The organism is Mesorhizobium sp. P3_A8, from assembly GCF_056402995.1.
Window position 1 is genome coordinate 1 of the sequence record NZ_JBFUGI010000002.1, and the last position, 447,381, is coordinate 447,381.

Annotated in this window: 445 protein-coding genes, 3 tRNA genes, 5 pseudogenes and 1 riboswitch (1 of these 454 only partly in view); of the genes and pseudogenes, 209 read left to right on the forward strand and 244 right to left on the reverse strand. The window is 62.3% G+C overall.

Features of this window, described 5'->3' with window-relative positions:
• Positions 1-345: 345 nt before the first annotated feature.
• From AC1DX4_RS04105 to hutI, 7 genes are all read right to left on the reverse strand, one after another.
• Positions 346-2,118 (reverse strand): glucan ABC transporter ATP-binding protein/ permease, encoded by a 1,773-nt coding sequence (locus AC1DX4_RS04105; RefSeq protein ID WP_477219119.1) that lies wholly within the window; start codon positions 2,116-2,118, stop codon positions 346-348.
• Positions 2,119-2,491: 373 nt separating this feature from the next.
• Positions 2,492-11,089 carry a glycoside hydrolase family 94 protein gene (locus AC1DX4_RS04110; RefSeq protein ID WP_477219120.1) on the reverse strand — a complete coding sequence of 2,866 codons (8,598 nt, stop codon included), beginning with the start codon at positions 11,087-11,089 and terminating at the stop codon, positions 2,492-2,494.
• 288 nt (positions 11,090-11,377) lie between these two features.
• Positions 11,378-11,956, reverse strand: a complete 579-nt coding sequence (locus AC1DX4_RS04115) for a HutD/Ves family protein (RefSeq protein WP_477219121.1) — start codon at positions 11,954-11,956, stop codon at positions 11,378-11,380.
• Positions 11,957-11,968: 12 nt separating this feature from the next.
• Positions 11,969-13,642: a urocanate hydratase gene (gene hutU, locus AC1DX4_RS04120; protein WP_477219122.1), complete on the reverse strand. Its 1,674-nt coding sequence runs from the start codon at positions 13,640-13,642 to the stop codon at positions 11,969-11,971.
• 23 nt (positions 13,643-13,665) lie between these two features.
• On the reverse strand, positions 13,666-14,484 hold the full coding sequence (hutG, locus tag AC1DX4_RS04125; protein WP_477219123.1) for an N-formylglutamate deformylase: 819 nt from the start codon (positions 14,482-14,484) through the stop codon (positions 13,666-13,668).
• Positions 14,484-16,025: a histidine ammonia-lyase gene (gene hutH / locus AC1DX4_RS04130; RefSeq protein WP_477219124.1), complete on the reverse strand. Its 1,542-nt coding sequence runs from the start codon at positions 16,023-16,025 to the stop codon at positions 14,484-14,486. Before hutH ends, hutG begins: the two co-directional genes overlap by 1 nt.
• Entirely contained in the window at positions 16,022-17,251 is a 1,230-nt protein-coding gene (hutI, locus tag AC1DX4_RS04135) for an imidazolonepropionase (RefSeq protein WP_477219125.1), read from the reverse strand. Before hutI ends, hutH begins: the two co-directional genes overlap by 4 nt.
• Before the next feature lie 97 nt (positions 17,252-17,348).
• Here hutI and AC1DX4_RS04140 point away from each other — a divergent pair, with 97 nt between their 5' ends.
• Positions 17,349-18,701 (forward strand): formimidoylglutamate deiminase, encoded by a 1,353-nt coding sequence (locus tag AC1DX4_RS04140; protein ID WP_477219126.1) that lies wholly within the window; start codon positions 17,349-17,351, stop codon positions 18,699-18,701.
• Entirely contained in the window at positions 18,698-19,438 is a 741-nt protein-coding gene (gene hutC, locus AC1DX4_RS04145; protein ID WP_477219127.1) for a histidine utilization repressor, read from the forward strand. The genes AC1DX4_RS04140 and hutC overlap by 4 nt, the downstream gene beginning before the upstream one ends.
• A 182-nt stretch (positions 19,439-19,620) precedes the next feature.
• Here the strand turns inward: hutC and AC1DX4_RS04150 are convergent, their stop codons facing one another.
• A complete protein-coding gene (locus AC1DX4_RS04150; RefSeq protein ID WP_477219128.1) occupies positions 19,621-19,965 on the reverse strand; it encodes a RidA family protein in 345 nt (114 codons plus the stop codon).
• 120 nt (positions 19,966-20,085) lie between these two features.
• A complete protein-coding gene (locus AC1DX4_RS04155) occupies positions 20,086-20,559 on the reverse strand; it encodes a hypothetical protein (RefSeq protein ID WP_477219129.1) in 474 nt (157 codons plus the stop codon).
• Between the two features lie 188 nt (positions 20,560-20,747).
• Here AC1DX4_RS04155 and aztA point away from each other — a divergent pair, with 188 nt between their 5' ends.
• The 6 genes from aztA (at position 20,748) to AC1DX4_RS04185 (ending at position 24,828) form a co-directional block, all read left to right on the forward strand.
• On the forward strand, positions 20,748-21,566 hold the full coding sequence (gene aztA, locus AC1DX4_RS04160) for a zinc ABC transporter ATP-binding protein AztA (RefSeq protein ID WP_477219130.1): 819 nt from the start codon (positions 20,748-20,750) through the stop codon (positions 21,564-21,566).
• Positions 21,566-22,441: a zinc ABC transporter permease AztB gene (gene aztB / locus AC1DX4_RS04165; RefSeq protein ID WP_027042241.1), complete on the forward strand. Its 876-nt coding sequence runs from the start codon at positions 21,566-21,568 to the stop codon at positions 22,439-22,441. Before aztA ends, aztB begins: the two co-directional genes overlap by 1 nt.
• Before the next feature lie 29 nt (positions 22,442-22,470).
• The gene (gene aztC / locus AC1DX4_RS04170) at positions 22,471-23,403 is read left to right on the forward strand and encodes a zinc ABC transporter substrate-binding protein AztC (protein ID WP_477219131.1); all 933 of its coding nucleotides are present in this window, start codon (positions 22,471-22,473) and stop codon (positions 23,401-23,403) included.
• Between the two features lie 156 nt (positions 23,404-23,559).
• Positions 23,560-23,982: a YeeE/YedE family protein gene (locus AC1DX4_RS04175; RefSeq protein WP_477219132.1), complete on the forward strand. Its 423-nt coding sequence runs from the start codon at positions 23,560-23,562 to the stop codon at positions 23,980-23,982.
• Positions 23,983-23,984: 2 nt separating this feature from the next.
• Positions 23,985-24,422: a DUF6691 family protein gene (locus tag AC1DX4_RS04180; protein WP_477219133.1), complete on the forward strand. Its 438-nt coding sequence runs from the start codon at positions 23,985-23,987 to the stop codon at positions 24,420-24,422.
• 67 nt (positions 24,423-24,489) lie between these two features.
• Positions 24,490-24,828, forward strand: coding sequence for a protein tyrosine phosphatase family protein (locus AC1DX4_RS04185; RefSeq protein ID WP_477219134.1), 339 nt, complete (start codon positions 24,490-24,492; stop codon positions 24,826-24,828).
• A gap of 46 nt (positions 24,829-24,874) precedes the next feature.
• On the opposite strand, the gene AC1DX4_RS04190 is transcribed toward AC1DX4_RS04185, so the two are convergent.
• Together AC1DX4_RS04190 and AC1DX4_RS04195 are read right to left on the reverse strand one after the other, a co-directional pair.
• The gene (locus AC1DX4_RS04190; protein WP_477219135.1) at positions 24,875-25,048 is read right to left on the reverse strand and encodes a hypothetical protein; all 174 of its coding nucleotides are present in this window, start codon (positions 25,046-25,048) and stop codon (positions 24,875-24,877) included.
• A 256-nt stretch (positions 25,049-25,304) separates the two neighbouring features.
• Positions 25,305-25,772, reverse strand: coding sequence for an Lrp/AsnC family transcriptional regulator (locus AC1DX4_RS04195; protein WP_023762149.1), 468 nt, complete (start codon positions 25,770-25,772; stop codon positions 25,305-25,307).
• A gap of 138 nt (positions 25,773-25,910) precedes the next feature.
• On the opposite strand from AC1DX4_RS04195, the gene hppD reads away from it, so the two are divergent.
• From hppD to AC1DX4_RS04210, 3 genes are read left to right on the forward strand one after another with little or no spacing between them, the layout of a single operon-like run.
• A complete protein-coding gene (hppD, locus tag AC1DX4_RS04200) occupies positions 25,911-27,023 on the forward strand; it encodes a 4-hydroxyphenylpyruvate dioxygenase (protein WP_477219136.1) in 1,113 nt (370 codons plus the stop codon).
• 55 nt (positions 27,024-27,078) lie between these two features.
• Entirely contained in the window at positions 27,079-27,306 is a 228-nt protein-coding gene (locus AC1DX4_RS04205; protein WP_477219137.1) for a type II toxin-antitoxin system Phd/YefM family antitoxin, read from the forward strand.
• A complete protein-coding gene (locus tag AC1DX4_RS04210) occupies positions 27,303-27,677 on the forward strand; it encodes a type II toxin-antitoxin system VapC family toxin (protein WP_477219138.1) in 375 nt (124 codons plus the stop codon). Before AC1DX4_RS04205 ends, AC1DX4_RS04210 begins: the two co-directional genes overlap by 4 nt.
• Here the strand turns inward: AC1DX4_RS04210 and AC1DX4_RS04215 are convergent.
• Genes AC1DX4_RS04215 through hmgA form a run of 5 tightly spaced genes read right to left on the reverse strand, consistent with a single transcriptional unit; the run spans position 27,656 to position 31,750 of the window.
• Complete coding sequence (locus tag AC1DX4_RS04215) at positions 27,656-28,216, reverse strand: DinB family protein (RefSeq protein WP_477219139.1); 561 nt, start codon at positions 28,214-28,216, stop codon at positions 27,656-27,658. The genes AC1DX4_RS04210 and AC1DX4_RS04215 overlap by 22 nt on opposite strands.
• Positions 28,217-28,220: 4 nt before the next feature.
• Positions 28,221-28,514 carry a hypothetical protein gene (locus AC1DX4_RS04220; RefSeq protein ID WP_477219140.1) on the reverse strand — a complete coding sequence of 98 codons (294 nt, stop codon included), beginning with the start codon at positions 28,512-28,514 and terminating at the stop codon, positions 28,221-28,223.
• Positions 28,511-29,542, reverse strand: a complete 1,032-nt coding sequence (locus AC1DX4_RS04225; RefSeq protein WP_477219141.1) for a fumarylacetoacetate hydrolase family protein — start codon at positions 29,540-29,542, stop codon at positions 28,511-28,513. The genes AC1DX4_RS04220 and AC1DX4_RS04225 overlap by 4 nt, the downstream gene beginning before the upstream one ends.
• Positions 29,539-30,426, reverse strand: coding sequence for an MBL fold metallo-hydrolase (locus AC1DX4_RS04230; protein ID WP_477219142.1), 888 nt, complete (start codon positions 30,424-30,426; stop codon positions 29,539-29,541). The genes AC1DX4_RS04225 and AC1DX4_RS04230 overlap by 4 nt, the downstream gene beginning before the upstream one ends.
• Positions 30,427-30,436: 10 nt before the next feature.
• Positions 30,437-31,750, reverse strand: a complete 1,314-nt coding sequence (gene hmgA, locus AC1DX4_RS04235; RefSeq protein ID WP_477219143.1) for a homogentisate 1,2-dioxygenase — start codon at positions 31,748-31,750, stop codon at positions 30,437-30,439.
• Between the two features lie 120 nt (positions 31,751-31,870).
• On the opposite strand from hmgA, the gene AC1DX4_RS04240 reads away from it, so the two are divergent.
• Positions 31,871-32,356, forward strand: coding sequence for a MarR family winged helix-turn-helix transcriptional regulator (locus tag AC1DX4_RS04240; protein ID WP_477219144.1), 486 nt, complete (start codon positions 31,871-31,873; stop codon positions 32,354-32,356).
• On the opposite strand, the gene AC1DX4_RS04245 is transcribed toward AC1DX4_RS04240, so the two are convergent.
• From AC1DX4_RS04245 to AC1DX4_RS04255, 3 genes are read right to left on the reverse strand one after another with little or no spacing between them, the layout of a single operon-like run.
• A complete protein-coding gene (locus tag AC1DX4_RS04245; RefSeq protein ID WP_477219145.1) occupies positions 32,317-32,940 on the reverse strand; it encodes a DUF4304 domain-containing protein in 624 nt (207 codons plus the stop codon). The genes AC1DX4_RS04240 and AC1DX4_RS04245 overlap by 40 nt on opposite strands.
• Before the next feature lie 33 nt (positions 32,941-32,973).
• Entirely contained in the window at positions 32,974-34,008 is a 1,035-nt protein-coding gene (gene tdh, locus AC1DX4_RS04250) for an L-threonine 3-dehydrogenase (protein ID WP_477219146.1), read from the reverse strand.
• Positions 34,009-34,060: 52 nt separating this feature from the next.
• Positions 34,061-35,248 carry a glycine C-acetyltransferase gene (locus AC1DX4_RS04255; protein WP_477219147.1) on the reverse strand — a complete coding sequence of 396 codons (1,188 nt, stop codon included), beginning with the start codon at positions 35,246-35,248 and terminating at the stop codon, positions 34,061-34,063.
• Between the two features lie 296 nt (positions 35,249-35,544).
• Here AC1DX4_RS04255 and AC1DX4_RS04260 point away from each other — a divergent pair, with 296 nt between their 5' ends.
• Both AC1DX4_RS04260 and AC1DX4_RS04265 read left to right on the forward strand, forming a co-directional pair.
• Positions 35,545-37,614: a putative bifunctional diguanylate cyclase/phosphodiesterase gene (locus tag AC1DX4_RS04260; RefSeq protein ID WP_477219148.1), complete on the forward strand. Its 2,070-nt coding sequence runs from the start codon at positions 35,545-35,547 to the stop codon at positions 37,612-37,614.
• Between the two features lie 111 nt (positions 37,615-37,725).
• Complete coding sequence (locus AC1DX4_RS04265; protein WP_477219149.1) at positions 37,726-38,427, forward strand: polysaccharide deacetylase family protein; 702 nt, start codon at positions 37,726-37,728, stop codon at positions 38,425-38,427.
• Between the two features lie 18 nt (positions 38,428-38,445).
• Here the strand turns inward: AC1DX4_RS04265 and AC1DX4_RS04270 are convergent, their stop codons facing one another.
• Positions 38,446-38,874, reverse strand: a complete 429-nt coding sequence (locus AC1DX4_RS04270; RefSeq protein ID WP_477219150.1) for a MarR family winged helix-turn-helix transcriptional regulator — start codon at positions 38,872-38,874, stop codon at positions 38,446-38,448.
• 172 nt (positions 38,875-39,046) lie between these two features.
• On the opposite strand from AC1DX4_RS04270, the gene AC1DX4_RS04275 reads away from it, so the two are divergent.
• The gene (locus tag AC1DX4_RS04275; RefSeq protein ID WP_477219151.1) at positions 39,047-39,454 is read left to right on the forward strand and encodes a hypothetical protein; all 408 of its coding nucleotides are present in this window, start codon (positions 39,047-39,049) and stop codon (positions 39,452-39,454) included.
• Positions 39,455-39,599: 145 nt separating this feature from the next.
• Here the strand turns inward: AC1DX4_RS04275 and AC1DX4_RS04280 are convergent, their stop codons facing one another.
• The gene (locus AC1DX4_RS04280) at positions 39,600-40,793 is read right to left on the reverse strand and encodes a phytanoyl-CoA dioxygenase family protein (protein ID WP_477219152.1); all 1,194 of its coding nucleotides are present in this window, start codon (positions 40,791-40,793) and stop codon (positions 39,600-39,602) included.
• A gap of 114 nt (positions 40,794-40,907) precedes the next feature.
• Between AC1DX4_RS04280 and AC1DX4_RS04285 the strand changes: the two genes are divergently transcribed.
• Positions 40,908-41,927, forward strand: a complete 1,020-nt coding sequence (locus AC1DX4_RS04285; protein WP_477219153.1) for a LacI family DNA-binding transcriptional regulator — start codon at positions 40,908-40,910, stop codon at positions 41,925-41,927.
• 12 nt (positions 41,928-41,939) lie between these two features.
• Here the strand turns inward: AC1DX4_RS04285 and AC1DX4_RS04290 are convergent, their stop codons facing one another.
• The gene (locus tag AC1DX4_RS04290) at positions 41,940-43,985 is read right to left on the reverse strand and encodes an oxidoreductase (RefSeq protein WP_477219154.1); all 2,046 of its coding nucleotides are present in this window, start codon (positions 43,983-43,985) and stop codon (positions 41,940-41,942) included.
• Positions 43,986-44,045: 60 nt separating this feature from the next.
• Between AC1DX4_RS04290 and queF the strand changes: the two genes are divergently transcribed.
• A complete protein-coding gene (gene queF, locus AC1DX4_RS04295) occupies positions 44,046-44,507 on the forward strand; it encodes a preQ(1) synthase (protein WP_477219155.1) in 462 nt (153 codons plus the stop codon).
• Between the two features lie 7 nt (positions 44,508-44,514).
• On the opposite strand, the gene AC1DX4_RS04300 is transcribed toward queF, so the two are convergent.
• The 8 genes from AC1DX4_RS04300 to AC1DX4_RS04335 form a co-directional block, all read right to left on the reverse strand.
• On the reverse strand, positions 44,515-45,390 hold the full coding sequence (locus tag AC1DX4_RS04300) for an alpha/beta hydrolase (protein WP_477219156.1): 876 nt from the start codon (positions 45,388-45,390) through the stop codon (positions 44,515-44,517).
• Positions 45,391-45,397: 7 nt separating this feature from the next.
• The gene (locus AC1DX4_RS04305) at positions 45,398-45,985 is read right to left on the reverse strand and encodes a YqhG/Tai3 family protein (RefSeq protein ID WP_477219157.1); all 588 of its coding nucleotides are present in this window, start codon (positions 45,983-45,985) and stop codon (positions 45,398-45,400) included.
• A 240-nt stretch (positions 45,986-46,225) separates the two neighbouring features.
• Positions 46,226-47,194, reverse strand: coding sequence for a right-handed parallel beta-helix repeat-containing protein (locus AC1DX4_RS04310; RefSeq protein ID WP_477219158.1), 969 nt, complete (start codon positions 47,192-47,194; stop codon positions 46,226-46,228).
• 299 nt (positions 47,195-47,493) lie between these two features.
• On the reverse strand, positions 47,494-47,973 hold the full coding sequence (locus AC1DX4_RS04315) for a DUF3828 domain-containing protein (protein WP_477219159.1): 480 nt from the start codon (positions 47,971-47,973) through the stop codon (positions 47,494-47,496).
• 167 nt (positions 47,974-48,140) lie between these two features.
• The gene (locus AC1DX4_RS04320) at positions 48,141-49,250 is read right to left on the reverse strand and encodes a mandelate racemase/muconate lactonizing enzyme family protein (protein ID WP_477219160.1); all 1,110 of its coding nucleotides are present in this window, start codon (positions 49,248-49,250) and stop codon (positions 48,141-48,143) included.
• 100 nt (positions 49,251-49,350) lie between these two features.
• Positions 49,351-50,043, reverse strand: a complete 693-nt coding sequence (locus AC1DX4_RS04325; protein ID WP_477219161.1) for a corrinoid protein — start codon at positions 50,041-50,043, stop codon at positions 49,351-49,353.
• Positions 50,044-50,140: 97 nt separating this feature from the next.
• On the reverse strand, positions 50,141-51,790 hold the full coding sequence (locus AC1DX4_RS04330; protein ID WP_477219162.1) for an ABC transporter substrate-binding protein: 1,650 nt from the start codon (positions 51,788-51,790) through the stop codon (positions 50,141-50,143).
• 45 nt (positions 51,791-51,835) lie between these two features.
• Positions 51,836-53,386: a trimethylamine methyltransferase family protein gene (locus AC1DX4_RS04335; RefSeq protein WP_477219163.1), complete on the reverse strand. Its 1,551-nt coding sequence runs from the start codon at positions 53,384-53,386 to the stop codon at positions 51,836-51,838.
• Positions 53,387-53,477: 91 nt separating this feature from the next.
• Here AC1DX4_RS04335 and AC1DX4_RS04340 point away from each other — a divergent pair, with 91 nt between their 5' ends.
• From AC1DX4_RS04340 to mutL, 3 genes are all read left to right on the forward strand, one after another.
• Positions 53,478-54,380 (forward strand): LysR substrate-binding domain-containing protein, encoded by a 903-nt coding sequence (locus tag AC1DX4_RS04340; protein WP_477219164.1) that lies wholly within the window; start codon positions 53,478-53,480, stop codon positions 54,378-54,380.
• 326 nt (positions 54,381-54,706) lie between these two features.
• On the forward strand, positions 54,707-55,312 hold the full coding sequence (locus AC1DX4_RS04345; protein ID WP_477219165.1) for a hypothetical protein: 606 nt from the start codon (positions 54,707-54,709) through the stop codon (positions 55,310-55,312).
• A gap of 72 nt (positions 55,313-55,384) precedes the next feature.
• The gene (gene mutL / locus AC1DX4_RS04350; protein WP_477219166.1) at positions 55,385-57,274 is read left to right on the forward strand and encodes a DNA mismatch repair endonuclease MutL; all 1,890 of its coding nucleotides are present in this window, start codon (positions 55,385-55,387) and stop codon (positions 57,272-57,274) included.
• Positions 57,275-57,384: 110 nt separating this feature from the next.
• Here mutL and AC1DX4_RS04355 read toward each other — a convergent pair whose 3' ends face one another.
• A complete protein-coding gene (locus AC1DX4_RS04355; RefSeq protein WP_477219167.1) occupies positions 57,385-58,155 on the reverse strand; it encodes a hypothetical protein in 771 nt (256 codons plus the stop codon).
• A 109-nt stretch (positions 58,156-58,264) separates the two neighbouring features.
• Entirely contained in the window at positions 58,265-59,158 is an 894-nt protein-coding gene (locus AC1DX4_RS04360) for a DMT family transporter (RefSeq protein WP_477219168.1), read from the reverse strand.
• A 91-nt stretch (positions 59,159-59,249) separates the two neighbouring features.
• Here AC1DX4_RS04360 and AC1DX4_RS04365 point away from each other — a divergent pair, with 91 nt between their 5' ends.
• A complete protein-coding gene (locus AC1DX4_RS04365) occupies positions 59,250-60,176 on the forward strand; it encodes a LysR substrate-binding domain-containing protein (RefSeq protein WP_477219169.1) in 927 nt (308 codons plus the stop codon).
• A 34-nt stretch (positions 60,177-60,210) separates the two neighbouring features.
• Here the strand turns inward: AC1DX4_RS04365 and AC1DX4_RS04370 are convergent, their stop codons facing one another.
• Complete coding sequence (locus tag AC1DX4_RS04370; RefSeq protein WP_477219170.1) at positions 60,211-60,798, reverse strand: hypothetical protein; 588 nt, start codon at positions 60,796-60,798, stop codon at positions 60,211-60,213.
• Between the two features lie 126 nt (positions 60,799-60,924).
• On the opposite strand from AC1DX4_RS04370, the gene AC1DX4_RS04375 reads away from it, so the two are divergent.
• Positions 60,925-61,158, forward strand: a complete 234-nt coding sequence (locus tag AC1DX4_RS04375) for a DUF2093 domain-containing protein (protein ID WP_095770527.1) — start codon at positions 60,925-60,927, stop codon at positions 61,156-61,158.
• Here AC1DX4_RS04375 and lpxK read toward each other — a convergent pair.
• From lpxK to AC1DX4_RS04405, 6 genes are all read right to left on the reverse strand, one after another.
• A complete protein-coding gene (gene lpxK / locus AC1DX4_RS04380) occupies positions 61,155-62,180 on the reverse strand; it encodes a tetraacyldisaccharide 4'-kinase (RefSeq protein ID WP_477219171.1) in 1,026 nt (341 codons plus the stop codon). The genes AC1DX4_RS04375 and lpxK overlap by 4 nt on opposite strands.
• 1 nt (position 62,181) lies before the next feature.
• Positions 62,182-63,498: a lipid IV(A) 3-deoxy-D-manno-octulosonic acid transferase gene (waaA, locus tag AC1DX4_RS04385; protein WP_027042205.1), complete on the reverse strand. Its 1,317-nt coding sequence runs from the start codon at positions 63,496-63,498 to the stop codon at positions 62,182-62,184.
• Positions 63,495-64,286, reverse strand: coding sequence for a lysophospholipid acyltransferase family protein (locus tag AC1DX4_RS04390; protein WP_477219172.1), 792 nt, complete (start codon positions 64,284-64,286; stop codon positions 63,495-63,497). The genes waaA and AC1DX4_RS04390 overlap by 4 nt, the downstream gene beginning before the upstream one ends.
• A gap of 5 nt (positions 64,287-64,291) precedes the next feature.
• A complete protein-coding gene (locus AC1DX4_RS04395) occupies positions 64,292-64,537 on the reverse strand; it encodes a DUF4170 domain-containing protein (protein ID WP_477219173.1) in 246 nt (81 codons plus the stop codon).
• A gap of 76 nt (positions 64,538-64,613) precedes the next feature.
• Positions 64,614-65,423 (reverse strand): 3'(2'),5'-bisphosphate nucleotidase CysQ, encoded by an 810-nt coding sequence (locus tag AC1DX4_RS04400; protein WP_477219174.1) that lies wholly within the window; start codon positions 65,421-65,423, stop codon positions 64,614-64,616.
• Positions 65,410-66,753 carry a TldD/PmbA family protein gene (locus AC1DX4_RS04405; protein WP_477219175.1) on the reverse strand — a complete coding sequence of 448 codons (1,344 nt, stop codon included), beginning with the start codon at positions 66,751-66,753 and terminating at the stop codon, positions 65,410-65,412. Before AC1DX4_RS04405 ends, AC1DX4_RS04400 begins: the two co-directional genes overlap by 14 nt.
• Before the next feature lie 168 nt (positions 66,754-66,921).
• Here AC1DX4_RS04405 and AC1DX4_RS04410 point away from each other — a divergent pair, with 168 nt between their 5' ends.
• On the forward strand, positions 66,922-67,338 hold the full coding sequence (locus AC1DX4_RS04410; RefSeq protein ID WP_027042200.1) for a VOC family protein: 417 nt from the start codon (positions 66,922-66,924) through the stop codon (positions 67,336-67,338).
• Positions 67,339-67,367: 29 nt separating this feature from the next.
• On the opposite strand, the gene epmA is transcribed toward AC1DX4_RS04410, so the two are convergent.
• Positions 67,368-68,414 carry an EF-P lysine aminoacylase EpmA gene (epmA, locus tag AC1DX4_RS04415; RefSeq protein ID WP_477219176.1) on the reverse strand — a complete coding sequence of 349 codons (1,047 nt, stop codon included), beginning with the start codon at positions 68,412-68,414 and terminating at the stop codon, positions 67,368-67,370.
• Between the two features lie 114 nt (positions 68,415-68,528).
• Between epmA and efp the strand changes: the two genes are divergently transcribed.
• The 10 genes from efp (at position 68,529) to AC1DX4_RS04465 (ending at position 84,674) form a co-directional block, all read left to right on the forward strand.
• Entirely contained in the window at positions 68,529-69,098 is a 570-nt protein-coding gene (gene efp, locus AC1DX4_RS04420) for an elongation factor P (RefSeq protein ID WP_023782984.1), read from the forward strand.
• Positions 69,099-69,294: 196 nt separating this feature from the next.
• Entirely contained in the window at positions 69,295-75,564 is a 6,270-nt protein-coding gene (locus AC1DX4_RS04425; RefSeq protein WP_477219177.1) for an amino acid adenylation domain-containing protein, read from the forward strand.
• The gene (locus AC1DX4_RS04430; protein ID WP_477219178.1) at positions 75,545-77,230 is read left to right on the forward strand and encodes an AMP-binding protein; all 1,686 of its coding nucleotides are present in this window, start codon (positions 75,545-75,547) and stop codon (positions 77,228-77,230) included. Before AC1DX4_RS04425 ends, AC1DX4_RS04430 begins: the two co-directional genes overlap by 20 nt.
• A 196-nt stretch (positions 77,231-77,426) precedes the next feature.
• Positions 77,427-78,335, forward strand: a complete 909-nt coding sequence (locus tag AC1DX4_RS04435; protein ID WP_477219179.1) for a class I SAM-dependent methyltransferase — start codon at positions 77,427-77,429, stop codon at positions 78,333-78,335.
• Between the two features lie 134 nt (positions 78,336-78,469).
• Positions 78,470-79,459 (forward strand): 3-oxoacyl-ACP synthase III family protein, encoded by a 990-nt coding sequence (locus AC1DX4_RS04440; protein ID WP_477219180.1) that lies wholly within the window; start codon positions 78,470-78,472, stop codon positions 79,457-79,459.
• Positions 79,459-80,454: an NAD-dependent epimerase/dehydratase family protein gene (locus tag AC1DX4_RS04445; protein ID WP_477219181.1), complete on the forward strand. Its 996-nt coding sequence runs from the start codon at positions 79,459-79,461 to the stop codon at positions 80,452-80,454. Before AC1DX4_RS04440 ends, AC1DX4_RS04445 begins: the two co-directional genes overlap by 1 nt.
• Entirely contained in the window at positions 80,451-81,275 is an 825-nt protein-coding gene (locus AC1DX4_RS04450) for an MBL fold metallo-hydrolase (protein WP_477219182.1), read from the forward strand. The genes AC1DX4_RS04445 and AC1DX4_RS04450 overlap by 4 nt, the downstream gene beginning before the upstream one ends.
• 53 nt (positions 81,276-81,328) lie before the next feature.
• Positions 81,329-82,534 carry a F390 synthetase-related protein gene (locus AC1DX4_RS04455; RefSeq protein ID WP_477219183.1) on the forward strand — a complete coding sequence of 402 codons (1,206 nt, stop codon included), beginning with the start codon at positions 81,329-81,331 and terminating at the stop codon, positions 82,532-82,534.
• Entirely contained in the window at positions 82,531-83,682 is a 1,152-nt protein-coding gene (locus AC1DX4_RS04460; RefSeq protein ID WP_477219184.1) for a GNAT family N-acetyltransferase, read from the forward strand. Before AC1DX4_RS04455 ends, AC1DX4_RS04460 begins: the two co-directional genes overlap by 4 nt.
• A gap of 32 nt (positions 83,683-83,714) precedes the next feature.
• A complete protein-coding gene (locus AC1DX4_RS04465) occupies positions 83,715-84,674 on the forward strand; it encodes a Rieske 2Fe-2S domain-containing protein (protein WP_477219185.1) in 960 nt (319 codons plus the stop codon).
• Here the strand turns inward: AC1DX4_RS04465 and AC1DX4_RS04470 are convergent.
• The 6 genes from AC1DX4_RS04470 to AC1DX4_RS04495 all read right to left on the reverse strand — a co-directional run bounded on the left by AC1DX4_RS04470 (position 84,659) and on the right by AC1DX4_RS04495 (position 92,243).
• The gene (locus AC1DX4_RS04470; protein ID WP_477219186.1) at positions 84,659-85,813 is read right to left on the reverse strand and encodes an ATP-grasp domain-containing protein; all 1,155 of its coding nucleotides are present in this window, start codon (positions 85,811-85,813) and stop codon (positions 84,659-84,661) included. The genes AC1DX4_RS04465 and AC1DX4_RS04470 overlap by 16 nt on opposite strands.
• 41 nt (positions 85,814-85,854) lie before the next feature.
• Complete coding sequence (locus AC1DX4_RS04475; RefSeq protein WP_477219187.1) at positions 85,855-86,724, reverse strand: patatin-like phospholipase family protein; 870 nt, start codon at positions 86,722-86,724, stop codon at positions 85,855-85,857.
• Positions 86,721-88,097, reverse strand: coding sequence for a M16 family metallopeptidase (locus AC1DX4_RS04480; RefSeq protein ID WP_477219188.1), 1,377 nt, complete (start codon positions 88,095-88,097; stop codon positions 86,721-86,723). Before AC1DX4_RS04480 ends, AC1DX4_RS04475 begins: the two co-directional genes overlap by 4 nt.
• Positions 88,098-88,099: 2 nt before the next feature.
• A complete protein-coding gene (locus AC1DX4_RS04485; RefSeq protein WP_477219189.1) occupies positions 88,100-89,488 on the reverse strand; it encodes a M16 family metallopeptidase in 1,389 nt (462 codons plus the stop codon).
• A gap of 101 nt (positions 89,489-89,589) precedes the next feature.
• Positions 89,590-90,144, reverse strand: coding sequence for a 16S rRNA (guanine(966)-N(2))-methyltransferase RsmD (gene rsmD / locus AC1DX4_RS04490; RefSeq protein ID WP_477219190.1), 555 nt, complete (start codon positions 90,142-90,144; stop codon positions 89,590-89,592).
• On the reverse strand, positions 90,141-92,243 hold the full coding sequence (locus AC1DX4_RS04495; RefSeq protein WP_477219191.1) for a pseudouridine synthase: 2,103 nt from the start codon (positions 92,241-92,243) through the stop codon (positions 90,141-90,143). The genes rsmD and AC1DX4_RS04495 overlap by 4 nt, the downstream gene beginning before the upstream one ends.
• 400 nt (positions 92,244-92,643) lie before the next feature.
• On the opposite strand from AC1DX4_RS04495, the gene AC1DX4_RS04500 reads away from it, so the two are divergent.
• On the forward strand, positions 92,644-93,093 hold the full coding sequence (locus tag AC1DX4_RS04500; RefSeq protein WP_477219770.1) for a nucleoside deaminase: 450 nt from the start codon (positions 92,644-92,646) through the stop codon (positions 93,091-93,093).
• Positions 93,094-93,111: 18 nt separating this feature from the next.
• Here AC1DX4_RS04500 and AC1DX4_RS04505 read toward each other — a convergent pair whose 3' ends face one another.
• On the reverse strand, positions 93,112-93,789 hold the full coding sequence (locus AC1DX4_RS04505) for a hypothetical protein (protein ID WP_477219192.1): 678 nt from the start codon (positions 93,787-93,789) through the stop codon (positions 93,112-93,114).
• A 362-nt stretch (positions 93,790-94,151) separates the two neighbouring features.
• A complete protein-coding gene (gene ileS, locus AC1DX4_RS04510; RefSeq protein ID WP_477219193.1) occupies positions 94,152-97,115 on the reverse strand; it encodes an isoleucine--tRNA ligase in 2,964 nt (987 codons plus the stop codon).
• A 43-nt stretch (positions 97,116-97,158) separates the two neighbouring features.
• Here ileS and AC1DX4_RS04515 point away from each other — a divergent pair, with 43 nt between their 5' ends.
• Positions 97,159-97,368 carry a hypothetical protein gene (locus AC1DX4_RS04515; RefSeq protein ID WP_477219194.1) on the forward strand — a complete coding sequence of 70 codons (210 nt, stop codon included), beginning with the start codon at positions 97,159-97,161 and terminating at the stop codon, positions 97,366-97,368.
• Here the strand turns inward: AC1DX4_RS04515 and AC1DX4_RS04520 are convergent.
• The 3 genes from AC1DX4_RS04520 to AC1DX4_RS04530 all read right to left on the reverse strand — a co-directional run bounded on the left by AC1DX4_RS04520 (position 97,344) and on the right by AC1DX4_RS04530 (position 100,076).
• Complete coding sequence (locus tag AC1DX4_RS04520) at positions 97,344-98,153, reverse strand: MipA/OmpV family protein (RefSeq protein ID WP_477219195.1); 810 nt, start codon at positions 98,151-98,153, stop codon at positions 97,344-97,346. The genes AC1DX4_RS04515 and AC1DX4_RS04520 overlap by 25 nt on opposite strands.
• Before the next feature lie 130 nt (positions 98,154-98,283).
• Positions 98,284-98,496, reverse strand: a complete 213-nt coding sequence (locus AC1DX4_RS04525; RefSeq protein ID WP_477219196.1) for a hypothetical protein — start codon at positions 98,494-98,496, stop codon at positions 98,284-98,286.
• A gap of 23 nt (positions 98,497-98,519) precedes the next feature.
• On the reverse strand, positions 98,520-100,076 hold the full coding sequence (locus AC1DX4_RS04530) for an acid phosphatase (RefSeq protein ID WP_477219197.1): 1,557 nt from the start codon (positions 100,074-100,076) through the stop codon (positions 98,520-98,522).
• A 136-nt stretch (positions 100,077-100,212) separates the two neighbouring features.
• On the opposite strand from AC1DX4_RS04530, the gene AC1DX4_RS04535 reads away from it, so the two are divergent.
• Positions 100,213-100,767 (forward strand): HdeD family acid-resistance protein, encoded by a 555-nt coding sequence (locus tag AC1DX4_RS04535; protein ID WP_477219198.1) that lies wholly within the window; start codon positions 100,213-100,215, stop codon positions 100,765-100,767.
• Between the two features lies 1 nt (position 100,768).
• Here AC1DX4_RS04535 and AC1DX4_RS04540 read toward each other — a convergent pair whose 3' ends face one another.
• Complete coding sequence (locus tag AC1DX4_RS04540; RefSeq protein ID WP_477219199.1) at positions 100,769-101,749, reverse strand: bifunctional riboflavin kinase/FAD synthetase; 981 nt, start codon at positions 101,747-101,749, stop codon at positions 100,769-100,771.
• A gap of 6 nt (positions 101,750-101,755) precedes the next feature.
• Complete coding sequence (locus AC1DX4_RS04545; protein ID WP_477219200.1) at positions 101,756-102,616, reverse strand: TIGR01459 family HAD-type hydrolase; 861 nt, start codon at positions 102,614-102,616, stop codon at positions 101,756-101,758.
• Positions 102,617-102,619: 3 nt separating this feature from the next.
• Here AC1DX4_RS04545 and AC1DX4_RS04550 point away from each other — a divergent pair, with 3 nt between their 5' ends.
• The 3 genes from AC1DX4_RS04550 to AC1DX4_RS04560 all read left to right on the forward strand — a co-directional run bounded on the left by AC1DX4_RS04550 (position 102,620) and on the right by AC1DX4_RS04560 (position 106,004).
• Entirely contained in the window at positions 102,620-102,955 is a 336-nt protein-coding gene (locus AC1DX4_RS04550; RefSeq protein ID WP_477219800.1) for a hypothetical protein, read from the forward strand.
• Between the two features lie 197 nt (positions 102,956-103,152).
• Entirely contained in the window at positions 103,153-105,138 is a 1,986-nt protein-coding gene (locus AC1DX4_RS04555) for a TadE/TadG family type IV pilus assembly protein (RefSeq protein WP_477219201.1), read from the forward strand.
• Positions 105,139-105,371: 233 nt separating this feature from the next.
• Positions 105,372-106,004: a LysE family translocator gene (locus AC1DX4_RS04560; protein ID WP_477219202.1), complete on the forward strand. Its 633-nt coding sequence runs from the start codon at positions 105,372-105,374 to the stop codon at positions 106,002-106,004.
• Between the two features lie 23 nt (positions 106,005-106,027).
• Here AC1DX4_RS04560 and AC1DX4_RS04565 read toward each other — a convergent pair whose 3' ends face one another.
• Together AC1DX4_RS04565 and AC1DX4_RS04570 are read right to left on the reverse strand one after the other, a co-directional pair.
• Positions 106,028-106,897: a dienelactone hydrolase family protein gene (locus AC1DX4_RS04565; RefSeq protein WP_477219203.1), complete on the reverse strand. Its 870-nt coding sequence runs from the start codon at positions 106,895-106,897 to the stop codon at positions 106,028-106,030.
• Positions 106,898-106,995: 98 nt separating this feature from the next.
• On the reverse strand, positions 106,996-107,820 hold the full coding sequence (locus AC1DX4_RS04570; RefSeq protein ID WP_477219204.1) for a DUF2189 domain-containing protein: 825 nt from the start codon (positions 107,818-107,820) through the stop codon (positions 106,996-106,998).
• A gap of 293 nt (positions 107,821-108,113) precedes the next feature.
• Here AC1DX4_RS04570 and AC1DX4_RS04575 point away from each other — a divergent pair, with 293 nt between their 5' ends.
• Both AC1DX4_RS04575 and AC1DX4_RS04580 read left to right on the forward strand, forming a co-directional pair.
• Positions 108,114-109,337: a TadE/TadG family type IV pilus assembly protein gene (locus AC1DX4_RS04575; protein ID WP_477219205.1), complete on the forward strand. Its 1,224-nt coding sequence runs from the start codon at positions 108,114-108,116 to the stop codon at positions 109,335-109,337.
• 79 nt (positions 109,338-109,416) lie between these two features.
• Positions 109,417-109,929, forward strand: a complete 513-nt coding sequence (locus AC1DX4_RS04580; RefSeq protein ID WP_477219206.1) for a CAP domain-containing protein — start codon at positions 109,417-109,419, stop codon at positions 109,927-109,929.
• Positions 109,930-110,004: 75 nt separating this feature from the next.
• Here AC1DX4_RS04580 and AC1DX4_RS04585 read toward each other — a convergent pair whose 3' ends face one another.
• The 3 genes from AC1DX4_RS04585 to AC1DX4_RS04595 all read right to left on the reverse strand — a co-directional run bounded on the left by AC1DX4_RS04585 (position 110,005) and on the right by AC1DX4_RS04595 (position 113,504).
• Positions 110,005-111,540 (reverse strand): DHA2 family efflux MFS transporter permease subunit, encoded by a 1,536-nt coding sequence (locus AC1DX4_RS04585; RefSeq protein ID WP_477219207.1) that lies wholly within the window; start codon positions 111,538-111,540, stop codon positions 110,005-110,007.
• A gap of 309 nt (positions 111,541-111,849) precedes the next feature.
• Entirely contained in the window at positions 111,850-113,028 is a 1,179-nt protein-coding gene (locus tag AC1DX4_RS04590) for an HlyD family secretion protein (protein ID WP_477219208.1), read from the reverse strand.
• On the reverse strand, positions 113,025-113,504 hold the full coding sequence (locus tag AC1DX4_RS04595) for a MarR family winged helix-turn-helix transcriptional regulator (protein WP_477219209.1): 480 nt from the start codon (positions 113,502-113,504) through the stop codon (positions 113,025-113,027). Before AC1DX4_RS04595 ends, AC1DX4_RS04590 begins: the two co-directional genes overlap by 4 nt.
• Before the next feature lie 204 nt (positions 113,505-113,708).
• Between AC1DX4_RS04595 and AC1DX4_RS04600 the strand changes: the two genes are divergently transcribed.
• From AC1DX4_RS04600 to AC1DX4_RS04625, 6 genes are read left to right on the forward strand one after another with little or no spacing between them, the layout of a single operon-like run.
• On the forward strand, positions 113,709-114,353 hold the full coding sequence (locus tag AC1DX4_RS04600) for a CDP-alcohol phosphatidyltransferase family protein (RefSeq protein WP_477219210.1): 645 nt from the start codon (positions 113,709-113,711) through the stop codon (positions 114,351-114,353).
• Positions 114,354-114,392: 39 nt separating this feature from the next.
• Entirely contained in the window at positions 114,393-116,177 is a 1,785-nt protein-coding gene (locus AC1DX4_RS04605; protein WP_477219771.1) for a bifunctional alpha/beta hydrolase/class I SAM-dependent methyltransferase, read from the forward strand.
• A 13-nt stretch (positions 116,178-116,190) separates the two neighbouring features.
• On the forward strand, positions 116,191-117,531 hold the full coding sequence (locus AC1DX4_RS04610; RefSeq protein ID WP_477219211.1) for a phosphatase PAP2/dual specificity phosphatase family protein: 1,341 nt from the start codon (positions 116,191-116,193) through the stop codon (positions 117,529-117,531).
• The gene (locus AC1DX4_RS04615; RefSeq protein ID WP_477219212.1) at positions 117,528-117,971 is read left to right on the forward strand and encodes a hypothetical protein; all 444 of its coding nucleotides are present in this window, start codon (positions 117,528-117,530) and stop codon (positions 117,969-117,971) included. The genes AC1DX4_RS04610 and AC1DX4_RS04615 overlap by 4 nt, the downstream gene beginning before the upstream one ends.
• On the forward strand, positions 117,968-118,630 hold the full coding sequence (locus AC1DX4_RS04620) for a lysophospholipid acyltransferase family protein (protein ID WP_477219213.1): 663 nt from the start codon (positions 117,968-117,970) through the stop codon (positions 118,628-118,630). The genes AC1DX4_RS04615 and AC1DX4_RS04620 overlap by 4 nt, the downstream gene beginning before the upstream one ends.
• The gene (locus AC1DX4_RS04625) at positions 118,630-119,565 is read left to right on the forward strand and encodes a phosphatidate cytidylyltransferase (RefSeq protein ID WP_172230092.1); all 936 of its coding nucleotides are present in this window, start codon (positions 118,630-118,632) and stop codon (positions 119,563-119,565) included. The genes AC1DX4_RS04620 and AC1DX4_RS04625 overlap by 1 nt, the downstream gene beginning before the upstream one ends.
• 15 nt (positions 119,566-119,580) lie before the next feature.
• Here the strand turns inward: AC1DX4_RS04625 and AC1DX4_RS04630 are convergent, their stop codons facing one another.
• The 9 genes from AC1DX4_RS04630 to AC1DX4_RS04670 form a co-directional block, all read right to left on the reverse strand.
• Positions 119,581-120,630 carry a FecCD family ABC transporter permease gene (locus tag AC1DX4_RS04630; protein ID WP_477219214.1) on the reverse strand — a complete coding sequence of 350 codons (1,050 nt, stop codon included), beginning with the start codon at positions 120,628-120,630 and terminating at the stop codon, positions 119,581-119,583.
• Positions 120,630-121,577 (reverse strand): ABC transporter substrate-binding protein, encoded by a 948-nt coding sequence (locus AC1DX4_RS04635; protein WP_477219215.1) that lies wholly within the window; start codon positions 121,575-121,577, stop codon positions 120,630-120,632. Before AC1DX4_RS04635 ends, AC1DX4_RS04630 begins: the two co-directional genes overlap by 1 nt.
• 47 nt (positions 121,578-121,624) lie before the next feature.
• Positions 121,625-122,413, reverse strand: a complete 789-nt coding sequence (locus AC1DX4_RS04640; RefSeq protein WP_477219216.1) for an ABC transporter ATP-binding protein — start codon at positions 122,411-122,413, stop codon at positions 121,625-121,627.
• The gene (locus AC1DX4_RS04645) at positions 122,410-122,874 is read right to left on the reverse strand and encodes a DUF1636 family protein (protein WP_477219217.1); all 465 of its coding nucleotides are present in this window, start codon (positions 122,872-122,874) and stop codon (positions 122,410-122,412) included. Before AC1DX4_RS04645 ends, AC1DX4_RS04640 begins: the two co-directional genes overlap by 4 nt.
• Positions 122,875-122,896: 22 nt before the next feature.
• Positions 122,897-123,102: riboswitch (cobalamin riboswitch) on the reverse strand.
• A gap of 251 nt (positions 123,103-123,353) precedes the next feature.
• Positions 123,354-124,343, reverse strand: a complete 990-nt coding sequence (locus tag AC1DX4_RS04650) for a substrate-binding domain-containing protein (RefSeq protein WP_477219218.1) — start codon at positions 124,341-124,343, stop codon at positions 123,354-123,356.
• A 73-nt stretch (positions 124,344-124,416) separates the two neighbouring features.
• Entirely contained in the window at positions 124,417-125,466 is a 1,050-nt protein-coding gene (locus tag AC1DX4_RS04655; RefSeq protein WP_477219219.1) for an ABC transporter permease, read from the reverse strand.
• Entirely contained in the window at positions 125,466-126,983 is a 1,518-nt protein-coding gene (locus AC1DX4_RS04660; RefSeq protein ID WP_477219220.1) for a sugar ABC transporter ATP-binding protein, read from the reverse strand. Before AC1DX4_RS04660 ends, AC1DX4_RS04655 begins: the two co-directional genes overlap by 1 nt.
• 22 nt (positions 126,984-127,005) lie before the next feature.
• Positions 127,006-128,007 carry a LacI family DNA-binding transcriptional regulator gene (locus AC1DX4_RS04665; protein WP_477219221.1) on the reverse strand — a complete coding sequence of 334 codons (1,002 nt, stop codon included), beginning with the start codon at positions 128,005-128,007 and terminating at the stop codon, positions 127,006-127,008.
• Positions 128,008-128,102: 95 nt separating this feature from the next.
• Positions 128,103-128,327 (reverse strand): hypothetical protein, encoded by a 225-nt coding sequence (locus AC1DX4_RS04670; RefSeq protein WP_477219222.1) that lies wholly within the window; start codon positions 128,325-128,327, stop codon positions 128,103-128,105.
• Positions 128,328-128,509: 182 nt separating this feature from the next.
• Here AC1DX4_RS04670 and AC1DX4_RS04675 point away from each other — a divergent pair, with 182 nt between their 5' ends.
• The 5 genes from AC1DX4_RS04675 (at position 128,510) to AC1DX4_RS04695 (ending at position 133,630) form a co-directional block, all read left to right on the forward strand.
• Positions 128,510-130,183: a glycosyltransferase gene (locus tag AC1DX4_RS04675; RefSeq protein WP_477219223.1), complete on the forward strand. Its 1,674-nt coding sequence runs from the start codon at positions 128,510-128,512 to the stop codon at positions 130,181-130,183.
• Positions 130,180-131,070 carry a glycosyltransferase gene (locus tag AC1DX4_RS04680; RefSeq protein ID WP_477219224.1) on the forward strand — a complete coding sequence of 297 codons (891 nt, stop codon included), beginning with the start codon at positions 130,180-130,182 and terminating at the stop codon, positions 131,068-131,070. The genes AC1DX4_RS04675 and AC1DX4_RS04680 overlap by 4 nt, the downstream gene beginning before the upstream one ends.
• Complete coding sequence (locus AC1DX4_RS04685) at positions 131,061-131,807, forward strand: glycosyltransferase family 2 protein (RefSeq protein ID WP_477219225.1); 747 nt, start codon at positions 131,061-131,063, stop codon at positions 131,805-131,807. Before AC1DX4_RS04680 ends, AC1DX4_RS04685 begins: the two co-directional genes overlap by 10 nt.
• Positions 131,804-132,706, forward strand: a complete 903-nt coding sequence (locus AC1DX4_RS04690; protein ID WP_477219226.1) for a glycosyltransferase family 2 protein — start codon at positions 131,804-131,806, stop codon at positions 132,704-132,706. Before AC1DX4_RS04685 ends, AC1DX4_RS04690 begins: the two co-directional genes overlap by 4 nt.
• A gap of 90 nt (positions 132,707-132,796) precedes the next feature.
• On the forward strand, positions 132,797-133,630 hold the full coding sequence (locus AC1DX4_RS04695) for a GyrI-like domain-containing protein (RefSeq protein WP_477219227.1): 834 nt from the start codon (positions 132,797-132,799) through the stop codon (positions 133,628-133,630).
• Between the two features lie 7 nt (positions 133,631-133,637).
• On the opposite strand, the gene AC1DX4_RS04700 is transcribed toward AC1DX4_RS04695, so the two are convergent.
• Genes AC1DX4_RS04700 through AC1DX4_RS04715 form a run of 4 tightly spaced genes read right to left on the reverse strand, consistent with a single transcriptional unit; the run spans position 133,638 to position 138,264 of the window.
• Complete coding sequence (locus AC1DX4_RS04700) at positions 133,638-134,588, reverse strand: bifunctional helix-turn-helix transcriptional regulator/GNAT family N-acetyltransferase (protein WP_477219228.1); 951 nt, start codon at positions 134,586-134,588, stop codon at positions 133,638-133,640.
• A gap of 60 nt (positions 134,589-134,648) precedes the next feature.
• Positions 134,649-135,794, reverse strand: a complete 1,146-nt coding sequence (locus AC1DX4_RS04705) for an alanine racemase (protein ID WP_477219229.1) — start codon at positions 135,792-135,794, stop codon at positions 134,649-134,651.
• On the reverse strand, positions 135,791-137,071 hold the full coding sequence (locus AC1DX4_RS04710; protein WP_477219772.1) for a D-arabinono-1,4-lactone oxidase: 1,281 nt from the start codon (positions 137,069-137,071) through the stop codon (positions 135,791-135,793). Before AC1DX4_RS04710 ends, AC1DX4_RS04705 begins: the two co-directional genes overlap by 4 nt.
• A 5-nt stretch (positions 137,072-137,076) precedes the next feature.
• Positions 137,077-138,264, reverse strand: coding sequence for an MFS transporter (locus AC1DX4_RS04715; RefSeq protein ID WP_477219230.1), 1,188 nt, complete (start codon positions 138,262-138,264; stop codon positions 137,077-137,079).
• A gap of 124 nt (positions 138,265-138,388) precedes the next feature.
• On the opposite strand from AC1DX4_RS04715, the gene AC1DX4_RS04720 reads away from it, so the two are divergent.
• Positions 138,389-139,015: a TetR/AcrR family transcriptional regulator gene (locus AC1DX4_RS04720; RefSeq protein ID WP_477219231.1), complete on the forward strand. Its 627-nt coding sequence runs from the start codon at positions 138,389-138,391 to the stop codon at positions 139,013-139,015.
• 31 nt (positions 139,016-139,046) lie between these two features.
• Here the strand turns inward: AC1DX4_RS04720 and AC1DX4_RS04725 are convergent, their stop codons facing one another.
• Positions 139,047-139,898 (reverse strand): hypothetical protein, encoded by an 852-nt coding sequence (locus AC1DX4_RS04725; protein WP_477219232.1) that lies wholly within the window; start codon positions 139,896-139,898, stop codon positions 139,047-139,049.
• Positions 139,899-139,983: 85 nt separating this feature from the next.
• On the opposite strand from AC1DX4_RS04725, the gene AC1DX4_RS04730 reads away from it, so the two are divergent.
• From AC1DX4_RS04730 to groL, 3 genes are all read left to right on the forward strand, one after another.
• A complete protein-coding gene (locus tag AC1DX4_RS04730; protein WP_477219233.1) occupies positions 139,984-140,784 on the forward strand; it encodes a class I SAM-dependent methyltransferase in 801 nt (266 codons plus the stop codon).
• A 228-nt stretch (positions 140,785-141,012) separates the two neighbouring features.
• Entirely contained in the window at positions 141,013-141,309 is a 297-nt protein-coding gene (gene groES, locus AC1DX4_RS04735; protein ID WP_006203049.1) for a co-chaperone GroES, read from the forward strand.
• A 61-nt stretch (positions 141,310-141,370) separates the two neighbouring features.
• Positions 141,371-143,026, forward strand: coding sequence for a chaperonin GroEL (groL, locus tag AC1DX4_RS04740; RefSeq protein ID WP_027042159.1), 1,656 nt, complete (start codon positions 141,371-141,373; stop codon positions 143,024-143,026).
• Between the two features lie 79 nt (positions 143,027-143,105).
• On the opposite strand, the gene AC1DX4_RS04745 is transcribed toward groL, so the two are convergent.
• A complete protein-coding gene (locus tag AC1DX4_RS04745) occupies positions 143,106-143,564 on the reverse strand; it encodes a VOC family protein (RefSeq protein WP_477219234.1) in 459 nt (152 codons plus the stop codon).
• 125 nt (positions 143,565-143,689) lie between these two features.
• Between AC1DX4_RS04745 and AC1DX4_RS04750 the strand changes: the two genes are divergently transcribed.
• The 4 genes from AC1DX4_RS04750 (at position 143,690) to AC1DX4_RS04765 (ending at position 147,901) form a co-directional block, all read left to right on the forward strand.
• Entirely contained in the window at positions 143,690-144,574 is an 885-nt protein-coding gene (locus AC1DX4_RS04750; RefSeq protein WP_477219235.1) for a LysR family transcriptional regulator, read from the forward strand.
• 212 nt (positions 144,575-144,786) lie between these two features.
• Positions 144,787-146,862 carry a pilus assembly protein TadG-related protein gene (locus AC1DX4_RS04755; protein ID WP_477219236.1) on the forward strand — a complete coding sequence of 692 codons (2,076 nt, stop codon included), beginning with the start codon at positions 144,787-144,789 and terminating at the stop codon, positions 146,860-146,862.
• Positions 146,859-147,464, forward strand: coding sequence for a TadE/TadG family type IV pilus assembly protein (locus AC1DX4_RS04760; protein ID WP_477219237.1), 606 nt, complete (start codon positions 146,859-146,861; stop codon positions 147,462-147,464). The genes AC1DX4_RS04755 and AC1DX4_RS04760 overlap by 4 nt, the downstream gene beginning before the upstream one ends.
• The gene (locus tag AC1DX4_RS04765) at positions 147,461-147,901 is read left to right on the forward strand and encodes a TadE/TadG family type IV pilus assembly protein (RefSeq protein WP_477219238.1); all 441 of its coding nucleotides are present in this window, start codon (positions 147,461-147,463) and stop codon (positions 147,899-147,901) included. Before AC1DX4_RS04760 ends, AC1DX4_RS04765 begins: the two co-directional genes overlap by 4 nt.
• On the opposite strand, the gene AC1DX4_RS04770 is transcribed toward AC1DX4_RS04765, so the two are convergent.
• From AC1DX4_RS04770 to AC1DX4_RS04810, 9 genes are all read right to left on the reverse strand, one after another.
• Positions 147,898-148,509, reverse strand: coding sequence for a LysE family translocator (locus tag AC1DX4_RS04770; RefSeq protein WP_019857424.1), 612 nt, complete (start codon positions 148,507-148,509; stop codon positions 147,898-147,900). The two genes, AC1DX4_RS04765 and AC1DX4_RS04770, sit on opposite strands and share 4 nt — an antisense overlap.
• Positions 148,510-148,587: 78 nt before the next feature.
• Complete coding sequence (locus AC1DX4_RS04775; protein WP_477219239.1) at positions 148,588-148,971, reverse strand: YkgJ family cysteine cluster protein; 384 nt, start codon at positions 148,969-148,971, stop codon at positions 148,588-148,590.
• A 4-nt stretch (positions 148,972-148,975) separates the two neighbouring features.
• Positions 148,976-149,140: a hypothetical protein gene (locus tag AC1DX4_RS04780; protein WP_477219240.1), complete on the reverse strand. Its 165-nt coding sequence runs from the start codon at positions 149,138-149,140 to the stop codon at positions 148,976-148,978.
• 1 nt (position 149,141) lies between these two features.
• Positions 149,142-149,549, reverse strand: a complete 408-nt coding sequence (locus tag AC1DX4_RS04785; RefSeq protein WP_172230151.1) for a hypothetical protein — start codon at positions 149,547-149,549, stop codon at positions 149,142-149,144.
• Positions 149,549-149,776 carry a hypothetical protein gene (locus AC1DX4_RS04790; RefSeq protein WP_172230154.1) on the reverse strand — a complete coding sequence of 76 codons (228 nt, stop codon included), beginning with the start codon at positions 149,774-149,776 and terminating at the stop codon, positions 149,549-149,551. Before AC1DX4_RS04790 ends, AC1DX4_RS04785 begins: the two co-directional genes overlap by 1 nt.
• Before the next feature lie 360 nt (positions 149,777-150,136).
• Complete coding sequence (locus AC1DX4_RS04795; RefSeq protein ID WP_010915421.1) at positions 150,137-150,346, reverse strand: cold-shock protein; 210 nt, start codon at positions 150,344-150,346, stop codon at positions 150,137-150,139.
• Positions 150,347-150,553: 207 nt separating this feature from the next.
• The gene (locus AC1DX4_RS04800; RefSeq protein WP_477219241.1) at positions 150,554-151,912 is read right to left on the reverse strand and encodes an HD-GYP domain-containing protein; all 1,359 of its coding nucleotides are present in this window, start codon (positions 151,910-151,912) and stop codon (positions 150,554-150,556) included.
• 179 nt (positions 151,913-152,091) lie between these two features.
• Positions 152,092-152,421 (reverse strand): YciI family protein, encoded by a 330-nt coding sequence (locus AC1DX4_RS04805; protein ID WP_477219242.1) that lies wholly within the window; start codon positions 152,419-152,421, stop codon positions 152,092-152,094.
• Between the two features lie 32 nt (positions 152,422-152,453).
• On the reverse strand, positions 152,454-153,107 hold the full coding sequence (locus AC1DX4_RS04810) for a glutathione S-transferase family protein (RefSeq protein WP_477219243.1): 654 nt from the start codon (positions 153,105-153,107) through the stop codon (positions 152,454-152,456).
• Between the two features lie 183 nt (positions 153,108-153,290).
• On the opposite strand from AC1DX4_RS04810, the gene AC1DX4_RS04815 reads away from it, so the two are divergent.
• A complete protein-coding gene (locus tag AC1DX4_RS04815) occupies positions 153,291-153,470 on the forward strand; it encodes a CsbD family protein (RefSeq protein WP_477219244.1) in 180 nt (59 codons plus the stop codon).
• Positions 153,471-153,522: 52 nt separating this feature from the next.
• On the opposite strand, the gene AC1DX4_RS04820 is transcribed toward AC1DX4_RS04815, so the two are convergent.
• A complete protein-coding gene (locus AC1DX4_RS04820; RefSeq protein WP_477219245.1) occupies positions 153,523-154,656 on the reverse strand; it encodes a metallophosphoesterase in 1,134 nt (377 codons plus the stop codon).
• Positions 154,657-154,793: 137 nt separating this feature from the next.
• Between AC1DX4_RS04820 and AC1DX4_RS04825 the strand changes: the two genes are divergently transcribed.
• The gene (locus tag AC1DX4_RS04825; protein WP_477219246.1) at positions 154,794-155,387 is read left to right on the forward strand and encodes a hypothetical protein; all 594 of its coding nucleotides are present in this window, start codon (positions 154,794-154,796) and stop codon (positions 155,385-155,387) included.
• Between the two features lie 86 nt (positions 155,388-155,473).
• Here AC1DX4_RS04825 and AC1DX4_RS04830 read toward each other — a convergent pair whose 3' ends face one another.
• From AC1DX4_RS04830 to AC1DX4_RS04840, 3 genes are all read right to left on the reverse strand, one after another.
• A complete protein-coding gene (locus tag AC1DX4_RS04830) occupies positions 155,474-156,595 on the reverse strand; it encodes an NAD(P)/FAD-dependent oxidoreductase (protein WP_477219247.1) in 1,122 nt (373 codons plus the stop codon).
• A gap of 59 nt (positions 156,596-156,654) precedes the next feature.
• On the reverse strand, positions 156,655-158,196 hold the full coding sequence (locus AC1DX4_RS04835; RefSeq protein WP_477219248.1) for an amino acid ABC transporter permease/ATP-binding protein: 1,542 nt from the start codon (positions 158,194-158,196) through the stop codon (positions 156,655-156,657).
• 102 nt (positions 158,197-158,298) lie between these two features.
• Positions 158,299-159,087 carry an ABC transporter substrate-binding protein gene (locus AC1DX4_RS04840; RefSeq protein ID WP_477219249.1) on the reverse strand — a complete coding sequence of 263 codons (789 nt, stop codon included), beginning with the start codon at positions 159,085-159,087 and terminating at the stop codon, positions 158,299-158,301.
• Positions 159,088-159,343: 256 nt separating this feature from the next.
• Between AC1DX4_RS04840 and AC1DX4_RS04845 the strand changes: the two genes are divergently transcribed.
• Positions 159,344-160,429: a LacI family DNA-binding transcriptional regulator gene (locus AC1DX4_RS04845; protein WP_477219773.1), complete on the forward strand. Its 1,086-nt coding sequence runs from the start codon at positions 159,344-159,346 to the stop codon at positions 160,427-160,429.
• A gap of 12 nt (positions 160,430-160,441) precedes the next feature.
• On the opposite strand, the gene AC1DX4_RS04850 is transcribed toward AC1DX4_RS04845, so the two are convergent.
• Positions 160,442-160,996, reverse strand: coding sequence for a TetR/AcrR family transcriptional regulator (locus AC1DX4_RS04850; RefSeq protein ID WP_477219250.1), 555 nt, complete (start codon positions 160,994-160,996; stop codon positions 160,442-160,444).
• 299 nt (positions 160,997-161,295) lie between these two features.
• On the opposite strand from AC1DX4_RS04850, the gene AC1DX4_RS04855 reads away from it, so the two are divergent.
• A complete protein-coding gene (locus AC1DX4_RS04855; RefSeq protein ID WP_477219251.1) occupies positions 161,296-161,916 on the forward strand; it encodes an NIPSNAP family protein in 621 nt (206 codons plus the stop codon).
• Here AC1DX4_RS04855 and AC1DX4_RS04860 read toward each other — a convergent pair.
• Positions 161,913-162,749, reverse strand: coding sequence for an alpha/beta fold hydrolase (locus tag AC1DX4_RS04860; protein WP_477219252.1), 837 nt, complete (start codon positions 162,747-162,749; stop codon positions 161,913-161,915). The two genes, AC1DX4_RS04855 and AC1DX4_RS04860, sit on opposite strands and share 4 nt — an antisense overlap.
• The gene (choX, locus tag AC1DX4_RS04865; protein WP_477219253.1) at positions 162,746-163,684 is read right to left on the reverse strand and encodes a choline ABC transporter substrate-binding protein; all 939 of its coding nucleotides are present in this window, start codon (positions 163,682-163,684) and stop codon (positions 162,746-162,748) included. The genes AC1DX4_RS04860 and choX overlap by 4 nt, the downstream gene beginning before the upstream one ends.
• Before the next feature lie 83 nt (positions 163,685-163,767).
• On the opposite strand from choX, the gene betI reads away from it, so the two are divergent.
• On the forward strand, positions 163,768-164,406 hold the full coding sequence (gene betI / locus AC1DX4_RS04870; protein WP_477219254.1) for a choline-binding transcriptional repressor BetI: 639 nt from the start codon (positions 163,768-163,770) through the stop codon (positions 164,404-164,406).
• Between the two features lie 24 nt (positions 164,407-164,430).
• On the opposite strand, the gene AC1DX4_RS04875 is transcribed toward betI, so the two are convergent.
• A complete protein-coding gene (locus AC1DX4_RS04875; RefSeq protein WP_477219255.1) occupies positions 164,431-165,402 on the reverse strand; it encodes a glycosyl transferase family 90 in 972 nt (323 codons plus the stop codon).
• Positions 165,403-165,590: 188 nt separating this feature from the next.
• On the opposite strand from AC1DX4_RS04875, the gene AC1DX4_RS04880 reads away from it, so the two are divergent.
• A complete protein-coding gene (locus AC1DX4_RS04880) occupies positions 165,591-166,364 on the forward strand; it encodes an SDR family NAD(P)-dependent oxidoreductase (protein ID WP_477219256.1) in 774 nt (257 codons plus the stop codon).
• Positions 166,365-166,376: 12 nt separating this feature from the next.
• Here AC1DX4_RS04880 and AC1DX4_RS04885 read toward each other — a convergent pair whose 3' ends face one another.
• A complete protein-coding gene (locus tag AC1DX4_RS04885; RefSeq protein ID WP_477219257.1) occupies positions 166,377-167,342 on the reverse strand; it encodes a LysR family transcriptional regulator in 966 nt (321 codons plus the stop codon).
• A 111-nt stretch (positions 167,343-167,453) separates the two neighbouring features.
• On the opposite strand from AC1DX4_RS04885, the gene AC1DX4_RS04890 reads away from it, so the two are divergent.
• The gene (locus tag AC1DX4_RS04890; RefSeq protein WP_477219258.1) at positions 167,454-167,933 is read left to right on the forward strand and encodes a cupin domain-containing protein; all 480 of its coding nucleotides are present in this window, start codon (positions 167,454-167,456) and stop codon (positions 167,931-167,933) included.
• A gap of 43 nt (positions 167,934-167,976) precedes the next feature.
• Here the strand turns inward: AC1DX4_RS04890 and AC1DX4_RS04895 are convergent, their stop codons facing one another.
• Positions 167,977-168,378 (reverse strand): sensor histidine kinase, encoded by a 402-nt coding sequence (locus AC1DX4_RS04895; RefSeq protein ID WP_477219259.1) that lies wholly within the window; start codon positions 168,376-168,378, stop codon positions 167,977-167,979.
• A 3-nt stretch (positions 168,379-168,381) separates the two neighbouring features.
• Positions 168,382-169,152, reverse strand: a complete 771-nt coding sequence (locus tag AC1DX4_RS04900; protein ID WP_477219260.1) for a sensor histidine kinase — start codon at positions 169,150-169,152, stop codon at positions 168,382-168,384.
• A 206-nt stretch (positions 169,153-169,358) separates the two neighbouring features.
• Here AC1DX4_RS04900 and fumC point away from each other — a divergent pair, with 206 nt between their 5' ends.
• The 3 genes from fumC (at position 169,359) to AC1DX4_RS04915 (ending at position 171,933) form a co-directional block, all read left to right on the forward strand.
• Positions 169,359-170,756 carry a class II fumarate hydratase gene (gene fumC / locus AC1DX4_RS04905; RefSeq protein ID WP_477219261.1) on the forward strand — a complete coding sequence of 466 codons (1,398 nt, stop codon included), beginning with the start codon at positions 169,359-169,361 and terminating at the stop codon, positions 170,754-170,756.
• A gap of 177 nt (positions 170,757-170,933) precedes the next feature.
• Positions 170,934-171,356, forward strand: coding sequence for a DoxX family protein (locus AC1DX4_RS04910; protein WP_477219262.1), 423 nt, complete (start codon positions 170,934-170,936; stop codon positions 171,354-171,356).
• 169 nt (positions 171,357-171,525) lie between these two features.
• Positions 171,526-171,933, forward strand: coding sequence for a DoxX family protein (locus AC1DX4_RS04915; protein ID WP_477219263.1), 408 nt, complete (start codon positions 171,526-171,528; stop codon positions 171,931-171,933).
• A gap of 6 nt (positions 171,934-171,939) precedes the next feature.
• On the opposite strand, the gene AC1DX4_RS04920 is transcribed toward AC1DX4_RS04915, so the two are convergent.
• The 4 genes from AC1DX4_RS04920 to AC1DX4_RS04935 form a co-directional block, all read right to left on the reverse strand.
• Positions 171,940-172,992, reverse strand: coding sequence for a serine hydrolase domain-containing protein (locus AC1DX4_RS04920; protein WP_477219264.1), 1,053 nt, complete (start codon positions 172,990-172,992; stop codon positions 171,940-171,942).
• A gap of 34 nt (positions 172,993-173,026) precedes the next feature.
• Positions 173,027-173,647, reverse strand: a complete 621-nt coding sequence (locus AC1DX4_RS04925; RefSeq protein ID WP_477219265.1) for a hypothetical protein — start codon at positions 173,645-173,647, stop codon at positions 173,027-173,029.
• A gap of 72 nt (positions 173,648-173,719) precedes the next feature.
• Complete coding sequence (gene ppx / locus AC1DX4_RS04930; protein ID WP_477219266.1) at positions 173,720-175,255, reverse strand: exopolyphosphatase; 1,536 nt, start codon at positions 175,253-175,255, stop codon at positions 173,720-173,722.
• Positions 175,255-177,456 (reverse strand): RNA degradosome polyphosphate kinase, encoded by a 2,202-nt coding sequence (locus AC1DX4_RS04935; protein ID WP_477219267.1) that lies wholly within the window; start codon positions 177,454-177,456, stop codon positions 175,255-175,257. Before AC1DX4_RS04935 ends, ppx begins: the two co-directional genes overlap by 1 nt.
• A 228-nt stretch (positions 177,457-177,684) precedes the next feature.
• Here AC1DX4_RS04935 and AC1DX4_RS04940 point away from each other — a divergent pair, with 228 nt between their 5' ends.
• The 4 genes from AC1DX4_RS04940 (at position 177,685) to AC1DX4_RS04955 (ending at position 179,849) form a co-directional block, all read left to right on the forward strand.
• Positions 177,685-177,930 (forward strand): zinc-finger domain-containing protein, encoded by a 246-nt coding sequence (locus AC1DX4_RS04940; RefSeq protein WP_475451425.1) that lies wholly within the window; start codon positions 177,685-177,687, stop codon positions 177,928-177,930.
• A gap of 19 nt (positions 177,931-177,949) precedes the next feature.
• On the forward strand, positions 177,950-179,182 hold the full coding sequence (locus AC1DX4_RS04945; RefSeq protein WP_477219268.1) for an FAD-dependent monooxygenase: 1,233 nt from the start codon (positions 177,950-177,952) through the stop codon (positions 179,180-179,182).
• A 66-nt stretch (positions 179,183-179,248) separates the two neighbouring features.
• Positions 179,249-179,548, forward strand: a complete 300-nt coding sequence (locus AC1DX4_RS04950) for a BrnT family toxin (protein WP_477219269.1) — start codon at positions 179,249-179,251, stop codon at positions 179,546-179,548.
• Positions 179,526-179,849: a BrnA antitoxin family protein gene (locus AC1DX4_RS04955; RefSeq protein WP_477219270.1), complete on the forward strand. Its 324-nt coding sequence runs from the start codon at positions 179,526-179,528 to the stop codon at positions 179,847-179,849. Before AC1DX4_RS04950 ends, AC1DX4_RS04955 begins: the two co-directional genes overlap by 23 nt.
• Before the next feature lie 17 nt (positions 179,850-179,866).
• Here AC1DX4_RS04955 and AC1DX4_RS04960 read toward each other — a convergent pair whose 3' ends face one another.
• The 7 genes from AC1DX4_RS04960 to AC1DX4_RS04990 all read right to left on the reverse strand — a co-directional run bounded on the left by AC1DX4_RS04960 (position 179,867) and on the right by AC1DX4_RS04990 (position 186,901).
• Positions 179,867-180,532: a TIGR02117 family protein gene (locus AC1DX4_RS04960; protein ID WP_477219271.1), complete on the reverse strand. Its 666-nt coding sequence runs from the start codon at positions 180,530-180,532 to the stop codon at positions 179,867-179,869.
• Positions 180,533-180,648: 116 nt separating this feature from the next.
• Positions 180,649-181,398 carry an amino acid ABC transporter ATP-binding protein gene (locus AC1DX4_RS04965; RefSeq protein ID WP_031240865.1) on the reverse strand — a complete coding sequence of 250 codons (750 nt, stop codon included), beginning with the start codon at positions 181,396-181,398 and terminating at the stop codon, positions 180,649-180,651.
• A 139-nt stretch (positions 181,399-181,537) separates the two neighbouring features.
• Positions 181,538-182,695, reverse strand: a complete 1,158-nt coding sequence (locus tag AC1DX4_RS04970) for an amino acid ABC transporter permease (RefSeq protein WP_477219272.1) — start codon at positions 182,693-182,695, stop codon at positions 181,538-181,540.
• Between the two features lie 4 nt (positions 182,696-182,699).
• Positions 182,700-183,887, reverse strand: coding sequence for an amino acid ABC transporter permease (locus tag AC1DX4_RS04975; protein WP_477219273.1), 1,188 nt, complete (start codon positions 183,885-183,887; stop codon positions 182,700-182,702).
• 63 nt (positions 183,888-183,950) lie between these two features.
• Positions 183,951-184,979, reverse strand: a complete 1,029-nt coding sequence (locus tag AC1DX4_RS04980) for an amino acid ABC transporter substrate-binding protein (protein ID WP_477219274.1) — start codon at positions 184,977-184,979, stop codon at positions 183,951-183,953.
• A 386-nt stretch (positions 184,980-185,365) separates the two neighbouring features.
• Complete coding sequence (locus tag AC1DX4_RS04985; RefSeq protein ID WP_477219275.1) at positions 185,366-186,256, reverse strand: DUF2182 domain-containing protein; 891 nt, start codon at positions 186,254-186,256, stop codon at positions 185,366-185,368.
• Between the two features lie 9 nt (positions 186,257-186,265).
• On the reverse strand, positions 186,266-186,901 hold the full coding sequence (locus tag AC1DX4_RS04990) for a DUF1326 domain-containing protein (protein ID WP_477219276.1): 636 nt from the start codon (positions 186,899-186,901) through the stop codon (positions 186,266-186,268).
• Positions 186,902-187,222: 321 nt separating this feature from the next.
• Here AC1DX4_RS04990 and AC1DX4_RS04995 point away from each other — a divergent pair, with 321 nt between their 5' ends.
• The 5 genes from AC1DX4_RS04995 to AC1DX4_RS05015 all read left to right on the forward strand — a co-directional run bounded on the left by AC1DX4_RS04995 (position 187,223) and on the right by AC1DX4_RS05015 (position 191,452).
• Positions 187,223-188,404, forward strand: coding sequence for a cystathionine beta-lyase (locus AC1DX4_RS04995; RefSeq protein WP_477219277.1), 1,182 nt, complete (start codon positions 187,223-187,225; stop codon positions 188,402-188,404).
• A 225-nt stretch (positions 188,405-188,629) separates the two neighbouring features.
• Positions 188,630-189,709 carry an HPP family protein gene (locus tag AC1DX4_RS05000; RefSeq protein WP_477219278.1) on the forward strand — a complete coding sequence of 360 codons (1,080 nt, stop codon included), beginning with the start codon at positions 188,630-188,632 and terminating at the stop codon, positions 189,707-189,709.
• A gap of 106 nt (positions 189,710-189,815) precedes the next feature.
• Complete coding sequence (locus tag AC1DX4_RS05005) at positions 189,816-190,502, forward strand: RNA polymerase sigma factor (RefSeq protein ID WP_477219279.1); 687 nt, start codon at positions 189,816-189,818, stop codon at positions 190,500-190,502.
• Positions 190,503-190,607: 105 nt separating this feature from the next.
• Entirely contained in the window at positions 190,608-191,132 is a 525-nt protein-coding gene (locus tag AC1DX4_RS05010; RefSeq protein ID WP_477219280.1) for a DUF4142 domain-containing protein, read from the forward strand.
• Positions 191,129-191,452 (forward strand): cupredoxin domain-containing protein, encoded by a 324-nt coding sequence (locus tag AC1DX4_RS05015; RefSeq protein WP_477219281.1) that lies wholly within the window; start codon positions 191,129-191,131, stop codon positions 191,450-191,452. Before AC1DX4_RS05010 ends, AC1DX4_RS05015 begins: the two co-directional genes overlap by 4 nt.
• A 168-nt stretch (positions 191,453-191,620) precedes the next feature.
• Here AC1DX4_RS05015 and AC1DX4_RS05020 read toward each other — a convergent pair whose 3' ends face one another.
• From AC1DX4_RS05020 to AC1DX4_RS05030, 3 genes are all read right to left on the reverse strand, one after another.
• Positions 191,621-192,547: a LysR family transcriptional regulator gene (locus tag AC1DX4_RS05020; protein WP_477219282.1), complete on the reverse strand. Its 927-nt coding sequence runs from the start codon at positions 192,545-192,547 to the stop codon at positions 191,621-191,623.
• Between the two features lie 69 nt (positions 192,548-192,616).
• Positions 192,617-193,732, reverse strand: a complete 1,116-nt coding sequence (locus AC1DX4_RS05025) for a branched-chain amino acid ABC transporter substrate-binding protein (protein WP_477219283.1) — start codon at positions 193,730-193,732, stop codon at positions 192,617-192,619.
• A gap of 51 nt (positions 193,733-193,783) precedes the next feature.
• Positions 193,784-195,061, reverse strand: a complete 1,278-nt coding sequence (locus tag AC1DX4_RS05030; protein WP_477219284.1) for an aminotransferase class I/II-fold pyridoxal phosphate-dependent enzyme — start codon at positions 195,059-195,061, stop codon at positions 193,784-193,786.
• Positions 195,062-195,366: 305 nt separating this feature from the next.
• Here AC1DX4_RS05030 and AC1DX4_RS05035 point away from each other — a divergent pair.
• A pseudogene (locus AC1DX4_RS05035) lies at positions 195,367-195,518 on the forward strand (SDR family oxidoreductase); the annotation flags it as partial.
• 10 nt (positions 195,519-195,528) lie between these two features.
• Positions 195,529-195,825: a ScoMcrA-related endonuclease gene (locus AC1DX4_RS05040; protein WP_477219285.1), complete on the forward strand. Its 297-nt coding sequence runs from the start codon at positions 195,529-195,531 to the stop codon at positions 195,823-195,825.
• A 39-nt stretch (positions 195,826-195,864) separates the two neighbouring features.
• On the opposite strand, the gene AC1DX4_RS05045 is transcribed toward AC1DX4_RS05040, so the two are convergent.
• Positions 195,865-196,740: a crotonase/enoyl-CoA hydratase family protein gene (locus AC1DX4_RS05045; RefSeq protein WP_477219286.1), complete on the reverse strand. Its 876-nt coding sequence runs from the start codon at positions 196,738-196,740 to the stop codon at positions 195,865-195,867.
• Between the two features lie 80 nt (positions 196,741-196,820).
• On the opposite strand from AC1DX4_RS05045, the gene AC1DX4_RS05050 reads away from it, so the two are divergent.
• Positions 196,821-197,408, forward strand: a complete 588-nt coding sequence (locus tag AC1DX4_RS05050; RefSeq protein ID WP_477219287.1) for a TetR/AcrR family transcriptional regulator — start codon at positions 196,821-196,823, stop codon at positions 197,406-197,408.
• Here the strand turns inward: AC1DX4_RS05050 and AC1DX4_RS05055 are convergent.
• The 5 genes from AC1DX4_RS05055 to AC1DX4_RS05075 form a co-directional block, all read right to left on the reverse strand.
• Positions 197,405-198,631 carry an anion transporter gene (locus tag AC1DX4_RS05055; RefSeq protein ID WP_477219288.1) on the reverse strand — a complete coding sequence of 409 codons (1,227 nt, stop codon included), beginning with the start codon at positions 198,629-198,631 and terminating at the stop codon, positions 197,405-197,407. The two genes, AC1DX4_RS05050 and AC1DX4_RS05055, sit on opposite strands and share 4 nt — an antisense overlap.
• Before the next feature lie 128 nt (positions 198,632-198,759).
• Positions 198,760-199,722: a glycosyltransferase family 4 protein gene (locus AC1DX4_RS05060; protein ID WP_477219289.1), complete on the reverse strand. Its 963-nt coding sequence runs from the start codon at positions 199,720-199,722 to the stop codon at positions 198,760-198,762.
• Positions 199,723-199,826: 104 nt separating this feature from the next.
• On the reverse strand, positions 199,827-200,618 hold the full coding sequence (locus AC1DX4_RS05065; RefSeq protein ID WP_477219290.1) for a GGDEF domain-containing protein: 792 nt from the start codon (positions 200,616-200,618) through the stop codon (positions 199,827-199,829).
• Between the two features lie 117 nt (positions 200,619-200,735).
• A complete protein-coding gene (locus AC1DX4_RS05070) occupies positions 200,736-202,154 on the reverse strand; it encodes a sensor histidine kinase (RefSeq protein ID WP_477219291.1) in 1,419 nt (472 codons plus the stop codon).
• Complete coding sequence (locus tag AC1DX4_RS05075) at positions 202,151-202,816, reverse strand: response regulator transcription factor (protein ID WP_477219292.1); 666 nt, start codon at positions 202,814-202,816, stop codon at positions 202,151-202,153. Before AC1DX4_RS05075 ends, AC1DX4_RS05070 begins: the two co-directional genes overlap by 4 nt.
• Before the next feature lie 141 nt (positions 202,817-202,957).
• On the opposite strand from AC1DX4_RS05075, the gene AC1DX4_RS05080 reads away from it, so the two are divergent.
• Entirely contained in the window at positions 202,958-203,464 is a 507-nt protein-coding gene (locus tag AC1DX4_RS05080) for a hypothetical protein (RefSeq protein ID WP_477219293.1), read from the forward strand.
• Between the two features lie 34 nt (positions 203,465-203,498).
• Entirely contained in the window at positions 203,499-203,849 is a 351-nt protein-coding gene (locus AC1DX4_RS05085; RefSeq protein ID WP_477219294.1) for a hypothetical protein, read from the forward strand.
• Between the two features lie 91 nt (positions 203,850-203,940).
• Here the strand turns inward: AC1DX4_RS05085 and AC1DX4_RS05090 are convergent, their stop codons facing one another.
• The 4 genes from AC1DX4_RS05090 to AC1DX4_RS05105 all read right to left on the reverse strand — a co-directional run bounded on the left by AC1DX4_RS05090 (position 203,941) and on the right by AC1DX4_RS05105 (position 205,102).
• Positions 203,941-204,156: a hypothetical protein gene (locus tag AC1DX4_RS05090; protein WP_477219295.1), complete on the reverse strand. Its 216-nt coding sequence runs from the start codon at positions 204,154-204,156 to the stop codon at positions 203,941-203,943.
• A gap of 167 nt (positions 204,157-204,323) precedes the next feature.
• The gene (locus AC1DX4_RS05095) at positions 204,324-204,590 is read right to left on the reverse strand and encodes a hypothetical protein (RefSeq protein ID WP_477219296.1); all 267 of its coding nucleotides are present in this window, start codon (positions 204,588-204,590) and stop codon (positions 204,324-204,326) included.
• 82 nt (positions 204,591-204,672) lie between these two features.
• A tRNA-Arg gene (locus tag AC1DX4_RS05100) sits at positions 204,673-204,749 on the reverse strand.
• A gap of 47 nt (positions 204,750-204,796) precedes the next feature.
• Positions 204,797-205,102 (reverse strand): ETC complex I subunit, encoded by a 306-nt coding sequence (locus AC1DX4_RS05105; RefSeq protein WP_015318428.1) that lies wholly within the window; start codon positions 205,100-205,102, stop codon positions 204,797-204,799.
• 124 nt (positions 205,103-205,226) lie between these two features.
• Between AC1DX4_RS05105 and AC1DX4_RS05110 the strand changes: the two genes are divergently transcribed.
• Positions 205,227-205,303: transfer RNA gene (locus AC1DX4_RS05110), tRNA-Pro, on the forward strand.
• A 211-nt stretch (positions 205,304-205,514) separates the two neighbouring features.
• Positions 205,515-205,796 carry a hypothetical protein gene (locus AC1DX4_RS05115; RefSeq protein WP_477219297.1) on the forward strand — a complete coding sequence of 94 codons (282 nt, stop codon included), beginning with the start codon at positions 205,515-205,517 and terminating at the stop codon, positions 205,794-205,796.
• 218 nt (positions 205,797-206,014) lie between these two features.
• Here AC1DX4_RS05115 and hdaA read toward each other — a convergent pair whose 3' ends face one another.
• The 3 genes from hdaA to AC1DX4_RS05130 are packed head-to-tail and all read right to left on the reverse strand — an operon-like array spanning position 206,015 to position 208,452.
• On the reverse strand, positions 206,015-206,719 hold the full coding sequence (hdaA, locus tag AC1DX4_RS05120) for a DnaA regulatory inactivator HdaA (RefSeq protein WP_477219298.1): 705 nt from the start codon (positions 206,717-206,719) through the stop codon (positions 206,015-206,017).
• Position 206,720: 1 nt separating this feature from the next.
• Positions 206,721-207,923 (reverse strand): AI-2E family transporter, encoded by a 1,203-nt coding sequence (locus tag AC1DX4_RS05125; RefSeq protein WP_477219299.1) that lies wholly within the window; start codon positions 207,921-207,923, stop codon positions 206,721-206,723.
• Positions 207,895-208,452, reverse strand: coding sequence for a CDP-alcohol phosphatidyltransferase family protein (locus AC1DX4_RS05130; RefSeq protein ID WP_477219300.1), 558 nt, complete (start codon positions 208,450-208,452; stop codon positions 207,895-207,897). Before AC1DX4_RS05130 ends, AC1DX4_RS05125 begins: the two co-directional genes overlap by 29 nt.
• 215 nt (positions 208,453-208,667) lie before the next feature.
• Between AC1DX4_RS05130 and purM the strand changes: the two genes are divergently transcribed.
• The 3 genes from purM to AC1DX4_RS05145 all read left to right on the forward strand — a co-directional run bounded on the left by purM (position 208,668) and on the right by AC1DX4_RS05145 (position 211,212).
• Positions 208,668-209,792 carry a phosphoribosylformylglycinamidine cyclo-ligase gene (purM, locus tag AC1DX4_RS05135; RefSeq protein ID WP_477219301.1) on the forward strand — a complete coding sequence of 375 codons (1,125 nt, stop codon included), beginning with the start codon at positions 208,668-208,670 and terminating at the stop codon, positions 209,790-209,792.
• Complete coding sequence (gene purN, locus AC1DX4_RS05140; RefSeq protein ID WP_477219302.1) at positions 209,789-210,502, forward strand: phosphoribosylglycinamide formyltransferase; 714 nt, start codon at positions 209,789-209,791, stop codon at positions 210,500-210,502. Before purM ends, purN begins: the two co-directional genes overlap by 4 nt.
• Before the next feature lie 200 nt (positions 210,503-210,702).
• Complete coding sequence (locus tag AC1DX4_RS05145; protein WP_477219303.1) at positions 210,703-211,212, forward strand: SixA phosphatase family protein; 510 nt, start codon at positions 210,703-210,705, stop codon at positions 211,210-211,212.
• 43 nt (positions 211,213-211,255) lie between these two features.
• On the opposite strand, the gene AC1DX4_RS05150 is transcribed toward AC1DX4_RS05145, so the two are convergent.
• From AC1DX4_RS05150 to AC1DX4_RS05165, 4 genes are all read right to left on the reverse strand, one after another.
• Positions 211,256-211,495 carry a DUF680 domain-containing protein gene (locus tag AC1DX4_RS05150; protein ID WP_477219304.1) on the reverse strand — a complete coding sequence of 80 codons (240 nt, stop codon included), beginning with the start codon at positions 211,493-211,495 and terminating at the stop codon, positions 211,256-211,258.
• A gap of 263 nt (positions 211,496-211,758) precedes the next feature.
• Entirely contained in the window at positions 211,759-211,992 is a 234-nt protein-coding gene (locus AC1DX4_RS05155; RefSeq protein ID WP_477219305.1) for a DUF680 domain-containing protein, read from the reverse strand.
• 387 nt (positions 211,993-212,379) lie between these two features.
• Positions 212,380-212,607 (reverse strand): DUF680 domain-containing protein, encoded by a 228-nt coding sequence (locus tag AC1DX4_RS05160; protein ID WP_477219306.1) that lies wholly within the window; start codon positions 212,605-212,607, stop codon positions 212,380-212,382.
• Positions 212,608-212,658: 51 nt separating this feature from the next.
• Positions 212,659-212,868: a DUF680 domain-containing protein gene (locus AC1DX4_RS05165; protein WP_477219307.1), complete on the reverse strand. Its 210-nt coding sequence runs from the start codon at positions 212,866-212,868 to the stop codon at positions 212,659-212,661.
• Between the two features lie 544 nt (positions 212,869-213,412).
• Between AC1DX4_RS05165 and AC1DX4_RS05170 the strand changes: the two genes are divergently transcribed.
• The 6 genes from AC1DX4_RS05170 (at position 213,413) to AC1DX4_RS05195 (ending at position 225,006) form a co-directional block, all read left to right on the forward strand.
• On the forward strand, positions 213,413-214,393 hold the full coding sequence (locus AC1DX4_RS05170) for an AraC family transcriptional regulator (RefSeq protein ID WP_477219308.1): 981 nt from the start codon (positions 213,413-213,415) through the stop codon (positions 214,391-214,393).
• Positions 214,394-214,591: 198 nt separating this feature from the next.
• Positions 214,592-215,530 carry an AraC family transcriptional regulator gene (locus AC1DX4_RS05175; RefSeq protein WP_477219309.1) on the forward strand — a complete coding sequence of 313 codons (939 nt, stop codon included), beginning with the start codon at positions 214,592-214,594 and terminating at the stop codon, positions 215,528-215,530.
• Between the two features lie 189 nt (positions 215,531-215,719).
• Positions 215,720-216,709: an AraC family transcriptional regulator gene (locus AC1DX4_RS05180; RefSeq protein WP_477219310.1), complete on the forward strand. Its 990-nt coding sequence runs from the start codon at positions 215,720-215,722 to the stop codon at positions 216,707-216,709.
• A gap of 122 nt (positions 216,710-216,831) precedes the next feature.
• Positions 216,832-217,842, forward strand: coding sequence for a DUF3592 domain-containing protein (locus AC1DX4_RS05185; RefSeq protein WP_477219311.1), 1,011 nt, complete (start codon positions 216,832-216,834; stop codon positions 217,840-217,842).
• A gap of 325 nt (positions 217,843-218,167) precedes the next feature.
• Positions 218,168-221,527, forward strand: a complete 3,360-nt coding sequence (locus AC1DX4_RS05190) for an autotransporter outer membrane beta-barrel domain-containing protein (protein ID WP_477219312.1) — start codon at positions 218,168-218,170, stop codon at positions 221,525-221,527.
• A gap of 71 nt (positions 221,528-221,598) precedes the next feature.
• Positions 221,599-225,006, forward strand: a complete 3,408-nt coding sequence (locus tag AC1DX4_RS05195; RefSeq protein WP_477219313.1) for an autotransporter outer membrane beta-barrel domain-containing protein — start codon at positions 221,599-221,601, stop codon at positions 225,004-225,006.
• Between the two features lie 177 nt (positions 225,007-225,183).
• Here the strand turns inward: AC1DX4_RS05195 and AC1DX4_RS05200 are convergent, their stop codons facing one another.
• From AC1DX4_RS05200 to AC1DX4_RS05210, 3 genes are read right to left on the reverse strand one after another with little or no spacing between them, the layout of a single operon-like run.
• Entirely contained in the window at positions 225,184-225,408 is a 225-nt protein-coding gene (locus AC1DX4_RS05200; RefSeq protein WP_477219314.1) for a DUF680 domain-containing protein, read from the reverse strand.
• Positions 225,409-225,459: 51 nt separating this feature from the next.
• Positions 225,460-225,666 (reverse strand): DUF680 domain-containing protein, encoded by a 207-nt coding sequence (locus tag AC1DX4_RS05205; protein ID WP_477219315.1) that lies wholly within the window; start codon positions 225,664-225,666, stop codon positions 225,460-225,462.
• A gap of 51 nt (positions 225,667-225,717) precedes the next feature.
• Complete coding sequence (locus tag AC1DX4_RS05210; protein ID WP_477219316.1) at positions 225,718-225,921, reverse strand: DUF680 domain-containing protein; 204 nt, start codon at positions 225,919-225,921, stop codon at positions 225,718-225,720.
• A 474-nt stretch (positions 225,922-226,395) separates the two neighbouring features.
• Here AC1DX4_RS05210 and AC1DX4_RS05215 point away from each other — a divergent pair, with 474 nt between their 5' ends.
• Positions 226,396-227,073 carry a response regulator gene (locus AC1DX4_RS05215; protein ID WP_477219317.1) on the forward strand — a complete coding sequence of 226 codons (678 nt, stop codon included), beginning with the start codon at positions 226,396-226,398 and terminating at the stop codon, positions 227,071-227,073.
• Positions 227,070-228,422, forward strand: a complete 1,353-nt coding sequence (locus AC1DX4_RS05220; RefSeq protein WP_477219318.1) for a sensor histidine kinase — start codon at positions 227,070-227,072, stop codon at positions 228,420-228,422. The genes AC1DX4_RS05215 and AC1DX4_RS05220 overlap by 4 nt, the downstream gene beginning before the upstream one ends.
• A gap of 4 nt (positions 228,423-228,426) precedes the next feature.
• Here the strand turns inward: AC1DX4_RS05220 and AC1DX4_RS05225 are convergent, their stop codons facing one another.
• From AC1DX4_RS05225 to AC1DX4_RS05270, 10 genes are all read right to left on the reverse strand, one after another.
• A complete protein-coding gene (locus AC1DX4_RS05225) occupies positions 228,427-229,305 on the reverse strand; it encodes an ABC transporter permease (RefSeq protein ID WP_477219319.1) in 879 nt (292 codons plus the stop codon).
• 99 nt (positions 229,306-229,404) lie between these two features.
• Positions 229,405-230,259 carry an ABC transporter ATP-binding protein gene (locus tag AC1DX4_RS05230; protein ID WP_477219320.1) on the reverse strand — a complete coding sequence of 285 codons (855 nt, stop codon included), beginning with the start codon at positions 230,257-230,259 and terminating at the stop codon, positions 229,405-229,407.
• A gap of 161 nt (positions 230,260-230,420) precedes the next feature.
• The gene (locus tag AC1DX4_RS05235) at positions 230,421-231,428 is read right to left on the reverse strand and encodes an ABC transporter substrate-binding protein (protein WP_477219321.1); all 1,008 of its coding nucleotides are present in this window, start codon (positions 231,426-231,428) and stop codon (positions 230,421-230,423) included.
• Between the two features lie 157 nt (positions 231,429-231,585).
• Positions 231,586-232,365 (reverse strand): 4-hydroxy-tetrahydrodipicolinate reductase, encoded by a 780-nt coding sequence (gene dapB, locus AC1DX4_RS05240; RefSeq protein WP_477219322.1) that lies wholly within the window; start codon positions 232,363-232,365, stop codon positions 231,586-231,588.
• 8 nt (positions 232,366-232,373) lie between these two features.
• Complete coding sequence (locus tag AC1DX4_RS05245) at positions 232,374-234,467, reverse strand: ATP-dependent helicase (protein WP_477219323.1); 2,094 nt, start codon at positions 234,465-234,467, stop codon at positions 232,374-232,376.
• 54 nt (positions 234,468-234,521) lie between these two features.
• A complete protein-coding gene (locus AC1DX4_RS05250; RefSeq protein ID WP_477219324.1) occupies positions 234,522-234,695 on the reverse strand; it encodes a hypothetical protein in 174 nt (57 codons plus the stop codon).
• 282 nt (positions 234,696-234,977) lie between these two features.
• Positions 234,978-235,262 (reverse strand): hypothetical protein, encoded by a 285-nt coding sequence (locus AC1DX4_RS05255; RefSeq protein ID WP_477219325.1) that lies wholly within the window; start codon positions 235,260-235,262, stop codon positions 234,978-234,980.
• Between the two features lie 267 nt (positions 235,263-235,529).
• Positions 235,530-236,702, reverse strand: coding sequence for a M20 aminoacylase family protein (locus AC1DX4_RS05260; protein WP_477219326.1), 1,173 nt, complete (start codon positions 236,700-236,702; stop codon positions 235,530-235,532).
• Positions 236,695-237,933 (reverse strand): allantoate amidohydrolase, encoded by a 1,239-nt coding sequence (locus AC1DX4_RS05265; protein ID WP_477219327.1) that lies wholly within the window; start codon positions 237,931-237,933, stop codon positions 236,695-236,697. The genes AC1DX4_RS05260 and AC1DX4_RS05265 overlap by 8 nt, the downstream gene beginning before the upstream one ends.
• On the reverse strand, positions 237,930-239,138 hold the full coding sequence (locus AC1DX4_RS05270; RefSeq protein WP_477219328.1) for a diaminopropionate ammonia-lyase: 1,209 nt from the start codon (positions 239,136-239,138) through the stop codon (positions 237,930-237,932). Before AC1DX4_RS05270 ends, AC1DX4_RS05265 begins: the two co-directional genes overlap by 4 nt.
• Positions 239,139-239,241: 103 nt before the next feature.
• Between AC1DX4_RS05270 and AC1DX4_RS05275 the strand changes: the two genes are divergently transcribed.
• Together AC1DX4_RS05275 and AC1DX4_RS05280 are read left to right on the forward strand one after the other, a co-directional pair.
• Positions 239,242-239,721, forward strand: coding sequence for an Lrp/AsnC family transcriptional regulator (locus tag AC1DX4_RS05275; protein WP_477219329.1), 480 nt, complete (start codon positions 239,242-239,244; stop codon positions 239,719-239,721).
• Between the two features lie 29 nt (positions 239,722-239,750).
• Complete coding sequence (locus AC1DX4_RS05280) at positions 239,751-240,938, forward strand: flavin-containing monooxygenase (protein WP_477219330.1); 1,188 nt, start codon at positions 239,751-239,753, stop codon at positions 240,936-240,938.
• A gap of 13 nt (positions 240,939-240,951) precedes the next feature.
• Here AC1DX4_RS05280 and speB read toward each other — a convergent pair whose 3' ends face one another.
• From speB to AC1DX4_RS05315, 7 genes are all read right to left on the reverse strand, one after another.
• Positions 240,952-241,755 carry an agmatinase gene (gene speB / locus AC1DX4_RS05285; RefSeq protein ID WP_477219331.1) on the reverse strand — a complete coding sequence of 268 codons (804 nt, stop codon included), beginning with the start codon at positions 241,753-241,755 and terminating at the stop codon, positions 240,952-240,954.
• 106 nt (positions 241,756-241,861) lie between these two features.
• Positions 241,862-243,982: a molybdopterin-containing oxidoreductase family protein gene (locus tag AC1DX4_RS05290; RefSeq protein ID WP_477219332.1), complete on the reverse strand. Its 2,121-nt coding sequence runs from the start codon at positions 243,980-243,982 to the stop codon at positions 241,862-241,864.
• Between the two features lie 231 nt (positions 243,983-244,213).
• The gene (locus tag AC1DX4_RS05295) at positions 244,214-246,091 is read right to left on the reverse strand and encodes an ABC-F family ATP-binding cassette domain-containing protein (protein ID WP_477219333.1); all 1,878 of its coding nucleotides are present in this window, start codon (positions 246,089-246,091) and stop codon (positions 244,214-244,216) included.
• Positions 246,092-246,228: 137 nt separating this feature from the next.
• A complete protein-coding gene (locus AC1DX4_RS05300; protein WP_477219334.1) occupies positions 246,229-246,675 on the reverse strand; it encodes a Ros/MucR family transcriptional regulator in 447 nt (148 codons plus the stop codon).
• 161 nt (positions 246,676-246,836) lie between these two features.
• Positions 246,837-247,040: a hypothetical protein gene (locus AC1DX4_RS05305; protein ID WP_477219335.1), complete on the reverse strand. Its 204-nt coding sequence runs from the start codon at positions 247,038-247,040 to the stop codon at positions 246,837-246,839.
• A complete protein-coding gene (locus tag AC1DX4_RS05310) occupies positions 247,033-247,911 on the reverse strand; it encodes a DMT family transporter (RefSeq protein ID WP_477219336.1) in 879 nt (292 codons plus the stop codon). Before AC1DX4_RS05310 ends, AC1DX4_RS05305 begins: the two co-directional genes overlap by 8 nt.
• A complete protein-coding gene (locus tag AC1DX4_RS05315) occupies positions 247,905-248,738 on the reverse strand; it encodes a hypothetical protein (RefSeq protein WP_477219337.1) in 834 nt (277 codons plus the stop codon). The genes AC1DX4_RS05310 and AC1DX4_RS05315 overlap by 7 nt, the downstream gene beginning before the upstream one ends.
• A 112-nt stretch (positions 248,739-248,850) precedes the next feature.
• Here AC1DX4_RS05315 and AC1DX4_RS05320 point away from each other — a divergent pair, with 112 nt between their 5' ends.
• Positions 248,851-249,810, forward strand: a complete 960-nt coding sequence (locus tag AC1DX4_RS05320) for a LysR substrate-binding domain-containing protein (protein WP_477219338.1) — start codon at positions 248,851-248,853, stop codon at positions 249,808-249,810.
• 93 nt (positions 249,811-249,903) lie between these two features.
• On the opposite strand, the pseudogene AC1DX4_RS05325 reads toward AC1DX4_RS05320, so the two are convergent.
• Positions 249,904-250,027 (reverse strand): annotated as a pseudogene (locus AC1DX4_RS05325) (DinB family protein); the annotation flags it as partial.
• Positions 250,028-250,172: 145 nt separating this feature from the next.
• Here AC1DX4_RS05325 and AC1DX4_RS05330 point away from each other — a divergent pair.
• Positions 250,173-250,460 (forward strand): hypothetical protein, encoded by a 288-nt coding sequence (locus AC1DX4_RS05330; protein ID WP_477219339.1) that lies wholly within the window; start codon positions 250,173-250,175, stop codon positions 250,458-250,460.
• 47 nt (positions 250,461-250,507) lie between these two features.
• Here the strand turns inward: AC1DX4_RS05330 and AC1DX4_RS05335 are convergent, their stop codons facing one another.
• The 3 genes from AC1DX4_RS05335 to AC1DX4_RS05345 all read right to left on the reverse strand — a co-directional run bounded on the left by AC1DX4_RS05335 (position 250,508) and on the right by AC1DX4_RS05345 (position 252,188).
• Entirely contained in the window at positions 250,508-250,882 is a 375-nt protein-coding gene (locus AC1DX4_RS05335; RefSeq protein ID WP_477219340.1) for a hypothetical protein, read from the reverse strand.
• A gap of 488 nt (positions 250,883-251,370) precedes the next feature.
• Positions 251,371-251,679 (reverse strand): zincin-like metallopeptidase domain-containing protein, encoded by a 309-nt coding sequence (locus AC1DX4_RS05340; RefSeq protein WP_477219774.1) that lies wholly within the window; start codon positions 251,677-251,679, stop codon positions 251,371-251,373.
• Entirely contained in the window at positions 251,676-252,188 is a 513-nt protein-coding gene (locus AC1DX4_RS05345) for a DinB family protein (RefSeq protein ID WP_477219341.1), read from the reverse strand. Before AC1DX4_RS05345 ends, AC1DX4_RS05340 begins: the two co-directional genes overlap by 4 nt.
• Before the next feature lie 191 nt (positions 252,189-252,379).
• Here AC1DX4_RS05345 and AC1DX4_RS05350 point away from each other — a divergent pair, with 191 nt between their 5' ends.
• Positions 252,380-253,072 carry a glutathione S-transferase family protein gene (locus AC1DX4_RS05350; protein WP_477219342.1) on the forward strand — a complete coding sequence of 231 codons (693 nt, stop codon included), beginning with the start codon at positions 252,380-252,382 and terminating at the stop codon, positions 253,070-253,072.
• A 10-nt stretch (positions 253,073-253,082) separates the two neighbouring features.
• Here AC1DX4_RS05350 and AC1DX4_RS05355 read toward each other — a convergent pair whose 3' ends face one another.
• Complete coding sequence (locus AC1DX4_RS05355) at positions 253,083-253,355, reverse strand: DUF2934 domain-containing protein (protein ID WP_477219343.1); 273 nt, start codon at positions 253,353-253,355, stop codon at positions 253,083-253,085.
• Between the two features lie 293 nt (positions 253,356-253,648).
• Between AC1DX4_RS05355 and ndk the strand changes: the two genes are divergently transcribed.
• A complete protein-coding gene (ndk, locus tag AC1DX4_RS05360; protein ID WP_354459573.1) occupies positions 253,649-254,071 on the forward strand; it encodes a nucleoside-diphosphate kinase in 423 nt (140 codons plus the stop codon).
• Between the two features lie 66 nt (positions 254,072-254,137).
• On the opposite strand, the gene AC1DX4_RS05365 is transcribed toward ndk, so the two are convergent.
• Positions 254,138-254,944 carry an alpha/beta fold hydrolase gene (locus tag AC1DX4_RS05365; protein ID WP_477219344.1) on the reverse strand — a complete coding sequence of 269 codons (807 nt, stop codon included), beginning with the start codon at positions 254,942-254,944 and terminating at the stop codon, positions 254,138-254,140.
• Positions 254,945-255,069: 125 nt separating this feature from the next.
• Entirely contained in the window at positions 255,070-255,444 is a 375-nt protein-coding gene (locus AC1DX4_RS05370; protein WP_477219345.1) for a hypothetical protein, read from the reverse strand.
• A 178-nt stretch (positions 255,445-255,622) separates the two neighbouring features.
• Between AC1DX4_RS05370 and AC1DX4_RS05375 the strand changes: the two genes are divergently transcribed.
• Positions 255,623-256,426, forward strand: coding sequence for a helix-turn-helix domain-containing protein (locus AC1DX4_RS05375; protein WP_477219346.1), 804 nt, complete (start codon positions 255,623-255,625; stop codon positions 256,424-256,426).
• A 14-nt stretch (positions 256,427-256,440) separates the two neighbouring features.
• Here AC1DX4_RS05375 and AC1DX4_RS05380 read toward each other — a convergent pair whose 3' ends face one another.
• From AC1DX4_RS05380 to AC1DX4_RS05405, 6 genes are all read right to left on the reverse strand, one after another.
• A complete protein-coding gene (locus tag AC1DX4_RS05380; RefSeq protein WP_477219347.1) occupies positions 256,441-257,205 on the reverse strand; it encodes a YbaY family lipoprotein in 765 nt (254 codons plus the stop codon).
• Between the two features lie 96 nt (positions 257,206-257,301).
• Positions 257,302-257,781, reverse strand: coding sequence for a molybdenum cofactor biosynthesis protein MoaE (locus tag AC1DX4_RS05385; protein ID WP_477219348.1), 480 nt, complete (start codon positions 257,779-257,781; stop codon positions 257,302-257,304).
• 5 nt (positions 257,782-257,786) lie between these two features.
• Positions 257,787-258,044, reverse strand: coding sequence for a molybdopterin converting factor subunit 1 (gene moaD / locus AC1DX4_RS05390; protein ID WP_032929596.1), 258 nt, complete (start codon positions 258,042-258,044; stop codon positions 257,787-257,789).
• Position 258,045: 1 nt separating this feature from the next.
• Complete coding sequence (pgsA, locus tag AC1DX4_RS05395; protein WP_023673449.1) at positions 258,046-258,642, reverse strand: CDP-diacylglycerol--glycerol-3-phosphate 3-phosphatidyltransferase; 597 nt, start codon at positions 258,640-258,642, stop codon at positions 258,046-258,048.
• A 98-nt stretch (positions 258,643-258,740) separates the two neighbouring features.
• A complete protein-coding gene (gene uvrC / locus AC1DX4_RS05400) occupies positions 258,741-260,810 on the reverse strand; it encodes an excinuclease ABC subunit UvrC (RefSeq protein WP_477219349.1) in 2,070 nt (689 codons plus the stop codon).
• Entirely contained in the window at positions 260,807-261,571 is a 765-nt protein-coding gene (locus tag AC1DX4_RS05405; protein WP_477219350.1) for an SDR family oxidoreductase, read from the reverse strand. The genes uvrC and AC1DX4_RS05405 overlap by 4 nt, the downstream gene beginning before the upstream one ends.
• A gap of 413 nt (positions 261,572-261,984) precedes the next feature.
• Between AC1DX4_RS05405 and AC1DX4_RS05410 the strand changes: the two genes are divergently transcribed.
• Positions 261,985-262,641 carry an outer membrane protein gene (locus tag AC1DX4_RS05410; RefSeq protein ID WP_477219351.1) on the forward strand — a complete coding sequence of 219 codons (657 nt, stop codon included), beginning with the start codon at positions 261,985-261,987 and terminating at the stop codon, positions 262,639-262,641.
• Between the two features lie 65 nt (positions 262,642-262,706).
• On the opposite strand, the gene AC1DX4_RS05415 is transcribed toward AC1DX4_RS05410, so the two are convergent.
• A complete protein-coding gene (locus tag AC1DX4_RS05415; protein WP_477219352.1) occupies positions 262,707-263,303 on the reverse strand; it encodes a glutathione S-transferase family protein in 597 nt (198 codons plus the stop codon).
• Positions 263,304-263,764: 461 nt separating this feature from the next.
• On the opposite strand from AC1DX4_RS05415, the gene AC1DX4_RS05420 reads away from it, so the two are divergent.
• Positions 263,765-264,235 carry a hypothetical protein gene (locus AC1DX4_RS05420; RefSeq protein WP_477219353.1) on the forward strand — a complete coding sequence of 157 codons (471 nt, stop codon included), beginning with the start codon at positions 263,765-263,767 and terminating at the stop codon, positions 264,233-264,235.
• Between the two features lie 476 nt (positions 264,236-264,711).
• Positions 264,712-265,023: a transcriptional regulator gene (locus AC1DX4_RS05425; RefSeq protein WP_477219775.1), complete on the forward strand. Its 312-nt coding sequence runs from the start codon at positions 264,712-264,714 to the stop codon at positions 265,021-265,023.
• 84 nt (positions 265,024-265,107) lie between these two features.
• On the opposite strand, the gene AC1DX4_RS05430 is transcribed toward AC1DX4_RS05425, so the two are convergent.
• The 6 genes from AC1DX4_RS05430 to AC1DX4_RS05455 form a co-directional block, all read right to left on the reverse strand.
• On the reverse strand, positions 265,108-265,722 hold the full coding sequence (locus AC1DX4_RS05430; RefSeq protein ID WP_477219354.1) for a LysE family translocator: 615 nt from the start codon (positions 265,720-265,722) through the stop codon (positions 265,108-265,110).
• Between the two features lie 76 nt (positions 265,723-265,798).
• Positions 265,799-266,980 (reverse strand): MFS transporter, encoded by a 1,182-nt coding sequence (locus AC1DX4_RS05435; RefSeq protein WP_477219355.1) that lies wholly within the window; start codon positions 266,978-266,980, stop codon positions 265,799-265,801.
• 5 nt (positions 266,981-266,985) lie between these two features.
• Positions 266,986-267,822 carry an EamA family transporter gene (locus AC1DX4_RS05440; protein WP_477219356.1) on the reverse strand — a complete coding sequence of 279 codons (837 nt, stop codon included), beginning with the start codon at positions 267,820-267,822 and terminating at the stop codon, positions 266,986-266,988.
• Positions 267,819-268,400 carry a TetR/AcrR family transcriptional regulator gene (locus tag AC1DX4_RS05445; RefSeq protein WP_477219357.1) on the reverse strand — a complete coding sequence of 194 codons (582 nt, stop codon included), beginning with the start codon at positions 268,398-268,400 and terminating at the stop codon, positions 267,819-267,821. Before AC1DX4_RS05445 ends, AC1DX4_RS05440 begins: the two co-directional genes overlap by 4 nt.
• Positions 268,401-268,537: 137 nt before the next feature.
• The gene (locus AC1DX4_RS05450) at positions 268,538-268,990 is read right to left on the reverse strand and encodes a hypothetical protein (RefSeq protein ID WP_477219358.1); all 453 of its coding nucleotides are present in this window, start codon (positions 268,988-268,990) and stop codon (positions 268,538-268,540) included.
• Positions 268,991-269,127: 137 nt separating this feature from the next.
• Positions 269,128-269,550 carry a VOC family protein gene (locus tag AC1DX4_RS05455; RefSeq protein WP_477219359.1) on the reverse strand — a complete coding sequence of 141 codons (423 nt, stop codon included), beginning with the start codon at positions 269,548-269,550 and terminating at the stop codon, positions 269,128-269,130.
• A 182-nt stretch (positions 269,551-269,732) separates the two neighbouring features.
• On the opposite strand from AC1DX4_RS05455, the gene AC1DX4_RS05460 reads away from it, so the two are divergent.
• Positions 269,733-270,500, forward strand: coding sequence for an AraC family transcriptional regulator (locus AC1DX4_RS05460; protein ID WP_477219360.1), 768 nt, complete (start codon positions 269,733-269,735; stop codon positions 270,498-270,500).
• 31 nt (positions 270,501-270,531) lie between these two features.
• Here the strand turns inward: AC1DX4_RS05460 and AC1DX4_RS05465 are convergent, their stop codons facing one another.
• From AC1DX4_RS05465 to AC1DX4_RS05475, 3 genes are read right to left on the reverse strand one after another with little or no spacing between them, the layout of a single operon-like run.
• Positions 270,532-271,380: a 23S rRNA (adenine(2030)-N(6))-methyltransferase RlmJ gene (locus tag AC1DX4_RS05465; RefSeq protein WP_477219361.1), complete on the reverse strand. Its 849-nt coding sequence runs from the start codon at positions 271,378-271,380 to the stop codon at positions 270,532-270,534.
• Entirely contained in the window at positions 271,377-271,988 is a 612-nt protein-coding gene (locus AC1DX4_RS05470) for a hypothetical protein (RefSeq protein ID WP_477219362.1), read from the reverse strand. The genes AC1DX4_RS05465 and AC1DX4_RS05470 overlap by 4 nt, the downstream gene beginning before the upstream one ends.
• Before the next feature lie 36 nt (positions 271,989-272,024).
• Positions 272,025-272,684: a TetR/AcrR family transcriptional regulator gene (locus AC1DX4_RS05475; protein WP_477219363.1), complete on the reverse strand. Its 660-nt coding sequence runs from the start codon at positions 272,682-272,684 to the stop codon at positions 272,025-272,027.
• A gap of 85 nt (positions 272,685-272,769) precedes the next feature.
• Between AC1DX4_RS05475 and AC1DX4_RS05480 the strand changes: the two genes are divergently transcribed.
• The 3 genes from AC1DX4_RS05480 to galE all read left to right on the forward strand — a co-directional run bounded on the left by AC1DX4_RS05480 (position 272,770) and on the right by galE (position 276,396).
• Positions 272,770-273,240, forward strand: a complete 471-nt coding sequence (locus AC1DX4_RS05480) for a carboxymuconolactone decarboxylase family protein (protein WP_477219364.1) — start codon at positions 272,770-272,772, stop codon at positions 273,238-273,240.
• Between the two features lie 1,087 nt (positions 273,241-274,327).
• A complete protein-coding gene (locus tag AC1DX4_RS05485; RefSeq protein ID WP_477219365.1) occupies positions 274,328-275,368 on the forward strand; it encodes a UDP-glucuronic acid decarboxylase family protein in 1,041 nt (346 codons plus the stop codon).
• Positions 275,365-276,396 carry a UDP-glucose 4-epimerase GalE gene (gene galE / locus AC1DX4_RS05490; RefSeq protein ID WP_477219366.1) on the forward strand — a complete coding sequence of 344 codons (1,032 nt, stop codon included), beginning with the start codon at positions 275,365-275,367 and terminating at the stop codon, positions 276,394-276,396. Before AC1DX4_RS05485 ends, galE begins: the two co-directional genes overlap by 4 nt.
• A gap of 1 nt (position 276,397) precedes the next feature.
• Here the strand turns inward: galE and AC1DX4_RS05495 are convergent, their stop codons facing one another.
• From AC1DX4_RS05495 to AC1DX4_RS05505, 3 genes are all read right to left on the reverse strand, one after another.
• On the reverse strand, positions 276,398-276,823 hold the full coding sequence (locus AC1DX4_RS05495) for a hypothetical protein (protein WP_477219367.1): 426 nt from the start codon (positions 276,821-276,823) through the stop codon (positions 276,398-276,400).
• 529 nt (positions 276,824-277,352) lie between these two features.
• Positions 277,353-277,826, reverse strand: coding sequence for a DUF995 domain-containing protein (locus AC1DX4_RS05500; RefSeq protein WP_477219368.1), 474 nt, complete (start codon positions 277,824-277,826; stop codon positions 277,353-277,355).
• 515 nt (positions 277,827-278,341) lie between these two features.
• Entirely contained in the window at positions 278,342-278,653 is a 312-nt protein-coding gene (locus AC1DX4_RS05505; protein WP_477219369.1) for a hypothetical protein, read from the reverse strand.
• On the opposite strand from AC1DX4_RS05505, the gene AC1DX4_RS05510 reads away from it, so the two are divergent.
• Complete coding sequence (locus AC1DX4_RS05510; RefSeq protein ID WP_477219370.1) at positions 278,652-278,828, forward strand: hypothetical protein; 177 nt, start codon at positions 278,652-278,654, stop codon at positions 278,826-278,828. The two genes, AC1DX4_RS05505 and AC1DX4_RS05510, sit on opposite strands and share 2 nt — an antisense overlap.
• Before the next feature lie 223 nt (positions 278,829-279,051).
• On the opposite strand, the gene AC1DX4_RS05515 is transcribed toward AC1DX4_RS05510, so the two are convergent.
• The gene (locus AC1DX4_RS05515; RefSeq protein WP_477219371.1) at positions 279,052-280,932 is read right to left on the reverse strand and encodes a glycosyltransferase family 2 protein; all 1,881 of its coding nucleotides are present in this window, start codon (positions 280,930-280,932) and stop codon (positions 279,052-279,054) included.
• 672 nt (positions 280,933-281,604) lie between these two features.
• On the opposite strand from AC1DX4_RS05515, the gene AC1DX4_RS05520 reads away from it, so the two are divergent.
• Together AC1DX4_RS05520 and AC1DX4_RS05525 are read left to right on the forward strand one after the other, a co-directional pair.
• Entirely contained in the window at positions 281,605-282,474 is an 870-nt protein-coding gene (locus tag AC1DX4_RS05520) for a glycoside hydrolase family 26 protein (RefSeq protein ID WP_477219776.1), read from the forward strand.
• A gap of 61 nt (positions 282,475-282,535) precedes the next feature.
• Positions 282,536-283,054 carry a DUF995 domain-containing protein gene (locus AC1DX4_RS05525; protein ID WP_477219372.1) on the forward strand — a complete coding sequence of 173 codons (519 nt, stop codon included), beginning with the start codon at positions 282,536-282,538 and terminating at the stop codon, positions 283,052-283,054.
• An 82-nt stretch (positions 283,055-283,136) separates the two neighbouring features.
• Here the strand turns inward: AC1DX4_RS05525 and AC1DX4_RS05530 are convergent, their stop codons facing one another.
• Both AC1DX4_RS05530 and AC1DX4_RS05535 read right to left on the reverse strand, forming a co-directional pair.
• Positions 283,137-283,586 carry a DNA polymerase III subunit chi gene (locus AC1DX4_RS05530; protein ID WP_477219373.1) on the reverse strand — a complete coding sequence of 150 codons (450 nt, stop codon included), beginning with the start codon at positions 283,584-283,586 and terminating at the stop codon, positions 283,137-283,139.
• A 9-nt stretch (positions 283,587-283,595) separates the two neighbouring features.
• The gene (locus tag AC1DX4_RS05535; RefSeq protein ID WP_477219374.1) at positions 283,596-285,107 is read right to left on the reverse strand and encodes a leucyl aminopeptidase; all 1,512 of its coding nucleotides are present in this window, start codon (positions 285,105-285,107) and stop codon (positions 283,596-283,598) included.
• A gap of 364 nt (positions 285,108-285,471) precedes the next feature.
• Here AC1DX4_RS05535 and lptF point away from each other — a divergent pair, with 364 nt between their 5' ends.
• The 6 genes from lptF (at position 285,472) to rsmA (ending at position 293,112) form a co-directional block, all read left to right on the forward strand.
• Positions 285,472-286,674 (forward strand): LPS export ABC transporter permease LptF, encoded by a 1,203-nt coding sequence (gene lptF / locus AC1DX4_RS05540; protein WP_477219375.1) that lies wholly within the window; start codon positions 285,472-285,474, stop codon positions 286,672-286,674.
• On the forward strand, positions 286,671-287,756 hold the full coding sequence (gene lptG / locus AC1DX4_RS05545; protein WP_477219777.1) for an LPS export ABC transporter permease LptG: 1,086 nt from the start codon (positions 286,671-286,673) through the stop codon (positions 287,754-287,756). The genes lptF and lptG overlap by 4 nt, the downstream gene beginning before the upstream one ends.
• Positions 287,756-290,194, forward strand: a complete 2,439-nt coding sequence (locus tag AC1DX4_RS05550) for an LPS-assembly protein LptD (protein ID WP_477219376.1) — start codon at positions 287,756-287,758, stop codon at positions 290,192-290,194. Before lptG ends, AC1DX4_RS05550 begins: the two co-directional genes overlap by 1 nt.
• 90 nt (positions 290,195-290,284) lie before the next feature.
• Positions 290,285-291,217, forward strand: coding sequence for a peptidylprolyl isomerase (locus AC1DX4_RS05555; RefSeq protein WP_477219377.1), 933 nt, complete (start codon positions 290,285-290,287; stop codon positions 291,215-291,217).
• A gap of 13 nt (positions 291,218-291,230) precedes the next feature.
• Positions 291,231-292,247 (forward strand): 4-hydroxythreonine-4-phosphate dehydrogenase PdxA, encoded by a 1,017-nt coding sequence (pdxA, locus tag AC1DX4_RS05560; protein WP_477219378.1) that lies wholly within the window; start codon positions 291,231-291,233, stop codon positions 292,245-292,247.
• Positions 292,248-292,272: 25 nt separating this feature from the next.
• Positions 292,273-293,112, forward strand: coding sequence for a 16S rRNA (adenine(1518)-N(6)/adenine(1519)-N(6))-dimethyltransferase RsmA (gene rsmA / locus AC1DX4_RS05565; RefSeq protein ID WP_477219379.1), 840 nt, complete (start codon positions 292,273-292,275; stop codon positions 293,110-293,112).
• A 39-nt stretch (positions 293,113-293,151) separates the two neighbouring features.
• Here the strand turns inward: rsmA and gmk are convergent, their stop codons facing one another.
• The 3 genes from gmk to mltG form a co-directional block, all read right to left on the reverse strand.
• On the reverse strand, positions 293,152-293,808 hold the full coding sequence (gene gmk / locus AC1DX4_RS05570) for a guanylate kinase (RefSeq protein ID WP_051643596.1): 657 nt from the start codon (positions 293,806-293,808) through the stop codon (positions 293,152-293,154).
• Between the two features lie 21 nt (positions 293,809-293,829).
• Entirely contained in the window at positions 293,830-294,720 is an 891-nt protein-coding gene (locus tag AC1DX4_RS05575; protein ID WP_477219380.1) for a YicC/YloC family endoribonuclease, read from the reverse strand.
• 157 nt (positions 294,721-294,877) lie between these two features.
• Complete coding sequence (gene mltG, locus AC1DX4_RS05580; protein ID WP_477219381.1) at positions 294,878-296,020, reverse strand: endolytic transglycosylase MltG; 1,143 nt, start codon at positions 296,018-296,020, stop codon at positions 294,878-294,880.
• On the opposite strand from mltG, the gene AC1DX4_RS05585 reads away from it, so the two are divergent.
• Entirely contained in the window at positions 296,019-296,270 is a 252-nt protein-coding gene (locus AC1DX4_RS05585) for a hypothetical protein (RefSeq protein WP_477219382.1), read from the forward strand. The genes mltG and AC1DX4_RS05585 overlap by 2 nt on opposite strands.
• 8 nt (positions 296,271-296,278) lie before the next feature.
• Here the strand turns inward: AC1DX4_RS05585 and fabF are convergent, their stop codons facing one another.
• The 4 genes from fabF to fabD form a co-directional block, all read right to left on the reverse strand.
• Positions 296,279-297,541 (reverse strand): beta-ketoacyl-ACP synthase II, encoded by a 1,263-nt coding sequence (gene fabF / locus AC1DX4_RS05590; RefSeq protein WP_477219383.1) that lies wholly within the window; start codon positions 297,539-297,541, stop codon positions 296,279-296,281.
• A gap of 34 nt (positions 297,542-297,575) precedes the next feature.
• Positions 297,576-297,812 carry an acyl carrier protein gene (locus AC1DX4_RS05595; RefSeq protein WP_006203723.1) on the reverse strand — a complete coding sequence of 79 codons (237 nt, stop codon included), beginning with the start codon at positions 297,810-297,812 and terminating at the stop codon, positions 297,576-297,578.
• 199 nt (positions 297,813-298,011) lie between these two features.
• On the reverse strand, positions 298,012-298,749 hold the full coding sequence (gene fabG, locus AC1DX4_RS05600) for a 3-oxoacyl-[acyl-carrier-protein] reductase (protein ID WP_477219384.1): 738 nt from the start codon (positions 298,747-298,749) through the stop codon (positions 298,012-298,014).
• A 60-nt stretch (positions 298,750-298,809) separates the two neighbouring features.
• The gene (gene fabD, locus AC1DX4_RS05605) at positions 298,810-299,757 is read right to left on the reverse strand and encodes an ACP S-malonyltransferase (RefSeq protein WP_477219385.1); all 948 of its coding nucleotides are present in this window, start codon (positions 299,755-299,757) and stop codon (positions 298,810-298,812) included.
• A gap of 278 nt (positions 299,758-300,035) precedes the next feature.
• On the opposite strand from fabD, the gene AC1DX4_RS05610 reads away from it, so the two are divergent.
• Positions 300,036-301,964, forward strand: a complete 1,929-nt coding sequence (locus AC1DX4_RS05610) for an LTA synthase family protein (RefSeq protein ID WP_477219386.1) — start codon at positions 300,036-300,038, stop codon at positions 301,962-301,964.
• A 5-nt stretch (positions 301,965-301,969) separates the two neighbouring features.
• On the opposite strand, the gene AC1DX4_RS05615 is transcribed toward AC1DX4_RS05610, so the two are convergent.
• On the reverse strand, positions 301,970-303,607 hold the full coding sequence (locus AC1DX4_RS05615; RefSeq protein ID WP_477219387.1) for a pilus assembly protein: 1,638 nt from the start codon (positions 303,605-303,607) through the stop codon (positions 301,970-301,972).
• A 464-nt stretch (positions 303,608-304,071) separates the two neighbouring features.
• On the opposite strand from AC1DX4_RS05615, the gene rpsF reads away from it, so the two are divergent.
• From rpsF to AC1DX4_RS05685, 14 genes are all read left to right on the forward strand, one after another.
• Positions 304,072-304,575 (forward strand): 30S ribosomal protein S6, encoded by a 504-nt coding sequence (gene rpsF, locus AC1DX4_RS05620; RefSeq protein WP_027045356.1) that lies wholly within the window; start codon positions 304,072-304,074, stop codon positions 304,573-304,575.
• Complete coding sequence (gene rpsR / locus AC1DX4_RS05625; protein WP_006203718.1) at positions 304,575-304,823, forward strand: 30S ribosomal protein S18; 249 nt, start codon at positions 304,575-304,577, stop codon at positions 304,821-304,823. The genes rpsF and rpsR overlap by 1 nt, the downstream gene beginning before the upstream one ends.
• Before the next feature lie 267 nt (positions 304,824-305,090).
• Complete coding sequence (rplI, locus tag AC1DX4_RS05630) at positions 305,091-305,675, forward strand: 50S ribosomal protein L9 (protein ID WP_027045355.1); 585 nt, start codon at positions 305,091-305,093, stop codon at positions 305,673-305,675.
• 176 nt (positions 305,676-305,851) lie between these two features.
• Positions 305,852-307,144 carry a class I SAM-dependent methyltransferase gene (locus AC1DX4_RS05635; protein WP_477219388.1) on the forward strand — a complete coding sequence of 431 codons (1,293 nt, stop codon included), beginning with the start codon at positions 305,852-305,854 and terminating at the stop codon, positions 307,142-307,144.
• Positions 307,145-307,224: 80 nt separating this feature from the next.
• Positions 307,225-307,548, forward strand: a complete 324-nt coding sequence (locus AC1DX4_RS05640; protein ID WP_477219389.1) for a YnfA family protein — start codon at positions 307,225-307,227, stop codon at positions 307,546-307,548.
• Between the two features lies 1 nt (position 307,549).
• Positions 307,550-308,527: a small ribosomal subunit Rsm22 family protein gene (locus tag AC1DX4_RS05645; RefSeq protein ID WP_477219390.1), complete on the forward strand. Its 978-nt coding sequence runs from the start codon at positions 307,550-307,552 to the stop codon at positions 308,525-308,527.
• 220 nt (positions 308,528-308,747) lie between these two features.
• Entirely contained in the window at positions 308,748-310,241 is a 1,494-nt protein-coding gene (locus AC1DX4_RS05650; protein WP_027045351.1) for a replicative DNA helicase, read from the forward strand.
• A gap of 3 nt (positions 310,242-310,244) precedes the next feature.
• On the forward strand, positions 310,245-310,868 hold the full coding sequence (locus AC1DX4_RS05655; RefSeq protein ID WP_477219391.1) for a hypothetical protein: 624 nt from the start codon (positions 310,245-310,247) through the stop codon (positions 310,866-310,868).
• On the forward strand, positions 310,868-312,271 hold the full coding sequence (radA, locus tag AC1DX4_RS05660) for a DNA repair protein RadA (protein ID WP_475451569.1): 1,404 nt from the start codon (positions 310,868-310,870) through the stop codon (positions 312,269-312,271). The genes AC1DX4_RS05655 and radA overlap by 1 nt, the downstream gene beginning before the upstream one ends.
• A 47-nt stretch (positions 312,272-312,318) precedes the next feature.
• Positions 312,319-312,981 (forward strand): CvpA family protein, encoded by a 663-nt coding sequence (locus AC1DX4_RS05665; protein WP_013896312.1) that lies wholly within the window; start codon positions 312,319-312,321, stop codon positions 312,979-312,981.
• A 93-nt stretch (positions 312,982-313,074) separates the two neighbouring features.
• Complete coding sequence (gene purF, locus AC1DX4_RS05670) at positions 313,075-314,544, forward strand: amidophosphoribosyltransferase (protein ID WP_027034473.1); 1,470 nt, start codon at positions 313,075-313,077, stop codon at positions 314,542-314,544.
• 90 nt (positions 314,545-314,634) lie between these two features.
• Positions 314,635-315,375 carry an SDR family NAD(P)-dependent oxidoreductase gene (locus AC1DX4_RS05675; protein ID WP_010915156.1) on the forward strand — a complete coding sequence of 247 codons (741 nt, stop codon included), beginning with the start codon at positions 314,635-314,637 and terminating at the stop codon, positions 315,373-315,375.
• A gap of 125 nt (positions 315,376-315,500) precedes the next feature.
• Complete coding sequence (locus AC1DX4_RS05680) at positions 315,501-316,139, forward strand: hypothetical protein (protein ID WP_477219392.1); 639 nt, start codon at positions 315,501-315,503, stop codon at positions 316,137-316,139.
• Between the two features lie 172 nt (positions 316,140-316,311).
• Entirely contained in the window at positions 316,312-316,530 is a 219-nt protein-coding gene (locus AC1DX4_RS05685; RefSeq protein WP_027045347.1) for a hypothetical protein, read from the forward strand.
• 49 nt (positions 316,531-316,579) lie between these two features.
• Here the strand turns inward: AC1DX4_RS05685 and AC1DX4_RS05690 are convergent, their stop codons facing one another.
• The gene (locus tag AC1DX4_RS05690; RefSeq protein WP_477219393.1) at positions 316,580-317,086 is read right to left on the reverse strand and encodes an OsmC family protein; all 507 of its coding nucleotides are present in this window, start codon (positions 317,084-317,086) and stop codon (positions 316,580-316,582) included.
• A 211-nt stretch (positions 317,087-317,297) separates the two neighbouring features.
• On the opposite strand from AC1DX4_RS05690, the gene aguA reads away from it, so the two are divergent.
• Both aguA and AC1DX4_RS05700 read left to right on the forward strand, forming a co-directional pair.
• Positions 317,298-318,404, forward strand: a complete 1,107-nt coding sequence (aguA, locus tag AC1DX4_RS05695; protein WP_477219394.1) for an agmatine deiminase — start codon at positions 317,298-317,300, stop codon at positions 318,402-318,404.
• A 36-nt stretch (positions 318,405-318,440) separates the two neighbouring features.
• Positions 318,441-319,544: a polyamine ABC transporter substrate-binding protein gene (locus AC1DX4_RS05700; protein WP_477219395.1), complete on the forward strand. Its 1,104-nt coding sequence runs from the start codon at positions 318,441-318,443 to the stop codon at positions 319,542-319,544.
• 16 nt (positions 319,545-319,560) lie between these two features.
• Here AC1DX4_RS05700 and AC1DX4_RS05705 read toward each other — a convergent pair whose 3' ends face one another.
• Positions 319,561-320,268, reverse strand: coding sequence for a helix-turn-helix transcriptional regulator (locus AC1DX4_RS05705; protein ID WP_477219396.1), 708 nt, complete (start codon positions 320,266-320,268; stop codon positions 319,561-319,563).
• Between the two features lie 285 nt (positions 320,269-320,553).
• Here AC1DX4_RS05705 and AC1DX4_RS05710 point away from each other — a divergent pair, with 285 nt between their 5' ends.
• Positions 320,554-321,441: a DMT family transporter gene (locus AC1DX4_RS05710; RefSeq protein ID WP_477219397.1), complete on the forward strand. Its 888-nt coding sequence runs from the start codon at positions 320,554-320,556 to the stop codon at positions 321,439-321,441.
• A gap of 54 nt (positions 321,442-321,495) precedes the next feature.
• Positions 321,496-322,404, forward strand: coding sequence for a DMT family transporter (locus tag AC1DX4_RS05715; RefSeq protein ID WP_477219398.1), 909 nt, complete (start codon positions 321,496-321,498; stop codon positions 322,402-322,404).
• Between the two features lie 166 nt (positions 322,405-322,570).
• Here AC1DX4_RS05715 and AC1DX4_RS05720 read toward each other — a convergent pair whose 3' ends face one another.
• Complete coding sequence (locus tag AC1DX4_RS05720) at positions 322,571-323,434, reverse strand: LysR substrate-binding domain-containing protein (protein ID WP_477219399.1); 864 nt, start codon at positions 323,432-323,434, stop codon at positions 322,571-322,573.
• A gap of 114 nt (positions 323,435-323,548) precedes the next feature.
• On the opposite strand from AC1DX4_RS05720, the gene AC1DX4_RS05725 reads away from it, so the two are divergent.
• Positions 323,549-323,956, forward strand: a complete 408-nt coding sequence (locus AC1DX4_RS05725; protein WP_477219400.1) for a tautomerase family protein — start codon at positions 323,549-323,551, stop codon at positions 323,954-323,956.
• Positions 323,957-323,982: 26 nt separating this feature from the next.
• Here the strand turns inward: AC1DX4_RS05725 and AC1DX4_RS05730 are convergent, their stop codons facing one another.
• Positions 323,983-324,489, reverse strand: a complete 507-nt coding sequence (locus AC1DX4_RS05730; protein ID WP_477219401.1) for an RES family NAD+ phosphorylase — start codon at positions 324,487-324,489, stop codon at positions 323,983-323,985.
• Positions 324,486-324,974, reverse strand: coding sequence for a type II RES/Xre toxin-antitoxin system antitoxin (gene parS, locus AC1DX4_RS05735; protein ID WP_051643591.1), 489 nt, complete (start codon positions 324,972-324,974; stop codon positions 324,486-324,488). The genes AC1DX4_RS05730 and parS overlap by 4 nt, the downstream gene beginning before the upstream one ends.
• A gap of 211 nt (positions 324,975-325,185) precedes the next feature.
• Between parS and AC1DX4_RS05740 the strand changes: the two genes are divergently transcribed.
• A complete protein-coding gene (locus tag AC1DX4_RS05740; protein WP_477219402.1) occupies positions 325,186-327,408 on the forward strand; it encodes an AMP-binding protein in 2,223 nt (740 codons plus the stop codon).
• A gap of 90 nt (positions 327,409-327,498) precedes the next feature.
• On the opposite strand, the gene AC1DX4_RS05745 is transcribed toward AC1DX4_RS05740, so the two are convergent.
• Complete coding sequence (locus AC1DX4_RS05745) at positions 327,499-328,317, reverse strand: CDP-alcohol phosphatidyltransferase family protein (RefSeq protein ID WP_172230557.1); 819 nt, start codon at positions 328,315-328,317, stop codon at positions 327,499-327,501.
• A gap of 3 nt (positions 328,318-328,320) precedes the next feature.
• On the reverse strand, positions 328,321-329,322 hold the full coding sequence (locus AC1DX4_RS05750; RefSeq protein ID WP_477219403.1) for a phosphatidylserine decarboxylase: 1,002 nt from the start codon (positions 329,320-329,322) through the stop codon (positions 328,321-328,323).
• Here AC1DX4_RS05750 and AC1DX4_RS05755 point away from each other — a divergent pair.
• Positions 329,223-329,954 carry a lysozyme inhibitor LprI family protein gene (locus AC1DX4_RS05755; protein ID WP_477219404.1) on the forward strand — a complete coding sequence of 244 codons (732 nt, stop codon included), beginning with the start codon at positions 329,223-329,225 and terminating at the stop codon, positions 329,952-329,954. The genes AC1DX4_RS05750 and AC1DX4_RS05755 overlap by 100 nt on opposite strands.
• A gap of 115 nt (positions 329,955-330,069) precedes the next feature.
• Here AC1DX4_RS05755 and AC1DX4_RS05760 read toward each other — a convergent pair whose 3' ends face one another.
• From AC1DX4_RS05760 to AC1DX4_RS05775, 4 genes are all read right to left on the reverse strand, one after another.
• Positions 330,070-330,417, reverse strand: a complete 348-nt coding sequence (locus AC1DX4_RS05760) for an antibiotic biosynthesis monooxygenase family protein (protein WP_477219405.1) — start codon at positions 330,415-330,417, stop codon at positions 330,070-330,072.
• 88 nt (positions 330,418-330,505) lie between these two features.
• Positions 330,506-332,389, reverse strand: coding sequence for an ABCB family ABC transporter ATP-binding protein/permease (locus AC1DX4_RS05765; protein ID WP_477219406.1), 1,884 nt, complete (start codon positions 332,387-332,389; stop codon positions 330,506-330,508).
• A gap of 25 nt (positions 332,390-332,414) precedes the next feature.
• The gene (locus AC1DX4_RS05770; protein ID WP_477219407.1) at positions 332,415-332,762 is read right to left on the reverse strand and encodes an ArsR/SmtB family transcription factor; all 348 of its coding nucleotides are present in this window, start codon (positions 332,760-332,762) and stop codon (positions 332,415-332,417) included.
• 80 nt (positions 332,763-332,842) lie between these two features.
• Complete coding sequence (locus tag AC1DX4_RS05775) at positions 332,843-334,510, reverse strand: LysM peptidoglycan-binding domain-containing protein (RefSeq protein ID WP_477219408.1); 1,668 nt, start codon at positions 334,508-334,510, stop codon at positions 332,843-332,845.
• Between the two features lie 143 nt (positions 334,511-334,653).
• Here AC1DX4_RS05775 and AC1DX4_RS05780 point away from each other — a divergent pair, with 143 nt between their 5' ends.
• Positions 334,654-335,262 carry an LOG family protein gene (locus tag AC1DX4_RS05780; protein WP_477219409.1) on the forward strand — a complete coding sequence of 203 codons (609 nt, stop codon included), beginning with the start codon at positions 334,654-334,656 and terminating at the stop codon, positions 335,260-335,262.
• 37 nt (positions 335,263-335,299) lie between these two features.
• Here the strand turns inward: AC1DX4_RS05780 and AC1DX4_RS05785 are convergent, their stop codons facing one another.
• Positions 335,300-336,184, reverse strand: coding sequence for a LysR substrate-binding domain-containing protein (locus AC1DX4_RS05785; protein WP_477219410.1), 885 nt, complete (start codon positions 336,182-336,184; stop codon positions 335,300-335,302).
• Between the two features lie 111 nt (positions 336,185-336,295).
• Here AC1DX4_RS05785 and AC1DX4_RS05790 point away from each other — a divergent pair, with 111 nt between their 5' ends.
• From AC1DX4_RS05790 to AC1DX4_RS05805, 4 genes are all read left to right on the forward strand, one after another.
• Positions 336,296-336,586: a muconolactone Delta-isomerase family protein gene (locus AC1DX4_RS05790; protein WP_477219411.1), complete on the forward strand. Its 291-nt coding sequence runs from the start codon at positions 336,296-336,298 to the stop codon at positions 336,584-336,586.
• A gap of 146 nt (positions 336,587-336,732) precedes the next feature.
• Entirely contained in the window at positions 336,733-337,809 is a 1,077-nt protein-coding gene (locus AC1DX4_RS05795) for a glycosyltransferase (protein WP_477219412.1), read from the forward strand.
• Between the two features lie 94 nt (positions 337,810-337,903).
• Positions 337,904-340,621, forward strand: a complete 2,718-nt coding sequence (locus AC1DX4_RS05800) for a class I SAM-dependent methyltransferase (RefSeq protein ID WP_477219413.1) — start codon at positions 337,904-337,906, stop codon at positions 340,619-340,621.
• A gap of 154 nt (positions 340,622-340,775) precedes the next feature.
• Positions 340,776-341,774 carry a transporter gene (locus AC1DX4_RS05805; RefSeq protein WP_477219414.1) on the forward strand — a complete coding sequence of 333 codons (999 nt, stop codon included), beginning with the start codon at positions 340,776-340,778 and terminating at the stop codon, positions 341,772-341,774.
• Here AC1DX4_RS05805 and rarD read toward each other — a convergent pair.
• From rarD to cysS, 8 genes are all read right to left on the reverse strand, one after another.
• A complete protein-coding gene (rarD, locus tag AC1DX4_RS05810; protein ID WP_477219415.1) occupies positions 341,749-342,684 on the reverse strand; it encodes an EamA family transporter RarD in 936 nt (311 codons plus the stop codon). The genes AC1DX4_RS05805 and rarD overlap by 26 nt on opposite strands.
• A 136-nt stretch (positions 342,685-342,820) precedes the next feature.
• On the reverse strand, positions 342,821-343,360 hold the full coding sequence (locus AC1DX4_RS05815) for a hypothetical protein (protein WP_477219416.1): 540 nt from the start codon (positions 343,358-343,360) through the stop codon (positions 342,821-342,823).
• 4 nt (positions 343,361-343,364) lie between these two features.
• A complete protein-coding gene (gene cimA / locus AC1DX4_RS05820; protein ID WP_477219417.1) occupies positions 343,365-344,987 on the reverse strand; it encodes a citramalate synthase in 1,623 nt (540 codons plus the stop codon).
• Positions 344,984-345,940: a prolyl aminopeptidase gene (gene pip / locus AC1DX4_RS05825; protein ID WP_477219418.1), complete on the reverse strand. Its 957-nt coding sequence runs from the start codon at positions 345,938-345,940 to the stop codon at positions 344,984-344,986. Before pip ends, cimA begins: the two co-directional genes overlap by 4 nt.
• Positions 345,937-346,413 (reverse strand): GFA family protein, encoded by a 477-nt coding sequence (locus AC1DX4_RS05830; protein ID WP_477219419.1) that lies wholly within the window; start codon positions 346,411-346,413, stop codon positions 345,937-345,939. Before AC1DX4_RS05830 ends, pip begins: the two co-directional genes overlap by 4 nt.
• On the reverse strand, positions 346,410-346,901 hold the full coding sequence (locus AC1DX4_RS05835) for a GFA family protein (RefSeq protein WP_477219420.1): 492 nt from the start codon (positions 346,899-346,901) through the stop codon (positions 346,410-346,412). The genes AC1DX4_RS05830 and AC1DX4_RS05835 overlap by 4 nt, the downstream gene beginning before the upstream one ends.
• Positions 346,902-346,907: 6 nt before the next feature.
• Complete coding sequence (locus AC1DX4_RS05840) at positions 346,908-347,294, reverse strand: VOC family protein (RefSeq protein ID WP_477219421.1); 387 nt, start codon at positions 347,292-347,294, stop codon at positions 346,908-346,910.
• A complete protein-coding gene (gene cysS, locus AC1DX4_RS05845) occupies positions 347,291-348,727 on the reverse strand; it encodes a cysteine--tRNA ligase (RefSeq protein ID WP_477219422.1) in 1,437 nt (478 codons plus the stop codon). The genes AC1DX4_RS05840 and cysS overlap by 4 nt, the downstream gene beginning before the upstream one ends.
• Positions 348,728-348,893: 166 nt before the next feature.
• Here cysS and AC1DX4_RS05850 point away from each other — a divergent pair, with 166 nt between their 5' ends.
• A complete protein-coding gene (locus AC1DX4_RS05850; protein ID WP_477219423.1) occupies positions 348,894-349,034 on the forward strand; it encodes a hypothetical protein in 141 nt (46 codons plus the stop codon).
• Between the two features lie 110 nt (positions 349,035-349,144).
• Entirely contained in the window at positions 349,145-349,300 is a 156-nt protein-coding gene (locus AC1DX4_RS05855; RefSeq protein ID WP_477219424.1) for a hypothetical protein, read from the forward strand.
• 71 nt (positions 349,301-349,371) lie between these two features.
• Here the strand turns inward: AC1DX4_RS05855 and AC1DX4_RS05860 are convergent, their stop codons facing one another.
• The gene (locus AC1DX4_RS05860; protein ID WP_477219425.1) at positions 349,372-350,133 is read right to left on the reverse strand and encodes an SOS response-associated peptidase; all 762 of its coding nucleotides are present in this window, start codon (positions 350,131-350,133) and stop codon (positions 349,372-349,374) included.
• Positions 350,134-350,259: 126 nt separating this feature from the next.
• Between AC1DX4_RS05860 and AC1DX4_RS05865 the strand changes: the two are divergent.
• The 4 genes and pseudogenes from AC1DX4_RS05865 to AC1DX4_RS05880 all read left to right on the forward strand — a co-directional run bounded on the left by AC1DX4_RS05865 (position 350,260) and on the right by AC1DX4_RS05880 (position 352,595).
• A pseudogene (locus tag AC1DX4_RS05865) lies at positions 350,260-350,693 on the forward strand (NUDIX hydrolase).
• A gap of 42 nt (positions 350,694-350,735) precedes the next feature.
• Positions 350,736-351,113 (forward strand): TIGR02301 family protein, encoded by a 378-nt coding sequence (locus AC1DX4_RS05870; RefSeq protein WP_477219426.1) that lies wholly within the window; start codon positions 350,736-350,738, stop codon positions 351,111-351,113.
• Between the two features lie 377 nt (positions 351,114-351,490).
• On the forward strand, positions 351,491-351,748 hold the full coding sequence (locus tag AC1DX4_RS05875) for a hypothetical protein (RefSeq protein WP_008874920.1): 258 nt from the start codon (positions 351,491-351,493) through the stop codon (positions 351,746-351,748).
• A gap of 55 nt (positions 351,749-351,803) precedes the next feature.
• Positions 351,804-352,595, forward strand: a complete 792-nt coding sequence (locus AC1DX4_RS05880) for a hypothetical protein (RefSeq protein WP_477219427.1) — start codon at positions 351,804-351,806, stop codon at positions 352,593-352,595.
• A 27-nt stretch (positions 352,596-352,622) separates the two neighbouring features.
• Here the strand turns inward: AC1DX4_RS05880 and AC1DX4_RS05885 are convergent, their stop codons facing one another.
• On the reverse strand, positions 352,623-353,954 hold the full coding sequence (locus tag AC1DX4_RS05885) for a dihydroorotase (RefSeq protein ID WP_477219428.1): 1,332 nt from the start codon (positions 353,952-353,954) through the stop codon (positions 352,623-352,625).
• A 75-nt stretch (positions 353,955-354,029) separates the two neighbouring features.
• Here AC1DX4_RS05885 and ygfZ point away from each other — a divergent pair, with 75 nt between their 5' ends.
• The 3 genes from ygfZ to AC1DX4_RS05900 all read left to right on the forward strand — a co-directional run bounded on the left by ygfZ (position 354,030) and on the right by AC1DX4_RS05900 (position 357,732).
• Positions 354,030-354,890 carry a CAF17-like 4Fe-4S cluster assembly/insertion protein YgfZ gene (ygfZ, locus tag AC1DX4_RS05890; protein ID WP_477219429.1) on the forward strand — a complete coding sequence of 287 codons (861 nt, stop codon included), beginning with the start codon at positions 354,030-354,032 and terminating at the stop codon, positions 354,888-354,890.
• A complete protein-coding gene (locus AC1DX4_RS05895; RefSeq protein ID WP_477219430.1) occupies positions 354,890-355,525 on the forward strand; it encodes an HD domain-containing protein in 636 nt (211 codons plus the stop codon). Before ygfZ ends, AC1DX4_RS05895 begins: the two co-directional genes overlap by 1 nt.
• A gap of 65 nt (positions 355,526-355,590) precedes the next feature.
• Complete coding sequence (locus AC1DX4_RS05900; RefSeq protein ID WP_477219431.1) at positions 355,591-357,732, forward strand: putative bifunctional diguanylate cyclase/phosphodiesterase; 2,142 nt, start codon at positions 355,591-355,593, stop codon at positions 357,730-357,732.
• A gap of 11 nt (positions 357,733-357,743) precedes the next feature.
• Here the strand turns inward: AC1DX4_RS05900 and AC1DX4_RS05905 are convergent, their stop codons facing one another.
• Positions 357,744-358,634: a fatty acid desaturase family protein gene (locus tag AC1DX4_RS05905; RefSeq protein ID WP_477219432.1), complete on the reverse strand. Its 891-nt coding sequence runs from the start codon at positions 358,632-358,634 to the stop codon at positions 357,744-357,746.
• Between the two features lie 113 nt (positions 358,635-358,747).
• On the opposite strand from AC1DX4_RS05905, the gene AC1DX4_RS05910 reads away from it, so the two are divergent.
• Positions 358,748-359,680, forward strand: a complete 933-nt coding sequence (locus AC1DX4_RS05910; protein ID WP_477219433.1) for a LysR substrate-binding domain-containing protein — start codon at positions 358,748-358,750, stop codon at positions 359,678-359,680.
• Positions 359,681-359,704: 24 nt separating this feature from the next.
• On the opposite strand, the gene AC1DX4_RS05915 is transcribed toward AC1DX4_RS05910, so the two are convergent.
• From AC1DX4_RS05915 to AC1DX4_RS05940, 6 genes are all read right to left on the reverse strand, one after another.
• Positions 359,705-360,349, reverse strand: coding sequence for a hypothetical protein (locus AC1DX4_RS05915; RefSeq protein WP_477219434.1), 645 nt, complete (start codon positions 360,347-360,349; stop codon positions 359,705-359,707).
• Between the two features lie 110 nt (positions 360,350-360,459).
• On the reverse strand, positions 360,460-360,732 hold the full coding sequence (locus AC1DX4_RS05920; RefSeq protein ID WP_477219435.1) for a DUF3303 domain-containing protein: 273 nt from the start codon (positions 360,730-360,732) through the stop codon (positions 360,460-360,462).
• An 18-nt stretch (positions 360,733-360,750) separates the two neighbouring features.
• Positions 360,751-362,214, reverse strand: coding sequence for a RimK family protein (locus tag AC1DX4_RS05925; RefSeq protein WP_477219436.1), 1,464 nt, complete (start codon positions 362,212-362,214; stop codon positions 360,751-360,753).
• Positions 362,211-363,317, reverse strand: coding sequence for a peptidase C39 family protein (locus tag AC1DX4_RS05930; RefSeq protein ID WP_477219778.1), 1,107 nt, complete (start codon positions 363,315-363,317; stop codon positions 362,211-362,213). Before AC1DX4_RS05930 ends, AC1DX4_RS05925 begins: the two co-directional genes overlap by 4 nt.
• A 207-nt stretch (positions 363,318-363,524) precedes the next feature.
• Positions 363,525-364,316, reverse strand: a complete 792-nt coding sequence (locus AC1DX4_RS05935) for an anti-sigma factor family protein (RefSeq protein ID WP_477219437.1) — start codon at positions 364,314-364,316, stop codon at positions 363,525-363,527.
• Entirely contained in the window at positions 364,313-364,831 is a 519-nt protein-coding gene (locus AC1DX4_RS05940; protein WP_056563409.1) for an RNA polymerase sigma factor, read from the reverse strand. Before AC1DX4_RS05940 ends, AC1DX4_RS05935 begins: the two co-directional genes overlap by 4 nt.
• A 219-nt stretch (positions 364,832-365,050) precedes the next feature.
• Here AC1DX4_RS05940 and AC1DX4_RS05945 point away from each other — a divergent pair, with 219 nt between their 5' ends.
• Both AC1DX4_RS05945 and AC1DX4_RS05950 read left to right on the forward strand, forming a co-directional pair.
• Positions 365,051-365,302, forward strand: a complete 252-nt coding sequence (locus AC1DX4_RS05945) for a type II toxin-antitoxin system Phd/YefM family antitoxin (protein WP_477219438.1) — start codon at positions 365,051-365,053, stop codon at positions 365,300-365,302.
• Positions 365,295-365,690, forward strand: a complete 396-nt coding sequence (locus tag AC1DX4_RS05950; RefSeq protein WP_477219439.1) for a hypothetical protein — start codon at positions 365,295-365,297, stop codon at positions 365,688-365,690. The genes AC1DX4_RS05945 and AC1DX4_RS05950 overlap by 8 nt, the downstream gene beginning before the upstream one ends.
• Before the next feature lie 49 nt (positions 365,691-365,739).
• Here AC1DX4_RS05950 and AC1DX4_RS05955 read toward each other — a convergent pair whose 3' ends face one another.
• From AC1DX4_RS05955 to AC1DX4_RS05970, 4 genes are all read right to left on the reverse strand, one after another.
• Entirely contained in the window at positions 365,740-368,484 is a 2,745-nt protein-coding gene (locus AC1DX4_RS05955) for a DUF2339 domain-containing protein (RefSeq protein WP_477219440.1), read from the reverse strand.
• Positions 368,485-368,567: 83 nt separating this feature from the next.
• Complete coding sequence (locus AC1DX4_RS05960) at positions 368,568-369,086, reverse strand: PaaI family thioesterase (protein ID WP_477219441.1); 519 nt, start codon at positions 369,084-369,086, stop codon at positions 368,568-368,570.
• Positions 369,083-369,859: a DNA repair protein RecO gene (recO, locus tag AC1DX4_RS05965; RefSeq protein WP_477219442.1), complete on the reverse strand. Its 777-nt coding sequence runs from the start codon at positions 369,857-369,859 to the stop codon at positions 369,083-369,085. The genes AC1DX4_RS05960 and recO overlap by 4 nt, the downstream gene beginning before the upstream one ends.
• A 132-nt stretch (positions 369,860-369,991) precedes the next feature.
• Complete coding sequence (locus AC1DX4_RS05970) at positions 369,992-371,149, reverse strand: porin (RefSeq protein ID WP_477219443.1); 1,158 nt, start codon at positions 371,147-371,149, stop codon at positions 369,992-369,994.
• Between the two features lie 804 nt (positions 371,150-371,953).
• Between AC1DX4_RS05970 and AC1DX4_RS05975 the strand changes: the two genes are divergently transcribed.
• The gene (locus AC1DX4_RS05975; RefSeq protein ID WP_477219444.1) at positions 371,954-372,757 is read left to right on the forward strand and encodes a CPBP family intramembrane glutamic endopeptidase; all 804 of its coding nucleotides are present in this window, start codon (positions 371,954-371,956) and stop codon (positions 372,755-372,757) included.
• A 134-nt stretch (positions 372,758-372,891) separates the two neighbouring features.
• A complete protein-coding gene (locus tag AC1DX4_RS05980) occupies positions 372,892-374,397 on the forward strand; it encodes a winged helix-turn-helix domain-containing tetratricopeptide repeat protein (RefSeq protein ID WP_477219445.1) in 1,506 nt (501 codons plus the stop codon).
• Positions 374,398-374,408: 11 nt separating this feature from the next.
• Here the strand turns inward: AC1DX4_RS05980 and AC1DX4_RS05985 are convergent, their stop codons facing one another.
• From AC1DX4_RS05985 to rpoZ, 10 genes are all read right to left on the reverse strand, one after another.
• Positions 374,409-375,299 (reverse strand): aminoglycoside phosphotransferase family protein, encoded by an 891-nt coding sequence (locus AC1DX4_RS05985; protein WP_477219446.1) that lies wholly within the window; start codon positions 375,297-375,299, stop codon positions 374,409-374,411.
• The gene (era, locus tag AC1DX4_RS05990) at positions 375,300-376,232 is read right to left on the reverse strand and encodes a GTPase Era (protein WP_477219447.1); all 933 of its coding nucleotides are present in this window, start codon (positions 376,230-376,232) and stop codon (positions 375,300-375,302) included. It abuts the gene before it with no gap.
• Positions 376,217-376,930, reverse strand: coding sequence for a ribonuclease III (gene rnc, locus AC1DX4_RS05995; protein ID WP_477219448.1), 714 nt, complete (start codon positions 376,928-376,930; stop codon positions 376,217-376,219). The genes era and rnc overlap by 16 nt, the downstream gene beginning before the upstream one ends.
• A 2-nt stretch (positions 376,931-376,932) precedes the next feature.
• Positions 376,933-377,682 carry a signal peptidase I gene (lepB, locus tag AC1DX4_RS06000; RefSeq protein WP_477219449.1) on the reverse strand — a complete coding sequence of 250 codons (750 nt, stop codon included), beginning with the start codon at positions 377,680-377,682 and terminating at the stop codon, positions 376,933-376,935.
• A gap of 78 nt (positions 377,683-377,760) precedes the next feature.
• On the reverse strand, positions 377,761-378,174 hold the full coding sequence (gene acpS, locus AC1DX4_RS06005; protein ID WP_027045284.1) for a holo-ACP synthase: 414 nt from the start codon (positions 378,172-378,174) through the stop codon (positions 377,761-377,763).
• Positions 378,171-378,770, reverse strand: coding sequence for a DUF2062 domain-containing protein (locus tag AC1DX4_RS06010; RefSeq protein WP_477219450.1), 600 nt, complete (start codon positions 378,768-378,770; stop codon positions 378,171-378,173). The genes acpS and AC1DX4_RS06010 overlap by 4 nt, the downstream gene beginning before the upstream one ends.
• Before the next feature lie 261 nt (positions 378,771-379,031).
• Positions 379,032-379,412 carry a VOC family protein gene (locus AC1DX4_RS06015; RefSeq protein ID WP_477219779.1) on the reverse strand — a complete coding sequence of 127 codons (381 nt, stop codon included), beginning with the start codon at positions 379,410-379,412 and terminating at the stop codon, positions 379,032-379,034.
• 70 nt (positions 379,413-379,482) lie between these two features.
• The gene (pyrE, locus tag AC1DX4_RS06020) at positions 379,483-380,061 is read right to left on the reverse strand and encodes an orotate phosphoribosyltransferase (protein ID WP_477219451.1); all 579 of its coding nucleotides are present in this window, start codon (positions 380,059-380,061) and stop codon (positions 379,483-379,485) included.
• Positions 380,062-380,091: 30 nt separating this feature from the next.
• Complete coding sequence (locus AC1DX4_RS06025; RefSeq protein WP_477219452.1) at positions 380,092-382,320, reverse strand: RelA/SpoT family protein; 2,229 nt, start codon at positions 382,318-382,320, stop codon at positions 380,092-380,094.
• Positions 382,321-382,448: 128 nt separating this feature from the next.
• On the reverse strand, positions 382,449-382,850 hold the full coding sequence (gene rpoZ / locus AC1DX4_RS06030; RefSeq protein WP_013896382.1) for a DNA-directed RNA polymerase subunit omega: 402 nt from the start codon (positions 382,848-382,850) through the stop codon (positions 382,449-382,451).
• Positions 382,851-383,176: 326 nt separating this feature from the next.
• On the opposite strand from rpoZ, the gene AC1DX4_RS06035 reads away from it, so the two are divergent.
• Both AC1DX4_RS06035 and AC1DX4_RS06040 read left to right on the forward strand, forming a co-directional pair.
• Positions 383,177-383,758: a LabA-like NYN domain-containing protein gene (locus AC1DX4_RS06035; RefSeq protein ID WP_172230683.1), complete on the forward strand. Its 582-nt coding sequence runs from the start codon at positions 383,177-383,179 to the stop codon at positions 383,756-383,758.
• Between the two features lie 11 nt (positions 383,759-383,769).
• Positions 383,770-384,426: a uracil-DNA glycosylase gene (locus tag AC1DX4_RS06040; protein ID WP_477219453.1), complete on the forward strand. Its 657-nt coding sequence runs from the start codon at positions 383,770-383,772 to the stop codon at positions 384,424-384,426.
• 7 nt (positions 384,427-384,433) lie between these two features.
• Here AC1DX4_RS06040 and AC1DX4_RS06045 read toward each other — a convergent pair whose 3' ends face one another.
• Positions 384,434-385,447, reverse strand: coding sequence for a zinc-binding alcohol dehydrogenase family protein (locus AC1DX4_RS06045; protein ID WP_477219454.1), 1,014 nt, complete (start codon positions 385,445-385,447; stop codon positions 384,434-384,436).
• 110 nt (positions 385,448-385,557) lie between these two features.
• Here AC1DX4_RS06045 and AC1DX4_RS06050 point away from each other — a divergent pair, with 110 nt between their 5' ends.
• Positions 385,558-385,920, forward strand: a complete 363-nt coding sequence (locus AC1DX4_RS06050; protein ID WP_027045275.1) for a winged helix-turn-helix transcriptional regulator — start codon at positions 385,558-385,560, stop codon at positions 385,918-385,920.
• A 144-nt stretch (positions 385,921-386,064) separates the two neighbouring features.
• Here the strand turns inward: AC1DX4_RS06050 and AC1DX4_RS06055 are convergent, their stop codons facing one another.
• The 3 genes from AC1DX4_RS06055 to dapA form a co-directional block, all read right to left on the reverse strand.
• Positions 386,065-386,775 carry a glycoside hydrolase family 25 protein gene (locus AC1DX4_RS06055; protein ID WP_477219455.1) on the reverse strand — a complete coding sequence of 237 codons (711 nt, stop codon included), beginning with the start codon at positions 386,773-386,775 and terminating at the stop codon, positions 386,065-386,067.
• Positions 386,776-386,839: 64 nt separating this feature from the next.
• Positions 386,840-387,319 carry an SsrA-binding protein SmpB gene (gene smpB / locus AC1DX4_RS06060; RefSeq protein WP_224622928.1) on the reverse strand — a complete coding sequence of 160 codons (480 nt, stop codon included), beginning with the start codon at positions 387,317-387,319 and terminating at the stop codon, positions 386,840-386,842.
• Between the two features lie 25 nt (positions 387,320-387,344).
• Positions 387,345-388,226, reverse strand: a complete 882-nt coding sequence (dapA, locus tag AC1DX4_RS06065; RefSeq protein ID WP_477219780.1) for a 4-hydroxy-tetrahydrodipicolinate synthase — start codon at positions 388,224-388,226, stop codon at positions 387,345-387,347.
• A 352-nt stretch (positions 388,227-388,578) separates the two neighbouring features.
• Between dapA and AC1DX4_RS06070 the strand changes: the two genes are divergently transcribed.
• Positions 388,579-390,609 carry a lytic transglycosylase domain-containing protein gene (locus AC1DX4_RS06070; RefSeq protein WP_477219456.1) on the forward strand — a complete coding sequence of 677 codons (2,031 nt, stop codon included), beginning with the start codon at positions 388,579-388,581 and terminating at the stop codon, positions 390,607-390,609.
• 143 nt (positions 390,610-390,752) lie between these two features.
• Positions 390,753-391,637, forward strand: a complete 885-nt coding sequence (locus AC1DX4_RS06075; RefSeq protein WP_477219457.1) for an alpha/beta fold hydrolase — start codon at positions 390,753-390,755, stop codon at positions 391,635-391,637.
• Positions 391,638-391,799: 162 nt separating this feature from the next.
• Here AC1DX4_RS06075 and AC1DX4_RS06080 read toward each other — a convergent pair whose 3' ends face one another.
• The gene (locus AC1DX4_RS06080) at positions 391,800-392,873 is read right to left on the reverse strand and encodes a tyrosine-type recombinase/integrase (RefSeq protein WP_477219458.1); all 1,074 of its coding nucleotides are present in this window, start codon (positions 392,871-392,873) and stop codon (positions 391,800-391,802) included.
• 241 nt (positions 392,874-393,114) lie between these two features.
• Entirely contained in the window at positions 393,115-394,287 is a 1,173-nt protein-coding gene (locus AC1DX4_RS06085) for a porin (RefSeq protein WP_477219459.1), read from the reverse strand.
• Between the two features lie 206 nt (positions 394,288-394,493).
• Between AC1DX4_RS06085 and AC1DX4_RS06090 the strand changes: the two genes are divergently transcribed.
• From AC1DX4_RS06090 to AC1DX4_RS06100, 3 genes are all read left to right on the forward strand, one after another.
• The gene (locus tag AC1DX4_RS06090; protein ID WP_477219460.1) at positions 394,494-394,796 is read left to right on the forward strand and encodes a hypothetical protein; all 303 of its coding nucleotides are present in this window, start codon (positions 394,494-394,496) and stop codon (positions 394,794-394,796) included.
• Positions 394,758-394,848: transfer RNA gene (locus AC1DX4_RS06095), tRNA-Ser, on the forward strand. Before AC1DX4_RS06090 ends, AC1DX4_RS06095 begins: the two co-directional genes overlap by 39 nt.
• Positions 394,849-394,987: 139 nt before the next feature.
• Positions 394,988-396,163, forward strand: a complete 1,176-nt coding sequence (locus AC1DX4_RS06100) for a porin (protein ID WP_477219461.1) — start codon at positions 394,988-394,990, stop codon at positions 396,161-396,163.
• 327 nt (positions 396,164-396,490) lie between these two features.
• Here the strand turns inward: AC1DX4_RS06100 and AC1DX4_RS06105 are convergent, their stop codons facing one another.
• Both AC1DX4_RS06105 and AC1DX4_RS06110 read right to left on the reverse strand, forming a co-directional pair.
• Positions 396,491-398,170 (reverse strand): tetratricopeptide repeat-containing sulfotransferase family protein, encoded by a 1,680-nt coding sequence (locus AC1DX4_RS06105; protein ID WP_477219462.1) that lies wholly within the window; start codon positions 398,168-398,170, stop codon positions 396,491-396,493.
• A 426-nt stretch (positions 398,171-398,596) separates the two neighbouring features.
• Positions 398,597-400,276: a tetratricopeptide repeat-containing sulfotransferase family protein gene (locus AC1DX4_RS06110; protein ID WP_477219463.1), complete on the reverse strand. Its 1,680-nt coding sequence runs from the start codon at positions 400,274-400,276 to the stop codon at positions 398,597-398,599.
• A 119-nt stretch (positions 400,277-400,395) separates the two neighbouring features.
• Here AC1DX4_RS06110 and AC1DX4_RS06115 point away from each other — a divergent pair, with 119 nt between their 5' ends.
• The gene (locus tag AC1DX4_RS06115) at positions 400,396-401,508 is read left to right on the forward strand and encodes a pyridoxal phosphate-dependent aminotransferase (RefSeq protein WP_477219464.1); all 1,113 of its coding nucleotides are present in this window, start codon (positions 400,396-400,398) and stop codon (positions 401,506-401,508) included.
• On the opposite strand, the gene AC1DX4_RS06120 is transcribed toward AC1DX4_RS06115, so the two are convergent.
• A complete protein-coding gene (locus tag AC1DX4_RS06120; protein ID WP_477219465.1) occupies positions 401,505-402,035 on the reverse strand; it encodes a MarR family winged helix-turn-helix transcriptional regulator in 531 nt (176 codons plus the stop codon). The genes AC1DX4_RS06115 and AC1DX4_RS06120 overlap by 4 nt on opposite strands.
• Before the next feature lie 181 nt (positions 402,036-402,216).
• Here AC1DX4_RS06120 and AC1DX4_RS06125 point away from each other — a divergent pair, with 181 nt between their 5' ends.
• The 16 genes and pseudogenes from AC1DX4_RS06125 (at position 402,217) to AC1DX4_RS06200 (ending at position 417,368) form a co-directional block, all read left to right on the forward strand.
• A complete protein-coding gene (locus tag AC1DX4_RS06125; RefSeq protein ID WP_477219466.1) occupies positions 402,217-402,501 on the forward strand; it encodes an acylphosphatase in 285 nt (94 codons plus the stop codon).
• Between the two features lie 84 nt (positions 402,502-402,585).
• A complete protein-coding gene (locus AC1DX4_RS06130; protein WP_477219467.1) occupies positions 402,586-403,230 on the forward strand; it encodes a TetR/AcrR family transcriptional regulator in 645 nt (214 codons plus the stop codon).
• Positions 403,199-404,362 carry an isovaleryl-CoA dehydrogenase gene (locus AC1DX4_RS06135; RefSeq protein ID WP_477219468.1) on the forward strand — a complete coding sequence of 388 codons (1,164 nt, stop codon included), beginning with the start codon at positions 403,199-403,201 and terminating at the stop codon, positions 404,360-404,362. Before AC1DX4_RS06130 ends, AC1DX4_RS06135 begins: the two co-directional genes overlap by 32 nt.
• Position 404,363: 1 nt before the next feature.
• Positions 404,364-405,971 carry a carboxyl transferase domain-containing protein gene (locus AC1DX4_RS06140; protein WP_477219469.1) on the forward strand — a complete coding sequence of 536 codons (1,608 nt, stop codon included), beginning with the start codon at positions 404,364-404,366 and terminating at the stop codon, positions 405,969-405,971.
• A gap of 242 nt (positions 405,972-406,213) precedes the next feature.
• A complete protein-coding gene (locus AC1DX4_RS06145; RefSeq protein WP_477219470.1) occupies positions 406,214-406,588 on the forward strand; it encodes a hypothetical protein in 375 nt (124 codons plus the stop codon).
• 250 nt (positions 406,589-406,838) lie between these two features.
• Positions 406,839-407,024, forward strand: a pseudogene (locus AC1DX4_RS06150) (biotin carboxylase N-terminal domain-containing protein); the annotation flags it as partial.
• A gap of 71 nt (positions 407,025-407,095) precedes the next feature.
• Positions 407,096-407,293, forward strand: a complete 198-nt coding sequence (locus tag AC1DX4_RS06155) for a hypothetical protein (RefSeq protein WP_477219471.1) — start codon at positions 407,096-407,098, stop codon at positions 407,291-407,293.
• Positions 407,294-407,412: 119 nt separating this feature from the next.
• Positions 407,413-407,784 carry a hypothetical protein gene (locus AC1DX4_RS06160; protein ID WP_477219472.1) on the forward strand — a complete coding sequence of 124 codons (372 nt, stop codon included), beginning with the start codon at positions 407,413-407,415 and terminating at the stop codon, positions 407,782-407,784.
• Positions 407,785-407,820: 36 nt separating this feature from the next.
• The gene (locus AC1DX4_RS06165; protein ID WP_477219473.1) at positions 407,821-408,198 is read left to right on the forward strand and encodes a hypothetical protein; all 378 of its coding nucleotides are present in this window, start codon (positions 407,821-407,823) and stop codon (positions 408,196-408,198) included.
• A 93-nt stretch (positions 408,199-408,291) separates the two neighbouring features.
• Complete coding sequence (locus tag AC1DX4_RS06170) at positions 408,292-408,609, forward strand: hypothetical protein (protein ID WP_477219474.1); 318 nt, start codon at positions 408,292-408,294, stop codon at positions 408,607-408,609.
• Between the two features lie 39 nt (positions 408,610-408,648).
• Positions 408,649-409,020, forward strand: coding sequence for a hypothetical protein (locus tag AC1DX4_RS06175; protein ID WP_477219475.1), 372 nt, complete (start codon positions 408,649-408,651; stop codon positions 409,018-409,020).
• Positions 409,021-409,069: 49 nt separating this feature from the next.
• A complete protein-coding gene (locus tag AC1DX4_RS06180; RefSeq protein ID WP_477219476.1) occupies positions 409,070-411,043 on the forward strand; it encodes an acetyl/propionyl/methylcrotonyl-CoA carboxylase subunit alpha in 1,974 nt (657 codons plus the stop codon).
• Positions 411,044-411,206: 163 nt separating this feature from the next.
• Positions 411,207-412,406, forward strand: a complete 1,200-nt coding sequence (locus AC1DX4_RS06185) for a tyrosine-type recombinase/integrase (protein WP_477219477.1) — start codon at positions 411,207-411,209, stop codon at positions 412,404-412,406.
• A 127-nt stretch (positions 412,407-412,533) separates the two neighbouring features.
• Positions 412,534-412,740 carry a helix-turn-helix transcriptional regulator gene (locus AC1DX4_RS06190; protein ID WP_477219478.1) on the forward strand — a complete coding sequence of 69 codons (207 nt, stop codon included), beginning with the start codon at positions 412,534-412,536 and terminating at the stop codon, positions 412,738-412,740.
• Between the two features lie 278 nt (positions 412,741-413,018).
• Positions 413,019-414,389: an AAA family ATPase gene (locus tag AC1DX4_RS06195; RefSeq protein WP_477219479.1), complete on the forward strand. Its 1,371-nt coding sequence runs from the start codon at positions 413,019-413,021 to the stop codon at positions 414,387-414,389.
• Positions 414,390-414,632: 243 nt separating this feature from the next.
• Positions 414,633-417,368: a phage tail length tape measure family protein gene (locus AC1DX4_RS06200; protein ID WP_477219480.1), complete on the forward strand. Its 2,736-nt coding sequence runs from the start codon at positions 414,633-414,635 to the stop codon at positions 417,366-417,368.
• A gap of 139 nt (positions 417,369-417,507) precedes the next feature.
• Here the strand turns inward: AC1DX4_RS06200 and AC1DX4_RS06205 are convergent, their stop codons facing one another.
• Positions 417,508-417,870, reverse strand: coding sequence for a hypothetical protein (locus tag AC1DX4_RS06205; RefSeq protein ID WP_477219481.1), 363 nt, complete (start codon positions 417,868-417,870; stop codon positions 417,508-417,510).
• Between the two features lie 597 nt (positions 417,871-418,467).
• Here AC1DX4_RS06205 and AC1DX4_RS06210 point away from each other — a divergent pair.
• The 3 genes from AC1DX4_RS06210 to AC1DX4_RS06220 all read left to right on the forward strand — a co-directional run bounded on the left by AC1DX4_RS06210 (position 418,468) and on the right by AC1DX4_RS06220 (position 419,422).
• Positions 418,468-418,710, forward strand: a complete 243-nt coding sequence (locus AC1DX4_RS06210) for a hypothetical protein (RefSeq protein WP_477219482.1) — start codon at positions 418,468-418,470, stop codon at positions 418,708-418,710.
• Between the two features lie 142 nt (positions 418,711-418,852).
• Positions 418,853-419,200 carry an ArsR/SmtB family transcription factor gene (locus tag AC1DX4_RS06215; protein ID WP_477219483.1) on the forward strand — a complete coding sequence of 116 codons (348 nt, stop codon included), beginning with the start codon at positions 418,853-418,855 and terminating at the stop codon, positions 419,198-419,200.
• Positions 419,201-419,257: 57 nt separating this feature from the next.
• A complete protein-coding gene (locus AC1DX4_RS06220) occupies positions 419,258-419,422 on the forward strand; it encodes a hypothetical protein (protein ID WP_477219484.1) in 165 nt (54 codons plus the stop codon).
• Positions 419,423-419,707: 285 nt separating this feature from the next.
• Here AC1DX4_RS06220 and AC1DX4_RS06225 read toward each other — a convergent pair whose 3' ends face one another.
• Positions 419,708-419,869: a hypothetical protein gene (locus AC1DX4_RS06225; protein WP_477219485.1), complete on the reverse strand. Its 162-nt coding sequence runs from the start codon at positions 419,867-419,869 to the stop codon at positions 419,708-419,710.
• A 413-nt stretch (positions 419,870-420,282) separates the two neighbouring features.
• Here AC1DX4_RS06225 and AC1DX4_RS06230 point away from each other — a divergent pair, with 413 nt between their 5' ends.
• Complete coding sequence (locus tag AC1DX4_RS06230) at positions 420,283-420,582, forward strand: hypothetical protein (RefSeq protein WP_477219486.1); 300 nt, start codon at positions 420,283-420,285, stop codon at positions 420,580-420,582.
• A gap of 596 nt (positions 420,583-421,178) precedes the next feature.
• Here the strand turns inward: AC1DX4_RS06230 and AC1DX4_RS06235 are convergent.
• The gene (locus tag AC1DX4_RS06235; protein ID WP_477219487.1) at positions 421,179-421,523 is read right to left on the reverse strand and encodes a hypothetical protein; all 345 of its coding nucleotides are present in this window, start codon (positions 421,521-421,523) and stop codon (positions 421,179-421,181) included.
• Positions 421,524-421,671: 148 nt separating this feature from the next.
• Here AC1DX4_RS06235 and AC1DX4_RS06240 point away from each other — a divergent pair, with 148 nt between their 5' ends.
• The 8 genes and pseudogenes from AC1DX4_RS06240 to AC1DX4_RS06275 all read left to right on the forward strand — a co-directional run.
• Positions 421,672-422,430: a hypothetical protein gene (locus tag AC1DX4_RS06240; RefSeq protein WP_477219488.1), complete on the forward strand. Its 759-nt coding sequence runs from the start codon at positions 421,672-421,674 to the stop codon at positions 422,428-422,430.
• 276 nt (positions 422,431-422,706) lie between these two features.
• The gene (locus AC1DX4_RS06245; RefSeq protein ID WP_477219489.1) at positions 422,707-423,303 is read left to right on the forward strand and encodes a hypothetical protein; all 597 of its coding nucleotides are present in this window, start codon (positions 422,707-422,709) and stop codon (positions 423,301-423,303) included.
• Positions 423,300-424,367 (forward strand): phage major capsid protein, encoded by a 1,068-nt coding sequence (locus AC1DX4_RS06250; protein WP_477219490.1) that lies wholly within the window; start codon positions 423,300-423,302, stop codon positions 424,365-424,367. Before AC1DX4_RS06245 ends, AC1DX4_RS06250 begins: the two co-directional genes overlap by 4 nt.
• A gap of 1 nt (position 424,368) precedes the next feature.
• On the forward strand, positions 424,369-424,908 hold the full coding sequence (locus tag AC1DX4_RS06255; protein ID WP_477219491.1) for an HK97 family phage prohead protease: 540 nt from the start codon (positions 424,369-424,371) through the stop codon (positions 424,906-424,908).
• 96 nt (positions 424,909-425,004) lie between these two features.
• Positions 425,005-425,226 carry a cold-shock protein gene (locus AC1DX4_RS06260; RefSeq protein ID WP_477219492.1) on the forward strand — a complete coding sequence of 74 codons (222 nt, stop codon included), beginning with the start codon at positions 425,005-425,007 and terminating at the stop codon, positions 425,224-425,226.
• Complete coding sequence (locus AC1DX4_RS06265; protein ID WP_477219493.1) at positions 425,223-425,645, forward strand: hypothetical protein; 423 nt, start codon at positions 425,223-425,225, stop codon at positions 425,643-425,645. The genes AC1DX4_RS06260 and AC1DX4_RS06265 overlap by 4 nt, the downstream gene beginning before the upstream one ends.
• Before the next feature lie 275 nt (positions 425,646-425,920).
• Complete coding sequence (locus tag AC1DX4_RS06270) at positions 425,921-426,922, forward strand: DUF2806 domain-containing protein (protein ID WP_477219494.1); 1,002 nt, start codon at positions 425,921-425,923, stop codon at positions 426,920-426,922.
• 407 nt (positions 426,923-427,329) lie between these two features.
• A pseudogene (locus AC1DX4_RS06275) lies at positions 427,330-427,467 on the forward strand (sunset domain-containing protein); the annotation flags it as partial.
• A gap of 280 nt (positions 427,468-427,747) precedes the next feature.
• Here AC1DX4_RS06275 and AC1DX4_RS06280 read toward each other — a convergent pair.
• Both AC1DX4_RS06280 and AC1DX4_RS06285 read right to left on the reverse strand, forming a co-directional pair.
• Positions 427,748-428,869, reverse strand: a complete 1,122-nt coding sequence (locus tag AC1DX4_RS06280; RefSeq protein WP_027041645.1) for an ABC transporter substrate-binding protein — start codon at positions 428,867-428,869, stop codon at positions 427,748-427,750.
• Between the two features lie 426 nt (positions 428,870-429,295).
• A complete protein-coding gene (locus tag AC1DX4_RS06285) occupies positions 429,296-429,562 on the reverse strand; it encodes an SEL1-like repeat protein (protein WP_010915070.1) in 267 nt (88 codons plus the stop codon).
• Positions 429,563-430,000: 438 nt separating this feature from the next.
• Between AC1DX4_RS06285 and AC1DX4_RS06290 the strand changes: the two genes are divergently transcribed.
• The 5 genes from AC1DX4_RS06290 to AC1DX4_RS06310 all read left to right on the forward strand — a co-directional run bounded on the left by AC1DX4_RS06290 (position 430,001) and on the right by AC1DX4_RS06310 (position 433,661).
• Positions 430,001-430,342: a DUF2147 domain-containing protein gene (locus AC1DX4_RS06290; RefSeq protein ID WP_475451663.1), complete on the forward strand. Its 342-nt coding sequence runs from the start codon at positions 430,001-430,003 to the stop codon at positions 430,340-430,342.
• A 215-nt stretch (positions 430,343-430,557) separates the two neighbouring features.
• On the forward strand, positions 430,558-430,710 hold the full coding sequence (locus AC1DX4_RS06295) for a hypothetical protein (protein WP_202596399.1): 153 nt from the start codon (positions 430,558-430,560) through the stop codon (positions 430,708-430,710).
• A gap of 39 nt (positions 430,711-430,749) precedes the next feature.
• Positions 430,750-430,944 (forward strand): hypothetical protein, encoded by a 195-nt coding sequence (locus AC1DX4_RS06300; RefSeq protein WP_477219495.1) that lies wholly within the window; start codon positions 430,750-430,752, stop codon positions 430,942-430,944.
• A 116-nt stretch (positions 430,945-431,060) separates the two neighbouring features.
• Positions 431,061-432,524 carry an AMP nucleosidase gene (locus AC1DX4_RS06305; RefSeq protein ID WP_477219496.1) on the forward strand — a complete coding sequence of 488 codons (1,464 nt, stop codon included), beginning with the start codon at positions 431,061-431,063 and terminating at the stop codon, positions 432,522-432,524.
• 126 nt (positions 432,525-432,650) lie between these two features.
• Positions 432,651-433,661, forward strand: coding sequence for an endonuclease/exonuclease/phosphatase family protein (locus AC1DX4_RS06310; RefSeq protein WP_477219497.1), 1,011 nt, complete (start codon positions 432,651-432,653; stop codon positions 433,659-433,661).
• Between the two features lie 56 nt (positions 433,662-433,717).
• On the opposite strand, the gene AC1DX4_RS06315 is transcribed toward AC1DX4_RS06310, so the two are convergent.
• The 3 genes from AC1DX4_RS06315 to AC1DX4_RS06325 form a co-directional block, all read right to left on the reverse strand.
• Complete coding sequence (locus AC1DX4_RS06315; RefSeq protein ID WP_477219498.1) at positions 433,718-434,314, reverse strand: DUF922 domain-containing Zn-dependent protease; 597 nt, start codon at positions 434,312-434,314, stop codon at positions 433,718-433,720.
• Between the two features lie 95 nt (positions 434,315-434,409).
• On the reverse strand, positions 434,410-436,089 hold the full coding sequence (locus AC1DX4_RS06320; protein ID WP_477219499.1) for an electron transfer flavoprotein-ubiquinone oxidoreductase: 1,680 nt from the start codon (positions 436,087-436,089) through the stop codon (positions 434,410-434,412).
• A gap of 63 nt (positions 436,090-436,152) precedes the next feature.
• Positions 436,153-436,311, reverse strand: coding sequence for a hypothetical protein (locus AC1DX4_RS06325; protein WP_477219500.1), 159 nt, complete (start codon positions 436,309-436,311; stop codon positions 436,153-436,155).
• Between AC1DX4_RS06325 and AC1DX4_RS06330 the strand changes: the two genes are divergently transcribed.
• The 3 genes from AC1DX4_RS06330 to AC1DX4_RS06340 all read left to right on the forward strand — a co-directional run bounded on the left by AC1DX4_RS06330 (position 436,310) and on the right by AC1DX4_RS06340 (position 438,973).
• Complete coding sequence (locus AC1DX4_RS06330; protein WP_477219501.1) at positions 436,310-436,954, forward strand: hypothetical protein; 645 nt, start codon at positions 436,310-436,312, stop codon at positions 436,952-436,954. The two genes, AC1DX4_RS06325 and AC1DX4_RS06330, sit on opposite strands and share 2 nt — an antisense overlap.
• A gap of 50 nt (positions 436,955-437,004) precedes the next feature.
• The gene (locus AC1DX4_RS06335; protein WP_477219502.1) at positions 437,005-437,883 is read left to right on the forward strand and encodes a uracil-DNA glycosylase; all 879 of its coding nucleotides are present in this window, start codon (positions 437,005-437,007) and stop codon (positions 437,881-437,883) included.
• 277 nt (positions 437,884-438,160) lie between these two features.
• Positions 438,161-438,973 carry a helix-turn-helix domain-containing protein gene (locus AC1DX4_RS06340; protein ID WP_477219503.1) on the forward strand — a complete coding sequence of 271 codons (813 nt, stop codon included), beginning with the start codon at positions 438,161-438,163 and terminating at the stop codon, positions 438,971-438,973.
• On the opposite strand, the gene AC1DX4_RS06345 is transcribed toward AC1DX4_RS06340, so the two are convergent.
• On the reverse strand, positions 438,974-439,996 hold the full coding sequence (locus tag AC1DX4_RS06345; RefSeq protein ID WP_477219504.1) for a DMT family transporter: 1,023 nt from the start codon (positions 439,994-439,996) through the stop codon (positions 438,974-438,976).
• A gap of 148 nt (positions 439,997-440,144) precedes the next feature.
• On the opposite strand from AC1DX4_RS06345, the gene pepN reads away from it, so the two are divergent.
• On the forward strand, positions 440,145-442,790 hold the full coding sequence (gene pepN, locus AC1DX4_RS06350) for an aminopeptidase N (RefSeq protein ID WP_477219505.1): 2,646 nt from the start codon (positions 440,145-440,147) through the stop codon (positions 442,788-442,790).
• Positions 442,791-442,986: 196 nt separating this feature from the next.
• Positions 442,987-445,308 (forward strand): PAS domain-containing sensor histidine kinase, encoded by a 2,322-nt coding sequence (locus AC1DX4_RS06355; protein WP_477219506.1) that lies wholly within the window; start codon positions 442,987-442,989, stop codon positions 445,306-445,308.
• Positions 445,309-445,353: 45 nt separating this feature from the next.
• Here the strand turns inward: AC1DX4_RS06355 and AC1DX4_RS06360 are convergent, their stop codons facing one another.
• Both AC1DX4_RS06360 and AC1DX4_RS06365 read right to left on the reverse strand, forming a co-directional pair.
• Positions 445,354-445,824: an EF-hand domain-containing protein gene (locus AC1DX4_RS06360; protein WP_477219507.1), complete on the reverse strand. Its 471-nt coding sequence runs from the start codon at positions 445,822-445,824 to the stop codon at positions 445,354-445,356.
• A 50-nt stretch (positions 445,825-445,874) separates the two neighbouring features.
• Positions 445,875-447,381, reverse strand: the 3' portion of a protein-coding gene (locus AC1DX4_RS06365; protein WP_477219508.1) for a bifunctional [glutamine synthetase] adenylyltransferase/[glutamine synthetase]-adenylyl-L-tyrosine phosphorylase. It continues 1,454 nt past the right edge of the window; only the last 1,507 of its 2,961 coding nucleotides appear in the window; its start codon lies beyond the right edge, outside the window; it ends in the stop codon at positions 445,875-445,877.

Below are 447,381 nucleotides of genomic sequence, written 5' to 3' on the forward strand. Positions count from 1 at the left end.
CCAGCCTTTGGCAACATCGATGCCGATGTCCTGAACCGTTTGCGCTACCATCTCCTCGGTCCCTTCCTTGTGTGCGGGGGCTTGCCCCTTGCAACTGTTCGGGTTCACAAAAGAAGGCGGTCGGGCCCCAGCTCATCCACGGTTTAGGCCACCTGAGGGGCGACGGGCTCTCGACCACCGCCACGGATCAGGCAAGCACCTGGTCCGTGGCACCCTCAACAATGCACGATTCCAAACACACAAGGGGTGTTCTAGCGGAATGAGGCGTTGGCGTTCCCTGGAACACCCCTCATCCGACCTCGCTTCGCGAGGCCACCTTCTCCCACAAGGGGAGAAGGGAAAGCGTTAGGCAGCCTCGCCCTGCACGGAGCGGCTGAGGCGGCGGACTTCCTCGTCGTTGAGCAGGCCACCGGCGCGCAGCAGGCTGGCGAAGCGGCCGTTGCGCAGCGACAGTTCGGCGAAGCCACCCATTTCGACCACCCGGCCCTTGTCCATGAACACGACCAGATCGGCGTCTCGAACGGTGGTCAGGCGGTGGGCGATGATGAAGGTGGTGCGGTCGCGCCGCAGTTCGTCGATCGCTTCCTTGACGCGGTCCTCGGTCTCGACGTCGAGCGCGCTGGTCGCCTCGTCGAGCACCAGGATCGGCGCATCCTTCAGCACGGCACGCGCAATGGCGATGCGCTGGCGCTCGCCGCCCGACAACTGGCCGCCACGTTCTCCGACCACTGTGTCGTAGCCATTGCTCTTGGCCAGGATGAAGTCCTGCGCGGCAGCCGCGGTGGCGGCGGCATGGATCTCGTCATTTCTCGCATCGGCACGGCCGACGCGGATGTTGTCCTCGATCGAGCGGTTGAGAAGCCCCGCATCCTGGAACACGGTGGCGATCGAATGGCGCAGCGACTTGCGGGTCACGGTGCGGGTATCGATGCCGTCGATCAGGATACGGCCGCTGGACGGCGAGAAGACGCGCTGCAACAGATTGATGAGCGTGGTCTTGCCGGCACCTGTGGGTCCGACGATGGCAACGGTCTGGCCGGCCTGAACCTCGAAGGACACGTCGCTGACGCCCTGCCCCGAATTGGCGAATTCGAAGCCGACATCCTCAAAACGGACATGGCCGGTGACGTTGGTGAGGTCGCGCAGGCCATCCGGCTCGGCGGTATCGGCGGCCGAGTCCTCAAGCTTGTAGAACTCCTCGAGCTTGGCGCGGGCCTCCGAAATCTGGTTGGCGAAGGCCGACAGCTGATCGAGGCGAGAGATGAGCAGCGTCGCGAAGCCGGTGAAAGCAACGACGTCGCCGACGCGCAACTGGCCATGGGTAACCAGATAGGCGCCGATGATCAGCACGACCATCATCGATATGGTCGAGGACAGGCGCTGCAGCGCGTTGGCGATCGCCCACCAGTCGAGCACGGGGTTCTGCGCATCGAGCAGGTTCCTGACATAGCGGCGCAGCGTCTCGGCCTCGTGGCCAAGGCGGTTGTAGCTCTGCAGCACGGCGACGTTACTGACCGAGTCGGTCACATGCGCGAAAACCTTGTGGTAGTGGCGCTCGACGGCTGCCTGACCTGCCTTGGTCCGCTTCATCACCAGCCGGCCGATGCCGACATAGAGCACGCCAAGCACGAGCAGCACCATCGACATGCGCACATCCATGCTGAGTGCCGTCGGCACCAACAAGACCAGCGTAACGGCCGTGGACAAATGCTGGCGCATAAATTCGAGCCACAGGCTGAACAGCGTCTCGACCGCGCGCAACAGCGTGTGCAAGGCATTGGACGTTCCGCGCTGATGATGCCAGGCGAGCGGCATGGTGATCACGCGTTCGAACGACTCGCAGAGCACTTCCGAGCGGCGGGCATGCGCAAAGCGATCGGCGCCGCGGGCCACCAGCACAAAGGCAATGACACTGAAGACGCCGAGGCCGGCCCAAAGGGCGAGCAATGAAAAAACCGGACCGTGGCTGGAGATAGCGTCGATCACCCGACCGAACAGGATCGACTCAACGATCGCAATCGCGGCCAGCGCGACATTGGCGCCGCAAATCAGCGCCACGCGCTTCTTGTCGGATGCCAGATAGCCCAGCGCTCTCCAATAGATCTGCAGAAGTGACACTTCAGCTACTCCGCCAACTCTCTATTGTGCCCAATACCAATATTGTGCACTGCACCATTCCCTAAACACGTAACGGTTGATGCGTCGCAAAACAATGCCCGTCTACCGGTTCCGTTCCCATTTAGCGAACAAAACATGACGACGATGCGAAATCTGACGTGATCACCTAACGGGTTGAGATAAAAGGTGAAATGCCAGCGTTGCGGCAAAATCATGGCAGCAGCCGAGCGCTGCCACATTTTTAATCACCGCGGTATTGCAAGGCTTGATCGGGAGGCATCTTGCGGGCGCAGCAGCGGATCGCGTGCAAGTAACAGGACGCGGCGTCGCGCGTCCCGAAAGACGCGCGAACAACCAACCTAAGCTGTTGATTTTACGCCGGTATCTTGACCACGATCACGGCCTGAGTGCCGGCTTTGGGTTCGAATGAAGCGGACTTTGTTTTCGAACCATCGACTTCTAGCGAGATCGTCTTGGTCTTTTTGTCGCGAACGACATGAACCTTGATCTCTGCACCCAGCATCTTGAGCGTGGCCTGGTAGCCATCCCAGTGGCTGGGCAGTTTCGGCCGGAACGTGATCTGCTTACCGTGCCGTTCGATGCCGAGGATGCCCTCCACCGCCGCCCGGTAGAGCCAGCCCGCCGAGCCGGTGTACCACGTCCAGCCGCCGCGCCCGCCCTTGTCATCTCCGGCGTAGATATCGGCGGCGACGACATAGGGCTCGACACGATAGTGCTCGGCCGAAGCTTCGTCGAATGCGTGATTGACCGGGTTCAGCATCGAGAAGCAGCGATAGGCTTCGTCGGTCTGCCCCATTTCGGCGAGTGCGATGACGAACCACGTGGCGGCGTGGGTGTACTGGCCACCATTTTCGCGCACGCCCGGCGGATAGCTCTTGATGTAGCCGGGATCCTTCTGCGTCTTCGAGAAAGGTGGCGTGAACAGTTTGACGATCTTGAGCTTGTCGTCGACGAGAAGCTCCGTCGCCTGTTGCATGGCCGTCGTCGACCGGGCCGGGTCGCCCTCGCCCGAAAGCACGCTCCAGGACTGGGCGATGGAATCGATCCTGCACTCCTCGGAGGTGCGCGACCCCAAAGGCGTGCCGTCGTCAAAACTGCCGCGCCGGTACCATTCGCCGTCCCATGCCGTGCTCTCGAGCGCCCGCTTCAGCACCTCGGCATGCTTTGCCCAGGCCTGCGCGCGTTTGCTGTCGCCTTCGCTCTTGGCAACGGCGGCAAAATCGCCCAGCGTCTTCAGCAGGAACCAGCCCAGCCACACACTCTCGCCCTTGCCGTGCTCGCCGACGCGGTTCATGCCGTCGTTCCAGTCGCCGCCAAGGATCAGCGGCAGGCCGGCAGGACTGCTGCGCTTGATGGCAAGGTCGAGCGCCCGCGCACAATGGTCGTAGAGCGAGACCGTCTTCTTCGAGATTTCGGGAGTGAAGAAGGCATCGTGCTCGCCCTCGCCCAGCGCCTGCCCGTCGATGAAGGGCAGTTGCTCCTTCAGGATGCCGGCATCGCCGGTCACCTGGAGATAACGCGCCGTGGCGTGGGCCAGCCAGACCACGTCGTCGGAGATCATGGTGCGCACGCCGGCTCCGGTGCGCGGCAGCCACCAATGCTGCACGTCGCCTTCCGGGAACTGCCGCCGTGCGGCATTGAGGATCTGGTCGCGCGCCAGCGTCGGATCATGCGCCAGCAGCGCCAGCGTGTCCTGCAACTGGTCGCGGAAGCCGAAGGCGCCGCTGGCCTGATAGAAGGCCGAGCGGGCGCGGATGCGGCAGGCAAGGCTCTGATAGGGCAGCCAGTGATTGACCATGGCATCGAGCGCCTTGTCCGGCGTCTCGACCTGGATGGTATCGAGGAACGCGCGCCACTCGCGCTCGTTGTCCGCCAGGCGCTGGTCGAAATCCTTGCCCCGGTGCGTCTGCACCAGCGCGCTCGCCTGCGCAGAAGAATCGGCATCGCCGAGCAGCCAGAGCAGCGTGACGTCGCCGCCGGCCGGGATCTCGACGTCGCGAGCGATCGCCGCGCAAGGGTCGTCTCCGGCCTCGACACGGCCCGACAGCGCGGCACCGCTCAGCACAGCCTGCGGCAGCTCGCTGGACCCATGCCGGCCGAGGAACTCGGAGCGATCAGTCGTGACCGAATGGACAGCGGCATCGGCGGCGAGGAAGGCCACGCGCTCGCTGAAATCGAGCCCGTAGGGGTTTTGCGCCAGCAACGCACCGGTTGCTCCGTCGCGCGACGGGACGATGGTTGCCGCGGTCCGCGACCGATGCCCGCCAAGCACCCATTCGGCATAGGCATAGATGCGCAGCCGCGCCGGCACCGAGCCGGAGTTCTGGATGCGCAGCCGCGAAATCTTCACCGGATCGACGGGGTCAACGACATGGGTCAGGTCCATCGACAACGGCCCGCGCTTGGCGCGGAAGGTCGAGAAGCCCTGGCCATGCCATGCCTCGTAGGTCATCGAGGGATCGCGCACCACCGCGGCGATCGGCGAGAACGCCCTGCCGCTGGCCTGATCGTAGATATAGATGCCCTCGCCCGGCCTGTTCGAGACCGGATCGTTCGACCATGGTGTCAACTGGTAGTCGCGGCTGTTGCGGCTCCAGGTGAAGGCAGCACCCTCGGCCGAGGTGTGGAAGCCGAACGAGGCGTTGGAGACGACGTTGATCCACGGCTGCGGCGTGGTGCGCCGGCCAGCCAGACGCACCACATAGTGGCGTCCGTCGCCGTCGAAGCCGCCAAAGCCGTTCCATTGGCTGAGGCCCGTGCCATCGGCTCGGACATCCATAACGGCCTGCGAGGCAAAGGCATGCACCGCCGGCGCCGAAATGTCGCGCAGAGCCGGCAATCCGGTCGGCACAAGCGCATCACGCGCCTGCAGGGCAGCCGCCTCGGCCCGCTCGATCTGATCGAAGATGGTGCCGTTGCGCGTATGCAGCACCACCCGGGCGACGGCGAGCAGCGTCTTGTAGGTGGTCTCTTCCATCAGGTCGCGGCGCACCGCGAAAATGTGCTGGCGGGGACCTAGTTCCTTGCCGCGCAGGCGGCTGTTTTCGCACAGTGTCTCGACCGCACGCTGCAGGTCCTGGACGTAGGACGAGGCCTGCTCGTTGACGACGACGAAGTCGATCATCATGCCGCGGGTGCGCATATATTCCTGGAAGCGCAGCGCCTGGGCGACGATCTCCAGATCGGCAACATCGCCGATCCTGACCAGGAAGATCGGGAAATCGCCCGAAATGCTGGTCGGCCACAGGCTCGACTGCTTGCCGAGGCCCGAAGCGAGGGATTCGGCGGGAAGGCGCAGGAACGCGTCGGGGTAGATCAGATAGCGCGCCAGTTTCTGCACATTGGCGGCATCCGTCAGGCTGAGGCCCATATGGCGGGTCTGCACCTGGCTGCGCGTCCAGGCAAGCATGGCCTGACGGGCAAAGCTCTCCTGATGGTCGAGCCGGTTTATCGCCTCTTCCAGCTCGGTGCGGTTGGTCCCGACCACGGTCCAGAAGGTCAGCGATATCTTCTTGTTGGCGGGCACGCGCACCTGGCGGCGCAGCGAGGCGATCGGATCGAGCGTGAAGCCGGCATGGCCGCCGAGTCTCGCGCCCGGATCGAAGGCGGCGGCATCGACGATGGAGCGGCCGCGGCCGATGAATGCGCGCCTGTCGGTCTCGGCCTCGGCATCGCGCGCCGGTCCGGACGGATCGGTGACGAAATGGGCCAGGGTGATATCAGGCTCGCTGGTTTCACGCTTGCGGCGCGTGGCGAAGATCGCGCCTTTGTTGGCCGCGATTTCGGTCTCGACGAACATTTTCGAGAAGGCCGGATGCGCGTTGTCGGAAGCCTCCGAGCCGAGCACCAGTTCGGCAAAGGACGTCACTTCGATGTAACGATCGGATGTGCTTTCATTGTAGAGCGTGATGCGACGGCCTTCGCCATTGCCTTCGGAAACGACGATGCATTCGACCTCGGAGCGCAACGTGCCGACCGATTTGACGAAGCTCGCCTTGTCGTCGGAGAACAGGGTCTGCACCTTCTCCTCGGCCGCGCGCTTTGGCTCCGCCGTTGCCGACCACCAGTCGCCAGAGCTGACGTCACGCAGGAAGATGTAGGAGCCCAGGCGGTCCTCGACCGGATCCGGCTGCCAGCGGGTCACCGACAGATCGCCCCAGCGGCTGTAGCCAGAACCTGTCGCGGTCACCATCACCGAATAGCGGCCGTTCGACATCACATTGGTCGAACGCAGCGCCCGCAAGGGATCGAGCACGATGCGGGTGTCGGGGCTCTCGGTTTCGGTCTCGTCTTTTGCTCGCTCGTCCGCTTCGGTCCTGACGGTCGCGGTCGGAATGTCGCGCGGCGCCCTTTCCTGCAGCAGGAGTTCAGCCGATTCAATGACCGGATCGCTGTGGAAACGGTCGCGCAGGCGACCCTCGAAGATCGCGTCGGCGACCGCCGCGATCGACATGCCCGAATGGTGGGCATAGTAATTCAGCACGACCGCGTGGTTGGTGCCTTCAGGCACGCGCTGCGGCGTGAAATCGACCGCATCGTAATAGCCGTGAGGGCCAAGCGCACCGATCTCGCGCAGACGCGCAAGGTTCTGCACCGCTTCGCGCGGGTTGAACTGCGCCGCCAATATGGTGGCGTAAGGTGCGATCACCGTGTTCTGGCCAAGGCCGCGCTTCAGGCCAAGACCGGGCACGCCGAAATTGGTGTACTGATAGGTCAGTTCCCGGTCGCGGGCGTTGTAGGCCGCTTCCGAAATGCCCCACGGCACGTTTTTCTGACGGCCGTACTGCATCTGGCGCTTGATGATCAGCTTGCTGGTCTGGTTGAGGATCGAGCCTTGCGGCTCCTTCATCACCAGCGGCGGCATCAGATACTCGAACATCGAGCCCGACCAGGACATCAGCGCGCCCTGGAAACCGATCTCGACGATCGGGCGGCCGAGTCGGAACCAGTGCTCGGTCGGCAGATCGCCCTTGGCGATGGCGAACAGGCTGGTCAGCCGCGCCTCGGAGGCAAGAAGGTCGTAGCAGCTTTCGTCGAGCTGGTGCTCCTCGACGCGGTAGCCGATCGACAGCAGCTTGCGTTCCGTTCGCATCAGGAAGGCGAATTCCATCTCGAAGGCGAAACGGCGGGTGCGCTCGCGCAAGGTCAGGAGCTTGGCGCGCAGTGCCTCGACGGCATTGTCGTCGCTGTGGGCGTCGTGAACATGCGCCTCGCAAGTGGCTTCCAGCCTCGCCGCCCAGTCGACGATGACGTCGCTCTGGGCCGATGCCGCCTCGGTGTGGATGGCGGTGGCAAGCTTGCGGATCTCGCCCGCCAGCACGGCGAGGTTGATGGTGCGGATCGAGGCCATTTCCGGCTGCGCCTTGATGGTTTCGACGGCGCGCCGCATGCCGTCCAGGCGGTCGACGAGACGCTGGCGCAGAGGCCTGAGCTGACGGCGGTCGTCAGGCAACTCATCGAGGCTTTCGCTCAGGATGGTCACCGTGTCGAGAATGCCTTCGAAATCGCCCTGGAGGTGCACGGAAGGCGCTTCCGCCCATTCGGCACAGGCAGCCGCCACTGCCACAAGGTGGCCGGCGAGATTGCCGCTGTCGACAGCCGAAATATAGAGCGGATAGAGCGGCTTCAGCGTCGTGGTGTCGTACCAGTTGAAGAGATGGCCGCGATGGCGCGGCATGCTTTCGATGGTCGTCATGGTGGCGTCGATGCGGGTGATGGCATCGGACAGGCTGATCCAGCCGAAATCGCGCGCCGAGACGACCGACAGCAGATAGACACCGACGTTGGTGGGCGACGTGCGCGGAGCCACGACCGGTGCCGGGCTTTCCTGAAAATTGTCCGGCGGCAGATTGTGGTGCTCTGCCGTGACGAAGCTTTCGAAATAGTGCCAGGTCCGCCGCGCCACGGTGCGCAGCGTATGGATATCGGCCTGCGATATGCGCAGCCGGTCCTCGGTTTCGGCCGAACGGCTGATCCAGCTGGCGATCGCCGGCGAGCCGATCCAGAACAGGGCGAAGAAGAAGGCGACGAAGGCGCCGGTGGAATCGGCCAGCACCGGAATGGCGAGGCCGACGAAGCCGATGATCACGGCGCCGTACATCATGCCGTAATAGGAGCCGACATCGTTGTCGCCGGCCTTGTGCGCCTGCGAGGCGGTGCGCCATTCCAAAAGATTCTGGCGGCTGACGAACAACCGGTAGAGCGTGCGCACGATGGCATCGCCCATCATCCAGGCGTTGTGCGCCATCAGCACGATCTTCAGTGCCACCATGGCGGTGCCGAAGGCGACGTCGCGCGCCAGCGCCGAGAAATGGCCGCGCGGCGTCTGGTCGCCGCTCTTGGGCAGGATGGCGTTGACGACATCGAAAGTCGGCGCCATGAACAGGCTGAGGATCAGCAAGGCCTGCCATTGCGCGGCCTGCGTGAAGGGCAGCAAGGTCCAGCCGGCGATCGCCGCCATCACCCAGAAGATCGGCGTCAGGGAGCGGCGCAGATTGTCGACCATCTTCCAGCGCGACAGGGCCGGAACGCCGGAGCGTGGATCGAGGATGAAGCCCAGCAACTGCCAGTCACCGCGTGCCCAGCGATGGTGGCGCGAGGCATCGACCGAGTAGCGGGTCGGATAGTCCTCGACCAGTTCGACGTCGGTGACAAGTGCCGCGCGCGCCAGCGCGCCTTCGAGCAGATCGTGGCTGAGGACGGTGTTTTCCTCGATGCGGCCTTGCAGGGCGGCCTCGAAGGCATCGACGTGATAGAGGCCCTTGCCGGTGAAGGACCCGTCGCTGAAGACGTCCTGATAAAGGTCCGAGACGGCGAAGACATAGGGGTCGAGGCCGCGATTGGCTGAAAACACGCGCTGGAAGAACGAGGCTTCGTCGCCTGACGTCAGCGACGCGGTGATGCGCGGCTGCAGGATCGTGTAGCCGGCGGTGACAACGCGCTTCGTCGCGTCGAAATGCGGGCGGTTGAGCGGATGGCAGAGCTTGCCGACGAGGGTCGCCACGGCATCACGGGTGGTGCGCGTGTCGGCGTCGAGCGTCATCACATGGACGACTTTTTCCGGCAGCGGCACCTCGAGCGGCAGGAATGTGGTGTCACTGTCGCCACGCAGCAGAAGATCAAGCTCATGCAGCTTGCCGCGCTTGCGCTCCCAGCCCATCCAGGACCCTTGCGCGGCGTTGAAGAGCCGGCGGCGGTGCAGGATGTAGAAACGCGGCGCGCCTTCGGAGGGATAGCGGGCGTTGAGACGGGCGATCTCGGCGCGGGCATATTCGAGGATCTCGGTGTCGGCAGCATCGATCTCGATCTTGCTGTCGGGCCAATCCGACAGCAGCGCGAAATGGATCTCGTCGACCAGATTGGCAAGGTAATGCACTTCGATGTTGCGGATGTTTTCCTCGACATCGTCCCGCGAGCCGATCAGCGAAGGCACAACCACCAAAGTGCGCGCCTCGGGCGGCACGCCGTGCCGGTAGTCGTAGCCGATCAGGCGTGTCGGCTTGAGGAACAACGAGACAACGGTGTTGAAGAAGGCAAGCGCACCTTCGCTCGCCGGCACGGCAAACAGCGCCAGCATCAGCACGATCGAGGTCACCGACAGGCCGAGATGGGCTAGTGCATTGCCGGTGACGACGAGAAGCAGGGCCGTCAAGGCGAAGACCGGCAGGACGATGCCAAGCCACCCGGTCTTGGCGAAGGTCCGCTTGGCTATCTGGCTGATCGTCTGCCGATAGCCGATCGCCTTTTCCAGCTCGAGCCGGCGCGGGCCGACGAGGAAGAAGCCGACATCGGTATGCGCGGACGGAGCCGGAACGGAATCGTCGCCATCGCCGGCCGGTGCATGTTCGCTGGCGGCACGTTCGCTGGCGGCTTGGCCGGCCAGTTCGATGGCCTTTTCAGCGACACGGTATTCCGACAGGTTCGAGCGGCGCGCGAGTTCCTCGATCGCGGTTCGGTATTGGTCACGCGAGAAGAAGTCGAGCGCGGCGAAATCGGTGCGCTCGCGCAACACGGTGTCGATGCGGCTGACGCCTTCGAACCACACCGTCCAGTCGACGTCGTTGATGAGGCGCAGGCCGCGGATGATGTTGCCGGTCGTCACATTGCCGCTGGACAGCGTGTGATGCTCGGAGATGATGATCTCCTCGGCATCGGAGCCGGTCTTTTCGAGCTCGCCTTCCAGCCATTCCAGGGCCTTGCCGGCATTCTGCGATCCATCGCGCAAGCGGTAGAGAAGCTGGGTGGCGAAGGTGGTGTCCTGCGCATGAGCGCTGAAATTGGCCAGGATCGCCTGGCGGTCGGCGCTGTCGTCGGTCGCCAGCACCTTGTCGGCCACGTCGTTGGCGATCTGGCGCATCTGGCGGGTGCGATTGACCCTGACCGCCAGCCGGCGGAGATTTTCGATCAGCACGAAGCGCAGCAGCGATGGCAGCGCCCAGAGTTCACCGATCTTCAGCGGCTCGACCGACTGAAAGCCCTGGACGATGGACTTGAACATGGTCGCCGAGACGGAACTGTCCGAATGCGCCACATAGGTCCAGGCCAGCGCCAGCGCACGCGGCACTGTGCCGCCATCAGGCAGTTTCAGCGTCGGCAGCTGGCGATAGAAACGGCGCGGCAGATCGCGCTTGACCTGGAAAATGGTCTCCTCGACCAGATAATTGTTGTCGAGCAGCCATTGCGCGGCCGGAGTGATCGTTTCGCCCTTGGCCTGCGCCGCATTGGTCGAACGGTAGACTTCGAGGATCTTCTTGGCACTGTCGCGGATGCGGGCCTGGAAGTCGAAAGGGGTCAGGCCGAACAGGTCGGCGAGATCGCCGTTTGCCAGGCTTTCGCCGAGCAGCCTGAGGCGTTCCTCCGGCAGGAATGTCGACCTTATCGGCTCTTCCGTGATGGCCGGGAAGCTGGCGCTGGTCTTCTCGATCTGGGCTGGATTCGTCTGAATATTCATTGAAAATTCCGTAAGCGGGCACACAGCGGCGTCACCGCCACGGCAATGGCCCTAAAACCGGTTCAAATGCAATTGGTTGCATAATCCCACTTGCCGAAAGTTTGTTTCCGCACCACGACAGGGCGTCATCTCTCGGCAAAAATTCCAAGACGAGCGCCCCTCTTCCCGTCGAGATCGATCGGCGGAGAGGATTCGGGCTTTTTCGTGATGCCGGCAAGAGCTTACGCTATATTTCGCCGGCAGCACGATCATGTTTGGAAACAGGCGGTAACCGTTGGCGCGAAGGCGTCAGGTCGCGATGGTTATCCGGATCACGAACAGCGTCGTATCCCGAGCAGGCTCAACCTTCAGGACGGGAGCATCCGGCCCGACCAGCAGCGTGTCGAGCGGCCCGAGGCGAATTGACCCAGCGCCGAGGAAAACGGCTTCGCCCTTGTGACACAGGATGAGGGTCGTGCCGGCCTGCGCCGCGATGTCCACAGGCTGCGAAATCGCCAGGCGCTTAACCTTATGCTGCATGCGGCCGCGGCGGCTCATGACGTTGAGATCGGTGATCGGGCCGGCGATCAGGGCGGCACTGGTCGGCAGGTCGGCCGGAAAGGAAAAAGGCGCGGAAGACGCCGTCAGCCGCGCCGCCGGTTGGCCCGCGACATCAAGCACGATCCCCTCGCCTTCCAGCACCGACAGCGTGCGGTCGATGCCGGCAAAGCTGGAGAACGGCCCGCTGCCCCCGACGCGGGCCATCGACACGCGCCAGTCGAAATCATCGAGGCCGGCGCCGTCAGGCGAGACGGCGATCTCGGTCGTCGTGCCGCCGCCGTTCTTCCACGGCATGACGCGGTAGTCGGCGGCACGAAGGATGCGCATGATTTCCGCCTATCACCGGAGAATGCCGGGCAGATTGAGCTGGTGCTCCTTGGCGCATTCGATGGCGATATCGTAGCCGGCATCGGCGTGGCGCATGACGCCGGTCGCCGGGTCGTTCCACAGCACCCTCTCCAGGCGCCTTGCCGCGTCCGGGGTGCCGTCGGCAACGATGACCATGCCGGCATGCTGCGAAAAGCCCATGCCGACACCGCCGCCATGGTGCAGCGACACCCAGGTGGCGCCGGACGCGGTGTTGAGCAGCGCGTTGAGCAGCGGCCAGTCGGACACGGCATCCGAACCGTCCTTCATCGATTCCGTCTCACGATTGGGCGAAGCCACCGAACCGGAATCAAGGTGATCACGGCCGATGACGACCGGCGCCTTGAGTTCGCCCTTGGCGACCATCTCGTTGAAGGCAAGGCCCAGCCGGTGGCGGTCGCCGAGGCCGACCCAGCAGATGCGCGCCGGCAGGCCCTGGAACGCAATGCGCTCGCGCGCCATGTCCAGCCAATTGTGCAGATGGGTGTTGCCGGGGGTGAGTTCGCGCACCTTGGCATCGGTCTTGTAGATATCCTCGGGATCACCGGAAAGTGCTGCCCAACGGAACGGGCCGATGCCGCGGCAGAACAGCGGGCGGATATAGGCCGGCACGAAGCCGGGGAAGGCAAAGGCGTTCTCGAAACCTTCATCCTTGGCGACCTGGCGGATGTTGTTGCCGTAATCCAGTGTCGGCACGCCGGCGTTCCAGAACGCCACCATCGCCTCGACATGCTCGCGCATGGAAGCGCGAGCCGCCTTTTCGACTGCCTTGGGGTCGCTGACGCGCTTCTCGCGCCACTCGGCCATCGTCCAGCCCTTCGGCAGATAGCCATTGATCGGGTCGTGGGCCGAGGTCTGGTCGGTGACCATATCGGGGCGAATGCCGCGCCTGAACATTTCCGGCACGATCTCGGCGGCATTGCCGAGCAGGCCGACCGACTTCGCCTCGCCGGCCTTGGTCCAGCGCTCGATCATTTCCATCGCTTCGTCGAGCGTCTCGGCCTTCTCGTCGACATAGCGGGTGCGCAGGCGAAAATCGATCGAGTCCGGGTTGCATTCGATCGCCAGGCAGCAGGCACCGGCCATGACGGCGGCCAGCGGCTGAGCGCCGCCCATGCCGCCGAGGCCGCCGGTCAGGATCCATTTACCCTTGAGGTTGCCGCCATAGTGCTGGCGGCCGGCCTCGACGAAGGTCTCGTAAGTGCCCTGCACGATGCCTTGCGTGCCGATGTAGATCCACGAGCCGGCCGTCATCTGGCCGTACATCATCAGGCCCTTCTTATCGAGCTCGTTGAACTTGTCCCAATTCGCCCAGTGCGGCACGAGGTTGGAGTTGGCGATCAGCACGCGCGGCGCATCGGCGTGCGTGCGGAACACGCCGACCGGCTTGCCGGACTGCACCAAAAGTGTCTCGTCCTCGCCAAGCGTCTTCAACGAGGCGACGATGCTGTCAAAATCGTTCCAGGTGCGCGCGGCCCGACCGATGCCGCCATAGACGACCAACTCGTTGGGGTTTTCGGCAACCTCGGGGTCGAGATTGTTCATCAGCATGCGCAGCGGCGCCTCGGTCGTCCAATAGCGGGCGTTGAGCTTGTCGCCGCGCGGCGCACGGACTTCACGGATGTTGTGGCGAGGATTGGTCATCATTGTCCCTTTCGGATGGCGGCGCGTCAGCGCCCGGCCCAGTCAATGGCGGTTTCGAGAATCTGCTTCAGCGTGGTACGGATCGGTGCCGCAAACCCGGCATCGTAGGGTACCGGCCAATTGTCCGGCTCACCCTTTTCATCGGGCTCACGCATGTAGCCGCGGTTGGAGAGCTCCATCTGCAAGGCGTGGACACCCTGTTGCGGTTGGCCAAAATGGCGTGTGATCCAGCCGCCCTTGAAGCGACCGTTGACGACAGCGGTTTCGCCGGTTTCGGCCATGATCTGGCTGACCATCGCCTGCAGATTCGGATCAGCGCTCTTGCCGTCATTGGTGCCGAGGTTGAACACCGGCAACGTGCCTTCGAACAGCCGCGGCAGCACCGAGCGGATCGAGTGGCAGTCGTAGAGGACGATCTTGTCGTGCAGGCCGCGCAGCCGGTCGATCTCGGCCTGCAAGGCGGCATGGTAAGGCACGAAGAATTTTTCGCGACGCTCGTCGACCTCCGACGGTCCCGGCTCTTCGCCCTCGCGGTAGAGCGGATCGCCGTCGAAGGTTTCTGTCGGGCACAGGCCGGTGGTGGCCTGGCCGGGATAGAGCGAGGCGCCCGAGGGATCGCGGTTGACATCGATGACGGTGCGCGAGATCGCGGTGTGGACGACGGTGGCGCCGAGGCTGCCGGCGAAGTCATAGAGATTGTCGATCCACCAGTCGCAATCGCGGCGACCGAGCCAGGGCGAGACCAGGCGATCTTCGAGGCCGGCGAGGTCGATGCCGGTGTGCGGGATCGACACCAGCAGGGGTGCTGTGCCTTGGCTAACGGCGAGCCAGGGTGTGGCGGCCATCACGCCGCTCCCGAAATCGACGGCAGCGCCACCGCGCCGGCAGCCCTGACGGTCGCGCCACTGCGCACCATGGCGATTGCCTTTTCCATGTCGGGGTGGAAATGCCGGTCATTGTCGAGATGCGGCACTTCGGCCCGGACCAGCTTGCGCACCGCTTCCAGAGCGGCACTCGACGCCAGCGGCGCATGGAAATCGCAGCCTTGCGCTGCTGCCAGCAATTCGATGCCGATCACAGCCGTCGCATTCTCGACCATGCCGATCAGCCGGCGCGCGCCGTGCGCGGCCATCGAGACGTGGTCTTCCTGGTTGGCCGAGGTCGGGATGGAATCAACGCTGGCCGGATAGGCCTTCTGCTTGTTTTCCGAAACGAGCGCCGCTGCCGTCACCTGCGGGATCATGAAGCCGGAGTTCAGGCCGGGCTTCGGCGTCAGGAAGGCCGGCATGCCCGACAGCGCCGGGTCGACCAGCATGGCGATGCGGCGTTCGGACAGCGAGCCGATCTCGCAGACGGCAAGCGCGATCATGTCGGCGGCGAAGGCTACCGGCTCGGCGTGGAAATTGCCGCCGGAAAGCGCAGTGTCGTCCTCGGCGAAGATCAGCGGATTGTCGGTAACGCCATTGGCTTCGGTGCCGAGCGTGTCGGCCGCCTGGCGCAGCACGGTGAGTGCGGCGCCCATGACTTGCGGCTGGCAGCGCAGGCAATAGGGATCCTGTACCCGCTCGTCGCCGACACGGTGCGATTCACGGATAGCGCTGCCGGCCATCAGATTGCGCAGTGCATCCGCCGTCTCGATCTGGCCGGGATGCTTTCTCAGCACATGGATACGCGGGTCGAACGGAGCGTCAGAACCCTTTGCCGCGTCGGTCGACAGCGCGCCGGCGACCAGCGCCGACTGGTAGAGCACTTCGGCCTCGAACAAAGCGGCTAGCGCATAGGCGGTCGAAAACTGCGTGCCGTTGAGCAGCGCCAGGCCTTCCTTGGCGCCAAGCGTCACTGGTTCGAGACCGTGCGAGACGAAAGCGACCTTGGCCGGGAAGCGGCCATGCGGCGTGAAGCATTCGCCGACGCCGATCATCACCGCCGTCATGTGCGACAGCGGGGCAAGGTCGCCGGAAGCGCCGACGGAGCCCTGCGCGGGCACCACGGGGATGACGTCGTTGGCAAGCATCGCTTCCAGCAGCTCGATCGTCTCGGGGCGGACGCCGGAAGCGCCCTGAGCCAGGCTGGCGAGTTTCAGCGCCATCATCAGGCGGGCAATTGCGACCGGCATCGGCTCGCCGACGCCGGCGGCATGCGACAGCACGATGTTGCGCTGCAAGGTCTCGAGATCGCCGGCCGGAATGCGGACGCTGGCCAGTTTGCCGAAGCCGGTGTTGATGCCGTAGACCGGCTCACCCTTGGCAACGATCCTGGCAACGGCCTCGGCGCTCGCCTTGATCTTCGGGCGGCAGGCATCGTCCAGCTTCGGCACGGCGCCACGGTAGATGGCGCGCCAGTCGGCCAGCGTCGCATTGCCGGGCTTCAAGGTCAGTTCGGTCATTGTCCTCTCCAGATGCGGGCATGGAGCGGGTTGAAGCCCATGCGGTAAACGAGTTCGGCGGGACGCTCGATGTCCCAGATCGCCAGATCGGCGGATTTTCCGGCTTCCAGTGTGCCGGCCTTGTCGAGAAGGCCAAGCGCACACGCGGCCTCGCGGGTGACCCCGGCGAGGCATTCATCGACGGTCAAGCCAAAGAGCGTCGCGGCCATATTCATGGTGAGCAACAGCGAGGTGAGCGGCGAGGTGCCGGGATTGCTGTCCGTCGCCACCGCCATCTTCACCCCATGGCGGCGGAACAAGTCGACAGGCGGCTTCTTGGTTTCGCGGATGAAGTAATAGGCGCCGGGCAGGATTGTCGCCACCGTGCCGGCCTTCGCCATCGCGGCAGCGCCCGCCTCGTCGGTATATTCAAGATGGTCGGCGGACAGCGCGCCATAGCTGGCGGCAAGCGCGGCCCCATGCAGGTTGGACAGTTGGTCGGCGTGAAGCTTGACCGGCAGGCCCAGGGCCTTGGCGGCATCGAAAACGCGCGCCATCTGCTCAGGTGAGAAGGCTATGCCTTCGCAAAAACCGTCGACTGCATCGGCCAGTCCCTCGGCGGCAACCGCCGGAAGAATCTGCTTAGCGACCAAATTGATAAATGCGTCCTTGTCACCCTTGGCTTCGGGCGGCAGCGCATGGGCAGCCAGACAGGTCGTGCGGATCGTCACCGCCCGTTCGCCGCCCAGCCGGCGGGCGGCGCGCAGCGACTTCTTCTCATTATCGAGATCGAGGCCGTAGCCCGATTTGATTTCGATTGACGTGACGCCCTCGGCCATCAGCGCATCGAGGCGCGGCAGCGTCTCGGCAACGAGTTCATCCTCGCTGGCCGCACGCAGTGACTTGACCGAGGAAACGATACCGCCACCGGCCCTGGCCACCTCTTCATAGGTGGCACCAGCCAGCCGCATCTCGAATTCGTTGGCGCGGTTCCCGGCATAGACCAGATGCGTGTGGCAATCGATCAGGCCGGGCGTGATCCAGCGGCCCTCGCAATCAATGGTCTCGGCGCCCTGCCTAAGCGAAGCCGGCATTTCCGCCTCAGTGCCGGCATAGACGATAAGCCCGTCGCGGGCAGCAATTGCGCCTTTCTCGACGACGCCGAGGCCAGCCACGCCGTCGGCCATGGTCGCCAGCCGCGCATTGCGCCACAGACGAAAGCCGCTCTTCCCGTTTGCTCCAACCATCATCTTTTCCATTTGAAAGGATGGCGATTATGTATATACATATTGAAACGCGACGCAAGTGGTATCGTCGCTTGGGCATGCAGATTTGGAGGCGGATGTGACGGGGATCTTTGCGGAACAGGCGCTGCTGCCCGAGGGCTGGCAAGGCAATGTCAGGATCGCGCTGGATGGAGGCCGTATCGCCACCGTCAAAGCGGGAACCATTCCGCAGGCCGGCGACGAGCGCCACGCGATTCTCGTCCCGGGCATGCCCAATCTGCACAGCCACGCCTTCCAGCGCGGCATGGCCGGATTGGCCGAACTTCGCGGCCCCTCCGCCGACAGTTTCTGGAGCTGGCGCGAGGTGATGTACCGCTTCGCGCTGTCGATGACGCCCGATCAGGTCGAGGCGGTTGCCGCGCAGCTCTATGTCGAGATGCTGGAGGCCGGATTTTCACGCGTCGGCGAATTCCACTATCTGCACCACGACCGCGATGGAAAGCCCTACGCCAATCTCGCCGAGATGGCCGAGCGTATCGCCGCCGCCGCGAGCGAAACGGGTATCGGCCTGACACTACTGCCGGTGTTTTATGCGCACTCCTCCTTCGGCGGTGCCGCGCCGAACGAAGGCCAGCGCCGATTCATCAACGATGTGAATCGGTTCTCCATGCTTGTTGAGAAGAGCCTCGAATCGGTTCGCGCGTTGAATCAAGCCGTCGTCGGCGTCGCGCCGCACAGCCTGCGCGCCGCGACGCCGGAGGAACTGACCCAAATTGCCGCTTTGGCGCCGAACGGGCCGATCCACATCCACGTCGCCGAACAGGTGAAAGAAGTCGAGGACTGCCTTGCCTGGTCCGGCGCGCGGCCGGTCGAATTCTTGCTGGCCAACGCCGAGGTCGACAAGCGCTGGTGCCTGATCCATGCCACCCATATGACCGACGCCGAAACCATCAGCATGGCGAAAAGCGGCGCCATCGCCGGCCTTTGTCCAATCACCGAGGCCAATCTCGGTGACGGTACTTTTGCCGCGCCATTGTTTGGGGAGCATGGCGGTCGCTTCGGTGTCGGCTCCGATTCCAATGTGCTGATCGGCCTGCCCGACGAATTGCGCCAGCTCGAATATTCGCAGCGCCTTGCCCACCGCGCCCGCAATGTGCTTGCCGTGGCCGGCGGCTCGACCGGCCGTGCGCTGTTCGACGCAGCACTTGACGGCGGCAGCATCGCGCTCGGCGCCGGCGCCTCGCGGATCGCCGCCGGGGCAGCCGCCGATCTCGTCTCGCTCGACGCCAAGACCCCCTCGCTGGCCGGCAAGACCGGCGACGCGATCCTCGACGCCTGGATCTTCGCCAATGGCAGCAAGGTCGACTGCGTCTGGGTGCATGGGCAGAAACAGGTCAGCGGCGGCCGGCATGCCAGGCGCGAAGCCATCGCCGAGCGGTTTCGCAGTGTGATGATGGCGTTGTCGGCATGAGCACGGTTGAGACAGTTGATGCTGACAGTGGCGGCTCGCTGCACCAGCGCATCCTGTCCGACATCAGCGAAAAAATCCTGTCCGGCGCCTGGGCGCCCGGTCATCGCATTCCATTCGAGCACGAGCTGACGACCGAGTACAATTGCTCGCGCATGACGGTGAACAAGGCCCTGTCGCAGCTGGCAAAGGCCGGGCTGATCGAACGCCGCCGCCGTTCAGGCAGCTTTGTCCGCCAACCGCAGTCGCAGGCAGCGGTGCTTGAACTTCACGACATCAGGATCGAGGTCGAAGCGCTTGGCCTACCCTATCGTTACGAGCGGCTGGAGCGCCTGAAGCGGCGCAGCAACGCGGACGACAGAGCGCTGCTCGGCCTGTCCTCAGCAGGGTCACTGCTATGGGTCGAAGGTCTGCATTTTGCCGGCGAGCGGCCATTCGCACTCGAGCAGCGGCTGATCAATCTTTCGGCGGTTCCGGAAGCCGGAGACGAAGAGTTCAGGGAAATCGCCGCCGGGCCCTGGCTGATCGGCCGTGTGCCGTGGAGCGAGGCCGAACACCGGATCCGTGCCATGGCCGCCGATGAGATTGTTGCCGACGCGCTCGACATCGACCCGGGCGCGCCTTGCCTGGTGGTCGAGCGGCGGACATGGAGTGCCGAGCATCCCGTGACGCATGTGCGGTTTATCTATCCCGCGGAAAGCCACACGCTGGTGGCGCGATTCACGCCGTCGCAGGGGTGAGTGATCTCCCCCCTTGTGGGGGAGATGGCCGGCAGGCCAGAGGGGGGCGCCGTAGAGTGCAAACCTCGAATGTGCCTGCCGGGAAACTTGTTTAAAGAGAAAGGCCGGCGGGACAGCGCCCCCCTCTGCCCTGCCGGGCATCTCCCCCACGAGGGGGGAGATTGGCAGTTTCAGCGCCGCGCTTAAATCGCGGCCGTGACAATAATTTCCACAAGATATTCCGGACCAGCCAACTTGGCTTCGCCGGTGGCGCGGGCCGGCGTGTGGCCCTGCGGCACCCACTTGTCCCATTCCGAGTTCATCTCGGCGAAGGTGCCCATGTCGGCCAGCCAGATGATCGCCTGAACGATTTTGGTCTTGTCGGTGCCGGCCTTGGCCAGCAATTCGTCGATGGCCGTCAGGATATCGCGGGTCTGCGAGGCGACGTTGCCGCTGGGCTCGCCGACCTGGCCGGCCAGATAGACGGTGTTGCCGTGGATGACGATCTGGCTCATGCGCGGGCCAACATCGATGCGACGAATGCTCATGGGAGGTTCCTTCCTGTTATCGGTGGCGACTGTTTAGAGTTGCGGCTGGGTTCGGGCAAGGTCGCTCGGTCAAATCCCTGCGGGCACACGCATATCGAAAGTTATGCCACAGTCCTCTGGTCAATGAAGGTTCGCCCGTATGTCTCGAATTAACGTTGCCAATGTGGGACCCTTCCAGCGCCCCTCGTCGATCGCGGCTTGCGCCAAGGCTAGGAACTCTGCCGCCGGTTTCCAATCCGCCACATGGGATTTGTGGAGATGAGTGAAATTGAACCGGCCGATGGGATCGAGAGCGGAATCGCCAAGATATCCCAGAGCCAGGCAATCGTCCGGATCGAGTATCTCCTCGCCGCAGACCTGGCATTTGCGCTGGCCAGGTCCGGTTCGGCTGTAATGCTCCTCGACTAGCGTGACTAGCTTTGTCGCGTCCTCGGATTTTTTTGCGCAATCGAGGTGACATGACGCATCCGACAATCGATGAAGGGGATGCGCTTCATTCGCGATAATGTGAGGAAACAGGACCACCTCGTCGCCACCCCGGATCAACTGGCCACAGACCTTACATACCGTTTTGCCGCGCAAGAGAATTGCCATTGATCCGATTCCCATTGGGTGTCGCTTGGATGTCGCGATCCTAATCGCGCAAATGTGTACATGGCCATCCCTTGGAAAATGGTCGACGAGCCGCAATTCCGCCGGATTGGCTTGTTGACTAATGTAATAACATCACATATCCAATCGACCCCTGCCCGCAGCCGGGTTTCGCTGCTCCACGGAACGACATGACCCAGACCTGCCTGACCTTCCGTGACCTGACGCTGGGCTACAGCAGCCACCCGGCGATCCACCATCTCGACGGCACCATCCGCAAGGGGTCGTTGACGGCCGTGGTCGGCGCCAATGGCTCCGGCAAGTCGACGCTGATGAAGGGTATTGTCGGGGTGCTGAAGCCGATGGCCGGCGAGGTTCTTCGCGCACCCGGCGTTCGCGCCGCCTACCTGCCGCAGCAATCGGAACTCGACCGTTCCTTTCCCGCCCGCGTCGTCGATCTGGTTTCGCTTGGCCTCTGGCCGAAACGCGGCATGCTAGGCCGCTACACCAAGGAAGATCGCGATTCCGTCAGCCAGGCGCTGATGGCGGTCGGCCTTGGCGGCTTCGAGAAGCGGCCGATCGACACGCTGTCGGGCGGCCAGCTGCAGCGCACGCTGTTTGCCCGTGTGCTGTTGCAGGATGCCGACCTCATCCTGCTCGACGAACCGTTCAATGCCGTCGACGCCAAGACGGTTGGCGACCTGATCGCGCTCATCAAGCGCTGGCATGGCGAGGAACGCACCATCATGGTCGTCGTCCACGATCTCGATCTCGTGCGCCAGAATTTTCCGGAGACGCTGCTTTTGGCCCGCCAGCCGATCGCCTGGGGCGAAACCAGGGAAACGCTGAAGCCGGAAAACCTGTTGCGCGCCCGCCGTTTTCACGAAGCCTGGGAAGAAAACGCGCCCTGGTGCGAACCGGACGAGCACACTCATGATCATGCCCATGGGCACGATCATCATGGCCACGATCACGACCATCATCACGGCGCCGGCCCGAGGGCTGCCTGATGGACACGCTCTACGGTCTTTTCATCGCGCCCTTTGCCGATTTCGGCTTCATGCAGCGAGCGCTGTTCGGGTCGTTGATGCTGTCGCTCGGCGCCTGCCCTATCGGCGTCTTCCTGATGCTGCGGCGCATGAGCCTGTCGGGTGACGCCATGGCCCATGCCATCCTGCCGGGTGCGGCCGCCGGCTTCCTGTTCTACGGCCTCGAAATCCTGCCGATGACCATTGGTGGCCTGATCGCCGGCATCGTCGTGGCGCTCGGCGCCGGTGCCGTCTCGCGCTTCACCATCCAGCGTGAGGACGCCTCGATGGCGGCCTTCTACCTGATATCGCTCGCCATCGGCGTGCTGATGGTGTCGATCCGCGGCTCCAGCGTCGATCTCATGCATGTGCTGTTCGGCACGGTGCTGGCGCTCAACAACGAGGCGCTGATCCTGATTGGCGGCATCGTCGCGGTGACGCTGGTCAGCCTCGCCATCTTCTGGCGGGCGCTGGTCGCCGAATGCCTCGATCCGCTGTTCCTGCGCTCGGTCAGCAAGATGGGCAGCCCCGTGCATTTCATCTTCCTCGGCCTCGTCGTGCTCAATCTCGTCGGCGGCTTCCAGGCGCTCGGCACTTTGCTTTCCGTCGGGCTGATGATGTTGCCGGCGGCAGCCGCCCGCTTCTGGACGGTGCGCGTCGAGCCGATGTGCGTGCTGGCCGTGCTGATCGGCTTTGCCTCCTGCATCGCCGGGCTGCTTTTGTCCTACCACGCCTCGCTGCCGTCCGGTCCGGCCATCATCCTGTCGGCTGGCGTCGTCTATTTCGCCTCGATCCTGTTCGGCACGCGCGGCATTCTGCGCGCCCGCATCATCCATCACCGTCACAGAACGGCCTGATCCTCGCCCCTCGAAAGGAGACCTCGTCCATGCTGAAATCGATCCGTGCCGCCCTGGCGATGAGCGTTATAACATTAACTGCCTTTGGTGCGTCCTCAGCCTTCGCGGCCCCGCTCAAAGTCGTCGCCAGCTTCACCGTCATCGCCGACTTTGCCAGGAATGTCGGCGGCGACCGTGTCGACATCACCACCATCGTCGGGCCGGATGGCGACGCCCATGTCTATGAGCCGAGCCCGGCCGACGCAGTCGCCATGGCCAAGGCCGACATCGTGCTGGTCAACGGCCTGCATTTCGAGGGTTTCCTGCAACGGCTGGTCGATGCCAGCGCCACCAAGGCCTCGATCATCACCTTGACCGAGGGCGTGACGCCGATCGACTTCAAGCCTGAATTCGCCGCGGCCGAGGGTGCCGGCACCGGCGGTGGCAAGACCGTCACCGACCCGCATGCCTTCCAGTCGATCGCCAATGCCAAGATCTATGTGAAGAACATCGCCGAAGCCTTCTGCGCGGCCGACAGCGAGGGCTGCGTCAGCTACCAGACCAATGCCGCCGCCTACACCAAGAAGCTCGATGCGCTGGAAGGCGAAGTGAGGGCGGCGATCCAGTCGATCCCCGAGGCCAAGCGCGTTGTCATCACTTCTCACGACGCTTTCGGCTATTTCGAACACGAATACGGCCTGACCTTCCTTGCGCCGCAAGGCATCTCGACCGATTCCGAACCATCGGCCGCCGATGTTGCCAGGCTGGTCGAGCAGGTGAAGCAGGACAAGGCGGCCGCGATCTTCGTGGAAAACATCTCCAACCCGCGCCTGATCGAGCAGATCGCTAGCGAGACCGGCATCAAGGTGGGCGGCACGCTCTATTCGGATGCGCTGTCGCAGCCCGATGGCCCGGGCTCGACCTATATCGACATGATGCACAACAACATCCGCCAGATCAAAGGCGCCATTCTCGGCAGCTGAGAAGAGCCATTGTCGAAAAGGCGGAGCCGGTCTCCGCCTTTTTTCATTCCCCTTTTGGGCAATCCGAGTCAGATTCTTCGCTGGGAACGTCTATCTGCGCTATGATGTCGGTCCGCGCGGGACGCGTATGAAGCGCGGATTGAGGCCGGCACCGCTGTGACAGATTTCACTCCTTTCCAGTCGCTGCTTGGCGGCGCTCTCATCGGCCTGTCGGCGGTGCTCCTGATGGCGTTGCATGGACGGATTGCCGGGATGACCGGTATCCTAACAGGGGTCATTCCGCCGCTTGCCCCGGATTGGGGCTGGCGAGCCGCGTTTCTCACTGGCGCAGTCGTGGCGCCGCTTCTCTATCAGACTGTTGGCGGACATATTGCCTTCAGCGTGCCGCTGCCAACGCTGTCCCTTGTTGTCGGTGGCTTCGTGGTCGGGATCGGCGTGCATTTCGGCGGTGGCTGTCCGAGCGGGCATGGCATTTGCGGCATTGCGCGCCTGTCGCCACGCTCGATGGCAGCCGTCGCGACCTTCATGATCACCGCGTTCATCACCGTCTTCATCATCCGCCACATGGTCGGGGGCTGACCATGAACAAGCTCGTTTCGGCATTCCTGATCGGCGGGATTTTCGGCCTCGGCATCGCTGTTTCCGGTATGATCAATCCGGCCAAGGTGCTGAACTTCTTCGACATTGCCGGCACCTGGGACCCCAGCCTGATCTTCGTCATGGGCGGCGGCTTGGCTGTCGCCTTTATCGGTTACCGACTGGTGTTCGGCTGGCACAAGGCCCCGGTGTTCGAAACCGAGTTTGCGCTGCCGACGAAGCGCGCTATCGACCTGGAGTTGGTTGGCGGCGCCGCCGTGTTCGGTATCGGATGGGGCATTGCCGGCTTCTGTCCGGGCGGCGCCATTCCGGCGCTGGGCCTCGGCTATTCACAGACGCCGATCTTCGTCGCTTCGGTGATCGCAGGCATCGTCGTGGCGCGTTTTGCCCGGGCGCGCATCGCTCAGCCGGCCACGGCATAGGAATTGGTTGCCGGCCACGTCAGGGAGTGGCAAAACTCCTGCCAAATCAGATTGCGAGGATGCTGCCATGGAATACCGCGAAATCAGCGAGGACTATTCGGTCTCTGGCCAGATCCAGGCCGAAGACGTCGCCGCCATCAAGGAAGCCGGCTTCAAGAGCGTCATCTGCAACCGGCCGGATGACGAACAGCCCGGCCAGCCTTCGGCCAAAAGCATCGGCTCGGCGGTCGAGGCCGCCGGCCTTGCCTTCCGCTACATCCCGGTGATCAGCGGCCAGATCACCGCCGATAATGTCGATGACCAGGCGAAGGCGCTCGACGAACTCGACGGCCCGGTCTTCGCCTATTGCCGCTCCGGTGCGCGCTGCACCAATCTGTACGGGCTGATCCAGCAGTCAAAGGGCTGAATGAGCTTCACTGCCACGTCGCCGTCTATTCGTGTGCCCTCTTGAACTATCGGCGCTTGTCGCCCACCAAGCTGAGTACGCCAAAGAACACGGCTGCGAGAGCAATGAACAGCGCGAGAAAACCAAGTTCGACCGAACTGACCACCATCACGACGAAGCCTGTGAGACAGACGGGAGCTCCCACGAGGCACCACCAGCGCGACTTGTGATCGGTGAACATGCTCCATTCAGAGGCCCTAAACTTGAAAACCGGAGCTCGCCAGAACCGATTCATCTGAGGCCCATCCCTGAGAAACGAGTCCAAGCTCTTGGGATGACGCGCAAGGTGGATAAGTCCGCCGATTGTGTATGGCACCAGTCCGACAAGAAACAGGATAATGCCGGCAAGTTGGTATCTGGACATGCTTCACCACGGCCTGAGCGTTTCTATAGCGCCAAAGATGTACTGGCATCGAAGCGCCTAAACCATCGCCCACTCAAATCGGCAGCGCGCCCGTCTCCTTCAACGTCTCCAGCACGATCGCCGTCTTCACATGCTGGACCGATTCATGCGGTAGAAGTACGCCGTTGACGAACTCCGACAGCGATTTGAGATCAGGCGTCACCACCTTCAAGATGTAATCCATCTCGCCGGTCAGCGCGTGCGCCTCCTGCACCTCCGGCAGCCGCGCCACCAGTTCGCCGAAGCGTCTGGCATTATCGCGGTTGTGGGTGGCAAGCGTTACCGAGATGACATTGACCAGCGAGAAGCCGAGCTTGTCGCGATCGAGCACCGCCCGATAACCCTTGATGAAACCGTCCTCCTCGAGCCTCTGGCGGCGGCGCGAGCATTGTGACGCCGACAGGTTCACCCGCTCCGAGAGATCGTTGTTGGTGAGCCGCGCATCTCCCTGCAGCAGCGCCATTATCTTGCGGTCAAACTGATCAATGCGCGTCTCATCCATGGTTTTGTCTCTCATCATGCATGCTTCACGCATGACATCATCATTTCAAGCGTTTGAATGCAAGCACCATGCGACGGCTCCGCGCTATGATGGCGTGACATGGCCTTTTCAGGCCAAGCCAGCTTTTGGAGGAATATCATGGGTCCCTTCCCGCACGACGCCCCGCCCGCCACGATCAGCAAGGACAACCCCGCCGGCACCGACGGCTTCGAGTTTGTCGAGTTCGCGCATCCGGAGCCGCAGAAGCTGGCCGAGCTGTTCACCCGCATGGGCTATGTGGCGGTGGCCAGGCATCGGACCAAAGACATCACCGTCTGGCGCCAGGGCGACATCAACTATGTCGTCAATGCTGAGCCGGACTCGCATGCGATGAAGTTCGCCGACAAGCATGGCCCCTGCGCGGCCTCGATGGCCTGGCGGGTGGTCGATGCCAAGCATGCCTTCGACCACGCCGTCTCGAAAGGCGCGACGCCTTACGAAGGCGAAGACAAGGCGCTCGACGTGCCGGCTATCGTCGGCATCGGCGGCTCGCTGCTCTATTTCGTCGATACCTATGGCACGAAGGGTTCGGCTTATGACGCCGAGGTCGAGTGGCTGGGCGCGCGCGATCCGCGGCCGCTCGGTGTCGGCTTCTATTTCCTCGACCACCTGACCCACAATGTCTATCGCGGCCAGATGGACAAATGGTGGGATTTCTACCGCAATCTGTTTGGCTTCAAGCAGATCCACTTCTTCGACATTGACGGCAAGATCACCGGCCTGGTCAGCCGCGCCATCACCTCGCCCTGCGGCAAGATCCGCATTCCGCTCAACGAATCGAAAGACGAGACCAGCCAGATCGCCGAGTATCTGAAGAAGTACAATGGCGAAGGCATTCAGCACATCGCGGTCGGCACCGACGAGATCTACGCCGCCACCGACAAGCTTGCCGAGAATGGGCTGAAATTCATGCCCGGCCCGCCCGAGACCTATTACGACATGTCGTACAACAGGGTGAACGGCCATGACGAGCCGATCGAGCGGATGAAAAAGCACGGCATCCTGATCGACGGCGAAGGCGTGGTCGACGGCGGCATGACCAAGATCCTGCTGCAGATATTCTCGAAAACCGTGATCGGACCGATCTTCTTCGAGTTCATCCAGCGCAAGGGCGACGAAGGCTTTGGCGAAGGCAATTTCCGCGCGCTGTTCGAATCGATCGAGCAGGACCAGATCAAGCGCGGCGTGATCAAGGTGCAGGCAGCGGAGTAGTTCACTTGCGACTCGGCCAATTATGACCTAAATTCTGGTCATAAGAGGTTTGACGATGAACGTTCCGATGGCGAAAGCGAAGGCCCAACTCTCCGAGTTGGTGAAGCGTGCCCAGGCCGGCGAAGAAATCTATCTGACCCGGCATGGGGAAATTGTTGCGACCTTGAGTGCCCCCGCCCGGCCCGGCGGCAGCAAGCGCCTTTTGGGGGCCCTGAAAGGCCAAATTTGGATATCGGATGATTTTGATGAACTCGGCCCCGAATGGGACGAGTATATTAAATGAGCCGCAAATATCTGGTCGATACCCATATTTTGCTTTGGGTTCTCAACGCCGATTCACGTCTTTCGGATCATCATCGAGACATCTTTCTCGCAGGCAAGGATGTGATCGTCAGCGCCATCTCGGTAGCTGAGATCGCCATCAAGAAATCGCTCGGCAAAGTCACGCTCACAGGTGACATCTTGGACATCCTGCGATCGAACGGCATTCCGATCCTCGCCGTAAACGAACTCCATGCGGCGAGGCTTGAGCATCTGCCGCTTCACCACCGCGATCCGTTCGACCGCCTGCTTATCGCACAGGCACAAATTGAGGGCCTGATCTTGGTCACCGCGGATCGGCAATTCTCAACCTATGACGTCGCGTTGGTCTGACCATCCAGTTCCAGCCGTTCGACTTCAGCTTTTCTGAGTTTCAAATCATAATCGAGCAGGAACTCATCCAGCTGCGGCGGCGCGACCGAGGTGCCGGACAGCATGGCGTGCACCTGGCCGCGATGGTGGATGTCGTGCAGGAAGACATGGGCGAGGATGTCGCCGATGCGTTCGGGGATCATGCCATCCTCGCGCCGGTCGGTGATAACGCGGCGATCGAGATCGGCCTCCGACAGGCCATTGCAGAAGGCAATGAGCCTGCGGTCAAACTTGACCTGGGCCGCTGCTAAATCGACCGCCTCGTCGAATGGCACGTAGTCGTCATAAACGGCTGCGCCGACGCCGCCCTCTTCGAGAAAATCGAGATAGAGATGATCGACCGCCAGAATGTGGTTGAGCGTTGCCTTGATCGACGGGAAAAAGCTGGTGCGCCCAGCCTCGAACTCACCAGGCTTGAGCGCCAGCACGGCACGATAAAGCCGGTCGTTCGACCAGAGATTGTTGCCGGCCATGCGGCGCAGGTGATCCAGCAGGGTCACGAAATCATCCCCCCGACCGCACCAGATGCAGGCCTGCCGCCATGATCGCGAATCCGGCGAGAACGATCAGCAGCAACCCGTTCATGCGCCGGCGCATGGCTTGCGTTTCCTCATCCCGTGCGACGTTCATGTTGGTGATGGTGTGGAACATCATCGCCTTGCGCGGAAAGCCGCTGCGGTTGGTCAGATCCGGTGAGCGCGCCTCGATACGATAGCTCAACCGAATGGCCAGGATGAAGACTGCCAGAATCCCAAGCGCCAAGACGCCAGCCAGCAAATAGAGCACCTCCCCCGTCATTCCATTATCCCATGTTGTCCCTGGTACTTCTCGACCTTTTGCTCGATGGCGCCGAAGATCGAATGGCCGGCTCTGTCCTTCATCTCGATGCGCACCGTGTCGCCGAAGCGCAGGAACGGCGTTTTGGGTTCACCCGCCTCGATGGTCTCGATCATGCGCAGCTCGGCGATGCAGGAATAGCCGGCGCCGCCCGCCGAGACAGGCTTGCCCGGCCCGCCGTCGAGCTTGTTGGAGACTGTGCCCGAACCGATGATGGTGCCTGATACCAGCGGCCTTGTCCTGGCCGCATGCACGATCAGTGCCGGAAAATCGAAGGTCATGTCGACACCGGCATTGGCGCGGCCGAACGGCTTGCCGTTAAGGTCGGCGAGCAGCGGCAGGCTGACCTTGCCGCCATCCCAGGCGTCGCCCAGTTCATCCGGCGTCACCGCGACGGGCGAAAAGGCAGAGGACGGTTTCGACTGGAAGAAACCAAACCCCTTGGCCAGTTCCGGTCCCGTCAGCGCGCGCAGCGTGACATCGTTGACCAGCATGACCAGCCGGATCGCGGCGCGTGCTTCGTCTAGGCTTGCCCCCATCGGCACGTCGTCGACGATGACGGCGACTTCGCCTTCCATGTCGATGCCGAAGGCTTCGTCGGCCATGCGGATCGGATCGCGCGGTGGAATGAAGGAGTCCGAGCCGCCCTGATAGATCAGCGGATCGGTCCAGAAGCTTGCCGGCATTGCGACGCCGCGTGCTTTGCGCACCAGTTCGACATGATTCACATAGGCCGATCCATCCGCCCATTGATAGGCGCGCGGCAGCGGCGAATGCGCGTCGTGCTCGTGAAAGCGCGCCGACGGCACCGCATTGTTCTCCAGCGATTCCGCTATTGTGCCGAGATGCGGTGAAATCCTGCGCCAGTCGTCGAGTGCCGCCTGCAGCGTGCGCGCCAGGAAAGAGGCGTCGGTGTACTGCGTCAGGTCGCGCGAGACGACAACGAGTTTTCCGTCGCGCGTCCCGTCCTTCAGTGTGGCAAGCTTCATGCGGTTTCCTCTCCTTGTGCAGCTTTCACACTGCTTAATTCCACAACAAGGCCGTCGCAGGCGATCGTCAAGTCGCCGGCCCATGTTTTCCTGACAGCGGCGATCCAATCCGCCTCGCCGATCTCGGCATCGTCGGCGGGAATGAGGTGATTGAGCACCAGCCTCTTCACGCCGGCATCGCTGGCGATACGCCCGGCCCCTTCGGCGAAGCTGTGGCTGGCGAGCAGATGTTCTCTGAGCCGAGCGCCATTGCCGGTTCTGGCGACCAGCCGTTCGATGCCCTCTTCCAGCATGGCTTCATGGACGAGAACATCAGCACCCTTGGCAAAATCGGCGAGCGGCGGAAAGAAGGCCGTGTCGGCGGAAAACACCACGCTTTTCCCGCCATGCTCGAAGCGCAGCGCAAAGCAGTCGGTCACCGGTGGATGGTCGACACGCAGCGCCGTCACTTTCAGGCCGCCTTGCTCGACCACCTGCCCCTCGCCGAATTCGCTGATCGAAATCAGTTCGCGAATATCGGGCCGACCCTCGTCAACGATACGGATTTCAATGTCGAATTCCATCGCCTGGCAGAAGCGCCGCCAATAATGGCCGGTGCCGGCGGGCCCGAACACGTTGACCGGCGTCGCCAGACCCGCCGTCCATGCGGTGTGGAGCAACGGCCCGAGTTCCAGCACATGATCGGAATGCAAATGCGTGATGAAGACAAGGTCGAGCGCCTTCAGGCTGATGCCGGCATCGACCAGACCACGCGTCACGCCAAGCCCGCAATCGACGACGATGATCCGCCCACCGAGTTCCAACAGCGACGAACTCGGCCACGGCCCACCCGGCCGCAACGCCGGGCCGCCCTTCGAGCCGAGCAGCACCAGTCGATCGCTCATCAGACGAGCCTCAAGACCAGTCGCCCTCGGGCGTGCCATTGAAGCGTTTCTTCAGGTCGGCCCAGCAGTCGATGTAATTGTCCTGCCGGGTTTCCAGTTCGGCGCCGTAGCGGGTCAGCATCTGCGGGTAGCGGGTCTCGAACATGAAGGCCATGGTGTTGTCGAGCTTGACCGGTTTCAGCTCAGCACGCGAGGCCTTTTCGAAGCCAGGCGCGTCCGGGCCATGGGCCAGCATCAGATTGTGCAGGCTGATGCCGCCGGGGATAAAACCTTCTTCCTTGGCGTCGTACTGGCCATGGATCAGCCCCATGAACTCGCTCATGATGTTGCGGTGATACCAGGGCGGCCGGAACGTATTTTCGGCCACCAGCCAGCGCGGCGGAAAGATGACGAAGTCGATGTTGGCGGTGCCCTCCTCGCCGCTCGGCGCGGTCAGCACCGTGAAGATCGACGGATCTGGATGGTCGAACAAAAGCGCACCGACCGGCGAAAAGGTCGCCAGATCATATTTGTAGGGCGCGTAGTTGCCGTGCCAGGCAACAACATCGAGCGGCGAATGGCCGATCTCGGTGACATGGAAATTGCCGCACCATTTGACGATCAGCCGGCACGGCGTTTCCTTCTCCTCGAACCAGGCACAAGGCGTCTTGAAATCGCGCGGGTTGGCCAGGCAATTGGCGCCGATCGGGCCGCGGTCGGGCAAGGTCAGCTTGGCGCCGTAGTTCTCGCAGACATAGCCGCGTACTTCCTCGTCGACCAGTTCGACCTTGAAGACGAGGCCGCGCGGCAAAACGGCGATCTCGCCGGGCCGCAGCTCGATGACGCCCATCTCCGTCACCAGACGCAGGGCGCCGACTTGCGGGACGACCAGCAACTCGCCGTCCGCGTTGAAGAAATGGTCGTCGACCATCGATGTGTTGGCGACATAGACATGGGCTGCCATGCCGCTCTGCCCTAGCACGTCGCCAGCCGTGGTGATCGTGCACATGCCCTGAATAAAGTCGGTCGGGTCCTTCGGCATCGGCACCGGATTCCAGCGATACTGGCCAAGCGCCAATTCATGATCGCCGACATTGGGCGCGGTCTTCCACAAGGGATAGGTCGCTGCCTTGAACCGGCCGGTGTGCTTGACGCTCGGCCGGATGCGATACAGCCAGGAGCGCTCATTGGTGCCGCGCGGCGCGGTGAAGGGCGAGCCCGAAAGTTGCTCGGCATAGAGGCCGTAGGCCGGCCGCTGCGGCGAGTTCCGTCCCTGCGGCAGCGAGCCGGGCAAGGTTTCGGTCTCAAAATCGTTGCCGAAGCCCGGCATGTAGGAAAAGGCCATCCGATCCTCCCTGATCCCTGCCTCTCAGCCGCCTGAAACGCGGCTTACCGGCAATATTGACCAAACTGGTTTCATTTGTAACCATTGAAAATGTAACTATCAACGGCCACGGCGCGCATCATGGAATCCGATATTCTGGAACTGGAAAGTTTCCTGCCCTACCGCCTCTACCGGCTGGCCGATGCCGTCAGCCGCGAATTCTCGAAGATCTACCGGGATCGCCACGGGCTGACCCGACCGGAGTGGCGCACGCTTTCAGGTCTCGGCCAGCGCGGCACGATGACGGCGACAGAACTCGGCGAGCAGTCGGCCATGCACAAGACCAAGGTTTCGCGCGCCGTGGCCGAACTCGCGCGACGGCGCTGGCTGACACGCACGCCTGACGAGAGCGACCGCCGCGTTGAACATCTGGCTCTCACCAAGGCCGGGCTTGCCGCCTATCACGAGATGGTGCCGCTGGCGAAGGCGTTTGAGAAGGAGTTGCTGGCTAGGCTCGGTGCGGAGGAACGCGCGGCGATTGTCAACGGGGTGGCAGCTCTGGAGGCAAGGTTCGACCGTCGCAGAAATCAGATTGCTCCGGCGGTAGGCAACGCTCCTAAGCCGTAATATGTGCGTTCGGCTTCAATGATGCCTCTGACGTGGGTTCGAAATGCCACCGGATCATCGATGTAGGCCAGGAGCGCCTGCGCTTGCGAGGCCGCGTGTCTTTGAACTCTTTCAAACAGCCGCCTTGCCGTTTCAAAATCACCAGCCAAACCGGCCGCCACCCCGGCATTAAAAGCTGCCCATTCGCCGTACGCACCCGGCTGCAATTCATTCACGAGAATCGTCGCTGCCGCCTGCACGGAAGGAAACATCGATCGATGAACCTGATCGATCTCGACTGCCTTCCTGGCCATTTGACTGACCACGGGCACAAACTGCTCGGGGCTCTGGAACTCAACGAACCCGCCGACGCGTTCAGAGCGATCGAAGGTCAGTGTTTCCAGAAGCGAGCCCCAAAGCCAGTGGACTGCTACGTTCAGGTACGTGCCTTTGGACCAAGAGCTGGGCTGAAATTCGACTACACTTAGCCAGAAGCCACGATCTGCGATCCAGACACGTGATTGCCCCTTTCGCTGAAATCCGGCGGGCTGCAACGCGATCTTTGCCTGCGCAGCAATGATACGCCCGTGCTCGTTGTCCGCCATCTCTGGTCCCCACGTGAAGCCAATAGGTCGCCCCTACCAGTCCATCACCACCTTGCCGGAACTGCCGCTGCGCATCGCATCAAAGCCCGTCTGGAAATCATCAATACCGATGCGGTGGGTGATCAGCCCCGACACATCGAGCGGCCCCTGGACCAGCGCGATCATCTTGTACCAGGTCTCGAACATTTCGCGGCCATAGATGCCCTTGAGATGCAGCATCTTGAAGATGACCTTGTTCCAGTCGATCTCGAAGCCGGTCGGCGCAATGCCCAGAATAGCGATCTTGCCGCCATTGTTCATGGTGTCGATCATGTCGCGGAAGGCGGGCGCCGCTCCCGACATTTCCAGGCCGACGTCAAAACCTTCGGTCATGCCCAGCGCCGGCATGATTTCGCGCAGCTTTTCCTTCGAGGCGTCGACGACATGCTGGACGCCGAGCTTTTTCGCCAGCGCCAGCCGTACCGGGTTGATGTCGGTGATGACGACCTTTCGCGCACCCACGCATTGCGCCACCAGCGCGCCCATGATGCCGATCGGCCCCGCGCCTGTGACCAGCACATCCTCGCCGACGAGGTCGAAGGACAATGCCGTGTGAACGGCATTGCCCAGGGGATCGAAGATTGCTGCAATCTCGTCCGGCACGTCGTCGGGGATCGGCACGACATTGTGCTGCGGTATCGCCAGATACTCACCGAAGGCGCCGGGCCGGTTAACACCCACGCCGAGCGTGTTGCGGCAGAGATGCCCCCTGCCCGCACGGCAGTTACGGCAATGGCCGCAGACGATGTGGCCCTCGCCCGACACGCGCTGGCCGACCTTGTATTCGGTGACGGCTGCACCGAAATCGGCGACGGTGCCGACGAACTCATGACCGGTGACCATCGGCACCGGCACGGTCTTCTGCGCCCACTGGTCCCAATTGTAGATGTGCACGTCGGTACCGCAGATCGCCGTCTTCTTGATCTTGATCAGCACATCGTTGGGGCCGATCTCCGGCACCGGCACCTCTTCCATCCAGATGCCCGGTTCGGCCTTGGCCTTCACCAGCGCCTTCATCATGTTCGACATTCTTTTGTCCCTTGAATCTCTTGATCCGGAATCGCTTTTCGGCGCCGGCTGCTCAGGAAATGACACCCAGCTCCTTGCCGACCGCAGCGAAAGCCTCCACCGCACGGTCGATGTCGGCAATGGAATGCGCCGCCGACATCTGGGTGCGGATGCGCGCCTGGCCCTTCGGCACCACCGGGAACGAGAAGCCGATAACATAGATGCCGCGCTTCAGCATGCGCGCCGCCATCTCCTGCGCCAGCGTCGCGTCGCCCAGCATCACCGGGATGATCGGATGATCGGCCCCCGCCAGCGTGAAGCCGAGCTTGCCCATCTCAGACCTGAACCGCGCCGCATTGGCATAGAGGCGTTCGCGCAAGGCATCGCCATTGCGGATCAGGTCGAACACCTTGATCGAAGCGCCGGCGATCGCCGGCATCAGCGTATTGGAGAACAGATAGGGCCGTGAGCGCTGTCGCAGCCAGTCGACCACCTGGCTTTTGCCTGACGTATAACCGCCGGAAGCGCCGCCGAGCGCCTTGCCGAGCGTGCCGGTGATGATGTCGACCCTGCCCTCGACGCCGCAATGCTCGGCCGAGCCACGGCCATTTTTGCCGACGAAGCCAACCGCATGGCTGTCGTCGACCATGACCATGGCATCGTATTTGTCGGCAAGGTCGCAGACGCCTTTCAGGTTGGCGATGATGCCGTCCATCGAGAACACGCCGTCGGTGGCGATCAGCCGGAAACGGCAATCCCTGGCTTCCTTCAGCCGCGCCTCAAGATCCGCCATGTCGTTGTTGGCGTAGCGGACGCGCTTGGCCTTCGACAGCCTGACGCCATCGATGATCGAGGCGTGGTTCAGCGCATCCGAGATGATCGCGTCATCCTCGCCTAGCAGCGTCTCGAACAGGCCGCCATTGGCGTCGAAGCAGGAGCCGTAGAGGATGGTGTCTTCAAGGCCGAGGAAAGACGAAATCGTCGCCTCGAGCTCTTTGTGCTCCTCCTGCGTGCCGCAGATGAAGCGCACAGACGCCATGCCGTAGCCGTAACGGTCGAGCGCCTGGGTGGCCGCCTTTCGCAGGTCGGCGCTGTCGGCGAGGCCGAGATAGTTGTTGGCGCAAAAATTCAGCACTTTCTCGCCACCGACCTCGATCTGGGCCGACTGCATTGAGGAGATCACTCGCTCGGACTTGTAGAGCCCAGCCGATTTGAGCCCGGCAAGCTCGCTGTCAATATGGGAGAGAAATGCTGCGGTCATGATCAAGCCTCGTTTGACGTGGGCAGACTGTCGTCCCGCCTGCGCAAAAAATCCATCGCAAAAGCGACCGGATCGGGTGGCCGGGCAGCATCAGACGAGACGCCATAGGCATCGCCCAAGCGACCGCAGGTAACGAATGCTCAAATGCAGGCCGGCAGCGAAAGGAGGCGATAACCATTTCGCGATCTTTCCGCGTCTTCCCCTTGCCGGCCGGCGATCGATTTCCAGTCCTGTTAACGTTTGCAGTTCAATGGTGCTCATACAGGAATCCGTTGGCGAGAGGGCCGCCCCCGAACATGTCGCAGCAGCCGGTGCATACCGTTTCAGGCAAGCTTATCCTGCTGATCAAGGCCGGCTACTGGCTGGCGCTGCTGATCATTGCCGCCATGGTGGCGGCCTCCTTCGTCCTGCTGCAGCAGACGATGGCGACGCAGCAGCACAACCACACCTTGCTCGACATCGTCAGCACGCAGAAGACGTTGTCGCAGCGCATCGTCTTCCTGGCCAGCGAAACAGGTGCCGCCTCGCTTGATAAGCAGCCGGCGCTGGTGAGCGCGCTCAAGCAGGCGACGGCGGAGTTCGAGACCAACTACGACCTGCTGCTCAAGCAGACCGGCGCGGATCCGGAATCGCCGGCCAAGCTCGATGCGAAGTCGATAGACAGCGTGCTTTTCGCCAAGCCCTTCCATCTCGATTATTTCTCGGTCGGACTGATCGCCAATGGCGACCGTCTGATCTCAGCCCTTGAATCGCGACTCAATGTCGACAATGAGGGCTACAAAGGCGGCGCCGAACGCGTGAACCTCGATGCCTCGGTCGCCAATGCCACCTTGTCGGGCTATGCAGCCCTTGGCCAGCGTATCAGCGCCGAAGCCGACGAGCGCTCCGAAAAGCTGCTCACCCTGCACCGCACGCTGTTCTACGCCACACTCGGCGTCATCCTGCTGGTGGCGCTGTTCATTTTCAGGCCGATGTCCAATGCGATCCTGCGCAAGACGCGTGAACTGGTCGATGCGCGCAATTCGATGGCCTTCATCGCGGTTCATGACGGCCTGACCGGCCTGCACAACCGCACCTTCCTGACCGATCATTTCGAGACGCTGATCAAGGGCGCGCATCGGCGGCGCGAGCGGCTGGCTGTCGTCCAGCTCGACCTCGACCGCTTCAAGCAGATCAACGATACGCTCGGCCACGCCGCCGGCGACTATGTCCTTGTGGTGACGGCACAGCGCATGCGCGATTCCTGCCGGGCGTCGGATCTGTGCGCGCGGCTCGGTGGCGACGAATTCGTGATGATCCTCAACGGAGCCGGCAGCACCGAAGACATCAACATGCTCGCACGGCGCATCCTGGCGCATATCAACGAGCCGATCGTCTTCCAGGGCACCACCATTCTTCCGGGCGCCAGCGGCGGCATCGCCGTGTATCCGATCGATGCCGACAATGCGCAGGATCTGCTCGTCCACGCCGATCTGGCGCTTTATTCCGCCAAGAAGATGGGCGGCGGCAACTTCTCGTTCTTCTCGGAGGAGTTGCGCCGCGAGCTCGACTACCGCAAGCAGCTCGAGCACGACATCAAGGTCGCCATCTCAGACAAGGCGTTCCAGGTTTATTTCCAGCCGCAGGTTTCCCTGACCGACGGCAGCATCAGCGGCATCGAAGCCCTGGTGCGATGGAACCATCACGAGCGCGGCATGATCTCGCCGGGCGAATTCATCCCGGTCGCCGAGAAATGCGGCTTCATGCCGGAGATCGGCCGCATCGTGATCAGCAAGGCGATCAACGAGGCGGCCGAATGGAACCGCGCCGGGATTGCCTTCGGCCGGCTTGCCGTCAATGTCTCGGGCACCGAACTGCGCGAGCACGATTTCGATGCGTTTCTGTTCGAGACGCTGGAAAAGGCCGGACTGCCACCACAGAAGCTGTCGCTGGAAATCGTCGAATCCGTCATCCTGGACGACGAGAAGACAGGCATCGCCGCAAAGCTGCGTCACATCAGGGCCGCCGGTGTCCATCTGGAACTCGATGATTTCGGCACAGGTTATGCCTCGCTCAGCCACGTCAATCCCAACGAGATCGACCGGCTCAAGATCGACCGCCGCTTCGTCCAGAACATCCATGAGAATGGCGACAATTCGAAGATCGTGCGCGCCATAACCGAACTTGCCCGCGGCCTCGGCATCTCCATCGTCGCCGAGGGTGCCGAGACCGAGGCCGAACTCGACTCGCTGATGGCGATCGGCTGCGACCAGGTGCAGGGCTATTCCATCGCCTTCCCGATGCCGCAGGACAAGGCACTGGAATGGCTGACCGCCCGCATGCCGAAGAAGGCGAAACTGCGGGTCCTGCAGGGCAGCCTGTCCTAGCCAGAATCCAGCCCGGCTTGACAGCCAGCCGCCGAGATGGCGGCCTGTCGCGACAACAACCGGATCGTGTGGCTTATGACATTCTTGCGGTTTGTCCTGGCGGCCATGTTGATGTCCGCGTGGCCCGCCTATGGGGCGGATCGCACCATCTATCTCACCTTCGACGATGGCCCGCTCAACGGCACCAGCAACATCCTCGACGTGCTCGCGAAAGAGCAGGTTCCGGCAACGCTGTTCATGGTCGGCATGCATGCCGAGGCCAGTGCGTCCAACAAGGCGCTGGTGCGGCGCGCCAAGGCGATGCCGCTGGTGACGATCGGCAACCACAGCTACAGCCATGCCTACAATCACTACCGGCACTTCTACAGCGACACGGAAGGGGTGGTTGCCGACATGCTCATGGCGAATGCCGTGCTGGGCCTGGAGCCCGCCGTGCACGCGCGCCTGCCGGGGCGCGATGTGTTCCGGCTGCCTTCGATGTCAAAGAACGACAACTCGCTCGGCCAGGCACAAGCCGGCCGAGAGGACCCAGATTACGAGTTCGTCGCGGCTTCCGGCTTCTATCTCTATGGCTGGGACCATGAATGGGTGCACAAGGATAGCGGCGAGCCGGTCCAGAGCGTCGATCATCTGGTCAGCGAGATCGATCATCTGTTCGGCTATGGTCACTTCGCCAAGCCGGGCAAGCTGATCCTCTTGATGCATGACGAGATGTTCCAGGACGGTTTTGACGGCAAGACGCAGCTCACCAACCTGGTCACCGCGCTGAAGCTACGCCAATATGCGTTTGGAGCGATCCAGAGCTATGACTGAGCCCATGGGCCGGCTCTTCTAGCCTTCAACATTGTCCCGCAATGCCGCCAGCACCTGCGCAAACTCCGCCAGACGCTCGTCGGGCAGTCCGGTGCGAAGCCGCTTGTCGAAGACAAGTGCGGCTTGTCGCAATTTTTCGAACAGCGCTTCTCCCGCGTCTGTCAGTTCGACCAGATGAACCCGGCGGTTGACGGGATCGCGGCGGCGCGTCAGCAGTCCCTGCGCTTCCATCGCGTTGAGGTGGTGGGTGAGCGTCGCGCCCTGGATGCCGATCATGCCGGCGAGTTCGCGCTGATTGGCTAGCCCATTCGACTTAACCGACAACAATGTCAGCCAGACCGGCAATGTACCGCCGGCCTCGACCAAAGCGGCGTCGAAGGCCTGCGCAACAAGCTTGGCGGTGCGGCCGAGATTCATGCCGACTGGCGGGCGTTCAAAGGGGGTCATCGCGGGACACTAGAGCAATTTCAGGAAAAGTGTGAAGCGGTTTTCCGTCCGGAATTGCGTCAGACAAAGACGGTGTTTTCCACAGATGGAACAGGCCCGCGTTTATACATTGACATCTAACAGTTAGATATCTAACTATTTGTGGACAGCAGGCGAAAGAGGAAATCCGGTCATGCAATATGTCTATATCGTCGTCATCGGTCTTCATGTCCTGGCAGGCGTCTTCTGGGCCGGCACCACGGTCACGCTGGCGCGCGATCCCGAGATCCGGGCCGAGCGCTTCATCCGGCCACAGTTGGGCGCCGCCGTCATGGTTTTCCTGACCGGGGCGCTGCTGTGGTACTTCTTCCACGGAGCCTATTTTGGCTTGACGGAGATGGTGCTGGCGCTCGGCATTCTGACCGCCTTCGCCGCCGCCGGCGTCCTCGGCGCCATGGTCAGGGCGCCCAGCCGGCGGCTTGCCGGCGCCAATGCGGAAACCGAAACGCAACTGCGTTCGAGAATGGCGACGGGCGAACGCATTGCCGCGCGGCTGCTGGCCATCACGGTGCTGTGCATGGCTGTCGCCAGGATGTTCTGAGACGCAGCACCAGCTCACGAGATCGTACGTTGTCTGGCAACGAGCCAATGACGTGCGGGCGCGCGGTCAGGCCAACGTACACGGGCTCTCGTACGCAGGCTTAGCCGCGCGCCACCAGCGGTACGAATTGCAGCAGCAGCCTTTCTCAGGTTAGCTTTTTGCGCGCCTGGTTTTCCAATGCCTCCACAAAGACGGCCGGTTCCCATCCCGCATCCAGCGCGCGATGGAAAAGCGCCTGCTGTGTTTCCGGCGCAAGGCCGCCGAGCGGCGGGTCGCGATCGAGATTGGTCGGAAAGGAATAGCCTTCCGCCGACGATGCTATGGCGTTGTCGACCGCCTGCCTGGTCAGGCTGCCATCGCCCAGCATGCGCTGGACAATTGGATAGAGGGCCGCGCTCATGCGGGTCCGGTCCACACTCTCCATGGCGCGGCCATAGGCCGATGACACCTGCAACAGGTTCGCCATGCGCTGGATGTCGGCGGACCGGTTGGTGCCGGCGGCGTGGAACAGCGCCGGATTGAAGAACGCCGCATCCCCTTTCCTGAGGGGCAGTTGAACATGATGCTCGGTGAAATGGGCCTGGAATTCGGGGCGGTTCATCGCCAGGTACCCGGGCAGATAGGTCTGCGAATAGGGCAGGTAAAGCGTGGGGCCGCTTTCCACCGGCATGTCGCAATGAGCGACGGCGCCCTGCAGCGTCAGCACCGGCGAAATCCGATGGACATGGACCGGGTAGCGTTCGATGACCGATGCGGTCTGAAAGCCGAGATGATAATCCCGGTGCGCCGACTGGGACGCGCCGCCCGGCCTGACATTGTTGACCTGCGATGTGACTTGGTAGGCCGGGCCGAGCCAGGCTTCCGATATCAGCGCGATAATGTCGTTGCCGTAATAGGCGGCGAAGGTTGCGGGATCGCGCAGGCAAAGCTTTTCCAGCGCGTTCCACACCCGGTCGTTGGCACCGGGCTTGGCAAAATGATCGCCTCCGCCTGCCCCGGCCGCGCGCTCCTCGGCGATGATGGCGTTGAAGGCCTCCGTCGCGGCATCGATCGGGGCCACATTCTCGAAAGCGCCGCGAAAGACGACCACACCTGGGCCGTCCGTCATCGCCTCGACCCACTCGGCGAGAAGCGCCTTGCGCCGGGCCGGATCGCCGGCGGCCGCGCGCACCGCGGCACCGTCGTAGATCAGGACGTTCTTCTGCACCTCGGACGCGAACGGATAGTCCGCCAGGTTTGTGGTCCGTTGCGTCGACGCCGCAAAATCGTCGATGCTGCACATATCGGCGGTTAACCAGACACGATCGGATCTGAGCTTGGAAAAATTGTCGGCCTTCACGGTATCCTCCCCATGGTCTTGTTTCGACTGGATGGCGGAAGTATAGCTCCGACTGAGAGGTGGCATATCGCTGAAACACCTCAAAAACACCTCAAGATCGGATCGAGACTGCTGATGTCGCATCCATTCCTGGTGAAGGACATTGCCCAGCAGGCCGGCGTCAGTATCGCCACGGTCGACCGTGTCCTGCATGGGCGCAGCGGCGTGCGTCAGCACACCATCCGCCGCATCGAGCAGGCGATCCGCGAACTGGAAACACAACGCTCGCAGCTCGGTCTGTCCGGCCGCAAATTCATTCTCGATCTCGTCATGGAGGCTCCGGTGCGCTTCACCGAGGCGGTGCGTGCGGCGCTGGAGGCCGAGATGCCGGGCCTCCATCCGGCCGTGTTCCGGTCACGCTACCACCTTGCCGAAATGCGAGCGGTGGCGAACACCGTCTCCCTGCTTGATGCAATTGCCCGTCGCGGCAGCAACGGCATATTCCTCAAGGCGCCCGATGTTCCGGAGATAGCGGCCGCGGTGGATCGGATCGTTCAGTCGGGCATACCTGTCGTGACCCTGGTCACCGATCTGCCGAACAGCCGGAGGCTGGCCTATGTCGGCGTCGACAACCGCGCCGCCGGCGAAACGGCTGCCTATCTGATCGGCGCATGGCTGGGTGGACGACATGCTGATGTCCTGGTCACATTGAGCAGCAACCGGTTCCGGGGTGAGGAGGAGCGCGAGATCGGCTTTCGCCGCGCCTTGCGCGAAAACTTTCCCGATCTCGGGATCGTCGACATCAGCGAAGGGCACGGCATCGATCGCGCGACGGGCGAGCTGGTCCGCACCGCGCTGATAAATCATCCCGACATTACGGCGGTGTACTCCATCGGCGGCGGAAACGCCTCCATCGTGCAGGCATTCGCCGCGGTGAAACGGCCGTGCCGGGTGTTCATCGGCCACGATCTCGACGCCGACAATCTCGACTTGCTGCGAAGCCGACGCATTTCGGCCGTACTGCATCACGATCTCAGACAAGACATGAGGACGGCCTGCATCCACATCATGCGGGCACAGGGCGCATTGCCGAAATCGGTCGCGCCAGGCGCGTCCAACATCCAGATCATCACGCCGTTCAACATGCCGGCGTGAGCTGGTCGTGGATTAAATCCGCAAGCCGAACCTGATCCCGTCATAGATGGCGGCATGGATATTGCGTGAGGCGACCGCATCGCCGATGCGCAGCAGCACGAAGCCGGCTTCGGGGTTACGTGTAGGGAAAATGTCGCCACCGTTGACCAGCCGCTCGTAATCCACCGCGCCACCATTGCGCGACAGCGGTTTCAGGCTGAGGTAGAGATCGTCGAGCGGCGCCGTACCGTGCTCGACCACCACCTGGTCGACCCGTCGCTCGCCGCGCCAGCCATCGGCAAAATCCGAAGCAAGTTCGGCGACCAGTTGATTGCCCTCACGGCGCACCGAGCGCAGGCGCGTGTTGATGGTGATGGTGACGCCCTGTTCCTGAAAGGCGCGCATATACGGCACGTGGTTCATGCCGCCCATTTCGGGGGCAAAGAAACGCTCCGGCGAAACCAGCTCCAGCTTGGACCCCGCGGTTGCGATCAACTCGGCCGCGCCCATGCCCTGATGGCCGCCATTGTCGTCAAACAGCAGCACGTTCTCGGCCGGCTTGATGCTGCCGGCCATGATATCCCAGCTCGACGTGACGAGATTGTCGCCCGCTGTCAGCGGCGGGTTCTGCGGCAGGCCGCCGGTGGCAACGATCACCACATCGGGCGCCAGCGCCAGAACATCATCCTTTTCCGCCCAGGTGTCATAGCGGATCTCGACGCCGAGCCGGTCGAGTTCGGCCAGCCGCCAGTCGATGATGCCGATCAATTCCTTGCGGCGCGGATTCTGCGTCGCCAGACGCACCTGGCCACCCGCTTGCGACGATGCCTCCAGGATCTTGACTTGATGGCCGCGCTCGGCTGCGACACGCGCCGCCTCCAGCCCACCGGCGCCGGCACCGACGACGACGACCTTCCGCTTCGGCCCTTCGGTCTTGACAATAATGTGCGGAATCTCGGCCTCGCGGCCGGTCGCGGCATTGTGCACGCACAGCGCCTCGCCACCCTCATAGATGCGGTCGAGGCAATAGGTGGCGCCGACACAAGGGCGGATCTCGTGTTCACGGCCCTCCATCACCTTTTTGATGATGTGGGGATCGGCGATATGCGCACGCGTCATGCCGACCATGTCGAGCTTGCCGGTGGCGATAGCATGACGCGCTGTGGCGACATCGGAGATGCGCGCCGCGTGGAAGGTCGGAAACTTTGTCGCCGCCCTCACCTCGCCGGCGAAATCGAGGTGCGGCGATGACCGCATGCCGGCCACCGGAATGACCTTGGTCAACGCCGCATCGCTCTCGATCGACCCACGGATGATGTTGAGGAAATCGACCTTGCCGGAGCCGGCCAGCCGCCTGGCGATCTCGACACCCTCCTCCTTCGACAGGCCTTTCTCGAAGTCCTCATCGGCAACCATGCGAATGCCGACGATGAATTTCTCGCCGACCGCAGCGCGCACGGCGTCCAGCACCATGTTGGTGAAACGCAGGCGGTTGTCGAGCGAGCCGCCATACGCGTCATCGCGATGATTGGTGGCCGGCGACCAGAAGCCGTCCATCAGATGGCCGTAGGATTCGAACTCGATGCCGTCGAGGCCTGCCGCCTGGCAGCGCTGCGCAGCCGAAGCGTAGTCGGCAACGATGCGCTCGATGTCCCAGTCCTCGATCGTTTTCGGGAAAGCGCGATGCGCCGGCTCGCGTACCGGCGAAGCCGAAAGCACCGGCAGCCAGTCGGCCTTGTTCCAACCGGTGCGGCGGCCGAGATGGGTGATCTGGATCATCACCTTGCAGTCATACTCGTGGCAGGCCTCAGTGAGTTCGGCCAGCCACGGCACGATGCGGTCGTCATAGACATGCAAATTGCCGAAGGCGGCGGGGCTGTCGCGCGAAACGATCGCAGAGCCGGCCGTCATGGTCAGCGCCATACCGCCCCTAGCCTTTTCGGCGTGGTAGAGCCGGTAGCGCTGTTTCGGCATGCCATCCTCGGAATAGGCCGGCTCGTGGCTGGTCGACATCACCCGATTCTTCAGCGTCAGATGCTTGAGCTGGTAGGGCTGGAGAAGCGGGTCGTTGCTGGTCATCGTCTTCCTGCTTTTTCAAATTGTGCTAATGAGCGCGGCAAATTCGAAGGACAACCGCCCATGGTCGATACCAAAACCCTTACCCAGCTCGGCGCCCATGTCGAGACGCCACAGAGCCCCGAAGCAGCAGTCCTGGAGACCGTGCCGTTTTCGCGCGGCGACGGTCCGCCGGCGATCGTTCGCTTCACCTGCCCGGAGTTCACCTCGCTGTGCCCGGTGACCGGCCAGCCGGATTTCGCCCATATCGTCATCGACTATGCACCCGATGCGGCTTTGGTGGAATCGAAGTCGCTGAAGCTGTTCATGACCTCGTTTCGCAACCATGGCGCCTTCCATGAAGATTGTACCGTCATGATCGGCCGCCGCATCGTGGCAGCAACCAAGCCGCTGTGGTTGCGTATAGGCGGCTATTGGTATCCGCGCGGCGGCATTCCGATCGATGTGTTCTGGCAGACCGGCGCGCCACCGGAAGGCGCCTGGCTGCCCGACACCGGTGTGGCGCCCTATCGCGGGCGCGGCTGAACTGATGTCAACCATTGCCGGCACCCGTCAGGCATAGCCTCGTCGCCAGGAAGGGAAGGACGGCATCGCGGTAGCGTGGCAGGTCGTAGCGCAGCAGGTCGACATGGCCTGCCCCTTCGAACCAGACCAGTTGCGAGCCGGTGGCGGCGTTTTGCAGCGCCATCACCTGGCCACGATCGATGAACGGATCGACGCTGCCCGCAAGCAGCATCAGGGGTGCACCGATCTTGCCGAGGCGATCGACCGGCCTGACGTCGTCGGCGCTCAAGCCGAGACGAACCGGCATCTGCGCCAAAAGCACATCGGCCTGGAAACCGCGCCAGAAGTGGAAAGGCATGCGCCATGCCGTGGTCTCGCGCAAACTCGCGTAGAGCTGCTCCAGCACATAGGCATCGGCAGGCGCTTGCTGTGCGGCAAAGACGAATGCCGTGGCACCCAGCGATGAGCCGGACGCCCCAAGTTTCTGGCCGGGGAAGCGTTGCCTGGCAAAGGCAATGATGCGGGCGGCGTCCTGCCCTTCGCTGTAGCCGAAGCCTTGAGTGGCGCCGCCGCTCTCGCCGTGCCCGGACAGGTCGAACAGGATGACGGAATAGCCGGCGCCGAACAAAAGCTTCGCCCTTTGAACCAAGGCCAGCCTGTTAGCGCCGCGCCCATGCAGCAGCACAATCGCGCCGCAACTGCCCTTTCGATCGGCTACCCAGCCGACAAGCTCGGGCGCATCGGCCTGATCGAGCACAACCCGCTCGACGGGAAAGTCGCCAGGCGCCACCAGAGCTTGCCGGGGCTGGCGTGCGATCAGCAGGGTGCCGATGTGCCAGTCGAACACGCCTGCGGCAGCGCCGAGCCCGACCAGCACGATCGCGAGCCACAAGCGAAGCTTCATTGCCGGTTCATTCGCACTGATATTGGCTGAGCGCCCACTCGCCGGTCACCGACAGCAGGTCCGATATCTTCCAGTCGCCATCGACCTTTTTCAGCTTCCACTCCAGCCGGTGCTGATGGCCTTCGACGACGAAGGCGACGACCACCTTGGCTTGATCGCCGTTCACGGCCTCGATGCTCTTCAGGCTCTTGTCGATTGCGAGCTTATCGTAATCGGCATTGTCCAGCGCCATGTTGGGATCGAGGCATTCGCCCTGCCCGGATTTGCGCAGCGCGTCGCTCTTATCGAGCACGGTTTTCGCCGGATCGATGAAATGGCTGCGCTGCGCCGGATCGATCTCCAGCCCAACCTGATTGTAGAACGGCCGCACCACCGCCGTCGGCGATCCCGGCTGGATGGGCGCGGCGGGGGCGCTGGGCGGCCAGGCAACCGGCGGCGTTGCCGGCTCCACCGCACCGCCCGGTGCGTTGGCGGGCGGCGTCCCGCTGTCGGCAGGAGCGCTAGCCGAGGGCGCGCCGTTGGCCGGAGCGTTTGCCGGGGGCGCGCCAAACAGCCCTTGCGCCACAGCGCTGCCACCTGCTGCCACGGATAACATGCCAGCGATCGACAAAGCCACGAGACTGAAGCGGAAGGCTGCATTGCGGGATCCGGTCGGCGACGCGGTCGGGTTGGCTGAGAATCCAGCCGATGGCCTTCGGGCCCGATTCATGGACATGCTGAACTCACTGGCGCGAATAGCCCCAGACCGCCTCAATTGCTTGCTCGCGCAGTCGCCTGCGCGGAGCATTTTCGTGGGTTCACGCAGTCATCCCGCGCCCGCCGTTGCTGTCAACAGCTATTTCTGCGGAATGGTCGGTGGATTGGGACCATCTGCCGTGTTGCCGTTGAGCTGGTTGGTGCCGTAGGACGAAATCACGCCGCCATTGACGATGGCCGTTCCGGTCGCGTTGCCGGAGATGGTCGATCTGCCGACGCGGATTGTCGCATTCGCTCCGTCGACGCGCAGGCCGCCTGCCGCACCGTTGTTGGCCACGGTAACGCCGTCGACCATGAGGTTGATGGCCGGCCCGCCGCCCGGATTCAGGATGCTGATACCGGCATTGGTATTGCCCGAGACATTGCTGTTCACAATAGTCGTGTTCGAGCCACCGGTGTTGCTGGTGCCGTCCGCCTTCACCCCGGCTAGGTTGTTGTTCTCGATCGACGAGGTCTCGATGACGACCTTGGCGACGCCGGCACCGGTCGGCTGGATATGAATGCCGTCATTGTTGCCGGTGATGATTGTGTCGCGGACATAGAGTTCGGCTGTGCCAGACGGTGCGAACAAGATGCCGTTGCCGTTCCCGGCGCCAGCGCCAGTGTTGTCACGAATGACGCAATCCTCGACATGCAGCGCGGCGCCGGCAAGAAACCGGATTCCGTTGAGACCCGGACCAGCCGTCGCGCTGTCGATATCGAGACCACGAAGAACGATAACGTCAGTGGCCAACGCATTGACGATGATGCCATTTGTCGATGCGTTCAACACACCTGCCTCGACATCCTCGCAAGCGATGGTCATCGACTTGGTAATTGTTACCGCACCGAAGCCACCTGGATCGATGCAGTTGATTTCGCCGCCGGCCGCGGTCTTCGAGATCGCGCCAGCGAAGGTCTTGCACGGCGCCGTGCGACTGCAGGGATTGGCATCGTCACCAACGCCTGAAACCCATGTCCGGGTCGCCTGCGCGGAAGCCGGCGTAGCAGTCACGGCCATCACCAGCACGAGAAGCAGCGAAGATAATAGGTATCCTAGAATTTTCATGATCATTCCCCCTAAATGGAACAAGATAATCGTTCACAACCAAGCGGAGGAAGTTTAGCGCGTTGCCTCGTCGAAAGCAACGTGACGTCAAAACCGAATCACCAATTTGAATTTCTCATATGAACGGCGGTCCGCCAAGCTACGCAGCCGCCATCGTGCCTTTGTTACATAGCCTTCACACTACAGTCGAAGTGCTTGACGTTCCACGAAATTTAGCAAGCTTGGCGCGCCAGGGATGGCAAGCAGCGACATAAATCAGCCGATTCGCCCCCCCGCCGGAACGGCCAAGGCCCATGGCGTCACTCCGGATCCTGGCCCGCCATGCATTCGAGTTGGCTTAGCGTCCAGGCGCTGGTCTTCGAAGCAATGTCCGATACCTTCCACTTGCCATCGACCTTCTTCAGCGACCAGTGCATTTCGCGTTGCGAATCGTCGCCGTCCGGAAAGAGGCTGAAGTTCGCCACCACCTGCGCGGTGTCGCCATCCACCGTCTCGGACAGTTTCAGGGTCTTGGAGACCGTTTTCTGGTCGAAATCCTGCGCGTCAAGACCAGGGTCGAAGTCGATACAGGCGACCTGATCGGGATTCTTCTTGGTCGCCTGATCGTTGAGATCGAACAATTTCGTCACCGGCTCGGTGAAGCGATCCCGGTATTGTGCGTCGGCCTCGAACTTAACCGCCGGAACATAGAAGAACTTCACCGCGTCGGACGCCGGCCCGGCGAAGGCGGTTGCGGGCAAGGCTGTCGCAAGAGCGGCAAGGAGCACTGTCAGTCTCATGCAGAATCTCCGGTGAAGCAATCAACACCACGCATCCTGCATATCGGTTTTCTTGCGGCTCATGAAGCCCTGCGGCGCCAGCCTCAGATGCCCCGCCAGATGTTCTGGAGGTTCGCAATTGCCGACGATACTGGCCAGATACAATCGCCGCGAGCATCACAGGATCCTCAGCCTCCGAAAATCGCGACCGGCGCTTTGAGTCGGGAGCGCTCAGGTTTGACACCAAGCCCTGGCATCTGGGGGACGCGTATATGCCCGTTTTCGATGACGATGGGATTTACGGGATCGGTATGCCCTTCGATGTATTCCTGCGCGATCCAGGCGCCCTCAAAGCGTCTCGGCTCGACGGTAGCGGCCAGGTGCACGCATGCCGCGGCGATGACGTCCCCACCCCAGGCGTCGTCGCAACTGTGCGGAAGAGATCGTATCGCACACAGGTCGCGGACCGTGACCATCCTGGTGAGGCCGCCAAGGCGGGTCACCTTCAATCCGAATCCGTCAGCGATACCTGAAGAAACTGCCCGCAGGACGGCATTCAAATCCTCGGTATTCTCGTCGAGGTAGACCGGGTGGGTAACGCGTCCCTTGAGGCTCGCGACTTCCTCCATGGTGTTACAAGGCTGTTCGAACACGAACGGGATTGCCTGGCAAAGCCGATCGATGTGCAGCGCCGCCGCGGCCGTGAGGCCACGATTGGCGTCGACGGCTATCCGAGCCTTGAAGCCAACCGCTTCCCATACCTTGTGCACGGTGGCGACGTCCTGTTCGAGATCCCGTCCGCCAATCTTGATCTGAAGCCGTGGGTATCCGGCCTTGACCTTGTCGACGGCAATGCGCGCAGTCTCGTCCGGTGGACCGACAATAGTCGAGTAGTAGGACGGCACACGGTCGGTGAGCGCACCGCCCAGAAGTGTTGAAACCGGAACGCCCAGCCGCTGGCCGGTAAGATCGAGGAGAGCTATGTCCAAGGCTGCCTTGGCATAGTTGTGACCGTTCAACCGCTCGTCAATTCTCTTCGCGAGGCGGCGCATCGACGTAGTGTCCTCGCCAACGAGCCCCGGCGCTATTTCGGCAATTGCCGCTCTCGCGCCCAGAGCATGTTGGGGCTGATAAACAGGGCCGACCGGGCAAGTCTCACCCCAGCCTGACAGCCCGTCCTCGGTGGTCACTTCAACGAGCGTGCTGTCCAGATCCTGCACGGTATCGCTGGCCATCCGGTAGGCACCGCCTTTGACAGGCAGAGACATCTGATAGACTTTGATCGACTCGATACGCATATTGGGCCTTAGCTCCCTTCGAGCCAAGCGATTCTGGCCATCTTGCCACCACGGTGCATGACGGCGCTCTCGGTCACAAAGCTGGATCGAACTGTTGTGCTCAAGCGCGGACGTTGTGCTTGCGCTTCATGAAGTCCTTGGCGGTCTCGACCGCCACCGCGGCATCGCGGCAATAGGCGTCGGCGCCGACGGCCTTGCCGAATTCCTCGTTGAGCGGCGCGCCGCCAACCAGCACGACATAGTCGTCGCGAATGCCCTTTTCCTTCATCGTGTCGATGACGACCTTCATGTAGGGCATGGTCGTGGTCAAAAGCGCCGACATGCCGATGATGTCGGGCTGGTGCTTTTCGATCGCATCGAGATATTTCTCGACCGCATTGTTGATGCCGAGGTCGATGACGTCGAAGCCGGCGCCTTCCATCATCATGCCGACGAGGTTCTTGCCGATGTCGTGGATGTCGCCCTTGACGGTGCCGATCACCATCTTGCCCTGCTTGGGCGCACCGGTGGCGGCGAGCAGCGGACGCAGGATGAACATGCCGGCCTTCATGGCGTTGGCCGACAGCAGCACTTCGGGAACGAACAGGATGCCGTCGCGAAAATCCTCGCCGACGATGCGCATGCCTTCGACCAGCGCCTCGGTCAGCACCTTGTAAGGCACCCAGCCGCGCTCCAGCAGGATGTTGGTGCCTTCCTCGATCTCTTCCTTCAGCCCGTCATAGAGATCGTCGTGCATCTGCTGCACCAACTCGTCATCGGAAAGTTCAGAAAGGATGATCTCGTCGTCGGACATTTTGCCTGCGCCAATCGCCTGTCAGTGATCTACGGGCCGCCGGCACCTTTTGTCATAGGGTACCGGCGGCGGTTGATTGCAAATCTCGGGAGCTAAATCAGGCGTCGAGCCAGACGTTCTGAAAGTCCATTTCGTAGGTCTGGTGCATACCGTAGTTCTTCACCTTCTTGCTCATGTGGCAGTAGAGCTTCTGCCAGAACGGCTGGATGATGACGCCGGAATCCTGCAGGATTTGCTCGACGTCTTTCATCACCTCCTTGCGTTTGGCAGGATCTGCCAGCGAAAGCGCCTGCTTCAGCTTGGCGTCGAAATCCGGATTGGCATAGGCCGTTTCATTCCAGGCTTCACCCGAGCGATATCCCAAGGCCAGCACCTGGACGCCAAGCGGCCGCATGTACCAGATGGTCATAGAGTACGGATACTTCGTCCAGTCATTCCAGAAGGTCGAACCCGGTAGCACCGTACGCTTGACCTTGATGCCGGCATCGCGCAATTGGCCGGCGATCGCATCGCCAGTGTTCTTCTGCCATTCGTCCTCGACGGTGATCAACTCGTGCTCGAAGTCGGCCTGCCCGGCATCCGCCATCAGCTTCTTGGCGGCGGCGGCATCGCGTGTCTTCTTGGGCAGCGGATAGTATTCGGGATGGATCGGGGCGACGTGGTGGTTCTCGCCGACCGTGCCGAGCCCGGCGTAGCCGAGCTGCATGACGGCATTGTTGTCGACGGCCATCTGCAGCGCATTGCGCACCCGCTGGTCGTCATAGGGCTTGTGGGTGATGTTGGTGCGGGCAACGAGCGTGGTCGCCGTTGCGACTTCCGATTTCACCAGATCCATCTTGTCGAGGGCGTCGATGAAGTCGGCCGGTGTTTCGAAATCGAGGTCGATCTCGCCGGATTCGAAGGCATTCAGCGTGGCGTTGAAGTCGGTGCCGTAATCGATGAACTCGACACCGTCGAGCGGCGTTTCACCACCCCACCACTTGCCGTTCTCGCGACGCTTGACAACCGCCTTGGTACCTACTGCGTAGGAGACCAGTTCGAAGGGTCCGGTACCGATCGGCTTCTTGATCGGGTCGGCGCCGTCCTTGTCGAAGTCGCGATGCACGACCAGCGCCGGATAGTCAGTGAAGCCCGGTATGATCGCGATATCGGGTTCGGACAGCTTCAGCTTGACCGTGAGGTCGTCGACCTTGGTGATGGCACCATCCTTGGCCTTGCCGGTCTTTGTGTCGATCAGCGCGCCGACGCGTGCCGCCATGGAATTGCCGGAAGCAGCCTTCTCGCACCAGCGGTTCAGATTAGAGACCACGTCATCGGCGTTGAAGGCATCGCCATTGTTCCAGGTGATGCCTTTGCGCAGATGCAGTGTGTATTCGGTGGCGTCGTCATTGACGTCCCAGCTTTCAAGCAGCACCGGCTCGAACGTGAACTGGTGCGTGTAGCGGACGAGCGGCTCGAGCCAAGTCCGGGTGACGTTTGCCATCTCGGTCCAGTCATAGGTGCGCGGATCCTTCTGCGCCTTGACCGACATGGCGACACGCAGCGTTCCGCCCTTTTTCGGTTCATCGGCCAGGGCTTTGGTCGGCGCGGCAAGGCCGATCATGCTGTAGGCGAAAGCCGTCGATGCGCCGAAGGCGCTGGCCAGCGCCAGGAATTCGCGCCGGTCCATATGGCCTGCACGCGTCTCTTTCGCCATTGCCTCGATAGCGCCCGGCACGCGGTCGCCATTGCTTCTGAAGAACGTCATTTTTTTCTCCCTTTTTTGTTCCCGTTAGTTTGTTCGTCCGTCGCGTCAGCTGACGCTGTTTGGCAGCGCCTCCTCGCGCCGCGCAATGAAATCCGCCAGCCCGTCGGCAATGCCCTCGTCGAGCTTCGGTTCCTCATAATCCGCGAGCATGTTGCGCGCCTTCTCGCGACCGCGCGTGTCGTGGTCCTTGGCCCCTTCAGCCTTCCACTGTTCGTACGAATTGAAGTCCATGATCGAGGGTATGAAGAAGGCCGACTCGAAATGTTCGAGCGTGTGTTTGGTGCCGAGGAAATGGCCCTGCGGGCCTACCTCGCGGACTGCCGCCATCGCCTCCTTGAAATCGTCGAACGGCAGCCCGCCGGCATATTTGTACCAGCCGACAAGCTGTTCGCAGTCCGTTGCGAATTTCGAATAGCCGCAGCTCAAGCCGGCCTCGAGCCATCCGGCGGAATGCCAGATGTAGTTGGCCCCGGAGAGGATTGCGGCATGCATCAGCATGTTCGATTCGTAGCCCGCCTGGGCATCGTTCAGCTTCGACCCGACATGGAAGCCCGAGGTGCGCCATGGCAGTTTGTATTTCCTGGCCAGCGCCCCCATCAGATACATCATCTGCGCGGCCTCCGGCGTGCCGCCCATCGGCGCCCCGGTCTTCATGTCGACCGTGACCATGAACTGTCCGTAGAGCTGCGGCGAGCCGGGACGCAGCAGCTGCGTGAACGCGACGCCCGCCAGCGCTTCGGCATTGACCTGCGCGACCGCGCCGACGGCGGAGGCCGACGTCGAGGCGCCGCACAGGGCGAAGGGCGCAAGGATGAGCGGTTGGTTGTGGCGTGCGTAGACCTTCATCGCATCCAGCATGGTGGCGTCCCACACCAGCGGCGAGTTGCAGTTGGTGATCGACACCAGCACCGGATTGTCGCGGACATAGTCCTCGCCGAACACGATGCCCGCCATGGCCATCGTATCTTCCGCCCGTTCCTTGGACGTCACTATGCCCATGAACGGCTTGTCCGAGTGCTTCAGCGCCGAATGGATGATGTGGAGATGGCGCTTCGGCACCGCGATTTCCATCGGCTCGCAGATGACCGAGCTCGACGAGTGCAGCGCCGGCGCCATATAGGCGAGCTTGTGGAAGTTGTTGAGGTCGGCAAGCGTGCCGTAGCGCCTGTTGTTGTCGAGGTCGCGCACATAGGGCGCGCCGTACATCGGCACGAAGATGGAGTTGTTGCCGCCTACCCGCACCGTCCGCTGCGGATTCCTCGCATTGAGCGTAAACTCTGACGGGACCTTCGATACCAGTTCCATCAGCAGGGCACGGTCGATCCGGACGCGCGTATCGGAAACATCGGCTCCGGCGGCCTTCCACAGGGCGATCGCCTCATCGTCGCGGAATTCGCAGCCCACCTCTTCGAGGATTAAAAGTGACTCCTGGTGGATCAGTTCCACCGCTTCATCCGGGACCATCTCATAAACAGGGATCTTGCGGACCAGGGTCGGAAAAGACGCCATGGGAATTCCGCGCAGTGTCTTGCGCCCCACGCGGCCACCCGCTCGACGGTTGGCAGGTTCGGTTATTTCAGCGGCCGGTGCGTTCATGAAACTCGATCCTCCTAGAGGCCTTCAATCTAGAGAGACAAAATGCAGCTGTGACGCTGGAAAATCCTGATCGCTTGTATAAGTTGAGCTTATGCGAAGCCTGCGCCATCTACTGCCCTCCGCCGGCAGCCTGATTGTTTTCGAAGCCGCCGGCCGGCTGTCAAGTTTTACCGCCGCCGGGCGGGAGCTCGGCATGACACAGGCCGCCGTTTCCTATGCCGTGCGCGGACTGGAAGAGCAGCTCGGCGCCAAGCTGTTCCAGCGCCGCCACCGACAAGTCGTCTTGACCGAGGCCGGCGAACGCTTCCACGCCGACGTCTCGCTCGGCCTTTCGCATATCCGCAAGTCGGCGGAGGATCTGCGCCTGCAGGCGACCGGCGGCCATGTCACGCTGGCCGCCTCGACCGCTTTTGGCTCGTTCTGGATGATGCCGCGCCTGCAGCAATTCCGCGACGAACTGCCTGGCGTTGATCTGCGCATCCAGACCGCCGACCGCGACCTCGACATCATCGCCGAGGGCATCCCGCTCGGCGTGCGCGGCGGCGTGCCGCGCGACTGGCCGGACTATCATTCGCTGTCGCTCTCTGACGAGGAGATCTTCCCGGTCGCAGGTCCCAACTATCTGGCGAAGTTTGGGCTGCCGAAGACTGTCGAGGAACTGGCAACGCACCGCCTCATCCATCTCGAGGAGCCCTACCGCGAGGCCCCGAACTGGGACGAATGGTTCGCGTCCGCAGGAACCAGCCTCCGTAATGCCGAGCGCGGGTTGCGCATCAATGACTATGCCTTGGTGATTCAGGCGGTCATGGAGGGACAAGGCATCTCGCTCGGCTGGCGGCATCTGGTCGAGCGCCTTGTGGCATCGGGACTTTTGGTGCCGGTGACGGATCATGTGCTGAGGACCGGCATCGGATTCCACGTCATCTGGCCGAAGAACCGCGAGCTCAGTGAGAATGCCCGCAAAGTAAGGGATTGGCTGGTGGCTCAGGCGTGAAAAAGTGATTGTATCCGAAAATCCCCTCTATCAGTAGTAGGTGTTCCAGGTTTAGTAATTGCATACTGGACGGGGGTAACGATGATCGCGAAACTCGGCGGCCATTTCGGCGTGGCTGTGTCTGGTCTGATTACTTTGTGTTGGTTGTTCTGGCCGTAATAGTCGTCAACCACCTAACAGGCTTCAACGTTTTTTCGTTCAGCTTCTGGGTGGTCATTCCGGCTGGGGCAGTGTTGACAGGGGTGGCTGCAGCCTCGGGCTACTATTTTGGCAGCCTGTTTTTTCACACCCGACCCACGTGATTTCTTCTCGTCCAAATTCTCATTGTGACCGCTGCGGCGCAATTGGTCATCTACTATGGCGAATATCGCTCGTTGGTTCTCGATGATGGCACGATGGCTTCTGATGCCATTGGTTTTTGGGATTATCTCGATACATATCTGAAATCGATGCATCTCAAGGCCGGACATGGCGGCCATATCGACACTGGCGAGGTTGGCAACTTTGGCTACTGGTTAGCAGTGATCGATTTTATCGGTTTCATCCTCGGAGGATTTTTCGTCTTTTTCATGCTGCAGGCCTATCCGACGTGCTGGAAATGCAGTCGATATTTCAGGAAAATAAGCAAGACGGGCCAGATGTTTCCTGATCATGAGCAGTTCGCGAAATATTACGACGCTCTTTTTCAGCACCCTGTCGACAGCAAGCCCTTCGCGGATTTGATGAAAGGCAACCCTAAGGTCCGCAAACCCACTTTGGACACGGTCTTGATAGGATCGGATCTTCTTGGCTGTGCGCATTGCAAGACGCAGCTTCTAACTCAAAAGGTTCAGATCCTGGGAAAGAAGGGGTGGAAGGATATCCCAAAGCTGACCCGGAACGTTCGGTTACCGGATGGCGTGGATCTGCGGCAAGTGGTTAAGACTAGCTGATTTGGGTGATCGTGGACGGTCCGATGCAATTAGCCTATCCGCAGCGGTCCCGAATCCGCCTATAGTGCGCCCATGCCCATTCGCCAGCTTTCCGAAACGATGATCAACCAGATCGCCGCCGGCGAAGTCATCGAGCGTCCGGCGAGCGTGGTCAAGGAACTGGTCGAGAACGCGCTCGATGCCGGCTCATCACGGGTCGAGGTCGTCACGGCAGGCGGCGGGCTGAACTTGATCCGCGTCACCGATGACGGCTCCGGCATCCCTGAACCGGAGCTTTCGCTGGCAATCGCACGCCATTGCACCTCCAAGCTCGTCGAGGATATCAACGACATCCGCTCGCTCGGCTTCCGCGGCGAAGCCCTGCCGTCGATCGGCTCTGTGTCGCGGCTGTCGATCCGGTCGCGCACAGCCTCCGGCGACAGCGCCGCCGAAATCGGCATCGAGGGCGGCCGCATCTTGCCTGTCCGGCCGGCGGCCGCCAACCGCGGCACCACCGTCGAAGTGCGCGACCTGTTTTTCGCCACGCCGGCACGGCTCAAATTCATGAAGGGCGAGCGCGCCGAAAGCTCGGCGACCAGCGATGTCGTCAAGCGCATTGCCATCGCCTTCCCTTCCGTGCGGTTCACGCTGGCCGGCTCTGACCGCTCGACGCTGGAATTGCCGGCGACCGACGACAGTCCGGAAGGCAGCCTGCGCCGCGTCGCCCAGGTGATGGGGGCCGAGTTTCCGGACAATTCCATCGCCATCGACGCGATGCGCGAGGGCGTGCGTCTGACCGGCCATGTGTCGATCCCGTCCTTCACCCGCGCCAACGCGCTGCAGCAATATGCCTATGTCAACGGCCGGCCGGTGCGAGACAAGCTGATCGCCGGCGCCATTCGCGGCGCCTTCGCCGATGTCCTGCCGCGCGACCGACATGCGGTGACGGTGCTGTTTCTTTCGCTCGATCCGGCCATTGTCGACGTCAATGTCCACCCGGCCAAGGCTGATGTGCGCTTCCGCGATCCGGGCCTGGTGCGCGGGCTGATCGTCGGCGCCATCCGGCAGGCATTGGCCGATGCCGGCATCCGTTCAGCCACCACGGGCGCCGCCGGCATGATGGCGGCGTTCCGGCCGGGTGCGCCATCCTATGGTCACAGCGGCCCGGCCAACGGCCATCGCAGCTATGACGCGGCCTATCGCCCGTCCGGTTCAGCCGGCTTCGACCCCGCGCGCTCGCCGCAGCGGCCGCTCGACATGCAATTCGAGGGCCCGGGCTTTGAACGCGCCACCACGAGAAACAGCGGGTTTGGTGAGCCCGACCAGCCAGCCTTCGATGCCAGCCCGCTTGCCAGCGCCGATGCGCGCGCCAGCCAGGATATGCCGGCCGAGACGCTGCTCGGTGCGGTGTTGGGTGCGGCGCGCGCCCAAGTGCACGAAAACTACATCGTTGCCCAGACCAGGGATTCGCTCGTTATCGTCGACCAGCATGCGGCGCACGAGCGGCTGGTTTACGAAGCCCTGAAGAACGCGCTGCACTCGCGGCCCGTCCCCTCGCAGATGCTGCTCCTGCCTGAGATCATCGACCTGCCGGAAGAGGACGCCGAGCGGCTCGCCATGCATTCCGAAACGCTCGCCCGCTTCGGCCTCGGCATCGAGCGTTTCGGCCCGGGCGCTGTCGCCGTGCGCGAGACGCCGTCGATGCTGGGCGAGACCAATGTGCAGCAATTGGTGCGCGACCTCGCCGACGAGATCGCCGACAATGACACGGTCGAGACACTGAAAGAGCGGCTGGACAAGATCGCCGCCACCATGGCCTGCCACGGCTCGGTGCGCTCCGGCCGGCTGCTCAAGGCCGAGGAGATGAACGCGCTGCTGCGCCAGATGGAGGCGACGCCGGGCTCCGGCACCTGCAACCATGGCCGCCCGACCTATATCGAGCTCAAGCTGGCAGATATCGAAAGGCTGTTCGGGCGGCGCTGAGCATTCTGTCCGACGGCAAGCAAGACGCCAACCAAGCCGCCTGGCGCTGCTGCGGACGCATAGAGGGAGAACTGTTACCCATTTAGCCGGCTCAACCTGTTACCATCTATCTATCGGCTGGACACTTTCTTCAGTCGGTATTTCCCGGTGGCACGATTGAAGACGTAGTCTTCCGAGTCGCCAGCGCCGCCGCCGCGAAAATTCACCGAAATGATGTCCTTGCCTGCCTCGGTCCATTTCTGGACGTTCATGTAGATGGGCGTCATCAGCATGCCGGCATTGCAGTCATCGTCCTTGAAGGTGATCGTCTGAACGATCTTGCCGCTGCTCTTTTTGATGACCTGCATTTTCGTCATGCAGAAGCCGGCGCTGGTGTTCGCGTAAACGCCGGCGAACCTGTCGGCGGCTGTCTCTGCCCAGAAGGGAATCTCGACGGTGCCGACGATCTTTGCGTCGCCGGTGTCATCGAGGCTCGCGACCTTCTTGAGAATAATGGGCAATCTGTCGGCGCCCATGCTCAAGCTTCCCGTCGCGCCGCCTGCGTTGAAATCGAGGACGATCGGGCATCCGGCGGTGTCGACTGGCGTCTTTGATCCCATCACCAAGACCCGGTAGAATTCCTTGTCGTCCGCGATCTCGCAAAGCGAGACTTTGGTGCCGGTGACGGTGCCATACAGGGCGATCGGCCTCTGCTTTGCGTCGCGGAAGTAGCTTCCTTCGACGGTAATGCCGCTGCCGAAACTGTCATATCTCTGCAGCGACAAATGGACCGGATCAGCCCCGATGGTCCCTGCGTAATTTTCGACCTGATACCAGCCGGCGACGGCTTCCCCGGTCAGCAACAAAACGCAAAAGAGCGCCGATATGAGCAGTTTTCCCATTCCGTCCCCCAGTGAAAGCAGCTCACCATAACGGCCCTTCCTCTGGGTGTCTGCATGCCGGCGGATACGGTTTCGGGTTTGACTCCGCAAACGCCTCCAACCTTCTGTTTTACCTCTTCAAATTCACCACCATGACGCCGCCGAGCGCCAGTGCGCCGCCGAGGATGCCAAGCAGCGTCGGCACTTCGCCCAGCCAGAAGAAGCCGATCAGGGCGGACATTGGCGAGACCAGGTAGAGGAAGTTCGAGGCGCGCGCTGCCGGCAGGCGCGACAAGGCCGTCGCCCAGGCGGCATAGGCGATCAGGCTCGGTACGATGCCCAGAAAGATGACGGCGCCGAGGCCGGCTGTGTTGGCGACCGCTGCCTGTGCAAAGCCGCTTGGCAGAAACGGCGACAGGCAAAGTGCGCCAAGGATCATGTTCGAGGCCGAGATGGTCAGCGGGTGATGGCGAGCAAAGAGCGGCTTCTGGACGATGGTGTTGACGGCCGAGCAGAGCGCGGAGCCAAGAACCAGCAGCGCACCGGTATTGAAGTGCAGGCCGTTGCCGTCGGCCACGGCGATGATGCCGATGCCGGCGAAGGAAATGGCCGTGCCGGCCCAGGCCCAGCTTGAGAAGCGCTCGCCGAGCAATGCCATTGCCATGATGGCGGTGAAGATCGGGCTGACATTGATGATGAAGCCGGCGGCACCGGCCGAGACGGTCAGTTCGCCGAAGTTGAGCATAACGGTGTAGAGCGCGACGAAAATTGCCCCGCCAAAGACGAGGCGCCACACCTCGTCGAGCCTGGGCAGTGCCGGGCGCTTGACGGCAAGGAAGATCGCCGCCGGCACTGCGGCGATGGCAAAGCGCAGGGCGCCCAGTTCCAGCGGCCCGAAGGCGGCAAGGCCGGCGCGAATCGCGGGAAAGGCGGACGCCCAGCCGACCACCGTAAGCGCCACGGCGATGGCGGCCGTGGTATCCATGCGCTGTGTCTGATTCAACGTGCCCGTCATCGCGCTCATCTCACTGTCCTCGTGTTCTTCCGTCCTGAAAGCCACAAAACGCCTTTTCCCGCTTGTTGACAAACGACCAAATCGAGGATCACCTGTGACTATGGATCACAGCTCGGACACAATGGTGCCGCTCGAAACCCTGCGCGCCTTCGATGCGGCGGCGCGCACGGGCAGCTTTTCGGCGGCGGCCGAAAAGCTCAACATCACCCATGGCGCCGTCAGCCGGCAGATCGCCAAGCTCGAGGACTGGCTGGGGTTGAAAGTGTTCGATCGCGGCGCGCGCGGCGTCTCGCTGACAATCGAAGGCAACCGGCTGCATCTGCGCACGGCGGAAGCCTTCGCGCTGATATCAAGCCATTCCGACCGCTGGGTCGAGCCGCGCGGCACGGCGGTGGTGCGGCTGACGTCGATCCCCTCGGTCAGCGGGCTTTGGCTGATGCCGCGCATGGCGGCACTGGAGAACAATCCTACCAAACTGCGCATCGTGCTCGATGTCGACATCCGCCAGGCCGACCTTGCTGATGAAGGCATCGATCTGTCGATCCGCTGCGGCCGTGGCGGTATTCCGGGCCGCGTTTCGGTAAAACTCTTCGAGGAGCATGTCTTTCCCGTCGCCTCACCGGAACTGGCACGCGAAATCGGCCGCGGCGACCCGGCCCGGCTGCTCAAATTTCCGCTGATCAACGATTCCGATGCTTCCGGCTGGCGCGCATGGTTCGCCGCGCAAGGCATGGACTATCGTCCGCGCCCGCAGGATCGGCGATTCGAGGACTATAATCTGGTGCTGGATGCTGCCGCCTATGGGCTCGGTATTGCCTTGGCGCGTCCGCCGCTGACCGGGCATCAGCTGCAGTCGGGCCGCATCACCGCGGTCGACGAGCGCACCGCGCTCAATCCGGTGTCCTATTGGCTCGATCGGCCGATGGGGCGGCCACGCACTGCCGCGGCCGACCTCGCCCGCCGCATCGCGCGGCAGGCCGGATTGGCGCCGGACAAGATCGAGGCGTTTGTCGAGGCCGAGCGCTAGGCCTCCTGGCCTATCCCGTCAGCCGATTCGACGTTCAGCGAAGCAACAGCAGAACGAAGCCGAACATCATGGTTGCCAACAAACCGGTCATGATCGAAACAAAGCCGATCTTCACCAGCAGGCGTTCGGGGTTCGGCGCCGCACCGTGGGATTGATTGGCAGCCCTTCGCCGTCCCGCCGGTGCATCCAGAGCGGGACTGCTGCGCGGGACGGGAGCCGGCGGCGGGATAAACGACAGCAGTGAGACCCCTGCGGCCCTGGCCGGTGCGTTGTCATTGGCCGTTGCCGCAGGTGGCACGAAGCCTCGCTGCGTTTCAGCTTCTGGTGCTGCTTTCCTCGCCACGACCGTTGCCAGTACCGCCTCGTCCCTCGCCTCAAGCTGGGCCTGATAGGCCTCGACGATGCCAGATGAAGCAATCTGCTGCGATTTGACGGCCATCGGCGTCGCGGGCATCGCCAACAAAGCGGGCGCCGTGCGTTGAGCCAACAGAGAGGGCACGGCGGGCTGGACCAGTTCCCTGACCAGCGCCGTCCTGACCGGATCGGCTTTCGCCAACGGCACGGGTTGCGGCGTCATCGCCTCCTTGAGCAAGGAAGCCAGGCGGGCGGAAGAAATATCCATCATGCCCCCGATTAAAGCGCTTTTCGCACCTGTCCTAGTGCCTCAGCATTGTCCGAGGCTTGTCACATGCTTGACCCGGCCGCAGATTTGTGGCGATGAAATCTGTATGACACTCGGCACCACCGCATGATGAACCGTTTCGAAGGCCCGGGCGGCAAAGAAGCCCGCATCCGCTATCTCGATGGCGATTTCCAGGTCACCAGCCCCGGCTCGTTCGTGCGCTGCGCCGTGACCGGGGAAAACATCCCCTTGGATGAGCTGAAATACTGGAGCGTCGCCAGGCAAGAGCCTTATGTGAACGCCACCGCTTCGCTGCGCCGCGAGATCGAGATGCATCCGGAGCTGCGCAAGCGGAGCTAGCTCTTGAGCTTGCGCTGACGCCAGGCATCCAACGTCTCGTGGATGATGCGTTCCGGCACATTGTCGAGTTCGAAAACCGTATCGATTTCCAGCACCTCGAGTTTGTCGAGAAAATCCTGCGGGGCGCCGTGGCGCAGCCGGGCAGCGTCCTTGGCCGTGGTGATGAGCCCGAGACCTTCGGCGCGCGCCGTCGTCGCCAGTTCGGCGAGCTCGTCCTCGGCATAGAAGTGATGGTCCGGAAAGGGTTTTGAGAGAACCACCTCACCGCCGGCCTCGCGCACCGTGTCGAAGAATTTGTCGGGATGGCCGATGCCGGCGAAGGCGAGGAACCGCTTGCCAGCAAGCCCCGTCTTGCTGCTTGGCTCCGTATGAGCCTCGAAGATCGGCCGGCCGGCGCGCGCCGCCTGCCGCACCACGGCGTCGGCGGCGGTGCCCTCGCCCATCTTCAACAGCCCGCTGGTGAAGACCAGCTGGTCGACGATCTTGGCCCGGAGCGGACCGCCCGGAATGACGCGACCATTGCCGATGCCGTAGCGGGCATCGACGACGACCAGCGCGTAATCGATATGGATGCGCGCGCTCTGAAAGCCATCATCCATGATCAGGAAATCGCAGCCGTGCTTTTCCAGCAGCAGCCGGGCGCCGGCGGCGCGGTTCGGTGTCACCGCAACGGGAGCGTGCTCGGCCAAAAGCAACGGCTCGTCACCGACATGTTTGGCGGCATCGTGATGGGCATCGACAACATGCGGCTCGGCGAAGGAGCCGCCATGGCCGCGCGACAGGAAACCGGGTTTGAGATGCATGCGCTTGGCCTGTTGCGCGAGCGCGATGGCCACCGGCGTCTTGCCGGTGCCGCCAACGGTGAAATTGCCGATGCACAGGACCGGCGCTTCGATCTTCTCGCGCCGCGCTCGCCGCATGCCGCGGCCGGCAACGAGCGCATAGACGGCCGACAGCGGCGACAGCGCCAGGACCTTCCAGTCCGGCTCTTCCCACCAGAATGGTGGTGCTTCGGAGGCCACGCTAGCGCCCGTTGGCGCCCTTCAGGCGCGACTTGACGACCAGCGGCTGGATGTAGGGTTCAAGCGATTTCAGCGTGCGCGCCAGAGCGCCGCGCATCTCGTCTACGGTCGCGATCCCCGCAGCCATCATCTCGTGGCGCGCCACTTCGTTGGTCAAAAGGAAGTTGACGGCGCCGGCCAGCATGTCGCGATCGCGCACCAGCTTGGCGCCGCCGCTGTCGATCAGACGCTGATAGGCTTCACGGAAATTCTGCACGTTGCGCCCGGCGAGAACCGCCGTGTCGAGCATGGCCGGCTCGAGCGGATTCTGGCCGCCCTCCGAGGTCAGCGAGCGGCCAACGAAGGCGATTTCGGTCAACCGGAGATAGAGCCCCATCTCGCCGATCGTATCGCCGAGCAGGATATCGGTGTCCGGTCCGATTCGGTCGCCCTTGCTGCGCCGCGCAACCTTCAGGCCCATGCCGGAAATCTGCGCGGCAAGGGCCTCGGCGCGATCGGGGTGGCGCGGAACGACGATCGTCAGCAGGCCGTGGTGACGCTTGTGCAGCGTCGCGTGGACTTCCGCAGCGACCACTTCCTCGCCGTCATGGGTGGAGATCGCCGCCCAGGTCGGACGGCCGCCGATCTGCCGCTGCAAGGTGGCCAGCGCCCGTTGGTCGACGGGCGGCGGATTGGTATCGACCTTGAGGTTGCCCGACACCGTGACCGGCCGGGCACCGAGCGCGCGAAAACGCTCGCCGTCGACATCGGACTGGGCAACGACATGGGCAAGGTTCTCGAACAACGCCTCGGCGATGTTGGCGCGCTTCTTCCACGAGGTGAACGAGCGGTCGGACAGCCTGCCGTTGACCAGCACCTGCGGCACGTGGCGCGCGCCAAGCTCGAGGATGGTCATAGGCCAGATCTCGGATTCGGCGATGATCGCCAGGTCCGGCCGCCAGTGATCGAGGAACCGGCTGACCGCCGGCTTCAGGTCGAGCGGCACATATTGGTGGATGATGCGGTCGCCGAGCCGCTCGTCGGCAACCTGGGCCGATGTCACGGTGCCGGTCGTCAAAACGATGTTGACGCCATAATCGAGAATGCTTTCGACCAGCGGCACGACGGCTATGGTCTCGCCGACGCTCGCGGCATGGATCCAGATAACCGGTCCTTCGGGGCGCGGGCGGCCGGCGACGCCATAGCGCTCGCGACGGCGGTTGCGGTCTTCCTTGCCGCGCGAGGTGCGCCAGGCAACGTACGGCCCGACCAGCGGATAGGCCGCGGCGCCGGCAAAACGGTATGCCGACAGCATGGCGCGCGCCCAGCGACCGCTCATCGCCGACCGTCCACAAGGCGGTCGGCCTCGGCCGTCGCGGCATTGAGCGCAGCGGTGATTTCCTGGCGCTTGCGTTCCATTTCGGCTTCGTCGGCACCGGCCGCCACGAAAATCGGTGAGCCTATAACGACAGCGGATCGGCCGAATGGCAGGTTGATGGTCGTCTTGTCCCAGCTCTTCTCCAGCACCTTGCGGCGGCTGGTGGTAATGGCTACAGGCAGCAGCGGCCGGCCCGAGAGACGCGCCAGCAGAACGATGCCAAGCCCTGCGTCGCGAGGCGTGCCGTGCGGAATGTCTGCGATCATGGCGACGTTCTTGCCAGCGGTGAGCGACTTTTTGAGGGCGATGAGGGCCTTGGCCCCACCCTTGTCGAGATGCCTGGCATTGTCACGTCCACCGGAACCGCGCACCGCCTCGATGCCGAATTTCTCCAGCATCAGCGCGTTGAGCTCGGCATCGGCGCTACGTGACACCATGGCGACCAGCGGTTTACGCTTGGGATAAAAGGCCGGCGTCAAAAGATGCTGGCCGTGCCACAGAGCAATGATACCGGGCTCGAACTCGGCATAGGCGCCGCCCGAAAAGCGCGCCGATCCGGCGACCAGGGGGCTGGTCAGGCGAACCAGGCGCACGAATTGCGCGAGCAGGCTGGCAATGGCGTTCTTGACGAATCGCGACTGCGCGAGTGGTTCGCGTATCTTGCGCCAAAAGGCCTTGGTCGCGCGGCTGCCGCCCCTGCCTGTAGGCGTGGCGTCGCTGGCTGGCCCTTTCGCCAGGTCATGCTCCATCGAATTCAACCGACGACCTTGCTGTCGGGATCCAGCAGACGGTGCAAATGAACGACGAAATAACGCATATGGGCATTGTCCACGCTGGCCTGCGCCTTGGCTTTCCACACCGTGTGCGCGGATTGATAATCCGGATAGACGCCGACAATGTCGAGCGCGTCGAGATCGCGGAACTCGGTGCCGCCAAGCTTCTTCAGTTCGCCGCCGAACACCAGGTGCAAAAGCTGTTTCTTTCCGTCTTCCGCGGCCATGTCGGTCCTTCACATATTGTGAGTTTGTGACAGGTCTAGACCAAAGCCGCCGACTTTGGAACCTGCGAATATGGTTTCACAGCCCGGCGATGACATCGACGAGCACCGCCAACAGCTCACCGCTGCCGGCGGCGAGCGCGCCGTGGCGGGTCACTTCGCCGGCATAGAGCGGCGCGCGGCCATGCGGGTCGAGCAGCTGGCCGCCGGCCTCGCGCAGGATGAGATCGGCTGCGGCGATGTCCCAGTCATGCGCGTTCGGCTTGACGAAGGTGGCGTCGAGCGTGCCGTTGGCGATCATTGCCAGGCGGTAGGCAAGCGAGGGGCTGTAAGGGGCCCGTGTCAGCCGTTTCTGCCAGTCGGCCGGCACCAGGTCGATCAGCTGCTTCAGTCCGGAAATCTCGGCATTCTCGCCAAGCGCGCGCACGCCAACGCGTTTGCCGTTGCGGAAGGCACCCTGGCCGGGCAGCGCCCAGTAGGTTTCGTCCATCGCCGGGCATTCGAGCACGCCGGCGAGCGTGCGGCCTTGTTCGACGACGGCAACGCTGACGCACCAGGTGCGCTGTCCCTCAAGGAAGCCACGTGTGCCGTCGATCGGATCGACGACGAAGGTGCGGCGGGCCGAAAGCCGCGCCGGATCGTCGACCGTTTCTTCCGACAGCCAGCCATAGTCCGGCCGCGCCGCGAGCAGGGTCTGGCGCAGATAGGCGTCGGCCGCATGATCGGCTTCGCTGACCGGCGAGGTGCCGCCCTTCATCCAGACTTGCGGGCTGTTGCCGAAGTAGCGCATGGCGATGAGGCCCGCCTCGCGGGCGGCGTCGCGCAGCAGCGGCAGATCCCCAAGGGCGCCAGAAGGGGCACCGGCAGTGGTCAGCTCATGCTCCGGCAAGAGTCATGCCTTCGATCAGGAGCGTTGGCGCGGCGGTGCCGAAATTGCGGTCGAGGTCGTTGGCCGGCACCATGTTGAGGAACATCGTCTTCAAATTCGAGGCGATGGTGACTTCGGCGACCGGATAGGCAAGTTCGCCATTCTCGATCCAGAAACCGGAGGCACCGCGGCTGTATTCGCCGGTCAACATGTCGACGCCCTGGCCGAACACTTCGGTGACGTAGAAGCCGGTCTTGAGCGACTTGATCAGATCCTCCGGCGAGCGCTCGCCCGGCTCGATGGCGAGATTGGTGGAGGACGGCGAAACGGACGAGCCGCTGCGCGATCCGCGCCCATTGGTGATCAATCCCAGTTCCCTTGCGGCTGAGGTCGACAGGAACCAATGGTTGAGCACACCCTTTTCGACCATCAGAAGCTTCTCGCCCTCGATGCCCTCGCCGTCGAACGGGCGCGTGGCCTGGCCACGCGGCCTGAGCGGTTCGTCGGTGACCGTGATCGCTGCTGCGGCCACCTGCTTGCCCATCATGTCGCGCAGGAACGACGTCTTGCGCGCGACGGACGCGCCATTGATGGCGCCGGCAATATGGCCGGCGATGCCGCGCGCCACGCGCGGATCGAAGACCACGTCGATCGGCCCGGTCGCCGCCTTGCGCGCGCCGATGCGGCGCACGGCGCGTTCGCCGGCCTTGCGGCCGATATCCCCGGGCGCATCGAGGTCGGCAAAGTGCCGGCGCGAGGAGAAGTCATAGTCGCGCTCCATGCCGGTGCCCTCGCCGGCGATGACGCTGGCGGAACGCGAAAAACCCGAACCGACATAATGACCGAGGAAGCCGTGCGAAGTGGCCAACACCATACCACCCAGCCCGGCACTGGCGCCGCTGCCGGCCGAATTGGTTACGCCCTTGACGGCAAGTGCCGCCGCTTCCGCCGCAAGGGCTGCTTCCTTCAACTGATCGGCCGACACTTCGGTGCCATCGAACAGGTCGAGATCGCGCGTCTGCCTTGCCAGCAACGCCGGATCGGCCAGCCCCTGATAGGGATCCTCAGGCGAGACTTTCGCCATGGCAACGGCGCGCTCGGCGAGCATCGCCGGGTCGGACGCGGCGGTGGCCGAGACGCTCGCCACTTTCTGGCCGACGAAGACGCGCAGCGAAACGTCCTCGGCTTCCGACGATTCGGTGGCCTCGACCTTGCCGAGCCGAACCGACACACTGGTGGAGCGGCCGCGCACGGCGACCGCATCGGCCGCATCGGCGCCGGCCTTTTTGGCGGCCTCGACCAGCGCCGCGACGCGGTCGGTCAGTTTTGCAGCGTCTGATATGTCGGCCATGCCTGTAATCCTGCTTGTCGCGGCCAGCTTGCGGCCGCGCCCACCCATCTATTGTTCCGGTCCGGCTTGTGCAATGGCACAGGCTTCAATCAAAATGCATCGTTATATGGTTCCTACCCAGAACCCTGTGACGCAAAATCAGTCCGCAGCCTGCACGGAGCATTCTCGATGACGCCCTTCCATCTCGCCTTCCCGGTCCGTGATCTCGATGAAACCCGAACTTTCTATGGCGAGGTGCTGGGCTGCGCGATTGGCCGCTCGTCGGCGACCTGGGTCGATTTCGATCTTTACGGCCACCAGATGTCGGCGCATTTGCGACCGCAGGCCGCGCAAGCCGCCAGCGACGGCAAGGTCGACGGCATTCTGGTGCCGATCCCGCATTTCGGCGCCGTGCTGTTGATGGACGACTGGCAGCGCCTGGCGACGCGGCTGGAAGCGCGCGACGACATCGACTGGCTGGAACGGCCGATGGTGCGCTTCAAGGGCGAGCCGGGCGAACAGGCGACGCTGTTCATCCGCGACCCCTCCGGCAACGCTTTGGAATTCAAGGGCTTTCGCTCGCTGGAACAGGTTTTCGCGCATTAAAGTGAGAAGACCGGCCGCAGGCGTGCCGTTCAGGTTGCCGCGACCGGTGTCCAGATCACATCCTCGATCTTCTGCGCGCCGGTCGCCAGCATCACCAGCCGGTCGAAGCCGAGCGCGATGCCGCTGGCCTGCGGCATGATGGCCAGCGCAGCCAGAAAATCCTCGTCCAGTGGATAGCGCTCGCCATAGATGCGCTCTTTTTCGTCCATCTCGAGGATGAAGCGCCGGCGCTGCTCGGCGGCATCGGTCAGCTCGCCAAAGCCATTGGCGAGCTCGACGCCGCAGCAATAGAGCTCGAAACGTTCGGCGACGCGCGCATCTCGCGGGCTCGGCCGGGCAAGTGCCGCCTCGGCGATCGGATATTCACACAGGATGGTGGCCCGGCCGAAGCCCAGATTGGGCTCGATCTTTTCCACCATCACCCGGCTGAACAGGTCGGCCCAGCTGTCGTCGGGCGCCGTGCGCAGGCCGGCTTGACCCAGCGCAGCGTAGAGCGCGTCCCGGTCGGTGCCGCCATCGGCGGCGACCGTGGCCAGGAGATCGATGCCGGCATGGCGGGTGAAGGCGTCGGCCACCGTCAGCCGCTCCGGCTCGGCGAACGGGTCGCAATCGCGACCCCGGAAGGAAAAGCGCGTGGCCTCTGCCTTCGTCGCGGCCAGCGCCAGCAGATCGGCACAATCGCGCATCAGGCTCTCATAGGTCTCGCCCACCCGGTACCATTCGAGCATGGTGAATTCGGGATGGTGCAAGGGCCCGCGCTCGCGGTTGCGCCAGACCGGGCCAAGACTAAAAATCCTGACTTCACCGGCGGCGAGCAGCTTCTTGCAGGCGAATTCCGGCGAGGTATGGAGATAAAGCGGCGACCGCGCGCCATCCGGACCGACCACCTCGGTGACAAAAGCCGCCAGATGCGCCTCATTGCCGGGCGAGATCTGCAGCGCCGCCGTTTCCACCTCGATGAAATCACGGCTGGCAAACCAGTCGCGCAGCGTGGCGGTGAGGCCATTGCGCAGCAGCAGGCGCGGGCGGCGGTCGGCGTGAACGTCAGGCGTCCACCAGGGCGAAGCGGCGGTCATGAGCGGATTGAAGGCGTGCTGGCGCGGCTTTGGGGCTGGCGGTTCGCGCCAAGATGCGCTACCAGCGCCGCACAAGCCGGCAAACGCCCGTCAACTCTCGCAGGATTTAAAACCGTGGTGAAAGTCATCGCCAGTTCGCTCCGCAAAGGCAATGTCGTCGACAAGGACGGCAAGCTTTATGTGATCCTCTTTGCCGAAAACATCCACCCAGGCAAGGGCACGCCGGTGACGCAGCTCGACATGCGCCGCATCGGCGACGGAGTGAAGGTGTCGGAGCGCTACCGCACGACCGAACAGGTCGAGCGCGCCTATGTCGAGGAGCGCGAGCACACCTTCCTCTACGCCGACGGCGAAGGCTATCACTTCATGAACCCGGAAACCTATGACCAGGTGGCGGTGTCGGAAGCCGTTGTCGGCGACGCGGCACCCTATCTGAAGGAAGGCATGCCGGTGCAGGTCTCGCAGTTCAACGGCATCGCGATTGCGCTGGTGCTGCCGCAGCGCGCCACTTTCGAAGTGGTCGAGACCGAGCCGACAACCAAGGGCCAGACAGCATCGTCCTCCTATAAGCCCGCCGTGCTCTCCAACGGCGTGCGCACCACAGTGCCGCCGCACATCGCGCCCGGCACCCGCGTGGTGGTGATGACGGCCGACGGGGCTTATGTGGAGCGTGCGAAGGACTGACGTCCGCGTCTGGCCGAAATCCTGCCGGCAGGGTCTTCCTGAAGTACGGAAGCGGGCCAAATACCCCTATTATGCCTGCGTTTTGCCCGGCCCACACATTGACATCCAGGTTGTCAGCAAGCACTCAATGATCCGGGCTTGGTGCTCCCTTGGATTGATCGGTGGTTACACAATTTCGATCCCGGAGCGTGATCTGATGGACACGATACGTGACCATGTGGATCGGCATGCGGGACAGAATTCGCAATCGTCGGCCCTTGTGGCCGCACGACGTTCGCCTCTCACCTATGAGGGGCTAGGACGTCATATCCGTTATGTCGGTGAGCGGCTTGCAGCGGAAGGCGTCGAGACTTCGGATCGGGTGGCTTCGCTGCTGCCACCCGGCGCGGAAGCTGCCGTGGCGATCGTGGCGATCGCAGCCAATGCGGCATACACGCCCCTGAATCCAGCCTGGTCCGAGCATGAACTTGGTCAGCAGCTCAACGCCTTGCGAGCCAAGGTGCTGATCGTGCCGGATGGCTGGCGATCGCCGGTGCTTGCCGTGGCAGCGTCGCTGAACATGCGCATCCTGCGACTGCACGCAAAAGCTGACGCGGCAGCCGGGCTGTTCTCGCTGACTGGTGACGGCGGAGCCGACGATCAGCCCGCAGCAACACGGAAGAAGGCACCTGCGCCAGACGATATCGCCCTGCTGTTGTTCACCTCGGGTACGTCGGCGCAAGCCAAGCTGGTACCGCTGACTCATCGAAATCTCTGCGTCTCGGCCCGGAATATCCACACAGTGTTGGGCCTCACCCAGGCCGACCGCTGCCTGGGTGTAATGCCATTGTTCCACATCCATGGCATCAGCGGCCTTCTGGCATCACTGGTTTCAGGCGGCAGCTACATCAGCATGGAGGGCTTCTCGGCCGACGCCTTTTTCGGCAATCTCGAGGAGTTCAGACCGAGCTGGTATTCGGCTTCACCGACCGTTCATCGGACTGTCCTCGATCAGATCCATCTCCATGCAGGAGATCCGCGCCAGAGCAGCTTGCGCTTCATTCGCTCGGCTTCGGCGCCAATGCCGGCACAGCTGATCCTGGATGTCGAAACCGCGTTTGGCGTGCCGTTCGTCGAAGCGTATGGCATGACCGAAGCAGGGCCGCAGATTGCGAGCAATCGGCTTCCGCCGTTCCAACGCAAACCTGGCTCCGTTGGCAAAGCCGCGGGTCCCGACATTGCCATCATGGATGAGAGCGGGGCGGTCCTGGCCGCCGGCGAGAATGGCGAAGTGGCCATTCGCGGGCCTGGCGTCATGCATGGCTATGATGGAGACCCCTCGGCCAACCAGACAGCCTTTGCCGATGGATGGCTGCGGACAGGCGACCGTGGCCATCTCGATGCCGACGGCTACCTGTTCATCTCCGGCCGCCTGAAGGACATCATCAATCGCGGTGGTGAGAAAATTGCGCCGGCGCTGGTGGAGCAGGTGCTGCTGCAACATCCGTCGATCGACCAAGCGGTCGTTTTCGGCATTGAGCACACGATGCTTGGCGAGACCGTAGCTGCTGCAATCGTTCTCAAGCCGGGCCACGAGAACGCTTCGGCCCGGCAAATCCGCAGCTTCGTCGCGGAGCGGCTGGCGCGCTCGAAAGTGCCACAGCGGATCGTGGTTGTGGATGCGATCCCCGGCGCTGCCGGCGGGAAGCTCAATCGCGGCCACCTGGCCGCGATGCTCGCTGGGAAAGAAGACGATACTGGACGCGATCTGCAGGAGACCGCCAACGCGGCTGCCCGAACCGCCACCCAACGCCGGGTAGCGGCGGTTTTTTCCGAGGTGTTGGGAATCGAAGCTCTTGGCATTTATGACGATTTCTTCGACCTTGGCGGCCATTCACTGACAGCCATGCAGGTGCTCGGCCGGCTGCACCGGATATTCCAGATCAAATTGCCGATCGATTGCCTGTTCGTAAACACTACCGTCGCCAGGCTTTCGCAGCGCATCGGCGAAGCGATGGCCGATCTGGTGGCGGATGGCAAAGGGCGGCTGGAACAAGAGACGAGCCAGGCACCAGACGCCAAGCCACCAGCCATTTCCCGTCACCAGGACGACGCGCCTCGACCGCTCTCGTCATCACAGCAGCGGGTCTATTTCCTGGACCGGATGGGGGCCGGTGGCGCCTACAACATGTCAGTCCCGCTGCGGCTGAAGGGCGAGCTCGACGAACACGCCTTAACGTTGGCCCTCGATGAAATTCGCAGGCGCCATCAGATCTTGCGCACGACTTTTCACATGCGTGGCAGCTTGCCGGTGCAACTGGTTTCCGACTTTGAGGCAACCAGACTGGCTGTGACCGATCTGACCTCGCACCCGGCAGGAGAGAGCCTGGCCGATGCAATGCACATCGCCAGTCAAGAGGCAGCCGAACCATTCGATCTGGAGCAAGGCCCACTGTTCCGCGCCAGGTTGATCCGGCTGGCGACCGACGACCACATGCTGCTTTTGACGATCCACCACATCGTGTTCGACGGCTGGTCGACCAGTATCCTGCACACCGAGCTGAAGCAGCTCTATCAAGCCTTTCACGACAACAGACCTTCGCCATTGGACGACCTGCCGTTTCAATATGGCGACTATGCCGCCTGGCAACAGCAGCGTGTCGAAACTGCCGAGGCCGGTCAGCAGACAGCCTACTGGATCGATCAGCTGTCCGCTCTTCCTCCCCTCTTCACGCTGCCCGCCGATCGGCGGAGGCCTGCCAACCAATCCTTCCGGGGCGCCACGCTGGATGCCACGATTGACCGCCAGACCACGGATCGGCTGAAGGCGCTCAGTCGAAGCCGAAACGTGACCCTGTTCATGACTGTGCTGGCCGCCTTCAAGACATTGCTGTTCCGCTACAACGGGCAAGACGATTGCGTCGTCGGTACACCGCTTGCAAACCGCCCCAGCAAGGACCTTGAGAGACTGATCGGGTTCTTCGCCGATACGCTGGTTCTGCGGACATCGCTTGGCGGTGATCCGTCCTTTGCCGATTTGCTCAGCCGTGTCCGGAAGACAGCGCTTGACGCGTACGCGCATCAGAACGTCTCGCTCGAGCACATTGTGGAGCGGCTGAAGCTGCCGCGAGATCCCAGCTATACGCCGTTGTTCCAGGTCATGTTCGCATTCCAGAACATGCCGGAGCTGACGGAACAGCCGGCGGGACCATCCTTCGACGTTGCACAAGGGCTGACTGCCCGGCCCGTGCGCACCGACAAGGTAACCGCCAAGTTCGACCTCACCCTGTATCTGTCGGAAACTCCCGAAGGGATGTCGGCCACCTGGCAGTTCAATGCCGATCTGTACGAGTTGACGGCCATAGAGCAGCTGGCACGACACTTCCAGACCTTGCTTGAAGGCATTTCGGCCGACGCCGATCAAAAGCTGTCGGAGCTCGCGCTTTTGTCGGAGATCGACCGAGATCAGATCGTGACCGGATGGAACGCCACCGAAGCTCCCGAACTCCTGGGGCAAAACTACGTCGAGCTGTTCGAAGCGCAGGTCGAACGGACGCCCGACGCCGTGGCTGTTCTGACCCATGACGGGCAGTTGACGTTTCGTGAGCTCAATCAGCGTGCCAACAGGCTGGGGCGATATTTCCGCCGGCAGGGCGTCGTCCAAGACACGCTGGTGGGCATCTGCCTGCCACGATCGGCTGACATGCTTGCGGTGATGCTTGGTGCGTGGAAAGCCGGCGGCGCATTCCTGCCCCTCGACCCGCACCATCCGCCCGAACGCATTGGCTTCATGCTACGCGATGCCGGCGTGATACGGCTCGTGACCACGACATCGCTGTTGACGAGAGTGCGGGACGTGTCCGCGGCGACCGAGATCATTTGCATCGACACTTGCGAGGCATCCCTCGTCCAAGAAGACGAAAGCAATCCAGCGGTTGTTACCGAACCGGATGCTCTCGCCTATGTGCTCTATACGTCGGGCTCCAGCGGCGCGCCCAAGGGCGCGATGATCACCCACGCAAATGTCGGCCACTACGCGCAAACAATGGCTCTCGCGCTGGGGGTGCGTGCGGACGATATCTACCTGCACACCGCGTCGTTTTCATTCTCGTCTTCGATACGGCAGTTTGCCGTTCCGCTCTCGTGTGGCGCGGCGGTATCGATCGCCTCAATTGAAGAAATCCGTGATCCTCGATCGCTTTTCGAAACGGTGCGCCAACAGCGCGTCTCGATCCTGGATTTTGTTCCATCCTTCTCGGCGGGTTGCCTGCAGGCGTTGATGTCGCTCGATCACGCCAAACGCGCAGATCTGCTCGACAATCAGGTCCGGCTCATGCTTTCAGCAAGTGAGCCCTTACCCAGTGCCCTGATCGAAAAATGGCGGTGTCTGTGCCGGCCGCAGGTGACATTCATCAACATGTTCGGCCAGACGGAAACGACAGGGATCGTCACCGTTCATCCAATTGCAGCGAGCGATGATCCAGTGGCAATCGTGCCTATTGGTAAGCCGATCGCCAATACGCAAATCTATGTTCTGGATGCGTTACACCGACCCGTTCCGGCCGGCATCGGCGGCGAATTGTATGTCGGTGGTGCCGGCATAGGGCGCGGCTACATCAACGATCCCGAGCGCACGGCAAGCAACTTCATCCGAAATCCATTCCGCTTCGATCGAGGTGAGTGGCTTCAGCGAACCGGAGATCTGGCCCGTTATCGGCCCGATGGGACAATCGAGATCCTGGGCCGCGTCGACCATCAAATCAAGATTCGTGGCTTCCGCATCGAGCCGGGCGAGATCGAGGCCGCGCTTCTTCTGCATCCTGAGGTTCGCGAATGTGTCGTCGGCGTCACGGCCGATGCCTCCGAGGATGCTACCGACGAACACAAACGCCTGGTGGCTTTCGTTGCCGCCAACGAACCAGGTACAACCGAAACACCAGCGTTTTCTCGGCAGTTGCGCGAGTTTCTGAAGCAAAAATTACCGGACTACATGCTGCCGCAGCGCATCATGATGCTGCAGCATCTGCCCCGCTCGCCGAACGGAAAGATCGACCGCGGGGCTTTGCTGGCAAGACAGCCAAATGTGCCGAGACAGTCTAATGTCGTGACGCTTCCGTTCAATCGGGCAGAGGCCCCCGTTCAGGCCGCGGCCGAAACCGTGCTGACAAAGATCTGGAAAACCGTTCTGCAGTTGGACGATGTCGGCCCTCACGACAATTTCTTCGACCTCGGCGGCAACTCGATGTTGAGCATCAGCATCGTCGTCGAAGCCGGCAAGGCCGGTATGGACGTCGACCTGCGTCAACTCTACCAGCATCAGACGATCCGTGAACTGGCGTGTGCCCTGGCGGGGGTGAAGCAAGGCCAGATCGCCAGTGCAGCGACCTCCCCCGCCAAATCGACCACCTTGGTGACCATCGAAAGCCTTCGTGCCTATGGCCGCGAGGCGCTGACACGGGCGGGGCTGGATCTCAAGGGTGCCGAAATCGTCACCGATGTGCAACTTGAAGCCAGTCTGCGTGGTCAGCCAACGCATGACATGGTGAGTATCCCGCGTTACGCCTCAAGGGTTGCTTCGGGCAAGCTCAACCCTTGCCCGCAGATCAAGGTCGAGCATGAGAGCGACACCATCGCGCGGATCGACGGCGACAATGGACCGGGCCAGTGGGTCAGCACCGTGGCAATGGACCTCGCCATCCAGAAGGCACACAACCATGGTGTCGGCATCGTCAGTGTGCGCTGTTCCAACCATTTCGGCGCCGCCGGCCACTATGTCTGGCAGGCAGCCACCAAGGGTCTGGTCGGTCTCTGCACAACAAATGGACCGTTGATACTGGCGCCGACGGGTGGCGTAACGCCTACATTCGGCAACAATCCGCTCGGTGTCGGCATTCCGGCGGACCGGTATTTTCCCATCCTGCTCGACGTCGCCATGAGCGTTGCACCACGCGGCAAGATCGGGCTGTCGGTCGCCGAGGGCAATCCGTTGCCGGCGGGTTGGATCCTCGACAGTAACGGACGCCCCTCGACCGATCTTGGCGATCTCGCCGCCGGGCTGGGCGTGCCTATCGGCGGCCATAAAGGGTACGGCCTTGCGCTGGTGATGGAAGTGCTTGCCGGCGTGCTCAGCGGCGCCGGTTTCGGCAACGACCACCATCGGGACAGGCTGCACGATGGTTCGGCGGCGCCGGACTATGGCCATTTCTTCATGGCGCTCGACCCGCAACGGTTCATGGCGACAGCTGACTTCACGGCGCGCGTCGACAGGCTGATCGAGCAGACCAAGAACAGCGAACGCGCCGCCGATACCGACGAAATCCTGATCCCCGGCGAGATGGAATTGCGCAACCGTCAGCGCAGCCTGAAGGAAGGGGTGCGGCTCCGCTCGTCCACCTACAGGGCGCTCGTCAGCTATGGGCGCAAGGCAGGCCTGAAAACCGAACTGGATGTCGTGATGGAAAGCCGGCTTGCCGAAAGCCATGGCTAGAAAACAAGACGCAACCGCATTCGGTCGTGACGAACTTAATCACGGCATCCCGACGCGTTTCGCAAAGATCGCGCGCGCATGCGGCTCGCGGGTCGCGATCGGCGGCGGCAAGCAACAATGGACCTACAGCGAGCTTGACCGGCGCACCAACCAGGTGGCTCGAGCAATCTTGGCGAACACACCAACCGGGGACGGATGCGTGGCCTATCTGGTCGATCACTCGCCTGATATGATCATCTGTGCACTTGCGGCACTCAAGGCAGCCAAGGCTTTCCTTTGCATCCATCCTGGAACGCCGGCTGCCGCCCAGCGGGACATCATTCGCGATGCAGCACCGGATTTGATGCTGACCAACGCGTTGTGGGCACAAGCTGCACATGACCTTGTCGGTGACAAAAATCAGGTTCTTCGGCTAGACGCCATCGGCGCTGACTATTCCGCGGATGCCCTGCATGTCGCGGTCAAGCCCGGCGACCCGGCCGCGATCTTCTACACTTCGGGAAGCACCGGCCAGCCGAAGGGGGTGGTGAAAAGCCATCGGATGGTGCTGCATCGGGCCTCGCTCTGCGCGCAAGACGACCAGGTGACGCCGGCAGACCGGCAGTCCCTTCTGACATATTGCAGTTTCGCTTCGTCGGAAGCAGACCTTTTCGGGGCGCTTCTGAACGGCGCGGCGCTGGAACTCTACGATGTCGGATCGCGTGGTCTGGGTGACATGGGCGCGTGGATCGATGAGCGCAGCATCACCCTTCTGCACCCGCCCGTCATGCTGTTTCGCAAGTATCTGGACATGATCGAAGGCTCGGGCCTGCATCCATCCATCAGGCTGGTGGCGCTTGCCGGCCAAACGGTCATTGCTTCGGATCTCGAGCGGTGGCGCCGCCACTTCGCAGTGTCCTGCGCACTGCGCCATCGGTTTTCCTCCACCGAGGCCGGTCACATTGCCGTCGCATCGGTGGCTGGAGGTGAAACACTTCCCCCAGACACAGTGCCGCCGCCCCGCCCGGTGACCGACAAGTTCCTTATGGTCGTCGATGAGGATGGACGAGAGGTCGACGAGGGCAGCATGGGAGAACTCGTCGTGCGCAGCGCGTTTCTGGCGGATGGCTACTGGCGACAGCCATCCGAAACGGCAAAGCGTTTCCGCCCGGCGACCGACTTTCCCGGCCAGCACCTTTTCTACACCGGCGACATGGGACGTCTGTCTGACGACGGCAGTTTCGAATTCCTGGGGCGACGCGATGATCAAGTCAAAATTCGCGGCTATCGCGTCGAGATAAGCGAGATCGAAAAGGCCTTTATGGCTCTTGCGACAGTGAGGGAAGCCGTTGTCGTCACCGAGCTTCGCCAGGACGCGCACTACCTCGCGGCGTTCGTCGTCATGAAGGAGAATACATCCTTTCAGCCTGACGTTCTGAGGGCCGGGTTGCGGTCGATCTTGCCGTCATGGAAGATTCCGGCCCGAATCCATGAGATTCAGTCGCTGCCGCTGACCGCGACCGGCAAGCCGGACAAGTCTTGGCTGCAACAGCGCCTGCAAGAACTGAAGCCGCGCGACGGATCTATCGAAAACAACCAGCCCATGCGATCGCCTGATGCCAAAGCAGACGAGCGGGCTGCGGAACCCAGCAAGATGTGGCGTCGGCTTTTCAGTCGCAACAGATGACACTGGGAAAGCCCGAATGGCCATACCGCCGCCTGTATAGCGTCGCCTTGCGATCAGGCTTTCGTCCCGATTTCGAATCGAAATATGCTGTGCAGGTGTCCAGCCGAAGGGCGACGTTAGGGCAAACATTTTTGCAGAGGTCCGCCCGACGGCACCGTGCAACTGACGCACAATCTCCACGCAAGGGAGTCCCCGGATGCTGACTGCCGACCAAGCACTGGGCATGATCGGGACGCTCGATATTGCCGTTTTCCAGGTCGAAACTCAGAGTACGGTCAATGACCGGGCCAGTTTTCTCCGGGTGCAGAACTTGGCCCGATCCGTTCTCGGCCGCTACGTCTACCTTGAGGTCGGCTCGCATGTCGGCGGAAGCCTGTTGCCGCATCTGATCGATCCGGCCTGTGAGGCGGCGGTTTCGGTCGATCCACGGCCCGCGGCGCTGCCGGACGAACGCGCCGAGTTTATCCGCTATCCCCAGAACTCAACGGCCCGGATGATCGCGGTGCTGTCGGAACGGCTGCCTCGCTCCGCAATGGCAAAACTGACCACGATCGAGAGCGACGTCTCCGCATTGGCTCCTGGGGCGGTCGAACTCAAGGCTACGCTCGCGTTTATCGATGGAGTGCATACAAATCGAGCCTGCTTTTCGGACTTTATCGGCGTCCTGGCGCTTACACAGCCGGACTGCATCGTTTGCTTCCACGACGCCAATCTGATCGCGGACGCGATCTTCAATGCGGAGCGCTTCCTCGATCATCTCGGCGTCGCGCATGGGACCGTCTTCCTTCCAGACACCGTGGCCGTGATGGGCCTTGGCAGGCTCGCTCCCGCAGTCCAGGATGAACTCCAACCTCATGGATTGGACCGAGCGACTTACCTCGAGCGGTCGCAACGAGAATTATGGTCCCATATAGCCAAGGTGCATTTTCCGGAAATCCGTGCCGAAATGAAGCGCCTGCGCTCCGACAATTCCCGTTTGGTCGAGGAGATTGAGCGCATGCGAAAGTCAGGCCAGCTGAACGCCAAAATGTCCAGCATGACCCAGCGTGCTTCCGCCCGCATACGCAAGCAGATTGATCGGATCAAACGTCGCTTCGCGCGATGACGCCGTAGGCTGGCACTTATTTGGCCAGGCGGCTCGCTGCCAGGAAACCGCACCGCCCTGTCTAACACTCCGCCTCACTGTTACCATCGGTCCGAATTATGAGTTGGGAATCGCAACTCACTGGGCGGCTGGGCATGCGGATCAAGATCGTTGGAACCGGGCGCGCGGTGCCTGCGCTATGCTTGACATCGCGCGACCTCGACGAGCGGCTGAGACTTGGCCAAGGCCAGATCGAGGCCGCCACCGGTGTCATCGAGCGCTATGTCTGCGAGACCGAATCGCAGGTCGATCTGGCCTGCACGGCAGCGCGCCTGGCGCTGGCTGATGCCGGGATAGAGCCCGATGCGGTCGACCTCATCATCGGCGGATGTGGCGTGCCGTACCAGCCACTGCCTTCGACGGCGCCGCTGGTGATGCAGCGCCTGGGGCTGGCCGATGGCTCGGCCGCAGCTTTCGACGTCAACAGCACCTGCCTTGGCTTCCTCACCGCTTTCGAAACCGCCGCCCGGATGATTGAGGCCGGGCAAAGCGAAACCGCGCTGGTGTTTTCGGCGGAGATTGCCTCACGCGCCCTGCCCTGGAAAGAACAGCCTGAAATCGCCGCCCTGTTCGGCGACGGTGCGGCCGCCGCGGTGCTGCGCAAGGCGGCGCCCGGAGAGGGTAAGGTGCTGGCCAATCTCATGCGCACCTATCCATCGGCTTACGAGGCTTGTAGCATCGGGGCCGGCGGCACCCGCTTCGACTTCCACCACCAGCCGGAGGAGTTTTCCCGCCATGCGCTCTTTCACATGGACGGCAAGGAGCTGTTTCGGGTGACCGCGCGCCATTTCAATGGCTTCGTCGGCGAACTCCTGCAACGTGCCGGCTGGCGGCTTGAGGACGTCGACCTCGTCGTGCCGCACCAGGCGAGCCCGTTTGCGTTGGCGCACATGGCACGACAGACCGGGTTCGCGGCACAGAAGCTGGTCGACATCTCAGCGCGCTACGGCAACCAGATCGCGGCGTCCATTCCCTTCGCGCTCGATATTGCGCGCCGGCAAGGCCGCGTCATGCAGGGCACCAAGGTGCTCTTCCTCGGCACCTCGGCCGGCGTCTCCTTCGGCGGCATGGCGCTGGAGGCGTGATGGGACGCGTGCTCGTCACCGGCGCAAGCGGCTTTCTTGGCGGCCATGTCGTGGCGCGGCTGGCCGCCGCGGGCACGCCGGTGTTGGCGCAAGGCCGCGATATCAGGCGAAGCGCCGCACTCGAAGCCGCCGGCCATACGGTCATGCGTCGCGACCTGTCGCAGCCGTTTGATGCCAAATCCGGCGCCGGATTTGGCGAGATCGCTGCCATCGTCCATTGTGCAGCACTGTCTTCGCCCTTCGGCCGGCTCGCTGATTTCGAGGCCGCCAATGTCACGGCGACCCGCAATCTCGTCCATTTTGCACGGCAGCTGGGTGTGCAGCGTTTTGTCCAGATCTCCACCCCTTCGGTCTGTTTCGCTTTTCGCGACCAGCTCTGCGTCACCGAGAACGGCCCCTTGCCCGATCCGGTCAACCACTACGCCCGCACCAAGCGGCAAGGTGAAGACATCGTGCTGGCGGCGGCGGACATAGGGCCTGTCGTGCTCAGGCCACGCGGTATCTACGGAACAGGCGACCGAGCGCTGCTCCCACGCCTGCTGCAAGCAGCGCGGCGGCCGCTGCCGCTGTTTCGCGACGGCCAGGCGCGCATCGATCTCACCCATGTCGACGATGTCGTCGATGCGGTGTTCGCGGCGCTGGCGGCCGGCAGCGCCGCCGAAGGCCAGATATTCAACATCTCGGGCGGCGAAGTACTGGCCGTGCGCCACATTGCCGATAGTGCCTGCGCCCGCGCCGGGCTGAAAACGCGATGGCGAAAAACGCCGCTGGCACCAGCGATGCTGGCAGCGGGCGTGATGGAGGCTGTGGCGCTGCTTCTGCCCCGCCGGCCCGAACCGCCGGTCACCCGTTACGGCCTCGGCTTGTTCGCCTATGCCCAGAGCCTCAATATTTCCAAAGCCAGGCGGATCCTTGGCTGGACGCCGAAAGTGCCGTTCGAGGATGGGCTCGACCGCACGTTTGCCAGGGGGCGCGAAGCCTGGGGGACAGCTTGAAGATCGTCTTCGCCAACAGCGCCTGGGTCAGCGCCGCCGAACGACTGATCCTGCGCGGCGGCGGCTGGCAGAAAATCCGGCTGCGCGTGCGCTACGGGCTAATCCTCCATCCGCGGGCCGGCCCGGTGCTGATCGACACCGGCTATACGCCGCACGTGACCACCGGAGCCCGGCGTAGCGCCACGCTGCGCTTCTATGGCGCCGTGCTCGGGCCCGAACTCGTGGAGGCCGGGCAACCCATGTCTGTCCTGGCCCGCTTTGGCCTGGCACCACGCGATATCAGAACCGTCATCGTCACGCATTTTCACGCCGATCACATCTCGGGCCTGACACTGTTTCCCAATGCGCGTTACATCGCCAGCGATGCCGCCTGGTCGCGGCTGAAGGCGCGGACAGCCCGGCAAAACCTGCGGCATGGCGTCTTCACCGAGCTTTTTCCGGCGGATTTCGAGACAAGGCTCGACGGGCTGTCAGCGATGAGACAGATCCCGCCGCGCGGCGATATTCCCGGCGGAGCCGATCTGTTCGGCGACGGCAGCGTCATCGCCGTCGACCTGCCGGGCCATGCCGATGGCCAGTTCGGGCTCCTGTTTCCTGAAATGGATCGGCCGCTGCTCTATGCGGTCGACGTGCAGTGGCTGCTCAAGGCACTGGTCGAGAACCGGACGCCTGGCTTTCCTGCACGCCTGCTGGCCGAGGATTTCGCCGCCATCGATCGGACCAGCGCGGCGTTGCGCCGCTTTCTGGCAGCCGGCGGCGAAGTGATGTTCTGCCACGACCCAGGGCTGACACCATACGACCTGACACCGGAGGGTGGATGACCGGGCTCGGCGAAGCCATCCGCTCATTTGCCCTCACCTTGTGGGCATCACGCATGAGCCGCGAAAACTTCGAACGCTGGCAGGCGCGCGCCTTGCGGCGCTGGCTCGACCGCGACCTGCCGCTGGCGCCGTTCTATGGCGTGGCGCCACACCATCTCAGGGACCTTCCGGTGACCGACAAGGCATTGCTGATGGCCGATTTCGAGCGCTTCAACATTGCCGGTGTGTCGTCTGCGGACGCCTGGACGGCGGCGGCTGGTGACGGCCGTCTCGGCGCGCTGACGGTCGGCGCCAGCACAGGCACCTCGGGCAATCGTGGCCTTTTCGTCATCTGCGAAGCCGAGAAATACCGCTGGTTGGGGACAATCCTGGCGAAAGCCATTCCTGACCTGCTCTGGCGCCGGCAGCGCGTGGCGGTGATCCTGCCGCAAAACACCGGCCTTTATGACACCGCTCGCCAGTCGAGGCGCATCGACCTGCGCTTCTTCGACCTGACGCTCGGGCCGGAGCGTTGGCGGGCGGCCCTCGAGGCGTTCGCGCCGACGGTGGTCATCGGCCCACCCAAGATTCTGCGGCACTTTGCGATCGAACGCTTCCGGCTTTCGCCGCTGCGTGTGTTCAGCGCCGCCGAGACGCTCGATCCGGTCGATCGGCCTGTTATCGAAGTGTTCTTCGGGCGCCGGCTCGACCAGATTTATATGGCGACCGAGGGGTTGTTCGCTGTCACCTGCCGGCAAGGCAACCTGCATCTGGCCGAGGATTCCATCTTCTTCGAGTTCGAAACGGCTGGCGACGGCCTGGTGACGCCGCTGGTCACCGCCTTCCGCCGACAGACCCAGATCATGGCGCGCTACCGGATGAACGATCTGCTGCGCCTGTCGCCCACACCATGCCGATGCGGCTCGCCGTTGCGCGTGGTGGATGAAATCGTTGGCCGCATGGACGACGCCTTCCGTCTTGCTTCGGCGCAAGAGCCACTCCTGATCACGCCTGATATCCTGCGCAATGCCGTGCTGAAGGCGGACCGGCGCATCGACGACTTCCGGCTGATCCAGACCGCGCCCGAGACGGTCGAGTTGCACCTCAAGCCCGACCTGGCCGGGGATGCCGCACAGGCCGCACTAGAGGCGGTGCGAGGGCTGTTCGCTTCGCGCCAGGCAAGGGTCGCGGTCGAACCCGTGCGCTCGCCCTTGCCGCTGGAAACCGGCCGCAAGTTGCGCCGTGTCGAGTGCCGGCTTCCTGCCGGGGCCGTCAGGTGAGCCGGGTCGTGGCAGCAGCCGCCAGGCGGAGTTCGGAGCAAGCGGACCGGGTCGAGAACGACCTGCACAAGGTCGACGCTTTCGCACAATTGTTCAACGCCATGCCGGTGCGCGATCTCATCGCCAACCTGACCGTTCGCGTCGAGACTTGCGACATCGCCGGCCGAGCCTTTCCGCTGACGTTGAACGACGCCAGCGAGGCGCCGAACTGCTACATCTGCTGCCCGTCCAGCGCCTATATCGACTATGCGATCGACGAGACCCGCAATTTCGCTGCAAAGCCCTGGCTGCAAAAAACAATCCGGATGCTTATCGGCCTATGTGGCCCGCTGGTGAAGGCAAGTGGCCTCGATCATCAGGTTCAGGTCAACAACTGGCTCTATTCGACCAATCCGGTGCCGCTGCTCGACCGCGGCTCGATCGCGGCGATGCGCACGGATCTGACCAGCCGGTTTCCCGACCGCGCCATCGTCATCCGCTCGCTCAACGACATCGCCGATCCCTCGACCATCGCGTCACTCAAAGCGGAGGGATTTCACATGCTCGCTGCACGTCAGGTCTACATCTTCGCCGACCGCAGTTCAGCACCGCCGATGACACGCGACATGAAGCGCGACCGTTCCCGGCTGCGCGCGACATCGTTGCGTATCGCCGGCAATGACGATTTCACGCAGGCCGATTATGTCAGGAGTGAAGAGCTCTACGGCATGCTCTACATCCAAAAATACACGCCACTCAATCCGCACTACACGGCCCGCTATATCGGTGAAATGCACCGGCGCGGCATCTTGCGGCTTGCCGGCTTGCGAGACGAAGCTGGGCAACTGGTTGCCGTCACCGGCCTGTTCGAAAACGGCGGAACGCTGACGCAGCCGATCGTCGGCTACGACACCAGCCTGCCGATCAGCGACGGCCTCTACCGGATGGCGATGGCAATGGCGCAGGACCACGCCACGGCACGCGGCCTGTTCTTCAACATGAGCGCCGGGGCGGCCGATTTCAAACGCCGTCGCGGCGCCGTGCCGGCGATCGAGTACAACGCCTGCTATGTCGGGCATCTGCCACGCCGCCAACGCCTCGCGGTGTGGACAATGGCGCGGGTCCTGGCACTGGTCGGGATACCGCTGCTGCGGAGATTCGAACTTTGAATAAGGCCGCGCGAAAGGATTTTTGGCAGGCTGTGGCGCTTTCAGCCGATGTCGGCGCCAGACCGAGGCGCATCCTGTTCGAAGGCTCGCCGGTGGTGCTGTTCCGTTCCGACAAGGGCATCGCGGCACTTTTTGACCGCTGCGTTCACCGGCTGGTCGAACTGTCGACCGGCAAGGTCGTCAATGGCGAGATCGAGTGCCCCTACCATGGCTGGCGCTATGACGGCGAAGGCCTCTGCACCGCCATTCCTGGCCATGTCGGCGAGATGCCGCGCTACCGGGTGCGACGCTACGGCGCGATCGAGCGTGATGGCATCGTCTTCGTCTCGGCGGGCACGCCAGAGGCGGAGCCATATCTCCACTGCATGCAGGGCCAGGACGTGCTTGTACGGCGCGTGCGTTCCTCGACGCAATCGACGGTGCTCGACGCGGCCGAGAACATCCTCGACGCAACCCACACGCATTTCACCCATAAAGGCCTGCTGCGGGGGTTGAGCGCTAGGCGCCATCTTGTGCGTGTCGACGTGACCGGCGGCGAAGGCTGGGTCGAGGCTTGCTATACCGGCGAGGAGCGGCAGCAGGGCCTGATCAGCCGGCTGCTGGAAGGTGAACGCACAAAAACCATCGGCCGTTTCCGCCATCCAGGCATCGCCGAACTGGAATATTGGGGCAAGGACGGGCTGGCGCTGGCGACGACGTTCCATCTGCGCCAAGCGGATGAAAACATGGTCGAGGGGGTCGGCTGGCTCATCGGCCCGCGTCAGGGCCTGCTCGGCCACCTCAAGGCGCTCGCCTTCAAACCGCTGTTCAACATCGCCTTGGCACAGGACCGCAAGGTGCTGAAATCGGCTAGCGACAATGCACGCCACGCTCCCCTTGCCTCGCCGGCGATCGGCCCGCTGGATTTCCTGCGCCGCGACATGGCGGCCATCATAGCAGGCGAAATGCCACCGGCAGCGGCAACGCCACGCGTGTATCAGATCGAGCTTTGAAGCGGCCCGTTCCATTCGATGTCGCGCGTCGAGGCGGCTTGCAGACTGATGCGCTGGCGCAGCGCATTGCTCGCGATCTCGGCAAGCGCCCACCATTGCGCCCGTTTGGGCGCAGGATCGTTCGGCCAGTCGAGCAATTCGTCCGCATCACGCATCGCCTGACGGAAGCTCCCGATCCGGCCTGACCGAAGAGCTGACGGCAGGCCATAGACCCACATGGCCAGTCGCACCGTCTGCGGTCTGCCGACATCGGGCCTCACTTCAGCGCCTTCGCATAACGCAGCCGTGAAGGCTTCCGGATCGCGGAAGAAGTGCAGGCCGCTGACGGCGCGCGGATTGCACTCCAGCGGCAGCACCGTGCCGTCGCTTTCCCGCATCAGGTCGAAGGAAATCTGGCCGGTCCAGCCGGTGCCGGCAACGAACGTTTCGACGAAATGGCGAGCAGCGGCATCATCGACCTGTTCGAACCAGATGCCGGCGCCCTTGCCGGCGCGGTAGCGCGAACGATAGAGCGCCAATGCCTTGAGCTTGCCGTCATGCGCCAGCGCATAGGCGCTGATCTCTTCGCCGACGACGAAACGTTGCGCCACCCACGGCGCCGGTGCCGAAGGGCTGATGGCATCGAGGGCGGAAGGCGGCGGCCGCAGCAACACATGACTGGCAAAACGCGACCAGACCGGCTTGAACACCAGCTCGCGCGAACGGCCGCGAACGGCCTCGATATCGTCGTCGGATCGCAGCAGCGTCGTTTCCGGCACGGCAAGGCCAAAACTTTGCGCCAAGCCGATGAACGCGTGCTTGTCATGAACCCGGGTCAGCAACTCCATGTCCGGCGCGAGCAGACGAGCCGGCATGGCCCGGTCTCGCCACAGTGCGCCGAGGTAGAAGATTTCTTCGCAGGTCGGGATGACCAGTTGCACCGCCTCGGTGCGAACAAGGTCCGCCACCGCCTGGAAATAAGCCAGCGGCGCAAAACGCGGCGGCGGCAGACGATGATAGGAAGCGCAGGCGGCGCTCGCCGCGGCAATCGGACGTGCGGGGCTGTCGGCCAGGATCACCCTCAGGCCGGCGCCATCCAGCAGCCGCGCCAGATGCAACGCCACCGGCGCCCGTGCGCCTGTGATCAGCACCGTGCGCATCAGAGCAGGATCAGGGCCACAGGCATTGGCCGCCCCAAGATTCAGTCCAAACCGCGCTTGCCGCGCTTGAGCCTGGTGGCGCCGGAGCGCGCCTCCAGTGCTTTTTCCACCTGCCGCTTAAGCTCGTCCTTGATGTCGGCCGTGTCGGCCATCAAGGCATCGATCTTCAGGAAATCGAGCACGCGGTATTTCGACACTGCCGGGCGGACCAGGATATCGGGTTGGCACTGTTTGAGCTTGTTGGCGATGATCGACTGCATCATCAGCTGGGTGGCGCCGAACATCAGGTCGACGGAGGTCGGCTGCTTGCGGTCGACTTCTTCCGGCGCCCCGACCACGTCGACGCCGATGATGATGTCGGCGTCGTTCTCTATGAGATCAAACGGCACGGGGTTGTAGATGCCGCCGTCGATCAACAGACGGCCGTCGCGCGTCACCGGGCGGAAGACGGCGGGAATGGCCGCCGAGGCGGCTAGCGCGGAGTGCAGATCGCCTTCGTCGAAGACAGCGAGCTTGTGGCCGAAATAGTCGGTCGCGGTCACCTTCAGCGGAATTTTCAGCGCAGCGAAGGTTTCGGGAATGGCCTCGGGCAGAAAGGCCTTCAGGATGCGCTCGACATTGAACTGGCTGACCCGGATGCCGTTCTGCATGGCTTCGGCGATCGTTCCCGGCCGTGCGCGCCACATGCGGCTTGCCACCTCGGCGCGGCGGCCGAGGATCGAGCGGGCATAGTCGTGGATATCCCTGCCGGTCATGCCGGCGGCCATGCCGGCGCCCATGATGGCGCCGATCGACGAGCCGGCGATCGCCACCGGCTTGATGCCGAGCTCGTCCAGCGCCTCGATGACATGGATGTGCGCCAGGCCGCGCGCGCCGCCGCCGCCGAAGGCTATGCCGAAGGTCGGGCTCATCCCTTGCCGGCCCCGGCCAGCGGCGGTCCGACCACCATGATGGTCGGCTCGGCCGTCAGCAGCTTCTTCGCCGCCGCCTTGACCTGGTCGAGTGTCACCGCGTTGATGTAGCCGGCGCGGCGCTGCATGTAGTCGATGCCGAGATCGTCGATCTGCAATTCGACCAGCGTCGCGGCGATGGAGCTCGAAGAGTCCAGATTGCTGATGGCATAAGCGCCGATCAGGTATTTCTTGGTTGCTGCCAGCTCGGCCTCGGTCGGGCCGTCCTGCGCCAGTTGCTTGACGACATCGCGCACGATGCCGAGCGTCTCGGCCGCGCGGTCGGAACGCGTGCCGGTGGTGACGATCAGCGCGTCGGCATGGTCCTGGTTGACCAATGAGGAATTGACGCCATAGGCCAGCCCGCGCTTTTCGCGAACCTCCTGGAACAGGCGCGAGGTGAAGGTGCCACCGCCGAGGATCTCGTTCATCAGCACGGCGGGGAAGAAATCCGCCGATTTGCGCTTCACGCCCGGCCAGGCGAGCTGCAGCGAGGTCTGCGGCAGGTCGTAATTGACCTCGAGATGCTGCGCCAGCTTCGGCTCGACATCGGCGACCGGGGCGAGCGCCTGGCTCTGCGGCAGGTCGCCGAACACCATGTCCAGCTTCTTCTTCAGCGTCTCGGCGTCGATGGCGCCGACCACGGCGATATGCAGGCCGCTGCGTGCGAACACCGCCTTGTGCAGGGCCTTCAGATCGTCCTGCGTGATGGCGGCGACGCTCTGCCTGGTGCCCTGGTCGGAGCGCGAATAGGGGTGGTCGCCATAGATGGCGCGCGCCCATTTGCTCTGCGCCACCGTATCGGGATCGTTCTCGTTGGCGATGATGCCGGACAGGATCTGGGCGCGGATGCGGTCGATCGGCGCCTGGTCGAAGCGCGGCTCGTTGACCGCCAGCCGCAACAGCTCGAACGCCTCGTCGCGCTGTTCGGCCAGCATGCGCATGGAGCCGTAGATGCCGTCGCGGCTCTCTTCGAAGCCCATCTCGGCGCCGGCATCGTCGAGCCTGATCTGGAAGGCTTCCGAATCGAGAGTGCCAGCGCCCTCGTCGAAGAGGCCGGTCATCAGATTGGCCAGGCCTTCCTTGCCCACCGGATCCTGCGTCGAGCCGCCGCCGAAGACGAAACGGACGGCGACGATCGGGACCGAATAATCCTCCACCAGCCAGGCGGTGACGCCCTTCGACGAGGTGACGGACTGGATGTCCATGGCGCGGGCGGCAAGTGCGGGCAGGATCAGAAAGAGGATGGAGAGGAAGAGGGTTGCCAGTGCGGCGCGCGTTCTTCCTTCTCCCCTTGTGGAAGAATGGAAAGAGCCGCAGTGCGAGTTCGTCATCATCAATTCCCCGCCTGTTGCTGCGGCAAGAGGTAGCCTGACGTCGAGCGGGCCAGCACCAGATAGCGCGCGGCGGCGGCCTTGACCTCGTCGGCCGTGACCTTGCGGATCCGATCCGGCCATTGCTGGACATCCTGCACATTGCCGCCCGTGGCCAGCGTCGAGCCATAGATTTCGGCCATGGAGTCCTGTTTGTCGCGGGCAAAGACCATCGACCTGATATAGCGGTCCTTGGCCTTTTCGAGCTCATCGGATGTGACGCCGCCGCTGACGATGCGCGCCACCTCGGCATCGACCGCGGCCTCGACGTCCGCCAGCTTGGCGTCGCCGCGCGGCGCGCCATAGACGGTGAAGTTGGTGTCGTCGAGCATGGTGCCTTGAAAGAACGCGCCGGCGCTGGAAGCGATGCCTTGCTGGACGACCAGCGCCTGGTAGAGCCGGCTGCGGTTGCCGCCGCCGAGGATTTCGGCCAAGAGGTCGAGCGCTTCGGCCTCACCGGGCTTTGCGGTGTGGTAGGACGGCACCACCCATTGCGTCGAGAAACTCGGTACGCTGACGCGGGCGTCGGTGAGCGTGACGGTGCGCTTGGTGTTCTGCTCCGGCTCGACCGGGCGGATGCGCGGCGGCAGATCCGGGCCGCGCGCCACTTTGCCATAGGTCTTCTCAGCCAGCGCCTTCACCGTATCCGGTTCGACATCGCCGGCGACGATCAGCACGGCGTTGTTGGGCCGGTAGTACTTGTCATAGAAGGCGGTGGCGTCGATGCGGTTCAGCTGCTCCATCTCCTGCATCCAGCCGATGACCGGGATGCGGTAGGGCTGGTTCTGCCACAGCGTCGCATCGACTTCCTCGTCGAGCACCGCCTGCGGGTTGTTGTCGATGCGCGAGCGGCGCTCCTCGAGGATGACATCGCGCTCGGTCTTGATGACGTCATCGGTGAGGATGAGGTTGCGCATGCGGTCGGCTTCAAAACTCATCATCAACTCGAGCGCCGAGGGCGCCACCGTCTCGTGGAAGGCGGTGTAGTCGTAGGAGGTGAAGGCGTTGTTGGAGCCGCCAATGTCGGAGACGGCGCGGTCGAACTCGCCGGCCGCGTGATGGGTCGTCGCCTTGAACATCAGATGCTCGAAGAAATGGGCGATGCCGGATTTGCCGGGCGGCTCGTCGGCGCTGCCGATCTTGTACCACACCATATGGGTGACGATCGGCGCGCGATGGTCGGGAATGACGACCACCTCCATGCCGTTGTCGAGCAGGAAATCCGTGACCTTGAATTCGGCCGGCTTCGTGTTGGCCGGCACGGCGCTATCTGCCAGCACTGGGCCGGTGACCGTTAAGGCCAGCGACGTTGCGAGCAGTGTTGTCCGCAGCCATTCAGCCCTGGATGTCATCGATGGCTCCGGTTTTCTCTAAAGAACGATAGGCAAGGTGCTGGCGACAAGCAAAGTGAATTGTTGTTGCCGGCAAACGCGGCGGCAAAGAGGCCGGTGGATCAGGCCGCCTCGATGAAGCGGATGATGGTTTCGCCATAGTTGCGCTCATCCAGCACGGAAAAGCCAGGGCCAGGCTCGAAGGGAGCCACCGCCGTCTCCTCGACCACACAGAGCGCGCCGGGGCGGAGCCAGCCGCCGGCTTTCGCCGACTGCAAGGCACGCTCGCCAAGGCCCTTGCCATAGGGCGGGTCGGCGAAGACGAGGCCGAACGGCGCCAGCGTGCCCGCCTCGCCAAGGCCGGTCGCGTCACGGCGAAAGATCTTGGTGCGGCCGGTCAGGCCGAAGGCCTCGACATTGTCGCGGATCAGGCCACGGCCTTCGGCCGATTCCTCGATGAAAACGCCATAGGAAGCGCCGCGCGACAGCGCTTCCAGACCAAGCGCGCCTGTGCCGGCGAACAGGTCGAGCACGCGCGCGCCGTCCAGTCGTTCGGCAAAGCGATGCGCCAGCACGTTGAAGACGGCCTCACGGGTGCGGTCGGTCGTCGGACGGATGGCGCTGCTGCGCGGCGTCGCCAGCGGACGCCCGCGAAACTCACCGCCGACGATTCTCATCTTGTCCGGGGGCCCTTAGGGCCGCGCGGCCGCTCACCACCGGCGCCGCCGGGACGTTCGCCACGCGGCTTGCCGAACGGCTTTGCGCCACCCGGTTTGCCATAAGACGGCTTGAACGAGGCCTTGCGCGCCTTGGCGTCGGCCGCCTTGGCGGCGTCGGCTTCCGCCCTGCCCTTGCCGATCGGCCGGGCTCCCGGCGCCATCCAGACATTGGCCTTGCGCTGGCCGGGCGGCTCGATCGGCCGCTGCTCGCGTTCGGATTTCTTGCCGCCGGAACCGCCGCGAGGCTTGTCGCCGAAGCCACCGCGCGGTTTGTCGCCAAAACTGCCGCGTGGCTTGTCGCCAAAACCGCCACGTTCGGGCCGCGGGCCGCGTTCGCCAAAGCTCTTTTCCGGCCGCGCACTTCTTTCGGGACTTGTCGACAGTTTGCCGAGCGCCTCGTCGCGGCTGCCTTCCCTACGCTTGCGGTTCTTGATCAGGCCGCCCTCGCCGACCGGCCGGTGATCGCCCTCGCGGACGAATTTCGGCCGTTCGGGTTCCGGCTCGCGAACTTCAGTGCGCCGCACCGGCTTGTTGGAAAACGGCTTGGTGATCTCGGCGTCGAAATTGGCGCCGGATTCCTCTACCAGACGCTCACCAAGCTGGTCGCGCAGCACCCTGCCGTTGATCTCCTGAACATGCCCCTCGGCAAGGTCGTCGAGCTGGAATGGCCCGTAAGAGATGCGGATCAGCCGCGTCACATCGAGACCAAGCGAGCCAAGGATGTTCCTGACCTCGCGGTTCTTGCCTTCACGCAGGCCAAGCGTCAGCCAGGCGTTGGTGCCTTGCTCGCGGTCAAGCGTCGCTTCGATGGCGCCATAAAAGACGCCGTCGACGGCAATGCCTTCACGTAAGCCGACGAGCGCGCTTTCCTCGACCTTGCCGTGGACGCGCACGCGGTAACGGCGCAGCCAGCCGGTGGCCGGCAATTCGAGCACGCGCGACAGGCCACCATCATTGGTCAGCAGCAGCAGGCCCTCGGTGTTGATGTCGAGCCGGCCGATGGTCATCAGCCGCGGCAGTTCGGCGGGCAACACGTCGAAGACTGTCTTGCGGCCTTCGGGATCACGGTTGGTGGTGACGACGCCGGCCGGCTTGTGGAACAGGAACAGGCGCGTGCGCTCGATCGGCGGGATTTCCATGCCATCGAGATGGATGATATCGCTCGGCATGACGTTGAAGGCCGGTGAAGTCAAAGCGCGGCCATTGACCTTGACGCGGCCGGCGGCGATCAGTTCCTCAGCGTCGCGGCGCGAGGCAAGCCCGGCGCGCGCCAGCCGCTTGGCGATGCGTTCGCCAGCCTCTTCCGCCGCCTCGGCTGGACGCGGGCGCGGCTTGAAGCCGGCTGATGCGCCTTGGGGCCGATCGCTGAAGTCACGCTTGGGTCTGTCGCTGCCGAAGTCGCGCTTGGGCCGGTCAGCGAAGTCACGCTTCGGACGATCGCCAAAATCACGCTTGGGACGGTCGAAGCGCTTTTCACCGCCCTCCACTGAGGCGGCAACCGGACGGTCGCCACGCGGCGCATAGGGCTTGCGCGGTCCTTCGCGCTTCTCATACGGCTTGCGCTCGCCTTCGGCCGCCATCGGACGGTCGCCACGCGGCGCATAGGGCTTGCGCGGTCCTTCGCGTTTTTCATACGGCTTGCGCTCGCCTTCGGCCGCCATCGGACGGTCGCCACGCGGCGCATAGGGCTTGCGCGGTCCTTCGCGTTTTTCATACGGCTTGCGCTCGCCCTCAGCGGCTACCGGACGGTCGCCGCGCGGTGCATAGGGCTTGCGCGGTCCTTCACGCTTTTCATAGGGCTTGCGCTCGCCCTCAGCTGCTACCGGACGGTCGCCGCGTGGCGCATAGGGCTTACGCGGGCCTTTGCTGAATGGCTTGTCGCCGCCCTTGAAGTCGCGCTTCGGACGCTCGCCATCGGCGGCCATCGGCCGGTCGCCGCGTGGGGTATAAGGCTTCTTCGCACCGAAGGACGGCTTGCCGCCCCTCTCGCCTCGCGGAGCCGCAGGTTTCTTGCCCGGGCCTTTTTGGCGCGGAGATTTCTTGTCGTTGTCGTCCATGTGGCCTTTGTCCGTTTGCGCTGCTACAGCGTGGCGCATCCTTACGGGCGCGCAACGAACGCTGGTGCACTTTGATTTGGCGCATGATCTTTTCCGAAAATCGAGTCCGATTTTCGGGTTGATGCGCTCAATAACAGGATCGCCGGAGTTTGTCAGGGAAAAGTGGAACCCGGTTTTCCCGGAAAAACAGGATCATCAGAGTTTATCAGCGAAAAGTGGCGACTGGTTTTTCCGGAAAAACAGGATCATCAGAGTTTATCAGCGAAAAGTGGCGACTGGTTTTTCCGGAAAAACAGGATCATCAGAGTTTATCAGCGAAAAGTGGCGACTGGTTTTTCCGGGAAGACAAACGAAAACCAAAAGCCAGGAGTGGCGAGGTGATAATCGGAATGGAAACCGCGTGAAGCGGCCTGATTTCATGGCATTGGCGCTAAAGGAGGCCGAAGCGGCAGCCTTGCGTGGCGAAGTGCCGGTCGGCGCTGTCATCGCCACGGGCAACACAGTCGTTGCAAAAGCCGGCAACCGCACCCGCGAGCTTGCCGATCCAACGGCGCATGCAGAGATGCTGGTCATCCGCGAAGCCTGCGGAAAACTCTCGGCTGAACGGCTGACCGGCCACGATCTCTATGTAACGCTGGAACCTTGCGCCATGTGCGCCGGCGCCATTTCCTTCGCCAGGCTGCGCCGTCTCTACTTCGGCGCCGCCGACGAAAAGGGCGGTGCGGTGGTCAATGGCGTGCGCTTCTTCGCCTCGCCGACCTGCCACCATACGCCCGACATCTATCCGGGCATGGGCGAGACCGAAGCGGCCCTGCTGCTGAAGGATTTTTTCAAGGAACGGCGCGACTGAACCGCGCCATGGCCGTTCTTACAGCGACGGCAGCCAGTCGAACCAGCCGCTCTTCTTGCCTTCCGCCTCTTTCTTCAGGCGGCGTTCCTTCTTGTACTCGTCCTCGCCGAGAACGTTCTGCGGCGCTGTGTCGGACGCGACACGGTAGGCCAACGGCGGCTCGCTCAGATATTTGCGAGTGTTGGGGTCGCCCTGCTTAGCGTCCGCAAGACGGCGCTGAATTTCGGCAGCGCGGCCCTTGTCGGAGTCCGCGGGGGTCCAAGCCGGCGGGTGACTGGAACCTGATTCCGCCATCGCCTTCTTGACCGATGCCGGATCGCTCTGCACATCGTCGACGATTTCCGACTGATAGCTCGGATCATTCTGGTGGGCGGTGGCGTCGGCGCGCAGCCGCGCGCGACGCTGCTCGGGCGATTCGGGCCACTCGGCGCTTGCCGACTGGATGCTGTCCTGCGGTGCAGGCAGCGCTTCCTTCTGTCCAGGAGCGGGCTTCACCAAGGTGGGGCGCGGCTTGTAGTCGATCGGGTCCCTGCGCTTTGGCGCGAAGGAAACGGCGCCGGTGAGATCGCCGACCAACTGTTCGCTGGCGGTCTTGTCTGTTCCGTAGGTCGGAGAGCCCATGCAGCCGGACAAAGCGAGGCCCGATGCGACAAGCGGCGCCAGCAGCGCAAGGCGCGCATTATATCTCTCGGTCATGCCAAAAAGTCCCACTCTAGACAGCCTCTCGATCGCCACCGGCCCAAGGTCCGGTCCMCATCATCCAAGCACTTGCGACGGAAATCCGGCGACAATTTGTCTTCCGGAGTTTCGCGTGTTTACCTCAACCACTCGTTAAGGGCAACGCACGGGCGGATTTGCACCGCCCGGCGTGGCATTTGTGCACTATTTCCGGTGCATATCGTTTTCCCAAAACCGCGGCACACTTTTGGGCGACATGCACTATTGATAGGGTGCATGTCGTTTTCCCAAAACCGCAGCACACTTTTGGGCGACATGCACTATTGATAGGGTGCATGTCGTTTTCCCAAAACCGCAGCACACTTTTGGGCGACATGCACCTAAAGCCGGCCGAGCGCCTTTAGTTCGTGCAGCACGGCGGCATCGCGCGCCGAAACATCGGGAAACGCGAGATCCTGCCCGACATCGGCCGTGTAGCGCCAGGAACGCGCGCATTTGACCAGGCCGCGGTCCTCGGCCTTCTCGACCACCACGGCGACGCCCTTGACGTCGTCGAGGGTGAAGGCTGATCCCGGCGCCTGGCCATGGGCAATGACGAGATCGCTGGTGATCGCCATCTCGGCCATGTCGACGTCCGATATCGCCGCTTCGAGCGCTGCGTCGTTGATGGTGACGACCGGCACCGCCTCCAGCGAGGAGCCGATCACCTTCTGGGCACGAGCGATCTCGAGCGCGCCGGTGACGACGCGGCGCACCTGCCGCACCTTGCGCCATTTCTCCGCCAGCGCCTCATTCTTCCAGTCCGCCGGGATTTCCGGGAACTGGTCGAGATGCACCGACACCGCATCGGGATGCCGGTCGAGCCAGGCCTCTTCCATGGTGAAGGGCAGCATTGGCGCCAGCCATTTCACCAGGCACTCGAAGAGATGGCGCACCACCTGCACCGAGGCCTTGCGCTTCAGGCTCGACGGCGCGTCGCAGTAGAGCGCGTCCTTGCGGATGTCGAAATAGAAGGCCGACAGCTCGACGACCATGAAGTCAAGAAGCGTGCGGGTGACGCGCTTGAACTCGAAGGCATCGTAGCCAGAGCGCACGACTTCGTTCAGTTCAGCCAGCCGATGCAGCATCAACCGTTCCAGCTCCGGCATCGCTTCCAGCGGCACCTCCTCGCCATCGTCATGGGCGAGCGTGCCCAGCATCCAGCGGATGGTGTTGCGCAGCTTGCGGTAGGCGTCGATGTTGGTCTGCAGCACGTTCTTGCCGAGCCGCTGGTCTTCCCAATAGTCCGTCGTCACCACCCACAGCCGCAGGATGTCGGCGCCGGACTGCTTGATGACGTCCTGCGGCACGACGGTGTTGCCGAGCGACTTCGACATCTTGCGCCCGTCCTCGTCCATGGTGAAACCATGGGTGACGACGGTGTCGTAAGGCGCCCTGCCCCTGGTGCCGCAGCTTTCGAGCAGCGAGGAGTGGAACCAGCCGCGATGCTGGTCCGAGCCTTCCAGATAGACGTCGGCCGGCCACTTCAGATCCGGACGGTCTTCGAGCGTGAAGACATGCGTCGAGCCCGAATCGAACCAGACGTCGAGGATGTCCATCACCTGCTTCCACTTGGAGGCATCGTGATTGCCGAGGAAACGCTCCTTGGCGCCGGCGGCGAACCAGGCATCGGCCCCCTCTTCCTCGAAAGCGTCCATGATGCGCTGGTTGACCGCCTCGTCCTTCAGCACGTTGCCGTCCTCGTCGGCGAAGATGGCGATCGGCACACCCCAGGCGCGCTGGCGCGACAGCACCCAGTCGGGGCGTTCCTCGATCATCGCGCGAATGCGGTTCTGACCGGCAGCCGGCACGAAGCGCGTGTCGTCGATGGCCTTCAACGCACGGCTGCGCAGCGTCGTGCCGTCGCCGAGGTCCTTGTCCATGTAGACGAACCATTGCGGCGTGTTGCGGAAGATGACCGGCTTCTTCGATCGCCAGGAATGCGGATAAGAATGCTTCAGGCGGCCACGCGCGAACAAGGCGTTGCGCTTGATCAGCTCGTCGATGACGGCCTGGTTGGCGTTGCCCTTCTTGCCGTTGTCATCGATGACGCGCGCGGCTCCACCCTCACGGTCCGGGCCAAAGCCCGGTGCATCCTTGGTCAGAAAGCCGGCATCGTCGACAGTGAAGGGAATGGCCGCATCGATACCGCGCGCGCGCAGATCCGCCCCCGCATCCATCCAGGCATCAAAGTCCTCGCGGCCATGGCCGGGAGCCGTATGGACGAAACCGGTACCCGCGTCATCGGTGACGTGGTCGCCGGCGAGCATCGGCACCGGAAACTCATAGCCGCCGCCGAGGCCCTTGAAGGGGTGCGAAAGCGTAAGGCTTCCAAGCTCTTGCGCTGAAACACTGCGAAGGCGATTCAAGGTCACCTTGGCCTTGGCCGAAGAATCCTCAGCCAATGCATCGGCGAAGATCAGTTTTTCGCCCGGCTGCGGGCCAAAGGCATTCTCGGCAGCCGTAACCTCGTAGAGGCCATAGCTGATGCGCGGCGAATAGTTGACGGCGCGGTTGCCAGGGATCGTCCACGGAGTCGTCGTCCAGATGACGACATGCGCCTGCAGCAGATCGAGAGCGCCCTCCGTCAGTTTGGCCTCACCGTCATCGATCGGGCGGACCAGGCTGGCGACGGGAAATTTTACCCAGATCGTATCCGACTCGTAATCCTGATACTCGATCTCGGCCTCGGCCAGCGCTGTGCGCTCGACGACGCTCCACATCACCGGCTTCGAGCCGCGATAGAGCTGGCCCGACATGGCGAATTTCAGCAATTCGCCGGCGATGCGCGACTCGGCATGGAAGGCCATCGTCGTATAGGGGTTCTTGAAGTCGCCAACGACGCCGAGCCGCTGGAACTCACCGCCCTGCACCGAGATCCAGTGCGCGGCGAAGTCACGGCATTCCTTGCGGAATTCGTTGACCGGCACTTCGTCCTTGTTCTTGCCCTTGGCGCGGTACTGCTCCTCGATCTTCCATTCGATCGGCAGGCCGTGGCAGTCCCAGCCGGGCACGTAGTTGGAATCATAGCCGCGCATCTGGAACGAGCGGGTGATGACATCCTTGAGGATCTTGTTCAGCGCATGGCCGATATGGATGTTGCCGTTTGCGTAGGGCGGGCCATCATGCAGCACGTATTTCGTGCGGCCGGCGGCACTCTCGCGCAGCTTGCGGTAGAGGTCCATGTCCTGCCAGCGCTTGACCAGCACCGGCTCCTTCTCGGGCAAGCCGGCGCGCATCGGGAAATCCGTCTGCGGCAGGTAAAGCGTCTTGGAATAGTCGATCGTTTCAGCGGTATCGGTCATTGGTCTGCCATGTGCATTGCCCGGCGGCAAAGGAGCTCGGGCGTTGAACTATCATGATTTGGAAAAAGCGCGAGAGGCCGCGCGCAACATTCCCGGCGGCTCCGGCGGCGCTCAGGCCGCCCGGAACACCGGGCTCATAATTCGTATCGCAATCGCGAAAGCGCCGATAAAGTGCGTCATCACCGGGCTTTTAGCCGATGCGGCGGCAGGAATAAAGCGTCGAATCGCTCACATCGTGAAGTCGAAACGGTAGGTGGTCGACACACCGACAGTGAACTGGTTGCGGTCGCCGCGCTCCCTGACCAGGCTGGAATCGGCTGCCGGACCCTCGAGGCGCGAATATTCGCCGAACAGGCTGGCGGTCATCGGATCGGTCACCTTCCAGGTCACCGCGCCGCCGAGGCCGACGGATTTCAGGCCGCCACCGGGATTGTATTGGCTGAGACCCGAGGCCACGGCTTCCTGTGCATTGACGCCATAATAGGCAACGAAATAGTTGGCCGAGGCGAAAGACACGCGTGGGCCACCCGAAATCCTGACGGTTGGCGTCACGTCGTAGAAGGCGTCGGCGGCGATATCGGCGACAAAGCCATTATGGGCACGAATGCCATGCCGCAATTCGGCACGCGCGCGTAGCCAGTCCGTCGGATAGAATTCGAAGAAGCCGCCGACTTCGCCACCCCAGCGGACCGGATCGAGGCCCTTGAGTTCGTCGGCATTGCTGTCATCGCGCGAGAACAGGAACTTGCCGGTCAGGCCGGCGCGGACGCCGCCATCATCGACCAGCGCCAGCGAAATGTTGTCGTTACGCGAGGTGAAGCGGGCCTGGGGACCGGCCTTGCCCAAGGAGATGATGGGCTGGGCGCTGAGCATGTATTTCTTGCCGCCCTCGAAATTCGGCGCCACAAGGCCGGTGGCGCCGACCGTCAGATACCAGTCGCCGGACAGCCAGCCGAAAGCGCCGTCACCGGCCTCGGCCGCGGAGGCGCCCAACAAGGAGGCAGTCAGAAGCAGCGGAATCGCTCGGACAATACGCATCGATACCCCTTACGCGAAACACGCCGGAACGAACACCCGGCATCGCTCAAGCCATGACGCCAGTTCGGTAAAATTTGACTTAACATCCGTCACAGTTGCGTCGGCCAACCTAGTGTCCGGCCGCGCCGGATCAGGCGCGGCGCGGCGCGGTCGGCAAGTCCAGCAGCCCTCTCACGGTCTTGCTGCCCTTGCCGGCAATGCGCGCCGATCCGTCGTCACCCACCTCCACCGTTGCACCGTTGGCAAAGCTTAGCGACCAGCCGTCGCCCTTGGCGTTGCGGCGGCGGTCAATAAGCTCGATGCCGGCAGCGGTGACAAGGGCGACGATCCTGTCAACGTTCATCGTTTTCCTGCGGACACGGGCCTTCAATTGAGATCGAGCCCGGCGGTAAGATCGCCGAGTGGCGGTTCGCCGTGCGCGGCGACGGCCCTGTCGCGAACCACGATGCCGTGCAGCACCGGCAGTTCGAAGCGCTCGGTGATGAAGCGCAGGATCGAAGTCGTGTCATAGGGCGTCTGATCGACATAGCCGTGCTTGGCGAAGGGCGAAACGATGATGGCGGGGATGCGTGTGCCCGGCCCCCAGCGGTCGCCCTTGGGCGGAGCGACGTGATCCCAGATGCCGCCATTCTCGTCATAGGTGACGACGACCAGCATATGCGGCCATTGCGGGCTTTTCTCCAGATGGGCGACGACGTCGGCGATATGGCGATCTCCGGCCTCGATGTCGGCATAGCCGGAATGCTCGTTGAGATTACCCTGTGGCTTGTAGAAGGAGACCTGTGGCAGGGCGCCGTCGTCGATCGCCTGGATGAAGCTAACGCCGCCCAGCCCGCCGTCGCGCAAATGTTCGCGCCTGGCAGCGGTGCCCGGCGCGTAATTGGCATAATAGTTAAACGGTTGGTGGTGGTACTGGAAATTCGGAATCGGCGAGTTGTTGCCGTGGTCGAGCGTGTACTGCCAGGCGCCCGAATACCATGCCCAGGTGATGTGCTTGAGGCTAAGCATGTCGCCGATAGTCGGCTCCGTCTGGGGCGGCAGCGTGGTGGGCTTGGCCGGATCCGCAAGGAGCGGATCGCCGCCAGGCGCCGGATCGGTGCCGCTCGGTTGGTAAGGCGGCTGCATCGTGTTCACCGCGTGGAAGTCCGGCGTCAGATTGCCATCGGAGACAAATTTCGGAATGCCGTCGCGCGCCGATTTCGGCGAATTGTCGGCGATCTTCAGCGCTGTGCCGCTATCATCCGTCACCGAAATCGACGGTTTGGCCGGGCTCTTGTCGGCATCGGCGTAGTAAGGTGCGCAAGCGCAGATCAGCCATTGGTGGTTGAAAAACGAGCCGCCGAACCCACCCATGAAGAAATGATCGGCCAGCACGTATTTCTGCGCGACCGACCACATGTCGGTCTTGGAAGCGTCCCAATTGCTCATCGGCATGGCACCTGAATCGGCCCAGGCAACGAACATGTCGTTCTTGCCGCCGTTGATCTGCATCTGGTTCTGGTAGTAGCGATGCCAGAGATCGCGCGTTGTGACGCCGAGCGGCACGTTGAAGCCCTTCGCGTCGTTCACGGTGAACGGCGCGTTTGGAAGGTGCTCGGTCATCGCCTGCGTCACCGGCGGCGTGACGCCCTTGGCGGTCAGCCCGTCCCACACCGGCGGCAGTTCGGACAGCACCGAGCCGTCACGGTCGCGCTGCTGTAGGCTTTCCTGGCTGGCTTTGTCGATGCCTTCGGCACCGGGAAAATGGCCATAGAGATTGTCGAAGGCGCGGTTCTCGGCGAAGATGACGACCACCGTTTCTATCTTGGTGATGCCATCCGGCGGATCGCCGGGCTGCGCTGCGAATGCGAAAGCTGCGGTGGCAGCGAGCAGGGCGAGAGTTGAGGAAAACAGGGCGAGCCGATGGGATCGCTGCATTGTCATACCTCCCTGGTGCAAAGGGGGATGACACCAGCTTCGACGCGCCTTTGCAATAGCCACCGCGCTGGACGGGTAGTGCCATTGGGATTACCTTCCTTCAACCGCAGGATGCGCGGCCAGATGTGGAGGGAGATGGATCATGACCTTGCACGGCGATGCATTGAAGAACGCGATCGGCCAGACGCGAGCAAAGTGGGGATGGTTTGTCGGTCTGGGCGTGTTGCTGCTGATCCTCGGCGGCATTGCCTTCGGCAATCTGTTCATCGCCACGGTGGCTTCCGTCTATGTCGTCGGCTGGCTGATGCTGGTGGCCGGCATCATCGAGATTATGCATGCTTTCGGCGTCAAGACCTGGAGCCGCTTCTTCTACTGGCTGCTCAGCGGATTGCTTTATGCGGTCGCCGGATTTTTCGCTTTCGACAATCCGCTGCTGGCCTCGGCGGCGCTGACCTTCCTGCTGGCCGTTGCGCTCGTCGCCTCCGGCGCGCTGCGGGCCTGGGTCGGCTACAGTCACCGTCCGGAACGCGGCTGGGGCTGGATCGTCGCGGCGGGCGTCATCAGCGTGATTGCTGGCCTGATCATCGCCATGGGTTGGCCGGTCAACAGCCTGTGGGTGCTCGGGATGTTCCTGGCGATCGACCTGATCTTCCAGGGCTGGACCTTTATCGCCGTCGGCCTGGCACTGAAAAAGTAGCTCAAAACGCGACGGCAGCGTCTAGGTCGGAGAGCGGCTGGACGCCGGCAAGCAGCGCCCGCGCCTCTTCTTCGTCGCGCTTCATCTGCATGACCAGCGCATCGAGCCCGTCGAATTTGATCTCGCTGCGCAGGAAGCCGAAGAACGAGACCTCGCAGGTCTCGCCATAGAGATCGCCGGAAAAATCGAAGACGAAGGTTTCCAGCAACGGTGCGCCATTGTCGTCGACGGTCGGGCGGCGGCCGAAGGAGGCGACGCCATCATGCAGCGTGCCGTCGGCGCGCCGAAAGCGAACGGCATAGATGCCCTCCTTGAGGGTGGCTTCCGCGGGAAGCCTCATATTCGCTGTGGGAAAGCCGAGCGTTCGTCCAAGCTGCTGGCCGCCGACGACCTCGCTTTCCACCGTGAAGCGATAGCCGAGCAGACCGGCGGCCTCGGCCACCTCGCCATCGCAGAGCAGAGCCCGGATCCGGCTTGACGAAACCACCTCGGCGCCCTCGTCGCGAAAAGCGTCGACAAGCGTGACGCCGAAGCCATGGCGTTCGCCGGCAGCCATCAGATAGGCCGGCCCGCCCTGGCGGTCCTTGCCGAAATGGAAATCGAAACCGGTTATGGCGTGGGTAATGCCGAGTGTCCTCTCCAGCACATCGGTGACGAAAGCTTCCGCCGACAGCGAGGCGAAGTCGCGCGTAAACGGCTGCTCGACGAGCGCGGCAAAGCCCAGCAAAGACAAGAGCCGCGCCTTCATCTGCGGCGGCGTCAGCACGAACAACGGCATGTCGGGCCTGAAGACCTTTCGCGGGTGCGGTTCGAAGCTCAGCACCAGGGCCGGCACGTCACGCCGCACAGCCTCGGCCAACGCCCGTTCGAGCACCGCCTGATGACCACGGTGGACGCCATCGAAATTGCCGATCGCGACAACACCGCCACGCAGATCAGCGGGCAGCGGCGCGGTTGCCGAGAGATGCTGGAAGGCTGCCATTGACACCTACTGCAGTCTGACCATGACGGCCACCGGACGATAGCCGTGCCGTTCCAGGAAGAGCCCGAGCCTTGCCGGATCCGGCCGCAACGGGTCGCCATAGTCGCGGGCATGAATGCCGCCAGAGACATAGAGAACGTCGAAACCATTGTCGGCCGCGCCCTTCACATCGGTCATGACGCCATCGCCGATGGCCAACACCTGAGAACGCTCTACCGGCCGACCAAGGACCTCCGCCACCTCCTTCATCGCGACATCATAGACAGGCGCGTAGGGCTTTCCGGCGATCAGCGTGCGGCCGCCGAGCTGGGCATAGTCGCGCGCCAGGGCGCCGGCGCACCAGATGGTGCGTTCGCCGCGCTCCACCATGATATCGGGATTGGCGCAGATGAACGGCAGGTTCCTGGCCCGCAATCGGCGCAAAAGGTCCGCATAATCCTCAGGCTTCTCGACCTCGTCGTTGAAAAACCCGGTGCAGACGACGCCGGTGGCCTCGAATTCCTCGACAAGTTCGACATCGAGACCGTCATAGAGGGTCAGATCGCGCTCTGCGCCAATGTGGAAGACCTTTCGCGGGCCTTCCGCGATCAGGTCACGGGTCACGTCACCCGAGGTCACCACACGGTCGTAGGTTGACGGAGGAACGCCGATTGCGCTCATTTGAGCGACGACATCGGCGCTGCGGCGGGGCGAATTGGTGATGAGGACAACGGGAATACCGGCTGCCCTTGCCTTGGCCAGCGCCGCCGCGGCCGCCGGAAAATGCCATTCGCCATTGTGCACCACGCCCCAGACATCGCAAAGAATTGCCGAATAGGTCTTCGAGACGTCTTCGAGCGAGCCGACGATTTCAGGCGAATCCGCCATGCCGTGTCCTTCACTTTGGGCGTTGCGAGTGCTGCGGCCGACGGTTCGCCGCAGCCGGTTCGAATTATCCGAACCAGTCCATGCTGTCACCAGCTTTCGCCAAAAGCCGTGACTGGGCAGTGTTTGGTTAACGCGCGTGAAGTGGCGGCTCCATCCAAGACGGCGGAAAAAACACAGATGGATGCGCTGAAGGCCTGCTCTTCGGATTCCCGCTTCAGCAAGGATCCAACCGATCCCAGCAAACCGCTGAAACTGTTCTGGAATTCAACCGGAGCAACGCTGTCCGACGATTTCAAGGCGATCGGCAACGAACTGTCCAACCTGCGCATCGTCAGCTGATCCACCGATCTCGCATATGAACGCCCTGCCCCGGCAGGGCGTTTTGTTTTGAACCGCATCGCGGCCGCTGCCTTGCATTGGTTAGCGGTTGGTGAAGCGCCCACCAAGCAATAGAGCGGTTTCCCAAACCCGTCCTTCAGCGTTTTGTGGAAAGTTGGCGCCAATCGAGAATCCGCCGGCGGGGGCCGCTGCAAGACATGCATGAACTTTGGCGCCAGTTCCGCCGCGACAGACGTGGCAACTATGCTCTTATGACTGTTGTGGCGATGGTGCCGCTGATGGGCGGCCTGGCGATTGCCGTCGACTTCACGGAAATGAACCGTGAAAAGCAGATGGTGACGAATGCGCTCGACGCTGCCAACTTCGCCACGGCGCGCCGGCTGACGGAAGGCGCGACCGACGACCAGCTGAGAGCCTATGCGCTCGACTTCTTCAACGCCAACCTGAACGATGTCGATCCCGCCAGCGCGACGCTCAACGTCACCTTGCCCAGCAACACCAGCGGCGGCGGCCTGCTGACGATGACGGCGCAGCTTGCCTACAAGCCCTATTTCTATCCTGCCTTCGCCCAACTCGTCGGCAAATCCGCAACCGATGCGAACCAAAGGATCAACTTCAACGTCACCTCCCAGGTGCGGCTGAAGAACACGCTGGAAGTTGCCCTGGTGCTCGACAATTCCGGATCGATGACCACGCTGGGCACAGGCTCGGGGCAAAAGCGCATCGATCTTCTCAAGACTGCGTCCAAGCAACTGGTCGACACGCTGGCCGCGCAGGCGGTCATGGTCAAGCAGGTCGACAAGCCGGTGCAATTCGGCCTGGTGCCCTTTGCCGCTTCGGTCAATGTCGGCTCCGGCAATGGCAACGCGTCGTGGATGGACACAGAGGGCCTGTCGCCGGTGTCGAACGAGAATTTCGACTGGTCGACGCTCAACGCGGCCAACAAATACGCCCAGCAAACCAACGGCATCTGGTATAAGCGCGGCACCGGCTGGGGCAGCGAGGAAGGCCAGACGCTGACCCGGTTTTCGCTCTACCGCGACATGAAGGTGGTCACCAACCATGAGCGTGTCATCAACAGCAAGCGCGTGGTTTGCGACGAGTACAATTCGAACAACACCTGCAAACGCAGCCACGACGAATATGACTACATCGATTCCTACGGTCCGTTCGCCAGCTGGCAGGGCTGTGTGGAGGCCCGGCCCTACCCCTACAATGTCAACGACACCCCGCCATCCGGCGGCTCGGCCAACACCGGCATAGGCGTCGGCGATCCGGCAACGATGTTCGTGCCGATGTTCGCCCCGGATGAACCTGGCAATCACTGGAAGCTCACCCAGGATCCCGACGAAGCCGCCCCGGTGACCTATGGCGCGGTGAACAGCTGGTGGAATGACGATCCTTCGAGCAGCAGCGGCCAATCACGGCTGCGCAACATGGCCAAATATTTCCAGCCGCGGCCGATCGATGCGCCGGCGCTGCCCGCCGGCAACGGCCCGAACTACAGCTGCACCACCGGTGCAATCACACCGCTGACCGATGTCAGCGTCGCCGATGGGGCCACCGCAATCAAAGCCGCGATCGACCTGATGCAGCCGAATGGCGGCACCAATGTTCCCGAGGGCATGGCGTGGGGCTGGCGGGTGGTTTCCAGCGGCGAACCGTTCACGCAAGGGCGCCTGGAAACGGAAAAAGGCAACGACAAGGTGGTGATCGTGCTGACCGACGGCGCCAACACCTACTATACGCCGTCCTCGCTGGGCTACTTAGATCCCGCCAACTCGAAATCGACCTATGCGTCCTACGGCTATCTCAACCCCGGCTATAACGGCACCTCGGTCGGCCGCATGTTCATGGGCACATCGAGCGCCATCGGTCAGTTCGACTACTCGAACGGCAACTATACGAACGCACTCAACGAGCAAATGGCAACGCTTTGCAACAACGCCAAGGCAGCCAACATCATGGTGATGACGGTGGCGCTCGACCTGTCGACGACCAAGGCCAGCGACAAGCTGGCGATCGATGCGCTGAAATCCTGCTCGTCGGACTCGCGCTTCCGCAAGGATCCCACGGACCCGACCAAGCCGGTCAAACTGTTCTGGAATGCGACCGGCGCCAGCCTGTCGAACGATTTCAAGGAAATCGGCAACGAACTGTCGAACCTGCGGGTGGTCGGCTAAAGCACGTCGCTTCAATACGGTCTCATGCGACGTGCTTTAGGTCCTTGTTTTTATGCATGTCGTTCTCCTAAAACCGAGGTCACTTTTGGGCGACATGCATTAACGGCTCCTCTGGCGCAACGCCTGGCGCCGCCAAGCCCTTGCGGCTACCTGCCGTGACAGGCACATATTGGCCGCCCGCAGGATCGCACATCATCGCGGCACGCTTGGCGACAAAGCTTGGGGGACGAACAATGCCCGATACCGCCAACCATCTCGCCTTCGCGCTGGTCTGCCTCGGCATGGTGCTGACGCCTGGCCCGAACATGATATACCTGATCTCGCGCTCGCTGTCGCAAGGGCCGAGGGCCGGACTGATCTCGCTTGGCGGGGTTGCGGTCGGCTTCCTGTTCTATGTGGTTTCGGCGGCGTTCGGCATCACCGCGCTGCTGCTTGCCGTGCCCTATGCCTATGACGCGCTGCGCTTTGCCGGCGTGCTCTATCTCTTGTGGCTTGCCTGGCAAGCGGTGAAGCCGGGCGGGCGTTCGCCGTTCCAGGTTCGCGACCTGCCGAAAGACGGGCCGCGCAAGCTGTTCGCCATGGGTCTGATGACCAATCTGCTCAATCCCAAGGTGGCGGTGCTCTATCTGTCGCTGCTGCCGCAATTCATCAGCATCGGCAAAGGCCATGTCCTGTCGCAGCTGCTGGTTCTGGGCGCGACGCAGATCACGATCAGCCTGACCGTCAATGCCATCATCGCCGTGACAGCCGGTTCGATCGCCACATTCCTTGCCGGACGGCCATTGTGGCTGGTCATTCAGCGCTGGATGATGGGAGGCGTGCTGACGGCGCTGGCGCTGAAGATGGCGACCGACGCACAGCGCTGATATCCAAGCGCCGAGCTTCGTTCTTAGCCGCTGAAGGCTTTTTTCAAGAAAGCACGGACATCGCTTACGGATTGATCGGCCGCAGCCGGATTGTACTCCATCCTGTGACCATAGGCCTCGGTGCCGGTCTTCAATCCCGGAGAGGCGAATGCATGACGGGCACCCTTGAAGACCTCTAGTTGAACGGCGCTGCCCTTGCCGCTGCGCTCAGCCATCATCTCCTGGCATTTTTTGGCAGGGGTCCAATCGTCGAGCTCGCCGATCAGGATCAAGGTCGGCACCGACATGTCGCCATTCGCCGCCGAACAATTCGGATAGTAGGCAATCGCCGCCTTGAACTTGCGCTCCATGAGCCGCTCGGCGCCCCCAGCTTGCACGGCCTCGAGCGTTGTGGTCCCACCAGCAGAGGACCCCGACAAGACTATGCGTTGCGGGTCGACAAAACTCAATTTCGACAGGAACTCCAGAGCGCCATAGGCGTCATAGACGCGATCAGCAAGCAAGCCGCGATGATCGCACGTCTCGTGGATGCCTCGCGTGCTGAAGCTGTCGACAAAGAGGACGACGTAACCCCAGGAAGACAACCGCTCGGACCAGGTTTTCCTTACGCTTGGAAATAGACCCGTACACCCGTGGAGAACAACGATAGCCGGGAACGGCCCGTCACCCGGCGGTCGTGTCAGATACCCGATCAATGGCGTGCCGGGTACAGCTTTGAGCACTTGCCCGTTTTGTTGTGCAATGCGTTGTTGAAATGGCGTCGGCGCTATCGCCGCACTTTCAAATTGCACCGGCTGGTTGGCATCGGCGAGCGCCGCATTGAGGTGCCCTACAATGCCAAAACAGGTCAGCCAAACAATTTTTTTCAAGCACGCCAGCATCTTGCACGCCATCGTTAGGTCCAGCCATTTGGCCGCAGCGCCCAACACATCCGCAGCTTTGGTGGGCGCAGACTTGCTCGTCTGCTGCGTTGCCGGAACGATATGGCTCCCTACATCGGCCGGCGGATCGGCCGGATCTGCGCCGGCTCGATCACCTTGCGGTAGAGGTGCCAGGTGGCATGACCCAGGATCGGCATGACGATGGCCAGCCCGGCAAACAGCGGGATCGAGCCGATCACCAGCAGCACGGCGACCAATAGCCCCCACAGCGCCATCTGCAGCGGGTTTGCCATCACCGCGCGGGCCGAGGTCTCGATTGCCGAGACAGCGCCGACATCACGGTCAAGCATCAGCGGAAAGGCGATCACTGTTGTCGCCAGCACCACCACGGCAAAGACGAAACCGGCCGCATTGCCAAGCACAATCAAGGTCCAGCCCTTGCCGGTCGTCAGCACGTCGCGGACAAAGGCGCCGATCGAAGCCGGCGGCTGGTCGCCGAACAGGCTGGTGTAGATCGATTGGGCGGTGAACAGCCACAGCAGGAACAGCGCAAACAGCATGATGCCGATGACCGCGATCGACGGCAGCGCCGGGGAACGGCGCACATCCAGTGCATGGCGCCAGTTCGTGTTCATGCCGAGCTCGCGCCGGCGGCTGATCTCGTAGAGACCGATCGCCGCAAAAGGCCCGACCAAAGCGAAGCCCGACATCAAGGGATAGACAAGCTGGATGGCATTGGAGCCCGAGGTCCACTGCGTCAGGATCAGCCCGACGACCGGGTAGATCAGGCACAGGAACACGTAGTGGGACGGTTTTGCCCAGAAATCCTCGGCGCCGAGCTTGAGCGCGTCCCAGAGATCCGACGTGGTGAGATGGCGGACCGTTGGCTGCACGTGCATCCCGTGTGCGTCCGCCATGACATGAAAGCTGGCCATAACCTTCCTCCCGTGAGTCGGGGCGGTCACCGCCTGGAGGCCGCCCGTAGCTGCCACTGTAAGAACGAGAGTGACGATAACAAATCTGGTGGCGATTGTCGCCGCGTCAATGGTTTGAATCAGCCGTTGTCGTGTTCATCTCTGACTATCGCCTCTCATTAGGTGTGCTGGGAGACCTTCGTTGGCGAACCGTCGAGTTTCATTTTAGAATCTATGCATTTTAGCTATTGCTTAAATAGCTCATAGAGACCCCAGGCGTATCACCTGAGCATTACAAACCTTGGCGAGGGGCGATGTTCAGATTGCAGGGCTTCTGGCCTTCGGAGCGCGGCAATTTTGCCATGGCGACGGCCATAGCGATGCTGCCGATAATGGTTGTCGTGGCCGGCACGATCGATCTGACGGGCACGAGCGACGACGCCGCGCAATTGCAGAACTCGCTGGACGCGGCTGGGCTTGCCGTCGGCACAAAGTACCTCCCCAGCATGACCGCGGGTGATGTCCAGGGGCTTGGGCTGACATTCTTTACGGCCAATATGAGCGTCGCCGACCAGCAGGAATATTCAGACAGCGTCTCCGCTTTTTCGGCGACCGCCAGCGGCGACCCGAGCGCCTATTACATCTCGCTTTCGTCAAGCATCAACCATCCGAGCTTCATCAATGGCGCGGCCCCCTGGCCAGCTCACCGCTCGGCCACGGTCAAGATGAACCCTGGTGCGCAGGCCTGCGTGCTGGCGCTCGATCCACATGCGTCGGCCGCCGTGAGCCTGCAGGGCTCGACCGATGTCTCTATGAGCAACTGCGTGATCGCGGCAAATTCGGATGCGTCCGATGCCGTCAGCAGAGGCGGTTCCGCGCAGGTTTCGGCGGGCTGCGTCTCAACTGTCGGCGGCACTTCCGGGCTTTTGCCGCCCAGCGCCAATCTCAGCTGCGGAGCCCCGCTCGAACATCAATATGCGTCCTTCGATCCTCTGGCGGATGTTGTCCCTCCCGCCTACACATTGTGCCTGCCGGTTCCGAAGGGCAAAACCTACACGCTGTCGCCCGGAACCTATTGCGACAAGACCTTGTCGGGAAACATCACGCTCACCCCTGGCGTCTACATCTTGCGCGGCGCCACCCTAAAACCGGGCGGCAACGGCAGCCTGACCGGCGAGGGCGTGACCATATTCCTGATGGAGGGCTCGCAGATCTATATAAATGCCAATGAGCAGGTGAACCTTTCCCCGCCCACCAGCGGTCCCTACGCCGGCATCACCATTTTCGAGAACCACGGCAACACATCGGCCTTGACGCTGAATGGCGGTGCAAATTCCGTGATCAGCGGGTTTGTCTATGCACCTGACGCGGCCATTTCCTTTGCCGGCAACTCGGATATGAGCGGTCAGGGCGACTGTCTAAGGCTTGTCGGCCTGACCGTGCAGATGACCGGAAATTCATCCATCAAAACCGACTGCACGGCCGTGTTTGGAAATCGCGAGATGTATGCCGGCCGCTTCATCACGCTTGTGAACTAAGCGGTTAATCCCCATTTCGATCTCAGATTTTCACCGCCCTGCCCGGCAAAAGCCATGATCTCGACTATGTCAGACAGGCATGACAGCTGAAAAACTCGACATGCAACCAGCCGGGCTGAACAGACGCACGATGCTCAAGGCCGCCGGCCTCTGCGCCATTGCCGTGCTTTCCGCCTGCAGCACCGTCTCTGTACCGACGGGCGAAGGTGCGGGCGCCTCGTCCTCCGCGACTGCTACTCTGGCGGGCTTGCGCGCGACGGCCGGGCTCGGCCCGCTGACGCCGGACACCCAGCTCGAGCAGGCGGCGCTGCAGCAGGCCGGTTACATGGCATCGCGGGAGCGCATGAGCCACACGACAGGCTGGGGCAAGGACTTCGCCTCGCGCATGAAGGATAATGGCGTGCGGGGGGCCGCAGCCGAGAACATCGCCGAAGGCCGCTTCGACCAGCAGAAACTGTTCGACATCTGGATGCATTCGCAGGGCCACCGGCGCAACATACTCGATCCGGATTTCAGCCGCTTCGGGCTCGCCTATGTCCGCGACGGGCGTGACCCCAAGCTGCGCTATTGGTCACTGGTTCTCGGCAAATAAAGCTTCCCGGCCCCGTCTGCTCGTCGCCTTGATTCCTTCACGTCTTGCCACGGAGACTCAAGCGACAGTGCCTGCCTAGTCCATATGCGCCGCAGGTGCCGCACCGCCGGCTGGCGCCCGCGCAGGCTTGCGCAGCAGGAAGACGAACGGGATGGCAACCAGCGTCATCACCATCAGCATTTTGAAGTCGTTGACATAGGAGATCATCATCGCCTGGAGATTGACCATGCGATCGACCTCCGTCAGCGCCATCGGATCGCCGCCCGCCGCCGCTGGCGAGACCGCCCAGAGATTGGGATTGAACGGGTTGATGAAGGCTGAAAGCTCGGCGTGGTTGATCTGCGTGTTGCGCACCAAGAGCACCGTCACGACCGAGACGCCGATCGATGAGCCAAGATTGCGCACCAGGCTGAACAACGAGGTTGCGTCGGTGCGGAAGCGCGCGTCAAGCGTGGCGAAGGCGACCGTCGACAGCGGCACGAACACCATTCCCATGCCCAGGCCCTGGATCACACCGGAGCTGAGGATCAGCCAGTTGTCCATCTGCGGCGTGAAGCTCGCCATGGTGTAGAGCGACTGCGCGGTCAGCAGAAAGCCGACGACGACGAGAATTCTGGCGTCGATCCTATTCATGAGCCGCCCGACGACGAGCATCGAAATCATCGTGCCGAGACCGCGTGGACCTATGACGATACCGATGGTGACAGTCGGATAGCCGAAAATGGTCGACAGCATTGGTGGCAGCAGCGACATCGAGGCCAGGATGAGCACGCCCATGACGAAGATGAACGCCAGGCCGGTCACGAAATTCCGGTCGAGGAAGATCTTCGGATCGATGAATGGATGGTCTGCCGTCACTGTATGGATGACGAACACCCAGAAGCCAGTGAGGGCCAAGCCGAGTTCGATCCATATCTCGACCGAGGAAAACCAATCGACCTCGCCGCCGCGATCGAGCATCAGCTGCAGCGCGCCGACGCCGAGCGATATCATGGCAAAGCCGAAGAAATCGAAGCTGCGCACGCGCCGGGCAACGGCCGGTAGATAGGCGGCCATGCCAAGGAAGGCGACGATGCCGACCGGCAGATTGATGAAAAACACCCAGCGCCAGTTGAAATTGTCGGTCAGCCAGCCGCCCAGCGTCGGGCCCAGGATCGGTCCCAGCATGATGCCGGCGCCCCAGATGGCCATGGCTTGGCCGTGACGCTCCTTGGGGTTGATGTCGAGCAGGAAGGTCTGCGACAGCGGCACGATGGCGGCGCCGAACACGCCTTGCATCAGCCGGAACAGCACAATGGTTTCAAGGCTCCATGCCAAGCCACACAGCATGGAGAAGACGGTGAAGCCGACCACGGTCGTCAGGAACAATTCCTTGCGGCCGAAGCGGTCGGCGAGCCAGCCGGTTACCGGCGTCATGATGGCAGCGGCGACGATGTAGGAGGTCAGCACCCAGTTGATATTGTCGGGAGAGGCCCCGAGATCGCCTGTCATGGTCGGCAGCGCGACGTTGGCGATGGTGGTGTCGAGCGCCTGCATGACGGTCGCCAGCATCAGCGCAACCGTGATCAGGCCACGATGCGGCACTTCCTTGAAAGGTTCGGGCGTGCTCATGATGCGGAACTTCCAGCCGGTAACAAAAGCGTGTACACAGGGTTTCCGGGCGGCAAAGCCTTCCGTTGAGAGACCTTCATCGCGGTGGGACGCGAGTATCGATGTGGGGGTTACATCGACTGAAAGTCTCTGATGAGCGGATGCCTGCCGCCCGGAAACATGAGGACCGAGGGGTCCGTGTCGAAGATTTCAGATTTTAGCCAGGCCGCAGTGCGGCTCGAACCAAGCGCTGATCCTTGCCACTCCTCCCATCAGACCAATCCTGCTATCCGCTTCCACCCGCTGGTCTGTGCGGGCTTCCACTGACTTTTATTGCGCGGCCTCGCCAGCCGTGGCGTGACCGAATATGGCGGGAAAACCACGGGCAATGCCGGTATCTACGGTGACGCTGGCGCTCATGCCGGTCCGCAGCGCCATCCGGGCGTCGGGATCGGTCAGTTCCAGGCGCACCGGGATGCGCTGCGTGACCTTGACCCAGTTGCCGGTGGCGTTCTGGGCGGGCAGCAGCGAAAATTCCGCGCCCGTTCCCGCACCGATCGCCTTGACCGTCGCCTCGAAAGTCTTGCCTGGATAGGTATCGACGACGATCTCGGCCTTCTGGCCCGGCTTCATGTTGGTGAGCTGGGTTTCCTTGAAATTGGCATCGATCCAGGTGTCGTTGGTCTCGACCAGCGAAAACAACGGCGTGCCGGAGCCGACGAACTGGCCGACCTTGAAAGAGGAGGCCTGGGAGATGACGCCGTCGGCGGGCGCCTTCACCGTGGTCTGCGCCAGGTCGTAGGCGGCCTTGTCGCGCGCGGCGAGTGCGGCCATCACCGTCGGGTGCTTGTCGGTTTCGATGTCGGGGTTGCCGCCGAGCGCGGCCTTGGCGCTGATGATGCCTTGCTGGGCCACGGTGACCTGCTGCTTTGCCTTGTCGAGGTCGTTGCGGGCCTCATCCAGCGACGATTTGGCGTTGATGCCTTTCTGGGCGAGATCGGCGGCACGATCATATTGCGACTGGGCGTAGTCGACCTCGCTGCTGGCGGACTTTTCCTGCGCCGTCGACTGGCTATAGGCGGCGCGCAGCTGCTCGACATTGAGGCGCGCGCCGGCAACCGCGGCATCGGCCTGGGCAAGCGCGATCCGGTAAGGCTCGGGGTCGATGGTGAACAGAAGGTCGCCCTGCTTGACCATCTGATGGTCCGATATGGCAACCTGGACGATACGGCCGGCGGTATCCGAGGCGATCGAGACCTTGGCCTGCTGCAGATTGGCGTTCTCCGTCTCCTGATAGCGGCCGCCGGTCACCCAGACATAGCCGCCACCGATAATCAGCACCGCCGGCAAGGCAAACATCAAAAAGAAGCGGCCTATGCGGCGCTTCTTCTTCGGCTCCGGGACCGGCTGGACGGGAGGAGCGACCGCGACAGGAGCGGCAACCGGCTGGGCCGGCGCTTCCATCTCCACCTTGGCGGCGTTTTCGTCTACCTTGGCTACCGCGTTCATGCTGCTGCGCCTTTCGTAGGCTGGACTTTGTCCGAGGACGAGGTATCGCCGTCGGCGAGATTCTGCGCCATCGCATCGAGCGCCCTGATCAGGACGCGACGGTCCTCCGGCGAAACGCCGACGAGCGATTCCTCATAGACTTCGCCGGCGAGGCTCTTGACCTCGGCATAGGCAGCGCTCGCCTTGGCGGTCGGGAAAATCATGCGCACACGACGGTCGGCGGCGTCGGCGCGGCGCTCGATCCAGCCGCCCTCCTCCATCCGGTCGACAAGCCGCGAAACGCTGATCGGCTCGATTTCGAGCAATTCGGCGAGCCGCGCCTGGGTGACGCCCTCCTCCTTGGCGACACGCACCATGAGGCGCCATTGCGCGGAGGACAGGCCAAGCCCGCTGGCGCGCGTCTCGAAACGCTTGCGCATCAAGCGCTGCACGTCGTGGATCAAAAATCCCAGTCTGTCGATGCCATCTGAAACCATGAGCGGTATATATAATAAGCGTGCTTACTATTCAAGCCGCTGCGTTGTTCGAGAGCCGGCAAATGTGCATGCCGTTGTGATTGGTGAAAGCTTCGGGGACGATGCTGGCAACTGGTGGGCGCTCCAAGACCCGCCACATCAAGATGCGAGCCCTGAGAGGTGCCCATTTGGGCGCAGCGGCCGCTGGTCGCTTGTGACATATTCATGTACAGCCGCAGGAAGGATCGGGGGATCGACGCCATGCCGACGCTTTATGCGCTCAAGCCGGCTTTCCAGGGAAGATTGCGGCCGCTGGTCAACCGGCTGGCGGCAATCGGTATCACCGCCAACAGCATCACCATGCTGGCGGCCCTGATGTCGATCGCGGCCGGGGCGACCATCGCGATCTGGCATGAATGGCGCTGGCCGCTGCTGCTCATTCCCGTGGTGCTGTTCGTGCGTATGGCGCTCAATGCCGTGGATGGCATGCTGGCGCGAGAACACGGGCAGGCTTCGACGCTCGGCATGTATCTGAACGAGATTTGCGATGTCGTTTCGGACCTGGCGCTGATCCTGCCTTTCGCAGCCTTTGCGCTGTTCAGCGAATGGGGTGTCATTGCCTTCGCCATCACCGCGGTGCTGACCGAGTTCACCGGCGTGCTCGGCATCGCCGCCGGCATCGGGCGCAATTATGCCGGGCCGTTCGGCAAGAGCGACAGGGCGCTGGCGCTGGGCGTTGTGGCGGTCCTGTGCGCCGCCGGGCTGTGGCCGACGTCCATCGCGCCGCTTGTGTTTCCGGCCATGGCAACGCTTTCGCTGCTGACCGCCATAAACCGGATACGCGCCGGCCTTATTGGCAGCGCCAGCTGAGCACCGAGGCTCGCCATGCCGCCTGAGGGGAAAACAATGATGCACGAAACAATCGCCGCAGCGGCGGCCGAAAGCCTTGGCCGGCAAGCGCAAGAGCGTGTCTTCCACAGCCATGACGGGACCGAGATCTTCTACCGGTTCTGGCCGGCGGCTTCCGCAGGTGCCAAGGGCGCGGTGGTGCTCTTCCATCGCGGCCATGAACATGGCGGCCGCATGGCTCATCTCGTCGACGAATTGCAGATGCCGGATCACGCCTTCTATGCCTGGGATGCCCGCGGCAACGGCCGTTCGTCCGGCGAACGCGGCTATGCTCCGTCCTTCTCGGCGCTGGTGCGCGACATCGACTGCTTCATGCGCGAGATCGCCGCCAGGGATGGCTTCGCCACACAGGATGTCGCGCTGATCGCGCAGTCCTTCGGCGCCGTGCTTGCCGCCGCCTGGGTGCACGACTACGCGCCGAAGCTGCGTGCCATGGTGCTGGCCTCGCCGGCCTTTTCGGTCAAGCTCTACGTGCCCTTCGCCAAGGAGGGCATCGCGCTCTGGCAAAAGGTCAAGGGCCGCTTCTTCGTCAACTCCTACGTCAAGGCGAAATTCCTGACCCATGATCCCGTGCGCATCGCCTCTTTCGAGAGCGACCCGCTGATCACGCGGCCGATCGCCTCCAACATCCTGGTCGAGCTCTACCAGCACGCCGCCCGTATCGTCGCAGACGCCCGCGCCATCACCGTGCCGACACAGCTTCTGCTTTCGGGAAGCGACTGGGTGGTGCGCCACGGCCCGCAGCACGAATTCTTCGTCAATCTCGGCAGCCGGACCAAGGAGCGCCATGTGTTGCCGGGTTTCTTCCACGACACGCTGGGCGAGCGCGACCGGGCGCAGGCCCTCGACCTGATCCGGCCCTTCCTGGCCAGGCAGTTCACGGCACCGGACGCACCGGTCGACCTGAAGCAGGCCGATATCGCCGGCTACACGCGCGACGAAGCCGACAGGCTCGCCTCGCCGCTCGACCTGTTGTCGCCCAAGGGCCTCTATTGGGCATTCAGCCGCGCCTCCATCCGCATGGGCGCCTGGGTCTCGTCGGGCATGAAGGCCGGCGTCACCACCGGCTTCGATTCCGGCTCGACGCTGGACTATGTCTATGAGAACGAAGCGCGGGGTCTCACACCTCTTGGCCGCTTCGTCGACCGCATCTTCCTGGAGGCCATCGGCTGGCGCGGCATCCGCCAGCGCAAGCTGCATCTGGAAGAACTGATCGGCTCTTGCCTGGCGACGCTCAAGGCCGCCGGCCGGCCGGCAAACATCCTCGACATCGCCGCCGGCCACGGCCGCTATGTTCTCGATGCGATCGTGAAGAGCCCGGACCAGCCGGCAAGCGTGCGCCTGCAGGATTATTCCGACCTCAATGTCGGGCTCGGCCGCAAGCTGATCGCCGAGCGGCAATTGCCGGCCAGCATCACGTTCCAGCGCGCCGACGCTTTCGATGCCGGCATGCTCGCCGCGATCGATCCGGCGCCGGACCTCGCCATCGTTTCCGGCCTCTACGAACTTTTCTCTGACAATGCGATGATCGCCCGCTCGCTCGGTGGACTGGCCCGCGCCATGCTGCCGGGCAGCCTGCTGCTTTACACCAACCAGCCCTGGCATCCGCAGCTCGAGATGATCGCGCGCAGCCTGACCTCGCATCGCGGCGGCCAGGCCTGGGTCATGCGCCGGCGCACGCAAGGCGAAATGGACCAGCTCGTCGAGGCCGCCGGTTTCGAGAAACTCGACCAGCGCATCGACCAATGGGGCATCTTCACCGTCTCGGTCGCGCGGCGCCTGTAGGACCAGCCGCCGCATGCCGACCGATCCCGAGGCCTCGCAATCCGCAGCCATCGCAGCCGCCGAACCTTATGGCCGGGTGGTCGTCAGGGCAGCGCTGTGGCTGGCTTTCCTGGCGCCGTTCTTCTACCTGACCTATGGATTCGCCAACTGGCTGGCGTCGCGGCGTGACGATGTCGGCAGCATCGTGTTCTCCTGGGAACACAGCATCCCGTTCGTCGCCTGGACCATCGTGCCCTACTGGTCGATCAACCTGTTCTATGGGCTATCGCTGCTGCTCAATGATACCCGGCAAGGGGTCGACCGCCTCGCCGGCCGCTTTCTCACCGCGCAGCTCGTCGCGGTCACTTGCTTCATCCTGTTCCCGCTGACCGCGACGTTCGTGCGACCGCCAACGACCGGTCTGCCAGGCTTCATGTTTGCCGTGCTTGGCGGCTTCGACAAGCCATTCAACCAGGCGCCGTCGCTACACATCGCCCTGCTGGTGATCATCTGGGACCATTGGCGCCATCGGCTCGGCGGCCTTCTCCTGTCGCTCTGGCATGTCTGGTGCTTCCTGATCGGCGCTTCGGTGCTGACGACATGGCAGCATCATTTCATCGACATTCCGACTGGCGCGCTGCTCGGTTTTTTCGCGCTCTGGCTGTTTCCGCGCAGCGGCGCATTGCCGTTTTCAGGCGCCCGACTGACCAGCGGTGCGAAAGCCCGTCGGCTGGCGCTGTTCTATGCGCTGGGCAGCGTCCTTGCGCTGGTCGGTGCCGCGCTCGGCGCCTTCCTTTCTGCCGTCGCACTCATCCTGCTTTGGCCAGCTTTGGCGCTGGCCATCGTCGCCTTCGCCTACGCCGGAGCCGGCGCCAAGATGTTCCAGAAATCCGCGGATGGCAGCATCACGCTCGCCAGCCGCGTCCTGCTCTTGCCCTACCGTCTCGGCGCCAGGGCAAACATATGGGCCTGGACGCGTGATCTTGCTCCCCAGGTCGCGGTGGCCGACGGCGTCTTTCTCGGTCGCTTTCCCGCGGCAAGCGAGGCCAACAGCTTCGGCACGGTCATCGACCTCGCCGCCGAACTAGAAAGGCCGGCGGGAACGACGTGCCGCTGGATCAGCTTGCCGATGGTCGACCTGTTGCCGCCGCCCGTGATGATGCAGCAGCAGGCAGCCGGCGCGCTGGAGAAAGCGCGCCGCGACGGCACGGTGCTTGTCTGCTGCGCGCTCGGCTTCCAGCGCAGCGCCGGCGTTGTCGCCGAATGGCTGGTGGCAACCGGCAGAGCCAAGACACCGGCCCAGGCTCGCGAGATGCTGACAGCCGCCGGCCGGCCGGTTCATCTTGCCGAGGCCACGGAGCGGGCGGCGTCATGACCGGCAATGCCTATCAGGAAAGCACCGATCGCTTCGCCCGCATGCTGATGCGGCAAGCCGCGTGGCCGGCCGCACTCGTGGTTGCCGCAAACATTCTCGCGCCCTTGGCCGCCTGGTCGCGCGGCGCCTTCGAGACCTGGCCCGCGGCCGTCGCGCTGTCGCTCGCCGCGGCGAGCGCAGTTGCCGTGCTGGCGCTGTCGGCACTGCTGGCATTCGACGCGCTGCTGTTCCGGCTGATGGCCAACCATGATGACGAGGCTTCCGGTGGCGCCGCGGTGGATCATATATTGGCACGCATGCGCCTGAAGCCGCTGCCGCCCTCCACACGTTCGCTCGACGACCGCATGGCCGGTACGCGCCGGTTGCTCACCAGGCAACGCATTGCCATTGGCCTGTTCGTGGCGATGCTTTTGGCGGCCGGATTTTGGGCGCCGCGATGAGCAAGCTTGCGCTGAAGACCTTCACCTTGCTGCAGACGGTAACCTCCGTTGGCCTCTCGGCGCTGGCCTGGGTGGTGACCGGGGTGCGTCCGATCTGGAACGGCAGCCTGCCGTCGGACCGGCAGCGCATTTATTTCGCCAATCACACCAGCCATGGCGACTTCATCCTCTTGTCGGCCTGCCTCAGCGAAAAGGAGCGCGCGATCACCCATGCCGTGGCGGCCGGCGAGTATTGGGGAAAATCGCGGCTGCGCCGCTTCATCGCGCAGGACATGCTGTCGTCCGTGCTCATCAACCGGCAATGGACGAAGCCCGAGGAAAACCCGATCGAGATCATGCTGTCGGTCCTCGACCAGGGCCACTCGCTGATCCTGTTTCCCGAAGGCACCCGCAACATGACCGAGGAGCCGCTGCTGGCCTTCCGCTCCGGGCTCTACAATTTGTCGATGGCGCGGCCGGAGGTCGAGCTGATTCCGTGCTGGATCGAGAACATGTCGCGCGTGCTGCCCAAGGGCCAGTTCCTGCCGGTTCCGCTTCTGTGCCGCGTCGTCTTCGGCGCGCCAGTGACGGTGGCACCGGGCGAGGAGCGCCGCGCCTTTCTCGACCGAGCCCACGCCACGCTCCTGGCGCTTAACCCGCGCCCTGAACGAGACGATTGATGCGCCACGACATCTCAATTTTGATCATCGGCCTGCTGGTGGTGCTGACCACCGCCAGCATCGTCGCCGCCATACTTTCGGCGCGGGCGCCGAAGCCGCTGAGTTCGACGCTGGTCAATCTCACCCAACGCATCAACGCCTGGTGGGTGATGGTGGCGCTGATGACGGTCGCCTTCTTCTTCGGCCGCTACGGCATGACCATCCTGTTCGCGCTGATTTCTTTCGCGTCGCTGCGCGAATTCGTCACGCTGACGCACACAAGCCGCAGCGACCATTGGGTGCTGCTTGGCATGTTCGGCATCATCATACCGTTTCAATACTGGCTGGTGTGGACCGCCTGGTACGGGCTCTTCGTCATCTTCATTCCGGTCTACTGCTTCCTGCTGATGCCGGCCATCACCGCGCTGCATGGCGACACCGAACGCTTTCTCGAGCGGATCGCCGCGCAGCAATGGGCGGTCATGATCTCGGTCTACTGCGTCAGCCATGTGCCAGCGCTGCTGACGCTCGACGTGCCCGGCTTCGAGGGCCGCAATCTGTTGCTGATCGCCTTCCTGATCATCGTCGTGCAAGGCAGCGACGTGCTGCAATACATCTTCGGCAAGCTGTTTGGAAAACACCGTTTCTCGCCGACCGTCTCGCCGTCGAAAACCTGGGAAGGCCTGATCGGCGGAGTGGTGTCGGCGAGCCTGCTCGGCGCGCTCTTGTCGTTCGTGACGCCGTTCTCGCCGTTGCAGGCGGCTTGCGTGGCCTTCGTCGCCTGTTCGATGGGGTTTCTGGGCGGGCTGGTGGCCTCGGCCATCAAGCGCGACCAGGGCGTCAAGGACTGGGGCCATCTCATCGAAGGCCATGGCGGCATGATGGACCGCACCGACAGCCTGGTCTTCGCCGCCCCGATCTTCTTTCACATCGTACGCTATTTCTGGACCGTCTGAACCGGCCTAGCGCAGTCAGAGCCGGTTTCGCATGACCAGCGTGACGACGAAGAAGGCGCCGAGCGAGCTGGTGATGATGCCGATCGGCAGCTCCTGCGGCGGCAGCAAGGTTCGCGCCAGAAGATCGCTTGCCAGCAAGAGCACCGCCCCGAATAGCGCACAGCTTGCGATCAGGCGCAGATGCAAGGGACCGGCCAGCGGCCGCGACAGATGCGGGATCATCAGCCCGACGAAGCCGATGACACCGGCGACCGAGACGAGAATTGCCGTCGAGAAGGCGGCAACGAGAAACGTCGTCCTGCGCATCCGCGCCACCGGCACACCAAGGCTTTCGGCGGCACTTTCACCGGCCAGGAAGGCGTCCAGCCTGCGGTGGTTCCACAACCCGTAGGCCGCGATCGTGCCGGCGCCCAGTGCGCCCAGCCAGACATTGTCCCAGCGCGCCAGCCCGAGCCCGCCCATCGTCCAGAATAGCACCGAGTGGGCCGCGCGCTGGTCTCCGGCAAACACCAGATAGTTGGTCAATGCCGTGAACAGGAAGGAGACTGCAAGGCCGGCCAGGATCAGCCGTTCCGGCCCCTGCCCCCTCACCCGCGCGACCAGCAGCAGGACGATGCTCGCGGCCAGTATGCCGCCGGTGAAGGCCGCGACCGGCAAGGTCCAGATGCCAAAACTGTCACCAAAGACGGTGATGACGGAAACAGCCCCTGCGGCAGCCCCCGAGGACAGGCCGAACAGGAACGGATCGGCAAGATCGTTGCGGGTCACCGTCTGCAACAGTGCGCCTGTTATGCCGAGGCCGCCACCGACACAGACCGCGAGGATCGTGCGCGGCAGCCGCAGGTCAACGACGATCTTGCCGATCGGGTCCGACACCTGGTGCTCATTCAACCCGACGGCATGGCCAAGTGCGGCGATGACGTCGGTCAGCGGGATCAGCGTCGAACCATAGGCGATCGACAGCAGCACGAGGGCGACGATCGCCACCGCGCCCGCCGCCATCGCCAGCGCGAATGCCTTGTGCCCCGAGAGCGCGGCGGATCCATGCCTTGGGGCAAGAAGCATCAGAACGCTTCCGGATGCATCGCTTTGGCGATCTTGGCGATCGCCTCGATGTTCGCCGGTCCGGGTGTCAGCTCGGCATAGCGCAGGGCCACGAAGCGCTCGTTCTTGACCGCATCCGTTTCCTTCATCGCCGGATGGGCCTTGAGGAAATCGAGCAATTTCTTGTAGCCGCCACCATCCTGGTAATCGAGCAGGATGAGGAATTGCGGATTGCGCGACGCCACGGTTTCCCAATCGGTGTTGCCCCAGCTGGTGTCCATGTCGGCCATGATGTTGTCACCGCCGGCGGCGGTGATCATGGCGCTGGGAATGGCGAATTTTCCGGCGGTGAACGGCTTGTCCTCACCGGAATCATAGAGGAACACCCGCGTCCCCTTGGCGCTGCCGACCTTGGCGGTGATATCAGCGAGCTGTGACTTCCAGCCGGCAACAAGCTTCTCGGCTTCGGCGTCCTTGCCAAAAATCTTGCCCAGCTTTTCGACGTCGCCATACAGAAGGTCCATCGAGGCGGCGGGGCGGTTCTTGTCGAGATGGACGCAGCTTTCGGTCAGCACCAGCGTCTTGATGCCGTGCGGGGCGAGCGTGTCGGGCGTCACGTCACCGCCCGGCTTCATGCCATAGTACCAGCCGGCGAAGAAGAAATCGGGCTCGACCGCGACGAGGTTCTCGAGCGTCGGATATTTTGGCGCCAGTTCCGGAATGGAACCCTGCTCGGCCTTGAATTCGGGGCCGACCTTGTACCATCCGGTGATGCCGGTCAGGCCGACGATCGACGGCTGCAGCTTCAGCGCGAAGGCCATCTCGGCCATGTTGAGATCGTGGATGACGGCGCGCTTGGGCGGCGCGTCGAAGGTCAACTGCTTGCCGCAGCTGTCGACGGTGACGGGGAAGGCGAAGGCCGTCGAGGCCAGCAGCGAGAAGACGAGCGACAGTGAGAGACGTTTCACGGATTTTGCTCCTTGGTTGAACAGTGTCGGATGAGGAATGGGGTCGATCAGGACGGCGGCGCGGCGCGGTTCGGAACATCGAACACCGTCAGTTCGCGGTCCTCGGTGGGATGGCGCAGGCGAAACACGTCGACGCCGAAAATCTCGCGGATCAGCTGTTGGGTCAGCGCTTCGCGCGGGGCGGCCAGCGCATGCAGCCGGGCTTCGTGCATCACCGCGACCCTGGTGGCGAAGGGCGCCACCAGGGCCAGATCATGCAGCACGGCGATAACCGTCATGCCGAAGCCGGCCACGAGTTCGAGAAGCTCACCGCGGGCGCGCGGATCGAGATGGTTGGTCGGCTCGTCGAGGAACAGCACTTTCGGTTGCTGTGCGATGGCGCGCGCCAGTTGGGCGCGTTGGCGTTCCCCACCCGACAGCGAGCCGATGCTGCGGCCAAGCAGCGGCAACAGCCCGGTCCGGCGCAGCGCATCGACGACAATGTCGCGTTCCTCGCTCCTGCGCCTCAGGCCGGCATGCGGGACGCGGCCAAGCTCGACATAGTCGATCACCGCTAGTCGCGGATCAGGCTGGTCGGTCTGGCCGACGACGGCTATGTGCAACGCCCGTTCGGCGGTCGAGATCCTGTCCAGGCGGCGCCCGCTGAGCTTCACCTCTCCGGAGCTAGGCTTGAGCATGCCCGACAGCATGCGCAGCAGTGTGGTCTTGCCGGCGCCATTGGGGCCGATGATAGCGAGGCGATCGCCTAATGCCACCGACAGGCTGACCGCATGGACCAGATCCCGCCCGTTGGCCGTCGCGCCGAGGTCGCGCGCTTCGAGAAGCGGCATTGTCATCGGCTGTCCCCCGCAGGCTTGCCCGATCCCGGGATGCGGGCCAGCGTCTTGCCGGCCAGTCGGGGCGGGCGTTGTCCGGAATTGCACCAGCCGTCGGCTAGCGAGGCGTAAAGCCTGGCAAATCGCACGAGATCGCCGGCGTCGGCCTCCGCGTCTATGGAGCCGAAGAGATAGGCGGCCTTGCCCGGCGCCTGGAAGGCCACCGTCAGCGGCCGCGCGCAGCCCGCCATGCACTCGACGCCTTCGATCGTGAAGCCATGCGCAACCACGGGCTCGTGGTGGGCTGAGAGCCGGGACCGCAAATCCGCGCAAAGGCTTTCGCCCGACCTGATCCCTGTCGGGACGTCACGGCAAAGCGTGCACACGATGATGCGATGGATGGCGCCGTCCAACTTTCCGTCACTTTCCAAAACTGGCGACGGAAGGATGTTGGCGAGCCGGCCGACAAGACCGACGTCCACGTTTCCTCCCGGCACACCCCGTCCGGTCAACTCAGTGATGGCAGGTCTCCTGGCTCGCGGGTCTCGGCTCAATCCTGCCTTCCCAGCCTTGCCGGCCAGTGGCATATCGGATCTTGCTCACCGCTTACAGTTGCGGGGGCAGCCACGGTCTCGACCTTTGAGGGTCTCACCGTGTTCCCTTTTCACCCCTTGCCTTTCGGCGCGGGGACCATCACGGGGCCACCGTAGATTTGCCCCGAGCGCATCGCAACGATTCTTTTCGACTGAACCTGTCACCATCGCGGCACCGGCAGCTTGTCAGCTAGAGGCGTGCGATATCTCCATCTGTAATGTAATAACAGAACGATTTAGGTGGTTTTCTTTGTCGATGTCAATCCCTTGCCACAACCCTTCGAACTATCGCTGAAGGTTGCGGACGCAGACAGGGCGGAGTTCGCGTGAACCCCGCCCCGGATCGGATAGTCTGCAGGCAGACGCGCTTACTTGCCTGACAGCTGCTTGGCGTTCTCGGGCGTGATCGCCGTCGTCTCGACAGTGACCGTCGTATCCACCGAAGTGGCGCAATCGAGTAGGATCTTCTTCGACATCTCGATCGCTTCCTTCGCACCCGTCGGGTAGGTGAAGGTCGCCGCCCAGTCACCCTTGGCGACGGCCTCGATGCCACCGGCCGGGCCTGGCAAGCCATCAGTACCGATGATCTTGACGTCCTTGCCAGCGCCCTTGGCGGCAAGCAGCGCGCCGGCCGCCATCATGTCGTTCGAGGCGTAGAGCACCTTGATGTCGGGATGCGCCTGCAACATGGCCGAGAAAGCGGTCTGGGCTTTATCCGGCACCCAGTCGGCAGCCTGCTCGGCAACGACCTGGATCTTGGCATTCTCCTTGACGCCGTCCTTGAAGCCATTCAGCCGCTCTACGGCCGGCGTCGAACTCGGGAGACCTTCCAGCACGGCCGCTTCGCCACCTTCCGGCAGCAAGGTCTTGGCGGTGTATTTGCCCGCTTCGAGCGCGATCTTGTAATTGTCGCCGCCGATGAAGGCGGTGTAGTCCTTGCCAGGATCGCCGACCGTCTTGCGGTCGAGTTCGATGACCGGGATGCCGGCATCCATGGCGCGCTTCACCGCCGGCGTCAGCGGCGCCGCCTCGAAGGGCGAGATCAGCAGGAGATCGACCTTCTGGGTGATGAAATTGTCGACCTGCGAGGTCTGCGTGTTGACGTTGCCGGCGCCGTCGGCGATCTGCAGCGTGAAGCCCGGCACTTCCTTGGCCGCCGCCGTCAGCTCGTCATTGACGTGCTGACGATAGGGCTCGGCATTGTTCGCCTGCGAAAAGCCGATGATGAACTGGCCGTCCTTGGCGCAGGCCTTGACCAGCGGCTCGGCGGCCTGGGCGGCTCCGGCAATGCACAGGCCGGCGCCTGCCTGAAGCACGGCATGAAGCGCGCGCCTTGTTCCTTGTCTTGTGGTTTTCATACTTACTCTCCTCCTCGTCGGGCCGGGGGGCCAGACCTTGGTTGACTGCCTTCCAAATGCTGCCGTCTTCCTCCTAACGACCCAAACCCTCGCGGCGGCGAACGAGGGATTGAAGCACTGCCGCCAGCACGATGATCGCGGCGGTGGCGAGCAACTGCATGGCGGGCGTGATGTTGTTGAGCTGCAGAATGTTGGCGAGCGCGCCGAGCATGATGGTGCCGGCCACGGTGCCGACCATCGAGCCGGCGCCGCCGAACAGGCTGGTGCCGCCGATGACCACGGCGGCGATCGCGGTGAGCTCGTAGCCCATACCGTCATTGGCGCTGCCGAAATTGAACTGGCCGGCATGGACGATGCCGGCAAGGGCGGCGGCAAAGCCGGTGATGGCATAGACCGAGATCTTGACCATCGACACCGGCACGCCCGAAATGCGCGCCGCGCGCTCATTGCCACCGACGGCAAAGACATAGCGGCCGAAGCGCGTGGTGTTGAGCACGATCGTTGCGATCGCGGCAAAGACGATGAAGACTATGGTGGCGACCGGCACGGTGTTGTGGAACAGACGCTCGCCGAGGATAGCGAACACCGGCGGCGCCAGGCCCGGCCCGTCGCCATAGGAAATGTTGATGTACTGGTTGCCCGAGACGACCAGAGCGAGACCTCGCGCGGCCTGCAAGCCGGCGAGCGTGACGATGAACGGCTCCAACCGGAAGCGGGTGGAGATGGTGCCCTGGATGGCGCCGAAGACGATGCCCATGACCAGCACCGCGAGGATGGTGGGAATGAGCCCGAAACCGCCGGAGATCATCATCGATGCTGTAACGACGCTGGACAGGCCGAGCACCGCGCCAACCGACAGGTCGATGCCGGCGGTAATGATGACGAAGGTCATGCCGATGGCGATGATGCCGGTCTCGGACACGGCGCGCACGATGTTGGCGATGTTGTCGGGATCGAGGAACAGGATCTGGCCATGCCGGCGCGGCGAGAAGATGATGCCGCCGATCGCCACCACGACCAGGCCGATCAGGCTCTGGAAGCGCACCACCAAAGCGAGCGGATCGCGATGTTTTGGCGCGGGCGCTGCCGGGGCCTGCGCCGCCGAAATCTTTTCGTCAGACATCAGGCCTCCCTGCCATTTGCCGCGGCCAGCACCGTGTGCTCGTCGACGCCGCCGATGAATTCCGCCACATTGCGCCCCTGGCGCAGCACCACGATGCGATCGCACAGGCCGATCAGTTCCGGCATCTCGCTGGACGCGACGAGGATGCCGAGCCCTTGCGCGGCGAGCGCCCGCAGGCGCGCGTAGATTTCGCCCTTGGCACCGACATCGACGCCGCGCGTCGGTTCGTCGAGCAGCAGCAGCCGGGGGTTGCCGAGGATTTCTTTCGCCAGCACCACCTTTTGCTGGTTGCCGCCCGACAGCGCGCCGACTGCGATGTCGGGATTCTTCGGCCTGATATCGAACTGGCCGAAGGACTGCTTCACTGCATCCGCCTGGCGGCGCTGAGACATCAGGCCGAAGGGCGAGATGCGGCGGATGACAGACATGACGAGGTTGAGGCCAACCGCCATTCTGAGCATCAGGCCGCTGCCGCGCCGGTCGTCGGTGACAAAGGCGATGCCGGCCGCGCGGGCCGCCCTGATCGAATCCAGCCTTACCGGCTGGCCGTCGATGGCGACCTCGCCTTCCCAACGGCCGGACAGGCCGGTGCCATAGAGCGCGCTGAGCAATTCGGTGCGCCCTGCCCCCATGATGCCGGCCAGCCCGACGATCTCGCCCGCCTTGACGTCGAGCGAGATACCGGCCGGCGGCTGCCATCCGGCGCTTTCATGGGCGAGCCTGAAGCGCGCGTCGCGCAGGCTGAGCAGCGTCTTGCCGGCCGTCCTTGAGCGTTCGGGATAAAGCTCGTCCAGCGGCCGTCCGACCAGGAGCCGAACCAGTTCGGCCTGCGGCGCGTGCGGCTCGGTGACGCCGGCGACACGGCCGTCGCGCATCACCGTCACCCGGTCGGCGATCTGCGGCACCTCCTCGAGGCGATGCGAGATGTAGACGATGCCGACGCCGCTGGCGGCGAGCTTGCGCATGATGTCGAACAGCCTGTCGACCTCGCCAACCGTCAGTGCCGCCGTCGGCTCGTCCATGATCAGCACGCGCGAAGCGTAGGACAGCGCCTTAACGATCGCCACGACCTGGCGCTGGCCAATCGACAGGTTCGCCACCATGCTGGCCGGATCGATGGCCAACTCGATGGCTTCCAGCCGCTTGCGGGCTTCGCTGCGCATCGCCGGCACGTCGAGGAAACCGCCTGGCCGCATCAGTTCGCGGCCGAGGAACAGATTGGCCGCCACGTCGAGCGTCGGCACCAGGTCGAGCTCCTGGAAGATGGTGGCGATGCCGGCCGCTTGTGCCTCGCGCGGATTGTTGAAGGTGGCCGGCTTGCCATCAATGTGGATGGTGCCTTCGTCCGGCGTGTAGACGCCCGATAGCAGGTTCATCAGCGTCGATTTCCCGGCGCCGTTTTCGCCGAGCAGGGCATGGATCTCGCCCGCCTTGAGGTCGAAGTCGACACCGCGCAGCGCCTGGACGCCGCCGAAGCGCTTGACCGCGCCGGTGACGGAAAGCAGCGGCGCGCTCATATTGACCTCATGGGGGCTGACCTCATGGGGCCGGCCTCGCACAGGATTCTCGGACCTGCAGCGCCGCCCGCAGCCGTACCGCCTGCGGCTCCAGGCCGGTGGATGCGATGCGGGCGCACAGCAAGGCCGCCGCCTGCCGTCCGATCTCGGTGCAGGGCTGCGCGACCAGCGTCAGCCGCGGCTCGAAGCAATCGGCCCATTCGAAGTCGTCGAAGCCGGCGAGCGAGAGATCGCCGGGGATTGAGAGACCTCTCTCGCGGATGGCGCGGACTGCCCCGATCGTCGTCATGTTGTTGCCCGTGACCAATGCAGTGGGCGGCGACGGCAGGGACAGGATCGCATGGGTCGATGCCGTCGCGCTTGCCGTATCGACATTATCCGGCGAGACATAGTGCGGCAGGCACTCAAGTCCATTGGCGGCCAGCGAGGCGCGAAAGGCTTCGATGCGTTCACGCGTCGTCGCCAGGCCCGGCTGGCCGGCGATATAGCCGATGCGCTTGTGGCCGAAGGATGCGACGTGGTCGATCAGCGCCCGCATCGACGACTGGTTCTCGACGCCGATCTGGTCGAAGCGTTCGTCGGCGAAACGGTCGATCAACACGCAAGGCAGCTTCTTCTCGGCCAGGTAATCGATGGCGCGCTGCGGCGCGCCCGACGGTGCCAGGATGACGCCGTCGACGCGACGCTGGTGAAAGGCGCGCACCACCGAAAGTTCGCGGTCGGGGTCCTCCTGCGTGTCGGACAGGAAGACCATGAGCCCGAGACGCGCGCATTCGGCCTCCACTGCGCAGATGATGTCGGTGAAATAGGGGTTGGAAATCGCCGAGATGGCCAGGCCGACGCTGTTGGTCGAGGAGACTTTCAGCGACCGCGCCAGTTCGTTGGGCTGATAGCCCATCGCGGCAATCACGTCATTGATGCGCCGCGCCTTCTCCGGCGAGACAAAGCGGGTGCGGTTGATGACATGCGAGACGGTCGAAACCGACACGCCGGCGCGGCGCGCGACCTCAGCCATTGTCGGCATGGCGACTCGAACGGAGTGCTGGCAAGCGCTCCTCCCTGATGATGCGTTCCCGGTCCGCTCTCACTGGTTATGGCGGATTAGCGGCGACCATAGTGTCATCGAAACGTTTGCGCAATCGCTTCGATGCGTTTTTGCTGGAGGTCGGTTGTTGTGGTGCCATGGCGATCGCGCGATCTGGTCTTCGACTGAAAATAGAGCGTGCCGGCACGGTTGACCTGCCGATGCTCGTGAGAACACATTGCGGTATCGGTCGAGATTGCAGAAGCATCTGGGTCCAACTTCACGAAGAAAGGCTCGCTTGCAATGGCTGGTATTTTCAATTTCCTGAGCCCGGCTGGTCGTTGAAGCGATGCTTGCGCTGTTCAGCCGCCATCCACAGCGCGGCGCTGTCGGTCCAAACTGCTCAGAGCAGATGGGAGTCTGCAGGACGCCGGCGGCGTTATCTGGCGCGACGGATCCGGACAACGGAGGTGCCCGGCATGATGCGTGGTGACCCAGCCGGATGAACGAGCGGACGGTAGCAATCTGCATACTCGCGATCGGCAAACCAGGCTATGCGCTGGCGGCGCGCGAAGCCATTACGTCCTTTCTCCGGAACACGGATTTCGAAATCTATGTAGTCACGGATCGGTTCTCCGCCCCAATGCTGCCGCCCTCGCCGCGCATCCATGTCAACTTGCTCGACGCCGCACGGCAGGAATACCGGGCCGATGGGTTTCTGGCCAAGTTCGACGCATTGGCCTGGTGTCTCGGGCAGGCCAGCGCCGAGATCATTCTTCAGGTCGATGCCGATACCATCCTGTTGCGCCCCCTTGCGGCGGCAGAGGTGTTTACGGCGCTGGGCGAACAGCGGATGGCAATGGTCGAACAGACCGGCATCGCCGGTTCGGGCATGACGCCGGGGGACTTCCAGGAACATTACAGCAAGCGCTCGCTAGCGTTCATCGACGGTTCAGCGGCGGCTCCACCCGCGATATCGTTTCGCTACTTCAACAGTGGCGTGGTCCTGGCCTTCAGGGACGAACTGCAGCTTTTGCTGGAGTGGGTAGCGGGACGACGCTTGCTCCTGCCTGCCGATCACTCGGTTGGCGCGCACATGATCGCCGACCAGGACTATTTCCAAGTGTGGGCAAACTCAGTGGTGCCGGATCGCTGCGCCTCCCTATCATGGCAATGGAACCATTGCAGCCACTGGGATACGGGCTTTCCCCGACCGGATGCGCTGATCGCCCACTTCAGCAACTTCTGCAATGGCCCCGAAGTCGAAACCGTGCTCGCGATGCATAACCTTCTTGCCGACGGTTCCGCCGGACCCTTGCTAGACAGCACAGCGACAGGACAGCCTGCCGACCTGGCGTTCATCATCATCACGTACAACTCGTCCAAGATAATCCGCTACTGCCTCGACGCCCTGCCGGACCAGCATGAGATCATTGTCGTCGACAATGGCTCAACCGACGAGACACTCGACCACGTGACGCATCAGGGCGTGACCATCATCCGGAACAAAAGCAATGAGGGGTTCGCCGCCGCCGCCAACCGAGGCGCTGCCGCCGCCAGCGCCAAATATCTATGCTTCCTCAACCCGGACTGCGTCCTGACATCGACCGCAGTCGAGACGGCACTCTCGATGCTTTCCCAAAAACCCGATGCGATGATCGTTCCGGACTATGTCGACTGGCATGGCGAAGTCACACCCGGTCGCCAGCCCGGCTATTCCCGGCTCAAGCTGACAGCCGACCTTCTTGACAATAATGGCATGGCGAAATGGGCTCGGCGCCTGAGGTGTCTCCCATTTTATCACAACCATAACTGGAGCTGGCCGCTCGCGGCCGCTCTTTTCGTTCGACGAGAGACCTTTCGTGCTATCGGCGGTTTCGATGAGAGATACTTTTGCTACATGGAAGATGTCGCAGTGGGATTTGAAATGGCACGGCGTGGGCTCGAAATCGTCGAACTGGAACATGTGCTGCCGCATCTCGGTCGGTACGGCGCGGATATCCCGATCTCCGTCAGGATCTCGTTGATCGACAATGCGCGGCTCAAGTTCGCGCGGCTGCATTATGGCCGTGCCTTTGCGGCTACGCTTCGCGGTCTGCGATGGGTTCTCCATCGCCGCCTCGGTATCAGGGACGCGCTGCGCCGAAAACGGTGGCGTGCGCTGGAAAGCCGATGAACTACTATGTTCTGCCCGGGGTCGGCATATATGGCGGCATCAAGGTTGGCTTCCAGTTCGCCCAGTTGCTGACGGACGCCGGCGTGCCGATGGCGGTCGCGACCCCTGGCAACCTTGCGCCTTCATGGTTCCGATGCAGTCAGCCTGTGGTGGACAGGCAGCAGGTCGTCGCGAATGCCGGGAAGAGCGATACGCTCATCTTCTCATTGCCGCACGACTATCCCGAGTTGAAGGCAACTGGGGCGCGGCTGATCTTCCACTGTCAAGGTACCGATCCCCTGATCAACCCGATTCTGCACGACAGGGATGTCACAGTGCTGACGTGTTGGGAACAAGCGACGAATTACGCAATGTCCGTCGCCCGGCGCGTTTCGATCGATGTCGGCATATCGATCTCCGACGCTTTCTTCCATGACGGATCTCCCAAGGACGAACGGTGCGCAGCCTTCATGCCGCGCAGAGGCGCCGCGATAGCCCAATCGGCGATGAAGCATGTGCGCTCCCTCCGCTTCCTGCCGATTGACGGCGATAGTGAAGATATCTGCGCCAAAAGTCTTAAGCGCTCCGGGTTCTTCCTGGGCACGGCAGTGGCTGAAGGCTTCGGACTGCCGGCGCTCGAGGCGATGGCGGCAGGCTGCGTTGTAGTATCGGTTCCAGTCGTCGGCGGGATGGAGTATCTCAGACATGGGCACACTGCGTGCATCGCCGAGCCGATAGAACTGCCAGCCGCGCTTGCCGAAATCAGCAAGCAAGGCGCAGGCTCGCGGCGTGCCGCCCTGCGCGACGGCGGCGCGGCGATGGCATCCCGTTACCGCATCGCGGTTCAGAGAAAGAAACTGCGATCTGCCATGGAGGCGGGCTTGAAGGACGCCTTGTCATGGAGCTAAGCGTTATCGTTCCTTCATGGGGCCTGACCGCGCTGCTGCGAAGTTGCTTGCTGCAGCTTGAGCATGCCTTGGCGAGGACACAGCTTGGCAAGACCTGTGTCGTCGTCGTCGACAATGGCTCCGCCATACCCTACCTCGCCGATGATCTGGCACCGCCGCACGTGCGGATCGTCAGGCTGGACCTGAGGCATTCCTTCTCGGCAGCCTGCAATCGCGGCGCCCGCGAGATTGAAGCCACACGGTACCTCTTCCTCAACAATGACGTGCTTCTGCATCCGGACGCCCTGGTGGAGATGCTTGAGATCTTCCGTGACCACAAGGTTGGCATCTGCGGCACCAGGCTAGTCTTGCCCGACGACACGATCCAGCATTGTGGCGTGCGGTTTGACGCCGGAGAACGTGGCCCCTATCACCAGGATCATGGCAAGCGAAGCGCGATCGTCAACCGGGCGACGACTTTCCCGCAGGCCGTTACGGCGGCGGCCCTGATGATCGACCATGCGGCCTTCGACGCCTTGAACGGTTTCGACGAGACATTCCCTTTCGGCTATGAGGATGTCGATCTCTGTCTTCGGGCACGGCAGTTGGGAATCCGCATCGCATGTGGCCAGCGCAGGGATTCACTGCATCTGGAATCGACATCGGACCGGCGGCCCGACCGCCACAAGGCCTCGCGCAACCTGTTCTTCGAGCGCTGGCGCGGGCGCTACACCATAGACGGAGACGAGAGCGGGTGACGCAGGCAAACGAGATATCGCTGATCGTCCATACGCGGGATTCGGCACGGACCTTGCCCCGGCTGCTGGCGACCACCGCCTGGGCAGCGGAGCGCATCATCGTCGACATGCAAAGCGGCGATACCACCGTCGAGATCGCACGTTCCGCCGGCTGCCGGGTGCTGAGTTGTGCCATCGTCGATGCCGTCGACGCAATCCGCAATCAATACCTGCCGCAGGCGCAAAACGACTGGGTGCTTGTGCTGGATTCCGACGAGTATCTCGCTGACGACGCATATGAGGCGCTGCGAGGCCTTGTGCGCGACCATGGCGAAAGCACCGACGCCTTTGCGTTGCCGAGGTTCAACTCCGTCGCCGGCCAGGTCATGCGCGGTTCCGGCTTTTACCCCGATCACCAGATACGGTTTTTCCGCAAGGGGACTGTCGCCTGGCAACCAGGCCATCATCGCATGCCGCAGGTTCTGACCGGTGCCAAGCGTCTTCGTCGACTGGATGCGCCGAACTGCCTCCACATCCACCACGAGAACTACGTCGACATCGCCTCGTTCATTGCCCGGCAGGCGCGCTATGCGCTGAGCGATTCCTACGACCCCAATCCCGACAATTTCGATTTCGGCACCTATGTCGCCGAGGCCTATGCGGAGTTCGAACGGCGCCATGAGCCTGCCGAGGATGGTGAACTTTCCACCGCAGTGGCAACCGTGCTTGCCTGGGACCGGATCATGCGCGGGCTGATCCACTGGGAACGGCTGGGGCGCCAACAGCCACTCAACTCGGCCTTCTCCCTGCCGATCGTGCCAATTGCGCAAAGGCGCAAGCCATCACAATTCGGATTGCGCCATCTGCCGCGCGAGATCGGGCGCTGGCTTCGCCGGTTGTTCCAGCGTCGGCGGCGCTAGTCGGCATCACTTTGCGCGCTGCGCAATTTCGATCAAACTGGCCGCGTGCGGAGGCGGCAGTATGATCCGGCCGATGCGCGAAGGAGCCCCATGAACCCGACCGAGAAGGCGCTGTGGTTTGTCGAGAGCCATCTGCCGGAGGCGATATCGCTTGACGATGTCGCGCAAAGCAGCGGGGTGTCGCGTTTCCATGTGACACGCGCCTTCGGCGCCGCCACTGGCCGCTCGGTCATGGGTTATGCGCGGGCGCGGCGCCTGAGCGAGGCGGCGCGCAGACTGGCCGGCGGGGCGCCCGATATCCTCTCGGTGGCGCTCGACGCCGGCTACAACTCGCATGAGGCTTTCACCCGGGCCTTCCGCGACCAGTTCGGCACCACGCCGGAACTGGTGCGCGCGCAAGGTTCGACCAAGACCCTCGACCTCGTGGAGCCTATCCTGATGGACCAGTCCTTTCTCACCAACCTCGAACCACCACGCTTCGAGACCAGCCGGCCGTTCCTGATCGCCGGGCTCGGCGAACGCTACAGCTGCGAAACCAGCGCCGCCATTCCAATGCAGTGGCAGCGCTTCGGCCCTTACATCGGCAATATTCCGGGCGAGACCGGCGACGTTGCCTATGGCGTCTGCGTCAATGGCGACGATGCCGGCAATTTCGATTACATCGCCGGCGTCGAGGTATCGGACTTCTCCGACCTTCCCAGGGAATTCAGCCGGGTGCGCATACCTGCTCAGAAGTATGCGGTGTTTTCGCATCGCGAGCACATCTCGGCCATCCGCCGCACCGTCAACACGATCTGGAACAAATGGCTGCCGGCCTCCGGGCACGAAATAGCGGACGCACCGGAATTCGAACGCTATGGCCCGGAGTTCGATCCGCACAGCGGCAATGGCGGGCTGGAGATCTGGATACCGGTGAAGGCTTAGCGGGAGGTCACAATTCCAAGTCCCAGTTCTGGCCAACCAGATCCCTGCCGAAGGAATGGTGCGGCTCCTCCTCGATCAGTTTGAAGCCGGCGGCCTGGTAGATGTGCCGGGCGGCGGCCAGGATGTCGTTGGTCCACAAGGTCAGCGTCTTGTAACCCTTGGCGCGGGCAAAGCCGATGCATTCCTCGACCAGCCGCTTGCCGATGCCGAGGCCGCGCGCCGAAGGTTCGACATAGAGCAGGCGCAGCTTCGCCACCTGATCCGACTTGCGCACGACGAAGACCGAGCCGACGACCTCGCCATCGCGCTCGGCGATCCAGCTGCGCTCCCATTTCGGATCGAAGGATTTGACGAAGGCCGCGAGGATTTCGGCGACCAGCGCCTCATAGGTTTCGTCCCAGCCATAGTCCTGCGCGTAGAGCATGCCTTGCCGGCGGGTGATCCAGCCGATGTCGCCGACCTGCAGCGGCCGCAACAGATAGGGGATTCTTGGCTCGGCGCTTTCGTCGAGCAGAGCCTGGACCGTGCGCATGGATTTCACCAGCCGGTCCTGTTCCGATGCGGGCAGCCGGTCGAGCAGCGTCGCGACCTGGTCGTGCGAATCCTGGTTCAACGGCGCAAAGGCATTCCTGCCCGCCGGCGTCAGCGCAATCGACGATTGCCGGGCGTCCGAAACCAGCGTCGACCTCGAGATCAGGTGAAGGCGTTCGAACTTCTTCAGCAGACGGCTGACATAACCGGCATCGAGACCGAGATCGCGTCCAAGGTCGGTCGCGGTCAGACCGTCACGGTTCGCCAGTTCGTAGAGCACGCGCGCCTCGGTCAGGGAGAAGGCGCTTTTCAGCAGCCCTTCGTCAAGCAGCCCGATCTGGCGGGTGTAGAAGCGGTTGAACGCCCTGACCGCATCGATCAGCTGCTTGTTGGGCGCATTGTTGCTGGGCTGATGGTGGATCGTCATGGGCATCTCCTGTTCGCACAGAATTGACCATTTAGTTGACTGAGTCAACTACCTGAAGGATCACATCATCGGCAACACCGGCCAGCGATCGACGAGCCTGCCGCCGGAAAACACCGCAATCGGCCCGAATTGCTGCAGCACGGCCTCGCTTTGCGTCGGTCGCAGGAACGCATAATCGCCGGGCTTGGCGGCGCTGTCGGCGGGCAGGCCCATGAATTGCTGGTTGGAAGACAGGCCGAGCAGGCCGTTCGTCTTCATGCCATCGGGAAAGACCGGCTCGGCCATCCATTTGCCGCCATAGAGATAGCAGCCCTTGCGAGGAAACCGGCCGAGCGCCTGCAGCAGGCGGGAAACGGCCGGCGGTCCCGGCAGCATCGGCTCGACCACCTTCAGGATCGGCGTCGCGATAAAGGCTGCCGGCTGGAAACCTTCGAGACCAGCTGTGTCGAAATCGCTGGGCAGCACGAAGGCCGAACCCATCGACACTTCATTGGCAGCGCCACCGTGATGAAGCAGCGCAGTCTTGCTGCCACCGATGTTGAGAATCCTTCGCTGGTCGGTGCCGAGGCGCGCAATGAAAGCGGCGGCCCGTTCCGAGGCTTGCGCCAACGCCTGGGCCGCCCCGCCGAACAGGCCGGGAATATGCGGCGCATGCGCCTCATAGGCCATGACGCCTTCGCAGCGCAGCCCTTTGTGCGCCGGCAGCATCTTCAACGCCTGCGACAAAGCCTCCGGTTCAGCGAACCCGCCGCGATGCAGACCGACATCGATTTCCAAGGCGATGCGCAGGTCGATGCCGAGTTCGGCAGCGAGAGCGCCATATTCCGCCAGCCTCTGCTGCGTATCGATCAGCCAGCAGACACGCGACCAGTCGGCGTCACCCTTCACCAGCGCCGCCCTTGCCGCCTCGACCGGCATCGGCTTGCCGTACAACAGATCCGCATCCGGAAACGCCTTCAGCACCGCCGCGCTGATCGGTGGATGGAAAGTCATGAAGCGATCGGTTCCGAGCGTCTTGCCGATATGCGAAAGCAGCGGCAGGCAAGCGAGCGACTTGTCAACCAGCCGCACGGCAAGACTGGGGTCCACCCTCTCCTTCACCTGGGCAATGTTGCCATCCAGCCGATCGAGGTCGAGCAGCAGGCAGGGCTGGAAGATGCCGGCTTGCTTCAATGCACCCGAAAGCGAGGCGAAATAAGCCTTCATTGTTCGATGCCGAACAGCCCAGCCATATAGGGCGAGACGAAGCGGTTTTGCGGATCGATGTCGCGGCGCACCGCCATGGCATCGTCCCAGCGCGGGTATAGCTTCTTGAAGTCCGCCGCCTTCAGGCTGTGCATCTTGCCCCAATGCGGCCGGCCGCCATATCTGCGGAAGATCGGCTCGGCCGCCTGCATGAACGGCAGCGGATCGCTCGCCGCATCATGGTGGATGGCGATCGAACAGGTAGGCCTGTTGTAGAAGGGCGAGAGCCAGAACTGATCGGCCGCGACGCTGCGCACCTCCATCGGGAAATAGACTTCGGGAAAGCGCTTTTCGGTCAGCTCGATGATTTCGGCCAGCGCCGTTGGCCCTTCCTCGAATGGAAGGTGATATTCCATCTCGTTGAATTTGGTCTGGCGGTCGCTGGCATAGACGTTGAGCCAATCCTGCACATAATCCTCGGAGGGCACTTTCGCGACAGCGCCCAGGATCAGCCGCCGGCGCAGCGACGGCAGCCAGGCAAGCCCGGTGCGCAGCCGACGCAGCGTGAGCAAGGAGCCTTCATCATCCTCGGTCGGGCGCGTGGTGGTCGCCTCGGTGCTGAAGTCGCTGGCGATGAACTGCGCATAGCCCGAGAACGGAATGTAGTAGAATTCGGCCGAGCGGTGCGCGGTCATCATCTTTTCGAAGTCGCGCAGCATGTCGGCGATCGGCAGCACCCATTTGCGGCGGCGCAGCCGGTAGGTCGCGATGTTGTTCAGCGTCACTTCGCTCAAGACGCCGAAGGCACCGAGCGCAACGCCGATGGCGTGTATCGTGTCCTGATCCCCTGCCCTGGTGAATTCGCGGACCTTGCCAAGACCATCGACGATCTGCACCGTCTCCAATTGCGTATGATAGGCGCCGAGCGTCGATCCCGAGCCATGGGTGGCGGTTCCCAGCGCGCCGCCAATCGCCTGCCGGTCGATATCGCCCATATTGGGTAGGCCCTGGCCGATATCCTGCAGGATGTGCATGAGCGAACCGAGCCGCGTCCCTGCCCGCACGCGCGCCTGATGCTTTTCAGCGTCATGCGAGACCAGCCCCTCCAGCTTTTCCAGAGACAGGATCGTGCCCTGCGACTTGACCAGCGGCGTAAAAGAATGACCGGCGCCGACGACGCGTACCGGGCCGGGCGCGGTGCGAATGAGATCGCCGAGTTCGCCGGCATCGACGGGACTGGCGATCAGCCGAGGTTCGGCAGTGACAAAGCCCGACCAGTTGCTCCAGATGTTCGACATGGCGCTCACGCAACAACCCGGCGACGCCGCGCCACGAAGACAAATACGACGAGGAGCGCCACGCTGGCCAGGGCACTGGCAGCGGCGAATTCCGGAACCGGGCGAAAATCCTTGCCGTCGATGAGCAGGGACGCTGCGACAGGCCCCATCGCCAGACCAAAGAGTTGCGCGGCCGGCACCAGCAGCACGGCCGTACGTGTCTCGTCGGCGGTGATCGCCAGCCTGATCTGGTAGGGCACGATGAACAGGAGGATAAAACCCATGACCAGGGCAGCGACCCAGAATGTGGTGAGGCCAGGTCCGCTGGCGAGAACCAGCGAACACAAAAGCGCCACCACACCGATCACCACAATGGCAATGCGATAATCGATACGCGCCTCGAACACGGTCGCCGTCATCGCGCCCAGGACCTGCACTGCGAGGCTGGCCGAAACGATCAGGCCGACGGTGCGGCCATCGATGCCGAACTGAGCGCCAAGCGGCTCCAGAAATGCCCAGACCGAGCCGAAGAACATGAAGTAGCAGAAGACGCACAGCAGCGCGGTGATCGACGGAACCGTCAGCACATTGGCCAAATTCTCGTCCTTCGGCAGATCGGCGTAATCAGCGGGGACAATGAAGGCGACCACGAGCGACAGGACGCAGACGACCGCGAGAACGAGGAAGCCGCCAGCCGATCCGGCGGCCGGGATGACATAGAGCGCCAGCAGCAGCGCCAGAGCGCATTGCGCCAGCGTCTGCATAGTGACGAAAAAGCCGCCGATGCGTTCGGCCCGCCGCGAACGGGCAATCAGTTCCGTGGCGACCGCGACAAGGCCGCCTTCGGCAAGGCCGGCCAGCGCGCGCGCCGCCATCAGCGTATTGGCGCCGGCGGCATAGGCCGTGCAGACATTCGCGAGCGCCAGCAGGAGCAGGAGGACCGCACTTTTCCAGCGCATGTTGTGGGCCGACAGCAGCATCGCAACGATCGCCGAGCCAATCGCAATGGCGATCATCTCGGCGGTGGCGACCAGCGCCAGCTCATCGCCGCTGACATGACCTTCGGTGTAGAGGGCGCCGAGCAGCACGGGCTGCAGGCCGAGAATGAGCAGGCCGACCGAGCCGATCCACAAGGCGGAGGCAAGCTGCCCACTGGTCGGATTGCCGACCAGCCAGTCGCCATCGCCCGCATGGCCGGTACTTGTCGAAGTCAAAGGCGCCTCCCAACGTCCTTGCCGCACGGCAAAAAAGCTGACAATCTGTCAGCATTTCAGAAACTGATACTTGATCATTTTTTTTGTCAACCAGAATTTGGCAATTCGTGCGAAAGACCGGTGCATGACGCAAGCAACGCGAACAGCGACCGAACCGAGGCGCAAGCCCAAGCAGGAGCGCAGCCGTGAGCGTATCGACGCCATCCTGTCGACGACCATGCGGCTGATCGGCGAAAAGGGCATCGATGCCGTCACCATGAAGGAGGTCGGCATGCTGGCGGGCGGCCCGATCGCCACCGTCTATCATTACTTCCCCAACAAGTCGGCGATCCTGGCGATGCTCTATGAGCGGTTCTCGGAGGTCAGCCGCGCGCGATTGACAGCGATCATTGCCGATGTCCGCGAAGCCAAGGACGTCATCGCCGCCGCCGACCGATTGCTTGACGACTATCACAGCCGCGTGGCCGGCGATCCCGCCATCCAGGACCTGCAGAACGCCATCCAGGCCGACAAGGCGCTCAAGAATCTCGACATCGCCGAAACTCGATATCAGGCCAGGATGTTCTGCGACCATGTCATCGCTTTGCTTGAGCCGCAGAAGCACGAGCAGTTCGAACGCATCGTGTTGCTGATCTTCCAGCTCGCCGGTGGCGTGGTGCGTCTGGCGCTTGCGGAGGGCGGAGCGGAAAGCTGCCGGACCATTGAGGATTACCGGTCGATCATCCACACCCAATTGCGGCTGTTTCTCTAGACCGGCGCCATGACGATCAGCCCGTCGTGGCCTATCTCGCCTGGCGGATGAGGCCTTCGAAGCCGTCAGCCAGATCGGCAGCGCCAGCCGCGAACATTTTCACGAGGTTCTGGGGACGGCCGGGAGTGTTGTTGGCATCGAGGAGGATGGCCCTGCCCTCATGCATGACGAAATCGAATTTCCCGTAGTCGAAGCCGAGTTCGCGCCGCCGCTCGCGCATTTCGTCGGGAACCGGGACGGGCTCACGCCGAATCGTTTCCGATGCCTTGACCAGTCTGTTCGGCGAGACGTAGCGGGTGCAGCGCTCGCGCTCGCCGCAAAACACCCAGAAACGCGCCGCAAAGCCGTCGGGTTCTCGTTCCGGAATGAATTTTTCCACCACCAGGTCATCGTTCTCGAAGACGCTGTCTGGAACCTCGCCGAGAGATCCATAGACCTCATAGCGCTGCAGGGTTGGCAGATGCGGAAAAGGCGGCGGCTTGCCCGCGCGTTTCGATCGCCGGTTGAGGAGTGTCTCCGGAATACCCTGATTGTTGAGGTTGCTCTTGACGATGACCGGGCCATGCCAGCTGTCGTCTTCTGATATCAGAGCCCCGCTGATCCGCCTTTTGGAGATATCGGACGCACCGACATTGAGGCAGAACGGAAACCGCTTGGCATAGGCGACATGATCCGCCGGTGTCAGCGTCGCATCGACATGCAGAACCGCGATATCGGCGTCTTGTGTCTTTGACGGGCCCTGCTGAATCCGGACCGAATGGCCACGCCTTTTCAGGTGCTCCAGAACATCGAAAAGCAGATAGGGGCTGCCCCTGCGCAACAGGAGGTTGCGCTTACCCAGAAACCGGTCGTGCTCATGCGTTATGACGACTATGCGCGACACGGCTTTCCCCTTGGCTTCAATGCCCGCTTCTATTAAGCGGCTCTAATCGATCGATGCCAGACTTTCCTGGCTCCAACGGGTTTGAATGACAAATCATTGGGATAACTATCATCGGCACTGGAAGCTGCTGGACGCTCCGCTGCGGCCAACCGCGGAAACCGTCGGCATATTCGATCGCGAACTTGATCTCGGAAATGCCGATGTCCTTCTGCTCGGCGTGACCCCCGAACTGGCAGTCCTGGGCAGGTCGATGTTGGCGATCGATCAATCGGCAACCATGATTTCCGGGGTTTGGGCCGGCGACAACGCCTCGCGAAGGGCGATGGCGGGAAATTGGCTCAGCCTCCCCGTGGAGCGGGCAAGCTTCGACGCCGTCATCGGCGACGGCTGCCTGTCGGCGGTCGATTCCAGAGCCGCCCGCCATGCGCTGTTTGCCGAAATCGCAAGGGTGCTGAAGCCCGGCAGGCGTGCGGCGATCCGCGTTTTTGCACAGCCGGAAGCGGCGGAGGACCTGCGCGGCATCGAGGCGCTGGTCTTGGCCGGCGGGGTCGAGAATTTCCACGCGCTCAAATGGCGCATCGCGATGGCGTGCACGAGCGACGACTGCGATTTCGCAATCAAGGTGCGAACGATCCGCGACACGTTCGACATCCTGTTCCCCGACCGGGAAATTCTTGCCACACGGACGGGATGGAGCATGACGTCGATCAACACGGTCGATGTTTATGCCGGCTCAGACATAAGCTACAGCTTCGCGACGCTGGCCATGCTGATCGACGAGGCGAACAGCTGGTTCGGCGACGTACGCATCGTGCCGAGCGGCTCCTATCCGCTGGCCGAACGGTGCCCGCTTCTGGTTCTTGGATCGCCTGCTCCTCGACTTTGAAACTCGGGAGATCGGGCAGCGTTCGGGCGGCAAGCCTTATTTTGCGCAATCGCGCGGCTGCACGAGAAAAATTTCCCGCCATTGCGCCTCCCCGCGCGCCTTGACTCTGCGAGGTCGGCGGCCTATTTCAGCGCCACGTTAGCACTCGCCCTTGGTGAGTGCTAACCACATGTCCGGCTTCGCCGGATAGAGGAACTGTTTCTCACCGTTCTCATCGAGGAAGAAAAAATGGCAAAGTCGAAGTTCCGCCCGCTTCATGACCGCGTGGTCGTTCGCCGGGTCGAATCCGAATCCAAGACCGCCGGCGGGATCATCATCCCGGATACGGCAAAGGAAAAGCCGCAGGAAGGCGAGATCATCGCTGTCGGCTCCGGCGCTCGTGACGAAGCTGGCAAGCTGGTCCCGCTGGACGTCAAGGCTGGCGACCGCATCCTGTTCGGCAAGTGGTCGGGCACCGAAGTCAAGCTCAATGGCGAAGACCTTCTGATCATGAAGGAATCCGACATCATGGGCATCATCGGCTGATTATCGGCCTCACCGTCAACTGAATTCGGGCTTACCCCAAGCCCCTGCCAGGAGCTAAAAAATGGCTGCTAAAGACGTAAAATTCTCCCGTGATGCCCGCGAGCGCATGCTGCGCGGCGTCAACATCCTCGCCGACGCGGTGAAGGTCACGCTCGGCCCCAAGGGCCGCAACGTCGTCATCGACAAGTCGTTCGGCGCCCCGCGCATCACCAAGGACGGCGTCACCGTCGCCAAGGAAATCGAACTTGAAGACAAGTTCGAGAACATGGGCGCGCAGATGGTCCGCGAAGTTGCTTCGAAGACCAACGACATCGCCGGCGACGGCACCACGACCGCGACCGTTCTGGCGCAGTCGATCGTCCAGGAAGGCCACAAGGCCGTTGCCGCCGGCATGAACCCGATGGACCTGAAGCGCGGCATCGATCTGGCCGTCACCGAAGTCGTCGCGGCTCTCGGCAAGGCTGCCAAGAAGATCAAGACCTCCGAGGAAGTTGCCCAGGTCGGCACGATCTCGGCCAATGGCGACGAGTCGGTCGGCAAGATGATCGCGGAAGCGATGCAGAAGGTCGGCAACGAAGGCGTCATCACCGTTGAGGAAGCCAAGACCGCCGAGACCGAACTCGAAGTCGTCGAAGGCATGCAGTTCGACCGCGGTTACCTCTCGCCCTACTTCGTCACCAACGCCGACAAGATGGTTGCCGAGCTCGAGGACGTCTACATCCTGCTGCACGAGAAGAAGCTCTCCAACCTCCAGGCCATGCTGCCGGTTCTTGAAGCCGTCGTGCAGACCTCGAAGCCGCTGCTCATCATCTCGGAAGACGTCGAGGGCGAGGCTCTGGCCACGCTGGTCGTCAACAAGCTGCGTGGCGGCCTGAAGATCGCCGCCGTCAAGGCTCCGGGCTTCGGTGATCGCCGCAAGGCCATGCTGGAAGACATCGCCATCCTGACCGGTGGCCAGGTCATCTCGGAAGACCTCGGCATCAAGCTCGAAAACGTCGGCCTCAACATGCTCGGCCGCGCCAAGAAGGTGTCGATCTCCAAGGAGAACACCACCATCGTCGACGGCGCCGGCAAGAAGGCCGAGATCCAGGGCCGCGTTGCCCAGATCAAGCAGCAGATCGAAGAGACCACTTCGGACTACGACAAGGAGAAGCTGCAGGAACGTCTCGCCAAGCTGGCGGGCGGCGTTGCGGTGATCCGCGTCGGCGGTGCGACGGAAGTCGAAGTCAAGGAAAAGAAGGACCGCGTCGATGACGCCCTCAACGCGACCCGCGCGGCCGTGGAAGAAGGCATCGTTGCAGGCGGCGGCGTCGCTCTCCTGCGCGCTTCGGCCAACATCAAGGCCACCGGCGCCAATGCCGACCAGGCTGCTGGCATCAACATCGTTCGTCGTGCGCTGCAGGCTCCGGCCCGCCAGATCGCGGCCAACGCCGGTGCGGAAGCATCGATCGTTGCCGGCAAGATCCTTGAGAACAAGGGCGCGACCTTCGGCTACAACGCCCAGACCGGCGAATATGGCGACATGATCGCCATGGGTATCGTCGATCCGGTCAAGGTTGTCCGTACGGCTCTCCAGGACGCGGCTTCGGTCGCCGGCCTGCTCGTCACCACCGAAGCCATGATCGCGGAGGCTCCGAAGAAGGAGTCGGCTGGCGGCGGCATGCCTGGCGGCATGGGCGGCGGCGGCATGGGCGGCATGGGCGGCATGGATTTCTAACCCACGCTTCCATCAGCCTCAGATACGGAAAGGGCGGCAGCGATGCCGCCCTTTTTCGTTTCTAATGGGCATGTCGCCATCAGACGACCTCGGCAAGTTCGATCAGATTGCCGAATGGGTCGGCGAAGAAGGCCAGCTTGCGGCTGATGTCGTCGAGCTTGAAGGGCTCGGTGACGATGGTGACGCCGCGCTTGCGCAGTTCGGCAACCGTTGCGTCGATGTCGGCCACGTTGATGCAGAAATGGTGATAGCCGGAATAGCGCAAGCTATCGGCGAGATCCTTGTATGCCGGCGCATCGATCGGCAGCGGATCACCGCCTCCCAGCAATTCGATCATGAAATGATCGTCATTGGCCGGCGCCAGATAGGCGAGCTGCTCGTCGGCAAATGGCCATTCGTGAACGACGCGAAAGTCGAGCTTGTCGACATACCAGCTCTTGGCGATCTCGTAGTTGGGGACGCGCAGCGCCACGTGATGACCGCGCATGTTGGCAAAAACCGAAGAGGTGTTTTTGGCGGGGATCGGGAAATCAGTCATCTCAGTCTCTCCTTTTGATCGCGAGCCGCGGAGCGATTGCCTGCGGCGACGAGGAGAGGATGGCGCAATTCAATTGCACCGATTAGAGTGATAATTCTATCGATACTCCTGAGTAAAAATCATCAATGCGAACGACCGACCTCTCTGAACTTGCCGCCTTCGATGCGGTGGCCCGCCACCGCAGTTTTCGCCGGGCGGGGGAGGAGCGCGGCGTCACCGCTTCGGCGATCAGCCATTCAGTCAGTAATCTCGAGGAACGCGTCGGCATTCGACTGCTCAATCGCACGACGCGCAGCGTGTCTCTGACCGATGCGGGGGCGATGCTGCAAGCGCGGCTGGCACCGGCCTTCGGCGATATTGGCGCGGCACTCGATGCCCTCAACCAGTTCCGCGACACGCCGTTCGGCAAAGTGCGCATCAACGTGCCGAACTCGATTGCACCTTTCGTCCTCGGTGGAATCATTGGACCGCTCATCACAAACAATCCCAATCTCGAGATCGAGATCGCGGCGACCGACAGGCTGGTCGACATTGTCGAAGAGGGCTTCGACGCGGGCATCAGGCTGGGCGAGAGTCTTCGGGAAGGGATGATCGCCGTGAAGGTCAAGCCGCGACTGCGCTTCGCGGTGGTTGGCTCGCCGAACTATTTCCGCAATCGCAACCTGCCCCAGACGCCGCGCGATCTCGGCGATCATGTCTGCGTTCAGAACATGTACCCAAACGGCACGCACTACCCCTGGGAATTCGAGTTGAAGAGCGAGGCCATCGCCTTTCATCCGAATGGCCCGATCGCACTCGACGACCATGAGCTGATGGTACAAGCCGCGCTATCTGGTGTAGCGCTGGCCTATGTCTGGGAGAACCGAGCCGAGCGCGACATTCTCGACGGCAAGCTGATCCGTTGCCTGGACGAATGGTGTCCTCCTGAAGATTGGCTCTACCTCTATTATCCGAGCCGGCAGAACATGTCGGCCGGGCTGCGCGCTGTTATCGATGCGATGAAGGCGTGAAACAGAGAACGATGGTGGCCATTGGGCTCCATGCCGCCCGATTCCGCAGATGCCTCTTTCCTGTGCAGTTTCTCAGCAAAATCAGCGGCTTCGACCACGCCTTGGCGGCGGCGCGCAATTTGTCGGACAATATTTTTTAACATATTTGCGATTACTAAAGGGCGAGAGCACTGAGGGGTTGCTCCAGCGTTTAGCGTGTCGGGTACCCATCGATGCAGTTTTTCTGGCGATTTTTGCGGAACCGCGACGGCAACGTGCTGATCATCTCGGCACTGGTGATGCCGGTCCTGATCGGCATGGCCGCTTTGGTGACCGAATATGGCGCCGCTCTGGTCGAGCGGGCCGACAATCAGCGCGTGGCCGACCTGTCGGCCTATGCAGGCGCCCTCGCCTACAATGTGAACAAGTCCACGGACCAGATGACTGCGACCGCCGTCAGCGTCGCGGTGCTCAACGGCGTCCCTGCCGCCAATGTACAGGTCAGCCTGGTTGCCTCCCCGAAAACGACCAGCGTCAACGCCGTTTCGGTGTCGATCAACACCTACAGGACCCTGTTCCTGGCACGCGTCCTCAACGATCGCCAGCAACTGCAGATCTACGCCAATTCGGTGGCCGAGGTTGGCGCGCAGCCGCAGACGCCCGGATGCATGCTTGCGCTCGACGGCACGCAGACCGGCGTGACGCTGAGCGGTGGCACTTCGATCTCGGCGCCGAAATGCACCGTCTCTTCCAACAATACGGTGACCGTCCCTTGCGGCACCAGCATTTCGGCGATCGGCGTCAACTACAATTCCGCCGCGGCCCCGAGCCAGCCGTGCAACGGCATCACCGGCCCAAGCGGGGCGACCGCGGTGATCACCAAGAAATCGACCCCCGATCCACTGGCCGGCAATGCCGCGGTCACCGCCGCCGTGGCCCGCATCGCCACCGTGGCCGCGCTTTCGACGACGACCGCGCCAACGGCGCCGACCACCCCCAACGGCAACAGCATCGACTTCGGCTGGACTCAGGGCTCCACCCAAGGCCAAGCCACCGCGCTCGGCTGCACCGCCAGTTGGACATCGGCATCATCGACCTGGACGCTGAACTGCGGCAGCAAAACCACAGTCAATCTGGGCACCATCACCATCGGTGGTGGTATCAATCTCAACTTCGCCACGAGCGGCGCGGCAACCACGGTTTACAATATTGCCGGTGACCTGACGACGAGCGCTACGACCAACTTCGGCCCAGGCACCTACAATTTCGCCAAGACCCTGACCACCGCGGGAACCACCACTTTTGGTGCCGGCACCTACAATTTCGGCAAGCAGGTGACCACCGCCGGAACCACCACCTTCGGGGCCGGCAATTTCAACTTCACCAAGGGCCTGACAACCGGCGGCGGCGCCACCACGACATTCGGAGCGGGAACCTTCAAGATCGGAATGAGCGACACCGCCTGCAGCGGCTCGGGACAGGTCAGCCTCTGCAACACCTCCACCTTGACCTTTGGCGGACCGAGCACTTTCGAACTCCCGGGCGGCTACACCAACACCAGCGGTTCGCTCACCTTCGGCTCGGGCACGACCAATTCCTACAAGATCGGTCCCGGCAGCAATGGCGATGCCATCACACTTGGCGGCGGTTCCACGACAATCATGGCCGACGCGACCGGCGCCAGCAGCTTTTTCCAGGTCGTCGGCAATGTGAATGGCGGCGGCGGCGGCAGCTGCTTTGTGGTGCCGGCCGCGGCCCAGCACGACATCTCCGGCAACTTTATCGGCTCTGGCGCCATCCTGCTCGGCGCCGGCGTCTACACCGTGGACGGCTATTTCGCGCTTGGCGGCAATGGCGGCGGCAGCGCCAATTGCAACGGCAGCACGATCAGCGTCAGCGGCGCCAATGTGACGCTTGTCTTGTCAGGCAAGGCCAAGTCCAGTTCGGGAAGCTGCAACGGCTATGTCTTCTGCGTCGCCGCCGGCTACAGCAACATCGTGCTCACCGCACCACAGTCGGGAGCAACGGCGAAGCTGGCGGTGATTGGCCCCACCGGCAGTTCCAACACCGGCGGCGCGACCTTCGCCGAAGGCGGCTCCAACGCCCAGATATCAGGCGCATTCTACTTTCCCTACGGCCCGATCGTCATGAATGGCGGCTCGAGCGTGCTGGGATCGAAGACCGACACGACCAAATGCCTGCAGATGATCGGCTCGCGCATCACGCTATCGGGCGGCACCGCGGCCGCGTCGGAATGCATCGCCGCATCGAGCACCAGTGCCAGCAGCAAGGTGAGTCTCGTGCAATGAGAAAGCTGTCACGCCCCGGCCGCGGCCTGCTTGCCAGCGGATATTCCTCGTTCAGGGACTTCCTGCGGCATCAGAAAGCCGGCGTGTCGGCCGTCGAGTTCGCCCTGGTCAGCCCCGTTCTGCTCGTCATCCTGGCCGGAACCGTCGACATAGGCGGCTCGCTGAAAGCCAAATTCGAACTGAGTTCGGCGGTCTCGGCCGGTTCGAACTATGCGCTGCTCAATGGCGACAAGGTCAATTCCACCGGCGGCAGCGCGCTGGCCGGAAACATTGCGACGGTGGTTACGAGCGGCCTGGGTAGCAATGGCGGCAGCATTCAGGTCGTCATCAACAACGGTGCGACGCTTGCCTACAACGCCACCACATCCACGGCCACCCAAAGCGGCACGGCCGCCAATGCCGACCTCTGCTACTGCCCGGGCAGTTCCGGGGCCGTGGCCTGGAGTACCCCGGTGGCATGCGGCAGCATCTGCAGTGCCGGCGGCATCGCCGGAAAATTCGTGACGATCACGGCCAGCAAACCCTATACGCCGCTTTTCGGCGGCTTCGGCATCGTCAGCAACGGCAACATCACCATCCAGGCGGTGGTGAAACCGCAATGAGCCGTCGCCGATCCTTCCTGCGTGACAGATCCGGCGCACAAGCCGTCGAGTTCGCACTGCTGTCGGTGCCGCTGCTGATGGTGCTGATGGGCACGTTCGAGTTCGGGCGCATGTACTGGGCCCAGCATGTGCTGAATGAAATCGCCGCGGCCGGGGCGCGTTGCGTCGGCGTGCTGCAGAGCGGATGCACCCAGAACGGCGTCTACGACGCCGCCAGCGCGATCAGCTATATCAGCGGCAGGGCGGCAACCGACGGCATCGTGCTTAGCAACGCCAACATCACCATCAGCAACAACACCACCTGCTCGGGCCTGTCCGGCTTTTCGAGCGTCCAGGTCTCCTACACATTCCAGACCGTGCTGCCGGCCTTCCTCACGTCGCTGGCGAATGGCCCGAACCTCAGCGCCCGGGCGTGCTTCCCGAACCAGGGCGCCTAGCGGTCCGCCAGCGCGAGCTTGGCGCCGAGCATGACGAAGGCGCCGGCAAATGTCCTACGCATCCAGGTCAGCACCATTGGCCGCGAGGCGACGTGGCTGCGGATCGAAGCAGCGAAGATGCCGTAGCCGACAAAAACCACGAAGGTCAAAAGCATGAAGACGCTGCTCAGTTCCAGCATCTTCGACAGCGCATTGGGCTCGGTGGTGCTGACGAATTGCGGCAGGAAGGCAAAGAAGAAGATCGACAGTTTCGGATTGAGCACGTTGACGAGGATGCCGGTGGCGATGACCTTGCCGGCCGAGCGCGGCGCGACATTGTCCTCGACGCTGAGGCCGCCCTTCTCCTTCAGGGTGTTCCAGGCCATGTAGAGCAGATAGGCAACGCCGAGATATTTCAACGTCTCGAAGGCGACCGCACTGGTGTGCAGCAGCGCCGCAAGGCCAGTGATGGCGGCAGCCATGTGCGGGATGATGCCGAGCGTGCAGCCGAAGGCGGCAATGATCGAGGCTCGCGCCCCGCGCGAAAGTCCGGCGCTCAGCGTGTAGAGAACGCCGGTGCCGGGCGAGGCCACGACGATCAGCGACGTCAACAGAAATTCGATGCTCACGATGGATTTCCTCCGACGCCCTGCCCTCTTGCAGCGTAGCCAGCAAGGCGGGTGCGCACAAGCCACCGCCAATCGTTGCTAAGAGCTCGGAAATCCGTGCGCCCGGCGCGCCATCAGGCACTCCTCGTCGCCAGGCATGCAGGCGCGACAGACATCGGGGCGGAGTTCGTAGATGCCGCAAGCGGTCGATTTGCCGACTTCGCCCGACAGGGCCGAGCAGCGGGAGCCGTCACAGCGCATGCCGGACAGATCGGCCGCCACATATTTCTCAGGGATGCGGTCGAGCTGCGCATCATCCTCGGTGGAAAAGCGTGGCCATTCGGCTGAATAGGAACAGCAGGCGCCGCAGCTTTGGCAGTCAAAAAGCGGAGCGGTCTCGCCTTGCGACGACGAAAGGTTTGCGGCGGCTACTAGGGCGAGCAGCCCCGGCACGGCCGGATTGCGATCGGCGTCCTGCGGCAAGGCGCTATTTCTTCTTAGCCGTCTTGCCCTTCGGTGCGTCCGCCGGCGACTTGAACAGGTCGGTCGCGGCTTCGGCAGGTTCACCGGCCTTCGCGGCAACCGGCTTGGCCGGCTTTGCAGCGGGAGCCTGCGCTGCCGGCTGATCCTTGGTGGAGAATTTTATGGCCATGTCAGTCCTCGTCGACGAAACGCGATGATGGTGCGCGCGGGTTACGCAAGCGGCCGATCAGCGCCGAAACCGCCGTGATGTTCATTTCCTCGGGCGACCAGTTCTTTACCGCCTCGATGTGATGCGGCGCCAATTCGCGATGCGTGCTGCCGCTATAGGCGGCATCCTGATAGGTCACCCGCTCATGGGTCTTGGCGTCTTCGCGGACATATTCGATCAGATAGTTCGGGCACTCGGCACGGCCGCGCACGCCGACGCGCACCTGGGCATCGCCATGGGCGCGCTTGCAGCGTTCAAGCTTCTCCAGCACACGCCGGACGTACTCGACCGGCTTGTCGAGACCCTCGACCATGTCGGCGATGGTCGCGTCGGCGGCGATCGGCGTTGGCGGTACGCGCTTGGTGGCCATCAGCGTTTTCCGGCTCGTTTCGGCAGCGCCGCGAGTGCCGCTGCCGCGGCCATCTCGTCAGCTTCCTTTTCCAGGCGCAGTTCGCGCAAGCGCGCGGTCTTGGCTTCCCGCGCTTCGCTGACGGCATCGCGCTCGGACATGATGCGGCCGAGCGACATCGACTGGGTTTGCGTCTTGCTGAACAGCGACACCGCCGGATCGGCGGCTGTCTTCGAATGGGCGGTCAAAATCTTTCTCCTGTCAGGAGCCTGGTGCCGTCAGGGCGAGACCGGGTCTTCGGTCAGGACCACGCACTAAGCAAACGGCATCGGGGCAATACGGCAGCGGATTCTAATTGCTGGAGCGTCCCTTAGCACGTTCGGCCCGATGCGCAGCGCATTTTCGGTGGCAACAAGCGTAAAATGAAAAAGGCCAGGCACCGCCTGACCTTCCATGGGAGCACCGCGCATCCAGATGGATGCACAGGAGATACTCCTCTCATGCGCATGATGTGCCTTGGAAACTCAGGTTTCCGTAGCCACGCGCCAGAATTCGCCAATCACCGGTGCCAGTACATCCGTGGTCACCGGGACAGCTGAATTCTTTCTTCAGGCCGCCTTCAACTGGTCGGCGGACATCTTGCCCGACTTGTTGTCGCGGACCATCTCGTAGCCGAGCTTCTGGCCCTCGACGATATCGCGCATGCCGGCGCGCTCTACGGCCGAGATGTGAACGAAAACGTCGGCCGAGCCGTCGTCAGGCTGAATAAAACCAAAACCTTTGGTGGCGTTGAACCATTTAACTGTGCCGGTGCTCATGACGAACCCTTTCCATGGCAAATATTCGTTAATCGCGGTGCGAATGCACAACGATTTTTGTCTCGATTTTTGATGTGGGAAGTTCGTCAAAGACGCGCTCGAAAGCGCGGATAACAAAAGTCAGTCAAACAAATATCGACGAATTTCTTGTAGGACTATTTTGCCGTGATGTCAAATCTTGGCCACCAGGCCGCAAAAGCCATGCCTTCAGGCTGCCATCCGATCCAGCTGCAGGACAGCGCGCTGCAACGCCTCGAAGCAGGCCGGATCGATGGCCGTGCCGATATCGCCAGCCATAACCTCGAAGGCTTTCGACACCGGCATCGCCGCGCGATACGGACGCTCAGCCGTCAGCGCATCGAAGATGTCGGCTGTGGTGACGATGCGGGTATCGAGGTCGATCGCATCCGCGCCCACACCGCGCGGATAACCCTTGCCGTCGAGCCTTTCGTGATGCGCGCCGGCGATACGCGAAAGCTCGCTGAACGCACCAATCCGCGACAGGATGATCTCGCCAAGCGCTGGATGATGGCGCACGGCCGCCCATTCGGCTTCGTCGAGTTTGCCAGGCTTGTCGAGTATCTGGTTGGAAACGCCGAGCTTGCCGATGTCATGCAGCAAGGCGGCACGTTTCAGCCGCCGCCGACGTTGGTCATCCAGGCCAAGTCCTTCGGCAATCAGGTCGGTGAACAGGGCGACGCGTTCGCTGTGGCCGTTGGTGAAAGGCGATTTGGCGTCGACCACCTTGGCGAAGGCAGCGGCGACATCATCCAGATAGTCATCGTTGATCGGCAGACGCTCGTCCCCCGGTGACAGTTCGATCACCGCAATCGCAAGCTCGGGCGAATCGAGCATCGCCCAGAAGCCTGGCGCGCCAGCCGCCCGTTCACACGCCGCGACAAGTCGCGGTTCGAACCAGGTACCGGAACGTGTGCGCAATTCGGCGATCGCTCCCTCGGCGCCGGCACTGGCGTAGAAGACGTCGGCGATCTGGGCGATAAGCGCGATGCGCGCAAGAGGCGATATCGCTTCACCGGCCAGGCGAGCCGGCTGGCCCTGCCCGTTCCAGTGCTCGTCTAGGTCCATGACGCCTTTCGCCACGGGTTCCGGAAACCGCATCTGCCGGACAATCTCGGCGCCGGTCTGGCAACGGGTCTGGAACAGCTCGTTGGCGATGCTGCCGCCGTTCATGGCGATGTTGAGCAGCGCACGGAACCGTTCCGCCAGTTTCGCCTTCATTCCTGTCCGCGACAGCACGAAGCGCAGGATCTGCGGCAGGCTGTCATTGACGAGATGGAAATCGTGCTTCAGGGCGATGTCATCTGCGAGATAGAGGCTGCAGATGCGCGCCGCATTGCTGCTGCAACCGACATCCTTGAGCAGAAGCGTATAGTAGAGATGTGAAAGCTCTGTCTGCGACAGGCCGATCTCGCGGCCGATATGAAAGCCGATCCAGCAGGCGCGGACGCAGTGCCCTGTCGGATGGCCTTCGCTGATATCGAGCGCATAGCTTAGAGCGCTGACCAGTTCGGAGAGCCCGACACCCTCCTTCTCGACATCCGTCATGTTGCCACCCCTGACACTTCTGGATGGAAACACACGCTCGCTTAACGTTCCGTTCCACTTATGGCTGTGGCCGGTTGCAGCGGCTTGCCGTTGCCGGTTGGCCAATACAGGCCTTGCGTCATGGTTCGAGGGATTTCGCGGCCTGTGGCCTGAGCCCACCGTTAGCTTGCAGTATAGCTCTACATGATCGTGCTGATCATCGGCAGGATCTCATAGCGAAAACCGCGACCTGACTTTGCCACCGGATCGCCATCGGTCACCGCCTTTGCCTCGGCCTCGCTGCCGACACGCAGGATCAGCAGGCCCCAAGGGCCGGCTGGGTCGGAGACCGGGCCAGCCAAGATCATGGTCCCCTCGCGCAGCTTGCCGCGCAGGTATTCGGCATGCCGGCCCATCAGTTCCCTCTCCTCCTCCGTCATGGTGAAGGCGAAGTCGGGCCGTGGCGGGACCAGCCGGCAATGGAAGATCACTGGCACTGTTGCCTCGCGCTGCCCGTCACTGCTGGCCATGGGTCCCTCCCCCTGGCATGTCGTCAGTCGACCTATTCATCAGGACCCGGTTCCGGCCACGGCTCTTTGGCCGCTTCCGCGTACCATTGCCGCATGGCCGGTGTTGCCAGCACGGCATCGACATAGGCGCGTGTATCCGGGGCCAGTTCGCCGCCATAGGTGTCGAAGCGGGTGACGACCGGCGCGTACATGGCGTCGGCCGCGGTGAAATGGCCAAACAGGAAGGGGCCGCCCTTGCCGTATTGTTCGCGGCACTCTCGCCACAGCGCTTCGATGCGCGCCCGTTGTACCTCGCCTTCGGCATCGAGCGGCTTGTGCCCCTTCGGCCGGCGCAAATTCATCGGCCAGCCGTAGCGGACCTCGCGAAAACCGGAATGCATCTCGGTCGCCGCCGCGCGTGCCAGCGCGCGGGCGCCGATGTCGGCCGGCCACAGCTTTTTCTCGGGAAACAGGTCGGCGAGATATTCAAGGATGGCAAGGGTTTCCCAGACAACCCTGCCATTGTGATTCAGCACCGGCACCTGACCGGTCGGCGACACTTTCGCCAGATTGGCAAAGGTCTCGGGCGTGCGCAGCCGCACAAGGTCTTCCTCGAACGGGATCTCCAGATGCCTCATCGCCACCCATGGCCGCAGCGACCATGAGGAGAAGCATTTATTGCCGATGTAGAGCTTGAATTCCGCCATTTTTCTCCCCGTGCGCACGATTGGTCGGCGCGTATCCACAGCCTAGCCTGCCTGCCCAGCCGCCGGAAGCGGCCACGCGCGTTTCGTCTGGTTCCGGTGCGATGCCTGGAACCTAAACGATGCCAGTCCGTTTATTGGCGCGGATGAATTCCCCCGAATTCAGGACTCCCAGGAGATGCGAAAGTGGTGAAAAGGGATCAGGTTGCCGGCATGGCCAAGCAGATCAAAGGCTCGGTAAAACAGGCCGCCGGCAAAGCGACCGGGAATAGGCGGACCCAGGTTGAAGGCATGGCCGACAAGGTCGCGGGCAAAGTGCAGAAGGCCTATGGCGACGTGAAGGCCAAGGTCAAGAAGGCGTTCTGATCCCGCATCGAAAATGCACACATGAAAAAGGCGGCCGCCAAGGCCGCCTTTTTCATGTGCTCCATCCCTTGCTGAAGGCGTTGGTGAAGGCGACGCCGCCGTAGTCATCGGTTGCCTCGCCCAACACGACGTCCATGCCATCGCTGGTCACTCTGGCCACGGCGAAACCGCCCATATAGGCAGCCTTCGGCTTGAACAGGTCGAGCCCGTCGCGACGATAGATCAGCGAGGTGTCATGCTGGTGGCCATGGAAGATGCCGACGACATTGTAGCCTTTCAATGCTGCCAGAAGCGCCTGCCTGTCGGCCTCGCCCCACCAGTGCGGCGGGCCGGCGCCGTCATCATTATAGGTGCGCTTGGCAGGATCCCACCGCTCCGTCGAAAACGTGTCCCAGCCATAGTGCTGGAACAGGATGACCGGGCGGCCGTCCGCCGCATAGGTCGCCAGATCCTGCTTGAGCCACGGCAGGCTCGATTCGGCGCCGTGGCCGGTGTCGCCGGCGAAACGATGCGTCTGAACGAGATGCAGGCCGCCCCAGTCCCATGAATAACAGTCGGTATCGACATCGTAGTCGGTGGCCGGCACCGGCGGCTTGAAGAACACGCCGGCGCGGTGGTTGACCTCGACATAGTCGCGCAGTTCGCGCCGATACCAGTCGACATGGTGCGACGGACCGTTCTGGTCGAGATCGTGGTTGCCGAGCCCGACATAGACCGGCATGTGGACGCGATCCGGGCCAACGCCCTGGCTATAGCGCTGGCTGAATTGCAGCAGTTGCGTGCCTTCGCTCGGCTGGGTGATCTGGCCTCCGCCATCGTCGGTGATGTCACCGCCGACGACAAGGCCGAGCGGCATGCCGATCCGGCTGCCGGCCGAACGCAAGCCGGTGGCGATGCCGTTGATCTCCACCGGCCAGTCCTTGTCGCCGACGGCGTTCAATGCCGCAACGTTGCGCAGCAGTGCGGCGTCGGTCTTGCCCTCCTGCAGGCAGTTGGGGCTCAGGCCGCTCGCCATGCGGCAGGCATGGACATCGGCGATGAACAGGAAGGTGGCGTCGATAGGCTGGATGCGTTGCCCCGTCTGGCTGAACGCCGGGCGTGAAAGCGCACCAGCCGCGGCAAGGCCGGCGGCCTGCATCAGAAAGCTGCGTCGTGAAAGCAATTTTGGCCATCGGTGATTCATCATTGGCGGAATTCAGCACAAGCGGCGTCTGTCCGTCCAGTTTCGGCAATGTCGCGACTGGCTTGACCATCGACATCGCAATGAACGTCTGCCACTTCTACCTGAACTTGCATTCTATTTGGAAGATACGGGGGAGTGCTATGAAGAGCGCGTCTATCGGCATGGCTTTGGCGGTTTTGCTGCCGGCAAGTGTTGCGCTTGCCGGCCCGTGCGTCGATGCGAAGTCCGCGAAAAACGGCTTCATCCTGGCGCGGCCCGGCATCCAAAGCGAGTTTCGGCCCGTGGCGGGCGGAATGGTCTCCGTCGCCAACACCTACGAATCGCAATCGCCGCAAAAGCAGTTCCTGTTTGCCGGCCTGATCGAGGTGGTTCGCGACAGCGACACCGGCCGGGCGGCAATGATCCCGTTTTCCGATCTGCGAAAACTGTTTCCGCTGAAGACGGGAGCCAAGAGCACGATCGAGTTCGTCGAGCTGTCGCCGGACAAGCAGCCCAAGGCCACGAAGACGCTCACACTGGTCGTCAAGGGCAAGGAAACATTCAGCCTGGGCGACTGCAAATACAATGTGCTCGCCGTCAACGAGACCTTCAAGAATGGGGCCGGCGAGACGCTCGATGCATTCACCGCGCTCTATGCGCCCGATCTGCAGGCCTCTCTTGCCCGGCGCTATGATGAAGGCACCAGCAAGGAATCGGTGAACGGCTACGAGACGATCAAGCCGCTGACGGAATAGGGATTCGATCTGCGCGTTTGAGCATGATCTTTTCCGAAAGCCGTATGCGCTCCGCTGGTGCGCAGGAAACCCTTAGACGGGTCTCATCAAAAGCGGCTTGGACGGAAGTTCGCAAGCAGCGGATGTTCACTGCCGCTGGCGATCTCGCCGGCAAGCAGTTCGCCGGCGATCAGGCCAAGCGTCGCGCCGCTGTGGCTGAAGGCGACGTAGTATCCCTCGATGTCCTTCAACTGGCCGAAGACCGGCTCGCCGTCTCCGGGGATCGGCTTGGGCCCGACACCGTAGCTCTCCAATTCCAACCTTGGATGACCATCGAGAACATTCGAAGCTTCGTTCAGAAGCCCCTGAACAGTCGAATCCCTCACGCTATATGTGCCATCCGAATTGACGACCACCTCTTCTTCCGACCAGGCGGAATCGAGCGCGAGGGCTCCATTCGGCGTCGGCCGGATGGCGACGCGCGGCGTGTTGAGCACGGCACGAAGCGGCAAGTTGACCGGCTTGGTCCTGACCAGCAAAGCGATCGGCGTCCCGTCGGCGATATGCTTGCCGGAGTCCGCAACCATTCTCGGCACGTCAGCACCTGTCGCCAGCAGTACTGCATCGGCAGCGAAGCTGGTGCCGCTTGTCGTGACAACGCCGGTTGCGCGACCGTCGACGACAGTAACAGCGGCGCTTCCCGCATCGGTGACCAGTCGGCCGCCACGCGCCACGAATTCAGCAATCAATATCTCGATCAGCGACGGCAGGTCGACCCAGCCCTCGCCCGGGTTGAAGATCGCGCCTTGAGGCGTGACAGCGCTCGCGGAGACACCTGGCACGACTGACGCGATGGCGTCCGCGGAGAGGTGTTGCGCATCATAGCCGAGGCCCTTTTCATGAGCGAAGACATCCGCGATCTCGTTCGAGGCGTCGTCCGCATCCCATGTCAGGCCGCCGTCGAAACGCAGCCAGGCGGCATCCGGATATCTCGCCGACAGCGTGCGATAGCGGTCGATACCGATCATGCGCAGGCGATGATACTCAGCCGAGCGCTTGCGCGCGGAATTGATCCAGGCGAGCGAGCGGCTTGAAGCTCCCTTGGCGAGCGGTCCATCATTGACCAGAACGGTTTCGATGCCGAGCCTTGCAAGATGAACGGCCGAGGAGACACCGAAAATGCCGCCGCCGACAACAACGACCTTCGAGACCTGACGTAACGTAGCCATGGGATATTCTTTCACTGGTGGAGGTTGGATTGGGCGGCCGTCTCATGGCTCATGCGCGATCAAAGCACTTCGGCAAGGAAGTGCTTCAGACGCGTGCTGTTCGGAGTGTCGAAGATCGCGGCAGGCGTGCCGGCCTCGACGACGCGGCCTTCATCCATGAAGACGACCTGATCGGCGACCTTGCGGGCAAAGCCCATCTCATGAGTCACCACGACCATTGTCATGCCGCGCCGGCCGAGGTCCGCCATGAGGTTGAGCACGCCCTTCACCAATTCGGGATCGAGCGCGCTCGTCACTTCGTCGAACAGGATGACCTCCGGGTCCATTGCCAGGGCGCGAGCGATCGCCACACGCTGCTGCTGGCCACCGGATAGGCTTCCGGGACGATGGTGTTTGCGGGCGGCAAGCCCGACATCGGCAAGGCGTGCCTCGGCGATGCGCTCAGCTTCCTGTATCGAGAGACCTTTTACCTTGGTCAGCGATAGCATGACGTTTTCGAGGGCCGTGTGGTCGGGAAACAGGTTGAACTGCTGGAAAACCATGCCGACGCGCCGGCGCAGTTTTTCAGGCTTCATCGCCAGGATGCTGGCGCCATCGAGCAACACGTCACCGCCCTTGGGCTCGACCAGCCGGTTGAGGCAGCGCAGCAAGGTCGACTTGCCCGAACCCGATGGACCAATGACGCATGTGACCGTGCCCGGCTTGACCGCCAGGCTGACGCCTTTGAGAACATCGAGATCGCCGTAGGCCATGTCGAGATCGGTGATGGTGAGACTGCCGCCCTTGAACCGGGGCAGCGCCGTGCTGCCTTCAGGGCTGGCCTCAGAGAGTGGGCTGCCGGTGGCGCTCTCCAACTCGCTCACTTCGGCAAGGCCGCTGGTGACGAGGCCGGCCTTCTGCTTTCCGACCCGCAGCGAGTTGTCGATGTAGTTGACCACATGGGTCAACGGCACGGTGATGACGAGATAGAACACGCCGGCCAGAAGCAATGGCGAGAGGTTTCCGGTGACCACCGCCTGGTCCTGACCGACACGGAAAATCTCGCGCTCCGACGCGAGCAGACCGAGGAAGTAGACAAGGCTCGAATCCTTGACGTTGCCGATGAACTGATTGACCAGGGCCGGCAGAACTCGGCGGATGCCTTGCGGTATCACGATCAGGCGCATGCCTTGGCCGTAGCTCATGCTGAGCGCCCTGCAGGCCTCCATCTGCCCGCGCTCGACGCTCTGGATGCCCGAGCGGAAGATTTCGCCGATATAGGCGCCGGCGATCAGGCTGAGGGCGAGAATGCCGAGCGGAAAGGGTGAAGGCCCAAAGATTTCACGGCCGATGCGGGCAAAGCCCTGGCCAATCAGCAGGATGGTGACGATCGCCGGAAGGCCACGGAAAATATCGGTGTAGACCCGGGCGGGAATGCGCAGCCAGCGCGATTGCGATATGCCCATGACCGCCAGGATCATGCCGAGAATGACACCCAGTACCGTGGACGCGGCCGCGAGGATCAAGGTGTTCTTCAATCCGATGGTGATCATGCTCGGCAGCACGTCCGCCATGGCCTGCCAGTCGAGGAAACTGCGCCGCAGGTTTTCGAGCCAGTTCATTCGGTCCCCTTTTTCACTGCGCCATTCGTGCCATCAGGAAATCAGGCGCAACGGCGTGTCGTCCAGCCGCCGGCCGTCAAGGCCGGCGGCTGGACGCGCGGTTTACTTCTTGGGGAGATATTGGTCGGGCATCGGCGAACCGGGGAACCACTTCTCGTAAAGCGTCTTCCAAGTGCCGTCCTGCATGGCCGCATGAAGGGCAGTGTTCAATGCCTCGCGAAACTTGTCGTTACCCTTGCGCAGCACGAAGCCAGCCGGCGCGTCGAAGGAAGGAATATTGACCGCGATCTTCAGGTTCGGATAGCGAACGCCATAGTCCTTGGCGGCCTCATAATCGAGGAAATGCGCGTCGACGGTTCCGTTGTTGAGTGCTGAGACGGCGGAATTGTTGTCGGGGAATTTGACGAGATCGGTTCCGACAAAGTTCTTCGCCGCATAGATTTCCTGGAGCGTCCCCTGCACGACGCCGAGGCGCTTGCCCTTGAGCCCGTCCGCCGACGTGATCGCCTTGTCGGCGGTAAGCACGGAGAGATAGCCTGCAAGATACCCGTCGGAAAAATCGACGGTCTTCTTGCGCGCTTCCGTCGTGCCGATTGCCGCGACCGCGACATCGAAGCGTTCGTTCGCAACCGAAGGCATCAGCGCCGAGAATTCCTGACCGGTGAAGATCACCTGGTCCGGCTTGAAGCCAAGGCGGCTCGCGACGTTGCGGAACAATTCGATGTCGAAGCCGGTGAACGTGCCGTCCGCTTGGGTGAAAGCGTAGGGTTTGGCATCGCCCATGGTACCGACGCTGATGACTTTCGCATCAATAAGACCATAGGGGTTTTCATCCGCGGCGGCTGCTCCCGAAACCAACCCGGCGCCCATGCACACGGCCATGAGGGCCATCGCGCCAATCTGGACCGGTGACATCAACGACTTGAGAATTCCTATCCTGCTCATGTCTTCTCTCCACTCTGAAGGTCTGTTCTTCTTGGTGTTTACGTCGAGCCTGCCATCTCGCGCTTATGCGGGACGTTTCTCACGCCTCCTGGCTCGCAATTTTCTAAAAGAGACCGGTCTCTTGTTGCTTGAGACCGGTCTCTTTGATAATCGTTATCGCCAGATTGACCTTCCGTCAACAACTCTTGTAGTCGTTCATCCGATGAAAACAACCGCGCCCAAGACCCAGTCGATAACGGTCAGCGATGTCGCCCGCGCGGCAAAGGTGTCGAAAGCGACAGCCGCGCGCGTGCTCGGCGGATACGGCGTCGTCAGCGACATGATCCGCGCCGATGTCATGGCCGCGGCCAAGGCACTGGACTATCGTCCGAACGAGCTGGCTCGCAGCATGACGACCGGCCGGTCCGGCATCATCGGGGTGGTTGTCGGTGACATCGAGAACCCGTTCTTCAGCCTCGCGGTGCGCGGCATCAGCGACGCGGCAAGGGCAGCCGGGTTCAACGTCATTCTGGCCAACTCCGGCGAGAGGATCGAGGTTGAAAAGGCAGCGGTGCGGCTGTTGATCGGCAAGCGTGTCGACGGGCTGATCGTCACGCCGGCGGAATCTCGCGACATCTCACACCTGAGGGACATCCATCGTTCCGGCCGGCCGCTTGCCCTGCTCGACAGGGCGCTACCCGATCTGGATGTCGATACAGTCACGGTCGACGATCACGACATCGCCATGCGGGCGACCCGCATTCTTGTGGATGCCGGACACCGCAACATCGCCTATGTGACCGCCGTCGACGCCGAAGGGCATGAGTACCGCGATCTCGGGCAAATCTACACCTCATCGGTTCGCGAGCGCATCGACGGTTTCCTCACCGTGTGCCGGGATGCTGGAATTGATCGGCCAGAACGCTATGTTCGCCTTGGTGCGACAAGCCCCGCCGAAACGCGCCGGGTTGCCGACGAGATGCTGTCCGGGCCGGATCGGCCGACGGCGATCCTTGCCTCCGACAGCGTCATAGCACTGGAAATATTCAAGGTGATCCGCGAGCGCGGCTTGCGGGTTCCCGAGGACACTTCGCTGATCACCTTCCATGATGCGGACTGGACGAGCGTGACAACGCCACCCATTACCGTCATCGACCAGCCCGTCTACGCGCTTGGCAAGAGTGTCGCGGAATTGCTCATCCGACGATTGAAGGGGGATTCGCGCCCGGCGGAAAGGCTCATTCTGCCAACATCGATCTTCGAGCGCGGGTCCGTTGGCCCGCCTTCAAACGCCATCAAGCGCGCGTAACGCGGTTGCAGGTCAGGCTTCGCCGAGAGCCATCAGGCAGTCCCGCAGCACGCTGGCGTCCTGCGCCGTCTTGGCCATCGACATGGCGCCGGAATAGGTGGCGACGGCAAGTGCGGCAAAACGCTGGGGATCGGTGCCTTGCTCCCTGCCCTCCTGCTGGTCGGTCCTGACCTTGTCGGCGATCGCCTGGCGCCATGCCGCAAAGATGCCGGCAAGGGCGGCGCGCAGATCGGGATCGGCGAGCGACAGTTCATGCGCCAGATTGTTGAGCGGACAACCGCGCACGAACCCCTGCTGATCCAGTTCCGCCGCCACGGTCGCGAATACAGCTTGGACGCCGTCGCGCGCCGAAGCAGCTGTCTTTACCGGCGCGATCCACGTCGCCTCGACCGCCGCCGCCACGCGCTCTTCGATCACCGCCAGCGCCAGTGCCTTCTTGGTGGGGAAATGGTGGTGCAGCGCGCCACCGCTGACCCCTGCCGCCGCCATCAGGTCGCCGAGACTGGACGCGTGATAGCCGCGTGCCTGAAACGCGACCTCCGCGACATCGAGGACTTTCCGGCGCATGCCTTCGGGGTCGTTGATGCGTTTTCCTGGCCGTGGGCCTGATCCAAGGATCATCTCTGCTGACATTGCTCGACAATAGCAGGTTGACAAAACAGGACAACCGGTCTGTTTATAAACAGGACGGCCACCCTGTTTCTGGAGACCAACTAATGAATTTCCCCCTGAACGCCTCAGCGGCTCCTGTGGCACTCGCTTCGCCTATCGTCGAATTGCGGCAGTACACACTGTAATCAGGCAAACGCGACACACTCATCGACCTCTTCGACGGCAGGTTGATCGAGGGTCAGGAAGAGGCCGGAATGACCATCATCGGCCAGTTCCGCGATGTGGACCGTCCGGAGATGTTCGTCTGGCTGCGCGGCTTCGACAGCATGGAAGCCCGCAAGGAGGCCCTGACTGCCTTCTATGGTGGCCCGGTATGGGCTGCGCACCGCGATGCGGCCAATGCGACCATGATCGATTCCGACGATGTGTTGCTTCTGAAGCCAGCCTGGCCGGGCTCCGGTTTTGATCTCTCGGGCACGGAGCGGGCAGGCTTGGCCATCGGCGAAAAGCCAATTCCAAACAAGCCGCTGGCCGGCATTGTTGTCATCCAGATTCACCATTTGCAGCCCGGAGTGGAGACCAGCTTCGCCAGTCGATTCGAGGCCGCGGCGGCGCCCATGATGAGGGTACCAGGCGTCCGCTTCCTCGCCGCCTTTGTCACCGAGCATGCCGAAAACAGCTTTCCGCGCCTGCCGGTACGGGCGAGCGAAAATGTCTTCATTTCTGTCACCGGGTTCGACAGCACCGAGACGCATGCCCGCCATGAAGCCATGCCGGCATGGCGCGCTTTTTGGCAGGCAACTCAGCTTGACCTGACCAGACCAACGGAGACTTTGCGGCTGTCGCCCACGTCGCGATCGTTGGTCGGACGTTAGGCTTCAAATGCCTCGACGATGGCCCCGGCGACAAAGGCCGGATCCTCCCAATGCGGGTTGTGGCCACACGCTTCGGCACGCACGAGGCTCGCCCCGGCCAGGCAACGCGACAGCGCCTGCTGATGCGCCTCGCCGAACAGCGGGTCGCAAGCGCCGGCGATGATCAGCGCTCGGGTCTGCACCTTTTGTGCCGCACTGGTCAGGTCGGCCCGGCAAATCTCCTCCAAGATGGCGCGCCAGCGCGCCGCTGGCATTGCTGAAGCGTCTTTCGCAAGGCCGGCGAGAAACGGCTGCGGCACACCGGGCCGGCAGGCATGCCACCAGTCATAGAGCGGGTCTGCCGGCGATATCGGGTCGCGCAAAGCCTGCACACCTGCGACAAGCAGATGATCGCGGGCGAAATCGGGTTTCAGCGTGCCGGCCAGGACCACCAGTCCGCCGATGAGATCGTTGTGTCGCGCAGCCAGGGCGATGGCTACCATGGAGCCAAGCGAATGGCCAACGACGACAGGTCGATCGAGCCGCAAACGCCGGATCAGCCCGGCAATGTCTTCGGCGAAGTCTTCAATGCCGAAGCCCTTGCCCGCTTGTGACGCGCCGTGACCACGCAAGTCGGGCATGATCAGCCGGCGGCCGGCCAGATACGGCGCCAGCAGTGAAAAGCTGCGGCTGGTGTCGGTGAAGCCATGCAGCAGCAACAGCGCCGGTTCGGCGCCTGCGATTTCGACATAGGCGATCTCGACGCCAGCGAGATCGACGACTCGCTTGCGGCCGGCCCAGGCGTCCTGCTCCGCCCAGGCATCCGGGGCCGCTTCCAGCGCGACCGATGTCACAGGCCGAGCTTCTCCTTGACCGCGGCAAGGCCGGGCTTGCCGTCGAAGGTGGTGACGCCGGCGAGCCAGGCGTCAAGGCGGTTCTTGTTCGCCGTGATCGCCTTCAGCGCGCCGTCCTCCGGCTTCAGGCCGTCATTGATCAGGTAGCCCATGCCGACATTTTCGAAATCGATGTCGAAGGCGAGATTTTTGAGGAATTGCGCGACGTTCGGGCACTGCTCGAGATAGCCCTTGCGCACCTGCGTCGTCACCGTCGCGGCACCGAAATTCGGGCCGAAAAACTTGTCGCCACCGGTCAGATATTTGAAGTCGTACATGGTGTTCATCGGATGCGGCGCCCAGCCCTGGAAGACGATGAACTGCTTTTCCTTGATCTCATAGCCGACCTCGGAAAGCATGCCGGCTTCGCTCGACTCGACCACTTGCCAGCCGTTAAGATCGAGCGACGGGTCGGCGATGGCGTCCATCATCAGTTGGTTCGAACCGGGCTCGATGCCGTACATTTTCTTGCCGAACTTGTCGGCGAATTTGTGCAGGTCGGCAAAATCCTTGACGCCGGCATCCCAGACATAGGTCGGCACGGCGAAGGTGTATTTGGCGCCTTCGAGATTGACGCGCACACTCTCGACCGAGCCATCCTTCTTGTAGGGCTCGTAATAGGTGACCATGGCCGGGTTCCAATAACCGAGGAACAGGTCGAGATCGTTGTTCTTCATGCCTTCGTAGATGACGTTGATGCCCAACACAGAGCTTTGCGGCTGGTAGCCGAGCGCACCGAGCAAGACATTGGCGACGCCGGTGGTGAAGGCAAGATCGTTCCAACCCGGTTCGGCCATGCGGACCGCCCTGCACTGCTCGGCCTCGGCCGCTTGGGCCGCATGAGCGCCCAGCATCAAGGCTGCAAGACAGACGCCATTTGCAAGCATGCGGACCATTTCAGCTCTCCTCACTATCGCTAAATTGACCAATTGGTCTTTTTATTGTCCCATTGGTCAATTGTTGATCTAGGCGGACGAAAATGTCAACGTGGATTCGCAATGCCTGGATCAAAGCCGTGAAACTCAAGCGTCTCAGTGACATACGCCGCAAGGAGTTGCGGCAGGCCGCCTTCGCGGTGCTGGAGCGCGAGGGCATTGCGGGTGCGACGCTGGAAAAAGTGGCCGCCCACGCCGGCGCCTCCAAGGGCATCGTGCTGCACTATTTCCGCAACAAGCAGGAATTGTTCGAGCATGCGATGCGCGAGGCCAACGCTGTGCTACGCGACGCGGTCGTCGCCCGGCTTCGCCAGGCGCGCACGCCGATGGAGCGGCTCGATGCGGTGATCGATGGCAATTTCGAGGAGCATCTGTTCCTGCCGCCTCTTTGCCATGCCTGGCTTTCACTCTGCGCCGAGGTGCCGCGCGACGAGAAGCTGGCGCGCATCCAGAAGGTGCTGCACGCGCGCATGCGCTCGAACCTGTTGTCAGGCCTGCACGGCCTTGCCTCGCCCAGCGATGCCGACGACATCGCGCTTGGCGTCACCGCGCTGATCGACGGGCTTTGGCTGCGCCTCGGCCTGGAACCGGGCAGTGTTTCGCGCGAACAGGCGATCCGCCAGGTCAAGGACTTTGTCAGCGCGCGGCTCGCCATGCGGCCGCCCGCAACCGTCGGCGCATAAACCGCCCCGCTTAGGCCCGGACTATCAGGCCGGCCAGCCGGTCGCGCGGTTGCGCCGCTGAAGACCGGATTTGAGATTGCCACCGGCGGCGATGTGATCCCCCAGGAGCTTTGCCCATGCCGCCACTGCTGCCGCGCGGGTTAGGCGAACTTGCGCGAAATGCCGCGCCTCCGCGGCTATTTCGGCTTCCAGCTTCGGATTGGCGCGCAGCCACTCGATGCGTTCGGCCAGATCCGACATGTCGCGTGCCACCGGGACATAGTGGCGAAACGGTTCGATATCGTCGAAGAACCATTCGCGCCATGGCCGATCCTGCAGCAGCACGACGCGCTTGGTGTGAAGCAGCATCTTGAAGCGGCCGCTGTAACCCGCCCCTTCGACATCGATCATGTATCTGTAGGTGGCGACCTGGTCTTCCATCGTCATGAACTTGCTGGAATACCTGTTCGTGGCGACGTCGTAATTCGCCTCGGTGTCATACGCCTCTATCAGGTCCGGGCGGGCCGACGCGATCTCGACAATCCTTTTGCGGGCAGCGTTCATGCAGCGCCCCGCCCAGAATAACCTGTCATCACGCGGCGGCGCTTCCGACGCAGCCGCCATCGCCAACGTCTTCTGGTCATAGTCGCCGAACTTCGCGTCCGGCCAGCCGTCGAAAACGAAATCGGGTGCGGCCACCTCGCCATAGCCGTCGGCCTGGGAGAAAGCGAAACGCGTGCGGAAATAGCGATGCCTTCGGCGCGACGGCGTATCGCCAAGCAGCATGTAGAACGGTGGCAGGCTGCGGACGCCCAGGGATGCCAACGCCTCGGCTATCAACGTCAGGACCTGCACATGCCTCTCAAGCCAGGCGGCGCGGGAGCGCACCTTGAGCTTGCCGCCTTCGAAGCGGCAGTGGATCTCGCCGCGGTTGAGGCCAGGCAGAAAGCGCCTGTCGACCTCGACGACGTCGACGGCCATGGGAAGCGCCTTCAGGCTGGTCTTGAGTGGTGTCATTTTTAAAAGACGCTCGCCGCGACCCATTTCAATCAACGCGGCTATCCCGTTGGCGCGGCGGATGCAAGGGCAGACGATCCCGGCGTCGGCAACTGGCGAAGTTCATACCGTGGGATAGGCCAGCGGCTTGACCCCGGCCGCGACTATGCGGTGCTCTGGCATTGGCCAAGGCGACCTCGGAGTATCCGATGAGACTGCAAGACAAGCGCACGCTGGTGACCGGCGGCTCCGACGGCATCGGCCTGGCGATCGCTGAAGCGTTTTTGCGCGAGGGCGCCGATGTGCTCATCGTCGGCCGCGACGCCGGCAAGCTCGAAACCGCGCGCCAGATGCTGACGGCTCACGGTCGAGCCGGTGCGGTGGAGACATTGTCGGCCGATCTTGCCACCAGCCCGGGCATCGCAGCTGTTATCGAGCACGTCAAAGAGACCAGCCGGCCGCTCGACGTTCTCGTCAACAACGCCGGTGTCGCCTACCTCGTGCCATTCGAGACTGTCAGCGAGGCGCAGTTCCAGCACTCTTTCGCGCTCAATGTGACGGCGGCGTTCTTCCTCACCCAGGGGCTGCTGCCGCATTTCAGCGCCGGCGCATCTGTCATCAACATCTCCTCCTATTTCGCTAACAAGATGATCCCGAAGCGGCCATCCAGCCTCTATTCCCTGTCCAAGGGCGCATTGAATTCACTGACCAAATCGCTGGCCTTCGAGCTCGGCCCGCGCGGCATCCGCGTCAACGCCATCGCGCCGGGCACGGTCGACACCGCCATGCGGCGCAAGACCGTCGACAATCTGCCGGCCGAGGCGCAAGCGGAGCTGAAGGCCTATGTCGAACGCAGCTATCCGTTGGGCCGCATCGGCCGCCCCGACGACCTCGCAGGCATGGCAGTCTATCTCGCCAGCGACGAGGCCGCGTGGACGAGCGGCGGCATTTTTGCCATCGATGGCGGGTATACGGCTGGGTGAACTGTCTGGTCGTTACGTGCCGGCAACTTCACGCTGAGCGCTTTCCACAAATCCAAGAGCGTCGACAACTTCCAGGATCTGATTGCGAATCCAGCGATGAGGTGGCTCGTCGTCGTGGCGCGCGTGCCAATACATCCTGATTTCAGGGACAGCGATGGGAAGTGGCGGTTCAAACATGGCGAGCGGCAAGGTCTTTGCCGCCCAAACCGCGAACTGCCTGGGAACCGCGGAAAGGTAGTTTCCGTTTGCCACCGCCAACGCGACGGCTTGAAAGTGCGGCAGTGCCAGGCTGACACGACGCTTTCGTCCGATCTTGCCGAGCGCCTCGTCGGTGGAGCCCGACATCGAGCCGTCGATCGAGCGAAGGACGTGGGGCAGTTCGCAGAAAAGCTCAAGCGGCAGCAGCTCGCCGTCCGCGATCCCCGCCTGCCTGATCGCAGCGTTGTCCCGCGCCGCAATGATTGCGAATGGCGAATGAAACAGCGGTACGCTGGAGACCCAGTCCAAGACCTCCAGCGGACGTTCCAGTGCCGCATCGATTTCGTCATCCTGAAGCAGCCGCGAAACATCGCCGCGCGCGCTATCGAGAAACCTTAACGACACACGCGGCGCGATGGCCGCGACGCGCGCCGCCAGCGTCGGCATCAGCAGCATGGAAAAGAAATCCGCACCCATGAGCGTGAAGGTTCGCTCGAGCTCCGCTGGATCGAACGACTGCGCCGAATGGAAGACGCGTTCGATCTCGCGCAGTGCCAGGCGCACCGGCTCGGCCAGGCTCTCCGCGCGCGGCGTCGGCACCATGTCGTTGCCGTGCCGCACGAACAGCTGGTCGTTGAGAGCGTGGCGCAAGCGATTGAGCGCCGCGCTGACGGCCGGCTGGCTGAGGCCAATCTGCTCACCGGCACGCGTCACGCTTCTTTCCCGCAGCAGCGCGTCGAGCACCCGGACGAGATTGAGATCGAGGCCATTCAAATTCATCGCATCAATTCGCCCCATACGATCATTGGATTTCCATCGCCGGCATGTCCCTGATTAGGTCGTTGTCGACGCCGCCCCGTCGGCAAAGCGACCCAAAAGGAACAGAGAGCCATGACAATGACCTCCGGGACAATCACAGGCAAGGAACTGTTTTGGTTCAACAACACGCTCGTCGCCATCCACGTCTCGTCGCAGGCAGGAGCTGACGGCATCTGCGTTGTGGAACATCGCATGCCATGCGGCGACTCTCCGCCGCTGCATGTGCATCGGAATGAGGACGAGGTGTTTCATATCCTCGAAGGACGGCTGCGCTTTCAGATCAATGGTCATGAGCGGATTGCCGTCGCCGGCGAAACCGTCATCGCACCGAAAAGTCTGCCGCACACCTACAGGGTCGAGTCGCCCGAAGGCGCGCGCAGCCTCACCGTCACGCGCGGCTCCGATTTCGAGACGATGCTGCGTCAGGCAAGCCGTCCGGCGGAACGGCCGGAACTGCCACCGCGGATGGAGCCGACACCGGAGATCATCGCGGCACTGGTACAGCTCTGCGCAAACAATGGCATCGACATCGTTGGCCCACCCCTAGCCTGAGGAGCAAGGCGGTGGGCTGGCCGCCAGTCATTCACGCGGGCGATCAGTGCTTCAGCGGCATGCGAAAGACAAAGCGCGTCTCTTGTGGAGTCGATGTCGCTTCCACCTTGCCCCCATGCATCTTGGCAATCTCGGACGCGATATAGAGTCCCAGCCCGAGGCCCTGCTCATGGGTGGTTTTGCCGCGCACGAACGGCTGGAACAGATTGGCCATCATTTCAGCCGGGATCGGCTTGCCGGAATTGGCCACCGAGAAGACAAGTTCGCCCTCGGTCATCGTTGCACCCACCCTGACCGGCGTGCCGGCGGCGCCGTGATTGAGCGCATTGCCGATCAGGTTCGAGAACAGCCTGGCGAGGCGTAAATGGTCGGCGGCAACGGGCGTGGCGGCGTCGAATTCGGTTTCAATCACACGATCTGGATGAACCGAGCGGAATTCCGCCACCACCTATTCCAGCACAGGTTCCAGCGGTTTCGGCTCGGCCTCCTTGACCACCAGCCCCGCGCCCATAGGGGTCCGGGCGAAGTCGAGCACATTGTCTATGAGCCCGCTCATGCGCACCACGCTGCCTTCCATCAGGGCCAGGATCTGCGCGCGCTTCGCCTCGTCATCGGTGCGCTTCAGCATGTTGACGCCGGACGCTATCGAGCCGAGCGGGTTGCGCAGGTCATGACCGAGGACCGCGATGAACTGCTCGCGCAATTCCTTGTTGCCGCGCTCGTGCAGGGTTTCGGCACGGGCGGCGTCCAGCCGCTCGGCCGCGTCCAGATGGGCCGCGATCAGTTCGGCGAACAGTTTGAACATGCCGATGATTTCGCGGTTCTTCAGCCGCGCCGGACGTGGGTCGATGGCGCATAGCGTGCCGAAGAACTGCCCGTCCTTGCGGATGATCGGCATCGATATGTAGCTCTGAAAACCATATTGCGCGGGCGTGTGGTGGCCGCAAAAAACCGTATCATCGGCAACGCTATCAATCACCACGGCTTCATGGCTGGCGCGAATCTCGTTGCAGATGGTGGTTTCGACCTTCAGCTCGCCACCCGGAGCCAAGCCGAAATCGATATTGTCGAGCACGCTGCAGACGATCCAGCGATCCTCGGTAACGCGGGCGACCGCGGCAAAGCCCATTCCAGTGGTGCGGCAAACGACGTCGAGAATGGTCGGAATGGCATCAATGCGTACGATTGCATCTATGTCGTGCTGGAAATCGTGTGCCACGTCTACCTGATCAGAATTCCGTTGCGCGGCACCGTATTTGACGGCTCGGTATCTGTCATCAAGCTAAAATGCGCTTTCGTGCCGCCACGGCGCTTTCTCAGTCCAGACTTGAACCGATTTGCATCCATACCGCCCGCAATCTCCGCTTGAAGCCATTTGTGCAACGCGATACGCCGTTGCCCAAATCGACAGACCGGAGACTTGCCGTGAGCACGCCAAAGACCAGAACCGAAACCGATACGTTCGGCCCCATCGAGGTTGCGGCCGACCGCTATTGGGGCGCGCAGGCGCAGCGCTCACTCGGCAATTTCAAGATCGGCTGGGAAAAGCAGCCGGTTTCGGTCGTGCGCGCGCTGGGCATCGTCAAGCGGGCGGCGGCGGAAGCCAATATGGAGCTGAAGCGCCTCGATCCCGCGATCGGCAAAACGATTGTCGAGGCGGCGCAAGAGGTCATTGACGGCAAGCTCAACGACCATTTCCCGCTGGTGGTCTGGCAGACCGGCTCGGGCACGCAATCCAACATGAACGCCAATGAGGTGATCTCCAACCGGGCGATCGAGATGCTGGGCGGCGTCATGGGCTCGAAGAAGCCGGTGCATCCCAACGACCACGTCAATATGAGCCAGTCGTCGAACGACACCTATCCGACGGCCATGCACATCGCCTGCGCCGAGCGCATCGTGCACGATTTGTTGCCAGCGTTGAAGCACCTGCACAAGGCGCTTGCCGCCAAGAGCCGAGAGTTCAACCACATCATCAAGATCGGTCGCACGCACACGCAGGATGCCACGCCGCTGACGCTGGGCCAGGAATTCTCAGGCTATGCGGCGCAGGTCGCCTCATCGATCAAGCGCATCGAACTGACGCTGCCCGGCCTGCAGGAACTGGCGCAGGGCGGCACCGCTGTCGGCACCGGCCTCAACGCGCCGGTCGGCTTTGCCGAGCGGGTGGCTGACCGCATCGCCGCCATCACCGGCATCGCCTTCGTCACCGCGCCGAACAAGTTCGAGGCGCTGGCGGCACACGATTCCATGGTTTTTTCGCACGGCGCCATCAACGCGGCGGCCGCCGCGCTGTTCAAGGTCGCCAACGACATCCGCTTCCTCGGTTCCGGCCCGCGCTCGGGTCTCGGCGAATTGTCGCTGCCGGAAAACGAACCCGGCTCGTCGATCATGCCGGGCAAGGTCAATCCAACGCAGTGCGAAGCGATGACGCAGGTCTGCGTGCAGGTGTTCGGCAACAACGCAGCGCTGACCTTCGCCGGCAGCCAAGGCCATTTCGAGCTCAATGTCTACAACCCGCTGATGGCCTACAATTTCCTGCAGTCGGTGCAGCTGCTCGCCGACGCATCGGTCTCCTTCACGGACAATTGCGTCGTCGGCATCGAGGCGCGTGAAGACAATATCAAGGCGGCCCTCGACCGCTCGCTGATGCTGGTGACGGCGCTTGCGCCGACCATCGGCTACGACAACGCCGCCAAGATCGCCAAGACGGCGCACAAGAACGGCACGACGCTGCGCGAGGAGGCGCTGGCCACCGGACTGGTCAGCGAGGCCGACTATGACCGGCTGGTGCGGCCGGAGGACATGACGCATCCGGGGTAAGGTGTTTTTCGGCGGGATAATTTGCTCCCGTCACCACATCACCCGACACAAATTTCGCGCTTCCTGGCCGATCACGGAAATGTACAACCTGTGAACGATGTGTCGCCGGATAGGCGGCTTTGGTGAACAGTCGGTATCGTCTATCTCTCCGGCATTCAACCCATTCGGAGAGTCCCCATGTCCATCAACACTTCCGCCGCCGGCGCCGGCACCGCGTCCAACAGCGCTGTCACCATCCTGCTCGGCCGCATCCTGCTCGCGGTCATTTTCCTGCTTTCCGGTTTCGGCAAGCTCACCGCCATTTCCGGCACCGCTGCCTATTTCGGCGGTATCGGCCTGCCCTTTCCGACCGTAACCGCCGTTGTCGTCGGCCTGATCGAACTGCTCGGCGGCCTTGCCATCCTCGTCGGCTTCCAGACCCGGATTGCCGCCTGGGTGCTCGCGGTCTTCACCATCGCCACCGGGCTGGTTGCTCACACCGGCTGGGCCGACCAGATGCAGATGATCCAGTTTCTCAAGAACCTCGCCATCACCGGCGGCTTCATCTTGCTGGCTTCCTCAGGCCCGGGCGCCTATTCGATCGACGCCAAGCGCGGCTGAGCCTCCCCTCCCAAGCCCCCTCCCAGGTCTTGACAGAAGCGGCGCGGAATTTTTCGCGCCGCTTTTTCGTTGTCTGAAGTAGCCGGTTCGGTATCGGCGGCAGCAGCGCAGGCGTAGACTGCGCGGTGGCTGGCTCGGACCCAATCAGGCGCCGGCAAGGGAGGTGGCCATGGCTCGCAACGCATTGCTTCTGGTTTCGCGGCTGCTGTTTGCCGTGATGTTCGTACCGTCAGGCTTTCAGGCGCTCGCCAACATCGCCGGCACTTCAGCCTATTTCGCCGGCCTCGGTCTGCCGTTGCCGACGCTCGCCGCCTGGGGCACCGGCCTGTTCGAGCTGATCGCCGGATTGCTGGTCCTCGTCGGCTTCCAGACCCGGATCGTGGCGCTGCTGCTGGCGGCCTTCTGCGTCGTTGCCGGCTTTATCGGCCACTACGGCCAGGGCGCTGACGATGCGATGCTCGCCTTCCTGCACCAGCAAATGCTTATGAAGGACATTGCTATATCAGGCGGTTTCCTGGCGCTGGCGATGGCTGGTGCCGGAGCCTGGTCGGCCGATGGACGCGGCAGCGAGACTTGATCTCGATTAAAGACGCAGGAAATTGGCCAGGATGATCTCGCGCCAGACGCGCGTCGGCGTCACCCAGGCATCCCAGGCATTGTACTTGCCGGCATAGATGACGGCCGCGATGTCCGCCTCGGGCATCAGCCAGAGCCGCTGGCCGCCATTGCCGAAGCCGGCATGCCACGGTTTGGGAGCATCGAAGGCTGGCGCGGGCGCGTCGCCGATGAACCACAGCCGACCATAGCCGAGGCCATCGGGCGTCGAAGTCGCCGATGTGAACGATGCCGCGATCCAGCTTTCCGAGACGATGCGCTGCCCGTTCCACTCGCCCTTGCGAAGAAGCAACTGACCGATCTTGAGCAGATCGCCAGCGGTCAGCCTGAGCCCCGAGGCTGCCGAGGCGATGCCATCGTTACCGGCCGACCAGTGGAACCGCCCGATGCCGAGCGGCGCGAACAGTGCTTCACGCGCGAAGTCCGGCAGCGATTTGCCGCTGCCTCTCTCGATGATCGCGCCAACGAGCGCCACGCTGCCACCGGAATAGATCCAGCGGCTCCCGGCTTCCGCGATGATCGGCCGTTCGAGGACGAAGCGATAGCGGTCGGGGGCGAGTTCCATCGCGATCTCGCTGTTCAGCGGATCGCTGTAGGGACGGTTCTCGTCCCATTCCATGCCGAGCGTCATCGTCAGTGCGTGGCCGATGGTGATCCTGGCGCGGGCCGGGTCGGCGGCGAGACCTGCATATTCGGGAAACTGCGCGACAAGCGGCGCTTCGGGCGGCGGCACCAATCCCTTGTCGAGCGCAATGCCGTAAAGCAGGCTGACAATACTCTTCGTCACCGAGCGCAGATCGTGCAGCGTGCCGGCGTCGAAAGCGACATGACCGAGGGGCCGCCCCCATTCCCCATCGGCGCCTTCCGCGTAGTGCTCCAGGAAGACTTGCCCGGCGCGGGCGGCGAGAACCACGTGCAGATCGCGCAGCAGACCGGATTCGATGCCGGCGACGAGCTTGCGATGGATCGTGGGATCGAAACCGAGGGATTTCGGCGATTCGCCGCTAGGGGACGGCGACATGGGTTTCCGTGTAACGGTCATCGACCCACTCACATCAGTCCGAGAAAACGAAGTTTGCCAACCGACTTACATTCACGGGCTGTGAGGCAAGGCCTCCGTAACCCAGACGGCCGACACCTATGTAGAGACATAGCTGTCTTTTTCGTACTGCTTCAGACACCCATTCGTATCCAAAATCGCTTTGCGCTTTGACGTAATTCCGAAGGTTGCCGTCTATCGCGACGTACACATAGCCATCTGATTGAATCAGCTCTCTTCTCTTCAGGTATGGCAACAGATCGACCCTGCCAAAGATGGGCCTGATCGACCCTCCGATGGTCTGCGCCTTATCAAACAGAGCTTGGTTGATACCTTGAGAACACGGCTGAAGTCGCGAGAACAAATCAGCCTTCGAGAGAGACTTCATGAGCTTGAATATGTCGGCGCTTGGCTTGAATACGAAGTAATTTATTTTCTCTCCGTGCTTGGGCGCCACGAGCATCCGGTGAAAATTAAACGGCATTCTTTCGCCATCGCCCTTTGGATAAGACCGATCGAACTTGAATGTCCCTTTGGACTCAAGGGACAAGGTGTAAAGCGTCTGCGCTCTTGCTGATCCGACGCCCAAAAAGCCGAGGGCTGAAAGCAACAACAGCAATATCTGGCTGCATTTCATGTATTTTCTCCGCCCCGCCGCCCCCAGTCGTCGCCCTCTTCCGATCCGCCCCAGGGAACACGGCTCCCGATGCTACTTCACCGACACGCTCGGCCCGCCCTCGACCGCCAGCACCAGCCTGCGGTTGGTGATCCGCGCCAATTGCGCCAAGCGGCCGGCCGGCCGCTCGCCGTAGAGGTCGGAGAGCGACGCCGGCAACACCAGCGCCAGCACGCCGTTGGCGCGCTGTTCCCATTTCAGCCTAGGCATGATGCCGGGCATCGAGGCCGTCAGCAGATAGACCACCCGCATCATCGCCGCCAGCACCCGGGCCCGCTCAAGGTAGCGTGGCGTAGCCAGCGCCTTGATTTCGGGTGCGATGGATTCGTTGAAGATGCCGTCGTGACGATAGGCGCTGGCCAAAGCCAGGAAGGCACGGCCGGGATGGTCGACGCCGTAGAAAGAGGCATGGGCAATAATGTTGAGCGACTGCCTGCCGCGATATTCGGGATGCGCACGCCAGCCGATATCGGCCAGCAATGCGGCTGCGTGGCGGTAGCGCGCCTCGTCCTCGGTCTCGTCGATGCCGAAGGCGGCAAAGGATTTGGCCGTCCAGTCGACCAGCTCGTGCGCATGGGTGACGGAGCGCGAGCGCAACCGGGCGAGCTCCTCGGACGCCGAAATCAACGGATCGGCCTTCTGCTCCGCCTCATCGAGCAGCGAATAGAGAAAGCCTTCTCGTACGCCGAGCGCCGAGACGATGATCTTCGACGGCTGCATCGCCGCCATGATCTCCTGCAACACGATGGCGCCATAGGGCAGCAGCGAGCGGCGGTTCTTCGAAACGCCTTCGATCCCCTTGACCTTCTCGATCTCGGCTTTGGCCACCTGCTTGAGAAAGTTCGCCGCACTGTCGGCTGACATCTCGTAATGGTGCATGACGCCGAGCGGGTAGTTGTTCATCTCCATGTGCAACCGGGCGAGGTTTCGCCAGGTGCCGCCGACGGCGTAAAAGGGCCGGCCCTGCCCGCCCTTCAACAGCTTGGCCCGCGCCAACTCGTCGCGCGCGATCTTCTGCGCCTGGGTGAGCGAATTCTTCGCCATGTCCTGCAGACGCAGGCCACCGAGCGGCAGCGTTATGCCGTCACCGATCGCCTCGCCATTGACGTCGACGAGTTCGAGGCTGCCGCCGCCCAGATCGCCGGCAATGCCATTGGCCGGATGGAAGCCCGAAATGACACCAAGCGCCGAATAATGGGCTTCCTGGCGCCCGCTGATGACGCGGATCTCGGTCTTCAGCACCTCTTCGGCGCGGTGAATGAAATCGGGGCCGTTGATCGCCTCGCGCGCGGCGGCGGTAGCCAAGACATACATATGCTCGGAGCCGGCCTGATCGGACAGCGCGCGAAAGCGGCGGAACTCTTCCATCGAGCGCGTCACCGCCTCGGGGTCGAGTTTGCCGGTCGAAACGATGCCGCGGCCAAGACCTGCCAGCATCTTTTCGTTGAACAGCATGGTCGGCGAGCGCGCCAGCCCTTCATAGACAACGAGGCGGATCGAATTCGACCCGATGTCGATGATGGACAGCGGTCGGCGGTCCTGCAGCCGGCCCTGGGAATCAGACAGCATCAGGTGGACGCTGCGGCGTTCTTCTTGCGGCGCTTGAACTGCGCAATGCGTTTGGGCGCATGCGACTTCAGCGCGTCACCCCGTCCCGACAGGCTCGGATTGGTCATGAAATATTCCTGCGCGTTGAACGGTTCCTCGCCCTCCTCCAGCACCACGCGCCGGGAGGTTCCATCTGCCAATACGTCGAAACTTTGCTGATTGTCCATGATGTTGCCCAGCATGATCTGGCCCAGGATCTGTTCATGCACAGTTGGATTGGTGATCGGCACCATGGTTTCGACGCGGCGATCGAGATTGCGCGGCATCAGGTCGGCCGAGGAGATGTAGACGATCGCTTCATCCGAGGGCAGGCCATGGCCGTTGCCGAAACAATAGATGCGGCTGTGTTCGAGGAACCGGCCGACGATCGACTTGACCCTGATGTTTTCCGACAGGCCCGGCACCTGCGGCCGCAGGCAGCAGATACCGCGCACGACGAGGTCGATTTCCACCCCGACGCGGCTGGCATCGTAAAGCGCGTCGATGATGATCGGGTCGACAAGCGCGTTCATCTTCATCCAGATGCGCGCCGGCTTTCCTTCCAGCGCATGGGCGACTTCGTCGGAAATGTGCTTCAGGATGCGGCTTCTCAGCGTGAATGGCGAGATCGCGATCCGCATTTCATCGGTCGGCTCGGCGTAGCCGGTGATGAAATTGAACAGCTGGGCGACATCGCGGGCGATCGTCGGATCGGTGGTGAAGAAGGACAGGTCAGTGTAGATACGCGCGGTGACCGGGTGGTAGTTGCCAGTGCCGAGATGCACGTAGTTGCGCAGCTTGCCATCCTCGCGCCGCACCACCAGCGACATTTTGGCGTGGGTCTTCAACTCGAGGAAGCCGAACACGACCTGCACGCCGGCGCGCTCGAGATCGCGCGCCCAGCGGATGTTGGCTTCTTCGTCGAACCGGGCCTTGAGCTCGACAAGCGCGGTCACCGACTTGCCGGCCTCTGCCGCGTCGACCAGCGCGCGCACGATCGGGCTGTCGTTGGAGGTGCGGTAAAGCGTCTGCTTGATCGCCACCACTTCGGGATCGGCCATCGCCTGGCGCAGGAACTGCACGACGACGTCGAAGGATTCATAGGGGTGGTGGACGACGATGTCCTTCTCGCGAATGGCGGCAAAACAGTCGCCGCCATGCTCACGGATGCGCTCGGGAAAGCGCGGATTGTAGGGCGTGAACTTCAGGTCATCGCGGGGGATGGAGACAATCTCGGAGATCTGGCTGAGCGCCAGCGGTCCGGTGAGCACGCTGATACGGCTCGATGAGACACCGAGCTCGCCAGCGACGAATTCGCGCAGTTCGCCAGGCATCAGCTTGTCGAATTCGATGCGGATCACCGAACCACGGCGGCGGCGTTTCAGCGCCGTCTCGAACAGGCGCACGAGATCTTCCGACTCCTCCTCGACCTCGATATCGCTGTCTCGAATGATGCGGAACGTGCCGGAACCCTTGACCTCGTAGCCCGGAAACAGCTTGCCGATATAGAGGCCGACCGCCTCTTCCAGCGGAATGAAGCGGACATGGTGCTTGCGATCGGGCAAACGGATGAAGCGCTTCAGCGCCACCGGCAGGCGCAAGAGCGCACTCATCTCCTCGCCATTCTTGCGGTGGCGCAGCTGCAACGCCATCGAGAAGCCGAGATTGGGAATGAACGGGAACGGATGCGCCGGGTCGATCGACAGCGGGGTGAGCACCGGAAACACCTGGTCCTGGAAATGGTCCTCCAGCCAGACCTTCTCGTCCTTGGTCAGAGCGTCGCGGGTGATGCTCTCGATGCCTTCCTTGTTGAGCAACACTGTGAGTGCCGAAAGGCTCTTCTGCTGGTCTTCCTGCAGCCGTTCAACCTCGCGCAGCAATTGTTCGAGCTGCTGCTCGGGCGTGCGGCCATCGGGGCTTTTCAGCGTGATTCCTTCGCGCACCTGGCCCGCAAGGCCAGCGACACGCACCATGAAGAACTCATCGAGATTGGCTGCCGAGATCGACAGGAAGCGCACACGCTCCAGCAGCGGATGATGGGTGTTCAGCGATTCTTCGAGCACGCGGCGATTGAACTGCAGCCAGGAAAACTCGCGGTTGACGAAGCGATCGGGGTTGCCGCCTTCCGAACTGGCCACCTCGACATTGACGAATTCGCTCTGCACCGGCTTCAGTTCGTTCATGTTCCTGCCCGTAACCGTTCCTTTTGCAGCGCCGCCAGATGGCGATGGACGCTCTAACATGCCGTTGTGACGCATGATCGGTCGCGGAATCGCTTTGCGTCCGCGCTCACGCGCTTAACCGGCTTAACTTATCCTCTGACAGGCTTTTGCGACAGTTTGATTTCATCGATCTTGCAAAGAGACCTGTTATGATCCAGATGCATGCGTGACTGCGTTAAGGAGACGACGATGGCAGGCGGTTCCATTCCCCATTTCCAGAACGATGCGGGCCATCCGGCGATCGACATCGGGGTCAAGGAATTCATGTGCACGGGCGCCAACCCGCCTTTCGACCATCCGCATGTGTTTCTCGACATGGGCGACGACAATGAGAAAGTCTGCCCCTATTGCTCGACGCTCTACCGCTATTCGCCGAAGCTGAAGGCGTCGGAAACGCTGCCGGCCGGCTGCCTCTACATCGACCAGGCCGCCTGATTCTTTCGCGACAGCCCTGATGGACGACACGCGCTCCCGGCAAGTCGTCATCGCCGGAGCCGGCGTCGCCGGGCTGACCGCAGCCATTGCCTTTGCCGAACGTGGCTACCCTGTGCAGGTTTTCGAACAGGCACAGCGCCTGGAAGCGGCAGGCGCCGGCATCCAGCTCTCTCCCAACGCGACACGGATCCTGCGCCAACTCGGCGTGCTCGACCGGCTTCTGCCGGCAGCGGTGCGGCCGGAGGCCGTGGTGCTGAAGGACGCAAGGACGCTGCGAGAACTCGCGCGGGTACCGTTGGGACAAGCCGGGGAAAGCCGCTGGGGCGCTCCCTATCTCGTCGCGCACCGGGCCGACCTGCAGAGCGCACTGATGGCGCGTGTTGCCGAGATGCCTGATATCCATCTCACAACCGGCGCACGCGTTGGCCAAATTGCCACTGGTCCCCATGGCGTCACGGCAAGTGTGGAGACCGGAGGCGACACCACCGAGACGCATGGCTTTCTGCTGGTCGGCGCCGATGGCGTGTGGTCATCGGTGCGCGGGCTCGCCGGTTCGAAAAGCGGGTTTGCGTCAAGCCATTTTTCCGGCGAACTGGCATGGCGCGCAACCGTGGCGACCGACAGCCCCGCCGGACAGGCCTTTGCCGCCATTGGCGCTGCCGACTGCGTCACCACTTTCCTCCATCCCGGCTTCCACATGGTCGCCTATCCCGTCCGCAAAGGCAGCGCCTTCAATCTTGCCGCCTTCACCAGGGGCGAGCGCATCGCGGAAGGCTGGTCGGGCCATGCCGACCCCGCCATCCTTGGGGGAGCCATGCGCGGTACCGTGCAGGCGTTGGGAAGACTTGTCGCATTGGCCGGCCCCTGGACGGCCTTTCCGATCCATACCGTTGAACAACCGCGGTGGGCGAGTCCGCAGGGCATCGCGCTGATCGGCGACGCAGCTCATGCGATGACGCCGTTCGCGGCACAGGGCGCGGCAATGGCTATCGAGGACGCGGCGATGCTTGCCAATCTCGTCGCCGACTTTCCAGGCGACCCGAAGCAGAGCCTCACCATCTGGGAGAACCTGCGGCGGCGGCGCGTCGAAAAGGTGCGCAAGCGCGGCGCGCTCAACCGGCTCGCGTGGCATGCGTGGGGTCCGGTAGCGATTGCACGAAACCTGGTGCTGGCGACACGGCCAGCAGAGAAACTCGGTGCGGACCTGGATTGGCTCTATGGCTGGGAGGAACAGAAGATTGTCAGGCGGTAGGTGCGTCGAGACCAGCCAACCTTGACGTACTGACTATTTGTAGTTACATTTTTGTGGTTACGTCACATGGAAGAATTGCGATTTGAATGGGATTCGGAAAAGGCTAGGTCAAATCTGCGCAAACATGGCGTGAGTTTCGAGACTGCCGTTCGCGTTTTCTCCGATCCCTTCGCACTGGTTGAACAGGACAGAGTCGACGACGGCGAATACCGCTGGCAGACGACGGGCGTGGTTGATGGCGCGTTTGTTTTGTTGGTAGCCCACGCCGATAGGGAAGAAGACGGCATAGAGGTGATCCGGATCATTTCAGCGCGGCGGGCCACGCCGGTAGAAAGAAAACGTTATGCGCAAAGTCGTTCGATATAAGTTTGATCCGACCAATCCGCCTCCGCTGACGGAAACCCAGAAGGCAGAAATTGCGGCTTTGAAGGCGCGTCCCGAAGACGATGTCGATACCAGTGATATCCCGGAATTGACGGAAGAGTTCTGGCAGAACGCTGTTCGAAATCCTTATTTCAAACCGATCAAGCAGCAGCTGACCCTTCGCCTCGATTCCGATCTTGTCGCCTGGTTCAAAAGACGCACGGCCGATGGTCGTGGCTATCAAAGTGCTATCAACAAGGCACTACGTGAGTATGTGACGAGACAGGATCGCAAAACTGGCTGAACGGGTAGACGCCTGGTTCAATTATACAGCCGCATCGACAGCCCCAGCGAAACCGGCAGCGGGTTCCACCAGCCGGTACGCAGGCCAGCGGTGCGCAGCGCGGCGGCGGTCCAGGTGTTGCAGCCGACAAGTGCGTTGAAATGGCCGTTGGCTTCGAAGAAGCCGTCGAATCTGGAATAAGCGGCATTCTGGATATGGATCGGGCCGCTCGGTCCCCGCTGAAAACTGGCCTGGATGAAATCAAGCAATGCCGCGAACTGGCCATCACCGATGTCGAAGCCTGCGACATCGGGATGCGGTTCGACAATATCGCCGGCGACATCGACATGCATGACCGACGCATCGAGGGTCAGCGCCTTCATCACTGGAACAGCCTTGAGCTCAGACCAGGTCGGCGTTTCCAGATAGAAGGCGCGGCCGCCCCAGCCGAAGACGATGTAGCGCACCTCCGGCGCGTCGGCCGGGATGCCGGCTTCGACCAGAAAATGAAAGCGCTGACGCACGGCATCTTCGACCGGAATGGCGATGTCGGTATGGATCGGGTTCCTCAGCACCAGGATATGACGCGTCGAAGACTTGTCGCCGGCTGTTTGCCAGAGCGGCCGCGGCACAAAAGTGCCGAGCGTCACGGCGAGCGCGACTGCGATCAGCAGCAGACCCAGAAAACGGCCGAGCTTTTTCATGAATGGCGGCCCCGCAAACGCATCCCGGCGCGACACGAACCGCCCGCCTCCTGCCCATCATACGCAAAAGAGCCCGGCACTGTTTCGGCCGGGCTCTCCCTTGGTTCACTGAAAGCCTAGTGCAGTATCTGCGACAGGAACAGTTTCGTGCGCTCGTGGCGCGGGTGGTCGAAGAATTCGGCCGGCGTGTTCTGCTCGACGATCTGGCCCTGATCCATGAAGATCACCCGGTTAGCGACCTTGCGGGCAAAGCCCATCTCGTGGGTGACGCACAGCATGGTCATGCCCTCTTCGGCCAGGCCGACCATGGTCTCCAGCACTTCCTTGATCATCTCCGGGTCGAGCGCCGAGGTCGGCTCGTCGAACAGCATGATGCGCGGGTTCATGCACAGCGAGCGGGCGATCGCCACGCGCTGCTGCTGACCGCCCGACAACTGGCCGGGATATTTGTTGGCCTGCTCGGGAATTTTCACGCGCTTGAGGAAATGCATGGCGATTTCCTCGGCCTGCTTCTTCGGCGTCTTGCGCACCCAGATCGGCGCCAGCGTGCAGTTCTCCAGGATGGTCAGATGCGGGAACAGGTTGAAATGCTGGAACACCATGCCGACCTCGCGGCGCACCTCGTCGATCTTCTTCAGATCGTTGGTCAGTTCCTTGCCGTCGACGATGATCTTGCCCTTCTGGTGCTCCTCCAGCCGGTTGATGCAGCGGATCATCGTCGATTTGCCGGAGCCGGACGGCCCGCAGATGACGATGCGTTCGCCGCGCATCACTTTCAGATTAATGTCCTTCAGCACATGGAACTCGCCATACCATTTGTGCATGGCGATGATGTCGATGGCGACATCGGTGGTCGAGATGTGCATCTTGGCGGCGTTGACCTTGATCTCTTCCGCGCTGACGGCATTTTCGGTGGCCATGACAGGGTCCCCTTGTTTTCTTATCTTTGGTTATGATGCATGTCGTTATCACAAAAAACCGCAACACACTTTTGGGCGACATGCATCAGCGTTTGTGGCCGGTGTCGAGCCGGCGTTCGGTGTACATTGAATAGCGCGACATGCCGAAGCAGAACAGCCAGAAGACGAAGGCGGCAAAGATCAGACCGGACTTGGCCGTCTGCGCCGTCGCCCAATTGGCGTCGGAGAAGTTCTGCTTGACGATGCCAAGGAGGTCGAACATCGAGATGATGGTGACCAGGCTGGTGTCCTTGAACATGCCGATAAAGGTGTTGACGATGCCTGGGATGACCAGCTTCAGCGCCTGCGGCATGACGATGAAATACATCTTCTGCCAATAGCCGAGACCGAGCGAATCGGCGCCTTCATACTGCCCCTTGGGAATCGCCTGCAGGCCGCCGCGCACCACTTCGGCCATATAGGCGGCCGCAAACAGCGACACGCCGATGAGCGCGCGCAGGTACTTGTCGAAGGTGACGCCCGGCGGCAGGAACAGCGGCAGCATGACGCTGGCCATGAACAGAACGGTGATCAGCGGAATGCCGCGCACGGCTTCGATGAAAATGACGCACAGCATCTTGACGATCGGCATTTTGGAGCGCCGGCCAAGCGCCAGTACGATGCCAAGTGGCAACGACACGACGATGGCCACGAAAGACAGCGACAGCGTCACCAGCAGGCCGCCCCACCGTGCGGTTTCGACAGGTTCCAGACCGAACACGCCGCCCACCAGCAGGAAGAACGCCACAACAGGTAAACCGACGATCAGAAGCAGGGCGTTGAGGCCCTTGCGCGGCACGCTCGGTATCAGCATCGGCACCATGAGCACGACGAGCAATATGCCAACCAGAATCGGCCTCCAGCGCTCCTCGATCGGATAGGTTCCGAACATGAACTGGCCGAACTTGGCGTTCACAAAGGCCCAGCAGGCGCCAGACCAGCCGTCCGGCTGAATTCCGCCCTGCGTTACCGTGGCGCATACGGTCCGGTTCGGTCCTGTCCAGACAGCGTTGATGAAGGCCCAGTTGATGATCTGCGGGAGGATCATCACCACCAGCGCGAGACCGATTATGGTCATAATGGTATCGCCTACCGAGGCGATAAGGTTCCTTCGCACCCACGCGCTGAGGCCCGTGACACCGGCAGGCGCCGGTTGCGCCAGCATCATTTCGGTGCGTACCCAGGACATATCATGTTCTTGCATGTCCTTACCTCTCCACCAGAGCCATTTTGGCATTGAACCAGTTCATCAGCAGCGAGGTCAGAATGCTGATGGCCAGATAGATCACCATCATGATGACCACGCATTCCACAGCCTGGCCGGTCTGGTTGAGCACTGTTCCGGCCGTCGCCGTCAGGTCGGGATAGCCGATGGCGATGGCGAGCGAGGAATTCTTGGTCAGGTTGAGATACTGGCTGGCCAGTGGCGGAATGACGATGCGCATGGCCTGCGGTACCACCACCAACCGCAACGCCTGGCCGGAACGCAGGCCAAGCGCCGCCGAGGCCTCGCTCTGGCCCTTGGCAACGCCCCGAATGCCGGCGCGCACTATCTCGGAAATGAAGGCGGCGGTATAAAACGACAGCGCCAGATAGAGCGACAGAAACTCCGGCTTGACGACGAAACCGCCACTCAGGTTGAAGGTGGACTGCTTGGGAAAATCGAAGGTCAGCGGAAAGCCGCTTAGCACGTAGGCGAGCAGCGGCAGCCCGACAATCAGCGCGAGCGATGTCCAGAACACCGGGAATTGCTGGCCGGTCGCCATCTGCCGCTGATGCGCCTTGCGGGCGACGAACCACGCCATGGCGATGCCGACAAGCAGACCCACCAGGATCAGCCAGGAGCCATCTCCCCAGATAGCGCGCGGAAAATAGAAGCCGCGCTGGTTAAGGAAGGATCCGAAAGGCAGATGATAGCTGTCGCGCGGCGCCGGCAACACGGCCAGCACGCCGGAATACCAGAAGAAGATGACCAGCAGCGGCGGGATGTTGCGGAACACCTCGACATAGACGGTGCAGATCTTCTGGATCAGCCAGTTTTTCGACAGCCGGCCGATGCCGACGATAAAGCCGATGATGGTGGCCGTGATGATGCCGACAAAGGCGACGATCAACGTGTTGATCAAGCCGACAAGAATCGCGCGGAAATAGGTTGAGTCCGACGTATAGGCGATGGGCGTGTCAGAGATGTCGAAACCGGCGCGGCCCCTCAGAAAGCCGAAGCCGGAAGCAATGTGGAGATTTGCGAGGTTCACGATGGTGTTGTGGACAATCCACCAGACACCCGACACCAGCAAGGCAACGACCAGGCATTGATAGAAAATGCTGCGGACTTTGGGGTCGTTTATAAGAGAAGCGCGACTTGGCGCCTCGCGAAGAACTTCCTGCGATGCCATTCGACCATCCCCTGGAAAGAGAAACCGGGAGGCAGACGATCTGCCACCCGGATCACATTTCGGTCAGCGGATCGGCGGAGCGTATTGCAGGCCGCCCTTGGTCCACAGCGCATTGATGCCGCGGGCGATCTTGAGCGGGCTACCCGAGCCGACATTGCGGTCGAACAGTTCTCCATAGTTGCCGACGGACTTGACGATGTTGACCACCCAGTCGTTGGAGACGCCGAGATCGGTACCGATCTTGGTGTCGGCTTCCTGGCCGAGCACACGCTTGATCTCCGGGCTGGGGGAGTTCTTCATTTCATCGACATTGGCCTTGGTGATGCCGAGTTCTTCCGCCTGCAACAGCGCGAAATAGGTCCACTTGACGATGTGGTACCACTGATCGTCGCCCTGGCGCACTGCCGGGCCGAGCGGCTCCTTGGAGATGATCTCGGGCAGCACGACGTGATCGGCCGGTGACGCCAGTGTCAGGCGGATGCCGTAGAGGCCCGACTGGTCGGTGGTGTAGACGTCGCAGCGGCCGGCGTCATAAGCGGCGTTGACCTCTTCGAGCTTTTCGAAGACGACCGGATTGTACTCCATCTTGTTCGCCTTGAAGTAGTCGGCGAGATTGAGCTCGGTGGTGGTGCCGCTCTGCACGCAAACGGCGGCGCCGGAAAGCTGGAGCGCCGAATTGACGCCCGGCAGCTTCTTGGCGTTGATCATGAAGCCCTGACCGTCATAGTAGGTGACGCCGACAAAGTTCAGGCCGAGTGCGGTGTCGCGGTTGATGGTCCAGGTGGTGTTGCGCGACAGGATGTCGACCTCGCCGGACTGCAACGCGGTGAAGCGTTCCTTGGCGCTGAGCGGCGTAAACTTGACCTTGGTGCCGTCACCGAAGACAGCGGCGGCCACGGCGCGACAGAAATCCGCGTCGATGCCCTGCCACTCACCCTTGTCGTCCGGCGCCGAGAAGCCGGCCAGACCGGTCGAGACGCCGCATTGGATGAAGCCCTTCGCCTTGACGGTATCGAGCGTCGTAGCCGACGCGGTCGACGCCATCAGTCCAAGCGTAGCGGCGCCAAGAATGCCGATAGCAATATGTTTCATGACCCACAGACCCTTTTCTCTGTTTTTCAGGCAAACCCTGATCTTTTTTCCCGTGTGAACGCAGCTCCCATTCCAGCCCATTCCCGGAATCCCGCATCGTAACCGACGCGCCGCCTCCCATTCACGAAGAGCATCGAAGGCGATAATTCTCGTGAGGTCAAGGGAAATGACCGAATCCGAACGTGTTTGAAAATCGATTGCCGGAAATGCCCGAATTGCAGACAAACGCGCCCGCGATTTAGTCACGGCGCGAATAAAGTCGGCAAAGCGCATTCAACGCAAATGCGGGCCAGCGGCGAAATCCATCCCTGGCACCAACCTGGCATGACTGATCTGGGATGCGGGATGAATTGGCTCGTCCGAAGACTGTTGTCAGACACGCGCCGTCAAAGCGCGCGCGAGATGAGCCACGCGCCTGCCGCCACCATCAACACGCCGGAAATGCGCGGGATCCACTGCCCGGCCGTGACTGTCTTTTCCAGGAGAACGAGGATGGCGATGCCGGCGATCCACAGGATGTTCATGACTCCGCCGACGAACAGCAGAGCCATCAGCGCCCAGCAGCAGCCCAGACAATAGAGGCCGTGATCAACGCCCAGCCGAAGCGCGCCGAGTGGCGCCGAGCGAAACCCGCCGTGACTGGCCAGGAACGCGATCGGCCCCTGACATTGGCGCAAGCAGGCCCCCTTGATCGGCGTCCATTGATAGAGGCCGGCGGCGATCAGGACGAGGCCGCCGAGGATCGTGCTGCCGGTCGCCATCGAGGGATCGAGCAAGGCGAGGCGCGCAAGCAGCCATTGCGCAACGGTTGCCACGATGCTGAAGACGACCCAGACGGCGAGATAGCCGGTAAAGAACCATCCGGTCGAAGCGATAGGCCGGCCATCGGCTAGCGCCCTGCGGCCGACGCCGGCATAGAGCAGCAGCATCGGCGCGACCGAAGGCGTCATCATACCGACCATCATCACCGCCCACATCGTGAAAATGAAAGCGAAATCGGCGGGTGCCCAGGCCCGGAACCCGGGCGCCACGGCGGCGCCCACATCCATGCCGCCCATGTCCATGCCGCCCATATTCATGCCGCCCATGTCCATCTTCGACATGTCCATTCCGGCCATGCCGCCGCTTGCTCCGGCCGGCATCGGGGAGGCGGGCACGGCCATGTCAGTGGCGAGCCACAGCACATAGGCCCAGGCGAGTACGGCAATCACGACGAGCGCGGTCATCACGACCGCGCGGTCGCGCCGCAGCACCGCCTCGAGGGCCGTGTCGCTCATTGGATCAGGTCAATGAACGATGCCGCTCTGCGTAAGATGCAGATTGGCAAAATGACTGTGCGTATCGGCCACCTCGAACTTGATCGGACCTGTCGTTTTGGTCCAGCCACGGCCGATTTCGGCAATCGCGTATTCGAAGCCGTGCGGCAGGTCGATGCGTGCCCGATGCTCGGCCCCGGTGACCGGATTCTTGATCGGTTCGCCATGACCGTCGGTCACGCCCTTGACGTGCAACCGTCCGGTTCGCGCTTCGACGTCGACCTCGAACTCGATCGGGGCAAAGATCGGGTCATGGAATTTCTCCAGCGTGGTCGAAAAGACCTGGAATATTGTCGCGCCTGGTTCGGTGTCCTGACCGCCCAGTATGCGCAGCAGCGCCTCACGCTGGGCCTCGCTCGCCCGCTCGTCGATAACCACCGCGGCTTCGCCCTTGCCCTGGTGTATCGCGCCGGGCCAGCGGAAAATCCCGACGAACCGCAATCCATCGAGCTTGGTGCTGCCATGGTGGCCGCTCTCGATCTCCATGCCGGCAACCGCCTGACAAAAGCCGTATGTCGGCAAGGCGTTGAACTGGCATGGGCAGCCATAGGCGCAATTGCAGTTGATGAATTCGCGCGCCTTCATTGTCCATTTGACGTCGGGCATGGCATTCCTCCCCTTGCCGCGCTCATGCTCTGCGAGCGCGATATCCGGATCGAAGGGACCAACAGGCCAGCCGGCAAAAACCATCCGGCAGCATCTGATCGAGGCAACCCGGCGATTAATATTAGAAGTTGATTATATACCATTCAGGACCGCCCACAATAGGCCGGCCGGCGCGCTTCGTTCACGGCGCAACCTCGGTTGCGGTGTGTTTCAGGCGCAGAATTGGCATATCCGAAGTCCACGCCCTGGCGGACGGTGAGCTGTTGCACGGTCCATGACGCCGCACTATGGCTAGCGCCTTGTCAAACAAGGCGACCAAGAATGGCGAAAGACGGCAACGACCAGCTTATCGGCAAGATGGGCATCAACACGCGGCTTGCCCATTCGGGCAACAACCCGCACGACTATTTCGGCTTCGTCAATCCGCCTGTCGTGCACGCCTCGACCGTGCTCTTTCGCAATGCAGCCACAATGGCGGACCGCAACCAGAAATACACTTACGGCACACGCGGTACGCCGACGACGGACGCTCTTGCCCATGCCATTGACGCGCTGGAGGGGTCCGCCGGCACGATCCTGGTGCCGTCCGGGCTCGCGGCGGTGACCATACCGCTGCTCGCCTTCGTGTCGGCGGGCGATCATCTGCTGATCGTCGATACCGTCTATCATCCGACGCGAAACTTTGCCGACACGATGCTCAAGCGATTGGGAGTCGAGGTCGAGTACTACGCTCCCGACGTTGGTCCCGGCATCGCGGCACTGATCAAGCCCAATACCAAAGTGGTATTCACGGAATCACCGGCCTCCAACACGTTCGAGCTGCAGGACATCCCGGCGATCGCCAAGGCGGCGCATGCGGCCGGCGCTATCGTGATGATGGACAACACCTGGGCGACGCCGCTCTATTTCCGGCCGCTCGACCACGGTGTCGATATCTCCATCCACGCGGCGACCAAGTATCCGGCCGGCCATTCCGACGTGCTGCTCGGCACGGTCTCGGCCAATGAGGGCCACTGGAAGCAGCTCTATGAGAGTTTTTGCACGCTTGGCTGCTGTGCGGGACCCGACGATGTCTACCAAGTGCTGCGCGGCCTGCGCACGATGGGCGTGCGGCTGGAGCATCATCAGCGCAGCGCACTCGCCATCGCGTCATGGCTCGAAGGCCAGAAGGGCGTGGCGCGCGTGCTCCACCCTGCTCTTCCCAGCCACCCGGATTACGATTTGTGGAAGCGCGACTTTTGCGGCTCGAGCGGCATCTTTTCCATCGTGCTTGCCGGCGGCGGCCAGAAGGAGCAGCACGCTTTCCTCGACGCGCTCAGGATATTCGGGCTCGGCTATTCCTGGGGCGGCTATGAGAGCCTCGCGGTGCCGGTCTGGCTCGGCGACCGCGTCGTTGCAAAGGCCCCTTACGAGGGTCCGTTGATCCGCCTGCAGATCGGCCTCGAGGATGTCGACGACCTGAAAGCCGACATCTTGCGTGGCCTGGCCGCTGCCGCCGCCTGACGGCGGCGCATACGGGCTAACTACGGGGCAGAATCAGCAAATGGGCGCAAGGCCCTGACGCTGATGACAAAGCGCGAGCCGCTCGCAGCAACCCAGCGAGGGGCGTCGCGCAATATTATTCTGCCGGGCCGTGACTTTCCGGATTTGTTTGACTTTCAAATCTGTCGGTTCGGCTGCATTGCGTGCTGCACGGTATTCACCAATCCATTTGTCACGAAGTTTGCCATGGGTTTTCGCCTTTTTGTCCCCATCCTTGCCGGCGCGACGCTACGCGAGCGGCTGCTTGCCTGTATCGGTGCCACGATCGGCATCGCGCTGACCGGCGTGATCAGCGGGCTGGCAATGGGTGGCGGCCCACATGTGGCGCTATTGGTGGCGCCGATGGGCGCTTCAGCCGTGCTTCTGTTCGCCGTGCCGGCGAGCCCGTTGGCCCAGCCCTGGTCGATCATCGGCGGCAATTCCATATCGGCGCTGGTGGGTGTGACCGTGGCGCATTTCGTCCATGATCCTATCTTTGCCTCGGGCCTTGCGGTGGCGCTCGCCATCGCGGCGATGTCGTTCACGCGTTGCCTGCATCCGCCGGGCGGAGCGGCAGCACTGACCGCGGTGCTCGGCGGGCCGGCCGTTGTCAGCGCGGGCTTCCTGTTTCCGTTCGTGCCGGTGGCCCTGAATTCGATCATCCTGGTCACGCTCGGCTTGCTCTTCCACAGGCTGGCGCGGCGCAACTATCCGCATGTCGCCGCACCAGCGCCCAACAGCCACGGCACCGCCGATCCACCGGCGCAGCAGCGCGTCGGCTTCCGGCCCGAGGATGTCGATGCGGCGCTGACCACGCTCGACGAGACCTTCGACATCGACCGCAACGACCTCGAACGGCTGTTGAGGCAAGTCGAGCTGCAGGCCATGGTGCGCTCGCACCGGACGCTGCTGTGCGAGGACATCATGTCCCGCGACGTGATTTCGGTACCCGAGCAAGCCACGGCCGACGAGGCGCGCCAGCAGTTGCTCGACCATAACATCCGCACCTTGCCGGTGGTCGATGCGGACGCAAGGCTGGTCGGCGCCGTCGGCCTGCGCGAGCTGACGAAAGCAATCGATACAGTCAATGGCGTGATGTCGCCGGCCGGCACCGCCTCCCCCGAGACGCCGGCGATGAGCCTGCTTCCCGTGCTGACCGACGGCCGCAGCCATGCCGTGGTCATCGTCGACGGCGAGCGGCGGATTCTCGGTCTGATCACCCAGACCGACCTTCTGGCGGCGGCAGCACGCGTGCAAACGACAGACAAGGGACTGGCGGCAGCTTAAGCTAGCGAGGCCGGATTGCTGAAATCCGGGAACCTTTTGCCGGCAGGAGCATCCAACGTTCAGTCAAGCGTCTATTCGGGCGTCTGTTCGAGGAGATCCGGTCGCGATGAGCAAGCTCGCAATGCCCACCACAACACCCGAAGCGGCTGAAAGCCATTCCGGCGACCTTCTGCTGGTGCACCGCGCGCTGGCGCGCGAGCCGGACGCCTTCCGCGTGATCATCAAGACGCACAACCAGCGGCTCTACCGCATCGCGCGCGGCATATTGCGCAACGACGCCGAAGCCGAGGACGTCGTGCAGGAGGCCTATGTCCGCGCCTTCGCCAATTTGGCGACATTTCGCGGCGACTCCTCGCTCGCCACCTGGCTGTCGCGCATCGTCATCAACGAAGCGCTCGGCCGCCTGCGCAAGAGGCGCCGCGCCTCGGCAATGCCCGAAAATCCGGAAGCGCGGATCATCCGCTTTCCCCTCAATCCCAGCGACGACCCGGAGCGGACGATGGCGCAGCGGCAGATTCTCGCACTTGTCGAACGGGCGACCGACAGCTTGCCCGATATCTACCGCACGGTCTTCGTGGCCCGCGTCATCGAGGGCCTGAGCATGGAGGAAACCGCCGATCTGCTCGGCGTCCGGCCGGAGACCGTCAAGACAAGGCTGCACCGGGCGCGTACCCTCCTGCGCAAGGCACTGGACGACGAGATAGGCCCGGTGCTGCTCGATGCCTTTCCCTTCGCCGGCCGGCGCTGCGATCGGCTGACCAAGGCCGTGATGGGGCGGCTGGGCTTCGAATGATGCTGTCCTGATTTCCGGGAACGTTTCGCCCCGCGCCGCATCCAATCAGCGTCAACTGAAAATATGAGCCCGGCGCTTTCTCATGGTCGGGCGAAGGAGGATGCTATGTTCACCCGATATACCGCGGCCCTTGCCGCCCTGCTTCTCGTCGGCTCTGCTCCGTTCGCGCAAGCAGCCGACAAGCCGACCGACCCGCAGATCGCCCATATCGCCTACACAGCCGGCGTGATCGACGTCGCAGCGGCCAAGCAAGCGCTCAAGAAATCGAAGAACAAGGAGGTGCTTGCCTTCGCCAAGGACATGGTGCGCGACCATGAGGCGGTGAATGTGCAGGCGCTCGACCTGGTCAAGAAACTCAAGGTGACGCCGGAAGACAACGCCACCAGCCAGGCGCTGACCAAAGCCGCGACGGAGGAGCGGGCCAAACTCGCCAAACTCAAGGGCGCGGCTTTCGACAAGGCCTATGTCGACAACGAGGTGGCCTATCACAAGCAGGTCGACGCTGCGCTCGAAACCCTGCTCATCCCGTCGGCCAGCAACGCCGAATTGAAGAGCCTGCTGGAAACCGGCCTTAAGATCTTCCAGGGGCATGAGCAGCACGCCGAACATGTCGCCGGCATGCTGAAATGAAAGCGGGCGCCTTGATCCGCCTGTCATGGCTGACTGCGCTGGTGCTGGCCCTTGCGGCAGTGCCGGCAGCGGCCGCAACCATCCAGGTCACCATCGACAAGCTCGTCTTTTCGCCGGTGACCGTGGAAGCGAAGGTCGGCGACACGATCGAGTGGGTGAACAAGGACGTGTTCGCCCACACAGCCACGGTGAAGGGCGGCTGGGATGTGATGATCCGGCCGAAGAAGTCGGCAAGCCTGACATTGAAGGCGGCGGGAGCGGTCGATTATTTCTGCCGCTTTCACCCCAATATGCAAGGCCGCTTGGTGGTGGCGCCCTGAGACGAGAGCAATTCCAGGAAAAGTGTGAACGGTTTTCCGTTCGGAATTGCGTCAAAACAAGGACTTAGAGCGGGTCGCCGTTTCCGTGAAACGGCGAACCTCTCTAAGAGACCGATGGCGAAGACCACTTCGCCGTCGATCGCCACCGCCACTCGGGCTTTTGTCCAATCACGCCTTTTCGCCCGAGCTGGTCAACTCTGCCTGCGAAAGCAGCCATTCGATCATTTGCGCTGCCTGGGCGGGTGGGCGGTCTGGAGCCAGAACTTCGAGGCTGAGGCCACTCAGGACACGCTGGGAAAACGGCGCCACGAGGACGCCGGACGCCAGGGCGCGAGAGACCAGCACCTCGTGTCCCATGAGAACGCCGGCGCCATCGACGGCGGCCTGAAGGGCAAGGCTATAAAGCGAAAACTCCGATCCGGCATCGATCGATGGGCCTTTCATGCCGACACTGTCGAACCAAAGGTTCCAATCACCCGTCCAGGTGGTGTCCCATAACAAGAGCTGCGAAGCGAGATCCGCGGGCGTTTTCAGCTGTGCAGCCAAGCCGGGGGTACAGACCGGAAACAGGACATCGTCGCAAAGCTTGAAGGAACGGCTGCCGCCGGCTCCTTGCCTTGTCAGGGAGATGGGCCTCGTCAGGAAGATAGCGAGGTCGAATGGCTCTCGCCTGAAATCCGGCGGCTCCTCGAGCGCGTGTATGGATGGACGAAGAGCCGGCAGGGCGGCGCGCAGAGCCGGCAGGCGCGGGGCCAGCCACAGTTGGGCAATGGACGGCAGCGCGGCGATACTCACTTGCGATTTCGGCGCCCAGATGCGCAGCTCTTGAACGGCAAGGCCCAAGGCGTCAAACGCAGTGGAGAAGGCCGGGATTGCCGCGCGTCCCGCTTCCGTCAGATGCAGCCCTTGCGCATGCCGGACAAAAAGCGGCGAGCCAAGCCACGCTTCGAGGGATTTGACCTGATGCGACACGGCCGCCGGCGTGACACCGAGTTCATCCGCAGCCTTGGCGAAGCTCTCATGGCGAGCAGCAGCCTCAAAGGCCCGCAAGGTGTTGAGGGGCGGCATTCGAGGTCGCGGCGGATTGACAGCCATCCAGCATTCCAGGACGGCGTCGGCGGCCAGTTGACCAGTTTCAGGTGCCGGGCCGCCAACGCGATGTTTCTATTTGAGGGCGACGGGGATCAGCTTGCCGTCGGCCTTCTGCCATTCAAATACGACGAAGCCCGGCTGCTTGATATCCCCCTTGTCGTCGTAAGAGATCGAACCGAGGACCGTCGAGATGGCGGCGCCGGAATGGAGGTAGTCAGCAGCGGCCTTTGGATCATCGGCCTTGGCCTTGACGATGGCCTCGGCAAGAATCTGCGTTGCCGCGTAAGCGTAAAGTGTCACCGCTTCGGTCGGCACGTTCCTGGCCTTCAGATCGGCGACGGCGTCCTTGGCTTCCGCGAATGTCGCCGGATCGGGGAACGACGTCATCAGAGTTCCCGCAGCACCGTCACCGGCTATGGCGCCGAATTCGCTGTTGCTGATGCCGTCGCCGCCCATCAGGATCGCGGCAACGCCCTGATCGTGCATCTGACGGACAATTAGCCCGGCTTCCGTGTGCTGGCCGCCATAATAGACGAGATCGGCACCCGATTGCTTGATCTTGGTCACCAGCGGGCTGTAGTCCTTCTCGCCCGGGTTAACCTCCTCGTGGAGGACTTCCTTGCCGCCGCCGGCGTTGTAGGCCTTGGTCATTTCATCGGCGAGGCCTTTGCCCGCTGTCGACTTGTCATCGACGATGGCGATCTTCTTGTCCTTGAAGCGGCCGAGAATGAATTTGGCGGCGATCGAGCCCTGCTGATCGTCGCGGCCGCATGCCCTGAAGGCATTCCAGAGACCGCGCTCGGTAACCGTCGGATTGGTGGCCGTCGGCGTCACGAACAGGACGCCATTTTCCGAATAGACTTCGGAGGCCGGAATGGTGACACCGGAATTGTAGTGTCCGACGACATAGTGGACGCCGTCGGCGACGAATTTGTTGGCGACCGAAACGCCCTGCTTCGGGTCGGAGACATCGTCACCGACCGATACGACAAGCTTTTGTCCGAGAACGCCGCCATTGGCGTTGATGCGTTCGACCGCGGTTTCGACACCGACGCGGTACTGTTCTCCATAGGCGGCGTTCGGTCCCGACATCGGCCCCGCGACGCCGAACACGATATCCGCCCTCGCAACGCCGACAGCGGCAGCCGTGATTAGGGCAGCAGTCATCATCTGCACGATTATGCGCATTTCATTCCCCTGTTTTTAGAGTGGCGGGCATTTGCCCGCGGGTTCTGGTCGTCAGTTCACAAAATGAAGTTTGTTGAACCGACGCCGGAATGCCGTGACATCAGCGGCGACCTGTTCGCTGGCGTCGTTGCCGCGCAGTCCCCTGGCGATAAGCGCCGCGAGTTCCGGCATGTCGTCCTCGGTCATGCCCCAGCGAACGATCTCGGGCGCGCCGAGGCGCAGCCCATTCATGTCGCCGTCGACCGCATCCATGGGAAGGCCGATGCCGCAGCTCAGGATGTTGGCCAGCCGCAGTTTTTTAGCCGCGGCCTGACCGCCGCCGAATTCGGCCGCCTTGATGGCGAACTGATGCGATGTCGTGTAGCCCTTGCTCGTCGAAAACACCGGCAGACCGCGATCTGCAAGGCTGTCGGCCAGGGCCTTTGCGGTCCGCGCCATCGTTGCTGCATAGGCTTTGCCGTGGTCCTTCCAGTCCAGAAGCGTGATTGCCAGCGCCGCCGACTTGGCGGCATCGAAATTGGCGGTCATGCCGGGAAATGCGATCCTGTCGAGTTTTTCGGCGACAGCGGCATCGTTGGTGACGATCAGTCCCGACGCCGGGCCGCCAAGGCTCTTGTAGGTACTCATCGTCATCAGATGAGCCCCCTCCTGGAGGGGCTGCTGCCAGGCGTGCCCGGCAATCATGCCGCAAAGATGTGCGGCGTCGAAGAGGACCAGCGCGCCGACCTCGTCGGCGATCGCCCTGATTTCCCGAATGGGATGCGGCAGCAGGTTGAGGCTGCTGCCGATCGTTATCATTTTCGGCTTTATCGACCTGGCCAGGTCGCGCAATTTTCCGACATGGACGGTGTAGCTGTCGGCATCAACCGGAGCCGTGTGAATATCGAGGCCGTAAAGACCGGCGCAACCAGCCATGTGGTGGGTGACATGGCCGCCAATGGCCGGCGACGGGACAATGATGCTGTCGCCTGGCCGGGCCGCGACCATGAAGGCGTAGAGATTGGCGATCGCGCCGGATGGCACGCGGATCTCGGCATATTGCGCACCGAAGACTTCCGCCGCGAGTTCAGCAGCGATGACTTCGATCCGCTCGACACCTTCCAAGCCCATTTCATACTTGTCGCCGGGATAACCAAGCGACGGGCGCGATCCGAGGCCCGAGGAGAGCGCTGCCTCGGCCTTCGGGTTCATGACATTGGTCGCCGGGTTGAGGTTTATACAGTCGGTCTCGTGGATCGAGCGGTTCAGCTCAATGCCCCCGGCGATTGCCGCCATGACGGCATCGGTCGTCTGATGACTGGTTTGCTGCGCCAGCTGCTGGGCGAACATGTCGCAATGTGAGGGGACCCAGGACCTGCGAGCGAGAGCGACCAACGATGCCTCCATTGCCTTCGCCGAAAAGCCGGCTGCGATTGACAACGAGGATGACGCTGGCGATCGCCTGGGCGCAAACGAGTAGTTCTAGCGCCTAGGCTTAGGAAAAATAAGCCTAGGCGCCGTGCTGTTTGGAGGACGGAGGTTTCTTACGGCCTCGTCAGGCCGCGTGATATGCATCCGCGAGCCGCCGCAGCTCTAGTCCTTATGCACCTTGACGCGGTGGCGATGCGCGGCTTGCTTTGCCCGATTGCCGCACTGCGACCGCCAACTTCCCGAAGGAGGCCGGCATCGCCCGCTATGGCGAGCCCGAAGAGATCGCCGAGCTGATGGCCTTCCGGGTTCATCAGCCGCGCGCTGGATCACCGGCTCGACGCTGCGCATGGATGGCGGCGAAGTGAAATCGATCTGAGGAGGATGACATGGTTGCCATGATTGCCATGATTGCCTGGAACAGCGTGACCCGCGCCCATGTCGCGAGGGCGATGGAAGAATATGACCGGCTGGGGCCTGAGCGCTTCTTCGCCGAACACGGCTTTGCTCCGACCACCACCTATGAACTGGTAGCGGATAGCAGGCTCTATCCGCCGAAGGCGATCCTGGGCACCGCCTACGAATTCGCCACGGGCAAGAGACTGGCCTCGGGCGACTTCGAGGGCGGCAAGAGCGGCGCGGTGAAAGTGCTCGGCCAGCTTGGGTTCATCGTCAGGGCGAAGTGACGGCGGCAGCCCGCGACGTCCCGCCCCCAGCATGACGCGTCACCTTGACGCTTTGCCCAGACCCGTCGCCTGGTCGAGCCGCAGCGAGGCACGCCTTGCCTCGTCCGGCCTTGCGATGTGCGTCCAGGAGCCGTCATAGCTGGGCTTGCGCCGCTCGATCCAGGCGCCAAGCGCTTCCCTGAGATCGGCGGTCGGGACCATGCGGGCGAACTGCTCGGCCTCGACCAGCAGCCCTTCGGCGATGCTGAGGTTGATACCGCGCGCCACCGCGGTGAGGATGCCGGCGAGGCCTGCCGGCGAATGCCTGATGATGCGGCGGGCAAGATCGTGCGCTGCCGGCATCAACTCGGCATGCGGCACGACCTCGTTGACGAGACCAAGTTCGAGCGCCCTCGGCGGCGGAAACCAGTCGCCCGTCAACAGCAATTCCAGCGCGCGCTTGCGCCCGGCAAGCCGCGGCAGGCGCTGCGTGCCGCCGAAGGTCGGCGGCATTGCGAGGTTGATTTCCGGCTTGGCGAACAGCGCACGGTCGCTGGCGATCGCCAGCGGCACGGCCTCGGTGATTTCGCAGCCGCCGCCGAAGGCAATCCCGTTGACGGCGGCGATGATCGGCTTGCGGAAGGCCTCCAGCCGCGCCGTGAGCCGCTGCCCGCGCATGACGAAGTCGCGCACTGCGGCATCGGCGCCAAGCGCCACGCTGGCCGAGAACTCATGGATGTCGCCACCCGCCGAAAACGACCGCTCCCCTGCTCCGGTGAGAATGACAGCACGGACCGCATTATCGGTCTCTATCGTGTCGAGGATCGCGAGCAGGCGATCTATCAGGGCATAGTTCAGCGCGTTCAGCTTTTCCGGACGATTGAGAGTGAGGACGGTTACCCCGTCGCGGGTCTCGCTCAGGACAAGATCGGTCATTGTTTTTCCTTTTCAGATACGGCGAGAAAAGGAACATGCTTTCGATTGCGTGTATATTCACTAGTCGGTATACATGCTTCATGTCTGACCCCGCCAGCCCGACCCGCAAACGCATCGTCGATGCCGCGACGAAGCTGTTCTATGCCGAGGGCATCGGTCGCGTCAGCGTCGATGCCATTGCCGAAAAGGCAGGCCTCACCAAGCGTACGCTCTACTACCACTTCAAGAGCAAGGACGACCTGATCGCCGCCTATCTCGATGGTCGCGATCAGCCCAATCTGCAGCAGATGGCCGGCTGGTTCGACGCGGCGGAAGGTGGGGCGGACCGCAAGGCCGAGGCGATCTTCAGCAATCTGGCGCGGGTTGCACGCCATCCGAAATGGAAGGGATGCGGCTTTCTGCGCACGGCCGCGGAACTCGCCTCGATGCCCGGCCATCCGGCGGTCAAGGTCGGGTCGCGCCACAAGTCAAATTTTGAAACATGGCTGGCTGACGCGTTGTCCGACCATGGGATCGAAGAACCACAGGCGGTGGCGCGCGAAATCGTGCTGCTGATCGACGGTTGTTTTTCGATCATGTTGATCCATCGCAATCCCGACTACATCGAGGCGGCCGGACGAGCCGCAGCCATGCTGGTCAGGGCGCGAATTTCAGGAAGCCCAGCCTAAAACCCCAGCGCCAGCCATGCGGTGCCGGCGACGAGCGTGATCAGCGTCAGCGGCAAGCCGACCTTGAAGAAGGCACCGAAAGACAGTGGTGTGCCGGCAGCCTTGGACTGCTCGGCGACGATCAGGTTGGCGACCGAGCCGAGCAGCGTGAAATTACCGGCAAGCGTCGAGCTCATCGCCACCACCAGCCAGGCGCGTTCGGGGTTTTCCAGCCCGGGTATGAACGGCCGCAAGGCCAGCACGGCCGGCACATTGCTCATGATGTTGGACAGCACCGCGGTAAAGCCGGACAAACGCCAGACATCGTCGAGGCCGAGATTCTTGGCCGAGGCGATGAGATCAGGCGTCAGCAGTGTCTTTTCGGCGCCGGCAACGACCACGAACAGACCGGCGAACATGAACAGCAACGGACCGTCGATCTCGCGATAAATGCGTTCCGGCTTGATGGCGCGGGTGAGCAGCAGAATGGCGCCGCCGATCAGTGCCGCCTTGGCAACGGGAACGCCGGCGAAGAAGGCGATTGCCAGCCCGATGCAGACAATCACCGCCTTCAGCACCTGCCCACGATGCATGCGGCCGCGCGCGACATGCGGCGTCAATTCGGCGTTGCGGGTGAATTCGGCGCGATAGACGATGCGCACGATGACGATGACCGCGACGAGGCCAAACAGGGCGACCGGCGCCAGCGCTGCCGAAAAAGCGGGATAGGAAATGCCCGACAGCGCGCCGATGACCATATTCTGCGGATTGCCGGTGATTGTGGCGACGCTGCCGCAGTTCGACGCGGTGGCGGTGGCGATCAGATAGGGCATCGGGTTACGGTTGATGACGCGGGTGACGTGGACCACGATCGGCGCCATGACCAGGCAAATGGCATCATTGACGAGGAAGGCCGACAGCACGCCGGTCAGCAGCGTCACCATCACCAAGAGCATGAACGGCGCGTGCGCATGTTCGATGGCGATGGCGCCAAGACCGCGAAAGGCGCCCGAGACCTTCAGATGCGCCACCACGATCATCATGCCGAGCAGAAGCGTGATGGTGTCGAAATTGATCGCGCGGTAGGCATCCTCCATGCTGATCGCGCCAATGGCGATCATCGCCGCGCCGCCAAGCAGCGCGATACCCGCCCGGTCGAGACGCAGGCCAGGGATGCGGCCAATGGCGACGCCGGCATAGGTCAGGACCAGGATCAGCAGTGCCGCCGCGCCCATCAATGTCATCGGTAAGGAGCCCCGCTCGATCTGGTGGCGCCGATGCGGTCCGCCCGGTGGTTCTTTTGCATGTCGGCTTTGGCGATGTCGAGATGACAAACGGAGTGGGCAGACCGTGGTTCCGCAGGTCGGTATCGCTAACGTCGATAGAAATCCAGCCGCTGCCGCAATGCCTGTGGCGAAAACAGCTGGTCGACGGTCTGCCGCGCCTTGTCGCCTACTCTCGCCCGCAGCGCCGGATCGGCTTTGAGCTCGGCCAGGATTAGCGCCGCCTGTTGCGTCGTCTCGAACAGAAAGCCGTTTTCGCCATGGCTGATATGGTCGGCGTAGCCGCCATGCGAATGGCAGACCACGGGCAGACCGCAGGCCATCGCCTCGAACACCACGCGGCCGAACGTCTCCACATGCGAGCCGGTGCGATAGTAGAAGACGTCGAGCGTCGGCAGGAACTGTTCGGCGGGAAATTGGCCCTGCGACAGCAGTTCGAGTTGCGGATGTGGCGCGAGCCTGTCCTTGAGCGGCATGCCGCCCTGGATCCGCACCGCAACGCCGTCGGCCAGCAAGGCCTCGTAGAGCGCAATGTCGTCGGCATGATGCTTGTCCGCCGTGTCGCGGCTCAGCCGCCCCACCGTGAACGGTCGATCCGACTTTGCCGGCCGCGGGGAGAAGCGATCGATATCGATCGGCGACGGATGCACGACGCCTTCGACCCGCAGCATGCGCTTCTGAAAATCGGAGATCAGCACCAGTTCGGCGTCGGGCCAGCCCAGCAGGCGTGGCATGCGCGTCGTCAGCGCGATGACCTTCGGGTGAAAGGTGTTGAAGACATAGATCAGCCGGCGCGGCCGCGCGATCAGGTAAGGCCATATCTTGTTGCGCCAATGCGCGCCGAGGAAGACATAGGTGCCGCCGTCCGGCACGTCGCGCGTTGCCGGCGAGACACGGCGAACCGGAAATTGTCGCATCAGCTCGTCGGAGACGCGCGATGAGGTTGCCCACAGACGCACCTGTTGGTCGGCACTCAACAGCCGATACAGGTCCAGGGTTTCGCGCTCGCTGCCGCCAAACGGGTTCTGAAAGCCGTTGAACAAATGGATCATGCGTTGCGCTTACCTGGGCGGCCCGGATGCCGGAGGAAGCACACCGACAAGAAGGCGTCAAGGAAAGCGGTCGACGTCAGCCATCACGCGCGGCAAGGCAGCGGTCAATGCATCGTGGCGACGCTGGGCTGGGGCACCTGCGAGGCGACTTCCGTCGGGTCGAAGCTGACCTGATCGCGTCCATTCGACTTGGCGGCATAGAGCCGTCTGTCGGCGGCGGAAAAGATCGCCTCGTAAGTCGTCGGCCCGCTGAAGCTGGTGCCGCCTATCGAGACGGAAAGCGGACAGGCGCGGCCGCCGGGCGAAAAGTCCATTTCGCGAATGCGTCGGCGAATGCCTTCGGCAACCAGCCAGGATTGCGAGGGGTCGACACCGGGAAGGAACACGCCGAACTCCTCGCCGCCGATGCGGCCGACGATATCGCTGCCGCGCAGTTGCCCCTTGATCGCCTGCGCGATCAGCTTGAGCGCCTGGTCGCCGCAGTCGTGGCCGAGGCGGTCGTTGATCAACTTGAAATGGTCGGCGTCGATGATCAGCAAAGCGCCGGAACGGGTATCTTCCTGCTTGCGGGTCTGCTCGAGATAGGCCTCGACCAGCATCGAGAAGGCGCCGCGGTTCAGCACTGCCGTCAGACTATCGGTCGCGGCAACGATGCTGAGATCACGCTGGGCTATGGCCAACTGGCGGATTTTCCACATCAGAAAAAACAGAAACGAGCCGCCGAGCACCAGGGGCAGCATGAGATCTGTCATTTGCGCCCGCCAGACAGCCTCGGGCGAGAGATAGGGGAAATTGAAGGAATCAACGAAAAACGCCACGGCAATGAAGAATGCCGTACCGGCAGCGGTGACAGCGATCACCCTGCCCCAGCTCGTCGGCGACAGATCGAGCTTCATTGCGTTCCACTCCGTTAGCCGTCGCTACTATGACGTACCAACGCAAACAAAATGATAAGACTTTCCGTTCAATTCGATATCGACAGGCCTGGCGCGAATGGAAGCATCGCCTCGGAGTCAGCGGCTTTGCGGCAGGACCACCCTTGCCCGCAGGCCGGCGCCGGGCGCGCGCGACAGACCGAGACTTCCGCCATAGAGTTCCACGAGTTCAGCGGCAATCGGCAGGCCGAAGCCATGACCAGGCGTCGCCTCGTCGATGCGGCGTCCTGGCCGCATCACCTCCGGCATCGCCGTCGCGTCGAGACCAGGACCGTCATCATCGATATCGATGATGACGCGGCTATCGTCGGTGTTTGCCGAAACAGTGACGCGCGAGCGTGCCCATTTGCAGGCATTGTCGAGCAGATTGCCGAGGATCTCGTCGAAATCCTGCGTCTCGGTTGCGACCACAACGTCGGAGGCTGCAGAGACGTCGAAGGTCACGCCACGTTCACGATGGACATTGGCCATCATGCCAGTGAGGTCGGAGAGCCTTTCGGCGACGTTGGTGCTGGCACGGGCGGGGCCGCTCAGCGCCGCGGCCCGCGCGCGGGCCAGATGATGGCGGATCAGCCGCTCCATCAATTCGAGCTGGGCGCGCATTGCGGCGACATCGGCGCCAGGGACGGCCCGAGCCATGGCACCGGCCGGTCGCTTCTCCAGCGCCAGGCCTAGCGCCGCGAGCGGTGTCTTCAGGCCGTGCGCCAGATTGGCGACATGACGCCTGGCGCGCGCCAGACCCTCGGCATTGTCGGCCAGCAGACTGTTGACCTCCTCGACCAACGGCAGGATTTCGCTGGGCTGGTCGGTGGAAATCGCGCTGCGCCTGCCGGCGCGGATGTCGGCCAGCCCCGCGCGCAGGCTGGTGAGCGGACGCAGACCGAGCCGCACCTGTGCCAGCATGGCGCCAACCAGCAGAAGCCCCAGCACCGCCAGCGCCAGCGCCAGCGGCAGCAGCGCATCACGCAGCGGCCCATAGATGGCGCGATAGGGCGCTGTCGCAGCCACTGCCACCGCCTCCGAGCCGACCGGCACATCGAGGATGCGCCAATGCAAGGTCTGGCCATCGGCCCCCGCGCCATCGGCTGACCTTGGGCGGCCGAGCGAACGCAGTGCCCCGAACAGATCCGGCAGGCCGGGGAGATTATCGAAGCGACCGGGATGTACCGGCGGCAGCTTCATGGCGGCGTGGCCGGCAAGCGAGGCCGAAACAATTTCGCCGTCCGGCCCGACCACCTGCCACGTCCAGCCCGAGCCCGGGCGGTCGAAAGGCGGCCCGTTCAACGCCGATGTAACCGTAAGCCTGCCGTCGCCATCGCGCTGCACGGAAGCCGCGACCGCAAAGATCTGGCCGTCCAGCCGCTGGTCGATCTGGGAGATGATGAAGCGCTGCAGAATGAAAGCGATGGCGATGCCGGCAAGCAAAAGTGCCGCAACAATGGCGATAATTGCCGCCAGCCTCAGCCTGCCCGCCAGCGAACGCGGGATCAGTCTCATGTCGCGCCCGCGGTCAGCCGGTAGCCGAGACCGCGCACCGTCTCGATATGCTGGTGGCCGATCTTGCGGCGTAACCTGGCGACGATCACTTCCAGCGAATTGGAATCGACCTCGGCGTCACCGTCATAGACGCGGTCGAGCAGATCGGTGCGCGTCACCACGATCTCCTTGCGCAGGATCAGGCTGGACAGCACGCGCCATTCGAGCCCGGTCAGTTTCAGCGGCAGGCCATCGAGCTCGAAAGTGCCGAGTTGCGCGTCGAAATTCAGCGGGCCGCAGGCAATTTTCGTCTGGGCATGGCCGGCCGCCCTGCGCACCAGCGCGCGGAGCCGCATGATCAGCTCTTCGGCCCGGAACGGCTTGGTGAGGTAGTCGTCGGCACCTGCCTTGAAGCCCTCGACCTTTTCCGACCAGCCGTCGCGCGCCGTCAGGATCAGCACCGGCAGGTTGCGCCCTGCCGCGCGCCAGGCCTTGAGCACCGCCTTGCCCTCGACCCTGGGCAGGCCAAGATCGAGAACGGCGACGTCATAGGTGCCGGTATCGCCGAGATGCTGGCCATCCTCGCCGTTGCGGGCAATGTCGACAACGAAATTCTCGCCGCGCAGCGCCTCGCCCAACTGGCTGGCGATCGATCCGTCGTCCTCGACGAGCAGCACCTTCATTGCGTTGATTTTCCCGTATGCGCCTTGACGCCGGCTCCTAGGCCCGCGGGCTTAACTGAAGCTGAACGGCCTGGTTCAGGCTCGGTTCCTGTCACCCGGCTAAAACGGTTGCCATTCCACCACAACAGAAAGGCGACCACGATGATCGACACCCCAGAAACCGCCGACACGGCGACAGCCGGACCACCGGCCACAGAACGCAGACGGCCCTACCTGACCGGCCTGTTCGCCGCCGGATTGATCGCCTTCGGCCTGGTTGCCGGCGGCGCCGTCACGATGCTTGCAGCACCACGCGACAGCGTCGTGCTGATGCAGCCGACAAGCATCGCCGCGCTTTCGCCCTACAGCACCGTCGCCGTTAAAGGCAAAGTCGCCGAGATCTTCGGGAACAAGTTCGTCATCGACGACGGCAGCGGCCGCGCACTGGTCGAAACCGGCCGGCGCGGCGAAGGTGGCACGTTGGTCGCCGCAGGCGAGACTCTGACTGTGCAGGGCCATTTCGACGACGGCTTCATCCATGGTGACTTGCTCGTCCATGCCGACGGCCGCGCCGAGAGCCTGCGACCCCCGAGACCGGGTCCGCGTGGCCTGCTCGACCGGATGCACGGGCCCGATGTCAATACGGTCGCTCCGGGCGTGCCCGGCTGACCCCACCCCGCCCCCTCAAGATAAGGAAACAGACATGAAGAAACTTGCCCTGGCAGGCCTTGCCCTGACCTTGATGGCCTCGGCTGCCTTTGCTCAAGCCGATGTGCCGCCTCCGCCGCCTCAGGCTGCAGTCGATTCCGCGGCTGCCGACAATGCGCCACCGCCTCCGCCCCCACCGGGCCCGGACGGCATGCGCGATCGCCACGGACCGCCGCATGGCCGCGAAGCTGGCCCACCGCCACCGCCGCCATCGAAGGCAGCTCATTTTCGGCTGCGGCGTGGCGACGTCGAGATCGACGCCAAATGCGCTGACGACGAGACCATGAAGGCCTGTGCCGACACGGCTTCACAATTGATCGACAAACTGGCGACGCTGCCGCGCTAGCGCCGCACACTAAAGGACGGCCGCTCAGAAGGCGGCCGTTCGGATTTCGCAGTTTGAAAGCTTGGACCGTTGGCTGATGGACCGGTCGCTGTCAGGTGGGCTCAGCCAGCACGTTGACAACAAATGATGCCGCGATCAGGTCATCGGCATCAAGGCGTAGAGAGCCCTCACCGCCTCCCATGATGGCGGCGACCTTGTGGAAGGTCTTCATCTCATGTTCGGATATTTCGGCATCCTGCATTTTGGCCTTGAGTTCAGCGATACGCCGCCCCAAGGCAGGGGACGTTCCAATTTCACGTTTCGACATGGCCTGGTTTTCTCCTCCCCCAACCCGCTTGTTTTGCCCCGCCCCATCCGCCAGCCACATCGTCCTTCTTATGAGGCACCGCGAATACAAGGCCCCGAACGCCTCATAGGGGCTAAGGTTCCAATCCCGGCAGATCACGAAATAATTACGGGCCGCCCGCGGACTTTCTATTGCCCGGCCATCAGCACCAGCGTCGAAACAGAGTTCCGAGCCTCAACCCGCTTCAGGCACCGACCCGGAATGTTCGGCGTCGCGGTCGCGCATTCCTTGTCAGTGACCACAACGGATTCATTGGGCTGGACGTCGGCGGCTTGAGTCGCCGTGGATGCGAAAAGAACCGTCTGCGTTATCAGCGCCGAGAAGACGGCAACCTGGAACAGCACGGCGGCGAAGGCGATTTTCTTGAGCATGCGAGGCAACGCGCTGGCGGGCATCAGGTTCCCGCTGGTCATGTCTCGCGGCGCAAACCGACACCGTGCTGAAACCACAACATATGTCCTGCGCTACCAAAATTATTGGCGATCCCGACAGGATTCGAACCTGTGACCATCGGCTTAGAAGGCCGGTGCTCTATCCAGCTGAGCTACGGGACCACTGGCCGGCCCCAGGGGCCGGCTGGATATCTGGCGCTGGCCGCCGTTCAATGCGTCCAGGGCGTCCTGCGGTCATAGCGGAAATTCTCCGCATAGGAAATCTGGCGACGCTTGGTCTCTTTCGGCTCCTCAACGCGGAAGGCAAGCCCTTCCTTTTCGGCGTAAGCCACGGCCTCTTCCCGCGTGTCGAAGGTCAGCCTGATCTGGCTTCTCATGTCTCCCGACGTCGTATAGCCCATCAACGGATCGATCTTCTTGCGCATTTCGGGGTCGAATTCCAGCACCCAATGGCCGGTCTTGGCCTTGCCGGACTGCATAGCGGTTTTGGCTGGGCTGAAAATGCGCGCGGACATGGCCACCTCATTGTTGTGCAAGGCAGCATCGCCACCCTTCGCCCGTCATTACTGCGCAATGCGCATGGCGGCAAGGTTTTTGCACTTGCTATGTAACTCCGAAATGAATAGGCAACAGACCGTTCGGAGTGTAGCGCAGGCTGGTAGCGCATCTGGTTTGGGACCAGAGGGTCGGGAGTTCGAATCTCTCCACTCCGACCATCCGCTCGAAAATGCAGTATCGATAGTGGCCTGGCCGCCTTGCGGCATGGCGCTGGTGACTGGCGTCGGGCTGCAACGCAGCAACTCGAGGGTTATCGCCGCGCGACAGGATTCTCAAAGTAGGGTTTGCTTCCAGCACCTAAGCTTCATCAATTCTAGCTCGCATCCGCCGCAATTGCCGGCTTACACTCCCGCAGACGGGGGATAGAAGATGCTTGGGATCGATGCGTGGGTGTCGCTGTTCGGGCCAGCATACTTTGCCTACGCTGGCGTGACGGTTCCATTCATGGTGGCGTGGGCCATCGCTTGTGCGGCGCTGGCGACATGGAACAATCGCGAGAGCCGCAGACAGGCCAGGCTGGCGCCGGGCACAACCGCCTCCCGTTCCTGGGCTGTCAGTATCGGAATTTTTGTGCTGGTCGCAGCCTGCTATGTTGCCGCTCATTCGGCCGTTTATCTGCTCGTCCGACATTTCGTCAGAATGTGGCTCTGAGATTGGCCAAGCTCACCGGCCGATAACGGTGCACTTGAAGGCAAGCTCGCCGGGCGAGAACCCCAAACCTCATTCCCGGCGAGCCTACAACCTGATTTGGAACGCAATCAGGACCGGGGTCAGCCGGCAAGGCTTGTGTAGCAAGATGGATGCCAGCTGTTGTTTCCCGAAATGGCAAAGGGCAGTCCGTTTGCCGGCCGTCTGCACGTCGAGTTTCTCTAAATCTCGAACTCGCGCTGACCCTCATCCATGGCGCTGACCGTTTCGGCGGCAAGCACCCGCGTGATCGGCGTCTTGCGCTCGAGCGCGGTGCGATCGAGCCGATCGACCACGCGCATGGCTGTAGCCAGCGAGCGTTCGATGCGCCGCACCAGATACTGCACGACATGCGGTTCGACCTCGACCTGGCGGTCGGCGAACAGTTTGGTGATAACACCGGCGAGCAGGAGGTCATCGGGCTCGTGGATCTCGACCGTCGCCGCCGCCTTCAGCCGTGAGGCCAGATCGGGCAGCGAGACGCCCCAGGCGGAGGGAAAACGCCGTGCGGTCAACAGCAGCGTCGAGCCGGCACCGCGCACCGCGTTGATCAGATGGAACAGGCCTTGTTCGTCGATCGCGCGCGTATCGACATCGTCGATCAGTGCCGGCCGGGTACCGAGACTGGCGATGCTGTCGCCAATGCGCCCGGCGTCGACAGCCATTGCGTTGGCGCGGGCACGCCAGATGGCGGCCAGATGCGTCTTGCCGGAACCGGCTGGACCTGCCAGCACCACCACCGGCGACGGCCAGTCCGGCCAGCGGTCGACCAATGCCGCCGCCTGGTTGTTGGTGCCGGAGACGACGAGCTCGTCGCGCGAATAGCCGGTGCCGTGGCCGAGATCGAGCGGCAGCTGGCGCGGCGGATCGGTTTTTTGGGCAGTCACTTCAGCGACGCGGTTGCGAGCGGTGGCCGCCGCCGCGATCGGCCGGCAACGGCGGTACGGGCTCCGTCGCGTGGCCCTTGTAGAGCGGCGATTCCAGATAGCGAGCGATAGCGAAGCGCACCAGAACGGCGACGGCGGCGGAAGCCGGCACGGCAATCAACAGGCCGACAAAACCGAACAGCGCGCCAAAAGCGAACAGCGCGAACATCAACCATACCGGATGCAGGCCGACGCTTTTGCCGACCAGCCTGGGCTGCAGGATGTTGCCTTCGATAAACTGGCCGATGAAGAAGACCACCGCGACGGCAACGATCATCGTCCAATCGGGCCAGAACTGGACGAAGGCGACGCCGACGGCCAGCACGAGACCGGTCAGCGAGCCGACATAGGGGATGAACGAGATCAGCCCGGCGAACAGGCCGATGAGGATGGCGAAGTTCAACCCGGTCAGCGTCAGGCCGGTGGCGTACATGGCGCCCAGCACCAGGCAGAGCGTGCCCTGGCCGCGCACGAAGCCGGCGGTCGCCGTGTTGATGTCGCGCGCAATGGCGCGCACGGTCGCGACGTTGTCGCGCGGCACCCAGCTGTCGATGACCGCAACCATGCGATCCCAGTCGAGCAGCATGTAGAAGGCGACGACCGGCGTCACCACGAACAGGCTGACCACCGAGACCAGCGCCATGCCGGAACTCCACAGTGAGGTGAAGACCGTGGTGATCAGGCCGAAGCCGGAGGTCAGCAGTGAATTCAACCCGTCGCGCAAGCCGTTGGCGTTGACGCCGAACTTCTGTTCCAGCCATTTCGGATCAAAGGAGGTGATCAGGCTCTGCAGCCGGGTCAGATATTCCGGCAGTTTGCCGGCGAAATCCGCCATCTGCGTCGCCAGCACCGGAATGAGGATGACGAAGGCCAGCACCAGCACGATGAGGAAGGTGATGAGGATAACCACCGTCGCCATGAAACGCGACAGGCCGAGCCGCTGCAGCCGGTCGGCGACGGGATCGAGGAAATAGGCGAGCACCATGCCGGCGACGAAGGGCAGCAGGATGTCGCTGAACAAATAGAGAAAAAGGGCGAGCAGGGCCGCGCCAGCCACCCAAAACGAGATCTGCCGGCGGAACACGGAGGCCGCGGCAAGATCGGCAGCCGCAGCCTCGATCACCGCCGCTTCTTTCTCAGATGTCCGGATTGGAGCCTTCGCCATAGCCGCTCATATGCCTCAGCCAAGCCACGAGATAGGCCGCGGCCGAAGCCACGGTCAAGACCCCGGACAGCAATATGAGGGCTGGCCGCAGCGGGTCGAGGTGCACGGCAAAGGCAAGTTCCCCCAGCACGACCGCCGCCAGCACGATCTGGATGGTGGTGTTGGCCTTCGACACCAGAAGCGGCTTGATCTCGACCGGATGGGCCATCACTGTGGACAACAGGACCGCGCAGACGATCAGCGCGTCGCGCGACACCATGGTGACGACCAGCCACAACGGCAACTGCCCGATGAAGCCCAGGACGACGAACACCGAAACCAAAAGCAGCTTGTCGGCCATCGGATCGAGATAGGCGCCGAGCCTGGACTGCTGGTTGAAACGGCGGGCAATGAAGCCGTCGACGCCATCCGAGACGCCGGCAATAACGAAGCCGGCAAAAGCCCAGTCCCAGCGCGCCTGCAGCATCGCCAGCACCACGGCGGGCACGAGAAGAAGGCGCAGAATGGTGATTAGGTTGGGGATGGTCAAATGCTCGGCCCGTCCTCTCAGGTCAGGGATAGATGATGGAGATAGGGAGGCGCCGCAAGTTTCTTGCCACGCAATTCGGCCGTCACGGTGTTCGCTGCGAATGTCGGAAATGCTATCCACGCTTTTGTCGGGCCGAAAGGCGCTCGGATCCGCCGTTATCCTTGCCCCCCGAAACCATTCATGCGAAGAGCCCGCAAACGAGCAGGAAAATTGCGATGAGCAAGCGCGACACAAGCCAGCCCAAAGCGGGCCAGCCCAAAGCGGGCCAGCCCAAAACGAGCAAGCGCAGGAACGGGCTCACCTATGCCGAGGCGGGCGTCGATATCGATGCCGGCAATCTCATGGTCGAGAAGATCAAGCCGCTGGTCCGCGCCACGCGCCGGCCGGGCGCGGATGGCGAGATCGGCGGTTTCGGCGGCCTGTTCGACCTCAAGGCTGCCGGCTTCACCGATCCCGTGCTGGTCGCGGCCAATGACGGCGTCGGCACCAAGCTCAAGATCGCCATCGATGCCGGCAAGCACGACACAATCGGCATCGACCTCGTCGCCATGTGCGTCAACGACATCGTCGTACAGGGCGCCGAACCGCTGTTCTTCCTCGACTATTTCGCCACCGGCAAGCTCGATCCCGACCAGGGTGCGGCGATCGTCGGCGGCATTGCCGAGGGTTGCCGACAGGCCGGCTGCGCGCTGATTGGCGGCGAGACGGCGGAAATGCCCGGCATGTATCACGGCAAGGACTATGACCTCGCCGGCTTTGCCGTAGGCGCGGCTGAACGCGGCCAGCTTTTGCCCACCGACGACATCGTCGAGGGTGATGTGCTTTTGGGCTTGGCCTCCTCGGGCCTGCATTCGAACGGGTTTTCGCTGGTGCGCCGCATCGTCGCCACCAGCGGTCTGGCGTGGAACGATCCGGCGCCGTTTAGCGATGACGCGACGCTGGCCGAAGCGTTGCTTGAGCCGACCCGCATCTACGTCAAGTCGATCCTCAAGGCCATCCGCAACACGCATGGCATCAAGGCGCTGGCGCACATCACCGGCGGCGGCTTCCCTGAAAACATTCCGCGCGTGCTGCCCAAGGATTTTTCGGCCGAACTCGATCTCGAAGCAATCGACGTGCCGGCGGTGTTCTCGTGGCTTGCCAAGACCGGCGGCGTGGCGCCGGAAGAAATGATGCGCACCTTCAACTGCGGCATCGGCATGATCCTGGCAGTCGCCTCCGGCCAGGCGGCGCAGGTCGCCGCCGTGCTGCAGGAAGCCGGCGAGACGGTGACGCCGATCGGCCGCATCGTGCCGCGCCGCGACGCCGGCGTCATCTATCGGGGCTCGATCGGCCTATGAGCACCCAGAGAAAACGCACAGTCGTCCTGATATCGGGGCGCGGCTCCAACATGACCGCGCTGATCGCGGCGGCCAGCGACCCGGCCTTCCCGGCCGAGATCGTCGGCGTGATTTCCGACAAGGCGGACGCCGCAGGCCTCGGCGTCGCCCGGGCGCGCGGCATCGCGACACAGGTCATTACCCGCGCCGACCATGGCAGCAAACAGGCGCATGACGCGGCGATCGATGCAGCACTCACGGCCTTCAATGCCGAGATCGTGGCGCTGGCCGGCTACATGCGCATCCTCTCCTCCGGCTTTGTCCAGAAATGGCAGGGCCGCATGATCAACATCCACCCTGCCCTGCTGCCGGCATTCAAGGGCCTCGACACCCATGTGCGCGCGCTGGCCGCCGGCCTGCGCATCCATGGCTGCACCGTGCATTTCGTCACGTCCGAGATGGATGACGGCCCGATCATCGCCCAGGCGGCCGTGCCGGTGATGGTCGGCGACAATGCCGATATGCTGGCCGCCCGCGTACTCAAGGCCGAGCATCGGCTCTATCCGCTGGCACTGGGACTCGTTGCTGAAGGCAAGGCACGCATGGAAGCCGGGCGCACCGTGCTTGCCCACTTTGCCGACGATGCCGACAACGGCACCTCGGTGGTGATGGCGCCCGATCCGCTGCGCGAGGAAGCCGATCTGGAGCATCTGGCTCGGATTACGCCCTGAGAGGCCTAGATTGGGGACGACAGCATGGCGAATAGCTTGGAGTCGCTAAATCAGACTCCGCGCCAGACCGAAACAGACCGGCTGCGCAGAGCTTGGCTGGAAGGACTGGAAAGCGGCCCATTCGATCCCTTCGACATAGAGGCGATCAGACAAAAGGCCCGCACTCGTCTGGCCAGTCTCCCTGGTCCTGACCAAAGCCGATGAAACAGCTGCTTCTGCTTCGCCATGCCAAATCGAGCTGGGACGACCCTGATCTCGATGATTTCGATCGGCCGCTCGCGGAACGCGGATTGAAGGCGGCCAAATTGATGGGGCGGGAGCTTGCGGCGCGCGACTGGCTGCCGGACCAGGTGCTGGTGTCGTCGGCGCTACGCACCTGTGACACCTGGCGGCTGGTCGCCGCGGAACTGCCGGCGCGGCCTCGGGTCGTGTTTGCCAATGCGCTCTACGATGCTTCGGCGGCGGATGTTCTGAGCCAGATTCGCCTGGCCGACCTGTCGAGCGGCTGCCTGGCGGTGGTCGGCCACAATCCGGGCCTGGAAGATCTGGCGAAACAGCTTGCCGATTCAGGCTCGGAGGCCAAAGCCCGCAAGAGGCTCGAGGAAAAGTTTCCGACGACGGCTCTTGCGCGCTTTGTCTTCGAGGGCGATTGGTCCGGCCTGTCGTCCGGGCGGCTGACGCATTGCCTGCGCCCGAAGGATCTGAACTAGAATCCTGCGGACAGGTGCGGCAGGCAAGCCCGCGGTCGAGACCTCAGTTGCCCCAGATGCCCTGACCGGGTTCCGGCCACTCGGTAGTTGTCTTCATCCTGGTATAGGCTGCCTTGTGCCCGGCCATATCCGTGTTCTTGACCGCGCCGGTGACGGCATGATCCACGCCGGCAACCGAAGCAACCGGCTGGTTGGCATTGTCGGAACCATAATGGTCACTGCCGGCAAAGGCGCCGCCGCTCGCAACTAGGATAGCGGCGGTAGCGAGAGCGATCTTGTTCATTTCAATCTCCTGTTTCATTCATTGGGCGGCGTCTTGGGAGGACGGTTCCGCTAAGGACAAGACCCGAGGCCATCCGGTTTTATTCCTGGAGGCGGAAACTTTCTCTGCGGGGCGCGACGACCGGCTGCTCCAACCGATGCCCGCCGGTGCCTGCCCTGTTGCGCAAAAAACAAGAGCGGCGGGCCGAGCCCACCGCTCTTTGTTATCGAGGACTGCTGCGAAGATCAGTGGGGCCTAGATGCCGTGACCTGTCGAGCGTTGTCTTAGTTGCCCCAATTGCCCTGGCCGGATTCCGGCTGGTTTGAATCGGGCGTCAGCTTGAAGCCGTGGTGCTCGACCTGCTTGCGGGTCGAAGCCGTATAGCTGTGGTCGATATTGCCTGCGGGTGCGGTGACTGCAGCCTGATTGTCGGTAGCCGAGTGATAATTGTCGCTGCCGGCGAAGGCGCTGCCCGTGGCAACGAGGATGGCGGCAACGGTAAGTGCGATCTTGGTCATTTTCTTTACTCCAGTATTCCTGGTTCTGTCCGTCTAGTGGCGTGCCCTTGGGAGGAATTTCGCGTCGCTCGGACAGGCTGGAAGTGGGTTTTTCGTTCGCCGACTTCCAATCACGAAGATGTGCCATCACGCCCCGGATCCACATCTTGAACTTCGGCCAGGGGATCAATGGCGAAGAATTTTATTGAACAATATCATTGTGTTGCAGGATAACTACCAACGCACGGTGCGGCGATTCACTGAGCGGACGTCGACCGTTCGTTCACGGTTCGTCAACATAACTTGAACCGATCGGTTCGATTTTGGATCGGCACACCTGAGTGCATAAAAAACAAGAGCGGCGGGCCAAGCCCACCGCTCTTTGTCGTCTTCCGGGGATTGAAGGAATTAACGGCCCCAGATGCCCTGGCCCGACTGAGCCGGCACGTTGGCATTGGCGTCGCCCTGTGTCTTTACCGACTTGGCGATCGAACCGGTGTGCGTGGTGTCGATGTTGGAGGACGACTGGCTGGCAACCGGCTGGTTGACGTTGTTGGAGCCATAGTTGTCGCTACCGGCGAAAGCGGTGCCCGTGGCAACGAGGATGGCGGCGGCGGTGAGTGCGATCTTGGTCATTTTAAGTACTCCTGATTTGAAGGTTGGTTGCGACTGGTTCGGGAAGCGCGGTTAGCGATTGCCGGCCAGATCGCGGTCAGCGCCCTGCGGGGCCTGGACCTGGACCGTTGCGGTCGACTTCGAGATCGAAGCGGTGACCGAATGGTCGACAGTGGCGGCGGCGGACTGATTGACGTTGGCCGAACCATAATTGTCGCTGCCGGCGAAAGCGGTGCCCGTGGCAACGAGGATGGCGGCAGCGGTAAGAGCGATCTTGGTCATTTTCTTTACTCCAGTATTTATCTGTCCTGTCCGTCTAGTGGCGTGCCCTTGGGAGGAATTTCGCGTCGCTCGGACCACCCCGAGATGGGTCTGCCCTGCTGCCGTTTCCAATCACGAAGATGTTCCAGCGCGGGTCGAATCCAGACCTTGAAATCCAGCGCAAGGCTCCGGCGGTCACAATCTTTTTCTTTGATATCAAATGGTTAGGCTAGACCGCGAGACGCAACAAGCACGTCTTTGCTGAGCCAGCGTTCACACCGTCCTGCACAGTGCGTCAACAGAAATCGAACTGAACGGTTCGGTTTTATCACGAGTGCGCTGATTTGAGCCTTTCAATGACGCAATCGACCTCGTTGACGGTCGCAAGGACAGCCCATCGTTCTGCAGATCATTCATAAAGGGGAGACCGACGGGAACGCTGAATGACAACAATTTGATGTTGAACGGGCAGCCTGCGCCGTTGCAGCATCACGAGACAGCAGCCTAGGGTGGCAAAGCAGACGGGTCGGAGCCTCTAGCCGCTCGCCAACACAGGTGACTTGACGTGCAGGCGAACGGGAGTGTCGAGCCTCTTCGAATTACCACTGCCGCCTTGCCGCCCGCGCAACGCCTGGACCATTTCCGCGAGATTTTCGGGCGAAGGCTCTTCCGGATCGAAATGGAACCCGAGCCCGGCACCGATTTCGATGTCGACGTCACCTTGCAAGCCTTGCCCGGCCTGCGCATCTCCACCGGATCGCACTCTGCGATGCGCAATCGGCTTACCAGCGAACTGATCGATAGCGATGATCTTGTTCTCGTCATCATGCAAAGCGGTTTGGGAACGGCTAAGCAACGAGGGCGGGAAGAGACCTTCAGCGGCGGCCAGGCTATCGTCACCGCCAATGACGAACCGGGGAGCGGTACCGCGCATTCACGCGTGCAACTCATCAACTTGCGTTTTGCGCGAAAACGGCTCGCTCCACAGCTGGCTGACGCGGACGCGAGCGTTCTTCGGCCGCTATCCAGGGACAACCAGGCGCTGCGGCTGCTAACGTCCTACCTGCACATCGCCAGGGGCGAACTGGCGCGGTCCTCTCCAAGCCTGCAGCAGGCCGCCGCCGACCATGTCCACGATCTCGTGGCGCTTGCTCTGGGCGCCACGCGCGATGCCGCGGAGATCGCCAGGGGACGTGGAGTGCGGGTTGCAAGGCTGCATGCGATCAAGGCGGACGCCGTGGCCAACGTCGCCGCGAGTTGGCTGTCGATCGATGCCCTCGCCGCACGTCATGGCGTGTCGCCACGCTACATACGCTCGCTGTTCCAGAGCGACGAAACGACCTTTACCGATTTCGTGCTGGACCAGCGCTTGGCACGCGCGCATGCACGCCTGACCGACCCTCGTCTGGGCGCTCGATTGATCAGCACCATCGCCTTCGAATCGGGGTTTGGAGATTTGTCCTACTTCAATCACCGTTTCCGCCAGCGCTACGGCGCGACCCCGTCCGACATACGCGCCGCGGCACGGATCGAGGGTGGCTGGTAGCGCAATGCCGCCGCGCCGCTGACCAGCAGCAGATGCCGCAGTTTTGATCCTGCTGTTCCTCACAGCCCAAAACGACACGTCACCCAGCCCAAGCAACCGCCCGGCTCTCGCTTATAGCTTGCCTCGTTTTTTCGAGGCGCCTGTCGCGGAGCTGTTGTGCAAGGGGTTGAGACGTCCTTCCGGTTTTCAACCGACGAATTGCCTGAACGCGATCGGCTGCCAATCTGGCGCGAAGCCTATGGCCGCAACATCGTCAAACTGGATCTGGAGCCGTTCGGCGACGGGCCGCTGCGTATCGAAGGTCTTATCCATACGCTGCCCAACCTCGCCATCGCTTCACTTTCCAGTAGTCCGGCCAGGGTGACGCGGACCAAGGCTCAGGCATCCGACAGCAATGACGATCTCGTCTTCGTCATCACGGATGGAGACGTCATGTTCCGTCAGAGCACGAAGGAGGTCGAGCTAAGAGCGGGCGAAGCCCTTTTGTGGTCGAACGCCCTGCCCGGCGGGAGCCTGAACAACGAGCCGCTCGCCCGTCTCCTCACGCTCGCCATACCGCGGACCGCGCTGACGCAGGCGGTGGCCAATCTCGACGACGCGCTGATGCAGCGCATACCGCGCGACAACGAGGCAACGCGGCTTCTGACCAGCTATATCAAGATACTGCAGGCCGAGATCGCCGACATGTCGCCGGAACTCAAATCGGCAAGCAGCGCGCACATGCAGGACCTCATGGTGCTGGCGCTTGGCGCCAACCGCGATGCCGCCCATCTCGCCAGGGCACGCGGTGTTCGCGTGGCGCGGCTGCAAGCCCTCAAGGCCGACATCGTTGCCAATTTGACCGAGCGGGATCTGTCGATCGACAGGCTGGCGGCGCGGCACGGCATTTCGCCACGCTACATCAGGTCGTTGTTCGACAGCGACCAGACCACGTTCACCGATTTCGTGCTGAGCCAGCGCCTCGCACGCGCGCATCGCTGCCTCGAAGACGTCAGGTTTTCCGGCTACATGATCAGCACCATCGCTTTCGAGGCGGGGTTTGGAGACTTGTCCTACTTCAATCTTGCGTTCCGCCGGTGCTATGGCGCGACGCCGTCCGAAATTCGCGGCGCCGCCCGGCTCAAGGGTGGCTGGTAGAGCGTCCGACAACGCCCCGCGCTGCCGATTGCGCCAACCGCTCGGTGTCGTGGGGGGCATTCCTTGAGTTCCTCACAGCCTGCCTCGGTTCCTCACAGCCCAAGTCAGCGCGTCACCCAGCCCAAGCAGCCGCCGGCCTCTCCCCTGTAGCTTGTCTCTGCTGTTTCAAGACGTGGCCGCGGAGCTGTCGTGCAAGGAGAAGAGACGTCGTTCCGGTTTTCGACCGATGAATTGCCTGAGCGTGATCGGCTGCCAATCTGGCGCGAAGCCTTTGGCCGCAACATCGTCAAACTGGATATGGAGCCGGTCGGCGACGGGCCGTTGCGCATCGAAGGCCATATCCAGGCGCTGCCGAACCTGGCCATCGCATCGTTTTCCAGTTCTCCGGCCAAGGTAACGCGGACCAAGGCTCTGGCGTCCGACAGCAGCGACGATCTCGTTCTCGTCATTTCGAAAGGAGATGTCCTGTTCCATCAGGGCAACAAGGAGGTCGAACTCAGCGCCGGCGAGGCTCTGCTGTGGTCGAACGCCGTGCCCGGCGGCTGCTTCCACAACGAACCTATCGAGGGTCTGCTCACGCTCGCCGTACCCCGGACTGTGCTGTCGCGAACCCTGGCCAATCTCGACGATGCGTTGATGCAAGCCATTGCATGTGACAACGACGCGATGCGGCTCCTGATCGGCTATGTCCGGGTCCTGCAAGCAGAGATCGGCACCATGTCGCCGGACCTCGAGGCGGCGTGCAGCGTGCATGTCCAGGATCTGATGGTGCTGGCACTTGGCGCCAACCGCGATGCCACCCATCTCGCCAGGGGGCGAGGCATCCGCGTCGCACGGCTGCAAGCCCTTAAGGCTGATATCCTTGCCAATCTGACCCGGCGCGACCTGTCGATCGACAGGCTGGCGGCGCGCCACGGCATTTCGCCACGCTACATCAGGGCATTGTTCGATAGCGATCAGACTACATTCACCGACTTCGTGCTGAACCAGCGGCTGGCACGTGCGCATCGTTGCCTCGAAGACATCCGCTTCGCCGGCTACATGATCAGCACGATCGCCTTCGAAGCGGGGTTCGGCGATCTGTCCTATTTCAATCTCGCGTTTCGCCGCCGCTACGGTGTCACGCCGTCCGATATACGCACCGGCCGCTGTGGCAGGGGCGCGAGTGACACACCCTGACGACAGGCAGTCCTGTCCGCGCTTGGTACCGCACAGCCCAAGCCGCCGCGCCGTCCAGCCCAAGCACCATCCCGGTTCTGCCCGCTATTGTCCCGCACCTATCACTGTTTGGGTTCCCGATGATGATCTCGCTACAACATTTGTTTTGGGCACGGATTGCCGCGGGCATCCTCGCGCTGTTGATCGTCAATCAAAGCGTCGGGCTTTGGCGTTTTCGCCGCAAGGCTGCCAACGGCCGGAACTGGCCGTCGACCAAGGGGACAATCATCGCATCCGATGTCTACCCCTATTCTGTCGATCGCGAGACGGGTGACGCGCGATCCAGTGTCTCGATCGGCTATTCCTATGCGGTCAACGCCAAGACCTACAGGAGTGACAGGATAGGCTGGGGCAAGAAAGCAGTCATGCTGACCCCGGCGGCGCAAAGACTGTCGGCGCGCTATCCCGTCGGCGCGTCGGTGCCGGTTTTCTATGATCCGGCCAGGCCGAACTTGGCCCTGCTGGAGCCGCGCGGCCAAGGCAAATCCACGGAGATGACGGCGTTGGTGCTTTTTCTGGTTGTCTTTTGCGCGATCGAGCTCGGCCTGCTGCCGCTGGCATGGCTTGGATACAATCCATCGACCCCGCGCGGGATGCCGCTGTTCGGCTTCCTCCTGCCGCTTGCCGGCTTTGCCATGGCGGTCGGCGGTCTTCTCTCATATCTGCGGCTGCGGCGGGCCATCGTAGCAAGTCGCAATTGGCCCAAGGCAGCGGGCAAGATCGTTTCCGCCGTCGTCACGACGGTCCATGAGCGCGACCCGAAAGACAGCGGGAGCACGATCGACCGCACGACGAAAAAATACCGCGCCGACATCCTGTATGCCTACCGTGTCGGTCAAGGCGGCTTTGTGGCCGCAGCAATAACCCTTGGATGGGTGCCCTTGTATGGGTTCGCGCAGGACGCCGAAGCCGTGGTCGCGGAATATCCCACCGGTGCCGAAGTGGATGTCTACTACGACCCGGCCAATCCCGAGGTCGCCGTCCTTCAACCGGAGAACAGGGATGGCGCTCTGGCGCCGCTGATCTTCGCGCTGATTTTCGGGGTCGGCAGCGCCATATTTTTCTGGGCCTTCGCGACACTGCGATTTCACTAGCATGACTGGAACAGGACCGGTCGTCGCGGTGCGGCCGTTGCAGAACGGCAACATTGCTGCCCCGTCCGCGTTTCGTGCCGCGCAGCCCTAGCCGCCGCGCCGCCCAGCCCAAGCGCTGCTGCGCCGCGCCCCGGTAATCTTCCAGAGCTTCACCGCTGATTTGGGCTCTCGATGATCCTTGCATGCATCTCAAAACTATCCCTGGCCGCCGCGGGTCGAGGCTCGGCGACCTTCATGCGTCGCGTTCCATGAGTACGGTGGCTCTCCCGGCAGACAGCGCCTCGACAAGCGCGTTTCACAAAAACCCTTCTGAAAGTTCGAAATCATGATCGCATCACGCGCGACATTGAGTCCCCGCTCGGCCAGGTTCGCCGCGCTGCTGCTCGCCGGCACCGCTATCTCGGCACTGCCGATACTTCAGGCGAACGCGGACGAGACATGGACGGGTACGACCTCCACCAACTGGTTCACCGCTTCGAACTGGAGCAACAACGCGGCTCCGACGTCCGGTGACACTGCCACCATTGCGACGACGACACCAAATGCGACGGTCATCAACAGCGGCGACGCCTTTAGTCTAAATACGAAGGTTGGTTCCGACTCCGGCGCGGGTCAGCTCACGATCTCTGGCGACGGCGCGCTTACAACCACGGACAACCTGCTTGTCGGCGATACCACTGCGCCAAACACCGGCGCTGGCTCGGTACTTGTCACCGGAGCAGGCTCCCAGGCAACCGCCATGGTTGTCATGGTGGGTACCGGGTCCGACGGGACGCTGACGATAGCCAGTGGCGGCGCGGTCGGCGCATTGACCGTAATGGCCGGCGCCACCTCCAACGGCACCATCGATGTCGAAGGTGCCGGCTCCACCCTGACGGCGCAAAGTGCTCTGGTGGTCAACAATGGCCCCAGCACCGGTCTGGCCGGGATCTTGTCGGTCACCAATGGCGCAACTGCCATCAGCCTCGACCAGACCACTATCGGCGAAGGCGCTGGCAGCGCCACTGCAACGGTCGATGGCGCCGGTTCGTCCTTGCAAACCACCAATAAACTGGCAATCGGCGCCTTTGGCGGCTCGGGTTCGCTCACGATCAGCAATGGAGGTGTCGCCTCGGCGGCAATAGCCGTGCTCGGCGATGCCTCGGGCTCGTCCGGCACACTGACGGTCAAGGATGCCCAGTCGAACCTCACGACCAGTGTATTGGACGTGGGCAACACCGGTACCGGCACGCTGACAATTTCGAACGGCGGCACGGTTCTCGACCAGAACGCCTATGTCGGAATAGCACCCCACAGCACTGGCACTGTCCTCGTCACAGGTACCGGCTCCAACTGGAAGAACACCTTCTCCCTTTACGTCGGCGGCGACGGCAACAGCGCCGATACCGGGACGGGCGTCCTGACGATCGAGAAAGGCGGCACGGTTGCCAACGAGGACACCGCGATCGGCTATACGACTGGCACCACCGGCAAGGTGACGGTCACCGGCGCCGGATCGAGCCTCACCAATACAGGCGATCTTATAGTCGGATTCGACGGCAACGGCACGCTAGCAATCGCCGCCGGAGGTACGGTTACCGATAAGGTCGGCATTGTCGGCTTCGGTGACGGGATTGGCACTGTCACGGTCGACGGCATCAACTCAAGCTGGAAGAACACGAGCGATCTTTTGATCGGTGCCGGCGGTGGCAGCTCGGGCACACTTGCCATCTCAAACGGCGGCGCGGTGACATCGACGGGGAATCTATATGTGGGATACGACGGCGATTCGAAGGGAACGCTTACCCTCTCAAGCCTCGGCACCATGTCGGTGGGCGGCGATCTTTACCTGGCAGATAATACCGGTTCGACAGGCACGCTCAACATTGGCGCGGCGAAGGGCGATGCGGCCGTGGCGCCTGGCCTGCTCGATGCCGCAACGATCCAGTTCGGAAGCGGCGCCGGCACGATCAACTTCAACCACACCAGCAGCAGCTACATTTTTGTACCCCAGATCAGCGGTTCCGGCACGATCAACCAGATCGCCGGCACCACCGACCTGGCCGTGGATTCCATCGGTTTCACCGGCAGGCTGAATGTCACTGGCGGCCGGCTGGTGGTGGACGGCTCGCTGCCAAATGGACTGGCAGCCGTGTCAGGCGGCGGTATCCTCGGCGGCATCGGCGTTCTCGGCGGTATCGGCACTGTCGGCGGCATTGACGCTGAAACCGGCGGCATCGTCGCGCCAGGCAATGGCGATGGCATCGGCACGCTCCATGTGGCTGGCAATGTCGCCTTTGGATCGGGCTCGATCTATGAGGTCCAGGTGAACGCAAACGGCGCCTCCGACCTGATCCACTCCACGAAAGAGGCAATCCTGAGCGGCGGCACCGTGCAGGTTCTAGCTGCTCCTGGCGCTTATGGCGCGAACACCCAGTATACGATCCTGACCGCCGACACCGGTCTTTCCGGCAGCTTTGCCAACGTCAGCGGGGTGACCGCGACGCCCTTCCTCATCTATGACCTGACCCACGACACGAACAATGTCTATCTCGACGTCTACCGCAGCAGCGCCAGCTTCGCCTCGGTTGTAACGGCGCCCAACCAGATCGCTATCGCCGCCGCCGCCGAAAGCCTGGGCGGCAGCAGCATCGTCTATGACGCGCTCGTGGTGTCGCCGACGGTGGCCGCCGCGCAAGATGCCTTCGACCAGTTGTCCGGCGAGATCCATGCCTCAACCAAGGGCATGCTGCTCGACGACAGCCACTTCATCCGTGATGCCGCCACCAGCCGCATCGATGCTGCCTTCGGCGACGCCGGTGCAGCGGCACTGCCGGTTCTGGCCTATGGCGACGGCGGCCCCGAAATCGTTGCCGCCGACACCGACCGTTTTGCCGTTTGGGGACAGGCCTTCGGTTCATGGGGCAATACGAACAGCGACGGCAACGCCGCGGCCTTTGATCGCTCCACAGGCGGCCTGCTGGCGGGCGCCGACACGCTGGTGGGTGACTGGCGTGTCGGCCTGCTTGGCGGCTACAGCCATTCGTCTTTCAATGTCGACGCGCGCAACTCCGCCGGTTCCAGCGACAATTATGATGTTGGCCTCTATGGCGGCACCAATTGGGGCGCCATCGCCTTCCGCGGCGGTGCCGCCTACAGCTGGAGCCGCATCGCGACCAGCCGCGCGGTTGCCTTCAACGGTTTGGATGAGGCACTGTCGGCCGATTACGATGCCGGCACAGCGCAGGCCTTTGGCGAACTCGCCTACAAGATCGATGCGAACAAATTCTCCTTCGAGCCGTTCGCCAATCTCGCTTATGTCAATGTGAGAACCGACGGGTTCAGCGAGACAGGCGGCGCGGCGGCGCTGACCAGCGCCGGGTCGAACACCGACGCCACCTTCACCACGCTCGGCCTGCGCGGCTCGACCGATTTCGCGCTTGGCGGCATCGACGCCACGGCGCGCGGCATGCTCGGCTGGCGCCATGCCTTCGGCGATGTCACGCCGACCTCGACCCTCGCCTTTGCCGGCAGCGATACCTTCACCATCGCCGGGGTGCCGATCGCCCGTGATGCCGCCATTGTCGAGGCCGGGCTCGACCTTAAGATGACGGCCACTGCAACGCTTGGCCTGTCCTATTCCGGCCAGTTCGGCGGCGGCGCCACCGACAACGGCGCCAAGGCAAGTCTAAGCGTCAAGTTCTGAGCAGACACAGCGCCGCCGACGGGCGGCGCTTCGATAAACGCGCTTCCTGAAATCTTCTGAAAGTTCCGATCATGATCCCATCCCGCGCCAAACGCTGTCCAACACACCGCGCTACGAGACTGGCCGCGCTGCTGCTCGCCGGCACCGCCATCGCGGGGCTGCCTATGTCCCTGGCGAACGCGGACGAGACATGGACGGGCACGGCCTCCACCGACTGGTTCGCCGGTTCGAACTGGAGCGGGAATGCCGCGCCGACGTCCAGCGACACTGTAACCATAGCGACGACGACGCCTAATCCGACGGTCATCAACGGCGGCAACGCCGTCAGTGGGCTTACGGAGGTTGGTTATCAATCGAGTGCGGGTGAGCTGACGATTTCCGGCGGCGGCACGCTTACAACAGCAGGCGGGCTATATGTTGGCACCTCTAATATATCAAATTCAGAGGCCAGCTCGGTACTGGTCACCGGTGCAGGCTCGCTGGTGACCTCCGCCTCGGGCACTGTTCTTGTGGGCTTTGGGGCCGATGGGACATTGAAAATAGCCGATGGCGCAGCAGTTAACGCCTCTACCGTGATTGCCGGCGGCTTTTCCAACGGCACCATTGATGTCGATGGCACGGGTTCCACCCTGACGGCGCAAAACTCATTGATCGTCAATGGCGGCGGCTTAAGCACCGGCCTGACCGGGGCCTTGTCGATCACCAACGGTGGAACTGCCACCAGCAACGGACAGACCACAATCGGCGGAGGCGTCGGCAGCGCTACCGCCATGGTCGATGGCGCCGGTTCGTCCCTGCAAACCGCCTATGCGCTGACGATCGGCGGCGGCGGCTCAGGCTCGCTCACGATCAGCAATGGCGGCGCTGCCTCGGCGGCAGCAACCGTCCTGGGTGATGGTCTCGCAACCTCGTCCGGCACGCTCACTGTCGAGGATACCGGATCGACATTCACTACCGCTTCGTTGACCGTGGGCAATAGAGGCACCGGAACGCTGAAGATTTCGAACGGCGGGTCGGTCTCAAGTTTCTTCGGCGATGTCGCCGTCAGCGCCGGATCCACCGGTGACGTGACGGTCGACGGCGCCAATTCCACATGGAACAACACTCAGGATCTTGTCGTCGGTGGCGGGGGCAACGGCACACTGACGATCAAGAATGGCGGCACGGTTTCAGACTTGAATGCCTATCTCGGCAGCGCAGCCGGCAGCACGGGGACAGCGCTCGTCACCGGAGCCGGCTCGACCTGGACGAACACAGGCACCATTCTCGTCGGCGGCGACGCCACCAATAGCAGCGACACCGGAACCGGCTTCCTGACGGTCGACGACGGCGGCACGGTCACCAGCCAGGGTGGTGAAATCGCCTATTTGCCCAAGTCAACCGGCACGGTGACCGTCGAAGGCGCCAATTCGACCTGGACCATGAGCGGCAATATTGGCATCGGCACTGGCGGCAACGGCACGCTTGATATCCTCGACGGCGGCGCGGTGAGCGATGCCCTCGCCGCGCTTGGCGGCTTCGGCACCGCCAATGCGACGGTGGACGGCGCCAATTCCAAGTGGACGAACACAGGCGATATGTATCTCGGGTCCTTTGGCACGGGAACGCTGACGATTTCGAATGGCGGAACCGTCACCGTCGACGGCAATCTGCTGGCCGCCCTTGCGGCCGGCTCGACCGGCACGATCAACATCGGCGCGGCGGCCGGCAGTGCGGCCGTGGCACCCGGCACGCTCGACACCGCATCCATCCAGTTCGGCGCAGGCACCGGCACGATCAACTTTAACCACACCAGCAGCGATTACATTTTCGCACCGAAGATCATCGGTCCAGCCACGATCAACCAGATCGCCGGCAACACTGAGTTGAACACCGATTCCACCGGCTTCTCCGGCGACGTCAACGTCACCGGCGGCAGACTGGCGGTGAACGGCTTGCTGCCTGGCGCGCTGGTGATAGCGTCGGGCGGCGGTATCATCGGCGGCAATGGCGTCGTCGGCGGCATTGACGCTGAGTCCGGCGGCATCGTCGCCCCGGGCAATTCCATCGGCACGCTGCATGTGGCAGGCAATGTCGCCTTTGTATCGGGCTCGACCTACCAGGTCCAGCTGAACCCGGCCGATTCCTCCGACCAGATCATCGCCTCGGGAACAGCGCTTCTGATCGGCGGCACAGTGCAAGTGCTGCCCGCTGTCGGTCCCTATGGCGCAACCACGCAGTATACCATCCTGACTGCCGACATGGGCGTCTTCGGCAGCTTCGCCGGGGTCAGCGGAACCCCCTTTCTCAGTTACGACCTCACCTACGATCCCAAGAACGTCTATCTCGACGTCGCCCGCAGCAGCACCAGCTTCGCCTCGGTCGGCGCGACGCCAAACCAGATCGCCACCGGCGCTGGAGCCGAGAGCCTGGGCAGCGGCAGCATCGTCTATGACGCGATCGAGGTGCTGCCGACGGTGGCTGCCGCGCAAGCCGCCTTCGACCAGCTGTCCGGCGAGGTCCATGCCTCGACCAAAGGCATGCTGCTCGATGACAGCCACTTCGTCCGCGACGCCGCCACCAGCCGCATCGATGCCGCCTTCGGCGATGCGGGTGCGGTCCCCCTGCCCGTCATGGCCTATGGCGATGGTGGGCCGGAAATGGTCACCGCCGACACCGACCGTTTTGCTGTTTGGGGACAGGCCTTTGGTTCATGGGGCAATAAGGACAGCGACGGCAACGCCGCCGCCTTCGATCGCTCCACCGGAGGCCTGCTGGCGGGCGCCGACACGCTGGCGGGCGGCTGGCGTGTCGGTGTGCTCGCCGGCTACAGCCATTCGTCCTTCAATGTCGACGACCGCAACTCCGCCGGTTCCAGCGACAACTACCATCTTGGCCTCTATGGCGGCACCAATTGGGGCGCCATCGCCTTCCGCGGCGGCGCGGCCTACAGCTGGAGCCGCATCTCGACCAGCCGCGCCATCGCCTTCCACGGTTTTGCCGATGATTTGTCGGCCGATTACGACGCCGGTACAGCGCAGGCCTTCGGCGAATTGGCCTACAAGATCGAAGCGAACAAGTTCGCCTTCGAGCCCTTCGCCAATCTCGCCTATGTCAATGTAAGGACCGACGGGTTCAGCGAAACCGGCGGTGAGGCCGCACTGACCAGCGCCGCATCGAACACAAACGCCACCTTCACCACGCTCGGCCTGCGCGGCTCGACCGATTTCGCGCTTGGCGGCATCGACGCCACCGCGCGCGGCATGCTCAGCTGGCGCCATGCCTTCGGCGATGTCACACCGACCTCGACCTTGGCCTTTGCCGGCGGCGACGCCTTCACCATCGCCGGCGTGCCGATCGCCCGTGACGCCGCCGTTGTCGAGRCTGGCTTCGACCTCAAGATGGCGGCCAATGCGACGCTTGGCCTGTCCTATTCCGGCCAGTTCGGCGGTGGCGCCACCGACAACGGCGCCAAGGCGAACCTCAGCGTCAAGTTCTGAAAAAGCGCGGGCTGCAATCCTGCTGAGACGAAGGCGTGGTTCAAGGGGTGACTGACCCCACAACTGATCCCACCTGCATCCAGCTGACGCATTGTCCGCCGACTGTTGTCGTAGGCAAAAAACAAGAGCGGCGGGCCAAGCCCACCGCTCTTTGTCGTCTTCCGGGGATTGAAGGAATTAATGGCCCCAGATGCCCTGGCCCGACTGAGCCGGCACGTTGGCATTGGCGTCACCCTGTACCTTTACGGACTTTGCGATCGAACCGGTATGCGTGGTGTCGATGTTGGAGGACTGGCTGGCAACCGGCTGGTTGACGTTGTTGGAGCCGTAGTTGTCGCTACCGGCAAAAGCGGTGCCCGTGGCAACGAGGATGGCGGCGGCGGTGAGTGCGATCTTGGTCATTTTAAGTACTCCTGATTTGCAGGTTGGTTGCGACTGGTTCGGGAAGCGCGGTTAGCGATTGCCGGCCAGATCGCGGTCAGCGCCCTGCGGGGCCTGGACCTGGACCGTTGCGGTCGACTTCGAGGTCGAAGCGGTGACCGAATGGTCGACAGTGGCGGCAGGCTGGTTGATGTTGTTGGAGCCAAAGTTGTCGCTGCCGGCAAAAGCGGTGCCCGTGGCAATGAGGATGGCGGCGGCGGTGAGTGCGATCTTGGTCATTTTAAGTACTCCTGAATTCAAGGTTGGTTGCGACTGGTTCGGGAAACGCGATTAGCGATTGCCGGCCAGATCGCGGTCAGCGCCCTGCGGGGCCTGGACGGACGCAGCGGTCGACTTCGAAATCGAAGCGGTGACCGAATGGTCGACAGTGGCGGCGGGCTGATTGACGTTGGCCGAACCATAGTTGTCGCTACCAGCAAAGGCGGTGCCCGTGGCTACGAGGATGGCGGCGGCGGTAAGAGCGATCTTGGTCATTTTAAGTACTCCAGTATTCCCTTGTCCTGTCCGTCTAGTGGCGTGCCCTCTGTGGGGAATTCGCGTCGCTCGGACCACCCCGAAGTAGGGAATGCTTTTTCGGATTACCAGCAGCGTCGGCTTTGCAGAATTTTCTTATATTATAGACAATGCATATTGCATTGCAGCAATTTTATCGCGATTTATGTAATGATTTCAGCCTATTGAGCCTAATGCTTCCAACGAAACCGGAGTGCTTTTGGAGGCCATTGTTCACTGTTTGCGATACAAACTGTCAATCAGAACCGAACCGTTCGGTTCGATTTGTGGGTGAAAATAGACCGGCTTGAACCTGCAAGGGTCTGTTGCCAGCTGTGGCCAAGAGCGCATTTGTCTTGCGTTGAGATCGATCCTGTCGCTCATTCAGAAGAGATCAGGGGTGCATGGCCGATCAGGCCCAAGACGACCCGCTGGCGGATGAGATCCGGACTAGATATGCGACTGCTGCTTGTTGAGGACAATCGTGAACTGGCCGACTGGCTGGGCAAGACCCTGCGCCAGGCGAATTATGTGGTCGACATTGTCCATGACGGCGAGGATGTCGAGCACGCGCTGGCCGCCGGCGATCATGCGCTCGTCATCCTCGACCTGGCGCTGCCGCGCATGGGTGGGATGGAGGTGCTGCGCATGCTGCGGGCACGCGGCAATGCAGTGCCGGTGATCGTGCTGACCGCCAATGCCAGCCTCGACGGCCGGGTCAAGGGCCTCAATGAAGGCGCCGACGACTATCTGGCCAAGCCGTTCCAGATCGAGGAGCTTGAGGCGCGCATCCGTGTGCAGCTGCGCCGTGCCAATGACCGGACCGCCCCTGTCGTTGCCTGCGGCGATCTCGTCTTCGACACCAACACACGACTGTTTTCGCTGGCCGGCGAGACACTGGCGCTGACACCGCGCGAACATGCGGTGCTGGAGCAATTGATGGTCAAGGCCGGGCGCACGGTGAGCAAGGCGGCATTGTCGGCGGCGATCTACGATTTCGAGACCGATGCCGACCCCAGTGCCATCGAGATCTATGTGCACCGCGTGCGCAAGAAGCTCGAAGGGTCGCGGGTCCAGATCGCCACCTTGCGCGGCCTCGGCTACCTGCTGCGGCATGAAGATCCGGCGCCATGAGGATTAACAGCCTCCGGCTGCAGCTTCTGGCCTGGGTTGTGTTGCCGCTCGTCGGGCTGGCCACCATCAATCTGTGGACCAGTCAGCGCAATGCGTTGGCGACCGCCGATCTTGTCACCGACCGCATGCTGGTGGGATCGGCGCGCGCGATTGCCGAGCAGGTCGCGATGGTCGATGGCGTGCTCGATGCCACCGTACCTCCGGCTTCGATCGAGATGTTCGACACCGGCGATCGCGACAGCGTTTACTACCGCGTCGAGACTGCCGGCGGGCGATTGCTGACTGGTTATCCCGACCTCCCAGAAGCGCCGCAGCACGCCAGCGCCGAGGCCAGCTACCGCGACCATCCGCTACGGCTGCTGACCCTCAGCCATGCGGTGATCGGCGCCGGCAGCGATTCACCGATATCGGTCACCGTGGGCATAACCCTTGCCGGCCATGACGCCATGGTGAAGCGGCTGTGGTTCAGCGCCTTTGCCCAACAGCTGGCGTTGGTGGCGATTGCCGGCGTGTTCGTATTGCTCGGCCTGCGCCGGGGTCTCGCGCCGCTGATCAAGCTGCGCGATGCGGTGCGTTCGCCGAGCCGCAGCGACCTCGATCCGGTCGAAGTGCCAGGGGCGCAAAGCGAGATCCGGCCGCTGATCGACGCACTGAACGTCTATATGGAGCGTGTGCGGGCGCAGATGGCGGCTCAGCGCCGCTTCATCGCCAATGCCGCGCACCAGTTGCGGACACCGCTGGCGTTGCTGTCGACGCAGGCAAGCTACGCGCTTCGCGAAACTGTCCCCGACGCACGCCAGGAAGCGCTGGTGGCGCTGCAGACAAGCTCCGGCAAGCTGGCGCGCCTGGCCGAACAGTTGCTCACCCTGTCACGCGCCGAGCCGGGCAGCCGGCGGCCGCGCGCCGACCATATCGACCTGACCGAGGCCGCCCGGCACGTGCTGGAAACGCAGGCACCGGCGGCGATCGCCCGCAACATCGATCTCGGCCTCGAAGAGACCGGCCCTGTGCCGGTCATCGGCGACGGCACCATGCTGCGCGAGATGATCGTCAATCTTGTCGACAACGCGCTGCGTTACTCCAAGGATCGCGGCAGTGTCACGGTGACACTGGCGGCCGTTGACGGCGAAGCCGCGCTGACGGTCGCCGACGACGGGCCTGGCATTCCGGTGGACGAGCGAGACCATGTGTTCGAGCGCTTCTACCGCATCGCCGGTTCGACCGAGGAAGGCAGCGGGCTGGGGCTCGCCATCGTGCGCGAGGTCGTCGAAAATGCCGGCGGCCGCGTCACCCTTGGGGATGGCGCGGCCGGCGGCCTGGTGGTCGAGGTGCGCTTGCCCCTGGCTTGATTGATCAAGCCCCCTGCTCGTTGAACGGCGCCGGCCGCCACTTGACGACGTAGTTCTCGAAGCGGGTGATGATGAACTCCACCACCAGCGCCATGACAGCCAGGATGATCATGGCGGCGAACACGCCATTGGCGTTGAAGGCGCCTTGGGCGGTCGAGATCAGCAGGCCCATGCCTTGCTTGGCGCCGAGGAATTCTCCGACCACCGCACCGACCAAAGCGAAGCCGAAGCTGACATGCAGGCTGGCCAGGATCCAGCTCATCGCCGAGGGGATGATCACCGAGGTGGTGATCTGGAACGGCGAAGCGCCGAGTATCTGGGCGTTGGCGATCATCGCCCTGTCGGCCTCGCGCACGCCCTGGAAGGCGTTGGCGAAGACGACGAAGAACACCATCACCACAGCAAGCGCCACCTTGGAGGCCATGCCGAGGCCGAGCGCGATGATGAACACCGAGCCGAGCACGACGCGCGGCACCGAATTGGCGATCTTGATGTAGATCGAGAAGACATCGGCCAGCAGCCGGTTGCGGCCGAGGATGATGCCGGCGGCGATGCCGCCAACGGCACCGATGACGAAGCCGAGGAAGGTTTCCTCCAGCGTCACATACATCTGCACCCAGAGCGACCCTTGCGACGTGCCCTCGGTGACCCACACCCAGATCTGGTCCCAGATGCCGGAGGGGCTGGCGAAGAAGAATGGGTCGATGATGTTGTAATCGGCGCCGAGTTCCCACAGGCCGAGGAAGACGACCAGGATAGCAAGGCGCAACCCGATGACCAGCGCATGACGACGGCGCAGCCGCGCCCTCGCCCGGGCTTCGGCAACGGCGATTGAAACATCGCGGACGGCGGCCTGATTTGCGGCCGGAGAGATTGCGGTCACGGCTGGTCTCCTCTCAGAGCAATTCCAGGAAAAGTGCCAAACGGTTTTCCGTCCGGAATTGCGAAAAACAAAATCATTAGGGCGGGTCGGCGACCCGCTCTAATGCCCGGTCTGCAGGCCACGGCTCTGGCCGAGCTGCACTTCCTCGCGCAGATCGCTCCAGATCACTTTGGCGATCTCGATGAATTTCGGGTCGTAGCGGATGTCGGCCATGACACGCGGGCGCGGCAGGTCGATGCGATAGACGCTCTTCACCGTGCCCGGCCCGGCGGTCAGCACATAGACCTTGTCGGCAAGCGCCACCGCTTCCTCGAGGTCGTGGGTGACGAAGACGACGGAGGATTTCTGTTCCGACCAGAGATCCAGCAACTCGTCCTGCATGGCGGTGCGCGTCTGCATGTCGAGCGCGCTGAACGGCTCGTCCATCAACAGGATTTTGGGCTGGTTGATGAAGGTCTGCGCCAGCGCGACGCGCTTGCGCATGCCGCCCGAAAGCTGGTGCGGATAATGCTTTTCGAAGCGGCCGAGGCCGACGCGGGTGATCCAGTCGCGCGCCCGCTCATAGGCTTGCGCCTTCGGTGTGCCACGATAGAGCGGACCGGCGGCGACATTGTCGAGGACGCTGCGCCACGGGAACAGCGCATCGGCCTGGAAGACGAAGCCGATGTCGCGGCTGATGTCGGTGACCGGATTGCCCATGACGCGGACATTGCCGGTCGTCGGTCGCAGTAGGCCGGTGACCAGATTGAGCGTCGTCGACTTGCCGCAGCCGGTCGGCCCGACGACGCAAGCGAACTCGCCGCGCGCCACGGTCATGGTGAAATCCCGTATGGCCGTCATCATGTGGCCGTCCGGCGTGACGAAGCGCAGCGTCACATCGTCGATGGCAATCGCGGCATCGGCTGGTGGTGCGGCCTGAGACAGCTTTTTGGCCGCCATGGTTTGCACTTGCATGGCACACTCCTGAGGTGTTGGCGCGGAGATGCCACCGGTCGGCCAGCAGGCCTCCCATCATCGGCATCCGCAAAGGCGCCGCTGCCGAACTGATTCAGCCGAGCGGCGCAAGTTGTTGTTCTTCAACGAACGGAGCGGAAATCCGCACCCGCCAGCCGACGCTACTTGGCGGCGTCGACGAATTCCGTGGTGAAGGTCTTCGACAGGTCGATCTGCTTGCCCTGCAGGCTCTTCGAGAATGTCGAGAGCACTTTCAGCACCGTCTGCGGGCCATCGGCCGGCATCCGGCCATCGGGCGTGAACATCGCCTTGCCGCCGGCCAGGCCCTGTACGTAGAGGTCCTTGTTGCCGGCGTAATAGTCCTTCGGCATCTTGTCGGCGATTTCCTCGGCCGAATGCGTGGCGATGAACTTCATCGTCTTGACGAAGGCATTGGCGAGCTTTTGCGCCTCATCCTTGTGGCCTTCGAGCCAGGACGACTGGACGTAGAAAGAGGCGGCCGGATAGTCACCGCCCAGCGCTTCCTTGGTCTTTTCGGGCGTGCGCATGTCGACCAGCACGCTGGCCTCGCCGGTCTTGAGCAGCTGCGCGATGGTCGGCTCGGTGGTCATGCCGGCCTGGATCTGGTCCTGCTTGACGGCGGCGATGAAGGTGTTGCCGGCGCCGACCGGCAGCAGCGTGTAGTCGCCCGGCTTCAGGCCGTTGCGTACGGCAAGGTACTGGGTGAGGAAATCGGTCGAGGAACCGAGACCGGTGACACCAAGCGTGGCGCCCTTGAAATCGGCCGGCGACTTGATCTCGGGGTGCTTGGCGGAGACCAGCTCGACCTCGCCAGGTGCCTGGCTGAACTGGACGATCGACTGGATGTATTTACCCTTGGATTGCAGGTCGACGGTGTGGTCGTAGAAGCCGACGACGCCCTGCACGGCACCGGCCAGCAATTCGTTCTCGGCCTCGACACCGGCACGGGAATTGACGAGCTCGACGTCGAGCCCCTCATCCTTGAAGTAGCCGAGCTGCTGGGTGAGCACGGCCGGCAGGTAAATCTGCTTTTCCATGCCGCCGACGATGATGGTGATCTTGTCGGCCGCCGATGCCGTGCCCGTGGCAACAAGGGCAAGCGTCAAGGCTGCTGAACGCAAAATGCGTTTCGAGATGAAACCGGTCACTTAACTTCCTCCACCTGGCGGCACGCCTTCCCGGCTACGCCGCATTCCTCCTTACCGGCCGCTCCCGAACCGGTCACACGACGAACGCCGCAATGCCGTCATTGCATGCCCAAGCTTTCAGCTGGCTTTCAGTCGTTCTAGCGGCCGTGGAATCCGGTCACGAGGCTGCAAAACCGAGAACGTCGCGCATATCGTATTCGCCGGGCGGTCGTCCCGACACCCAAAGTACGGCGGCAATGGCGCCACGGGCGAACATGATGCGGTCGCCGGCAGCATGCGACAGGGTGACTATCTCGCCTTCGGCACAGAAGCTGACGCTGTGCTCTCCGACGATGCTACCGCCACGCATCACCGCAAAGCCGATCTCGCCGGCGGGACGCGCGCCGGTGACGCCGTCGCGGACGCGCTTGGCTACCGTGTCCAGTGCGACGCCGCGCCCACCGGCAACGGCATGGCCCAGCATCAGCGCGGTGCCGGATGGCGCATCGATCTTGTGGCGATGATGCGCCTCGAAAATCTCGGCATCCCAGTCGTCGGCATCGAGTGCTCTCGCCGCCTGCTCGACCAGCCCGACCAGCATGTTCAGCCCAAGCGAAAAGCTGCCGGAGCGGACAATGGGAATCGTTTTCGCGGCATCTACTATGGTCGCCAGTTCGGCGGCATCGAAACCGGTCGAGCCAATCACCAAAGCGGGGCTGCTGCGGTTTGCACAAAACCTTGCCAGGTCAGCCGATGCAGCAGGTGTGGTGAAATCGATGACGACATCGGCCATGGCAAGCGCTTCGTCGCGGCTCACCAGCCCGTCGCCGACATTGCCTGGTCGATGGAAGCGGGCGACGAGCGCCAGCCGCGGATCGGCCTGAACGGCCTCCGTCATCCGGCGACCCATGCGGCCGAGCGCGCCGGCGATGGCGATCCTGATCGGCGGTTGCGCCATGACGTCAATTATTTCCACATGCCGCGCATGCGCGCGCCGATGTCGACGCGCACTTCCGGCCGGGGCGCCCTGCCCTGTGCTTCTTGCGCGCTCGGCCATGACACCTGCTGGAACGCAGCAAGGATCGAGGCCGGAATGAAGCGGGTGCGCGAGGCATAGAGATGGCGGTCGCCGCGCGCCGCCTGGCCGTGCGGAAAGAAGCGCTGCGGCATGACCAGGTTGAGATTGTCCTTGGCCCGCGTCATCGCCACGTAGAGCAGCCGGCGCTCCTCCTCGATATCCTCCTTGGTGCCGACGCCGAGATCGGCCGGAATGCAGCCATCGACCGTGTTGAGCACAAAGACATTCTTCCACTCCTGGCCCTTGGCCGAGTGGATGGTCGACAGGATCAAATAATCCTCGTCGCGGTGCGGCGGTCCGGCCTGGTCGCTGGTCGCGTCCGGCGGATCGAGTGTCAGTTCGGTCAGGAAGCGTTCGCGCGACGCATAGCCCGACCCGATCTGCTCGAGCTGCAACAGGTCGGCGCGGCGTGTGATGACATCCTCATGGATGCGCTCCAGATGCGGCTCGTACCACAGCCTGACCTGCTCGAGATCGGCCGGCCATTTGGCGCCGGCCCGCAGGCCGGAATAAAGCGAGACAAAGGCCGGCCAGTCATCCGCCGCGCGTTGCGGCGGGCGCCAGCCGGCAAGGCCCATCGCCTCGTCTAGCGCCGTCGTCATCGTCTCGACGATCTGCGCGGCAGCCGAAGGGCCGATGCCCGGCATCAACTGCAGGACGCGAAAACCGGCGACACGGTCGCGCGGGTTTTCAGCGAAACGCAGGACCGCCAGCACATCCTTGACATGCGCGGCGTCGAGGAATTTCAGGCCACCGAACTTGACGAAGGGAATGTTGCGACGCGTCAGTTCGATTTCGAGCGGTCCGCTGTGGTGCGAGGCGCGAAACAGCACCGCCTGCGATTTCAGCGCCGTGCCGGCCTCGCGCTCGGCAAGGATCGTATCGCAGACGAAGTTGGCCTGCTCGACCTCGTCGCGCACGCTGACCAGCCTTGGCTTGTCGGTTGATTTGCGCTCCGACCAAAGATTTTTCGTAAAACGCTCCGAGGCCTCGCCGATGACCGCATTGGCGGCGGCCAGAATGGTCTCGGTCGAGCGGTAGTTGCGCTCCAGCATGACCACATCGGCGGCCTGTGCGAATTGCTTTGGAAAATCGAGGATGTTGCGCACCTCGGCGGCGCGGAAAGAATAGATCGACTGCGCATCGTCGCCGACCACCGTCAGCCCGGCACCGTCGGGCTTAAGTGCCATCAGGATCGAAGCCTGCAGCCGGTTGGTGTCCTGGTATTCGTCGACCAGCACGTGATCGAAACGCCCGCCGAGATGCGCCGCGATTTCCGGCTCGGCCGCCATCTGCGCCCAGTAGAGCAGCAAATCGTCGTAATCGAGCACATTCTGCGCCTGCTTGGCTTCGACATAACCGGCAAACAGCAGCTTCAGCTGATCGGCCCAGCCGGCGCACCAGGGGAAGGCAGAGCCCAGCACCTCACCGAGCGGCGCCTGAGCGTTGACGGCGCGCGAGTAGATGGCAAGGCAGGTGCCCTTGGTCGGAAAGCGCGCCTCCGTCTTGGAGAAGCCGAGTTCGTGGCGCACCAGATTCATCAGATCGGCGGAATCCTCGCGATCATGGATGGTGAAGGCCGGATCGATGCCGATCTCCAGCGCATAGTCGCGCAACAGCCGTGCACCGATGCCGTGAAAGGTGCCGGCCCAGGTCAGCGCATCGGTGATGACCGCGGCGTCGCGGCCGAGCACTTCGCCGGCGATGCGTTCGACGCGCTTGGCCATTTCGGAGGCGGCGCGCCGCGAGAAGGTCATCAGCAGGATGCGGCGCGGGTCGGCGCCCTTGACGATGAGATGAGCGACGCGATGCGCCAGCGTGTTGGTCTTGCCCGAGCCGGCGCCGGCAATGACCAGCAACGGACCTGCGATCTTGCCGTCGCCATGTTCGACGGCCTGGCGCTGGGCATCGTTCAGCCGGGCGAGATAGGCAGGCTGGGCAGTCGATTCCACAAAGGTCGAATCATGGGCGGCGAGGTTCATCGCCCATCAAGCATCGTTTCCGCTTTGTTCGCAACATAGAAGCGGCACGACGAATTAGCGCCTGTCATCGACACCCATGGCCGCCGATTGTCGGCGCAGAGCGTCGCGGTCGCTTCTCGATGTGGGCAACAGAAGGGGATCGATGTCGCCGGGCACGTCATCGATCATCCTGCGCGCGAGGCGGTAGGTGAGAAAGGCAAAGGTGCCGGCCAGAAGCAAACGGATCATGCTGCGGTCTCCTCTAATAGAGATCAACCGCAGGCGCGGCGTTTTGTTCCCGTTCGCAACCAAACCAACATGGCCCCGTTTTGAGATTGGAGGTTCATTGTGAGATTGGAGGCGGTAGCGATGAAAAAACTAGGATTAGTCCTCGTTCTGGTGGCTTTGACTGTCTCGGCCTGCGACAACAAACTGCCACCGACAAAGGCGCCCCTTGCCGAACAAAGTTCTCACGCCAGCAATCCTGCCATGAACGCAGGGACTGTCGGCAAGTGAATATGGTCGATGCAGTCAGGTGACGGTCGGAGCCTCAGGCATTGACGCGATGCACTCCTCAAGGCGATCGAGGCGGAACTTGGCATTGCGCAATTCGTGCCCTGCTTCATGTCGCTGCTGACGGCCCCGGGACGGTGACGCCGCCGTGAGGTTTCTTTCGAGTTCAGCGATGCGCGCACGCACCTGCCGCGCCTCGTCCTGACGCAACGCCTTTATCCAGCCTCGCCCGCGCATCCGGCTTCCCGCAAATACCTCAAAGACCTGCGGCTTCCATGCCAGAAGAATTTTAACGTCCGGCAAGTGCGAATATTCCAAATTTAATGAGCACTAATTTAGCAGCTTTTCTTTGACGCAATTCCGGACGGAAAACCGTTCACACTTTTCCTGGAATTGCTCTAGCGCCGCAACGAAGAAGGCCGGCGCCGCTTGGGAGGAGAAGGCGCCGGCCAAGCGGATAAGAGGTCCGCCGCGTAGCGGAGGTTAGCTGAGTCTTTCCGTCGCGTCATTGAAGATCGTCGTTTGATAAAAATGTACAATGCCGGTTCGAACAGCCAATCAAATCACGGATCATCTGCCGGTCGCGTTGCCCAGTCTTTGCCTGGCGATGGCGACATGGAAATTCGTGCCGAACAACAACCCGTCATCGTTGAAGTCGTAGCTGGAATTGTGCAGCGGCGCCGAGGCCTCACCATTGCCAAGGAAGACGAAGCAGCCCGGCACGTGGTCGAGGAAGCGGGCGAAATCCTCCGACGCTGTCATCGGCTCGCGGGCGACCGCGATATTGCCGGGCTCGAAGACGTTTTTGGCAGCGGCGAAGGCCGCGTCAACCAGTTCGGCATCGTTGCGCAGCGGCACGAATTCTCGGGTGTAGTTCACCTCGGCGGTGACATTGTAGGCGGCAGCTGTGCCTTCGGTGATGACGCGCATCTGGCGTTCGATCTCGGCGCTGACTTCCGGCCGGAAACTGCGCGCGTCGCCGAGGATGCGGGCAAGACCGGGCAGCGCGTTGCGGGTACCGTCGGTGATCAGTTCGGTCACCGAAACCACCGTTATGTCGGCCGGGCTCAGCCGGCGCGAGACGATGGTCTGCAGATTGGTGACCAGCGCGCAGGCGGCTACCAGCGTTTCGTTGGCCGAATGCGGCCGCGCCGCGTGGCCGCCGAGCCCCCTGAGCACAATCTCGAAGTTGTCCTCGGCCGACATGACAGGACCGGCGCGGGTTTCGAAATGGCCGACGGGAAGGCCGGGCATGTTATGCAGGCCAAAAACCTCGTCGAAAGGGAAGCGCTGCATCAGGCCATCGTCGAGCATGGCCAGTGCGCCCTTGCCCCACTCCTCGGCCGGCTGGAAGATGAAGCGCACGGTGCCGTCGAAACCACCCTCGCCGGCCAGCCTCTTTGCCGCGCCGAGCAGCATGGCTGTGTGGCCGTCATGGCCGCAGGCATGCATGACGCCGGGATTGCCGGAGCGATAGGGCGCGGTCGACTGCTCTGCTATGCGCAGCGCATCCATGTCGGCCCGCAGCGCAATGGCGCGGTTGCCGGTCCCGCGCTTCAGCGTGCCGACGACACCGGTGCCACCGACACCCTCAGCGACATCGTCCAAGCCGAATTCGCGCAGCTTGGCGGCGACGAAGGCAGCGGTTCGCCTCTCCTCGAAGCCGAATTCGGGATGCGCATGCAAATCACGCCGCCAATTGGTCATCTCGCGCTTCAGCGTTTCGGGATCGAGTTCAGCCATTCCTTCGCCCCTCCGCAAGTTCGGTGATCACATCAAGCAGGATGTTGGCGCCAGCAACAAGCTCGGCATCTTCGGTGTGCTCATGCGGACTGTGGCTGATGCCTCCGGCGCTCGGCACGAAGATCATTGCCGCCGGCGCGATGCGGGCGATCATCTGCGCGTCATGGCCGGCGCCCGAGGTCATGCGCCGCGAGACGAGCCCGCGCCTCCTCGACGCGGCCTCGATCAGTTCGACGACTCGACCGTCGAAAATAACGGGCTCGAAGCGGGCCAGCCTTTCGACCGTCACGGTGATGCCCTCGGCGGCGAGCAGTTGCAGAAAGGCAGCCAGCGCCGCCTCCTGCGCCTGCAAGCGCTGCTCGTCGGGATCACGCAGATCGACGGTGAAGACGGCGCGTGAGGGAATGACGTTGATGGCGTTCGGCTCCAAGCGCATCGTGCCGACAGTGGCAACGGTTGGCGCATTGGAGGCCGCCGCAAGGTCGTGCAGGAAGGTGACCACGCGTGCCGCGGCGTATCCGGCGTCGCAGCGCATCGACATCGGTGTGGTGCCGGCATGGTTGGCGACGCCATCGAGAGTGAGGCGCTGCCAGGAAATCCCTTGCAGGGTTTCCACCGCGCCGATCGGAATGCCTTCGCGCTCCAGGACCGGCCCCTGTTCGATATGCAATTCGACATAGATGTGCGGCTTGAGAAAACCCGGTTCGCGGTCGCCGGCATAGCCGATGCGGGCGAGTTCCTGTCCGAGCATGCTGCCATCGGTCCCGACTGCGGCAAGTGCTGCTTTGACATCGACGCCGCCGGCATGGACCAGCGATCCCATCATGTCGGGAGAAAAGCGCACGCCCTCCTCATTGGTGAAGGCGGCGACGGCGAGCGGACGCGACGGCGAGAGCCCCGAGGCCTTCAGCGTCTCGATCACCTCCAGCCCGGCAAGCACGCCGTAGCAGCCATCATAGATGCCGGCGTCGATGACCGTGTCGATATGCGAGCCGATGAGCAGCGGCGCCTCGCCTGCATTGTCGGCGCTCTGCCAGATGCCGAAAATATTGCCAATGCGGTCGATGGCGACATCGAGCCCGGCCTGCCGCAGCCAGCCGACGAAGAGGTCGCGGCCCTGCTTGTCGGTGTCGGAAGCGGCCAACCGGGTCAGCCTGCCCTCATCGTCGCGGCCAACGGCACCGAGTTCACGGATGCGGCCAAGCAGGCGCTTTGCATCGATCGCGATCATGGTGTCGCCTCGGCTGCGAGCTTGCCGGCCAGCACATCGGCCGAACTCATGCCGACCAGTTCGGCATAGCGATGCGGGTCGGTGGCACCTTCGGTATTGATCACCAGCACGCGGGATTTGCCGTCGAGGCCAAGATCGGCCTTGTTCTCGCCCATCGCCCGGATCAGTCCGGCAAGGCCGACGCCGCCGCTCTCGCCAGCGACGATCACCGGATCGCTGCCGGCCGGCCGGGCCAGCCGTCGCATCACCGCGATGGCGTCGTCCTCGTCCACGGTCATGAAGGCGTCGGCGACGCGCGCCAGCACCCGCCAGGCGACCTGTGAAGCTTCGTAGCATTCAAGCATGGCCATCACCGTCGGCTGGTCGTGCGCGACCTTGACCACATGCCCTGCCCGGGCAGCCGCGACAACGCAGGCCGCGCGGGCCGGTTCTACGACAATGAAATTTGGCCTGGCGTCGCCGAGCACGATGGCGAGATGGCCGGCCACTGCGGCGGCAATGCCGCCGACGCCTGCCTGAACGAAGACGTGGGTCGGCGGTTCCCGGAGCTGGCGCAGCGCTTCGCGCACGATCGCCGTATAGCCCTGCATCACCAGGCCGGGAATGCGCTCGTATCCCGGCCACGACGTATCCGACACCACGGTCCAGCCCTTCTCGGCCGCGACCTTGGCGGCTTGCTTGACCGAGTCGTCATAATTGCCATCGACACGGACCATCTCCGCCCCGTAGCGGCCGATCGCGGCGATGCGCTCGTCGCTGACGCCGGCATGGACAAAGATCACGGCCCTGGCGCCGGCAAGCTCGGCGCCTTGCGCGACCGAGCGGCCGTGATTGCCGTCGGTGGCGCAGGCAAAAGTCATCCTTGCGGCGACCGCGCGAACATCGGCCCGGTTGAGATCCTCGACATCGACAGGGCGGCCAAGCCGCTTGCCTGCCTCCTCCAGCACCAGGCGAAAGACAGCATAAGCGCCGCCCAGAGCCTTGAAGCTGCCAATACCGAGACGAAAGCCCTCATCCTTGACATGCAACGCACCGACGCCGAGTTCGCCCGCCAGCGCCGGCAGCGCATGCAGCGGGGTCTCACGATGATTGTCACGATGGGCGAGGAAGCGCTCGACTGTGTCGGCTCCGGCAATTCCAAGGATTTCAGCGTCGGCCGTATCAAGCGGCTTACCGTGCAGAGCATTGCGATTTGGCAGGAACACTGGCGTCTCCTTGGCAGTCCGCGAGACCATATTGCAGCGGGGACGCAAAGTGCGCTGTAATTGAACCTCCGAAATGCAAGTTTGTTTCGCCGGGATATCTCCATTGCCTCCATCGCCACCTTCACTCGACAGTTTCGATCTCGCCATCCTTGCTATCCTGCAGCGGGACAACACGACGCCGCAGCGCCTGATCGGCGAAGCGGTGAACCTGTCGGCGCCGGCGGTGCAGCGCCGCATCAAGCGCATGAAGCAGACCGGCGTCATCGCAAGCAATGTCGCCATCATCGAGCCCGCGGCGGTCGGCCAGCCGATCACCATCTTCGTCGAGGTGGAACTGGAGAGCGAGCGCACCGAGCTCATCGACGCGGCCAAGCGGCAATTCTCGGAAACGCCTGAAGTGCAGCAATGCTACTACGTCACCGGCGAAGCCGACTTCATCCTCGTTCTCACCGTGACGGATATGGGCGCCTATGAGGCGCTGACGCGAAAACTGTTCTTCGACAGCAACAATGTCCGGAAATTCCGCACCTTCGTCGCCATGGACCGCGTCAAGGTCGGGCTGACGGTGCCGTTGCCGGATTGAGCCTTGCCAGCCGGCTGGCTCGAGTTGCCATGCTTTTGACATTCTCCGGAAGCGAATTGGGTTGGGAGGCGCGCTTGGACGACACCACGACAGTAGCGATCATTGGTGCCGGGCCGGCGGGCCTGGCCGTTGCCGCATGCCTGCGGCAGGCCGGCATCGACTTCGTCATCATCGAAAAAGAGCAGCAGGCCGCGCCTGCCTGGCGGCGCCACTACGAGCGCGTCCACTTGCACACGACCAAGCGCTACTCGTCGCTGCCCTTCGTGCCCTTTCCCAAGCACTATCCGCGTTATGTGCCGCGCGATCTCTTTGTCGACTATCTCGATGCCTATGCGCAACGCTTCGACCTCAAGCCGCGGTTTGGGGAAACGGTGAAAGCGATCACCCGGGAGGGTCGCGGCTGGCTCATCGACGCCACATCCGACCCGTTGCGCACCAAACATGTGGTGATTGCGTCAGGCTACAATGCCGAGCCCCTGCGGCCCGGATTTGCCGGCATAGACACCTTCACCGGCAAGACATTGCACAGCGCCGATTATCGCAATGCCACGCCTTTCACCGGTCAGTCGGTGCTGGTCATCGGCATGGGCAATACCGGCGCCGAGATTGCGCTCGATCTGGCAGAAAACGGCGCACAGCCGACGATTTCCGTGCGCGGCGGCGTTCACATCGTGCCACGCGAACTGTTCGGCGTTCCCATCCAGATGGTCGGCATGGCGACGCGCCTGGGGCCGCAGCGCCTCAACGATGCTCTTTTCCCCGTCATCCTCGACCTGGTGCTGGGCAGGCTGGAAAAATATGGGCTCAAACGGCCGGGACATGGATTGCTGGAACAGATTGCGATTGCATCGCGCATTCCGGTGATCGACGTGGGCACCATCGGCAAGATTCGCGAAGGCGCGATCAAGGTCGCGCCCGATATCGCCGAGATCTCGCAACGCGGTGCGCGCTTTACCGACGGCAAACACGGCGAATTCGACGCGATCATCTTCGCCACCGGCTACCGGCCAGGCTATGCCAGATTTCTCGAGCCCGGCATCCAGCCGGACCGCAGCGGCGTTACCCCCCAAGCGTCGGATCTCGGCCTCTACCTCATCGGTTTCCACAACGCAGTCACCGGATTGCTGCGCGAAATTGGCATTGAGTCCCAGGCGATCGCCGACGACATCCGGCACCGGGTGAACAGGAAAAAGGCTTCCGAAATCCTGCCGGTGTGATCCGCGGGCTGCCTTATCCCAGTGCAGTCTTCAGCATCATGCCGGCGATCTCCTTGGTCAGCTTGGCGGCGACAAGCGCCGTCATGTTTGAGAGATCCTGGCGCGGATTGTATTCGACGATGTCGGCGGCGACGATCGGCTGGTCGATGCCTTGAATGAGATTGATGACCTGCCGGGTCGACAGCCCGCCCGGCTCGCGGTGCGAAACGCCGGGCGCAAAGGCGGGGTCGAGCCCGTCGATATCCATCGAGATATAGACCGGTGTCTTGAGGTCGAGCCGCAGGCCTTCGCTGAAGCGCGCCGCCTCCACCACCTCGACGCCGAAACGCTTGAACTGGTCGCGGTGGTGGTCGTTGACGGTGCGCAGCCCGATCTGGATCAGCCGGACGGCGAGCCGATCCTCCATGATGCGCGCGAAGGGTGATGTATGCGAACGCGGGTTGTCGCCATAGGAATGGTAGATGTCGGGGTGCGCATCGATATGAACGATCGTCAGGTCGGGGTGACGTCGGTGCACCGCGCGCAGCACCGGCCAGGAGATTGCATGGTCGCCGCCCAGGCTGATCAGCGGATGGCCGGCATCCAGCGCGCGTCCGACCTCGCTTTCGATCCGTTCCCAGGGGTCGCCGCCACCCGCAAAGTCGATGTCGCCATGGTCGACGAAACGGCCGGTCAGATCGAAGCCGGTCTCACTCCACGAACTGTAGGCATCGGAATGCAGCTCCCGCCGGATCAGGGCCGGTGCTTCGGCCGCGCCGCTTAGATAGGACGAGTTCTCGTCATGCGGTATTCCCAGAAGCGAAATCGCGCCTGCCATCGACATCCTCCCCGATGCTGAGAACGCCCTCTATAGCCGCGCGAGTTGGCCGTTGCGACGACAGCTGCTTGGGCCAGGTGCAGCGCCAGGAGAGATCGGCGGCCGGCTAAGCCGCCAGCTCGTCCGCCTTGCGCAGCCAGACCTTATTGTCGTGGAAGGCGGCACCGCCATAGGGCGCGGGCGCGTCGGCGCCGGTCAGCACGTTGATGCCCTCGCCGCGCTCATGCGCGCCGTTTGGCCAGATGCCTTCGGCGATCACCACGCCGCGCTTGATGCCGCCGAAGAATTTCGCGTGCAGCACCAGGTCGCCGCGCTGGTTGCCGACCTCGACACGGTCACCATCGGCGAGGCCGAGGTCCGCCGCATCGTCGGGGTGCAGGAGCAGCACCGGCCTGCCTTCCTTTTCCTTCGACACCGGCGTCTCGGCAAAGGTCGAGTTGAGGAAATTGCGCGCCGGCGAGGTCGTCAGCCGGAACGGGTGCGCCTCGTCGGCCACTTCGATCAGATCGATATGGTCGGGAAACTCGGGCAGTTGTTCCACCGGTCCGAACAGGCCCATGCTCTTCGGCGGCCGGTTGGGAGCCGCCTGGCCGGTCCAGTCGGCACGAAAGCGGAATTTTCCATCCGCATGGCCAAACCCCTTGATGAAATGCGCGGTCTCGAAATCCGGCTGCAGATCGAGCCATTTTTGCTCTTTCAAGCTGTCGAAGCTACCCAGCCCGCGCTTGCCGAGAATGATGTCGATATGCTGCTGCTCGGTGAGGCCAAAGCCGGGGCGGTCGGCGACGCCGAGACGCTCGGCCAGCTGCTCGATGACGAAATGGTTGGTGCGCGGCCCCTCCGGCGGCTCGATCAGCTTGGGGCCGAGCGTGATGTGCTGGTTGCCGCCGCCCTTGTAGACGTCGTCGTGCTCGAGGAACATCGTCGCCGGCAACACGACATCGGCAAGCTTGGCGGTGTCGGTCATGAACTGCTCATGCACGCACGTGAACAGGTCGTCGCGCAGAAAACCCTGCTTCACCAGCCGCTGCTCGGGCGCAACGTTCACCGGGTTGGTGTTCTGGATCAGCATCGCCGTCACCGGCGGTCCGCCGTAAAGCGCATCTGCAGCACCCGTCAGCACCGGACCGATGCGCGAATGGTCGAGATAGCGGATCGAGGGATCGCGCATCCTTGAGCCTTCCAGCACATCCTGGTTGAGCTTGAAGATGCCGGAATTCGAATGGAAGGCGCCGCCGCCCTCATACTGCCAGCTGCCGGTGACTGCGGCGATGCAGGAGGCGGCATGCATGTTGACGGCGCCGTTGCGCTGGCGGGCGAAGCCATAGCCGAGGCGGAAATAGGTTTTCTTGGTCGTACCGACGAGGCGGGCGAAGGCTTCGACCTCGGCGACCGACAGACCTGTGATCTCGGCCGCCCACTCCGGCGTGCGCGTGCGCAGATGCTCTTCCAGACCCTTCGGATCGTCGGTGTATTTCTCGAGATAGGCGCGGTCGGCCAGGCCTTCCCTGAACAGCACATGCATCACCGCGCAAGCCAGCGCGCCATCGGTGCCGGGCATCAGAACCAGGCCCATGTCGGCCTGCTTCATCGTCGCGTTTTCATAGACATCGATGACGACGATTTTTGCGCCGCGTTCCTTGCGCGCCTTGATGGCGTGGGTCATCACATTGACCTGTGTGACCACGGCATTGGTGCCCCAGATCACCACGCAGTCGGACTTCGCCATCTCGCGCGGGTCGGGCCCGCGCAAGGCGCCGGCCCCCATCATCCAGCCGGTCCAGGCGAGGTTGGTGCAGATCGAGCCGAAGAAGCCTGAATACTTTTTCGCATGACGCAGCCGGTGGATGCCGTCGCGCTGAACCAGCCCCATCGTGCCGGCATAGAAATAGGGCCAGACCGTCTCCGAGCCGTATTTTGCCTCGGCGGCGATGAACTTTTCGGCGACGAGGTCGAGTGCGGCCTCCCAGCTGGATTCCTTCCAGATGCCATCGCCCTTGGCGCCGGCGCGGATCAATGGCTTCAGCAGCCGGTCGGGGTGGTGGACACGGTCGGCATAGCGCGCAACCTTGGCGCAGACGACACCTGACGTATAGCTGTTGGACTTGGCGCCATGGACGCGGCCGATGCGATTGCCGTCGAGCAACTCGACCTCGAGCGCGCAGGTCGACGGGCAATCATGCGGACAGGCCGAATGGCCGATGCGGAGCTTGGCGTGCTGGTTCATGGGGGGCATGTCTAGCGGGTTTCAAAGGGCGCGTGTAGGGCCAGATGATTAGCCAATCTCCCCACTTGTGGGGGAGATGTCCGGCAGGACAGAGGGGGGCGCGAAGGATCGCGACCTATCTATTCGTGCCCGAAGCCGGCGGTAGGCGATTGCAAAAAGACTGACAGGTTGGCGGGACAGCGCCCCCCTCTGCCCTGCCGGGCATCTCCCCCACGAGGGGGGAGATTGGCTCTACTCCGCCGTGCCTTCCTCATATTCGGCCGACATGGTCAGCCATTTTTCTTCGTGGCCGGCCAGCGTCTGGGCAAGCTGCGAGCGTTCCTTGGCCAGGCGTGTCGCCGTCGAGGGATCCTTTTCGTAGATCGCCGGATTGGCCAGTTCATCCTCGATGCCGTCGATACGCTTGCGGATACGGTCCATCAGCGCTTCGGTGGCGCGGATTTCCTTGGCCAGCGGCTCGAAGGCGGCGCGGCGCGCTGCCGCATCGCGGCGGCGGTCGGCTTTTGAGGCCTTATCCGCCTCGCGCTTGCCGCGGCGGTCGCCGGACACGCCGGTGACCAGCGTCTTGTAGTCCTCAAGGTCGCCATCATACGGGTTGACCGCGCCATCCTTGACCAGCCACAGCCGATCGGCCGTCGCCTCCAGGAGATGGCGGTCGTGCGAGATCAGGATGACGGCGCCGGGAAACTCGTTCAGCGCATGGATCAGCGATTCGCGGCTGTCGATGTCGAGATGGTTGGTCGGTTCGTCGAGGATGAACAGGTTCGGCCCCTCGAAGGCCGACAGGCCCATCAACAGGCGCGCCTTCTCGCCGCCGGACAGGTCCTTGGCGGGCGTATTCATTTTCTCGGTCGTCAGACCAAATTGGGCGACCCGGCCGCGCACCTTGGATTCCGGTGCCTCCGGCATCAGCCGGCGGACATGCTCGTAGGCGTTTTCCTCCGGCCGCAGATCGTCGAGCTGGTGCTGGGCGAAGATCGCCACCTTCAGCCCGGGCGCTACTGTCATCGTGCCACTCTCCTGCTTGAGCCGGCCGGACAGCAATTTGGCGAAGGTCGACTTGCCGTTGCCGTTGGCGCCGAGCAGCGCGATGCGGTCGTCGGCGTCGATGCGCAACGTCATCTTCTTCAGGATCGGCTGCCCTTCGGTATAGCCGACATTGACGTTGTTCAGCGCCACGATCGGCGAGGCCACCGTCTTCACCGGTTCGGGGAAAGAGAACGGCCGCACTGAATCGTTGACGATGGCCGCGATCGGCTTCATCTTCTCCAGCGCCTTGATGCGCGACTGCGCCTGCCTGGCCTTCGAGGCCTTGGCACGGAAGCGTTCGACGAAGGATTCCATATGCTTGCGGGCGGCTTCCTGTTTGACGCGGCCCTTTTCCTGCAATTCCTTCTGCTCGCTATACTGGCGCTCGAACTGGTCGTAGCCGCCGCGCCAGAAGGTCAGCTTCTTCTGGTCGAGATGAACGATCGAGTTGACGGCGCGATTGAGCAGGTCGCGATCGTGCGAAATCAGCAACACGGTGTGCGGATACTTCGACACATAGTTTTCCAGCCACAGCGTGCCTTCGAGATCGAGATAGTTGGTCGGCTCGTCGAGCAGCAGAAGGTCAGGCTCTGAAAACAGCACGGCGGCCAGTGCCACGCGCATGCGCCAGCCACCGGAGAAGGACGAGGCGGGACGGCGTTGCGCGACATCGTCGAAACCGAGGCCGGCCAGGATGGTGGCGGCGCGGGATTCGGCGGAATGTGCGTCGATGTCGGCCAGCCGCATGTGAATGTCGGCGATGCGGTGCGGATCGGTGGCCGTCTTTTCCTCTTCGAGCAGCGCCGTGCGCTCGAGGTCTGCCTTCAGCACGATCTCGATCAGCGGCTCCTCGGTTCCCGGCGCTTCCTGCGCCACCTGGCCGATGCGCGTGTTCTTCGGCAGGTTGATCGAGCCGGTCTCGGAGGGAAAATCTCCGGTGATGGCTTTGAACAGCGTCGTCTTGCCGGTGCCGTTGCGACCGACAAGGCCGGCCTTGGTGCCGGCCGGCAAGGTCAGCGAGGCGTGGTCGAGAAGCAGGCGCCCGGCCATGCGGAGCGAAAGGTCGTTGATTACAAGCATGGTGGCGCTTTTGCACTGGACATCAACGCTTCGCAAGACCTTGCGGGCCAGTTGGTCGCACAAGGCCTGAGAACGGCGCGCGCAACCGCGCCGTCAGGGCAGCCGATCAGTGGCTTGCCATACCAGTCAAGCCGCGCTCAGACAGTCGCCTTGCGCTTTGGCTTGGCCACGGCGGCCGGCACTGCTGCCGGCTTGCGGCCGAGCCCTGTCGACTTCGCCAGCGCCGACCGGGTCGCCGAGTAATTCGGAGCGACCATCGGATAGTCCGGCGGCAAACCCCATTTGGCCCGATAGTCGTCCGGGCTCAAACCATAGTCTGTCCTGAGGTGTCGCTTGAGCGACTTGAACTTCTTTCCGTCCTCCAGGCAGACGATGTAGTCGGGAAACACCGACTTTTTCGGATTGACGGCCGGAACAAGGCTCGGACTTTCCACGACGGCTGCACCAGCCAGCTTTCGAACCGCAGTGCTGACACTGGCAATCAGGTCAGGCAGGCCGGAAGCTGGAAGCGGATTGTTGCCTACATAGGCCGAGACAATATCGGCTGTTAGCTCGATAACGGTCTTATCCTCGATATTTGACAATTCTTTCACCCTATTTGCGACAAAGTCGTCCACCCCAGCGAAGACTTTTGTCGATGTATCTCTTTAACCGCGTCCCCCAACGGGTCGCCAAGTGCCAAAACGAATCAAGACTTGGCGTCAACTATTTTTATTGGAAAGTGACGACGTGCAAATTAGAAAATCTAATACTTGGACGCAGCAGACTTGGTTGTCCGGGCGTCGGCCAATATCTCAAGAATACGCCGCCAGCGAGCACACCGCCCGAAATCCTTCTGTTCAATCGCCTTCTCGGCCTTCATCGCCGCGTAAAGCGGTGCCTCGGCGCCAAATTCCTTGATGAGCCAATCTGCTTCCTGCCTGGCGAGACGTTCATTTTCATCAAACATAGTCTTGCGCCTCCGAACGTTCCAGGCCGACCGCGATACAACTGCCGATGACGAGGACAGCGCCGGCAATGGCGGTGGCCGTCAGTCGTTCGCCGGACAAAGTCAGCAGCAACGTCGAAGCAATCGGCGTGAGATAGGCGACGACAGCGACCTTGCCGCTGCCTTCTAGCTTCAAGGCGCGCGACCAGAAGTAATAACCTAGCCCCATCGGGCCGGCGCCGAGATAGAGCCCAAGCGCCAGATCCACGCCGGCCGGCCAGGCGGCGCCTTCGCCAGCGGACCATAAGAGCGTCAAGGCGACGCCGACCAGCGACGACGGCAACAACAAGCGCTCCGGCGACGTGGCGAGCCGTCCCACCATCACCGAATAGAAAGCCATGCACAGCGCAGACCCGAATGCAGCGAAATAGCCGACGAGATCGCCCTGGAACCAGTTGCTCTCACGCCCTCCCGAAATCACCAGCGCGACGCCGACGAAGCCAAGGGCCGCGGCAAGGCCGAGCAGAGCCGGACGCCGCGGATTTTCGAAGACGATCACTGCCGCGGCAACCATCAAGGGCCAAGTATATGCCACGAGATTGGCTTCGATCACCGGCATCGAGGCGAAGGCGATGTATTGCAGCACCATGGTACCGACGAGACCGATGAAACCGACCACGAGCGGCGCCAACGCCGCCCCGGCCATGACCGGCGCGGCCTTTTCCCGGCTCATCAGCCGGATGGCGGCGAAGACCAGTGCAGCGCCTGCAAATTGCAGGAACTGCACCTGCGACACCGGATGGTTCGCCAAGAGGGATTTACCGACCAACGCATTGGTCGACCACAAAGCCACCGCGCCGGTGGCAAAGACCAGCGCGGATCTGACTACCATGTGTCCCTCGCTCCGCCTGCGACCGGTGCTTCAACGGCGGCCGGCGTGGGATGCTCCGCCTCGAACCGGCGATAGGCCGGCAACTGGTTGGTCCAGACGTCTTCGGCCAGCTCGTTGACCCATTCGCGGTCTTGATCATTGTCGGCGGCAAGATAGAACATTCTGTTATCGTCGACATAGGGCTTGGCCACCGAGCGCTGGTTGAGCACCAGGGTGACACGCTCGCCATAGTGGATCGGCGCCGTGCGATGCAGGACGCCAAGGAACTGGCCGAGCGTCGCGTATTTCATCTTGTGATCGATGCGCATGATGCGGTTGCGCGGGATTTCGCGTCCGGATTCGAGAATGGCGCGGCCGGTCTCGGAATCGTCGCAATAAATTTCGAGATGACCGCCGACCAGCGGATCGCTGATCGACAGCGGAATGAGTTCGGTGACCGGAACGCCGTCGCAATGCCATTCGACGGCGCCGTCCCTGGGATTCATGAAGGTGACGGTCGAGCCGACGATCGACAGCGGATACGGCTCCAGCTTCGTGCCCATCATGTCGGACAGCCGCTCCAGGCGCAGCTTGTCGTGTAGCAACTCCTTGATTTCAGGGATGAAACGGTCGGCGCCGGTGATGAAGGTCAGGTCGAGGTGCTTGTGCACGGCATGGCTGGCCTTGAGCTTCAGGGCGGCCTCCTCGATTGCTGCAAGCAGTGCCGGGTCATAGCCATGCAGAAACTGCGCAACGCCGAAACTCGACACTTTCCAGGCGGTTTCGTGTCCGATAATGGCCTCGCGGCTCATCGCATAGCGCAGTTCGGGTATGGTATGTGCGTTCATTGTACTTCTCCAAGTGGGGGGCAAACACTTGGTTAACAGTCAATTAAATTAGCCCCCCCTGTAAAATTAGGAATGCTAGTGCTACCCTAAGCCCAGCTTAAGGTCGAACCCAGTGCGTCTGCTCAGTCAGGTCAACCTCAATTCGCTGAAAATCGTGGAGAGTGCTGCGAGGCACGGCAATTTCACGCGTGCCGGCGAAGAGCAGTTCATCACCGCTTCCGCGGTCAGCCAGCGCGTCAAAAGCCTGGAGGATCAGCTGCGTTTCAAGATCTTCCAGCGCGGCGGCAATGCGGTGTCGCTGACGCCGGAAGGCGAGACTTATGTCTCGCGCGTTCGCGAGGCGCTGGAGCGGATCGTTGCTGCCAGCATGGAAGCGACAGGGCAATCGCAGGAGCATGTGCTGAAGATATCCGTGCTGCCGACCTTTGCCGCGCGCTGGCTGTTTCCGCGCCTGCCGCTGTTCCAGCGGCAACATCCCGATATCGTGATGCGGGTTTCGACCTCCTACGCGACGCATGAGTTCACGACCTCCGATTTCGATCTCGAAATCCGCTATGGCGACGGCCACTTTAACGGGCTGCTATCCGATCTGCTGTTTCGGGAAGACCTGACGCCGGTGTGCAGCCGCAAGCTGTTCCATGAAGTTCTGGGGGACAAGCCGCTGTCAAAGGTGACGCCGGACGACCTCCAGTACTTCACGCTGCTGCATTCCGACACCTGCACTCAGAACTGGCAATCCTGGCTTGGCTTCGCCGGCGCCAGCTTCGTGCTCAGCGAAACCAAAAGCATCTATTTCGATTCGTGCATGATGTCCTACGAGGCGGCCAATGCCGGAATGGGTTTTGCCGTGGCCAACCGTGCCTATATGGCCAGCGATATCCGCGCCGAGAGGCTGGTCGCTCCCTTTGACGTCCATCACCCAAACACGGCCGGTTGGTATTTCGTCTCCCCCCACAAGAGCCTTGCCGCACGCAAGGTGCAGATGTTCAAACAATGGGTGATGGCGGAAGCGGCCCAGACACAGCGCGAATTGGATAGCGAAATCAGCTACCTGGTTTCCGAAGCTGTCTGAAATTTCTGAGTGGCTTGGTGTAAAAGCGATGCTGCAGCAAAAGATGCGGCAATAGCCGGCGTAGGCCCCGGACTTAGAACGAAACAATCTCAATCAGGCGAAGGCCCTTCCCTCCTCGGTGCGCTGGAAATGCACCAGGTCGAGCGGCACGGAAGGGGCGGCCTAGAACCGTCAGGATCATATGCGCCTGGCCGCGGTGATGGGTCTGGTGGTTGAGAACAGCACATTTACTGGTGGAAACGTCGGCGGAGCGTTGAATCAGGGGGTGCGGTAGCATTCCGCGCCCGCGCTGCCGGGGGCTATATCTTGTCAGTTCAATTCAATAGGCGTGTTCCTGTCGAAATTGGTGCGGCTCTCGCTGTATGTCGCTTGAAGATATCTTTGATGACGGCGGCGGGGACCAGCGTCCACCGGACGGCAAGGTTGCGCAGGCACAAGAGGTGAACTACGGCCTGAACACGGTCACCGGGAGTACGCTTGGCTCGTTTGGAACGCTGGCGATTTTGGCAGAACAGAACACGGCCAGTACCGATCAGGCTGTGAGCTTCCTGAGCAATCACGGCACTACAGGCCTCTATGCAGCGGGCGCTGTCGTCGCGCTGCGCGCCTTCATCACCTTCATGGCGGCGAGCGGGAAAAGCCGCTCCTGAACCCGACCGCGTAAAATGGCCCCGGACTTGCGCCGGGGCCAAATTGTTCAAACCTTGGTGTCGAGGTAGGGAATAAACCACTTTTTGCGTTGCTGACCACCAGCAAGCTCCCAATCCCGCTTGCGGTTCTTAACGGCCGTTTGCGTAATTGACATCTTGCGGCCAGCCGAGTTGTAGCCGGCCCCATTATCAAGAAGCCGGAACAGGATCTCGACACCCTCACGCGTCAGGTTAAAGCCAGTTTTGTTACGGGAGTCGCTGCAATCTTCATCGGACGGCACCTTGAAGATGATAAGGCCTGTAGGCCCTTTGGGAACAGGCGTAAGTCGCTCACGAAGTGCGTCGAAGCTTCGGTCTAGAACGCCGTGGGCTTCAAGACGGGCGGCCTCAATGGCCTCTGATATTTCTGGCGAAAGTTCCATGAGAAAAGTTCCTCTTTCTCTGCGCCTTCCAGAGTCTATTCCCTAGAAATGCACGAGAGGTTGCTACACTACGGGTACATGTAGTGAAATCCCGAAAAACCAGAAGACTCGCACTGAATCGGGTTGTGACAGTGCGGGCATGAAGAGCAACGGTCAGGGACGCACATCGCGATATGTCATCTGCCTCCGCAGGGACTTGCGGTCTGCGAAAATGCCACTAGGGTGATTTCGACACCACAGGGGGACTTCATGACAACATTTTTCGCCATTGTATTCATTGTAGGAGCAATTGCTCTGTTTATTGCTCCAACTGCGATCAGGGAATACAACAAGGCCAGATATCCCGATCAGAAGTGACTGCGTAGACTGAAGCACGCAGCATCAACGACAAAAAGGCGCCCCCATGGACGCCTGACATAACCAATGGGGAAGTGTCACCACGTCATATAAAACAATGACGCACCCTCCGGGCGCGTCAAAGCATTTCGCTATGCAGCCTCTTCGAGCTGCTTCTCATCGACCTTGGGGAAGGCCTGGTTCCAAAGGAAGTCCGCCCCCTGCCCGGCATAGCTGGCGGCAGTGAAGATGGCTCTGGTGTCCTGCTTCAGCACCTTAAGCCAGTTATCGAGGTAGCTGGCCGACCGATACCCGGCAGGAATGCCGAGACGGGCACACAGAAAGGCGCTGCCCAGCTCCGCCACCAGCTCTTCGAAGGCGTATTGCTCGTCCCCGAAGCGCTTTCTTAGCTTCCGTCCACACCGCTTCTCTTGGGCAGTTGCGTGCTTCGGCCGTTTCAGGAGAAGACCCGGCCCTCGGGGGTGCGCTGGAAATTAATCAAGTCCAAACTGACGCTTGGCTTACCGAGCACAGTTAAGATGCCGTGCGCCTGGCCGCGGTGATGGGTCTGGTGGTTGAAAACATGCGCCAGCGCCGGCGCCAGACGCTGCGAGACGGTGCGCATATCCGATAGGGTCATATAGGTGAAGCGGCCCGACAGCGCCTTGTCGCTCATACCGCCGAGCCAGTCGATGATCCGCCGGTCCTCTGCCTCCCGCGCCATCCTCAGATGGGGCAAGGCCCGATGCAGGATGGCGTCCACCGCCGTCGGCGCGTCGCCTTCGCCGCTGAAGCGCTTCATCCAGACGCGGTCGGCGGCGAGCAGGTGGTTGAGCGTGCCCATCAGCGAGCGGAAGAAGGCGCCGACATCACGGTTGAATTCCTCATCGTCGAGATCGGCAGCGGCATCATAGATGCGGCCATTGGCCCATTGATTGTAGGCTGCAAACATCATGAAGTGCTGTTTCATCTTCTCTCCCGCCGCGCCTGTTTCGGGTGTCGGCGCGATACCTAGAGCAATTCACCGTTTCACGGAAACGGTGAATTGCTCTAACTGTTTGTTTAGACGCAATTCCCAAAGGAAAGCGCTACGCGCTTTTCCCGGGAAAACCGCTCGCACTTTTCCTGGAATTGCTCCAGACCGCAAAGGGACGCGCGCCAATGACGATTCTGCTTTATGATCTTGTCGGGCGTGACGAGAGCCGTCCATTCAGCCCGCATTGCTGGAAGGCAACGATGGCGCTGGCCCATAAGGGGCTCGATATCTCGACCGCGCCGACGCGTTTTCTCGAGGTCCCCACCATCGAGGGCGGCGCTTCGAAGACCGTGCCGGTGATCCGCGACGGCGACAAGGTCGTCATCGATTCCTTCGCCATCGCGCTCTATCTCGATGAGGCCTATCCGGATCGGCCGACGCTGTTTGGCGGCGAAGGCGGCAAGGCGATGGCGCGTTTCATCGAGCGCTGGTCCCAATTGACCATCCACCCGTACGTCACCATCGCTGCGATCGTCGATCTCCACACCATGCAGGACGAGGAGAACGCCACCTATTTCCGCCGGAGCCGTGAGCAACGCCTGGGCAAGCGGCTGGAAGACATCGTCGCGGCCCGCGACGCCGGGTTGGCGGCGTTTCGGGCGTCGCTTGAGCCGCTGCGCTCGATGCTGGGCTACCAGCCCTTCATCGGCGGCGCCTCGCCGCTGTTTGCGGACTATATCGTCTTCGGCGCGCTGCAATGGGCGCGCATCGCCACGCCCTATCAGCTGCTCGAAAACAGCGACATCGTGGCGCAATGGTTTGCCCGCTGCCTCGACCTGCATGGCGGGCTGGGACGAAAGGTTGCCGCGGCAGCCTGACGCCGTAGGGCTATTTGGCTGCTGCCTTCTTCGGCTTGCTGGGCTTTTTGGCAGCCTTGGCCACCTTACCTTGGGCCTCCTTGGGCTCGGCCTTTGCCTTGCCGGCGCCGGCTGCCTTCTTGGCTGGCGTTTTGGCTGGCTTGCCCGTGGCATCCTCACGGTCGACGTCGGCTGCCGCCTGGTGCCAATGGCGTTCGTGGTGGCCGGCCGGTTGCCCTTCTTCCTGCCAGATCTGATGTGCGCGGTTGCGAATGCGCTCCTGACGATCGTCTGCCATGGTCATGTTGTCTCCATTCGGGCCGACTTCAGCGCGGCGCCGACACGCGACTATAGCAAGCAAAGCGTTGCTGTGCAGCCATCTGATCGTGCCTCCTGGCTTGCCTTGTCGACATCAGCCTTGCATAAAAACACACACCGTTCCGGCCCTTCGCTGCCGCTTCGGGTGTTCGTCACTCGGAAAGCCAAGCAATTGGCTTTCCGCCCGCTTCGCGGGCCGCTCCTCACCCCTTGCTCTGGCTCCGGGCGGCTTGTATAGAGCCCGCCACTCTCAATTCCATTCTCAGACAAGGACGACCCATGGCGCTCGAACGCACCTTTTCCATGATCAAGCCGGACGCAACCCGGCGCAACCTCACCGGCGCCATCACCAAGATGCTCGAAGACGCCGGCCTGCGCGTCATCGCTTCGCGCCGCGTCTGGATGAGCCGTCGTGAGGCCGAAGGCTTCTACGCCGTCCACAAGGACCGCCCGTTCTTTGGCGAGCTGGTTGAGTTCATGTCCTCGGCCCCGACTGTCGTGCAGGTTCTTGAAGGCGAGAACGCCATCGCCCGCAACCGCGAAGTGATGGGCGCCACCAACCCGGCCAACGCCGCCGAAGGCACCATCCGCAAGGTGCACGCGCTGTCGATCGGCGAGAATTCGGTGCACGGCTCCGATGCACCTGAGACCGCGGCGGAAGAGATCAAGTACTGGTTCTCGGACACCGAGATCGTCGGCTGAGCCGACACTGCCAAATCTGATGCAAAAAGGCCGGCGTTTCGCCGGCCTTTTTCATTGGTGATTCGATCAACTCTCGCGCACGAATTGCAGTATGTCGGCATGCAGCCGGTCCATATGCGTGTACATGATGCCGTGTGGCGCACCTTCATAGACAAGGAAGCGGCAATCAGGGATCAGTTTCGCCGACGGCATGCCGGTCAGTTCGATCGGCGCCGAGCGGTCGCGGTCGCCATGGATGAGCAGCGTCGGAAGCGTGATTTCGCGCAATTCGGTGCGAAAATCCTGCTCGACCATGTCGCGGCTGCAGGCGAGCGCCACGGGAACGGAAACCTGCACCAGGGTGTAGCCCCAGCGCACCATGCCGGGCGACGTCTCCGGAATGAAGAACGGCGCGATGTTGTCGGCCACCCACTTTGGATAGTCGTGCTTCCACAACGCCCACAGAGCCTCGAAACCGTCCCGGGGCGCGCCACCCGGATTGTCGTCGGTCTTGAGCAGCATCGGCGTCATCGGCGCCAGCAGGACGAGCCGCTTGACGCGATCTCTGCCATGCCGGGTGAGGTAGCGCACCGCCTCGCCACCCGCCATGGAATGACCGACCAGGGTGATGTCGGTAAGATCGAGTTGCTCGATCAGTGTGGCGACATCGTCGGCGAAAGTATCGTGGTCATAGCCTTGGGACGGATGATCGGAGCGGCCGTGGCCGCGACGGTCGAATGCGATACAGCGGAACCCTTGCTCGGCGAAGGCGGCCATCTGGTAATCCCACATCTGGCTGCCAAAGCCGAGGCTGCTGAGGAAGAGCATCGGCTGCCCCTGCCCCCACTCGCGCCAATAGAGCTGCGTCCCGTCGGCTGTTGTGATGAAAGGCATTTTCGTCTCCTCGAGCGTTTCACCATTTCACGGAAACGGCGAACCGCTCTATCTCTTTGTTTTTACGCAATTCTGGGCGGAAAACCGCTCACACTTTTCCTGGAATTGCTTTGGCTTGAGCCCGTTCAGGCCGGGACGAACTGGTAGTCGACCAGGATGCGGCCCTGGTCGTCGACGGTCAGGACTTCGAGGCCGGTCGCCAGCACGGTGTCGCCATCGGTCGGCAGCATCTCCCAGGTGAAGGTGACGACGTCGTGCAGCAGGCGGGCATTCGAGACGGCGCGGAACCGGTTGCCGTCGTCGCGGATATTCTTCTCGTGCGATCCGCGTACCCGTGCCTCGAGCGCCTCGTAGCCGCGCATCGCGCGTTCGCCGACATAGTGCTGGCCGTCGGGCACCCACAGGGCGGCAATGCCCGCGCGGCGACGCTCTGCGTCCGTCTCGTTCCACACGGCGACATAGCGGTCGGCCAACGCCTTAGCATCCAGGGACCTGGTCATGATTTTCACTCCATCTGTTTGCGAGAACGGCAATGCACCGCCTTTTCGGAGGAGAGAATTCGCCGGGTGGAGGATCGAAATCCATGACCTCGAAGGTCAAAAAGCGACGGTCTGGTCACGTCGAATTTGACCTTGCAGGTCATTGAACCGTGACGCCGTCGCGCGATAGGTTCCGGCAATGACACTGCACCAGACACCCTTCGGCGTGCTGCTGCGGCGCTGGCGCGAGCAGCGCCGGATGACGCAGACCGATCTCGCTTTGGCGGCGAACAGTTCGACCAGGCATCTGTCCTATCTCGAGACCGGACGCTCGCGGCCAAGCCGGGAGATGATTGTGCGGCTGGCCGAATGCCTTGCCGTGCCGCTGCGCGATCAGAACACGCTGCTGCTCGCGGCCGGCTTTGCGCCCGGCTTCCAGGAGCGCTCGCTGGCGGAGCTGGAAGCGGCCAGGACAGCGATCGACAGCGTGCTGCAGGCGCACAAGCCCTACCCTGCCTTCGCCGTCGACCGCCATTGGAACGTGGTGTTGTCGAACTCGGCGTTGCCGCAGCTCTATGAGGGATGCTCAGCCGACCTCATGCGCAGCCCGGTCAATTCCGTGCGCCTCATCCTGCACCCGGCCGGCATGGGTCCGCGCATCCTGAACTTCGCCGCGTGGCGCGCGCATACGGTGCATGTGCTGCGCCAGCAGATCGAGGCGCGCGCCGACCCGGTCATCCAGGGCCTGCTGGCCGAAGTGATGGCCTATCCCTCGCCGGCCGGCTCCGATGCAGCGGAAGGGCTGGAAGCGGCGCAGCGGCTGGCAACGCCGCTGCGCATCGCAACGCGCCTCGGCAACGTGTCCTTCCTCAACACCACCACCGTTTTCGGCACGCCCAACGATGTGACGCTGGCGGAGCTTGCCCTGGAAATGCTGTTTCCGGCCGACGACCAGACCATCGAGATCGTCAAGACCATGGTCAAGGAGACGGCTGCGATGTGACGCCGATGCGGAAATCAGCTCGCGGCGCTGAAGCGCAGGATTTCGCGGCCGTCCTTGTCTGATACTGTGAGCTTGCCGGCATCGACCTTGTATGACGCCGCCTTGGCCAGTGCATCGAACAAGGCCTTTTCCTCGGCCATCACCTCCGGCGCGCAAGCCTTGTAGGTCGAGCCGATCTCGCTGATCGCGATCGCCTGGCCATCGACCTTCGCCGTGGCAAAATAGGTGTTGCAGGGGCCACTGCCGCCAGCCTTGCCGGCCTCGCTGACCCGGAACGTCGCCTGCGGCGCGGTGATGGCGCCGATGCCGTCGACATAGTCGACCACCCAGACTTGGCCAAAGACAGCATCCGCAGACTCGGCGTTCGGCGCCACCATCTTGAGCATGATGGTTTGCGGCGCGTCGGTCAGCGGATCGACTTGATGGCGCACGTCGGAGATGAACATCAGCTTGCCATCGACTGTGATACGCGCCTGCAGCGCATAGGTCATCTGCGACCGGATCGCCGATGGATCGAATTTGATCTCGAAGCTGATCGGCACCTGGCCGGCCGGCTTGACAGTCTGCTCGCCAATGATCTTGGCCGGCGCGTCGGCAAGCGACATATCGGCAAGTTGGACGGAAAGTACGGCGCTGGGCGGCAGGGCGATGCGCTCGCGATAGATCACCTCGCCTGTCACCGTCTTTTCGGCGGCCACGGACAGTTCCGGCACCGCCAGGATGCCGATGACCAGAGGCACGAAACCGAAGACGAAGAACTCCGCGAGCCTATCCAGCATGACCGCCTCCCTTGCCTCGGACTGCCAACGCCTAGGCTGATCAACCGCGCCCAATTGGCCAAAGGATTGCGGTCAATGCATGACTGCGACAGGGATTTATTCGGACGGCGACTTCCAGCGCCCGGCCGCATGGGAGTCGGCTTCCTTGGCCTCGACCCAGCCGCCCTCGGAGCCATCAACGCGATGCTCCTTCTTCCAGAAAGGCGCGCGCGATTTGAGATAATCCATAAGGAAGTTCGCCGCCTCGAACGCTGCCTGGCGATGGGCCGAGGCGGCCACCACCAGCACGATGTTTTCGCCCGGCGCGATCTTGCCATGGCGGTGGATGACGGTGAGGCCTTGCAGCGGCCAGCGCTGAACCGCCTCAGCGGCGATGCGGCCGATCTCGGCCTCCGCCATGCCGGGATAGTGCTCGAGTTCGAGTGCCGAGAGCGCGCCCTGCTCGTCGCGGCAAAGGCCTGAGAAAGAAACCACCGCTCCGATATCGGCGCGGCCTTGCGTCAGCCCGGCAATCTCGGCGGCGACGTCGAAATCCTGGCGCTGGATGCGCACGCTTGGCACCAGGACGGCCGACATGGGTGTCAGCCCCCGGTCATCGGCGGGAACAGCGCGATCTCGCGCGCGCCCGCTATCTTCTCGCGATGATCGACATGTTCCTGGTTGATGGCAACGCGGATCACGTCGGGATATTGCAGCGCGTGCTCGTAGCCCTCGCCGCGCGATTGCAGCCAGCGCAAGAGGTCGGCGACTGTCTCGATGCCGGCGGGCAGTTCGACGTCTTCCTCCGATGTGCCGATCCGTTCGCGCACCCAGGCGAAATAGATGAGACGGGTCGTCATCTCACTCGTCCATGATGTGCTTGAGGCCGGCGCGGAAATAATCGTAGCCGGTGTAGAGCGTGACGAGTGCCGCGATCCACAGCAGCACCAGGCCGGTCTGCGTCGTCAGCGGGAAGATCTTGTCGCCGGCCGGCCCCGCCAGCAGGAAGGCGATGGCGACCATCTGGATGGCGGTCTTCCATTTGGCGAGCTGCGTCACCGGCACCGAAACCTTGAGCGCCGCCAGATATTCGCGCAGGCCCGAGACCAGGATTTCGCGGCACAGGATGATGATCGCCGCCCAGAGCGACCAGCCGGCGATGCCGGCATGGCGATCGGTGTCGGCGGCCAACAACAGCAGACAGGTGGCGACCAACAGTTTGTCGGCAATCGGATCGAGCATCTTGCCGATGTTGGAGGTCTGCTGCCAGGCGCGCGCCAGATAGCCGTCCAGGTAATCGGTGATGGAGGCGAGCAGGAAGATGATCAGCGCCGACCAGCGGGCGAAGTCGCTCGATTTCAGATGGCCTTCGAGAAAAAAGCACAGCACGACCAACGGCACCGCGACGATACGGGCGTAGGTCAGCATGTTGGGCAGGTTGAACGCGCGCTTGGCCATGTCTAGGAGACTCTTTCTACCTGCGTACTCAAATCAGAAGCTGTTGTAGGGGGTCAACAGGCCAAAATCGATTGGCCAGCCGAAATACCCGGAATCGGTCAGCTCTCGTGGAAATGATTGTAGACCAGTTTGGCGACCTGTTCGGAAATGCCCTCGACTTTCCTCAGATCCTCGATCGCCGCGCGGCTGACCGCCTTGGCGGTGCCGAATGCCAGCAGCAGCGCGCGCTTGCGGCCTGGGCCGATGCCGGCGATCTCGTCGAGTGGGCTCTTGACCATTTCCTTCTTGCGCCGGGCCCGGTGCGAGCCGATGGCGAAGCGATGGACCTCGTCGCGCAGGCGCTGGACGAAATAGAGCACGGGGTCGCGCACCGGCAGCGAAAACGAGTCCTTGCCCCTGACGAAGAAGCGCTCGCGGCCGGCATCGCGGTCCTGGCCCTTGGCGATGCCGATCGCCACGACGCGATCCTCGATGCCGAGATCGGCGAGAATCTTGCGCACCGCCGTCATCTGGCCCTGGCCGCCATCGATCAGGATGACGTCGGGCCAGGCCGGGAAATTGCCTGAGATATCGTCTTCGATGTCATCGGCCGCCTCGCCCGCTGGCGCGGCGTCGGCCACGGCGATATCGCCATGTTCCTTGAGCAGCCGCGAAAAGCGCCGCTCCATGACCTCGCGCATCATGCCGAAATCGTCGCCCGGCGTGATCTCGGTCGAGCGGATGTTGAATTTCCGGTACTGGTTTTTCACGAACCCTTCCGGTCCCGCGACGACCATGGCGCCGACGGCATTGGTGCCCATAATGTGCGAGTTGTCGTACACTTCGATGCGTACCGGCGGCTTGGCCAGACCGAACGTCTCGGCGAAACCGGCAAGCAATCGCCCTTGCGTCGAGGTTTCGGCCAGCCTGCGGCCCAACGCCTCACGGGCGTTCTGCAGGGCGTTGTCGGTCAGGTCCTTCTTCTCGCCACGCTGCGGCACCGAGATCGCCACCTTGCGGCCGGCGCGGGTGGAGAGCGCCTCGGCCAGCAGTTCCTGATCCTCGACGCCGTGCGACAGGAGGATGTTCCGCGGCGTCGGCTTGTCGTCATAGAACTGCGCCAGGAACGAGCCCAGCACTTCGGCGGCTTCCAGCGCCGGGTCGGCTTTCGGGAAATAGGCGCGGTTGCCCCAGTTCTGGCCAGTGCGGAAGAAGAACACCTGGATGCAGACCTGGCCGCCTTCCTGATGGATGGCGAAGACATCGGCCTCGTCGACGGTCGCCGGGTTGATGCCTTGATGGCTCTGCACATGCGACAGAGCCGCCAGCCGGTCGCGATAGATGGCCGCGCGCTCAAAATCGAGGTCTTGCGAGGCCTGCTGCATGGCCGCCGAAATCTCGGTCTTCACCTTCTGGCTGCGGCCCGAGAGAAAGTCCTTCGCCTCCTCTACCAGTTCGACGTAGCCCTCATGCGAGATTTCACCGGTGCAGGGGCCGGCGCAGCGCTTGATCTGGTACAGAAGGCATGGCCGCGTGCGGTTTTCGTAGAACGAGTTTGTGCAGCTCCTGAGCAGGAAGGCACGCTGCAGCGAATTGATGGTGCGGCCGACGGCGCCGGCCGAGGCGAAGGGGCCGAAATAGTCGCCCTTGCGCGACCGCGCACCGCGATGCTTGTAGATGCCGGGCGAGAGATGATCGCCGGTCAAAAGGATATAGGGGAACGACTTGTCGTCCCGCATCAGCACATTGAACCGCGGCCGCAAGCGCTTGATAAGATTGGCTTCGAGCAGCAGCGCTTCGATCTCGGTGCGGGTGACGACGAACTCCATCGTCGACGTCTCGCGCACCATGCGGCCGATGCGATTGGTGTGGAACCGGCCTTGCGCGTAGTTGGTGACGCGCTTCTTCAGGCTGCGCGCCTTGCCGACATAGAGCACGTCGCCGGCGGCGTTCATCATGCGGTAGACGCCGGGCGCGTTGGGCAGCCGCTTGACCAGCGTCTGGATCACTTCGGCGCCGACCATGCCTTCAGCGTCGCCGGCATGCGGCGTCCAGTCGATGGCCGTGAAGGCGACATCCGGGCCGATCGGTTCGACGATCTCCTCCAGCGCCTCGTCCTCGAGGTCGATTTCGGGAGGCAGATCATCGGCGCCGCCGCGCGGCTTGTTCTTTTGGTCTAGAGGACTCATTCCGTCATGCCTGTCACATCGGGCGTCTGCCATGCAAGATGCTGGCCGCCATCGAGCGCGATCATCTGGCCGGTGACCGATCGCGCCTCCCAGAGATAGCGGATGGTGGCGCCGAATTCAGGCAATTCCGGGCCGCGCTTCAGGATCAGGCCGGCGAGTTGCGCATCAAAATCGGAATCGTCCTGGCGCGCATTCTTCAGCGTCGGGCCCGGACCGATTGCGTTGACGCGAATGCGGGGCCCGAGCGCCTGCGCCAACATCTGCGTCTGGGTCCACAAGGCGGACTTCGACAGTGCATAGGAGAAGTAGCGCGGTGTCGGCCGCCAGACGCGCTGGTCGATGATGTTGACGATCAGCCCGTCGCGCCCTTCCGGCAAGGCGCTGGCGAAATTCTGTGCCAGCAGCGCCGGCGCTTTGACGTGAATGGCAAAGTGGCGATCCCAAGCTTGCCAGTCGAAATCCTCAATGGAATCATCGACGAAGAGCGAAGCGTTGTTGACCAGCAGCGAGATCGGCCCGAGCGCGGCCTCCGCCTGGCCGACGAGGTCGCTGACAGCATCCATGTCGGTCAGGTCGGCGCTTACCACCGCCGCGCGGCCGCCAGACTGGTTGATCCCTGCGGCCAAGGAATCCGCCTCATCGTGCGAGCGATTGGCGTGGATGGCGACGGCAAATCCATGGCTGGCGAGGTCTTCGACAATTGCCTTGCCGATCCGTTTCGCCCCGCCCGTCACCAGCGCCGCGGCAGTGGCTTTGCTCATCTGTTGTCAATCCTCAATTTCGGCCCGAAAACACGACGCCGACGAAATATGGCCCGGCATGCGTTAAATGGCGTTCTCACCTGGGGCAGCATTGTGGCGAAGTGCCAGGTTCGGCATCCCGACTCGTCTTGGAGTCGGAAGCGCTGGATCGCAATATAGGACGCTGGACTCCTTGCACCAAGCGGTGTGCAGCGCAGCATGAAATGGCTGCTGACATTTCGCTGTTGCGAAGATGCAACGTCAAGGTTCCGCCTCATTCGCGCCGGGGAATGACCCAAGTTCAGGTTCGCTTCAGCCGCATTTTGACACGACATTTGGAACCGACGAACGCCAGATCCGTTTCACCCCCCGGACGGGTTGATGGCGATCGTGAGAAACAAGCCTGTGTCCTGTGGCTTAAGGAGTAAAGAACAATGCAAGCCAATCTTAAATTCGCACGACCGCTGGTCGTCGCGCTCGGGCTCTTCGCCCTCGGTGGTACTGCCTATGCCGCAGACGTCGTCCAGGAAGAGCCGCCGGCACCCGCTCCGGTTGCCGAACTGCCCGTCGCATCCTGGGCCGGCCCCTACGCCGGTCTGAATGTTGGCTACGGCTTTAGCGGCCGTACCAAGGAAAAGGATTTCGGCGATTCGACCGACACCAAGGGCTTCGTCGGTAGCGTCTTCGGCGGCTATCAGTGGCAGCAGGAGAACTTCGTGTACGGCGGCGAAGCCGAACTCGGCTACAACGGCGTCAAGGGCGACGACAACGGCATCAACTCCAAGGGCGGCTTGGAAGGCTCGCTGCGTGCCCGTCTCGGCTACGCTGTGACCCCGGAAATCCTGCTCTATGGCACCGGCGGTCTCGCCGGCAAAAGCCTGAAGGTCGAGGATACCGTCCTCGGCGCCAGCGACACCGCTACCATGCTCGGCTGGACCGCCGGCGTCGGCACCGACATCAAGCTGACCGACAACATCTTCGGCCGTGTCGAGTACCGCTACACCGACTTCGGCTCGAAGGACTTCGACGGTATCGGCAAGGTCAAGGCCACCGACAACCGCGTCACCTTCGGCGTCGGTATGAAGTTCTAAGTCGTTCAAGCCACGACACGAAAAAGCCGGGCCTCGCGCCCGGCTTTTTTTGTGCCTGGCTGTTCTCAGCCCGGGACCGCCGACTTCAGTTCCGGAAACTTCTCGTCAAAACGCGCCGCCCAGCGGGTCAGCCGGCCACGGCCCTTTTCCCATTTGCCGGCGAAGCGCAGGGAGAGATAGCCGAGGCAGGCACGCAGCGCCATCTGACCGGCGGTGATCTTCTTCGGCAGTTTGGGCGGGTTGGCATTGAGCAGATCGAGCGCGGCGGTGATCTTCGCCCACTGGCGGTCGAGCCAGGGCTGATAGACCATCTCCTCAGGCCGGGTGCGGCGCTCATAGACCATCGACAGCGCGCTATCGCAGATACCGTCAGCCAGCGCCTCCAGCACTTCCGCTTCCAGCCGCTTGTCGGGATTGCGCGGGAATAAGCCGTTCTTCGAAATCCGGTTGAGGTGCTGGGTGATGGCGCGGCTGTCGTGAACCGAGCGGCCATCATCGAGCACCAGAACCGGGATCTTGCCGAGTGGATTGGCGCCGATCAGTTCGGCCGGTTTGTCCTCGGTCTTGACCGGCACCAGATCGAGCGCGATGCCGGCATAGGCCGCGGCCATCCTTACCTTGGAGCTGTACGGAGAGGCAGATGCATAGAGCAGCTTCGGCATGATCGGTTTCCTGTTTGCAGGCGTCCACTGTTGACTGGACAAGCGCTCGCGATCAACCGCCAGAGCGCAAAAAAACAGCGGCCAGAAACCGGTTGTGGTTTCCGCCCCAGACATCGCGACAGGCCTACAGGCTGATACGCTGGAAAACACGAGCAAGCGACGACGGCAGGCTGACGGGATTCAAACCTGCATTCGCATCTCACCAACCCCAGGCATTGCACCGGGGCCTTTGCCGATCGCAGCAGGGAGACAATCCAAAGGGCGAGCGAGGCAGCCAACCGGCGCCTCGCTTTGCTTGCCCCTCGGTCCCATCCCGATGTTCAGCCCTCAGGGCTGAACCCGCTGCCGGACTTGCTTCGATCCAGTGCGTCAGAGCGTCCTTGCCGAGTCCCGAAGGACACGCGACGCCCCAACGACCGGTCTACTTCTTGGCCGGAGCCTTCGCCTTCGCAGGCGCTGCCTTGGCCTTCGGCGCAGCGGCTTTCTTCACCGCAGGCTTTGTCGCGGCCGCTGCTGCTTTCGCGGCCGGCTTTGCTGCTGCCTTAGCGGCGGGCTTTGCCGCTGCTTTGGCAGGCGCTGCCTTCTTGGCCGCGGGTTTTGCCGCCGCCTTGGCCGCAGGCTTCTTGGCCGGTGCTGCTTTCGCGGCTGGCTTTGCTGCTGCCTTAGCGGCGGGCTTTGCCGCTGCCTTGGCGGGCGCTGCCTTCTTCACTGCGGGCTTCGCCACAGCCTTGGCTGCAGCCGGCTTCTTGGCCGGTGCTGCTTTCGCTGCGGGCTTTGCCGCCGCCTTGGCAGGCGCTGCTTTCTTCACTGCTGTTGCGGCCTTCGCCGCGACTGCTTTTGCGGGTGCTTTCTTTGCCGGTGCTTTGGATGCCGGCGCTTTAGATGACTGCTTAGCCATGTCATGCCCCTTCACGTTATGCCGATGGCCGTGAATGACCCCGGCGCGCAATGCATATCTGACTCGCGGCTCGCTAGCCAGCGAAGCAATGGTATGATTTTCTCAGCTTAAATTTTCGTTGAGATCGAGATGCGATCACACTCATCATCGCAACAATCCGTTGCTGATCTTCTGATATCGCCAGCAATTTCACACCGGCATTCTCGATGCCAGTCCACCATCGAACTCCGAAGACTAGTGAGCAACTTTACGCCTGATCGTCAGCCACGAATATCATGACCTGCCACCTCATCGCGGCGATCTTCTTCCTGCAGACGAACGGTGCATGCGGATCACGAGCGCGACGCGACGACCGATCTGACAATCACCTTGTCAAGCATGCTTCCACCGACTGCTGACAGATTGACAGAATACTCTGCATGGCAGAGTATTCTGCATTGTCACTACCGCTGCCCGAGATTGCCGAGTCATATGGCGACGGCCCAAGGCTTGCCGCATTGGAGCGCACTGATGAGTGCCGACGACATCATCCATCAGAGCACGAGGCTCAGGATCATGGCCGTCTTGAACACGCTGGAAAGGCGCGAGGCGCTGGAATTCAGCCAGTTGAAGGCCATGATCGAAGCCACTGATGGAAATCTCGGGGCGCACATCGATACGCTGGCCAGAGCGGGCTATGTCGATGTCGAAAAGCTTTTCGTCGGGCGGCGGCCGCAGACCCGGATCAGGGCAACGACAATTGGGCGGCGGGCCTTTCGCGGCCACATTGCTTATCTTCGTAAGATCATCGACATGGCCGAGCCGGCGCAACGCAAAAAATAGCACTGCGATCGAGCGAACGCCCTTAGGCTCTTTGTTTGGCGCAATTCCCCAGGGAAAGCGCTACGCAGTTTTCCTGGAATTGCTTTAGCGCGTTGCGACCACGGCAACGCCGGCGCCGATCATCACGCCGCCCGCCGCGCGGTTGACCCGTCGCACGATCTTGGGCGTGCGCAACAGATTGCGGGCACGGCCGGCGAGAAGGACATGCCCGCCGATCACCACAATCTCGACAGCCAGGATCACCGCGACGAGGACGCCGAGATGCGCTGATGTCAGCGAGGCTCCGACGACGTTGGGCAACAGCGCCACATAGAACAGCGGCATTTTCGGATTGCCGAGATTGAGCGCGACACCGGTGGCAAAGATCGTCAGCAGCCCACGCCGGCCGGAGACGGGCTGCAGCTCCGGCACGACGGGCACGGCCGTCCACAGCTTGATGCCCATCCAGATCAGATAGGCCGCTCCGCCATAACGAAGCACCGTCATAACGATCGCCATCTTGGCGGCGATGATCGACAGCCCGAAGGCAGCGAGCATCAGGAAGATGATGATACCGACCACAGTGCCGGCACCATAGGCGATGCCCGACGCCGCACCGCCGGAGATCGTGCGGGCGACGATCGTCATGTTGTCGGGGCCAGGGCTGGCGGCGAAGACGAAGAAGGCGGCCGCGAAGGCTAGGATGGTGGCAAGGTCCATGAAGGCTCCCGAAAGTGATGCGTTGCTCTCGGTGAGAGGGTTAGCCGCTTTACCTGCCGGCGATAGTCCGAAAAATTCAGGGCTTTCGTGACACCAGCAGCGCGGTTGCGGCGGATGCCGCGCCGAACAGGCAGGTGCCGCTCCAGCCCCACGCCGAATAGGCAAGCCCTGCAAGACCAGAGCCGCAGGCGCCGCCGAGAATCATCGTCGCCATGAAGATGGTGTTCAGGCGACTGCGGGCTGTCGGATCGAGAGCATGGATGCGCGCCTGGTTGGCGACCTGCGACGACTGCACGGCAAGATCGAGGATCAGCACCGCGACGATCATCGCCGCCAGCGATCCCTGGAACAGGCCAAGGATGGCGAAGGCGGCAACCGCCAGGCCGGCGCCGATCGAAACGATGACGTCTGGCCCGCGCCGGTCGGCGAAGCGGCCGGCGAGCGGAGCCGCAAACGCGCCGGCGACACCGACCAGTGCCATCAGGCCCACTGCCGTGGCGCCGAAATGATAGGGAGCGGCGTCGAAGGCAAGAGCGAGTGTCGACCAGAAGCCGATGAAGGCCGCGAAGATCAGCGCCTGCACGACGATCGCCTGCCGCAGGATGCGGTGCGTGCGTAGCAGCGTCCACAGCGAACCGAGCAGCCTGCCATAACTCAGATCGGTGACCGGCTCGACGCGCGGCAGACGCCAGGCGAGTGCCGCGCCGGTGGCAAGCATCAATGCGGCGGCGGCCGCGAAGACGGCCTGCCATCCCCATATGTCCGAGATAAAGCCGCTGACGGTGCGGGCGAGCAGGATGCCGACGAGGATGCCGCCGGTGACGATGCCAAGCACACGGCCGCGCTCATGCGCCGACGCCAGATGCACGGCGAGCGGCACGATCTGTTGCGTGACCGTGGCGAAGAGACCAATGCCGATGCCGGCGACGACCAGCCACACAAAACTGGGCGCCAATGCGGCACCGACGAGAGCGACGACCAGCGCCGCCGTCGTCGCCAGGATGAGCGAACGTCGCTCGAGCCGATCGCCGAGCGGCGCCAGAAACAGGATGCCAACGACGTTGCCCAGGTTGCCCAGTTGCGTCACGACGGGAAGCACTGACACCGCGCCGGCCGACAGAGCGAACTGATGCGCCAGCAGGCCAAGCATCGCCTGGTTGTAATAATTGTTGGCGACGGTCAGGCCCGCGGCAATTGCGAGTATGGCAAGCAGACCATTGTCGATGGCAGTGCCGCGCGTGCCGGCGGGCGTATGCATTGTCGTCACGGCTGATAGCCGAGGCAGATGGCGCCGAGTGCGACGACGGCACAGGCGCCGACCCGTCGCGGCGTCAGCGTCTCGCCGAGAAACAGCCGGCCGATGAAAGCCGCGAAGACGACGCTGGTCTCGCGGATCGCGGTGATCGGACCGGCAGGTCCGAGCGCGAAGGCCGCCACCACGACGCCATAGGCCAGAAGCGCGAACAGGCCGCCTCCCAATGCCTTCCAGGTTTCCGGGGCCCGCGGGTCGACAGCGAGCCGGCCACGACTGGCGACGAAGGTTGCCGGCAGCAAGGCGCCATAGGCGAGCAGGACCCAGGCTGTGTAGGCGCCGACATTGCCTGCCATACGAACGCCGATCGCATCGACCGTCGCATAGGCGGCAATGATTGCTCCCGTCGCCAGTGCATAGAGGATCGATGTCGTGGCGGCTCTTCCTCGTCCGAGCGAAAGACCCATGATGCCGCCACCGACAAGGGCAACGCCGACGGTCTCCAGAACGGTGAGCTGCTGGCCGGCGAGCAGGAAGCCACCGAGGGTGACGAGCAGAGGCACGCTGCCGCGAACAATCGGGTAGACCTGTCCCAATTCGCCATATCTGTAGGCCGCCACCAGAAACACGCTGTAGCCGACCTGCAGACAGGCCGAGAGCCCGACATAGGGCCAGGCCGATGTGGCGGGAAAACCGTTGAAGATTGCAAGGGGAATGGCCAGCGCCGTGCTGGAGAAGCTCATCACGGTGACGGTACACAACCTGTCGGCGCCCGTTCGCAGGAAAGCGTTCCAGCTTGCGTGCAGGATCGCCGCGAAGAGCGCGAGGCCTATGACCAGCGGGCTCATTGCGGCCTGCGCGAGGCGGCAACGATGTCCAGGGCGGCCTTGCGGGCTTCACGAAGAGCGGTATCCGCCTGCCCCATCTGCGCCATCAGGGTCGCCCCTTCGATCAGCATCAACAGCGTCGCCGCCACGTTCTCGGCCCGCCCGCGCGGCATCACCTGCGCGAGGATCGCCTGCATGCGCTGCCTCAAGCCGTTCTTCTGCCTGGCGACAGCCTCGAACACCGGATGCCGGGGATCGCCGAATTCTGCCAGCGCATGGGCGAACAGACAGCCGTGGAAATCCGGACTCCGGAACCAGCGGCCATGCCAGTCGAATATCCTGGCGATCTTCTGCTCCGGCGTGATGCTCTGCTGCGCAAGCTGGTCGAGCTGATCGTCAAACCGTCTGGCGCGATAGTCGAGCACCGCGACGATCAGCTCGTCCTTGCTGGGGAAATGCCGATACATCGTCATCTTGGCCACGTCGGCTTCGGCGATGATCCGGTCGATGCCGGTGGCATGGAAGCCGGCGCGCTTGAACAGTGCGTAGGCGGTTTCGACGAGATGCTGGCGTTTGTCGGAGAGAGGTGACGGTGTCATGGCGCGCCCAAGTGATGAGACAGGTCTGTCTCATACCTATGCGATGGATCGCACTTGCTGTCAACACGGCACGGAAAAGCCCCTGCGGCTGATTGAGCCGCAGGGGCTAAAGCAAATCGATAATCGGAAAGCTGCGTCTAGCGCAGGACGCGGCAGCGGCCGTTGTAGACCATCCAGCGGTCGAAGCCCGAGACGCAGAATTCGACATTGTCGCCGATCGAGGCAAAGCCCTGCCCTTCCTCGATCAGATACCAGATGGTCCGGTCGTGGCCGTTGGAAAGACTGACAGTGGCGCCGCAGTAACGGCGGCCGATCGGCCAGGTGTCGTTGGCCGGCAGATAGCGGTGCTGATGGATGCGGTGAAAATCGGTGATCTGCACATCCGGCAGATGCGGCACATGATGCACCTGGTAGGAGAAGCGGCTGGAAATCTTGCTCAGCACCCAGGGCTGGCTGCAGACACCGCCATCGTCGTCGGAATAGACACCAAGGTCGGCCGCCTGCACTGCCTGGGTGATACCGAGAGGCGCGGCAAGCGGGGTGCAGAGCGAAATCAGGGCGGCAAGAGCGGATTTGGCGAAGCGAGTCATGACAGCCTCTCAAGGTCGATTGCGCGCACTGTGCGGATTCGCTTGACGGCGGTCAAGCGGTTGCCGAAACAATGGTTTCCAGAAACGAGCTGGAACGTCCACCAACGTACTTACCGGCTACGCGTTCCTCTCCAGGATCAGTCTTCTGGACGAAAAGCCGGGTTGAAGACGACTTCCCAGAGATGGTCATCCGGATCCTGGAAATAGCCGGCATAGCCACCCCAAAACGTATCTTGCGCCGGCTTGACGAGGCGCGCGCCAGCGCTGATGGCCTGCGCCATCACGGCATCCACCTCGGCCTCGCTCGTGACATTGTGGCCGATGGTGAACTCGGTCGGGCTGCGGCCGGTTTGGGCGATGCCAGCGTCAACAGCGATGTTGGAGCGTTCGAAAATCGCAAACCTCAAGCCACCCTGCAGATCGAAGAAGGCAACGGCGCCGTGCTCGAACTCCTTGCCGATGATGCCTTCGGTCGGAAGCCCGAGGCCGTTTCGGTAGAAGTCGAGCGACGCCTCCAGACTATCGACACCAAGCGTGATGACACTGATGCGAGCTTTCATATGGTTTCTCCTTTCTATATTCACGATGCGCGATGTCGGTGACATCGAATGGCACCGAAAGCTTGGTGCGGTTTGCCATGGCGGGAGCGGCACGCATTGAAGATTTCGGCCAAAATGGCCGAGGCCAGAGACCGAGCCGGCGATAAGACTGTGGGTCGAGCGGACTGACAAAGGCAGACGGGATGGAAGCGGTACTGGCGCAGACCACCGGCTCTTTCCAGGAACGGCCCGCAGGGGGGCGGCTGGGTGCCGCTTTCGCGTCCATCTGGGTCCACCGCATGCGAGACCAGGACGCTCCACCTGTCGTGATAACGCCGGATGCGACGATCGACCTGCAGTGGATCGACGGCCGCTTTCGGGTCGCGGGACCGGACCGGGAGCCGCAGATCGAGATACTGCCGTCCGGAGCAACGATCGTCGGGTTCAGATTCCGGCCAGGGGCGGCCGCCGGTTGGCTGGGCGTGCCTGCCAACCGGATCGTCGGAGAACGCCTTGACCTCAGCGAGCTCTGGGGGGCGCTGGCGTGCCATCTGGCAGGCCGCATCCAGGCCACGCCCGATCTCGCCAAGCTGGTGGGACAATTGGAGGAGGCGATTGGCGCACACGCGCAAGACCACTGTGCGCCCGATGCGGTCATGGGCTTTGCCTTTGACGTTATCGACCGAGGTCTGCCAGCCGACAAGCCGCTGGTGCCTTTCCTCTTGCGCTCCTTGCATATGAGCGAACGAACGCTGCGGCGGCGTTTCGAGGAAAGTTTCGGCTACGGCCCGAAGACGCTTGACCGGATCCTGCGCTTCCACCGCTTCAGGCGCCTGCGGCAGGCATCCAGCGATACCTCAACCGCAGTGTTGGCGATCGAGGCCGGCTATGCGGACCAGGCCCATCTGATACGAGAAAGCAGGCGGCTATCCGGCATCACGCCGGCCGCGCTGGCTGCCACCGGAGTATAGCCTCGGCCGAGGCAGCCGAAGCCATGCCCGCCTACTCTCCGGCCAGCCATTCCAGCGACCAGTGCGCCGGCTTTTCCACGGCGAGCAATTTGTGCAGTGCCGGCAAAACGGTTCGCAATTCGCCTTCCAGCGTGAAGGGCGGGTTGACCACCACCATACCGCTGCCGTCGAGGCTGGGCTCGGAAGAGGCCGGCCTGATCTCGAACTCTATGTCGAGGATTTTCGGGATGCCAGATTGCTTCAGCGCCTTCCTGAAGGCGATAATCGACCGGCGGTCCTTGATCGGATACCACAGCGCATAGATGCCGCCCGGCCAGCGCTTGTGCGCTGTTACGAGCCCGTCGACGAGGCGGTCGAACTCGCCCGCCTCCTCGAAGGGCGGATCGATGAGCACCAGGCCGCGCTTCTCCTTCGGCGGCAGATGCGCGCCGAGTGCCAGCCAGCCGTCGAGCTCGATGATGCGGGCTTGAAAATCACCGGCAAACAGTGTCCTCAGCTTCGCGGCATCCTTGGGATGCAGTTCGATCGCCGACAGCCGGTCCTGCTTGCGCAGGAGATGCCGCGCGATCAGCGGCGAGCCCGGATATTTCTGGATGCCGCCCTCGGGGTTGAGCGACCGCACCGCCTCAAGATAGGGCGCCAGCAGTGCCGCCACCGGCGCAGCGAACGAGGCGTCGATCAGCCTGCCGATGCCGCCTTGCCATTCGCCGGTCTTCTGCGCCTCGAGAGACGACAGATCGTAGCGGCCAATGCCGGCATGGGTGTCGACGACGCGAAACGCCTTGTCCTTCTGCTTCAGATACTCGAGCAGGCACGTCAGCACGACATGCTTGACGACGTCGGCGAAATTTCCGGCGTGGTAGGCGTGGCGGTAATTCACTTGGCTCCCCTGCCCCAGCGCGGCGGCGGTGGTTGCGAGTTCGGATTTTCCGGCCGGCCGCCACTGGAACGCAAGCTCAGCAAAAACCCGATCAGGCCGATCGCCATCAACGCCAAGCCGACTGGCCGCGCGCGCCTGTCGGCCTCGCCGGCGCCGGAGCGCAGGACGAGGTCGACCGCGCGCATCGGAATGTCTTCGGCATCACCCGGGCCAACAGTGAAAACATAGGGGCCGGGACTGACGGTCGCGATCACGCCGCCCTCATCGCGAAAAATCTTGTCGGGCAGCTGTGGGCTGACCTGGCGCGGGTTGTCGACATGGTTGAACTGCAACGTCGAGGCAAGCACCGTGCGACCATTGCTGGCGGCGGTCAGCGTCAACACCGTGCGCTGCTGCGAAACGATGCGTTCGGCCCGCGCGGTGAGGTCGACCAGCACCCGCACCGGTGCGTCGCGGCCGGAGAGCGACACGGTCAATGGCTTGAAGCGGCCTTGCTCATAGACGCGCCAGGTGCCGATCTCGCGGCCGGAAAAATTGGTCATCGCCCAGGGATAGATGAGGCCGACGCCGGCGCCGGCGAGCAGGATCAGGACAAACAGAAAGCGCATTCAGACAGTCACCTTGTATCGCACCTTGCTGGACAACTAGCTTGCGTTGGCGCCGTCGCGCAGGCGTTCCATCTCGTCCAGCAGCATGTCTAGGCCAAGCTCGAAGGTCTTGTCGAATTCGGCGGTGCCAAAAAAACGCCCGACGGCCATGACATTGGGAAAATCCCGGGCCAGTTGCTCGTCGCTGACCGTGTTCACAGCCGACGGCCCCTTGGCATAGCCTGCGTTCTCGTCCAGCACCGCGCCCATCAAATAATAACCGACGGCACGAAACAGCCGCGCGCTGAGTTCGGCATCGAAGCCGCCATCCCTGAACAGGCCGATAACGCCGTTCAACCAGGCAAGGCAGGTCGGCGAGTTCATGCGGTAAGTCACGAAGAAAGTGGCATAGGCCGGATGATCGCGGCCGATGCGGCGAAAATCCTCGATGGCAATGCGCATCCTTTGCCGCCATGGCAGGCTGGCGTCGGGCATTTCAAGTGCCCCGACCAGCCGGTCGACCAGCGCTTCGTGCAAATGCGCCACCGAAGGAAAGTGGTGATAAATGCTCATCGCCTCGCAGCCGAGTGCCGCCGCCAGCTTGCGCATCGAAAAGCCGGCGATCCCCTCCTTCTCGATCACCTCGAAGGCCGCGTCCTCGATCATCTCGCGCGACAGCCGGCCACGGGTTCTGGTTTTTTTTATCGATGTGTCCATGGCGCCGCTTGACAGCTTACACTGTAAGGTTCATTTTCCCCATCACCTTACATCGTAAGGCTAACAAAGACCAGAGGAGAATGTCATGTCTGCCAATCGCATTCTTTCATCCGTGCTTTCATCCATACGCCATGCCTGCCTGCTTACCGCTGCCGGCTGTGCGCTGACGCTGGCCGCCGCACCTGTCCATGCCGACGATTATGATGCAACCCTCAAGGACATCCAGTCGACCATGGGCGGCGTGCCTAGCTTTGTGAAGCAGTTTCCCAAGGCCGGTCTGCCCGGTGCCTGGGCCGAGGTCAAGGCCATCGAACTCAGCGACAAGACGGCGCTGCCGCCAAAGGTCAAGTCGCTGATCTCGCTGGCGGTGGCGGCGCAGATTCCGTGCAACTATTGCATCTGGTCGGACACGCAGGACGCCAAGCGCGCCGGCGCCACCGACGAGGAAATCCAGGAGGCCGTGGCGATAGCCGCGCTGACCCGCCACTGGAGCACCATCTTCAATGGCATGCAGGTGGATTTCGACACATTCAAGAAGGAAATGGGCGGACAGTAGGCTGTTCGGGCCCGAAGCGGGTGACCGCTTCCGGGTCGATCCATGCTCGATCGACAAGAGAATGGCGCTGCTGTTTTGTCGTTGCCCACCAGGGGACGGTCTGAGATGAAGGCCGTTCCCTGGCTCATACATTTTACGACAGTTGCGCTGGCGTGTCGTTCGGCTCACCTAGGCGATCGCGCAATGGACGGCGCGCTCTACCTATGCGCTCAATGCCATTGCCGAAATGACCGATGTTGCGGCTTGGAATGGACACGTGCGCGCTTTCCGTCAAAAATGACCGTCGATCCGCGTGTGCAAAGGAGAGAGGCCTCTATGCGCAGCGCCTGCGAGCAGTGCAACGGAACAAGACCGAAATTTAAACTCGCTCTCATCAAGCGATTTTCCGTTCTATTTTTGGTTTGTAGCTCTCTTTCCCTTATAACTGGTTGCGATGCGGAGTTTTTGCATAAACGTCCTGACGTTTACGTTTGCAGCCCGAGTGGCTTTGGCCAACAAGCTCATTGCGCTCAGAAGGTTTGACGCCCGTTGGGGGTCACCCAATCTGGCTTTCATTTAGATATACTGCTTGAGACACGGGCCGAGATGCGCAGGAGTGGTGACCGCAGCCTCGCTGGGTTGTCAGGCCCGAATAGTGCGGTCAGACACCTCGTTATGCCGACGGCATGTTTCATCTCTAGGTCCAACTTATTGATCTAAAAAGATTATCTTTCTTCGGAATTCACGACTCGCGTTGCCGTCACGAACCCGCCAACGGTTAACCATTCGGAAATTGTTGTAGTTAACGAGAAGCTAATTTAGTTGACTATGTTCTCCACAGGTATATTTTCAATGCGTTGGGATGTGCAATTTGGGCGAGCAATCGACGATGATGGCACCGAGCGGGTGATCGCGATTTTGGGTGCATATACGGGTGTGAGCAGCGGCACGTAAAAGCCGTGTGCACCAGCCCGGCGAACCCAGAGAACAATTAACGCACATCATGTTGGCGAATCCGCTGATGCGGAGGGTTTGTCACGTTCTGAAGGCGTGGCCGGACTGTTTGTCCCGGCTCGGCGGTAGCGTGCGCGTTGCGTAAGGGGAAAGCATGAGCAAGGTCATCAAGGTTCTGAAACTGGGCTCCGGAAGCGATCAAAGGGAGCCCCAGCAAAAGCGACGTCGCGCCCTGGTTGCCGGAGGCGCGGGCTTCCTGGGGTCGCATCTGTGCGAACGGCTGTTGCGGGATGGGTATGACGTCGTCGCTCTAGACAATTTCCACACCGGAAAAAAATACAATCTCAATGCCCTTCTGCGTAATCCCAGGTTCACCTGCATCGAGCACGACATCGTCGACCCGCTGCCTGTCGGCCTTGAGTGCGACGAGATCTATAATCTCGCCTGCCCTGCCTCTCCGCCGCACTATCAGGCGGACCCGATCCATACGTTCAAGACGAGCGTGCTCGGTTCGCTGAACCTTCTGGAGCTCGCGCGCCGGAACAACGCCAAGATATTCCAGGCCTCGACTTCGGAGGTCTATGGCGACCCGATCGTGCACCCGCAGCCCGAGAGCTATTTCGGCAACGTCAACACGCATGGACCGCGGTCCTGCTATGATGAAGGCAAGCGTTCGGCGGAAACCCTGTTCTTCGACTATTCGCGGACATACGGGCTCGACATCCGCGTTGCCCGTATCTTCAACACCTATGGTCGCCGCATGCAACCCGATGACGGGCGTGTGGTCTCGAACTTCATCGTCCAGGCTTTGCGCGGCGAAGACCTGACCGTCTATGGCAGCGGCCTGCAGACCCGCTCCTTCTGTTATGCCGACGACCTGATCGAAGGCTTCATGCGGCTGATGAATGCGCCGCGTGCGCCTGCCCATCCGGTCAATCTCGGCAACCCCGGCGAATTCACCATCATGGAGCTCGCGACGCTGGTCGTCGGCTACACCAACTCCCGATCGAAGATCGTGCATCGGCCGCTGCCCGTCGACGACCCCAGGCAGCGCAAACCGGATATTTCCTTCGCCAGGGACAATCTCGGCTGGGAGCCGAAGATCAACCTAGCCCAGGGGCTCGCGCACACCGTCGACTATTTCGACACCCTGCTCTATGGCAGCCGGATGATCACAGGGGCCGCGGCTTCATGAGCCGACCGGCGATCCTGGTAACAGGCGGAGCGGGCTTCATCGGCAGTCACACCTGCAAGCAGCTCGCCGCCGCCGGCTATCTGCCCGTGGCTTTTGACAATCTGTGCCGCGGCAACCGGAAATCCGTCGCCTGGGGTCCGCTTGTCGTCGGCGATATCCGCGACGGGGATGCGCTGCGGGCGGCGATCGGGACATACAGTCCGACGGCGGTCATCCACTTCGCGGCGCTGGCCTATGTCGGAGAATCCGTTCACGAGCCGGCCGACTATTATTCGACCAATGTGGCCGGCACCATCGCCGTGCTCGATGCGGCGCGTGCACATGCCATTGAAAACATCATCTTCTCCAGCAGCTGCGCAACCTACGGCGTGCCGGAAGCGTTGCCCGTTCGCGAGACCTCCTCGCAAAACCCGATCAGCCCTTACGGGCGCACCAAGCTGATGGGCGAACAGATCATTGGCGACTATGCGTCGGCATACGGGATGAAATTCGCAATCCTGCGCTATTTCAATGCTTGCGGTGCCGATCCAGACGGCGAACTCGGCGAATGGCATTCACCGGAAACGCATCTGGTTCCCAGGGTGCTGATGGCTGCGTCTGGCATCATCGACGAAATCGAGGTCTTCGGCACGGACTATGATACGCCGGACGGCACCTGCGTGCGCGACTATATCCATGTCAGCGACTTGGCCCGCGCCCACCTGAAAGCGCTCCAACACCTCGAGGGCGGCGGACAAAGCCTGGCGGTCAACCTTGGCACCGGGCGAGGCGTATCCATCAAGGAGATCGTACAGGCGGTCAGCCGGATAACCTCTAGACCGGTTCCGGCCGTCTTCAGAGCCCGGCGCCCCGGAGATCCGGCCGAGCTCTATGCCGATCCGGGCAAGGCGCGTACGCAGCTTGGCTTTGTGCCGCAGCTTTCCGACATCGACACGATCGTCAGGACGGCGGCGCCATTCTTCGGGCTACAGACAAAATCGGCGAAACTGCCGCCAAGCGAGGCGGCAGCATCCGTCGCGGCTGGCTAGATCAGAGATAGCGAGGGTGGCAACTTGCGCGTTGGCCAAATCCGCTGGGACTGCAAATATAAGGCGAACCGCCCAGCAACGGACCATCATCGCCAGGATTGAAAGCGATCTTCACGGGCCCCGGCGTGCGAACCTTGATCGGCGGTGATGATGCAAAAGCATAATCACTTTCAGTCGTCTGTATCGCGCTCGTCATCAGAATCTGAGGCTCGGCTCTAAGCGAATGAACCGTGGACATGGCGTAAACCGGCAGGACCGCCGGTTTGCTGCGGACCGGGTGGACCACAGGCTTGATGAAGACCGAATTGGTTTCGGTCGCATCCATACCCTGACAGCCTGCAATCGCAGAGATCATCGCCACAACCGCAACAATAGATGCTATATTTTTGCTTGGGCGAAATGCGCCCATTGCGGATTTGTTCATCATGTGTCCCTTGTTATCAAGTATAAGCCAAGGGCGTATTGCGACATACCATGCCTCCGTCGCTTCCACGCCGCGCGGGCAACCACTCGCACATCACGCATGAACATTAGACATCACTAATTATTAAATTTAATGAAACCCTATGGTAAGCCCACCGTCTCGTCGTCCGTAAGATGAAATTGAATGCGATCAACCGGCGGTCGGCGCGCCGACTGCTCCAGCCGAACCGCTTGATGCTTCAGCATAAGCGATTCGCACGTTCGTTGACAGGCGTCGGCAAAGGCAGCCCACAGTCAAACCAGGGACGGATTTGGGGTTTGCTCGACCGTCGAGATGGATCCGGAGCGGATCGCGCAATCGCGGACTGCGTCAACGCTCATGCAAGCATGCCACAAGCTACTGCCGGCTCAGTGCGGCTGAAACACGACCTAAAGCGCGTCGCGGCGAAGCGGATCCAGGCGATGCGCTTTAAGTCTTTGTTTTTTATGCATGTCGTTCTCCCAAAACCGAGGTCACTTTTGGGCGACATGCATTAATTCTTGGCATCGATCAGCTTGCGGGTCTCTTCGAACTGCGTGCCCTTGGTGTCGCCCGCCACGAATTTCCGGTATTCGTCAGAAGGGTCTTCGGGAGTTCGTTTGAAACTGTACCATTCCCCATCCGGATCCTTGCGCTGCTCAATGGTCCCGCCCTTGATGCGGTGGCTGTAGCAGGTGCGCTGCAGCTTGCCCTTGTAGCTCTTGGATCGCCAGGCGACTTCCATGCACATCTGGCCGTCTTTGGTCACCAGCCATCTGCCCTCGGCGACGGAGGCTGAATCCTGCCCCGACGTCCACGCCCGGAATGGGCGGCCGACCTTTCCGAAATAGGCCGCTCCGTCTTTCCATAGCCATGTGCGGTCAGTGTAGAGAAGCTGCAGATCAAAAGCCGTCGGCACGGTAGCGGCTGCTTCCGCAGGCTTCGGCTTCTTTTCGTCGGTCGCGTGAGCCGCTCCGGCAAGCGCCAACTGGCCACAAACGACCAGCAGAGGCACAAGCCATATGCGCCTGGCAGATTGGCCGCGTTCCCGCTCTCTACCTGTGCGAGGCCAGGGCAATCCGGTCGAAACTGTCGGCATAATCAGCGGTCGCATTTCGGTTTTCGCATCTCGATCCAGCGTAGCGCCGACACGATCGTGACCCAGGACGCACCGCCACGGAGCGTTCTCCCTATCGACGCAGCGCTGGGTTTCCCAGGCCGCGCGGTCAGCATCTGGCTTTACGAGCATTAACAGCCGGGCAAAGACCGATGTCAACCTTTTGAGCCGTAACGAAGTGCTTCAGGATGAGGGGTCGACAAGCCCCGCAAACACTTGCCGACGTGAGACTTCGACGTCAAGCCACGAGGGACGATCGAAGAGGGATCGAAGGCATTCGTCGATTGGTATCGGCACGAATGGAAATCCGGGCGCGAGGGGTGGGTGCGCGGCCCGCACCGCCTCCCCCTCTCGCGCCCGGATTCCAGTCCCCCGCCGAACTCCTGCTAGCGGGCGCGGCAAGCCGCGCGCTGGCCAAATCCGCTCGGACCGCAGATCCAGGGTGAATGGCCAAGTAGTGGGCCGCCATCGCCCAGCTTGTAAGAAACCCTCACCGGAGCAGGCTTGATGATCCCGGCCCGCTGCGGCCGCACGAAAGCGGCGTAGGCCGTTTCGGTCGTGCGCGTCACGCTGGTGGTCTGCATGAGGCGCTTGCGGCTGAACACATGGGACCGCTTCTTGCCGATGTAGTGAATCTTCTTGACCGGCGCATGCACCGCAGGCTTGCCGGCGAGTGAGCCGGTCGTGGTCGCGTCCATGCTCTGGCAACCGGAAACCATCGAGATCAATGCAACGGCAGCTATAGACCAGGCATTTTTTCTGCCCTTAGCAGCCAAACCCCTCACGAATTTGTTCATCACCTATCCCCTGCCGATAAATGCAAGTCGATTGGACGCGGAGATATTTTTCTTTGGTGTCTTCCGCGCAGTGTGAACGACCAACCGCCATTCACATCATGTCCAAATATTAGAGGATACTTATTAAAATTCGCGCAAACGGCATGGTCAGTGCCGCCTTTCGGCGCTCGGTCGGATATTATTAAAATTTGATCTTATTTTCGTGCCTGGAGCTGCAGCAGGTCACCGGCCAGCAATCGAGGCCATCCATCAAGTTGAATGCAGTTCAGGAGAGCTCTTTGCGCGCAAGGCTCTGGGCGTCAGCGCCGCGTTTCCCAACCGGGATCGAAGTAGAAATTGCGGCCGCCGATGTTGCCCTGGCCGGCGCCGGAAACCACATAGGCGATGCGGACGATGCGAAAGCCGCCGGCGCCTTGCTGCAGCCCGTACACGCCCTCCATACCACGGTCGTAGAAACCCATGGCCGGCACGACAAGCGCCAGCATCGTGAGCGATGCCTGGAAGGCGAGTTTGGCAGCGTTGGCACGCAGGGGGATCTTGTTCTCAATGACATGCCTTACGACGATGACCACGACCAGAAGCCCGTAAAGGAAGGCATTGAGTGCGGCGAACCAGTAAAAGCCGGTGGCGTCGAAGGGGTGGTCGACGAGCAGAACCGGCAGCGCCGCTCCGATCGCCAACACCACATACGGAGCGAAGACGCGAGCCGGCAGAAGGTGCTTGGGGCCGCTGCCCTTGGGCGTCACACGGAAATCCACGAACGACTTGGTCAGATAGTCGCGCACCGACGACAGCGTGCCGGCCAGCACCCACGGCCAGCGTGCGAAGAACAGGAACAGCGTGCCTTCCCAACTGATCGTCTTGGCCGTCATCGGCCGCGAGAGGCCGAATGCTTTCAGCATCACCACCAGGCCAACCAGGGCGACGGAGTTGGGCAGGTAGTAGAAGAGGAAGTCGGCATACATGACATTGGCAAAATTGCGCCCGGTGAACAGCGCATACATCGGCATTGCGTACATCAGCAGCGCAAAGACGGCGAACAGCGGATACCAGAGTTGGCAGAACAGGAACTGGAACCGCAATCTCGGCGACAGTTTGGGAAAATATGTCGGCGAATATTCGAGCAGGATCGTCATCAGGCTGCGCGACCACTGGAATTCCTGGGTGACAAGATCGGCAAAGGTTTGCGGGCCGTCGCCATGGGCGATAGCGTCGATCGCATGGACGCCGCGCCATCCGGCCGCGTTGATCAACATCGAGGTGGAATGATCCTCGGCCAGTTCCGGACCGAGACCGCCAGCCTGCTTCAGCGCCTTGGTTCGCACGGCATAGTGTGAGCCGATGCAGAGCGGCGCCCCGCCGCCGGTATGACCGGATTGCAAGGGGCCGTGGAACATTCCTTCCGGAAACAGCCGGCCGCGCGCTGACCAGCTTTCGGCGGCATTGTTGTCGCAGATGCTCGGCGCCGAGACATAGCCGACCGCAGGATCAGCGAAGGGATAAAGGATTTCCCTGAGATAGGTCGGCGTCGGCACATGGTCGGCGTCCATCTGCGCGACGAAATCGTAACGCTCATAACCATAGTGGTCATAGAAGAAGGCCAGGTTGCCTTCCTTGCAGCGGGTGCGGCGCGGCCATGTCTTGCGGTGGTAGTCTTCCCTGCCGCGCCGCGTCGATATCAGCACGCCGCGGGCTTCGCACCAGCGGACCGTCTCCTCGGACGGGTCCTCGTCGGCCAGCCAGGTATCATGCGGATAGTCCTGCGCGAGCATTGCCTCCAACGTTCGCGCAACCACGGCGAAGGGCTCCGACGGGGCCTTGGTGACAACCATGGCGACCCGCGAACGCTTCGGGATACTGTAATGCTTGGACGGTTTCCTCGACGCGTGCACGTTGAGCAGGAAGTACATCGGCATTAAGGTCAGCCAGGCCAGCACGAGCGTGGCAAAGGTGAATGGTCCGATGTGTTCGACATGTTCCGGCTTCAGCCACCAGACCCAGAAAAAGCCAAGGGTGACGAACCAGAAAGCCAGGCCGAGCCTCAGGATCCATTGCTGGGTGGCCGACAGGACGGGCACGAGATAGCGAGCCGTCTGCGCTGTCTTGGCCAGGGTGGTCCCATGCCGCCGTGTCGGCCTGGTCTTACCGCTGATGGTTCCTACGTCCGCGGAAACACTCATACACTTACCGCCGCCATTCTGAGCGTCAGCCGAACTACGGCCGACAGCCTTCAAACCCGGCTCCAGAATCCGCCCAGGATCCTTTAGAGTCAACTAAATTAAGAGTGCGTTAACTATGCTTCTTGAGAACTGGTTAACCTAACGCCTTGAATCGCAGGACGAATTCCATGGAGCGCCCGGCACCGGGCAGCGCTAAAAGGGCGAGCTGGAAAATATCTCCTGCTGGAGAATTTACCGATTGGGACCAGATCCCACGGACCGTCGTGGCCCAAAAGCAGCGTTAACCATGTTGCGAATGCCATGGTTAAGCAACCGTTAATTGCACTTGACTCTTGGTCCCGACCGGCTCTTAAATTAGGCAGGGATGATATATCGGGATGTTGACGCGAATTTGTGAGTATCGCGGCGAAATCTCTCTCTGTAGCCTTGTGTCGGTACCTTGAGAGATAATTGTTAGGTGGGTTCTGTGCGACGGGTCGCACGCCACCAATCGCTCCGAAATCCCACAGATTCCCCCAACTGAGCCGATGGGTCTTGGGTAGTCGCGTCGAGCACACATCGATGCGCAGTGGCGACGCTTTGACTTCCGCGGGAAGTTCAGGCGATGGGAGAACAAACATGAAAAACTATGCGGCAAGTGCACTTGCAATCGCGCTGGCATTGGGTGGAAGCATGGCATTCCCGACTGTGGGAGGCGCTGGCTCCGCGGCTGCGACGGACCCCGTTCAGACGAGCAGCGCCGCGTCGGCGTTCGGATCCTATGATCCCTACGGCGACTTCAGCGCCGACAAGACCGCCAGCATCGAGGAGTTGTTCCTGCCGTGGGAAGACGTCGATCTGGCGACCCTTCCCTTGGCCGATGCCTATGCCCTTCAGCGGAACCGGTCGCTCTTGATCACCATCGAGCCTTGGACCTGGTCGAAGGACTGGCGCATCACCCCGAACGAACTGCGCGACGGCATTTTGAGCGGCAAATATGACGCCAACATGCAGGCAATCTGCGACCTGGTGGGGGCCATGAAGAGCCCGGTCACCATTCGCTGGGCGCAGGAAATGGAGGACAAGAACGGCCGCTTCACATGGGCCAACTGGGCCCCCAAGGATTGGATCGCCGCCTACAAGCGCGAGGTCGATCTATGCCGCAAGGCTGCTCCGGCCGCCAAATACATGTGGTCACCCAAAGGTGAAGAGGGTCTGGAGAAATACTACCCTGGCGACGATTACGTCGACGTCATCGGCCTGTCGGTGTTCGGCCTGCAGACAAAGGACAATAAGGAGGCCGGCCGCGACCGTACGTTCGCCGAGTCGCTGAAGCCAGGCTATGACCGCGTCGCGGGCTTCAACAAGCCGATCGAAGTGGCGGAACTCGGCTATGTCGGGAAGCAGGAATATGTTTCGCAATGGGCGGCCGATTCCCGCAAGTCCTATTCGGAATTTCCGGCCCTGACGTCGGTCGTCTACTTCAACCAGAAGGAAGTGTGGCCATGGCTGGGTGGCTATGGGCTGCCCGACTGGAGGGTTACCCAGCATGTCCTGCCCTAAGCGTTCTGTTTAAATGCAAGCGTAAAAACTGAGCGTAGCGTAAAATTGTAGGGGTGGGGTCGTGAAACGAGTACTGGGGAATTTCATTGGAACAGCCCTTGCCTGTTCCATGGCGGTCCTGGCTTTCCAGATTCCGGCGGTAGCCAAGACGGCGGCGCAAGTCGCAGAACTGGCCAAGCAGGCCGAAGCGGTGCCCGACGAAGGCATCTACCAGATGTATAAGAACCGCTCGTGGCTGTGGGGCCGAAACGGTGCGGGTTATTTTGCCGTGCAGCGGCGTCAATTCAGCGCCTGGACTTCAGACAAGGGCAAGCTGGGTTACGGTGACGGGATCTGGTTCATTCCCGGAGGAGGCAAGCTCTGCTTCCGGGCGAAATGGCATGGTGCGGGGAGCGACTCCAACGCCCTCACCTGCTTCGAACATCGCCAGGCCGGCCGGGTGCTCTACCAGCGCAAGTTACCGGATGGCGACTGGTACGTCTTCAGGAGCTCGCATCGCAACCTGGCGGACGAGTTCATGAAGTTGAAATATGGCGACTACGTCAGCCGGAAACAGAAGCGGATCAAGGCACGAGAGTAGCGCCTTATCATCCGCGGCAAAGCATCGGCTAAAGCGCGCCGGAGTCATACGGCGAGCTTTAGGTCTGCGTCCATACATCGCGCTAAGCTTTGCGCTCCCAGCGGCGGTCAGATGTCTGCTGCCAGTAGGTCACGGCATGGCCCGCGTCCTTCATCGTCTTCCAATGCGCCCGGGCCGCCTCGACCTGGGCGGCGTCATGGCCGTCGAACAGGAACACGGCACGCTCGTAGCCGCTGAGCTCAGGCGGCGCCGCGCCGTCGACCAGGAACCTTATCCTGGCCTCGTTGGGATTGCCGTCGCCGGTGGTCAACAGGATAGGCTGTTCGCCGGGATAAGCCTCGCGATCGGTGGCGTGTGCCAGGAACGAATCGTCGCGGAAGGTCCACAGATGCTGATCGAGCGCGTCACGCCGTTCCTCGGTGCCGGTCTGCACCACCGCGCGCCAGCCGCGATCGACGCTGCGCTCGAGCAGGCCGGGCAGCGCCTCCTCCAGCGTCGATTCGGTCAGGTGGTAGAACAGCACGTCGGCCATGGATCAAGGTCAGCTTTCGTAGTGATCGCGCACAAGCCGGTCGAGCAGCCGCACGCCGAAGCCTGAACCCCAGGACTGATTGATCTCGCTCGACGGCGAACCCATCGCCGTGCCGGCAATGTCGAGGTGCGCCCAGGGCGTGTCCTTGACGAAGCGCTGCAGGAATTGCGCGGCGATGATGGCGCCGCCATAGCGGCCGCCGATGTTCTTCATGTCGGCGTTCTTGGAATCGATCAGCTTGTCGTATTCGGCGCCGAGCGGCATGCGCCACAACCGTTCCTGCGTCGCCTGCCCCGCCGCCGCCAGCCTCTCCGCCAGTTCGTCATTGTTGGAGAACAGGCCGGCATAATGCAGGCCGAGCGCGACCATGATGGCGCCGGTCAGCGTCGCCAGATTGACCATGAATTTCGGCTGGAAGCGATCGTTGCAGTACCACAGCGCGTCGGCCAGCACGAGGCGCCCTTCGGCGTCGGTGTTGAGCACCTCGATGGTCTGACCCGACATCGAGGTGACTATGTCGCCGGGACGCTGGGCGTGGCCGTCGACGGCGTTCTCGACAAGACCGATGATGCCGACGACATTGGCCTTTGCCTTGCGCGCGGCCAAGGCATGCATCAACCCGGTGACGGCGGCGGCGCCACCCATGTCGCCCTTCATATCCTCCATGCCCGAAGCCGGCTTTATCGAATTGCCGCCGGTGTCGAAGGTGACGCCCTTGCCGACGAAGGCAATCGGGCTGTCCTTGGGCTTGCCGCCGTTCCACTGCATGATCGCCATGCGGGCGCCGCGAGGCGAGCCTTGGGCGACGCCGAGCAGCGAGCCCATGCCGAGCTTCTTCATCTCCTTCTCGGCCAGGATTTCGACCTTGACGCCGAGCGCCTCGAGTTCCTTGGCCTGGGCGGCAAACTCGACCGGTCCCAGCACGTTGGCCGGTTCGTTGACGAGGTCGCGCGCCAGAAGCACGCCGTCGACCACAGCCTCGGTCTCGGCGAAAGCCTTCTTCGCGCCGGCCGGATCCGCGGTGTGGATGGTTATCTTGACCGCCTTCTTCGGATCGGCCTTTGCGTCATCCTTGTCCTTCCTGGTCTTGTATTTATCGAAGGAATAGCTGCGCAGGAGGATACCCGCGGCAAGGTTGGCGGCGTCCTTGCCATCAGCCGAGGCGCCGACCAGGTCGAGCACCACGGCGACCTCGCTTGCCTTGCGCAGCGACGCCGCAATGGTGCCGCCCAGTTTCAGCCAGGCATATTCATCGAGCCCCGCCGCCTTGCCGGCGCCGACCGCGACCAGCCTGTCGAGCGACGTTCCTTCCGGCGCCAGAATCTCGACGACGCCGGCGAACTTGCCGGTGAACTCGGCCACCGGAAAGGCGCGTTCCAGCGTTTTGCCGGGATCGTAGGCCCTGGCCGTATCGCTCAGACCACCGTCATCCGCCGACAGCACGAAGACTGTGCCCTTCCTGTTCGCCGCCGTCTGAGGCGCGGCGAATTTTGCAAAGGCGATCGACGGTCTCGGGTTCATCATGTCCTGCTTTCGGGGATTGCGCGATGGTGCGCGAAACGGTTTGAAGTGATCCGCGACATTTGGTCGTTTTCCGGCATTTGGCAAGACTTTGCCAAAATGACCACCCATATGACACTTGGAATCGATGGCGATTCGTCGCGGCACGGCCCCGCTTCATGCCGCAACTTGTTGTTAACCATCGATGTTTTCCCTTTCTTATCCATTCCCTCCGACACTCCGGTCCATTGCGGCACGCGACGTGGGACGGGAACCGGATCGCCTGCCTGACCGAGCCCATCGGAGCCAGTTGTGCGGGCGTCGCCGGGCAGCTACCCTTAGCGTGGTGGCATGATGCCGTTCGAGAAAATCGAGTAAAGCCTTCATGAAGGTCGTTGAACGCTACATCATGCGCCGCGCTTTCGTGGTCTTCCTGGCAGCGCTGGTCTGGACGCTGGCCATCGTGTGGACCACGCAGGTGCTGGCCAAGATCGATCTGGTTACCGACAGCGGCCAGTCGTCGCTGACCTTCTTCGAGGTCGCCGCCCTCATTCTTCCGTCGATCATCCCGATCGTCGTGCCTTTCGCGCTGGTCGTGGCGGTCGCCCAGACACTCAGTGTCATGAATTCGGATTCCGAACTCGCCGTCGTCAACGCCGCCGGCGCCTCGCGCTGGACGATCGTGCGGCCAATCATGCTTCTGGCTCTTGCGGCCAGCGTTTTTTCCTTTGCCGTCGACAATGGCATCGACCCCTATGCACGGCAGAAGAACCGCGCTTTGGTGGCGGAGTCGCGCTCCGACCTGTTGTCGCTGATCATCCAGGAAGGCACGTTCCGAAAGATCGAGGACGGGCTGTTCCTGCAGATTGGCGAGCGGCTTCCAGACAACAAGCTGGGTGGCATCTTCGTGGCGGATTCGCGCGAGGAAGGTGTCAACCTCGTCTACTACGCCAAGACCGGCAGCATCGTTGAGCGAAACGGTGAAAAAGTGCTGATGATGAATGACGGCGTCATCCATCGAAAAACGGTAACCGGCGACCTCAGCGTCATCCGGTTCACCTCCTATGCCTTCGACATGTCGGCTTTTATGTCGGCAGCCAATCAAGTAACGCTGCTGCCAAAGGACCAGACAACCCAGTACCTGCTCAACCCGAATGTCAACGACAAGAACTATCAGCAGAACCCCCAGGAATACCGGGCGGAAATCGACCAGCGGTTTTCGGAATGGCTGTATTCCATGGTGTTCGCGCTGATCGCGCTCGCGGTCGCCGGCGATGCGCGTTCGCATCGCGAGGCGCGCGTCAATCCTTTGATCACGGCGATCACCATATCCCTGTTCGTGCGCTGGCTGGGTTTCTTTGCCGCCAGCAAGGCCGATGAAGTGCCGCAATACACCTATATGGTCTATGGCGTGCCTATCGTGGCTTCCGCCGTGGCCATCTGGTTCATCGTGTCGAACCGGACCATGGAACTGCCGGTGGCCTGGGCGGACTGGATGACGAACCTGGCCAGCCGCGTCGGTGACGGCTGGAATGCCCTCAAACTGCGTTGGTCCAGGCGCGGCACTTCAGGTCAGGGGATCAGCTGATGGGCTGGACACTGGGCCGGTATTTCTTCTTCCGCTATGTGACGATCACGATCTGGTTCTTCCTGGGCCTGCTGGCGCTGGTGTTCCTGATCGATTTCACCGAGCTGTCCGGGCGTACCACCGGCCTGCCCGGTTTCACCTATGGGACGGCGGTGGCCATTTCGGGCCTTCGCATGCCGATGATCATGCTGCAGACGGTGCCGTTTGTCGGCCTGTTCTCTGCGATGGCGACACTGGTTTCGCTCAACCGCCGCTACGAGCTGGTCATCGCGCGGTCCGCCGGCGTTTCCGCCTGGCAATTCCTTTTGCCATGCTGCATCGGAGCGTTGCTGTTCGGTTTTGTCTCGGTCGGGCTCATCAACCCGCTCGCTGCGCATGCCTTCTCCTTGTCCGAGCAGATCGAGACCCAGTTGCGCTCCGGCAAATCAAATACGGTTTCGGCCGATACCGCCCCCTGGATTCGCCAGAAAACCAGTACCGGTGACACCATCATCGGTGCGCGGGCCATCCTCAACCAAGGCCTCGAGATGGCCGATGTCGTCTTCTTCATCCTCGACCCGAAAGGCAATATCGTCGAGCGCAAGGACGCCGCCCGCGCCTATCTGCGGGACGGCTATTGGGAATTGCAGGATGTGAAGACTTTCAGGAACGGCACCATCCTGCCCGCGGCCAGCGATCGTGTGCCGACCAATCTGAAGCCTGAATTCGTGCAAGAGCGGCTGGCGCGCCCGGAGACCATTCCGTTCTACGACCTGCCTGGAAAAATCGAGGTTGCCCGCTCCTTCGGCCTCAAGGCAAATGCCTTTGCCATGCAGTTTGATTCGCTGGTGGCGTTGCCGTTCCTCCTCGTCGCCATGACGCTGATTGCGGCAACAGTTTCAATGCGATTTGCGAGGATGGGGCAATCGGCAACGATGATTCTGGGTGGCGTCGTTGCCGGGTTTCTGCTTTATGTCGTTTCGGTGCTGGTGAAGGCATTCGGCGTGGCGGGATTCGTGCCGACTGCCATAGCCGCCTGGGTGCCGGTCGTGGTAGCTATGTTCTTCGGGGTGACTTTCCTGCTATACAAGGAAGACGGCTAGTGAGGGAGGCGTTTTTGCCCAGCGACAGGCAGGCCAATTTGGCGCGCCTTTATGCGGCGAGCGCCTTGGCGTGCCTGCTTGCTTGCGCCGTGCCGTTGCCTGCCTTCGCTCAGGAAGTCGGCAAGATGGCGACCAACGTTCCGGCCGGCTCGCAGATGCTGCTGGCCGCCGATACGCTGGTCTACAACAACGACAACCAGACGGTGACCGCTGTCGGTGGTGTGCAGATCGACTATGGCGGCAACCGCCTCGTCGCCCAGAAGGTCATATACGACCGCAACACCAAGCGGATGGTTGCCACCGGCAATGTTGAGATCGTCAACAGCGACGGCACCAAGATCAATTCGCAGCATATCGACATTACCGATGATTTCGCCGACGGTTTCGTCAACGCGTTGCGCGTTGAAACCATCGACAAGGCTTATTTCGCCGCCGAAAGCGCCGAGCGCATGGGCGGTGTGCTGACCACCTTCCACAACGGCGTCTACACCGCCTGCGAACCGTGCGAGGACAAGCCCGACAAGGCGCCGACCTGGCGCGTGAAGGCCAGGAAGATCATCTGGAACGGCGAGAAGAAGACGGTTCGCTTCGAGAATGCGAATTTCGAATTCTTCGGTTTTCCGCTCGCATACCTGCCGGCGTTCGAGATCGCCGACCCGACGGTGAAGCGCAAGAGCGGCTTCCTGATCCCCGGCATCAGCTACAACAGCCACCTGGGCTACAGCGTCAAGATTCCCTATTATTTCGCACTTTCGCCGACATATGACCTGACGGTGACGGGAAGCGGCTACACCAAGCAGGGTTTCCTCGGTGAGGCCGAGTGGCGCCAGCGTTTCAACAATGGCGAATACAGTTTCAAGATCGCAGGGATCCAGCAGCAGAATCCCGACGCCTTCATTGATACCGCCGCTTTCCCTTCCACCGGTGGCCACAACATCGATTCGGGCGCGGCAGGCGATCCGAACAAGTTCCGCGGCATGATGGGCACGCAGGGGCAGTTCGCCATCAACGACCGCTGGAATTTCGGCTGGGACGTTCTGCTGCAGACCGACAAGGACTTTTCGAGCACCTACAACATCGACAAGTACAATGCCGGCGTACATCAGTCGGCGGTCTACCTGACGGGGCTCAACGGCCGCAACTATTTCGATGTGCGCGCCATGCATTTCGATGTCCAGGAGAACACGCCCAACAGCTATATCTCCGCGCGCAGCAACCAGCAGCCCTGGGTGTTGCCGTCGCTCGACTATGCATACATCCCCGACGTAGCGGTCGCCGGCGGCCAGCTGTCGCTCAATGTCAACTCGCGCGTGCTGCATCGCGATGAACTGGATGAGACCTACTTTACCCCTTACGTGCCCGCTTCGGGTACCCAACGCGTGCGCGGCATTGAAGGCGAATCCGGCCGCCTGACCGCCGAGGCCGAGTGGAAGCGGTCATTCGTCACCGACAACGGACTGGTGCTGACACCATTGCTGGCGCTGCAGGGCGACGTCGACTACCTCGATGCGTCATCGGCCTCGCTCGCCGCCGTCAATCAGATGGCGACAAATTTGGGCGTGCAGGACGATATGCGTTCGTCATTCGCCCGCTACATGGCAACCGCCGGGCTTGAAATGCGCTGGCCGCTGCTGTTTTCCATGGCCAGCGGATCCAGCCATGTCATCGAGCCGATGGCGCAGGTGTTCCTGCGTCCGAACGAACAATATGTCGGCGGCCTCGCCGTTCCGAATGAAGACGCCCAGAGCATGGTGTTCGACGCGACCACCCTGTTCGAACGCGACAAGTTCTCCGGTTATGACCGCATCGAAGGCGGCTCTCGCGCCAATGTCGGCTTCCGCTATTCCGGCTCCTACATCAATGGCTGGGGCACGAATGCCATTTTCGGCCAGTCCTATCAGATCGGCGGCGAGAACTCCTTCGCCGCGCCGGATCTGGTCAATGTCGGCGCCTATTCGGGCCTTGAGACCACCAAGTCCGACTATGTCGGTCTGTTCGGTATCAACAGCCCGAATGGATTCGCGGCCTCCGTCAGCGGCCGCTTCGACGAACAGACCTTCGAGGTTCGCCGCGCCGAGTTGAGGGCCGCCTATTCAGGCCTGCCGGTGTCGTTGAGCGCCAGATACGCCTTCATCCAGGCCCAGCCACTCTACGGTTTCACCACCGACCGTCATGAGGTCACACTGGGTGCGTCCACGCATCTGGCCCAGAACTGGCGCGTGTTCGGAACAGGAACCTATGATCTGCAGGAAAGCCTGCTGGTCAAGGATGGGGTCGGCTTCGCCTACAACGATTCCTGCTTCACCTATCTGATGACGTACTCGCAGTCGCGTGACCTGAACACCAGGGAAGTGACGCAGAGCATCGGCTTCAACCTGTCGTTCCGCACCCTTGGCGACTTCGGCTCGTCGACCAGCGCAATCGACACCATCCAATAGCCGGCGAGACATCGTTTCGCCGCATAGGGCTGGCACGGATTCGCGCACCCGGGAGAGGACGAAATTGGGCGGAACCGGGATAGAATTGGGATGCTAATGATGAGGAAATACCTCTTTTCAGCAGGGTTCGCGCTGCTTGTGGCGGCGACATCCGTGTCGATGACTGTCATGACGCCGCCGGCTTTCGCCAGCGAGATCAAATACATCGTCAACGACATACCAATCACGTCAGGCGATATCGCGCATCGCGCCGCCTTTTTTAAGCTGCAGCGCAAGAAGGGCGATGCCGCCCAGGAAATGATCGACCAGACGCTGCGCATGGCCGAGGCCAAGCGGCTTGGCATCCGCATCACCGATGCCCAGGTCGAGGCTGCCTATCAGCGCTTTGCCGCGGGCAACAAAATGCAGATCAGCCAGCTTGATGGCGTGATGGAGAAATCCGGCGTCGGCAAGGACCATTTCAAGGAGTTCATCCGTGCCCAGATGGCCTGGAACCAGGCCTTGAGCGCGCGTTACCGTTCCGGCGAAGGTGGCAGCGTGACCGAACAGGATGCGGTCAGGCGCATGCTCGACAAGGGCGGGGCCAAGCCGAGCGCTACCGAGTACATGCTGCAGCAGGTCATCTTCGTCGTGCCCGCTGCCGAACGCGGCGCGACGCTGGCCAAGCGCAAGCGCGAGGCCGATGCCATGCGCGCCCGCTTCAACGGCTGCACCACGACGCGCGAATTCGCCAAGGGCCTCATCGACGTTACCGTTCGCGATCTCGGCCGGGTGCTTGCGCCGCAATTGCCGCCGGACTGGGCCGACCAGATCAAGGCCACCAAGGTCGGCGGCGCCACCACCACGCGCGAGACCGAGCGCGGCGTCGAGTTCATCGGCATCTGCTCATCGCGCGAAGTATCCGACGACAAGACAGCCCAGATGGTGTTCCAGAGCGAAGGCTCCAACGACAAGGCCGCCGACGATCTCAGCAAGAAATATGTCGACGAGTTGAAGGCGAAAGCCCGCATCGTCAAGCGCTGACGTGAAGAGCGCGATGACCGCGCTGGCGCTGAGCGTCGGCGATCCATCCGGCATCGGCCCCGAAATCGCCATCGCCGCCTTCCTGGCGCGCGAGGCAGTCGGCCTGCCCGCCTTCTATCTTTTGGCAGATCCGACGCTGATCGCCTCGCGGGCAAGCCGGCTGGGCGTGTCGGTGCCGATCGTCGAGACAATACCGGCGCAAGCGGCGCAGATATTCGCCCATACCTTGCCGATCGTTCCACTGGCGGCCCAGTTCGTCGACAGTCCTGGCCGGCCGGATCCGGCCAATGCGGCCGGCACCGTCGAGGCCATCGACCGCGCTGTCGCCGCCTGCCTTGCCGGAGACGCCGCCGCCGTCGTCACCTGCCCGATCGCCAAGAAGCCGCTCTACGACGCCGGGTTCCGCTTTCCCGGCCACACCGAATATCTGGCGCACCTGGCGGCCCGGCACAGTGGTGTCGACGCGATGCCGGTCATGATGCTGGCAGGCCCTGACCTGCGCACGGTTCCCGTCACCATCCACATCGCTCTGGCCGAGGTGCCGAAGGTGCTGACCACCGAGTTGATCGTCGCGACCGCGCGCATCACCGCGGCCGATCTGGCCGGCCGCTTCGGCATTGCCAGGCCGAGGCTTGCCATTGCCGGCCTCAATCCGCATGCCGGCGAAGGCGCTTCCATGGGCTTGGAGGACGAGCGTATCGTGCGGCCGGCGGTCGACATCCTGCGCGCCGAAGGCATCGATGCTTTCGGCCCGCTGCCGGCCGATACGCTGTTCCATGCGCGGGCACGGGCAAGCTATGACGTGGTCCTATGCATGTATCACGACCAGGCATTGATCCCGGCCAAGACACTGGCCTTCGACGAAGCGGTCAACGTCACGCTCGGCCTGCCCTTCATCCGCACCTCGCCAGACCACGGCACTGCCTTCGACATCGCCGGCAAGGGCATTGCGCGGCCCGACAGCCTGATCGCGGCGCTGAAGCTCGCCAGAAAGCTCGCCGACACCGACGCAAAGGCGGTAGCCGCATGAGCGCTGCCGTTTCGGGTCCGAACGCATGAGCATCGACGGTCTGCCGCCGCTGCGCGATGTCATCGAGCGCCATGGGCTGCAGGCAAAAAAGGCGCTTGGTCAGAATTTCCTGCTCGACCTCAATTTGACCGGCAAGATCGCGCGCAGCGCAGGCGATCTCACAAACACCGTGGTGATCGAGGTCGGACCGGGCCCCGGAGGGCTGACAAGGGCGCTGCTTTCCAACGGCGCCCGCCGGGTCGTCGCCATCGAGCGCGATGAACGCTGCCTGGCTGCCCTTGCCGAAGTCGCCGCTCACTATCCCGGCCGGCTGGAGGTGATTTCCGGAGACGCGCTGAAGACCGACTTCGCCGCCCTCGCCTCCGCGGCTGCCGGAGACAGTGGCCAGGTGCGGATCGTGGCCAACCTGCCTTACAACATCGGCACCGAGTTGCTGGTGCGGTGGCTGACGGTCCCGGCCTGGCCGCCCTTCTACGCTTCGATGACGCTGATGTTCCAGCGCGAAGTGGCGCAGCGCATCGTCGCCGCGCCCGGCAGCGACGCCTATGGCAGGCTTGGCGTGCTGGCCGGCTGGCGCACGCAGGCCAGGATCGCCTTCGACGTGCCACCCCAGGCCTTCACGCCGCCACCCAAGGTCACCTCTTCGGTGGTCCATCTGGAGCCGCGCACGACACCTCTGCCCGCTGACGTCAAGAAACTCGGCCGCGTCACCGAAGCCGCCTTCGGCCAACGCCGGAAGATGCTGCGGCAGAGCGTGAAAAGCCTTGGCGGTGAGGCCTTGCTCGAGCGCGCGGGCATCGATCCGACCCGCCGCGCCGAAACGCTCAGCGTCGAGGAATTTGTTCGACTGACCAATGCGGTGTAGCTCGCTTCTCCCCGTGAACGGGGAGAAGGAAAAAAGACTTCACACCGTTTTCTCGTCCAGCAATCCCGAGACGAAATCAAAAAGCCCGGGCCGGCGGTCCCGCCGCAATCGTTCGGCGACGACGATGCCGCGCACCTCGGCGAAGGCACGGTCGAGATCGTCATTGACGATGACGAAATCATATTCCTTCCAGTGCTCGATCTCGTTGCGGGCGTTCTTCAGCCGCGTCTCGATCACCGCTTCCTGGTCCTCGGCCCGACGTTTCAGCCGCGCCTTCAATTCCTTCATCGATGGCGGCAGGATGAAGATCGAGACGATGTCGGCACGCATCTTCTCCTTCAGCTGCTGTGCGCCTTGCCAGTCGATGTCGAACAGCATGTCGCGGCCTTGCGCCAGCGCCAGTTCGGCGGGTTCGCGCGGTGTCGCGTAGCAATTGCCGTGCACTTCGGCCCATTCAAGCAGCGCATCGGAATCGCGCAGCCGCTCGAAGTCGCGCATGGTGCGGAAATGGTAGTGAACACCCTCGATCTCTGAGCCGCGGCGCGGTCTGGTGGTGACCGAGACCGACAGTTCGAGGCTGGAATCGCTTTCCAGGAGGTTGCGCGCGATCGTCGATTTGCCGGCGCCGGATGGCGACGACAGCACGAGCATCAGCCCCCGGCGGCGGATGCGGGACCCCAAATCCCTGGCAACCATCGGTTCCTTGGCAACCATCGGCTACTCCAGATTCTGGACCTGTTCACGAAACTGGTCGACCACGGCCTTCAGCTCCAGTCCGATCGCGGTGACGGCTGCGGCGTTCGACTTCGAGCACAGCGTATTCGATTCGCGGTTAAATTCCTGTGCCAGAAAATCGAGCTTGCGGCCGACGGCGCCGCCGCCCTCAAGCAAGGCCCGGCCAGATGCGACATGCGTTTTCAGCCGGTCGATCTCTTCGCGGATATCAGCCTTGGTAGCGAGGAACGCCGCCTCCATATGCAGGCGGCTCGCATCCAGATTGGCGGACGCGTCCATCAGCAGCTTGATCTGCTCGGCGATGCGTTCCCGGATCGCCGTGGTGTCGCGAGACGGATCCGCCTCCGCGCGCAGCGTCAGCGCCTCGATGGCGTCGATGTGGCCGGACAGCAGCAAAGCCAGTGCCGCACCCTCGCCCTGCCGTGCCTGCTCCAGCCCTTTCAGTGCCACGTCGAGCGCAGTCATGATGGCGATGTCGAGCGCGGTGCGCGCCTCTTCGGTTTCCACGGTTTCGGGAATGTCGAGCACGCCACGCAGCGACAGCAACCCGTCAGCCGTCGCGGGGGCAACGCCGAATTGTTCCTGCAGCCGCTTGGCGAGACCCGCAAGGTCTTTCAGAAAGGCCTCGTTGACAACGGGTTGCGCCTGCGCGCCGGCGGCGCGGCCGATGGTCAGCGTCGCCTGGAAATTGCCACGGGCGAAACACTTCTGCAGCGTTTGCCTGACCGTCGGCTCCAGCCGCTCGAAACCTTGCGGCAGCCGCAGCCGCACCTCGACGCTCTTGCCGTTGACGGACTTGACCTCCCAGGCGATCGAGGTGCCGTCATGCTCGGCGACGGCACGCGCAAATCCGGTCATGCTCTGCAAATTCATGTCGCCTGCACACCCCTGGCGCATCACCCCAAAGCCAGTTTTCCGGACGGGGCAAGTGCGGCTTTAAAACAACCACGCCGCGGGTGCGTCAAAATCGGACGCTTGGCGTTCTTTCAAATGTCAGGCTGTCGCCTTCCGGGCAACGCCTTTCTTCGTCCTACTGGGCGTCACCCGCATCGCCGCCGGCATCGCCATTGTCGCCACCGGTGCTGTCGCTGCCATCGGCAGGCTTGTCGGTAGCCGGCTTGTCGTCCGCAGGCTTGTCGGTAGCAGGCTTGTCGGCATTGCCGTTTGTACCAGAGGCAGCGGCGGCCTTGGCCGCGTCATCGGCCTGCTTCTTCTGCAACGCACGATAACGGGCGACGTTCTCATTGTGCTCATCCAGCGTCGCGGCAAAGACGTGACCGCCCGTGCCGTCGGCGACGAAATAGAGATCGTCGGTCTTCGATGGGTTGGCCACGGCCTCAAGTGCTGCACGGCCCGGATTGGCGATGGGCGTCGGCGGCAGGCCGCTGATCACATAGGTGTTGTAAGGCGTCTGCTTCTGAATATCCGACTGGTAGATCGGGCGGTCCGCAGGCTTCCCCTTACCGCCGAACAGACCATAGATGATGGTCGGATCGGATTGCAGGCGCATGCCCTTGGCCAACCGGTTGAGGAACACGGCGGCGACGCGCGAACGCTCGTCACCCCTGCCGGTTTCCTTCTCGACGATCGAGGCCAGGGTGACGAAGTCCTCGACATTGGCGAGCGGCAGGTCCGGCGCGCGCCGCTGCCATACTTCGTCGACCAGCTTCTTCTGATCGGCCACCAGCTTGTCGATCATCTGCTGACGCGTCGCGCCGCGCGTGAAGCGCAGCGTGTCGGTGGCAAGGCTGCCCTCGGGGGGCGTTGTCGACGGCATGTCGCCACTCAAGGCGGGCTCGTCGGCGATACGCTGCAGCGCCTGCTCGACCGTCAGCCCTTCTGGAATGGTCAGCGAGTACATCACCGACTTGCCGCTCTTCAGAAGCTCCATGATGTCGCGCATGGATGCCCGGGGCTTGATCTCGTATTCGCCGGCCCTGAGCGCGGAATCGTTGCCGAAGGCACGCACGCCAAGGCGGAAGACGCGGGCGTCGCTGATCAGTCCGCGGCGCTCAAGCTGGTCGGCGATGTCGGCGACGCCGGTGTTCGGCTTGACCAGGAAGGTGTCTCCATTGGCCGAGGGGCCAGCTTCGGTGAATTCCTGCTTGCCGAAGTAAAGCGCCGCACCCGCTGCCAGAACCATCAGCATCACCAGGGAGATGACGAAGTTCATGAACACGACGACCTGGCTGCGCGAAGCGCGCGAGCGCTTCGGCGGCGGCGTTCCGGCTTCCGGCCGCAAAGCCTCGCTGGCTGTCTTCGGTACGATCGGCCCGGTGTTCGCCGGCCGCTGCCCGAATTCTCCGTTGCCCGACGGATTTGTGTTCATTTTGCCCTACCGTTTGATCGCCCAACGAATCCCCTGCGGCAGAGTAGGGGCGAATATGGCAAAATTGACGGCAGACCGAAGCATCGCCCGGTAGCCGGACGATCAGCCATTATAGCGCTGGAACACCAGCGAAGCGTTGGTGCCGCCAAAACCGAAGGAATTGGACAACGCCACGTCGATCTGGCGGGAGCGAGGCTTGTTCGGCACCAGGTCGATCGCGGTTTCGCGCTCCGGGTTGTCGAGGTTGATGGTCGCCGGCGCGACATTGTCTCTGATAGCGAGGATCGAAAAGATCGCTTCGGCGGCACCCGCCGCGCCCAGGAGATGGCCGATCGACGACTTGGTCGACGACATCGAAATCTTCGACGCCGCATTGCCGACCAGGCGCTCGACAGCGCCGAGTTCGATCGTGTCGGCCATGGTCGAGGTGCCGTGCGCGTTGATGTAGTCGATATCTGCAGGCGTCAGCTTGGCCCGGTTCAACGCTGCGGTCATGCACCGGAAAGCCCCGTCGCCGTCTTCCGCCGGAGCCGTGATATGATGGGCATCGCCGGTGAGACCGTAGCCGGTCACCTCGGCGTAGATCTTCGCGCCGCGCGCCTTGGCGTGCTCGAGCTCTTCCAGTACCACGACACCGGCGCCCTCGCCCATGACGAAGCCGTCGCGGTCACGGTCATAGGGACGCGACGCCGTTTGTGGCGTGTCATTACGATCGGTCGACAGCGCCCGACAGGCGGCGAAGCCGGCGATCGACAGCCGCGTCACCGGCGCCTCGGCGCCGCCGGCGACCATAACGTCGGCATCGCCCCACATGATCAGCCGGGCAGCATCGCCAATGGCGTGCGCGCCGGTCGAACAGGCCGTGACAACGGCATGGTTCGGGCCTTTCAGCCCGTGCCGGATCGAAACCTGGCCGGAGACGAGATTGATGATCTGGCCCGGAATGAAGAAGGGGCTGATGCGGCGCGGGCCGCGCTCCTTGAGGATCATCGCGTTCTCGGCGATGCCTTCGATGCCGCCAATGCCCGAACCGATGAGCACGCCGGTGGCGCATTGCTCTTCGTGGGTCTTGGGTTCCCAGCCGGAATCCTTCAGCGCCTCATCGGCGGCGGCAATCCCGTACAGGATGAAGTCGCCGATCTTGCGCAATTCCTTCGGCTCGAGCACGGCCTCGGGATTGAAGGTGGCATTGCTGCCGTCACCACGCGGAACGACGTGGGCGATCTTGCAAGCAAGATCTTCCACCTCGAACTCGGTGATGCGCTTGGCGGCGCTGCGGCCGGTCAGAAGTTCCTTCCAGCTGTGCTCGAAGCCCATGCCGAACGGCGACAACAACCCTAGGCCCGTGACGACGACACGCCTCATCGCAGGTCCTCCCCGGTGATGACTGCGGAAAGCGTCAGGCCGAAGCCTTGTCGATGTACTTCACCGCATCGCCGACCGTCAGGATGGTCTCGGCTGCGTCGTCGGGAATCTCGACGCCGAATTCTTCTTCGAACGCCATGACGAGTTCGACCGTGTCGAGGCTGTCAGCGCCCAGATCATCGATGAAGCTCGCCTGCTCCGTCACTTTGTCGGCATCGACGCCAAGGTGCTCGATGACGATCTTCTTGACGCGCTCTGCGGTGTCACTCATTTGGGGCATCCTCGTCTTTTGTTTGTCTGTCTTCGTTAGCGGGCAGAATGCCGCTAATCAAGCTGAAAGATGGTCCTGCCGGAAACGCAACGGCCACGGACCGGTTTTTGCCCGAACCGCCGGGTTGCGGGCCGCATTACACGAAAAATGGCTGAGGTCCAAGGCGAAATGGTCTCTTTTCACAGCCCCGCCGTATCCGTCAGATCATAGCCATGCCGCCGTTGACATGGATGGTCTGGCCGGTGACGTAGGCGGCTTCGTTGGAGGCGAGGTAGGCGACCGCGGAGGCCACTTCAACAGTCGTGCCCATGCGGCGTGTCGGTATCGCCGCCATGATCGCCTCTTTCTGCTTGTCGTTGAGCTTGTCGGTCATGGCCGATTCGATGAAGCCCGGGGCGACGCAATTGACGGTGATGTTGCGGGTGGCGATCTCCTGCGCCAGCGATTTGGAAAAGCCGATCATGCCGGCCTTGGAGGCGCAGTAATTGGTCTGGCCGGGATTGCCGGTCACGCCAACCACCGAGGTGATGTTGATGATGCGGCCATGGCGGCGGCGCATCATCGGATGGGTGAGTTCGCGGGTCAGCCGGAAAACGGCGGTCAGATTGACTTCGAGCACTGAGTCCCAATCGGCGTCCGACATACGCACGAACAATCCGTCCTTGGTGATGCCGGCATTGTTGACCAGGATATCGACGCCTTCGAGCTCGGCCTCCGCCTTCTGGCCGAGCGCCTTGACCTCGTCGCGGTTCGACAGATTGGCCGAGAACAATTTGACCCGGTCGCCGAGTTCGCCTGCCAAGATCTCCAGTTTCTCGATGCGGGTGCCGTGCAGGCCGACAATGGCGCCTTGCGCATGCAGCACGCGGGCAATCGCCTCGCCGATGCCTCCCGATGCGCCGGTGACGAGCGCCTTGCGGCCGGTCAGTTCGAACATTTTTTGTCTCCTGATCTGAGAGAACAGCCTTCACACGGAAGGGGTCAAATCGCCAGTGGATTATGAAAGTGCGGCCAGCGCGGCCTCAACATCGGCCGATGTGCCGACCGACGCGGTAGCGATGTCGCGGTTGATACGTCGTGCCAGGCCCGACAGCACCTTGCCGGCGCCGATCTCGTAAAGCGTAGCAACGCCGTTGGTGCCGAACCATTCCACCGTTTCGCGCCAGCGCACACGGCCGGTTATTTGCTCGACCAGGCGCGGCGCGATCTCGTCGGGATCGCTGGTCGGGGTCACGGTGACGTTGGACAGCACGGGCACCGCCGGCGCATGCTTTGCTACCCCGGCGAGCGCGTCGCGCATGACATTGGCCGCCGGCGCCATCAGCGCCGAATGGAAGGGCGCCGAGACCTGCAGCATCAGCGCCCGCTTGGCGCCCTTTTCGGTGCACAGTTTCGCCGCCAGTTCGACCGCGGCCTTGGCGCCGGAAATCACCAGCTGGCCGCCGCCATTGTCGTTGGCGATCTGGCAAACCTTGCCGGACCCTTGCGCGGCCTCGGTGCAAGCGGCTTCGACATCTGCCTGCTCCAGCCCGATGATCGCCGCCATGGCGCCCTCGCCGGCCGGCACCGCCGCCTGCATGGCATTACCGCGAATGCGCAGCAGCCGGGCGGCATCGGCAACGGAAACAAAACCCGCGGCGGCAAGGGCCGAATATTCGCCCAGCGAATGGCCGGCGACGTAGGCGACCTTGTCCTTCAGCGAGAAACCGCGCGCTTCCAGCGCCCTGATCGCCGCCAGTGACACAGCCATCAGCGCCGGCTGCGCATTGGCCGTCAGGGTCAAGGTCTCTTCCGGACCTTCCCAGATCAGCTTCGACAGGTTTTCACCAAGCGCGTCGTCGACTTCCTGGAAGACCCTGCGCGCCTCGGGAAAGGCATCGGCGAGATCCTTGCCCATGCCGACAGCCTGGCTGCCTTGTCCCGGAAAGGTGAATGCAATGGCCATGCGAGGGCTCTCCAAGACTGGTTTGCTTGCTTGATAACACGCGTTTTTCCTGCCTGTGGCGCAAGGCAGGCCGCCAAGTCAAGCCCGGTTCAGCCCGGCCCTAAGTCGCAACCCTACACCGAGTGCCTGTTCCGAAAGGGCTTTTTGGCGATCACTCATGATGAAAACCGCTCACGAATCGTTTGCTGGCTCTTCTTATTTCCGCCACAGGCGCTAGCTTTGCGTGACAATTATATGACAATCGAGTGACTTGGGTTGTCGCTGGGTGGGAAGTTAAAGTGGCAAAGAGTTCGAAACGCGCAGGTAAAGCCGCGCCTCAGTTCCTGGAAGACGATCCGTCTACCGGCTATCTGCCGGGCCGGAGATGGCCGGTCGTCCGTTATGGATTGATCAGCCTGGCGATCTCAACCATCCTGGTGTTTGCCATCGAATTGATCGTGCGCGGCGACTTTGCCGGGACGATCTCTTTCTTCCTGCAGCCGCTCAAGCCGGGCTGGACGACCATCGTCGTGTTCGCGCTAATCCTGATCGGCCTCGACGCGGTGCTCGGCCGCAGCCATCAGAGCCTGATGATCGTCGCGCCCTTGACACTGTCGCTGGCTTTTGTCGGCCACCAGAAGTCGCATTATCTCGGCGATCCACTCTATCCGACCGATTTCCTCTATGCCCGCCAGATCTTCGCCCTGCTGCCGCTCCTGGTGCGTGACCGGCCGATGACCGCGCTCGCCATGGTCGTCGGCATCGTCGCCGGCCTGTCGCTGCTCGTCTATGGCTGGCGGCTGTGGCGCCGCAAGGTTCCCGCACTCAGCCGCAAGGGCCGCCTTGCCCGGCTGACGCTGGCCGTGCCGCTGCTCGCCTTCTTCGTCTCGATCATGGACTATGCCACCTTCTCGTGGACAAGGGATCGGCTGCAGATCATCCCGATCATGTGGGATCAGAAGGAAAACTACGCCTCGAACGGCTTTGCGCTGGCCTTCGCGCTCAACGTGCCGATGGCGCATGTCTCGGCACCGCCGGGCTATTCCGACAAGGCGATCGCGGCGATCGAACGGCCGCAGGTGGCGGCCTCGGTGCCCGATGAAAAACCCGACATCATCGTCGTCATGAGCGAATCCTTCTGGGATCCGACCAAGCTGCCCGGCGTCACCATCACGCCGGACCCCATTCCCACCGTGCGGGCGTTGCGTTCCGGTTCGATGTTCTCGCCTGAATTTGGCGGCATGACCGCAAACATCGAATTCGAGGCGCTGACCGGTTTTTCCAACGCCTTCCTGCCGGCCGGCAGCATTCCCTACCAGCAATATGTGCGCACGCCGACGCCTTCGATGGCGACCTTCCTGAAGAGCGAGGGCTACCGGGCGCGCGCCATCCATCCCGGCACCAACTGGTTCTGGAACCGCGGCGCGGTCTATGCCGATTTCGGCTTCAACGATTTCAAGTCGGAAGAGACGCTGCCGCCGATGGAAAAGCGCGGACCGCTGGCATCGGATGCGGCGATGACGGACGAGATCATCCGCGAAGCCGATGCCAGCGACGACCCGGTGTTCTTCTTCGCGGTCAGCCTGCAGAACCATGGTCCCTATGAACCGAACCGCTACTACAACCCGACCCACGCAGTGCAGGCGCCGATCAGCCAATGGGCGCGCGACTCGCTGTTGAGCTATGCAGAGGGTTCAGCCGATGCGGACCGCGGCCTTGAACGGCTGATCGAATGGGCCAAGAAGCGCTCCCGCCCCACCGTGATCGCGTTTTTCGGCGACCATCTGCCGCCGCTGGGGCCGGTCTATGTCGAGACTGGTTTCCTCAAGGACAATGTCGCGCCTCGCAAGGAGCCGACGCCGGAAGCCGCGCTTGAACATCACCAGACACCGCTGATCATCTGGTCGAACCGCTCCGGTCCGGTCGAGAATCTGGGCGCGGTGAGCCCGGCCTTCCTACCCTATCATATCCTCACCGCCGCGGGCATCACCCACCCCTACTACACAGGCTTCCTAGGCGAGGTGCGGGAGCACTACCGCGTTGTCGACCGCAACCTGCTGCTGACCCCGGCTGGCGAGGCGACACCCGATTGGTCACGGCAAAAGGAGATCGACCCGACGATCAACAATTTCCGGCTGATCCAGTACGACATGATGTTCGGCAAGCGCGGTGCGGCGCCGGACTTCTTCCCCGAGACGGTCGACAAGGTCGTCGCCCATACGAGTTGACGGGTTCAATTCGTCAATTGCAGCTTCGAGAATTTGTTGGCGATTTGCTGGAAAACGTTCGGCAGTTTTGCCGGATCGTTGACGGCATAATAGCCGCTCGGGTCGGAAGCGCAGGCGCTGTAGAGCGTGCGGTTGGCGGCGGTGTCGGACTGCAGCACCATTGTGTAGATCTGCACGCCCTCGTTCTTCAACTGCGTGCACACGCTCTTGGTCCAGCCGTCGACATTGCGTGCCGCCGTTGTCTGGTTGTCCGACCCGAAGCGGCCACCCGCCAGATAACCATAGGACGTATAGTCGGACTTGGTCGGCTGATTGCTGGCGCCATAGACGACATTCTCGCCATCGGTAAGCAGCATGACGATCTTGCTGACGCCCGGCGTCTTGAATGGCACCCCGTCTGTATAGGGCGCGCCGGGTGACAGCACCCGCATGCCCCACGACAGTCCCTCGGAGACATTGGTGCCGGAACCGTTCCACTCCGTCATCTGGCTCGCCGCCTTGCGCAATTTGTCGAAATCGTCGGTCAGGGGAACGACGGGGGTCGGGCAGGAGCGGTTGGGGCCAACCGTGATCGCGCTGCCGGTCTCGGTGACGATCTTGTTCGTCGACGCGACATATTTGGCGACCTTTTCCAGGTCGGCACCCAACAGTGCGTTGACCACGCTGCCAAGCAGGCCGCTGAGGTCGATACCCAGTATGTTGACGCCCGGCTCGGCGAGCTTGACCTTGTCGATGGTGTCGTCGAGGTACGAATTGTTGTAGCCGGTGGCCGAGTTGCCGTAGGAGCCTGACGGCTTGGTGGCGGGCTCTGGATCGTCGGGAGCGAAGTAAGGCACGAACAGCGTGTCGGGTTTGTTCGGATCCGGCGGCGTATCAGAGATGTTGTAGGTGCCGGGGCGAGCCTCGACGCAGCCTTTCCATCCCGTATCTTTCCATCCGCCCTTCAGCCCCAGTTGCTTGAACAGCGCCATATGGTTCGGCCGCTTGCCATTGATGACGGGGAAATTGATGCCGTTGGTCGATGATTTGCCGTCCATGTCGATCCAGGACGGGTCGAACCCGTCGCCATCGACATTGACCGCCGTGACGAAGGGAACCAGCGAGGCACGCACCTGGCGCGTCGGCGATTTTGTCGCCTCGAGCGTGTCCAGCAGTGACTTCGTCGCCGTCCTCAATGCCGTCATGCGGGCGCCGGCCATCGAGCCGGTATTGTCCAGCACCAGCACGACTTCGAGCTGATTGTTCGATTCGACGGCCGAGGCATCGACGACGATGTGTTTGTTCTGGCCGAACAGGAAGGCGAAGTTCAAATTGACGTCCGCAGAGGCGACAGCTTTCGTCTTGATGTAGTTGACGCCCTTGTCGACGGTCAGCGTCGCCTGCGCGTTGGCGAGTTCGCCATGCCCGGCGATGTTGGCCTGAAAATAGCGGTTGAATGCGTCGGGGCGGGTGATGTCGAGATCGCCGAGATGCGAGGAGGCAAGATTTGCGGAGTCGAGCGCATTCTGCAGGTTGCTCTTGGCTCGCATGATGGTGGACACGTCGACCGCGAAGGCCACGGCCGACAGGATGGCCGGCAGCCCGAGCCCCATCAGAAGCGCGAAATTGCCGCTCTTCGAGCGCCAGAATCTGTTGAGAAGCATCCTTACCCCCGGAAATGCTCGCCGCCTGATCTGCGCGGGTTGCCCGGGCATTTGCGCCTTCCATGATGAATCGACCGTTGACGGCGAGGGCGCAACCCTGCACAACCTGACATTGTGGTTAAGGGCCGGTTGCCGGGAAATCGCCAGGCCGTATCGGCCACGCCACCCGACTATCCAGCGCCCTGCGACATCGGTGACGCCGCTTGCCCTTGCCTTATCGGGGGATTGCTGTATAGACGCCGCCAATCTGCCGGTCCTTGCTGGGGGCTGAACGGAGGGCCGTAGGTTTTTCAAAAACCTTCGTGTGAAGCCAGAAGTGCTTCCGCCTCCCGTGTCTCCGCTCTCGACCGTCTCGAAATGCTCCTTTCTTCCCCGTACCCTTCAAGGGTTTGCGGGTCAGAGAAATTGCAGAGGCTTTAGCCGCCGGGAACCGGGAGAGAAACGAAGAAAGGCACGAAGACATAATGGCTCTTTACGAACATGTGTTTCTTGCCCGGCAGGACCTCTCGCAGCAGCAGGTCGATGCGCTTGTCGAACAGTACAAGGGCGTCATCTCCGCGAATGGCGGGTCCGTCGGCCGGGTCGAGAACTGGGGACTGAAGTCCCTCACCTACCGGGTCAACAAGAACCGGAAGGCATACTACACGCTGATGGACCTCAACTGCCCGCCGGCAGCCCTCAACGAGATGGAGCGCCAGATGGGTCTGTCCGAGGACGTCCTGCGTTTCCTGACCATCAAGGTCGAGGCGCATGAAGAAGGTCCTTCGGCCATGATGCAGAAGCGCGAAGAGCGCTCCGAGCGCGGCAGCTTCGGCGACCGCGACCGTGGCGATCGTGGTCCGCGTTCGTTCGGCGACCGTGATCGCGGCGACCGTGGCGATCGTCCGCCGCGCAGCTTCGGTGGCGACGCCGGTGCTGATCGTGGTCCGCGCCGTCCGCGCGAAGGCTTTGAAGGGGGTGCAGAATAATGGTCGACATCAACCAGATCCCGACCCGGCGCCCGTTCCATCGTCGCCGCAAGACCTGCCCGTTCTCCGGCGCCAACGCGCCCAAGATCGACTACAAGGACGTGCGTCTGCTGCAGCGCTACATTTCCGAGCGCGGCAAGATCGTGCCGTCGCGCATCACCGCCGTCAGCCAGAAGAAGCAGCGTGAGCTCGCCAAGGCGATCAAGCGCGCCCGCTTCCTCGGCCTGCTGCCCTACGTGGTTCGCTAAGACTTCCAAAGCAGGCGGTTCGCCGCCTGCTTCCTTCTCCCACGGCGACGGGCGCCGCAGGGTTGGTTCGATGATGCATGTCGTTGTCCCAAAACCGGGACCACTTTTGGGCGACATGCATTGAAATCCCGAGTTGAGGTGAAAAGCCTCTAACTGCCGCGACAGGCAGGACAGCGACACCGGCGCCAAGGCGCCCGAGCTTCCTGACCTGTTCCATTCATTTCCGCGCCGATCCCGCGATCGGTGCCCAGACGAAGGAACAAGACCATGCAAGTGATTCTTCTCGAACGCGTTTCCCGCCTCGGCCAGATGGGCGATACCGTCAAGGTCAAGGACGGCTTTGCCCGCAACTTCCTGTTGCCGCAGGGCAAGGCGCTGCGCGCCAACGAAGCCAACAAGAAGAAGTTCGAAGGCCAGCGCGCTCAGCTCGAAGCCCGCAACCTCGAGCGCAAGTCGGAAGCCACCCAGGTTTCTGAAAAGCTCGACGGCAAGAGCTTCATCGCGGTCCGTTCGGCCGGCGAGACCGGCCAGCTCTACGGTTCGGTGTCGACCCGCGACATCGCCGACCTGCTGACGGCCGAAGGTTTCTCGGTCAACCGCAACCAGATCCTGCTCAACCAGCCGATCAAGACCATCGGTGTCACCAATGTGGCGATCGCGCTGCATCCGGAAGTCGAGGTCACCATCAGCCTCAACATCGCGCGTACGGCCGACGAAGCCGAGCGCCAGGCCAAGGGCGAGACGCTGACCACCGCCGAAGCCATCTATGGCGACGACATCAACGACAATGCGCGGCCGGAGAACTTCTTCGACCCGAACACCGAGTTCGAAGGCGGCGAAGACAACGCCTGATCGCGGTACGACAAGCGAGGGAGCAGCGCTCCGATCACTTTGTCGTCATCCAGCCTTTCTGGACCAATGCCCGGGCCTCTCGCCCGGGCATTTTTGTACCAAATGGAACTTTTCGAACCCCTATATATTGTTGCAGAATTAAGGCAGCCAGTCTGACCGTGAGGGGACATTTGGTTATGAATATTCTGCTGAAGCGCGTTCTCGATCGCTTGGTGCGCACGGGCAATCTCAAGGTAACCGGGCCCAAAGGCGCCACCTTCGTCTTCGGCGACGGCAGCGGCGAGCCGGTGCACCTGCACATCAAGACCCGACATGCCGAACGCGCCATCACCTTCGATCCGATGCTGGCGGTGCCTGAATCGTACATGGACGGCGAACTCGACATTCTCGAAGGCGGCGTGCTCGGACTGATGCGCATTGCCTTCCAGAACATGGGCAGCGGCGGCATCGACGCGACCTGGTCGAAAGCCATCGAGGGCCTGCGCCACGCCTTCCGCCGCCTGCAGCAGATCAACACCGCCTCGCGTTCGCGCCGCAACGTGCAGCGCCACTACGATCTGTCGGGCGACCTCTACCGGCTCTTCCTCGATGAAGACATGCAGTACTCCTGCGCCTATTTCGAGCAGCCGGACATGACCCTGGACGAGGCGCAGGCGGCCAAGAAGCGCCATATCGCCGCCAAGCTCAGGCTGAAGGCCGGCCAGACCGTGCTCGACATCGGCTCCGGCTGGGGCGGGCTCGGCCTTTATCTCGCCAAGGCGTTCGACGTCGACGTGCAAGGCGTGACGCTGTCGACCGAACAGCATGGCGTCGCCACCGACCGGGCGCATGCGCAAGGCCTGGAAAACCACGTCCATTTCGAGCTGAAGGACTATCGCGAACTCAACGAACGCTTCGACCGCATCGTTTCGGTCGGCATGTTCGAACATGTCGGCGTGAACCACTTCAGGACCTTCTTCGACAAGGCGGCAACATTGCTGAAGCCCGATGGCGTCATGCTCCTGCATACGATCGGCCGCTCCGGCGTGCCGTGGGCGACCAGCGCCTTCATCCGCAAGTATATTTTCCCGGGTGGCTACATACCGGCCATGTCGGAGGTGCTGCCGGCGATCGAGAAGTCGGGCCTCGTGGTCACGGACGTCGAGATCCTGCGGCTCCATTATGCCGATACGCTGAAGCACTGGAGCCAGCGCTTCGCCGCCAACCGCGACAAGGCCAAGGCCATCTACGACGAACGCTTCTGCCGCATGTGGGAATTCTATCTGGCCGCTTCGGAAGCCGCCTTCCGCTGGCAGGATCTGGTCATATTCCAGTTCCAGATCGCCAAGAAGAACGACACCCTGCCGATGACCCGCGACTATATGGCCAAATGCGAAAAGGCGCTGGAATTACGCGACATGGGCCGCCGCGAAGCGGCTCCCGTCGCGAAGCCCGCCAAGCCCGCCCGGCGCCGCAAGGTGGCGGAGTAGAAACGCCTATCGCCATTGGCGCTTGCCATTCCCGGCCCCTGCCCCGAAAAAGGCCTCGTGATCGTCGCGAGGCCTTTTTCATGACCTATCTCCTCTATGCCACCGCGGCCCTGGCCGAGATCGCCGGCTGTTTTTCGGTATGGGCATGGTGGCGGCTGGAAAGATCGCCGCTGTGGCTGGCTCCGGGCTTCGTCTCGCTGCTTCTATTCGCCTGGCTTCTGGCGCTGGTCGACACCAACGCGGCCGGTCGCGCTTATGCAGCCTATGGCGGCATCTACATCGTCGCCTCGCTGGCCTGGCTGTGGCTGGTGGAGGGCGTGCGGCCCGACCGCTGGGACCTTGGCGGTGCTGCGCTCTGCATAGCCGGCGCCTCGATCATCCTGCTCGCACCGCGAGGAGCCTAGCGTGGAACTGCCGGCCTCTCTTCGACAAGCTGTCGATCGTATCCTGGAAAAAGTACCGCTGCCGGAGCTGAAGCAGGCAGCGAAAACGCTCTCGGACCGCTACCGCGCCGAACTGCGCGACGGCCGTCTTCACATGGCACAGGACATGGCGGTCAAAGCCTATCTGGCGACGCGGCTGCCGGCGACCTATGCCGCGGTCCGCGCCAGCCTCGACACGCTGAGCGTGGCCCGGCCGGATTTCATGCCGAAAACCCTGCTCGATGTCGGCGCCGGTCCTGGTACGGTACTTTGGGCCACCAGCGAGCTCTGGCCTGATCTCGAACAGGCCGTTTTGCTGGAAGCGAGTGCAGCGGTGCGCAAGGTCGGCGAGACGCTTGCCGCCAATGCCATCACAACCCGAACCGTCTGGCAGGCCGGCGACGTCACAACAGACCTTGCCGGCCTTCAGCCGGCAGACCTCGTCACATGCGCCTATGTGCTGGACGAGATCGTGCCGGCATCGCTGCCCAAGATGGTCGACCGGCTATGGCAGCTGACGACAGACATATTGCTGATCATCGAGCCGGGCACGCCGGCCGGCTGGCAGCGGATTCTGGCGGTGCGCGCGCAGTTGATCGCGGCCGGTGCGCATCTGCTGGCGCCTTGTCCGCATGAGGCGCCCTGCCCGATCAACCCTCCCGACTGGTGCCATTTTTCGCGCCGCGTCGCCCGCTCCCGCCTGCACCGGCTGGCCAAGGATGCGGAGGTGCCTTGGGAAGACGAGAAATTCATCTATGTCGCCGCTTCGCGCCAGCCGGCCGCGTCTCGCCTTGCGCGGGTTATCGCACCGCCGAAATCCGGTTCCGGTAAGGTGTCACTCAAGCTCTGCGAACCGGACGGCAGCGCCGGCGAACAACTGTTCACCAAACGCGACGGTCATCTGTTCAAGGCGGCGCGGCGCCTGGACTGGGGCGATACGCTGGACGGGACAAGCACGTGACCGTCAAAATTGTTCTTGCTCTGTTCCAGCGACTCGGTTAGGGATTTGCGCTTCTCCGAGTCAACCGGAATCGGGACACAGGAACACTGTCCTGTGGACGGTTCGCCGTTCCTGTGAACAACGGGCATCAAGACCGGTTGGTCGTGTGGTGATGCAGAAAGGTCAGCACGCTTTCGTCTCGTTCTGATATCGAAAGGCCGGGATCGAAATCGGGGACATCATGGCAGAGGCAGCGCGAAAATTCGGCGTGGCGGAGCAGCAACCGCTTTATCGTGAGGCGCCGAACAACATCGAGGCCGAGCAGGCGCTGCTCGGCGCCATCCTCGTCAACAACGATGCCTTCTATCGTGTCTCCGACTTCCTGAAGCCAGGCCATTTCCACGAACCCCTGCATCGCAAGATCTTCGAAATCGCGGCCGAGCTCATCCGCATGGGCAAGGTGGCGACGCCGATCACGCTGAAGACCTTCCTGCCGGCCGACGAAAAGGTCGGCGACATGACGGTGGCGCAATATATCGTACGGCTGGCGGTGGAAGCCGTCACCGTCGTCAACGCCACCGACTATGGCCGCGCCATCTATGACCTGGCGACGCGACGCGCGCTGATCACCGTCGGCGAGGACATGGTCAACATCGCCTATGACGCGCCGGTCGACATGTCGCCTTCCGAGCAGATCGAGGACGCCGAGCGCCGGCTGTTCGAACTCGCCGAAACCGGACGCTACGATGGCGGCTTCGAAAGCTTCACCGACGCGGTCAAGACCGCGGTCGACATGGCCAACGCCGCCTATATGCGCGACGGCCACCTGTCGGGCCTTGCCACCGGCATGCGCGATCTCGACCGCCGCATGGGCGGCCTGCAGTCGTCCGATCTGATCATCATCGCTGGCCGTCCAGGCATGGGCAAGACATCGCTTGCCACCAACATCGCCTTCAACATTGCAGAGATGTATGAGCCGGCGCAGCAGGCCGATGGCTCGTTCAAGGCGGCCAATGGTGGTGTCGTCGGCTTCTTCTCGCTCGAAATGTCGTCGGAACAGCTCGCCACCCGTATCATTTCCGAACAGACAGAAATTTCGTCCTCGAAGATTCGCCGCGGCGAAATCACCGAAATGGACTTCGAAAAGCTGGTCGCCTGTTCGCAAACCATGCAAAAGATCCCACTGTTCATTGACCAGACCGGCGGTATTTCCATTGCGCAGCTGTCTGCCCGCGCGCGTCGCCTGAAGCGCCAGCGCGGCCTCGACCTGATCGTCATCGACTATATCCAGCTGATGCAGGGCTCATCCGCCAAGTCTTCGCAGAACCGCGTGCAGGAAATCACCGAGATCACCACGGGCCTGAAGGCGCTGGCCAAGGAACTGGCCGTGCCGATCATCGCGCTGTCGCAGCTGTCGCGTCAGGTCGAAAGCCGCGAGGACAAACGCCCGCAGCTCTCCGACTTGCGTGAATCCGGCTCGATCGAGCAAGACGCCGACGTCGTCATGTTCGTCTACCGCGAGGAGTATTATCTCAAGAACCGCGAGCCGAAGCTTGGCACGGAAGAATACGTCAAGTGGGAAAACGAGATGAACGAGATGCGCGGCAAGGCCGAGGTGATCGTCGCCAAGCAGCGCCACGGCCCGACAGGCTCGGTGACGCTCGCCTTCCACGGCGAATTCACCCGCTTCTCCGATCTGGCGGAAGAGCATCATATCGCGGAGAGGTTTGAGTAGCTCTTGTCTCGGACCAGCCAATTAGATTTCAGCAAAATCTACCAGCGGATAAAATTTAACGCGTACGAAATCTCCGAAAAAGAGCGCATTCAAATCTCTGATTATCTGAGGTCCGCAGAGTCAACATTTCGTCCCGAGTCGCATGCAGCCTTGCTAGTGTTCAGCCTCTCGAGCGAGCCAACGTCCGAGAACGTCAAATTGGTGCAGAAATTCCTTACCACTGACGCTGATGACTATGCTCGAAGTGCTGCGGTGAATAGCCTTTATGGCATCTGGCATTTGGGAACGGATTCCGACGTCAAAGACTTGCGAGATTTTTTGCTACATTCATTAGAGGAATCTCGGCAAAACACATCGGCGGCTGCGATCGGATGCGCTTTTGAACTGATGCATATACAGGATGATCGCCTCCTTTCGATGGCGCTTGGGCAATTGTTAGAAAACCTGCATGGAGAGGTTGTGCGCGAGAACGACTTTGCAATGGAGTTATTCATCAGCGCCTGCCTGAGTGCACACAACAAATGGGCTCGAAGCCGCGGACAACAGCTTACGCACTTCAGTACTATCGAAGATGCATTGCCAGTTTACTGGGATCGCCAAAAGTATCTTTTGGAACCTATAAACTAATGGCCAAGTCGCGCGTCCAGTTCATCTGCCAGAATTGCGGATCGGTGCATCAGCGCTGGGCCGGCAAATGCGATGCCTGCGGCGAGTGGAACACGCTGGTCGAGGAAGGCACGTCCGGCGGCATCGGCTCAGGGCCAGCCAACACGCGCAACGCTCGCAAGGGTCGCGCGGTGGTGCTGACCACATTGTCGGGCGACATCGAGGATGCGCCGCGCATCATCTCGGGCATCGGCGAACTCGACCGCGCCACCGGCGGCGGCTTCGTGCGCGGCTCGGCGCTGCTGGTCGGCGGCGATCCCGGCATCGGCAAGTCGACGCTGCTCACCCAGGCCGCAGCAGCTCTCGCCTCGCGAGGCCACCGCATAGTCTATGTCTCGGGCGAAGAAGCCGTCGCGCAGATCAGGCTGAGGGCGCAGCGGCTCGGCGTCGCCGACACGCCGGTGGAACTGGCAGCCGAGACCAATGTCGAGGACATCCTCGCCACAATCGCCGACGGCAAGCGGCCGGATCTAGTCATTCTCGATTCCATCCAGACCCTGTGGACCGACCTCGCCGATTCGGCGCCGGGCACCGTTACCCAGGTGCGCGCCGCCGCCCAGGCGATGATCCGCTATGCGAAATCCACGGGTGCGGCGATCGTGCTGGTCGGCCATGTCACCAAGGAAGGCCAGATCGCCGGTCCACGCGTGGTCGAGCACATGGTCGATGCCGTGCTCTACTTCGAGGGCGAAGGCGGCCATCACTATCGCATCCTGCGCACAGTGAAGAACCGCTTTGGGCCGACCGACGAGATCGGCGTGTTCGAAATGTCGGACAAGGGTTTGCGCGAGGTCGCCAATCCCTCCGAGCTATTCCTGGGCGAGCGGCATGCGAAATCGCCAGGTGCGGCGGTTTTCGCCGGCATGGAAGGCACGAGGCCGGTTCTGGTCGAGATCCAGGCGCTGGTCGCGCCGTCCTCGCTCGGCACGCCGCGCCGGGCGGTGGTCGGCTGGGACGGCGCCCGGCTGTCGATGATCCTGGCGGTTCTCGAAGCGCATTGCGGCGTGCGCTTCGGCAGCCATGACGTCTATCTCAACGTCGCCGGCGGCTACCGTATCAGCGAGCCGGCGGCCGATCTCGCGGTCGCCGCCGCATTGGTTTCCTCACTCACTGGTCTTGCCCTTCCCGCAGATTGCGTCTATTTCGGCGAAATCAGCCTTTCGGGCGCGGTGAGGCCAGTTGCTCATGCGCAGCAGCGCCTTAAGGAAGCCGAAAAGCTGGGTTTTGGTAGCGCGGTTCTGCCCTTGGGCAGCGAGGAACTTGCCGGAGGGATCGGGGCCGGCGCTTTCCAGCCCACCGAGCTTGCCGACCTCGTGGCGCGCATAGCCGGCTCACGGCGCAGCCGCGCCGACGATGAAGAGTGACGCGGCTCGTCGAGCCGTGAAAAACAGATCGGAGTGGGGCGAAAAACATGCCGATTACGCTGCTTGACGGAATCCTGGTCGGCTTCACCCTGGTCTCGGCGATGCTCGCCATGGTTCGCGGCTTTTCGCGCGAGGTCCTGTCGGTCGTCTCGTGGGCGGCGGCAGCGGCGGCGGCTTTCTTCTTCTACAAGCCGGTCCTGCCCTACCTGAAGCCCTATATCGACAATGAGAAGATCGCCATGGCGGCCTCCGCCGGCGTCGTCTTCGTCATCGCGCTGATCGTCGTTTCGGTCATCACCATGAAGCTCGCCGACTGGATCATCGATTCGCGGATCGGCGCGCTCGACCGCACGCTCGGTTTCCTCTACGGCGCCGCTCGCGGCATCCTGGTTGTCGCTGTCGCCCTGCTGTTCTTCAACTGGCTGGCCGGCGCCAAGGCTCCCGCCTGGGTGACGGAGGCCAAGTCGCGGCCGCTGCTGGAACAGATCGGCGCCAAGCTCGAAAGCCTGCTGCCCGAGGATCCGGAAAACGCCATCCTCAAGAAGCTCAATCCGAATCAACCGGCCGCCGAGACACCAGCCGCGCCGGACGCACCGGCAGCGGATGCGCCTGCCGGCGGCGACGACGCCAACGCGCCAGCGCCCGATGACAATGACGCCGCGCCTGCCGACAACACGGCCAAGCCGGCGCCGGCAGCACCTGCAAACTGACGCGTCTAGCCTGACGATGGTGTGAACGATTGCACGGTGTGCGTTGCTTTCGGCGCATGACCGCCTTATATGGCGATTTTAGCGGAGCTTAAGATGGCAGACGCAGACGACGTGCTTTCCGCCGAGGCCGACGACCATTTCCATGACGAATGCGGTGTGTTCGGCATTTTTGGCCGGCAGGACGCAGCCGCCATCGTCACACTTGGCCTGCACGCCCTGCAGCATCGCGGCCAGGAAGCGGCCGGCATCGTTTCCTACGACGGCACCCAGTTCCATGTCGAACGCCATGTCGGCCTGATCGGCGACACCTTCACCAAGCAGCGCGTCATCGACAGCCTGCAAGGCAACCGTGCCATCGGCCATACACGCTACGCCACGACCGGCGGCGCCGGCATGCGCAACATCCAGCCCTTTTTCGCCGAGTTGGCCGATGGCGGCTTTGCCGTCGCCCACAACGGCAATCTGACCAACGCTATGACGGTGCAGCGCGCGCTGCAGAAGCAAGGCGCGATCTTCTCCTCCACCTCCGACACCGAGACGCTCCTGCACCTTGTCGCGACCAGCAAGGAGCGCGACCTCAACTCGCGCTTCATCGACGCGGTGCGGCAGGTCGAGGGCGCCTTCTCGCTGGTGGCGATGACGGCCAAGAAGATGATCGGCTGCCGCGATCCACTCGGCATCCGCCCGCTGGTGCTGGGCGATCTCGACGGCGCCTGGATCCTTGCCTCCGAGACCTGCGCGCTCGACATCATCGGCGCCCGTTTCGTGCGCGACCTGAAACCCGGCGAGATGGTCGTCGTCACCTCCAAGGGCATTGAAAGCCTGTTCCCGTTCGAGCCGCAGAAGACCCGCTTCTGCATCTTCGAATATGTCTATTTCGCCCGGCCAGATTCTTCGGTCGAAGGCCGCAACGTCTACGAAGTTCGCAAGCGCATCGGCGCCGAACTGGCGCAGGAAAACCCGGTCGAGGCCGACATCGTCGTGCCGGTGCCGGATTCGGGGACGCCGGCGGCGATCGGTTTTTCGCAAGCCGCAGGCATTCCCTTCGAGCTCGGCATCATTCGCAACCACTATGTCGGCCGTACCTTCATCCAGCCCGGCGATTCGATCCGCCATATGGGCGTCAAGCTGAAGCACAACGCCAACCGCCGCATGATCGAGGGCAAGCGCGTGGTTCTGGTCGACGATTCGATCGTGCGCGGCACCACCAGCCAGAAGATCGTGCAGATGGTGCGCGATGCCGGCGCCAAGGAAGTGCACATGCGTATCGCATCGCCGCCGACCAGCGCCTCCTGTTTCTACGGTGTCGACACGCCGGAGAAATCGAAGCTGCTGGCGTCACGCATGTCGGTGGAAGAGATGGCCGAGTTCATCCGTGTCGATTCACTCGGCTTCCTCTCGATCGACGGGCTTTACCGCGCCGTCGGCGAGGCCGGCCGAGACAACGACCAGCCGCAATTCTGCGACGCCTGCTTCACCGGCCAGTACCCGACCCGCCTGCTCGACTTCGAAGGCCACGACAATGTGCGCACGCTGTCGCTGCTGGCGAACAACGGGGCGTAAGCTAGACTCTTTGTTTGACACAATTCCGGACGGAAAACCGCTTCACACTTTTCCTGGAATTGCTCTAGACCACCTTACGGAAATTCTCGCATGACCCTCGACCTTACCGGCCGCGTTGCGGTCGTCACCGGCGCCTCGCGCGGCATCGGCTATTTCATCGCCAGGGAATTGGCCGCAGCCGGGGCGCATGTCATCGCAGTTGCGCGCACCGTTGGTGGGCTGGAGGAACTCGACGACCAGATCAAGGCAGCCGGCGGCCAGGCGACGCTGGTGCCGCTCGATCTCGCCGACATGGCCGGCATCGACCGGCTGGGCGGCGCCATCCATGAGCGCTGGGGCAAGCTCGACATTCTCGTCGCCAATGCCGGCGTACTCGGCGTCATCTCGCCGATCGGCCATGTCGAGGCCAAGACGTTCGAGAAGGTGATGACCATCAACGTCACTTCGACCTGGCGGCTGATCCGCTCGGTCGACCCGCTGCTGCGACTCTCGGATGCCGGCCGGGCCATCATCCTGTCGTCCAACGCAGCGCACTCAGCGCGCGCCTTCTGGGCGCCTTACGCGGCATCGAAGGCCGCGGTCGAGACCATGATGCGCTCCTGGGCGCATGAGACCCAAAGCCTGCCGCTGCGTGTCAATGCCGCCGACCCGGGCGCCACCCGCACCGCGATGCGAGCCCAGGCCGTGCCCGGCGAGGATCCGGAGACGCTGCCGCACCCCTCGGAGATCGCCAAGCGCATCGTGCCGCTGGCCAGCCCCGAGCTGAAAGAGACCGGGCTGATCTTCCAGGCCAAGCACAATCGCTTCGTTGCCTACAGGCAGCCTGAATAAGCTTACACCTCGGTTTTGACGGCTCCCGGAACCATTGCCCGCATTTGGGTGGCATATGTCAGGGATTAAAAGGGCCTCCAGTTACGTTTCTTCGAATGTAGGACATTCGAAACCGGAGGACCGATATGCGCAGACTTCTTCTCGTTGGCGCCGCCATCACGGCCGCCCTAACCGCCACCGCCGGCACCGCCCTCTCGCAAGATGCCAAGATGAGTTTCTTCGTCACCAGTGCCGGCTCCGGCAAGGGCGCCGATCTCGGCGGCCTGAAGGGCGCCGACGCGCATTGCGCTTCGCTGGCTGAAGCCGCCGGCGTCACCGGCAAGAGCTGGCATGCTTACCTCTCGACCAGTGCCGAGGATGCCCGCGACCGCATCGGCAAGGGTCCGTGGTTCAACGCCAAGGGCGAGAAGATCGCCGACGATGTCGCCTCGCTGCACAGCGACGCCAACGGCATCAGCAAGCAGACGGCGCTGAGCGAAAAGGGCGAAGTGATCAACGGCCGCGGCGACAAGCCGAACCGGCACGACATGCTGACCGGGTCTAAACCCGACGGCACCAGGATCGCCGACCAGACCTGCGGCGACTGGACGATGAGCGGCGCCGAAGGGGCAGCGATGATGGGGCATCACGACCGCACAGGCCTCGACGATTCGGCGGCGGCAAAGTCGTGGAATTCCTCGCATGCTTCGCGTGGCGGCTGCGGCCAGGAGGCGTTGAAGGGCACCGGTGGCGACGGGCTGTTCTACTGTTTTGCCACCGACTGAGGCGATGGGCCTCAAACATCGGGATCAGAATCCACCGGACGATCACGCGGCTGTGATCAGAGGCGGAAAGGCTGTGCTTCTGTCATGCTTTCGTCGTTTCCATAGAGTTGGTAGGATCGTATAGACTCCCACAACAACGAGCGCCCGAGCTGGGCAGAACAAGGACATCCCCATGGCTACGACTGCAGCGTTGGTCTGGTATCTGGTAATCGCCGGCCCGCAGGGCGGCATGGTGGTGCTGCCCAGCACCTTCGACAAGCGCGAACAGTGCACCGCCGCCATCACCGAATATCAGAAGCAGCCGACACCCACCGGCTGGTCGGTGCAGTGCGTACCGAGCGCCTCGCCGTTCACCGACGAAGGCGATGCCGAAGAGCCGGCGGCGCAGTAAGCATCGGTTGCACAAGGCCCGCAGCCGCCGGCTGCGGGCCTTGTGATTTTCAACGCTCGGCGCTCACCGTCAATTCCGGCTTCTGGTTGATGGTCTGGAACACCACGCAATAGCGCTCGGTCAGCTTCAGCAGCGAATCGATGCGCTCCTGCGGTTCATCGGTGTCGAGAGCGAAATTGAGCCGGATGGCGCGAAAACCGACGGGCGCGTCCTTGGCGACACCGAGCGTGCCGCGAAAATCGAGATCGCCCACGGCTTCCACCGTGGCAGCGCCCAGCTTGAACTCGAGCGCCGTCGCCACCGCCTTCAGCGTCACCCCGGCGCACGCCACCAGTGCCTCCAACAGCATGTCGCCGGAACAGAGCTCGAGCCCTGAGCCGCCGGTTGCCGGATGCAGGCCGGCGATGGCGATCGCCCTGCCCGTCTCCACCTTGCAGGCCACCGACTGATCGTCGATCGAGCCTTTGGCGCGAAGCGTGATCAGCGCCTGCGAAGCGTCGTCGCGGTAAGCCTGCTTCAGCGGTGACTGCATGGCCTTCAACTGGGTGGCGTCCATTCGCTGTCCTTTTTCGTCCGTTGTTCTGCTGGCCTACGCCGTCTGACCGAGATTTGCTCCGATCATCTCGCGAAGGCAATGGTGTTCGCCCCTGCAGCAATGCAGGCCTGCCACAACCGACGCGCCGACGTCCCAAATGGGACATTGACGGAAGAGACCTCAAAACCGTCTGATCCCGGAAAGTCGTCATTCCATTTCCGGTGATCCCGCAATGCCACATACCCTCTCGACGAAGCCAAAACAGGACGGGTTTCGCGCGCCTGGCGAATTCGAACCGAAATCAGGCTGTTGGCTGATCTGGCCCGAGCGGCCCGATACCTGGCGCCTGGGCGCCAAACCGGCGCAGAGGCTGTTCGCCAATGTCGCCACGGCGATTGCGCAAAGCGAGCCGGTGACTGTGGCCGCATCAAGCCGCCAGTGGCGAAATGCCAGAGCGCGATTGCCCGCCCATGTTCGCGTGGTGGAAATGTCCACCAACGATTCCTGGCTGCGCGACAGCGGCCCCAATTTCATCGTCAATGATCACGGCGACGTGCGCGGTGTCGATTGGATCTTCAACGCCTATGGCGGTTTCGATGGCGGCCTCTATTCGCCGTGGGACCTCGATGACCTGGCGGCGCAAAAAGTGCTTGAAATCGAGAACATGGATCGCTATCGCGCACCGCTGATCGCCGAGGGTGGCGGGCTGCAGTGTGACGGCCAGGGTACCCTGATCACGACGGCGCAATGCCTGCTCAATCGAAATCGCAACGCCCATCTCGGCAAGGCCGACGTGGAACGGCAGCTCGGCGACTATCTCGGTGTCGACACCATCATCTGGCTGCCGCGCGGCTTTGCTTTTGACGAGACCGACGGCCATGTCGACGACATCTGCTGCTTCGTGCGCCCCGGCGTGGTCGCGCTGAGCTGGACCGATGATCGGGACGACCCGCAATATGAGATCGTGCGGGAGGCCGAGGAGGTGTTGCGTTCGGCGCGTGACGCGCGCGGCCGCAGCTTGGAGGTCCATCGGCTGCCTCACCCCTTGCCAATCGAGATATCGACGGAAGAGAGCGAAAGCGTCGACCAGCTCGATTCGACCTGGGCGCGGCCAGCCGGAAACCGCATCGCGGCCAGTTACATCAACTACTATCCGGGCAACAGCGTCGTGGTCGTGCCAGAGTTCAGCTCTGATCTCGATGGGCAGGCCAAGCAAAAACTGGCCGCGCTGTTTCCCGACCACGGGATAGTCGGCATCGAGAACTCCCGCGAGATCCTGCTCGGCGGCGGCAATGTCGCCTGCATCACCTTGCCGGTCTATGCCCCGCAACGGCGTTGAGGGCATGCCGGCCAAAACGAAAAACGGAGAACACTCATGCGCGCTCTCATCTTCTCAACCCTGCTTGCCGGGCTCGCTTGCGGCATCTGCGCAAGCGCTGCTTTGGCGGAAGAGGAAAAAGTCGTCAATGTCTACAATTGGTCCGACTACATCGCGCCGGATACGGTCGAAAAATTCGAGAAGGAGACGGGCATCAAGGTTCGCTACGATGTCTATGACGGCAATGAGGTTCTTGAAACCAAGCTGCTCACCGGCGGTTCGGGATATGACGTGGTCTATCCCTCTGCCTACCCGTTCCTGAAGAACCAGGTGAAGGCGGGGGCTTTCCTGGAACTCGACAAATCGAAGCTTGCAAACCACTCGAAAATCGATCCGCAAGCCCTCGCCCTGATCGCGGGCGCCGATCCGCAGAACCTGCACGCCGTGCCCTACATGGCCGTCACCGACGGCATTGGCTACAATGTCGCCGCGGTCAAGCAGCGCCTGCCGGAGGCGCCGACGGATTCCTTCGCCATGGTCTTCGACGTCGACGTGGTCAAGAAGCTCTCCGATTGCGGTGTGGCCATGATCGATGCCCCCGCTGAGGTCATCCCGATGGCGATGAACTACCTTCACATCAACCCGAGGTCGACCAACCCCGACGACCTTGCGAAGGTCGAGGAACTGATGGGCAAGGTGCGGCCTTACATCCGCTATTTCCACTCGTCAAAATACATCAACGACCTGGCAAACGGCGACATCTGTGTGGTGCTGGGCTGGTCAGGCGACATACTTCAGGCAAGGACCCGCGCCGCCGAATCCACCAAGAAGCTGGAAATCGCCTATTCCATTCCCAAGGAAGGTACACTCATCAACTTCGATACGATGGCAGTGCCGAAAGACGCGCCACATCCCGAAAACGCACAGGCCTGGATCAACTTCAACTTGCGCCCCGACATCGCCGCCGCCAACTCCAGCTACGTCTCCTACGCCAATGCGATACCGGACTCCTTGCCGCTGATGGACAAGGCAATAGCCAGCGATCCCGGCGTCTATCCGTCCGATGACGTGAAGGCCAAGCTGTTCGTGGTGGACAACAACGACGCAAAGCTGCTGCGGTCGCAAAATCGCATGTGGACGCGCATCGTGACGGGGCAATAGGGCAGGCACGAAAACGTCAGCCCTGTGCGACCCCGCGGATCGCCGCCAGTAGTTCGACCTGCGAGTGCACGCCGAGCTTGCGATAGATCTGCTTGATGTGGTTGCGGACGGTGCCGGGCGAAATGGCGAGGCTTCGCGAAATGGTCTTGGCATTGCCGCCGTCGATCAGGTGTCGCGCGATCTCACTCTCACGGCTGCTCAGCCGCGATCGCGCATCGCCAATTGCCATGCCCTTGTCCCGGGAGCGGCACAGATGAAGCAATCTTTGCAGAATGAACCTTGTCGCGCTGCTTGCCGCGCAAGCCATCGCCAGATCCTGCTCGCCAAAGGCTGGCGCCCCGTTTCGCCGCAAAAAGGTGACATAGCCGGCGGTCAGCCTGTCGAAATTGAAGACGCCTGTTATCTCGTCGAAACTGTCGGAGGGGCCGTAGAATTCGCGATAGTAGGGCGTGAGCTGGAAATCACCATCGCGCAGAGCCGATAGCGGCAAGACGAAATCGTGCCGGGTGCTGGCGAACCTCTGGAAGAAGGGATCCTGCCGGTAGATGCGGGCATCATAGTCGCGGTTCCAGCGATCGGGGCCGGCATCGTCAATGGTCAGGGAAGTGATGTCGCGACGGTAGAAGCCGACATAGACACGGTCGGAGCCAAGCAGACTCTGCGCCGCCGCCGTGAAACGCGCCGACAGTTCTTCGGGCGTTGCCGCCATTGCCGCAGCGGCCACGCCGCCGCTCCAGCGTCCAAACTGATCGAGGGAAAAATTCGACTGCATTCCGGCCCACAGTAACGCAAGCCGTTGCAAGTTCAACCTGGCGGGAATCGCGCCGCCAGCCTCAAAAGGCGCCCTGAACCGGGAGTGACCATCCCTGCCCCAACGCAAGCTCAGGGCTGGCGTAGCGCTGGACCAACTTTCGACCGTATAGCTTAGCTTGGTAAGCGCCTGATCTTTCAAGCCCTTGCGCCGCGTCACAGCGTCTCTGACGCTTTCTGCAACATTGGTCCGCGCCTTATGGCCGACATCGCCATTCACGAAACACGCGAAAGGGTTCTCGCTGGAATCCTTTTGACCGGTGCTGCCTATCTGCTGTTTTCGACGCAGGACGCTTCGATCAAGCTGCTGGTTACCGGGATGACGGTCTGGCAGATCATGTTCTTCCGCAGCATCACCATTCTGAGCGCCTGCGCGGCGATCGGCGGGCGAAAACTGTTTGCCGACACGGTGCGCTCGCCGATCGTGCGGCCCATGCTGGTGCGCAGCGCGTTCACGCTTGCCGCCTGGCTCTGCTATTACAACGCAGCCCGCAGCCTGCAGCTCGCCGAACTGACCACCGTCTATTACGCGGCCCCGATCATCGTCACCGTGCTTTCGGTGTTCCTGCTCGACGAAAAGGTGCCGATGCTGCGCTGGCTGGCGGTGCTGATCGGCTTTGTCGGCGTCTTCGTCGCCTGTGATCCGACCCATCTCGGCCTCTCCGTTCCGGTGCTGCTGGTGCTGGCTGCCGCGCTTTTGTGGGCCATCGCCATCGTGCTCCTGCGCAAGACAGCACTTGCCGAGCGCTCGATCATCCAGCTTCTCCTCAACAATTTCTATTTCCTGGTGTTTTCGGCGGTGCCGGCGCTGTTGTGGTGGCACACGCCCGATCTGACCCAGTTGCTGCTTCTTGCCAGCGTCGGCGCGCTCGGCGGTCTGGCGCAATATCTTCTCTTCGAAGGCATGAAGCGGACGCCGGCATCGATCCTCGCCCCTCTCGAATACAGCTCGCTGTTGTGGGCGTTCGCGCTCGGCTTTGCGATCTGGGGCGACGTACCGCGCCGCGAAGTGTTTCTCGGTGCTGCCCTGATCATCGCCGCCGGCCTGCTGATCGTCGGCGGCGAGCATTTCCGCAAGCGACTGTGATGTGCATGACTGCTGACGCTACGATGTCAGGAGGGAGCGGCGTAGGCTGGCAACATGACTGATGTGACAGCCACCGCCGACACCGTTGCCGAGCGCACGCTGGGCATCATTCTCGTGTCATGCTCGGCGGCCGTGTTTGCCTTGACCGGTGTGCTGACAAAATCGATCCATGCCGATCCGCTGACCATCATCTGCTGGCGCGGTTTTGTCGGTTCGATCCTGATCAGCCTCTACGTGTTGTGGCGGCGACGCGGCTCCGGCGGGCGCGGGAGCCTGCGACTGGGCTGGCGCGGCTGGCTGCTGGCGGTGGAAGGGGCGCTGGCCAGCATCGCCTTCATCTCGGCGTTCAAATTCACTTTCGTTGCCAATGTCACCGTCATCTATGCAACCGCACCATTCCTCACCGCGCTGCTGGCCTGGATGCTGACGCGTGAACCCTTCCGTGTGCAGACGATGATCGCCGCAGCCGTGTCGCTCTGCGGTGTGGCGATCATGGTCTGGTCCAGCTTTGGCAGCGGCAATCTGTTCGGCGACGGACTGGCGCTGCTGATGACCATCGGCAGCGCTCTCTACATGATCATGGTGCGGGCCTTTCGCGACACACCCGTGGTCTGGGCCGGCGCGGTATCAGCCTTCCTGTTGTTCGTGCTCGGCTGGTTCGTTACCGATCCGCTGGCGGTTTCGCCAAGGGATGCCGCTCTGCTCGTCACCTTTGGCGCGTCCTTCGCGCTGTCGTCGATCCTGTGGACCGAAGGCGCACGGCTCATACCGGCCGCCGAATCCGGGCTACTCGGCTCGGCCGAAGTGCCGTTCGCGATCCTGTTTGCCTTCCTGTTTCTGGGCGAGATCGCGCCAGAAGCAAGCCTCGTCGGCGGCGCCATCGTGCTCTGCGCGGTGTTCGCCCATGCCGGCCGCGACTGGCTGGTGGCCCGCTCGCAGCAGGTGGCGTCAAATATTTCTTAAAAAAGTGACACAGTCACGGAACCATCATCGGGGTCAGGCATTATTGGTGCGACGGGCCACCCCCCAAGTCCCCCCAAACCCCTCGGCCCGTCCTACTCCCAAGCCGACCGCAAGGTCGGCTTTTTCTTTGCTCTGAACTGGGCGAGGAGACCGAGGCCCCGTGGCTTCAACCCAAATGCCCAGACGAAGCCAGGTTACCGCTGAGCAGCGCCGCCAGATCGCCCGCGGAAGCGTCGGCACCGGCGCGCAGCCGGATCGCGAACTCAGCCGGGGGAACCGGTGGCAGGCCAAGCTCGCGCGGCGCCTCGACAATGCCGGAATGGGCAAAGCGCGGGGTTCGCAAGGTCAGCGCAACGCCGGCATTCACAGCAGTGCGTAGGCCAGCCAGGCTGGCGCTGCCGGCGGCGATGCGGTAGCGGCGGCCGGCGGCATCGAGCGCGGCGAGTGCGGCCTCGCGGAACCCGCAATAGGGATCGAGCAGCGCCAGCGGCACCTCTTCCTGCCGCGAGGCCAGTCCCTTGTGTGAACACAGCCATATCATCGGCTCGCGCAGCACGCCGACCTCGTCCGGCGCCGCGGTCTGGCGCATGACGATCGCTAGGTCGAGGCTGCCGGCCTGCAGCGCCTGCGCTAGTTCGGCCGAGCGACCGACCCGCAATTCGATCCTGACGCGCGGATGGCTGGTGGCGAAGGCACGCAGCAGGTCCGGCAGGCCGCTGTCGGCGAAATCCTGTGTCGTGCCGATGGCGACACGCCCGGCAGCCCTCGCCCCCTTCAGCGCCAGCCATGCCTCGCGATGCACGGCAAGAATACGCCTGGCATGGCCGACAAGGTCCTCGCCGGCCGGCGTCAGCCCACGGCCCCTGCCCTGCGGCGCCAGCAGCGGCTCACCGACGATCTCCTCCAGCCGCTGCATCTGGGCGGTCACCGCCGAAGGCGAACGGCCGACGCTGGAAGCCGCCTGCGCCAGCGAACCGCTGTCGACGAAAGCGAGGAAGGTTTTGAGCAGATCCGGATCGAGTGTTTCCATAGTTCGATAATATCGAATCTTCAGTTTAAAACAATTCGATTTTTTTGATTAAAGGATGGTGACATGGTCTCTCCAACGGCGATCAGACGCCGTTAGAAACCAAGGAGACGAAAAATGCCCATCATCAACATCAGCGTCACCGGCAAGCCGGACGTCGCTTTGTCCGCCAGGATCGCCAGGGAAATCACTGAGATCACCGCCACGCAGTTGCGTAAGGATCCGACGATCACCGCCGTTGCCGTCACCTATATCGATCCTCAGCACTGGTTCGCCGGCGGCAAGTCGCTGGCCGAGCATGGCGCCAACACGTTCTGGCTGGATATCAAGGTGGTCGACGGCACCAACACCAAGCTTGAGCTGGAGGCCTATCTAAAGGCTCTCTTCGATGCCTTTGGTCGCCTTCTGGGCGGCGTGCACGAGGAAAGCTATGCCTTCGTGCATGAGGTGCCGGCGGCCGCCTATGGCTATGGCGGCAAGACGCAGGAGTTTCGTTTCATCAGCGGGCGGCTGAAGGCAGCATGAGGGCTACGCCCACTCCGACCGAACGGCTACCTGGCAGGAGGGTGAAGCCTTGTATCAAGCGCGAAATCCTCCTGGAGGTGTAGGCTGTAAAGGCCGGCCGCCTGGCTAGGGTCGAACACCAGGTTCCAGCTGTGCTGGGATACCGTGCTGGGAATTAGGAACAAGGGATGCTTTGCCAGCAGACTGTCACCAAATTGCTGCTGCCCTGCGCTGGGAATGCCGGGGCGCAGCCAGTTTGCGTTTGGAATATCGTCAATTTCCACCACATGAATCTTCGACGGATCGGTGATGGCAAATGCCGTCAGCACATGAGGAACAGTATCCAGCGTGCGAAACCCCTTGTGGACAGCCACCTCAAGGATGGCGGTCGAAGGGTCGATGGACGCATACACAGCCCTGACACCTTTGCTGTTCCATCTTCCACCGAGTTTGAAGGCTCCCTCACCGCTGTCCCAAGTTGCCTTGAAGCGTTTGTGGTCAAGTCTCCAGCCGAGGACATCTCCTGTTCCCAGGGAACCTGGCAGGGGTGTCATGCATAGACACCGTAGTCGAGCCGCTCAAGAAATTCCTGTACAAGTATAGTACCCGCCGCTGTGGCCAGCAGATCGATTGGTCGCCGGTTGTCCAACCCCATCGCGGGCTGGATCATCCATTTCTCAGCCTCTTCCTGGTTTCCAAGAACGGACGTGGCCTTCGTGAGAACCCTGGCGAAATTCCAGGTTCTAGAGCCTTGCTCCCGACTAAGGGTCCTGGAGTGATCCGACTTATGCCGCTGAAATGTCCGCTCGCTCATGCCAAATGCCGTCTCGAAAGCATCGGCAAGATCAATGACGGTCAGGTGTCCCACAAGGCTTTCCAAGGCTTGGCTTGGAATTCCGTGCAGGATCATTTCATGTGCCTCGAGCGGACTGGATACGGAAAATCCAAGAACTTTCGGCCCGCCAAATAGGTCGACCAGTCGTTCGAATTCCGGCTCCATGCGTGGTGCCTCGGCAAACGCCATTGGGAAATTAGCCATGCTCGTCTCTCCGTCACGTGTCACTTTATTTACGACATGTGTCGCCACCTTTCAAGTGATGATGCGCGATCTCTTGGCCCATCATGTCCCAGCGTAAAATCGAAGCTCCGCATCGGTCACCCCCACATTGACCTTCCTCCGACTTCCGCTACCCTCTGCCTCCGAAGCGGTCGCAGAGCCGCAATGACAAAAACGTTGGGAGAGACGCGGCATGATCCTGACACTGGCGCTGCTTGCGGGTCTTGTTGTGGCCTGGCTGCTGATCGGCGTGGTGGAGAAATTCCGCCTCGGCCTGCGTTTCACGCAGGCGCTGCTCTACGTGCCGTTCAAGCTCGCCTACCGGATCAGCGACAATCGCATCGGCATCGCCCGCAAGACCCAAGCCCCGGTCATCTACGTGATCTCGCACCAATCGCGCTTCGAACCGGCGCTGATGCTGTCGCTGCTGCCCGACGACACGCTTCACATCCTCGACGAGGTCTCGGCGCGCTCGCCCTGGCTCGAACCCTGGCGCGAGCTTGGCCGCAGCATTGCCTTCAATGCCGAACATCTTTTCGTCAGCCGCCGGCTGGTGCGCGTGCTGAAGGGCAAGGGGCGGCTCGCCGTCTACCTGCCGGATGCTGTCGAGCCCGACATCAAGACGTTCCGGCTGTTTCGCGCCGTCACCCGCATCGCCATGCAGGCCGACGCCCGCATCGTGCCGATCTTCGTCGCCGGCGCGCGCAGCCTGCCTGTGTCGCTGACGCCGGCGGACAAGGCGCCACGGCACTGGTTTCCGCAGCTGTCGATCAGCGTGCTGGAGCCGATGACCATCGCCGAACTGGTGGCGCGCAACCCGGACCAGGCGTCGAACACCAATGCGCTGTTCGACCGCGTCGCCGAAGCGCGGCTTTTCGGCACCAACCTTGACCGCGGCCTGTTCCTGGCCATGCGCGATGCGGCAGCCAGGGTCGGCGCCTCGCATCCGATCATCGAGGATGTCATTTCAGGCGCGCTGAGCTACCGCAAGATGTTCATCGGCGCCCGCGTGCTGGGCAAGCGTTTCGAGGCGGTGACCGCGCCGGGCGAAGCGGTCGGGATAATGCTGCCCAACGCCAATGGCGTCGTGCTGTCGTTGGTTGGTCTTCTGTCGGCAGGCCGGGTGGCAGCGATGATCAACTACACCGCCGGTCCGGCGAGCGTTACGGCCGCCGTGCGCACCGCCGTCATCCGCACCGTCATCTCGTCACGCGCCTTCGTCGAGAAGGCCGATCTCGCTGATATCGTCGCGGCGGTCGAAAAGGGTGGCGCCAGGCTGCTGTGGCTGGAAGATATTCGCACCGGCGTCACCACCCTGGACAAGCTTGCCGCCGCCTTGCTGTGGCGCTGGCCGCTGCAGCGGCAGGATGCGGCCAAGCCTGGTGTGATCCTGTTCACCTCGGGTTCGGAAGGCACGCCGAAAGCGGTTGTCCTGTCGCAAAAGAACCTGCTCGCCAATGCCATGCAGGCCGAGGCGCGCGTCACCATCTCGCCGGCCGATATCCTGCTCAACGTGCTGCCGGTGTTCCACTCCTTCGGCCTCACAGGCGGCACCATCCTGCCGCTGGTCACTGGGGTAAAACTGTTCCTCTACCCCTCGCCGCTCCACTACAAGATCATCCCCGAGATCGCGCGCAAGGTGAAGCCGACCATCATGTTCGGCACCGACACCTTCCTCGCCAACTATGCGCGCACCGCCAAGGACGGCGATTTCTCCAGCCTGCGCTTCGTCGTTGCCGGCGCTGAGGCGGTGAAGCCTGAAACGCGGCGCACCTATCGCGAGCGCTTCCAGGCCGAGATCGTCGAGGGTTTTGGGCTGACCGAGGCCGCACCCGTGGTTGCCGTCAACACCGCCATCCATGGGCGCGATGGCACGGTCGGGCGACTGTTGCCGGCGATGCGCATGAAGCTGGAACCGGTCGAGGGCATCTCGGACGCCGGCCAATTGTGGCTCGACGGACCGAATTTGATGATGGGCTACATGACCGCGGACCGCCCCGGTGAGCTGCAGCCGCTGACCGGCTGGCACGACACCGGCGACATCGTCGCCGTCGACCGCGAAGGCTTCATCAGCATTCGCGGCCGCGCCAAGCGCTTTGCCAAGATCGCCGGCGAGATGGTGTCGCTGGGTGCGGTCGAGATGCTGGTGCAGTCGCTGTGGCCGGAAGAACGCCATGCGGCGGTGGCGGTGCCGGACAAAAGGCGCGGCGAGCGCATCGTTCTGGTCACCACCGCCGACGATGCCAATCCCGAAGAGCTGCGTCAGTTCGGCAAGAAGGCCGGAGCCGCCGAACTGATGGTGCCCAACGACATCGTGAAGGTAGAGGAAATCCCGGTGCTGGGTTCCGGCAAGACCGACTATGTCTCGACCAGGAAGCTGGCGATCGACAGGCTGGGGCTGGGTGTCGCGGCCTGAGTCGGATCAAGGACTTCGGCGGACTTCCTTGCCTTTGTCTTTATGCATGTCGTCTTCCCAAAACCGAGGTCACTTTTGGGCGGCATGCATTTAACCTATATCCGAAGGCGGCACCTTCTCGCCCTCGAGTTTGGCGCGTTTGGAGTAGGCGCGCACCGAGAACGGCAGGAAGATCAGATAGCCCGCGACCGAGGCCGTCAGCGTGTACCATGGATAGGTCATCAGCAAGAGAACGTAGAGCACGACGGCCAGGATGACCGGCAGCACTCTGTCGCCCGGGATCTTGATGCTCTTGCCGGAATAGACCGGCAGCCGGCTGACCAGAAGGAAGGCGACCAGGATGGTGAAGCCGGTGGCAACAAAGGCGGCCGGGCGGCTGGGCTCCACCCCAAGACGCAGGAAATAGAGATAGAGCGGCAGCATCACCAGCACCGCGCCCGCCGGCGCCGGCACACCGACGAAATATTCGGACTGCCACAGCGGGCGTTCGGCCTTCTCGTCGTCGAGCACGTTGAAGCGGGCAAGCCTCAGCCCGCAGGCGATGGCGAACAGGAGGGCCGCGATCCAGCCCGGCGAGCCGGCGCGATCGAGCAGGAAGGCATAAAGCACCAAAGCCGGGGCGACGCCGAAATTGACGATGTCGGCGAGCGAATCCATCTGGGCGCCGAACTTGGAGGTCGCCTTCAGCATCCGCGCCAGGCGGCCGTCAATGCCGTCGAGGAAGGCCGCCAGCAGCACCATAACCACCGCCGGCTCGAACCGACCTTCGAAGCCGAAACGGATGCCGGACAGGCCGGCGCAGATGGCAAGCACGGTGACCAGATTGGGCAGCACCATGCGCATCGGGATCTCGCGGATGCGCGGACCGCCGCTGGCATGGGCCTCGAACTTTTTGTATTGCGTGCCCACCGCTCAGGAAATCCGTACGAGGGGGGTGCCGGCGACGCCGCCGAATTCGGCCAGCACGGTTTCACCGCCGACCGCTGTCTGGCCAACGGCGACACGCGGCGTGGCGGTCAAAGGCAGGAAGACGTCGACGCGCGAGCCGAAACGGATCAGGCCGAAACGCTCGCCGGTGCCGATCGAAGCGCCGGCTTCGGCCCAGCAGACGATGCGGCGCGCCACCAGGCCGGCGATCTGGACGGCGGCGACCGTGCCGTTGGGGCTCTCGATGACCAGGCCATTGCGCTCGTTCTCGGTGCTGGCCTTGTCGAGTTCGGCATTGAGGAATTTTCCCGGCCGATGTTCGATCTTGGCGATACGGCCGCGCACCGGGGCGCGGTTCACATGGCAGGAAAAGACATTCATGAACACCGAGATGCGGGTCATCTCGACATTGCCGAGGCCAAGCTCGCGCGGCGGCACGGCCGGACCGACCGCCGAGATGATGCCATCGGCGGGGCTCACCACCAGGCTGTCGTCGACTGGCGTGACGCGCTCGGGATCGCGGAAGAAATAGACGCACCAGGCGGTCAAGATCAGGCCGATCCAGAACAGGATCGAGGAGAAATAGCCGAGGAAAAGCGTTGCCGCGCCAAAGGCCGCAATGAAGGGGTAGCCTTCGCGATGGATCGGTACGAACGCGTTCTTGACCGTATCGACAAGGCTCATCGGGCTGAGGCGGCTCCGTTTCAGGTGGGGCCTCAATAGCCGAAAGCCCCCTTCGCCGCAACGCAACAATCGGCGCGCGGGCGAACCGGCAAGGGTCGGCCGTGTCCGGATAGAAGGACGCTCCGCCTTTCCTGAAGTCGCGACCGGCTTGCGTGCCCATGCCATTGCCGTCAGAATTCCGGCCTGGGCGGGAAACAGACCTGATGAAAAGCCGGAAATCCGCGGGCCGCGTTCTCTATCCGGCGCTTGTGTTGGCCATGGTACCGGCACTGTCCGGCTATGCTTTGGCGCAGAGCAAGCCATCCTTCGACTGCGCCAAGGCGGCCAGCGTGGCGGAAAAGGCCATTTGCGCCGATCCTGCCCTGGCGCAAGCCGACGCCGACGTGGCGAAGAACTACGCGGCATTGCTGAAGACGCTCGACGCCCGAGCCGGCAAGGCCTTGCGTGATGACCAGAGCGATTTCATCGCATATCGAGACCAGATCGCCGGCTTCAACGAGAACACGCCCAAGGATCAGCAGACTTTCGATCTCGGCGAATTCCTGCGCGACCGCGCGACCTTCCTCGCCGGCATCCACAAGCCGGCTGACGCCGGTTTCATCGGCACATGGAGCAGCGTCCGCGGCGGGGTCGAAATCAAGGCGGCGGGCGCGGGCAAACTCGAGATTTCGGAAGATGTGGTCGCCAACCCTGTCTCAGGAAGTGGTGCGTGCGACATCGGTGGCGCGGTCAAGGCCGGCAAGAGTTTGCGGCTGGTCGACACCGATGACAACGACAAGCCGACTGGCTTTGTCTTCGCCTTCCGCCGCAATGGCGACGCGCTCGTCGTCGAACAGAGCGGCACCGGCAAGGACGGCACTTCGGAGCCGCCATCGTGCGGTTACAATGGCCATGTCGACGGGACGTTCTTCCTGAGCGAAGAACAGAAAAACTAGCCGGCACCTGGCGTCAGCTGGTCGGGCTAAAGCTCGTCGCATCGACGCGCTTTAGCCTCCATTGTTTATGCATGTCGTCGTCCCAAAACCGCTACACAATTTTGGGCGACATGCATTAGAGCCCGGGAACCCGCTGATAGTTGGCGATGTCGGCGCGGACACCAAGTCGGGCGAGCGTTTCCTGCGGGTTGAAGGCAACGCGCTCCTGCGCCGCCTTGACGATCGGCACGACCTTGTCGACGGCCGCCTGGCTTTCCCATTCAACGATCGTCACCAGGTTGAATTCGCCCGGCCCCGAAAATTGCTCGAGCAGGAAATCCTGCACGAAACCCTGCTGTTGGCGCAGCAATTCGTGCGTCGTCCTGACCTTGACGAGGATCTCCTCGCGGGCGGCGGCCGGGACGACGAACTTGTCCACCCTGAACACGCTGCCGCCGTTAACACTCTGATTTATGTCGTTCATTTCAATTGTTCCGTTCCTGGATGATGGTGTTCTCGGGCTCCAGGAGCGGGCGTACAATCTCAACCTAAGTTGAGGTCAAGCACAAAAATCAATTTACCTCTGACGTCCGCCGGCGAACGATGACGCCGAGTTCGTCGCCTTCGCGCGCAAGGCGCAGGCGTTCCTCGGCCTCGGTCGCTTCGCGCTGGCGGTCCCACATCGAAGCGTAGAGGCCGTGCTTTCGCATCAGCTCGACATGGGTGCCGCGCTCGGCGATCTGGCCGTCCTTGAGCACGATGATCTCGTCGGCGGAAATCACCGTCGACAGGCGGTGGGCAATGACGATGGTCGTGCGCCCCTTGCTGACGAGGTCGAGCGCGGCCTGGATTTCCTGCTCGGTGTGGCTGTCCAGCGCGGAGGTCGCTTCGTCGAGCATCAGGATCGGCGGCGCTTTCAGGATGGTGCGGGCAATCGCCACGCGCTGCTTCTCGCCACCCGAAAGTTTTAGGCCACGCTCGCCGACCATCGACTTGTAGCCGTCGGGCAGTTTTTCGATGAACGGCCCGATCTGGGCGAGTTCGGCGGCCTTGCGCACCTCTTCTTCGCTGGCACCGACGCGGCCGTAGCGGATGTTGTAGGCGATGCTGTCGTTGAACAGCACGGTGTCCTGCGGCACCATGCCGAGCACCGCGCGCAGGCTGCCCTGGGTGACATCCCTGACGTCCTGGCCGTCGATCAGCACCTGGCCGGCCTGCACGTCGTAGAAGCGGAACAGCAGCCGCGAGATGGTCGACTTGCCGGCGCCGGACGGCCCGACAATGGCGACCGTCTTGCCCGCCGGCACCTCGAAGGAGACGCCCTTCAGGATCTTGCGATTCGGATCATAGGAGAAATGCACGTCGCGGAATTCGACCTTGCCGGATCCGACGATCAAGGATTTCGCGTCGGGCTTGTCGACGATCTCCTGCGGCACATCTAGCAGGTCGAACATGTGCTCGATGTCAGTCAACCCTTGCCGGATTTCGCGGTAGATGAAGCCGATGAAGTTGAGCGGCACGGAAAGCTGCACCAGCATGGCGTTGATGAAGACGAAATCGCCGACCGTCTGCGTATGCGCCTGCACCTCCAGCGCCGACATGCACATGACGACGACAGTGCCGAGCCCGAAGATGATGCCTTGGCCGAAGTTCAGCCAGCCGAGCGAGGTCCAGGTCTTGGTGGCGGCGATCTCGTAGCGCGCCATCGAGCGGTCGAAGCGCTCGGCTTCCATGGCCTCGTTGGTGAAATACTTGACGGTCTCGAAATTGAGCAGCGAGTCGATCGCCTTGGTGTTGGCGTCGGTGTCGCTGTCGTTCATGTCGCGGCGGATCGAGATGCGCCAGTCGCTCGCCTTGACCGTGAACCAGACATAGAGGCAGACGGTGGCCGCCACCACGGCCACATATTTCCAACCATAGGTGAACCCGAATATGCCGGCGGTCAGCGCGAATTCGAGAATGGTTGGCGCCGTGTTGAGCATGATGAAGCGCACGATCGTCTCGATGCCCTTGGTGCCGCGCTCGATGATGCGCGACAGACCGCCGGTGCGGCGCTCCAGGTGGAAGCGCAGCGACAGCTGGTGCATGTGGACGAATGTGCGGAAGGCAAGCTGGCGCACCGCATGCTGGCCGACGCGGGCAAACAGCGCATCGCGCAACTGGTTGAAGCCGAGCTGGACGAGCCTCAGCACGTTGTAGGCGATAACCAACATCACCGGAGCGAGCATGAAAGAAGGCAGCGGCGGTGGCACCTTGGAGCCGCCCGCCAGCGCATCGGTTGCCCATTTGAAGAAATAGGGGCCGGCGACCAGCGTCAGCTTGGCAACGACCAGCAGCAGTGTCGCCCAGGTCACGCGCGCCCTGAGGTCGGCACGGTCGGCCGGCCACATATAGGGCCACAAATTGCGCAATGTGGTTAGGGTTGAGGTGTCGGCGGAGACGGTTTTTTCGGCCACTTTTCTTGCCTTTTGGGTGAGAGGGTCAGCGGCCGGAGCAGCAGGAGTTGACGAGCGCGTTCAGCGATGCCGACAGGTTGGCGAGCGCGGCATGATCGACCGCATAGCGAGAACGCTGGCGGTCGGGCTCGAAGCAGACCAGACCGGCTTCGACCAGTATTTTCAGATGCTGAGAAACCGTCGACTGCGCCAGATCGAAACGGTCGACGACCTCGCGGCAGCAGCACGAATTGCTGGCCGAGAGGTGCTTCAGAATCTCAATCCGTGCCGGATGCGACAACGCCGCGAAACGCGCTGCGACAGCGCGGCTGTCGGAGATGCAGTTGGGTAGAGCGCTGGTAGCGCGGTCTGGTTCAAGGGCGGATTCTGTCATCGTTCATCGGCGATAGACGATGAACGATGACAGGGCAAGCTAGGCCGATGGGTAGATCGGCTGAACTGCCGATCTCTTCCCTACTCCGTCTTGGTCGGTGCCGTCGTCGCCTGCTCGCCCATCGCCTTGAGGTCGGCGGATTCGCCTTCCTTGGACTTTTCCGGGACCTTGAACACCTGTCCTGGCCAGATGCGATTGGGATCCCTGATCTGGTCCTGGTTGGCGAGGTAGATGGTGGAATAGCGCACGCCATGGCCGTAGACGCGCCGTGAAATCCGCCACAGCGTGTCGTTGCGGCGGATGATGACGGCGCCATCGGCATGTTCGAGCTTGGGCGACACGACTTCGGGCACGTCGCTCGGCGGCGTAGCCGCGGCGACAACGGCCGGAGCCTCGGCGGCGGGCGCAGCCGGGGTTGCCGGTGCCGTCGCCGCCGGAGCGGCGGCTACGGCCGGTGCCTCGGCGGCAGGTGCCGCAGGCGCTGCTGGAGCCGGAGCGGCCGGGGCAGCCGCAACAACGGCGGGCGCCGCAGGAGTCGGGGCGGCTGGGGCTTCGGCGACTGCAGGTGCGGCCGGCTTGGTCTCGGCAGGCTTGGCATCCGCCGGCTTGGTCTCGGCGGGCGCCACCGCGGCCACCGCTTCGCCCGGCTCACGCTCGAACGGCACAGCGGCACGGGCCACCACCTTCACGCCGTCGGCATCGAGGCCGTCGACATGAATGGTATAGCTGCCAACCGGAATGTCGCGCGTCGCCTCGACGAGGAAATGACCGTCCGGCGATGTCTGCGCGTCACCGAGCAGGATGTCGTTGGCATAGGCGCGCACCTTGCGGCCCGGATCGGCAAGGCCGGCGACAAAGATCTTGTTGCCGTCGATCTCGACCGCCTCGACGACGATCTTGGGCTCGGCCACGGCTGCGGCGGGCGGTGTTGCCGGCGCGGCGGGAGCCGGTGCAGCCTCGACGACGGCTGGCACAGGTGCCGGTGCGGCTGGCGCCGGAGCGGCGGTCGCGGGTGCTACGGCGGCCGGAGCCGGCGCCGGTGCAGCCGGAGCGGCAGCCTGGTCACCGGTGGCAGGCGCCGCCGGTTTGGTCTCGGGCGCCGGAACGGTCAGCAGTTCGGCCGGCTTGCCCGGCTCCTCGACCATGGCCAGCACCTGGCCGGTAGCATCCTTGGGAACCGAAACGACAGCGGTCTGCGCCGAGGCCGTCACGACCGTGCCGACCGTCGCACGCAGGGCAATCGTATAGTCACCCGGCTTCAGCGGATCGTCGAGCACGATGACGAAGGCACCATCGGGACCGGCCACGGTCGAACCGAGCACGGTCGTGCCGTTGAGGATCTCGACCTTTGAATTGGGCGCCGCATTGCCGGCAACGACGATCGAACCATTGCTCTCGACGCGCACGACATCAAAAGTCGGCGCGATCGGCCCGGCCGCTGCTGGTGCCGCCGGAGCCGCGGCATCGGTTGCGGGCGCTGCCGGGGGCGTGGCTTCCGTCGCAGGCGCGGCCGGAGCGGTCGCCTGGGGCGCTGCGGCGGGAGCGGCCGGCACTGCCGGCGCCGGCAGTCGCCCTTCGGTGCCGGGATCAGCCGGTTTCGGCGCCTCGGGCGGCGTCAAGGCCGCCACCTGCGCCGGCGGCGTTGGATGAAGATACGGGTCGAGTGCGCCCGATACATAGGCGGTTCCCGCGGCCGCGACGGTCCCACCCGCCGCGAACAGGAACGCCTTCAATGGATTAATTGCCATATTTCCCTACCCCTTAGCCACCTAATGCCGGTCTAGCGTGTTTTCCCAATGCCGACAAGAAAGACGGGCCAACAAGAAAAAGCCCTGACTTGTCAAGCCTTGGGGCTTGACCACGCTTTCAGACCCAATCACCAATCATCCGTATGAACACGATTCGATCCGTCTGCGTCTATTGCGGCTCGTCTCCGGGCCGCGATGAAATCTATATGAAGGCCGGACACCTGCTTGGCCGTTCAATTGCCAAGGCAGGCCTGCGGCTGGTCTATGGCGGCGGCACCAAAGGCATTATGGGCGCCGTCGCCGAAGGCGCGCTCAAGGCCGGCGGCAAGGTCACGGGCATCATTCCCCGCTTCCTGATCAACAAGGAAGCAACCGAAACCGCGCTCGACCGGCTCGATGAACTCCTCATCACCGACAATATGCACGAGCGCAAACACAAGATGTTCGAGAAATCCGACGCCTTTGTGGCGCTGCCGGGCGGCATCGGTACAGTCGAAGAGATCGTCGAGGTCATGACCTGGGGGCAACTCGGCCATCACCGCAAGCCGATCGTCTTCGGCAATATCAACGGATTCTGGGACCCGATGCTGTCGTTGCTTGACCACATGGCGGAGGGCTTCATCCACACCGCAAAGCGCGTTCAGCCGCTGGTGATCAACGATCCGGAAGCCATCGTCGCCGCCATCATGGTAGCAGGCTCGTCCGTCGATGCGCCGACCGAGGGCATGCAGTCGGTGATCGACAAGATGTAAGGGAGTAGGGCAGTAAGGCAGTAGGGGCTGTCTTGCCCTACTGCCCTACTGCCCTCCGCAAATCCCCAATCACCGCCCGCCGATCCTGCCGCCGCCAGGCCAGGTGAATCGAAACCGTGCGGTCGAACCATGGCAGGTCGCGGAACACGATCCGCGGCGGTGCGGCGGCACGCAGGCTGGATTGCACCGTCGCCAGGCCCAGGCCGGCACTGACCAGGCCGAGCGAGGTCAGCGGATCTGCTGTTTCATAGGCGATGTCGGGCAGAAAGCCGGCCTTGGCGCAAGCTGCGAGGAATTGGCCGCGATTGGTGTCGTCGGGCTGGCGCACGACGGTGATCCAGGTGCGGCCATCGAGATGATGCGGCCTGATGTCCGACAACTGGACAAGCGGGTCCTCTTCGGGGATCGCCAGCACCAACGGCTCGCGCCGCACCAGCATGCTGTCAATGTCCGGATCGTCGACTGGGGCCGGAGCGTAGACGAAGCCGAGGTCGAGCACGCGTTGCCGCAGATCTTCGAACTGCGCCGCCGTGCGCCGGTTCCTGAGCTGAAGATGGAAATCGGGCCGTTCGCGGCGAAATTGCCTGAGCATGTCGGCGACCAGTCCGGCATGCACCGCACCCTCGACATAGCCGATGGCGAGACGGCCGACCGCGCCGCTGGCGAGGTTGCGGCCGAACTCCTCGACGCGTAATGCATTGGCGAGCAGCGCACGGGCTTCAGCGAGGAAGGCGCGACCCTCGGCATTGAGATGAACCCGCTGCTTTGCCCGTTCGAACAAAGCGACGCCCAGCTGCTGCTCAAGGTGCATGATCTGCCGGCTGAGCGGCGATTGCGAAATATGCAGCAGGTCGGCCGCACGACCGACATTGCCGGTTTCGGCGACAGTGACGAAGTAGCGGAGCTGGCGCAGGTCGAACATTTTTATCCGAAGGTTTACGTCCTTGTAGGTCTTAACTTTAGCCTAATCAGTCTTGGACAGTCTGACCAGTCAAAAGCGATACTCGGCCATCCCAACCCAAAGGAGACCGACATGCAGTTCTTTGCCCTTCTCACCCGCAACACCGCAAAGTTCGGAGACGCCGACTTTGCACCGCTTCTGCCCGGCGAGGCCGAACAGCGGCGCACGCTCTACGCCGAGGGCGCGGTGCGCCAGGTCTGGAACCGCGGCGACATTCCCGGCAGCGGCATGATGTTCGAGGCATCAGACGACGCCGAAGTGCGGGGCCATCTCGCCACTCTGCCACTGATCAAGGCCGGCATGATGGACATCGCCGCGATCGTGCCGCTCAACCCCTACCCCGGGTTTGGACCGAAGCGCTGAACCGCATCAGACGGCGCGGTCGGCGGCGCTCACCGCCGGCCGCTTGTCGAGCGGCAAGGTAGAAGCCCCACGGACGCTCCGGCGATTTCCATTTGCGGCGAATCTCCTGGTTGGTTATCCGGGAGATGCGCAACGGGGATTGAACGGTGGTGGACAGGACAGACGGCGATGCGGATCGCGTTCCACGCGCTTCCGTCGTCATGACCGTCTATACGGACCAGCGCTTTCTCGATGCCGCGGTCAACAGCATCCTGACCCAGGAGTTCGACGATCTCGAACTCATCATTATCGACGACGGCACGGGCCAGGACGCAGTCTTCCAGGAGCTGGCGCGTCGCGATCCGCGCATCCGGCTGATCACCAACCCGACCAATCTCGGCACCGCCGCCGCCGCCAATCGCGGCATCGAGGCCGCCCGAGGCGAGATTATCCTGCGCCTCGACGCGGACGATATCGCCGAGCCTGCGCATGTCGGACGACTGGTCGCGGCACTGGACGAGGATCGCGAACTCGGCCTCGTCGGACATGCGGTAACGCTGATCGACGAAGCCGACCGCGTCGTCGGTGCACAGCGTATGCCCGAGACGGATCTGGAGATCCGCTGGACGATCCTGTTCCACAATCCCTTCTACCACTCGACGATCGCCTACCGCCGCGGCTGCTTCGAGGCCGCCGGTCGCTACCGGATCGATGAATTGGTCTCGCAGGACCACTATCTGTGGTTCGACATGCTGCCCTTGTGCCGGGCGCGAAATCTTGCCGAACCGCTGACGCGCTACCGGCTGAACGCACTCGGGCTGACCGCGACAAACGCAACGAATGCCCGCAATCGCACGCATCCGATCCGCCAGGCATCATGGGCGCGCCTCGGCCTGACCTATGACCTTTATGACGATGCCTTCGCCCAGGACCTCACCGGTTTCATCCGCGGGCAGGTGATTGCAGTCGACCGACGCGCCGCCGCCTACGGCAAGTTGCTTGGCGTACTCAAGGCCTTCCTCGCAGCGTCACGGCCCTTCCAGCGCACGGAGGATGCGGTTGCGGCAAAGCAGCTGGTGCATGGCATCGTCGCGCGCATGCTCGCCAGCCCTCCGCCGGGCCTCACAGAGATGCTGCGCGTCTGCTATCTGTGCTGGCCGCTCGACCGGCGCACCGTAACCGGTGCGGTGGCAAAGCGGCTGGCGATTGGGCTCAAGGCGAGGGTGCCGAAAACAGGCAGCTGACTGAAGCGCCTGACTGAATCGAGGCCGAACCAATTGACGAGGAACAGGATTCTGGAAACCGCAGGTGCCGCCTCTGCCGTAAAGAGTGAGAATTATGAACCCTGATTATTCTGCGTGGTTTGCAGGCAAGAGCCTTTCGACCGACTGGACCTCGCGCTTCTTTCCCCTCTGGGCGACACTGCTCCAGTCGCGCCGCGATGAAGCCCTCGATGTTCTGGAGATCGGCTCCTGGGAGGGCCGGTCGGCGATCTTCTTTCTCAACTATTTTGGCAAATGCCGGCTGACATGCATCGATACATTCGGCGGCAGTCCCGAACATGCCCTGCGCCACAAATGGAGCGACCAGCTTGCGCAAGTCGAGCAACGCTTCGACAGCAATCTGGCCGCGTTCGGCGAACGGGTCGAGAAGATCAAAAGTCCCTCGTCCCAGGCATTGGCCCGCCTTATCACCGACGAGCGGCGTTTCGACCTCGTCTATGTCGACGGCAGCCATCACAGCGCCGATGTCCAGTCCGATGCCGTGTTCTCCTGGTCGATGGTGCGGGACGGCGGGATTGTCATTTTCGACGATTATGAATGGACTTTCTTTGCCAATGAGGTCGAGCGTCCAAAACTCGGGATCGACAGTTTCCTGTCGGTGCAATCAGGCCAATACCGCGAGCTCTACCGAGGAGAGCAAGTCATCGTCCAGAAGATCGGCGTCGCCAGGAACGAGCGCCCGGCAATTTCTTCTCGGCCGCCTCCTCCCCCTCGGGAAGAACCCGTCGACAAACCCAAAGCCGATGGATCCGAAAACGACGTCGAGTTTGTGCTGATCGCCGAGGCGGGCATTCTCGAAGCACAGGCCCTGCTGCTGTGCGAAAGCATAAGGTGTTTCGCCGGCTCCTATTCGCGGTCCCCGATAACTGCGGTCTCGCCGAGGAGCAGCCGTCGCCCGTCCGCTTCGACGATAGGCCGGTTCGCGCAACTGGGCGTGGAGTACCTGCCGATCGAGATCGACAGCCGCTGTCCGCAATATGGCCCCTCATATCGGGTCCATTCGCTTGCTCATGTCGAAACACGGGCCGGGCCGCCGGTCATCATCATGCTTGATAGCGACACGATATTCATCGCCGAGCCCGACTTTTCGTTGGGCACATGCTCCGCCGCTGCCCGCCCGGTGGACAGCAAGGGGATGTGCACGACCGGCCCTGGTGACCCATTCGACGCTTATTGGAGGCAGCTATGCGTGCTTGCCGGTGTCGACTACGAGCACCTGCCGATCGTGCGCACGGGTGTCGACGGCATGGCTGTGCGCGCCAGCTACAATGGCGGGCTCATCGCCGCAAAAAGGGCGAGCGGCCTGTTTCAGCGCACCGAAGATATTTTCAGGAAGCTGGTGGCCGCCAATATGAAACCGTGGGCCGGCGCAGAGCCAACCTACGGCACCGGGACCGGCATTCTGCAGGGCGAGGCCACGGCCTTCTGGGGCACAAGCCAGGCTGCTTTCTCACTGGCGGCCACCGCCGGCAACCATTCCGTGCGGCTTTTGCCGGCCACGCATAATTTTCCGCTTCACAACTTCAACCGGGCCACGGCGCCCGACCCGGCGCGGCTGGTCCATATCCACTATCATGGACTGTTCAACGAGGGCTCTGCTGCCGCGAACCCGATGCTGGACGGAACGTTGGCGCTGCCTGCGGGAATAGCCGAATGGCTCGAGGCCCGGCTGCCATTGCGGGAAGAGCCGCCACCAGCCGCGCTGATGCCGAGCCGCGCGCGCCTTTCCCGGAGAAAGGCGATCCTCGTGCTTGGGATGCACCGCAGCGGGACCTCGATGCTTGCCGGCACCATCGCCGCATTGGGATCGGCCCGCCCCAAAAAACCGTTGCGCGCCGACGGCAACAATCCAAGGGGATACTGGGAAAGCACCCCGCTCAATTTCGCCAACGACGAACTGCTCGCATCGGCAGCCTCCTCGTGGCATGACTGGCGGCCGCTCAATCCGCAATGGCTGCAGTCGCCCGCGGCGGAGCGTCACCGCCACAAGATCAAGGCGATCCTGGCAAGCGAATACGGCGATGAACCGCTGTTTTTCGTCAAGGATCCCCGGATCTGCCGGTTCGTTCCGTTCATGTCGTCGATCCTTGCCGAGATGGAGGTCGAGCCGGTGGCTCTGCTTCCGCTCCGCAACCCCCTGGAGGTCGCTTACTCGCTGGAGCGGCGGGATGGATTGCCGCTGGCAAAATCCCTTTTGCTCTGGCTGAGGCACGTGCTCGATGCGGAATTTCATTCACGGCATATGCCACGTCATTTCATGCGCCACGAACAGTTGCTGATCGACTGGCGACATCATACGAACCGCGCGGCGGAGAAGACCGGCATCGTCTGGCCGATTCGCTCCGATCAGGCGGAGGCCGAAATCGGACGCTTCCTGACAGCGGACCTGCACCGTGAACGGGCAACAGTCGGGGACTTGCAGAGCCATCCGGATGTGACACCGCTGATACGCACCGCCTACGACATTCTATGTGCCATGGCGGACGACGGCGACAGCCAGAAACTGCGCGACGAACTGGACCTTATGCGAGCGAGATTCGATGACGCCTGCACTGTCGTGGGCGCCGCGGCAGCGGCCGAGTCAGACCATTTGCGCGGCGAGCGCGATGCAATCAACCGCGCCTATCATGAGCTCGGCCTCGAACGAAACGCATTGGTGCACGATCGAGACAATCTCGTTGCCGAACGCGCCGCACTGCTCGCGTCGCCCAGATGGCGACGATTGACAGCCCCGTTGCGGTGGATGCGAAGTCCGTCCAAGCGTCGAAAATGACGGCAATTGACGGATCGAGGCCTCTTCCCTGCTCGACACACTGTGACCCGCTGTCAAGAAACCGTCACACGAAACCGGGTTCGCGCGTGCTAGAAATTGCGGAGGTGCCGCTGCGCGGCGCCACCTGTCGAAACCTGCATCTGGCACTGCGCCCATGGATATCGCCCTCGCCCCGGAAGGCACCGACCTGTCGCCTTACCTGCCTGACGAGCACGGGCTGTTCTTCATCTATCATTTCACCGCTGAGGGCGTGCGCACCAAGGACCCCGCGCAAGCGCGATGGACCTGGCGCAGCTACCAGATCACCGATCTGCACGCCCGCCAGGAAATCGCCGCCGAGAAGGCTCTGCCGGCCCCGGCGCGCGATGCTTTCCTCGCGCCCAGCCATGGCTGCCACATCGACTACGAGGATGACTGGCTGTTTGGCGACCTGCCGGACCTCAGACACGATTTTTCAGAGGCGCGCGGGCTCGTCCATTTCCGCTTCGCCTTCAACGACACGATGCTGATCGGCGCCCGCAAGCAGCCTCTGGAATCGGTCGATGCGGTCCGCAAGGCGGTGGAGAATGGATCGCGGAAATTCCGCTCACCAGCGGACCTGATCGAGGCGGTCATGGGTCAGTCGCTCGACGGCATGTCGGGCGAGCTCGGCAAACTCGGCGACACGCTCGACGGCATCGAGGACCGCGTCGTGCGCGATGCATGGCACAATGAACGCCAGTCGCTGGTCGAGGCGCGCCGGCAGTTGGTGGTGATCCACCGGCAGATGGCGACGCTCACCAACCTGTTTCGCCATCTCGATCATTCGCATCGCGACGAGCTGCCCGACCTGATCAACGACATGGCGGCTCGGCTCTCGCATCGGGCGCTCACCCTCTACAATGACGGCGAGCAGTTGCAGGCGCGCACGAGGTTGTTGCAGGACGAATTGATGGCCAAGCTGACCATGCAGTCGAACCAGCTCCTCTATGTTCTCTCCGTCATGACGGCGGTGCTGCTGCCGATGACCATCATCTCGGGACTGTTCGGCATGAATGTCGGCGGGCTGCCGCTGGTCGATACGCCAGCGGGCTTCTGGGTGGTGACGGCTGTGTCGGTGGTCATCGCTTTGGCCACCTACCTGTTCGTCAGGCGGCTCGGCCGCGGGTTGTAGCGGCGGCCCGGCGGGCCGTAACCAGCATCGACCAGGAATAGATCGCCAAGGCTGCCCAGATCAGGGCAAAGGCGATGGCCTGTGCCGTGCCGAACGGTTCATCGAAAATCAGAACGGCAATCAGGAACACCATGGTCGGCGCGATATATTGCATGATGCCGATGGTGGAGAGCCGCAGCAGCTTGGCGCCGAAGGCGAACAACAGCAATGGTATCGACGTGACCGGACCGCAGCCGATCAGCAGGGCAGTGTCGGTGCCGTTGCTGGACACGATGTGGTCCTGTCCTGTCGTGATCAGGTAGACGATGTAGCCGAGCGCCGGCACGGACAGCAAAAGCACTTCGAGCAGAAAACCCTGGCTCGGGCCAATCGGCAGCGTCTTGCGGAAGAAGCCGTAGGCGGCGAAAGAGAAAGCCAGCGCCAGCGATACCCAAGGCAGCTTGCCGCCCTCGATCGTCAGCAGCGTGACGGCGACCGCCGCCAGCGCGACAGCAGCGATCTGCAACCGATCGAGCCTTTCGCCCAGCAGCACGGCTCCGACCACGACCACGACCAGCGGGTTGATGTAATAGCCGAGCGCGGTCTCGACGGTGCGGTCGACGGAGATCGCCCAGACATAGATGCCCCAGTTGACCGAGATCAGCGCTGCCGTCAGCGCCGCCATGGCAATGGTGCGGGGTGAGCGAATCGCCGCCTTGAAATCCGCCGTGCGGCCGGCCCAGACCAGAACCGCGGCGGCGATCGGCACCGACCAGACGATGCGGTGGGCGATCACCTCGGCAAGCGGCAGATGCGCCACCGCCTTCATGTAGAAAGGCAGCAATCCCCACAAGAGATAGGCGCCCAGCGCCAGCAAGAAGCCTCGACGGGCTTTTGAATCTGCATCCAGGGCAATTGCTTCAGCGACCATGGGCCAACGCTATGGCCCAGTAATCTTGGCAAGACCATCGCAAAGTTCTGATGGATCAATGGACTTTTGGTGATGGTTCAAGCGGTCGCCTTCGAAGAACTGCGTCCCCGAGAGCTATGCCAATAAACTTGTCAGCTCATTTCTGGACCGGCTTCTCGACAAGCTCAAAGAAAAGCCGGCCGGGCGCGCCCTCATCATGCCTGAAGCCCGTCAACTCCTTTGCAAGATCGACAGGAATGTCGAAAACGACGTCGACTCCTGAGCGTTCGGCATCTTCTTCATCCTGTTTTGCAAAGGCCTCCTGCCTTACGCCTTCAAAGGATGTCGGAAGGTCGCCTGTGGCATGAAGGTCTCTGACGTTTTTGTCGCCGGTATGCCATACTTTCCAGATGTTCTTTCCGCTGCTCCAGAATTCGGCGCGAGCAAACATGGTATGTTCTTCTATGTGCACGACGACCATTTCCCTGCCCTGCGAGAACGCCGACAGATAGCTGTCGGGAGGATTGGGAAAGCTGCAGTAGCCCAGGATGATAATCGCCCAATTCTTTTCGCTGCGATAAGCGTTGACCGTGGCATCGAAATCTTCCGACGAACCACCGACTTTTCTGCCGAACAAGGCTGCGGCTTCCTTGATCCCGTAACCGCGGAAGCCAAACCAGCTTATCGAGAAGCCCACGCGCCTACTCCGCCGCCACCAGCCCTGCCATCTCGCGGTTCTTCATCAGCTTGTAGATGATCGAATCCATCAGCGCCTGGAATGAAGCGTCGATGATGTTTTCGGAAACGCCGACCGTCCACCAGCGGGCGCCGGTGCCGTCATGCGATTCGATCAGGACGCGGGTGATGGCCTCGGTGCCGCCATTGAGGATACGCACCTTGAAGTCGGCGAGTTCGAGATCGGCGATCTCGTTCTGGTACTTGCCGAGATCCTTGCGCAACGCAATGTCGAGCGCGTTGACCGGGCCATGGCCTTCCGCCACCGACATTTTCTCCTCGCCCTCGACCAGCACTTTGACCACGGCTTCCGACACCGTCTTCAGCTGGCCATTGGCATCGAAGCGGCGTTCGATCATGCAGCGAAACGAGGTGACGTGGAAAAACTCCGGCAGGCCGTGCAGCATCTTGCGTGCCAAGAGCTCAAAGGAGGCGTCGGCGCCCTCATAGGCATAGCCCTCGGCCTCGCGCTCCTTGACGACCGCGATCAACGCGTCGAGCCGGTGATCGTCCCTGGGCACCTCGATGCCGCGCCGTTTCAGTTCGGCGAGAAAATTGGCCTTGCCGCCCTGATCGGAGACCATGACGCGGCGGCGGTTGCCAACAGTTTCCGGCGGCACATGCTCATAGGTCGCCGGCTCCTTGGCCAGTGCGGAGGCATGGATACCGGCCTTGGTGGCGAAAGCCGAGGCGCCGACATAGGGCGCCTGCGCTTCCGGCGCACGGTTCAAGAGTTCGTCGAAGGCACGCGACAGACGCGAAATGCCGGTCAGCGCCTCGGCCGAGATGCCGGTCTCAAAGCGATCGGCGAATGCCGGCTTTAGGGCCAGCGTCGGGACGATCGAGATCAGATTGGCGTTGCCGCAGCGCTCGCCGATGCCGTTCAGCGTGCCCTGGATCTGGCGTACGCCGGCCTCGACCGCCGCCAGCGAATTGGCAACCGCCTGGCCGGTGTCGTCATGGGCGTGGATGCCGAGATGATCGCCCGGTATGCCTGAGGCGATGACCTTGTCGACGATGGCGCGCACTTCCGAAGGCTGCGTGCCGCCGTTGGTGTCGCACAACACCACCCAGCGTGCGCCGGCATCGTATGCCGTCTTCGCGCAAGCCAGCGCATAGTCCGGATTGGCCTTGAAGCCATCGAAGAAATGCTCGCAGTCGACCATCGCTTCCTTGCCCGAAGCGACTGACGCCTCGACCGAGGCCTTGATGGAGTCTAGGTTCTCCTCGTTGGTGCAGCCGAGCGCGACGCGGACGTGGTAGTCCCAGCTTTTGGCGACGAAGCAGATGGCGTCCGATTTCGACTGCACAAGCGCCGCAAGGCCAGGATCGTTCGAGGCGGAGACCCCTGCCCGCTTGGTCATGCCGAAGGCAACGAATTTGGCGCGTGCCGTGCGCTTCTTCTGGAAGAATGCGGTGTCGGTCGGATTGGCGCCGGGATAACCACCCTCGACATAGTCCATGCCGAATTCGTCGAGCAATTTTGCAATCGCGATCTTGTCCTCGACCGAAAAGTCGATGCCCGGCGTCTGCTGGCCATCGCGCAGTGTGGTGTCGAAGAGATAGAGGCGCTCGCGGGTCATGGTCATTTGCCTGCAAATTTGTCCGTCGCGCGGATCAGCCGGTCAAGGATGCCGGGTTCCGAATAGGCATGGCCGGCGCCCTCGATGAGATGGAAATCGGCCTTCGGCCAGGCCTTGTGCAGCGCCCAGGCGTAGCGTGCAGGACATGGCATGTCGTAGCGGCCGTGGACGATGGTGCCGGGAATATCCTTGAGCTTGTGCGCGTCGCGCAGCAGCTGTCCCTCCTCCAGCCAGCCGGCATGAACGAAATAATGGTTCTCGATGCGGGCAAAGGCGATTGCATAATCGTCCTCGCCAAACTTGTCGCTGGTTTCCGGCTCCGGCAGCAGCGTGATGGTTTCGCCTTCCCACAGGCTCCAGGCGAGCGCCGCTTCCAGCTGCGCCTTGCGGTCTGAGCCGACCAGCCGAGTGCGGTAGGCCGCCATCATGTCGCTGCGCTCGGCCTGCGGGATCGGCGCCACGAAACGCTCCCACTTGTCGGGAAACATCTCGGAGACGCCGAACTGATAGTACCATTCGAGCTCGGCCCGGGTCAGCGTGTAGATGCCGCGCACCACCAGCTCGCTGACGCGATTGGGATGCGTTTCGGCATAAGCGAGCGCCAGCGTCGAGCCCCAGGAGCCGCCGAACACCAGCCATGTGTCGAAGCCGGCCATTTCGCGGAGCCGTTCGATGTCGGCGACCAGGTGCCAGGTCGTGTTGGCTTCGAGCGAGGCGTTCGGCGTCGATTTTCCGCAACCGCGCTGATCGAACAGGATGACATCATAGAGCTTTGGATCGAACAGCCGCCGGTGTTTTGGCGAAAAGCCGCCGCCCGGTCCGCCATGCAGGAACACGGCCGGCTTGGCGCCCTTGGTGCCGGAACGCTCCCAATAGACCATGTGGCCATCGCCGACATCGAGCATGCCTGAGTCGAACGGCTCGAGCTCGGGATAGAGGGCACGCAATTGACTGCTCATAGCTGCAAACCTTTGGTCGGCCAGTCCGCCGTTTCGTGGTCGGGATGCTGGAAGGAGATGATCTGCTCCTGCCTTGTGTAGAAGTCGGGGTCCTGATGGATTGGCTGGTCGAAGATCGTCTCCACCCAGGGCAGGCGCGCGGCGTAGTTGACCTGGATCTGCGGCGCCAGATCGGAGCGGTCGTCGAAGGCGCCGATGGCGATCTCGAGCCCGCCGGGCTGGCGGTATGTCAGCGGTGTACCGCAGCGGGCGCAAAAACCGCGATCGATGTTGACCGACGACTGGAAATAGCTCGGTTCCTCATGGGTCCACTCGACACCATCCTTGGGCACGGTCACCAGCGCACCGAAGAACGAGCCGAACTGCTTCTGGCACATGCGGCAATGGCAGATGGACGGGCGCCCGAGCGCCCCCTTGATGCGGAAGCGCACGGCGCCGCACTGGCAGCCGCCGGTTCGGACAGTCCCGGTCATGGTCTTTCCTCTGGCGGCCATTGGTCGGTGTCGTGATCGGGATGCTGGTAGGAGACAAGCTCGGCGAGATAGGGAGCCGATGACATGTCAGCCATCGTATCCTCGCCCGGCAGTTCCGGAATGGTGTCGACATAGGGCAGCTTCGCTTCGGTGCCCCACTGGATCAACGGCACGATTTCCGCCGGATTGTCGAACGCACCGATGGCCAGCCCAACACCGTCAGGCGCCGTGAAAGTCAGCGGCGTCCCGCAATTGGCGCAAAAGCCGCGATCGACATGGCTGGACGAGCGGAAATATTTCGGCTCGCCGCGCGTCCAGTCGAGCTTGGCGCCACGCACCGATACCAGTGGCGCATAGAACGAGCCGAACGCCTTCTGGCACATGCGGCAGTGGCAGACCGACGCGTCGCCAAGCGTGCCCTCGACACGGAAGCGCACCGCCCCGCACTGGCAGCCGCCGGTGTAGACTGGCCGGTTGTCGAGGCTCATGACAGCTCACTCCGGCGCATGGCAGACGGCCTCGACATTGTTGCCGTCGGGATCGAAGACGAAGGCGCCGTAGTAATTCGGGTGATAGTGCGGGCGCAGGCCCGGCCCGCCATTGTCCTTGCCGCCGGCGGCAAGCGCCGCGGCATGGAAGGCGTCGACCTCGGCGCGGCTGCGCGCGGTGAAGGCGACGTGTTGATGGGCCTTGTGGCCATCCTTGCCTTCCTGCAACCAGAACACCGGCCGATCGCGGCCGTAGCCACCGACTTTTTCGCCGCCGGTGTATTCCAGCGGCACCATATACAGCAGCGAGGCACCAAGCGGCGCCATCGCCTTGTCGTAGAAAGCCTTCGAAGCCTCGAAATCGGCAACGTCGATGCCGAGATGGTCGATCATCTTTTTACCTCCCAGGTGGTGATGCGTTCGCCGGTGGCCGGATCCTTGCCGTCCTTCAATTGTACACCTTGCGCCAGAAGCTCGTCGCGGATGCGGTCGGCTTCAGCCCAGTTTTTGGCGGCGATGAGCGCGAGGCGGTTGGCGATTGCCGTCGCGACCTTGTCCTCATCTACCTCTGCCGAGGCGATATCGAAGCCAAGGAACAGCAGCGACGCTTTCAACGAAGCGGCAGCCTCGTTGCCGTCCGCAGCCTCGCTGGCCAACTGCGTCAGCACCTGGAAGGCGGAATAGGTGGCGAGATCGTCCGACAGCGCATTGATGACCTCCGCCGGCACCTGCCCTGCCGCAGTCGGCGCCAGGTCCGCCGCGCGTTTCCATTTGCGCAGCGTGTTCTCCGCCTCCTCCAGCTTGCGCACGGAAAAGTCGATCGGCTCGCGGTAGTGCGTCATCAGCATCGCCAGCCGCAGCACCTCGCCCGGCCAGCTGCGACCGCCGAAGGTCTCGGTCTCCAGCAATTCGTGGATCGAGTAGAAATTGCCGAGGCTCTTCGACATCTTCTGGCCCTCGACCTGCAGGAAGCCATTGTGCATCCAGACATTGGCCATGACATCAGTGCCGTGGGCGCAACGCGACTGGGCAATCTCGTTCTCATGGTGCGGGAAGATCAGGTCGAGGCCGCCGCCATGAATGTCGAAGACTTCGCCGAGATAGGCCGCCGACATCGCCGAGCATTCGATGTGCCAGCCCGGCCGGCCCCTGCCCCATGGGCTCTGCCAGCCCGGCTCTTCCGGCGACGACAGCTTCCACAGCACGAAATCACCGGGGTTCTTCTTGTGCGCGTCGACGGCGATGCGGGCGCCGGCCTGCTGCTCGTCGAGATTGCGCTTCGACAATTGCCCGTAATCCGGCATCGACGCGGTGTCGAACAGAACTTCGCCTGCCGCGACATAGGCATGGCCGCGTTGGATCAGGCTTTGAATCAAGGTGATCATGTCGGCCTTGCCGTCGGCGCGAGGCTCGACGAACTCGGTGGCGCGCGGCTCGACCGTCGGCTCCAGGCAGCCGAGCGTGGCGACATCCCTGTGGAACTGGTCGGCGGTCTTTTCGGTCACCCGCCGGATCGCTTCGTTGAGCGACAATGTTCCGGCTGAAATCTCGCCACCGAAATCGCGCAACGCACGCGCGTTGATCTTGTCGTCGACGTCGGTGATGTTGCGCACATAGGTGACATGCGTCTCGCCGTAGAGATGACGCAGCAAGCGGAACAGCACGTCGAAGACGATGACCGGCCTGGCATTGCCGACATGGGCGAAATCATAGACGGTGGGGCCGCAGACATACATGCGCACATTCAGCGCATCGATCGGAACGAAATCCGCTTTCGTCCTCGTCAGCGTGTTGTAGAGGCGCAGGCCCTGCGATGCGTCAGACATTCCATGCCTTCCCGGTTCAGAACTTTTTTGTCTGGATGGAGCCAAACCGCGCCGAGGCGCAAATCAGACTCCAGCCTGCTGGCCGGGGCGTTTGTCCAATCTGGGGAAAGATGAGGCGAAAACGTCCGGACCAGCGCGAGGCTAGCCAATAATGCAAATGCCACAAATGGCGAAAGACGTTTTCATGGGCGGCTTTATCGCCTTGGTCAGTGTTGCCGTCAAGCCGCTGATCCCAGGAAAAACGTCGCCAAGACCGGCAAATGCGTCGCTCGATCACGCGGAATCAGGCAGTGAAACATTTTATTAAACATGTCGGCACAGTCATGAAACATTCGCCGGCTAGATCACCAAGCGTCACGATTTGGTCGGAATCAACGGTCAAACGCGAACACGAAAACGTTACCTGGGAAGAGAAACATGTCTCGAAGCAAGCAAGACGCCACCCGCGCCAAGCAACCGGCGCTGGCCAGCCACTATCGCGCGATCGGCCCGGCCGCGATCGTTGCCGCCCTTCTTCACACCGCGAAGAAGAACAAGCCGACACCGAAAATCGTATCGCCCCGCGCTGCCTGAAGCCGTGTGCGGCCGGCGCCAATGGCGCCGGGCATGAGGCGCTTATATACGCCTCGCAATAGCAGCACCCTCTAAAACAGCGTCATCTGACTGTCGTCCGCGCCAGGCTTCTGGCGCTTGGCCTTCTCGGGCTCCGGCCCGATCTCGCCCCTCACCTGAATTTCCGGACCGGTGTTGGCGACCTTGTTGACGAGGTCGGAGACGGGGATCGCCTCGAAGAAATCGAGTTGCGCCGGCCGCAACAGGTCGGCAACATCGCGCGGCTCGAGCGTGCGGCAATCCAGCCAGCGAGCGAAATCCCGGGGATCGATCACCACCGGCATACGGTCGTGGATATGCGCGATGTCGGCATTGGCGTTGACCGTCAGGATGGCGCCGGTGTCCATTTCCGAGCCGCCCGGCTCGGCATAGGTCTCGATCAGGCCGGCAAAGGCGACCAGCCCGCCATGCCTGAGGCGGATCCAGTACGGTTGCCCCTTCTTGCCCCCGGTCTGCCGCCATTCATAGAAGCCCGACGCAGGCACCAGCGCGCGGCGATGGCGCATGGCGGCCTTGAACGAGGCCTTTTCGCTTGCGCCTTCCGAGCGTGCATTGAACAGCAGTGGAAACTCCCTGGTGTCCTTGACCCAGGTGGGAATGAGCCCCCAGCGAACCAGCATCGGCTGCCGGTCGGGCAAATTGGAGCCCGGCGCCCGCGGCGCACCGGCGGTCGCCACCAGGATTGGCTGCGTCGGCGCGATGTTGTAGCGCGGCGGGAAACCCTCCAGCTCGGCCAAGCCCAGATAGGCAGCGGTCTCATCCGGCGTCGCGGTCAAGGCGAAACGTCCGCACATGGTCGATTGGTGCCCTTCGAATGGTTCGGGTTGAAGGTGGCGATGGAAGCGGCGTTGCGCAACCGCTAAAGCTTCCTCATGCTGGGCGGTCCACAACAGACCAGCCATCGAGCCCGATCGGAAACCATGAACGAACAGCGCACGACACTTCCTGCCGTTCGGTGGCCGTCGTGCGTGGTGACACCGTGCTGCTGGTCAAGCGAGCGCGGCAACCCTCACAGGGGCTGTATGCCTTCCCAGGCGGCAAGGTCGAGGCCGACGAGACACTGGACGATGCGGTACGGCGCGAGCTGTTGGAAGAGACCGGCTTGCATGCCACAGGCTTCCGCCCGCTTCGAGAGATCCATATCGATGGCAGGGATGACTCCCACCCCGTCGATTACCGCCTCACGGTCTTCGGCGCCGCCTATGCCGGCGGCGAGGCCGTGGCCAGCGACGATGCCGAGACAGCCGCCTTCTATACGCTCAACGAGATGGCGGCGCTGCCGCTTGCCGGTTCGGTGTTCGCGGTGGCCGAGGAACTCCTCGGTCCACACTCGAACAGCCCGGCGAAGCACTGAAAATCGCCTTGCAGGCGACAAATTGTTTCGCCACATAGACTTATGACCCGCCCTAGCCTTCTTGTCGTTTTATGTCTTGTCGTCAGCACGGCCATCTCGGCGCAGCCGGCGTTCAGTGCCGAGTCGCCGTTCGAGCCGGGGCTGATGCGGCTGGCGGAGGTTCTGGGGTCGCTGCATTTCCTGCGCAATCTGTGCGGTGAGAAGGGCGATCAGTGGCGTGGTGAGATGGAGAAACTGCTCGATTCGGAAAATCCCGATCCCGAGCGCCGCGCCCGCTTCATCGCCAGCTTCAACCGCGGCTACCGCTCCTTCGGCGGCACCTATACCCAGTGCACCGCTTCGGCCACCGAAGCCATCAGCCGTTACATGAAGGAAGGCGAGACGCTGTCACGCGACATCGCCTCGCGCTATGGAAACTAATCCGTTTCGATGCGACGCGCTCCAGGCAATCCATCAACAGATATCCGGGCCGTCGCCGGGCATGTCGGACAAATCCGGCTTGTACCGGTCTGTGTCTTGGTGCAATCCTGATGTTGCACTTCTGCAACAGCGTTAATCAAACGTTACCGCAAGAATGTGGAATTAACTCAAACTGAAGGTTTTCGCCCCGCAGGCCGGACTAATCGGCTAAGTTTGATCCGGGTTGAAACGCAGCTTCGCCAAACACAGCCGTCTGCTGTAAAACACGATCAAAAAAATGTCGTATTTACAGATACTTAATTAGGGCTGCGTGTGGACAGAACAGATCATACTGATCCACATTGATGGGTTGCCGCTTGAAAGGGTGGACATCGCTTATGGAACATGGTGTCAACGACATCGACGCGCTGGTCAGGGAAGAGAAACGCCTGACGGCGGTGGAGAGCCACAGCGAAGCCTGGGCGGAAGGCCTTTCGGCCGGCATCGAGCCCGAGATCATTGCCGAAGCGGCGCTTGAAACCGCGTTTGGTGAAATGCTGCGCGCCAACGGCGAGACCTCGGCCCTTGCCCTGCTCGACCGCATGCGCGAGAAGGTGATTGCTGGCGCCTTCGAACCCGAGCGGCTGCGCCACTGAATCGACACCCGGTTCTTTGACGATCGATTGCCCGGGAGCCAAGGAGATACGGGCAGTGAATTTTCCGATGTCAGGCAGGCCGAAGGGCTTGGTCCTTTACATCCGCCTCGCTGCTTGCTGTGCCGCGATTGCCTTTGTGACGTGCCTGGCAAGCAGCCCGGCCTATGCGCTGAGCGAGATCAAACGCGAAGAGCTTCCCGCTCCCGTCACACCGTCGACGGATGACGATGTTTCGTCGCCCGGCGGCGCGATTCCCATGCCTGATCCGGTGGGAACCCCGCCTTCGACCGGCCAGCAGCCCGCCGCTCCTGACGCTGCGGAGCCCGATAGCCCATCCGATGGCGGCACCAACAGGCCGCGTGTCGATCCCGAAGCGCCCTTGCCGGAAGTCGTCTATGATCTCGGCAAGCTGCCCGAGCCCGTGCGGCGCATGCATGATTTGATCATCGAAGCCTGCAAGAGCGGCGACATCGAAAAGCTGAGGCCCCTGATCGGCAAGGGCGACAGCATGACCCAGATATCGCTGGCCGACATCGATGGCGACCCCATCGCCTTCCTCAAAGGGCTGTCCGGCGACCCAGACGGCCAGGAGATTCTGGCCATACTGGAAGAGGTGCTCAGCGCCGGCTATGTCCATGTCGACGCCGGAACGCCGCAGGAACTCTATGTCTGGCCGTATTTCTTCGCGCTGCCGCTGGACAAGCTCGACGCCAAGCAGCGTGTCGAACTGTTCAAGATCGTTACCGCCGGCGATTTCGACGACATGAAGCAGTTCGGCGCCTATATTTTCTATCGCGTCGGCATCACGCCTGCTGGGCAGTGGACATTTTTCGTCGCAGGGGATTGAGCCTTTCGGCCTTCTTCCTGCAGGGGCCTAGACGACAAGCGCCTCGGAAAACTCAACTGCCCTGCCCTGACCTGGCGCGACGATTTCGCCTTCCCACATGATGCGGCGGCCGCGAATGACGGTGCCGACCGGCCAGCCGGTCACTTGCTTGCCGTCATAAGGCGTCCAGCCTGCCTTCGAGCCGGCCTGCGCATTGGTGATGGTCTCGCGCCGTTTCATGTCGACAATGGTGAAGTCGGCGTCGTAGCCGGCGGCAACGCGGCCTTTCCTGGCCATGCCGAAGATGCGCTGCGGGCCGTGGCTGGACAGGTCGACAAAGCGCTGCAGGGTCAGCCGGCCGGCATTGACGTGGTCGAGCATGATCGGCACCAGCGTCTGCACGCCGGTCATGCCCGAGGGCGAAGCCGGATAGGATTTTGCCTTTTCGGCGAGTGTGTGCGGTGCGTGGTCGGAGCCGAGCACGTCGACAATGCCTTGTGCAATGCCGTGCCAGACGCCATCGCGGTGGCGGGAGGCGCGCACCGGCGGGTTCATCTGGATTAGCGTGCCGAGCCTGAGATAGTCGTCGGCGCTCAGCGTAAGATGGTGCGGCGTCGCCTCGCAGGTCGCGACGTCCTTGTGCTGTTCGAGGAACAAGATTTCCTCGGCGGTCGAGATGTGCAGGACGTGGATGCGGGCGCGGGTCTGCCTGGCGATGCGCACAAGCCGTTCGGTGCAGCGCAAGGCGGCGATCTCGTCGCGCCAGACCGGATGCGATGACGGGTCGCCCTCGATGCGTTCGCCGAGGCGCTCGCGCAACCGGAACTCGTCCTCCGAATGAAAGGCGGCACGGCGGCGGGTGTTTCGCAGGATCGAGGCGACGCCTTCGTCGTCCTCGACCAGCAGGTCGCCGGTGGACGATCCCATGAAGACCTTTATTCCCGCCGCACCCGGCAACCGCTCGAGTTCACCGACATCCCTGGCGTTGTCACGGGTACCGCCGACCCAGAACGCGAAATCGCAATGCATGCGGCCGCTGCCGCGCCGAACCTTGTCGGCAAGCGTTGCCTCGCTGGTGGTCAACGGGTTGGTGTTGGGCATTTCGAACACTGCGGTGACACCGCCAAGCACCGCAGCCCGCGAGCCCGTTTCGAGGTCTTCCTTGTGCTCCAGTCCCGGCTCGCGAAAATGCACCTGGCTGTCGACGACACCGGGCAGGACATGCAGGCCGCGGCAGTCGATCGTCTCGCCGGCTGAGGCCTGGCGGAGATCGCCTATTGCGGCGATGCGCCCATTCTTCACGCCGATGTCACGAGCCCCCTCGCCGTCATGGTTGACCACAGTGCCGCCTGTCAGGATGAGGTCGTAGGTCATGGCCATGCTCTCTTGCGGGGGGAGTGTCAGCGGCTTACGTAATGACCATCCATTTTGCAAGATCAGGCTTTTATCCGCCCCATGCCCTTTGCCCTGCTGAAAGACCGCGCGCTGATCACCGTCTCCGGCCCGGATGCCGAGCACTTTCTGCAAAACATCCTGACCACCGATCTCGACACACTCGTCGAAGGCGATGCAAAGCCCGGCGCGCTGTTGACGCCGCACGGCAAGATCCTGTTCGACTTCCTCATCTCGCGTGCCGGGGAAAACGCCTTCCGGCTCGAATGCCGTGCCGACATTTCAGACGATTTCGTTCGCCGGCTGACGCTCTACAAGCTCCGCGCCAAGGTCGAGATTGGCAAGCCGGAACAGGCGCTTGTCACTGTCGGGTGGGGAAAAGAGTCAATCGCCTCAGAAAGTGATTCAACCGCGGTTGCCGACAGGCGCTTTCCCAATGAGAGCGTCACGCGCTCCTATGCCGGCACCGCAGAGGCCGGCGAGGTCGCCGCATGGCATGCCTTCCGCATCGCCCACGGCATCGCCGAAAGCGGTGCCGATTACGCGTTGAGCGACGCCTTCCCGCATGACGTGCTGCTCGACGAGACAGGCGGCGTCGGCTTCCGGAAGGGCTGCTATGTCGGCCAGGAGGTCGTCTCGCGCATGCAGCATCGCGGCACGGCCAGGCGGCGCGTGCTGATTGTCCAGGCCGGGCTTCCCCTGCCCGCCTCCGGCACCGAACTAACCGTTGACGGACGACCGGTCGGCACGCTCGGCTCAAACGCCGGCACATCGGGGCTTGCCATTGCCCGCATCGACAGGGTCAAGGCGGCGCTGGACGCCGGCCAGCCGATCCTGGCGGGCGATGTGCCAGTGACGGTGGCCATTCCGGCCTGGGCCAAATTCAGTTTTCCGCAGGAAGCCGTCAGCGCGGAGGAGGCCTGATGGCGGCGGACCGTACCGGCGCCCCGCCACGCGCCTGGCAGCGCATGCTGTCCGGCCGTCGGCTCGACCTGCTCGACCCCTCGCCGCTCGACATCGAAATTTCGGACATTGCCCATGGGCTCGCCCGCGTCGCCCGCTGGAACGGCCAGACCAGCGGCGAGCATGCGTTTTCGGTCGCCCAGCATTCGCTGCTGGTCGAGTCGCTGTTCAACGACCTTGTGCCGCAGGCTTCGGCCACGGACCGGCTCGCGGCACTGCTGCACGATGCGCCTGAATATGTCATCGGCGACATGATCTCGCCGTTCAAGTCGGTGATGGGGGGCAGCTACAAGGACTGCGAATTGCGCCTGCAGCGCGCCATCCATCTGCGCTTCTCGCTGCCGCCCGAACCGGCTGCGGCGTTGCGCAGGGACATCAAGCGCGCCGACCAGATCGCCGCCTATTTCGAGGCAACGCTGCTCGCCGGCTTCTCGACCGCCGAGGCGACCGAATTCTTCGGCCGTCCGCGCGGCTTTTCGGCCGAGCGCTTCGACTTCACACCGCGCTCGGTGACCTGGGCGCAGAATGCCTTCCTGAAACGATTTTCGGCGATCGAGACGTCGCGGCACCAGGTTTCGACGTCGGCGATAGGGTAGAAAACGCTAAATTAACCGGAAACGTCAACACTGCGGTGTTGGATCAAACACCGCAGGCGCGCCTCATGCCCGTCGTGGATGTCAAGGTTGGTTCGGTCGTCCCGGAGCGGGTGGCCGAAGGCGTGGAGCGCTCTCGCCACATGGAAGACGAGCTGCGCGAACAGAATGAGCGCTTTTCAGCCGCTGTCGAGAACATGTCGCATGGCCTGTGCATGTTCGATGCCGACGAGCGCATGATCATCTGCAACGGCAACTACCTCAACATCTTCTGCCTCGACGCCAAGCTGATACGACCGGGCATCCACTTCATCGACATCCTGCGGCACAGCGTCGACATCGGTATCGCCTCGCAAAGCGCCGACGAGCTCTACGCCATCCGCAAACCCTATATCGACCAAGCGAAACCCTCGACCTACGAAGAGACGCTGTCGGATGGTCGCATCATCAACATCTCGCACCGCCCGCTGGCTCTGGGCGGCTGGGTCTCGATCTATGAGGACATCACCGAGCAAAGGCGCGCCGAGCAGGATCTCAAGGAGCAGCATCGCCGTTTCGACGCCGCACTCGCCAACATGTCGCAAGGCTTGCTGATGTACGACGCCGACGGCAAGATGATCGTGCGCAACCGGCGTTTTCTGGAACTCTACGACGTCACCGCGGCGGACTTTCCGCTTGGAACAACGCACCGCGACGCGCTCGAACGATTGCTGGAACTGGGCATCTATACGAAGATCGACGTCGACAGCGAAGTCGCCAAGACCGAAGCCTGCCTGGCGGCGGCAAAACCGCATTCGGCCTATCGCTATCTTACCGACGGCAGGACGGTTCTGGTCACACGGCGGCCGATGAGCGGCGGCGGCTGGGTGGTGACCTTCGACGACGTCACCGAACGTCGCCTCGCCGAAGAGCGCATGACCCACCTTGCGCATCACGACACACTGACCGGACTGCCCAACCGTTCGATGTTTCGCGAACGGCTCGACATGGCACTGGAGGATACGACGGCACCGCCGCTGGCGATCTTCTCGCTCGATCTCGACCGCTTCAAGGCGATCAACGACACCTGGGGACATCCTGCCGGCGACTGGCTCTTGAAAAGCGTGGCCGAGAGGCTGCAGCGTTGCCTGCACAATGAAACAGACCTCGTCGCCCGCTTCGGCGGTGACGAGTTTGTCATCATGCAGTTCAATTCCAGGGGCATCGCCGATGCTGAAAAACTCGCGAAGCGCATCGTCGAGGCAATCGCAAAACCGTTTCGCGACAAGACCCGGGACATGCATGTCGGCATCAGCCTGGGCATCGCTATTTTCCCCAGCGATGGCAGGGACGCCGATACGCTGCTGAAAAATGCCGATACGGCGCTCTATCGAGCGAAGAGCGAAGGGCGAAACCTCTATCGCTTCTTCGAGCCCGCAATGGACGCCGTCGTGCAGGTTCGCCGGGCGCTCGAGGTCGACCTCGAAGCCGCGCTGTCGCGCCAGGAATTGGACCTCGATTACCAGCCGATCATGCACATCGCCTCCGGCGAGATCATCGGAGCGGAGGCATTGATGCGCTGGCATTCGCCAGCACGGGGCACTGTCGCGCCGGACGCATTCATTCCGGTCGCCGAAGAAACCGGACTCATCGTGCCGTTTGGCGAATGGGCGCTGAGAGAGGCCTGCACGGCGGCGGCAAGCTGGCCTCCCGGCTTGCGCATTGCGGTCAATGTCTCGGCCGTGCAGCTCAAAAGCGGCGGTTTTGCCCGCGACGTCATCTCGGCGCTGGCCTTCTCCGGCGTGCCGGCCCGACAACTGGAGCTGGAAATCACCGAAACCGTGCTGATGGACGAGAGCAAAACCGTGCTGAAGACGCTGCGACAGCTACGCGATCTCGGCATCCGCATCGCGCTGGATGATTTCGGCACCGGCTATTCCTCGCTCGGCTACCTCAGGCGTTTTCCGGTCGACAAGATCAAGATCGATCGCTCCTTCATCCGCGACATGGGCAATCGCGACACAGCGGCTATCGTCCGCACCATCATCGGGCTCGGCAATGAACTTGGCATTGTTGTCACCGCCGAGGGCGTCGAGACCGAGGCGCAACTCGACATGCTGCGCGACAATGGCTGTGTCGAGGCGCAGGGCTATCTGATCGGCGTGCCCTCGAAGGCTGCGGACATCCAGCGCCTGTTGAAGTCGCGTGCGCTGCACAGCCACACGGGCTGAAGCTTGGCAGTTCAGCGCAGTGTCTCGATGTATTTCTCATGGAAGCTGACATAGCCGGGCTCGACTACCTTCAGATGCCGCTCGATCAGCGCGTGAAACTGCGGCAATTGATGAAACGGCACACCGGGATAGGCATGATGCTCGGCATGGAACGGCATGTTCCAGGCCAGCTTGCGCACGACCCAATTGGTCAGCGTGGTTCTCGTATTCTCCAGCATGTTGGCGACGAACGGACAGCGGCCGTGCTCAGCCAGGAGATAGAGGCGCAGAAAGGGCTGACCGAGCAGAGCGGGAATGATCCAGACATAGAGAAGCACGGCGAGCCGAAAATAGACGGCGATCAGAATGACGACAGCGTAGAAGGCAATCATGGCGCGCGCCTCGGCACGTACCTTGGGTCGGCCTTTCGGCGGCACATAGCTTTCCTGGCTGCTGCCAAAGGCATTGGCGCAGAGCGTCTTGAGATGGCCCCACCACAGCGGGATGCCGGAAACATGCACGAGGTACTGCCGCAGCGTTTCCGGTTTGGGAAAGGCCAGCTCGGGATCGTTATGCGGATCCTGGGTGAAGCGGTGATGGGCGAAATGGAAGTAACGAAACCAGTCGGCCGGCAGCGCCAGCACCACGCTGCATACCCGCGCTACGACATCGTTCAGCCACTGCGTCTCGAAGGCCGTGCGATGAACCGTTTCGTGCAGCAGCGTGAACAGGAAGACGATCAGGATGCCTTGCGGCAGCATCAGCAACGGCCAGAATGGCGCTTTCGCTGCGATCAGCGATCCAAGGATCACGATCGCACCCCCATGGGCGCCGAGCTGAACGAAACCCGCAGCGTCGGACTTGGCGGTCAGGCGATTGCGCTCTTCCGGGGTTAATGACGCGATTATGTCGCGATGGTCCATTGGCTTCGATCCAGGCTGGCGATTTGATGAGAGCCAATCTAGCCGGTGAAAAAGCTTTCCAAAAACGACGATTCCTGCGATTTGGATAAGCTCACCTTATCTATCCGGCAATCATGGTCACATCTCCATCACTGAAAGGACTTCAGGCTTTCGAGGCCGCGGCGCGCACGGGCAGCTTTGCCGCGGCGGCGGAAGAGCTTTCGGTCTCGGCGGCCGCTGTCAGCCAGCTCATCCGCACCGTCGAGGAACAGATGGGCCGCAAGCTGTTTCACCGGGTCAACCGCCGCGTCGTCCTCACCGAGGCCGGCGTGGAAATGCTTCCAGGGCTGACCATGGCCTTCCAGGAAATCGGCAGTGTCTCGCGCGAACTGGGCGGCGATGCCTTCCGCCCGCGCCTGGTGGTCTCGGTGCCGCCATCCATGGCCATGGGTTGGCTTTCGCAGCGTCTCGCCGGCTTTGTCGCCAGCCACGGCGCCGCCGACATATCGCTGCGCGGTGACGACGATCCGGTGCCGTTCGATCGTGATTTGATCGACATCAGGCTCTCCTACGGCCCCCACTATCGCGAGTACCCGACCGAGGACATCGCCCGGGACGCCGTCTATCCCGTCTGCGCGCCAGGGCGTGCCAGCGCGATCAAGGCGGACGGCGATCCGCTCGCCGGGCTGCCGCTGATCCACACCGACTGGGGACCGACCGGCGCCTCGTTTCCGTCCTGGCGCAACTGGTTCGAGGCTGCCGGTGTCCAGCGCGGCCGGGCAGCGCAACGCGGCCTTTCGGCCAACTCGTCGCGCGCGGCACTCGACCTCGCCATTTCGGGACTGGGCGTGGCGCTGGCGCAAGGGGTCTATTGTGCCGAGGCGCTGGAGGACGGCAGGCTGGTCCGGCCCGCTGCCAGGGCGATCGCGTTGCGCCAGCCCTATTGCCTGACCATTCCGGAGCGCAGCGCCAGGCGCGATGTCGTGGCGGCGTTCCGCGATTGGCTCATCGAGGAATGCCAGCGCGCGGTGGGGTCGCCGGCGCTGCGTGCCAGATCCGCAATATAGCGGAATCAGCTACTTTGCTCCGCACTAGCGGCGCCTTTGACCGAACTGACCCGAAACGCGCCTGACCGGTTCAGCCACGACCGTCCGCGACACCGGTACGGCACGAGGACCTTGAGCAAATTTACCCGGTACAAGCCCAAGTATGATCATCGCGGCCATGAAACCGTATCGCAGGATGTCGAAGGCCAGTGGCGAAAGACCGCCGTGGAACAATGCGATAGCCAATTTCGGGGCGAGCACGCCGAAACCGACCAAGGCCGGCCAGCCAACGTCGCGCACACGGGCAAATACCATCCAGACGATCGCAACCAGGGTGGCATAGCCCATCGCCACGAGTATGGACATATAGATCGCCCCGACGGCGGAGCTCTTCGCTTCCATGGCAAGCGCCTGAGCTACCATCCCCGCAGCATGGTCTTGGACGGGGTCCGCCGGCGACGCTTCGCTTTGCGCAGGTCGGTCACCTGTTCTCAACCCCTCGACAAAGGATTGTTGGTTCTGCGCAATCTTCGCGCCGTCAGCCGCATAGATCTGCTTTTGAATGTCTTCCTTTGCCCCAACCAGAAAATGCTCGATTGGATCCTTGGCAAAATCGAATCCGATAAGGAATATTAGCAAGCAGAAATACAATACCTGCCCGCAATTTACTGACTGGAACAGCTTTATCATACTGCAAAATACCCCGAGCAATTCACAATACAGCTCGAGTAACACGAACCAGTTTAACTATGGTTATCGTGTTTGCACCAAATTGAGCCAAGCGCGGGCGCGACGGCAGATCAAAGGTGCCCCCTCAATGCCTCGACCATATCCTTGCTCGTTGCCACAGGAACGATCTCGAACTCGACCAGATCGTTCCATTCGATAGCCCACCGTTGCAGCACTGTGACGTCATCGGCCTCGACCAGCAGGAAACAGCGACTCATATCCGCCGCGATCCAGCTGTGGTGCACGACAAGCTCATCCGGCTTCAGGCGGCCCCGATCGCGGAAGCGGCGATAGATCTCCTTGCGGTCGCAGCCGGTGAAATCCTCGATGACGATGAACTGCATGTTTTCCCCTTGGTTGCACTATCTTCCCGGCCGGTCGAGCCGCTCCAGGAACCACTGCGTCAGCCGGACCCAGACCTCGTCCTTCTCGCCGGAATCCTCCCAGCCATGGTCGAGATTGGGGTTGTCGTTGACCTCGATGACGAAGACGCCGTCCTTGGTCTCCTTGAGGTCGACGCCGTAGAGGCCGTCACCGATGCAGCGCGCCGCCTTGACCGCGGTCTCGACGACATGGGCCGGCGTCTCCTTCAGCGTGAAGGTCTTGATGCCACCCTGGTCGGGCTTGCCATTGGCCTTGTGGTTGACGATCTGCCAGTGCTTCTTGGCCATGAGATAGTGCACGGCAAACAGCGGCTGGCCGCCGAGCACGCCGACGCGCCAATCATATTCGGTCGGAATGAATTTCTGGGCAATCAGGAGATCGGAATCCTCCAGCCACTCGGTCGCAAGCCGCGTCAGTTCCTCCAGATTCTCGCATTTCTTGACGCCGCGCGAGAAGGATGAATCCGGGATCTTCAGCACCAGCGGAAAGCCCAGTGTCTGTGCGGCCAGTTCGAGGTCGGAGGTGCCGGCGATCATCACCGTCGGTGGCACCGGCACCTTGTTGTAGGCCATCAGTTCGTTGAGATAGACCTTGTTGGTGCAACGGATCATCGACAGCGGATCGTCGATGACCGGCATGCCTTCCTGCTGGGCGCGGCGGGCGAAGCGATAGGTGTGGTTGGAGATCGAGGTGGTCTCGCGGATGAACAGCGCATCGTAGTTCGCGAGCTTGGCCAAATCCTTCTTGGTGATGGGTTCGATTTCGACCCCCATCTTTTCGGCGATCTTGGCCCAGTAGCGCAGCGACGAGATTTCCGACGGCGGCAGTTCCTCATGCGGATCGACCAGCGTGGCGAAGGTATAGCGCGCCGGCGTGCGTCCCTTGGTGTCACGCCATTCGCGGTTGGTGTAGGTCTCCAGGCACTGGATGAAGCTTTTTTCTTCGTCCTCGGTCATCCGCGCCAGCGGATGGAAGCCGATCTTGCGGATCGAGGCCCATTCGGCGCTGTCCTTGATATGGACTTCGAGCGCCGGGGCGCGGAACCAGTCGAACAAGAGCTTGGCGAAGCGGTCCCACACCTTGGAGGGTCCGATGCCGAAGAAGATGCAGACCTTGGCCGGAAAGGCTCCGCCCAGATCCTTGCGGCATTTGTTGAGCGCCAGTTCCAGTTCCGGCAGCGCATGCTCATAGAGCTTGCGCTCCGACAGGTCGATCATCGTCTCGACAGTCGGAATGACCTTGTGGCCACGTGAACTCGCCAGCAGCGAGGCATAATAGCCGCGGCTCTGGTAGCCGTAATTGTTCGACAGGTTGATGACCTTCGGCCGCTGGCCGCGGAACAGCGACGGATGCGCGAGATAATCACGATTGGTTATGATCTTGTGCGGTGTCGCCACCTGGTCGAGATCGCTCTGCCGGCCGGTAAGGATGACCCAGGTCATTTTGTGTCGCGCTTCCCCAGAGTGATGGCGGCACGCAGTCCGTCGCGGCCGAACTGCGCCATGTTCATGAAGATGCCGTAGGGCACGGGAATGTTGGCGGCATCAAGGATGGTTTCCTGCCTCTCGTCCTCGACCCAGGGATCGTGGATCAGAATATGGTCGCCATCATCGCCGATGGCCAGCACCCAGTGCGGCACCTTCTTGCCGAACATCAGGAAGCCGCTGATCAGCACCAGCACCAGCTTTCCCTCGGCGATCGCGGCTCTGATGTCATCGATGCTGAATGAGCGGTAATTCACCGGGATGCCGTAAAGTTCCGCACGGCGGCGAAAGTCGACCTGAGCCAGTTCCATGACCCGGCGCTTGTCCTCGCTGCGCACCGATTGCAGGAACAGTGCGCCATAGAAGGAAACGAAGATTTCCGCCGCGAGCCCGCTTTCGTATCCCGAGACAGCCAGGCCGAATGGTTCGCACCCGCCCGGTCCCGACATCATGAAGACGGTCGTCGCCTCGCGCCAGAGACGGATTTCCATCACCGGATCGGGCACGAAGCCCCGGTCGAAATTGGCCATGGCCATCATCAGGCAGCATGGGCCGCAGGTGAATTCGCAGGTCTGCTGATAGAACGGAACCCTGGTGGCGATCGGGATGTCGCCGCGCAAGGTTTTCTCATAGCGAAGCGCGGTTGCGCCGTCCTCGTAGTAGCCCGGCTCACGGCCGATCTTGCGGTAGCCGGCCTGCTCGTAGATGCGGATGGCGCGGCTGTTGTCCTCACGCACTTCGAGACGCAGCATCATGCGGTCGTGTTCGAAGGCCGCCTCCTCCGCCGACGCAAGCAGCATGCGGCCGACACCCAGCCCGCCAAAAAACGGACCCGTGGCTATGGAGTAAAGCCGCGCCACCCCACTGCCCTTGCGAAACAGCACGATCGCATAGCCGGCGACGCGGCCATCGACTTCGGCGACCAGCGTCTGCGCGGTCTCGCGCTCGATGAACAGGCGAAAGGAGCGACGGGAAATGCGATCGCTCGTGAAAACGGCTTTCTCGATGGCGGCGAGATCATCGACGTCAGACGCGCGGGCCGTGCGGATCTCGGCAGGCATGCGACTTGAGAAAACCTCGATTGCGTTGCGGAAACGGCCCCGGTCAAAAGCGTCGCAAACACCGGCCGAAGCGCCGGTATTCATCAAGCGCTATCGCTCCTTGATTAGGGCCGAATTGTGACAGTTTCCGCGGCGGCAAGGAAGCGCGCGGGCTTTGAACAGGATCGCAGTTTTGATGGACCACCGGCTGCAAGTCATTGCGGCCACTCAGCTTGCGAGGCCTGCCAGAAGCTGGCCATAGGCACTCTTGGCCACGACCGCCAATTGCTCACGCGGCAGCGAGCCGACGACGGCGCAGCCATATCCCTTGTCCAGCCAGTAGACCGCCTGCGGGCCATCCTGCGCCGAGGCATAGGTGCCCTTGGCATTCTCCGTCGATTCCGCGGTGACGAAGAGCGATATGCGCTCGCCCTTGTCGTCCTCGTAGAGCAGCATCGCGGCCTTGGCTTCGCCGGCCGGCAGCAACCGGCCGCCGACCAGCTGAAAACCGTTCGCGGTCAGATCCGGCGCCACCAGCTTCAGCCCGACCCGGTTGGACAGCCAGGTCTGCAAATGATCCTTGTCGCTGGCCGGCACTTCCACCGCATGCCGCTTCTCGGCGGCGTAGATGACATGGGCGGCAATCGCCTGTTCGGCGAGCCGATCCTCCGCCGGATCCTCCTGTCCGACGCCGTCAATGCCGGCAAAATAGCCACCAAATCCGCCCGTGGCCAAAAGCACGGCAGCGGCAGCGGCAAGCCACCAGCGCAAGCGCGGCACCATAGCCTTAATAGGCGTTTCGCCGAGCACCACCTTGCGCAAGCGCGCGGGAACGGGCTCATCCAGCACGCCGGCAAAGGCCGAGCGCAACGCCTCCCGGTCGGCGGTGAAGCGGGCGCTTCTGGCCTTCATCTCGGGATTGGCATCGAGCCAGGCATCATAGGCGGCACGCTCGTCGGCCGGCAACTCGCCGTCGAGCGCCATATGGATGTCACGTTCGGAAAAATCGCGGCGGATCATTTCTCGACGATCCTTATCGCGCGGCGACGCGCCGTGTCATCCAGCAATCCGCGCAATTCCTCGCGCCCGCGCGCAATGCGCGACATCAGCGTGCCGGCGGGCACGCCCAGAATGTTGGCGGCCTCGGCATAGGAAAAGCCTTCGATGGCGACCATGACAAGGGCCGCGCGGCGATCGGGGCTGATCGCCTGCAACGCATCGATGATCTCGCGTGAGGCGATGCCCTCCAACTGCTCGGCCGGCTGGGCAACCGCCTCGCCCGCTTCCAGGGGCAGCATCGCCGCTTCGCCGCGACGGTTCACCTTGCGCATCTGGTCGATGAACAAATGATGCATGATCGTAAACAGCCACCTCCTGGGGCTTTCTCCCGTCTGCCAGTTGTCGAGCCGCATGAGTGCGCGCTCAAGGCAATCCTGAACGAGATCGTCGGCAGAATCGCGGTCGCGCAAAAGCGAGCGTGCGTAGCGGCGCAGGCGCGGTATTTCGCCAAGGATTGCTGCCTTCTTTTCGTCCATGACCGCTGGTTCTGAGGTCGCCCTTGTTGATCCCGATAGAACGCGCCTTCCCGGCGCGACGCAAGCGGCCAGCGCGAAGCGGTCCACCGCCCCGGTCACCCAAGCAATGAGATAACGCTGGCGGGTGCGGGTTTATTCCCAATTGGAAGGTGGCGGCAAATTGATTGCCTAAATACGTAAAATATGCACAATAGATAGAATACGTACAAGGATCATTCGATGAAGCAATTCACCTTTTCAGACATGAATCGGGCGTCCGGCGAGATTCTCGAAACGGCGATGATCGAGCCTGTCGCTCTCACGAAACGCGGCAAGGAGAAGCTGATCATCCTGTCAGCTGCCCAATACCGACAGCTCGTCGGTTCGCCTCATACCGTAGCCTACACGCTGGAGGACGCGCCGGGCGAGGTTCACGATGAACTCATGTTCGGATTGGACGCCATTACAACTGGCGACAAACCGGATGCTTAAGCCTGGCGACTTGCTTCGATATTATTATCTATGGGCACGGCAGGCTGACGCCGGCGAGGAATCCGGCCGTAAGGCGCGACCAGTCTGCATTGTGGTCAGAACGCCGGCGACGCCTGCCGCACTGTTCTTATTCCCGCTCACCTCGCAAAAGCCTGACCAGTCCCGCACGCATGTTGCCGTGAGCGAAATCGAGTGCCGCAGAGGTGGGCTCGACTTTCCGTCATGGTTGATTCTGGACGAGTACAACCGCGTGCAAGTCGATGAAGCTTATGATCTCGTCACGACGAAACCGATCGGGTCCTTCAGCCCGGCGTTTGTCCGCAAGATCGCGGGCCTGATCAAAGAGGCAGTCGTACAACGCCGCATGCGCGGCATCGTCCGAAAATAGCGGATAAGCGATCCGTGGACGGGTAAGGCCGTTCACGAAGGCAAGCGCGTCAACCCTCCTTCGCCGCTCTGGTCAAAAGCCGCTGGTAGAACAGCCCGATGCCGATCAGCACGGCGCCCAGGCCGATGAAGGACAGCGCCCTGAGCACGCCTTCCAGCTCCGACATGTCGAAGAGGAAAACCTTCAGCACGGCAATCGCGATCAGGCCGGCGGAGGCAATGCGCAGCACCTGCGACTTCAGCCAGACGCCGGCGGTGAGCAGCGCCACGCCGATGACCAGCCAGAGCGCCGAATAAGTGTAGGTCTCCAGCTGGCCGAGGCCACTCCACAGGCCGATGAACTCGCCCTTGAACAGGCGCCTGACCGATAGCGTGGCATAGGCCAGGGCGAGCACGGCCGCCACCACCGCCAACATCTGCGCATACCATTTCGGCCGTTTGTCGCGGGCATACAGCGCCAGCCCGCCGGCGGCGACCGCCGGCAGGAGATAGGCGAGGAACAACAGGTTGAAGACCGGGATCCGGCCGGTCGATTCGTCCGTGAAAAGCGGGTTCAGCACCACGAAATGCCTGACAACGATGAAGGCGACCGAAACCACGCCGGCGGCCATCGAACCATAGCGCAGCACCGAGCTTGGCGAGCGCATGTCGATGGCGACCAGGATGGCGCCGGCACCGATGGCGATCAGCGTGTAGATCGCCTGCTCGGCGAGTGTGATCGCACCTGTGTCGATGACGCCGCCATGCATGGCGTGACGCACCAGCATGGCGATCGTCAGCAGCGCAAACAGTGCTGCCGCCGCTTCCATGGCGAGACGCGGCCGGCCATTGGTGGTGCGGGCGAGCTGCCAGGCGGCGAAGCCGAAGGCGAGCGCCGGCACGCCGTATCCCGGCAGCAGCCAGTTGAACACCGGTGTCCTGGAGAGGAACTCGGCGCCGACGATGGTCGGATCGAAGGCGACGCGGCCAAGCACGGCAATCACCGCACCGGCCGAAATCCAGCCAAGCACGGGATAAGAGCGCCAGCGCGTCGCCAGCGCCGGCACGATGGCCGCGGCACCGAGCAGAATGGTGGTCCAGCCGGAATCGAAGGCCATGTGCAGCATCAAGAGGCCGGCGATCGCCGCGCCACACAGGGCAAACGACACCGCCATGCCGCCCTTGAGCGGCGGCTCTTCGGCGCGCGCGATCCACTCGCCGCCGGCGGCGAAGACCACGACCAGAAGGGCCGCGACCGCGGCATAGGCAAGATCGCGGTCGAGATTGCCGTAGGTCAGCCATAGCGCCAGCATAATGACCAGCGGCGCGGCGATGCCCCATGCCGCCCAGCATGCCGCGCGGATCTGCGCGACGGCGGCGAAACGGCGGGCGGCCCAGAAACCCGCGCCGATGAAGACCAGGCCGAGGCCAATGCCGATGCGCAGCGTCAAGGGATTTCCAGCCGCCACCTGCAGGCCGTCAAAGCCTATGTTGCCCTGGGACAAATCGGAGCCGATGGTGGTTGGCGGAATGATGCCGAGATAGATCATCACGCTCACCACCCCGGCGGCATGCAGCAGCGGCACGGCGCGCGGCCGATAGAGTGCGGTGGCGACAAGGGCGACGATGACCAAAGCGCCCGGCAAGGCATCGCCGGCCGCGACAAGCGTTGAGTCGACGGACAGGCCCAGCGCCGAAAACGCAACAAAAACTCCCGGCACGATCGATGGCCAGTCGAAACCCTGATTTGCAGTTTCCTCTTCGCCGCCACGACTGCGCAGCCAGACAAGGGCAAGCATCGCCAGCGTCACCGCGTCGATGAACAGGATGACGGCAAGGTCGGCGCCGGGAGCGTTCGTCATGTAGGCGATGGTCCAGAGACCGGTGCCGAAGAAGGCCGCCGCCATCAGGAATTTCCAGTCGCGCATGCGGGCGATCACCGCAGTGGCGGCAAGCACGATGGCGAGATAGACGAACAGCGCCCATGGATTTGGCGCCTGGGAGGACACGAGCGCCGGCGTCGCCATGGCACCGACGAGACCGATACCGGCCAGGGCCAGGCCGTGTACGAGAGCGGCGGCGATCGTCGCCACGCCGATGGCGCCAAGCAGCGTGAAGGCAAGCGCCGGGCCGATGAAGCCGTAAATGCCATGGGCGGCATAGACGGTGCCGAACAGGATGAAGGCACCGGCCGCCGTCAGGATCGCCGGAATGTAGGCGCCGGCAACGCCTTGCACCGGCACCTTGAAGCCGGTGCGGCGAATGAACTCGCCGCCGGCGACCAGCACCAGCCCGAGCACCGCTGCCATGGTGAGCCGCACGCCGGGGCCGAAAATGCCAGCCTCGATGGTGTAGCGGATCAGGAACAGGCCACCCAGCGCCAGCGCGATGCCGCCGACCCAGACCGCCCAGCGCGTGCCGAGCGCCGTCTCGATATCCGGCTTGCCGGGCGCTTTGGCCGGCTGTGTCGGCGCCGCGGGTTCCGCTGCCTTCGGCTCGCCCGCAGCCCACGGGCCGGACACAGCGTCGCTGGGCACAGCTACCGTCTCAGGCGCCGGCGCTTGCGCGGCGGCGGCCTCGCTCACCGCAGGCGAAGCCATGGCGGCGGCAGCTACTGCTGCTGGAACCACATCGGCGGGTTCGCTGTCCCTCGCGGCCTGCTCGGACGGCTTGACCACCGGCGGCACGGCGCCCGAAAGGACGAGACTGCGCAGCGCGCCAAGCTCGCGCTCGACAAGGCCGATGCGGCTCTGCTGGCGCGAAATGATGACGAACAAGGCGATGATGGCGACAAGGCCGATCAGGCTTTCAAACATGGCGGTTCCCCCAAACCAGGCCAGTTTTCACTGACATTTCATCTCACTGACATTCAAATGCGGCGGCTAAACGGCTTAAAAACTCAACGTGCCGCCAGATTGGCGGCTGGAAATATCGAACATGTCTCGGTGCCGAAAGCCAGCAGCTTGCCACCGGCATCCTTGAGCGTCGCTTCCGAAACGGCAAGCGTGCGGCCTTTGTGGACCACCTTGCCTTCGCAGACCACCTCGCCGGTCCTGGGCGTGATCGGCCGCGTGAGATTCACCTTGAACTCCGCCGTCGTGTAGGCCTCGCCCCTTTCGAGCAGCGTCTGCACGGCGCAAGCCAATGCCGAATCGAGCAGCGTCGCCGCCCAGCCGCCATGTACGCCGCCGAGCGGGTTGAGGTGGCGCTCATTCGGTACGCCACGGAACACCGCTCGACCTTCCGACACTTCGGTCAGCGCGAAGCTGAGCTGGAACGAGATCGGCGGTGCCGGGTACTTGCCGTCGATGATTCGCTGCAACAACTCCAGGCCCGTGTATTTCAGGATGTCGGCGTGCGGAATGGTGCCGAGGCCGAGCGGCGAGACCCGGCCTGGATAAAGCTCGACTTCGCTCATGTGATGATTTCTCTGGCTGCATTTTCTCCGGCAATGGTTTTGCGCGCTGCATGGTGCTTGCGCAGCGCGGCAAGGAAGCCGGCCCGGGCATCGGGCTGTTCGATGGCGCGCGGCTCATAGACGTGGCGGCCAAAGAAGAAGCCGGTGAGCCGGAAGGCGTCCTCGACCGCCGCTGGATCGGCGCGCAGGCCGGAGCCGCGCTGCAAAAAGGCAGGCAGCGCCAGCATCTTGTCGCGCCAAGGCGCGCCGGCTTCTGCCGACACCGCACGGCCCGACTTCGGCGAGACATAGGCAAGGTCCTGCTTTGTGCCGGTGGCGGCGCATTGGCTGAGATCGAGGCCGAAGCCGAGTTCATCGAGAATCAGAAGCTCGAAGCGCGCCACCAGTTCGCCGGCGGCATCGGCATTGTCGAGATGGACGATCATCACGGCGAGCGCCTCGTAGAGGCCGCCATGGGCATCGCGCTCGGGCAGCAGGCGCAGATGCGCGGCCATGGTCTGCAGTCCGTAGACGGCGACGGCGCTGTCCATCAATCGGGCAGCGTTCATCTCGATCGCCTCGACCTGGAAGGTGCCGAGATGCTCGTCGAGCCGCGCCCGCCACAGAAGATCGACGCGATTGCCAGGCTGGAGAACGGGTTGCTGCTTGCGCGAGCGGCCGCCACGGACAAGGCCGAGATGACGGCCATGCGCACGGGTCATCACCTCGAGAATGGCGCTGGTTTCGCCATGCTTGCGGGTGCCGAGAATGATTCCCTCGTCGCGCCATTCCATGCCGGAGCTTTTCACCGATCGGGTGACGAAATCAAGGTATGGGTCCGGCGCCGGGGCCAACGCTCGCAAGAACACATAAAAAACCGCCCGCAGCGATACGCTGCGGGCGGCCTGGTAAGGTCAGTCGATCGATCAGAAGTTGCGCTGGAAGCGAACGATGCCGCCGATGCCGTCCTTCTTGTCGGCCTTGGACCAGTTGCCGTAGACGGAGGGGTTGCCGTAATTGCCGTAGTGATCCCAGTCGACTTCGGTCGTGATCGTGAAGCCCGGGACGATGGTGTAGGCGACGTTCGCCGCGAGAGCGATGTTCTTGTCGTCGTCAGCCGAAGCCTGGACGTTGAACGAGGTCTTGTCGTTGAACTTGTAGGTGCCGCCGCCCCAGACGGCCCAGTTGCCGCCCCATGGCTTGTACTGAGTGCGGCCATGGACGTCGATGTTGTTGTTGGCGTCGTCCTTGGAATTGTCGTCGGTGCCGTAGCCGCCCATGATGAACAGCGACAGTTCCTTGGTGACGTTGACGTCCAGGCGAACCTTGCCGGACACTTCCTCGTAATTGCTGTCATAGGCGACGACGCCGGTGATCGCACCCCAGTCGGCCTTGTACTTCAAGCCGCCGACGACATGCGGAACATAGCTGTCGATCGTGCTGGTGCCAGTGCCTTCTTCGAGCGAGACCACGCCCGTGAAGCCGCTGCCAGCGTCGAAATAATACTGGACGACGTTGGTGTCCTTGATGCCATACGGGATGATCGTGTCCTGGAGGACATTGCCGGCGTAACCGATGAACGCGTCATATGCCGTTTCATCCTTACCGACGCGCAGGCCACCGAGCTGGATCCAGGCGAAGTTCAAGGTGACGGGCTTACTGATTGCCTGCCAGTCAGTGGCGCCGCCAGTATAGTCACCAGACTTGTTACCGTACTGGAAGCGGGTCTCGGTGAAGGTCTTCAACGTGCCGAGCTCGGTTTCCTGACCCGTATAAGTCCTCAGTGCGAAGCGCATGTTCTTGTAGTAGGTGTCGTTGGCGCTGCCGTCCTTGTGATCCGGAACGTTGTTGACGCCATCCAGCGTGCCGGAATCGCCGACGCCGATGTCATAGCGGAGATAGCCGCCGATGCGCAGGCAGGTCTCGGTGCCCGGGATGTAGAAGTAGCCGGCGCCGTAGACGTCGCAGATCTTGACGTATTCGGCCGGTTCCGGCTCGGCGACGACGACCGCGTCCGCGGCGCGAGCGCCTGAAACCGCGATCATTGCCGCGGCTGAGCCGAGAAGTAGGCTCTTGATGTTCATTTTCTGACCTCTCCAGTCAAAGTTAAAAATGGCTTCGGATTTGTGGCTGGCGGATATGTTTTCCCACCTCACCCCCACAACGAAAAAGGCGCGCACCGCGTCCCCTTTTCGCGGCGAACATACCCATCAATCTTCCGCCTTCAATGACGGTTTTTGAAATAACGGCGATTCCACTAACAGATTAATGTTGTGTTGCACAAATAACACGTACAAACAAAGTGAATGGCACAATTGGCACAACGTCATGTATTCAGTATAAATAGAGATAGTTTCTCGGCTAACTATATTTTCTACGCTGTAGATTTCTTCAACGCCGCAAAAAGCGAGATTTTTCGGCTATTTTCAAGCGGAAGGCAGCTCACTTTTTTGCTCCGCCCCTCCTCGGACGACAAACCTGCCGAGATCGCATTTAGACATCGCGACACCAAAGGGGGCTGGAGCCGGTCGGCGGTCAGAATCGATGCCCTAGCGGACCAGCACGGTCGCCATATAGCTATTCCATATGATGTCTCTCCTGTGTGGGCTTGGCCGGACCGCTGCAGGAACCGCTGGGATAGCAACGCAGCTTGGCGGCACCGCCTCTTGCTGTAAGGCGCCGACAAGATCGGGCCATCCTTCGGAAATATCGGAAAAATTTCAGAACCCGCTCGGGATTTTTGGCCGCACAGGCGCCAAAAAGCATGGGTTGGCCGAGGTGGTCGACACGGCCTGCCGAACAATTCGCCTGGCTCGTTTCCAAATGCATGTCGACCGATCGGGCAGTCCGGCGACCTCTCATGGATCTGCCCGCCGAGAGGACCTGACATGACTTTCTTGTTGAGCCTGGTGCGTGGGCACCAGCTGACCGCGTTCTTTTCACTGACGCTTGGCCTGACCTGGCTGCTCTTTGTCCCGTTCTGCCTGTCGAACGGCGACAGCATACCGTGGTTCACCTTCGGGCCGATGGCTTCCGGTTTCATCGTCGCGGCCCTTTCGGGTGGCTGGGGTTCCGTCAAAACCATCCTCGCCTCGATGGTAAAGTGGCGGGTTCACCCGACATGGTACCTGGTGGCGTTCGGCCTGCCGTTCGGAACACAGCTGGCCTCGATCCTGATCAATCCGCTGTTTGGCTCAGGGGGACCGGCCTGGAACAATATTCCGGCGTTGTCCGAAATGCTGCCGATCATTGCACTTTATGCCGTCTTCAGCGGTCCGCTCGGCGAGGAGCCGGGATGGCGCGGTTTTGCGACGCCACGTCTGCTTGCAAATCATTCGGCACTCATTGGCAGCCTGATCCTCGGCGTGGTCTGCGCCATCTGGCACTTCCCGCTCGGCCTCGTCGGCGACCTCAGCCTCTACAGCACAATCAACGTCGTGCTGGCGGGCGTGGTGTTCACCTGGCTCTATCAGAACACCGGCAGTGTGCTTCTCGCCTTCATCATGCATGTCACGCATCAGAACAGCGTGCGCTTTCTCGGCAAGGTGTTCACCGGCGGCGACTATGTGCAGCAGCAATGGATAGGTGTTGCGATTTGGGCGGTCATCGCGATTGCCATCGTCGCTCATTATGGCACCGAAAGCTTCATCCGCCGGCCAAAGCCGCAACTTGCCGTCGCTGGCGCTGTCTAGGCCGCTCGCGATGATCGCGGCGTCCGAAGCCGGGCGCCGCATCCTTTCGCCGGCGGCGCAGATGCGCAAGCCCTTGACCCAGCCCCTCAGCCATAGGCCAATATCGGCACGGCTTTCAGGGAGCGGGCCTTTTGATGGCGGTCTCGGCCACCGACCAGGTGTTTCAATTCGGCGGTTTTACGCTTGATCTGGGCAAAGGCACGCTCAGCCGGGCTGATCAGCCGGCCTTTCTGCGGCCGAAGGCTTATTCGCTGCTCACGCATCTCGCCCGCCACATCGGCCGGGTTGTGCCGAAATCGGAACTCATGGACACGGTCTGGCCGGGTGTTTTCGTCACCGAGGATTCGCTGACGCAGTCGGTGCGCGAAATCCGCAAGGTGCTGGGCGAGGAGTTGGTGCGAACGGTGTCGAAGCGCGGCTACATGCTGGTGCCTGAAACGGAAGCGGCACCCGAACCCGGAGCGCAACCGATCGTGGCGGTGCTTAGGTTCCGCAATGATGGCGCCGATCCCGCTGATGAGGCTATCGTTGACGGTTTTGCCGAAGACATCATCAATGGCCTCGCCCGCTTCGGGACGGTGACAGTATTGGCGCGCAATTCGAGCTTTTCGTTTGCATCCGATACGCCGGCCGAATGGCCAGCCATACGCTCCCGCATCGGCGCAGATTATCTTGTCGAGGGCTCGGTGCGGCGACAGGCGGAGCGCATTTTCACCGCGGTCAATCTCGTCGATGCCGCCAACGCCACCCAGCTCTGGGGCGACCGCTACCAGGCCGAGGATACCGCGCTCTTCGCCATCCAGCAGGACATCGTCGAAGATATTGTCGGCCGGTTGGTAGTACGGGTCAACAATGCCGGACTGCAACGCGCTTCGCGACGGCCGGTGACTAGCTTGGCCGCCTATGAGTTGGTGTTGCGCGGCGTTGCCCTGCTGCGCGATCCGGCCCAAAGCGACCTCAAAGGGGCGGCAGCACTGTTCGAGGCAGCGATCACCAGGGATCCGGCCTACGACCTCGCCCATACTTATCTGGCGCTGTCGCATGTGCTGAACAGCGAATTCGGGCACATCAGCAATGCCGTGCTGGCGAAAGCCCGCGACCTTGCCGAACGGGGCATTGCACTGTCTCCCGACCAGGCTACGGCGCATCGCATCCAATCGCTGGTGCGGCTCAGCATGCGCGATCATGAGGCGGCCGAGCATCATTTGCGAATCGCGCTCGAGCTCAATCCCGGCGATGCCGAATGCATTGAGCAGATGGGGCACCTGCTGACGATGCGCGGCCGGCCTCTCGATGCTCTCACCTGGCTGTCGCGCGCCATCAGGATCGACCCACTCAATCCGCACTGGTATCAATACGACCGATCACTGGCGCTCTACATGCTGGGTGAGTACCGGACGGCCGCCGAAGCGCTGGAACTGGCGACGCGGCCGACGCCATGGATCCGAACACGGCTTGCCGCCTGCTATGCGCAACTCGGCAACATGCAAGCGGCAAGGCGGCAGGCCGCGTTGATCAGCGCCGATGGCTCCGATTTCTCCCCGATCGACTATGCGGCGACAATCGTTCCGTTCGAATACGCCACCGACACGGAACACCTCACCAATGGCGTGTTGCTCGCGCTTGAACAGCAAAGGTAGCCTCGGCTGCATCACGTCATGTGCCGATGATCGGCCAACACATCATCGATCACGTGCCAAGATTTCTCGACCTCGGCCTGATTGTCCGTATGTCCGGCAACGGTGATGAGCGCCTTCCACAGCGCCCAGCCACGTCCGCGTGCCCAGGTCGCATCATCGACGGCTATATCGGCGCGGAAAACCTCCCGGCTCTCGCCCTCGAACAGAGTCCAGGCGATCACCAGGTCGCATGAGGGATCACCGACGCCGGAGGTGCCGAAGTCGATCACGGCGCTCAAGCGGCCGTCCTCGACGAGCAGATTTCCCGAGGCAACATCGCCATGAAACCAGACAGGCGGTCCCTGCCAGGTCGCGGCAAGGGCTGCGTCCCAAACGGCACTCGCTACGCTTGAATCGATGCGGTTGCCGAGTGCGGCGATCGCTTGCCTTGTCTCGCCGTCATAGACGGTCAGCGGTCCGCCCCGAAAGAAATTGTGCTGCCCGGGCGATGGGCCGCCAGTCGGATCGACGCGTTTCAGCGTAACCAGGAACCCGGCCAGGTCCTCGGCGAATTGCGACAGGTTGGCGATGCGCTCTCGCCTCGCGGTCTCGCCTTCGATCCAGCCATAGACGGACCAATGCCAGGGAAAATCCTCGGCCGGAACTCCCATCGCCAGCGGTACGGGAATGGGCAGCGGCAACAGCGGCGCCAACCTCGGCAGCCAGCGATGTTCCTTTTCCACTTGCAGGGAATAGGCGGCAGCGCTTGGCAGCCGTACGGTCATCTCGTCGCCGAGATGAAAGGTCCTGTTGTCCCATCCGCCTGATGCAACCGGCCTGACGGCAAGATCCCGCCACTGGGGGAATTGCGTAGCGACCAACCGGCGGACCAAAACCGTATCGATGGTGAGCTTGCCGTCCATTCAGTGTGGGAATTCGAGACCCATCTCGCGGTAGCGCTCGGGATCATCGCCCCAGTTCTCGCGCACCTTGACGAACAGGAACAGATGCACCTTCTGCTCGAGAATGCCGGCGATCTCCATCCGCGCTGCCTGGCCGATGGCGCGGATGGTCTCGCCCTTGTGGCCAAGCACGATCTTCTTCTGACTGTCGCGCTCGACATAGATGACCTGATCGATACGCACCGAGCCGTCCTGCTTCTCTTCCCATTTCTCAGTTTCGATATGGGAAGAGTAAGGCAGTTCCTGATGCAGTCTGAGATAGAGCTTCTCGCGGGTGATCTCGGCGGCAAGCTGGCGCATCGGCAGGTCGGAAATCTGGTCCTCGGGATAATACCAGGGACCGGCAGGCAGCGTTTCGGCCAGATAGTCGAGAACATCCTTGCAGCCTGAGCCTGTCAGAGCCGAGACCATGAAGGTGCGTTTGAAAGGCACCCGCTCGTTCGCGACGGCCGACAACGCCAAAAGTGCCTCGTGCTTGACCCGGTCGACCTTGTTGAGGATCAGCACCATCGGCTGGCGCACATCCTTCAGTCGTTCGAGGATGGCGTCGGCGTCACCCCTGATGCCCCGCTCGGCATCGATCAGCAAAAGCACGATATCGGCGTCCTTGGCGCCACCCCAGGCGGTGGTGACCATCGCCGTGTCGAGGCGCCGCTTGGGCTTGAAGATGCCCGGCGTGTCGACAAAGACGATCTGCGCATTGTCATGCGTGGCGATGCCACGCACGATGGCGCGGGTCGTCTGCACCTTGTGGGTGACGATCGACACCTTGGCGCCGACCAACTGGTTGACCAGCGTCGACTTGCCGGCATTCGGCGCGCCGATCAGCGCGACGAAGCCGGAATGGGTGGCAGGGGCTTCAGCAGTTTCGATATCCGTCATGCCGCGTTCCATACACCTTCGCGCAGCAGAAGGGCAGCCGCTGCTGCCTGCTCGGCCTCGCGTTTGGAACGGCCACTGCCTGTCGCCGGCTGAAATGCACCAACCTTGACGCTGACGGTGAACAGCGGATCGTGGTCCGGCCCCTCGCGACTGTCGATCTGGTAGGCAGGAACGGCACTCGCCGCCTGATGCGCCCATTCCTGCAATTCGGTCTTGGCGTCACGGCGTGCCGCGCCCGACGCCTGCGAACGCGGCTGCCAGTATTTGTGGATGAAAGCGCTCGCCGCCTCCAGCCCACCATCGAGGTAGAGCACGGCGATCAGCGATTCCAACGCGTCGGCGCGCAGATTGACGCGCTTGCGCCCCTCGAGCCCGCGCACATCCGATCCAGCACGGATCAACTCAGGCAGCCCGATATCCTCGGCGATGTCCGAAAGCGCCTCGGCATTGACCAGCGCATTGAGCCGCAGCGACAATTCGCCTTCCGCCGCATCGGGAAACGCGGCCAGCAGCATGTCGGCAACGACAAGGCCGAGAACCCGGTCGCCGAGAAACTCGAACCGCTCATAGTCGGTGCCGGCATTGGCGCCACGGGCACTGGCATGGGTCAGCGCACGCTGCAGACGTTGGCGGTCGGCAAAGGCATGGCCAGTGCGTTCCACAAGCGCTTCGGCGAGCGCATCGGCGGTCAGGCGTTTCGCCGCTGCCATCCTTAATTGACGAAGTGGAACAGGCGCGACGCACGCATCAGCGACGGCCACTTCCAGATTTCGAGCGGGCTTGCCTTGCCGGCGATCGAGAAGAAAACGAGATTGGCGCGGCCAACCAGGTTCTCGGCAGGAACGTAGCCGACGGTGAACCGGCTGTCGGCGGAATTGTCGCGGTTGTCGCCCATCATGAAATAGTGGCCGGGCGGCACATCGAATTCACGCGTGTTGTCGCCAATCGAATTTGGATTGAGGTCAAGCGTGTCGTAGCTGACGCCGTTGGGCAGAGTTTCCCGGTAGACATCGATCGGCTGAGGCATTTCGGTGATGTCGGGGTTGTCGATCTGTCCGGTCTTTACGCGCGGCACGCCGACGCCATTGATGAACAGCTGGCCGTTCTTCATCTGGATCTTGTCGCCAGGCAAACCGACGACGCGCTTGATGTAATCAACGGACGGGTCCGGCGGGAACTTGAACACCACGACATCGCCGCGCTTGGGCTCGGAGCCCCAGATGCGACCCGAGAAAATGTCAGGGCCGAAAGGCAGCGAATAGCGCGAGTAGCCGTAGGACCATTTGGTGACGAACAGATAGTCGCCTTCCAGAAGCGTCGGCCGCATCGATCCCGACGGGATCGAAAAAGGCTGGAACAACAGCGTGCGGATGACCAGGGCGAGCAAAAGCGCCTGGACGATGACGCTGACGGTTTCGCCAAGCCCGCCGGATTTCTTCTCAGATTTTTCAGCCACGCTCATGTCGTCCTCGATTGTGCGTTGGATGGTATAGAGTCTCGGCGCGCGCTGGGCAACGTCAATGCCGGTCGTCAGATGCAATCAATGTGGCGCTTCTTCGACGGGCAACGCCTCGATGATCACAAAGGCTTGAGCGAGCGGGAAATCATCCGTGATGGTGAGGTGGATCGCCGCCCGATGACCTTTCGGCAGGATTTTTTGCAGTCGTACCAGTGCACCGCCGGTCAGTGCCATGGTTGGCGCGCCGCTGGGCAGGTTGACGACGCCCATGTCGCGCCAGAAGACACCTTGCGCCAGACCGGTACCGAGCGCCTTGGCGCAAGCCTCCTTGGCGGCGAAGCGCTTGGCGTAGGAGGCGGCACGGGCACGGCGGTTCTCCGAACGCGCCTGTTCGACCTCGGTGTAGATCCTCTGGACGAAGCGCTGACCGTGACGCTCCAGCGACTTCTCGATGCGCCTGATATCGATCAGGTCGCTGCCGATACCGATGATCATTGTGCGGCGGAACCGACGCTTCCGCCGGGATGGGACGATTGCGCGTGGCGATGCGCGCGCTCCGCAAGGCGCTTGCGCCGCTGCTCGCGAAAAGCGTTCATGCCCCAGCGCGTGATGCCGTAAAATAACAGGCCGAAGACCAGCCCGAGCGGAATCGCGCCGATCAGCATCGGCTCAAGCACGGGCTTCCACAATTGTGCGAAGGAAAGCTTGTGCAGCATTTCGCCCAGATGTGCCGGCGGCCCATGTGCAGGCAGGCGATCGTGCAGGATCAGCTTGCCGGTTTCCCAGGATGCGCCCCACAGAATAGGAAAAGTCAGCGGATTGCCGAAGAAAACAGCGCCTAGAGCGGCCGCCACCAGATTGCCGGCGATCACCCAGCACAGGACGAAGGCAATGACGAAATGGAAACCGACGGGAAAGAACGAGGCGAAGACACCGGCCGCAACACCGGCGGCAACCGCGTGCGGGGTGGCCTTCAGCCGCAGGATGCGCTTGGACAAGTACTGAAGCGAGCGCGAAAATGAGCGGCGCGGCCAAAGGTAGGTACGCACCCGTTCGAGAAGTCCATCAGGCTTGCGGCGTCGAAAAAGCACTCTGTTCCCGTTCCACAACTCTCGCGCCGGCAGTTTCCGCCGGGTGTGAGATACATCATCTTGCGCTTAACGATCGCCCGATGGCAATCACAACGTTGATATAGCGACGCGCTGGCGCAAGAACAACCGAACACCGTCTGTGCGGCGCGTGCTTGTTGCCGCCCCTTCGGGCCAAGCATTCTTCGGATCGAACATTGGACAATCGCGGCGAATTTATGGAAACGGCAGCCGCTTAGCCGAAAGGCCCGGCCTTGCTGGCGGCTAAGACCGGTACTCGCTGACCTCGACCAGATTGCCGTCCGGGTCGCGGAAATAGACCGACATCATCGGACCTCGCGCGCCGACGCGTTCAACCGGGCCAAGTTCCACCACCACGCCATTCGCCTCGATATGAGCGCGGATTTCGTCGAGCGGCCGTTCGGTGATCAGGCAGAAATCGCCCGAACCTGGTGTCGGCGACTTCGCCTTGGGCTCGAAAGTATGGCGGACTTCGTGGACATTGATCTTCTGGCTGCCAAAAGCCAGCGCTGTCGGCCGGCCCGGCGTATCGATGCGCTCAAAGCCCAGCACGCGCTGATAAAAGCCGCAGGTCGCGTCGAGCGATGCCACCGTCAACACGAAATGATCGATGCCGACGATCATCGCGACCAATTTGCTTTCATGCATGTCGTCACTCCCAAAACCGCTGCACACTTTTGGGCGACATGCCTGGTCAAATGTTGCGGCTGCCGGGCTTGATCGGCGGTAGCGCGGCAAGCTCCGGCGGCAGCCGGTCCGGCGGATAGGCCGGGACCTCGTATTCGGCGAGCGCGATCAATGGCACGCCGACATGGGTCTTGCCGGCCGAACGGTCGATGATGCAGGCGGCGGCCACCACCTCGGCGCCAAGCTCGCGCAGGCATTCGATCGTCTCGCGGATAGACAGGCCTGTGGTGACGATATCCTCGACGATGACGACGCGCGCACCCCTGGCGATCTCGAAGCGGCGCAGGCGGAACTCGCCCCCTTCCCGCTCGACCCAGATCGCCGGCACGCCGAGATGGCGCGAGGTTTCGTAGGCCGGGATCAGGCCGCCGATCGCCGGGCCGACGACATAGTCGATCTTGCCAGGCACCGCTGCCCGGATCTTCTCAGCCAGCGCCTTGCACAGACGCTCGGTCTTGTCGGCGTGCATGAACACCCGTGCCTTCTGCAGGAAGACCGGGCTGCGCAGGCCCGACGTCAGGATGAAATGCCCCTCCAGAACAGCACCCGCCTCGCGGAAAATGCCCAGCACTTCATCGGTCTTCATCTGCGCCTATCCCCTCATAGATCAGCTGCGTCAGCCATTCACACGACGTGCGTCGCTGACGCTCGAATTGTCCTTGAGCTGCGACAGCAGCCGGTTGAGATGCTTCAGATCCCAGACTTCGAGATCGATCAGCATTTCGGTGAAGTCAGGTGCGGTGCGCACCATCGACAGCGTATGGATGTTGGCGTCGTTGGACGCAACGACCTGGGCGATATCGGCAAGCGATCCCGGCGCATTGATGGCGGTGACCGAGACACGCGCGGGAAACCGTTCCTTGGTGCGTTCGTCAATGTCCCAGCGCACGTCGATCCAGCGTTCCGGCTGGTCGTCGAAGGCCTGCAGCGCCGGCGACTGGATCGGATAGATGGTGATGCCGGTGCCCGGCTGGACGATGCCGACGATGCGGTCGCCGGGCACAGCACCCTCCGGCGCGAAGCGCACCGGCAGGTCGCCGCGCACGCCGCGGATCGGCACGGCACCGTCGCGCGGCTGGTCCTTGTCCTTGCGCGCGGCGCGGCCCGGGATCTGGAACAGCATGCCTGCGGCGTTGCGGATCTTCGACCAGCCCTCCTCGCGCTGCTTGGGTGCGGCCTGCGTGACGCGCTCGTCTTTGTAGTCGGGGAAGACCGCCTTCATGACGTCTGTGGAAGCAAGTTCGCCACGGCCGACGGACGCCAGCACATCCTCGATGTCCTTGCGCGCCAGCCGGTGCAGCACCGGCTTCAGGTTTTCCTTGGTGAAGGTCTTGCCGGCCCGCTCAAAGGCGCGCTCCAGAATGCGGGCGCCGAGGCCGGAATATTGCTTGCGGATGGCATTCTTGGTGGCGCGGCGGATGGCGGCGCGCGCCTTGCCGGTGACGACGACCGATTCCCAGGCGGCCGGGGGCACTTGCGCCTTGGAGCGGATGATCTCGACCTCGTCGCCATTCTTCAGTTCCGTCATCAGCGGCATGATGCGGCCATTGACCTTGGCGCCGACGCAGGTGTCGCCGACATCGGTGTGTACGGCGTAGGCGAAGTCGATGGGCGTCGCGCCGCGCGGCAGCGCGATCAGCAGACCCTTCGGCGTGAAGCAGAACACCTGGTCCTGGAACAGTTCCAGCTTGGTGTTTTCGAGGAAATCCTCGGGATTGTCGCCTTCGGCGAGCTGCTCGATGGTGCGCCGCAGCCAGGCATAGGCGTTGGTCTCCTTCGAGATCGCATGGCCGGCGCCGTTCGTCTTGCCGCCGGTGTCCTTGTAGATCGAGTGCGCCGCGACGCCGTATTCGGCGATCTTGTTCATCTCGCGGGTGCGTATCTGCAACTCTACGCGCTGGCGCGACGGCCCGACGATGGTGGTGTGGATCGAACGGTAGTCGTTCTGCTTCGGCGTCGAGATATAATCCTTGAAGCGGCCGGGCACCATCGACCACGCCGTGTGGATGGCGCCGAGCGCGCGATAACAGTCTTCGACGCTGTCGACGACGACGCGGAAGCCGAAGATGTCGGACAGCTGCTCGAAGGAAAGCGCCTTGGCCTCCATCTTGCGGAACACCGACCAGGGCTTCTTCTGCCGGCTCTTCACGCCGGCGTTGATGGCATGCTTTTCAAACAGCGCCGACAGCGCCTTTTCAATGTCGGTCAGCACGTCCTTGTTGCGCTCGAATATCTCGGCAAGCCGCGCGGTGACGGCACGATAGGCTTCCGGATTGATGAACCGGAAGGCGATCTCTTCCAGCTCCTCGCGCATGCCTTGCATGCCCATGCGCCCGGCCAGCGGCGCATAGATGTCCATCGTCTCCTCGGCAATGCGCAGGCGTTTGGCCTCGGGCATGTGGTCGAGGGTGCGCATATTGTGCAAACGGTCGGCGAGCTTGACCAGCAGCACGCGGACATCTTCCGAGATCGCCAGCAGCAGCTTGCGCAGGTTTTCCGCCTGCTCGGCCTTCTTGGAGACAAGGTCGAGCTTCTTCAGCTTGGTCAGGCCCTCGACCAGCTTGCCCATTTCGGGGCCGAACAGATCGTCGATCTCGGCCCGTGTCGCCGTGGTGTCCTCGATGGTGTCGTGCAGCAAAGCGACGGCGATCGTCGCCTCGTCCATGTGCATTTCGGTGAGGATGGCGGCGACTTCGAGCGGATGCGAGAAATACGGGTCGCCGGAAGCGCGCTTCTGGTGGCCATGCTTCTGCATGGCATAGACATAGGCCTTGTTGAGCAACGCCTCGTTGACGTCAGGCTTGTAGCGCTGGACGCGCTCGACAAGCTCATACTGACGCATCATGGGCGGAATCTCTCAGCGATGAAATGAATCATGCGCCGCACTGCTGTACGGCGCATGTCATAGATAGCCACGAAACTGCCGAGACGGAAGTGCCGCTGGATTGTTCCAGGCGCTTCCGGAGCGTTGTCTTAGTAGTCGTCGCTCTTTTCCGGCGGCACCAGACCCTCGATGCCGGCGAGCAGGTCTTCCTCGGTCATCCGATCGAACGTGACATTCTCCTCGGCGTCATCGGTGTCGGCGGCAGCAACGGCGCCGCCGGTCTGATCGGCGATCACCTCGCCATCGGCTTCGGGCTCGTCGACCTCGACATGCTTCTGCAGCGAATGGATCAGATCTTCCTTGAGATCGTCGGGCGACAATGTCTCGTCTGCGATCTCGCGCAAGGCGATGACCGGGTTCTTGTCGTTGTCGCGAGGAACGGTGATCTGCGCGCCCTGGCTGATCTGGCGAGCACGGTGGCCAGCCAAAAGCACCAGCTCGAAGCGGTTGTCGACCTTGTCGATGCAATCTTCAACGGTTACGCGGGCCATGGACTGCCCCTTTCATGCCTGGATTTGATGGAAAACAGGCGCGGTCCATAACCCGAACGCCGCCAAAATACAAGCATCATGCCAAAGTCGGCGCTGCAGGACACTCAATCGCGTGGTCAAACACCCGATTGAAGCAGAACGCCGTTGTGTCCATGGCGTTCGACGCCGCGATCACAATTGCTTGCATTGCCCCATCACGCCTTGGATTGCCGCCAAACTGGCGTTATCTCGGATGGACAAGGTCAGCCGGTTTATTATGAGCCAGACCGATAGTCGCTACCGCATTTCGTTTAGACGGCCGCATTTTTCGAAAAGGAATATTTTCCATGTTCGACCCTCGTGAAAAAATCGCGCTGTTCATCGACGGCGCCAATCTCTACGCCACGTCGCGGGCGCTCGGCTTCGACATCGACTATCGCAAGCTGCTGTCGAGTTTCCAGAAGCGCGGCTATCTCTTGCGCGCCTATTATTACACGGCGCTGGTCGAGGATCAGGAATACTCCTCGATCCGCCCCCTGATCGACTGGCTCGACTATAACGGCTTCAAGGTGGTGACCAAGCCGGCCAAGGAATTCACCGACTCGACCGGCCGCCGCAAGATCAAGGGCAATATGGACATCGAACTCACCGTCGATGCGCTGGAACTCGCCGATGTCGTCGACCACTATGTCATCTTCTCCGGCGATGGCGACTTCCGCACGCTGGTCGAGGCGCTGCAGCGGCGTGGCCGCAAGGTGTCGATCGTCTCGACCATGGCCTCGCAGCCGCCGATGATCTCGGACGATCTGCGCCGCCAGGCCGACCATTTCATCGACCTGACGACGCTGAAGAGCGAAGTCGGCCGCGATCCCTCCGAACGGCCCGTTCGGCGGCCCGAACCGGCTGAAGTCGACGAGGACGACTACTGAGGCCGGTCGCCTTGACCACCCTTTCCGCTTCCGAACCGAACCGCGACTGCCCGCTCTGCCCGCGGCTGCATGATTTCATTGCCGAGTGGCGGCAGCGCGAGCCGTCCTGGTTCAATGCGCCGGTGCCGACTTTTTTGCCACTCGAGGGCGATGAAGCCGTTGAGCTTCTGATCGTCGGACTGGCGCCCGGCCTGCGTGGTGCCAACCGCACCGGGCGTCCCTTCACCGGCGACTATGCCGGCGATCTGCTCTATTCCACGATGATTTCGCACGGGTTCGCGCGCGGGGAGTTCAAGGCGCGGCCCGATGACGGGCTGGAGCTTGTCGGTACGGCGATCACCAATGCTGTCCGCTGCGTACCGCCGGAAAACAAGCCGGTCGGCGCCGAAATCTCCACCTGCCGCACATTCCTTGTGCCGACGATCGCCCGGTTCCCAAACCTGCGCGCTGTGCTGGCGCTGGGGTCGATAGCGCACCAGTCGACGGTGCGGGCACTGGGCGGGCGTGTCGCCGCCTACCCGTTCAAGCATGGCGGGCAATTGCCGGCCGGCGGCATCACGCTGTTTTCGAGCTACCACTGCTCGCGCTACAACACCAACACTGGCGTCTTGACGGAAGCCATGTTCGTCAAAGTGTTCAGCGAGATCGCGACGTTCCTGCGGAAGTAGCCATTCTTCAGAACCCCTCCAGCACGATCTTGCCCTTGGTCTTGCCGGTCTCGATCAGCGCATGGGCGCGCTTCAGATTAGCGGCATTGATAGGACCGAAGGTTTCACCCAACGTGGTGCGGAGGGTGCCTTGATCGACAAGGCGTGACAGCTCGTTCAGATGCTCACCCTGGGCTGCCATGTCCTGCGTCTCGAACAGCGAGCGGGTGAACATCAGTTCCCAATGCACAGAAACGCTCTTGCGCTTGAACGGATTGATATCGAGCGTCTGGGGGTCGTCGATCAAACCGAACCGGCCCTGCGGTGCGATCAATTCTGCGATCTCGGCGAGGTGCCGGTCGGTGTTGGTTGTCGAGAACACGAAGGCTGGCGCGCCGATGCCGAGGGCTGCGACTTCTGCAGCCAACGGCTTGGAATGATCGATGACGTGATGGGCGCCAAGATCAAGCACCCAGTCGCGTGTCTCTGGCCTCGATGCAGTGGCGATCACCGTCAGATCGGTCAGTTGGCGCGCAAGCTGGACCGCAATCGAGCCGACGCCACCGGCGCCGCCGATGATCACGATGGCATTCGCAGCGCCCACGACATGCTTCTTCACGTCAAGGCGATCGAACAGCGCCTCAAAGGCGGTGATCGCCGTCAGTGGCAGCGCCGCCGCCTGCGCATAGTCGAGCGAGCCGGGCTTGCGGCCGACGAGGCGCTCGTCGACAAGGTGGAACTCGGCATTGGTGCCTTGCGGCGCGAGCGCACCGGAATAGAAGACGTCGTCGCCAGGCTTGAACAGGCTGGCATCCGGACCGGTCGCCGCGACCCGACCGGCGGCGTCCCAACCAAGCACCCGCCAGCTTCCGGCTTCGGGTTTGGCATTTCGCCGTATCTTGGTGTCGACCGGATTGACCGAAATTGCCTTCACCTCGACCAGCAGTTGACGGCCTTTCGGCTCCGGCTTGGGCAGGTCGATATCGACGAGAGAGGCCTCATCGGTGATGGGGGCTGGGATTTGATAGCCGACGGCGCGCATTCTGGTCTCCGCGATTGCTGTTGAGCGTTGTGTCGGGCAGAGATGCGAATTATGTGCGTAAAGCGCAAGAATGCACATATAAAGCACATAGTGTCGAAAAGGATACCGTCATGCCGCGCATCCGCCATGAGCGATTCGATTGCAGCCCAGGCTGCACCGTGGAGGGAACGCTCCGCTATATCGACGGAAAGTGGAAAGGCGTCGTGCTCTACCATCTGTTCGAGGGCACGCTGCGCTTCAACGAGATCCGCCGGCGCATTCCCAACTGCACGCAGCGCATGCTGACCAACCAGCTGCGAGAACTGGAAGCCGATGGGCTGATTGCCCGCAAGATCTATCCGGAAGTGCCGCCGAAGGTGGAATACAGCCTGACGCCGCGCGGCAGAAGCCTGGAACCGGTGATCACCGCCCTGAAGGTGTGGGGCGATGCGAATGTGACGCTGGCGCCCCAGGTTTCGCAGGCAGCGGCTTGAAGCGGCGGCGGCAGGAGTTGGCTGGGTTGACACCGGCAGCAGGGTGTCCGGCAGAACCCGGATCGTCAATATTTGCAACGGCATAGCCCGACTTGTGAAGAAACAGATTCGGACGTTCACCCCGATCGAATCGGCCTGAAGACCTCAATTCGCCGGCGCGAGCAGAGACGCCAATCTGTCCTGCCCGCCCTGCAGGACGTTCAGATCGACATCACCCGCGATACCGTCGACGCGCCCCCTGTTGTGATACTGCCAATAGACCCAGTCGTGGCGATCCGGCTCCAACAGCAAGGAGCGAAGCCAGAGCGGGCGGGTGGCGATCTGGCCGGCATAGGCGGCCTCGGCCTCATCGGTCAGATAGACGATTGCCGTCTTGCCGAATGCCGCCTCGACGGGTCCGAGGAAAGCCTGGAGTTCGGCATTCAACTGTTCGGGCGACGGACGCTGCGGACAATTGCCGCCGAACTCGATGTCGACGACCGGCGGCAGCAAGGGCTGATCGTGCGGCACGACCGAGATGAAATTCTTCGCCTGGTCGGCGCCCGGCCGGCAGAAGGTGAAGAAATGATAGGCGCCGACGGCGAGGCCAGCCGCACGCGCCTCACGCAGATTCTTGGCAAAGGCGCGATCGACATGATCGCCGCCCTCGGTCGCCTTGATGATGGTGAAGGCGACATCGTCGGCGGCAACACGCCGCCAGTCGATCTCGCCCTGATGATGGGAGACGTCGATGCCTCTGACCGGATATCTGCCACGGTCGGGAGAATAGGTGTGGAAGTAAACAAAGCCACCAGCCACGGCCAGCGCTGCGAAAACCAGACTCGCTGTCCCCCAAAGGACCAACCGTTTTTTCAAATCAGCAGCCCCATGCAGTCAGCCGGCTAGCTGCACTGTCATTGCCAAGAATGGCAACTTGGTGTCACCCACGCTCCTTGAGCAGCCGGCCCTTCTCGCGCGACCAGTCGCGCTGCTTCTCGGTCTCGCGCTTGTCGTGCAATTTCTTGCCGCGGCCGACAGCGAGCAGCAGCTTGGCACGGCCCTGGTCGTTGAAATAGATTTTTAGCGGCACCAGCGTCATGCCTTCACGGTCGACGCTTTGCGACAGTTTCGCCATCTCGCGCTTGTTGAGCAGGAGTTTGCGGCGCCGCCTGGGCTCGTGGTTGAAGCGGTTGGCCTGCAGATATTCCGGCAGATAGGAGTTGATCAGCCAGATCTCGCCACCCTCCACCGAGGCGTAGCTGTCCTGGATGTTGGCCTGGCCCTGGCGCAGCGACTTGACCTCGGTGCCGGTCAGCACCAGGCCGGCCTCGACCGTGTCGAGCACCTCATAGGAAAACCGCGCCTTGCGGTTTTCCGCAACGGTCTTGTTGTTGGGATCGGCTTTTCTGACTTGATTCATGATGTGGAGAGGTGGCGCCTCATCCTCAATTAATCAAGCCGGCGTGCTTCAATGCCGCGTCAAGCTTCAACGCAGTCGACTCCTCGACCGTGACAAGAGGCGACCGAAGCACGTTCTCGATCTTGCCGAGCTTCCAAAGCGCATACTTTGCACCGGAAACGCCGGGTTCGAGAAAGATCGCCTTGTGCAATGGCAGCAGGCGATCCTGCAATTCCAGCGCCTTGGCGCTGTCACCGGACAGGGTCGCCTCCTGAAACTCCGCGCAAAGCCGCGGCGCGACGTTCGAAGTCACCGAAATAGCGCCGACGCCGCCATGCGCGTTGAAGCCGAGTGCCGAAGCGTCCTCGCCTGAAAGCTGGATGAAATCCTTGCCGCAGGTCATCCGTTGCTCGGAGACACGCTCGACCTTGCCGGTGGCATCCTTGACGCCGACGATGTTCTTGAAGTCGTGCGTCAACCGGCCCATCGTCTCGGGCATCATGTCGATGACCGAGCGCGGCGGGATGTTGTAGATGATAATCGGCAGCTTGGTCGCCCTGGCGACAGCGGCGAAGTGCTCGTAGAGGCCGCGCTGTGTCGGCCTGTTGTAATAGGGTGTGACGACCAGGGCGGCATCCGCGCCGGCCTTCTCGGCATATTGTACAAGCCCGACCGCTTCTTCGGTATTGTTGGAGCCAGCACCGGCGACGACCGGGACGCGACCCTTGGCCACCTCGATGCAGACCTTGATGACATGGCGGTGCTCATCATGCGACAGCGTCGGCGACTCGCCGGTCGTGCCCACCGGAACTAGACCGGTCGTGCCTTCCCCCAGCTGCCATTCGACAAACGCGCGAAAGGCTTTCTCGTCGAAACGCCCGCTCTTTTCGAACGGTGTCACGAGCGCAGTAAGCGAGCCTCTCAGCATGTCGTCCAACTCCTTGGGACTTCTTTGTTTGTGCATGTCGTTATCCCAAAACCGGTATCCACTTTTGGGCGACATGCATCTTTGGTTTATGCATGTCGTTGTTCCCAAAACCGGTATCCACTTTTGGGGCGACATGCATCGGTGTTTTTGTCGTGCGCGCCTTCTAACCGAAAGCGAAGCGGCGCACCATAGTCTCGACATGGTTGCGCGGCAAGCATTGCCATGGTGCCAGCAAACGCAATTCGAACGGCCTCGATAACTCTTTGTTTACGAGCCCTTCACGACCTAAGTTTAGGCTTCGAGGCTTCTTCGCCTGCTGATAAAATGCTGGATTAGGGAAAGACACGAGATCATGCCGACGCGTCGGCCCCACCTCTTCGCGCTGCTTGGCGCCATTGCCGGGCTGATGCCCGGCGTGGCGATCAGCGGCAGCGTCGATGCGCGGGTCACCTCGGCAATTCCGATGCCGAGCCCGCAGGACAGCGCACAGCAGGCCCCCTCGCCCAGCGTCGCGCTTTTGAAGAGCGGGCTGGACGCTCTGGCGGCCGGCGATATCACGGGCGCCCGTGGCGTGCGCGATGCGCTTCCCGCTCAATCGCTCGACCAGCACATACTGGCCTGGGCGATCGCGCTTTATGGCGGCGACAAGGTTCCAAGCGGCGACATCGCCGCCGCCGCGAAGATGCTGCCCAACTGGCCGGGCACGGTTGCCCTGCGCAAGAACAGCGAGCGCGCGCTCTACAGGGAAAACCCCGCCGCCGACATCGTCATTGCGGCGTTCGATGGCAGCCAGCCGCAGACATTCGAAGGCGTCATGGTTCTCGCCCGCGCCTATGTGGCGACGGGCGACGTCAAGGCGGCACGCTCGGTGCTGTCGCCGTTCTGGCGCACCACGATCCTTGAAGCCAAGGACGAGACGGCGCTGATCAAGGAATTCGGCAGCCTGATCCCTGCCGCCGACTACCGTTTTCGCATGGACCGCATGTTCTATGCCGACAGGGTGAATTCCGCGCTGCGCATTGCCGGCCTTGCCGGCGCCCAGCAGTTTGCCGAGGCCTGGGCCGCGGCCGACAGAGGCGACAAGAATGCGCTGAAACTGCTGAAGGCAGTGCCGGCATCCCAGCGTTCGGCCGGCTACTTCTTCGCGCAGGCGGAATATCTGCGCAAGCAGGAGGACTTTGCCGGTGCCGCGGCCGTCGTGATGAAGGCGCCGACCGACCGCGAGGCTCTGGTCGATCCGGACGCCTGGTGGGTCGAGCGCCGGGTGCTGTCACGCGAACTGGTCGACCAGGGTGACATGAAGACGGCGTACAAGATCGTCGCCACGCATGCCGCCGAAAGTGCAGCCAATGCGGCCGAGGCCGAATTCCATGCCGGCTGGTATGCACTGCGCGGCCTCAACGACCCCAAGCTTGCCGCGACGCATTTTTCGCGCATTGCCGACCTTGCCCAAGGGCCTATGACCCTGTCACGCGCCTATTACTGGCTCGGCCGCGCGGCGGAAGTCGGCGGCCCGGGCAATGCCAAGGACTATTTTGGGCGCGCCGCCGCCTACGGCACGACCTTTTACGGCCAGCTTGCCGCCGAACGCGTCGGTCGGCAGGCGCTCAACATCGTCTATCCCACGCCAAGTGCCGCCGACCGGCAGAATTTTGCTGGCCGCGAAGCCGTCAGCGCCATCAAGCGGTTGCAAGAGGCAGGCTATGACCGTTATGCCGAGACGCTCTATCGCGACCTTGCCGGCCAGTTGACCAGCCCAGGCGAACTGACGCTGCTCGCTGTCCTTGCCGAGAAGCAGGACAATCATTTCATGGCGCTGAAGGTCGGCAAGATCGCCGGGGCACGCGGCATCGATGTCGGTGCGCTTTCGCACCCGCTCGGCGTCATCCCTGATTCGGCCAATATTTCCGGCTCGGGCAAGGCACTGGCCTATGCGATCGCCCGCCAGGAGAGCGAATTCAACGTCGGTGCCGTATCAAGTGCCGGCGCGCGCGGGCTGCTGCAGCTGATGCCGGGAACCGCCAGGCAACTGGCGAAGAAGGCCGGGCTGCAGTTTTCGCAGGCGCGGCTGACCACCGACGCCGGCTATAACGCGACACTCGGTTCAGCCTTCCTCGGCGAACAGCTCGACCGCTTCAACGGCTCCTATGTGCTGACCTTCGCCGGTTACAATGCCGGCCCCAACCGGGCCAGCCAGTGGGTGGCGAAATACGGCGACCCACGCGGCAAGGACATCGATGCGGTGGTGGACTGGATCGAGCGGATTCCCTACACGGAAACAAGAAGTTACGTGCAGCGCGTGATGGAGAATTACGAGGTCTACAAGATGCGTATTTCCGGCAAATACGACATCGTCGGCGACCTGGTGAACGGGCGCAGCTGAGGGCTCGACAGGCACCTTCACAAACGCCGCTGATCTCCACAAGGGTGAGATCGGCAGTTCGATGTCACCCTGCTATTTGACCGCTCCCACTCTCACCTGTAGCAGTCCGAGACGATCCCGCAGCAAGAAGGTGGCGTGTCCAGATGTCGAGCACCGAAGGCTTTTCCGACTTCTTCTACAGCGCGCCGGATGGGCTGAGACTTCATGCGCGCGTCTATGGCGAATCGAATTCCGGACACTGGCCGGTCGTCTGCCTTCCCGGTCTGACCCGTAACGCGCGGGACTTTCACGCGCTGGCACTTTATCTTTCGACGCGATCCCCGGTACCGCACAAGGTGGTTGCCTTCGACTATCGCGGACGCGGACAGTCGGCCTACGATTCCGATGTCAGCCACTATAATGTCGGCGTCGAGGCCGGCGACATCCTTGCCGGGCTGGCCGCACTCGGCATCGAGGAGGCGGCTTTCATCGGCACCTCGCGTGGCGGACTGATCATCCATGTGCTTGGCGCCCTGCGGCCGGCCATGCTGAAAGCAATCGTTCTCAACGATATCGGGCCGGTGATCGAGCCGGCCGGCCTAGCCCACATCCAGTCCTACCTGGAACGCGCACCGAAGCCGAGAGCTTTCGCCGAGGTGGTGAATGCCCAGCGCAGCGTTCACGGCAAGGATTTTCCCATACTCACCGACGCCGACTGGGCGCGGATGGTGGGGACGCTCTACCGGGAAACAGATCAAGGGCTGCTGCCGGATTTCGATCCAAAACTGGTCGACACGGTCGCCAGTCTCGACCTGTCGCAGCCTTTGCCAGCCCTGTGGCCGCAATTCGACGCGCTGGTGGCCATTCCCTTGCTCACCATCCGTGGCGCCAATTCAAGATTGCTGTCGGCGGACACCATGCGGCAAATGCGAGCGCATCATCCGGCGATGGAAACGATCACGGTCGACGGCCAAGGTCACGCGCCATTCCTCGAAACCGGCAGCCTTCCCAGCGATATATCGGCCTTCCTTGATCGAGCTGAGCGCTAAAGCGCGTCGCGTCTGAACGGATCCATGCGACGCACTTTATGCACGTCGCCCTTCCAAAACAGAGGTCACTTTTGGGGCGACATGCATTAGACCAAAAAAGTAAACCCCAAGACCAGATCCGGTCCTGGGGTTATCATGACAGTATATGCAAGGCCGGCGGAACTATTTGGCCTTCGAGCTTTTCCCAGACGCTTTAGCCGGCTTCGCCGCGATCGCCTCTGTCGTCTGGCCCCGCTTTGACGTCGAAGCGGTCAGCGGAGACGAGAACACCGAGCCTTCGGCACCGTGTGGCGACGCTTCGCCTCGCGGCGTTTCCAGCACCACGACACAGCCGTCGAGATCGTTGGTGGCCAGATGCGCGTAGCGCATGGTCATCGACAGGGTCTGATGGCCGAGCCACATCTGCACGCGCCTGATGTCAATGCCGCCCTGGACAAGGCGCGAGGCGCAGGTGTGACGCAGGATGTGCGGTACGACCTGATCGTCGGCGCCGAGGCCGACTTCGGCCTTGGCGTCGTTCCAAATCGCACGGAACTGTGCCTGGCTGAGCTTGGTGAACGGGCCTTTGGGCCGGCGGCCTTCGGCTGGAGGCAGCTTGATCACCTCCTTGACGCGCTCGGTCATCGGAATGGTGCGGCTGCGGCCGGATTTGGTGATCCAGAAGGAGACGCGATGTTCCTGGATGTCGTTCCAGATCAGCCCGAGTGCTTCGCCAAGACGGCATCCGGTGTCGACCAGGAAGACGGAAAGCCTGTAGGCATCCTCACTGCGGCTCCTGATGGCAGAAAACAGCCTTGCCTCTTCCTCTCTCTCGAGGAAGCGAATCCGTCCGGCCCGCTCCTTCTGGCGGCGGAACTCGGGCAGGCTGTGGATATCTCCCATCTTGTAAGCCTTGCGCAGCAGTTTGCTGAGGGCAGCCATCTTTCGATTGATGGTTGCGTTGCTGTTGCCGCGCTGGCGCAAGGTGCCGATAAGGTTATCAAGGGTACTCTGGTCAACGGCGCTGAAACGCTCCCCAAGGAGTATCTCATCTATTTCGCCGATGAAGGAGCTGACATTGTATTTATGCCGCCCATCATCCCAAAGTATGTCCCGGTAAGCTGAAAAAAGCTCTCCGACCCTGTACGACTTTACTTCTCTTATCTTGTTGTAGGTGTATTTGATCTTTGAGTTCTGAGAAGAAAACATCGAAAACGGATCCGGGGGGCTACCCTCTTGAATCGCTTCGTTGGTCATAATTCGTCTCACCCCCGAGTGGATAGATCAGCCCTATCCGCTTGGAAGCGTCCTTTCAAGAGATTTTAATCACGCGGTTGTGATCTCATCCGCCCATCAACGGATCCCACGATATCGTCCCGCGGATTTATTCAGCTACCAATTCCCCCTGTTCCTTCGTTTGCGTTGACCCAGTCACGAAACAAAAACAGCCCGGGCGTTTGTGCGCCCGGGCTGGATTTCACCTGTAAGGAACCAGCCCTTAGAAGGAGCGTTGGAAGCGGAGGATACCGCCGATGTTGCTCTTCTTTTCGGCGTGACCCCAGATCGACCCGTTGTCGATGGCGCCCTGACCAACGTTCTGGTAATCGACTTCGGCCGTGATCGTGAAGCCAGGAACGACGTCATAGGCGATGTTCGCAGCGATGCCGAGGTCCTTCCACTGGTCATACGAGACCTGAGCGTTAAACGAGGTCTTCTCGTTGAACTTGTAGGTGCCACCGCCCCACACAGCCCAGTTACCGCCCCAAATCTTGTACATGCCGCGACCAAACGCGTCGACAACGTTGTTGGCATTGTCGTTGAGGTTGTCGTCGGTGCCATAGCCACCCATGACCCACAGCGACAGTTCGTTCGAGACATTGACGTCCAAGCGGACCTTGCCAGCGACTTCTTCATAGTTGCTGTCGTAGGCGACAACGCCGGTGATCGCGCCCCAGCCCTGCGTCCACTTCACGCCGCCGACGACGTGCGGGACATAGCTGTCGATCGTGCCAACATTGCCATAGCCTTCTTCGAGCGAGACCACAGCCGAGAAGCCATTGCCGCCATCGAAGTAATACTGGACGACGTTGGTGTCGAAGCCGCCGTAAGGAACGATCGTATCCTGGATCACGTTGCCGGCGTAGCCGATGAACGTATCGAAGGCCGATTCATCCTTACCGACGCGAAGACCACCAAGCTGGATCCAAGCGAAGTTCAGCGAGATGCCCTTGTTGGCAGCGCCAGCATTGTAGCTCGAGGTGTAGCTATTGTAGCTAGCGCGACCGCTGTTGCGGGTGTTGCCGAAATTGATTCGGGTCTCGGTGTAGGTCTTCAAGGTGCCGAGTTCGGTTTCCTGGCCGGTCCAGGTCTTCAGCGTGAAGCGTGCGTTCTTCTGCCAAGTGCCCTGATCCTTGCCGTTCTGCACGTCGGTGGCGCGAGCGCCATCGAACGAGCCGATATCGCCAGCGCCGATATCATAACGGACATAGCCGCCGATGCGCAGGCAGGTTTCGGTGCCGGGGATGTAGAAGTAGCCAGCGCCGTAGACGTCGCAGATCTTGACGTATTCAGCGGGTTCCGGCTCGGCGACGACGACGGCGTCGGCGGCGCGCGCACCGGAAACTGCGATCAGGGCCGCAGCGGAGCCGAGGAGAAGGCTCTTAATGTTCATTTTCTGACCTCCAGTCAAAAGTTAAAAAACGGGTCTGGGTATTCTTTGCTGAAGGACAGCGTTCCCTGCCCCATCCCCACTACCGAAAAAGATGCGCACCGCGCCGCTTCCTCGAAACCGACATTACCCATGAGGCGGCGCCGTTCAACAACGATCGTACCGGCGAAAGGGCTGTTCGGCTGCTATCCCCCTGCGTTGTTGCACAAATGACACGATTTGGCCTCACTCAGAAAGCTCTCGTTAACCATCAGCCCCGCCGCAACCGCCTATTTCCAGCCGAATCCGGCAACCGGCTGACGGAATCAAGGCAAAGCCGCGAGTCACAGGTCAGGGATTTGCCGCAGAACCGCCGCAGCTGGGAAAGCCACGGCACGGCGCGTCGTTATTTTTCGATATATGACTTCTTTTTCCGAGATAATGGCCGGGGCTTGTTGATTGTGCCGGCGCTTTTCTTTATCCAGCGGCGCAACGGAGAGGTGGCCGAGTGGTCGAAGGCGCTCCCCTGCTAAGGGAGTAGAGGTCAAAAGCTTCTCGTGGGTTCGAATCCCATCCTCTCCGCCATTTCCGCCTTGCTACACGGCATCGCCCTTACGATTTCCAAGCAATAACAAATAGATGACTGAGAATGATGCCATTCCATTGGCTTCACCCAGCACCCTGCAAGCGGCTGTTTCGTCCGATTCTGACTGGAGGTCAGAAAATGAACATTAAGAGCCTTCTCCTCGGCTCCGCTGCGGCCCTGATCGCAGTTTCCGGTGCGCGCGCCGCCGACGCCGTCGTCGTCGCCGAGCCGGAACCCGCTGAATACGTCAAGATCTGCGACGTCTACGGCGCTGGCTACTTCTACATCCCCGGCACCGAAACCTGCCTGCGCATCGGCGGCTATGTCCGTTATGATATCGGCGCTGGCGATGTCGGCACGTTCACCGGCGCACGCGCCGACGACGTCGTCGACGGCAAGAACCAGGGCACTTACTACAAAGACGCTCGCTTCACGCTGAAGACCTGGACCGGCCAGGAAACCGAGCTCGGTACCTTGAAGACCTATACCGAGACGCGCCTGAACTTCCAGAACTCACCCCTCGACAACGGCGACGGAAATAGCGCTGGAAACAACATCGACCAGCACTTCGCCTGGATTCAGCTTGGCGGCCTGCGTGTAGGCGAGGACGAGTCGGCATTCGACACGTTCGTCGGCTACGCCGGCAATGTCATCAACGACACCATCGTTCCCTACGGCGGGTTCAAGACCGGTGTCGTTCAGTACTACTTCGACGCCGGCAACGGCTTCTCGGCTGTGGCCTCTCTCGAAGAGGGTTCGGGCGGCGGCGGCCTGGCAAGGGGTACTTCTACTTACAGCTATGGTCGCGCCACGGTCGACAGCTATGTTCCGCATGTCGTCGGCGGCGTGAAGTACACGCAGGGCTGGGGTGATGTGGTTGGCGTCGTCGCCTATGACAGCAACTACGAATACGTCTCGGGCAAGGTTCGCGTGGACGTGAACGTGTCCAGCGCACTGTCGCTGTTCGGCATGTTCGGCTATGCTAGCGAAGGAAAGCTGAACGATTTGGGGGCCGATCCAGCTTTCGGCCGCGGCTTCTACAAGCCGTGGGGTGGTCACTGGGGTGCCTGGGCCGGCGCCACTTACAAGTTCAACGAGAAGGCCTCGTTCAACCTCCAGGTGTCGGGTGATCAGTGGAAGGACTATGCGGTTGCGGCAAACATTGCCTACACCGTTGTTCCCGGCTTCACGATCACGCCGGAAATCGACTACCAGCGCGTTGGTTCTGGCGCTATTGCCGCCGGCAACGTTTGGGCTGGTGCCGAGAAGAAGGACAATGTCGGCGGTATCATCCGCTTCCAGCGCGATTTCTAAGACGAGATATTTCTCGGGAGATAGGAGAACCCGGCGGGCAACCGCCGGGTTTTCTTTTTGTTTGATGCATACCGTTGTTCCAACGCCGCTACGCGCTTTCGGCGACATGCATCAGCAATAGCCAGGTTACCCAGCGCTGCATTCGACAGCCGGAATCACGGCGAGGTCACAGATAAGTTCGACAGGGATAATCGGGACAAGCCAGAGGATGGCTACGGCGCATTGGCGATTCCGCCAAGCGCCAGACCACCCTATAAAACGCGTCGCGATCTCTGAGATTCGCTCTGTGCTTAGCTCTTCGACATACTTTGGCCTGGAAACTATCGGTCAAACGTCGGCGAGGTCGCCCAACGCTTCGATCAAGGGCTGGATCTCGTTTTCATAATTTTTCCAGCGCTTGACGGACGATTTGTAGATCGGCTGGCGAACCTGCCAGCGGCTGGGCGTGGTGACCGCCCCTTCCCTGTCGAAAAAGCGCAGGCATGCGTCATCCCAAGGCAGGCCGAGATAATCGATGAGCCGGCGCGACTGCGCCTCTTGATCCTCCACGAGCGTCTCATAGCGATTTTCAAAGATACGACCAGGAAAAACTTCGTTCCAGTGACGCATCAAGCGGTCATATTCGCGATAGTAGAGGCCTTGTGCCCGCAGGTCTGAATTGTAGCTGTGTGCCGAGCTGAAAGGCAGGACAAAGCATGACACGCAATTGTCGATGGCATCGCGGCGGCAGTGAACGATGCGGGCATTGGGAAAGAGCAAAGTGAGGAGGCCGATCAATTCGAAATTGTGCGGCATTTTATCGATGACGCGCCGCGCAGTCGGAGCGCGCTCGCGCAGATAGGAAAGATGCTCTTCGGCCAACGTCTTGGACAAGCCTTCGGTGACTGTGATAATCGGCTTGTTCAGATCAGAAGCTGAGGTTGTCAGACCGATGGCGTTCGCTACGCGCCTCAGCTTGCTAAGCTCGCCAGCGCCATGAACGTCGGGATGACTGGCGCATATTTGTTCGGTCAGTGTCGTTCCCGAGCGCGGCATCCCGACCACGAACACAGGGGCTTCGGAAGGGATCCCGTAGCTGGACCTTTTGGCAAACAGATCCGGCGTGAAGGTCTCAATGGTCAGGTCCACGAAACGACGATACTGATCGATGTCGAACTTGTAGCCGGCGGCCTGTTTAGCCTTGTTGAAATGATGGAACGCCTCGGTGTAGCGCTTAAGGTCGTTCAGCACCTTGCCGGCTGCATAATGCAGATTCTGCACAGCCTCCGATTTAAGTCGTGGACCGTCGAGTTCGCGAAGGATCGATTGGAGTTCCGCAGGCTCTTCGGTAAACTTTCGACTTTGCACGAGGTCGTAGTAAGCCGCCGCCACGTCAATGCGGCGTTCGATCGCCTCTCTGAGATAGACGCCGGCCTCTTCCATGCGCCCAAGGCCGGTGAGCGCGGCGGCTATTCCGATCCGCGCCTTGGGGTGATCGCGGCTAATTTTCAGCGCCTTCTCATAAAGCGGCAAGGCCAGTTCGGGTTTGTCGAACTCAGTATAAACGCGACCCAGGGCACACAGGGCCTCGACAAGATCGGGCTGCACTTCCAAGGCATACCGGATGTGTTTGATCGCGGCTGAAAATTCGCTCAGCTTGCCATAGGCCTCACCGAGGCTAAGATGATAATAGGGGTTTCTAGGCTCTTCGCCGACCGCGCGTGCGAAATAACGCAGAGCCGCCTCGTCGTCGTAGCCCAGACAGACGGTGCCCATGATGTAGAGCGCCAGCGGATGGTTTGGCTTGCGTGCTAAAACCTGCAGGCACAGGTCCTGAGCCTCGCCAAGCCGCTTGGCCTGTTGATGCTCATAGGCTTGCTTCAGCAACAAGTCGTCAGCCTGTGGGCGTGCAAACGAATTTGCTTTCGGCAGACTTGCCTGCACCGGAGCTGGCCGTGGCAATCCAGGTTTAGGCGCAGCGGCGGATTTGAGGTGTTTGGACCAGGCGGGGGGAAGGCGATTGTTCATCATCTCTGACTAGTAACAAGGCCGGTTTAATCCGGCTATTGATGGCCCTCTCGATTGACGCTTGCCCTTACTGAACCCGTAGCGCAAATCATATTTCCGCGAGATTGCAAAAGATTGGATTCCGTTCGCATGATACGTCCGGCCCGACGGGCGAAGTGCAGATGTGCTGCCGAACCTGCGAGCGGCTAACCGAACCATCCCTGTCGAAAGAACGCAAGCGGCGCGCCAACCATGCACGCGGGCAGGAAGGCCTTGCTATCAAGAAGCCTCGAGACTGAGCAAGCACTTGTCGTCGAGCCGAACCCGCAGCCTGTGCATGCCGGATACTACCAATGCCAATCTGTCAGCGGCAAAGGCCTAAAATTGGAACGAAAAACAACCAATGTATCCAATAAAAACGAAACCGGTTTAGGAAGCAGTTCTCATTCATATGTCGGCGAGATCACCTAGCGATTCTATCAAAGGCTGAATTTCATTTTCATAATTTTTCCAGCGCTTCACGGAGGATTTGTAGATCGGTTGACGAACCTGCCAGCGACTGGGCGTGTTGACCGATCCATCCCTGTCGAAGAAGCGCAGGCAGGCGTCATCCCAAGGCAGCCCCAGATACTCTATAAGGCGGCGTGACTGCGCCTCCTGATCTTCAACCAACGTCTCATATCGGTTCTCAAATATAAGTCCCGGAAAAACTTTATTCCAATGTTGCATCAGGCGGTCATATTCACGATAATAAAGTCCAAGCGTTTGTAAATCGCAATTGTAACCATGTGCTTCGCTGAATTTCAGGACAAAGCAAGATACGCAATTGTCGATGGCGTCACGACGGCAATGAATGACGCGCGCGTTGGGAAAGAGAAGGCCGATTAGCCCGATCAGTTGGAAATTGTGCGGCATCTTGTCGACGATGCGTAGTGCGGTGGGCGCCCGCTCTTTCAGATATGATAGATGTTCTTGGGCCAGCACTGTGGAGAGATCTCGGGTGATCGACATCACCGACTGGCCTAAATCTCCTGCAGATGATGTTCTACGTTCAAGCGCATTCGCGACCCGCCTTAGCTTGCTCAGTTCCCCGGCACCATGAACTTCGGGATGGCTGGCACAAATCTGTTCCGTCAGCGTCGTGCCCGAGCGAGGCATGCCTACCACGAACACAGGAACTTCAGATGGATTTCCATATCCAACCCTGGCAGCCAGCATCTCAGGTGTGAAAGTCTCGATCATCGAGTCGACCCAGCGACGATAAAAATCGATGTCGAACGTGTATCCGGAAGCCTGTTTCGCCTTCCTGAAATGGTGGAATGCCTCCTCATAACGCTTGAGGTCGTTCAGGACCTTGCCGGCTGCATAGTGAAGTTTTTCCGCACCCTCCGAATCAAGCTTTGGATTGCGGAGTTCACCAAGGATGGGTTGGAGCTCTGCAGGCTCCTCTGTGAACTTCTTCGTCTGTACGAGATCACTGTAGGCAGCCGGAAGTGATACACGTCGTTCGATTGCCTCTTTTAGGTACACGGCTGCATCGTCCATGCGCCCTAGGCTGGTAAGCGCGCCGGCAAGTCCAACTCGAACCTTGGGATGATCACGATTAAGCTTCAGCGCCTTTTCGAAAAGAGGCAAAGCCATTTCGGGTTGGTCAAACTCGTTATAGGCCCGACCCAATGCACAAAGTGCCTCCACAAGATCGGGCTGCAGTTTCAAAGCATGTTCCATATGCTTGATCGCCGGCGAAAACTCACTGAGCTTTAGATAGGTTTCGGCAAGGCTCAGGTGATAATAAGGGTTGTTAGGCTCCTCACCGACCGCACGAGCGAAGTATCGCAACGCCTTTTCATCGTCATAGCCCAAGTATATGGTCCCAAGGATATACAGAGCAAGTGGATGGTTTGGAGTGCGGGCCAGAACTCGAAAGCACAGGTCTTGCGCCTCATCGAGTTCTTTTGCCTGTTCATGCTCGTACGCCTGCTTCAGCAGCGCGTCGTCGCCCTGAGCATGCCGCTGAGAACTCTCCTTCAAGAGATTCGCTTGCGGCAGATTTGACTGCTTCTTCAGATTCGGCGCGGGGCCGGACTTGAGATGCTTTGACCAGACAGGCGGTAAACGATTGTTCATGATGCCTCGCTACCAAAAAGACGCGATGGAATCCAGTGCTGCGATTGCGGACGGCGGTGAGCTTGCACCTGCCATCCGCTCACGCTAGCAAGAAGGCCCTTTTCCAGCGAGCCTCTGCCATGCACCAGCGCCCTGCCCTCTCACCCATCATCGCCGCGCTTCCCTCAACGGTGCCGTTTGTCGGCCCGGAAGCGCAGGAGCGTGAGCGCGGGCGGGCCTTCCGTGCCCGCATCGGTGCCAACGAGAGCAGTTTTGGTCCTTCGCCGCGCGTCATCGCCCGCATGGCCGAGATCGCCCGCGACATGTGGATGTATTGCGATCCCGACAATTTCGATCTGAAGGTTGCAGCTGCCGCGCATCACGACGTGGCGGTCGAGAACGTCGTTGTTGGCGAAGGCATAGACGGGCTGCTCAGCCTGGTGGCGCGCATGTATGTGGCTCCTGGCGATGCCGTGGTGACGTCGCTCGGCGCCTATCCGACCTTCAACTTCCATGTTGCCGGCGTCGGCGGGCGGCTGATAACCGTCCCTTACGTGAACGACCACGAAAGCCTGAACGGTTTGCTCGCTGCGGTCGTCAAGGAGAAGGCGCCGCTGGTCTATCTGTCCAACCCGGATAATCCGATGGGCAGTTGGTGGGAGGCGGACGAGGTGATCCGCTTCATCGAAGCGTTGCCGCAGACCACCATGCTGGTGCTCGACGAGGCCTATGGCGAATTGGGGCCGGCCTCGGCTTTGCCGCCGATCGACACGTCGCGCCCGAATGTCATCCGCATGCGAACTTTTTCAAAAGCTTACGGGCTTGCCGGCATACGCTGCGGCTATGCGGTGGCGGAGGCCGAGGTGATCCGCGACTTCGAGAAGATCCGCAACCATTACGGCGTCAGCCGCATGGCGCAGATCGCCGGCGTCGAGGCACTCGCCGACCAGGCCTATCTCGAGACGGTGGTGGCGCGGGTGGCCGCCGGGCGCCGGCGCATCGCTGATATCGCCGAGCAGAACGGGTTGAAGCCGCTGGCCTCGGCGACCAATTTCGTCACCATCGATTGCGGCCATGACGGCACCTTCGCGCTGAAGGTGCTGCAGGGGCTGTTGTCGCGCGACGTGTTCATTCGCAAGCCGATGGCGCCCGGGCTCGACCGCTGCATCCGCGTCAGCGTCGGTCTTGATCATGAACTGGATATTTTCGCCGAGGAGTTGCCCGGCGCCTTGGCCGCTGCGCGAGGGAACTAGGTAATTTCCCCGCTCCCGGATGCCGGCGCGCCGCCGAGCAGATACATGGCACGTGTCAAAATATCGGATAGTTCGGCGGCTTCCTCGTCGCCTAAGTCCGCTGTCAGGCGGACGAGATCGCGATCCGCGGCCGCCTGGAGCGTGGCAAGCGCGGCCTGGCCGCGGACGGTGAGTGAGAGGACGCGACCGCGCAGGGCATCGGGGCCGGCACGCGTTTCCATCAGGCCGGCGGCAGCGAGTTTTCGAAGGATTCTCAGGACGTAGGCTGGCTCCAAATGGAGCTCCTGGGCGATGTCGGACGCTGCTGGTCCGAAATCGATTTGAAACGCTCGTGCCAGAAAGCCTGCCCTGCCGTCAGAGGTGGCGGCAATATGGCCGGATCGACGGCCCAGTTCGAACAGCACCCGCGCCTCGGTCAGCGTATAGGCGCTGTGCGTCAAGGTGTCGTCGAGCAGCCCGATCAGGCCGGTATAGAAGCGGTTGAAGCACCTGAGGTCGCTGACCAAAGCATTCCGATCGGCGTGCATGTCATGCGCCTTCCATGAGATTCCACGTCGGCAGATCATGACGCAAAAGTTGACCAAGTCAATTATTTATTGGATCAAGTCACCTATCTTCCGAACAACCTCGGCTCATATTCAATAGCCTCCCTTCAAGCCAGTTGCCTTCGCTCGATCCTGCGCCAGACTCTATGCAAGGGAGCGCGAGATGAACGATCAAAAAAGGGCAGTGCAGGCCAGCGTACACGGCAGGGTGCAAGGCGTCGGCTACAGGATCTGGGTGAGAGGCGAAGCGGCAGGGCTTGGGCTGGCGGGCTGGGTGCGCAATGAAAGAGACGGCTCGGTAACGGCATGGCTTGCCGGCGCCGACCCGGCTGTTTCGGCCATGATCGAACGACTTTGGCAAGGCCCGCGGGGCGCTTCAGTCTCACGGATCGATGTCGAGGAGATCGAGACCTGGACCGCGCCCGGAGACTTCAGGATCGTCGGATAGGCGCATGCGCGTCACTTGAATTCACCAGGCGCCCTTGAATTAATTGAACGTTCGTTTTATTATCTCCACATTGACGAGGCGATCATGGCGCGCACCACAGGATCCGACGGCGAACGAACCGAAGCGGCAGTCCGCGAAGCGGCGGTCAACCTGATCGCACGCTATGGCTACGAGGCGATGTCGATGCGCCAACTGGCGGCCGAGGTCGGCGTCCAGGCGGCCGCGCTCTACCGCTATTTCCCGACCAAGGAAGACCTGCTGTTCACGCTGATGCGCGAGCATATGGAAGGGCTTCGCGAGGCCTGGGAGCATGCCCGGCCAATCGATGCCGATCCGGTGGAGCAGCTTGCGGCCTATGTGCGCAACCACATCGCTTTCCACATCGAACGCCGGCACGCCACGCATGTGTCGAACATGGAATTGCGCAGCCTGTCGCCCGACAGGCTGACACAGATCCTGCGCATGCGCACAGTCTACGAAAAGGAACTGCGCACCATCTTGCGCGACGGCGCCGAGGCCGGCGTCTTCAACATCGAGGACACCGGCCTGACGGCCATGGCGCTGATCCAGATGATGACCGGCGTCATCGTCTGGTTCCGGCCCGGCGAGCGGCTGTCGGTCCCTGAAGTAACGGCGACATATCTTGCAATGACAATGCGCCTGGTTGGCGCGAGGATGGATACCGGGGAGGAACGGCATGTACACGAACACACTCAGCTTCGGGCATGACGAGGACATCGAGGCGCTGCGCGACCTGGTGCGGCGCTTCGCCCAGGACAGGATCGCGCCGATCGCCGGCGACATCGATCGCGACAACGAATTTCCAGCGCATCTGTGGCGCGAGCTCGGCGCGCTCGGCCTGCTCGGCATCACCGCCGATCCCGATTTCGGCGGCAGCGGCATGGGCTATCTCGCCCATGTGATTGCGGTGGAAGAGATTTCCCGCGCCTCGGCTTCGGTCGGTCTCTCCTACGGCGCCCACTCCAACCTCTGCGTCAACCAGATCAACCGCTGGGCGACGCCGGCGCAGAAGGAAAAATTCCTGCCGCCGCTGTGCTCGGGCGAGCGTGTCGGTGCGCTGGCAATGTCGGAATCCGGCGCCGGCTCCGACGTTGTCTCGCTCAAACTGCGCGCCGAGAAGCGCAATGACCGCTATGTGCTCAACGGCACCAAGATGTGGATCACCAACGGGCCGGACGCCGATACGCTGGTCGTCTATGCCAAGACCGACCCGGAGCGGAAATCGCGCGGCATCACCGCCTTCATCGTCGAGAAGACGATGGCCGGGTTCTCCGTGGCGCAAAAGCTCGACAAGCTCGGCATGCGCGGCTCCAACACCGGCGAGCTGGTGTTCGAGGATGTCGAGGTGCCGTTCGACAACGTCCTGCACGAAGAAGGCCGCGGCGTGGAGGTGCTGATGTCGGGACTAGACTATGAACGTACGGTGCTTGCCGGCGGCCCGATCGGCCTGATGGCGGCGTGCCTCGACGTGGCGATCCCCTATGTGCACGAGCGCAAGCAGTTCGGCCAGCCGATCGGCGAATTCCAGCTGGTGCAAGGCAAGCTGGCCGACATGTATACGGTGATGAATGCGGCTCGCGCCTATGTCTATGCCGTCGCCGCCGCTTGCGATCGCGGCCAGACCACCCGCAAGGACGCCGCCGGCTGCGTTTTGTTTGCCGCCGAGAAGGCGACGCTCATGGCACTCGATGCCATCCAGCTGCTGGGCGGCAACGGCTATATCAACGACTATCCGGCGGGACGCCTGCTGCGCGACGCCAAGCTCTACGAGATCGGCGCCGGCACCAGCGAAATCCGCCGCTGGCTGATCGGCCGCGAGATCATGGCGGAGGGGGTGTAGCATGGCCGTCCTCCAAACCCAGATCTCGCCTTCCTCCGACACCTTTCGCGCCAATGCCGAACGCATGCGCGCACTGGTCGCCGACATCGCCGACAAAGCCACGTCCGTCGAGCGCGGCGGCTCGGACGAGGCGCGCGAGCGCCACGTCTCGCGTGGCAAGCTGTTGCCGCGCGAACGCCTCGCACAGTTGCTCGACACCGGTTCGCCTTTCCTCGAGATCGGCCAGTTCGCGGCGTGGTCGATGTATGGCGAGGAGATTTCGTCGGCCGGCATGATCGCCGGCATCGGCCGTGTCGAAGGCACCGAGGTGATGGTCGTCGTCAACGATGCCACGGTGAAGGGCGGCACCTACTACCCGCTGACTGTGAAAAAGCACCTGCGCGCACAGGAGATCGCGCTGCAGAACAATCTGCCTTGCATCTATCTGGTCGACAGCGGCGGCGCCAACCTGCCCAACCAGGACGAGGTGTTTCCCGACCGTGAGCATTTCGGCCGCATCTTCTACAACCAGGCCAACATGTCTGCCGCCGGCATCCCGCAGATCGCCTGCGTCATGGGTTCCTGCACGGCCGGCGGCGCCTATGTGCCGGCGATGTCGGACGAGACGATCATGGTGCGCAACCAGGCAACCATCTTCCTCGGCGGCCCGCCGCTGGTGAAGGCGGCCACCGGCGAGGATGTCAGCGCCGAGGATCTGGGCGGCGCGGACGTTCATACCAGGCTTTCCGGCGTCGCCGACCACTATGCGATGGATGACGACCATGCGCTCGCCATCTGCCGTCGCATCGTAAAAAACCTGAATCGGAACAAGACCGTAAGCCTGCACTTACAGAAGTCGATTCTGCCACTTCATCCGGCAGATGAGCTCTACGGCATCGTGCCGACGGATCTGCGTCAGCCCTACGATGCGCGCGAGGTGATCGCGCGCCTTGTCGACGGGTCCGAGTTCGACGAGTTCAAGCAGAACTACGGCGCAACGCTGATCACCGGCTTTGCCCATCTCCATGGCATGCCGGTCGGCATCATCGCCAACAACGGCGTGCTGTTTTCCGAAAGCGCGCTGAAGGGCGCGCATTTCATCGAGCTGTGTTGCCAGCGCAAGATCCCGCTTGTCTTTCTGCAGAACATCACCGGCTTCATGGTCGGCCGGAAATACGAGGCAGGCGGCATCGCCAAGGACGGCGCCAAGCTGGTGATGGCGGTTGCCACCGCGAGGGTGCCGAAGGTGACAATCATCATCGGCGGTTCATTCGGCGCCGGCAATTACGGCATGTGCGGCCGCGCTTATTCCCCGCGCTTCCTGTGGATGTGGCCGAACGCGCGCATCTCGGTGATGGGCGGTGAGCAGGCGGCAACCGTGCTTGCCATGGTCAAGCGCGAAGGCATCGAGCGCAAGGGCGGCGAATGGAGCGCCGAGGAAGAAGCAAAATTTAAGAAGCCGATCCTGATGAAATACGAGCATGAGGGCCATCCGCTCTACTCTTCCGCGCGCCTGTGGGATGACGGCATCATCGATCCGGCGAAGACGCGCGAGGTGCTGGCGCTCAGCCTGTCTGCCGCGCTCAACGCCGAAATCGAGGAGACACGCTTCGGCGTGTTCAGGATGTAAGATGCACGGCATCGACAACGGGATGCGCACCCGCACCGGCCAAACCGCGAAACTCGACGTCGATGCCATCGCACATGACGAAACTATACTGGTCGACCATTGCTGCCTCCGGCGAAAAGTGTGCTTTTTGGATGAGGCCATCCATCCGCTCACAATATTGCGAGCCTTGGCCACGAAGCTGGCAGCGATGGAAAATAGTTGCTATTTCTCGTTCCGCACTATGCAACGGGGATGGGAAAAAAATGACGACGGAATATTTGCGGAAAGCGTCTACAGCAATACTTTCTGCACTACTGGTGTTCGCGGCTTCCGGTGTGGGCATAGCCGGGTCGCTGGCAGGAAGCGAGGGACACCAGCGTTTCCCACCGTACCTGCCGCAAAATCCCAAAGATCCCTGCACCAGAACCTACAAGGCCTATGTGGCAGCCAGCGGCCATTCAGCGTACGCGACAACGCCCTATGCTCGGATAATGTCATCCTACATAATCTGCGGCGCGCACCTCAACGCGCCATCGGTAAAGGTAGCAGAAGACCTGGCTATGAAATCCTGCCTGGCCACCCGCAGCCACTACAAGGTCACAACCGGCGGCGGTTGCGAGATCGCTTTGTCAAAATAGGGACAACTGGGCGTCAAACCGGGTACTCCCTTGGTAAGGGAGATGGCACGCCCCTCTGTTCTGCCGGACATCTCTCCCGCAAATGGGAAAATCAACCGACACCTAGGCTTCCACCGCTTGCCGCCGTTGAAAGAAAAACGGCGCTGCAACTGCCGATCTCCCTGCTTGTCGGCGAGATGTCCGGCAAGGCCGAGGGGGGCGTGAGGGAGCGCCTGCGTCGCTTTCAGCAAGCTCTGGCTGCGGAGGCTTCATGTTTAGCAAGATCCTGATCGCCAATCGGGGCGAGATCGCCTGCCGTGTCATCCGCACGGCTCGCAAGCTCGGCGTGCACACCGTCGCCGTCTACTCGGATGCCGACGCGAAATCGCTGCATGTCGAGATGGCCGACGAGGCTGTTCATATCGGCCCCTCGCCTGTCGGCGAAAGTTATCTGCGCGGCGGCAAGGGCGAAGCCGAACTGTTGGCGTCCTGCTATCGCAGGTCGCTAGAACTCGCGGCCGCCAATGATTGCCGCACAGTGGCGTTTCCGGCGATCTCGACCGTGTTTACCTCTACCCGAAAGACGAGGCGACCGAGATCGCTGTCGGCACGGTCAGCATGGTCGTCGAAGAGAAAAACATGCCCGAAACCATCATCTTCTGCTGCTTCGACGAGCATACGGCGCAACTATACCAGCGAACCGTTGCTGCGCTCCGGAAAGGCTGAACTGATGGACCAACAGATTCATCAGCACAGGCAAACCAAAATTCCCGCCAACGAACTGGCGGCGGCGAAAAATATTCGCTACTGCTTAGCTCTTGCAGTGCAATGGGGACAGGGCAGGAATGGAACTGAAATATTGCCGGGGGACGGCTGCTTCGCTACTTGCAGGATTGCTTATATTCACAACAGCTGGCGCCAGCCAGGCAGAGTCGCTCGCAGGGAGCAAAGGGCATACTCGCTTTCCTGTCTATATCACACCGGGTTCGACAGGAGGTTGCAGCAAGCATTACCGCGAATACGTCGCCGCGCGCGGCCATTCCGCCTACGCAATGACGCCGTTCACCTGGGGAACGGAATTCTCAATCTGCGGTATCTCCTTGAATGCACCCTCGCAGCAGGCGGCGGAGGACAAGGCAATGAAGTCCTGCGAATCGGGCCGGAAAAAGTGGAAAGTTTCCACAGCCGGGGCCTGTGCCATCGCCGCATCAAAATAGGTTTCGGACCGCAAGCTTCTTCCTGGGGGAAACAGAATGAAATCCGCGACCATCAAACGGACAGCCGTGTCGATGTTGGCCGGACTGCTTGTGGCCATGACAGCCGGTGCCGCGACAGCGGGCTCGCTTGCTGGCAGCAAGGGAGACGTGCGGTTCCCGCCGACCCTGGGCTCCGGTCCGAAGAGCGAATGCAACGTTGCCTACAAGGCCTATATCGCGGCGAGCGGTCATTCGGCCTACGCCACGACCTTTTATTCGCGCGTTGTCGACCTCTACATCATCTGCGGGACGAAGCTCAACGCGCCGTCTCAGAAGGCGGCGGAAGAAATGGCGTTGCGCGGCTGCCAGGCCGGCCTGACGCGGTGGAAGGTCAAGACCGCAAGCGGCGGCTGCGCGATCTCGGCATCGAAGTAGGCAACCAGCCGAGACTTTTTTCCGAATGGGGTGAACAGAATGAAATCCGGAACCTGCAAACGAGCAGCTACCTCGATAGTCGCAGGCTTGCTGATGGTGGCGACCTCCAGCGCCGCCATGGCTGGATCGCTGGCGGGAAGCAAGGGCGACGTGCGTTACCCAATAAACATTCCCGTGGGGACCACCGGAGGCTGCGGCAAGATCTATGCAGCGTATGTCGCAGCCGCCGGCCATTCGGCCTTCGCGGCAACGCCAATCGTTCCGGCGAGCGAGTATTTCATTTGCGGCGTGAAGCTGAATGCACCGTCACAGAAGGCGGCCGAGGAACTGGCGCTGAAATCCTGTCAGGCCAGCAAGAGCAAATACAAGGTCACCGTCGCCGGCGCCTGCAGTCTCGCCGCCTCCAAATAGGCTGGAAGGCGCGCGGTTTTTCGCTTTGGGAGAGACAAAATGAAATCCACGAATTCCAGGCGAACAGCCATGGCGATACTGGCCGGGTTGTTGATGATCGCCTCGTCCGGCTTCGGCATGGCCGCGTCGCTGGCGGGCAGCGAGGGGGACAAGCGTTTTCCCCCGAATTTGGGCGTCTCGAAGTCCCCATGCGCCAAGGCGTACAAGGCCTATGTTGCGGCCAGTGGCCATTCCGCTTATGCCACCACCCCATATTCAAGGGTGGTTTCATTGTACATCCTATGCGGTGCGCAGCTGAATGCGCCGTCGCAAAAGGTGGCGGAAGTGTTGGCGATGAAATCCTGCGCGGCCACGCGTGCGCACTACAAGGTGACGAACGGCGGCGCCTGCGAGATCGCCGCTTCGAAGTAAGCCGGCGCCTGCCCAATGGCGCCGCCCGTGACAAGACCCGGGAGGCTCCATGTTTAGCAAGATCCTGATCGCCAATCGGGGCGAGATCGCCTGCCGTGTCATCCGCACGGCCCGTAAGCTCGGCGTGCACACCGTCGCCGTCTATTCGGATGCCGACGCGAAATCGCTGCATGTCGAGATGGCCGACGAGGCTGTGCATATCGGCCCCTCGCCTGTCGGCGAAAGTTATCTGCGCGGCGACAAGATCGTCGCGGCGGCGCTTTCGACGGGGGCGCAGGCCATCCATCCCGGTTACGGCTTCCTGTCGGAGAATCCTGATTTCGTCGACCAGGTGGTGGCGGCGGGGCTCACCTTCATCGGCCCGTCGGCGGCCTCGATCCGTGCCATGGGGCTGAAGGACGCCGCCAAGCGGCTGATGGAGAAGGCCGGGGTGCCGGTGGTGCCGGGCTATCATGGCGAGGCTCAGGAGATCGTCCTGCTGGCGTCCAAGGCACGCGAGATCGGCTATCCCGTACTGATCAAGGCGCGCGCCGGCGGCGGCGGCAAGGGCATGCGCCGCGTCGAGCATCCCGATGATTTCTCCGAGGCGCTGTCCAGCGCCCGGCGCGAAGCAAAAGCCGCTTTCGGCGACGACCGCGTGCTGGTCGAAAAATATGTCGACAAGCCGCGGCATATCGAAGTGCAGGTGTTCGGCGACAACTTTGGCAACGCCGTGCATCTCTTTGAGCGTGACTGCTCGGCACAACGCCGCCACCAGAAGGTGATCGAGGAAGCCCCCGCCCCCGGAATGACGCCGGCTTTGCGCAAGGCAATGACGGAAGCCGCCGTGAAGGCCGCCAAGGCGATCAATTATTCCGGCGCCGGCACCATCGAGTTCATCGTCGATGCCTCGCAAGGCCTCAAGGCCGACCGATTCTGGTTCATGGAAATGAACACCCGCCTGCAGGTCGAGCATCCGGTCACGGAAATGGTCACCGGCACCGATCTGGTCGAGTGGCAGTTGCGGGTTGCGTCTGGCGAAAAGCTGCCGAAGACGCAAAGCGAGATCACGCTTGCCGGCCATGCCTTCGAGGCGCGCATCTATGCGGAGGACGCGGCAAAAGGGTTCCTGCCTGCAACAGGCACACTGCATCATCTGAAGTTTCCCGAGCCCGACGCGGCGGCGCTGCGCATCGAGACCGGCGTGCGGGCCGGCGATGCCATCTCGCCCTTTTACGATCCGATGATCGCCAAGCTGGTGGTCCATGCAAAGGACAGGCAAGCGGCGCTGGAAGCTCTCGGCGCGGCGCTGTCGCAGACCGAAATTGCCGGTTCCACCGTCAACACCGCCTTTCTTGCCGCCCTTGCCGCCGATCCCGACTTCTGCGCTGGCGACGTCGACACCGGCTTGATCGGCAGACACCATGAGGCGCTGACCGTGGTCGCGCCGCCGACCGGCGAAATCATCGCGGCGGCCGCCCTTGCCGCCTCCGGTGCCGAAACCTTGTCATCACCGAATGATCCATGGTCTTCGCTCCCCGGCTACGCGCATTTCCATGGCGTGGCGCGACGCATACGATTGAAGTTCGGCGACGACGACATCGCGGCAAAGGTGTCGGTGCGGCCGGACGGGCGCTTTCAGGTGGCGCTCGATGCGCCCTATGACAGCGCCAATGCACATGATTTTCGCGCCGCTGCTCGCCTCGCCCGCTGGCCAGGCCACATCACGGTGTTCGAAGGTGCCGTCGGCTATACATTCGCGGTGCCCGACCCATTGGCCAGGAGCGATGACGCGGCGGCCGCTTCCGGCAGCCTGCGCGCACCGATGCCCGGCCTGGTCAAGCTGGTGCGCGTGGCAAAGGGTGATGCGGTGATCAAGGGACAACCGCTGCTGATCCTCGAGGCGATGAAGATGGAACACACGATCGCCGCCCCGCATGACGGGGTGATTGCCGAAATCGCCATTGAAGGTGCACAGGTCACCGACGGGACGGTGCTGGTGCGGTTCGTCGAGGAAGAAGCTTCGACTGCCGCAACTGGCTGACAGCCGGAAGTACATCCTGGGTCACAAAGAAAAATGGCCGGGACGAACCCGGCCAAACGGCCGTTTTTATGGAAAATACGGTAAAATTCTCCCTTTTATGGCGATAATGGCCGTATTGTTCGCAATGCGGTTATGATAACCGTTGCGCAGGGGGGAACGCAAAATGGCTCGTAACAAGCTCTCCGAGAGTAAGATCAAGGGTCTGCCCGCTGGGTTGCACGGTGACGGAGACGGCCTCTGGATCCGTGTCCAAAAATCAGGATCAAGGAATTGGGTTTTTATTTACCGCCGCGGTTCTGAGCGAGTCGAAATGGGACTCGGCGGCTACGGCCAAGGCACAGCGCCTGTGAGCCTTGGCCTGGCGCGCGAGAAGGCAGAAGCTGTACGGCAGCAACTTGCGCGAGGAGAGAATCCAAGGGTAGCGCGCGTCAAGCCGAAGTCCTTCCTAGAAGTGGCCAATGCATTAATTGATGCGAAGCGCTCCGGATGGACAGGGGGCAAGACCGCTGGCGAATGGGAATTCAGCCTCAGGGAACATGCGAAATTTCTGCATGACATGCCTGTGGCGAGCATCGTCCTAGGTGACGTCAAGGAGTGTTTGCTTCCCATGTGGGCCACACAGTCCGAGACAGCGAGTCGTGTGCGCGGTCGCATAGAGAGCGTGTTCGACTACGCGACTGCCCATGGTTGGCGCACAGCAGGCAATCCCGCCCGATGGACAGGGCTTCTAGACAAGGTACTCCCACCGCCAGCCTCATCCGGAAAGCATCACGCTGCGCTGCCATACAAAAGTATACCAGCCTTGATGAAGGCCCTACGAGAAGCCAGCACTGCTCAGGCGCGCGTGGTGGAGCTTATTACGCTAACCGCTGTTCGAGCAGGCGAGGCGCGAGGCGCCGTTTGGGATGAAATCGATTTCGCCGAACGGACATGGACTATCCCCAAAGCACGGATGAAGGCGAAACGCGACCATGTCATCCCCTTAAGTGATCCCGCCGTGACGGTCCTGCAGATACAGAAACAAGTCGCCACAAATCAGTTCGTCTTCGCAAGCCGAAAGGCTGACACTCGGATCTCGGAGATGGTGGTTGTTAAGGCCATGCGGGCTGCGTCGCCAGATAAGTACGCAACGCTCCACGGCCTTCGATCTACGTTCCGCGACTGGTGCGGGGATTGCACGGAACATCCAAGGGAGATCGCCGAGGCTGCTTTGGCGCACGCCGTTGGGAATGCGGTGGAGCAGGCCTACCGCCGCTCTGATGCATTGCAAAAAAGACGCATCTTAATGGACGACTGGGGCAAGTACTGTGTAAACAACGCCCCTGACCATATTGACATGATAGGCGAAAAAGCCTATAAGTGAGCCCTTGGCATATCTCGCCTAAATTAACGGCGACCCTAACCCCTCACATTAATCAAGCATTTGATACGCGTCTGTTGACGCGGGGCTTTCGTGCGACTGCGCGCAAGATTTCAATGGGGATTCAGGAATGAACGCGAACGACAATACACCACGTTTGATGGCACCCAAGGAAGCGGCTCTGGCAACAAGCCTTTCGCGACCACTCTTGAGCTTGATGGCTGATGCGGGCCAATTCCCAAAGGCAGTCAAGCTTGGCGAGCGGCGGGTTGCCTATGTGCGGTCCGAGGTTGACGCATGGATCGACGCGCGCATCGCAGCGAGGGCAGCGGCCTAACCCCTGCCCTCATCAAAAACCCACCGCGGATCCAACCGCGGCCACTCCATCAGGGAACCACCAATTGCAAATCTTATCACTTCGGCCGGAACCACCGGGCGGCGGAGCCGTGCGCGCACGCTTCGACGTCCAGATGGATGATGGCATCAGACTTTACGACCTGAAGCTCGTCCAAGCGCGCGCTGGCTGGCGCGTATACGGCCCGCAGCACCACGGCGGCGCTGTCGTAACCTTCCCGATCGCTATTGCAGACCAAATCGCAGCGGAGGCAGTCGCCCTTGTCCAGCACCAATCCTAAGACTGCGGCGCAGCCCTGTCCCTATAGAGTCGACGATCGCGTCGAGCACGACAAGTACGGTGCCGGAACCGTCACGGCGGTCCACGTCGCAGGAGCATCTGTTCGCTTCGACGCAGGCGGTAGAATTCGCCCGTTCGGGTTCGAGGAACTGCGGCCAGCGAATGACAACACGGCACCATCAGAGCGTCCAAAGGCTGAAATACTTAAGCTGTCGGGTACCGCTAGCCTTCCTCAATTGGAATGGGTGTATGGCCGCGTCCGAGTGCGAAAGTATGTTTCAGCGCTGTTCTCGCCCGGCGGTGGAGGTAAGACGTCGCTGCTAACTGCGGAGGCGTTGGACATGGCTACCGGCCGCGACATTCTAGGTGTCGGTCACCGGCAGAAAATGCGGGTTTGGTACGTCAATACAGAGGATCCCCGCGATCTGGTAATTCGGCAATTCGAGACGGCAGCCGCGCTACATCGCATCACAAACGATGACATCGGCGATCGTCTCCTGATCTCGAATGGCCGGGACTCAACCTTCGTCGTAGCGCGAGAGGACAAACGGACAGGCCTCAAATTCAACGAACCGGTTATCTCTGGGATTGTGGAGGTTGCGGCCGAGTTCAAGCCTGACGCGCTTATCCTCGATCCATTCGTCTCCACCCATGAGATCAACGAAAACGACAACGGCGCCATTCAACGAGTCGCTAGCTTGTGGGTCATGATTGCCGACAAGCTGAATTGCTCCATCGACCTAGCCCATCACGTCGTCAAGTCGGAGGGTCCAGTTACCGCGAACTCGGGCCGTGGGGGCGGCGCACTCAAGGACAAAGCCCGCATTGTCCGCGTCGTGAATCCAATGTCGGATGAACAGGCTGGCAAGTGGGGCGTGAAGTCTGCCGACCGCCGCGAATACTTCAGTGCGTCAATCGATAAGGGCAACCTGTCAAAAGTCGGCTCTGGTGGCTGGTATCACGTCGAAAGCGTGCCGCTGGGCAATGGGCGCGGTCCACTTCTGCCGCAGGAGCATGCGCCAGCTGTTAAGCGCTGGTATCCGCCAGACGCCGACCCGCTTGAAGTCGCAACCGCCAAAGTGGCCGATCTTGCCGAGGGAGAATTGCAGTCGATACTGATTGGCATCGCCAATCGCGATTGCCGGTACGATCCGCAATCGAAGGATTGGGCGGGGCATGAGGTTGGATATGTACTCGGCATCGATACAGCCGACAAACAAAACGCCGCGCGAAAGAAGGATATCCAAGGCCTGCTCGACGCCATGATCCTCGTTGGAATTTTGGAGAAAGAGAGCCGTAGAGACGCGATTGCAAGGCGCTCCGTTGACTACCTTAAAGTTGCAAAATCGTGAGAAGGCGCACTAGGCGCACCCCAGCGCACCATCAAAAAAATAGTTAGCGCTTTCAAGGACAACGCACCGACGCACCACCCCGTACCAGTAGGGTACGGAGGTGTGTGCAGACGAAATGCGCGCGCTAGGGCGCGCGAAAAAAGAACGAACCGACGATTTCTAAGAAACGAGGAGAACACACGATGAAAGCACAGCATGCAACGGCAGTGTTTAGCCCGCTCGTGAGCAGAAAGCCCTGAACTGATGACCAACGAAACTGTGGTTACAGAGTTGATCATCGACAGCCGGCAGGCCGAGCAGGGCTCGGCCGCCTATGTACGCGCGATGAAGGCAGCGCAGGCTGCCTACGATAAGACCATTGATCAGGCGAACGCAGCCACCGTCGCAATGGAAAAACAATCGACAGTGATGATTGGCACTGCTGGCGGAATCTCTTCCACTGCCAAAGCTTGGGACCGTTTCAAAGCCAGCGTTGATCCAGCCTTTGCGGCCACGCAGCAGATGGAACGTGCCCTGCTCACGGCTGACGCCGCAGCCCGGAAGCTTGGCGTTGACCAGGCTGAAATCAACCGGGTTATGGACCTTGCGCGCGCGAAGCATCTTGGCGCTGCCGCTTCCTTGGGTACGGTGGGCACGGCCGCCCGTCTGACGTCCAACCAGATGCTCAACCTGTCCAGGCAGGGCAACGACGTTATCACCATGTTCGCACTCGGCGCTCCGCCGATGCAGATTTTCGCCAGCCAGGCCGGTCAGATTTTCGATGCGCTGGAAAGCGGTCCAATGGGGGCGATTGGTTCGCTCAAGGTGGTTGGCACAGCGATACTAAACTTCGTCACGACGCCACTAGGCGGTGTCTTGACCGCTGCCACGCTAGCGGGCGGAGCTATGGCTGCCTATGCCCTGGCAACTCGCAATGACATCAAGTCCGCAGACGAAGTGCTGAAGGGTCACAAGGCGCTCATCGATGAGATTGCCAAGGCTTATCCAGAGGCAGCTGCAGCGGCGAAGAAGTACGAGGACCAGGCGTCGCAGATGCCGAAGTCTGTGATTGCTGCCGACACTGCAGACAACGTTGCCGACGCACGGAAGACGCTCGACTCCCTTATGAACGATACCCGCCGGCAGCTGGATCTGCTTAATACCGGTGACGGCGATTTTTCAAGGATAGGCAAGGCGGGGCTTGCGAGATTCGCCGAACTTTCAAAGGAACTGAAATCAGGCGCCATCGATGCGGTTGATTTGCAAAGCGAGCTAGGCAAGATCCGCCTCGACCCGACGCTTTCGAAGAACGCACGCGAGTTCGCTAAGGGTCTGCAGGATACCGCAGCGCAGGCGGCCAAGGTAGCAGCAACGATCCCGGCTGACCTGGAGGCGAAGGGAATCGCCGTTGACAATCAGAAGGCCACAAAGACGCTCGCTGAAGTCGCGGCCGGCTTCAAGGACGTCAAGGGGAACGCCAGCACTGCCGACGCCACGATCGCCAAGCTGTTCGGCACGATAGATAGCGGTGGGTCGGATGGTTTCGGCGTCACGCGGTCGCTTGGTGGCTCCATCCAAGGCGTCGTCGGCCAATTCGAACAGGCGGACCAGGCCATCCGGAAGATGCGGCGCGAGCAGGCGCAGAGCATGCTGGATCTCAGCAAGCAATTCCGCGACACCACGGCAGAAGCGGAAACACTGAAGGAAGCCATAGTTACGGCCGGTGGCAAGGAGAATATCCAGGCCTTCTTCGGCGACGTTCGCAACATCGATGGCGCCAATGCGGCGCTCGGCAACACCGTAGGGATCGTCAACAGACTCTTCGATGCGATGAGCACCGGTAGGGCCACGGCTAGCGATGTGGCATCCGGTGTCGACTTACTGCGTCAGACGCTTATTGATGGCGGACTCGGTGTCGAGAAGGTCAACGCTTTCATTGACAGCCTGGTTCGCGCCAGGATGCAGATGGATTCTGATATTGGTAAAGCCGCGCAACTTAACAGCGCTATCCAGGCGATCCAGAATCGCACAGTCACCATCACCGTTGTAACTCGCCAGGTCGGTACAGGCACGCAGTCGACCTACGATGTGCCTAAACAAGATGGTAGTGGCACCAGTGGTGTCGGCGTTACCCGCTATTCCTCCGATCGCCAAATCTCATCTACGCCGATCTTCAACACGTCGACCAACTCATGGGGTTACGTCCAGCCAACTACCTACCAAGACCCGGCTCGTTTGGCGCAGGTGAACGCCGCATACCCGCAGCGAGCAGCCGGCGGACCAATCTCGGCTCAGTCGCCCTATTGGGTGGGTGAGAGGGGACCTGAGCTAGTCGTTCCTTCGGGCGCTGGGACGGTCATCCCGAACGCACAATCGATGGCTTTGGCCAATCCGCAATCGGCATTTACGGGACGTGAGGCTACCACAGACGAAAATCGCATGTGGACGGTCCAGATGAACATTGAGGCGAACACGCGCAAGACCGCGCAGGCGCTCGATGATCTAAAGACTAGCGGCTCTATCGGCGGCTATGGTAGCGGCGGCGGTGGCTCCTCGTCCGCAGGTTCAACAACCGAAGACCCGCTTAAGGCGGCTTATCGGAGGGCGCTGGCGACCGCTAGGTCGAACTATGCAATGATCGGCGGCGTCCAACCCATCGGCTATGGAGCGGATGGTCTCGCCGCCACACCCGAGCAGATTGCGCGCCGCGCCGTATATGGCTTCGCACCAGGCGGTATGATTGGCGGCGATTCCCGAGACACCCAGAAGGTCGAATTCTTCAAGCGGCCATCTGAAAAGGTGATCATTGCCGACAACGACCAGATTAGCGACCAGCGTAGCGGTTCGTCGTCTGGCGGTGGCGGACAACGGCCAATCGTCATCAACCAGACCCACAACTGGAACGGCAATGCACCGCCAACCAGGGAAAGCCAAGCTGCTGTTCGCGCGGCAACCGCTGCCGGCATTCGCGACGCTCTGAGGTCCGTCAATGGTCGATAAGATGGCTGCCCGGCTCGCATTCATGGTCTCGGCAGGTGTCGTTCTTGCGCTGTCCTGGCCGTTCTAGAGATTGTCGGGGCGTGCCTTGGCCCGTCGGTGACCACGGATGTACTGGCACCGGCGGGACTTCGTCTCGGCCCTATTCTTTCGGCCAACCGCTGGTGTCGATCGGCATTCGAAAGTCGAAATCCTCAAGGCTGCGAGCAATGTCGCCATCGAAGTCTTGTACGGCGTGGTGTTCTCCGACCAAGACGATCGTGTGCACCTCCTCCGTTGGATCGAAAGCCCACCAGTAGCCCTCATAAACGGTCTTTCGATCGACAGAACCGTCCTTCGGCCAATGGCTTGTATCGACGAGCTGGAGCAGATCAAATTCGATGATATTGTAGTGCCAGGAGTCACTGACACGGGTGGCTATATCGCCATTTACGTCAATGATCTCGGGCCGCCCATCCTGCTGCTGGATGCTGATTGCCCACCAGTAGCCGTTCTGTGTGCGCATGACGTTCTCCAAATGACATTTTTGAGGCCGCAACGCCGCCGTATAGGGCGTGGAAGCCGGATTGTTGGTATTAGGAGTTGTGCTTGGGCAGCCGTGCTGCTCGTTGTCTACGACGTAAGGGCTCCCCCATCGTCGGTTATCATGCGGCGTATTTAGAGGTGCCCGGCGCCGGTTCTCTCAAGGCACACCGAAAAGGTAGATGAGCCAGTCAGGCTGTCAAGGCGCTGCCGCCGATCAATAGACGGTGGACAACTAGCGTAACGGTTGAATTTGCGAGTTGCGAAGAATGCCACTTTGCACCATTTTGGTTCCACCCGAACCGGAGACGGCGGTAACCGCCTCCGGCGCGCGGGCGTAGCGCCATACATACTGGCACGCGGAGTTTGCGGCACTTGTCTTTGTCAGAGACGCCGCAAACTTCAGCCAGTGCCTGTAATGTACAGGCAATCCGAATTCAGCGCCCGCTGTGGCTGGCTTTTCCCACAAGGTTTTTGTTCTCCTTTCGTTCTTCTGTGGACAAGCTCGGTGTCGCTTTACAGGGCGTCTGTAATCGTAGGATTATATTCCTTGGGTGGGGCGATTTCGATGGAGATCGCAATGGCAAGATCGAAACCTTCAAAGCAGTTATCGCAGGCTGAAATCGAGCGCTTTCTGGTGGCAGCGGAAGCGCTACACCTCAGCATCGTGAAGCCGTTCATATCGCCGTTCTGCGACCACTACAGGCAGACGCGCGTCCTGCATGAGGTGCTGTTGAAAGCCGTGCGGGAAGTGACCGGGGACGAAGTCCCGTTCATCCAGTGGAACACTACCGGACCGGTTAGACCGCCTACGGCTGGCTAGCTGGTCATCGGTGGTGCGGGAAGCCCGCCTTATGGCAGGCAAACCGTAGCGGGTTTGTTAGCGATCGCCGCACGGAACCATTTTTAGCATTCGCTTGTTTAGCCCGCGATCTTATACAATTGTATCTTCTCGCGGGGGTTCGATGGTCTCGAAAAAGCTGGTAGCCAACGCCGAGCATGCGGCCAAGTTTCTGGCAGGGCTAGCAAGTCCTCCGCGACTATTGATCATGACCCATTTGGCCAATGCCGGCGAAATGCATGTCAACGCCATCATAGAAAAACTGATGATAAGCCAATCGTCCGTGTCGCAGCACCTAGCCAAGCTGCGCCGGCTCGGTCTGGTCGAGACCCGGCGGGATAGCCAAATGATCTATTATTCCTGCAACTCGAAGGCGGCGCGCGAACTGCTGTCCATATTGGATAAGGTGTATGGCGAAGGCACTCCCGAAAAGCGGGCGCATTTGATTACAGTAAGGCAGCGCTCAAACTAGGCTGGTTCAAATGCAACTCGAAACCTTGCCGTGGATCGTCATTCCGAGGGAAATGGCATGACCGACAAGCCAGCCACCACCTACGTCGTGAGCGTGTTGGAGAAGCCCAGCTGGCGTACGGTCTTGACCACGAAGGACAAGCAGAAGGCGTTCGGTATGGCCAAGGAGATCGGCGACAAGGTGCGGATCGAGACGATCACGCCGAAGCCGAAGAAACGCTAGAAGAGGTGGATCAGCCTAGCAACCCGCGCACCAAGGCCAATGATGAATCGGCCCTCGTTGGTCGCAAAATCCCAACAGCAAAATGCAGCCCAGCCAAAAAGAAAAAGCGAGAAGCGCATTCGCAGGATACTAAATTAGGCGCATTGAATAAGCGTTAAGGCTGGAGATGGCCGGCGCCCTCGCTGGGAGGTTGCCCGAATGGCGCCGGCCGGACGGCCCTTTTTCAGGTCCGCCGCACCTCAGACATAGCTGAGTCTTTACGTTGCGTCATGTGGTCGACCCGTCTCAGCCCGCCAGCGCGCGTCCGACAGCAATCCCAATTCCGATCGCCAGGCCCGTAGCCAACTTGCCCGCCAGATCGACAGCAAACGCGCCGACTGTGTCGCGCCAATCCGTGCGGGGCGCTAAAGCCTGGGTGAGTTCATCGAATGTGCGGTCGTGTTTCACGGACGTATCCCTGCATCGTTCAGATACATATGGATTCCATAAAATAACTGTGGAGTCCATATGGATTCTTGAAAGTAACAAATAGGCGCTTTCGCATAACTGACCTTGACTTGATAGGCGAAAACGCCTTGCACTATATTATGCGAAAGCGCCTTAACGCACGACACGCAAGAATAAAATTTATTGATGCCCTTGCGTTACTCCCGATTCTCGGCCATGCTTTTGGGCAAGGGTAAGGGGTTACCTGCAAAAAGGTCGAAGCAGCAGCGGACCAAGAATCCTCTTGGCCGGGGTGGCAAGCCATGTCCAAGGCGAAGCGCCTAAAAGCTTGCCAGCGATCTCCAGTCGCCTCTCTCCCCCGGCAGCCGGGTCTTCCGGCATGGGCCTGGAGAGGCCAAATCTGGAGAACTGAAATGACGGAATTTGTTCCCTCTTGCGGCCAGACAGAGGAACCGCTCGGTCCTAGCCTACCGGTAAGCTGGCGCTTCAAACTCGGCGAATGGATCACTCACAAAGACCAGCCATTACCGTCGCTAGTTATGGGGCGGGTTAGGACCACCAAAGGGCGCGAGATTTACGGCGTGCGGTCCTTTATGAATGTGGATCCTCAGCGCGACAGAATGATCCTGGCGGATAGTCTCAAGCCTATAGATGACGAGGCATGGGCGGTCTGCCTTCTTGCCGGCACGCAATTTGATACGCGCGGCGCCTGAGTGCGCGCTACCGAGAAGCCCGCTTCGGCGGGCTTTTCCTTAAAAATGTACAGGCGTTCTTAGCCGAGGTTCCATGTTTCTCTGACATCCTGGCAGGGATGTACGGAAGCCGCGGCCCAAGGATGGACATGGCTTTCCCGCTTGCGCTGCTTCTCGGTGGCGTGGCGGGATATGGCTATCTTGCAAATGATAGCGCACCGGCAAGCGCGGTTGCGGCGGCGTCAGCAAGCGCGGACTGCGACATCAAAGGTAACATCTCGATAGAGCAATGTAATTGCAATCGAGCCATTCGACGCCGCTTACCCGGTCAAGCAAATGGGCGGCAAGACAAACTGGTACCCCTGCCAGGTCGTCGGTGTGGTCCACGATGAATCGTATGACCAAGGCCGGTTTGTCGTGATCACTGAAGGCGAGGATGGCCAGATGTACACAAGCTCTTTCCCGACAGTGCGGCGGGCCGAAGCATGATGGGAGGCGCCAATGGCTGCAGCAAGAACAGTCGAGACAAACGGCGAAACGGTTCAAGTTCGCCGGATTTCGTGGGAGGCACTTTGGAAGATCCGGCCAGACCTGCGGCCAGCGAATGACAACGTCCGTCAGGCGGCTAGCGGCTTTCCACAGCGGCAGACGTCCATGGCGGGAGAATTGTTATACCCGCAGAAAGAACAGACTTTGGCTTTTTCGCCAAACGCAGGCGAGCTTGGTGAAACGTAGGTCTGGGTCAGCAATGATGGCGACAATGGTGCATCAGCCAACTTCGCCTCTGTCGCACGTGCGATCCGCTGTCCGATGTGTACCAGTTCCGCGAGTGCTAAACTGACCACTCCCGCGCAAACCAGGATGATGCCAGCAATCTGTTGTGTAATTGCCGGACCCGCCGCGAAAACTAAAATACCAAATCCAAGCTCGGCAATGCCAGCCAGCACTAAGAAAATCTGCATCGTCCTCCCCTTCTTAAGCCCGTTTTATTTGTATTCGACTCCCGCGGCAGTGGCCATAGACGTGAATGCTTAGAACCTTACCCGTCCCGCGCATTGCGGAACGGCTCTAACCGGCCTGGCCGGTTCCTCGAATTGGGATGACCACCCGATGACCATGATCACCCGAAAAGAAATGCTTGCCGCGGCTGATGCCATCCTGACGGCCAATCCTCCAGAAAAGCGGACCGCTGCGCGTATCCGATACCGAGGCGGGCGCCCAGCTCTGACCTGGATGAAGAAGCACAACGCCACCGGCGCCGCCGCTCTGTGGCTTGTAGCCCGAGAGCGGTTGCCGCAAGCCGCGAACGATAACCTACCAATTGAAGCCGGGCTTAACGTCGACCGCAGCCGCAAGGATGGAAGGCCGCGCGGCAAGAACGCGGATCCGCGCTCGCTGGATGCCTATATAGCGCTGCCGGCAGTACAGCCGCGACTCGGTGACCCTGAACCGGAGCCACCGCGAACCGGGAATTGGGACGCGGTATCTCGGGGTGTTGCCATCAAGTCGCAGGAGTGGATACATCCCGACGCTGTTTTCACGTCGGCAACGCGCTTTAGCTTCCATCCTCCGGAAATCGCGGAAGGCGCAAGCTTCCTTGGCTCCATAGGCGGACTCGGCCAGCTTAAGATGGGCAAGCGCAGGGGTGACGTTAGGCTCACCGGCTGTACTGATCCAGCTAATCCGCCTCCAGAGATCGATGCCGTTATCGAAACGATCTTGGCTGGAGGCGGTGTTGCTGACGTCGGCAAGGCTCTCGGAGCGAAAGGTGGACATGCGGACCGCCGCGGAGGCGCCGCTTTGCTCGCGGCAGGCCGGTGGGCGATGCTGGCATTGGGGAAAGAGAGTGGTCGCATAAGGGCCGCTTAGGCCCGTGTGCCAAATCGTGGCCCCGAAAACCCTTTAGGGCAACAACAACGAAAATCGGGGCGCTTCGGCGTCCCTCTTCTTTGCGCCTGACGCTTCGTCATCGTCATGCGTAACGCGCTCATTGGTCCAGTAGGCCAGGGGGCGGTCAATCGTGCACCTTTCGGGTGCGCCTACACTTCCAAAAATCCGACTGCTGGCAACGGCGGTTGTTGATCGACCCCAGCCGCCCCGTCGGGGGTGGTGGGGGTAGCGTTTCGAGCGAAAGGACTAAAAAACATGGCTACCGCAAAAAAAGCAGAGGCAGCCCCTGCAGCGCGTGAGTTCGAGGAAATCCAGCGCAAGGCGGATGGCCTAAAGGCTCGCGCAAAGGACCTACTCGCCGCGCAGCTAGAGCTTGAGCAGGCCGGTATTCGGCCCGAGCAAGCAATCGTTGGCCCTGGTGTCCGGGATTGGGCTGCGGCGCTGGTCGACGGTTCCCCGGTTCCGGCCGTTCGTGATCCGACACCGGGCGAACAACTACAAAAAATCATCCTTGAGCGGCAGGCGATCGAGATTGCTCTTGATGCGCTGGCCGAACAGGAGAACCAAGCGCGGCGCATTGCGGCTGCCGAATTGCTACAGGAATCTGCTGCTGATTGGCGGGAGATTGTCCGGCAACGTGCGTTGGCTGTTCTCACTTTGAGGCGCGTCAACGCCGCGGCCTTCGACTTCCGCGAGCGCATCCGTCGCCTTGCCCGAGGAAATCCCAATTTGATTTGCGACGTCACCAGCGGACCGATTTTCGGCCCGCCTGTCGTCGGCGATGGCGTCTACACATTTCTCGAAAACTGCGTCAGCGCAGGAATTATCACCAGGAAGGAAATCGCCCAATGAGGCACGAATTTTTCAACACCGGCGCCCGTATCCGCGCCTTTGACGACGACGCTGCAGCCTTGAAAGCCGGAATGTTTTTCCGCGCGGCGCTGCACGAAGGCGATGACGCAGCCAAAGCCTGGTGCGTCAAAAACGGCGTCGTCATCCAGAAGGCGCAAGGTGAAACCACCGGCACTATCGGCGGCTATCTCGTCCCAACTGAAGTTGAGGCCGGAATCATCAAAATCCGCGCACTGGTTGGAACGTTTCGGCGCAACGCGGACGTCAAACGGATGGGCTCGGACACGCGCTCATTCCCGCGGCTCGACACAGGTCTGACGGCTGCCTTCGTCGGCGAAAATGCCCAGATTGCTGAGCAGGACCGTTCTTGGAGCAGTGTTACGCTAACTGCCAAAAAAGCGGCGGCCCTGTCACGTCTCTCCAGTGAACTCGGCGAGGATGAAACCGTCGATGTTGGCCAGGATTTCGCCGAGGACGCAGCCTTCGCGATCTCGAAGCTCGAGGATGATTGCGGGTGGCTTGGTGATGGCACGTCGGCTTATGCCGGGATCGTCGGGATCACTACAAAGCTGATCGATGGCAACCATGACGCCGGGAAGATCGTGGCGGCTACGAACAACGACACGTTCGCCGAGCTAACGGCAACCGATCTGGGCACCGTCGTTGCGGCTTGCCCGGAATATGCCCTTGGCAACGCAAAATGGTACGCCAGTTCATACGCCATCGGGCAGACCTTTGTCCGGCTCGGCGCGACTGTCGTCGGGCTTGAAATGACGCCTACTGGCCCGAAGCCCATCCTGCAATACGGATCGTATCTCATCGAGCCTGTTCCCAGTCTGCCAGGCAGCGGCGATCAAAGCGGCAAGGTGATGCTCGCGTTCGGCAATCTGTCCATGGCTGCAACGCTTGGCGATCGCAGGGGCGTGACCGTGAAAACAACTGAGGAACGCTACCTCGAGTACGACCAAATCGGCTGCCGTGCCACGGCGCGTTTCGACATCAACGTTCACGACTTGGGCAGCAACACCGTTGCCGGGCCGCTGGTCGGCCTGATCGGAAACTGAGATGGCTGAGATCAAACGCTCCTCCGCTCACGCGGTCCTGAAGTTTGCCGGCGATGGCATCGGATCCCGACAGGTCCGCGCCATCGTGTCGACCGGCGATGTCGACCGAATGGGCGACATTATCGAACAGGCCGGCATCAAGCTCGATGCCTTCCGCCGATCGCCGACGGTGCTCTGGCAACACGATGCGGATCACCCGATTGCCAAGGCGCTGAGCATCAATGTCGAAGGCGGCAAGGTCGTCGCTCTTGTGCAGTTTCCCGAAGCTGGCGTCAGTCAAAAGTCGGACGAGGTTTACGGGCTGATCAAGGCCGGCGTCATCAACAGCACATCGATTGGCTTTGTGCCGCTGAAGAGCGTCCCGATCGATCCGACCAAGCCGTATGGCGGGAAGCGCTTCACCTCGAGCGAGATGCTGGAATTTTCGTTTGTTTCGGTCGCGGCCAACAGTTCAGCCCTGATCACGGGACGGACGGCGGCCAACAGCAATACCCCGCGCCTCGACGCAGCTAAGCGCCGCTTCGCGCAGCTCAGCCGGTAACAACAAACAAAATTGGGCAGCCAGACGGGCAGGTCCAACCGGCGATCGAGGTGCCCGTCGGCCTTCGATCGCCGGCCTTTCAAACAAGGAATCAAGATGCCCAATCAAGACAGGCAAGGGACCGTCGTCACGTGGATCCCCGGCTCGGCCTATGGCTTCATCTCGCCCCATGATGGTGGCGCCGATCTGTTCGCGCACGTGACAGCACTCAACGATAGCATCGATGGGCTGCGCGTAGGTCAGCGCGTGTCATTCGATAGCCAGGTTGACCAGCGCACCGGCAAGCAGCGCGCGATCAACGTGGAGGTGATGGAATGAGCGACAAGGTACGCATAGACAGCGATCGATTGGTAATCGAAAGCGGCGGATCCATCATCGTTCGCAATGGCGGCATCATTCGAGCCGAAGTAGGCGCCATCGTCGACATGCCCGATCAGGTCGAGTTCTTCGCCGGGACAAGCTTCACGCTTTCGACGCGCGAGCGCTTCGTGCGAACCACGAGCAGCAGCCCTGTGTCGATCGTCGTGCCACCCTATTCGTCTGTGCCATTCCCGCCTGGCACAGTGCGCTCTGTGCTGCAGGGCGGTACCGGCCAAGTCACATTTGTTGCCGGCGATGGCGTCACCATCAACACACCTGAGACCCTGAAGATCGCCAAGCGATACGCCGCCGCGATGGTGATGGCGGCCGAGACGCAGAACGTCTGGGATCTGATGGGGTATCTCGAGGCCGCGTAAGTTGGCCGGTAAATAAATCAATTAAATCAATATGTTAGCCAACGTGGTCTTCGCACTTGCGAAGGGTCGGGGGCTTGGACCGCTTCGGGGGGCAACGCTGCAAAACCGTAACAATTTCGATTTTTTGGGTAGAATTTTTAATCGGCCCCGGGGGCTCGACTCTCTGCAGGATGCGGCGGAGAAGTATTTTCGATAGTCAGTACTCTGCAAACAATGCGTTGCAAATTTCCGCCCTAGGAACGATGTTCCCTTGGATAAATCATTGGGCGGATACCATGGAAAAAGAAGACCACCTCGACAAAGAGACCTCGGTATCGGCTGAACTAACTCCTACTGGAGTCAAAGCCAGCGCAAGAAGTAGGGCGGTCGCTGCATTTGACAGGCTGGTGGGGAATGTTTTCGAACGATGGAATGTTCCGATGGAATCTAAGACCGCCGAGGCTAGAGCCGTGTCAGCGTCCCGCTTGAAAGTCATAGAGACAGTTACCAAGATCGGTATAGACCGCCTCAAGGGCGATCCAGAAGCTGCGAGCCGGGCTTTGGAGAATCACTTCGGCAAAGTATTTGAGCGTCAGGACAACAAGGATGCGGTAGTTGCTGCGGCTGTCGAGGACTTATCCCAGCAGCCGCCTACTGATGCAGAAGCCTCTTCCGGGCCGGAGGTGCTTCAAGATCCCTTTATGAATCGCTTTGAGCGATATGCGGAAGATGCAACTACCGACGATTTGCGCGAGAAATGGGGACGCGTATTGGCGTCTGAGATACGAAAGCCGGGGACATTCTCGGCCAAAGTTATGAGAGTGATCGATGAACTCGATCCGGCTACCGCCGCTCTTTTTGAGAGAGTGTGTGCCTTTCGAGTTCACGACTCCCTGCCAAAGAGCATTGTTGGTGCACTGGGTTTTAATGATTCAGTTAGCCTCACAGAAGCTGGGCTCATCATTGAGCCTGGGTTGGGGCAAATTAAGCTTTTTCTTGAGGGTGTAGACAGTTCTGGGGCCGAACTATGGATCGCATATCTCGGTAAATTTGGTCTGGCTTTTCCTAAGACCGAACCGGTCGAGTGGCGTGATCCGATTCTGATACAACACGAAGGAAGCCCTGCCTTCCCGGTCTACATCCTAACTGACGTAGGTGCTGCAATATCATCGATACTACCCGATACCGAACACCAGGCTCTGCTAAGTCTCCGTGCAAAATTTGCAGAATGCGTTAACGATTCAACGTTTCGTAACTACAAGCTTATGCCAGACAATAAATACAAAATGACAGGGTAATTCCTGTATAGTTGTGCCGAAACTCAGCCGCCCATTCGAGGCGGCCTTTTCTTTCAGGAAAACCCAAATGACTGATTTTGAACGCGCCGCGGCGCGACCGCATAGCCGTGCGTCCGCACGCGAAATGCTCGCCACGGCGCACAAATCTATGAAAAAGGCCGACATTGCCGAGCACGCGCTTATGATGGCCAGCGAACTCGAAGGCGCTGCGGAAGGGATGAACGCCGCCACCGCCACGGTTGCTTCGTTCGAAGAGCTGGTGCGCGTTATGAAGGCCAATATCCGAACGGCCAGCGTCCTATTCCAGAGCGGCAAAAAGCGCGAAGCACGCGCACTCTTAGCGCGGATGGCCGACGTCCCTGACCTTGATCCCATTAACTTGCCGACGCATCGCGTCGAATGGTCAAGATACCGGCGAGCGCATCTACCACGTGCCAGGCCAGAAATTCTACCGCGAGACGATCATCCGGCCAGAGTTCGGCGAACGCTGGTTCTGCAGCGAGTCTGAGGCGAGGCAAGCGGGCTGGCGGAAGTCCCGGCGGTAGGTGTGACGGCGAATTTGGGTACGAGGCCCGACATCCGCCTGAGGGACAAACAAATGCTCCGCCGTCACCAGACTCAAACCTGTCGGACTGGGGAAGGTTCCGAGGCTGCTAAGGGTCCCGCTTCGGCGGGCTTTTGTTGTCAGTGTGGAAAATACCGTCAACACGCGGTTATGATAACCGCCATATTCTTGGCTAAAAAGTCGCAAAAATTCAATGTTTTCAAAGAAAAATGGCCGGGACGAACCCGGCCATTTCTTTAGATATTTAACCGCCAGAGCGATTACTGCGCGATCGGCGCGTATTTGCCGTCATGCCACTGGTTGATGTCGTAGCTGGCGTTCTTGAGGTCGCCCTTCTCGTCGAAGGTGACATCGCCGACAACGGTGCTGATCGGCGTGCCGTTTTTCAGCGCTTCGGCAACCTTGGCCGGATCATCGCTGCCGGCGCGCTTGATGCCTTCAGCGAAAGCCTGGACCACCGCGTAGGAGAACAGCGTGAAGCCTTCCGGCACGAAGCCGCCGGCCTTGATCTTCTCGACAGCTGCCTTGGCTTCCGGCTTTGCCTGGGGGTCCGACGGGAACACGAACATGGTGCCTTCGCCAGCCGGGCCGGCAACCTGCCAGAATTCCGGTGAGGCGATGGAGTCCGGCATGATCAGCTGGAACTTGAGGTTCTGTTCCGCCGACTGACGCAGGATCAGGCCGGCTTCAGGGTGGTAGCCGCCGAAATAGACGACGTCGGCCTTGAGATCCTTGAGCTTGGTGACGAGCGCCGAATAGTCCTTCTCGCCGGGGTTGATGGCGTCATAGTAGACTTCCTTGAGGCCGCCGGCGTTCATGGTCGCCCTGACGGCGTCAGCCACGCCCTGACCGTAGGCGCTCTTGTCGTGCAGGACGACGACGTTCTTGCCGGCATACTTCTTGGCGATCCACGGGCCGATGAAGGCGCCCTGTGCGTCATCACGCGTATAGAGACGCATGATGGTCGGCCAGCCGGCCTTGGCGGCCGCGTCGGTCAGGACCGGGTTCGAGGAAGCCGGGCTCATCATCAGCGCGCCGGATTCGGCATAGACGGCCGAGGCCGGAATGCTCGAGCCCGAGCAGGCATGACCGTCGATGAACTTGGTGCCGTTGGCGACAATGCGGTTGGCCACCGAAACAGCCTGCTTCGGATCACACTGGTCGTCCTCGATGTCGAGCTTGATCATCGAGCCGTTGACGCCGCCCGCGGCGTTGATGGCATCGGCGGCGGCCTGTGCGCCCTGCTTGAACTGATCGCCGATGGTGGCGAGCTGTCCGGTCATCGGGCCGACCACCGAAACGGTGATGTCGTCGGCGAATGCGACCGGCGCACTCATCATCAGGCCGAAAATGGCCGCGCTCAAAATACTCATTTTTTTCATGACAATAGAACTCCTCCACTCACGCGCGGCCGCCCCGGCCGCGCTTCTTCTTAGAGAGGCGGGACAATTTCATCCTTCATTGGGCCTGTCTAGGCGCATCGGCACCGCTCGATTGGGCCTGCGAGGTCTCATCCACGCAAAAAAGCCACGCCAGCCTTGTTCCGGCTGGTCGTGGCTTTTTTGCCTGTCGGGCTGTTTCCCCAGCGCCCCCGCGCCACGAAACCCAACGTCGCCTTCCCTGTCTTCCTACTGACCATGATCTTTCCCGATTTTCGGGATCATGGTTCGTCGCACGGCCTGGACCTGTCGGCCTGCCGCGTTCTTGTTGTTGATGGCCCGTGGCCTGGCTGTCTGCGCAGCCTTATCCCTGTTTTGGCCCGACCGTCTTCGAGCGGTCTTGGCCGGAGCGTCCCCGTCTGACGGAACTCAGTGCATGGTCATCCATTCGCGGGCTTCGCGCAGCGCCTTGGCGATCTCGACCTTCGACATGGCGGCCGACAGTTCCGAGCGCAGTTCCGCGGCGCGGGCCGAGCCCTTGATGGCGGCGATGTTGAACCATTTGTGGGCGGCAACGACATCGGTTTCGCAGTCGCGGCCGGTCGCATACATCATGCCCAGTTCGAAAAGAATGTCGGCCTGGGCAGTTGCCCCCATGGCGCCGAAACCTGCTTCAAGCATTTCAAAACGTGCCATTTTAGTCCCCTGTCTGGCTCCCGAGAGCTGCCTCCGTTTGTCTTGTCCGGGCCGCTCTTTCGATGCTTTCGAGAATGCCGATCAGGCTTGAATCCGTCGTTAAATGGCGTGCTTAATTTGAAGAAAACAAAGCTAAAACAAGAGGTAAACGCGCAAATTCGTTAAGGATACGAAGTCAGCAATTCAGCCGATTTGCGCCAAATTTGACGAAAATTTTCGCAGGCGGAATCAACACTCCGCTAACCACGGGAAACAAACACCACGCGCCGGTCGTTTTCATTTCCTCTGCGACAGGCCGGATTCAGGCGCTTTCAAAATCCCAAACTCTTCCCTTGCGGCACCGCTTTTGTTTTGTCGGGAGCTGGATTAGCTTACGTTTGCGTAAGCGGCAGACCGGCGAGGCGGAGAATTCGGCCGGCTATCCAAAGGGAGCAAGACATGTTTCGAAAAGTGAGCCTGGCTCTTGCAGCCACATTGATCATGGCGGGTGCGGCGTGGGCCGATCCGATCGAAGGCAACTGGAAGACGCAAGCCGGCGACACCGCCGCCATTTCAGGCAGCGGCTCGTTTTCCATCACGCTCAAATCAGGAAAATATGCCGGCAAGACCATCGGCTCGCTGAAAGCGGCCGGCGACAACAAATATGCCGGCAGCATCACCGATCCAGCGAACGACAAGACCTATTCGGGCAAGGCGACATTGTCGGGCACCTCGCTGAAGATGAGCGGATGCGTGCTCGGCGGACTGATCTGCAAGAGCCAGACCTGGCACAAGCTCTGATCGACCATATTCTTGCGACATGATGACGGGGCCTGGCGGGCCCCGTTTTCGTTTCAGCAGCACGTCGAGTATTGCCCTGCTGCCGCTCGCTGCGCAGGCCAGCGACGACCCGGTCAGATCCCGTCAATCAATTTGAACCGCAGATGAACGCCGGCATCAGAGCCGGTTCAGAGGCGTTGGGGCATTCTCTCCCGTGTTGAAGGAGACACGACCCAATGCTTGCTCGCCGCTTCACCATCGTCTGCCTGCTGATGAGCCTGTTTGGAATGTTCTTCGCCATCCTCGTGGCCGAAGCGGGCCGTCCTGCCCGCGCCTGGGACAAAGCCAGTTCCTGCCAATTCGATTGCGTGAACCACTTTCGCCGCTGAAGCGACAAAGACACAGATCCAAAGAGAAAAGCAAAAGCCATGGACCGCATCGCCGCCAACACCCTCAAGACCCTCCGGCTTCTGCCGCGGGCGGTGCTTGTCCTGATGCTTCTGGCCGCTCCGGTTCTGGCGGTGCCGATGATGCGCGCCGATGCCGGCTCGACGATCGAGGCGCCGGCCCTGAGGCAGTCCGGCGTGGGTTTCGTCCTGCTGGTCAGCCTGCAGCGGGGATAAAGAAAAATGGCGCTTTGGGCGCCTTCGACAGCGACACCCCTCCCAACCGCCCGTCCAAGTCTCTATATTGAGCCATGGAAAAGCGAATCTACCCCCAAGCCATCGAATCTGTCGTCATGCCCGAGCCTTTTGGCCGGCAAAGTTTTGACAAAGCCGAGAAAGCAGTCGCCGCACTGCAGGTTCTCTACGACCGCAACACCAAATTCCTGCGCGACTCCTTTGCGGCGCTTGCCGCGGCGGGTGGCGACAACGGCAAACGCTACCGCGCCTTCTATCCCGAGATCGGCGTCACAACCAATTCGTTCACCCAGATCGACTCACGTCAGGCCTATGGCCACATGCCGACGCCGGGGCATTTTTCGACCACGATCACCCAGCCAGCTCTGTTCGAAAGCTATCTGGTCGAGCAGTTGCGGCTGATCATGCGCAATCACGGGGTCGCGGTCACGGTGTCGGAATCGACCACGCCCATTCCGCTGCATTTCGCCTTCCTCGAGGGCACCCATGTCGACGGCGCGGCGGCCGAACGCATCAAACGACCGATCCGCGACTTGTTCGATGTGCCCGACCTCGACGGCACCGATGACCAGATCGCCAACGGCACCTTTGAAGTGCCATTCGGCGAACCAAGACCGCTGGCGCCGTTCACCGCGCAGCGCATCGACTATTCCCTGCACCGCCTGTCGCACTACACCGCGACCACACCGCAGCACTTCCAGAACTTCGTGCTGTTCACCAATTACCAGTTCTACATCGACGAGTTCGTGGCCCGCGCCCGGGCGCAGATGGCGGAAGGCGGCCACGGCTATGCCGAATTCGTCGAACCGGGCAATGTCATCACCAAGGCCGGACAGGCCGCGCCGAGCGAAGGCGTCGCGCCGCCGCGCCTGCCGCAGATGCCGGCCTATCACCTGAAAAAGCCGAACCATGGCGGCATCACCATGGTCAACATCGGTGTAGGCCCCTCGAACGCCAAGACGATCACCGATCATATCGCCGTGCTGCGGCCGCATGCCTGGGTGATGCTTGGCCATTGCGCCGGGCTGCGCAACACCCAGGCGCTCGGCGACTATGTGCTGGCGCATGCCTATGTGCGCGAGGATCATGTGCTCGACGACGACCTTCCGGTCTGGGTGCCGATCCCGCCGCTGGCCGAGATCCAAGTGGCGTTGCAGGAGGCGGTTGCCGAAGTCACCGGCCTGTCGGGTTATGACCTGAAGCGCATCATGCGCACGGGCACGGTCGCCACCATCGACAACCGCAACTGGGAACTGCGCGACCAGCGCGGACCGGTGCAGCGCCTGTCGCAGTCGCGCGCCATCGCGCTCGATATGGAATCGGCGACGATCGCCGCCAATGGCTTCCGCTTCCGCGTGCCCTACGGCACGCTGCTGTGCGTTTCCGACAAGCCGCTGCATGGCGAGTTGAAACTGCCTGGCATGGCGACCGAGTTCTACAAGCGGCAGGTGGCGCAACACCTGACCATCGGCATCAAGGCGATGGAGAAGCTTTCGGAAATGCCGATGGAACGGTTGCATTCGCGCAAGCTCCGGAGTTTTTCGGAGACGGCGTTCCAGTAGGCGTCCGCGATGCCACAGCGAGGCAATTCGTCGTCTTGCTCAGGCCGCAATTTGACCGGTAAGCAGATCGAACGCAGGCGGCATCTAGCAGACACGACCTCAATGATAACAGGCGCGCGCTTGAAAATGACGGCTGGGTTGGCATTCCTGGCGATGACGGCACTGTCGGCAGCGCTGTTGGCCGGGTTCTTCGGCACGCTGCATCCGGCGTTCGATTCCTTCTCGCATTTCCGCATTCACTTCAGTGTGCTTATGGCGCTTCTGGCTCTGCCGCTGCTCGCCAGTTCGTTTCGGCTGCAAGCGGCAGCGGGGCTGGTCTTTGCCATCGCCTGCCTGGCCACGACGGCAAGCGCCCTGCCGAGGCTTTGGCCGCAGCCTGCGGTCGCCAAGCCCGCCGATCAGGCTGTCTACAGCCTGCTGCAGATGAACCTGCGCTTCAACAACCCGACACCGAAGAAAGTGCTCTCGCTGATCGGCCGCACCAACCCGGACGTAATCACCCTCGACGAGGTGTCGGAGATGTGGACGACCGAGCTTGGCACCATCACCAGCGCCTATCCCTACCGTATCCTGTGCCCCTACCCGAACGGCATGTTCGGGGTGGCGCTGCTGTCGCGGCGGCCGTTTGCCGCCGACACCGCACCACGCTGCGAGCCGCGCGGCGCGATGGCGACCGCCACCGTCGACTTCGGCGGGATCAGCGTCGATGTTGCCGCGGTCCATTTGAGCTGGCCGTGGCCGAAGGAGCAATACTGGCAGATCGGCGAACTGGCGCAGACGCTGGCCGGGCTTGGCCCGACCGCGATCATGGCAGGCGATTGCAACGCCGTGCCGTGGAGCGCGGCGGTGCGGCGGGTCGCGGCTCTCGGCGGGCTGACACTGATGCCTTCGGCCGGCCCGACCTGGATCCACCGGACACTGCCCGACGTCCTGCGCCGCTATGCAGGCCTGCCGATCGACCAGGTCTTCAGCAAGGGCGGGTTGACCATTCTGTCTTCGACCCGGCTGGAGGATACCGGCTCCGACCATCTGCCGGTGCTGGTCGAGTTCACGCTAAGGCCTGACGACAAGCAGCCTGACAATGGGCACGCCACAGCGCTCGCGGCGAGCGATTTGCCAGCCAAGCCACGCGGCTGACCGTCAATCGAACGGAGCACCCGCAACGCTGCGAAGCGCTGCGATGGATTGCTCGTTCATGGTTTTCCGACCAAGGCAGCGATCAGATGTTCGACATGGCCGCCATTGCTGTGCTCGCGCCGATCAAAGGCGATTTGTTTGGCCTCGTATTCAGCATAGACAGCCTTGATGCGAAGCCGCGCCTCGCCGCGCGTCTTGTAGCAAGACGGGTCGTTGGCCACCCGCAGGCCGGCTATCGACCGTTCCGTGGCGCGCATCATCTCCCTGGCGATGCGCCCATGTGTTTCCTCATGGGCGCGAACACCGGCGAAAAACCTGTTCCAGCGCCTGTTCAGCGCCGGCGTCATGGGCGAGCCAACGCGAGGGAAGGTGTAGAACAGGTTGAGCGTGCCGTTGGCCCGCCGCATCCGGCAGAAGCCGTTGCCCTGACCGGCGTCGAGGTCCCAGTCGACAGTATAGGCAGTTGTGGCGATGGCATGCGTCATGAAGCCGTGCCTGGGGCCTTTGCTGTCCATCGCCTCGACGAGGGCGGCGCCCGAGCTTCCCGTAACGTCGTAGGTCCGCGTCTGGACCACCGCCCTGGTGCCGGCCAAGGCTTCTGGCGCACACAGCGCTCCAAGAGCGACGAAGCATGTCATAACGATCCGGCGCATCGGCCTTCTCCCCTATCCCTGGAGAGGGAACCATAGACCGGTGGCCGTTTCAACGGTTTTGCCGCCAAGGCCCAAACCGCCCGGGCCGTGCGAGGTCACATACCCTGGTAGACTGGACCTTCGCCGCCCTGCGGCGGCACCCAGTTGATGTTCTGGTTCGGGTCCTTGATATCGCAGGTCTTGCAGTGGACGCAGTTCTGCGCGTTGATGACGAAGCGGACATCCTTGGCCGCCGGATCGGCGGCGGCGTTGCCGTCCTTGTCGACCCATTCATAGACGCCCGCCGGGCAATAGCGGGTCGAGGGCCCGGCAAAGACATCGTGCTCGGATCGCTTCTGCAGGTCCATATCGCCGACCAGCAGATGGACCGGCTCGTTCTCTTCGTGATTGGTGTTAGACAGGAACACCGAGGACAGGCGATCGAAGGTCAGCACGCCGTCGGGCTTGGGATAGGCGATCTTCTTGTGCCGGGCGGCGGGCTCGAGCGTGGCATAGTCGGCCTTGCCGTGCTTCAGCGTGCCGAAGGGCGAGACGCCGAACAGCGTGTTCAGCCACATGTCGAGGCCGCCGAGGCTGACGCCGATGATGGTGCCGAAACGCGACCACAGCGGCTTGACGTTGCGCACCTTCTTCAAATCCTTGCCGATGTCGGTCGCGCGCCAGGCTTCCTCGTAGGACGTAAGCTCGTCATTGGCGCGACCGGCGGCAATTGCTTCGCTGACATGCTCGGCCGCCAGCATGCCCGACAGCACCGCATTGTGGGAGCCCTTGATGCGGGGCACGTTGACGAAGCCTGCCGCACATCCCATCAGCGCACCGCCTGGGAAGGACAGTTTCGGCACCGACTGCCAGCCACCCTCGGTGATGGCGCGCGCGCCATAGCCCAGCCGCTTGGCGCCTTCGAACGTGCCCGATATCGCCGGATGGGTCTTGAAACGCTGAAATTCCTCGAATGGCGACAGATAAGGGTTCTTGTAGTTGAGGTGGAGGACGAAGCCGACCGCCACCTGATTGTCCTCCAGGTGGTAAAGGAAAGAACCGCCGCCGGTCTTCATGTCGAGCGGCCAGCCGAAGGAGTGCTGCACCAGGCCCGGTCGATGGTTCTCCGGCTTGACCTGCCAGAGTTCTTTCAGGCCGATACCGTATTTGCCGGGCTCGCGGCCATCGGAGAGTTTGTACTTGGCGATCAGCTGCTTGGCGAGCGAGCCGCGCGCGCCTTCGCCGATCAGCACATATTTGCCCATCAGCGCCATGCCCGGCGCGAAGCCCGGGCCATGCGTGCCGTCCCTCTCGACGCCCATGTCGCCGGTGACGACGCCGGTAACCGCACCTTCTTCATTGTAGAGCAGCCCGGCAGCGGCAAAGCCCGGATAGATCTCGACGCCGAGCGCCTCGGCCTTGGTTGCCAGCCAGCGGCAGACATTGCCGAGCGAGACGATGTAATTGCCGTGATTGTTCATCAGCGGCGGCATGAAAATGTTGGGCAGACGGAACGAGCCGGCAGGACCGAGCACCAGGAAATGATCCGCCGTGACCGGGGTCTTGAAAGGGTGGCCTTCCTCTTCGCGCCAGCCGGGCAGGAGCCGGTCGATACCGATCGGATCGACCACTGCGCCGGAGAGGATATGGGCGCCGACCTCGCCGCCCTTTTCCAGCACGACGACGGAAAGCTCGGGATTGACCTGCTTGAGGCGGATGGCGGCGGCAAGGCCGGCCGGGCCGGCACCGACGATGACCACGTCGAATTCCATGCTTTCGCGTTCGATATCGCTCATCAACCCCTCCGCACTGGCTTGCCGCTGTTGCGTATCTTGCTGGCTCCTGCGCTGCATAGCGCATCAATTGGCGACAGGAAACCGGCGCAGACGTGACAATGCGGATTTGGCCAAAAAGTCGCGCATCTTGCGCCAGGGCAACCGTTTGTGCCCAGCGAGACCCACAGTGCTTGCGTTTTTTAATTGTTCGGCGGCTTGCTTATCGGCCATACTTCCTGCCATGCGCATTCCTGGGCCTGGCGGCTTTCCTTCGACGCGCTTTCTTTTCCCGCCCGGCCGGGCCTGCCGGGCGATTCTGCTGGCCCTTCTGACGGCGGCACCGGGGCACGCCACCGCAGACGAGGTGAAAGTCTGGGCGACAGGCGCCTACTCCTTCTCCGACGAGCTCGGCGGCTTCCGCATCACCGGAGCCTCCGGCATCGGAACCAAGGACGATCCGCTGGTCATCACCGAAGAGCTGAACTCGGCGACACCGGTGACGCTGACCATCCGCACCACCAAGCCGATCCAGGCATTCGGCACGGCGGGCGAGTTCGCCAACGGCATCATGTATATGCGCATCGACGTGCTCAACAACAGCGGCCAGGCCTGGATCGAGTTCCAGTTCGAGCTTCAGGAGATCCTGGATCAACCGAGCGTGTTTGGAGACGGGCTTTCGTTCGACCAACGCAACAAGACGCCCGAAAATATCTGGTCGAGCAATTTCGCCGATTTCGACCGCGACTTCGAACCCTATGACCGGCTGCTGTTCAAGAACGGCAAGGTCGACCCGCTGAAGACCGCCAGCTTCGAATTCCTGGTGACCGACTACACGCCGCGATGGACTTTCTATCTGGTGCAGGATCCACGCATACCGACCGGATAAGGCAGGCCGCCAGCTTGCAAATTGCAGTCATGCGGACGAATGTGCGCACCATGACTGCCGCCTCCCCAAACAGCCCGACCGATATTGCCGACATCCTGGCCTTCTATGCCAGCGCTGGCGTCGATGAGGCGCTGGAAGACGCCCCGGTGAACCGCTTCGCCGAGGCGCCACCGAGGCCTGTCGAGCGCGCGCCGGCACAGGCAGCGCCCCCTCGCGAAGACAAGGCCCCGGAGCGGCCAGCGGCTTCGCCCGGCCTGGATGCGAGCAACGTGCCGGATGCGCCACCGGCGCGTCCATCGGTAGCCGCCGTGCCGGACGAAGCTCAGGCGGCGCTGGCGCGCCAGTTGGCAACAACGGCAACAACCCTGGACGAGCTGCGCCAGCATATGGCGGCCTTCGACGGCTGCAATCTCAAGACCACCGCCAAGAATCTGGTGTTCGCCGACGGCAACCCGGAGGCCGCGGTGATGCTGGTGGGCGAAGCGCCGGGCCGCGACGAGGACATCGAGGGCTTGCCGTTCGTCGGCCGCTCGGGCCGGTTGCTCGACCGCATGCTGGCCGCGATCGGGCTCGACCGCACTTCGGTCTACATCGCCAATGTCATTCCGTGGCGGCCGCCGGGCAACCGCACGCCGACGCCGCACGAGACGGAAATCTGCCGGCCGTTCATCGAGCGGCAGATCGAGCTGGTCAATCCCAAGGTCCTGGTCAATCTCGGCGGACCGTCGGCCAAGACCTTGCTCAACACGTCAGAAGGCATTCTCAGGTTGCGCGGCAACTGGCGTGCCCACACCACGGCGTCCGGTATCGCCATTCCGGCTATGCCGACGCTGCATCCGGCCTATTTGCTGCGGACGCCTGCGCACAAGAAGCTGGCATGGCGGGATTTTCTCGAGGTGAAGGCGAAGCTGCGGTCGCTGGGAGATTAGCCAATCTCCCCCCTCGTGGGGGAGATGTCCGGCAGGACAGAGGGGGGCGTGAAGGATCGCCAGCCTTTGTGGTTTTTTCTTTGATTTCGCCTCAAACACAGTCGCGGCTTACTGCCATGTCGGCGGGACAGCGCCCCCCTCTGCCTTGCCAGGCATCTCCCCCACGAGGGGGGAGATCGGCCGTCGCGCCCGCTTTCGCCAATCTCCAACGTAAGCGCTCTGGCGATAACCCCGCAGGTAATTGAAATGCCGTCCCTGTCGGCCTAACCATCCTGCCATGACATCAGCCCAAACCTCCGCCGGCAGTCTCATTCGCGAATGGCGCACGCGCCGCCGCATGAGCCAGCTCGATCTCGCCATGGAAGCCGAAATCTCGCAGCGGCATCTGTCCTTCGTCGAAAGCGGGCGCGCCGCACCCTCGCGCGATATGGTGTTGCACCTGGCGGAGCAGCTTTCGATCCCGCTGAGGCAACGCAACCAGTTGCTGCTGGCCGCAGGCTTTGCGCCGAGCTTCGGCGAACGGCCGCTGACCGACACGACGCTGGCACCGGCGATGGCGGCGGTCGAGATCGTGCTCAAGGGACACGAGCCCTTCCCGGCACTGGCTGTCGACCGGCACTGGAACCTGGTTTCGGCCAACGCCGCGATCGCTCCCTTCCTTGCCGATGTCAGCGAGGCTTCGCTGCTGGCGCCGCCGGTCAACGTGCTTCGCCTCAGCCTGCATCCCGGCGGCATCGCGCCGCGTATTGTCAACCTTGCGGAATGGCGCACACATCTGCTGGAGCGGCTCAAGCACCAGAACGACGCCAGCGGCGATCCGATACTAGTCGAATTGGAGCGCGAGCTGCGCGCCTACCCGTCCGGGCTGAAGGGCAGCAGGCCCACACCCATCGAGCCGAATGCGATCGTGCATCCGCTGAGGCTTGCCCATGGAGATCAGGTGCTGTCGTTCATCAGCACGATCACCGTGTTCGGCACGCCGCTCGACGTGACCTTGTCGGAACTGGCGATCGAATCCTTCTTCCCGGCCGACGAACAGACAAGGGCTGTGCTGGTAAGGTTGGCGAAGGAGCGGGGCGAGCGATCCTGATCACCCCTGCGGCAGCGTCACCTTGCGCGCTCGCTTGCGCTCCAGTCCAAGCTGCCGCTCGCGCCAGATGATGAAGATGCCGGCGGCCACCACGATCACACCGCCGACCAGCGTGCTGGGCGAAGTCACGTCGCCGAAAACGAAGTAGCCGACGACGACGCCGAGGATCATCGAGGTGTATTCGAACGGCGCCACCACCGACGCCTCGGCATGACGATAGGCCGAGGTCATCAGGATCTGGCCGAGGCCGCCGCAGAAGCCGGCCATGATGAGCAGCGCAGCTTGCGCCGGCGTCAGCGATTGCCAGCCGAAAGGCAGCGTCAGCAGCGAGAGCACGCTCGCGGTCGACGAGAACCACAAGACGATGGTCGCCGTCTTCTCCGTTTGCACGAGATTGCGCACAAGCAGCATGGCGACAGCCGAGATCGCCGCGGCCACCAGCGCGGCCATGACGCCCAGGACCTCCTGGTCGTCGAGCCCTTCATCGGAGTTGAGCAGGGTCAGTTCCGGCCAGGAAATGATCAGCACGCCGATCAGACCGACGGCGACCGCGCTCCAGCGGTAGACGCGGATCGTCTCGCCAAGGAAGACCGAGGAGAACACCACGACCAGCAACGGCTGTGCATAGTTCAGGGTGATCGCCTCCGGCAGCGGCAGCCTGGTCAGCGCGAAGAAGCCAAGCCCCATGGCGCCAACGCCGACAATACCGCGCGCGACGTGGTTGAAGGGACGTTTGGTGACGAATGCCGTCGACAGCTGTCCCTTCAATGCCAGGAAGGCAATGATCGGGAAGATTGCGAAGAAGGAGCGGAAGAAGACGATCTGCCCGGCCGGCACGTCGCCGGCCGCCTTGATGCAGGTTTGCATGCCGACAAAAACTGCGACGGACACGATCTTCAGGGCGATGCCCCTCAGCGTACCGTGGCCGCCGGTTGTTTCTGGTTGAGCCCCGGCTCCTGATGTCACGCTGGTGATGCGTCCCTGATCGTTGCCTGTATGCCCGGCAACGCTGGCATTCAACATGCTTTAGCCGCGATGCCGCAAAGAAGGCCTCGATAGACCCTCTCGCAGTTTTGTCGAGGGACCGTTTCGTGTAAAGAGCGCGAACTTCATTTTTTTGGACCAGCGGGAACTGTCCGCTTCCAACGCAATCGACAGGAAAAACAACGGAATGCGCACGGACACCGGCCAGGTCTTCAAGCTCGAAGACTATCGCCCCAACGACTATCTCATTCCGCAGACCAACCTGACCTTCCGCCTTTCGCCCGAGGCCACAATCGTCACCGCAATACTGACGGTCGAACGCCGCGATGGGGTGTCCGCGTCGGCGCCTTTGGTGCTCGACGGCGACGGGCTGACGCTCAAGCGCATCGCGATCGACGGCAAGAAGGCAAAACCGGCGGATCTGCTGGTGACGCCCGACCAACTCACCATCCTCAAGCCGCCAGCCGCGCGCCGCTTCCAATTGCTGATCGAGACCGAACTGGCGCCCGCCGGCAACGAAGCCCTGATGGGCCTCTACCGCTCGAACAATGTCTATTGCACGCAATGCGAGGCCGAGGGCTTCCGCCGCATCACCTACTTCCTCGATCGCCCCGATATCCTGTCGGTCTACACCGTGCGCATCGAGGCACTGCGCGACGAGGCACCGCTGCTCCTGTCCAATGGGAATCCCGTCGACAAGGGCGATCTCGGCGACGGCTGGCACTATGCCGTGTGGCACGACCCCTTCCCCAAGCCGTCCTACCTGTTCGCGCTGGTGGCCGGCAATCTCGGCCGGGTTGCCGACAGTTTCGTCACCCTATCCGGCCGCGAGGTCGAACTCGGCATCTATGTCGAGCCCGGCAAGGAGACGCTCGCCGGCTACGCCATGGACGCGCTGAAGCGGTCGATGCAATGGGACGAGGAGGCGTTTGGCCGGGAGTACGACCTCGAGGTCTTCAACATCGTCGCCGTGTCCGACTTCAACATGGGCGCGATGGAGAACAAGGGCCTCAACATCTTCAACGACAAATATGTGCTTGCCGACCAGGAGACCGCGACGGACGCCGATTTCGCCAATATCGAGGCGATCATCGCGCATGAATATTTCCACAATTGGACAGGCAACAGAATCACTTGCCGCGATTGGTTCCAGCTTTGCCTGAAGGAAGGTCTGACGGTTTTTCGCGACCATGAATTCTCCGCCGACCAACGCTCGCGGCCGGTCAAGCGCATCGCCGAGGTACGCCTGCTGCGCGCGCATCAGTTTCCCGAGGATCAGGGCCCGCTGGCACATCCGGTGCGGCCGCGCCGCTACCGCGAAATCAACAATTTCTACACGGCGACGGTCTACGAAAAGGGTTCCGAAGTGGTGCGCATGATCCGCACCATCCTTGGGACTGAGACCTTTCGCGCCGGCATGGACCTCTATTTCGAACGCCATGACGGCGACGCGGCGACGATCGAGGATTTTATCAAGGTGTTCGAGGATGCTTCGGGCCGCGACCTGTCGCAGTTCGCGCTCTGGTATCATCAGGCGGGCACCCCCAATCTGACGGTCAGTTCGACGCACAATGCGGCCGCCCAGGAGTTCACGCTCGAGATCGAACAGTCGGTGCCGCCGACACCTTCCGAAAGCCGCAAGCGGCTGATGCATATTCCGCTTGCCTTCGGGCTGATTGGCGCCGGCGGCAAGCCCGTCGAATATAGCGGCGTCGAGGGCGCCAGCGTCGAGGACGGCGTCATCCATGTCCGCAAGCGCCGGCATATGGTGCGCTTTTCAGGCGTTGCCGAACGCCCAGCGGTGTCGCTCAACCGCGGCTTTTCGGCACCCGTGACGCTGTCGGTCGAGCAGAAGGCCGACGACCAGTTCTTCCTCGCCCGCCATGACAGCGACGCCTTCTCGCGCTGGCAGGCCTTCAACACACTGCTCACCGATGCGCTGATCGCAGCCTTCCGCGAGATTCTTGGCGGCAAGCAGCCGGTCTTCGCGACGCGACTGACCGAGCTTGCCGGCGGCATTGCCGCCGATGAGACGCTGGAACCTGCCTACCGGGCGCTAGCACTGGCGCTGCCCGGCGATGCCGACATCGCCCGCGACATCGGCAGGAATATCGACCCCGACGCCATCCACGCAGCCCGGCAGGCCCTTGCGCTCACGATCGCCGCGGCCAATAGCGAGGCCTTCTCCAGCCTCTACCACAGCCTTGTCGACAAGGCCGTGTTCAGCCCGGATGCGACAAGCGCCGGACGACGCGCCCTGCGCAACACTTTGCTGGATTATCTCTCGCTGCTGCCGGGCGGAGCGGCATTGGCCGCCGAGCATTTCCAGTCGGCGACCAACATGACCGACCGTGCGGCCGCACTTGGCGCGCTTGCTCATCGCCACCATGGTTCGCCCGAGGCCATCAAGGCGCTGGCGGCTTTCGAGACGACTTATGGGTCCGACCCGCTGGTCATGGACAAATGGTTCCAGATCCAGGCCAGCGTGCCGGGGCCGCAGGCTGTGGACACGGTTCGGGCGCTGTCCGCTCATCCGGCCTTCTCGATGGCCAATCCGAACCGGGTGCGTTCGTTGGTCGGCACCTTCTCCAGCGCCAATCAGACCGGCTTCCATCGCCCCGACGGCGAAGGCTACCGGTTCTTTGCGCAGACGGTGCTCGAGGTAGAAAAGCGCAACCCGCAAGTGGCGGCAAGGCTGGCGACGGCACTGCGATCGTGGCGTTCGCTCGAGCCAGGGCGGCAGGCCAAGGCCCGGGAAGCCCTGCTTTCGATCGCCAATGCCGAAAACCTGTCAGCGGATCTGCGCGATATCGTCGAGCGGACGCTGGCTTAAGGCGCCCTTGTTTTCTCCCATGTGGGAGAGGGCCGGGTGCCGAACCTCTAAAAGCCCATTATTTTAGTCGATTTTTAATCTTTTTTCCCCGGACCACTGGACAAGGCGAATCACCTTTGATTCTTTACTGACGATTCGGATGTGCGGCGTTTGCCGGATCACCAAGCAGCATAGGCAAATTCGGGGAGTGCCATTTATGGCGAAGGCGGACGCGTGGGGCGCGCCCGGTGGGATGGCTTTTGCGCGTCGCGAGGCGCGCAGCGATGGCCTTGCCGGGAATACGCGGCTCATCGCCGAACCGGCCTACAAGCGGCTTCTGGCCGCCGAACCGCTGCTGCGCCGGTCGATACCGGCCCTGATCATCATCTTCCTGCTCGTCATCGCGGCGCTGCGTGTGCTGTCGCTGATGAACGAACGTGACGATGTCGAGCGCGACGCCAAGGCGATCCTGACACTGGCGGCGGGGCAACTGGCCAGTTCGCTCGCCACCACCTCGGACACCGTGCCCGGCGCCATACAGGACCTGCTGGAGACCACCAGCCGCCAAGGTGCTATGGGCCGCAGCCATGTGCTCGTCATCACCGACAGCGCCTTCAAGATCACCGCGGTGACGCCGCGCTCGATGCCTTGGCAAGGCCATGCTCTCGACGGCCTTGTCGAGGGCGGCCAGCCGCTGTTCATGTTCGGCGATCGCGCCGGCGTCATGGAGGTCAATATCGGCGGCCAGGACTGGTACGCCGCGGTCAGCGTGGCCAAGGACCGGAAGGGAGCCGCCGCGGCTCTGGTGCCGCAGCAAGCGGTCTTCGACACATGGCGCAAGACCGTCTCGCTCAACGTCACCCTGTTCGTGCTGACGGCCGGCGTGCTGATCATCATCCTCTACGCCTATTTCGGGCAGGCGGCGCGCGCACAGGCTGCCGATCGCATCTATCTCGAAGCGCATCAGCGCATCGACATGGCGCTGGTTCGCGGCCGCTGCGGCCTGTGGGACTGGGACATGGTGCGCGGCAAGATGTATTGGTCGCGCTCGATGTACGACATGCTGGGCTACGAGCCCTGCGACACGATGCTGTCCTTCGGCGAGGTCGACGAGATCATCCATCCCGAGGACGGCGACCTGTTCGAGCTCGCCAACAGAATTGTCGCCCGCGAGATCGACCACATCGACCAGGTGTTCCGGATGCGGCATGCCGATGGTCAATGGGTGTGGATGCGCGCTCGTGCCCAGGTCATGGATCCGGAAGCACCGGAAATCCAGTTGATCGGCATCGCCGTCGACGTCACCGAGCAGCGCCATCTGGCGCTGCGCTCCGAGGCCGCTGACCTGCGGCTGAGAACCGCGATCGAGAACATCAACGAATCCTTCGTGCTGTGGGATTCGGCGCAGCGGCTGATCATGTGCAACTCCAAATATCAGCAGGACAACGGGCTCTCGGATCGCGACGTGATGCCGGGTGTGACGCGCGCTTCCCTGGAAGAGCGGATGCTGGCCTTCGCTTCCGAGCGCCGGCTTGCCAACACCAATGGTCCGCAAGGCGGTGCCACTTTCGAGCGGCAGCTGTCAGACGGTCGCTGGCTGCAGGTCAACGAACTCAGGACCCGGGATGGCGGTATCGTCTCGGTCGGATCCGACATCACTCAGATCAAGCTGCATCAGGAAAAGCTGGTCGACAGCGAACGCCGGCTGATGGCAACGATCCATGATCTCAGCCTCGCCAGGCGCTCCGAAGAGGAGCGCTCCAGTGAGTTGGTCGACCTCAACCGCAAATACATGAAGGAAACCGAGCGCGCCGAAGCAGCGAACCGTGCGAAATCCGAATTCCTGGCCAACATGTCGCATGAATTGCGCACGCCGCTGAACGCCATCATCGGCTTCTCCGAACTGATGGAACAGGGGCTGTTCGGCCCGCTCGGCTCGGAGCGCTACGAGGAGTACGCCACCGATATCAACAGCAGCGGTAAATATCTGCTGGGCGTCATCAACGACATTCTCGACATGTCCAAGATCGAGGCGGGCCAGTTCTCGCTGGACCAGGAGCAGATCGACCTCGGTCCGCTGATCAGCGAAACGGTCCGCGTCGTCTCGCTGCAGGCCGCGCAAAAGGCGATCACCGTGGAAACACGTATCGCCGACGCGCTGACGCTGTTTGCCGATCGCCGGGCGATCAAGCAGATCGTCATCAACCTTCTGTCCAACGCGGTGAAGTTCACCGGCCAGGGCGGCCATATTTCGGTCCGGGCCCGCAACACGTCCGGCGCGCTGGTGCTGACCATCGAGGACAATGGCTGCGGCATCCCGAAAGCGGCGCTCGGCAAGCTCGGGCGACCCTTCGAACAGGTGCAGAACCAGTTCTCCAAGAACCATGCCGGGTCCGGGCTTGGCCTTGCAATCTCACGCTCGCTGGCCGAGCTTCAGGGCGGCGCCCTGAAAATCCGCTCGACCGAAGGCGTCGGCACGATCGTGTCGGTGCGCATTCCGGTGAAAAGGGCGCCGGCGGCCGTCAAGGTCGCGGCTTAAGCAGCAGGCTCCGGCCGGCGCGCCGGAGCTTTCCTCGAACAAACCTCACTGCACGCTGCCGTCGTTGCCTTCGTCATCCAATTGGGAGTGATGGTCGCCCTTCGGTAGCTCACCCTTCTCGATCTTGCCGTCATTGTTCTTGTCGAGCATGGCGAAGACCTTTTTCTCGCGACCGGTGATGTCATCTGACGTCAGCGTGCCGTCGCCCTTGGTGTCGTAGCGGGCGATGATGCGCTTTGCCGTCCGCTCGAAGCGCGCCTTCTCCAGCGCGTCGGCGAGCTGGGCGACGGTCAGCTTGCCGCCATTGGCGGCAACGAGCTTCTTCAGCCGCGCGTTCATGGCTTCGGAGAACTGGTCGAAGGTGATGGCGCCATCTGAATCGCTCATCGCCTTGTTGAGGCGCATCATCGTGTCCTCGCGCATTTTTGCGCTGGCATTGTTTTCGGCATAGGCCGTGGTGCCGACGGCGCCGGCAAGTGCTGCGAAGGCAAGGGCAAGCTTGGTTGACTTTCTCATGGGTCTTCTCCTGTTGCATCGTCACCCCCGATGCGGCCGGACCAGCTATTTCACGGTCGTCCGGCACGAAGCAAAAGGTCGAAATCCTTCCTGACCTTTTGCGACGTCTCCTTGAGATGTGCTTCCAGCACACTGAAATCCGGCAGGTCGGTCACCGCCAGAAGCAGATCCGAAAGTCCCGGCGGAACGTCATCGCGCTCGAACGCTCCAGTGAGGCACAGCCGCGTCATCTGGGTCAGCGCCAGATAGAGCGCGAAGGCGGCGCCAAGTTCCTCTCTGACTCCTGCATCAGCGAAGCCAGGCGCGAGGCGCGACAGGATCTCGGCCGTACCGGTGACACGTGGCCCGGCCTCAACCTGCCCGGTGATGACAGCCACCTGGGCGATGAATTCGAGATCGATCAGTCCGCCAGGGATCAGCTTGATGTCCCAGAGATCGCGCGGCGGCTTTTCCTTATCGATCATGGCGCGCATGTCCGAGGCCTCGGCCCTAGCCTTTGCCGCGTCGCGCGGCTGGCCAAGCACGGCGGCAACCTCCGCTTCGACTTCAGCGCACAGGCCAGCATCGCCGGCAATGGCGCGTGCCCGCGACAGTGCCATGTGCTCCCAGGTCCAGGCCTCCTGGCGCTGGTACTTCTTGAAGGCGTCGATGTGGGTGGCCACCGGACCCTTGTTGCCGGACGGCCGCAGCCGCAGGTCGAGTTCGTAGAGCACACCCTCGGCTGTCGGTGCCGAGACGGCCGCGATCAGCCGCTGCGTCATGCGGGTGTAGTAATGCGAAGGCGCCAGCGGCTTGTCGCCGTCGGAATCCTCGGCATCCGCGTCATGGTCGTAGAGCAGGATGAGGTCGACATCCGACCCGGCGGTCAATTCGCGACTGCCAAGCTTGCCCATTCCTAGCAGCGAAACAACGCCGCCGGCGATCGTGCCGTGGCGCGCCGCGAATTCGGTTATCACCGCCTGCAAGGCCGCCTCGATGGTGAGATCGGCCAGATCGGAAAAGGCGCGGCCGGCCCGGGCCGGATCGATCGAGCCCGCAAGCAGCCGCACACCGATGAGGAATTTCTGCTCCGAGGCAAAGATGCGCAATCGGTCGAGCACATCCTCATAAAGGCGATCGCCTTCGACAAAGGCGGACAGCCGTGCCGACAGATACGCGCGGTCCGGCAGTTCACTCAGCAAGGCCGGGTCGAGCAGGCCGTCGAAGACATGCGGCCGGCGTGTGATGATCGCCGCCAGCCGGGGCGCTGCGCCCATGATCGTTGCCATCAGCTTGAGCAGCGCCGGGTTTGACTGCAGCAATGAAAACAGCTGGATGCCGGCCGGCAGGCCGGCAAGAAACTCGTCGAAGCGGATCAGCGCCTCGTCCGCCCGGCGCGTCTGGCCGAAGGCCTTGAGCAGCGCCGGCGTCAATTCCGTCAGCCGCTCGCGCGCTTCCGCCGACTGGGTGACGCGGTAGCGGCCAAAATGCCAGCCGCGGATGACGCGGCAGATGTCGCTTGGCCGCTGGAAACCGAGGCCATGCAAGGTCTGCAGCGTGTCGGGATCGTCGACATCG

What these genes read in the sequence shown, in the direction of transcription:
- AC1DX4_RS04110 (WP_477219120.1), bottom strand. Translation starts at nt 11,089, where the DNA reads ATGAATATTCAGACGAATCCAGCCCAGATCGAGAAGACCAGCGCCAGC.
- AC1DX4_RS04115 (WP_477219121.1), bottom strand. Translation starts at nt 11,956, where the DNA reads ATGCGCATCCTTCGTGCCGCCGACTACCGCGTCATGCCGTGGAAGAAC.
- hutU (WP_477219122.1), bottom strand. Translation starts at nt 13,642, where the DNA reads ATGATGACCAATCCTCGCCACAACATCCGTGAAGTCCGTGCGCCGCGC.
- hutG (WP_477219123.1), bottom strand. Translation starts at nt 14,484, where the DNA reads ATGGCCGCCACACCCTGGCTCGCCGTTAGCCAAGGCACAGCACCCCTG.
- hutH (WP_477219124.1), bottom strand. Translation starts at nt 16,025, where the DNA reads ATGACCGAACTGACCTTGAAGCCCGGCAATGCGACGCTGGCCGACTGG.
- hutI (WP_477219125.1), bottom strand. Translation starts at nt 17,251, where the DNA reads ATGGTTGGAGCAAACGGGAAGAGCGGCTTTCGTCTGTGGCGCAATGCG.
- hutC (WP_477219127.1), top strand. Translation starts at nt 18,698, where the DNA reads ATGAGCACGGTTGAGACAGTTGATGCTGACAGTGGCGGCTCGCTGCAC.
- AC1DX4_RS04150 (WP_477219128.1), bottom strand. Translation starts at nt 19,965, where the DNA reads ATGAGCATTCGTCGCATCGATGTTGGCCCGCGCATGAGCCAGATCGTC.
- AC1DX4_RS04155 (WP_477219129.1), bottom strand. Translation starts at nt 20,559, where the DNA reads ATGGCAATTCTCTTGCGCGGCAAAACGGTATGTAAGGTCTGTGGCCAG.
- aztA (WP_477219130.1), top strand. Translation starts at nt 20,748, where the DNA reads ATGACCCAGACCTGCCTGACCTTCCGTGACCTGACGCTGGGCTACAGC.
- aztB (WP_027042241.1), top strand. Translation starts at nt 21,566, where the DNA reads ATGGACACGCTCTACGGTCTTTTCATCGCGCCCTTTGCCGATTTCGGC.
- aztC (WP_477219131.1), top strand. Translation starts at nt 22,471, where the DNA reads ATGCTGAAATCGATCCGTGCCGCCCTGGCGATGAGCGTTATAACATTA.
- AC1DX4_RS04180 (WP_477219133.1), top strand. Translation starts at nt 23,985, where the DNA reads ATGAACAAGCTCGTTTCGGCATTCCTGATCGGCGGGATTTTCGGCCTC.
- AC1DX4_RS04185 (WP_477219134.1), top strand. Translation starts at nt 24,490, where the DNA reads ATGGAATACCGCGAAATCAGCGAGGACTATTCGGTCTCTGGCCAGATC.
- AC1DX4_RS04190 (WP_477219135.1), bottom strand. Translation starts at nt 25,048, where the DNA reads ATGTTCACCGATCACAAGTCGCGCTGGTGGTGCCTCGTGGGAGCTCCC.
- AC1DX4_RS04195 (WP_023762149.1), bottom strand. Translation starts at nt 25,772, where the DNA reads ATGGATGAGACGCGCATTGATCAGTTTGACCGCAAGATAATGGCGCTG.
- hppD (WP_477219136.1), top strand. Translation starts at nt 25,911, where the DNA reads ATGGGTCCCTTCCCGCACGACGCCCCGCCCGCCACGATCAGCAAGGAC.
- AC1DX4_RS04205 (WP_477219137.1), top strand. Translation starts at nt 27,079, where the DNA reads ATGAACGTTCCGATGGCGAAAGCGAAGGCCCAACTCTCCGAGTTGGTG.
- AC1DX4_RS04210 (WP_477219138.1), top strand. Translation starts at nt 27,303, where the DNA reads ATGAGCCGCAAATATCTGGTCGATACCCATATTTTGCTTTGGGTTCTC.
- AC1DX4_RS04220 (WP_477219140.1), bottom strand. Translation starts at nt 28,514, where the DNA reads ATGACGGGGGAGGTGCTCTATTTGCTGGCTGGCGTCTTGGCGCTTGGG.
- AC1DX4_RS04225 (WP_477219141.1), bottom strand. Translation starts at nt 29,542, where the DNA reads ATGAAGCTTGCCACACTGAAGGACGGGACGCGCGACGGAAAACTCGTT.
- AC1DX4_RS04230 (WP_477219142.1), bottom strand. Translation starts at nt 30,426, where the DNA reads ATGAGCGATCGACTGGTGCTGCTCGGCTCGAAGGGCGGCCCGGCGTTG.
- hmgA (WP_477219143.1), bottom strand. Translation starts at nt 31,750, where the DNA reads ATGGCCTTTTCCTACATGCCGGGCTTCGGCAACGATTTTGAGACCGAA.
- AC1DX4_RS04240 (WP_477219144.1), top strand. Translation starts at nt 31,871, where the DNA reads ATGGAATCCGATATTCTGGAACTGGAAAGTTTCCTGCCCTACCGCCTC.
- AC1DX4_RS04245 (WP_477219145.1), bottom strand. Translation starts at nt 32,940, where the DNA reads ATGGCGGACAACGAGCACGGGCGTATCATTGCTGCGCAGGCAAAGATC.
- tdh (WP_477219146.1), bottom strand. Translation starts at nt 34,008, where the DNA reads ATGTCGAACATGATGAAGGCGCTGGTGAAGGCCAAGGCCGAACCGGGC.
- AC1DX4_RS04255 (WP_477219147.1), bottom strand. Translation starts at nt 35,248, where the DNA reads ATGACCGCAGCATTTCTCTCCCATATTGACAGCGAGCTTGCCGGGCTC.
- AC1DX4_RS04260 (WP_477219148.1), top strand. Translation starts at nt 35,545, where the DNA reads ATGTCGCAGCAGCCGGTGCATACCGTTTCAGGCAAGCTTATCCTGCTG.
- AC1DX4_RS04265 (WP_477219149.1), top strand. Translation starts at nt 37,726, where the DNA reads ATGTCCGCGTGGCCCGCCTATGGGGCGGATCGCACCATCTATCTCACC.
- AC1DX4_RS04270 (WP_477219150.1), bottom strand. Translation starts at nt 38,874, where the DNA reads ATGACCCCCTTTGAACGCCCGCCAGTCGGCATGAATCTCGGCCGCACC.
- AC1DX4_RS04275 (WP_477219151.1), top strand. Translation starts at nt 39,047, where the DNA reads ATGCAATATGTCTATATCGTCGTCATCGGTCTTCATGTCCTGGCAGGC.
- AC1DX4_RS04285 (WP_477219153.1), top strand. Translation starts at nt 40,908, where the DNA reads ATGTCGCATCCATTCCTGGTGAAGGACATTGCCCAGCAGGCCGGCGTC.
- AC1DX4_RS04290 (WP_477219154.1), bottom strand. Translation starts at nt 43,985, where the DNA reads ATGACCAGCAACGACCCGCTTCTCCAGCCCTACCAGCTCAAGCATCTG.
- queF (WP_477219155.1), top strand. Translation starts at nt 44,046, where the DNA reads ATGGTCGATACCAAAACCCTTACCCAGCTCGGCGCCCATGTCGAGACG.
- AC1DX4_RS04300 (WP_477219156.1), bottom strand. Translation starts at nt 45,390, where the DNA reads ATGAAGCTTCGCTTGTGGCTCGCGATCGTGCTGGTCGGGCTCGGCGCT.
- AC1DX4_RS04305 (WP_477219157.1), bottom strand. Translation starts at nt 45,985, where the DNA reads ATGTTATCCGTGGCAGCAGGTGGCAGCGCTGTGGCGCAAGGGCTGTTT.
- AC1DX4_RS04310 (WP_477219158.1), bottom strand. Translation starts at nt 47,194, where the DNA reads ATGAAAATTCTAGGATACCTATTATCTTCGCTGCTTCTCGTGCTGGTG.
- AC1DX4_RS04315 (WP_477219159.1), bottom strand. Translation starts at nt 47,973, where the DNA reads ATGAGACTGACAGTGCTCCTTGCCGCTCTTGCGACAGCCTTGCCCGCA.
- AC1DX4_RS04320 (WP_477219160.1), bottom strand. Translation starts at nt 49,250, where the DNA reads ATGCGTATCGAGTCGATCAAAGTCTATCAGATGTCTCTGCCTGTCAAA.
- AC1DX4_RS04325 (WP_477219161.1), bottom strand. Translation starts at nt 50,043, where the DNA reads ATGTCCGACGACGAGATCATCCTTTCTGAACTTTCCGATGACGAGTTG.
- AC1DX4_RS04330 (WP_477219162.1), bottom strand. Translation starts at nt 51,790, where the DNA reads ATGACGTTCTTCAGAAGCAATGGCGACCGCGTGCCGGGCGCTATCGAG.
- AC1DX4_RS04335 (WP_477219163.1), bottom strand. Translation starts at nt 53,386, where the DNA reads ATGAACGCACCGGCCGCTGAAATAACCGAACCTGCCAACCGTCGAGCG.
- AC1DX4_RS04340 (WP_477219164.1), top strand. Translation starts at nt 53,478, where the DNA reads ATGCGAAGCCTGCGCCATCTACTGCCCTCCGCCGGCAGCCTGATTGTT.
- mutL (WP_477219166.1), top strand. Translation starts at nt 55,385, where the DNA reads ATGCCCATTCGCCAGCTTTCCGAAACGATGATCAACCAGATCGCCGCC.
- AC1DX4_RS04355 (WP_477219167.1), bottom strand. Translation starts at nt 58,155, where the DNA reads ATGGGAAAACTGCTCATATCGGCGCTCTTTTGCGTTTTGTTGCTGACC.
- AC1DX4_RS04360 (WP_477219168.1), bottom strand. Translation starts at nt 59,158, where the DNA reads ATGAGCGCGATGACGGGCACGTTGAATCAGACACAGCGCATGGATACC.
- AC1DX4_RS04365 (WP_477219169.1), top strand. Translation starts at nt 59,250, where the DNA reads ATGGATCACAGCTCGGACACAATGGTGCCGCTCGAAACCCTGCGCGCC.
- AC1DX4_RS04370 (WP_477219170.1), bottom strand. Translation starts at nt 60,798, where the DNA reads ATGGATATTTCTTCCGCCCGCCTGGCTTCCTTGCTCAAGGAGGCGATG.
- AC1DX4_RS04375 (WP_095770527.1), top strand. Translation starts at nt 60,925, where the DNA reads ATGATGAACCGTTTCGAAGGCCCGGGCGGCAAAGAAGCCCGCATCCGC.
- waaA (WP_027042205.1), bottom strand. Translation starts at nt 63,498, where the DNA reads ATGAGCGGTCGCTGGGCGCGCGCCATGCTGTCGGCATACCGTTTTGCC.
- AC1DX4_RS04390 (WP_477219172.1), bottom strand. Translation starts at nt 64,286, where the DNA reads ATGGAGCATGACCTGGCGAAAGGGCCAGCCAGCGACGCCACGCCTACA.
- AC1DX4_RS04395 (WP_477219173.1), bottom strand. Translation starts at nt 64,537, where the DNA reads ATGGCCGCGGAAGACGGAAAGAAACAGCTTTTGCACCTGGTGTTCGGC.
- AC1DX4_RS04405 (WP_477219175.1), bottom strand. Translation starts at nt 66,753, where the DNA reads ATGGCCGACATATCAGACGCTGCAAAACTGACCGACCGCGTCGCGGCG.
- AC1DX4_RS04410 (WP_027042200.1), top strand. Translation starts at nt 66,922, where the DNA reads ATGACGCCCTTCCATCTCGCCTTCCCGGTCCGTGATCTCGATGAAACC.
- epmA (WP_477219176.1), bottom strand. Translation starts at nt 68,414, where the DNA reads ATGACCGCCGCTTCGCCCTGGTGGACGCCTGACGTTCACGCCGACCGC.
- AC1DX4_RS04425 (WP_477219177.1), top strand. Translation starts at nt 69,295, where the DNA reads ATGGACACGATACGTGACCATGTGGATCGGCATGCGGGACAGAATTCG.
- AC1DX4_RS04435 (WP_477219179.1), top strand. Translation starts at nt 77,427, where the DNA reads ATGCTGACTGCCGACCAAGCACTGGGCATGATCGGGACGCTCGATATT.
- AC1DX4_RS04440 (WP_477219180.1), top strand. Translation starts at nt 78,470, where the DNA reads ATGCGGATCAAGATCGTTGGAACCGGGCGCGCGGTGCCTGCGCTATGC.
- AC1DX4_RS04445 (WP_477219181.1), top strand. Translation starts at nt 79,459, where the DNA reads ATGGGACGCGTGCTCGTCACCGGCGCAAGCGGCTTTCTTGGCGGCCAT.
- AC1DX4_RS04455 (WP_477219183.1), top strand. Translation starts at nt 81,329, where the DNA reads ATGAGCCGCGAAAACTTCGAACGCTGGCAGGCGCGCGCCTTGCGGCGC.
- AC1DX4_RS04470 (WP_477219186.1), bottom strand. Translation starts at nt 85,813, where the DNA reads ATGCGCACGGTGCTGATCACAGGCGCACGGGCGCCGGTGGCGTTGCAT.
- AC1DX4_RS04475 (WP_477219187.1), bottom strand. Translation starts at nt 86,724, where the DNA reads ATGAGCCCGACCTTCGGCATAGCCTTCGGCGGCGGCGGCGCGCGCGGC.
- AC1DX4_RS04480 (WP_477219188.1), bottom strand. Translation starts at nt 88,097, where the DNA reads ATGACGAACTCGCACTGCGGCTCTTTCCATTCTTCCACAAGGGGAGAA.
- AC1DX4_RS04485 (WP_477219189.1), bottom strand. Translation starts at nt 89,488, where the DNA reads ATGACATCCAGGGCTGAATGGCTGCGGACAACACTGCTCGCAACGTCG.
- rsmD (WP_477219190.1), bottom strand. Translation starts at nt 90,144, where the DNA reads ATGAGAATCGTCGGCGGTGAGTTTCGCGGGCGTCCGCTGGCGACGCCG.
- AC1DX4_RS04495 (WP_477219191.1), bottom strand. Translation starts at nt 92,243, where the DNA reads ATGGACGACAACGACAAGAAATCTCCGCGCCAAAAAGGCCCGGGCAAG.
- AC1DX4_RS04505 (WP_477219192.1), bottom strand. Translation starts at nt 93,789, where the DNA reads ATGACCGAGAGATATAATGCGCGCCTTGCGCTGCTGGCGCCGCTTGTC.
- ileS (WP_477219193.1), bottom strand. Translation starts at nt 97,115, where the DNA reads ATGACCGATACCGCTGAAACGATCGACTATTCCAAGACGCTTTACCTG.
- AC1DX4_RS04520 (WP_477219195.1), bottom strand. Translation starts at nt 98,153, where the DNA reads ATGCGTATTGTCCGAGCGATTCCGCTGCTTCTGACTGCCTCCTTGTTG.
- AC1DX4_RS04525 (WP_477219196.1), bottom strand. Translation starts at nt 98,496, where the DNA reads ATGAACGTTGACAGGATCGTCGCCCTTGTCACCGCTGCCGGCATCGAG.
- AC1DX4_RS04530 (WP_477219197.1), bottom strand. Translation starts at nt 100,076, where the DNA reads ATGACAATGCAGCGATCCCATCGGCTCGCCCTGTTTTCCTCAACTCTC.
- AC1DX4_RS04535 (WP_477219198.1), top strand. Translation starts at nt 100,213, where the DNA reads ATGACCTTGCACGGCGATGCATTGAAGAACGCGATCGGCCAGACGCGA.
- AC1DX4_RS04540 (WP_477219199.1), bottom strand. Translation starts at nt 101,749, where the DNA reads ATGGCAGCCTTCCAGCATCTCTCGGCAACCGCGCCGCTGCCCGCTGAT.
- AC1DX4_RS04545 (WP_477219200.1), bottom strand. Translation starts at nt 102,616, where the DNA reads ATGGCGGATTCGCCTGAAATCGTCGGCTCGCTCGAAGACGTCTCGAAG.
- AC1DX4_RS04555 (WP_477219201.1), top strand. Translation starts at nt 103,153, where the DNA reads ATGCATGAACTTTGGCGCCAGTTCCGCCGCGACAGACGTGGCAACTAT.
- AC1DX4_RS04560 (WP_477219202.1), top strand. Translation starts at nt 105,372, where the DNA reads ATGCCCGATACCGCCAACCATCTCGCCTTCGCGCTGGTCTGCCTCGGC.
- AC1DX4_RS04565 (WP_477219203.1), bottom strand. Translation starts at nt 106,897, where the DNA reads ATGGCGTGCAAGATGCTGGCGTGCTTGAAAAAAATTGTTTGGCTGACC.
- AC1DX4_RS04570 (WP_477219204.1), bottom strand. Translation starts at nt 107,820, where the DNA reads ATGGCCAGCTTTCATGTCATGGCGGACGCACACGGGATGCACGTGCAG.
- AC1DX4_RS04575 (WP_477219205.1), top strand. Translation starts at nt 108,114, where the DNA reads ATGTTCAGATTGCAGGGCTTCTGGCCTTCGGAGCGCGGCAATTTTGCC.
- AC1DX4_RS04580 (WP_477219206.1), top strand. Translation starts at nt 109,417, where the DNA reads ATGACAGCTGAAAAACTCGACATGCAACCAGCCGGGCTGAACAGACGC.
- AC1DX4_RS04585 (WP_477219207.1), bottom strand. Translation starts at nt 111,540, where the DNA reads ATGAGCACGCCCGAACCTTTCAAGGAAGTGCCGCATCGTGGCCTGATC.
- AC1DX4_RS04590 (WP_477219208.1), bottom strand. Translation starts at nt 113,028, where the DNA reads ATGAACGCGGTAGCCAAGGTAGACGAAAACGCCGCCAAGGTGGAGATG.
- AC1DX4_RS04595 (WP_477219209.1), bottom strand. Translation starts at nt 113,504, where the DNA reads ATGGTTTCAGATGGCATCGACAGACTGGGATTTTTGATCCACGACGTG.
- AC1DX4_RS04600 (WP_477219210.1), top strand. Translation starts at nt 113,709, where the DNA reads ATGTACAGCCGCAGGAAGGATCGGGGGATCGACGCCATGCCGACGCTT.
- AC1DX4_RS04605 (WP_477219771.1), top strand. Translation starts at nt 114,393, where the DNA reads ATGCACGAAACAATCGCCGCAGCGGCGGCCGAAAGCCTTGGCCGGCAA.
- AC1DX4_RS04610 (WP_477219211.1), top strand. Translation starts at nt 116,191, where the DNA reads ATGCCGACCGATCCCGAGGCCTCGCAATCCGCAGCCATCGCAGCCGCC.
- AC1DX4_RS04615 (WP_477219212.1), top strand. Translation starts at nt 117,528, where the DNA reads ATGACCGGCAATGCCTATCAGGAAAGCACCGATCGCTTCGCCCGCATG.
- AC1DX4_RS04620 (WP_477219213.1), top strand. Translation starts at nt 117,968, where the DNA reads ATGAGCAAGCTTGCGCTGAAGACCTTCACCTTGCTGCAGACGGTAACC.
- AC1DX4_RS04625 (WP_172230092.1), top strand. Translation starts at nt 118,630, where the DNA reads ATGCGCCACGACATCTCAATTTTGATCATCGGCCTGCTGGTGGTGCTG.
- AC1DX4_RS04630 (WP_477219214.1), bottom strand. Translation starts at nt 120,630, where the DNA reads ATGCTTCTTGCCCCAAGGCATGGATCCGCCGCGCTCTCGGGGCACAAG.
- AC1DX4_RS04640 (WP_477219216.1), bottom strand. Translation starts at nt 122,413, where the DNA reads ATGACAATGCCGCTTCTCGAAGCGCGCGACCTCGGCGCGACGGCCAAC.
- AC1DX4_RS04650 (WP_477219218.1), bottom strand. Translation starts at nt 124,343, where the DNA reads ATGAAAACCACAAGACAAGGAACAAGGCGCGCGCTTCATGCCGTGCTT.
- AC1DX4_RS04655 (WP_477219219.1), bottom strand. Translation starts at nt 125,466, where the DNA reads ATGTCTGACGAAAAGATTTCGGCGGCGCAGGCCCCGGCAGCGCCCGCG.
- AC1DX4_RS04660 (WP_477219220.1), bottom strand. Translation starts at nt 126,983, where the DNA reads ATGAGCGCGCCGCTGCTTTCCGTCACCGGCGCGGTCAAGCGCTTCGGC.
- AC1DX4_RS04665 (WP_477219221.1), bottom strand. Translation starts at nt 128,007, where the DNA reads ATGCCGACAATGGCTGAGGTCGCGCGCCGCGCCGGCGTGTCGGTTTCG.
- AC1DX4_RS04675 (WP_477219223.1), top strand. Translation starts at nt 128,510, where the DNA reads ATGAACGAGCGGACGGTAGCAATCTGCATACTCGCGATCGGCAAACCA.
- AC1DX4_RS04680 (WP_477219224.1), top strand. Translation starts at nt 130,180, where the DNA reads ATGAACTACTATGTTCTGCCCGGGGTCGGCATATATGGCGGCATCAAG.
- AC1DX4_RS04685 (WP_477219225.1), top strand. Translation starts at nt 131,061, where the DNA reads ATGGAGCTAAGCGTTATCGTTCCTTCATGGGGCCTGACCGCGCTGCTG.
- AC1DX4_RS04695 (WP_477219227.1), top strand. Translation starts at nt 132,797, where the DNA reads ATGAACCCGACCGAGAAGGCGCTGTGGTTTGTCGAGAGCCATCTGCCG.
- AC1DX4_RS04700 (WP_477219228.1), bottom strand. Translation starts at nt 134,588, where the DNA reads ATGACGATCCACCATCAGCCCAGCAACAATGCGCCCAACAAGCAGCTG.
- AC1DX4_RS04705 (WP_477219229.1), bottom strand. Translation starts at nt 135,794, where the DNA reads ATGAAGGCTTATTTCGCCTCGCTTTCGGGTGCATTGAAGCAAGCCGGC.
- AC1DX4_RS04710 (WP_477219772.1), bottom strand. Translation starts at nt 137,071, where the DNA reads ATGTCGAACATCTGGAGCAACTGGTCGGGCTTTGTCACTGCCGAACCT.
- AC1DX4_RS04720 (WP_477219231.1), top strand. Translation starts at nt 138,389, where the DNA reads ATGACGCAAGCAACGCGAACAGCGACCGAACCGAGGCGCAAGCCCAAG.
- AC1DX4_RS04730 (WP_477219233.1), top strand. Translation starts at nt 139,984, where the DNA reads ATGACAAATCATTGGGATAACTATCATCGGCACTGGAAGCTGCTGGAC.
- groES (WP_006203049.1), top strand. Translation starts at nt 141,013, where the DNA reads ATGGCAAAGTCGAAGTTCCGCCCGCTTCATGACCGCGTGGTCGTTCGC.
- groL (WP_027042159.1), top strand. Translation starts at nt 141,371, where the DNA reads ATGGCTGCTAAAGACGTAAAATTCTCCCGTGATGCCCGCGAGCGCATG.
- AC1DX4_RS04745 (WP_477219234.1), bottom strand. Translation starts at nt 143,564, where the DNA reads ATGACTGATTTCCCGATCCCCGCCAAAAACACCTCTTCGGTTTTTGCC.
- AC1DX4_RS04750 (WP_477219235.1), top strand. Translation starts at nt 143,690, where the DNA reads ATGCGAACGACCGACCTCTCTGAACTTGCCGCCTTCGATGCGGTGGCC.
- AC1DX4_RS04755 (WP_477219236.1), top strand. Translation starts at nt 144,787, where the DNA reads ATGCAGTTTTTCTGGCGATTTTTGCGGAACCGCGACGGCAACGTGCTG.
- AC1DX4_RS04760 (WP_477219237.1), top strand. Translation starts at nt 146,859, where the DNA reads ATGAGAAAGCTGTCACGCCCCGGCCGCGGCCTGCTTGCCAGCGGATAT.
- AC1DX4_RS04765 (WP_477219238.1), top strand. Translation starts at nt 147,461, where the DNA reads ATGAGCCGTCGCCGATCCTTCCTGCGTGACAGATCCGGCGCACAAGCC.
- AC1DX4_RS04780 (WP_477219240.1), bottom strand. Translation starts at nt 149,140, where the DNA reads ATGGCCATAAAATTCTCCACCAAGGATCAGCCGGCAGCGCAGGCTCCC.
- AC1DX4_RS04785 (WP_172230151.1), bottom strand. Translation starts at nt 149,549, where the DNA reads ATGGCCACCAAGCGCGTACCGCCAACGCCGATCGCCGCCGACGCGACC.
- AC1DX4_RS04795 (WP_010915421.1), bottom strand. Translation starts at nt 150,346, where the DNA reads ATGAGCACCGGCACAGTTAAATGGTTCAACGCCACCAAAGGTTTTGGT.
- AC1DX4_RS04800 (WP_477219241.1), bottom strand. Translation starts at nt 151,912, where the DNA reads ATGACGGATGTCGAGAAGGAGGGTGTCGGGCTCTCCGAACTGGTCAGC.
- AC1DX4_RS04805 (WP_477219242.1), bottom strand. Translation starts at nt 152,421, where the DNA reads ATGGCCAGCAGTGACGGGCAGCGCGAGGCAACAGTGCCAGTGATCTTC.
- AC1DX4_RS04810 (WP_477219243.1), bottom strand. Translation starts at nt 153,107, where the DNA reads ATGGCGGAATTCAAGCTCTACATCGGCAATAAATGCTTCTCCTCATGG.
- AC1DX4_RS04820 (WP_477219245.1), bottom strand. Translation starts at nt 154,656, where the DNA reads ATGATGAATCACCGATGGCCAAAATTGCTTTCACGACGCAGCTTTCTG.
- AC1DX4_RS04825 (WP_477219246.1), top strand. Translation starts at nt 154,794, where the DNA reads ATGAAGAGCGCGTCTATCGGCATGGCTTTGGCGGTTTTGCTGCCGGCA.
- AC1DX4_RS04830 (WP_477219247.1), bottom strand. Translation starts at nt 156,595, where the DNA reads ATGGCTACGTTACGTCAGGTCTCGAAGGTCGTTGTTGTCGGCGGCGGC.
- AC1DX4_RS04835 (WP_477219248.1), bottom strand. Translation starts at nt 158,196, where the DNA reads ATGAACTGGCTCGAAAACCTGCGGCGCAGTTTCCTCGACTGGCAGGCC.
- AC1DX4_RS04840 (WP_477219249.1), bottom strand. Translation starts at nt 159,087, where the DNA reads ATGGCCCTCATGGCCGTGTGCATGGGCGCCGGGTTGGTTTCGGGAGCA.
- AC1DX4_RS04845 (WP_477219773.1), top strand. Translation starts at nt 159,344, where the DNA reads ATGAAAACAACCGCGCCCAAGACCCAGTCGATAACGGTCAGCGATGTC.
- AC1DX4_RS04850 (WP_477219250.1), bottom strand. Translation starts at nt 160,996, where the DNA reads ATGCGCCGGAAAGTCCTCGATGTCGCGGAGGTCGCGTTTCAGGCACGC.
- AC1DX4_RS04855 (WP_477219251.1), top strand. Translation starts at nt 161,296, where the DNA reads ATGACCATCATCGGCCAGTTCCGCGATGTGGACCGTCCGGAGATGTTC.
- choX (WP_477219253.1), bottom strand. Translation starts at nt 163,684, where the DNA reads ATGGTCCGCATGCTTGCAAATGGCGTCTGTCTTGCAGCCTTGATGCTG.
- betI (WP_477219254.1), top strand. Translation starts at nt 163,768, where the DNA reads ATGTCAACGTGGATTCGCAATGCCTGGATCAAAGCCGTGAAACTCAAG.
- AC1DX4_RS04875 (WP_477219255.1), bottom strand. Translation starts at nt 165,402, where the DNA reads ATGACACCACTCAAGACCAGCCTGAAGGCGCTTCCCATGGCCGTCGAC.
- AC1DX4_RS04880 (WP_477219256.1), top strand. Translation starts at nt 165,591, where the DNA reads ATGAGACTGCAAGACAAGCGCACGCTGGTGACCGGCGGCTCCGACGGC.
- AC1DX4_RS04885 (WP_477219257.1), bottom strand. Translation starts at nt 167,342, where the DNA reads ATGAATTTGAATGGCCTCGATCTCAATCTCGTCCGGGTGCTCGACGCG.
- AC1DX4_RS04890 (WP_477219258.1), top strand. Translation starts at nt 167,454, where the DNA reads ATGACAATGACCTCCGGGACAATCACAGGCAAGGAACTGTTTTGGTTC.
- AC1DX4_RS04910 (WP_477219262.1), top strand. Translation starts at nt 170,934, where the DNA reads ATGTCCATCAACACTTCCGCCGCCGGCGCCGGCACCGCGTCCAACAGC.
- AC1DX4_RS04915 (WP_477219263.1), top strand. Translation starts at nt 171,526, where the DNA reads ATGGCTCGCAACGCATTGCTTCTGGTTTCGCGGCTGCTGTTTGCCGTG.
- AC1DX4_RS04920 (WP_477219264.1), bottom strand. Translation starts at nt 172,992, where the DNA reads ATGTCGCCGTCCCCTAGCGGCGAATCGCCGAAATCCCTCGGTTTCGAT.
- AC1DX4_RS04925 (WP_477219265.1), bottom strand. Translation starts at nt 173,647, where the DNA reads ATGAAATGCAGCCAGATATTGCTGTTGTTGCTTTCAGCCCTCGGCTTT.
- ppx (WP_477219266.1), bottom strand. Translation starts at nt 175,255, where the DNA reads ATGCTGTCTGATTCCCAGGGCCGGCTGCAGGACCGCCGACCGCTGTCC.
- AC1DX4_RS04935 (WP_477219267.1), bottom strand. Translation starts at nt 177,456, where the DNA reads ATGAACGAACTGAAGCCGGTGCAGAGCGAATTCGTCAATGTCGAGGTG.
- AC1DX4_RS04940 (WP_475451425.1), top strand. Translation starts at nt 177,685, where the DNA reads ATGGCAGGCGGTTCCATTCCCCATTTCCAGAACGATGCGGGCCATCCG.
- AC1DX4_RS04945 (WP_477219268.1), top strand. Translation starts at nt 177,950, where the DNA reads ATGGACGACACGCGCTCCCGGCAAGTCGTCATCGCCGGAGCCGGCGTC.
- AC1DX4_RS04950 (WP_477219269.1), top strand. Translation starts at nt 179,249, where the DNA reads ATGGAAGAATTGCGATTTGAATGGGATTCGGAAAAGGCTAGGTCAAAT.
- AC1DX4_RS04955 (WP_477219270.1), top strand. Translation starts at nt 179,526, where the DNA reads ATGCGCAAAGTCGTTCGATATAAGTTTGATCCGACCAATCCGCCTCCG.
- AC1DX4_RS04960 (WP_477219271.1), bottom strand. Translation starts at nt 180,532, where the DNA reads ATGAAAAAGCTCGGCCGTTTTCTGGGTCTGCTGCTGATCGCAGTCGCG.
- AC1DX4_RS04965 (WP_031240865.1), bottom strand. Translation starts at nt 181,398, where the DNA reads ATGCACATCTCGACCACCGATGTCGCCATCGACATCATCGCCATGCAC.
- AC1DX4_RS04970 (WP_477219272.1), bottom strand. Translation starts at nt 182,695, where the DNA reads ATGCAAGAACATGATATGTCCTGGGTACGCACCGAAATGATGCTGGCG.
- AC1DX4_RS04975 (WP_477219273.1), bottom strand. Translation starts at nt 183,887, where the DNA reads ATGGCATCGCAGGAAGTTCTTCGCGAGGCGCCAAGTCGCGCTTCTCTT.
- AC1DX4_RS04980 (WP_477219274.1), bottom strand. Translation starts at nt 184,979, where the DNA reads ATGAAACATATTGCTATCGGCATTCTTGGCGCCGCTACGCTTGGACTG.
- AC1DX4_RS04985 (WP_477219275.1), bottom strand. Translation starts at nt 186,256, where the DNA reads ATGAGCGACACGGCCCTCGAGGCGGTGCTGCGGCGCGACCGCGCGGTC.
- AC1DX4_RS04990 (WP_477219276.1), bottom strand. Translation starts at nt 186,901, where the DNA reads ATGCCCGACGTCAAATGGACAATGAAGGCGCGCGAATTCATCAACTGC.
- AC1DX4_RS04995 (WP_477219277.1), top strand. Translation starts at nt 187,223, where the DNA reads ATGGCGAAAGACGGCAACGACCAGCTTATCGGCAAGATGGGCATCAAC.
- AC1DX4_RS05000 (WP_477219278.1), top strand. Translation starts at nt 188,630, where the DNA reads ATGGGTTTTCGCCTTTTTGTCCCCATCCTTGCCGGCGCGACGCTACGC.
- AC1DX4_RS05005 (WP_477219279.1), top strand. Translation starts at nt 189,816, where the DNA reads ATGAGCAAGCTCGCAATGCCCACCACAACACCCGAAGCGGCTGAAAGC.
- AC1DX4_RS05010 (WP_477219280.1), top strand. Translation starts at nt 190,608, where the DNA reads ATGTTCACCCGATATACCGCGGCCCTTGCCGCCCTGCTTCTCGTCGGC.
- AC1DX4_RS05015 (WP_477219281.1), top strand. Translation starts at nt 191,129, where the DNA reads ATGAAAGCGGGCGCCTTGATCCGCCTGTCATGGCTGACTGCGCTGGTG.
- AC1DX4_RS05020 (WP_477219282.1), bottom strand. Translation starts at nt 192,547, where the DNA reads ATGGCTGTCAATCCGCCGCGACCTCGAATGCCGCCCCTCAACACCTTG.
- AC1DX4_RS05025 (WP_477219283.1), bottom strand. Translation starts at nt 193,732, where the DNA reads ATGCGCATAATCGTGCAGATGATGACTGCTGCCCTAATCACGGCTGCC.
- AC1DX4_RS05030 (WP_477219284.1), bottom strand. Translation starts at nt 195,061, where the DNA reads ATGTTCGCCCAGCAGCTGGCGCAGCAAACCAGTCATCAGACGACCGAT.
- AC1DX4_RS05040 (WP_477219285.1), top strand. Translation starts at nt 195,529, where the DNA reads ATGGTTGCCATGATTGCCATGATTGCCTGGAACAGCGTGACCCGCGCC.
- AC1DX4_RS05045 (WP_477219286.1), bottom strand. Translation starts at nt 196,740, where the DNA reads ATGACCGATCTTGTCCTGAGCGAGACCCGCGACGGGGTAACCGTCCTC.
- AC1DX4_RS05050 (WP_477219287.1), top strand. Translation starts at nt 196,821, where the DNA reads ATGTCTGACCCCGCCAGCCCGACCCGCAAACGCATCGTCGATGCCGCG.
- AC1DX4_RS05055 (WP_477219288.1), bottom strand. Translation starts at nt 198,631, where the DNA reads ATGACATTGATGGGCGCGGCGGCACTGCTGATCCTGGTCCTGACCTAT.
- AC1DX4_RS05060 (WP_477219289.1), bottom strand. Translation starts at nt 199,722, where the DNA reads ATGATCCATTTGTTCAACGGCTTTCAGAACCCGTTTGGCGGCAGCGAG.
- AC1DX4_RS05065 (WP_477219290.1), bottom strand. Translation starts at nt 200,618, where the DNA reads ATGAAGCTCGATCTGTCGCCGACGAGCTGGGGCAGGGTGATCGCTGTC.
- AC1DX4_RS05070 (WP_477219291.1), bottom strand. Translation starts at nt 202,154, where the DNA reads ATGAGACTGATCCCGCGTTCGCTGGCGGGCAGGCTGAGGCTGGCGGCA.
- AC1DX4_RS05075 (WP_477219292.1), bottom strand. Translation starts at nt 202,816, where the DNA reads ATGAAGGTGCTGCTCGTCGAGGACGACGGATCGATCGCCAGCCAGTTG.
- AC1DX4_RS05080 (WP_477219293.1), top strand. Translation starts at nt 202,958, where the DNA reads ATGATCGACACCCCAGAAACCGCCGACACGGCGACAGCCGGACCACCG.
- AC1DX4_RS05085 (WP_477219294.1), top strand. Translation starts at nt 203,499, where the DNA reads ATGAAGAAACTTGCCCTGGCAGGCCTTGCCCTGACCTTGATGGCCTCG.
- AC1DX4_RS05090 (WP_477219295.1), bottom strand. Translation starts at nt 204,156, where the DNA reads ATGTCGAAACGTGAAATTGGAACGTCCCCTGCCTTGGGGCGGCGTATC.
- AC1DX4_RS05095 (WP_477219296.1), bottom strand. Translation starts at nt 204,590, where the DNA reads ATGCCCGCCAGCGCGTTGCCTCGCATGCTCAAGAAAATCGCCTTCGCC.
- AC1DX4_RS05105 (WP_015318428.1), bottom strand. Translation starts at nt 205,102, where the DNA reads ATGTCCGCGCGCATTTTCAGCCCAGCCAAAACCGCTATGCAGTCCGGC.
- AC1DX4_RS05115 (WP_477219297.1), top strand. Translation starts at nt 205,515, where the DNA reads ATGCTTGGGATCGATGCGTGGGTGTCGCTGTTCGGGCCAGCATACTTT.
- AC1DX4_RS05125 (WP_477219299.1), bottom strand. Translation starts at nt 207,923, where the DNA reads ATGGCGAAGGCTCCAATCCGGACATCTGAGAAAGAAGCGGCGGTGATC.
- purM (WP_477219301.1), top strand. Translation starts at nt 208,668, where the DNA reads ATGAGCAAGCGCGACACAAGCCAGCCCAAAGCGGGCCAGCCCAAAGCG.
- purN (WP_477219302.1), top strand. Translation starts at nt 209,789, where the DNA reads ATGAGCACCCAGAGAAAACGCACAGTCGTCCTGATATCGGGGCGCGGC.
- AC1DX4_RS05145 (WP_477219303.1), top strand. Translation starts at nt 210,703, where the DNA reads ATGAAACAGCTGCTTCTGCTTCGCCATGCCAAATCGAGCTGGGACGAC.
- AC1DX4_RS05150 (WP_477219304.1), bottom strand. Translation starts at nt 211,495, where the DNA reads ATGAACAAGATCGCTCTCGCTACCGCCGCTATCCTAGTTGCGAGCGGC.
- AC1DX4_RS05155 (WP_477219305.1), bottom strand. Translation starts at nt 211,992, where the DNA reads ATGACCAAGATCGCACTTACCGTTGCCGCCATCCTCGTTGCCACGGGC.
- AC1DX4_RS05160 (WP_477219306.1), bottom strand. Translation starts at nt 212,607, where the DNA reads ATGACCAAGATCGCACTCACCGCCGCCGCCATCCTCGTTGCCACGGGC.
- AC1DX4_RS05165 (WP_477219307.1), bottom strand. Translation starts at nt 212,868, where the DNA reads ATGACCAAGATCGCTCTTACCGCTGCCGCCATCCTCGTTGCCACGGGC.
- AC1DX4_RS05185 (WP_477219311.1), top strand. Translation starts at nt 216,832, where the DNA reads ATGATCTCGCTACAACATTTGTTTTGGGCACGGATTGCCGCGGGCATC.
- AC1DX4_RS05190 (WP_477219312.1), top strand. Translation starts at nt 218,168, where the DNA reads ATGATCGCATCACGCGCGACATTGAGTCCCCGCTCGGCCAGGTTCGCC.
- AC1DX4_RS05200 (WP_477219314.1), bottom strand. Translation starts at nt 225,408, where the DNA reads ATGACCAAGATCGCACTCACCGCCGCCGCCATCCTCGTTGCCACGGGC.
- AC1DX4_RS05205 (WP_477219315.1), bottom strand. Translation starts at nt 225,666, where the DNA reads ATGACCAAGATCGCACTCACCGCCGCCGCCATCCTCATTGCCACGGGC.
- AC1DX4_RS05210 (WP_477219316.1), bottom strand. Translation starts at nt 225,921, where the DNA reads ATGACCAAGATCGCTCTTACCGCCGCCGCCATCCTCGTAGCCACGGGC.
- AC1DX4_RS05215 (WP_477219317.1), top strand. Translation starts at nt 226,396, where the DNA reads ATGCGACTGCTGCTTGTTGAGGACAATCGTGAACTGGCCGACTGGCTG.
- AC1DX4_RS05220 (WP_477219318.1), top strand. Translation starts at nt 227,070, where the DNA reads ATGAGGATTAACAGCCTCCGGCTGCAGCTTCTGGCCTGGGTTGTGTTG.
- AC1DX4_RS05230 (WP_477219320.1), bottom strand. Translation starts at nt 230,259, where the DNA reads ATGCAAGTGCAAACCATGGCGGCCAAAAAGCTGTCTCAGGCCGCACCA.
- dapB (WP_477219322.1), bottom strand. Translation starts at nt 232,365, where the DNA reads ATGGCGCAACCGCCGATCAGGATCGCCATCGCCGGCGCGCTCGGCCGC.
- AC1DX4_RS05245 (WP_477219323.1), bottom strand. Translation starts at nt 234,467, where the DNA reads ATGAACCTCGCCGCCCATGATTCGACCTTTGTGGAATCGACTGCCCAG.
- AC1DX4_RS05250 (WP_477219324.1), bottom strand. Translation starts at nt 234,695, where the DNA reads ATGATCCGTTTGCTTCTGGCCGGCACCTTTGCCTTTCTCACCTACCGC.
- AC1DX4_RS05260 (WP_477219326.1), bottom strand. Translation starts at nt 236,702, where the DNA reads ATGGCTGAACTCGATCCCGAAACGCTGAAGCGCGAGATGACCAATTGG.
- AC1DX4_RS05265 (WP_477219327.1), bottom strand. Translation starts at nt 237,933, where the DNA reads ATGATCGCGATCGATGCAAAGCGCCTGCTTGGCCGCATCCGTGAACTC.
- AC1DX4_RS05280 (WP_477219330.1), top strand. Translation starts at nt 239,751, where the DNA reads ATGCTTTTGACATTCTCCGGAAGCGAATTGGGTTGGGAGGCGCGCTTG.
- speB (WP_477219331.1), bottom strand. Translation starts at nt 241,755, where the DNA reads ATGGCAGGCGCGATTTCGCTTCTGGGAATACCGCATGACGAGAACTCG.
- AC1DX4_RS05290 (WP_477219332.1), bottom strand. Translation starts at nt 243,982, where the DNA reads ATGAACCAGCACGCCAAGCTCCGCATCGGCCATTCGGCCTGTCCGCAT.
- AC1DX4_RS05295 (WP_477219333.1), bottom strand. Translation starts at nt 246,091, where the DNA reads ATGCTTGTAATCAACGACCTTTCGCTCCGCATGGCCGGGCGCCTGCTT.
- AC1DX4_RS05305 (WP_477219335.1), bottom strand. Translation starts at nt 247,040, where the DNA reads ATGTTTGATGAAAATGAACGTCTCGCCAGGCAGGAAGCAGATTGGCTC.
- AC1DX4_RS05310 (WP_477219336.1), bottom strand. Translation starts at nt 247,911, where the DNA reads ATGGTAGTCAGATCCGCGCTGGTCTTTGCCACCGGCGCGGTGGCTTTG.
- AC1DX4_RS05315 (WP_477219337.1), bottom strand. Translation starts at nt 248,738, where the DNA reads ATGAACGCACATACCATACCCGAACTGCGCTATGCGATGAGCCGCGAG.
- AC1DX4_RS05330 (WP_477219339.1), top strand. Translation starts at nt 250,173, where the DNA reads ATGTCGCTTGAAGATATCTTTGATGACGGCGGCGGGGACCAGCGTCCA.
- AC1DX4_RS05335 (WP_477219340.1), bottom strand. Translation starts at nt 250,882, where the DNA reads ATGGAACTTTCGCCAGAAATATCAGAGGCCATTGAGGCCGCCCGTCTT.
- AC1DX4_RS05345 (WP_477219341.1), bottom strand. Translation starts at nt 252,188, where the DNA reads ATGAAACAGCACTTCATGATGTTTGCAGCCTACAATCAATGGGCCAAT.
- AC1DX4_RS05350 (WP_477219342.1), top strand. Translation starts at nt 252,380, where the DNA reads ATGACGATTCTGCTTTATGATCTTGTCGGGCGTGACGAGAGCCGTCCA.
- AC1DX4_RS05355 (WP_477219343.1), bottom strand. Translation starts at nt 253,355, where the DNA reads ATGACCATGGCAGACGATCGTCAGGAGCGCATTCGCAACCGCGCACAT.
- ndk (WP_354459573.1), top strand. Translation starts at nt 253,649, where the DNA reads ATGGCGCTCGAACGCACCTTTTCCATGATCAAGCCGGACGCAACCCGG.
- AC1DX4_RS05365 (WP_477219344.1), bottom strand. Translation starts at nt 254,944, where the DNA reads ATGCCTTTCATCACAACAGCCGACGGGACGCAGCTCTATTGGCGCGAG.
- AC1DX4_RS05370 (WP_477219345.1), bottom strand. Translation starts at nt 255,444, where the DNA reads ATGACCAGGTCCCTGGATGCTAAGGCGTTGGCCGACCGCTATGTCGCC.
- AC1DX4_RS05375 (WP_477219346.1), top strand. Translation starts at nt 255,623, where the DNA reads ATGACACTGCACCAGACACCCTTCGGCGTGCTGCTGCGGCGCTGGCGC.
- AC1DX4_RS05380 (WP_477219347.1), bottom strand. Translation starts at nt 257,205, where the DNA reads ATGCTGGATAGGCTCGCGGAGTTCTTCGTCTTCGGTTTCGTGCCTCTG.
- AC1DX4_RS05385 (WP_477219348.1), bottom strand. Translation starts at nt 257,781, where the DNA reads ATGTCGGCCGTCCTGGTGCCAAGCGTGCGCATCCAGCGCCAGGATTTC.
- moaD (WP_032929596.1), bottom strand. Translation starts at nt 258,044, where the DNA reads ATGACGACCCGTCTCATCTATTTCGCCTGGGTGCGCGAACGGATCGGC.
- pgsA (WP_023673449.1), bottom strand. Translation starts at nt 258,642, where the DNA reads ATGGCCAAGCGCGCGTTCAACCTGCCCAACATGCTGACCTACGCCCGT.
- uvrC (WP_477219349.1), bottom strand. Translation starts at nt 260,810, where the DNA reads ATGAGTCCTCTAGACCAAAAGAACAAGCCGCGCGGCGGCGCCGATGAT.
- AC1DX4_RS05405 (WP_477219350.1), bottom strand. Translation starts at nt 261,571, where the DNA reads ATGAGCAAAGCCACTGCCGCGGCGCTGGTGACGGGCGGGGCGAAACGG.
- AC1DX4_RS05410 (WP_477219351.1), top strand. Translation starts at nt 261,985, where the DNA reads ATGCAAGCCAATCTTAAATTCGCACGACCGCTGGTCGTCGCGCTCGGG.
- AC1DX4_RS05415 (WP_477219352.1), bottom strand. Translation starts at nt 263,303, where the DNA reads ATGCCGAAGCTGCTCTATGCATCTGCCTCTCCGTACAGCTCCAAGGTA.
- AC1DX4_RS05425 (WP_477219775.1), top strand. Translation starts at nt 264,712, where the DNA reads ATGAGTGCCGACGACATCATCCATCAGAGCACGAGGCTCAGGATCATG.
- AC1DX4_RS05430 (WP_477219354.1), bottom strand. Translation starts at nt 265,722, where the DNA reads ATGGACCTTGCCACCATCCTAGCCTTCGCGGCCGCCTTCTTCGTCTTC.
- AC1DX4_RS05435 (WP_477219355.1), bottom strand. Translation starts at nt 266,980, where the DNA reads ATGCATACGCCCGCCGGCACGCGCGGCACTGCCATCGACAATGGTCTG.
- AC1DX4_RS05440 (WP_477219356.1), bottom strand. Translation starts at nt 267,822, where the DNA reads ATGAGCCCGCTGGTCATAGGCCTCGCGCTCTTCGCGGCGATCCTGCAC.
- AC1DX4_RS05445 (WP_477219357.1), bottom strand. Translation starts at nt 268,400, where the DNA reads ATGACACCGTCACCTCTCTCCGACAAACGCCAGCATCTCGTCGAAACC.
- AC1DX4_RS05450 (WP_477219358.1), bottom strand. Translation starts at nt 268,990, where the DNA reads ATGACTCGCTTCGCCAAATCCGCTCTTGCCGCCCTGATTTCGCTCTGC.
- AC1DX4_RS05455 (WP_477219359.1), bottom strand. Translation starts at nt 269,550, where the DNA reads ATGAAAGCTCGCATCAGTGTCATCACGCTTGGTGTCGATAGTCTGGAG.
- AC1DX4_RS05460 (WP_477219360.1), top strand. Translation starts at nt 269,733, where the DNA reads ATGGAAGCGGTACTGGCGCAGACCACCGGCTCTTTCCAGGAACGGCCC.
- AC1DX4_RS05470 (WP_477219362.1), bottom strand. Translation starts at nt 271,988, where the DNA reads ATGCGCTTTCTGTTTGTCCTGATCCTGCTCGCCGGCGCCGGCGTCGGC.
- AC1DX4_RS05475 (WP_477219363.1), bottom strand. Translation starts at nt 272,684, where the DNA reads ATGGACACATCGATAAAAAAAACCAGAACCCGTGGCCGGCTGTCGCGC.
- AC1DX4_RS05480 (WP_477219364.1), top strand. Translation starts at nt 272,770, where the DNA reads ATGTCTGCCAATCGCATTCTTTCATCCGTGCTTTCATCCATACGCCAT.
- AC1DX4_RS05485 (WP_477219365.1), top strand. Translation starts at nt 274,328, where the DNA reads ATGAGCAAGGTCATCAAGGTTCTGAAACTGGGCTCCGGAAGCGATCAA.
- galE (WP_477219366.1), top strand. Translation starts at nt 275,365, where the DNA reads ATGAGCCGACCGGCGATCCTGGTAACAGGCGGAGCGGGCTTCATCGGC.
- AC1DX4_RS05495 (WP_477219367.1), bottom strand. Translation starts at nt 276,823, where the DNA reads ATGATGAACAAATCCGCAATGGGCGCATTTCGCCCAAGCAAAAATATA.
- AC1DX4_RS05510 (WP_477219370.1), top strand. Translation starts at nt 278,652, where the DNA reads ATGCTCTGGCAACCGGAAACCATCGAGATCAATGCAACGGCAGCTATA.
- AC1DX4_RS05505 (WP_477219369.1), bottom strand. Translation starts at nt 278,653, where the DNA reads ATGGACGCGACCACGACCGGCTCACTCGCCGGCAAGCCTGCGGTGCAT.
- AC1DX4_RS05515 (WP_477219371.1), bottom strand. Translation starts at nt 280,932, where the DNA reads ATGAGTGTTTCCGCGGACGTAGGAACCATCAGCGGTAAGACCAGGCCG.
- AC1DX4_RS05520 (WP_477219776.1), top strand. Translation starts at nt 281,605, where the DNA reads ATGGCATTCCCGACTGTGGGAGGCGCTGGCTCCGCGGCTGCGACGGAC.
- AC1DX4_RS05530 (WP_477219373.1), bottom strand. Translation starts at nt 283,586, where the DNA reads ATGGCCGACGTGCTGTTCTACCACCTGACCGAATCGACGCTGGAGGAG.
- AC1DX4_RS05535 (WP_477219374.1), bottom strand. Translation starts at nt 285,107, where the DNA reads ATGAACCCGAGACCGTCGATCGCCTTTGCAAAATTCGCCGCGCCTCAG.
- lptF (WP_477219375.1), top strand. Translation starts at nt 285,472, where the DNA reads ATGAAGGTCGTTGAACGCTACATCATGCGCCGCGCTTTCGTGGTCTTC.
- AC1DX4_RS05555 (WP_477219377.1), top strand. Translation starts at nt 290,285, where the DNA reads ATGCTAATGATGAGGAAATACCTCTTTTCAGCAGGGTTCGCGCTGCTT.
- pdxA (WP_477219378.1), top strand. Translation starts at nt 291,231, where the DNA reads ATGACCGCGCTGGCGCTGAGCGTCGGCGATCCATCCGGCATCGGCCCC.
- rsmA (WP_477219379.1), top strand. Translation starts at nt 292,273, where the DNA reads ATGAGCATCGACGGTCTGCCGCCGCTGCGCGATGTCATCGAGCGCCAT.
- gmk (WP_051643596.1), bottom strand. Translation starts at nt 293,808, where the DNA reads ATGGTTGCCAGGGATTTGGGGTCCCGCATCCGCCGCCGGGGGCTGATG.
- AC1DX4_RS05575 (WP_477219380.1), bottom strand. Translation starts at nt 294,720, where the DNA reads ATGAATTTGCAGAGCATGACCGGATTTGCGCGTGCCGTCGCCGAGCAT.
- AC1DX4_RS05585 (WP_477219382.1), top strand. Translation starts at nt 296,019, where the DNA reads ATGAACACGACGACCTGGCTGCGCGAAGCGCGCGAGCGCTTCGGCGGC.
- mltG (WP_477219381.1), bottom strand. Translation starts at nt 296,020, where the DNA reads ATGAACTTCGTCATCTCCCTGGTGATGCTGATGGTTCTGGCAGCGGGT.
- fabF (WP_477219383.1), bottom strand. Translation starts at nt 297,541, where the DNA reads ATGAGGCGTGTCGTCGTCACGGGCCTAGGGTTGTTGTCGCCGTTCGGC.
- AC1DX4_RS05595 (WP_006203723.1), bottom strand. Translation starts at nt 297,812, where the DNA reads ATGAGTGACACCGCAGAGCGCGTCAAGAAGATCGTCATCGAGCACCTT.
- fabG (WP_477219384.1), bottom strand. Translation starts at nt 298,749, where the DNA reads ATGTTCGAACTGACCGGCCGCAAGGCGCTCGTCACCGGCGCATCGGGA.
- fabD (WP_477219385.1), bottom strand. Translation starts at nt 299,757, where the DNA reads ATGGCCATTGCATTCACCTTTCCGGGACAAGGCAGCCAGGCTGTCGGC.
- AC1DX4_RS05615 (WP_477219387.1), bottom strand. Translation starts at nt 303,607, where the DNA reads ATGCTTCTCAACAGATTCTGGCGCTCGAAGAGCGGCAATTTCGCGCTT.
- rpsF (WP_027045356.1), top strand. Translation starts at nt 304,072, where the DNA reads ATGGCTCTTTACGAACATGTGTTTCTTGCCCGGCAGGACCTCTCGCAG.
- rpsR (WP_006203718.1), top strand. Translation starts at nt 304,575, where the DNA reads ATGGTCGACATCAACCAGATCCCGACCCGGCGCCCGTTCCATCGTCGC.
- rplI (WP_027045355.1), top strand. Translation starts at nt 305,091, where the DNA reads ATGCAAGTGATTCTTCTCGAACGCGTTTCCCGCCTCGGCCAGATGGGC.
- AC1DX4_RS05635 (WP_477219388.1), top strand. Translation starts at nt 305,852, where the DNA reads ATGAATATTCTGCTGAAGCGCGTTCTCGATCGCTTGGTGCGCACGGGC.
- AC1DX4_RS05640 (WP_477219389.1), top strand. Translation starts at nt 307,225, where the DNA reads ATGACCTATCTCCTCTATGCCACCGCGGCCCTGGCCGAGATCGCCGGC.
- AC1DX4_RS05650 (WP_027045351.1), top strand. Translation starts at nt 308,748, where the DNA reads ATGGCAGAGGCAGCGCGAAAATTCGGCGTGGCGGAGCAGCAACCGCTT.
- radA (WP_475451569.1), top strand. Translation starts at nt 310,868, where the DNA reads ATGGCCAAGTCGCGCGTCCAGTTCATCTGCCAGAATTGCGGATCGGTG.
- AC1DX4_RS05665 (WP_013896312.1), top strand. Translation starts at nt 312,319, where the DNA reads ATGCCGATTACGCTGCTTGACGGAATCCTGGTCGGCTTCACCCTGGTC.
- purF (WP_027034473.1), top strand. Translation starts at nt 313,075, where the DNA reads ATGGCAGACGCAGACGACGTGCTTTCCGCCGAGGCCGACGACCATTTC.
- AC1DX4_RS05675 (WP_010915156.1), top strand. Translation starts at nt 314,635, where the DNA reads ATGACCCTCGACCTTACCGGCCGCGTTGCGGTCGTCACCGGCGCCTCG.
- AC1DX4_RS05680 (WP_477219392.1), top strand. Translation starts at nt 315,501, where the DNA reads ATGCGCAGACTTCTTCTCGTTGGCGCCGCCATCACGGCCGCCCTAACC.
- AC1DX4_RS05685 (WP_027045347.1), top strand. Translation starts at nt 316,312, where the DNA reads ATGGCTACGACTGCAGCGTTGGTCTGGTATCTGGTAATCGCCGGCCCG.
- AC1DX4_RS05690 (WP_477219393.1), bottom strand. Translation starts at nt 317,086, where the DNA reads ATGGACGCCACCCAGTTGAAGGCCATGCAGTCACCGCTGAAGCAGGCT.
- aguA (WP_477219394.1), top strand. Translation starts at nt 317,298, where the DNA reads ATGCCACATACCCTCTCGACGAAGCCAAAACAGGACGGGTTTCGCGCG.
- AC1DX4_RS05700 (WP_477219395.1), top strand. Translation starts at nt 318,441, where the DNA reads ATGCGCGCTCTCATCTTCTCAACCCTGCTTGCCGGGCTCGCTTGCGGC.
- AC1DX4_RS05710 (WP_477219397.1), top strand. Translation starts at nt 320,554, where the DNA reads ATGGCCGACATCGCCATTCACGAAACACGCGAAAGGGTTCTCGCTGGA.
- AC1DX4_RS05715 (WP_477219398.1), top strand. Translation starts at nt 321,496, where the DNA reads ATGACTGATGTGACAGCCACCGCCGACACCGTTGCCGAGCGCACGCTG.
- AC1DX4_RS05720 (WP_477219399.1), bottom strand. Translation starts at nt 323,434, where the DNA reads ATGGAAACACTCGATCCGGATCTGCTCAAAACCTTCCTCGCTTTCGTC.
- AC1DX4_RS05725 (WP_477219400.1), top strand. Translation starts at nt 323,549, where the DNA reads ATGCCCATCATCAACATCAGCGTCACCGGCAAGCCGGACGTCGCTTTG.
- AC1DX4_RS05730 (WP_477219401.1), bottom strand. Translation starts at nt 324,489, where the DNA reads ATGACACCCCTGCCAGGTTCCCTGGGAACAGGAGATGTCCTCGGCTGG.
- parS (WP_051643591.1), bottom strand. Translation starts at nt 324,974, where the DNA reads ATGGCTAATTTCCCAATGGCGTTTGCCGAGGCACCACGCATGGAGCCG.
- AC1DX4_RS05740 (WP_477219402.1), top strand. Translation starts at nt 325,186, where the DNA reads ATGATCCTGACACTGGCGCTGCTTGCGGGTCTTGTTGTGGCCTGGCTG.
- AC1DX4_RS05755 (WP_477219404.1), top strand. Translation starts at nt 329,223, where the DNA reads ATGAAAAGCCGGAAATCCGCGGGCCGCGTTCTCTATCCGGCGCTTGTG.
- AC1DX4_RS05750 (WP_477219403.1), bottom strand. Translation starts at nt 329,322, where the DNA reads ATGGCTTGCTCTGCGCCAAAGCATAGCCGGACAGTGCCGGTACCATGG.
- AC1DX4_RS05760 (WP_477219405.1), bottom strand. Translation starts at nt 330,417, where the DNA reads ATGAACGACATAAATCAGAGTGTTAACGGCGGCAGCGTGTTCAGGGTG.
- AC1DX4_RS05770 (WP_477219407.1), bottom strand. Translation starts at nt 332,762, where the DNA reads ATGACAGAATCCGCCCTTGAACCAGACCGCGCTACCAGCGCTCTACCC.
- AC1DX4_RS05775 (WP_477219408.1), bottom strand. Translation starts at nt 334,510, where the DNA reads ATGGCAATTAATCCATTGAAGGCGTTCCTGTTCGCGGCGGGTGGGACC.
- AC1DX4_RS05780 (WP_477219409.1), top strand. Translation starts at nt 334,654, where the DNA reads ATGAACACGATTCGATCCGTCTGCGTCTATTGCGGCTCGTCTCCGGGC.
- AC1DX4_RS05785 (WP_477219410.1), bottom strand. Translation starts at nt 336,184, where the DNA reads ATGTTCGACCTGCGCCAGCTCCGCTACTTCGTCACTGTCGCCGAAACC.
- AC1DX4_RS05790 (WP_477219411.1), top strand. Translation starts at nt 336,296, where the DNA reads ATGCAGTTCTTTGCCCTTCTCACCCGCAACACCGCAAAGTTCGGAGAC.
- AC1DX4_RS05800 (WP_477219413.1), top strand. Translation starts at nt 337,904, where the DNA reads ATGAACCCTGATTATTCTGCGTGGTTTGCAGGCAAGAGCCTTTCGACC.
- AC1DX4_RS05805 (WP_477219414.1), top strand. Translation starts at nt 340,776, where the DNA reads ATGGATATCGCCCTCGCCCCGGAAGGCACCGACCTGTCGCCTTACCTG.
- rarD (WP_477219415.1), bottom strand. Translation starts at nt 342,684, where the DNA reads ATGGTCGCTGAAGCAATTGCCCTGGATGCAGATTCAAAAGCCCGTCGA.
- cimA (WP_477219417.1), bottom strand. Translation starts at nt 344,987, where the DNA reads ATGACCATGACCCGCGAGCGCCTCTATCTCTTCGACACCACACTGCGC.
- pip (WP_477219418.1), bottom strand. Translation starts at nt 345,940, where the DNA reads ATGAGCAGTCAATTGCGTGCCCTCTATCCCGAGCTCGAGCCGTTCGAC.
- AC1DX4_RS05830 (WP_477219419.1), bottom strand. Translation starts at nt 346,413, where the DNA reads ATGACCGGGACTGTCCGAACCGGCGGCTGCCAGTGCGGCGCCGTGCGC.
- AC1DX4_RS05835 (WP_477219420.1), bottom strand. Translation starts at nt 346,901, where the DNA reads ATGAGCCTCGACAACCGGCCAGTCTACACCGGCGGCTGCCAGTGCGGG.
- AC1DX4_RS05840 (WP_477219421.1), bottom strand. Translation starts at nt 347,294, where the DNA reads ATGATCGACCATCTCGGCATCGACGTTGCCGATTTCGAGGCTTCGAAG.
- cysS (WP_477219422.1), bottom strand. Translation starts at nt 348,727, where the DNA reads ATGTCTGACGCATCGCAGGGCCTGCGCCTCTACAACACGCTGACGAGG.
- AC1DX4_RS05850 (WP_477219423.1), top strand. Translation starts at nt 348,894, where the DNA reads ATGGCGAAAGACGTTTTCATGGGCGGCTTTATCGCCTTGGTCAGTGTT.
- AC1DX4_RS05855 (WP_477219424.1), top strand. Translation starts at nt 349,145, where the DNA reads ATGTCTCGAAGCAAGCAAGACGCCACCCGCGCCAAGCAACCGGCGCTG.
- AC1DX4_RS05860 (WP_477219425.1), bottom strand. Translation starts at nt 350,133, where the DNA reads ATGTGCGGACGTTTCGCCTTGACCGCGACGCCGGATGAGACCGCTGCC.
- AC1DX4_RS05870 (WP_477219426.1), top strand. Translation starts at nt 350,736, where the DNA reads ATGACCCGCCCTAGCCTTCTTGTCGTTTTATGTCTTGTCGTCAGCACG.
- AC1DX4_RS05875 (WP_008874920.1), top strand. Translation starts at nt 351,491, where the DNA reads ATGGAACATGGTGTCAACGACATCGACGCGCTGGTCAGGGAAGAGAAA.
- AC1DX4_RS05885 (WP_477219428.1), bottom strand. Translation starts at nt 353,954, where the DNA reads ATGGCCATGACCTACGACCTCATCCTGACAGGCGGCACTGTGGTCAAC.
- ygfZ (WP_477219429.1), top strand. Translation starts at nt 354,030, where the DNA reads ATGCCCTTTGCCCTGCTGAAAGACCGCGCGCTGATCACCGTCTCCGGC.
- AC1DX4_RS05895 (WP_477219430.1), top strand. Translation starts at nt 354,890, where the DNA reads ATGGCGGCGGACCGTACCGGCGCCCCGCCACGCGCCTGGCAGCGCATG.
- AC1DX4_RS05900 (WP_477219431.1), top strand. Translation starts at nt 355,591, where the DNA reads ATGCCCGTCGTGGATGTCAAGGTTGGTTCGGTCGTCCCGGAGCGGGTG.
- AC1DX4_RS05905 (WP_477219432.1), bottom strand. Translation starts at nt 358,634, where the DNA reads ATGGACCATCGCGACATAATCGCGTCATTAACCCCGGAAGAGCGCAAT.
- AC1DX4_RS05910 (WP_477219433.1), top strand. Translation starts at nt 358,748, where the DNA reads ATGGTCACATCTCCATCACTGAAAGGACTTCAGGCTTTCGAGGCCGCG.
- AC1DX4_RS05915 (WP_477219434.1), bottom strand. Translation starts at nt 360,349, where the DNA reads ATGATAAAGCTGTTCCAGTCAGTAAATTGCGGGCAGGTATTGTATTTC.
- AC1DX4_RS05920 (WP_477219435.1), bottom strand. Translation starts at nt 360,732, where the DNA reads ATGCAGTTCATCGTCATCGAGGATTTCACCGGCTGCGACCGCAAGGAG.
- AC1DX4_RS05925 (WP_477219436.1), bottom strand. Translation starts at nt 362,214, where the DNA reads ATGACCTGGGTCATCCTTACCGGCCGGCAGAGCGATCTCGACCAGGTG.
- AC1DX4_RS05930 (WP_477219778.1), bottom strand. Translation starts at nt 363,317, where the DNA reads ATGCCTGCCGAGATCCGCACGGCCCGCGCGTCTGACGTCGATGATCTC.
- AC1DX4_RS05935 (WP_477219437.1), bottom strand. Translation starts at nt 364,316, where the DNA reads ATGATCCGCCGCGATTTTTCCGAACGTGACATCCATATGGCGCTCGAC.
- AC1DX4_RS05940 (WP_056563409.1), bottom strand. Translation starts at nt 364,831, where the DNA reads ATGGACGAAAAGAAGGCAGCAATCCTTGGCGAAATACCGCGCCTGCGC.
- AC1DX4_RS05945 (WP_477219438.1), top strand. Translation starts at nt 365,051, where the DNA reads ATGAAGCAATTCACCTTTTCAGACATGAATCGGGCGTCCGGCGAGATT.
- AC1DX4_RS05950 (WP_477219439.1), top strand. Translation starts at nt 365,295, where the DNA reads ATGCTTAAGCCTGGCGACTTGCTTCGATATTATTATCTATGGGCACGG.
- AC1DX4_RS05955 (WP_477219440.1), bottom strand. Translation starts at nt 368,484, where the DNA reads ATGTTTGAAAGCCTGATCGGCCTTGTCGCCATCATCGCCTTGTTCGTC.
- AC1DX4_RS05960 (WP_477219441.1), bottom strand. Translation starts at nt 369,086, where the DNA reads ATGAGCGAAGTCGAGCTTTATCCAGGCCGGGTCTCGCCGCTCGGCCTC.
- recO (WP_477219442.1), bottom strand. Translation starts at nt 369,859, where the DNA reads ATGGAATGGCGCGACGAGGGAATCATTCTCGGCACCCGCAAGCATGGC.
- AC1DX4_RS05970 (WP_477219443.1), bottom strand. Translation starts at nt 371,149, where the DNA reads ATGAACATCAAGAGCCTACTTCTCGGCTCAGCCGCGGCAATGATCGCG.
- AC1DX4_RS05975 (WP_477219444.1), top strand. Translation starts at nt 371,954, where the DNA reads ATGACTTTCTTGTTGAGCCTGGTGCGTGGGCACCAGCTGACCGCGTTC.
- AC1DX4_RS05980 (WP_477219445.1), top strand. Translation starts at nt 372,892, where the DNA reads ATGGCGGTCTCGGCCACCGACCAGGTGTTTCAATTCGGCGGTTTTACG.
- AC1DX4_RS05985 (WP_477219446.1), bottom strand. Translation starts at nt 375,299, where the DNA reads ATGGACGGCAAGCTCACCATCGATACGGTTTTGGTCCGCCGGTTGGTC.
- era (WP_477219447.1), bottom strand. Translation starts at nt 376,232, where the DNA reads ATGGAACGCGGCATGACGGATATCGAAACTGCTGAAGCCCCTGCCACC.
- rnc (WP_477219448.1), bottom strand. Translation starts at nt 376,930, where the DNA reads ATGGCAGCGGCGAAACGCCTGACCGCCGATGCGCTCGCCGAAGCGCTT.
- lepB (WP_477219449.1), bottom strand. Translation starts at nt 377,682, where the DNA reads ATGAGCGTGGCTGAAAAATCTGAGAAGAAATCCGGCGGGCTTGGCGAA.
- acpS (WP_027045284.1), bottom strand. Translation starts at nt 378,174, where the DNA reads ATGATCATCGGTATCGGCAGCGACCTGATCGATATCAGGCGCATCGAG.
- AC1DX4_RS06015 (WP_477219779.1), bottom strand. Translation starts at nt 379,412, where the DNA reads ATGATCGTCGGCATCGATCATTTCGTGTTGACGGTGGCATCGCTCGAC.
- pyrE (WP_477219451.1), bottom strand. Translation starts at nt 380,061, where the DNA reads ATGAAGACCGATGAAGTGCTGGGCATTTTCCGCGAGGCGGGTGCTGTT.
- AC1DX4_RS06025 (WP_477219452.1), bottom strand. Translation starts at nt 382,320, where the DNA reads ATGATGCGTCAGTATGAGCTTGTCGAGCGCGTCCAGCGCTACAAGCCT.
- rpoZ (WP_013896382.1), bottom strand. Translation starts at nt 382,850, where the DNA reads ATGGCCCGCGTAACCGTTGAAGATTGCATCGACAAGGTCGACAACCGC.
- AC1DX4_RS06035 (WP_172230683.1), top strand. Translation starts at nt 383,177, where the DNA reads ATGTTCGACCCTCGTGAAAAAATCGCGCTGTTCATCGACGGCGCCAAT.
- AC1DX4_RS06045 (WP_477219454.1), bottom strand. Translation starts at nt 385,447, where the DNA reads ATGCGCGCCGTCGGCTATCAAATCCCAGCCCCCATCACCGATGAGGCC.
- AC1DX4_RS06050 (WP_027045275.1), top strand. Translation starts at nt 385,558, where the DNA reads ATGCCGCGCATCCGCCATGAGCGATTCGATTGCAGCCCAGGCTGCACC.
- smpB (WP_224622928.1), bottom strand. Translation starts at nt 387,319, where the DNA reads ATGAATCAAGTCAGAAAAGCCGATCCCAACAACAAGACCGTTGCGGAA.
- dapA (WP_477219780.1), bottom strand. Translation starts at nt 388,226, where the DNA reads ATGCTGAGAGGCTCGCTTACTGCGCTCGTGACACCGTTCGAAAAGAGC.
- AC1DX4_RS06070 (WP_477219456.1), top strand. Translation starts at nt 388,579, where the DNA reads ATGCCGACGCGTCGGCCCCACCTCTTCGCGCTGCTTGGCGCCATTGCC.
- AC1DX4_RS06075 (WP_477219457.1), top strand. Translation starts at nt 390,753, where the DNA reads ATGTCGAGCACCGAAGGCTTTTCCGACTTCTTCTACAGCGCGCCGGAT.
- AC1DX4_RS06080 (WP_477219458.1), bottom strand. Translation starts at nt 392,873, where the DNA reads ATGACCAACGAAGCGATTCAAGAGGGTAGCCCCCCGGATCCGTTTTCG.
- AC1DX4_RS06085 (WP_477219459.1), bottom strand. Translation starts at nt 394,287, where the DNA reads ATGAACATTAAGAGCCTTCTCCTCGGCTCCGCTGCGGCCCTGATCGCA.
- AC1DX4_RS06090 (WP_477219460.1), top strand. Translation starts at nt 394,494, where the DNA reads ATGACACGATTTGGCCTCACTCAGAAAGCTCTCGTTAACCATCAGCCC.
- AC1DX4_RS06100 (WP_477219461.1), top strand. Translation starts at nt 394,988, where the DNA reads ATGAACATTAAGAGCCTTCTCCTCGGCTCCGCTGCGGCCCTGATCGCA.
- AC1DX4_RS06105 (WP_477219462.1), bottom strand. Translation starts at nt 398,170, where the DNA reads ATGAACAATCGCCTTCCCCCCGCCTGGTCCAAACACCTCAAATCCGCC.
- AC1DX4_RS06110 (WP_477219463.1), bottom strand. Translation starts at nt 400,276, where the DNA reads ATGAACAATCGTTTACCGCCTGTCTGGTCAAAGCATCTCAAGTCCGGC.
- AC1DX4_RS06115 (WP_477219464.1), top strand. Translation starts at nt 400,396, where the DNA reads ATGCACCAGCGCCCTGCCCTCTCACCCATCATCGCCGCGCTTCCCTCA.
- AC1DX4_RS06120 (WP_477219465.1), bottom strand. Translation starts at nt 402,035, where the DNA reads ATGCACGCCGATCGGAATGCTTTGGTCAGCGACCTCAGGTGCTTCAAC.
- AC1DX4_RS06125 (WP_477219466.1), top strand. Translation starts at nt 402,217, where the DNA reads ATGAACGATCAAAAAAGGGCAGTGCAGGCCAGCGTACACGGCAGGGTG.
- AC1DX4_RS06130 (WP_477219467.1), top strand. Translation starts at nt 402,586, where the DNA reads ATGGCGCGCACCACAGGATCCGACGGCGAACGAACCGAAGCGGCAGTC.
- AC1DX4_RS06135 (WP_477219468.1), top strand. Translation starts at nt 403,199, where the DNA reads ATGTACACGAACACACTCAGCTTCGGGCATGACGAGGACATCGAGGCG.
- AC1DX4_RS06140 (WP_477219469.1), top strand. Translation starts at nt 404,364, where the DNA reads ATGGCCGTCCTCCAAACCCAGATCTCGCCTTCCTCCGACACCTTTCGC.
- AC1DX4_RS06145 (WP_477219470.1), top strand. Translation starts at nt 406,214, where the DNA reads ATGACGACGGAATATTTGCGGAAAGCGTCTACAGCAATACTTTCTGCA.
- AC1DX4_RS06160 (WP_477219472.1), top strand. Translation starts at nt 407,413, where the DNA reads ATGGAACTGAAATATTGCCGGGGGACGGCTGCTTCGCTACTTGCAGGA.
- AC1DX4_RS06165 (WP_477219473.1), top strand. Translation starts at nt 407,821, where the DNA reads ATGAAATCCGCGACCATCAAACGGACAGCCGTGTCGATGTTGGCCGGA.
- AC1DX4_RS06170 (WP_477219474.1), top strand. Translation starts at nt 408,292, where the DNA reads ATGGTGGCGACCTCCAGCGCCGCCATGGCTGGATCGCTGGCGGGAAGC.
- AC1DX4_RS06175 (WP_477219475.1), top strand. Translation starts at nt 408,649, where the DNA reads ATGAAATCCACGAATTCCAGGCGAACAGCCATGGCGATACTGGCCGGG.
- AC1DX4_RS06180 (WP_477219476.1), top strand. Translation starts at nt 409,070, where the DNA reads ATGTTTAGCAAGATCCTGATCGCCAATCGGGGCGAGATCGCCTGCCGT.
- AC1DX4_RS06185 (WP_477219477.1), top strand. Translation starts at nt 411,207, where the DNA reads ATGGCTCGTAACAAGCTCTCCGAGAGTAAGATCAAGGGTCTGCCCGCT.
- AC1DX4_RS06190 (WP_477219478.1), top strand. Translation starts at nt 412,534, where the DNA reads ATGAACGCGAACGACAATACACCACGTTTGATGGCACCCAAGGAAGCG.
- AC1DX4_RS06200 (WP_477219480.1), top strand. Translation starts at nt 414,633, where the DNA reads ATGACCAACGAAACTGTGGTTACAGAGTTGATCATCGACAGCCGGCAG.
- AC1DX4_RS06205 (WP_477219481.1), bottom strand. Translation starts at nt 417,870, where the DNA reads ATGCGCACACAGAACGGCTACTGGTGGGCAATCAGCATCCAGCAGCAG.
- AC1DX4_RS06210 (WP_477219482.1), top strand. Translation starts at nt 418,468, where the DNA reads ATGGCAAGATCGAAACCTTCAAAGCAGTTATCGCAGGCTGAAATCGAG.
- AC1DX4_RS06215 (WP_477219483.1), top strand. Translation starts at nt 418,853, where the DNA reads ATGGTCTCGAAAAAGCTGGTAGCCAACGCCGAGCATGCGGCCAAGTTT.
- AC1DX4_RS06220 (WP_477219484.1), top strand. Translation starts at nt 419,258, where the DNA reads ATGACCGACAAGCCAGCCACCACCTACGTCGTGAGCGTGTTGGAGAAG.
- AC1DX4_RS06230 (WP_477219486.1), top strand. Translation starts at nt 420,283, where the DNA reads ATGACGGAATTTGTTCCCTCTTGCGGCCAGACAGAGGAACCGCTCGGT.
- AC1DX4_RS06235 (WP_477219487.1), bottom strand. Translation starts at nt 421,523, where the DNA reads ATGCAGATTTTCTTAGTGCTGGCTGGCATTGCCGAGCTTGGATTTGGT.
- AC1DX4_RS06240 (WP_477219488.1), top strand. Translation starts at nt 421,672, where the DNA reads ATGACCATGATCACCCGAAAAGAAATGCTTGCCGCGGCTGATGCCATC.
- AC1DX4_RS06245 (WP_477219489.1), top strand. Translation starts at nt 422,707, where the DNA reads ATGGCTACCGCAAAAAAAGCAGAGGCAGCCCCTGCAGCGCGTGAGTTC.
- AC1DX4_RS06250 (WP_477219490.1), top strand. Translation starts at nt 423,300, where the DNA reads ATGAGGCACGAATTTTTCAACACCGGCGCCCGTATCCGCGCCTTTGAC.
- AC1DX4_RS06255 (WP_477219491.1), top strand. Translation starts at nt 424,369, where the DNA reads ATGGCTGAGATCAAACGCTCCTCCGCTCACGCGGTCCTGAAGTTTGCC.
- AC1DX4_RS06260 (WP_477219492.1), top strand. Translation starts at nt 425,005, where the DNA reads ATGCCCAATCAAGACAGGCAAGGGACCGTCGTCACGTGGATCCCCGGC.
- AC1DX4_RS06265 (WP_477219493.1), top strand. Translation starts at nt 425,223, where the DNA reads ATGAGCGACAAGGTACGCATAGACAGCGATCGATTGGTAATCGAAAGC.
- AC1DX4_RS06270 (WP_477219494.1), top strand. Translation starts at nt 425,921, where the DNA reads ATGGAAAAAGAAGACCACCTCGACAAAGAGACCTCGGTATCGGCTGAA.
- AC1DX4_RS06280 (WP_027041645.1), bottom strand. Translation starts at nt 428,869, where the DNA reads ATGAAAAAAATGAGTATTTTGAGCGCGGCCATTTTCGGCCTGATGATG.
- AC1DX4_RS06285 (WP_010915070.1), bottom strand. Translation starts at nt 429,562, where the DNA reads ATGGCACGTTTTGAAATGCTTGAAGCAGGTTTCGGCGCCATGGGGGCA.
- AC1DX4_RS06290 (WP_475451663.1), top strand. Translation starts at nt 430,001, where the DNA reads ATGTTTCGAAAAGTGAGCCTGGCTCTTGCAGCCACATTGATCATGGCG.
- AC1DX4_RS06295 (WP_202596399.1), top strand. Translation starts at nt 430,558, where the DNA reads ATGCTTGCTCGCCGCTTCACCATCGTCTGCCTGCTGATGAGCCTGTTT.
- AC1DX4_RS06300 (WP_477219495.1), top strand. Translation starts at nt 430,750, where the DNA reads ATGGACCGCATCGCCGCCAACACCCTCAAGACCCTCCGGCTTCTGCCG.
- AC1DX4_RS06305 (WP_477219496.1), top strand. Translation starts at nt 431,061, where the DNA reads ATGCCCGAGCCTTTTGGCCGGCAAAGTTTTGACAAAGCCGAGAAAGCA.
- AC1DX4_RS06310 (WP_477219497.1), top strand. Translation starts at nt 432,651, where the DNA reads ATGACGGCTGGGTTGGCATTCCTGGCGATGACGGCACTGTCGGCAGCG.
- AC1DX4_RS06315 (WP_477219498.1), bottom strand. Translation starts at nt 434,314, where the DNA reads ATGCGCCGGATCGTTATGACATGCTTCGTCGCTCTTGGAGCGCTGTGT.
- AC1DX4_RS06320 (WP_477219499.1), bottom strand. Translation starts at nt 436,089, where the DNA reads ATGAGCGATATCGAACGCGAAAGCATGGAATTCGACGTGGTCATCGTC.
- AC1DX4_RS06330 (WP_477219501.1), top strand. Translation starts at nt 436,310, where the DNA reads ATGCGCATTCCTGGGCCTGGCGGCTTTCCTTCGACGCGCTTTCTTTTC.
- AC1DX4_RS06325 (WP_477219500.1), bottom strand. Translation starts at nt 436,311, where the DNA reads ATGGCAGGAAGTATGGCCGATAAGCAAGCCGCCGAACAATTAAAAAAC.
- AC1DX4_RS06335 (WP_477219502.1), top strand. Translation starts at nt 437,005, where the DNA reads ATGACTGCCGCCTCCCCAAACAGCCCGACCGATATTGCCGACATCCTG.
- AC1DX4_RS06340 (WP_477219503.1), top strand. Translation starts at nt 438,161, where the DNA reads ATGACATCAGCCCAAACCTCCGCCGGCAGTCTCATTCGCGAATGGCGC.
- AC1DX4_RS06345 (WP_477219504.1), bottom strand. Translation starts at nt 439,996, where the DNA reads ATGTTGAATGCCAGCGTTGCCGGGCATACAGGCAACGATCAGGGACGC.
- pepN (WP_477219505.1), top strand. Translation starts at nt 440,145, where the DNA reads ATGCGCACGGACACCGGCCAGGTCTTCAAGCTCGAAGACTATCGCCCC.
- AC1DX4_RS06355 (WP_477219506.1), top strand. Translation starts at nt 442,987, where the DNA reads ATGGCGAAGGCGGACGCGTGGGGCGCGCCCGGTGGGATGGCTTTTGCG.
- AC1DX4_RS06360 (WP_477219507.1), bottom strand. Translation starts at nt 445,824, where the DNA reads ATGAGAAAGTCAACCAAGCTTGCCCTTGCCTTCGCAGCACTTGCCGGC.